This window comes from Bordetella genomosp. 11 (genome assembly GCF_002261215.1).
In the GTDB taxonomy this organism is placed as follows: domain Bacteria; phylum Pseudomonadota; class Gammaproteobacteria; order Burkholderiales; family Burkholderiaceae_B; genus Bordetella_C.
In genome coordinates this window covers 3367671-3829043 of the sequence record NZ_NEVS01000004.1, presented here as the reverse complement: position 1 = coordinate 3829043, position 461373 = coordinate 3367671, and the positions used below count along the sequence as shown (strand labels likewise).

399 protein-coding genes, 4 tRNA genes, 3 rRNA genes, 2 other RNA genes and 8 pseudogenes (1 of these 416 cut by a window edge) are annotated in these 461373 nt (G+C 65.3%); 200 read left to right on the top strand and 216 right to left on the bottom strand.

What is annotated here, in order from left to right; translation table 11 throughout:
• Both CAL28_RS24835 and CAL28_RS24830 read right to left on the bottom strand, forming a co-directional pair.
• On the bottom strand, positions 1 to 2158 hold the 5' portion of the coding sequence (locus tag CAL28_RS24835; protein ID WP_176464106.1) for an amino acid adenylation domain-containing protein. It extends 434 nt beyond the left edge of the window; the window shows 2158 of its 2592 coding nt (coding positions 1-2158); its start codon is at positions 2156 to 2158; its stop codon lies off the left edge, out of view.
• A 13-nt stretch (positions 2159 to 2171) separates the two neighbouring features.
• A complete protein-coding gene (locus CAL28_RS24830; protein WP_094843800.1) occupies positions 2172 to 3173 on the bottom strand; it encodes a hypothetical protein in 1002 nt (333 codons plus the stop codon).
• Positions 3174 to 3574: 401 nt separating this feature from the next.
• Here CAL28_RS24830 and CAL28_RS24825 point away from each other — a divergent pair, with 401 nt between their 5' ends.
• The gene (locus tag CAL28_RS24825; RefSeq protein WP_094844838.1) at positions 3575 to 5080 is read left to right on the top strand and encodes a tripartite tricarboxylate transporter permease; all 1506 of its coding nucleotides are present in this window, start codon (positions 3575 to 3577) and stop codon (positions 5078 to 5080) included.
• An 18-nt stretch (positions 5081 to 5098) separates the two neighbouring features.
• Here CAL28_RS24825 and CAL28_RS24820 read toward each other — a convergent pair whose 3' ends face one another.
• Positions 5099 to 7564 carry an ATP-binding protein gene (locus CAL28_RS24820; protein WP_094843799.1) on the bottom strand — a complete coding sequence of 822 codons (2466 nt, stop codon included), beginning with the start codon at positions 7562 to 7564 and terminating at the stop codon, positions 5099 to 5101.
• 287 nt (positions 7565 to 7851) lie between these two features.
• On the opposite strand from CAL28_RS24820, the gene CAL28_RS24815 reads away from it, so the two are divergent.
• Genes CAL28_RS24815 through CAL28_RS24805 form a run of 3 tightly spaced genes read left to right on the top strand, consistent with a single transcriptional unit; the run spans position 7852 to position 11770 of the window.
• Complete coding sequence (locus CAL28_RS24815) at positions 7852 to 8508, top strand: (2Fe-2S)-binding protein (RefSeq protein WP_176464105.1); 657 nt, start codon at positions 7852 to 7854, stop codon at positions 8506 to 8508.
• Positions 8509 to 8517: 9 nt separating this feature from the next.
• Positions 8518 to 9522: an FAD binding domain-containing protein gene (locus CAL28_RS24810; RefSeq protein WP_094843798.1), complete on the top strand. Its 1005-nt coding sequence runs from the start codon at positions 8518 to 8520 to the stop codon at positions 9520 to 9522.
• A 16-nt stretch (positions 9523 to 9538) separates the two neighbouring features.
• Entirely contained in the window at positions 9539 to 11770 is a 2232-nt protein-coding gene (locus CAL28_RS24805) for a xanthine dehydrogenase family protein molybdopterin-binding subunit (RefSeq protein WP_094843797.1), read from the top strand.
• A 49-nt stretch (positions 11771 to 11819) separates the two neighbouring features.
• On the opposite strand, the gene CAL28_RS24800 is transcribed toward CAL28_RS24805, so the two are convergent.
• From CAL28_RS24800 to CAL28_RS24750, 11 genes are all read right to left on the bottom strand, one after another.
• Positions 11820 to 13151 carry an amidase gene (locus tag CAL28_RS24800; protein ID WP_094843796.1) on the bottom strand — a complete coding sequence of 444 codons (1332 nt, stop codon included), beginning with the start codon at positions 13149 to 13151 and terminating at the stop codon, positions 11820 to 11822.
• Complete coding sequence (locus tag CAL28_RS24795; protein ID WP_094843795.1) at positions 13151 to 13366, bottom strand: hypothetical protein; 216 nt, start codon at positions 13364 to 13366, stop codon at positions 13151 to 13153. Before CAL28_RS24795 ends, CAL28_RS24800 begins: the two co-directional genes overlap by 1 nt.
• A 16-nt stretch (positions 13367 to 13382) precedes the next feature.
• Complete coding sequence (locus tag CAL28_RS24790) at positions 13383 to 14786, bottom strand: amidase (protein WP_094843794.1); 1404 nt, start codon at positions 14784 to 14786, stop codon at positions 13383 to 13385.
• Positions 14787 to 14836: 50 nt separating this feature from the next.
• Complete coding sequence (locus CAL28_RS24785) at positions 14837 to 16240, bottom strand: amidase (protein WP_176464104.1); 1404 nt, start codon at positions 16238 to 16240, stop codon at positions 14837 to 14839.
• Between the two features lie 87 nt (positions 16241 to 16327).
• Complete coding sequence (locus CAL28_RS24780; RefSeq protein ID WP_094843792.1) at positions 16328 to 17386, bottom strand: ABC transporter ATP-binding protein; 1059 nt, start codon at positions 17384 to 17386, stop codon at positions 16328 to 16330.
• A gap of 15 nt (positions 17387 to 17401) precedes the next feature.
• On the bottom strand, positions 17402 to 18460 hold the full coding sequence (locus CAL28_RS24775) for an ABC transporter ATP-binding protein (protein ID WP_254926329.1): 1059 nt from the start codon (positions 18458 to 18460) through the stop codon (positions 17402 to 17404).
• Between the two features lie 117 nt (positions 18461 to 18577).
• Positions 18578 to 19447, bottom strand: a complete 870-nt coding sequence (locus CAL28_RS24770; RefSeq protein WP_254926328.1) for an ABC transporter permease — start codon at positions 19445 to 19447, stop codon at positions 18578 to 18580.
• 52 nt (positions 19448 to 19499) lie between these two features.
• Entirely contained in the window at positions 19500 to 20423 is a 924-nt protein-coding gene (locus tag CAL28_RS24765) for an ABC transporter permease (protein WP_094843789.1), read from the bottom strand.
• 28 nt (positions 20424 to 20451) lie between these two features.
• Positions 20452 to 22056: an ABC transporter substrate-binding protein gene (locus CAL28_RS24760; RefSeq protein WP_254926221.1), complete on the bottom strand. Its 1605-nt coding sequence runs from the start codon at positions 22054 to 22056 to the stop codon at positions 20452 to 20454.
• An 82-nt stretch (positions 22057 to 22138) separates the two neighbouring features.
• Positions 22139 to 23602, bottom strand: coding sequence for an amidase (locus CAL28_RS24755; RefSeq protein WP_094843788.1), 1464 nt, complete (start codon positions 23600 to 23602; stop codon positions 22139 to 22141).
• Positions 23599 to 23832, bottom strand: a complete 234-nt coding sequence (locus CAL28_RS24750) for a hypothetical protein (protein WP_141218245.1) — start codon at positions 23830 to 23832, stop codon at positions 23599 to 23601. Before CAL28_RS24750 ends, CAL28_RS24755 begins: the two co-directional genes overlap by 4 nt.
• A gap of 11 nt (positions 23833 to 23843) precedes the next feature.
• Between CAL28_RS24750 and CAL28_RS29625 the strand changes: the two genes are divergently transcribed.
• Positions 23844 to 24128, top strand: a complete 285-nt coding sequence (locus tag CAL28_RS29625) for a hypothetical protein (protein WP_141218244.1) — start codon at positions 23844 to 23846, stop codon at positions 24126 to 24128.
• A gap of 15 nt (positions 24129 to 24143) precedes the next feature.
• Entirely contained in the window at positions 24144 to 24875 is a 732-nt protein-coding gene (locus CAL28_RS24745; protein ID WP_176464102.1) for a TetR/AcrR family transcriptional regulator, read from the top strand.
• A gap of 51 nt (positions 24876 to 24926) precedes the next feature.
• On the opposite strand, the gene CAL28_RS24740 is transcribed toward CAL28_RS24745, so the two are convergent.
• Positions 24927 to 25952, bottom strand: coding sequence for an aldo/keto reductase (locus CAL28_RS24740; protein ID WP_094843785.1), 1026 nt, complete (start codon positions 25950 to 25952; stop codon positions 24927 to 24929).
• 233 nt (positions 25953 to 26185) lie between these two features.
• Here CAL28_RS24740 and CAL28_RS24735 point away from each other — a divergent pair, with 233 nt between their 5' ends.
• The 3 genes from CAL28_RS24735 to CAL28_RS24725 all read left to right on the top strand — a co-directional run bounded on the left by CAL28_RS24735 (position 26186) and on the right by CAL28_RS24725 (position 29414).
• A complete protein-coding gene (locus tag CAL28_RS24735; protein ID WP_176464101.1) occupies positions 26186 to 27181 on the top strand; it encodes an NUDIX hydrolase in 996 nt (331 codons plus the stop codon).
• Between the two features lie 218 nt (positions 27182 to 27399).
• Positions 27400 to 28329 carry a carboxylating nicotinate-nucleotide diphosphorylase gene (gene nadC, locus CAL28_RS24730; RefSeq protein WP_094843784.1) on the top strand — a complete coding sequence of 310 codons (930 nt, stop codon included), beginning with the start codon at positions 27400 to 27402 and terminating at the stop codon, positions 28327 to 28329.
• A gap of 11 nt (positions 28330 to 28340) precedes the next feature.
• A complete protein-coding gene (locus CAL28_RS24725) occupies positions 28341 to 29414 on the top strand; it encodes a tripartite tricarboxylate transporter substrate binding protein (RefSeq protein WP_254926220.1) in 1074 nt (357 codons plus the stop codon).
• Positions 29415 to 29492: 78 nt separating this feature from the next.
• Here the strand turns inward: CAL28_RS24725 and fabI (CAL28_RS24720) are convergent, their stop codons facing one another.
• The 3 genes from fabI (CAL28_RS24720) to gloB all read right to left on the bottom strand — a co-directional run bounded on the left by fabI (CAL28_RS24720) (position 29493) and on the right by gloB (position 32789).
• Positions 29493 to 30275 carry an enoyl-ACP reductase FabI gene (gene fabI, locus CAL28_RS24720; protein ID WP_094843783.1) on the bottom strand — a complete coding sequence of 261 codons (783 nt, stop codon included), beginning with the start codon at positions 30273 to 30275 and terminating at the stop codon, positions 29493 to 29495.
• A gap of 248 nt (positions 30276 to 30523) precedes the next feature.
• Positions 30524 to 31945, bottom strand: coding sequence for a transglycosylase SLT domain-containing protein (locus CAL28_RS24715; protein WP_094843782.1), 1422 nt, complete (start codon positions 31943 to 31945; stop codon positions 30524 to 30526).
• A 7-nt stretch (positions 31946 to 31952) separates the two neighbouring features.
• The gene (gene gloB / locus CAL28_RS24710) at positions 31953 to 32789 is read right to left on the bottom strand and encodes a hydroxyacylglutathione hydrolase (RefSeq protein ID WP_094843781.1); all 837 of its coding nucleotides are present in this window, start codon (positions 32787 to 32789) and stop codon (positions 31953 to 31955) included.
• Between the two features lie 16 nt (positions 32790 to 32805).
• On the opposite strand from gloB, the gene CAL28_RS24705 reads away from it, so the two are divergent.
• From CAL28_RS24705 to CAL28_RS24690, 4 genes are all read left to right on the top strand, one after another.
• Positions 32806 to 33579: a class I SAM-dependent methyltransferase gene (locus CAL28_RS24705; protein ID WP_094843780.1), complete on the top strand. Its 774-nt coding sequence runs from the start codon at positions 32806 to 32808 to the stop codon at positions 33577 to 33579.
• A 144-nt stretch (positions 33580 to 33723) separates the two neighbouring features.
• Positions 33724 to 34194 (top strand): ribonuclease HI, encoded by a 471-nt coding sequence (rnhA, locus tag CAL28_RS24700; protein WP_094844833.1) that lies wholly within the window; start codon positions 33724 to 33726, stop codon positions 34192 to 34194.
• A gap of 166 nt (positions 34195 to 34360) precedes the next feature.
• Complete coding sequence (gene dnaQ, locus CAL28_RS24695) at positions 34361 to 35113, top strand: DNA polymerase III subunit epsilon (protein WP_094843779.1); 753 nt, start codon at positions 34361 to 34363, stop codon at positions 35111 to 35113.
• Between the two features lie 131 nt (positions 35114 to 35244).
• Positions 35245 to 35319, top strand: a tRNA-Val gene (locus CAL28_RS24690).
• 176 nt (positions 35320 to 35495) lie between these two features.
• Here CAL28_RS24690 and CAL28_RS29850 read toward each other — a convergent pair.
• The 3 genes from CAL28_RS29850 to CAL28_RS24680 form a co-directional block, all read right to left on the bottom strand.
• Positions 35496 to 35669, bottom strand: a complete 174-nt coding sequence (locus CAL28_RS29850) for a hypothetical protein (RefSeq protein WP_176464100.1) — start codon at positions 35667 to 35669, stop codon at positions 35496 to 35498.
• A 25-nt stretch (positions 35670 to 35694) separates the two neighbouring features.
• Positions 35695 to 36830 (bottom strand): IS3 family transposase gene (locus CAL28_RS24685; RefSeq protein ID WP_407922726.1). Its coding sequence is split into 2 segments (ribosomal slippage): positions 35695 to 36575 and positions 36575 to 36830, totalling 1137 coding nucleotides; the frame shifts between segments, so codons are not numbered across the junction.
• Positions 36831 to 36866: 36 nt separating this feature from the next.
• The gene (locus CAL28_RS24680; protein ID WP_094843778.1) at positions 36867 to 37709 is read right to left on the bottom strand and encodes an AEC family transporter; all 843 of its coding nucleotides are present in this window, start codon (positions 37707 to 37709) and stop codon (positions 36867 to 36869) included.
• A gap of 622 nt (positions 37710 to 38331) precedes the next feature.
• Between CAL28_RS24680 and CAL28_RS24675 the strand changes: the two genes are divergently transcribed.
• A complete protein-coding gene (locus tag CAL28_RS24675; RefSeq protein WP_094843777.1) occupies positions 38332 to 38778 on the top strand; it encodes an SRPBCC family protein in 447 nt (148 codons plus the stop codon).
• 12 nt (positions 38779 to 38790) lie between these two features.
• Here CAL28_RS24675 and CAL28_RS24670 read toward each other — a convergent pair whose 3' ends face one another.
• A complete protein-coding gene (locus tag CAL28_RS24670) occupies positions 38791 to 39726 on the bottom strand; it encodes a YihY/virulence factor BrkB family protein (protein WP_094844832.1) in 936 nt (311 codons plus the stop codon).
• A 164-nt stretch (positions 39727 to 39890) separates the two neighbouring features.
• Entirely contained in the window at positions 39891 to 40412 is a 522-nt protein-coding gene (locus CAL28_RS24665; protein WP_094843776.1) for a winged helix-turn-helix transcriptional regulator, read from the bottom strand.
• A 137-nt stretch (positions 40413 to 40549) separates the two neighbouring features.
• Between CAL28_RS24665 and CAL28_RS24660 the strand changes: the two genes are divergently transcribed.
• On the top strand, positions 40550 to 41731 hold the full coding sequence (locus CAL28_RS24660) for an MFS transporter (RefSeq protein WP_094843775.1): 1182 nt from the start codon (positions 40550 to 40552) through the stop codon (positions 41729 to 41731).
• Between the two features lie 60 nt (positions 41732 to 41791).
• Here CAL28_RS24660 and CAL28_RS24655 read toward each other — a convergent pair whose 3' ends face one another.
• Positions 41792 to 42526 (bottom strand): IclR family transcriptional regulator, encoded by a 735-nt coding sequence (locus CAL28_RS24655; RefSeq protein WP_094843774.1) that lies wholly within the window; start codon positions 42524 to 42526, stop codon positions 41792 to 41794.
• A gap of 119 nt (positions 42527 to 42645) precedes the next feature.
• Between CAL28_RS24655 and CAL28_RS24650 the strand changes: the two genes are divergently transcribed.
• The 7 genes from CAL28_RS24650 to CAL28_RS24620 all read left to right on the top strand — a co-directional run bounded on the left by CAL28_RS24650 (position 42646) and on the right by CAL28_RS24620 (position 50163).
• Positions 42646 to 43506, top strand: coding sequence for an enoyl-CoA hydratase/isomerase family protein (locus CAL28_RS24650; RefSeq protein WP_176464099.1), 861 nt, complete (start codon positions 42646 to 42648; stop codon positions 43504 to 43506).
• Between the two features lie 139 nt (positions 43507 to 43645).
• Positions 43646 to 44629 carry a Bug family tripartite tricarboxylate transporter substrate binding protein gene (locus CAL28_RS24645; protein ID WP_094843772.1) on the top strand — a complete coding sequence of 328 codons (984 nt, stop codon included), beginning with the start codon at positions 43646 to 43648 and terminating at the stop codon, positions 44627 to 44629.
• Between the two features lie 135 nt (positions 44630 to 44764).
• Positions 44765 to 45739 (top strand): Bug family tripartite tricarboxylate transporter substrate binding protein, encoded by a 975-nt coding sequence (locus CAL28_RS24640; protein ID WP_254926219.1) that lies wholly within the window; start codon positions 44765 to 44767, stop codon positions 45737 to 45739.
• Positions 45740 to 45813: 74 nt separating this feature from the next.
• Entirely contained in the window at positions 45814 to 47013 is a 1200-nt protein-coding gene (locus CAL28_RS24635; RefSeq protein ID WP_094843771.1) for a CaiB/BaiF CoA transferase family protein, read from the top strand.
• A 63-nt stretch (positions 47014 to 47076) separates the two neighbouring features.
• Positions 47077 to 47931: a citryl-CoA lyase gene (locus CAL28_RS24630; RefSeq protein WP_094843770.1), complete on the top strand. Its 855-nt coding sequence runs from the start codon at positions 47077 to 47079 to the stop codon at positions 47929 to 47931.
• Positions 47932 to 48069: 138 nt separating this feature from the next.
• A complete protein-coding gene (locus CAL28_RS24625) occupies positions 48070 to 49176 on the top strand; it encodes a mandelate racemase/muconate lactonizing enzyme family protein (protein WP_094843769.1) in 1107 nt (368 codons plus the stop codon).
• A 57-nt stretch (positions 49177 to 49233) separates the two neighbouring features.
• Positions 49234 to 50163 (top strand): SMP-30/gluconolactonase/LRE family protein, encoded by a 930-nt coding sequence (locus CAL28_RS24620; RefSeq protein ID WP_094843768.1) that lies wholly within the window; start codon positions 49234 to 49236, stop codon positions 50161 to 50163.
• A gap of 44 nt (positions 50164 to 50207) precedes the next feature.
• Here CAL28_RS24620 and CAL28_RS24615 read toward each other — a convergent pair whose 3' ends face one another.
• The 7 genes from CAL28_RS24615 to CAL28_RS24585 all read right to left on the bottom strand — a co-directional run bounded on the left by CAL28_RS24615 (position 50208) and on the right by CAL28_RS24585 (position 57012).
• Complete coding sequence (locus CAL28_RS24615) at positions 50208 to 50882, bottom strand: amino acid ABC transporter permease (RefSeq protein ID WP_094843767.1); 675 nt, start codon at positions 50880 to 50882, stop codon at positions 50208 to 50210.
• 78 nt (positions 50883 to 50960) lie between these two features.
• On the bottom strand, positions 50961 to 51638 hold the full coding sequence (locus tag CAL28_RS24610; protein ID WP_176464098.1) for an amino acid ABC transporter permease: 678 nt from the start codon (positions 51636 to 51638) through the stop codon (positions 50961 to 50963).
• 81 nt (positions 51639 to 51719) lie between these two features.
• Complete coding sequence (locus tag CAL28_RS24605; RefSeq protein ID WP_094843766.1) at positions 51720 to 52490, bottom strand: amino acid ABC transporter ATP-binding protein; 771 nt, start codon at positions 52488 to 52490, stop codon at positions 51720 to 51722.
• Between the two features lie 143 nt (positions 52491 to 52633).
• Positions 52634 to 53491, bottom strand: a complete 858-nt coding sequence (locus CAL28_RS24600) for a transporter substrate-binding domain-containing protein (RefSeq protein ID WP_094843765.1) — start codon at positions 53489 to 53491, stop codon at positions 52634 to 52636.
• A gap of 54 nt (positions 53492 to 53545) precedes the next feature.
• Entirely contained in the window at positions 53546 to 55021 is a 1476-nt protein-coding gene (gene hydA, locus CAL28_RS24595; RefSeq protein WP_094843764.1) for a dihydropyrimidinase, read from the bottom strand.
• Positions 55022 to 55053: 32 nt separating this feature from the next.
• Positions 55054 to 56019 (bottom strand): dihydrodipicolinate synthase family protein, encoded by a 966-nt coding sequence (locus tag CAL28_RS24590; protein WP_254926218.1) that lies wholly within the window; start codon positions 56017 to 56019, stop codon positions 55054 to 55056.
• 69 nt (positions 56020 to 56088) lie between these two features.
• Positions 56089 to 57012: a LysR substrate-binding domain-containing protein gene (locus CAL28_RS24585; protein WP_094843762.1), complete on the bottom strand. Its 924-nt coding sequence runs from the start codon at positions 57010 to 57012 to the stop codon at positions 56089 to 56091.
• A gap of 145 nt (positions 57013 to 57157) precedes the next feature.
• Between CAL28_RS24585 and CAL28_RS24580 the strand changes: the two genes are divergently transcribed.
• The gene (locus tag CAL28_RS24580; RefSeq protein ID WP_094843761.1) at positions 57158 to 57844 is read left to right on the top strand and encodes an aspartate/glutamate racemase family protein; all 687 of its coding nucleotides are present in this window, start codon (positions 57158 to 57160) and stop codon (positions 57842 to 57844) included.
• A gap of 9 nt (positions 57845 to 57853) precedes the next feature.
• Positions 57854 to 59260, top strand: a complete 1407-nt coding sequence (locus tag CAL28_RS24575) for an FAD-binding oxidoreductase (RefSeq protein WP_094843760.1) — start codon at positions 57854 to 57856, stop codon at positions 59258 to 59260.
• Positions 59261 to 59356: 96 nt separating this feature from the next.
• Here the strand turns inward: CAL28_RS24575 and CAL28_RS24570 are convergent, their stop codons facing one another.
• Positions 59357 to 60814 (bottom strand): N-acyl-D-amino-acid deacylase family protein, encoded by a 1458-nt coding sequence (locus tag CAL28_RS24570; RefSeq protein ID WP_094843759.1) that lies wholly within the window; start codon positions 60812 to 60814, stop codon positions 59357 to 59359.
• A 384-nt stretch (positions 60815 to 61198) separates the two neighbouring features.
• Here CAL28_RS24570 and CAL28_RS24565 point away from each other — a divergent pair, with 384 nt between their 5' ends.
• The 8 genes from CAL28_RS24565 to CAL28_RS24530 all read left to right on the top strand — a co-directional run bounded on the left by CAL28_RS24565 (position 61199) and on the right by CAL28_RS24530 (position 70141).
• Positions 61199 to 62638 carry a M81 family metallopeptidase gene (locus CAL28_RS24565; RefSeq protein WP_094843758.1) on the top strand — a complete coding sequence of 480 codons (1440 nt, stop codon included), beginning with the start codon at positions 61199 to 61201 and terminating at the stop codon, positions 62636 to 62638.
• A gap of 59 nt (positions 62639 to 62697) precedes the next feature.
• Positions 62698 to 64275 carry an ABC transporter substrate-binding protein gene (locus tag CAL28_RS24560; RefSeq protein ID WP_094843757.1) on the top strand — a complete coding sequence of 526 codons (1578 nt, stop codon included), beginning with the start codon at positions 62698 to 62700 and terminating at the stop codon, positions 64273 to 64275.
• 76 nt (positions 64276 to 64351) lie between these two features.
• Positions 64352 to 65287: an ABC transporter permease gene (locus CAL28_RS24555; protein WP_094843756.1), complete on the top strand. Its 936-nt coding sequence runs from the start codon at positions 64352 to 64354 to the stop codon at positions 65285 to 65287.
• 21 nt (positions 65288 to 65308) lie between these two features.
• The gene (locus tag CAL28_RS24550) at positions 65309 to 66211 is read left to right on the top strand and encodes an ABC transporter permease (RefSeq protein WP_176464097.1); all 903 of its coding nucleotides are present in this window, start codon (positions 65309 to 65311) and stop codon (positions 66209 to 66211) included.
• An 11-nt stretch (positions 66212 to 66222) separates the two neighbouring features.
• Entirely contained in the window at positions 66223 to 67242 is a 1020-nt protein-coding gene (locus CAL28_RS24545) for an ABC transporter ATP-binding protein (protein WP_094843754.1), read from the top strand.
• A gap of 5 nt (positions 67243 to 67247) precedes the next feature.
• Positions 67248 to 68282 carry an ABC transporter ATP-binding protein gene (locus tag CAL28_RS24540; protein ID WP_254926327.1) on the top strand — a complete coding sequence of 345 codons (1035 nt, stop codon included), beginning with the start codon at positions 67248 to 67250 and terminating at the stop codon, positions 68280 to 68282.
• A 62-nt stretch (positions 68283 to 68344) separates the two neighbouring features.
• Entirely contained in the window at positions 68345 to 69889 is a 1545-nt protein-coding gene (locus CAL28_RS24535; RefSeq protein WP_094844829.1) for an amidase, read from the top strand.
• A gap of 18 nt (positions 69890 to 69907) precedes the next feature.
• Positions 69908 to 70141: a DUF3820 family protein gene (locus CAL28_RS24530; RefSeq protein ID WP_094843753.1), complete on the top strand. Its 234-nt coding sequence runs from the start codon at positions 69908 to 69910 to the stop codon at positions 70139 to 70141.
• A gap of 14 nt (positions 70142 to 70155) precedes the next feature.
• Here CAL28_RS24530 and CAL28_RS24525 read toward each other — a convergent pair whose 3' ends face one another.
• From CAL28_RS24525 to CAL28_RS24505, 5 genes are read right to left on the bottom strand one after another with little or no spacing between them, the layout of a single operon-like run.
• Entirely contained in the window at positions 70156 to 70986 is an 831-nt protein-coding gene (locus tag CAL28_RS24525) for an amidohydrolase family protein (protein WP_094843752.1), read from the bottom strand.
• A 33-nt stretch (positions 70987 to 71019) separates the two neighbouring features.
• Positions 71020 to 72009 carry an NAD(P)-dependent oxidoreductase gene (locus tag CAL28_RS24520; protein ID WP_094843751.1) on the bottom strand — a complete coding sequence of 330 codons (990 nt, stop codon included), beginning with the start codon at positions 72007 to 72009 and terminating at the stop codon, positions 71020 to 71022.
• Positions 72006 to 73097: a LacI family DNA-binding transcriptional regulator gene (locus tag CAL28_RS24515; protein WP_094843750.1), complete on the bottom strand. Its 1092-nt coding sequence runs from the start codon at positions 73095 to 73097 to the stop codon at positions 72006 to 72008. Before CAL28_RS24515 ends, CAL28_RS24520 begins: the two co-directional genes overlap by 4 nt.
• 9 nt (positions 73098 to 73106) lie before the next feature.
• The gene (locus CAL28_RS24510; protein ID WP_094843749.1) at positions 73107 to 75008 is read right to left on the bottom strand and encodes a TRAP transporter large permease; all 1902 of its coding nucleotides are present in this window, start codon (positions 75006 to 75008) and stop codon (positions 73107 to 73109) included.
• 47 nt (positions 75009 to 75055) lie between these two features.
• Positions 75056 to 76105 (bottom strand): TRAP transporter substrate-binding protein, encoded by a 1050-nt coding sequence (locus CAL28_RS24505; protein WP_094843748.1) that lies wholly within the window; start codon positions 76103 to 76105, stop codon positions 75056 to 75058.
• A 271-nt stretch (positions 76106 to 76376) separates the two neighbouring features.
• On the opposite strand from CAL28_RS24505, the gene CAL28_RS24500 reads away from it, so the two are divergent.
• Both CAL28_RS24500 and CAL28_RS24495 read left to right on the top strand, forming a co-directional pair.
• Positions 76377 to 77405: a glycosyltransferase family 2 protein gene (locus tag CAL28_RS24500; protein ID WP_440588446.1), complete on the top strand. Its 1029-nt coding sequence runs from the start codon at positions 76377 to 76379 to the stop codon at positions 77403 to 77405.
• 12 nt (positions 77406 to 77417) lie between these two features.
• On the top strand, positions 77418 to 79013 hold the full coding sequence (locus CAL28_RS24495) for an ArnT family glycosyltransferase (RefSeq protein ID WP_094843746.1): 1596 nt from the start codon (positions 77418 to 77420) through the stop codon (positions 79011 to 79013).
• On the opposite strand, the gene CAL28_RS24490 is transcribed toward CAL28_RS24495, so the two are convergent.
• Positions 78973 to 79368 (bottom strand): GtrA family protein, encoded by a 396-nt coding sequence (locus tag CAL28_RS24490; RefSeq protein WP_094843745.1) that lies wholly within the window; start codon positions 79366 to 79368, stop codon positions 78973 to 78975. The genes CAL28_RS24495 and CAL28_RS24490 overlap by 41 nt on opposite strands.
• 18 nt (positions 79369 to 79386) lie before the next feature.
• Here CAL28_RS24490 and CAL28_RS24485 point away from each other — a divergent pair, with 18 nt between their 5' ends.
• The gene (locus CAL28_RS24485) at positions 79387 to 80226 is read left to right on the top strand and encodes a ChbG/HpnK family deacetylase (protein WP_369597687.1); all 840 of its coding nucleotides are present in this window, start codon (positions 79387 to 79389) and stop codon (positions 80224 to 80226) included.
• A 24-nt stretch (positions 80227 to 80250) separates the two neighbouring features.
• Here CAL28_RS24485 and CAL28_RS24480 read toward each other — a convergent pair whose 3' ends face one another.
• The 5 genes from CAL28_RS24480 to CAL28_RS24460 all read right to left on the bottom strand — a co-directional run bounded on the left by CAL28_RS24480 (position 80251) and on the right by CAL28_RS24460 (position 84616).
• On the bottom strand, positions 80251 to 80901 hold the full coding sequence (locus tag CAL28_RS24480) for a GntR family transcriptional regulator (protein ID WP_094843744.1): 651 nt from the start codon (positions 80899 to 80901) through the stop codon (positions 80251 to 80253).
• Between the two features lie 74 nt (positions 80902 to 80975).
• The gene (locus CAL28_RS24475) at positions 80976 to 81908 is read right to left on the bottom strand and encodes a dihydrodipicolinate synthase family protein (RefSeq protein ID WP_094843743.1); all 933 of its coding nucleotides are present in this window, start codon (positions 81906 to 81908) and stop codon (positions 80976 to 80978) included.
• Positions 81909 to 81977: 69 nt separating this feature from the next.
• Positions 81978 to 82940 (bottom strand): alpha/beta hydrolase, encoded by a 963-nt coding sequence (locus tag CAL28_RS24470; protein ID WP_094843742.1) that lies wholly within the window; start codon positions 82938 to 82940, stop codon positions 81978 to 81980.
• 76 nt (positions 82941 to 83016) lie between these two features.
• On the bottom strand, positions 83017 to 83652 hold the full coding sequence (locus CAL28_RS24465; protein WP_094843741.1) for a LysE family translocator: 636 nt from the start codon (positions 83650 to 83652) through the stop codon (positions 83017 to 83019).
• Between the two features lie 40 nt (positions 83653 to 83692).
• The gene (locus CAL28_RS24460; RefSeq protein ID WP_094843740.1) at positions 83693 to 84616 is read right to left on the bottom strand and encodes a DMT family transporter; all 924 of its coding nucleotides are present in this window, start codon (positions 84614 to 84616) and stop codon (positions 83693 to 83695) included.
• A gap of 150 nt (positions 84617 to 84766) precedes the next feature.
• On the opposite strand from CAL28_RS24460, the gene CAL28_RS24455 reads away from it, so the two are divergent.
• The 3 genes from CAL28_RS24455 to CAL28_RS24445 all read left to right on the top strand — a co-directional run bounded on the left by CAL28_RS24455 (position 84767) and on the right by CAL28_RS24445 (position 87153).
• Positions 84767 to 86170, top strand: coding sequence for an aminotransferase-like domain-containing protein (locus tag CAL28_RS24455; protein ID WP_176464166.1), 1404 nt, complete (start codon positions 84767 to 84769; stop codon positions 86168 to 86170).
• Between the two features lie 79 nt (positions 86171 to 86249).
• Positions 86250 to 86600: a TIGR01244 family sulfur transferase gene (locus CAL28_RS24450; RefSeq protein WP_094843738.1), complete on the top strand. Its 351-nt coding sequence runs from the start codon at positions 86250 to 86252 to the stop codon at positions 86598 to 86600.
• Positions 86601 to 86688: 88 nt separating this feature from the next.
• Positions 86689 to 87153 carry a universal stress protein gene (locus tag CAL28_RS24445; protein WP_094843737.1) on the top strand — a complete coding sequence of 155 codons (465 nt, stop codon included), beginning with the start codon at positions 86689 to 86691 and terminating at the stop codon, positions 87151 to 87153.
• A gap of 273 nt (positions 87154 to 87426) precedes the next feature.
• Here CAL28_RS24445 and CAL28_RS24440 read toward each other — a convergent pair whose 3' ends face one another.
• Positions 87427 to 87861 carry a GNAT family N-acetyltransferase gene (locus CAL28_RS24440; RefSeq protein WP_094843736.1) on the bottom strand — a complete coding sequence of 145 codons (435 nt, stop codon included), beginning with the start codon at positions 87859 to 87861 and terminating at the stop codon, positions 87427 to 87429.
• Positions 87862 to 88292: 431 nt separating this feature from the next.
• The gene (gene yfcF, locus CAL28_RS24435) at positions 88293 to 88928 is read right to left on the bottom strand and encodes a glutathione transferase (protein WP_094843735.1); all 636 of its coding nucleotides are present in this window, start codon (positions 88926 to 88928) and stop codon (positions 88293 to 88295) included.
• A gap of 104 nt (positions 88929 to 89032) precedes the next feature.
• Between yfcF and gcvA the strand changes: the two genes are divergently transcribed.
• Together gcvA and CAL28_RS30100 are read left to right on the top strand one after the other, a co-directional pair.
• Entirely contained in the window at positions 89033 to 89944 is a 912-nt protein-coding gene (gene gcvA / locus CAL28_RS24430; RefSeq protein ID WP_094843734.1) for a transcriptional regulator GcvA, read from the top strand.
• A gap of 182 nt (positions 89945 to 90126) precedes the next feature.
• Positions 90127 to 90291 (top strand): annotated as a pseudogene (locus tag CAL28_RS30100) (integrase); the annotation flags it as partial.
• Positions 90292 to 90342: 51 nt separating this feature from the next.
• Here the strand turns inward: CAL28_RS30100 and CAL28_RS24420 are convergent.
• From CAL28_RS24420 to CAL28_RS24390, 7 genes are all read right to left on the bottom strand, one after another.
• Positions 90343 to 90645, bottom strand: coding sequence for a putative quinol monooxygenase (locus tag CAL28_RS24420; protein ID WP_094843733.1), 303 nt, complete (start codon positions 90643 to 90645; stop codon positions 90343 to 90345).
• Positions 90646 to 91799: 1154 nt separating this feature from the next.
• Positions 91800 to 93467, bottom strand: coding sequence for an OFA family MFS transporter (locus CAL28_RS24415; protein ID WP_094843732.1), 1668 nt, complete (start codon positions 93465 to 93467; stop codon positions 91800 to 91802).
• Between the two features lie 97 nt (positions 93468 to 93564).
• Positions 93565 to 93822 carry a formate dehydrogenase subunit delta gene (locus CAL28_RS24410; RefSeq protein ID WP_094843731.1) on the bottom strand — a complete coding sequence of 86 codons (258 nt, stop codon included), beginning with the start codon at positions 93820 to 93822 and terminating at the stop codon, positions 93565 to 93567.
• 12 nt (positions 93823 to 93834) lie between these two features.
• Positions 93835 to 94650 carry a formate dehydrogenase accessory sulfurtransferase FdhD gene (fdhD, locus tag CAL28_RS24405; protein ID WP_094843730.1) on the bottom strand — a complete coding sequence of 272 codons (816 nt, stop codon included), beginning with the start codon at positions 94648 to 94650 and terminating at the stop codon, positions 93835 to 93837.
• A gap of 28 nt (positions 94651 to 94678) precedes the next feature.
• Entirely contained in the window at positions 94679 to 97543 is a 2865-nt protein-coding gene (gene fdhF, locus CAL28_RS24400) for a formate dehydrogenase subunit alpha (protein WP_094843729.1), read from the bottom strand.
• 50 nt (positions 97544 to 97593) lie between these two features.
• A complete protein-coding gene (locus CAL28_RS24395; protein ID WP_094843728.1) occupies positions 97594 to 99162 on the bottom strand; it encodes a formate dehydrogenase beta subunit in 1569 nt (522 codons plus the stop codon).
• Entirely contained in the window at positions 99159 to 99713 is a 555-nt protein-coding gene (locus CAL28_RS24390) for a formate dehydrogenase subunit gamma (RefSeq protein WP_094843727.1), read from the bottom strand. The genes CAL28_RS24395 and CAL28_RS24390 overlap by 4 nt, the downstream gene beginning before the upstream one ends.
• A 357-nt stretch (positions 99714 to 100070) precedes the next feature.
• Between CAL28_RS24390 and CAL28_RS24385 the strand changes: the two genes are divergently transcribed.
• The 3 genes from CAL28_RS24385 to mobA all read left to right on the top strand — a co-directional run bounded on the left by CAL28_RS24385 (position 100071) and on the right by mobA (position 103089).
• Complete coding sequence (locus tag CAL28_RS24385) at positions 100071 to 101171, top strand: substrate-binding domain-containing protein (protein ID WP_094844827.1); 1101 nt, start codon at positions 100071 to 100073, stop codon at positions 101169 to 101171.
• 89 nt (positions 101172 to 101260) lie between these two features.
• On the top strand, positions 101261 to 102382 hold the full coding sequence (gene moaA, locus CAL28_RS24380; RefSeq protein ID WP_094844826.1) for a GTP 3',8-cyclase MoaA: 1122 nt from the start codon (positions 101261 to 101263) through the stop codon (positions 102380 to 102382).
• A gap of 56 nt (positions 102383 to 102438) precedes the next feature.
• Entirely contained in the window at positions 102439 to 103089 is a 651-nt protein-coding gene (gene mobA / locus CAL28_RS24375) for a molybdenum cofactor guanylyltransferase MobA (protein WP_094843726.1), read from the top strand.
• Here the strand turns inward: mobA and CAL28_RS24370 are convergent.
• From CAL28_RS24370 to CAL28_RS24355, 4 genes are all read right to left on the bottom strand, one after another.
• Positions 103084 to 104289, bottom strand: coding sequence for a molybdopterin molybdotransferase MoeA (locus CAL28_RS24370; protein ID WP_094843725.1), 1206 nt, complete (start codon positions 104287 to 104289; stop codon positions 103084 to 103086). The genes mobA and CAL28_RS24370 overlap by 6 nt on opposite strands.
• Before the next feature lie 103 nt (positions 104290 to 104392).
• Positions 104393 to 104938, bottom strand: a complete 546-nt coding sequence (gene moaB / locus CAL28_RS24365) for a molybdenum cofactor biosynthesis protein B (protein WP_094843724.1) — start codon at positions 104936 to 104938, stop codon at positions 104393 to 104395.
• Positions 104935 to 105429, bottom strand: coding sequence for a molybdenum cofactor biosynthesis protein MoaE (locus CAL28_RS24360; RefSeq protein WP_094844825.1), 495 nt, complete (start codon positions 105427 to 105429; stop codon positions 104935 to 104937). Before CAL28_RS24360 ends, moaB begins: the two co-directional genes overlap by 4 nt.
• The gene (locus CAL28_RS24355) at positions 105426 to 105677 is read right to left on the bottom strand and encodes a MoaD/ThiS family protein (RefSeq protein ID WP_094843723.1); all 252 of its coding nucleotides are present in this window, start codon (positions 105675 to 105677) and stop codon (positions 105426 to 105428) included. The genes CAL28_RS24360 and CAL28_RS24355 overlap by 4 nt, the downstream gene beginning before the upstream one ends.
• A gap of 334 nt (positions 105678 to 106011) precedes the next feature.
• Between CAL28_RS24355 and CAL28_RS24350 the strand changes: the two genes are divergently transcribed.
• The gene (locus CAL28_RS24350) at positions 106012 to 107277 is read left to right on the top strand and encodes a membrane-targeted effector domain-containing toxin (RefSeq protein ID WP_176464095.1); all 1266 of its coding nucleotides are present in this window, start codon (positions 106012 to 106014) and stop codon (positions 107275 to 107277) included.
• Positions 107278 to 107466: 189 nt separating this feature from the next.
• On the opposite strand, the gene moaC is transcribed toward CAL28_RS24350, so the two are convergent.
• Complete coding sequence (moaC, locus tag CAL28_RS24345) at positions 107467 to 107979, bottom strand: cyclic pyranopterin monophosphate synthase MoaC (RefSeq protein WP_094843721.1); 513 nt, start codon at positions 107977 to 107979, stop codon at positions 107467 to 107469.
• A gap of 175 nt (positions 107980 to 108154) precedes the next feature.
• Between moaC and CAL28_RS24340 the strand changes: the two genes are divergently transcribed.
• The 5 genes from CAL28_RS24340 to CAL28_RS24320 all read left to right on the top strand — a co-directional run bounded on the left by CAL28_RS24340 (position 108155) and on the right by CAL28_RS24320 (position 115530).
• Positions 108155 to 111919, top strand: coding sequence for a DUF748 domain-containing protein (locus CAL28_RS24340; RefSeq protein WP_094843720.1), 3765 nt, complete (start codon positions 108155 to 108157; stop codon positions 111917 to 111919).
• Between the two features lie 53 nt (positions 111920 to 111972).
• Positions 111973 to 112866 (top strand): dienelactone hydrolase family protein, encoded by an 894-nt coding sequence (locus CAL28_RS24335; protein ID WP_094843719.1) that lies wholly within the window; start codon positions 111973 to 111975, stop codon positions 112864 to 112866.
• 109 nt (positions 112867 to 112975) lie between these two features.
• Positions 112976 to 113479 (top strand): peroxiredoxin, encoded by a 504-nt coding sequence (locus tag CAL28_RS24330; protein ID WP_094843718.1) that lies wholly within the window; start codon positions 112976 to 112978, stop codon positions 113477 to 113479.
• A gap of 71 nt (positions 113480 to 113550) precedes the next feature.
• On the top strand, positions 113551 to 114915 hold the full coding sequence (locus tag CAL28_RS24325) for an MFS transporter (protein WP_094843717.1): 1365 nt from the start codon (positions 113551 to 113553) through the stop codon (positions 114913 to 114915).
• Positions 114916 to 115197: 282 nt separating this feature from the next.
• Positions 115198 to 115530, top strand: a complete 333-nt coding sequence (locus CAL28_RS24320) for a DUF4148 domain-containing protein (protein ID WP_094843716.1) — start codon at positions 115198 to 115200, stop codon at positions 115528 to 115530.
• A gap of 186 nt (positions 115531 to 115716) precedes the next feature.
• On the opposite strand, the gene CAL28_RS24315 is transcribed toward CAL28_RS24320, so the two are convergent.
• From CAL28_RS24315 to tssA (CAL28_RS24225), 19 genes are all read right to left on the bottom strand, one after another.
• Entirely contained in the window at positions 115717 to 117678 is a 1962-nt protein-coding gene (locus tag CAL28_RS24315; protein ID WP_094843715.1) for a hypothetical protein, read from the bottom strand.
• 24 nt (positions 117679 to 117702) lie between these two features.
• On the bottom strand, positions 117703 to 118425 hold the full coding sequence (gene tagF / locus CAL28_RS24310) for a type VI secretion system-associated protein TagF (protein WP_094844824.1): 723 nt from the start codon (positions 118423 to 118425) through the stop codon (positions 117703 to 117705).
• Between the two features lie 67 nt (positions 118426 to 118492).
• Positions 118493 to 122107 carry a type VI secretion system membrane subunit TssM gene (gene tssM, locus CAL28_RS24305; RefSeq protein ID WP_094844823.1) on the bottom strand — a complete coding sequence of 1205 codons (3615 nt, stop codon included), beginning with the start codon at positions 122105 to 122107 and terminating at the stop codon, positions 118493 to 118495.
• An 8-nt stretch (positions 122108 to 122115) separates the two neighbouring features.
• On the bottom strand, positions 122116 to 123411 hold the full coding sequence (locus CAL28_RS24300; protein ID WP_094843714.1) for a DotU family type VI secretion system protein: 1296 nt from the start codon (positions 123409 to 123411) through the stop codon (positions 122116 to 122118).
• Positions 123412 to 123433: 22 nt separating this feature from the next.
• On the bottom strand, positions 123434 to 124768 hold the full coding sequence (gene tssK / locus CAL28_RS24295) for a type VI secretion system baseplate subunit TssK (protein ID WP_094843713.1): 1335 nt from the start codon (positions 124766 to 124768) through the stop codon (positions 123434 to 123436).
• A 23-nt stretch (positions 124769 to 124791) separates the two neighbouring features.
• On the bottom strand, positions 124792 to 125331 hold the full coding sequence (gene tssJ / locus CAL28_RS24290; protein ID WP_094843712.1) for a type VI secretion system lipoprotein TssJ: 540 nt from the start codon (positions 125329 to 125331) through the stop codon (positions 124792 to 124794).
• The gene (locus CAL28_RS24285; protein ID WP_094844822.1) at positions 125328 to 125708 is read right to left on the bottom strand and encodes a TssQ family T6SS-associated lipoprotein; all 381 of its coding nucleotides are present in this window, start codon (positions 125706 to 125708) and stop codon (positions 125328 to 125330) included. The genes tssJ (CAL28_RS24290) and CAL28_RS24285 overlap by 4 nt, the downstream gene beginning before the upstream one ends.
• On the bottom strand, positions 125708 to 128338 hold the full coding sequence (gene tssH / locus CAL28_RS24280) for a type VI secretion system ATPase TssH (protein ID WP_094843711.1): 2631 nt from the start codon (positions 128336 to 128338) through the stop codon (positions 125708 to 125710). The genes CAL28_RS24285 and tssH (CAL28_RS24280) overlap by 1 nt, the downstream gene beginning before the upstream one ends.
• Positions 128339 to 128454: 116 nt before the next feature.
• Positions 128455 to 128856 (bottom strand): DUF2195 family protein, encoded by a 402-nt coding sequence (locus CAL28_RS24275; RefSeq protein WP_254926217.1) that lies wholly within the window; start codon positions 128854 to 128856, stop codon positions 128455 to 128457.
• Positions 128843 to 129367, bottom strand: coding sequence for a tlde1 domain-containing protein (locus tag CAL28_RS24270; protein ID WP_094843710.1), 525 nt, complete (start codon positions 129365 to 129367; stop codon positions 128843 to 128845). The genes CAL28_RS24275 and CAL28_RS24270 overlap by 14 nt, the downstream gene beginning before the upstream one ends.
• Entirely contained in the window at positions 129364 to 130494 is a 1131-nt protein-coding gene (gene tssG / locus CAL28_RS24265) for a type VI secretion system baseplate subunit TssG (RefSeq protein WP_094843709.1), read from the bottom strand. Before tssG (CAL28_RS24265) ends, CAL28_RS24270 begins: the two co-directional genes overlap by 4 nt.
• The gene (locus tag CAL28_RS24260) at positions 130469 to 131128 is read right to left on the bottom strand and encodes a DUF3540 domain-containing protein (protein ID WP_094843708.1); all 660 of its coding nucleotides are present in this window, start codon (positions 131126 to 131128) and stop codon (positions 130469 to 130471) included. Before CAL28_RS24260 ends, tssG (CAL28_RS24265) begins: the two co-directional genes overlap by 26 nt.
• 32 nt (positions 131129 to 131160) lie before the next feature.
• Complete coding sequence (tssF, locus tag CAL28_RS24255; RefSeq protein WP_094843707.1) at positions 131161 to 133062, bottom strand: type VI secretion system baseplate subunit TssF; 1902 nt, start codon at positions 133060 to 133062, stop codon at positions 131161 to 131163.
• Positions 133062 to 133586 (bottom strand): type VI secretion system baseplate subunit TssE, encoded by a 525-nt coding sequence (gene tssE / locus CAL28_RS24250; protein ID WP_094843706.1) that lies wholly within the window; start codon positions 133584 to 133586, stop codon positions 133062 to 133064. The genes tssF (CAL28_RS24255) and tssE (CAL28_RS24250) overlap by 1 nt, the downstream gene beginning before the upstream one ends.
• A complete protein-coding gene (locus tag CAL28_RS24245; RefSeq protein ID WP_094843705.1) occupies positions 133576 to 134400 on the bottom strand; it encodes a type VI secretion system accessory protein TagJ in 825 nt (274 codons plus the stop codon). The genes tssE (CAL28_RS24250) and CAL28_RS24245 overlap by 11 nt, the downstream gene beginning before the upstream one ends.
• Positions 134401 to 134405: 5 nt before the next feature.
• Positions 134406 to 134894, bottom strand: a complete 489-nt coding sequence (locus CAL28_RS24240) for an Hcp family type VI secretion system effector (RefSeq protein WP_176464094.1) — start codon at positions 134892 to 134894, stop codon at positions 134406 to 134408.
• A gap of 235 nt (positions 134895 to 135129) precedes the next feature.
• The gene (tssC, locus tag CAL28_RS24235; protein ID WP_094844820.1) at positions 135130 to 136632 is read right to left on the bottom strand and encodes a type VI secretion system contractile sheath large subunit; all 1503 of its coding nucleotides are present in this window, start codon (positions 136630 to 136632) and stop codon (positions 135130 to 135132) included.
• A gap of 14 nt (positions 136633 to 136646) precedes the next feature.
• Entirely contained in the window at positions 136647 to 137219 is a 573-nt protein-coding gene (gene tssB / locus CAL28_RS24230) for a type VI secretion system contractile sheath small subunit (RefSeq protein WP_094843703.1), read from the bottom strand.
• A 32-nt stretch (positions 137220 to 137251) separates the two neighbouring features.
• Entirely contained in the window at positions 137252 to 138310 is a 1059-nt protein-coding gene (tssA, locus tag CAL28_RS24225; protein ID WP_094844819.1) for a type VI secretion system protein TssA, read from the bottom strand.
• Between the two features lie 520 nt (positions 138311 to 138830).
• On the opposite strand from tssA (CAL28_RS24225), the gene CAL28_RS24220 reads away from it, so the two are divergent.
• The 5 genes from CAL28_RS24220 to CAL28_RS24200 are packed head-to-tail and all read left to right on the top strand — an operon-like array spanning position 138831 to position 145718.
• Positions 138831 to 141218 (top strand): type VI secretion system Vgr family protein, encoded by a 2388-nt coding sequence (locus CAL28_RS24220; protein WP_094843702.1) that lies wholly within the window; start codon positions 138831 to 138833, stop codon positions 141216 to 141218.
• Complete coding sequence (locus CAL28_RS24215; protein ID WP_094843701.1) at positions 141218 to 141616, top strand: hypothetical protein; 399 nt, start codon at positions 141218 to 141220, stop codon at positions 141614 to 141616. Before CAL28_RS24220 ends, CAL28_RS24215 begins: the two co-directional genes overlap by 1 nt.
• Before the next feature lie 4 nt (positions 141617 to 141620).
• Positions 141621 to 144269, top strand: a complete 2649-nt coding sequence (locus CAL28_RS24210) for a DUF2169 domain-containing protein (protein WP_094843700.1) — start codon at positions 141621 to 141623, stop codon at positions 144267 to 144269.
• A complete protein-coding gene (locus CAL28_RS24205) occupies positions 144266 to 145318 on the top strand; it encodes a pentapeptide repeat-containing protein (protein WP_094843699.1) in 1053 nt (350 codons plus the stop codon). The genes CAL28_RS24210 and CAL28_RS24205 overlap by 4 nt, the downstream gene beginning before the upstream one ends.
• 16 nt (positions 145319 to 145334) lie before the next feature.
• Positions 145335 to 145718, top strand: a complete 384-nt coding sequence (locus tag CAL28_RS24200; protein ID WP_094843698.1) for a DUF4150 domain-containing protein — start codon at positions 145335 to 145337, stop codon at positions 145716 to 145718.
• A gap of 696 nt (positions 145719 to 146414) precedes the next feature.
• Here the strand turns inward: CAL28_RS24200 and CAL28_RS24195 are convergent.
• The 3 genes from CAL28_RS24195 to CAL28_RS24185 form a co-directional block, all read right to left on the bottom strand.
• Entirely contained in the window at positions 146415 to 147665 is a 1251-nt protein-coding gene (locus tag CAL28_RS24195; RefSeq protein WP_094843697.1) for an IS256 family transposase, read from the bottom strand.
• A 588-nt stretch (positions 147666 to 148253) separates the two neighbouring features.
• Complete coding sequence (locus CAL28_RS24190) at positions 148254 to 150104, bottom strand: ABC transporter ATP-binding protein (protein WP_094843696.1); 1851 nt, start codon at positions 150102 to 150104, stop codon at positions 148254 to 148256.
• 11 nt (positions 150105 to 150115) lie between these two features.
• Positions 150116 to 150994: a LysR family transcriptional regulator gene (locus CAL28_RS24185; RefSeq protein ID WP_094843695.1), complete on the bottom strand. Its 879-nt coding sequence runs from the start codon at positions 150992 to 150994 to the stop codon at positions 150116 to 150118.
• A 163-nt stretch (positions 150995 to 151157) separates the two neighbouring features.
• Here CAL28_RS24185 and CAL28_RS24180 point away from each other — a divergent pair, with 163 nt between their 5' ends.
• On the top strand, positions 151158 to 152096 hold the full coding sequence (locus tag CAL28_RS24180; protein ID WP_094843694.1) for an AEC family transporter: 939 nt from the start codon (positions 151158 to 151160) through the stop codon (positions 152094 to 152096).
• A 105-nt stretch (positions 152097 to 152201) separates the two neighbouring features.
• Here the strand turns inward: CAL28_RS24180 and CAL28_RS24175 are convergent, their stop codons facing one another.
• The gene (locus CAL28_RS24175; RefSeq protein WP_254926216.1) at positions 152202 to 152456 is read right to left on the bottom strand and encodes a DUF378 domain-containing protein; all 255 of its coding nucleotides are present in this window, start codon (positions 152454 to 152456) and stop codon (positions 152202 to 152204) included.
• A 236-nt stretch (positions 152457 to 152692) separates the two neighbouring features.
• Here CAL28_RS24175 and CAL28_RS24170 point away from each other — a divergent pair, with 236 nt between their 5' ends.
• Positions 152693 to 154096 carry an MFS transporter gene (locus CAL28_RS24170; RefSeq protein WP_094843693.1) on the top strand — a complete coding sequence of 468 codons (1404 nt, stop codon included), beginning with the start codon at positions 152693 to 152695 and terminating at the stop codon, positions 154094 to 154096.
• Positions 154097 to 154108: 12 nt separating this feature from the next.
• Here CAL28_RS24170 and CAL28_RS24165 read toward each other — a convergent pair whose 3' ends face one another.
• Both CAL28_RS24165 and CAL28_RS24160 read right to left on the bottom strand, forming a co-directional pair.
• Complete coding sequence (locus CAL28_RS24165; RefSeq protein WP_094843692.1) at positions 154109 to 155731, bottom strand: EAL domain-containing protein; 1623 nt, start codon at positions 155729 to 155731, stop codon at positions 154109 to 154111.
• A gap of 224 nt (positions 155732 to 155955) precedes the next feature.
• Complete coding sequence (locus CAL28_RS24160; protein WP_094843691.1) at positions 155956 to 156702, bottom strand: SDR family oxidoreductase; 747 nt, start codon at positions 156700 to 156702, stop codon at positions 155956 to 155958.
• Between the two features lie 278 nt (positions 156703 to 156980).
• On the opposite strand from CAL28_RS24160, the gene opgC reads away from it, so the two are divergent.
• Positions 156981 to 158207: an OpgC domain-containing protein gene (gene opgC / locus CAL28_RS24155; protein WP_094844817.1), complete on the top strand. Its 1227-nt coding sequence runs from the start codon at positions 156981 to 156983 to the stop codon at positions 158205 to 158207.
• On the opposite strand, the gene CAL28_RS24150 is transcribed toward opgC, so the two are convergent.
• The gene (locus tag CAL28_RS24150; protein ID WP_094843690.1) at positions 158188 to 158967 is read right to left on the bottom strand and encodes an SGNH/GDSL hydrolase family protein; all 780 of its coding nucleotides are present in this window, start codon (positions 158965 to 158967) and stop codon (positions 158188 to 158190) included. The genes opgC and CAL28_RS24150 overlap by 20 nt on opposite strands.
• A 318-nt stretch (positions 158968 to 159285) precedes the next feature.
• Here CAL28_RS24150 and CAL28_RS24145 point away from each other — a divergent pair, with 318 nt between their 5' ends.
• The 4 genes from CAL28_RS24145 to CAL28_RS24130 all read left to right on the top strand — a co-directional run bounded on the left by CAL28_RS24145 (position 159286) and on the right by CAL28_RS24130 (position 163376).
• A complete protein-coding gene (locus CAL28_RS24145; protein ID WP_094843689.1) occupies positions 159286 to 160089 on the top strand; it encodes an ABC transporter ATP-binding protein in 804 nt (267 codons plus the stop codon).
• A 2-nt stretch (positions 160090 to 160091) separates the two neighbouring features.
• Positions 160092 to 161000: an ABC transporter permease gene (locus CAL28_RS24140; protein ID WP_369597685.1), complete on the top strand. Its 909-nt coding sequence runs from the start codon at positions 160092 to 160094 to the stop codon at positions 160998 to 161000.
• 72 nt (positions 161001 to 161072) lie between these two features.
• Positions 161073 to 162050, top strand: coding sequence for an ABC transporter substrate-binding protein (locus tag CAL28_RS24135; protein WP_094843687.1), 978 nt, complete (start codon positions 161073 to 161075; stop codon positions 162048 to 162050).
• A 9-nt stretch (positions 162051 to 162059) separates the two neighbouring features.
• On the top strand, positions 162060 to 163376 hold the full coding sequence (locus CAL28_RS24130) for an amidase (RefSeq protein WP_217906598.1): 1317 nt from the start codon (positions 162060 to 162062) through the stop codon (positions 163374 to 163376).
• A gap of 13 nt (positions 163377 to 163389) precedes the next feature.
• Here the strand turns inward: CAL28_RS24130 and CAL28_RS24125 are convergent, their stop codons facing one another.
• From CAL28_RS24125 to CAL28_RS24115, 3 genes are all read right to left on the bottom strand, one after another.
• Complete coding sequence (locus CAL28_RS24125) at positions 163390 to 164352, bottom strand: N-carbamoyl-D-amino-acid hydrolase (RefSeq protein ID WP_094843686.1); 963 nt, start codon at positions 164350 to 164352, stop codon at positions 163390 to 163392.
• Between the two features lie 286 nt (positions 164353 to 164638).
• The gene (locus CAL28_RS24120) at positions 164639 to 165142 is read right to left on the bottom strand and encodes a hypothetical protein (RefSeq protein WP_094844815.1); all 504 of its coding nucleotides are present in this window, start codon (positions 165140 to 165142) and stop codon (positions 164639 to 164641) included.
• 139 nt (positions 165143 to 165281) lie between these two features.
• Positions 165282 to 166529: a DUF445 domain-containing protein gene (locus tag CAL28_RS24115; RefSeq protein ID WP_094844814.1), complete on the bottom strand. Its 1248-nt coding sequence runs from the start codon at positions 166527 to 166529 to the stop codon at positions 165282 to 165284.
• Between the two features lie 199 nt (positions 166530 to 166728).
• On the opposite strand from CAL28_RS24115, the gene CAL28_RS24110 reads away from it, so the two are divergent.
• Complete coding sequence (locus tag CAL28_RS24110) at positions 166729 to 167625, top strand: ketopantoate reductase family protein (RefSeq protein ID WP_094843685.1); 897 nt, start codon at positions 166729 to 166731, stop codon at positions 167623 to 167625.
• Positions 167626 to 167687: 62 nt separating this feature from the next.
• Here CAL28_RS24110 and wrbA read toward each other — a convergent pair whose 3' ends face one another.
• Positions 167688 to 168287, bottom strand: coding sequence for an NAD(P)H:quinone oxidoreductase (gene wrbA / locus CAL28_RS24105; RefSeq protein ID WP_094843684.1), 600 nt, complete (start codon positions 168285 to 168287; stop codon positions 167688 to 167690).
• Between the two features lie 224 nt (positions 168288 to 168511).
• The gene (locus CAL28_RS24100; RefSeq protein ID WP_094843683.1) at positions 168512 to 168955 is read right to left on the bottom strand and encodes a hypothetical protein; all 444 of its coding nucleotides are present in this window, start codon (positions 168953 to 168955) and stop codon (positions 168512 to 168514) included.
• A 160-nt stretch (positions 168956 to 169115) separates the two neighbouring features.
• Here CAL28_RS24100 and CAL28_RS24095 point away from each other — a divergent pair, with 160 nt between their 5' ends.
• From CAL28_RS24095 to CAL28_RS24085, 3 genes are all read left to right on the top strand, one after another.
• Positions 169116 to 170417 carry a methyl-accepting chemotaxis protein gene (locus CAL28_RS24095; RefSeq protein ID WP_094843682.1) on the top strand — a complete coding sequence of 434 codons (1302 nt, stop codon included), beginning with the start codon at positions 169116 to 169118 and terminating at the stop codon, positions 170415 to 170417.
• A gap of 79 nt (positions 170418 to 170496) precedes the next feature.
• A complete protein-coding gene (locus CAL28_RS24090) occupies positions 170497 to 170850 on the top strand; it encodes a YciI family protein (RefSeq protein WP_094843681.1) in 354 nt (117 codons plus the stop codon).
• 190 nt (positions 170851 to 171040) lie between these two features.
• The gene (locus tag CAL28_RS24085) at positions 171041 to 172318 is read left to right on the top strand and encodes an RNA polymerase sigma factor (protein WP_094843680.1); all 1278 of its coding nucleotides are present in this window, start codon (positions 171041 to 171043) and stop codon (positions 172316 to 172318) included.
• 90 nt (positions 172319 to 172408) lie between these two features.
• Here the strand turns inward: CAL28_RS24085 and CAL28_RS24080 are convergent, their stop codons facing one another.
• The 3 genes from CAL28_RS24080 to CAL28_RS24070 form a co-directional block, all read right to left on the bottom strand.
• Positions 172409 to 172972: a Dps family protein gene (locus tag CAL28_RS24080; protein ID WP_094844813.1), complete on the bottom strand. Its 564-nt coding sequence runs from the start codon at positions 172970 to 172972 to the stop codon at positions 172409 to 172411.
• A gap of 69 nt (positions 172973 to 173041) precedes the next feature.
• Positions 173042 to 174556 (bottom strand): NYN domain-containing protein, encoded by a 1515-nt coding sequence (locus tag CAL28_RS24075; RefSeq protein ID WP_094843679.1) that lies wholly within the window; start codon positions 174554 to 174556, stop codon positions 173042 to 173044.
• Between the two features lie 45 nt (positions 174557 to 174601).
• The gene (locus tag CAL28_RS24070; RefSeq protein ID WP_094843678.1) at positions 174602 to 175270 is read right to left on the bottom strand and encodes a DUF2239 family protein; all 669 of its coding nucleotides are present in this window, start codon (positions 175268 to 175270) and stop codon (positions 174602 to 174604) included.
• A gap of 266 nt (positions 175271 to 175536) precedes the next feature.
• Between CAL28_RS24070 and CAL28_RS24065 the strand changes: the two genes are divergently transcribed.
• Positions 175537 to 176085, top strand: coding sequence for a hypothetical protein (locus CAL28_RS24065; protein ID WP_094843677.1), 549 nt, complete (start codon positions 175537 to 175539; stop codon positions 176083 to 176085).
• A gap of 28 nt (positions 176086 to 176113) precedes the next feature.
• Here the strand turns inward: CAL28_RS24065 and CAL28_RS24060 are convergent, their stop codons facing one another.
• Positions 176114 to 177088, bottom strand: a complete 975-nt coding sequence (locus CAL28_RS24060) for a tripartite tricarboxylate transporter substrate binding protein (RefSeq protein WP_094843676.1) — start codon at positions 177086 to 177088, stop codon at positions 176114 to 176116.
• 266 nt (positions 177089 to 177354) lie between these two features.
• On the opposite strand from CAL28_RS24060, the gene CAL28_RS24055 reads away from it, so the two are divergent.
• Positions 177355 to 177582 (top strand): hypothetical protein, encoded by a 228-nt coding sequence (locus CAL28_RS24055; RefSeq protein WP_094843675.1) that lies wholly within the window; start codon positions 177355 to 177357, stop codon positions 177580 to 177582.
• Between the two features lie 42 nt (positions 177583 to 177624).
• On the opposite strand, the gene CAL28_RS24050 is transcribed toward CAL28_RS24055, so the two are convergent.
• Positions 177625 to 177969, bottom strand: coding sequence for a 2Fe-2S iron-sulfur cluster-binding protein (locus tag CAL28_RS24050; protein WP_094843674.1), 345 nt, complete (start codon positions 177967 to 177969; stop codon positions 177625 to 177627).
• Positions 177970 to 178056: 87 nt separating this feature from the next.
• Here CAL28_RS24050 and CAL28_RS24045 point away from each other — a divergent pair, with 87 nt between their 5' ends.
• From CAL28_RS24045 to CAL28_RS24035, 3 genes are all read left to right on the top strand, one after another.
• Complete coding sequence (locus CAL28_RS24045; protein WP_094843673.1) at positions 178057 to 178953, top strand: LysR family transcriptional regulator; 897 nt, start codon at positions 178057 to 178059, stop codon at positions 178951 to 178953.
• A gap of 58 nt (positions 178954 to 179011) precedes the next feature.
• Positions 179012 to 180739 carry a chloride channel protein gene (locus tag CAL28_RS24040; RefSeq protein WP_094843672.1) on the top strand — a complete coding sequence of 576 codons (1728 nt, stop codon included), beginning with the start codon at positions 179012 to 179014 and terminating at the stop codon, positions 180737 to 180739.
• A 130-nt stretch (positions 180740 to 180869) separates the two neighbouring features.
• The gene (locus CAL28_RS24035; RefSeq protein ID WP_176464093.1) at positions 180870 to 181511 is read left to right on the top strand and encodes a DUF4142 domain-containing protein; all 642 of its coding nucleotides are present in this window, start codon (positions 180870 to 180872) and stop codon (positions 181509 to 181511) included.
• Positions 181512 to 181626: 115 nt separating this feature from the next.
• Here the strand turns inward: CAL28_RS24035 and CAL28_RS24030 are convergent, their stop codons facing one another.
• The 14 genes from CAL28_RS24030 to CAL28_RS23965 form a co-directional block, all read right to left on the bottom strand.
• Positions 181627 to 181839 (bottom strand): hypothetical protein, encoded by a 213-nt coding sequence (locus CAL28_RS24030; RefSeq protein WP_094843670.1) that lies wholly within the window; start codon positions 181837 to 181839, stop codon positions 181627 to 181629.
• Positions 181840 to 181869: 30 nt separating this feature from the next.
• The gene (locus CAL28_RS24025; RefSeq protein WP_094843669.1) at positions 181870 to 182349 is read right to left on the bottom strand and encodes a hemerythrin domain-containing protein; all 480 of its coding nucleotides are present in this window, start codon (positions 182347 to 182349) and stop codon (positions 181870 to 181872) included.
• A 487-nt stretch (positions 182350 to 182836) separates the two neighbouring features.
• Positions 182837 to 183763 (bottom strand): glycosyltransferase family 2 protein, encoded by a 927-nt coding sequence (locus tag CAL28_RS29845; protein ID WP_176464092.1) that lies wholly within the window; start codon positions 183761 to 183763, stop codon positions 182837 to 182839.
• The gene (locus tag CAL28_RS24015) at positions 183760 to 184491 is read right to left on the bottom strand and encodes a PIG-L deacetylase family protein (RefSeq protein WP_176464091.1); all 732 of its coding nucleotides are present in this window, start codon (positions 184489 to 184491) and stop codon (positions 183760 to 183762) included. The genes CAL28_RS29845 and CAL28_RS24015 overlap by 4 nt, the downstream gene beginning before the upstream one ends.
• Before the next feature lie 57 nt (positions 184492 to 184548).
• Positions 184549 to 185547: a UDP-glucuronic acid decarboxylase family protein gene (locus tag CAL28_RS24010; RefSeq protein ID WP_094843667.1), complete on the bottom strand. Its 999-nt coding sequence runs from the start codon at positions 185545 to 185547 to the stop codon at positions 184549 to 184551.
• Positions 185544 to 186500 (bottom strand): glycosyltransferase family 4 protein, encoded by a 957-nt coding sequence (locus CAL28_RS24005; protein WP_176464164.1) that lies wholly within the window; start codon positions 186498 to 186500, stop codon positions 185544 to 185546. Before CAL28_RS24005 ends, CAL28_RS24010 begins: the two co-directional genes overlap by 4 nt.
• 4 nt (positions 186501 to 186504) lie before the next feature.
• Positions 186505 to 187635, bottom strand: coding sequence for a glycosyltransferase family 9 protein (locus CAL28_RS24000; protein ID WP_254926215.1), 1131 nt, complete (start codon positions 187633 to 187635; stop codon positions 186505 to 186507).
• Positions 187632 to 188615 (bottom strand): glycosyltransferase family 2 protein, encoded by a 984-nt coding sequence (locus tag CAL28_RS23995; protein ID WP_094843664.1) that lies wholly within the window; start codon positions 188613 to 188615, stop codon positions 187632 to 187634. The genes CAL28_RS24000 and CAL28_RS23995 overlap by 4 nt, the downstream gene beginning before the upstream one ends.
• A gap of 30 nt (positions 188616 to 188645) precedes the next feature.
• The gene (locus CAL28_RS23990; protein ID WP_094843663.1) at positions 188646 to 190385 is read right to left on the bottom strand and encodes a carbamoyltransferase family protein; all 1740 of its coding nucleotides are present in this window, start codon (positions 190383 to 190385) and stop codon (positions 188646 to 188648) included.
• A 91-nt stretch (positions 190386 to 190476) separates the two neighbouring features.
• Positions 190477 to 191658, bottom strand: coding sequence for a glycosyltransferase family 9 protein (locus tag CAL28_RS23985; RefSeq protein ID WP_094843662.1), 1182 nt, complete (start codon positions 191656 to 191658; stop codon positions 190477 to 190479).
• Complete coding sequence (locus CAL28_RS23980; protein ID WP_094843661.1) at positions 191655 to 192254, bottom strand: D-glycero-alpha-D-manno-heptose-1,7-bisphosphate 7-phosphatase; 600 nt, start codon at positions 192252 to 192254, stop codon at positions 191655 to 191657. The genes CAL28_RS23985 and CAL28_RS23980 overlap by 4 nt, the downstream gene beginning before the upstream one ends.
• A complete protein-coding gene (locus tag CAL28_RS23975; protein ID WP_094843660.1) occupies positions 192245 to 192973 on the bottom strand; it encodes an SDR family oxidoreductase in 729 nt (242 codons plus the stop codon). Before CAL28_RS23975 ends, CAL28_RS23980 begins: the two co-directional genes overlap by 10 nt.
• A 12-nt stretch (positions 192974 to 192985) precedes the next feature.
• A complete protein-coding gene (locus tag CAL28_RS23970; RefSeq protein WP_094843659.1) occupies positions 192986 to 194272 on the bottom strand; it encodes a glycosyltransferase in 1287 nt (428 codons plus the stop codon).
• A gap of 206 nt (positions 194273 to 194478) precedes the next feature.
• Positions 194479 to 197175 carry an ABC transporter transmembrane domain-containing protein gene (locus CAL28_RS23965; RefSeq protein ID WP_094843658.1) on the bottom strand — a complete coding sequence of 899 codons (2697 nt, stop codon included), beginning with the start codon at positions 197173 to 197175 and terminating at the stop codon, positions 194479 to 194481.
• 175 nt (positions 197176 to 197350) lie between these two features.
• Here CAL28_RS23965 and CAL28_RS23960 point away from each other — a divergent pair, with 175 nt between their 5' ends.
• The 7 genes from CAL28_RS23960 to CAL28_RS23930 all read left to right on the top strand — a co-directional run bounded on the left by CAL28_RS23960 (position 197351) and on the right by CAL28_RS23930 (position 205010).
• Complete coding sequence (locus CAL28_RS23960) at positions 197351 to 197794, top strand: Rrf2 family transcriptional regulator (protein ID WP_094843657.1); 444 nt, start codon at positions 197351 to 197353, stop codon at positions 197792 to 197794.
• Positions 197795 to 197796: 2 nt separating this feature from the next.
• Entirely contained in the window at positions 197797 to 198720 is a 924-nt protein-coding gene (locus CAL28_RS23955) for an NAD(P)/FAD-dependent oxidoreductase (RefSeq protein WP_094843656.1), read from the top strand.
• Between the two features lie 176 nt (positions 198721 to 198896).
• Positions 198897 to 200471: a DUF1800 domain-containing protein gene (locus tag CAL28_RS23950; protein ID WP_094843655.1), complete on the top strand. Its 1575-nt coding sequence runs from the start codon at positions 198897 to 198899 to the stop codon at positions 200469 to 200471.
• A 43-nt stretch (positions 200472 to 200514) separates the two neighbouring features.
• Complete coding sequence (locus CAL28_RS23945; protein WP_094843654.1) at positions 200515 to 201915, top strand: DUF1501 domain-containing protein; 1401 nt, start codon at positions 200515 to 200517, stop codon at positions 201913 to 201915.
• 251 nt (positions 201916 to 202166) lie between these two features.
• Positions 202167 to 202853: a lytic transglycosylase domain-containing protein gene (locus tag CAL28_RS23940; RefSeq protein ID WP_176464090.1), complete on the top strand. Its 687-nt coding sequence runs from the start codon at positions 202167 to 202169 to the stop codon at positions 202851 to 202853.
• Between the two features lie 42 nt (positions 202854 to 202895).
• Entirely contained in the window at positions 202896 to 203525 is a 630-nt protein-coding gene (locus CAL28_RS23935) for a phosphatase PAP2 family protein (protein WP_094843652.1), read from the top strand.
• 93 nt (positions 203526 to 203618) lie between these two features.
• Positions 203619 to 205010: an MFS transporter gene (locus tag CAL28_RS23930; protein WP_094843651.1), complete on the top strand. Its 1392-nt coding sequence runs from the start codon at positions 203619 to 203621 to the stop codon at positions 205008 to 205010.
• 116 nt (positions 205011 to 205126) lie between these two features.
• Here the strand turns inward: CAL28_RS23930 and CAL28_RS23925 are convergent, their stop codons facing one another.
• Positions 205127 to 205567, bottom strand: a complete 441-nt coding sequence (locus tag CAL28_RS23925) for a DUF2501 domain-containing protein (RefSeq protein ID WP_094843650.1) — start codon at positions 205565 to 205567, stop codon at positions 205127 to 205129.
• 218 nt (positions 205568 to 205785) lie between these two features.
• On the opposite strand from CAL28_RS23925, the gene CAL28_RS23920 reads away from it, so the two are divergent.
• Positions 205786 to 206757 carry a D-2-hydroxyacid dehydrogenase gene (locus CAL28_RS23920; protein WP_094843649.1) on the top strand — a complete coding sequence of 324 codons (972 nt, stop codon included), beginning with the start codon at positions 205786 to 205788 and terminating at the stop codon, positions 206755 to 206757.
• Between the two features lie 75 nt (positions 206758 to 206832).
• On the opposite strand, the gene CAL28_RS23915 is transcribed toward CAL28_RS23920, so the two are convergent.
• The 4 genes from CAL28_RS23915 to CAL28_RS23900 form a co-directional block, all read right to left on the bottom strand.
• Entirely contained in the window at positions 206833 to 207828 is a 996-nt protein-coding gene (locus tag CAL28_RS23915) for a tripartite tricarboxylate transporter substrate binding protein (protein ID WP_094843648.1), read from the bottom strand.
• A gap of 105 nt (positions 207829 to 207933) precedes the next feature.
• Positions 207934 to 209004, bottom strand: coding sequence for a lactonase family protein (locus CAL28_RS23910; protein WP_094843647.1), 1071 nt, complete (start codon positions 209002 to 209004; stop codon positions 207934 to 207936).
• Positions 209001 to 211649 carry an aconitate hydratase AcnA gene (gene acnA / locus CAL28_RS23905; RefSeq protein ID WP_094844811.1) on the bottom strand — a complete coding sequence of 883 codons (2649 nt, stop codon included), beginning with the start codon at positions 211647 to 211649 and terminating at the stop codon, positions 209001 to 209003. Before acnA ends, CAL28_RS23910 begins: the two co-directional genes overlap by 4 nt.
• 146 nt (positions 211650 to 211795) lie before the next feature.
• Complete coding sequence (locus tag CAL28_RS23900) at positions 211796 to 212677, bottom strand: LysR family transcriptional regulator (RefSeq protein WP_094843646.1); 882 nt, start codon at positions 212675 to 212677, stop codon at positions 211796 to 211798.
• A gap of 124 nt (positions 212678 to 212801) precedes the next feature.
• On the opposite strand from CAL28_RS23900, the gene CAL28_RS23895 reads away from it, so the two are divergent.
• Entirely contained in the window at positions 212802 to 213362 is a 561-nt protein-coding gene (locus CAL28_RS23895; protein ID WP_254926214.1) for a hypothetical protein, read from the top strand.
• On the opposite strand, the gene CAL28_RS23890 is transcribed toward CAL28_RS23895, so the two are convergent.
• Entirely contained in the window at positions 213274 to 214221 is a 948-nt protein-coding gene (locus CAL28_RS23890; RefSeq protein ID WP_094843645.1) for a LysR family transcriptional regulator, read from the bottom strand. The two genes, CAL28_RS23895 and CAL28_RS23890, sit on opposite strands and share 89 nt — an antisense overlap.
• 124 nt (positions 214222 to 214345) lie before the next feature.
• Between CAL28_RS23890 and CAL28_RS23885 the strand changes: the two genes are divergently transcribed.
• Entirely contained in the window at positions 214346 to 215512 is a 1167-nt protein-coding gene (locus tag CAL28_RS23885; protein ID WP_094843644.1) for a mandelate racemase/muconate lactonizing enzyme family protein, read from the top strand.
• Positions 215513 to 215559: 47 nt separating this feature from the next.
• Here the strand turns inward: CAL28_RS23885 and fabI (CAL28_RS23880) are convergent, their stop codons facing one another.
• The 4 genes from fabI (CAL28_RS23880) to CAL28_RS23865 are packed head-to-tail and all read right to left on the bottom strand — an operon-like array spanning position 215560 to position 220969.
• Complete coding sequence (gene fabI, locus CAL28_RS23880) at positions 215560 to 216342, bottom strand: enoyl-ACP reductase FabI (RefSeq protein WP_094843643.1); 783 nt, start codon at positions 216340 to 216342, stop codon at positions 215560 to 215562.
• Entirely contained in the window at positions 216339 to 217574 is a 1236-nt protein-coding gene (locus CAL28_RS23875) for an acetate/propionate family kinase (protein ID WP_094843642.1), read from the bottom strand. Before CAL28_RS23875 ends, fabI (CAL28_RS23880) begins: the two co-directional genes overlap by 4 nt.
• Before the next feature lie 3 nt (positions 217575 to 217577).
• A complete protein-coding gene (locus tag CAL28_RS23870; protein WP_094843641.1) occupies positions 217578 to 218516 on the bottom strand; it encodes a phosphate acetyltransferase in 939 nt (312 codons plus the stop codon).
• A gap of 26 nt (positions 218517 to 218542) precedes the next feature.
• On the bottom strand, positions 218543 to 220969 hold the full coding sequence (locus CAL28_RS23865) for a DUF3141 domain-containing protein (RefSeq protein ID WP_094843640.1): 2427 nt from the start codon (positions 220967 to 220969) through the stop codon (positions 218543 to 218545).
• A 290-nt stretch (positions 220970 to 221259) separates the two neighbouring features.
• Between CAL28_RS23865 and CAL28_RS23860 the strand changes: the two genes are divergently transcribed.
• On the top strand, positions 221260 to 221517 hold the full coding sequence (locus tag CAL28_RS23860; RefSeq protein WP_094843639.1) for an RNA recognition motif domain-containing protein: 258 nt from the start codon (positions 221260 to 221262) through the stop codon (positions 221515 to 221517).
• A 90-nt stretch (positions 221518 to 221607) separates the two neighbouring features.
• Here CAL28_RS23860 and pgl read toward each other — a convergent pair whose 3' ends face one another.
• The 10 genes from pgl to CAL28_RS23810 form a co-directional block, all read right to left on the bottom strand.
• Positions 221608 to 222330, bottom strand: coding sequence for a 6-phosphogluconolactonase (pgl, locus tag CAL28_RS23855; protein ID WP_094843638.1), 723 nt, complete (start codon positions 222328 to 222330; stop codon positions 221608 to 221610).
• Between the two features lie 48 nt (positions 222331 to 222378).
• Positions 222379 to 223218 (bottom strand): HAD family hydrolase, encoded by an 840-nt coding sequence (locus CAL28_RS23850; RefSeq protein ID WP_094843637.1) that lies wholly within the window; start codon positions 223216 to 223218, stop codon positions 222379 to 222381.
• Positions 223200 to 224735 carry a glucose-6-phosphate dehydrogenase gene (gene zwf, locus CAL28_RS23845; protein ID WP_094843636.1) on the bottom strand — a complete coding sequence of 512 codons (1536 nt, stop codon included), beginning with the start codon at positions 224733 to 224735 and terminating at the stop codon, positions 223200 to 223202. Before zwf ends, CAL28_RS23850 begins: the two co-directional genes overlap by 19 nt.
• On the bottom strand, positions 224735 to 225712 hold the full coding sequence (gene gnd / locus CAL28_RS23840; protein WP_094843635.1) for a phosphogluconate dehydrogenase (NAD(+)-dependent, decarboxylating): 978 nt from the start codon (positions 225710 to 225712) through the stop codon (positions 224735 to 224737). The genes zwf and gnd overlap by 1 nt, the downstream gene beginning before the upstream one ends.
• A 12-nt stretch (positions 225713 to 225724) precedes the next feature.
• Complete coding sequence (locus CAL28_RS23835; RefSeq protein ID WP_094843634.1) at positions 225725 to 228568, bottom strand: bifunctional transaldolase/phosoglucose isomerase; 2844 nt, start codon at positions 228566 to 228568, stop codon at positions 225725 to 225727.
• Positions 228565 to 230637 carry a transketolase gene (gene tkt / locus CAL28_RS23830; protein WP_217906630.1) on the bottom strand — a complete coding sequence of 691 codons (2073 nt, stop codon included), beginning with the start codon at positions 230635 to 230637 and terminating at the stop codon, positions 228565 to 228567. Before tkt ends, CAL28_RS23835 begins: the two co-directional genes overlap by 4 nt.
• Positions 230638 to 230803: 166 nt before the next feature.
• Positions 230804 to 231514 carry an ROK family protein gene (locus CAL28_RS23825; protein WP_094843632.1) on the bottom strand — a complete coding sequence of 237 codons (711 nt, stop codon included), beginning with the start codon at positions 231512 to 231514 and terminating at the stop codon, positions 230804 to 230806.
• A 117-nt stretch (positions 231515 to 231631) separates the two neighbouring features.
• Positions 231632 to 233728 carry an acetate--CoA ligase family protein gene (locus CAL28_RS23820; RefSeq protein ID WP_094843631.1) on the bottom strand — a complete coding sequence of 699 codons (2097 nt, stop codon included), beginning with the start codon at positions 233726 to 233728 and terminating at the stop codon, positions 231632 to 231634.
• Positions 233729 to 233731: 3 nt separating this feature from the next.
• Complete coding sequence (locus CAL28_RS23815) at positions 233732 to 234523, bottom strand: enoyl-CoA hydratase/isomerase family protein (protein WP_217906629.1); 792 nt, start codon at positions 234521 to 234523, stop codon at positions 233732 to 233734.
• 81 nt (positions 234524 to 234604) lie between these two features.
• Positions 234605 to 235597: a tripartite tricarboxylate transporter substrate binding protein gene (locus CAL28_RS23810; RefSeq protein WP_094843630.1), complete on the bottom strand. Its 993-nt coding sequence runs from the start codon at positions 235595 to 235597 to the stop codon at positions 234605 to 234607.
• A 159-nt stretch (positions 235598 to 235756) separates the two neighbouring features.
• Between CAL28_RS23810 and CAL28_RS23805 the strand changes: the two genes are divergently transcribed.
• Positions 235757 to 236572, top strand: coding sequence for an IclR family transcriptional regulator (locus CAL28_RS23805; protein ID WP_094843629.1), 816 nt, complete (start codon positions 235757 to 235759; stop codon positions 236570 to 236572).
• A gap of 3 nt (positions 236573 to 236575) precedes the next feature.
• On the opposite strand, the gene CAL28_RS23800 is transcribed toward CAL28_RS23805, so the two are convergent.
• Entirely contained in the window at positions 236576 to 237373 is a 798-nt protein-coding gene (locus tag CAL28_RS23800; RefSeq protein ID WP_094843628.1) for a fumarylacetoacetate hydrolase family protein, read from the bottom strand.
• Positions 237374 to 237629: 256 nt separating this feature from the next.
• On the opposite strand from CAL28_RS23800, the gene CAL28_RS23795 reads away from it, so the two are divergent.
• Entirely contained in the window at positions 237630 to 238304 is a 675-nt protein-coding gene (locus tag CAL28_RS23795) for a PepSY-associated TM helix domain-containing protein (RefSeq protein WP_094843627.1), read from the top strand.
• A 75-nt stretch (positions 238305 to 238379) separates the two neighbouring features.
• Here CAL28_RS23795 and CAL28_RS23790 read toward each other — a convergent pair whose 3' ends face one another.
• A complete protein-coding gene (locus tag CAL28_RS23790; protein ID WP_094844809.1) occupies positions 238380 to 239534 on the bottom strand; it encodes a methyltransferase in 1155 nt (384 codons plus the stop codon).
• Between the two features lie 128 nt (positions 239535 to 239662).
• Between CAL28_RS23790 and CAL28_RS23785 the strand changes: the two genes are divergently transcribed.
• From CAL28_RS23785 to CAL28_RS23775, 3 genes are read left to right on the top strand one after another with little or no spacing between them, the layout of a single operon-like run.
• Positions 239663 to 240685, top strand: coding sequence for a YVTN family beta-propeller repeat protein (locus CAL28_RS23785; RefSeq protein WP_369597684.1), 1023 nt, complete (start codon positions 239663 to 239665; stop codon positions 240683 to 240685).
• Positions 240669 to 241475: a polysaccharide deacetylase family protein gene (locus tag CAL28_RS23780; RefSeq protein WP_094843626.1), complete on the top strand. Its 807-nt coding sequence runs from the start codon at positions 240669 to 240671 to the stop codon at positions 241473 to 241475. The genes CAL28_RS23785 and CAL28_RS23780 overlap by 17 nt, the downstream gene beginning before the upstream one ends.
• A gap of 10 nt (positions 241476 to 241485) precedes the next feature.
• Positions 241486 to 242463 (top strand): sterol desaturase family protein, encoded by a 978-nt coding sequence (locus CAL28_RS23775; RefSeq protein WP_094843625.1) that lies wholly within the window; start codon positions 241486 to 241488, stop codon positions 242461 to 242463.
• Here CAL28_RS23775 and CAL28_RS23770 read toward each other — a convergent pair.
• Genes CAL28_RS23770 through CAL28_RS23755 form a run of 4 tightly spaced genes read right to left on the bottom strand, consistent with a single transcriptional unit; the run spans position 242429 to position 248157 of the window.
• Positions 242429 to 243538 carry a hybrid sensor histidine kinase/response regulator gene (locus CAL28_RS23770; protein ID WP_176463918.1) on the bottom strand — a complete coding sequence of 370 codons (1110 nt, stop codon included), beginning with the start codon at positions 243536 to 243538 and terminating at the stop codon, positions 242429 to 242431. The genes CAL28_RS23775 and CAL28_RS23770 overlap by 35 nt on opposite strands.
• On the bottom strand, positions 243531 to 244154 hold the full coding sequence (locus tag CAL28_RS23765; protein WP_094843624.1) for a chemotaxis protein CheB: 624 nt from the start codon (positions 244152 to 244154) through the stop codon (positions 243531 to 243533). Before CAL28_RS23765 ends, CAL28_RS23770 begins: the two co-directional genes overlap by 8 nt.
• Positions 244151 to 245005, bottom strand: a complete 855-nt coding sequence (locus CAL28_RS23760; RefSeq protein WP_254926212.1) for a CheR family methyltransferase — start codon at positions 245003 to 245005, stop codon at positions 244151 to 244153. The genes CAL28_RS23765 and CAL28_RS23760 overlap by 4 nt, the downstream gene beginning before the upstream one ends.
• Positions 244981 to 248157 (bottom strand): response regulator, encoded by a 3177-nt coding sequence (locus CAL28_RS23755; protein WP_254926211.1) that lies wholly within the window; start codon positions 248155 to 248157, stop codon positions 244981 to 244983. Before CAL28_RS23755 ends, CAL28_RS23760 begins: the two co-directional genes overlap by 25 nt.
• A 249-nt stretch (positions 248158 to 248406) precedes the next feature.
• Here CAL28_RS23755 and CAL28_RS23750 point away from each other — a divergent pair, with 249 nt between their 5' ends.
• The gene (locus CAL28_RS23750; protein ID WP_094843621.1) at positions 248407 to 249858 is read left to right on the top strand and encodes an aminotransferase-like domain-containing protein; all 1452 of its coding nucleotides are present in this window, start codon (positions 248407 to 248409) and stop codon (positions 249856 to 249858) included.
• A 7-nt stretch (positions 249859 to 249865) separates the two neighbouring features.
• On the opposite strand, the gene CAL28_RS23745 is transcribed toward CAL28_RS23750, so the two are convergent.
• Positions 249866 to 250357 (bottom strand): MgtC/SapB family protein, encoded by a 492-nt coding sequence (locus tag CAL28_RS23745; protein WP_094843620.1) that lies wholly within the window; start codon positions 250355 to 250357, stop codon positions 249866 to 249868.
• Positions 250358 to 250588: 231 nt separating this feature from the next.
• On the opposite strand from CAL28_RS23745, the gene CAL28_RS29615 reads away from it, so the two are divergent.
• Positions 250589 to 251281 carry a hypothetical protein gene (locus CAL28_RS29615; protein WP_141218241.1) on the top strand — a complete coding sequence of 231 codons (693 nt, stop codon included), beginning with the start codon at positions 250589 to 250591 and terminating at the stop codon, positions 251279 to 251281.
• On the opposite strand, the gene CAL28_RS23735 is transcribed toward CAL28_RS29615, so the two are convergent.
• Together CAL28_RS23735 and CAL28_RS29610 are read right to left on the bottom strand one after the other, a co-directional pair.
• Positions 251247 to 252056 carry an alpha/beta fold hydrolase gene (locus CAL28_RS23735; RefSeq protein ID WP_094843618.1) on the bottom strand — a complete coding sequence of 270 codons (810 nt, stop codon included), beginning with the start codon at positions 252054 to 252056 and terminating at the stop codon, positions 251247 to 251249. The genes CAL28_RS29615 and CAL28_RS23735 overlap by 35 nt on opposite strands.
• 78 nt (positions 252057 to 252134) lie before the next feature.
• Positions 252135 to 253658 carry a DUF3626 domain-containing protein gene (locus CAL28_RS29610; RefSeq protein WP_176464088.1) on the bottom strand — a complete coding sequence of 508 codons (1524 nt, stop codon included), beginning with the start codon at positions 253656 to 253658 and terminating at the stop codon, positions 252135 to 252137.
• Here CAL28_RS29610 and tssA (CAL28_RS29605) point away from each other — a divergent pair.
• The 15 genes from tssA (CAL28_RS29605) to tssM (CAL28_RS23665) all read left to right on the top strand — a co-directional run bounded on the left by tssA (CAL28_RS29605) (position 253617) and on the right by tssM (CAL28_RS23665) (position 273483).
• Complete coding sequence (gene tssA, locus CAL28_RS29605; protein ID WP_176464087.1) at positions 253617 to 254831, top strand: type VI secretion system protein TssA; 1215 nt, start codon at positions 253617 to 253619, stop codon at positions 254829 to 254831. The genes CAL28_RS29610 and tssA (CAL28_RS29605) overlap by 42 nt on opposite strands.
• A 14-nt stretch (positions 254832 to 254845) precedes the next feature.
• Positions 254846 to 255430: a type VI secretion system contractile sheath small subunit gene (tssB, locus tag CAL28_RS23725; RefSeq protein WP_094843616.1), complete on the top strand. Its 585-nt coding sequence runs from the start codon at positions 254846 to 254848 to the stop codon at positions 255428 to 255430.
• A 27-nt stretch (positions 255431 to 255457) separates the two neighbouring features.
• Positions 255458 to 256960 (top strand): type VI secretion system contractile sheath large subunit, encoded by a 1503-nt coding sequence (tssC, locus tag CAL28_RS23720; protein ID WP_094843615.1) that lies wholly within the window; start codon positions 255458 to 255460, stop codon positions 256958 to 256960.
• Between the two features lie 105 nt (positions 256961 to 257065).
• Complete coding sequence (locus CAL28_RS23715) at positions 257066 to 257560, top strand: type VI secretion system tube protein Hcp (RefSeq protein WP_094843614.1); 495 nt, start codon at positions 257066 to 257068, stop codon at positions 257558 to 257560.
• A gap of 110 nt (positions 257561 to 257670) precedes the next feature.
• Entirely contained in the window at positions 257671 to 258183 is a 513-nt protein-coding gene (tssE, locus tag CAL28_RS23710; protein WP_094843613.1) for a type VI secretion system baseplate subunit TssE, read from the top strand.
• Positions 258180 to 260060: a type VI secretion system baseplate subunit TssF gene (gene tssF, locus CAL28_RS23705; RefSeq protein ID WP_094843612.1), complete on the top strand. Its 1881-nt coding sequence runs from the start codon at positions 258180 to 258182 to the stop codon at positions 260058 to 260060. The genes tssE (CAL28_RS23710) and tssF (CAL28_RS23705) overlap by 4 nt, the downstream gene beginning before the upstream one ends.
• Entirely contained in the window at positions 260045 to 261091 is a 1047-nt protein-coding gene (tssG, locus tag CAL28_RS23700) for a type VI secretion system baseplate subunit TssG (RefSeq protein WP_094843611.1), read from the top strand. The genes tssF (CAL28_RS23705) and tssG (CAL28_RS23700) overlap by 16 nt, the downstream gene beginning before the upstream one ends.
• 13 nt (positions 261092 to 261104) lie before the next feature.
• On the top strand, positions 261105 to 263849 hold the full coding sequence (gene tssH / locus CAL28_RS23695; protein WP_094843610.1) for a type VI secretion system ATPase TssH: 2745 nt from the start codon (positions 261105 to 261107) through the stop codon (positions 263847 to 263849).
• Positions 263839 to 265869, top strand: coding sequence for a type VI secretion system Vgr family protein (locus tag CAL28_RS23690; protein WP_094843609.1), 2031 nt, complete (start codon positions 263839 to 263841; stop codon positions 265867 to 265869). Before tssH (CAL28_RS23695) ends, CAL28_RS23690 begins: the two co-directional genes overlap by 11 nt.
• A gap of 1 nt (position 265870) precedes the next feature.
• The gene (locus tag CAL28_RS23685) at positions 265871 to 266260 is read left to right on the top strand and encodes a DUF4280 domain-containing protein (protein WP_094843608.1); all 390 of its coding nucleotides are present in this window, start codon (positions 265871 to 265873) and stop codon (positions 266258 to 266260) included.
• Positions 266261 to 266312: 52 nt separating this feature from the next.
• Positions 266313 to 266768 carry a hypothetical protein gene (locus CAL28_RS29840; protein WP_176464086.1) on the top strand — a complete coding sequence of 152 codons (456 nt, stop codon included), beginning with the start codon at positions 266313 to 266315 and terminating at the stop codon, positions 266766 to 266768.
• Positions 266761 to 267300 carry a type VI secretion system lipoprotein TssJ gene (gene tssJ, locus CAL28_RS23680; RefSeq protein WP_176464085.1) on the top strand — a complete coding sequence of 180 codons (540 nt, stop codon included), beginning with the start codon at positions 266761 to 266763 and terminating at the stop codon, positions 267298 to 267300. The genes CAL28_RS29840 and tssJ (CAL28_RS23680) overlap by 8 nt, the downstream gene beginning before the upstream one ends.
• Entirely contained in the window at positions 267284 to 268615 is a 1332-nt protein-coding gene (gene tssK, locus CAL28_RS23675; protein WP_094843606.1) for a type VI secretion system baseplate subunit TssK, read from the top strand. The genes tssJ (CAL28_RS23680) and tssK (CAL28_RS23675) overlap by 17 nt, the downstream gene beginning before the upstream one ends.
• Positions 268612 to 269937: a type IVB secretion system protein IcmH/DotU gene (icmH, locus tag CAL28_RS23670; RefSeq protein ID WP_094843605.1), complete on the top strand. Its 1326-nt coding sequence runs from the start codon at positions 268612 to 268614 to the stop codon at positions 269935 to 269937. Before tssK (CAL28_RS23675) ends, icmH begins: the two co-directional genes overlap by 4 nt.
• A gap of 60 nt (positions 269938 to 269997) precedes the next feature.
• Complete coding sequence (gene tssM, locus CAL28_RS23665; protein ID WP_094843604.1) at positions 269998 to 273483, top strand: type VI secretion system membrane subunit TssM; 3486 nt, start codon at positions 269998 to 270000, stop codon at positions 273481 to 273483.
• On the opposite strand, the gene CAL28_RS23660 is transcribed toward tssM (CAL28_RS23665), so the two are convergent.
• The 10 genes from CAL28_RS23660 to CAL28_RS23615 all read right to left on the bottom strand — a co-directional run bounded on the left by CAL28_RS23660 (position 273480) and on the right by CAL28_RS23615 (position 282517).
• Positions 273480 to 274316, bottom strand: a complete 837-nt coding sequence (locus tag CAL28_RS23660) for an ABC transporter ATP-binding protein (protein ID WP_094843603.1) — start codon at positions 274314 to 274316, stop codon at positions 273480 to 273482. The genes tssM (CAL28_RS23665) and CAL28_RS23660 overlap by 4 nt on opposite strands.
• Positions 274313 to 275365 carry a FecCD family ABC transporter permease gene (locus CAL28_RS23655; protein ID WP_094843602.1) on the bottom strand — a complete coding sequence of 351 codons (1053 nt, stop codon included), beginning with the start codon at positions 275363 to 275365 and terminating at the stop codon, positions 274313 to 274315. Before CAL28_RS23655 ends, CAL28_RS23660 begins: the two co-directional genes overlap by 4 nt.
• Before the next feature lie 4 nt (positions 275366 to 275369).
• Entirely contained in the window at positions 275370 to 276056 is a 687-nt protein-coding gene (gene ybgF / locus CAL28_RS23650; RefSeq protein WP_094843601.1) for a tol-pal system protein YbgF, read from the bottom strand.
• Between the two features lie 101 nt (positions 276057 to 276157).
• Positions 276158 to 276655 (bottom strand): OmpA family protein, encoded by a 498-nt coding sequence (locus CAL28_RS23645; RefSeq protein WP_094843600.1) that lies wholly within the window; start codon positions 276653 to 276655, stop codon positions 276158 to 276160.
• A gap of 35 nt (positions 276656 to 276690) precedes the next feature.
• Complete coding sequence (gene tolB / locus CAL28_RS23640; protein WP_094843599.1) at positions 276691 to 278004, bottom strand: Tol-Pal system beta propeller repeat protein TolB; 1314 nt, start codon at positions 278002 to 278004, stop codon at positions 276691 to 276693.
• A gap of 16 nt (positions 278005 to 278020) precedes the next feature.
• The gene (gene tolA, locus CAL28_RS23635; protein WP_094843598.1) at positions 278021 to 279157 is read right to left on the bottom strand and encodes a cell envelope integrity protein TolA; all 1137 of its coding nucleotides are present in this window, start codon (positions 279155 to 279157) and stop codon (positions 278021 to 278023) included.
• Between the two features lie 24 nt (positions 279158 to 279181).
• A complete protein-coding gene (locus tag CAL28_RS23630; protein ID WP_094843597.1) occupies positions 279182 to 279673 on the bottom strand; it encodes an ExbD/TolR family protein in 492 nt (163 codons plus the stop codon).
• Positions 279673 to 280350, bottom strand: a complete 678-nt coding sequence (gene tolQ / locus CAL28_RS23625; protein ID WP_094843596.1) for a protein TolQ — start codon at positions 280348 to 280350, stop codon at positions 279673 to 279675. Before tolQ ends, CAL28_RS23630 begins: the two co-directional genes overlap by 1 nt.
• Before the next feature lie 2 nt (positions 280351 to 280352).
• Entirely contained in the window at positions 280353 to 280784 is a 432-nt protein-coding gene (gene ybgC, locus CAL28_RS23620; protein ID WP_254926326.1) for a tol-pal system-associated acyl-CoA thioesterase, read from the bottom strand.
• Positions 280784 to 282517, bottom strand: a complete 1734-nt coding sequence (locus tag CAL28_RS23615) for a proline--tRNA ligase (RefSeq protein WP_094843595.1) — start codon at positions 282515 to 282517, stop codon at positions 280784 to 280786. The genes ybgC and CAL28_RS23615 overlap by 1 nt, the downstream gene beginning before the upstream one ends.
• A 66-nt stretch (positions 282518 to 282583) precedes the next feature.
• On the opposite strand from CAL28_RS23615, the gene CAL28_RS23610 reads away from it, so the two are divergent.
• The 6 genes from CAL28_RS23610 to CAL28_RS23585 all read left to right on the top strand — a co-directional run bounded on the left by CAL28_RS23610 (position 282584) and on the right by CAL28_RS23585 (position 288651).
• Positions 282584 to 283156, top strand: coding sequence for an RNA pyrophosphohydrolase (locus tag CAL28_RS23610; protein ID WP_094843594.1), 573 nt, complete (start codon positions 282584 to 282586; stop codon positions 283154 to 283156).
• The gene (locus CAL28_RS23605) at positions 283137 to 283829 is read left to right on the top strand and encodes a response regulator (RefSeq protein ID WP_094843593.1); all 693 of its coding nucleotides are present in this window, start codon (positions 283137 to 283139) and stop codon (positions 283827 to 283829) included. The genes CAL28_RS23610 and CAL28_RS23605 overlap by 20 nt, the downstream gene beginning before the upstream one ends.
• 110 nt (positions 283830 to 283939) lie before the next feature.
• Positions 283940 to 285442, top strand: coding sequence for a sensor histidine kinase (locus tag CAL28_RS23600; protein WP_254926325.1), 1503 nt, complete (start codon positions 283940 to 283942; stop codon positions 285440 to 285442).
• Positions 285443 to 285603: 161 nt separating this feature from the next.
• A complete protein-coding gene (locus tag CAL28_RS23595) occupies positions 285604 to 286044 on the top strand; it encodes a tripartite tricarboxylate transporter TctB family protein (RefSeq protein ID WP_094844805.1) in 441 nt (146 codons plus the stop codon).
• Between the two features lie 6 nt (positions 286045 to 286050).
• Entirely contained in the window at positions 286051 to 287574 is a 1524-nt protein-coding gene (locus CAL28_RS23590; RefSeq protein ID WP_094843591.1) for a tripartite tricarboxylate transporter permease, read from the top strand.
• 150 nt (positions 287575 to 287724) lie between these two features.
• Positions 287725 to 288651: a 2-hydroxyacid dehydrogenase gene (locus CAL28_RS23585; RefSeq protein WP_094843590.1), complete on the top strand. Its 927-nt coding sequence runs from the start codon at positions 287725 to 287727 to the stop codon at positions 288649 to 288651.
• Positions 288652 to 288689: 38 nt separating this feature from the next.
• Here CAL28_RS23585 and CAL28_RS23580 read toward each other — a convergent pair whose 3' ends face one another.
• The 4 genes from CAL28_RS23580 to CAL28_RS23565 form a co-directional block, all read right to left on the bottom strand.
• The gene (locus CAL28_RS23580; protein ID WP_094843589.1) at positions 288690 to 289595 is read right to left on the bottom strand and encodes an NAD(P)-dependent oxidoreductase; all 906 of its coding nucleotides are present in this window, start codon (positions 289593 to 289595) and stop codon (positions 288690 to 288692) included.
• Positions 289596 to 289636: 41 nt separating this feature from the next.
• Complete coding sequence (locus tag CAL28_RS23575) at positions 289637 to 291241, bottom strand: gamma-glutamyltransferase family protein (protein WP_094843588.1); 1605 nt, start codon at positions 291239 to 291241, stop codon at positions 289637 to 289639.
• A gap of 331 nt (positions 291242 to 291572) precedes the next feature.
• Complete coding sequence (locus CAL28_RS23570; RefSeq protein WP_094843587.1) at positions 291573 to 293078, bottom strand: tripartite tricarboxylate transporter permease; 1506 nt, start codon at positions 293076 to 293078, stop codon at positions 291573 to 291575.
• 13 nt (positions 293079 to 293091) lie between these two features.
• Positions 293092 to 293556, bottom strand: coding sequence for a tripartite tricarboxylate transporter TctB family protein (locus CAL28_RS23565; RefSeq protein WP_094843586.1), 465 nt, complete (start codon positions 293554 to 293556; stop codon positions 293092 to 293094).
• Positions 293557 to 294322: 766 nt separating this feature from the next.
• Between CAL28_RS23565 and CAL28_RS23560 the strand changes: the two genes are divergently transcribed.
• The 4 genes from CAL28_RS23560 (at position 294323) to CAL28_RS23545 (ending at position 296410) form a co-directional block, all read left to right on the top strand.
• On the top strand, positions 294323 to 294769 hold the full coding sequence (locus CAL28_RS23560) for a hypothetical protein (RefSeq protein WP_094843585.1): 447 nt from the start codon (positions 294323 to 294325) through the stop codon (positions 294767 to 294769).
• Positions 294770 to 294771: 2 nt separating this feature from the next.
• Positions 294772 to 295083: a cell division protein ZapA gene (locus CAL28_RS23555; protein ID WP_094843584.1), complete on the top strand. Its 312-nt coding sequence runs from the start codon at positions 294772 to 294774 to the stop codon at positions 295081 to 295083.
• Positions 295084 to 295197: 114 nt separating this feature from the next.
• A non-coding RNA gene (gene ssrS, locus CAL28_RS23550) (6S RNA) lies at positions 295198 to 295385 on the top strand.
• Positions 295386 to 295633: 248 nt separating this feature from the next.
• On the top strand, positions 295634 to 296410 hold the full coding sequence (locus CAL28_RS23545; protein ID WP_254926210.1) for an SIMPL domain-containing protein: 777 nt from the start codon (positions 295634 to 295636) through the stop codon (positions 296408 to 296410).
• Here the strand turns inward: CAL28_RS23545 and lgt are convergent.
• Positions 296385 to 297176, bottom strand: a complete 792-nt coding sequence (gene lgt / locus CAL28_RS23540) for a prolipoprotein diacylglyceryl transferase (protein WP_094843582.1) — start codon at positions 297174 to 297176, stop codon at positions 296385 to 296387. The genes CAL28_RS23545 and lgt overlap by 26 nt on opposite strands.
• A gap of 88 nt (positions 297177 to 297264) precedes the next feature.
• Here lgt and ilvD point away from each other — a divergent pair, with 88 nt between their 5' ends.
• Together ilvD and CAL28_RS23530 are read left to right on the top strand one after the other, a co-directional pair.
• Positions 297265 to 298950: a dihydroxy-acid dehydratase gene (ilvD, locus tag CAL28_RS23535; protein ID WP_094843581.1), complete on the top strand. Its 1686-nt coding sequence runs from the start codon at positions 297265 to 297267 to the stop codon at positions 298948 to 298950.
• A complete protein-coding gene (locus tag CAL28_RS23530) occupies positions 298934 to 299287 on the top strand; it encodes a c-type cytochrome (RefSeq protein WP_094843580.1) in 354 nt (117 codons plus the stop codon). Before ilvD ends, CAL28_RS23530 begins: the two co-directional genes overlap by 17 nt.
• A 170-nt stretch (positions 299288 to 299457) precedes the next feature.
• Here CAL28_RS23530 and hppD read toward each other — a convergent pair whose 3' ends face one another.
• On the bottom strand, positions 299458 to 300585 hold the full coding sequence (hppD, locus tag CAL28_RS23525; RefSeq protein ID WP_094844804.1) for a 4-hydroxyphenylpyruvate dioxygenase: 1128 nt from the start codon (positions 300583 to 300585) through the stop codon (positions 299458 to 299460).
• 145 nt (positions 300586 to 300730) lie between these two features.
• On the opposite strand from hppD, the gene CAL28_RS23520 reads away from it, so the two are divergent.
• The 7 genes from CAL28_RS23520 (at position 300731) to CAL28_RS23490 (ending at position 308114) form a co-directional block, all read left to right on the top strand.
• Entirely contained in the window at positions 300731 to 301207 is a 477-nt protein-coding gene (locus CAL28_RS23520; protein ID WP_094843579.1) for an Lrp/AsnC family transcriptional regulator, read from the top strand.
• Between the two features lie 915 nt (positions 301208 to 302122).
• Positions 302123 to 303653 (top strand): 16S ribosomal RNA (locus tag CAL28_RS23515).
• 84 nt (positions 303654 to 303737) lie between these two features.
• Positions 303738 to 303814, top strand: a tRNA-Ile gene (locus tag CAL28_RS23510).
• A 10-nt stretch (positions 303815 to 303824) separates the two neighbouring features.
• Positions 303825 to 303900: transfer RNA gene (locus tag CAL28_RS23505), tRNA-Ala, on the top strand.
• Between the two features lie 370 nt (positions 303901 to 304270).
• A 23S ribosomal RNA gene (locus CAL28_RS23500) occupies positions 304271 to 307155 on the top strand.
• A 303-nt stretch (positions 307156 to 307458) separates the two neighbouring features.
• Positions 307459 to 307571, top strand: a 5S ribosomal RNA gene (gene rrf, locus CAL28_RS23495).
• The 16S, 23S and 5S rRNA genes sit together here with 2 tRNA genes alongside, the layout of an rRNA operon.
• A gap of 174 nt (positions 307572 to 307745) precedes the next feature.
• Positions 307746 to 308114 carry a DUF4870 family protein gene (locus CAL28_RS23490; protein ID WP_094843578.1) on the top strand — a complete coding sequence of 123 codons (369 nt, stop codon included), beginning with the start codon at positions 307746 to 307748 and terminating at the stop codon, positions 308112 to 308114.
• A gap of 262 nt (positions 308115 to 308376) precedes the next feature.
• Here CAL28_RS23490 and CAL28_RS23485 read toward each other — a convergent pair whose 3' ends face one another.
• Positions 308377 to 308655, bottom strand: a complete 279-nt coding sequence (locus tag CAL28_RS23485; RefSeq protein ID WP_066354569.1) for an SWIB/MDM2 domain-containing protein — start codon at positions 308653 to 308655, stop codon at positions 308377 to 308379.
• Between the two features lie 144 nt (positions 308656 to 308799).
• Between CAL28_RS23485 and CAL28_RS23480 the strand changes: the two genes are divergently transcribed.
• Together CAL28_RS23480 and pyrC are read left to right on the top strand one after the other, a co-directional pair.
• Complete coding sequence (locus tag CAL28_RS23480) at positions 308800 to 309993, top strand: M20 aminoacylase family protein (protein WP_094843577.1); 1194 nt, start codon at positions 308800 to 308802, stop codon at positions 309991 to 309993.
• A 68-nt stretch (positions 309994 to 310061) separates the two neighbouring features.
• Positions 310062 to 311126, top strand: coding sequence for a dihydroorotase (pyrC, locus tag CAL28_RS23475; RefSeq protein WP_094843576.1), 1065 nt, complete (start codon positions 310062 to 310064; stop codon positions 311124 to 311126).
• Positions 311127 to 311148: 22 nt separating this feature from the next.
• Here the strand turns inward: pyrC and CAL28_RS23470 are convergent, their stop codons facing one another.
• Both CAL28_RS23470 and CAL28_RS23465 read right to left on the bottom strand, forming a co-directional pair.
• A complete protein-coding gene (locus tag CAL28_RS23470; RefSeq protein ID WP_094843575.1) occupies positions 311149 to 312960 on the bottom strand; it encodes an ATP-binding cassette domain-containing protein in 1812 nt (603 codons plus the stop codon).
• 149 nt (positions 312961 to 313109) lie between these two features.
• A complete protein-coding gene (locus CAL28_RS23465) occupies positions 313110 to 314444 on the bottom strand; it encodes a cytochrome-c peroxidase (protein WP_094843574.1) in 1335 nt (444 codons plus the stop codon).
• Positions 314445 to 314647: 203 nt separating this feature from the next.
• On the opposite strand from CAL28_RS23465, the gene acpA reads away from it, so the two are divergent.
• The 17 genes from acpA (at position 314648) to lpxC (ending at position 335770) form a co-directional block, all read left to right on the top strand.
• Positions 314648 to 316354: an acid phosphatase gene (gene acpA / locus CAL28_RS23460; protein ID WP_254926209.1), complete on the top strand. Its 1707-nt coding sequence runs from the start codon at positions 314648 to 314650 to the stop codon at positions 316352 to 316354.
• A gap of 143 nt (positions 316355 to 316497) precedes the next feature.
• An RNA gene (rnpB, locus tag CAL28_RS23455) (RNase P RNA component class A) lies at positions 316498 to 316910 on the top strand.
• A 241-nt stretch (positions 316911 to 317151) separates the two neighbouring features.
• Positions 317152 to 317580: a division/cell wall cluster transcriptional repressor MraZ gene (gene mraZ, locus CAL28_RS23450; RefSeq protein WP_066639927.1), complete on the top strand. Its 429-nt coding sequence runs from the start codon at positions 317152 to 317154 to the stop codon at positions 317578 to 317580.
• 7 nt (positions 317581 to 317587) lie between these two features.
• Positions 317588 to 318667 carry a 16S rRNA (cytosine(1402)-N(4))-methyltransferase RsmH gene (gene rsmH, locus CAL28_RS23445; RefSeq protein WP_094843571.1) on the top strand — a complete coding sequence of 360 codons (1080 nt, stop codon included), beginning with the start codon at positions 317588 to 317590 and terminating at the stop codon, positions 318665 to 318667.
• Positions 318667 to 318951, top strand: coding sequence for a cell division protein FtsL (gene ftsL, locus CAL28_RS23440; protein ID WP_094843570.1), 285 nt, complete (start codon positions 318667 to 318669; stop codon positions 318949 to 318951). The genes rsmH and ftsL overlap by 1 nt, the downstream gene beginning before the upstream one ends.
• Complete coding sequence (locus CAL28_RS23435; protein ID WP_094843569.1) at positions 318948 to 320678, top strand: peptidoglycan D,D-transpeptidase FtsI family protein; 1731 nt, start codon at positions 318948 to 318950, stop codon at positions 320676 to 320678. Before ftsL ends, CAL28_RS23435 begins: the two co-directional genes overlap by 4 nt.
• Positions 320675 to 323524: a bifunctional UDP-N-acetylmuramoyl-L-alanyl-D-glutamate--2,6-diaminopimelate ligase MurE/UDP-N-acetylmuramoyl-tripeptide--D-alanyl-D-alanine ligase MurF gene (gene murF, locus CAL28_RS23430; RefSeq protein WP_094843568.1), complete on the top strand. Its 2850-nt coding sequence runs from the start codon at positions 320675 to 320677 to the stop codon at positions 323522 to 323524. The genes CAL28_RS23435 and murF overlap by 4 nt, the downstream gene beginning before the upstream one ends.
• Positions 323514 to 324683 (top strand): phospho-N-acetylmuramoyl-pentapeptide-transferase, encoded by a 1170-nt coding sequence (mraY, locus tag CAL28_RS23425; protein ID WP_094843567.1) that lies wholly within the window; start codon positions 323514 to 323516, stop codon positions 324681 to 324683. Before murF ends, mraY begins: the two co-directional genes overlap by 11 nt.
• Positions 324680 to 326224: a UDP-N-acetylmuramoyl-L-alanine--D-glutamate ligase gene (murD, locus tag CAL28_RS23420; protein ID WP_094843566.1), complete on the top strand. Its 1545-nt coding sequence runs from the start codon at positions 324680 to 324682 to the stop codon at positions 326222 to 326224. Before mraY ends, murD begins: the two co-directional genes overlap by 4 nt.
• A 76-nt stretch (positions 326225 to 326300) precedes the next feature.
• Entirely contained in the window at positions 326301 to 327494 is a 1194-nt protein-coding gene (gene ftsW, locus CAL28_RS23415) for a putative lipid II flippase FtsW (protein WP_094843565.1), read from the top strand.
• Positions 327491 to 328612 (top strand): undecaprenyldiphospho-muramoylpentapeptide beta-N-acetylglucosaminyltransferase, encoded by a 1122-nt coding sequence (murG, locus tag CAL28_RS23410; RefSeq protein ID WP_094843564.1) that lies wholly within the window; start codon positions 327491 to 327493, stop codon positions 328610 to 328612. The genes ftsW and murG overlap by 4 nt, the downstream gene beginning before the upstream one ends.
• Positions 328609 to 330144 (top strand): UDP-N-acetylmuramate--L-alanine ligase, encoded by a 1536-nt coding sequence (murC, locus tag CAL28_RS23405; protein ID WP_094843563.1) that lies wholly within the window; start codon positions 328609 to 328611, stop codon positions 330142 to 330144. The genes murG and murC overlap by 4 nt, the downstream gene beginning before the upstream one ends.
• Positions 330141 to 331169 carry a D-alanine--D-alanine ligase gene (locus CAL28_RS23400; RefSeq protein ID WP_254926208.1) on the top strand — a complete coding sequence of 343 codons (1029 nt, stop codon included), beginning with the start codon at positions 330141 to 330143 and terminating at the stop codon, positions 331167 to 331169. The genes murC and CAL28_RS23400 overlap by 4 nt, the downstream gene beginning before the upstream one ends.
• 11 nt (positions 331170 to 331180) lie before the next feature.
• Entirely contained in the window at positions 331181 to 332002 is an 822-nt protein-coding gene (locus CAL28_RS23395; protein ID WP_094843562.1) for a cell division protein FtsQ/DivIB, read from the top strand.
• A gap of 4 nt (positions 332003 to 332006) precedes the next feature.
• Complete coding sequence (ftsA, locus tag CAL28_RS23390) at positions 332007 to 333233, top strand: cell division protein FtsA (RefSeq protein ID WP_066654970.1); 1227 nt, start codon at positions 332007 to 332009, stop codon at positions 333231 to 333233.
• Between the two features lie 173 nt (positions 333234 to 333406).
• Positions 333407 to 334597 carry a cell division protein FtsZ gene (gene ftsZ / locus CAL28_RS23385; protein ID WP_094843561.1) on the top strand — a complete coding sequence of 397 codons (1191 nt, stop codon included), beginning with the start codon at positions 333407 to 333409 and terminating at the stop codon, positions 334595 to 334597.
• A 249-nt stretch (positions 334598 to 334846) separates the two neighbouring features.
• Positions 334847 to 335770, top strand: a complete 924-nt coding sequence (gene lpxC / locus CAL28_RS23380; protein WP_066639890.1) for a UDP-3-O-acyl-N-acetylglucosamine deacetylase — start codon at positions 334847 to 334849, stop codon at positions 335768 to 335770.
• Position 335771: 1 nt separating this feature from the next.
• Here the strand turns inward: lpxC and CAL28_RS23375 are convergent, their stop codons facing one another.
• Entirely contained in the window at positions 335772 to 336200 is a 429-nt protein-coding gene (locus CAL28_RS23375; protein WP_254926324.1) for a DciA family protein, read from the bottom strand.
• A 100-nt stretch (positions 336201 to 336300) separates the two neighbouring features.
• On the opposite strand from CAL28_RS23375, the gene CAL28_RS23370 reads away from it, so the two are divergent.
• The 6 genes from CAL28_RS23370 (at position 336301) to CAL28_RS23345 (ending at position 344645) form a co-directional block, all read left to right on the top strand.
• Positions 336301 to 337278 carry a M23 family metallopeptidase gene (locus CAL28_RS23370; RefSeq protein WP_094843560.1) on the top strand — a complete coding sequence of 326 codons (978 nt, stop codon included), beginning with the start codon at positions 336301 to 336303 and terminating at the stop codon, positions 337276 to 337278.
• Between the two features lie 170 nt (positions 337279 to 337448).
• Entirely contained in the window at positions 337449 to 340190 is a 2742-nt protein-coding gene (gene secA, locus CAL28_RS23365; protein ID WP_094843559.1) for a preprotein translocase subunit SecA, read from the top strand.
• A gap of 10 nt (positions 340191 to 340200) precedes the next feature.
• On the top strand, positions 340201 to 340923 hold the full coding sequence (locus CAL28_RS23360; protein ID WP_094843558.1) for a VOC family protein: 723 nt from the start codon (positions 340201 to 340203) through the stop codon (positions 340921 to 340923).
• Between the two features lie 283 nt (positions 340924 to 341206).
• Positions 341207 to 341911, top strand: coding sequence for a GntR family transcriptional regulator (locus CAL28_RS23355; RefSeq protein ID WP_094843557.1), 705 nt, complete (start codon positions 341207 to 341209; stop codon positions 341909 to 341911).
• Between the two features lie 18 nt (positions 341912 to 341929).
• On the top strand, positions 341930 to 342949 hold the full coding sequence (locus tag CAL28_RS23350; protein ID WP_094843556.1) for a tripartite tricarboxylate transporter substrate binding protein: 1020 nt from the start codon (positions 341930 to 341932) through the stop codon (positions 342947 to 342949).
• A 1-nt stretch (position 342950) separates the two neighbouring features.
• Positions 342951 to 344645 carry a thiamine pyrophosphate-binding protein gene (locus tag CAL28_RS23345; protein WP_094843555.1) on the top strand — a complete coding sequence of 565 codons (1695 nt, stop codon included), beginning with the start codon at positions 342951 to 342953 and terminating at the stop codon, positions 344643 to 344645.
• A 54-nt stretch (positions 344646 to 344699) separates the two neighbouring features.
• Here the strand turns inward: CAL28_RS23345 and CAL28_RS23340 are convergent, their stop codons facing one another.
• On the bottom strand, positions 344700 to 345257 hold the full coding sequence (locus CAL28_RS23340) for a cysteine dioxygenase family protein (protein WP_254926207.1): 558 nt from the start codon (positions 345255 to 345257) through the stop codon (positions 344700 to 344702).
• A gap of 121 nt (positions 345258 to 345378) precedes the next feature.
• The gene (locus tag CAL28_RS23335) at positions 345379 to 347685 is read right to left on the bottom strand and encodes a molybdopterin-dependent oxidoreductase (RefSeq protein WP_094843553.1); all 2307 of its coding nucleotides are present in this window, start codon (positions 347683 to 347685) and stop codon (positions 345379 to 345381) included.
• Between the two features lie 94 nt (positions 347686 to 347779).
• Here CAL28_RS23335 and CAL28_RS23330 point away from each other — a divergent pair, with 94 nt between their 5' ends.
• Together CAL28_RS23330 and CAL28_RS23325 are read left to right on the top strand one after the other, a co-directional pair.
• Positions 347780 to 348238, top strand: a complete 459-nt coding sequence (locus CAL28_RS23330) for an Lrp/AsnC family transcriptional regulator (protein ID WP_094843552.1) — start codon at positions 347780 to 347782, stop codon at positions 348236 to 348238.
• 157 nt (positions 348239 to 348395) lie between these two features.
• The gene (locus tag CAL28_RS23325; RefSeq protein WP_094843551.1) at positions 348396 to 349043 is read left to right on the top strand and encodes a gamma-glutamylcyclotransferase; all 648 of its coding nucleotides are present in this window, start codon (positions 348396 to 348398) and stop codon (positions 349041 to 349043) included.
• 12 nt (positions 349044 to 349055) lie between these two features.
• Here the strand turns inward: CAL28_RS23325 and pagP are convergent, their stop codons facing one another.
• From pagP to CAL28_RS23305, 4 genes are all read right to left on the bottom strand, one after another.
• Entirely contained in the window at positions 349056 to 349631 is a 576-nt protein-coding gene (gene pagP / locus CAL28_RS23320; RefSeq protein WP_094843550.1) for a lipid IV(A) palmitoyltransferase PagP, read from the bottom strand.
• 174 nt (positions 349632 to 349805) lie between these two features.
• Positions 349806 to 351278, bottom strand: coding sequence for a magnesium transporter (gene mgtE, locus CAL28_RS23315; protein WP_094843549.1), 1473 nt, complete (start codon positions 351276 to 351278; stop codon positions 349806 to 349808).
• Positions 351279 to 351292: 14 nt separating this feature from the next.
• Positions 351293 to 351703, bottom strand: coding sequence for an acyl-CoA thioesterase (locus tag CAL28_RS23310; RefSeq protein WP_094843548.1), 411 nt, complete (start codon positions 351701 to 351703; stop codon positions 351293 to 351295).
• A gap of 74 nt (positions 351704 to 351777) precedes the next feature.
• Entirely contained in the window at positions 351778 to 352830 is a 1053-nt protein-coding gene (locus tag CAL28_RS23305) for a YeiH family protein (RefSeq protein ID WP_094843547.1), read from the bottom strand.
• Between the two features lie 214 nt (positions 352831 to 353044).
• Here CAL28_RS23305 and CAL28_RS23300 point away from each other — a divergent pair, with 214 nt between their 5' ends.
• Entirely contained in the window at positions 353045 to 353917 is an 873-nt protein-coding gene (locus tag CAL28_RS23300; RefSeq protein ID WP_094843546.1) for a LysR family transcriptional regulator, read from the top strand.
• Here the strand turns inward: CAL28_RS23300 and CAL28_RS23295 are convergent.
• Positions 353914 to 355128 (bottom strand): M20 aminoacylase family protein, encoded by a 1215-nt coding sequence (locus tag CAL28_RS23295; protein WP_094843545.1) that lies wholly within the window; start codon positions 355126 to 355128, stop codon positions 353914 to 353916. The genes CAL28_RS23300 and CAL28_RS23295 overlap by 4 nt on opposite strands.
• A 153-nt stretch (positions 355129 to 355281) precedes the next feature.
• Here CAL28_RS23295 and CAL28_RS23290 point away from each other — a divergent pair, with 153 nt between their 5' ends.
• A complete protein-coding gene (locus CAL28_RS23290; protein WP_094843544.1) occupies positions 355282 to 357006 on the top strand; it encodes an AMP-binding protein in 1725 nt (574 codons plus the stop codon).
• A gap of 39 nt (positions 357007 to 357045) precedes the next feature.
• Here CAL28_RS23290 and CAL28_RS23285 read toward each other — a convergent pair whose 3' ends face one another.
• A complete protein-coding gene (locus CAL28_RS23285) occupies positions 357046 to 357927 on the bottom strand; it encodes an inositol monophosphatase family protein (protein ID WP_094844801.1) in 882 nt (293 codons plus the stop codon).
• A 116-nt stretch (positions 357928 to 358043) separates the two neighbouring features.
• Here CAL28_RS23285 and mnmD point away from each other — a divergent pair, with 116 nt between their 5' ends.
• The 6 genes from mnmD (at position 358044) to CAL28_RS23255 (ending at position 365197) form a co-directional block, all read left to right on the top strand.
• Positions 358044 to 359915 (top strand): tRNA (5-methylaminomethyl-2-thiouridine)(34)-methyltransferase MnmD, encoded by a 1872-nt coding sequence (mnmD, locus tag CAL28_RS23280; protein ID WP_094843543.1) that lies wholly within the window; start codon positions 358044 to 358046, stop codon positions 359913 to 359915.
• Positions 359916 to 360182: 267 nt separating this feature from the next.
• A complete protein-coding gene (locus CAL28_RS23275; RefSeq protein ID WP_094843542.1) occupies positions 360183 to 362405 on the top strand; it encodes a glycoside hydrolase family 31 protein in 2223 nt (740 codons plus the stop codon).
• 131 nt (positions 362406 to 362536) lie between these two features.
• A complete protein-coding gene (locus tag CAL28_RS23270; protein WP_094843541.1) occupies positions 362537 to 363628 on the top strand; it encodes a methionine ABC transporter ATP-binding protein in 1092 nt (363 codons plus the stop codon).
• A complete protein-coding gene (locus CAL28_RS23265; protein WP_094843540.1) occupies positions 363582 to 364238 on the top strand; it encodes a methionine ABC transporter permease in 657 nt (218 codons plus the stop codon). The genes CAL28_RS23270 and CAL28_RS23265 overlap by 47 nt, the downstream gene beginning before the upstream one ends.
• 26 nt (positions 364239 to 364264) lie before the next feature.
• The gene (locus tag CAL28_RS23260; RefSeq protein ID WP_094843539.1) at positions 364265 to 365065 is read left to right on the top strand and encodes a MetQ/NlpA family ABC transporter substrate-binding protein; all 801 of its coding nucleotides are present in this window, start codon (positions 364265 to 364267) and stop codon (positions 365063 to 365065) included.
• A 56-nt stretch (positions 365066 to 365121) separates the two neighbouring features.
• Positions 365122 to 365197, top strand: a tRNA-Lys gene (locus CAL28_RS23255).
• A gap of 23 nt (positions 365198 to 365220) precedes the next feature.
• Here CAL28_RS23255 and CAL28_RS23250 read toward each other — a convergent pair.
• From CAL28_RS23250 to CAL28_RS23240, 3 genes are all read right to left on the bottom strand, one after another.
• On the bottom strand, positions 365221 to 366294 hold the full coding sequence (locus CAL28_RS23250; protein WP_094843538.1) for a tyrosine-type recombinase/integrase: 1074 nt from the start codon (positions 366292 to 366294) through the stop codon (positions 365221 to 365223).
• A gap of 445 nt (positions 366295 to 366739) precedes the next feature.
• Positions 366740 to 368005, bottom strand: a complete 1266-nt coding sequence (locus CAL28_RS23245) for a DUF1173 family protein (protein ID WP_094843537.1) — start codon at positions 368003 to 368005, stop codon at positions 366740 to 366742.
• A gap of 1050 nt (positions 368006 to 369055) precedes the next feature.
• Positions 369056 to 369481 carry a helix-turn-helix domain-containing protein gene (locus CAL28_RS23240; protein WP_094843536.1) on the bottom strand — a complete coding sequence of 142 codons (426 nt, stop codon included), beginning with the start codon at positions 369479 to 369481 and terminating at the stop codon, positions 369056 to 369058.
• A gap of 434 nt (positions 369482 to 369915) precedes the next feature.
• On the opposite strand from CAL28_RS23240, the gene CAL28_RS23230 reads away from it, so the two are divergent.
• From CAL28_RS23230 to CAL28_RS23200, 6 genes are all read left to right on the top strand, one after another.
• Positions 369916 to 370665, top strand: coding sequence for a ParA family protein (locus CAL28_RS23230; protein ID WP_094843534.1), 750 nt, complete (start codon positions 369916 to 369918; stop codon positions 370663 to 370665).
• Positions 370662 to 371774, top strand: a complete 1113-nt coding sequence (locus CAL28_RS30245; protein ID WP_094843533.1) for a DUF7673 family protein — start codon at positions 370662 to 370664, stop codon at positions 371772 to 371774. The genes CAL28_RS23230 and CAL28_RS30245 overlap by 4 nt, the downstream gene beginning before the upstream one ends.
• Positions 371775 to 371834: 60 nt before the next feature.
• Positions 371835 to 372083, top strand: a complete 249-nt coding sequence (locus CAL28_RS23220; RefSeq protein WP_094843532.1) for a hypothetical protein — start codon at positions 371835 to 371837, stop codon at positions 372081 to 372083.
• A gap of 1652 nt (positions 372084 to 373735) precedes the next feature.
• Positions 373736 to 374191 carry a DUF2934 domain-containing protein gene (locus CAL28_RS23210; RefSeq protein WP_094843531.1) on the top strand — a complete coding sequence of 152 codons (456 nt, stop codon included), beginning with the start codon at positions 373736 to 373738 and terminating at the stop codon, positions 374189 to 374191.
• Positions 374192 to 374255: 64 nt separating this feature from the next.
• The gene (locus CAL28_RS23205) at positions 374256 to 374672 is read left to right on the top strand and encodes a PRC-barrel domain-containing protein (RefSeq protein ID WP_094843530.1); all 417 of its coding nucleotides are present in this window, start codon (positions 374256 to 374258) and stop codon (positions 374670 to 374672) included.
• Positions 374673 to 374895: 223 nt separating this feature from the next.
• Positions 374896 to 376176, top strand: coding sequence for a cation:proton antiporter (locus CAL28_RS23200; protein ID WP_094843529.1), 1281 nt, complete (start codon positions 374896 to 374898; stop codon positions 376174 to 376176).
• An 86-nt stretch (positions 376177 to 376262) separates the two neighbouring features.
• On the opposite strand, the pseudogene CAL28_RS23195 reads toward CAL28_RS23200, so the two are convergent.
• Positions 376263 to 376388, bottom strand: a pseudogene (locus tag CAL28_RS23195) (transposase domain-containing protein); the annotation flags it as partial.
• Here CAL28_RS23195 and CAL28_RS23190 point away from each other — a divergent pair.
• Together CAL28_RS23190 and CAL28_RS23185 are read left to right on the top strand one after the other, a co-directional pair.
• The gene (locus CAL28_RS23190; protein WP_141218238.1) at positions 376332 to 376694 is read left to right on the top strand and encodes a response regulator; all 363 of its coding nucleotides are present in this window, start codon (positions 376332 to 376334) and stop codon (positions 376692 to 376694) included. The pseudogene CAL28_RS23195 and the gene CAL28_RS23190 sit on opposite strands and share 57 nt — an antisense overlap.
• Before the next feature lie 185 nt (positions 376695 to 376879).
• Positions 376880 to 377083 carry a cold-shock protein gene (locus CAL28_RS23185; protein WP_094843527.1) on the top strand — a complete coding sequence of 68 codons (204 nt, stop codon included), beginning with the start codon at positions 376880 to 376882 and terminating at the stop codon, positions 377081 to 377083.
• 432 nt (positions 377084 to 377515) lie between these two features.
• Here CAL28_RS23185 and CAL28_RS23175 read toward each other — a convergent pair whose 3' ends face one another.
• Complete coding sequence (locus tag CAL28_RS23175) at positions 377516 to 377731, bottom strand: hypothetical protein (RefSeq protein ID WP_094843525.1); 216 nt, start codon at positions 377729 to 377731, stop codon at positions 377516 to 377518.
• A 34-nt stretch (positions 377732 to 377765) separates the two neighbouring features.
• The gene (locus CAL28_RS29600) at positions 377766 to 377945 is read right to left on the bottom strand and encodes a hypothetical protein (protein WP_141218237.1); all 180 of its coding nucleotides are present in this window, start codon (positions 377943 to 377945) and stop codon (positions 377766 to 377768) included.
• Positions 377946 to 378372: 427 nt separating this feature from the next.
• Here CAL28_RS29600 and CAL28_RS30240 point away from each other — a divergent pair.
• The 3 genes and pseudogenes from CAL28_RS30240 to CAL28_RS23165 form a co-directional block, all read left to right on the top strand.
• Positions 378373 to 378612: pseudogene (locus tag CAL28_RS30240) on the top strand (DUF2934 domain-containing protein); the annotation flags it as partial.
• Between the two features lie 46 nt (positions 378613 to 378658).
• Positions 378659 to 378742, top strand: a pseudogene (locus CAL28_RS30235) (DUF2934 domain-containing protein); the annotation flags it as partial.
• 64 nt (positions 378743 to 378806) lie between these two features.
• On the top strand, positions 378807 to 379208 hold the full coding sequence (locus CAL28_RS23165) for a PRC-barrel domain containing protein (protein ID WP_369597700.1): 402 nt from the start codon (positions 378807 to 378809) through the stop codon (positions 379206 to 379208).
• Between the two features lie 214 nt (positions 379209 to 379422).
• Here CAL28_RS23165 and CAL28_RS23160 read toward each other — a convergent pair whose 3' ends face one another.
• On the bottom strand, positions 379423 to 379737 hold the full coding sequence (locus tag CAL28_RS23160) for a hypothetical protein (RefSeq protein WP_094843523.1): 315 nt from the start codon (positions 379735 to 379737) through the stop codon (positions 379423 to 379425).
• A 668-nt stretch (positions 379738 to 380405) separates the two neighbouring features.
• Here CAL28_RS23160 and CAL28_RS23155 point away from each other — a divergent pair.
• Positions 380406 to 380655: pseudogene (locus CAL28_RS23155) on the top strand (IS66 family transposase); the annotation flags it as partial.
• Between the two features lie 15 nt (positions 380656 to 380670).
• On the opposite strand, the pseudogene CAL28_RS23150 reads toward CAL28_RS23155, so the two are convergent.
• A pseudogene (locus CAL28_RS23150) lies at positions 380671 to 381784 on the bottom strand (IS3 family transposase).
• Positions 381785 to 382383: 599 nt separating this feature from the next.
• Here CAL28_RS23150 and CAL28_RS23140 point away from each other — a divergent pair.
• The 11 genes and pseudogenes from CAL28_RS23140 (at position 382384) to CAL28_RS23095 (ending at position 390538) form a co-directional block, all read left to right on the top strand.
• Positions 382384 to 382800, top strand: a complete 417-nt coding sequence (locus tag CAL28_RS23140) for an antirestriction protein (protein ID WP_094843521.1) — start codon at positions 382384 to 382386, stop codon at positions 382798 to 382800.
• Positions 382801 to 383108: 308 nt separating this feature from the next.
• Positions 383109 to 383999 (top strand): N-6 DNA methylase, encoded by an 891-nt coding sequence (locus tag CAL28_RS23135; protein WP_094843520.1) that lies wholly within the window; start codon positions 383109 to 383111, stop codon positions 383997 to 383999.
• Between the two features lie 301 nt (positions 384000 to 384300).
• Positions 384301 to 384948: a DNA methyltransferase gene (locus tag CAL28_RS23130; RefSeq protein WP_094843519.1), complete on the top strand. Its 648-nt coding sequence runs from the start codon at positions 384301 to 384303 to the stop codon at positions 384946 to 384948.
• The gene (locus CAL28_RS23125) at positions 384945 to 385199 is read left to right on the top strand and encodes a hypothetical protein (protein ID WP_094843518.1); all 255 of its coding nucleotides are present in this window, start codon (positions 384945 to 384947) and stop codon (positions 385197 to 385199) included. Before CAL28_RS23130 ends, CAL28_RS23125 begins: the two co-directional genes overlap by 4 nt.
• Positions 385200 to 386102: 903 nt before the next feature.
• Positions 386103 to 386495: pseudogene (gene ssb, locus CAL28_RS23120) on the top strand (single-stranded DNA-binding protein); the annotation flags it as partial.
• Between the two features lie 41 nt (positions 386496 to 386536).
• Positions 386537 to 386953, top strand: coding sequence for a hypothetical protein (locus CAL28_RS23115; protein ID WP_094843516.1), 417 nt, complete (start codon positions 386537 to 386539; stop codon positions 386951 to 386953).
• 85 nt (positions 386954 to 387038) lie between these two features.
• Entirely contained in the window at positions 387039 to 387188 is a 150-nt protein-coding gene (locus CAL28_RS29835; RefSeq protein WP_176464084.1) for a hypothetical protein, read from the top strand.
• Between the two features lie 29 nt (positions 387189 to 387217).
• Positions 387218 to 389221: a ParB/RepB/Spo0J family partition protein gene (locus CAL28_RS23110; protein WP_094843515.1), complete on the top strand. Its 2004-nt coding sequence runs from the start codon at positions 387218 to 387220 to the stop codon at positions 389219 to 389221.
• A 53-nt stretch (positions 389222 to 389274) separates the two neighbouring features.
• Positions 389275 to 389502: a stable inheritance protein KleA gene (kleA, locus tag CAL28_RS29830; protein ID WP_094843514.1), complete on the top strand. Its 228-nt coding sequence runs from the start codon at positions 389275 to 389277 to the stop codon at positions 389500 to 389502.
• A 407-nt stretch (positions 389503 to 389909) separates the two neighbouring features.
• Positions 389910 to 390146, top strand: a complete 237-nt coding sequence (locus CAL28_RS23100) for a type II toxin-antitoxin system Phd/YefM family antitoxin (RefSeq protein ID WP_094844800.1) — start codon at positions 389910 to 389912, stop codon at positions 390144 to 390146.
• Positions 390143 to 390538, top strand: a complete 396-nt coding sequence (locus CAL28_RS23095; RefSeq protein ID WP_094843513.1) for a type II toxin-antitoxin system VapC family toxin — start codon at positions 390143 to 390145, stop codon at positions 390536 to 390538. Before CAL28_RS23100 ends, CAL28_RS23095 begins: the two co-directional genes overlap by 4 nt.
• Before the next feature lie 707 nt (positions 390539 to 391245).
• On the opposite strand, the gene CAL28_RS23090 is transcribed toward CAL28_RS23095, so the two are convergent.
• Entirely contained in the window at positions 391246 to 392244 is a 999-nt protein-coding gene (locus tag CAL28_RS23090; protein ID WP_094843512.1) for a hypothetical protein, read from the bottom strand.
• Positions 392245 to 392983: 739 nt separating this feature from the next.
• On the opposite strand from CAL28_RS23090, the gene CAL28_RS23080 reads away from it, so the two are divergent.
• The 4 genes from CAL28_RS23080 to CAL28_RS29595 all read left to right on the top strand — a co-directional run bounded on the left by CAL28_RS23080 (position 392984) and on the right by CAL28_RS29595 (position 398553).
• Entirely contained in the window at positions 392984 to 394348 is a 1365-nt protein-coding gene (locus CAL28_RS23080) for an ATP-binding protein (RefSeq protein WP_094843510.1), read from the top strand.
• 182 nt (positions 394349 to 394530) lie between these two features.
• Positions 394531 to 394947 carry a very short patch repair endonuclease gene (locus CAL28_RS23075; protein ID WP_094843509.1) on the top strand — a complete coding sequence of 139 codons (417 nt, stop codon included), beginning with the start codon at positions 394531 to 394533 and terminating at the stop codon, positions 394945 to 394947.
• Positions 394948 to 394954: 7 nt separating this feature from the next.
• Complete coding sequence (locus CAL28_RS23070) at positions 394955 to 397147, top strand: ATP-binding protein (protein ID WP_094843508.1); 2193 nt, start codon at positions 394955 to 394957, stop codon at positions 397145 to 397147.
• Entirely contained in the window at positions 397144 to 398553 is a 1410-nt protein-coding gene (locus CAL28_RS29595; protein WP_141218236.1) for a hypothetical protein, read from the top strand. The genes CAL28_RS23070 and CAL28_RS29595 overlap by 4 nt, the downstream gene beginning before the upstream one ends.
• Here CAL28_RS29595 and CAL28_RS23060 read toward each other — a convergent pair.
• The 14 genes from CAL28_RS23060 to CAL28_RS22995 all read right to left on the bottom strand — a co-directional run bounded on the left by CAL28_RS23060 (position 398465) and on the right by CAL28_RS22995 (position 413318).
• A complete protein-coding gene (locus CAL28_RS23060; RefSeq protein WP_094843506.1) occupies positions 398465 to 399514 on the bottom strand; it encodes a DNA cytosine methyltransferase in 1050 nt (349 codons plus the stop codon). The genes CAL28_RS29595 and CAL28_RS23060 overlap by 89 nt on opposite strands.
• A 439-nt stretch (positions 399515 to 399953) precedes the next feature.
• Positions 399954 to 402920 (bottom strand): MobF family relaxase, encoded by a 2967-nt coding sequence (gene mobF, locus CAL28_RS23055; RefSeq protein WP_094843505.1) that lies wholly within the window; start codon positions 402918 to 402920, stop codon positions 399954 to 399956.
• Positions 402921 to 402941: 21 nt separating this feature from the next.
• The gene (locus CAL28_RS23050) at positions 402942 to 404645 is read right to left on the bottom strand and encodes a type IV secretion system DNA-binding domain-containing protein (protein WP_176464083.1); all 1704 of its coding nucleotides are present in this window, start codon (positions 404643 to 404645) and stop codon (positions 402942 to 402944) included.
• A 395-nt stretch (positions 404646 to 405040) separates the two neighbouring features.
• Entirely contained in the window at positions 405041 to 405430 is a 390-nt protein-coding gene (locus CAL28_RS23045) for a hypothetical protein (protein ID WP_094843503.1), read from the bottom strand.
• 9 nt (positions 405431 to 405439) lie between these two features.
• Entirely contained in the window at positions 405440 to 406147 is a 708-nt protein-coding gene (gene stbB / locus CAL28_RS23040) for a StbB family protein (protein WP_094843502.1), read from the bottom strand.
• A 12-nt stretch (positions 406148 to 406159) separates the two neighbouring features.
• Positions 406160 to 406612 carry a hypothetical protein gene (locus CAL28_RS23035; RefSeq protein ID WP_094843501.1) on the bottom strand — a complete coding sequence of 151 codons (453 nt, stop codon included), beginning with the start codon at positions 406610 to 406612 and terminating at the stop codon, positions 406160 to 406162.
• Positions 406613 to 407126: 514 nt separating this feature from the next.
• Positions 407127 to 408173, bottom strand: a complete 1047-nt coding sequence (locus tag CAL28_RS23030) for a helix-turn-helix domain-containing protein (protein ID WP_094843500.1) — start codon at positions 408171 to 408173, stop codon at positions 407127 to 407129.
• A gap of 69 nt (positions 408174 to 408242) precedes the next feature.
• On the bottom strand, positions 408243 to 408515 hold the full coding sequence (locus CAL28_RS23025) for a hypothetical protein (protein WP_094843499.1): 273 nt from the start codon (positions 408513 to 408515) through the stop codon (positions 408243 to 408245).
• Between the two features lie 19 nt (positions 408516 to 408534).
• A complete protein-coding gene (gene virB11 / locus CAL28_RS23020; protein ID WP_094843498.1) occupies positions 408535 to 409563 on the bottom strand; it encodes a P-type DNA transfer ATPase VirB11 in 1029 nt (342 codons plus the stop codon).
• Positions 409564 to 409603: 40 nt separating this feature from the next.
• Positions 409604 to 409876, bottom strand: coding sequence for a hypothetical protein (locus CAL28_RS23015; RefSeq protein ID WP_094843497.1), 273 nt, complete (start codon positions 409874 to 409876; stop codon positions 409604 to 409606).
• A gap of 169 nt (positions 409877 to 410045) precedes the next feature.
• On the bottom strand, positions 410046 to 411197 hold the full coding sequence (gene virB10 / locus CAL28_RS23010) for a type IV secretion system protein VirB10 (protein WP_094843496.1): 1152 nt from the start codon (positions 411195 to 411197) through the stop codon (positions 410046 to 410048).
• The gene (locus CAL28_RS23005) at positions 411194 to 412060 is read right to left on the bottom strand and encodes a TrbG/VirB9 family P-type conjugative transfer protein (RefSeq protein ID WP_094843495.1); all 867 of its coding nucleotides are present in this window, start codon (positions 412058 to 412060) and stop codon (positions 411194 to 411196) included. The genes virB10 and CAL28_RS23005 overlap by 4 nt, the downstream gene beginning before the upstream one ends.
• Complete coding sequence (locus CAL28_RS23000) at positions 412057 to 412632, bottom strand: hypothetical protein (RefSeq protein WP_094843494.1); 576 nt, start codon at positions 412630 to 412632, stop codon at positions 412057 to 412059. Before CAL28_RS23000 ends, CAL28_RS23005 begins: the two co-directional genes overlap by 4 nt.
• A gap of 5 nt (positions 412633 to 412637) precedes the next feature.
• A complete protein-coding gene (locus CAL28_RS22995; protein ID WP_094843493.1) occupies positions 412638 to 413318 on the bottom strand; it encodes a virB8 family protein in 681 nt (226 codons plus the stop codon).
• Positions 413319 to 413871: 553 nt separating this feature from the next.
• Between CAL28_RS22995 and CAL28_RS29590 the strand changes: the two genes are divergently transcribed.
• Together CAL28_RS29590 and tnpC are read left to right on the top strand one after the other, a co-directional pair.
• On the top strand, positions 413872 to 414222 hold the full coding sequence (locus tag CAL28_RS29590) for a hypothetical protein (protein WP_141218235.1): 351 nt from the start codon (positions 413872 to 413874) through the stop codon (positions 414220 to 414222).
• Positions 414223 to 414475: 253 nt separating this feature from the next.
• Positions 414476 to 415338: pseudogene (tnpC, locus tag CAL28_RS22990) on the top strand (IS66 family transposase); the annotation flags it as partial.
• A 491-nt stretch (positions 415339 to 415829) separates the two neighbouring features.
• Here tnpC and CAL28_RS22985 read toward each other — a convergent pair.
• The 18 genes from CAL28_RS22985 to CAL28_RS22900 all read right to left on the bottom strand — a co-directional run bounded on the left by CAL28_RS22985 (position 415830) and on the right by CAL28_RS22900 (position 436578).
• On the bottom strand, positions 415830 to 418886 hold the full coding sequence (locus CAL28_RS22985; protein ID WP_094843492.1) for a RelA/SpoT domain-containing protein: 3057 nt from the start codon (positions 418884 to 418886) through the stop codon (positions 415830 to 415832).
• Between the two features lie 769 nt (positions 418887 to 419655).
• Positions 419656 to 420546: a type IV secretion system protein gene (locus CAL28_RS22980; RefSeq protein ID WP_094843491.1), complete on the bottom strand. Its 891-nt coding sequence runs from the start codon at positions 420544 to 420546 to the stop codon at positions 419656 to 419658.
• Entirely contained in the window at positions 420546 to 421295 is a 750-nt protein-coding gene (locus tag CAL28_RS22975; protein ID WP_094843490.1) for a type IV secretion system protein, read from the bottom strand. The genes CAL28_RS22980 and CAL28_RS22975 overlap by 1 nt, the downstream gene beginning before the upstream one ends.
• 1 nt (position 421296) lies before the next feature.
• Positions 421297 to 423711 carry a VirB4 family type IV secretion/conjugal transfer ATPase gene (locus CAL28_RS22970; RefSeq protein ID WP_094843489.1) on the bottom strand — a complete coding sequence of 805 codons (2415 nt, stop codon included), beginning with the start codon at positions 423709 to 423711 and terminating at the stop codon, positions 421297 to 421299.
• Positions 423712 to 423752: 41 nt separating this feature from the next.
• Positions 423753 to 424145, bottom strand: coding sequence for a type IV secretion system protein VirB3 (locus CAL28_RS22965; protein WP_094843488.1), 393 nt, complete (start codon positions 424143 to 424145; stop codon positions 423753 to 423755).
• Positions 424142 to 424435, bottom strand: a complete 294-nt coding sequence (locus CAL28_RS22960) for a TrbC/VirB2 family protein (RefSeq protein ID WP_094843487.1) — start codon at positions 424433 to 424435, stop codon at positions 424142 to 424144. Before CAL28_RS22960 ends, CAL28_RS22965 begins: the two co-directional genes overlap by 4 nt.
• Positions 424436 to 424553: 118 nt before the next feature.
• Complete coding sequence (locus CAL28_RS22955; RefSeq protein WP_094843486.1) at positions 424554 to 425252, bottom strand: lytic transglycosylase domain-containing protein; 699 nt, start codon at positions 425250 to 425252, stop codon at positions 424554 to 424556.
• Positions 425253 to 425256: 4 nt separating this feature from the next.
• A complete protein-coding gene (locus CAL28_RS22950) occupies positions 425257 to 425868 on the bottom strand; it encodes a TrbM/KikA/MpfK family conjugal transfer protein (protein WP_254926205.1) in 612 nt (203 codons plus the stop codon).
• A 15-nt stretch (positions 425869 to 425883) separates the two neighbouring features.
• The gene (locus CAL28_RS22945) at positions 425884 to 426720 is read right to left on the bottom strand and encodes a hypothetical protein (RefSeq protein ID WP_094843484.1); all 837 of its coding nucleotides are present in this window, start codon (positions 426718 to 426720) and stop codon (positions 425884 to 425886) included.
• Between the two features lie 67 nt (positions 426721 to 426787).
• Positions 426788 to 428005, bottom strand: coding sequence for a hypothetical protein (locus CAL28_RS22940; protein ID WP_094843483.1), 1218 nt, complete (start codon positions 428003 to 428005; stop codon positions 426788 to 426790).
• A gap of 139 nt (positions 428006 to 428144) precedes the next feature.
• On the bottom strand, positions 428145 to 428771 hold the full coding sequence (locus tag CAL28_RS22935; RefSeq protein WP_176464081.1) for a type 4 pilus major pilin: 627 nt from the start codon (positions 428769 to 428771) through the stop codon (positions 428145 to 428147).
• An 87-nt stretch (positions 428772 to 428858) separates the two neighbouring features.
• Positions 428859 to 429959 (bottom strand): hypothetical protein, encoded by a 1101-nt coding sequence (locus tag CAL28_RS22930; protein ID WP_094843481.1) that lies wholly within the window; start codon positions 429957 to 429959, stop codon positions 428859 to 428861.
• A complete protein-coding gene (locus CAL28_RS22925) occupies positions 429956 to 431749 on the bottom strand; it encodes an ATPase, T2SS/T4P/T4SS family (RefSeq protein WP_094843480.1) in 1794 nt (597 codons plus the stop codon). Before CAL28_RS22925 ends, CAL28_RS22930 begins: the two co-directional genes overlap by 4 nt.
• Complete coding sequence (locus CAL28_RS22920; RefSeq protein ID WP_094843479.1) at positions 431746 to 432285, bottom strand: hypothetical protein; 540 nt, start codon at positions 432283 to 432285, stop codon at positions 431746 to 431748. Before CAL28_RS22920 ends, CAL28_RS22925 begins: the two co-directional genes overlap by 4 nt.
• A complete protein-coding gene (locus CAL28_RS22915) occupies positions 432269 to 433618 on the bottom strand; it encodes a hypothetical protein (protein WP_094843478.1) in 1350 nt (449 codons plus the stop codon). The genes CAL28_RS22920 and CAL28_RS22915 overlap by 17 nt, the downstream gene beginning before the upstream one ends.
• Before the next feature lie 2 nt (positions 433619 to 433620).
• Complete coding sequence (locus CAL28_RS22910) at positions 433621 to 435336, bottom strand: type II secretion system protein GspD (RefSeq protein WP_094843477.1); 1716 nt, start codon at positions 435334 to 435336, stop codon at positions 433621 to 433623.
• Between the two features lie 24 nt (positions 435337 to 435360).
• Positions 435361 to 436281, bottom strand: a complete 921-nt coding sequence (locus CAL28_RS22905; protein ID WP_094843476.1) for a toxin co-regulated pilus biosynthesis Q family protein — start codon at positions 436279 to 436281, stop codon at positions 435361 to 435363.
• Between the two features lie 36 nt (positions 436282 to 436317).
• The gene (locus CAL28_RS22900) at positions 436318 to 436578 is read right to left on the bottom strand and encodes a hypothetical protein (protein ID WP_094843475.1); all 261 of its coding nucleotides are present in this window, start codon (positions 436576 to 436578) and stop codon (positions 436318 to 436320) included.
• A gap of 82 nt (positions 436579 to 436660) precedes the next feature.
• On the opposite strand from CAL28_RS22900, the gene CAL28_RS22895 reads away from it, so the two are divergent.
• Positions 436661 to 437014, top strand: coding sequence for a hypothetical protein (locus CAL28_RS22895; protein ID WP_094843474.1), 354 nt, complete (start codon positions 436661 to 436663; stop codon positions 437012 to 437014).
• 609 nt (positions 437015 to 437623) lie between these two features.
• Here CAL28_RS22895 and CAL28_RS22890 read toward each other — a convergent pair.
• On the bottom strand, positions 437624 to 439258 hold the full coding sequence (locus CAL28_RS22890) for a methyl-accepting chemotaxis protein (protein ID WP_094843473.1): 1635 nt from the start codon (positions 439256 to 439258) through the stop codon (positions 437624 to 437626).
• A 576-nt stretch (positions 439259 to 439834) separates the two neighbouring features.
• Complete coding sequence (locus tag CAL28_RS22885; RefSeq protein ID WP_176464080.1) at positions 439835 to 441541, bottom strand: MFS transporter; 1707 nt, start codon at positions 441539 to 441541, stop codon at positions 439835 to 439837.
• Between the two features lie 206 nt (positions 441542 to 441747).
• On the opposite strand from CAL28_RS22885, the gene CAL28_RS29585 reads away from it, so the two are divergent.
• Both CAL28_RS29585 and CAL28_RS22870 read left to right on the top strand, forming a co-directional pair.
• The gene (locus CAL28_RS29585; protein ID WP_176464079.1) at positions 441748 to 443946 is read left to right on the top strand and encodes an AAA family ATPase; all 2199 of its coding nucleotides are present in this window, start codon (positions 441748 to 441750) and stop codon (positions 443944 to 443946) included.
• A 106-nt stretch (positions 443947 to 444052) separates the two neighbouring features.
• Positions 444053 to 444520, top strand: a complete 468-nt coding sequence (locus CAL28_RS22870; RefSeq protein ID WP_094843470.1) for a type III secretion system chaperone — start codon at positions 444053 to 444055, stop codon at positions 444518 to 444520.
• 12 nt (positions 444521 to 444532) lie between these two features.
• Here CAL28_RS22870 and CAL28_RS22865 read toward each other — a convergent pair whose 3' ends face one another.
• From CAL28_RS22865 to CAL28_RS22825, 9 genes are all read right to left on the bottom strand, one after another.
• Positions 444533 to 445171 carry a response regulator transcription factor gene (locus tag CAL28_RS22865; RefSeq protein WP_094843469.1) on the bottom strand — a complete coding sequence of 213 codons (639 nt, stop codon included), beginning with the start codon at positions 445169 to 445171 and terminating at the stop codon, positions 444533 to 444535.
• A 253-nt stretch (positions 445172 to 445424) separates the two neighbouring features.
• Positions 445425 to 446360: a response regulator transcription factor gene (locus tag CAL28_RS22860; RefSeq protein WP_217906596.1), complete on the bottom strand. Its 936-nt coding sequence runs from the start codon at positions 446358 to 446360 to the stop codon at positions 445425 to 445427.
• Between the two features lie 117 nt (positions 446361 to 446477).
• Positions 446478 to 447371 carry a response regulator transcription factor gene (locus tag CAL28_RS22855; RefSeq protein WP_094843467.1) on the bottom strand — a complete coding sequence of 298 codons (894 nt, stop codon included), beginning with the start codon at positions 447369 to 447371 and terminating at the stop codon, positions 446478 to 446480.
• Positions 447372 to 447612: 241 nt separating this feature from the next.
• Entirely contained in the window at positions 447613 to 447846 is a 234-nt protein-coding gene (locus CAL28_RS22850) for a hypothetical protein (RefSeq protein ID WP_141218233.1), read from the bottom strand.
• A gap of 61 nt (positions 447847 to 447907) precedes the next feature.
• Positions 447908 to 448141, bottom strand: coding sequence for a hypothetical protein (locus CAL28_RS22845; protein ID WP_094843465.1), 234 nt, complete (start codon positions 448139 to 448141; stop codon positions 447908 to 447910).
• A 35-nt stretch (positions 448142 to 448176) separates the two neighbouring features.
• A complete protein-coding gene (sctD, locus tag CAL28_RS22840; protein WP_094843464.1) occupies positions 448177 to 449553 on the bottom strand; it encodes a type III secretion system inner membrane ring subunit SctD in 1377 nt (458 codons plus the stop codon).
• Between the two features lie 40 nt (positions 449554 to 449593).
• Complete coding sequence (gene sctV / locus CAL28_RS22835; RefSeq protein ID WP_094843463.1) at positions 449594 to 451687, bottom strand: type III secretion system export apparatus subunit SctV; 2094 nt, start codon at positions 451685 to 451687, stop codon at positions 449594 to 449596.
• A gap of 35 nt (positions 451688 to 451722) precedes the next feature.
• Positions 451723 to 452076, bottom strand: a complete 354-nt coding sequence (locus tag CAL28_RS22830; RefSeq protein ID WP_094843462.1) for a tetratricopeptide repeat protein — start codon at positions 452074 to 452076, stop codon at positions 451723 to 451725.
• The gene (locus CAL28_RS22825; protein WP_141218232.1) at positions 452073 to 452501 is read right to left on the bottom strand and encodes a hypothetical protein; all 429 of its coding nucleotides are present in this window, start codon (positions 452499 to 452501) and stop codon (positions 452073 to 452075) included. Before CAL28_RS22825 ends, CAL28_RS22830 begins: the two co-directional genes overlap by 4 nt.
• A 288-nt stretch (positions 452502 to 452789) precedes the next feature.
• Between CAL28_RS22825 and CAL28_RS22820 the strand changes: the two genes are divergently transcribed.
• From CAL28_RS22820 to sctO, 11 genes are all read left to right on the top strand, one after another.
• Positions 452790 to 453443: a hypothetical protein gene (locus tag CAL28_RS22820; protein WP_094843460.1), complete on the top strand. Its 654-nt coding sequence runs from the start codon at positions 452790 to 452792 to the stop codon at positions 453441 to 453443.
• A 50-nt stretch (positions 453444 to 453493) separates the two neighbouring features.
• On the top strand, positions 453494 to 453925 hold the full coding sequence (locus CAL28_RS22815) for a SycD/LcrH family type III secretion system chaperone (RefSeq protein ID WP_176464077.1): 432 nt from the start codon (positions 453494 to 453496) through the stop codon (positions 453923 to 453925).
• Between the two features lie 73 nt (positions 453926 to 453998).
• Complete coding sequence (locus CAL28_RS22810; RefSeq protein ID WP_094843458.1) at positions 453999 to 454691, top strand: hypothetical protein; 693 nt, start codon at positions 453999 to 454001, stop codon at positions 454689 to 454691.
• A 30-nt stretch (positions 454692 to 454721) separates the two neighbouring features.
• Positions 454722 to 456212: a type III secretion system translocon subunit SctE gene (gene sctE, locus CAL28_RS22805; protein ID WP_094843457.1), complete on the top strand. Its 1491-nt coding sequence runs from the start codon at positions 454722 to 454724 to the stop codon at positions 456210 to 456212.
• A 155-nt stretch (positions 456213 to 456367) separates the two neighbouring features.
• Complete coding sequence (locus CAL28_RS22800; RefSeq protein WP_176464076.1) at positions 456368 to 456730, top strand: tetratricopeptide repeat protein; 363 nt, start codon at positions 456368 to 456370, stop codon at positions 456728 to 456730.
• A gap of 107 nt (positions 456731 to 456837) precedes the next feature.
• Entirely contained in the window at positions 456838 to 457170 is a 333-nt protein-coding gene (locus CAL28_RS22795) for a hypothetical protein (RefSeq protein ID WP_094843455.1), read from the top strand.
• Positions 457171 to 457229: 59 nt separating this feature from the next.
• Positions 457230 to 458084 (top strand): type III secretion system inner membrane ring lipoprotein SctJ, encoded by an 855-nt coding sequence (gene sctJ, locus CAL28_RS22790; protein ID WP_094843454.1) that lies wholly within the window; start codon positions 457230 to 457232, stop codon positions 458082 to 458084.
• 3 nt (positions 458085 to 458087) lie between these two features.
• A complete protein-coding gene (locus CAL28_RS22785; protein WP_141218231.1) occupies positions 458088 to 458834 on the top strand; it encodes a SctK family type III secretion system sorting platform protein in 747 nt (248 codons plus the stop codon).
• The gene (locus CAL28_RS22780) at positions 458834 to 459514 is read left to right on the top strand and encodes an HrpE/YscL family type III secretion apparatus protein (protein WP_094843452.1); all 681 of its coding nucleotides are present in this window, start codon (positions 458834 to 458836) and stop codon (positions 459512 to 459514) included. The genes CAL28_RS22785 and CAL28_RS22780 overlap by 1 nt, the downstream gene beginning before the upstream one ends.
• The gene (gene sctN, locus CAL28_RS22775) at positions 459507 to 460826 is read left to right on the top strand and encodes a type III secretion system ATPase SctN (protein ID WP_094843451.1); all 1320 of its coding nucleotides are present in this window, start codon (positions 459507 to 459509) and stop codon (positions 460824 to 460826) included. Before CAL28_RS22780 ends, sctN begins: the two co-directional genes overlap by 8 nt.
• On the top strand, positions 460823 to 461317 hold the full coding sequence (gene sctO, locus CAL28_RS22770) for a type III secretion system stalk subunit SctO (RefSeq protein ID WP_094843450.1): 495 nt from the start codon (positions 460823 to 460825) through the stop codon (positions 461315 to 461317). Before sctN ends, sctO begins: the two co-directional genes overlap by 4 nt.
• Positions 461318 to 461373: the final 56 nt, after the last annotated feature.

The window sequence follows — 461373 nt, the reverse complement described above, 5'->3', positions numbered from 1 at the left end:
AGTCCAGCGTATCGGCGCCGGTGGGGCGGCTGATGTAGGTGTCCAGCAGGACCAGCAAGGCGGGCTCGATACCCAGCGACTGCAGGTGGACGGCCATTTCGTAGGCGACGTTGCCGCCGAAACTGTAGCCGCACAGAACGACGGGCCCATCCGGCTGCTGCGCCAGCACCTCTTGCGCATAGCGTCGGGCCATGCGCCGCATGTCCGTTTCATAGGCGCCGGCATCGTCCAGCGGTTCGCAGGCAATGCCGTAGGATTCCATCGCGTTGGCGGATTGCGCGATGTCCCGGTAGCACCAGATACCGCCGCCGGCCGGGTGTACGAACCATACCCGCTGCGCGCCGGCTGGCCCCCCGAGCCTGGCGACGCTGGCGGGCAAGGGGCGCGTGCCCGTATCCAGGACGGCGGCTTCGACCATCCTCGTCAAGGCCCCCAGCGTGGGTTGCGCGAACAGGGCGCCGGCGGAGAGTTTCAAATCGAAGTCGCGGTTCAGCGTGGCGATCAACTGCATCGCCAGCAACGAATGGCCACCGGCGCGGAAGAAATGACTGTCGTCGCCGCGGTCCAAAGGCAGCAGCCCGGCCCAGGCGGCCCGCACGCGCGCCGCCACGTCGTCCGGGACGGACGGGGACTGCGTGGCCTGCGCGCTACCGCCGGCGGCAGGTTCGAGCGAGGTCGCGGCGGGTACCGGCCGCATCGACCGCGAGGCGCTCAGCAGGCGCACGGCGGCGCGATCGCGTTTGCCGTTCGGAAGCGCGGGCAAGGAATCCAGCCGCGTATACAGGAGCGGCTGCATGAAAGCGGGCAGGGCCGCCGCCATGGCGGCGCGGGCGGCCGCCTCGTTCCAGTCCGCCGCCGGGATGTCCAGGAAGACCTCGATCTGCTGCGCGTCGTTGACGATGGCAACGGCCGCCCGCAGCGCCGGGATGGACCGCAGCAGCGCATGTTCGATTTCCTCCGGCTCCACGCGCAGCCCGCGCAGTTTTACCTGGTTGTCCGTGCGCCCGAGGAACACATAATCGCCGAGCGGATCGCGCATGACCCTATCACCCGATCGATACGTGCGCCCTCCGGTCGGCGAGATGCCGAAGCGGGCCGCCGTCAGTTCAGGCTGGCCGTGGTAGCCGCTGGCGACGCCGGGACCATCGATGATGAGTTCTCCCGATCCGTCCGCCGCGTCGGCGTCGATATGGAACGAGGTGCCCGGCAACGGTCGTCCCAGTGGGACCGGATCGCGCATATCGGTGTCGCCCGGCCTGCACGCATGGTAGGCGCATTGCACGGTGGCTTCCGTGGGCCCGTACAGGTTGACGACCGGGATGGGCAGGTGCGCCTGGATTCGCGTCACCAACTGGCGCGGCAAGGGCTCGCCGCCGCTGAAAAGCAGCCGCAGGCTGGCCAGGTCGCGCAGCGCCGCCGGCTCGGCCAGGACCTGCAGCATGGCCGGTACGGCCTGCAGCAACGTGGCGCCGTGGCGGCGTGCCGCCTGCGCGATGGCGTCGGGCGTGTTGTCGGCGATGACCATGGTGGCGCCGACCATCAACGGCGCAAGATATTCCCAGACCGAAGCGTCGAAAGCGGTGGGTGTCTTGTGCAGGAAAACGTCTTGCGCGCTGCACGCGAATTCGCGGATGAACCAGTTCATCTGGTAGGCGAGGGCATCGCGGGATACCACCACGCCCTTGGGCCGGCCGGTGGACCCGGAGGTATACAGCAGGTAGCCGGGGCATGCACCGTCGACCGGCTCGCCGGCGAGCCGCGCCGGCGCGGTGCCGGGTGCGGCCAGTTCGTCGATCGGGAGGGCGTTGCGCGGACTAAGGCGGCGGGTCGCGCCGTCGCAGATCACATGGTGCGCTCCGCTATCGGCGATGTACAGCGCAAGCCGTTCCTCGGGGTAGGCGGGATCCAGCGGCAGGTAGGCGGCGCCGCACTTCAGTATGCCCAGCATCGCGATGACCCATTCGATGGAGCGGTCCAGCGCGATGCCGACCGTGCTGCCCGGCCCGGCCCCGTGGGCGTGCAGGCGCGCGGCCACTCGTTCGGCGGCAAGCTGCAGTTCAGCGTACGAACATGTGCGATCGCGATGCAGGATGGCGGGGCGCGCCGCCATGGCGCGCGAGACGAGGTCGAAGTGATCGAGAGGAGTAGGCGTGCGCATGGCGGACTTCCTTTCAACCATTGACGATGCGGGGCCGGTCGTCGGCGAGATATTTCGCGTGCTGTGCGAGCGAACGCACATTGACTGTCTTCATCAGCCAGCGATTGCGCTGGGCTTCCGGGTCGCGCACGAGGCCGACGTCCTTGTTGTGCAGGCAATCGTTGTTGGCGGCGCCCACCAGATCGCCCGGCAGGATTTGCACGCGCTTCTTCAGCTTGTGCAAGGCCGCGATCAGCGCTTCGACGGCGCGGCTGGCACGCGGGGTCAGGCCGCGCGTGCGGTTCTCGAAGAAGCGGATATCCGTGGGAGTGGCGCCGCCCAGCACCGGATGGACGTCGGCTTCGCCCAGCCTGACCTTGCTGTTGTGCATCGTCAGGTCGTCATACGGCGTATGGAATTCCTCGCGCCGCAGATCGGCGCGGATCTCGTCGCCCACTTCGGCCAGCAGGTCCTTGTTGCGGACGTAGGACGTATAGATCTGGTTTTGCGGCGAAGCACGCAGGCCCAGGATGTTGACCCAGTCCGGACGCACGAAATGATTGGCCAGGTCCTTGTGGAAGTAGATCGGATTGATCGCCTTCTGGGACTGCGTCTGCGCCAGGCTTTTCTTGGGATGGATGTCCTGGAAGATGTCGCCATCGTTGACGTTGGCGTAGCCGATCGGCTCCTGGCCCATCAGCCGGGCATACAGCAGCAGGAAGGCTTCCGCGACGTAGGTTGTCTTGCGGGCGCGCTTGTCGCCCACAGGGTCGTCGAAGTCCAGGTAGGGGAGTTCGGGGTCTATCGGGCAATTTCGCAGCACGACGTAGGGATCTTCGTAGCTGTCGGCATCGCGCCGCCCGGCGCAGCAGTCCAGGAAAGCCGCCGGCACATGGCCGTCGCGGATCACGGCATCGACGTGCGCTTCAAAATCGCTGTAGCGCACGTAGGGATTGGCCTCGATCGCCATAAGCGCGCGTTGCAGGCGCGTGGAGTCCTCGGGGGTGAAGCAAAAATCGACGGTTAGTTCCATCATGGGCAGACCTCGTGCGGCGGGATGACCGGATGGGGCATCCGGTTTGGCCGCGGCAGAGTAGGAGAGGCTCCGCGCCCAGCCTGGCTAGACCGTGGAATATCGGACCTGCTTACCCAGGCCCTTCCAGATCCAGGACTAATCCCCGGTACATGGACATCGGTCCTATCAGAGGTATCCCTAGCTTTCCGCTGTGGCTACGCAGGGCTACGATTTCGTTCAGTTAAAAGTCAGTTAGTTGTTTGTTTTTTGAAAGGAAGTTACCGCCGGGGATGACGCGCCCCGCCCGCCCCTCGGCGGCGACGGCATGCAGCGAGACAGAAGATCCGCACAGCGTCCAGGGCGACCGCCCCCCGGCCCGGCCTGATCGCCGGTTGCGCATATCGATAATCAAGGGAGGCAGCGTGGATCTTCTGCAGAATCTCGCCCTGGGTTTTTCGGTCGCGGTATCGCCGGAGAACCTGCTCTATGCATTGCTCGGCTGCGTCCTCGGCACCCTGGTCGGCGTGCTGCCCGGCCTGGGGCCGGTTCCCACCATCGCGATGCTGCTGCCCATCACTTACGTGCTGCCGCCGATCGCCGGCCTGATCATGCTGGCGGGCATTTACTACGGCACGCAGTACGGGGGTTCCACGACGGCCATCCTGGTCAACCTGCCGGGCGAAACATCGGCGGTGGTGACCACGCTGGACGGGCATCAGATGGCGCGCAACGGGCGGGGCGGGGCCGCCCTGGCATTGGCGGCCATCGGGTCTTTCTTCGCCGGCACGGTCGCCACCACCATCATCGCCGCCTTCGCGCCACCGTTGGCGGAGGTGGCGTTCAAGTTCGGCCCGGCCGAATACTTCTCCTTGATGGCCCTGGGCCTGATCGGCGCCGTGGTGCTGGCGTCCGGTTCCATCCTCAAGGCCATCGCGATGATCATTCTCGGCCTGCTCCTGGGCATGGTGGGTACGGACGTCAATTCCGGTGTCGCGCGCTACGACTTCGGCATCGCGGAACTGCAGGACGGCATCGACTTCGCCATCGTGGCGATGGGCGTGTTCGGCTTCGCCGAGATCATGAGCAACCTGGAGTTGAAGGATAAGCGCGTCGAGGTCTCGGACAAGGTAGGGTCGCTCTATCCGAGCCGGCGTGAATTCCGCGAAGCGGCGCCCGCCATTCTGCGCGGCACGGCGCTGGGATCCTGCCTGGGTATTCTTCCCGGCGGCGGGGCGGTGCTGTCGGCATTCGCGTCCTACACGCTGGAAAAGAAGGTGTCGCGTGAACCGGAGCGTTTCGGCAAGGGGCACCCGGCCGGCCTGGCGGGACCGGAATCGGCCAACAACGCCGGCGCGCAGACCTCGTTCATTCCGCTGCTGACCTTGGGCATCCCTGGCAATGCGGTGATGGCGCTGATGGTGGGCGCGATGACGATCCATAACATCCAGCCCGGACCGCAGGTGATGTCCAGCCACCCCGACCTGTTCTGGGGCCTGATCGTGTCGATGTGGATCGGCAACATGATGCTGGTGATACTGAACCTGCCGCTGGTGGGGCTGTGGATCAAGCTGCTGAAGGTGCCGTATCGCGTCCTTTTCCCCGCCATCCTGGTGTTTTGCACCATCGGCGTCTATTCGCTGAACTACAACGTCTTCGATATCTTCGTCACGGCGGTGTTCGGTGCCATCGGCTATCTCTGGTCCAAGCTGAAGTGCGAGGGCGCGCCCTTGCTGCTGGGCCTGGTGCTCGGTCCGATGATGGAAGAAAATTTCCGCCGCGCGCTGCTGCTCTCGCGAGGCGATTTCCTGACCTTCGTGCAGCGCCCTCTTTCGGCGAGCCTGCTCGCCGCCGCGCTGGCGCTGGTGGTGATCGTCGCGCTGCCGTCGATACGCAAGAAGCGGGAACAAACCTTCGTCGAGGACAACTAGGCGCACGCCCCCTCCGCTTCATATCGTGCCCTGCAACGCCAGCCGTTGCAGGCATTCCATATCGAAGGTCTCCACGCATCGCACGACCTCGTCGTAGAAGCCGGTGTATCGCGGATATACCGCGCGCGTCTCGACAACCCAGTTTTCGATTTCGGACAGCTCGCCGTCGCGGGCGAGCCGCGACAGCACCAGGCGCACGGCCAGCGGCGGCGCTTCCAACTGCGGCGTGGCCGTGGCCTGCGCGGGTGCCCGGCCTATCTGGCGGGTAGGTACCACGGAGGGATCGGCCAGTGTGACGGGGATCGTCAACGAGAACCGGTTGCCGCTTTCCGGCGAGCTGTCCAGCTGCACGGTGCCGCCCATGCTCTGAACGATGCGTTCGACTATGAACAGGCCCAGGCCCGTGCCGGATTCGCGCCGATGAAGCTGCTTGAACGCGACGAAGATCCCGGCCTGGTCGCGCGCCGGGATGGGCGGCCCGTCATTGAAGACGCTTACATGCAGATCGGCCTGGCGGTCCGCGCGGCGGTGTACCTGCGCATCCAGCCGCACGATGCCTTCGGTGGTGAACTTGGAGGCATTGCTCAGTAGATTCAGCACAGCCTGCCGCAGCCGCTTGCCGTCCACCCATACCGCGGCCGGCAACGTGGGAGCGGGCAGGTATTCGAATGTGTTGCGCTGCTCCGTGCACAAAGCGATTCCGAAGTGTGCCAGTTCTTCCATCAGCCCGGGCAGGCGCGTTTCTTCCGGCCGCACGGCGAAGGGTTGCAGCTCGGACTTGCTGTAGGCGAGAACCTCTTCGATCAATCCGAATTGATGGCTGATACTGCGCTCGATGATGTCGAGATAGGCGTGCTGCGCCGGCGCGGCGGCTTGCCGCAGCAGGCGGATATAGCCGCTGATGATGGCGAGCGGCGCGCGCAGGTCATGCCCGACATAGCTGAGGATGGTCGCCTGGCGCTCGGCGTCCGTCGCGGCGGACGCGGACAGCGCTTCCCTGGCGGGCGATGGCGCAGTAACGGGCGGGGGCGCAGGGGTGGACGGTGACGCAGGGGCGGGCTGTGGAGTAGGGAAGCGCTGTGGGGTAGGGGCGGACTGTGGCGCGGGGGAGGGCGGCTGGGACCCCGCCGGGGAAACGCGGGGCGTGGAAACCGTTCCCGGATCCGGCGGCGCAGACACACGGTGCAAGGCGAGCATCCGGAACCGTTGCGATGGCCCTAGTTGACGCACGGCCCACAGCGCCAGGGCGGTAAGGGTGGCGGCCATGGCCAGCAGCGCGAGGCTGGGCGAGCCGGAACTCAGAATGAAGGAAATCGGGACCAGCGGCGTGTCCAGCAGCGGGCCGGTGGTCCTGATCATCGCATCGGCGACGATGAGCAGGGCGGAGGTGCATAGGAGGGCGGCAGTCGGAAACGCATGCCGCGCCAGTGCCGGGGAGGGCGACGTGCGAGCCCTGCGCACCAGCAGGACGGCAGAGGCCACCATGCATGCACCGAATGCGCCGGACAAGGCCTGGAACAACCCGACGGTGGCGGGTAGCGATAGCAGCGCGCCATGGGCGGGGAAGAACATGGAGAGCGGCAATCCCGCGCACAACGCCACCGTAACCCCGGTGTAGACGCCCGAGCCGGGCACCGGCACCAGTTCGCGCCGGCTCGCGCTGCGGACGAACAGCGCGCACAGCGCCAGGTAGGCGAAGTCCAGTGTCAGCTCCAGGCGATAGCCCCATGTGGCGTCCAGCGGCCACAACAGTTGCTGCAAATATTCGCGAGCCGCGGCTTCGCGCGTAAGACCCGCGGCGGTGATTCCCGCTATCCACAGGAACGGAGGGCGCCCGGCCATGACGCCGATGATCAGCATGCACCAGACGAGGGCGCCGGCCGCGCCGGCCAGGAGGCCGTCGGCGCCGCCTGTTATGGTTCCCGCCATGGAAAAAAGATGCGAGGTGTACAGGATCGGATATAGCCGGGAAGGGGTCTGGCTTTTGATTTTTATCCAAATGCGCACCGATTCGCCCGGCGCCATGTCGAGCAGAAGGGTAGGAAAGCGACCCAGGTCGTCCTGTTCCAGGATAGGGACAAGCGTACCCGCGCGCCCATGGTGGATCCGGTCGCGTTGCTCCAGGTAGAAATCGACGTTTTCCAGGTTGGGCGGTCCGGCCACCAGCACCAGGTGACGCGTCACATCGGACGCATTGGTTATCGCGGTCCGCAGCCACCATGCCGAATGTGGGTGCCGGTCGGTGCGGACATGGCTTTCCACTTTGTGGAAAACGTCGGGCTCGTCCATCGCGAGCCTTCGAACTCCGTCGAAATCGAGCCGCCCGGTACGGTCTTCGTAGGCCTCGACAGCGGGCCGCAGGGCAAGCGCGAACTCCGGTTCGCCGGGTAGCACCAGCGCCGCGGCGACGGGCGGCACCCATATGCCGAACCAGAACGCGAGCAGGAGAGCGCCATTGACAAAGCGTGTTTTGGGTGCCCGCATCTGGGGATGGCCTGTGCGTCGAAGTGACGCGGTACGCAATCACGTTGTGTCGGGTCCTTTATGGCGTATTCCAATGGACGTCACCATAAGGACAGGTATCGGGGAATACTGCAATAAATCGTCGCGATACGCCAGTTGTTCTTCCCACGGCGTGCCGGTAACGCGATGTGAGGGGTATAGAACTGCAATGAACCGCGATGCGCGGTGCACATTTTTGGCCTTGTACGACGGCGCAGGTATGCGACTTGCCGACATGGGCGGTTTTGTCTGCCTTCCTGGAGATCGACATGCCCTCAACTACGCCACACGCACCGTCCATCGGCGACGACGGCTTGAACCGGCCGGCGCGGCGCAACTTCCTGGCCGGCATCGGCGCGGCCGGATTGTCGGCCAGCGCGGCGGCGCATCTCGTCGCCGACGCCGCCCCGAGCCCGGCCGACGCATCCCTGAAAAATCCGCCCGCATCCGGCGTGCCGGAAGGAGCCATTCCCATGCGCTTGTCAGTGAACGGTCAAACTCATGACGTGAATCTCGATCCCCGCACGACGCTGCTGGACGCCCTGCGTGAACATCTGCAACTGACGGGCACGAAGAAGGGCTGCGACCACGGGCAATGCGGCGCGTGCACGGTGCACGTCAACGGACGGCGCGTGAATTCCTGTCTTAGTTTTGCCGCCGCGCATGAAGGCGACACCATCACCACCGTCGAGGGACTGGGCCAGCCCGGACACCTGCATCCCATGCAGGCGGCCTTCGTGCAGCACGATGGCTACCAGTGCGGCTATTGCACCTCCGGACAGATCATGTCGGCGGTCGCCATGATGCGCGAGCCCTGGGGGCCGGACGACGCCGCCGTGCGCGAAGCCATGAGCGGCAACATCTGCCGCTGCGGCGCTTATCCCAACATCGTCGCCGCCATCCAGGACGTGCGCCGCAAGGCCTAGGAGAATGCCATGGAAATGTTCCGATTGACACGGGCGGCCGATGTGCAGGACGCCGTGCGCGCCGGGGCCGCCGCGCGTACCGCGCAGCAGGGCGCCGATATCCGCTTTCTGGCGGGCGGCACCACCCTGGTCGACTTGATGAAACTGGACGTGGAGCGCCCGGGGCAGGTCATCGACATCAGCCGCCTGTCGCTGGACCGCATCGAGGCCGCGGACGACGGCGGCTTGCGTATCGGCGCCATGGTCCGCAATGCCGACCTGGCCAATGACGAAAGGGTCAAGCGCGATTACGCCGTGTTGTCCCAGGCGCTGCTTGCCGGCGCCTCGGCGCAGTTGCGCAATATGGCGACCACCGGCGGCAACCTGCTGCAGCGCACGCGCTGCGTGTACTTCCGCGATACGGCGGCGGCCTGCAATAAACGTGATCCCGGTTCGGGCTGTGCCGCCATCGGCGGATACAACCGCAATCTCGCCGTGCTGGGCACCAGCGATCACTGCATTGCCAGCAACCCTTCGGACATGAACGTCGCCATGGCCGCGCTGGAGGCCACCGTGCACATACAGGGTGTGCAGGGCACGCGGGCGGTGCCCATCGGCGACTTCCATACGCTGCCGGGCGATACGCCGGAGCGAGAGCATGTGCTGCTGCCGGGCGACCTGGTGACGCACGTAACGCTGCCCGCGCCGGTACCCGGCAGCCGTTCGGTCTATGTGAAGCTGCGCGACCGGGCCTCGTACGAATTCGCGCTGGCATCGGCTGCCGTCGTGTGCGTGGTCAGCCAGGGAACGATCTCGCACGCGCGCGTGGCCCTGGGCGGTGTCGGGACAAGACCGTGGCGCTCCCCCGAGGCCGAAGCCGTTCTGCTGGGCAAAGCGCCCGGCGAGCAAACCTTTCGCGCCGCCGCCGATGCCGCCTTGAAAGATGCGCGCCCGCAAAGCCAGAATGCGTTCAAGATCGAACTGGCGCGGCGTTGCCTGGTGCATACCCTGAAACAGGCCACGCAGGCCGCCTAAGACAGGAGTCCGAGTCATGAGCACAGTCGCAGAGGGCGCGCGCTCGCAGGCCGCGCAGATCATCGGCCGCGATACGCCGCGCGTGGATGGCCCGCTGAAGGTCAGCGGCAAGGCAATGTACACCTCCGATTTTCATTTTCCGGGCATGCTTTACGCCGTTCCGGTATGCAGCACGATCGCCAACGGGCGTATCGAGGCGCTGGACACGTCGGCGGCCCAGGCCATGCCCGGCGTCCGGTTGGTTCTTCACCAGGACAACATCGGCAAACTCTACCGCGTGCAGGGCGCCAAGGTGGACGAAGGACGTCCGCCCTTCCATGACGACGTCATACGCTACTACGGTCAATATGTCGCGGCGATCATCGCCGATACGTTCGAGCAGGCGACGGCGGCCGCCGCGGCGGTCAAGGTGCGATACAAGGAGGACACGCCTAACGTGGCCACGCGTTTGTCCGCGGACACGCCGCCCAAGGTGGGCAGCGAGCGCGGGCAGGCACAGTCCGCTTTCGATGCCGCCGAAGTCAAGGTGGACCATACCTATGTCACACCGGTGGAAACGCACAACCCCATCGAACTGCATGCCACGGTCGCCGTGTGGGACGGTTCAAGCTACACCCTCTACGAGACATCGCAGGCGGTGGACAACCACAAGGCGGTTATGACGCAGTCGCTGGGGACGACGCCGGACAAAGTACGCGTGATCACGCACTTCCTGGGATCGGGCTTCGGCGGAAAGCTGTGGCCCTGGCCGCACTGCATGGTGGCCGCGGTGGCGGCACGGCAGCTGGACCGTCCAGTCAAGCTGGTCGTGTCGCGGCAGATGATGTTCCAGAACGTCGGCCATCGGCCCATCACGCAGCAGCGTATACGCCTGGGCGCGACGGCACAGGGAAAGCTGGTGTCGCTGCAGCAGGACTATGTGAACCAGACATCGATCCTGGACGATTACGAAGAGGATTGCGCCGAGGCCACGCCGCATATGTACAGCACGCCGAATCTGCGCGTGACGGCGGCGCTGTGCCGGCGGCATATGGGCACGCCCACGGCGATGCGCGGTCCGGGCGCGGTGCCCGGCCTTTTCGCCCTGGAATCGGCGATGGACGAGCTGGCGGTGGCCCTGAACATGGATCCCGTCGAATTGCGCCTGAAGAACGAACCGGACCATGACGAGGGTAACGGCCTGCCGTTTTCGTCGCGGCATTTGACCGAATCCGTACGGCAGGGCGCGGAGAAATTCGGCTGGTCGCGGCGTACTCCCGGCATCGGTTCCATGCGGCGCGACGACAGGATCCTGGGATGGGGCATGGCGTGCTGCTCGTGGCTGGGCGCGCGCCAGCCCACGCATGCGCGGGTGGAGCTGCGCGCGGACGGTTCGGCGCATGTCGCCTGCGGGACGCAGGACATCGGCACGGGCACGTACACCATCATGGCGCAGCTGGTCAGCGCCGAAACCGGTATTCCCGTCGATCGCATCGATGTGGCGCTGGGCGATACGGCCTTGCCGCCGGGACCGGTCTCTGGCGGGTCAACGGTAACGTCATCGGTGATTCCGGCGGTGTTCAAGGCTACGCGGGCAGCGGTGAAGTCCATGCTGCGCACGGCCTGCACAGGCGACGGCGCGGCGTTTTTCGGTCACAAGCCGGACGAGCTCGCGTTTACGAACGGGCAGGTGCACTTGAAGACCCAGCCCGCCGACAGCGGCAAGCCGTTCGGGCAGATCGTGGCGGCGGCCGACCTGCGCGCCATTGCCGGCGAGGGCAGCGAAACCGAGGGCAACTTCGGCAACGATCCGCTGAAGCGGAAGTACTCCATCAATTCCTATGGCGCGCATTTCGCCGAGGTCGAATGGCAGCCGGAAATCGCCCGCCTGCGCGTCAGCCGGGTCGTGACGGTGATCGATGCGGGCCGCATCCTGAATCCGCCGGCAGCCCGCAACCAGATCGAAGGGGCCGTGGTGATGGGGGTGGGCATGGCGCTGTTCGAGCACACGATGTACGACGAGCGCACGGGCAAGCCGATCAACAGCAACCTGGCGGATTACATCGTGGCGTCGAATGCGGACACGCCGGATATCGATGTGACCTTCCTGGATTATCCCGACCCGGTGTTGAACGAGCTGGGCGCGCGCGGCGTCGGTGAAATCGGCCTGGCCGGTACGGCGGCCGCGATCGCCAACGCCATTTACCATGCCACGGGTGTCCGGGTGCGCGAGCTGCCCGCGACCATCGAGGACTTGATGCGGGCGTGACGGGTGCCTGGCGGGAATCGACGTGCCACCGGGGCGGTTCCCGCCGGTATCAGGCCGTCACGGCTTCGTCCGGTTGGATTTCCGTCAGCACGCCGTTTTGATGTATGGCGGGCGCGCAGGCGTGGGCGATGTCCAGCAGGCGCGAGTCGGCGAAGCGCGGCCCGACCAGCTGGATGCCCAGCGGCAGGTTGCGCGCGCTTTTCCCCACCGGGATGCCGACGCAGGGAACATGCAGCAGCGTCCACATGGCATTGAAGGCGGGATTGCCCGTGTCCTGCAGCCCTTCCGGCGCCTCGCCGGTAGACGCGGGCGTGAGCACCGCGTCCAGATCCGCGCCGAACAGGCCATCGAAAGCCCGCCGGCACGATGCCGCCAGGTCGTAGGCCTGTACCAGCTGCGCCGGCGTGATCGCCCGCGTGTTCTCGACCATCTCGCGGAAGTCCTCGTGCAGCAGATGATGGCTGCCAAGGTAAGCCGGCAGGAATGCCGCGCGGCCTTCTCCGCGCATGATCGTTTGCTGCGCGGCATCCATGCCGTCGAAGGCGGGGGGCAGGTCCAGTTCCCGGACGATGGCGCCCTCGGCCTCCAGCCTGCGCGCGGCTTCCATCAAGGCCGCGCGTCCATAGGCGTCGGCCGAGGACCAGACCGGTGTGCGGCACAGCCCTATTTTCAGCCCGCGGACGCCGGCCGGCGCGGGCCCATCGGACTCCACCACGCGGAAGGCCCGGGCGACCAGTTGCAGGTCCTCCACCGAGCGGCCGTACCAGCCTATCGTATCCAGCGTGTGCGAATACATCTTCGCGCCTTCGCGGCTGACGATGCCGTGCGTGGGCTTGATGCCGTAGATGCCGTTGAAGGCCGCCGGACGGATATGCGAGCCGCCCGTCTGCGTTCCGAAGGCCAACTGCACCTGCTTGTCCCCTACCGCCGCGCCGGAGCCGGAGGACGAACCGCCCGGCGTATGCGCGGGGTTGTGCGGATTGCGCGTGACGGCACGGCGTCCGCCGGATGCGAATTCCACCGTATCGGTCTTGCCGACGATCAGCGAACCGCTGTGCCTGACCACGGCCACGCAGGCCGCGTCCTGGCCGGGGCGATGGTCGACGTGGATGGGGGAGTTGTGCTGCGTCGGCATATCGACCGTGTCGATCACGTCTTTCACGCCGAAGGTCAGCCCGTGCAGCGGGCTGCGCGGCAGACGCTTGTCCAGTTCGCGCGCATTGCGCACGATCATGTCTTCGTCGAACCAGCTCCAGGCGCGAACGTCCGCGTCGCGCGCGCGGATGCGGTCCAATGTCGATCGAGCCAGTTCCTCGCAGGACAACTTGCGCGCGGCGATCAGGGCGGAGGCCTCGGTGGCGGTCAGTTCATACGGTTCCATTATGGTTCCTCGCGGTTGGGCGATGCGACAGGAAGGTCGAATACAAAAGCCGGTTCGTGTTCCTTGGACGGCATGCGCGGGATCGCCATGCCGGTCCGGGTTACGGCGGATGAAAGCTCATGCATGCGCCGCATCATGGGTTCTGACAGGCGCAGGCCGTAGCGATCGCAGTGTGCCTGGATGTCGGCGGCGTTCCATAGCGGAGGGGAAGTCATGGCGAGGCTCCTATGATCAAAGGGAGGGGCGGCGGTCGCGCCAGGGCGTGGCCCGTTCGTAGGCGCGCGCGACCTGGTACACGCGCGCTTCGTCGAACCAGCGGCCGACGATCTGCGCGTTGGTCGGCAGGCCTTCGGCGTCGTGGCCGGTGCACACCGTCATGGCAGGGTGGCCGGATGCATTGAATGGCGGGCAGGCGTTCTCGCGCGTGTATGCGCGCATTGCCGGTTCGTCGGAGAACGGCGGCGCGACGCGAAACGCACAGGGGGCGACAAGCGCATCGACGGACCGGACCAGCGCATCGGTAGCGTGAGCCAGTTCACGCCTTCGCCGCTGCGCCGCCACATAGTCCACCGCGCGGGTCATGGCGCCGGACATCAGTTTGTCGCGCAGCGCGTAGCCCATATCGCCGGCGCGCCGGAGGAAATCGCCTTCATGTATGGATAGGGATTCGGTCCAATTGATGACCGAGGTGACGCTGCGGTATTCCGCAATGGGTTCGGGTAGCGCGACGTCGATCATACGTGCCCCGGCGTCGCGCAGTACCGCGACCATGTCCGCGAATGCGGCGGTATTGGCCTCGTCCATGACGCCGGGGTCGGCGCCGAGGTCGCGGACCACGCCTATCGTCATTCCGGCGACGCCGGTGTCCAGGCTGCGCAGATAGTCCGGGACCGGGCGATCGGCGGTCGCGTGGTCGCGGGCGTCGCGGCCGGCGATCACGCCGAGCACGATCGCGCTGTCTTCCACAGTCCAGGTCAAGGGCCCGGGCGTGTCCATGGTGTAGCAGTTGGGCAGGATGCCGTGCCGGCTTACCCGGCCGTAGGTCGGCTTCATGCCTTGCAGGCCGCAGGCCGCGGCAGGCAGGCGTACCGATCCCGTGGTGTCCGAGCCCAACGCGATCATGGCGGTGCCGGCCGCCACCGCCGCGCCCGCGCCGGTGGACGAGCCGCCGGTGAACCGATCAAGATCCCACGGATTGCGCGCGGGCTCGAAGGGCAGGTCGAAGTAGACGCCTCCATTGCCGGTACCGTACTCCCAGGTATTGAGCTTGCCCAGCATGATCCCGCCGGCCTCGTCGAGCTTGCGGACGGCCGTGGCGTCGTGTCCGGGGACGAAATCCAGCATCAGGCGGGAGGCGGCGGTGGTGCGGATGCCGCGGGTGTAGTAGTTGTCCTTGACCGCGTAGGGTATGCCATGCAGCGGCCCCCGATAGCGGCCGGCAGCGATGTCGCGCTCGGCCTGCAGGGCCTGGGCCCGGGCGCGGTCCGCGGTCACCAGCAGGTAGCTATGGACCTTATCGTCCACTGCGGCGATGCGATCGAGAAAGGCATCCACCAATGCCACCGGCGACACTTCGCGGCGCTGGATCAGGCGCGATGCCTGGCCGACGGACAAATGGAACAGCGGGGTGTTCATGGGCGTTGGTCTCCGGAGTGCGGGGAAGCGCCGGGCGGGCCGGCGTCGATCTATAGCGCCGGACGGCGGTCGCGCCAGCGCGTGGCGCGCTCGTAGGCGCGGGCGACGCGGAAGACCGTGGCTTCGTCGAAGTAGCGGCCGGCGATCTGGGCGTTGGACGGCAGGCCCGTGCCATCGAAGCCGGTACACACCGCCATCGCGGGATGGCCCGACAGATTGAATGGCGGGCACGCGGTATCGGCCGTATACGCCTTGACGCGGTCGAAATCCTCGATGGGCGGCGCGGTGTGGAAAGCACACGGCAGGATCAGTGCATCGACGCCGCGTATCAGCGCGTCCGTCGCGGAGGCGAGTTCGCGGCGTCGGCGCTGGGCCGCCAGATAGTCGACGGCGCGCACCATGAATCCGTTCATCATCTTGTCGCGCAGTGCCTGGCCCATCTGGTCGGCGCGCGTCATGAAGTCGTCTTCGTGGATGGAAAGGGACTCGGTCCAGTTGATCACGCTACTCGCCTGGCGATAGTCCGAAACGGCGGCGGGCAGCATGACGTCCACAATGCGCGCGCCGCCGGCCTCCAGGACGCGAGCCATGTCCTCCATCCCGATGCGATTGGCCTCGTCGACCTGCTCGCCTTCGGGGCCCAGGTCGCGGACCATTCCTATCGTCATGCCGCTAACGCCCGTTTCCAGGCCCGCGACGTAGTCGGGCACCGGCTGGCGGGCGCTGGCCGGATCGCGCGGATCGTGGCCCGCCATGGCCCGCAGCATCAGCGCGCTGTCTTCGACCGTCCACGTGAGCGGCCCGGGTACATCCAGCGTATAGCAGTTCGGCAGGATGCCGTGCCGGCTGACCCGGCCATAGGTGGGTTTCATGCCCTGCAGTCCGCACGCTGCGGCCGGCAGGCGCACGGAGCCGCCGGTGTCCGATCCCAGGGCGGCCATGGCCGTGCCGGCAGCCACCGAGGCTCCGGCTCCCGTCGACGAGCCTCCGGTGAAGTGCGCCAGGTTCCAGGGATTGCGCGCCGGTTCGAAAGGCAGATCGAAATGCACCGCGCCGGTTCCGGTGCCGTACTCCCAGGTATTCAGCTTGCCCAGCAGGATCGCGCCGGCCGCGCGCAGGCGCGTTATCGCCGTGGCGTCATGGTCGGGGACATGGTCCAGCAACAGCCGCGATGCCGCGCAGGTTCGCACGCCGCGCGTGTAGTAGTTGTCCTTGACGGCATAGGGAATGCCATGCAGCGGTCCGCGCCAGCGCCCCGCCAGGATGTCCTGTTCGGCGGCTTTCGCCTGCGCGCGCGCGGCATCGGCCGTCACCAGCAGGTAACTGTGCAGCCGGTCGTCCAACGCCGCGATGCGCGCCAGGAAGGCGTCGACCAGCTCCACGGGTGAGACTTTGCGGGTTTGCAGCAGGCGCGACGCTTCGCCCACCGAGAGAAAACACAGTTCATCGCCCATGCCCTGGACTCCTTCGTGCGGACCGCTCGCCGGTCCTGGATACATCGATCGCGCCGCTCCATCCGCCCGGTATGGCCGGCGCCATGCTTATCGCCATGCCACGGCCTGCGCGCGCGGGGGCGCCGCCGCGCCCATGCGGATGCAGCGGGCCGCATGGCCGCCACCGTGCAGGGCGAGCAGGCCGCGGTCCGCCGCGCCCACCGGTTCGCGCAGGGCAGGTACGCCGGCATCGCACTCCGGCTGGCGCAGGGTGCAGCGCGGCGCGAAGCAGCAGCCCGGCGGAAGATCGGCCAGGTCGGGCGGCGCGCCCGGGATCGGCTCGAGATCGTTGCCGCGCAGTCCGCCGTGCACGGTCGACTTCAAAAGCCCGCGCGTGTAGGGGTGGGCGGGCCGTTCCATGACATCCTCGATCGTTCCGGTTTCGACGAAGCGGCCCGCATACATCACGGCGACTTTGTCGGCGACCTCGCAGGCCACGCCCAGGTCATGCGTGACGAACAGGGTGGCCATGCCCAATTCGCGCTGCAGTTCGCGCAAGAGCAGCAGCACCTGGATCTGCACGGTGGCGTCGAGCGCGGTGGTGGGTTCGTCGGCCAGCAGCAGCCGGGGCCGGCAGGACAGGGCCAGCGCGATCATGGCGCGTTGCCGCAATCCTCCCGACAGCTCGTGGGGATACGCGGCCAGCCGGCGCGCCGCGGACGGTATCTGCACCAATTCCAGCAGATCCAGCGCCCGCCGCATGGCCTCGCGGTGGGTGGCACCCTCGTGCTGGCGCACCGTTTCGGCGATCTGCTGGCCGATGGTATAGACCGGATCCAGCGCGGTCAGCGGTTCCTGGAAGATCATCGAAATCAGCGAACCCCGTATACCTGGCAGTCTGCTCCGGGGCAGCGCGAGGATGTCGTGGCCGCCCACGCAGACCTGTCCGCCCAGGCGGGCGTTGTCCGGCAGCAGACGCATGAGCGCGCGCATGGTGACACTCTTGCCCGATCCGGACTCTCCCAGCAGGCACAGGACCTCGCCTTCGCGCAGCGAGAAGGAAACGCCGTTGACCACCGGCACGTTCATGTCGCGGTTGACGAACCGCACGGTCAGGTCGCGCACCCGGACAAGGGAATCGTCGATGCCTTCGGAAATAGCGTTCATGGTCGAGGTCTCCCTTCAGGCGCGCAGCCGCGAGATTGCGTCCGCGGCGATCGCGCTCGCCGTGCCGTCGCCTTCGCGCGCGTCGGGCCGAAGGCGCATGGCCTGGCTACGGTCGAGCGGGTAATGACAGGCGCTTAGATGGCCAGACTCGTCGTCCGCGGGCGTCAGCATGGGCATCTCGGCCGCGCAGCGGTCCTGCGCCCGCGGGCACCGGGTACGGAAACGGCACCCCGACGGCGGATCGATCGGATTGGGTGGATCGCCCGATAAGGGCGGGCTGCTGACGCGGCGCCGGGGATCCATCGACGGGCGGGATGCCAGCAGCGCGGCGGTGTACGGATGGCGCGTTGCTTCGTAGATGCGCGCGACAGGGCCGGATTCCACGATCTGGCCCAGGTACATCACCAGCACGCGGTCGCTGATGTATTGCACGACATTCAGGTCGTGCGAGATAAAAAGATACGTCAGGCCCAGCTCGCGCTTGAGTTCGCGCAAGAGATTCAATACCTGCGCCTCGACCGATTTGTCCAGCGCGGACACCGATTCATCCAGGATCAGGACGCGGGGTCCCATCGCCAGGGCGCGCGCGATGTTGACGCGCTGCCGCTGGCCACCGGATAGTTCGTGCGGATAGCGGCGCGAGTGGGTGTCGGGATCCAGCCCGACCATGCGCAGCAGGCTCGCCGCGCGCGCGCGCGCCTGTGTGCCGGACATGCCGGCCACCGTGGGACCGAAGGCGATGCTGTCGGCGATGGTCAGGCGCGGGTTCAGCGAGGCATAGCTGTCCTGGAATACCATCTGCATTTGCGCGCGCAGGTCCCGCACGCTGATCCCGCGCACTTCCGATACTTCTTCGCCGTCGAAGATGACGCGTCCGGAATCCGGACGCAGCAGGTGCATCAGCAGGCGTCCGGTGGTCGATTTTCCGCAGCCCGACTCGCCGACGATGCCGACCGTTTCCCCCTTGGCCACCTGGAAGCCGATCCCGTCCACGGCGCGCACGACGGAGCGCTGGCCGCGCAGGCCGGTCCTTCCGAGGTCGAAATGCTTTTTCAGGTTCTCCACGATCAGCATGGGTTGCGCCGGGCCGCCGCGGTCGCGCGGGTCGGGATGCCTGTCGAGCAGGCGCAAGGCGTCGGACGGCGGTGTTTCGCCGCGGGTTCTGAAGCGTGCGAACATGGCGGACTCCTCTCAGGCCTTGACGTCCATGGCGCTGCGCAGGCCATCGCTCATCAGGTTGAAACACATGGAGGTGACGAAGATCATGATCCCGGGCAGGATGGCGTTCAGGGGCGTGACGTAGATCGCCTGGCGCAGCGTATTCAGCATCAGCCCCCATTCCGCGTTCGGCGGATTGACGCCCAGTCCCAGGAAGCTCAGTCCGGAAGCAATCACGATGCTTACGCTGATCAGGCTCGACGCGTAGACCAGGATGGGCCCGATCACGTTGGACAGCACGTGTCCCCGAACCACGCGCAGGGCCGACGCGCCGGTGGCGCGCGCCGCTTCGACGAAATCCTGCTCGCGCACCTGGGTCGTTATGCTTTCGGCGATGCGGGCGATGGGCGGGATGAACACCAGCGTGAGCGATACGAGGCTGTTGAGCAATCCGGCGCCCAGGGCGCCCGAGATCGCCACCGCCAACAGCACGGAAGGGAAGGCATAGAACACATCGATCAGTCTCATGATGACCATGTTCCAGCGGCCGCCGGCAAAGCCGGCGGCGATGCCCAGCGTCCCGCCGATCAGCGTCGCGAGAACGACGGGAGCGAAGCCCGTGAACAGCGAAAGCCTGCCGCCGTAGATCAGGCGCGACAGCATGTCGCGGCCCAGTTCGTCCGTGCCCAGCAGGTGGCCCTGGTAGCCCGGCGGCTTCAGGCGCCGGATCATGCTCATTTTGTAGGGATCGTCCAGCCCCAGCCATGGCGCGGCGATCGCCAGCGCAATAATGGCCAGCAGGATCACCGCGCATCCGATGGCCACGGGGTCGCGCGACAGCCGCCGCCCCACCGTATGCCAGTAGCCGCGGCTGGGCCGGCGAAAGCTTTCCTGCGAAACCATCGGACGGGCAATGCCGGATAGGGAAGCGGTGTTTTCGCTCATGGCGTTTCCTTCAAGCGCGCTTGACGCGGGGGTCCACCAGCATCTGCAGGATGTCCACGACCAGGTTGGTGAGGACGAACAGCATCGCCAGTACCAGGATCGTGCCCTGCAGGATGGGCAGGTCGCGCGTAAAGATCGCCGCATTCAGCAGGAAGCCCGTACCGGGCCACGCAAAGACGGTTTCCACCAGGATCGAGCCGCCCAGCATCTGCGCGAATTGCAGACCCATGACCGCCATCACGGCGGGCGCCACATTCTTCGCGACGTGCGCGAGCACGCGCCTGCCGCTCAGCCCCTTGGCATACAGCGTCTGCACGAACTCCTGCTTGCGGATTTCGCCGACCGCGGCGCGCACGGACCGGGCGACGATGCCCATGGGGATGACGGACAGCGTGACCGCCGGAAGAACAAGATGCGCGATGTCCGGCGGCCCCATGCCGGTGGCGGGCAGCCAGCGCAGCTGCACCGAAAACAGCACGATCAGAACCATGCCCAGCCAGTAGTGCGGCAGCGATACACCGGTAACCGCCAACGCCGTCACGGCGCGGTCCACGGTGGGCCGCCGGGTATAGCCGGCCAGCGCGCCAAGGGTGCAGCCTCCGACGAAGGCAAGCGCGATGGCCACGCTGGCGAGCAGCATCGAGTTGCGTATCGCGGGCGCGATTTCCCATAGCACCGGTCGTCCCGTCTTGATCGACGTGCCCAGATCGCCGGTGGCCACGCGCTCCAGCCAAATGAAATACTGGACAGGCAGCGGCTTGTCGAAGCCATACGCCGCGCGAATTTCCTGGATGACCGCGGGCGAGGCATTTTCGGGCAGGACGGCGCTGATCGGGTCGCCCGGCGCCAGGTGCACCAGCGCGAAGCAGACGAGCGAAACGCCGATGGCGATGGGCAGGGTGTACAACAGCCGGCGTAGCAGATAACGCAGCATGGCACGATCCTCCGTGTAGGCGGTGTGGTCACTTCTGCAGGTATACGGGCGTCAGGTCCTGGAACCAGCTCTGTGCCTGGACGAAACCCTTGACGTTCGGCGCGAGCGCGCGCGGATTCAGGTCGTGGACCACCCATATCCACATGGCCTGGTCGACGATGCGCGTGTGCAGCTGGGCCAGCAGGGCGTCCTGCTTCTTGGGATCGAACTCCACCTTCGCCTTGGCGGCGAGTTCGTCGGCTTCCTTGTCGCTGAAGCCGCCCCAGTTGTAGCCGGCAGGAGGACGCATCTTCGACCACGACGTACCGATCAACCCGATGTCGGGATCCCAGTAGCCGAAGCTGTTGTTGATGCCGTCGACGCCCTTGTTCTCCGGCGCGTCCGATCCCGCGCGGCGCCGCGCCCGCAGGGCCTCCCACTCCATCACTTCGAATTCGACGTCGAAGCCGACGGCTTTCAGGTTCTCCTGCACGAATTCATTCATGGGCAGCGGCTGCATCTGTCCCGACCCCGACGTGGAGATCGCGAATTTCACGTGCAGGGGGTGCTGCGGGCTGTAGCCGGCTTCCTTCATCAGGCGGCGCGCTTCGTCCGGGTCGTAGCGCAACTTGAAGTTCGGGTGGCCGAACCAGGGATGCTTGGGGTCTACCATGCCCTCCGACGCAATGGCGGTGCCGCCCAGGAAGTCCACCAGGCCCTGGCGGTCTATCGCCAGGTTGGCCGCCTTGCGGATGCGGATGTCGCGGAACGGCGAACCCTCGGAGTAGCTGAGCTGGTAGGGCCAGTTGTGCGGATAGATGTTCGTGACGATCTGCATCCCGGCTTCCTTCAGGCGCGGAATGGTGTCGGGCGGCGGTGCTTCCACCCAGTCGACCTGGCGGGAAAGCAGCGCGGCAACGCGCGTATTCGAATCGGGCATGGTCAGCAACACCATGCGGTCGGACTTCGGCACGCGCTGCGGGTCCCAGTAATTGGGGTTGCGAATCAGCTCGGCGCGTTCGCGCGGCACCAGCTTGTCCAGCATCCACGGCCCCGTGCCGGAGGGCTTCGACGCGACCTTGGTCCAGTCGCCGCCCAGCTCCTTGTAGCGGGCGGGGCTGGAAATCATCACGTCGGCGATCAGATACGGGAACACCGCGTCGGCGGACTTGGTCGTGATCTCCACCGTCATGGGGTCGACCACGCGGTACGAGGCAATGCCGGACACGTACTGGCTGGCCTGCGTGGCCTGCGCCTGGTCGAACTGCGGCGCGTCGCGCTTCAGGAGTTTGTCCAGATTCCACACCACCGCTTCGGCATCGAAGGTGGAGCCGTCATGGAACTTGACGTTGGGCCGTAGCTTGAATGTCCACTTCGTATGGGTGGCGTCGTCGACGGACCAACTGGTCGCCAGTCCAGGTACCAGCTTGGCGGGCTGGTCCGCCTTGGATAGATCCCAGCGGATCAGGGCGTCATAAAGCGTAAAGCCGATGAAGCGCATGCCTTCGCCACCCTGGCTGGGCTGGCCTGTGGTCAAGGGAATGTCCGACATGGTGGTCGCTACGCGCAGCACCATTTCGGCGCGCGCCGGCTGGGCCGTGAACAGGACGAGAGAGGCCGCCACAAGCGGGGCCGCGAGTTTCTTCAGTATCAAGGCGCATCTCCGGTGGATATTCGCCGTGGCGCATGGGCGCGCCGACGTATGGCGGATACAGCACGAAAAGTGGAAAGCCTGTCTATGCCGCGGAAAATTCGGCGGTCGTTCCGGTGCCGGCCGCGCGGCAAGCGGCGGCTTCGGTGGTCAGCGCCGCGATATCCGGGCGGCGCGCGCGCCAGGCGGTTGCCTTTTCATAGGCGTCGCCCACGCGCAGCACGGTGGCTTCGTCGAAGAGCCTGCCGGCGATCTGCAGCGAGAAAGGCATGCCGTCCGCGTCGAACCCGTTGCATACCGACAGGGCAGGGTTGCCCGACGTATTGAAGGGCGTCGTGTAGTTGGGGTGCGTGAACATCCAGTGAGGCGATGTCGGTTCCAGCTTGCCCGCCGGTTCCGCGCAATGCGTCACGATCACGTCGACGTCGTCAAAGGCCGCCTGTGTGGCCGCTGCGAGTTCGGCGCGCATGCGCATGGCCTGCACATAGTCCTCGGCGCGCAGGAGGGCGCCGCCGATGATGCGGTAGCGCAGGCTGGCTCCGAACAGGTCGGGCTGGGTGCGCAGTGTCTGCTGGTGGATGGAGAACAGCTCCGACATCGCGATCACGCGCTTGCAATCGTTGTAGGCCAGCAGGGACGGAAGCGCGATCGGCTGCACGGTGGCGCCGAGGCCGCGCAGGACCTCCAGCGCCGTGTCCAGCGCCTGGCGCGAGCCCGCCGAAATCGGTGCCTCCTGTTCCATCCAGGCCCAGGGCACGCCTATCTTCAATCCCTTTGCATGGCCGCACAGTGCGGCGCGGTAGTCGGGCACGGGCCGATCGGCGCTGCCGGGATCGAGCGGATCGTGGCCCGCGACCGCCGCCAGCAGGATCGCCAGGTCTTCGGAAGTCCAGGCCATCGGCCCGGTGTGGTCATGGCTGAACGAGTTCGGCAGCACGCCGCGGCGGCTGACCCGGCCATAGGTAGGCTTTATCCCCGCGATGCCGCAGGCGGCGGCGGGCATGCGAATGGAGCCTCCGGTGTCCGATCCCATGCTGGCCAGGCACAGTCCCGCCGCGATGGCGGCGCCGGATCCGGATGATGAGCCCGCGGGATGCCGGGCGGTATTCCAGGGATTGCGCGCGGGCGGCGCCACGACATCCCATGAGGGCCCGCCGTGCGCGAACTCCCACGTCGTGGTCTTGCCGAGTAGAACGCCGCCGGCGGCGTTCAGCGCCCGTTGCGCGGGGCAATCGTGGGCGGGCACATAGTCCGCCAACGAGCGGGATTGGCCCGTGGTGCGGATTCCCGCCGTTTCGTAGATGTCCTTCAGTGAATAGGGAATGCCGTGCAATGGCCCGCGCGGGCCGTCGCGCATGATCTGCGCTTCGGCGGCGCGGGCCTGCGTGCGCGCGAGTTCGGGCGTGGGGGTGATGTAGCTGCAGAGGACGGCATCCACGGCCTCCATGCGTTCCAGGCAGGCTTCGGCCAGCTCCACCGGGGACAGGGCCTTGTCGGCGATCAGGCGGCTGGCCTCCGCGATGGTCAGAAAGGCAGGGTCGCCGCTCATGTCGTCTCCTTGCCGGTCGCCTGGAAGACCGTCGGCACGAAGGTATGCGCCGGCTCATCCGAGAAGGGGCGCTCGCGCCGGATGCGGCCCAGCATGGGCGCGATATAGCGCCACGCGTCGGCCAGTTCGGCAAGGAGGGTCGGGGAAAGCGGCAGGCCGGCGTGGGCTGCCAGGATCTGCAAGTCTTCCGGGCGCGGTGGCACCTCGGATAACACCGATGTTTCTGACATGGAAAAGCCCCTTGAGTGCATGGATATGCCGCGTGGAAGGCGGCATTCCATTTGTTTTCAACACCTTAGCGCATGTCGTGCAGATAAAACAGTTGTTTGATTCTAGGAACGGTCCCCAGGGGCGTCAAGGCCAAAATCGCGCGGTAGTGGTAAATCCTAGTGCGCCGCAGCAAACTGGCGGTGCAGGGAAAAAGCGTGCGAGAATCCGGAATCTCGAAGAGATATCATGGACTTGCATGCTGGAATCGCTGTTCTCGCGCAAGCCCGCTTTGAAGCAAATTAAAACAATTGATTGATCGATGGAGGACGACATGACGGACGCCCACGCCGCGGGCCTATCGGAAGCCAGCGGAGAGATCCGCGGCGAAGATGCCATGGAGATCCCGGTCCCGGATCGCCTGTTGCGCGTCGCCAAGGAATTGATCGCCCGCACCGGGCCCTTCAACACGACCGTGCGCGACATCTGCGACGCGTCCGGTGTCAATGTGGCGTCCATTCATTACTACTACGGATCGAAGGACGCCCTGGTCAAATCCGTGCTGCTTTCGGTCATGGAACCGGTCAACATCGAGCGCCGCATCCGCCTGGAGCAAGCGCGGCTGCGCTTCGGCGAGGGGCCCTTGCCCATTCCGGTCATTCTGGAAAGCCTGTTGCGGCCGCTGATCGGTTGCGAGCGCGGCGAAGACGGCGGCCGGCTATTCGTGCGTATGGAGCACCATCTGCGCGCCGTCCCAGACAGCGATTACACGCTTTTCGTGGCGCGGCACCTGGACGGCTATGCGCAGATCTTCATCGATGCGCTGGCGCAGACCCTGCCGCGCTACAGCCGCGCGGAAATCATCTGGCGCTACGAGTTCGTGCGCGGCTCCGCCATGCACCTGCTTGCCAATTGCGACCCGCTATCGCGCAAGTTCCAGGTCCTGGCGGGCACGGGCGGCATGATAGACCTGAACGACGACGAGCTGATCTTGCGGGAATTGTTGGGGATCGCGGTGCTGGGCATCGGCGCCCCGGCGGTATGGACGGCCGGTTCGGGCGCCTAGCGGCGCGCGGCGCGCGGCGGCATGCCGCGTCTCGCCGCACGCGCGCGGCGCTCAGACCGGGAAGGGGTTGCGTTCCGCGAAGCCGGCCTGGTGCCAGTACGGATAGGCGCGGTTCACGGTGCTGGCTTCGTCCAGCCTGGCCACCTGTTCGGCCGTCAGGTTCCAGCCGACCGCGCCCAGGTTCTGTCGCAGCTGGGTCTCGTCCCGCGCGCCGATCAACACGGTGCTGACGGTGGGACGCTGCAGCAGCCAGTTCAGCGCGATCTGCGGGATGGTCTTGCCAGTCTCAGCGGCCACCTGGTCCAGCGCGTCCACCACGCGGTACAGATACTCGTCGGGTACCGGCGGGCCGTAGTCGGCGGTCTTGTGCAGGCGGCTGGTCGCGGGCAGCGGTTGGCCGCGGCGGATCTTGCCGGTCAGGCGGCCCCAACCCAGCGGGCTCCACACCACCGCGCCCACGCCCTGGTCCACGCCCAGCGGCATCAGCTCCCATTCGTAGTCGCGGCCGATCAGCGAGTAATACGTCTGGTTGGCCACATAGCGCGGGTAGCCGTAGCGGTCGGCCGCGGCCTGCGACTTCATCAGGTGCCAGCCGGAAAAATTCGACACCCCGGTGTAGCGGATCTTGCCCGCGCGTACCAGCGTATCGAGAGTCGACAGCACTTCCTCGACCGGCGTGCGGGCATCGAAGCCGTGCAGCTGGAACAGGTCGATATAGTCCGTGCCCAGGCGCTTGAGCGCGTCATCGACCGCGCGGATCAGGTGAAAGCGCGACGAACCGACATTGTTCGGTTCGTCATCGAAGCGGAAGGTTGCCTTGGTGGACAGGATGACCTTGTCGCGCCGGCCCTTGATGGCTTCGCCCAGGATGGATTCGGAGGCACCGCGCGAATAGATGTCGGCGGTGTCGAACATCGTGACGCCTTCGTCCAGGCAGATGTCGATCAACCGACGCGCCTCGGCCACGTCGGTCTTGCCCCAGGCCTCGAACAACTCGCCCTTGCCGCCGAACGTGCCGGTGCCGAAGCTCAATACGGGAACCTTGAATCCCGATGCACCCAGATGTCGATATTCCATGTATAGCCCCTACGGAAAAGTTCACGAAACGCGCGCCCGGCCGCCAGGCCGGCGCGTCGCAAACAGGCATTGTCGGGCAGGCGCGCCCGGGGAGTAACCCTGTCCGCCATGAAACACTTGTTCGCCGAGGTCAACAATCGCCGGCGCGGCGCTCGCCATGTTTTGCGCCATGACGGCCCCGTATAATGCCGTGGCCTGGAAAGCGCTCGCGCTGGCGGCCCCCGCCGGGAGCGATGCGTCCAGGGTTGTATCTCCATCGCGCCCCGCGCGCCCGACTGCCTTTCCCTGTCGACCCTTTGACCGAATCCATCGAAAGCCGTGTCTCCGCCGAACTGGTTGCCGTCCTGGTGGCGGTCACCGATGGCCAGCCGCGCGTGCTGACGACGGAAGATGCCCGCGCGCTGCCGGCCGGTCCGTTCCAGTCGGCCCATCGGTCCTTGCAGGCCGGCCTGCGCGCCTGGGTAGAGGCACGCACGCACCATCCCTTGGGCTATGTCGAACAGTTATATACCTTCGCGGATAGCGACCGCGCCGATCATGCCGATACGCGCATCATTTCGATCAGCTACCTGGGGCTGACGCGGGAGCAGGCCCATACCGGCGCGGACGGGGTGGGCTGGCAGAGCTGGTACCGCTATTTCCCATGGGAGGACCGGCGCGATGGCGCCGCGCCTTTCGTCGCGTCGGTGATCGAGCCCCGCCTGCGCGCCTGGGCTACCGGCGGACCGGCGGCCCAGCGTGGCCGCCGCTATGATCGCGCCGCCATTACCTTCGGGTTGGATGGGGCGGCCTGGAACGAGGACATGGTGCTGCAGCGCTACGAGCTGTTGTACGAGGCCGGGCTGGTGCCCGAGGCCGGACGGCGTCCGGTCCGCCCGGCATTGCCCGGCACGCCGATGATCCACGATCATCGGCGCATCCTGGCCACGGGCATCGCGCGGCTGCGGGCCAAGATCAAGTACCGGCCCGTGGTGTTCGAATTGATGCCCGAGGAATTCACCCTGCTGCAATTGCAGCAGACGGTCGAGGCGCTGGCCGGGCGGGGATTGCACAAGCAGAATTTCCGCCGCCTGATCGAGCAGCAGGAACTGGTCGAAGAGACCGGCGGCATGACCAGCGGCACCGCCGGGCGGCCCGCCAAACTGTTCCGTTTTCGCCGCGACGTGATGCTGGAGCGCGCGATTTCGGGCAGCAAGCTGCCCCTCGCGCGGGAACCGCATCTGGTGTGAGCGCGGCATCTTGCCGCGCGGCACAAACGAGCCGGCTATAGGAAAACGGGCGCGGAATGCGCCGCTTTTTGCCGCACTGCGATAGCGGGAAGGGCGCGCTCACGTCCTCGAGTACCGTGCGCGCCGGACGGGCGGCGCCGCAAAAAAAGCGTTGACAGTGCATTATGCTCAGAAATAGTATAAGTCCATCGCTTCCTTCCGCCGATTTAATACTCAAAATGAGCATAAGCATATTACCGCGAGGCGCTGCCTCGCCCGCCGAGGTTTCTTCGTCCATCGCGCAGCCGGGTATCGATGCATGGCGCCGGCCTTCTCCTTTGCCGGCCGTGATGCTGGAGCCGGTGGTGCGCGCCGCGCTGCTGGAGGACCTGGGCCGTGCCGGCGATATCACCACCGATGCGATCGTCGATCCGGACACGCGATCCCGTTTGCGCCTGGTGGCCCGCAAGGCCGGCGTGCTGGCGGGATTGGATCTGGCGCGCATGGCGTTCACGCTGACCGATCCCCGCATCGAAGTATTGCCGGGCATGCATGACGGCACGCGCCTGCAACCTGGCGACGAAATCGCCGTTGTGTCGGGCCCCGCGCGAGGCATCCTTACCGCGGAGCGCACGGCGCTGAATCTGTTGTGCCATCTGAGCGGCGTCGCATCCGCGACGGCGGCCATCGCGGATGCCATCCGGCCGTATGGAACGCGCGTCACGTGCACGCGCAAGACGCTGCCCGGCATGCGGGCGCTGCAGAAGTACGCCGTGCGGGTCGGCGGTGGCAGCAATCATCGCTTCGGGCTGGATGACGCGATGCTGATCAAGGACAACCATGTGGCCCTGGCCGGCGGGATCCGTCCGGCGGTGGAGCGCGCGCGTGCCGCCGCGGGCCACCTGGTCAAGATCGAGCTCGAAGTCGACACGCTGGCCCAGCTGGAAGAGGCATTGAGCCTGAACGTGGACGTCGTGCTGCTGGACAACATGGAGCTGGACCAGCTGCGGCAGGCGGTCGCCATGGCCAAGGGTCGCGCCGTCACCGAAGCCTCTGGCGGCGTCACGCCGTCTACGGCGCCCGCCATCGCGGCCACGGGCGTGGACCTGATCGCCATCGGCTGGATCACGCATAGCGTGCAGGTGCTGGACATCGGCCTGGACGCGTGACGGAGCCGATCATGGATACCTTGCAGCGGCGCGCGCAGCGCCGTACCGTCGCCCGGCGCGTGCGCGGCGCGATGCTGGCCGCGGCCGCCTTGCTGGCGGCCGCCGGATGGCTACGTGCCGCGGGAAGCCCGGCCGTCAAGCAGCAACCCGATAGCGTCGCCTCGATCGCGGCCGATGCCGCCGCGCGCGCTTATCCTTCCCATCCGATTACCATCATCGTCACCTTTCCGCCGGGTGGGGGCACCGACCTGCTGGCGCGCCGGCTGGGCGCGGTCTTGCAGCATGACCTGGGCCAGACCGTCATCGTGGAAAACCGGCCGGGCGCCAGCGGCAATATCGGCGCGCGCGAGGTGGCGCAAGCCGCGCCGGACGGCTATACGCTATTGATGGTCAACAGTTCGTACGCCATCAACCCCGGCGTGTACCGTGACCTGCCGTTTTCCCCCAAGCACGATCTGAAGGGCGTGATCAACGTGGCCTTCGTGCCTTCCGTGCTGGCGGTGCCCGCATCGTCGCCTTTCCATGACCTTGCGGATGCCATGGCGGCGGCGGGGAAGGGCGGCAAGGCACTGAACTACGCGTCGTGCGGCAACGGTACGCCGCAGCATCTGGCTGGCGAGATGCTGCGCATTGCCAGTGGCCGTTTGCTGCAGCACGTACCCTATAAGGGTTGCGGCCCGGCGTTGACGGACCTGCTGTCGGGCCAGGTCGGCATGGGGATCGTGACGGCCTCCAGCGCGGCGCCTTTCCTGGCATCGGGCAAGCTGCGCGCGCTGGCGGTGACCTCGCCCGAACGCACGGAGGTCCTGCCGACGGTGCCGACGGTCGCGGAACAGGGATATCCGGGATATTCGCTGGACCAGTGGCACGGGCTACTGGTTCCTTCGGCGACGCCGCCGGCGATCGTCGCGAAGCTGAACGCGGCGGTGGCCGCCATCATGAACCGCGCCGACATCCGCCAGGCCTTGCTGCAACTGGGCTACAGCCCGACGGCCAGCACGCCGGCGGAATTCCAGGCCCTGATCGATAACGACATCGATCGCTTCAGTAAGTTGACCGCGCGTATCGGCCTGCACGCCGACTGACGGGCGCCCGGCCCGCGAGCGCAGTGTGTGCGCCCGCGGGTCCAAGGCATTCGGGCCATGCGGGGATGGCCCGGCCCGTTACTCCATGCCGGCGACGACGGTGGAAAAGCCCGCGTCCACGTGCGTGATTTCGCCGGTCACGCCAGCCGCCAGATCCGACAGCATGAACGCGGCGACATTGCCGACATCGTCGATGGAGACATTGCGGCGCAAGGGCGCGTTGCTCTCGACGAATTTCAGGATGGACGAGAAGTCCTTGATGCCGCTGGCCGCCAGGGTCTTGATCGGCCCGGCCGAAATGCCATTGGCGCGGATACCCAGCGGACCCAGCGCCGTCGCCAGGTAGCGCACGCTGGCTTCCAGCGACGCCTTGGCCAGCCCCATGGTGTTGTAGTTCGGAACGACCCGTTCGGCGCCGAGGTAGGTCAGCGTCAGCACCGAACCGTTGCGGCCTTTCATGAGCGGCAGCGCCGCCTTGGCCATGGCCGGGAAGCTATAGGCCGATATGTCGTGGGCGATGCGGAAGCCTTCGCGGGACAGACCCTCCAGGAAGTCGCCCGCGATCGCCTCGCGCGGGGCGAAGCCGATGGAGTGCACCAGGCCGTCCAGGCCGTCCCAGCGCTCGCCCAGTTGCCCGAAGGCGGCGTCGATCTGCGCGTCGTCGCCGACGTCGCAAGCCAGCACGATATCGCTGCCGAATTCACCGGCGTATTCGGTGACCCGGTCCTTGAAGCGATCGCCGACGTAGGTAAAGGCCAGCTCCGCGCCCTCGCGGTGGCAGGCCCGGGCGATGCCGTAGGCGATGGAGCGGTTGGACAGCACACCCGTGACCAGTATGCGTTTGCCGGCAAGAAAGCCCATGTGTCGAATCCTCGAGACTGAAACCTGAAAGCGCTATTTTAGGTGAACGCCGCGGGAGGCGCCCCACGCCCATGCCGCGCGACCTCGCCGGCCCCGCCGTGGGGCATCCGGGCCGGTCCGGCCAGACCGGCGCGGCCTGCCCCGGCCAAGCCCTGCTGGCATGCCATCGTGCGGCGAAGGCCAACAAAAACGCCGGCGCGAAGGCCGGCGTCGGGTCTGGCGCGGCGGGGCCGCGCGGCACGGTTCGATCAACCGCGCACGTTGGTGCCGGGCACGCGCAGAATGCTGCCCACCTTCAAGGCACTGCCCTTCAGGTTGTTCAGCGCGCGCAAGGCGTCCACCGTGGTGCTGTACTGGCGCGCCAGGGAATAAAGGGTATCGCCGGCCCTGACCTTGTGCTGGCGCACATTGGGCCGCGGCGCGGCCATCTTGGCCGATGCCATCTGGGCGGTGGCCGACCGCACGGAGCCGCGCTGCGCCGGATTTTCGCCGGCCGGACCGATCGCCTCCAGCGAGGCGACCTGCACGCCGCCACGGGCCGGCACCAGCAGGTGCCGGGCCGCCGCGATGCGTTTCTCGCGCGCCGGGATGTCGTTCAGGCCCTTGAGCTTGGCTTCGGTGATCCCGAAGCGGCGCGCGATCGATGCATAGGTGTCGCCGCGCTGCGGCTGGTAGACCTTCCAGCTGGAGAGCTCGCCCTTGTAGTTCTCCATGTTGGCGTTGAAGATTTCCACCCGGTCTGCGGGCAGGATCATGGACTCCTGCTGGCCACGGATCACCGGCCGGTTGAACGAGGGATTCAACGCCTTGAATTCGTCCACGGGCATTTCGGCCAGGCGCGCGGCGACCTCGATATCGATATCGCGGTTCTTCTGCACCGTGGCGAAATAAGGGGTATTGCTTACCGGAGGCAGCACGACCGCGTATTTCGCCGGATTGGCGACGATGTTCTTGATCGCCTGCAGCTTGGGCACGTAGTTGCGGGTCTCGTCCGGCAACTGCAGCGACAGGTAGTCGGTGGGCAGGCCCGCCGCTTCGTTCTTGGCCATCGCGCGTTGCACGGCGCCTTCGCCCCAGTTATAGGAGGCCAGGGCCAGGTACCAGTCGCCCTGCATTTCGAACAGGTTTTCCAGGTAGTCCAGCGCGGCGTTGGTCGAAGCGATCGGATCGCGGCGCTCGTCGCGCCACCAGTCCTGCTTCAGGTTGTAGTGCTGGCCGGTGGCGGGCACGAACTGCCACAGGCCGGAGGCCTGGGCGCGCGACAGCGCCTTCGGGTTGTAGGCGCTTTCCACGAAAGGCAGCAAAGCCAGCTCGGTAGGCATGCCGCGCTGGTTGATTTCGTCGGTGATGAAGTAAAGGTACTTGCCAGCGCGTTCCGCCATGCGCTGCATCGCCTCCGGATGCGAGGCGTAGTAGTCGGTCCATTGATCGACCAGCGCGTTGTGCAGGTTGGGGATGGCGAAACCGCGGCGGATGCGGTCCCAGACGTCGCGCGGCGGGTGGGTCAGGTCGATGGTGCGTGACGTGACCGTGGCGACATAGCGGGTCGGATATCCGGGTTGCTGGGTGTCGAGATCGGCGGCTTGTAGCGGTGTCTGTTTGTGCGTCGTTCCCGCGCATCCGGCCAGTACGGCCAACACGACGGGAAAGATGAGCCGGAACAATTTCATCGATGGGTCACTTGAAGTTGTTTTTCCATTCGCGAAGTACGGCGAATACTTCGACAGGCGAGTTTAGCGAACGCCCGGCTTGTGCCGCGGCAGCTTGGGTAATTTCAACTTGCCGGGTGCGCAAGAATGGATTGGTGTCCCGCTCCAGCCCGATGGACGAGGGAAGCGTGGGACGGCCTTGCTCGCGCAGTTGCTGGGCCCGCTGGTACCACTGTTGCAGGGTGCGGTTGGCCGGATCGACGGCCTGTGCCCATCGCAAGTTGGCAAGAGTGTACTCGTGTGCACAGCAAACTTGTGTTTCAGCCGGTAATGTTACGAATTTCCCCAGGGAATCCGCCATTTGGGCCGGGGTGCCCTCGAAAAGCCGTCCGCATCCGCCGGCGAATAGGGTATCCCCGCAGAAAAGTACCGGTTCCACGCCCGCAACACGCCCGAAATAGGCAATATGGCCGGCCGTATGGCCCGGAACGTCCAGCACATCCATCGACAGGTCGAGCTCGGCGATCTCGACGCGGTCCCCTTCCTTCAGCGCGATATCGCAGCGCGGCAGGGCCTCGTTCGCCGGGCCGTATACGACGGCCCCCGTGGCGAGCGACAATTCCAGCACGCCCCCGACATGGTCCTGGTGGTGGTGCGTGAGTAGAATGGCGCGCAATTGCAAGCCTTGCTCGCGCAGGACGCGCAGCACGGGCTCGGCCTGGCCGGGGTCGACCACCGCGGCCAGCCCCTGCCGGCGCGCCATCCAGATGTAGTTGTCGGAGAACGCCGGCACCGGCAGCAGTGAAGAGAACGAGGAAGGTCCGGGCACATCGACGTCTGCGGGGGCGGAGGTGGCTTGCGTCATCAAAGGAACCCATAGCGTGGCAGAAGATAGTGCGCCGATTGTAGAACTGGCCGAGTGGTTTCAAACGCCGCCCGGCCAATATGTGCTGCGTTGGGAGCAAACCCAGTTCGATGCCGTGGTGGCCGATGTGTTCGGCTATAACGCCTTGCAAGTGGGTCTGGCGGAGCTCGACCTGCTGCGCAACAACCGCATGCCCTTCAAGGCCTACGTGGGCACGGTCATGCCGGAGCCCGATGTCGTGGCGCGGTGGCAGGCCTGCACGCTGGCGGATCCGCACGCGCTGCCCTTCGCGTCGCAGAGTATCGACCTGCTGGTGCTGCCGCATGCCTTCGAATGCACGGACGCCCCGCATGACGTGCTGCGCGAGGTGGAGCGGGTGTTGATGCCGGAAGGGCGCGTCGTGATTTCCGGTTTCAACCCCTGGAGCCTCTGGGGCGCGCGCAACCGCATGCCCGGCATGGAGCCGTGGCTGCCGCACGCCCCTTCGGCGCAGGTCTCGCTGGCCCGGGTCAAGGATTGGCTGAAACTGCTCTCCTTCGAGGTCGACCGGGGCCGTTTCGGCTGCTACGCCCCCGCGTGCCAGACCGATATCTGGCTGCAGCGCTGGCGTTTCATGGAAAAGGCCGGCGACCGCTGGTGGGCGGTATGTGGGGCGGTGTACATGGTGTCGGCCGTCAAGCGCGTGGCGGGCATGCGATTGATCGGCCCGGCGTGGAAACAAAAGCGCAAGCCCGCCGCGGCTGCGTCCGTGGTGGCGAATCACCGCTCCGGGCCGGTGGGGCCGGTCTGAGGGCGCCGCGGGCGATGGCTTCGGGATATCCTCCCGTCCCCCCGTGCGGATATGCATGGAATATTCTTATCGCCTCGCATCGGCGGCCCCGCGCGATGGCGGTAACAGGAACACTGGCAGGAACAGCAGATGAATGAAGGCGGTATGGCGGGCGCGGATGCCACGCAGGAAGTCGTGGAACTGTGGACGGACGGTGCATGCAAGGGCAATCCCGGGCCTGGCGGCTGGGGCGTCCTCATGCGCTCCGGCGCCCATGAGAAAACCTTGCACGGCGGCGAAATGGCGACCACCAATAACCGCATGGAGCTGATGGCGGTGATCCAGGGCCTGACCGCCCTGAAGCGGTCCTGCACCGTGACCATCCACACGGATTCGCAGTACGTCATGAAAGGCATGACCGAATGGCTGGCCAATTGGAAGCGGCGCGGCTGGGTCACGGCGGACAAGAAACCCGTGAAGAACGCGGAATTGTGGCGCGCGCTGGACGAGCAGGTCTCGCGCCACCGCGTGTCGTGGCGCTGGGTACGCGGCCACGCGGGCGATCCCGGCAACGAACGGGCGGACCAACTGGCCAACCTGGGCGTGGAAGAGGCACGGCGGGGCCGCGCGGCGTAGCGGGCACGGCGCCGGCCGGTACCGCCGCACCGGGCGCTGCCCGGACAGGTACACTAACGGCCATCCCGTTCGTGGCCGCGCGTGCGCGCGGTTCCGGACCGCCCACCGATTCCCGCCTTGGAGTCGGGCCGCATCTTCCGGACTATTTGCACTTCCCGCCTTACACATGCGCCAGATCATTCTCGATACCGAAACCACCGGCCTGGAACCATCCCAGGGCCATCGCATCGTCGAGATCGGCTGCCTGGAAATTGTCAATCGCATGGTCACGGGCAACACCATGCACGTGTACCTGAATCCGGACCGCGAAAGCGACCCGGAAGCCTTGGCGGTGCACGGCCTGACCACCGAATTCCTGGCCGACAAGCCCCGATTCGCGGATATCGCGGACGAGCTGACGCGCTTCCTGGATGGTGCGGAAATCATCATCCACAACGCCGCCTTCGATACCAAATTCCTGAACGCCGAGCTGGCGCGGATCGGCCGCTCGCCGATGCAAGAGATCTGCGCCACGATCACGGATTCGCTGATGCACGCCCGCGAACTGCATCCGGGCAAGCGCAATTCGCTGGATGCGCTGTGCGAGCGGTACGGTATTTCCAACGCGCACCGCACATTGCACGGTGCCTTGCTGGATGCGCGGCTGCTGGGCGAAGTCTGGCTGGCCATGACGCGCGGCCAGGACGCGCTGCTGATCGACGTTGACGAGTCCGAAGGCAAGAGCGGGGCGGATGGCCTGGTATTGGGCCGCTTCGATGCGTCCGGGCTGCCTGTTATCCGGGCCACGGCGGAGGAGCTGGCGGAACACGAGGCCTATCTGGGCGCGCTGGACAAGTCCGTCGGCGGTGCCTGCCTGTGGCGGCAATGGGATCCGGCGCCGGCGCCCGTCGCCGCCCCGGCGGAAAGCCAGGCGGCGTAACTCGCGCGAGGTCGGCTCGATTATCGGCCTTTGGCGGGGGATGCCGCTTCGTCGCATTCGCCGGCCATGGTCACGCAATGCCCCCGATTTGCGCCTTCGGAAAACCACATGCTAGAATCGCTGTCTCTCTTGGGCGGTTAGCTCAGTGGTAGAGCACTGCCTTCACACGGCAGGGGTCACTGGTTCGAACCCAGTACCGCCCACCAGGAATCCCGAGAGGAAAACCCAAGAGAAAAAATTGCCGGCAAATGCCGGCTTTTTTCGTTTCTGGCCTGAATAACTCCGATGGGCCAGGGCGCATTCATGAGCTGATGCATATGAGAAGCTTGCTGCCGGCGCTACTGCGGGCTTGCCTGTCAGCGTATTGGAGACACGGTATTTCTCAGGCGCACCAGACAAGCCCATTGACAACGACGCAAGAGAGCGTGGTGGTGCCAAGAAGGATGTAGTTGTACTTGGTGGCATCGAAGCCGTATGCCTTCGCAAGGATGAAGGTATTTTTGGGCGAGGGCATGGCCGCCACCAGTGACCTGCCCCCTTTTGCCGTGCCATTCATAACGAGGAAGTCCGGGGTTGCAAGATTAGTTGATCTCGATGGTGGTTGAGCTGGTTTGAGCTGCATCGCCAGCGCGCTGGCGATGCAGCTCGGCGAACTTGGCCGGTGGCATTCGCCCGCAGCTGCTATGCGGGCGGACCTCGTTGTAGTCCTGGCGCCAGAGCGTGATGGCCGACCGGGCCTGCTGCAGCGTCTCGAACCACTGCTCGTTCAGGCACTCGTCCCTGAACTTGCCGTTGAAGCTCTCGATGTAGCCGTTCTGCATGGGGCGTCCCGGCTCGATCAGGATGTGACGGATGCCGTGGGCCTGCGCCCAGCCCATGAAGGCCCGGCTGGTGAACTCCGGACCGTTGTCGGTGCGCACGGCCTGCGGGTAGCCCCTGAACACGGCCGCTTGATCCAGCAGTCGCGTAACGTATTGCCCCGAGATTCCCCAGTCCACCGAGATGCTCACGCACTCGTGGCTGAAGTCATCGGCCACGGTCAAGCACTTGATGCGCCGTCCCGTGCTCAGGCTGTCGCTGACGAAGTCCATGCTCCACACCTCATTGACCGTCGTGGCCAGTTGCAGCGGCACGCGTTCGTTGGCGGGGCGTTTGACCTTCTTGCGCTTGCGCACCGCCAAGTTGGCGGCGCTGTACAGGCGGTAGACGCGCTTGTGGTTCACAGCCGGGAAGTGCGGGCGCAGCATGTCGTGGATGCGCCGATAGCCGAAGCGCCGGCGTGCATGCGCGATCTCGACGATCTTGCTGCTGAGCTCTTGGGTCATGGCATCGGTCTCGGGTGGGTGGCGGTAGCTGTCGCGGGAGAGCCCCACAAGCCTGCAGGCGCGCCGCTCGCTCAGATCGCATTGCTCGATCATGGTGGCGATGGCCGCGCGCTTGGCCTGTGGGGCTAGCGCTTTACCCCGAAGGCCGTATTCAGCGCGTGGATGTCCAGATGGGCCTCTGCCAACAGCTTCTTGAGCTTGTTGTTCTCGGCCTCGAGTTCACGCAGCCGCCGGGCGTCGGGCACGTCCATCCCACCGTACTTGGCACGCCATTTGTAGAAGGTCGCGTCGCTGAAGCCGCCTTTGCGGCACAGATCCTTGATCGGCAAACCGGCCTCGGCCTGCTTGATGAAACCGATGATCTGCTCCTCGGTAAATCTGCTCTTTCTCATGTCCGTCATTCTCCAAGTTGACGGACTTCGCTGCCATTACGCTGGTACGGCTGGGAGGGGGCAGGTCACCAGAATCAACGCCAGCAGCGTTTCGCCACGCAGTCCAAGCAAGTAGCCGATCAGCAAGGCCACGGCGGGATGCAGGAGGGATTTGATGAATATGCCGGACACGACTTCCAAAGAGCGCGATATGCCCAGGGATGAGGCGGTCTCTTCATTGAAAGAGGCGCCCAGAGCAATCAGCGCGATCGGGGCGGCTGTTGCGGAAATCATGTGAAGCGCACTGCCGATAATCTCTTCCTGGGTGATCCTTACGCCGCACAGCGCGAGTCCGACGCCCAGGAACGAGGAGACTATCAAAGGATTTTTAAACGACGCCCAAAGGGGGCGGTAGAAATTTTCGAGTGTTGATCTTTTCCGCGCCCTTGATCCAAGTGCCTCCATCAGGTAAACGCAGATAGCGGTAAGAATGAGCGACTGAAACAGGATGATCGGAAGCAGCAGTCTGGGGGAACCGAACAACACGATAAATATCGGAAGCCCGAGAAATGCCGTATTCGTTTGGCCGATTGAAAGCAGCGCCATGCCTATCTCGTTCCGCGATTCGCGGAACTTCATGGTATACGCGCAAGCGATGGCTGCCCAGATAACCGCGATGCTCAGCGCATAAGCCAGCAGGAAAATCGAGCTTTCCGAGACGGAACCGATATCCGCGCCCGAAAGGGAAATGACGATCTCTGCTGGAAGCGCAAGAAAATACGCGTAGTCGCCAAGGGGTGAAGAGTAGCTTCTCTTGGTGATCCTGGAAATCGCGAAGCCGACTACGATGAGCGAGAAGATCGAGCACGTGATGACGAGAGAGTGCTGCGAGAAATTCATGTGGGCATTGTCTGGCGCGCCGCCAACGGTTTACCGATTCTCCCGCGCGAACGGAATCGAAACCCTTGAGTAGCAGGAAGAAAGTTGCCTATCTCGAAATGTTCGAACGGGTTTTTTTTCTAATTTTGCGGCATCGATCTGGGTGATAAGGCTGTCGTATTGCGTGCCTGCCATGGTGATCCGCGCAAGCGATTGAAGTCGAACGCAAGATCTTCTCACCGAGAAGTTTTACGACTCAAGGCAAGCGAGGTTTTCGGACAAAATCCGACCATCCGCGCAATTCCGAGAGAAAGTAATTGCCGGCAAATGTCCGGTTTTTCTTTGGATTTTTATTTCCGGCCTTTTTTATTCTGCCGGATTCTGGGTTTCCGCAAGATTGCCTTCCACGTTGCTTTATGGGCTGGGCAACGGCTCCGAAATCGTCTCTGGCGTTGCTTCGACGACGTGGGGGGAGCAATGGATGCGGCATCGGTCGGCATAAGCCGACCGCCTGGATGCGGATACGGCGCATCGGATAGGCGTCGTTAAGGGTTTTCACTGATCATGCCCCCTGTCGATTTCGGCGAGATTGAAGCGTCGTTCTGATGCAACCATCACCTACCGCTACGAAGAGGCAAACCATATGGCTACCGGAACCGTCAAACTCCATCGTGTCCTGCGTGCTCCCCCGGAGCGCGTCTACCGTGCTTTCCTGGAGCCGGACGCGATCGCGAAATGGATACCGCCTTACGGCTTCACATGCCAGGTCCACCACATGGATCCCAAGGTCGGCGGGACGTACAAGATGTCGTTCCGCAATTTCGGCACGGGCAATAGCCACTCTTTCGGGGGCGAGTATCTGGAGCTGGTGCCCAACGAAAAGATCCGCTATTCCGACCGGTTCGACGATCCGAATCTGCCTGGCACGATGCAGGCGACTATTTCGTTGCGCCAGGTGGCTTGCGGCACCGAGCTCAATATCCTGCAGGAAGGACTGCCGGAGGTCATTCCGGTGGAGATGTGCTACCTGGGGTGGCAGGAGTCGCTGGCGCAGTTGGCGAAGCTGGTCGAGCCGGACATTCCGGAATGATGGGAGACTCGTTCAGCGCTTATGGATGCCGCTGGCTCCCGCGGCGCGCGGCATCTGGCCAAAAGTATCCGGCGCGTTCGGGGGCGGCGCGTTTGCCAGGTCTCGGCGCGAGCCGTGTTCGTTCGCGTACACGCAGGTGAATTCGGCGCCCAGCAGGAAGACCTGCGCGGCGTAGTACACCCAGATAAGCACGACGATCAACGAGCCGGCGGCGGTGTACGAGGACGCGACGGAAGCCTTGCCCAGGTACAGGCCGATCAGGAACTTGCCGATTTCGAACAATACGGCCGTCACCACGGCGCCCGTCCATACGTCGTGCCACGCGACGGACGCGCGCGGCATGAAGCGGTAGATCAGCGCGAACAGCACGGTCATGATGGCCACGGCCACCGCGGTATTGATGACCTGCAGCAGGATTTCCCATCCCGGCATCAGGCCTGTGGCCCAGCCTCCCAAAGCGCTGAGCATCGCGCTGACGACCAGGGAGACCATTAGCAGGAAGGCCAGCGCCAGCACCAGGCCCAGCGACAAGAGGCGCGCGCGGATCATGTTCCAGATGCCGGATTGCTTTTTGTCCACGGGGACTTCCCAGATCCGGTCCAGGGCGCTTTGCAATTCCGAAAACACCGTGGTCGCGCCGACGACCAGGACCCCCACGCTGATGACGGTGGCGGCGATGCCCTGCTTGGGTTCCTGCGCGCCCTGGACCACGCTTTCGACGGCTTTCGCGCCGTCCGGGCCGACCAGGGCATTGATCTGCTCGAACAGTTGTCCCTGCACGGCGTCCCGGCCCCAGAAGAAGCCGGCCACGGCGATGACGATGATGATCAGCGGCGCCAGGGAGAAGACGGTATAGAAGGCGATGGCGGCGCCCATGCTGGGCGCATAGTGATCAAGCCATGCGTTGACCGCTTTTTTGGCCAGGCCGAAGAAGCGCTTGATATGCATGGCAGGCTCCGCGCGGTTGCTCCGGCGCGCATGGCGCAAGCCCTGTGCCGCGGGGCGCCGCGCCCGCGCCGAGTTCGCCAGTGCCGCCGTTCCCAGCACGGAGCGCCACAGCACTACCGCGGCGGCGCCTCGACGGACTGCCGGGCGATGTTGCGCCCGCGCTGCTACGCGTCTCTGTCCTTGTCCTGTCCCAATATCCGCTGGTTGCGGTTCTCGATCACGCGCGCGGTGGTCGACGTGGCCCCCGGGCCGGGCCGGAAACGTAAATCGCGGAAGGACAAGGGGGTGCCGTCCTTGCCATGCACGGAGATCCTTTCTATGGGGTCGCCGGTTTTCTCATCCACCAGCTCCAGCGGGGCTTTGCCGTCGGGCGCCAGCCAATCGTCGCCCCATTGCTTCAGGGCGATCAGTACCGGGTAGAGCTCTTCTCCCTTTTGGGTCAACCGGTAGCCGTCGGTATTGGCGCGGTCCTGTAGGGGGAAGCGTTCGATGATGCCTGCTTCGATCAGGCGCTCCAGGCGCGCGGCCAGGACGTTGCGGGCGATGCCCAGCTCGCGCTGGAACTCATCGAAGCGGGTCGTGCCTTGGGTGCACTCGCGAATGATGAGCAGGCTCCACCATTCGCCGACCTCGTCCAGGGCGCGGGCAATGGTGCAGTTCATGCCGGTGAAGCGTTTTCGGTACATGGCGTTTTTTTACCACTTAAAGTTTTGTGAAGCAACTTTGTTGGCCAGGATAGTTGTTTCACGAAACTTGGCGGTTTATAGTTCCGCCATATAGTTTCGTCACGAAACTAAATGACTCCCTTTCAGGAATTCGAGCCATGGATCGCCGCCTCCTTGTATTGGCCCTGGGCATGTTCGCGCTGGGAACCGACAGCTTTGTCGTCGCGGGCATCCTGCCCCAGCTTTCGCAGACCTTTGGCGTCGGCATCGGCGCCGCCGGGCAGATGACGACCGTTTATGCCATTACCTACGCGTTGCTGGCGCCGACCATCGCCGCGCTGGCGGCCGGGGTGGCGCGCAAGCGGCTGCTGTTATCGGGCCTGGGGCTATTCGTGGTCGCCAACCTTGCCACGGCGGTCGCGCCCAGCTTCGGGCTGGCCTTGCTGACGCGGATGCTGGCCGGCCTGGGCGCGGCGATGTTCTCGCCCACGGCAACCGGCGCGGGCTCCATGCTGGTGGTGCCCGAGCGGCGCGGCTATGCGCTGTCCATCATCGTCGCCGGCCTGACGGCGGCGACGGCGCTGGGCTCGCCCATCGGGGCGGTGATCGGCGGCGTGGGCGACTGGCGGTGGACCATGGTGTTCGTCTCCGCGCTGGGCGCGGGCTCGTTCCTTGGCGTATGGAGATTGCTGCCGGCGATGCCATTGCCGCCGGCAATCGGCCTGCGCAAGCGCCTGGCACCGCTGGCCGATAGGCGCGTCGGCCTGACGCTGGCGACTACGTTGCTGGCGATGAGCGGGCTGTTTACCGTCTACACCTACTTCGCGGTGGTGTTCGAACGCGCGGTAGGGGGGAGCGCGGCCGTGCTGGGCCTGCTTCTGGTGATCTGGGGCGCGGCCGGGACGCTGTCGAATCTGGTGGCGGGACGCCTGATCGACACGATAGGCTCGCGCAAGGTCCTGGTAACGATGTTGACGATCCTGGTGGCCGATATCGCGCTACTGCCTTGGACCGGCGCGAATGTATGGACGGCGGCGGTGGCGATCGCGGTGTGGGGCGGGTGTGGCTGGGGCCTGCTGGTGCCGCAGCAGCATCGCCTGGTGACCCTGGCGCCGTCTGTCGCGCCGGTGCTGCTGGGCTTGAATACGGCTGCCACTTACATCGGCGTCTCGGTAGCCGGATTGATAGGCGCGGGCACCATCCAGTTGCTGGGGGTCGGCGATGTCGGCTTCGTGGCCGCGACACTGCTGGCGGCCGCGCTGATCGTTTCCGAGCTGGCGACGCGGCATATCGCCCTGGGCGCGGCCAACCCCGCGCGCGCATCGGGCGCGCCGGCCTGAGCGCTGCCGACCCGAGCGCGGGCTCGCCGCGGTGGCGACTGCGCTGTGCGCCGCCGCGTCTTAATCGCCAGGCGGCGCGGGGTATTCGCCGCCCAGCATTTTCGTCAGCTTGCGCGCGGCCTGCTTGACGGGCTTGTCGTAGTCGGCACTGAAGCGGTCCGTGGGCATGGTCAATGTGATGGCGCCCAGCAGTTCGCCATCCGGATTGAAGACCGGTGCCGCGACGCCGGCGATTTCCGGGATGCGGTCGCCCACGAGGACCACGACCTGCTCACGGCGAATGCGGGCATACATGGCGCCCGGGGCGCCGGAATAGGCGGTGATGATGCGTCCGCCGGCGCCGCGATCCAGCGGCAGCAGGTCGCCGGGCCGGATGTGGTCGCGCACCGGGCGAGGGGAGTCGACACGATGCAGGCAGAGGCGGCGGTCTCCCTGCCGCACGTGGAAGGCCGCGCTTTCCTTGGTCTGCGCGACCAGTTCGCGCAGCGCCGGCATGATGACCGATTCCAGCGAGAAGGACGCAGCGTAGACCTGGTGCAGGCGCACGATGCCCGCCCCCAGCGCATAACGGCCATCGGGCTGGCGCCGCACCAGATGCGCGTGCTCCAGCGAGGCCAGCAACCGCAGCACGGTGCTTTTGTGCATCTCGGTCAGCGTGGCGATTTCCGCCAGGCCCAGCAGCGGGGTGCTGGCCGAAAACACCCCAAGGACGGACAGGGCGCGGTCCACGGCCGCGACGCCGCCTTCGGCGGCATTGCGGTCTGCAAGGGAGGGAACGGCGGATTTGCGCGGCATGGCCGGGAAGGGAGGGTGTAAAGGGGCGGGCGAGCGGGAAGGGCGAGCGGGGCCCCGGATTGACATCCGCTAACGGCGCGTTCATCATAGATAGAACGGCATTCTATCTAATGAAATCAATGGAGACAAGCCCGAATAAGCCATCGGCTGCCGCGTCCGCTGACGGTCAGCCGTCGCCCGCGGATGCCGGCGATGCCGCCGCTAGCGATGCCAGCGATTCCGTCGATACCGCAGGCGCCATCGCGAGCTCCGCCGCCTGCGCGAACGTGATCGTCGAGCGCAACGGCGACTGGGCCGTCATCCGCATCGCGCGCGAGGCCAAGCGCAATGCGCTGGATCGCCGCACGCGCATTGCCTTGCTGCGCGCCTTCGATTCTCTTCAGGGCCAGGCGCGCTGCATCGTACTGACGGGATCCGGCGCCAGCTTCTGCGCCGGGCTGGACCTGAAGGAGCGCGCCAACGAGCGCGCCGCCGGCTTGCGCGACACCTCGGGCGAGGAATGGATCGCCGTCAATATGGCGATACGCCGGCATCCGGCCGTATTCATCGCCGCCATCAATGGCATGGCGCTGGGCGGCGGCATGACGCTGGTGAACTCTTGCGACCTGGCCATCGCCGCGGACGATGCGTGGCTGGGGTGCCCGGAACTGGCGTCGTCGGCCTATGCCGGCGCCGCGGGGCCTACCGGCATGCTGTCGTGGCCGCGCAAGCGGGTCGCCTGGATGCTGTTGACCGCGGAACGTATCGATGCCCGTACGGCGGAACGCTGGGGAATGATCAACGAGGTCGTCCCGGCCGCCGCGCTGCAGGCCCGCGCCGCCGAACTTGCCGCGCGTATCGCGGGTTTCGATGTGGCCGCGCTCGAAGAGACCAAGAAATCGCTGGACCACGTGCCGTCCCGGGTGTCCGACTGGGAGGGCGCCATGCGCTACGGGCAGGCGGTGAACGCCGCCATTCGCGCGCGCCAGGGCCGGGAATGAAGCCCCGTATGCGACCTATCGCGCCTTTGCCGTGCATGGCCAGCTCGCGGGCCGAAGCCATTCTTCTGTGTTGAAGTCATCCCTCGGCCGTATTCCGGCCACTTGCATCGATAACCAGACCGTCCATCAAGGAGACACCATGAACCCACAACGCCGCACACTGCTTGCCGGCATGGCGGCAGCGCCACTGCTGTCCCTGCCCGGGATGGCGCGCGCGCAGTCCAAATACCCGTCCGGCCCGATCACGCTGATCGTGCCCTTTCCGCCGGGCGGCGGCACCGACGCGTCGTCGCGCACGATCGCGCAGGCCATGACGCAACTGACGGGCTGGAATATCGTGGTGGAAAACCGCCCCGGCGCCGGCGGCAATATTGGCCTGGGGCTGTTGTCGCATGCCAATCCGGACGGCATGACCATCGGCATGGGACAGACGTCCAACCTGGCCATCAATCCGTCGCTGTACAAGACCATGCCTTATGACGCGCGCAAGGACTTCGCGCCCATCGCCCTGGTGTCGGGCCAGCCGATGATCCTGGTGGTGCGCGAGGGCTCTCCGAACAGCACGCTGAAAAGCCTGGTCGAGGCGGCCAAGGCCAACCCCGGCAAACTGAATATGGCATCGGCGGGCATCGGTACGGTCGGCCATCTGGCGGGCGAGATGTTCGCCAAGCAGGCGGGAATCAAGATCTTCCATGTGCCTTATCCGGGCGCGGCGCGCGCGCTGGCGGACCTGGCGGGCGGGCAGGTGGATTTGTACTTCGGTACGCCGGCCAGCGTGTTGCCGCTGATGCAGTCGGGCAAGTTGCACGCGGTGGCCGTGACCTCGGGCAAGCGGCTGCCCGTGGCCAAGGATGTACCCACCATCGCCGAATCGGGCTACCCCGGTTTCGAGGCGGAAGACTGGAAAGCCCTCGTCGCCCCGCGCGGCACCCCGGCGGCGATCGTGGATAGCCTGAACCGCGCCGCCAACGACGCCCTGAAGCAGTCGCTGACGCAAACCCGCTTCGCCGCCGAAGGCAGCGTGACGTTGGGCGGCAGCGTCGCGGACGCCGCCAGGTTCATGGCGAGCGAGTACGAGCGCTGGGGCCGCGCGGTACACGATTCCGGCACGAAGATGGAATGAACGCGCGGGCCGCTCGCCGCTTCGATCGCCGCGCGGCAGCGCGCGAACCTGCAGCGGCGGCCCGGCCTGCGCGGAGTGCCCGATGTATCTGCTGGATGCCCGGATAACCGAGTTGTGAGTCAATAAGGAGACATCATGAAATACCCCTGGATCAGCCGCATGTTCGGCGCCATGCTGGCGATCTGCCTGGCGGGCGCCGCATCGGCGGCGGACGATTACCCCAGCCACCCCATCAACATCATCGTGCCCTTCAGCGTGGGCGGGTCCACCGATCTGGTGGCGCGGCTGGAAGCCAAGGCGCTGGGCCAGGAATTGAATACCTCCGTCGTGGTGGAGAACCGCACGGGTGGAGGCGGCGTCATCGGCTGGGGCGGTGCGGCGCGTTCGGCGCCGGATGGCTATACCCTGTTGACCCAGGAGATGTCGTACGCCATCGCGGCCAGCCTGATCCAGAAGCTGCCTTACGATCCGAAGACGGCCTTCACGAACATCACCACGCTGGTCCAGGTGCCGCACGTGCTGGTGGTGCATCCGTCGGTGCCCGCCAAGACGGTGCAGGAGTTCATTGCATTGGTGAAGGCGCATCCCGACAAGTACTTCTTCGGTTCGGGCGGCGTGGGCACCAATACCCATCTGGGTGGCGAACTCTTCAACAGCCTGGCCGGCGTGAAGATGTCGCACATTCCCTTCCGTGGCGCGGGCGCCGCCATGCAGGACCTGCTGGCCGGCCGCGTGCAGGCGATGATCACCTCCGTGCCGACCGCGCTGGCGCAGATCCGCGCCGGCAAGCTGCGCGCGTTGATGGTCGCCAGCGACCATCGTATCGATGCCTTGCCCGACGTGCCGGATGCCAAGGAGGTCGGGCTGCCCGGCATGAATATGCAGTTCTGGGTGGGCTTCGCCGCGCCGGCGGGAACGCCGCGGCCGGTCATCGACAAGTTGAACGCCGCGATGGTGAAGTCGCTGCAAAGCCCGGATATGCGCGCGCAATTGAAGGAGCTGGCGCTGGAGCCGGTCGGCAGTACGCCGGAGCAGGCAGCCAAGCTGGTCACCGACGAAATCGCCCGCTGGCATGCCGTGATGGAAAAGGCCGGGATCAAGCCGGAATAGTCGTGAAGGATGGCGCGGCCCCATGCACCCTGCATGGGGGCCGCGGCCATTGCATCGTATAGAGGAAACACCACATGTCCAAGCCCCTGGCAGGCATACGCGTACTGGATTTGACCAACGTGCTGGCCGGACCGTTCTGCTGTCATCAACTGGCGCACATGGGCGCCGACGTCATCAAGGTGGAAACGCCGGGCAGCGGCGATCTGGCGCGCCAGCTGGGCGCCGATCCGGAATTGAACAAGGCCCATATGGGGGTTTCCTTCCTGGCGCAGAACGCGGGCAAGCGGTCGATATCCGTGAACCTGAAGCACGCGGCCGGCAAGGAGGTCTTCCTGCGACTGGTGCGCGGCGCCGATGTGCTGGTAGAGAATTTTCGTCCGGGCGTGATGAAGCGGCTGGGCCTGGACTTCGAGGTCCTGCGCGAACACCGGCCCGACCTGGTGTACTGCGCGATTTCCGGCTTCGGCCAGGATGGCCCTTTGAAGGACTATCCGGCCTATGACCAGATCATCCAGGGCATGTCCGGCGTGATGAGCATCACGGGCGATCCCGAGACCGCGCCTTATCGCGTCGGCTATCCGATCGCCGATACCATAGGGGGCATGACCGCGGCGTTCGCGGTGGCCGCCGCGCTGGCGGAAAAGCCGCGTCCGCACGGCCGCTTTATCGACGTCTCCATGCTGGAGGCCACGATGGCGACGATGGGATGGGCGGTGTCGAACTACCTGGTGGCCGGACGCGCGCCGGGCCCCATGGGCAACGAGAACATCACGGCGAGTCCTTCGGGCACCTTCCGCACGGGCGAGGGGCTGCTGAACATCGCCGCCAACAAGCAGGAACAGTTCGAGGCGCTGTGCCGGGTGGTGGGGCGCGAGGATCTGGCCACGCATCCGGACTACGCCGAGCGCCATGCGCGCCTGCGCAACCGCTACGCGCTGAAGACGGAGCTCGAATCGGCGCTGGGGGCACGCGCGGCGCAGGATTGGTGGCCGCTGCTGACGCAGGCCGGCGTACCGTCGGGTCCCGTGTATACGGTGGAACAGGCACTGGCGCATCCGCAGGTTCGCGACCGCGGCATGGTCGCGACGTTTCCGGACGTTCCCGGCGTGGGGCGCGATGTGCGGGTGGTGCGCACCGGCTTCAAGCTGGACGGCGCGGCGCCGGCCGTTGACCATCCACCGCCCATGCTGGGCGAGCACAACGACGAACTCCTGGCGCATCTGGGGTATGGCCCCGACGAGATACGGCGGTTGAGGGAGCAGGGCGCGGTATGAGCTCCGCGCAGGGACGGCGCCGCGCGCGGCGGGCGCCGATGCAATGACTGGACAAGGTGCGATATGAGCGAAAGCGGAAAGGACGAAGGACTGGAAAGCCGCAAGTGGTGGCATACGGAAATCACCGACATGCGGCCGGGGGTGATCCGTTATCACGGCTACGCCATCGAGGATCTGATCGGCAATGTGGGCTTCGCGCAGATGGCGTGGCTGATGCTGCGCGGCGAGCTGCCGACGCCGGGCCAGGGCAGACTGCTGGACGCCGCCTTGATGGCCGGCGTGGATCACGGGCCGCAGGCACCCAGCATTGCCATCGCACGCATGGCGGCGACCTGCGGGGTGGGCTTGAACAATGCCATGGCGTCGGCGGTGAATGTGCTGGGCGACGTGCACGGCGGCGCGGGCGAGCAGGCGGTCGGGCTGTACGAGGACGCCGCCTCCCGCATGCGTGAGGGTGCGTCGCAAGAGGCCGCGGTGCAAGGGGCGCTCGACACCTACATCGAGAATCACGGGAAGTTCGTTTCCGGCTTCGGCCATCGCTTCCATCCCATCGATCCGCGCGCGCCGCGCCTGCTGGCGCTGGTGGACGAGGCTGCGCGGGCGGGCGAGGTGAGCGGCCAGTACGCGGCCATCGCGCGCGCCGTCGAGGCCGAGCTGGCGGCGCGCAAGGGTCGCACCATCCCGATGAATATCGATGGCGCCACCGCCGTGATCTATGCGGAGCTGGGTTTCCCGGCCCCGCTGGCGCGCGGCCTGTTCTGCCTGTCGCGGTCGGTGGGCATCCTGGCGCACGCCTGGGAGCAGACACGCCAGGGCGGCCGCAACAAGGGACCGATTCCACGGCAGTACATTCCCTTGTACGAGGGACACCCGCCGCGTCCGGTGCCGCCGCAGAACCGCGAGACGGGCCAGTCCTGATCCGGCGCGTGCCTTGCCTCGGCGGCAGCGCCATGGCGCGGGCCTCGCGGTTCCGCCGTCGCGGCGCGGGCCGCGCCGGGGCGTCCGGGCTGCCGCGATTGCCTCGCAACGGCATCTCCCTTGATTCCAGGAGCAGCAATGCGCATAGAACGTATCGAAGCCATACCCCTGCGGATGCCGCTGGCGCGTCCCTTGAAGGCGGCCACCGCCCTGATCACCCACCGCTGCACGGTGCTGACGCGCGTGTACACGGACCAGGGCGTGGTGGGCGAATGCTTCGGCAATAACGAGGATACCGGCCAGGCAGAGATCCTGCGCCTGATCCGCGACGAGCTGGCGCCGGTGCTGGCCGGCCGCGATGCATTCCTGGTGGAGTCCTGCTGGCAGGCCATGCAGCCCGCCACGCGCGACATCCTGCGCGATCGGCGCCTGGCGATCCGCGCCATCGCCTGCATCGACGCCGCGCTCTGGGATGCCGTCGGCAAGGCGCTGAACGTACCGCTGCACAAGCTGTGGGGCGGCTACAGCGACGACGTCGCGGCCTACGCGATGGGCGGCTATTACCGCGCCGAGGACGACCTGGGCGCCGTCGCGCGTGAAATGGCCGCCCTGCGCGACCAGGGATTCGCCGGCTGCAAGCTGAAGGTGGGTGCCTTGTCGCCGCAGGCCGACGCCGAACGCGTGCGGGCGGCGCGCGATGGCGCCGGGCCTGGTTTCAAGTTGATGCCGGATCCGAACCAGGGATGGAGCTACGAACAGGCCCTGGCCTTCGCGCGGCTGGTCGAGCCGCTGGATATCTTCTGGTTGGAAGAACCCTGCTACTGGTCCAACGACCGGCAGGACCTGGCGCGCCTGCGCCGCACGGTCCCCATCCCGATCTGCGCGGGACAAAGCGAGATCAGCGCGGCGGGCTGCCGCGAGCTGATGGCCGCCGGCGCGATCGATATCTGCAACTACGATCCTAGCTGGGGCGGCGGGCCGACCGCCTGGCGCAAGGTGGCGGCGGTGGCGCATACCTATGGCGTGGGGGTGCTGTCGCACCTGGAGCCGCAGGTCGGCGCGATGCTGGCCGCCTCGGTGCCCAATGGCGTGGGCGTGGAAGTGATGCAGCCGGATCGCGATCCGCTGTACCACGCGCTGGTCGCCAACCGGCTGGCGATCGCCAATGGTCGGTTGAAGCTGCCGGACGGGCCGGGATGGGGCCTGGAACTGGACCGCGCCGTGGAGAAGCGGCTGACTGCATGACGTCCGGCGCCCTCGCGAGGGCGTACGGTGCCTGAAATCCGATAGACGAGAACCGATATGTGGAACATGACCTTTACGCCCCCGGTAGTCATCGAGGCCCGTCCCTTGACGCGGCTGCCGGACCGCTTCCGGGACGCGCGCGATAACCCGTGGGCCGCGGCCAACAAGCCAGGCCATCTCGTCGACTGCTTCCTGGAAGGGCCGGCCTTCGATCGCGACGGCAATCTGTATGTCACGGATATTCCGTATGGACGGATTTTCCGCATCAGCCCGGCGCTGGACTGGACGCTGGTGGCCGAATACGACGGTTGGCCGAACGGCATCGCGATCCATGCGGATGGTTCGCTGTGGATCGCAGACTACCGGCGCGGCATCGTGCGGCTGGATCCGCGGACCGGCACGCTCGACACGCCGCTGGGACACCGGAATTCGGAAGGCTTCAAAGGGCCCAACGACCTGACCTTCGACGCAGCCGGCAATCTGTATTTCACGGACCAAGGGCAGACGGGGCTGCATGATCCCACCGGACGCGTCTATCGCCTGGCGCCATCAGGCAAGCTGGACCGGCTGCTGGATAACGTGCCCAGCCCGAACGGCATCGCCCTGGACCGCAACGAGGCCTTTCTCTACACGGCGGTAACGCGCGGCAATTCGGTATGGCGCGGCCCGCTGCTGGCGGACGGTTCGCTATCCAAGGTGGGGGCGTTCCGGACATTCTTCGGCACCAGCGGGCCGGACGGCTTGGCGGTGGATGCGGACGGCCGCCTGGTCGTGGCGCATGCCAGCCTGGGCGGCGCCTTCCTGGTCGAACCGAACGGCGACATCACGCATTTCATCCGCAGCCCCATGGGCGGCACCGTCACCAACATTGCCTACCGGCCCGGCACCGCGCGCCTGGTCATGACCGAATCGGCCAGCGGAACCGTGCTGGAGGCCGAGTTGCCCGCGGCGGGTGTGGGCCTGTTTTCGCACGCCGCCCCACGCTGAAGGACGACGGCCCGACCATCCGCGTCGGGCGCCGTCGCGGATATTCAGCGCGACGCGATATGCCGGTGCTCCAGGCGGCTGAGCAAGCGCACGACCGGCCATAGCAGCGCCAGGTAGAACAGCGCGGCCAATACGATGGGCGATGGGTTGTACACCAGGGACTGCGCATCGCGTGCGACGCGCAGCAGTTCCGGCAGCGCGACGGCGCTGGCCAGCGTGGTCAGCTTGACGACTTCCAGCGTATTGCTGATCAGGTCCGGCATGACGCTGCGCGCCGCCTGCGGGATTTGCACGTGCCAGAGCGTCTGCGCGGCGCTCAGGCCGGTCGATCGCGCGGCTTCGACCTGGCCGCGCGGCACGCTTTCCAGGCCGGCCCGGAACACTTCGCCGTAGTAGGACGAATTGTTCAACATGAAGCCGATGGCCACGGCCAGCAACTTGGGCAGATCCAGGCCCAGGAAGGGCGCGCCGAAGTAGATGAAGATCAGCAGGACCAGGGGCGGCAAGGCCCGGAAGAAGTCGATATAGGCGGCGAGCAGGAAGCGTGTCCAGCGCCGCTTCAGCGTGATGGATAGAACGCCTATCGCCAGGCCCGATGCCAGCCCGACCGGGATCACGATGGCGGAAAGCAGCAGCGTTTGGACCAGCCCCTGCAGCAGGTAGGGAGCGACGCTGCGGTAGATGTCCAGGTTGAAGAAGTTCTGCAGCAACTGGTCCATGGTTTATGACTTACCTGTGTGCGTATTCATGCGAGCCCCGTTCGACGTCCGGCTGGGCGGGGCCGCGGCCGGACAGCCCTATCGTTTCCAGCGAAAGCGCGTTTCCACCCATCGTCCCAACAGCACGACGGGAATGAAGATCGCCAGGCAGGCGATGGCGCCCAGCGTCAATGGCGTGGCGTTGCCGGCGTTGCTGCTGGCCGACTGCGCGTTGTTCAGGACTTCGCTCAATCCGACCACCGATCCCAGCGCCGTGCTTTTGGTGATGGCGATCACCCGGTTGGTCAGGGGCGCGACGGTCAGCCGCGCGGCCTGGGGCATGACGACGTGGATCATGGTCTGCAGCCATCCCAGGCCGGTGGCGCGCGCCGCTTCGGCCTGGCCGCGCGGCACGGACAGGATGCCGGCCCAGAAGATTTCCTCCGCGAAGGCGGCCAGCACCAGCGTCAGCGACAGCCAGGTGGCGGTGAAGGCCGACATCGACAGGTCGATATAGGGAAAGGCGAAGAACAGCACCATGATGACCACCAGCGGCGGCAGGGCGCGCAGGATATCGGCGAAGCAGATGATCGCGGCGTTCAGCGCGCGCAGGTGCAGCGCGCGCAGCATGGCCAGGACAAAACCCAGCGCGAGTCCGCTGATCGCCACGGCGACGCCGAGCTGCAGCGTGACCCACATGCCGGCCAGGATCTCGGGCAGGTATCGCCACGCGACGTCGGCATTGAAGAACGAGAAGGCGAGCGCTTTCAGATCCATGGCGGCGCCTCCATGGAAGGCGCCGGCATCGCGAGCGCTTGCGTGGGCGGTATTTTCATAAGCGGTGCGTGCGTCGGACCTTCAGGCAACCCGCGCTTCGGTGCCGTGGCCGCCGGGATCGGAGAGGTGCGACAGAAAGCTGCGCGTGCGGGGATGGGTGGGCGCCCCGAAAACCTGTTCGGGCGGGCCTTGCTCCACGATCACGCCGCCGTCCATGAAGATGACGCGGTCGGCGGCGGCGCGGGCAAAGGCCATTTCGTGGCTGACCACGACCATGGTCATGCCGTCGCGCTTGAGTTCGCGCATGACATTCAACACCTCGCCCACCAATTCGGGATCCAGGGCGCTGGTGGGCTCGTCGAACAGCACGATCCTGGGGCGCAGCGCCAGGGCGCGGGCGATGCCGACGCGCTGTTGCTGGCCGCCCGACAACTGGTCCGGATAGGCATCGCCACGCTCGGCCAGGCCTACCCGGCGCAGTGCCTCCAGGCCACGCCGGTTCGCTTCCGCGCGGTCCAGCTTCTGCACCTTGCGCAGGGCCAGGGTGACATTGCCCAGCACCGTCATGTGGCGGTACAGGTTGAATTGCTGGAACACCATGCCGATGTTCTGCCGGATGCGGTTCAGGTCGGCCCCATGGGCGGTGATTTCGTCCCCGTCCACCACGATCTGCCCGGCGCTGGCCGTTTCCAGCTGGTTGCAGCAGCGCAGCAGGCTGCTTTTGCCGGAACCCGACGGCCCGATCACGAAAACCAGTTCGCCGCGGCGCACCTCCAGGTCGATGCCTTTCAGGACGGCGTTCGCACCATAGGACTTGTGCAGGCCGACGATCCGCAGGATGGGACGTTCCATATCAGTAATCCATTGCGCGACACATCATGCGCGTCGCAAGAAACAGGTGCCGCCGGAGCGGGGCCGCGCATCCGGCGCCGCCGCGTCGCCAGCGCCGCCGCCCTTCGAGCGGGGCAGCGCGCGGCGATTCGGGAATGAACCCTTCATCCCTGGCATTGAAGCTTGACGGGCGTGGGGTCGTAGCCTTCCAGGCCCGGCACGCCCTGGCCGACGCCCACCGTGGCGGCGGCCGATCCGGGCGCCGGCGTGAAGCCGAACCACTTCTGCGCCAACTTCGACACCGTGCCGTTTTGCTTCAGGCATTTCAGGGCGGTGGAGATGCGGTCGCGGCCGGCCTTGTCGTCTTTGCGGAAGGCCAGGGCCCAGACCAGGCCGGTCTGGATGGTGTAGGTAGTCTTGACGGCGGGATTCTGCTTGGCCGCCCAGGCGCTGACGGTGTTGCCCGCCAGGTTGGCATCGGCGCGGCCCGACTGCACGGCCTGCACCGCATCGGCGTTGGTGGCGTATACGTCGTACTTGAAGCCGTATTTTTCCGCGTTGTCGTGCGCCCAGCTTTCATAGGCCGAGCCCTTGTTGACCGCCAGGGTCTTGCCCTTGAGGTCCTGCAGGCCGGTAATGTCCGGCTTGCCGCGGGCGACCAGGAAGGTGTAGTCCGTGTTCAGATAGCCTTCGGAAAACAGCAGCGATTTGGCGCGTTCCGGGGTGGCCGTGGTCGGGGCCAGCACGAAGTCGTACTTCTTCGCGTTCAGGCCGGGAATCAACGCGGAGTATTCCGTGCCTTCGATGCGCACGGTGGTCCCCAATTGCTTGGCCAGGGCTTCGCCCAGGTCGATGTTGAAGCCTTGCAGGCCGCCGCCCAGCTTGGGCATCGCGTGCGGCGCGAAGGTGGCGTCCACGCCCGTGACCAGGGGCTGGGCGCCCCAGGCCGTGGCCGCGCAGGCGGAGAGCAGTAAACCGCCCAGGCGGGCGGCAAGCGATAGGCGAAGTCGGGTGCGTGTCATGGAACAGGTCCTCGATGAGGGGGTATGGAGCTTGTGTATAGACCCCTGGCGCCGTTAATCGGCGCCCTGGGCGAAGACCTTGCGCATGATGCTGTTGGGATTGCCGTTCAGGCGCTGGCGCAGCACCGGTTCCGGCGTGCCGCGGCGCAGGAAGCGGCCGCTGCCGCGCGCGGCGTGCAGGGTGCCGTCGCGCACCACGATGCGGCCGCCGCTGGTCACGATTTCAGGCCAGCCGCGCAGCGTGCGTCCTTCATAGGGCGTGTAGCCGACCTGGTCGTGCAGCATGCCGGCGGTGACGTGCACTTCGCGGTCGGGATTCCAGACCGCGATATCGGCATCGGCGCCGACGGCGATCGTGCCCTTGCGCGGATACAGGCCATAGGTGCGGGCGTGATTGGCGGAGGTCACGGCGACGAAACGTTCTATGGTCATGCGTCCCGTCAGCACGCCTTCGGAAAACAGCAGCGGCATGCGCAGCTCCAGGCCCGGCACGCCATTGGCCATGTCCTTGAAGGTGGTTTGATCGCCCTTGGGCAGCTTGCCGCTGGCATCGAACCGGTAGGGGGCATGGTCGGACGAATACATTTGCAGGGTGCCGTCCAGCAGTCCGGCCCAGACCGCCTCCTGCGACGCCGCGTCGCGCGGCGGCGGGCTGCAGCAGTACTTGGCGCCTTCCAGTCCGTCGCGGTCGAGGTCCTCCTGCGTAAGGAACAGGTACTGGGGGCAGCTTTCCGCGAGGATGGGCAGGCCGAGGGCCTGCGAGGAATGCACCACGCGCACCGCTTCCAGGCCGGCGACGTGCACGATCAGCAGGGGCACGTCCATCAGGCGGGCCAGCGCGACGGCGCGATGGGTCGCTTCGCTTTCGGCGATGGGGTCGTGCGCGACGGCGTGATACTTGGGCGCGGTCATGCCGCGGTCCACCAGCCGGCGCGCGATCCAGCGGATCATGTCGTTGTTTTCGGCGTGGACCATGACCAGCGCGCCCTCGCGGTCCGCGACTTCCAGGACGTCCAGCAACTGGTAGTCGTCGATCTTCAGCCGTTCGTAGGTCATATAGACCTTGAACGAGGTGATGCCGTCGCGGATAAGCGCGGGCAGATCGTGCTGGAGCGCGTGTTCGGTGGGGTCCGACAGGATCAGGTGGAAGCCGTAGTCGATCACGGCTTTTTCGGCGGCGCGGCGGTGATAGTCGGCGACGACTTCCGGCAGGGCGTTGCCGCGATGCTGGGCGGCGAAGGGGATGATGGTGGTGGTGCCGCCGAAGGCCGCCGACACCGTGGCGCTGTAGAAGTCGTCGGCGCACATGACGCCCATGCCGGACAGCTGCTCGACGTGGCAGTGGCTGTCGATGCCGCCGGGCAGTACCCAGCGTCCGCCCGCGTCGATGTCCTCGCGCCCGGGCGGCAGGTCGCGCGCGACCGCCGCGATGATGCCGTCGCGCACGCCGATATCGGCATGAAAGGTGTCGGACGCGGTGCTGATGCGCCCGTTCCGTATGGTCAGGTCGAATTCGGCGGATGTGGCCATGGGTGTGATTCCTTCCTCGTGATCCGGACGGGTCAGGCGACGCGCTGCGCGCCCGGGATATCCAGCGACAGGCCGACGCGCCGTACCGTGGCTTCCAGTTCCGCCATGGTGACCTTGTCGATGCGCATGCCCGGCGACCGCAGCGCGTAGCTGCGGATGGCGCCGCGCCGCTGATAGATGTACTTGCGCAGGGCCAGGCCGATCTTGGGTTGGAATTCGTAGCGGATCAATGGGCAATAGCGGTCGAAGATCGCCGCCGCGCCCGCCGCGTCACCGGCTGCGTGGCGTTCGTGGATGGCGACCAGGATTTCCGGGAAGGCGAAGCCGGTCATCGTGCCGACGGCGCCGCGCTGCAATTCCTCCAGGAAGTACACGCCGCCCAGGCCGCCGAAGATCTTCATGGGGGCATCGCCGCACAGTTCGCGGATGCGGGTAATCTTCTGGCCCACGGGCGGCTCTTCCATTTTGACGGCATGCACGCCGCCCTCGCGCGCCAGCCGCGCCACCACCTCGGGCCGGATCTCCGTACCGAAGGAATCCGGAAAGTCGTGGATCACGACGGGGATGTCGACCGCTTCGGCCACCGCCTTGTAGTAGTCGAACAGCAGCGCGTCATTGGCATTGTCCAGGGGGGCCGCGAAGACGGCGGCGGCGCCGAGTTCCTGCGCTTCCTGCGCCTGTTCGATCGCGCCGGCGATGCCCAGCCCGCGCACGCCGACCCAGACCGGTACGCGGCCGGCCGCCTGTTCGACGAAGGTGCGCAGCACCAGGCGGCGCTCCGCCGCGGAAAGCTTGTGCAGTTCCCCCAGGAAACCGAGCACGGCCAGCCCTTTTATGCCGGTTTCCAGCAGGAAGTCCACCAGGCTGCGAATGCTATCGGTGTCGACCCGCAGGTCGTCGTCGAAAGGCGTCGGGCAGATGGTAAAAACGCCGTGGGCGTCGGGCGGGGCGGTCATCTCGTCTCCATCGTCGATCGCCCGGGCAACGGCGCCGGGCATGGATGACCATCCTAAAGGCGATCCCGCAGAACTCCACTTGCTTTTTTATTGGCGTCCTATAACACGCCGTTAATTTCGGGTTTGCCCGGATGCCAGCTCGAATCCCTGCTCGCGCATGGTCTGGCGCAGGGTGTCCACGAAGGCCTGCGCCAGCTGGGACAGCGGCTCGAAGCGCGATTGCAGCAGGCTGGCGGTCAACACCTTGGATTGGGCGATCGGCCGCACCACGAATTCGCCGGAGGTGCGGCTGCGCACGGAAAACTCGTCGACGATGGCGATGCCGGCGCCCGCCTGGACCAGCGAGCAGGCATTCTGGGGCGAGCTGACCTCCACCGCCACGCGGCGGGGTTCGCCGGCTTCCTGGTACATCTGTTCCACCAGCGCACCGAAGGGCGTATCGACGCTATAGGAAATCAGCGGGTATGGCATCAGCTCCTGGATCGACAGCATGGAGCGGTGCGCGAGGGGATGGTTGTAGGGGCAGATGCATACCAGCCGCGCTTCGCCGATCGGCTGGGCCGCCAGGTTGGGATGCTGCGCGGGCAGGATCACCACGCCGATCTCCGCCCGGTTGTCCAGCAGCATCTGCGTCAGGGGACGAAACGACAGGGCCTGGAAAGTCACCTTGACGTCCTCGTGCTGCGCGCGGAAGGCCGAGATCGCCAGCGGGATCAGCATGTGCCCGATACTGGGGCTGGACACCACGTGCAGGATGCCGGTGCGGCGCTCGGCGAGTTCGCCCGCCAGTTCGCCGACCCGGCGCACGCCGGCATAGACGGTTTCCACCTCGCGGAATAGCTGCCGCGCCTCGGGCGTGGGATAAAGCCGTCCCTTGATGCGCTCGAACAGGCTGAAGCCCAGGCGTTGTTCGGTGTGGGCCAGCAGGCGGCTGACGGCCGGCTGCGATACGAACAGCAGCTTGGCCGCGCCGCTGATGGACCCGGTGGTCATGACGGCGCGGAAGACTTCGATCTGCCTGAGATTGAGCAACATTGCGGTTTCGGTCGTGTGGAGGCCAGCGGTTGCGCCGCCTCGCCATAACAACATGTTAAGCGCGCACGACAAAATGACATTGCCGCTGGCGCAAGGGCCGCTGATAGACTCGCGCCAGCAGGGCCCCTTATCGCGAAGGAAAGCCATGGAACGAACGCTATACGTCATCAACCCGAATTCTACCCAGGCGGTGACCGACGCTTTCGACGCCGGCCTGGCGCCGCTGCGCGTGCCCGGCGGGCCGCGCATTGTCTGTCTTACCCTGCGTGAGGGCCCGCCGGGCATCCAGACGCAGATGGACGTGGAAAGCGTCACGCTGCCCCTGGTGCGGATGGTGCAGGGCCTGGACCGGGAACACGGCGACGCCGCCGCCGGCTACGTGATCGCCTGCTTCAGCGACCCGGGCTTGCACGCGGTGCGGGAAGCCACGTCCAAGCCGGTGCTGGGCATCAGCGAATGCGGCATCCTTACCGCCATGACCCTGGGCCAGCGTGTCGGCGTCATCGCCATCCTGCGGCAATCCCTGCCGCGCCACGGCCGCATGTTCGGCGCGATGGGCATAGGCGGCCGCATCGCGGCGGAACTGCCGCTGGGCCTGGGCGTGGTCGAACTGGCGGACGCCGCGCGCACGCGCGAACGGTTGGCCGGCGTGGGCCGGCAATTGCGCGACGCGCACCAGGCCGATGTCATTGTGCTGGGCTGCGCGGGCATGGCGGCGTATCGCGAATGGCTGCAGGCCGAAGTGGGCCTGCCCGTGGTCGAGCCGACGCAGGCCGCGACGGGCATGGCAATCGCCCGGGTGCTGCTGGACGCGCCGGCGCGCCGGCAATAACGGCCCGGCATGGAAACCGAACTGATCCGCCGCCTGGCCCATGTGGTGGGCGACGAGGGCCTGGTGCTGGACGAGGCCGCCCAGGCACCCTATGTCGAGGACTGGCTGGGCAAGTGGCGCGGCCGTACGCCGGTGGTCGTCAGGCCGCGCAATACCACCGAGGTCGCGGCCGTCATGCGCCTGTGCCGGCAGAGCGGCACGCCGGTCGTGCCGCAAGGCGGAAATACGGGCATGAGCGGGGGCGCCGCGCCGGACGACAGCGGCGCCCAGGTCATCCTTAGCCTGAATCGTATGACGCGCATCCGCGAAGTTGACCCCGTCAACAACACGATGACCGTCGATGCCGGCGTGCTCCTGGCCGACGTGCAGCGGGCGGCCCGCGATGCCGGCCGCTACTTTCCCTTGAGCCTGGGCGCGGAGGGCAGTTGCACCATCGGGGGCAATCTGGCGACCAATGCCGGCGGCACCGCGGTACTGCGCTATGGCAATACGCGCGACCTGGCGCTGGGATTGGAAGTCGTGTTGCCCGACGGCCGTGTATGGAGCGGCCTGCGCGGGCTGCGCAAGGACAATACCGGCTACGACCTGCGCGGGCTGTTCATCGGCTCCGAAGGCACGCTGGGCATCATCACCGGCGCGGTGTTGAAGCTTTATCCGGCGCCGCTGGGGCACGCCACCGCGTGGGTGGGCGCCGCTTCCCCGGCCTGCATCGTGTCGCTGCTGTCGCGCCTGCAGGCGCAATGCGGCGAGCGCCTGACCGCCTTCGAAATGATGTCCGCCCGCTGCGTGGACCTGGTGCGCGCGCACGTCAGCGGCGCCGTGTGTCCCCTGGAAGGCGACCATCCCTATCATGCCTTGGTGCAGTTGTCCGATGTCGCGCCGGAGGGACTGCCGGAGCTGCTCGAACGGTCGCTGGCGCATGTGCTGGAGGACGGCCTGATCGCGGACGCGGCCATTGCCGCCAGCGAAACCCAGGCGCGGTCCATGTGGCGCCTGCGCGAAGGCATCTCCCAGGCGCAGGTGCGCGCCGGCAAGGCGGTCAAGCACGACATCGCGCTGCCGATCTCGCGCCTGGCCGCGTTCATCGACGAAGCGGACGCCGCGCTTGCCGCGGAGTTCGAAGGATTGCCGATCGTCAACTTCGGCCACGTCGGCGATGGCAACCTGCACTACAACGTGCTGTTGCCGCCGGACGTATCCCAGGATGACTACGCCCGGCTGACCGCCGCCTTGAACCGGCGTGTCCACGACCTGGTGGCGCAGCGCGGCGGCAGCATCAGCGCCGAACACGGTGTCGGCCGGCTGCGCCGGGATGAGTTGCGCCGCTATAAATCCGCGGTCGAAATGGACCTGATGCTGATGATCAAGCGCGCGCTGGATCCCGATCAGCTGATGAATCCGGGCAAGCTGTTGTAGCGGGGTCGTGTTCCCGGCCCGGTTCGAAGCCCGCGCGCCTTTGCCGCCGGTATGTCCGCGGCTTTCCTGTGGAAAGCCGCGAGGCCGGCGGCCGCGTCAGCGCTTCGGCGGCTGCGGGCGGTCCGCGATGAAGCGGCCGGGCCGCGCGCCGGTGGCCGCGCCGTCCTGCCAGGTGGCGACGCCGTTCACGAATACATGCCGCATGCCGGTGCAGGTTTCCGTGGGCGCGTCGAAGGTGGCGTTGTCGATGATGGTGTCGGGATCGAATACGGCCAGGTCGGCATGGAATCCCTGGGCGATGCGGCCGCGCTCGCGCAGGCCCATGCGCATGGCGGTCAGGCCGGTCATGCGGTAGACGGCGTTTTCCAGCGGGAACAGGCCCAGCTTGCGCCCGTAATGGCCCAGCACGCGCGGAAAAGTGCCCCACAGGCGCGGATGCGGGCGGCCTTCGCTGGCCAGTCCGTCCGACCCTATCATCGTGTCCGGATACTGCAGGATGCGGCGCACGTCGCCGTCGTCCATGATGAAGTAGACGGCGCCCGCGGGCAGCAGGGCTTCCGCGGCTTCGCGGGGGCTGCATTGCCATTCCCGGGCCAGGTCTTCCAGGTAGCGGCCGGCGGCTTCGGGGTGCGGCTCGGACCACGTAATCATGGTGCGGTCGCAGATCGCGACGCGCTCGGGACGCAGTATGGTGGACGAGGCATCGTAGGGATAACAATCCATGCACACGGACTGCGCGCGCGCGGCCTCGCCGATGCGCGCCAGGGTCTGCGTGGAGCGCCCGTGATTCTGTTTGCCGACCAGCTTGTGATGCGAGATCACAATGGGCACGTTCAGGGCCGCGCCGATGCGCAGGCTTTCGTCGATGGCCTCCATGACGCGATCGCCTTCGTCGCGCATGTGGGTGGCGTAGATGCCGCCCAGGCGCGTCAGCGGTTCGCAGACCGCGATGATTTCCCCTTCGGGCGCGGCGGCGGCCGGGGGATAGAACGTCCCGGTTGAGACGCCGAGCGCGCCATCGTTAAGCGCCTGCTCGACATCGGCGCGCATGGCGGAGATCTCCGCCGTTGTGGCGGCTCGCGTGACGTCGCCCATGCGCATGACGCGCAAGGTGGAATGGCCGACCATCGCCGCCACATTCACGGCCGGCGGCGACGCATCGATGGCCCGCCGGTAGTGCGCGAAGCTGCCGTAGCTGTCGCCGCGGCCCAATAGATTGAGCGGCGGCACCAGCGCCTCGTCGCCGCGCAAGGGCGCCAGGCTGATGCCGCAATTGCCGTTGACCACCGTGGTGACGCCCTGCGATACCTTGGGCAGCATGTCCGGCATGTCCAGCACGGCCCGGTCGTCATGCGCGTGGCTGTCGATGAAGCCGGGCGCGACTACCAGCCCCGCGATGTCCAACATGCGCGCGGCCGGCGCACCGGCGAGATCGCCGATGGCGGCGATGCGGCCGTCGCGTATGCCGACGTCGGCCCTTAGGCGCGGCGCGCCGGTGCCATCGACGACGTCGCCTCCGTGCAGGATCAGGTCATAGGGCTGCTGCGTGTCCATGCTGGGAATCCTTCACTCTGGGTGGGTTTGCGGCGGCCTGGGGGCGGCGCCTGCGTGCGCCGTCCGGCCGGTTCGCCGGCCCGGATTGCCGTCGCCATCGCGCGTGGCCATCCTGCCGGGCGGTATCGCATTGTGCGCCGCCCGGGCGGCGCAAGCCAATGCCCATACCGCGACCTGACATAACCTTTTGGCATAAAATCGGCGCCTCCAGGCGGGTGGATTCGTGTTTTCATTGGGGGTTACCCTAATGAATCGCGTTTTGCATAGCCACGGGTTATGGCTTCTGGCGGAATTGCTATTTGTACGCCGGGCCGGGCAAACGGCATGATGCGCGCAAGATCACGGACAGACCGCCGTCCGATACCCGCTCCCCAGGACCACAGCATGCGTATTTTTTGCGCCGGCCTCGGCACCGAGACCAACACCTTCGCACCTTTGCCGACCAGCCTGGAATCTTTCCGCGGCCGGGAATACTTTCCGGCGGGCACGCATCCCGACACGCCCACGTCCCAGGGCGCGCCGCTGTGGGTGGCGCGGCGGCGCTGCGGCCCGCTGGGCTGGACGCTGAAAGAGGGCCTGGTGACATCGGCCCAGCCCGGCGGCATCACCACCCGCGCCGCCTATGAAACCCTGCGCGACGAGATCCTGGCCGACCTGCGCGCCGCCTTGCCGGTGGATATCGTGCTGCTGGGCCTGCACGGCGCCATGGTCGCCGACGGCTACGACGATTGCGAAGGGGACCTGCTGGCCCGGGCGCGCGCCATCGTCGGGCCCGGCGTCGTCATCGGCACCGAGCTGGACCCGCATGCGCACCTTAGCCCGCTGATCGTCGAAAGCGCGGACATTGTGGTGCTGTACAAGGAATATCCTCACACCGACATCGTGCATTGCGCCGAGCAGCTGTTCGATCTGTGCGCGGACAAGGCCCAGGGCAAGACGCGGCCGGTGGCCGCCCTGGTCGATTGCCATATGGTGGTGCCCATGCACACCTCGCGCGAGCCGGCCCTGGGTTTCGTCAACAAGCTGCGCGCGATGGAGGGCAAGGACGGCGTGCTGTCGCTATCGTTCTCCATGGGCTTCGCCACCGGCGACGTGCCGGAGATGGGCACCAAGGTGCTGGTGTACACGGACGGCGACCGGGCCCGGGCCGACAGCCTGGCGCGCCAGCTGGCCGACGAACTGATCGGGCAGCGCGAGGCCTTGATGCCGAAGTACCGCACGGTGGATGAAGCCATCGACGAAGCGCTCGCCGTCGACGGCGGCCCGGTGGTGCTCGCCGACCGCGCGGACAACCCCGGCAGCGGCGCGCCGGGCGATTCGACTTACGTGCTGCGCCGCCTGCTGGAGCGCGGCATTGCCGACGCCGCGCTGGGACCGCTGTGGGATCCGCTGGCGGTGCGCATCGCCTTCGACGCGGGCGAGGGGGCCACGCTGCCCATGCGCCTGGGTGGCAAGGTGGGCCCGTTGTCGGGCGATCCGGTCGACGCGGTCTGTACCGTGCGCGCCCTGCGGCGCGACATGAAAATGACCGGCCTGACCGGCAGCCCGACGTCCATGGGCGACTGCGCGCTGGTGCAGGCCGGCGGCGTGGAGATCGTGCTGGTCTCCAACCGCAACCAGGCGATGAACATCGACCTGTTCACGCAGCTGGGCTGCGATTTGACCGCGCGCAAGATCGTGGCGGTGAAATCGGCGCAGCATTTTTATGCCTCGTTCTCCAAGGTCGCCAGGCACATCGTTTACGTGGGCGCGCCCGGCGTGGCGACGCCGGACTGGAAGACGCTGACCTACAAGAAAATCCGCATGCCCAAATGGCCGTTGTAAGGCAGGCCGCAGTACGCTCGCCGCATTTTCCTCTTTTCGATTCCGCTTACGGAGCCTCCATGAAACGCCGCATTCGATCCGCTCTCGTCGCCTTGTCCATGGCCGCCGCATGCCTGGCCGGCGCCCCCGCCCAGGCCGAGGGCAAGACCCTGCGGCTGGTGCCCTACGCCGACCTCAAGGTGCTGGACCCCTTCTTCACTACCGCCTATATCACCCGCAACTTCGGCTTCATGGTGTACGACACGCTGTTCGCGCCGGATGCCAAGGGCAATCCGCAGCCGCAGATGGTGGCGAACTACACGACCTCGGCGGACGGCAAGTCCTGGTCCTTCACGCTGCGCGATGGCCTGAAGTTCAGCGACGGCAACCCGGTGCGATCGGCCGACGTGGTGGCCTCGCTGCAACGCTGGCAGAAGCGCGACAATATCGGCCGCGCGATGGTGGCGGCGGGCGGGAAGTGGGCCGCCGTCGACGACAAGACCTTCACGCTGACATTGGACCAGCCGTTCGGGCCGGTGCTGGACGGCCTGGCCAAGGTGGCCAGCTATCCCGCCTTCATCATCCCGGAACGCCTGGCCAAAATGCCCGACACCTCGCCCCTGAACGAAGTGGTGGGTTCCGGCCCCTATCTGTTCAAGCGCGACGAATGGGTGCCGGGCAGCAAGCTGGTGTTCGTGCGCAACCCGGCCTATGTGGGGCGCAGCGAAGCGCCGTCAGGCCTGGCCGGCAACAAGACCTCGCACGTCGATCGCGTGGAATGGGCCATCCTGCCGGATTCCAACAGCGCCATCGCCGCGCTGAAGAACAACGAAGTCGACATGATCGAGGAGCTGCCGCCCGACTATATCCAGGCACTGCGCGGCGACAGCGACGTCCATCTGGGCGTGACCGGCAAGTCGCAAGCCTACATCATCATGAACTTCCTGAACCCGCCGTTCGATAAGGTGCAGGCGCGCCAGGCGCTGCGCCACGCCATCGACCAGGAGAAGTTCGTGACCGCGATGGGCTACCCCGCCGACATGCGGATGGATTATTGCGCCACCTACTTCATTTGCGGCAGCCCCAACGACACCAGCGCCGGCGCGGCCCCGTACCGCAAGGTCGACATGACCCTGGCCAAGAAGCTGCTGGCGGAATCCGGCTACAAGGGCGAAAAGATCGCCGTGCTGCTGCCCACCGACGTCGCCTATCTGAATTCCGCCACGCTGGTGGCCATCCAGGCGATGCAGGACCTGGGCATGAACCTGGACATCCAGTCCATGGACTGGGCCACTGAAACGGCGCGCCGCGCCAGCAAGAATCCGGTGGACAAGGGCGGCTGGAGCATCTATCTGTCGGCGGCCGCCGACTACAACGTGAATTCGCCGATCAACAACACCTACCTGGGCGCCGCCTGCGGCAACAGCCTGCCCGGATGGCCCTGCGACAAGCAATTGGATGAACTGCGCACCCAATGGATCGCCGCCACCGATCCCGCCAAGCGCAAGGAGCTGCTGGATAAATTCCAGGAACGCGCCTACGAGGCCATTCCCTACATCGCCGTCGGCCAGTACAGCCGCGTGCACGCGGTACGCAAGGCGGTGAAGCACAGCGATCTGCTGTGGGGCCTGCCCAATGTCTGGGTGCTGGACAAATAAGGCATGGCCGCGGCCCGCGATCGGGGCCGCGCGCGATGCCATGGCGCCAACGTAGCGATAGACGCCAGGAGCTTTCATGGCTTATGTAATCCGGCGCATCCTCGCCACCCTGCCCGTCATGGCGGTGGTGGCGGTGATCGTCTTCCTGCTCATACATCTGTCGCCGGGCGACCCGGCGGCGCTGATCGCCGGCGACCTGGCCACGGCCGAGGACATCCAGCGCCTGCACGTGGCCCTGGGGCTGGACCAGCCGCTCTGGCAGCAGTTCTTTCTTTGGGCCGGCAAACTGTTGCGCGGCGACCTGGGCACCTCGCTGTTCACGCAGGTACCGGTTACCAGCCTGCTGGCGCAGCGGCTGGAGCCCACGCTGTCCATTGCCCTGCTGACCATGGGCCTGTCCATCGCGGTGGCCATTCCGCTGGGCGTGCTGGCGGCCTACAAGGCCGGCACATGGATCGACCGTGTGGTCATGGTGTTCGCGGTGCTGGCGTTTTCCGTGCCGGTTTTCCTGGTCGGCTATCTGCTGATCTACGGTTTCGCGGTGCAGCTGCACTGGTTGCCGGTGCAAGGCTACACGCGCTTGTCCAGCGGACTGTGGCCCTGGCTGCGCAGCCTGATCCTGCCCTGCGTGAACCTGGCGCTGGTGTATATCGCGCTGATCACCCGCATGACGCGCGCGACCGTGCTGGAAGTGCTGCACGAGGACTACATCCGCACCGCGCGCGCCAAGGGCCTGGGCGTGATGCCCGTGCTGGGCCACGCCCTGCGCAATGCCGCGATCCCCATCGCGACGACGGTAGGCGTGGGCATCGCGCTGCTGATCGGCGGCGTAGTGGTTACCGAAACCGTCTTCGCCATTCCCGGCATCGGCCGGCTGGTGATCGATTCGGTGCAGCACCACGATTATCCGGTCATCCAGAGCGTGCTGCTGCTGTCGGCCGGCGCCTATGTGCTGATCAACCTGCTGATCGACCTGAGCTACCGCCTGTTCGATCCTCGCATCCGCTATTGACGCGTCCCTGGGAATACCGAGATGTCCGACACTTCTTCCGCAATGCGCCCGGCGGCCGACCCGGCCCTCGCTGTCGCTGTCGACGCGCCGCCTTCGCTGCGGTGGCGCTGGCTGCGCAAGCATCCGACCCTGATCCTGGGCATCGTGCTGCTGCTGGCCATCGCGGCGCTGTCGCTGGCGGCGCCCTGGATCGCCACCCACAATCCCACCGCCATCAATCCGGTGCAGCGCCTGAAGCCGCCGTCGGCCGAGCATTGGTTCGGCACCGATGCGCTGGGGCGCGACGTGTTCAGCCGCGCGGTGTGGGGCGGCCGCGTTTCGCTGATCGTGGCGATCTCGGTGGCGGTGCTGGCCACCGTCCTTGGCGTGGCGCTCGGTTTGACGGCGGGTTTCGTGCGCTGGGCCGACGCCATCATCATGCGCGTCATGGACGGCATGATGGCCATCCCCGACATCCTGCTGGCCATCGCGCTGATGGCGGTGATCCGCGCCAGCCTGTCGACCGTCATCCTGGCCATCACCATCCCGCAGGTGCCGCGCGTGGTGCGGCTGGTTCGCTCGCTGGCGCTGACGCTGCGCGAACAGCTGTTCGTCGAGGCCGCGCACGCCATCGGCACGCGCCTGCCGGTGATCCTGGTGCGCCATGTCCTGCCCAATATCGTGACGCCGCTGATCGTGCAGGCCACCTTCATCGCCGCCACCGCCGTCCTGACGGAGGCCGTGCTGTCCTTTCTTGGGGTGGGGGTGCCGGCCCAGGTGCCCAGCTGGGGCAACATGATGGCCGAGGGCCGCAACTTCGTGGCGGTGGCCTTCACCATCATCCTGTATCCCGGCGTGCTGCTGGCCCTGACCGTGCTGTCCATCAACATGATGGGCGATGGCCTGCGCGATGCGCTGGATCCGCGCCTGGCCAACCAACTGTAAGAAGGTAGGACATGACCGAAGAGATATCGTCCGCGCCGGTCCTGCTGGACGTGGATAATCTATCGACCTGGTTCGATACCGTGGCTGGCACCGTCAAATCCGTCAACGGCGTGTCGTACCAGGTGCGCGCCGGCCAGACGCTGGGCGTGGTGGGCGAATCCGGTTGCGGCAAGAGCGTGACCGCGCTGTCCATCATGCGCCTGCTGTCCATGCCGCCGGCGCGTTTTGCCGGCGGCGAGGTGCGCTACCGCGGCACCAACCTGCTGGCGCTGAGCGAAAAGCAGATGCGTGCCATCCGCGGCAACCGCATCTCCATGATCTTCCAGGAGCCCATGACCTCGCTCAACCCCGTGCTGACCGTGGGGAGGCAGATCGCCGAGACCGTCATGCTGCACCAGAAGGTGGGTCGCCGCGAAGCCATGGCGCGCGCCACGGAGATGTTGCGCCTGGTGCAGATCGCCGAGCCGGAGCGGCGCGTCAACGAATATCCGCACCAGTTGTCCGGCGGCATGCGCCAGCGCGTGATGATCGCGCTGGCCTTGTCCTGCAATCCGGAAGTGCTGATCGCCGACGAGCCGACCACCGCCCTGGACGTCACCATCCAGGCGCAGATCCTGGAGCTGCTGCGGGACCTGCAGCGCAAGCTGGGCATGGGCATCGTCATGATCACCCACGACCTGGGCGTGGTGGCCGAGTGCTGCCAGCGCGTGGTGGTGATGTATGCGGGCCGCAAGGTGGAAGAGGCGTCGGTGATCGACCTGTTCGATCGGCCGCTGCATCCGTACACCCGGGCCTTGATGGCATCCATGCCGTCGATGAACACCGCCGAGCGGCTGACCGAAATCCCGGGCATGGTGCCGCCGCCGACGCAATTGGGGGTGGGTTGCAGCTTCGCGCCGCGCTGCGCCTACGCCACCGAGCGCTGCCGGCGCGAAACCCCGGCCTTGCGTGCACTGGGCGATGATCATGTGGTGGCCTGTTTCGAGGCCGAACGGGTGGCCGCCACGGCGGCGGAAGGAGCTGCGGTATGAACACCATGTCGATGCAGGCGGACGCACCGCCGGCGCGCGGCCCCGGCGCCACGCCGCTGCTGCAGGTGCGCGATCTGGTCAAGCATTATCCGGGCTCGGCGAACTGGCTGGGCCGCCGGCGCCCGACGGTGCAGGCCGTCGATGGGGTGTCCTTCGACGTGGCGCGGGGCGAAACGCTTTCGCTGGTGGGCGAGTCCGGCTGCGGCAAGACCACGACCGGCAAGTCCATCCTGCGCCTGATCGAGCCGACGTCGGGCTCGGTGCTGCTGGACGGCGAGGACATCGCGCGGCTGGACATGGCGCATATGCGAGAGCGCCGACGCGATATGCAGATCATTTTCCAGGACCCGTATGCGTCGCTGAACCCGCGCATGACGGCGGGCGCGATCGTGGCCGAGCCGATGCGCAACTTCGCTTCCGCGCAAGGCCATGGCGCCCGCGAGCGGGCGGAGCGGGTGGCGTGGCTCTTCTCCAAGGTGGGCCTGCGGCCCGAGGCCATGAAGAAGTTCCCGCACGAGTTTTCCGGCGGCCAGCGGCAGCGCCTGGGCATTGCGCGCGCGCTGGCCCTGCAGCCCAAGCTGATCGTCTGCGACGAGCCGGTGTCCGCGCTGGACGTGTCGGTGCAGGCCCAGGTCATCAATCTGCTGATGGACCTGCAAAAGGAATTCGGCATCGCGTACCTGTTCGTCGCGCATGACCTGGCGGTGGTCCGGCATATCAGCCATCGCGTGGCGGTGATGTATCTGGGGCAGCTGGTCGAACTGGCCGACCGCGACACGCTGTTCGCGCAGCCGCGCCATCCCTATACCGAGATACTGCTCTCCGCGGTGCCGGTGCCCAATCCCCATGTGCGCAGCCAGCGCATGCTGCTGCGCGGGGATCCCCCCAGTCCGGCCAATCCACCCAGCGGCTGCCGTTTCCATACGCGCTGTCCGCTGGCGCAGGATATCTGCAAGCGCGAGCGGCCGGCGCTGACGCCGCGGCCCGTGCAGGATGGCGCTCCCGGCGCGACGCAATGGGTGGCCTGCCATTTCCGTTAGCCTCCATCAGGCCCCGGCAGGCCGGCCACGCAAACCCGATGTACGAGCCGATGCGCGATCCGATGCATGACCCGATTGGCAAGACGCTGCACCTGTTGAGCGCCGCCCTGGATGGAGGGGCGACAAGTTCCGTGCGGCTGGTGGAAGCGTTTCTTGCGCGTATTGCGGCGCACGACAAGCAGGGCGCGGCCATCAACGCCATGATCGCGCTGGATCCGCGGGCTCATGCCCAGGCCGAACAGTCGGATCGCGAACGCGCGAGCGGCCTGGTGCGCGGCCCGCTGCATGGCATTCCCATCGTCGTCAAGGACAACATCGATATTGCCGGCCTGGCGACCACGGCGGGCTGCGCGGCCCTGCGCGATCAGCGGCCGGCGCGCGACGCCGAAGTGGTGCGCCGGCTGCGCGATGCCGGCGCCATCCTGCTGGGCAAAACCAATATGTCGGAGCTGGCCTGCTCCAATGGCCGCCACGGGTACAGCTCGATGGGCGGCCTGACCTTGAATCCCTACAACCGCGCGCGGAATGCCGCGGGATCGAGCAGCGGCAGCGCGGCGGCCGTCGCGGCCGGTTTCGCCCCGGCTGCCCTGGGCACCGACAGCTTCGGTTCCGTGCGCGCCCCGGCCTGCGTAACGGGTTTGGTGGGCTTGCGGCCCACGCATGGCCTGGTGCCCGTCGACGGCGTCCTGCCGCTGGCGCTGTCCTTCGATACCGTGGGGCCCATGGCCTTGTGCGTCAGCGACGTGGCTGTGCTGCTCCATGCCATGGCCGGCACGCGGGCGGACGCGGCGCGGGCAGGGTATTTGAATGACCTGCGCCAGGACGCGGTGCGCGGCGCGCGCATAGGCGTGGCGGTGGATTTCCCGGGCCAGGACGAAGAGGTGCGTGCCCTGATGCAGGAGGCCCACGCCCAGCTGCGCGACCTGGGCGCGACGCTGGTGCCCTGGCGGTCGCCCGCGCCGGCGGACCGGACGGCGAGCGGGGCCGATCGGCGGGGGGACGCCGCCGGCGCGTCTTTCGATATTGCGTACATGCAGACCCTGTATCCCAGCCTGTTGGCGCCGCTGGCCGAAGCCGAATGGCCTGCCCAACTCGATGCTTATCTGGCGGCCGGCCCCGGACCGCGCGACATGACGCGGCTGCTGCAAGCCGCGCAGGCCTGGGCGGCGGCGCATTCCGATCGCGAGGTCAATCCCCGCACCCTGTCGGGCCTGCGCCGTGCGCTGGAGCTGGCGCGCACGCAGACGGCCGCGCAGCGCGCCGAGGCCGAATCCGCCCTGGCCGCCTATCGCGCCGCCGTTGCGCAGTCCATGCGCGAAGAGGCCCTGTCCGCCGTGGTATTCCCGACGCTATCCTGCCCCGCGTCGCCGCGCTACGATCGCGAGGATGCAAGCTACGTTTCGTACCCCGGCAACCCCTACGCCGGCCTTTACATTGCCAGCGCCTGCGGCTTGCCGGAGATCAGCGTGCCGGCCGGCATGGCCCGCGCGGGCGTGCCCGTGGGCCTCTCGTTCATGGGCGCACCGTATGACGAGGCACGCCTGCTGGGCCTGGCCTTCGCCTTCGAGCAGGCGCGCGGCGGCTGCCCGGCCGCCACGCTGGACTGATGCAGCGCCCGGGATGCCATGAACCTCGAAGACCTCAAGCTCCTCGTTACCTGGGCCATGCCTTTCGGCAAATACAAGGGCCGCCTGCTGGCGGACCTGTCCGGCCATTACCTGACGTGGTTCGTCCGCGAGGGTTTGCCGCCGGGCCGTTTGGGCGAGCTGCTGGCACTGATGCACGAACTCGACCATAACGGTCTCAGGCCCCTGCTGGATCCCTTGCGCGATGGGGGGATGCCCAGGCGGCCGGCCTGAAAGCGTACAAGCGGTCAGAATCCATACAAGGCCGCCGGATTATCGACCAGGATTTTGCGGCGCACGGTTTCATCCGGGGCCCAGCGCGCGAGCATATCCAGCATGTCGGCGTTATCGGGCGCATCCTGCCGGCCGGGATGCGGGTAGTTGCTGGCCCACAGGCAGCGGTCCGGATTCGCCGTCGCCAGTGCGCGGGCCAGGACGCCGACGTCGTCGTAGCCGGGAGGGCCGGACTTCGATGTTTCGTAAGGCGCCGACAGTTTTACCCACACGTTGCCGGTATCCAGCAGGCCGAGCAGCGCCTTGAAGCCCGGGTGCGATACCGGCACCGGAGTCAGGAACTTGCCGTTATGGTCGATGCTGACGGGGCAGGGCAGCGCGCGCAATAGCGTCGCGTGGTCCGGCAGTTCGCGCCCATCCAGTTGCAGATTGATGACCCAGCCCAGCTCGGCGATACGCCGGGCCATCGGTTCCAGGTCTTCCCAGCGCATTACGCCGCCGCTGTTCGGGATCATCATGAAGCGCACGCCGCGCACGCCGGCCTCGTGCAGCTCGCGCAATTGCGCCATGGGCGTATCGACGGGCAGCGTGGCAATCATGCGCGCGGACCCTTGCGACAGCCGCAGCGCCTCCAGCGCGCAGCGATTATCGAAACCGTATCCCGTCGCCTGCACGATAACTGCGCGTGCCAGCCCCAGGGCCTGGCGTACCCGCAGGTAGTCCTCCCATGACGCCTGCGGCGGCCCGAAAGTCGCCGTTGCGGCCAACGGGTAGCGCTCCAGCTCGTAGATGTGGATATGGCAATCGCATGCGCCGTCAGGCGCTTTCAGGGTGGGTTTCTTCATCGGGCTTCTCCAGGGTGCCGGGCGCGACAACGCCTATCTGTGGGACCGCAGGCGGCTGGCGCTGGCCAGGTTCACGGCATGGGGCGGCGGCTCGCCATGCAGAATGGCGCGGACCTGGGCAACCGAATCCATGGCCTGGTGTTCGGCGGCTTGCGGCGTCAGGCCGCCGACGTGCGGGGTGGCGATGACGCGCGGGTGCGCCGCCAGCCAGGGCGAGGGCATCTGGTCCTGCGCGCGGCCCACGTCCAGCGCGCAGCCGGCGATGGTGCCGTTGTCCAGCGCATCGCGCAACGCTTCCTCATCCACCAGTTCGCCGCGCGATGCATTGATGAATATCGCATCGCGCTTCATGCGGGCATAGGCGTCGCGGCCCATCAGGTTGGCGGTCTCCGGCAAGGCCGGCGCCAGGCAGACCACATAGTCGGATTCGGCCAGCAGCGTATCCAGGTCCACTTGCCGCATGCCGTCGGCCAGGGTTTGCGGGCGTGGATCCTGGACCAGGACGCGCATGCCCAGGGCGTGGCAAATGCCCGCCAGATAGCTGCCGATATGGCCGTGCCCGATGATGCCCACAGTCGCGCCGCGCAGCTCCCGGCCCATGGCGACGGGAGCGGGCTGGCCGTTCCAATAGGCAGCCGCGGCGCGGCTGATGTGGCGGCTGGCGTCGATCATGGCGCCGACGATCCATTCGGACACCGAGGCATCGAAGCCCGGCGTGGCACGGGTCACCAGCACGCCATTGCGGCTGGCCGCCTCCACGTCGATATTGCGGATGTCGACGGCGACGCGGCAGAAAGCCACCAGATCCGGCAAGGCATCGAATACCGCGGCCGGCGCCGCCGCCAGGCGGCTGGATACGATGATCCGGCAGCCTTGCGCCAGGCGGATCAGCGCTTCGGGTGTCGTGGGATCGGCGCCGGGATTCAGCCGGACTTCGCCCAGTTCGCGCAAGGCCCGCAACGCGCGGTCGCCGTAGTAATTGGCCAGTGCCTGCGGGGAATGCGTCAACAGAATCGTGGTCATGCGGAGGTTTTCCTTGGGGGCCGCGCGCGTGGGCGCGGAGATGCGGAATCCGGAGGCGGGGCGGCCACGGACTGCCGTTCGACCAGCCGCGGCTGGAACAGCACTTCACGGGCCGGCAATTCGGGTTGAGCCAGACGTTCGACCACCATGGACACCATGGCGCGGGCCATTTCCGCGCTGGGCATTTCCACCGTGGTCAGCGGCGGGTTGGCATAAGCCGTCATGACCAGGTTGTCCATGCCGATCACCGACACGTCGCGCGGCACGGCCAGCCCCGCGCGATGCAACCCGGCCATCAGCCCCATCGCCATCATGTCATTGATGGCGATGATGCCGGTGGGGCGCGCTTGCATGGCCGCGATGCGCCCGGCCATGGCATAGCCTTCGTCGGCGAGGTTCGAATCGCCGTAGCCGGAGCCGGTCGTGCCTTCGAGCACTTGCGCGTGCCGGCCCACGCCGGCCTCTTGCGCCGCCTGAAGAAAGCCCTGCCGCTTGAGTTTGCGGCTGACCGTCTTGACGTCCGGCGTGGCCAGCGCCAGGCGCCGGTGGCCGTGCGCGACCAGATGGTCGACCGCCAGCCGGGATGCCAGCATGTTGTCGGGCGAAACGTGATCGATGTGCGAGCGCGCATCGCCGTCGCCGCCGCGGTCGTAGCTGACCACCGCCAGCCCGCGCGCGATGGCGGCCTCCAGGTGTCCTTCGTCGGTGCGCGACGATGCCAGGATGACGCCGCGCACCCCCAGCGCGATCAGGTCGTCGAAGATGCGCGATTCCTGTTCCCGGTCGCGGTGGGTGTTGCCCAGCAGCACGCGGAATCCCTGCGCGTCGCGCGCGGCGGTCTCGACGTGCACCGCCAGTTCGCCGAACATCGGGTTGGCGGTGGACGGTACCAATAAGCCGATCAGCGGCGCGTAGCCCGTCTTGAGCTGGCGCGCCACCAGGTTGGGGCGATAGTTCAGTTCCCGGATGGCGTCCTGCACCCGCTGGAAGGTCTCGCGGCCGAGACGGTCCGTGCGGCCGTTCAGCACATTGGAAACCGAGCTTACCGAAACGCCTGCCAGCGCGGCCACATCCTGGATCGTCGTCATCGTCTGTTCTCAAGCCATGTTCATCATGCGGGGCACCCACAAGCTGATCGCGGGCACGAAAATCAGCACTATAAGCATGATCACGAGCAGGACGAGGTATTTCACCATCGGCCGCGCCACCTGTTCGACCCGCGTGCCGGTCATCGCGCAGGTCGCGAACAGGCCCAGGCCGAAAGGCGGGCTGAACAAACCCAGGCCCATGGCGATCACCACGACGGTGCCGAAATGCAGCGGGTTGACGCCGACCTGTTGCGCGATGGGGGTAAGCAGCGGTCCGAAGATGATCAGCGCCGGGGCGCCTTCCAGGATGGCGCCGAAGATCACCATCAGCAGCGCCGATACCAGGATGAAGGCCGTGCTGCCGTAGTTGTGCGCCAGGTGCGTCATGGTGTCGGAAAGGAAGGCGGGCAGTTGCTGCACCGTCAGCGCGAACGCCACGCTGGACGCCGCGGCGATGATGAACAGGATGCCGCCGGCCATGGACGCCGCCCGCACGAACAGCGCGACGATGGCGCGCGGCGTCAGTTCGCGGAAGGCCAGCGCGCCGGCGGCCAGCGCATAGACCACCGCGAAGGCGGAAACTTCCGTCGACGTCGCCACGCCGGATGTCACTCCCTTGCCTATCATGCCCACCATCACCAGCGCGATGAAAGCGCCGCCCAGCAATTGCGGCCACGGCATGCGCACGGGAAAGGCCTGCATGGGGTCGACCTTTTTGCCGAACCAGATCGCCATGGCCGACAGGCCGGTGGCCAGGACGGCCGCCGGTACCAGCCCGGCGAGGAACAGCCCGCCGATCGAGATATTGGCGACGAAACCCATGATGATGAGGTTCACGCACGGCGGGATCGTCTCGGCCATGACGGCCGAGCATGCCAGCACCGCGGCGGTTTCGTTGACGTCCTGTTTGGTACGCCGCACGGCCGGCACCACGATGCCGCCCACGGCCGCGATATCGGCCAGCTTGGAGCCCGACACGCCGGAAAAGAACGCCGTGGCCAGGATGGAGATCAGGTTCATGGAGCCGCGTACCCGGCCGAACATCCGCACCAGCAGCTCGATAAGCCGGGTCGACATGCCGTTCGATTCCATGATCAGGCCGGCCAGCACGAAGAAGGGGATCGCCAGCAGGACGAAGTGGTCCATGCCGGCCATCACCTGCTGGGAATAGATGATCAGCGGAAGGGTGGGCTCGGCCAGGAAATACAGCAGCGAGGACAGCGCCAGCACGAAGGCGATGGGTACGCCGGCGATCAGGCTGCCGAAGAAGCCCGCCGTCAGCAGCAGCCACGGCCGGATGGCCCACGCTTCGGGCATCCACGCATTCCAGGCCCAGACCGCGGCGCACAGCGCGATGGCGCCGGCCAGCGTGCCATAGACCGCGCGCCGCGGGCCGCACAAGGCATTGGCGATACCCACCACCGTCATGACGAAGGCGCCCACGAATACCGGCAACACGGTCAACCATTGCGGCGCGCCGATGGGCGTGGTCACGTTCACCGAATCCAGCAGCAGCTCCCAGGACGAATAGCACAGCGCGGCCGAGGTGCCGGCCACCGCCCAGCCACCCAGCTGCACGGCGGGTTCGCGCCATGAGCGGGGCAACAGGCCGCGGAAGACTTCGATGCCGACGTGCTGGCGGCGCGCCAGCACCGTCGCGCCGCCGAGGAACACCAGCGTGACCATCAGTCCGCGCGCCGCTTCCTCGGCCCAGTCGACCGGGCTGTGCAGGAAGTAGCGCAGGATCACGGAGACGAAAACCACGCCGACGTCCACGGCCAGGACCAGGGCGCAGAAGTGTTCGATGACGGCGCAGATCCGTCCCAGCCAGCGCGAGCGCGCGGCCGCGCCGTCCGCGCCGGCATGGCCTTGCGCCGCGCCGGCGCTCCCTGTCAGTACATGTGCGTTCATGCTGTGCTCCCAGCCGCGAGGCGGCATCGTCGACGCTGTCGGCGCGCTCAGGCGCGCGATGTGTTGATGATGTCCAGCATCGGTTTGGTGACCGGGTACTGCGCGGTCACGCTGGGCCACAGCTTGTTTTCCATCTCCTGGCGCAGGCGCTGCCTTTCCGCGGGATCCATGGGATGGAACTTGATGCCCTGCTTTTCCAGATCGGCCAGCGCCTGTTTGCCCTTGCTGCCGGCGACTTCGCGCTGGTACAGGGATGCCTCCTGGGCCGCCTTCAGGAAGGCGGGCTGCAGGTCGGACGGGACTTTGCCCAGGCCACGCTTGCCGATGGCCGTAATGGACGGGCTGAACAAGTGGTTGGTCAGCCAGCAGTTGCTGACGACTTCATTGAACTTGCTCGACAGTACCGTCGCGGCGTCATGTTCGAAGCCGTCGACCACGCCGGTCTGCACGGCGGTGTAGAGCTCGTTGATCGGGATGGGCGTGGGAATCGCACCCATCAGCTTGAATGTCTCGACAAAAATCGGCGTCGGCAGCACGCGCAGCTTGACGTTCTTCAGGTCGCTGTCGTGCTCGACCACTTTCTTCGTGTATACGCTGCGGGCGTTGAAGTGATTGCCCCAGCCGATAAAGGTGCAGCCGGTGCGCGCTTGCAGCAGCTTGTTGAATTGCTCGCCGACGCCCGCGTCGACGGATTTGTTGACGTGGTCCCAGCTATCGAACACAAAGCCCATGTCCAGCAGGGCGAGTTCCGGCAGGGCGGTCGCCCAGATGGAACTGCCCGTGATCATCATGTCGATGGAGCCCAGGCGGACCTGCTGGACGACATCCGATTCCTTGCCCAGCTGGCCGTTCGGGAAGATATCGACGCGGATGCGGTCGCCGACGGATTGCTTCAGATCCGCGGCGAAGCGCTCGTACCAGATGTACTGGGCGGACTGCTGGTCGGCGGGTTGCGAAATCGAGCAGCGCAGCGAGACCGTGGCCGGGGCCGCCCACACCCGCGGGGCGGCGATCGCCGCGGCCGTGCCGGCGGCGGCTTGCAGGAAGCCACGCCGGGTAACAGGCGCGGGTTGGCGGAAAAAGCCTAGTGTTTTCATGCGTTTGTCTCCGTCTTATAGATGTAGGTCTTAGTATGTATAACGATTTAGTAAATCGTTATACCCATGCTATGAGTTTTGCCGTTTCTTTACAATAGGGGCCTGCCAGGGCTCCCTATGGAGCGAGCGGGATCCAAGCATGCCAAATGCCAGATTCACCCTGCAGCGTCACGAAACGGCTCCGACTGTTCCGCCATCGGGTGGTCGCCTATTTCATGAAAATTCGACGTCGACAGGGCGATACTGCGCCGCAGCAGTTTCCCTCCCTGCGATCGTCATGCATATCGAATCCCGCTCCGAAGCATTTGTGCCCCGCACGTTGCCCGCCGACAGCCCCGCCAGAGACGAGGAATCGCGGGATATCCGCATTTCGTGCGTGGTCCCTTGCCTGAACGAGTGCGACAACCTGCGCGTGCTGCTGCCGGCGCTGATGTCCATGCTTAGCAAGCTATGCACGGCATGGGAAGTCATCGTCACCGACGATGGCAGCACGGACGGCACGCCGGAGCTCATGCAGAAATGGGCCGCGCTCGATGGCTTTCGCTATGTGCAGCTGTCGCGCAATTTCGGCAAGGAAGCTGCCTTGAGCGCCGGGCTGGAGGCCTCCACCGGCGATGTGGTCATCTGCCTGGATGCGGACATGCAGCATCCGCCGGCGCTTATCCCTGAAATGGTCGCCCGCTGGCGCGCGGGGGCCGATATGGTCTACGCAGTGCGGGCGAACCGCGATAGCGAGTCCTGGTTCAAGCGTTTGGGCTCGCGCATGTTCTATCGCATGCTCAGCGATGGGCGCGGCGTGGAAGTGCCGCCGAACGCGGGCGATTTCCGCCTGATGGACCGCCGGGTCGTGCAGGCGCTGAACGCGCTGCCCGAACGCACGCGTTTCATGAAGGGGTTGTACGCATGGGTCGGCTTCCAGGCGGAGGCGCTGCCCTATACCCCGGATGCCCGCGCATATGGCAATACGAACTACAGCAAGCGCAAGCTATTCAAATTGGCGTTCGCCGGCCTGACTGCCTTCACCACCTGGCCGCTGCGCATGGTGAGCATGATCGGCCTGGCCTTCGCCCTGTTGTCCTTCGCCTACGGCTGTTATCTGGTGGTGGACTTCCTGATGTACGGCAACGCGGTGTCCGGTTGGACCACGATCGTTGCCGCGCTGATGTTCTTCGCGGGGATCAACCTGTTGTCCCTGGGAGTCGTCGGCGAATACGTCGGCCGCATATTCGACGAAGTAAAAGGCCGGCCCCTGTATGTCGTGCGCGAACAGCGCGGCAAAGTTTTCACCGAAAAGAAATAGTTCCCGATAAATATGTCGCGTGTGTTTGATGCATGGATGCGTCGCCTGGAGTCGCTATCCGCGGGCTGGCTTTTTGCCGTTACGGGCGTGTGGTTGCTATGGCTGTCCTGGCTGCGTCCGATGACGCTGCCCGACGAGGGCCGCTACGCCGGTGTCGCCTGGGAGATGCTGCGCGCCGGCGAGCATGTCGTGCCCTTGCTCAACGGCATGCCGTTCTTTCACAAGCCCCCGCTGTACTACTGGCTGGCGTCCACCGCCTTCGATGTTTTCGGTGTCCATCCCTGGGTCGCGCGGCTGCCGTCCTGGCTGGCCGCGTGGGCGGCGGCGATGGCCGTGTACGGCTTCATCCGGCATTACCGTGGCGTGCGGGCGGCGACGGTGTCGCTGCTGGTGCTGGCGACGCAGCCGTTTTTCTTCGGCGCCGCGCAGTTCGCCAACCTGGACATGCTGGTGGCCGGCATGATCACGCTGACCACGGTGGCCGGGGCCGCCACCGTGCTGAACGCCACGCGGGGCGCGCCGTGGCGCACGCTGGCCGTGGCGACGGCGGTGCTGGCCGCGCTGGGGGTTCTGTCCAAGGGACTGATCGGCGTGGTGCTGCCCGGCGGCATTCTACTGATATGGATCGCCATGCTGCGCCAGTGGCGCGGCCTGGCGGCGCTACTGTGGCCGCCCGCCATCGGGGCCTTCGTGGTGGTCTGCCTGCCGTGGTTCTGGGCCATGCAGAAGGAATTCCCCGGCTTCTTCAATTATTTCTTCATCTATCAGCAGTTCGATCGTTTCGCCGAAACCGGTTTCAACAACCGGCAGCCGGTGTGGTTCTACCTGCCTGTGCTGGCGGGTTTCATCCTGCCCTGGACCTTCTGGCTGGGTGCCGTGTTCCGCAAGGCGTTCTGGGCCGAGCGTGGCGGCGATGCCTATGCCGTACGACTCCTGATGGGCGTCTGGATCGTGGTGGTGCTGGCGTTCTTTTCCCTGCCGGCGTCCAAGCTGGTGGGCTATGTGTTGCCGACGCTCGCGCCGCTCGCTGTCCTGGTGGCCGAGGTCATCGTGACGGGCTTGTCCGGCGACAACGCGCAAAGCTCGCGCCGCCTCTATCGTGGCTGCCTGTCGACGGCGATCGTGCTGTGCGTACTGATGACGGCGTTCGTCGCCATTTATGCGCGGCCCAACTCCGCGCCTCTGGGCGCGCGCGCCCGGGCAGAGGTCAAGCCGGGGGACCAGATCGTCATGCTGCATGCGTACGGCTACGACCTGCCCATGGCCTTGCGGGATCCGCGTCCGGCGTGGGTGGTGGACGACTGGAACAACCCCGATATTCCCAAGCGGGACAACTGGCGCAAAGAGCTTTACGACGCCGGCCAGTTCCGTCCCGAGGCGATGAAGGATACGTTGATCTCCGTGCACGAACTGCAGGCACGCCTGTGCGCCGCGCCCGCGGGACAGACGTTCTGGTTCTGGGGCAACCCCGAGGACGACCAGGATGCCTATCCCGCCCTGCGCGGCAAGGCGCCTTTTGCCGTGAGCGGCAAGCGCGCCTTGTGGCGCGTCGTGCCGGATGCCGCGTTCAAGTCGCAGTATTGCGGCGGAACGCCCAAAACCGACTGAACAGGAAAGTCAGGACCGCGATGCCGACCAATATCAGCGCCAGCAGGACGTCATATCGCAGCGTCGTGCGGCTGAGCAGCCAGGCATACGCGGCTTCGTTCACCAGGAAACCGGCGGCCGACACGCAGAAGAACCGCCGCGCCGCCACATGCCACGCAGTGGCCTCGTGACGGAAAGTGAGTCGATAATGGCCACCGAACGAAACACAGAACGCAACCAGCCAGCCGACGACATTGGCCAGCAGCGGCGGCGTGTGCAGGACTTCCACGCAGGCGACGGCCGTGGCCCAATGGGTGGCGGCGGCCGCGCAGCCAACTGCGACGAACCAGCTCAATTGTCGGATCAGAACCCGCATTCCGGAACTTCCAAGGCGATGATGTCAGAGGGACCCGCGCATGCTTATGCGGATGTCAGACGCATTGTCGTATGCGCCGACGATTTTGGCATGAACGCGGCGATCAACGAGGGAGTGATCGGGCTGGCGCGCGCGGGGCGGATCAGCGCCGTGGGCTGCCTGTCGCAGGCGCCGGCGTTCCGCCTCGATGCCCCGCGCCTGCGCGAGCTGGACATCGACGTCGGCCTGCATCTGAATTTCACGGAAGCGCTGGGCGAATCGGGCCTCTACATGCCGTTGTCGCGCCTGATCCCTTTCGCGTACGCGCACATGCTGGACGGCGGACGCGTGATGCGCCAGATCGAACGCCAGCTGGATGCCTTCGAGGCGGCAATGGGCCGAGCGCCCGATTTCATCGATGGCCACCAGCACGTGCATCAATTGCCGCAGATCCGCCAGGCGCTGTTCGCCGTGCTGGCTCGCCGCTATCCTGGCCGCGGGCCCTGGCTGCGCTATACGGCGCCGGGCTGCCTGGATGGCGTGCCCCGGCCTCTGCGCCGCAAGGCGCGGATCATCGCGGCGCTGGGCGCGGCTGCGTTCGCCCGGGCGGCCGCGCAGGCGGGTCGGCGCACCAATCGTCGCTTCCTGGGCGTCTACGATTTCCAGGGCGGCGCGCAGGCCTACGACACGCTGCTTATGCTGTGGCTGCGCAATTCCTGTGACGGCGACCTGCTGATGTGCCATCCGGCCATGCCCGCAGGCGGCAGGCAGGGCATGGACGCGCAGCGCGGCGCGGAATACCAGGTCCTGTCCAAGCCCGGCCTGGGCGGCTGGATGTCCTCCATCGGGCTGCGCGTCGTCCGCTACGCCGACGACTGACGGCCGTCCCCCGCGCGCATGGCGCTATGCGTCGATGACCTTGCGCGCGAACGCTTCCAGGTAGTCCATCAGCGCGTCGGCGCCATGTGCCGCTGCGCGTTCGTCGCCGCTGGCGATGCCTTCGGCCATGGCCATGTGGTGGCGCGCGCCTTCCTTGATATCGCCTTCATGCTGGTAGGCATACCAGAAGCGGCGGCATTGGATCAACAGCGGCGTGACGGCCGTCACGGCCGATACGTTGCGGCAGGCGTCGTGGCAGGCGTGATCCAGCATCTGGTCCGCGCGCATATAGTCGTCCAGGTTGCCGCCCTCGGCCGCGCGCATCATGTTGGTGCCGCAGTCCAGGATGATGGCCCTTTGCGGCGGGGTGGCGCGCCGGGCCGCCGCCGTGGCGATCAGTTGTTCCAGCGCGCGCCGCGTCTGGATCAGGTCCAGGTGATCGGACAATTGCACATTGGACACGCGCAGGCCGCGCCGGGGCTCTTGCGTGATCAGGCCGGCGGTGACCATCCGCAGCAGTGCCTCGCGCAAGGGCGTGCGTCCCAGGCCGGTACGTTGTACGAGATCGGCTTCGACCACCGGGCTGCCGGGCTGCAGCTCCAAAGTGGCGATCATGCTCTCGACGGCGTCATAGGCGACGTCGGCGGCTCGGCGTTTGGGCAGGGCTGCGCTCATGGTCCAGGTCGTGTTGTCACTTCGTCATCGTCGGCGGCCGTATGGTAACGGAGCCTGGCCGCCGGCGGTGCGGCTCAAGCGCGTCGCGACGTTATCGGGTGCGACCGGAATTCCTCCGGCCGTTTTTCCAGCGCCGACCTGACGATGGCTTCCACGCGGGCTCGCTCGTCGCCGGCCAATGGCAGGCGGGGCCGGCGGACGTTTTCATTGCCGACGCCGGCCAGCGTTTCGGCCAGCTTGATGTTCTGCACCAGCTTGGTCGATACGTCCAGGTGCAGCAGCGGCGTGAACCACTGGTAAAGCTTGAGCGCCTGCGCCCATTCGCCCGCTTTCATCAGGTCGTAGAGGGCGACCGTTTCGCGGGGGAAGGCGGTGACCAGCCCGGCCAGCAAGCCGTCGGCGCCGAGCGCCAGCGCTTCGAACGACAGATCGTCGACACCGATGAAGAGCTGGTAGCGCGTGCCCAGCGCATTGCGCAGGTCGGTGATGCGGCGGATGTCGTCGGTACTTTCCTTGATGGCGGCCAGCCATTCGCAGTCGGCCAGTTGCGCCATGTGTTCCGGCTTCAGGTCCACGCGGTAGGCGACCGGATTGTTGTAGATCATGCAGGGCTTCCTGGCCGCCTCGGCGATGGCGCGCACGTTCTGCATCGCTTCGCGGGCATCGGCCACGTACAGGACGGACGGCATCACCATGAAGCCGTCTACACCCAGGTCGACCGCTGCCTTCACATAGCGCAGGGCGTCGCGGGTGCTGGTTTCCGAGACATTGGCCAGCACGGGGATGCGCCCGTCGCTGACTTCCACCGCAGTCCGGGCGACCGCCAGCTTTTCTTCCATCGACAGTGTGCTGGCTTCCCCCAGGGATCCGCAGGTCACCATCCCGTGGACGCCGTTATCGATCAGGAAGGCGAAGTGCCGCCGCATTTCCTCGTGGTCCAGCGACTCGTCTTCGCGGAATTTGGTCGTGACGGCGGGAAATACCCCCTGCCAGCGGCTACGGTTCAAGGTCGTTCTCCGGAAGGGAAAGGGCGCCCATGCGCGCCGACGGCCCAGTCTACCGGCTCGTTAATATATTTACAACGGAGGCGATTGCCCGGCCGCCGTGTCGCCGGTGCGCGCGTCCACGGGAGGGCGTTGCGGCATGGGCGCGCCGCGATATGCCCGGGTGGCATCGCGTACGAAGGATTCCACCGCCTCGTCGTAGACCGGTCCGCTGCGCACGGCGCCCGAATGCGATGCGCCGTCTATTTTCACCAGGCGTTTCAGGCTGGGCGCCACCCGCTGCGCGGCGGCGAACAATTGGTCGCTCATGGTATGCGGGACCACCCGGTCGCCGGTCCCGTGCAGGAAGAGCACCGGCGTGGTCAGGTCGGCCAGCTTGTCCAGGGAGTCGAACGGCTGCGTGACCAGCAGGCTGGCCCCTGGCACCCAGCCCCATTTAAGCGTCTGCACCATGGCGGCGATGCTGGTGAAGCTGGATTCGACGATCAGCCCGGCGAAGGCGGGCAGGTCCTTGCGCGAGGCCAAGTCGATGGCAATGGCGCCGCCCAGGCTGTGCCCATAGACGAAGCGCCTGGCCGGGTCGGGTTGTCGCCTGGCGAGTTCCCGCAGGGCCTCGGCGGCATCCTGGCCGGCGCTTTCCTCGGATGGCAGCATCCGGGTGGAATCGCCGAAACCGCGATAGTCGATGGCCAGTACGGAATAACCCAGACGTGTCCAGCTGGTCATGCGAAAGGCGCTGCCGTTCAGGTTCCAACGCGCGCCATGCAGGTACAGGACGGCCGGGGCGGCCGGATCCGGACTTTGCCAGTACCAGGCGCGCACGTGCTGTCCGGGCGCGACGGGAAGGTCGAAGACGCGCGTGCCCGCGGGCGGTTCGCTGAACCAGCGCTGGTCGCCCTGGGCCGGGGAAAAAATGGCTTCCCGCTGCCAGGCGTCCAGCTGCGTGCAGCCCACGACGGCGGTCGCGGCCAGCAGCGCGCAAGCCAGGGCGCGGCGCAGGCTGATACGGATGGGCAGGCGTGGCGGGCGAGGCATGGAAGATAGACCACCCTCTGGTGGCGGGGTTCCTCCCGGCGGGGACGCTTATCCGGGGTTCCCGTCCGCGGGGCGCTTATCCCAGGTGTTCCGCCAGGTCCAGCGCGATAGGGTACAGCGATACGACCAGCAGCGCGGCCATGGTGAGGTTGAAGGCGCGCACCACGCCGGGCCGGTGCAGCACGCGCCGCAAGGCCGTGCCGAAAGTGACCCACACGCCGATGCTGGGCAGATTGACGATGCCGCATACCAGGGTGGCCACCAGCAGGTTCATGAAGAAACCCGATTCGGGAATATAGGTGGCGGCCACGCCGACCACCATGACCCAGGCCTTGGGATTGATCCATTGGAAGGCCGCGGCCTGGAGGAAGGTGAACGGGCGGGCGCGGCGGCCCCCTTCGCGGATTTCGCCCGCGGTGGCGATCTTCCACGCCAGGTACAGCAGGTACGCCGCGCCGCCGTACTTCAGCAGCGTGTACAGCAGCGGCACACTATGGAAGACCGCGCCCAGGCCCGCGCCCACCAGCAGGATCATCAGCGAGAAGCCGATATTGACGCCGAGCATATGCGGTACGGTGCGCCGGAAGCCGAAGTTCAGCCCCGACGAAGCGAGCATGATGTTGTTGGGGCCCGGGGTGATCGAGCTGACCAGCGAAAACAGGGCCAGTGGTCCCAGCAGGCTGGCCGAAAGCAGGGGGATGGAATCGGTCATGTCTTACTGTCCATGCGGATTGTTCCTGGTCCGGCGCGGGCTACTTCCGGCCCGGCGCCGCCGCGGCCTTGCCGCCGGCGATGACCGCGATGACGGCCAGCGCGAAGGCCAGCGTGGCGGGGGTGACTTGCTCGCCGAATAGCACCGCCGCCGCCGCGACGGTAATAAAGGGCTGCAGCAGTTGTACTTGTCCGACGCGCGCGATGCCGCCGCGCGCCAGCCCGCGATACCAGGCGAAAAAGCCCAGGAACATGGAGCCGAAGGACAGGTAGGCCAGCGCCATCCAGGCGGCCGGCGACGGCGCCACCGGCGTATGCGCGGCCATCCACGCGACCGGCGCCGCGATGAAGGGCGCGCTGAATACCAGCGCCCAGCAGATCGTGCGCCACCCGCCCAGGGTGCGCGAAACCCGCGCGCCTTCCGCGTAGCCCATCCCGCCCAGCGCGACGGCCAGCAGCAGCCATAGATCGCCCACCTGCGGCGCGCCGCCGCCTTCGCGCAGGGCAAAGGCGGCGACCAGACCGGCGCCCGCCAGCGCCCACGCCCAGAATTGCCGTGACGGACGCTCGCCGCTGCCCAGGGCCGCGAAAGCCGCGGTCGATAGCGGCAGCAGGCCGTTGATCACCGCGCCGTGCGCGGCGGGCACCGATTGCATGGCCAGCGTCGACGCGATGGGCCAGCCCACCACGACGCCGAGCGCCGCCAGGACCACCCCGTATCTTTCCTCGCGTCGCGGCAGGCGGCTGCGCGTCAGCCATAGCAGCAGGGCGGCGGGCACCGCGGCGGCCAGCGCCCGGCCCAGGCCCACCAGCAGAGGATGCAGTTCCGCGACCGCGATGCGCGACATCGGCAGGGTCAGGCTGAAAATCAGGATGCCGAGCAGGGCCGCGCCGTAGCCCGTCCAGCCGTGCGGCGCGACGGGGGCGGATGACAGCGATGCAATAGTCGTGGACGGGCGCGTCATGGTGGAAACCAGGGTTGAGGCCGGAGCGGGAAAATGACACTCTACGCATGGGTTCCGGTACAGTACCGGTACACCTACCCAGTTCACTGCAATAACTGGCCTGGCGCCTTCACCATGACACTTTCTCCGCCTCCCCCCGCCTGGCGCCCCGTGCGCGGCAACGATGTCACCCTGGCCAGCCAGCTGGCGGACGACCTGACCCGCCGTATCCACGAGGGCCTGCGGCCGGGATCGCGCCTGCCCTCCATCCGCGCCATGGCGCAGCAAGCCGGTGTCAGCCGCTTTACCGTGGTAGAGGCCTACGATCGCCTGGCCGCGAGCGGGCTGGTCCAATCGCGGCGCGGCGCCGGGTTTTTCGTCGCGCCGCGCGATACCGCCCGCGCCGCCGCGGCGGTTCCGGCGCCGGAAGCCACGCTGGATACGCCGGCGCGTATCGATATTTCGTGGCTGCTGCGCAGCATGTTCCGCGAATCCGCCGCGCCGGGGATGCCGGGCGGCGCGGGTTTGCTGCCGGCGGACTGGCTGGATGCCGAGATGATTGCCGGCGCCGTGCGCGCCGTTGGCCGCACCGTGCGGGGTAATTTCCTTTCCTACGGGCATCCGCAGGGTTTCCCGGCGCTGCGCCAGCAAATCGCGGCGCAGTTGCAAGGCATCGGCGTGCCGGCGCATCCGGAGCACAATCTATTGACGACCAATGGCGTCACGCACGGCCTGGACCTGATCGCCCGTCTGCTGGTCGGTCCCGGCGATACTGTACTGGTCGAGGATCCGGCCTGGTTCGTGATATTCGGCCGCCTCGCGGCGATCGGCGCGCGCGTGATCGGCGTGCCGCGCACACCCGCCGGCCCGGACGTGGAGGTATTGGAAAAGCTCGCCGCCCAGCACCGTCCCAAGTTGTTCATCGTCAACAGCGTGGTGCACAACCCGACCGGGCATACCTTGTCGGCCGGCGCCGCCTACGATGTCCTGCGCATCGCCGAACGCTACGATTTCACGGTGATCGAGGACGATACCTATGCGGAGCTGCATCCGGGCAACGCCATGCGGCTGTCGGTGCTGGACCGGCTCAATCGCGTGATACTGGTGGGCGGTTTTTCCAAGATGCTGGCGCCCAGCCTGCGCGTGGGCTATGTCGCCGCCGCCCCGACCTTGCTGCAGAAGCTGGCGGACCTGAAAATGCTGGCCGGCCTGACCTCGCCCGAGCTGGGCGAGCGCGTGGTCCATCGTATCCTGGCCGACGGCCAGTTCCGTCGCCATGTGGAGCGGGTACGCGTCCGTGTCGACGAAGCGCGCGAGCGATGCGCCAGGCGCCTGCTGGATCTTGGCATGCGCATCCGCGATATGCCGCATGCCGGCATGTTCATCTGGGCCGATTGCGGCCGCGACGCCGAAGGGCTGGCGCGCGCCGCTGCCGCGCATAACATGCTGCTGGCGCCGGGCTCGCTGTTCTCGCCATCGCAGGCGCCGTCGACATACCTGCGGTTTTCCGCCAGCATGGTGGATAACGCGCCGGCCTGGCAGTTGCTGCGGCAGCTGGTGCGCGAGCCAGCCTAGGGGACATGAGCCGCGGCGTCCCGCATATACTCGCGTGATAGGGGCCGTCCCCGAAGCACTACGTCAAAGGAAGATCATCATGTCCGTTCCCATCAATCGCCTGACCGAATCGTTCGCCGTCGCGCCGCAGCTGTCACCCGACGATATGGCGGCCGTGGCCGCCGCCGGCTTCAAAAGCGTGATCATCAACCGGCCGGACTACGAGGGCGGGCCGGACCAGCCGACAGCGGCGGCGGTGTCCGAGGCCGCGCTGAACGCCGGCCTGAAGGTCGAATACCAGCCGGTCATCAGCGGCGGCATGACCGCCGACGACGTCAGCCGTTTCGGCAAGCTGCTGGAAACGCTGCCGCAGCCCATCCTGGCCTATTGCCGGACAGGGACCCGCTGCACCAATCTCTTCGTTGCGTCGCAGCAAGCGGGTGCGCGCTAAAGGGTTTCGGCCTGGGGACACTGCTCTGCCGCGTCCGGCGCTTTTCCGGTAGGATGGGGTACACATAACACCGTGTAAGGAGCTGGACATGTTCAAGAAAATCCTTATTCCCACCGACGGGTCTCCGCTGTCCGCCCAGGCGGCGAACGCTGGGGTTTGCTTTGCCCGCTCCGTCGGCGCGGAAATCGTTGCCCTGCACGTCACCCAGCCATTCGCCGCGACCATCGGCTTCGACGGCATGGCGGCCGCCTACGCGATCACGGACGAGGACTACGAGAAGGCTTCGGCCGAGCAGTCGAAGCGCTATCTGAAGCAGGTTCTGGACCGCGCGGAAACGGCCAACGTCAAAGGCACGTCGCGCGCCATCTCCAATTTCAACGTGGCCGACGGCATCGTCCAGGCCGCGCAGGAAAACGGCTGCGACCTGATCTTCATCGGCAGCCATGGACGCAGCGGCCTGTCGCGCCTGCTGCTGGGCAGCGTCACCGCCAAAGTTCTGTCGCTCGCCCACGTCGCGGTACTGGTCTATCGCGTCAAGGAAGAAAAATCCTGACCTGCTGCTCCGGAGCCGGGCAAATCTGGACGCATTGACGCCGATTGCATTGCCCGATCCGATAGGATGCATGTCCCTCGGTCATGAGGCCGAGGGCATGTTTGGTGCAGGTACACCGATCCTCGATTTATCGAGGGCGTTGCAGAGCCAAATAAACAATATCGCAGCGTGTCGGGAGACCGTGACAACGTCAACGACGTTGCTTCATGGTGGCGGTGTGTCGGATGGTAGGTTGCCGGCTGCTTACGCCCACTGGACGGAGTGAGAAGATATCTAACGATCTTCCGTTTTTGTATAGACGTCCGGGTCGTACCGCTCCATGAATATATGAGGGGAGCGTAGGGCTGTCCAACCCAACTTCTCGTACAGCCATGGCGCGGTAGAGCTGGTCAGAGTGAAACGCCGCAGGCCCTGGAGATCGGGGTGTGCCAATACATACTCCACCAGTCTGCGGCTCAATCCTTTCCCTCGTTCGCCGGGAACAATGAACACGTCAACCAAATGCGCAAAGGTTGCTTTGTCGGTGACTACTCGCGCGAATCCGATCTGCTTTCCGGCGTCATAAAGGCCGAAGCACAACGAGTTTTCAATCGATTTTTCCACCAGGCGTCGAGATATTCCGCGCGCCCACGTAGAGTCTTTGCTGAGGAAGCCGTGTATTAACGAAATGTCGAGGCGATCGATGTCCGTGGAGAACTCATATTCCATGTTGCTCTCGGTTGGCCGAGGCGAAACTGCCTCCGCTCGGCATTATCCCTACAGGGCCTGCACTTCATCAATGGCCATACGCTGCGCGTCCGCCGTCATACCTACAGATTCCCTCACGCGGCTCCAACGGGCTGGCCCCGACAGGCTCCACCCCAGACGGACCGCGGTTTGCCTTAATTACGGTCGCTGCGACGAGCTGGATTCTTGTGCTTCATGGATGGCCGATTCTGCCGTTCAGTGACTATAGTCCGTAGCCGCGCCCTCATGTCCGTACATGGCGGCGGGTGGATTGGACATGCGATGGCGCGCCCGTATCAGCGGCCGGGTCCGGGGCCTCTTACCCGTCCGTTTCACCTCGCACTGACCGTTGCGCCGCTCGCGCTGTCTGCGCCACAGGGCGCAGGCAGCAGGCGTTCAGGGCCGAACGGAAATCAAGCGCGCTGCTGTTGCACCCACTGCTGCACGCTGGGGCGCTGCCACTGCCGCGCGGCGTAGGCTTTGAGGCGTTCAGGGACGGCATCACCGTTCATGGTCAAGCGGTTGAGCATCAGCGCCAGATCGGTGTCGGCAATGCACCAGTTGCCAAAAAGGTTTCCGGCCTGCGCGGGCAGCAGTTGCTCGGCCACCCGGAACAGCTTGTCAGCGGCTTCCCGTGCGGCGGCGCTCAAGGGCGTTGCGGTGGGTTGGATGAACACCGTGTCCGTGCCGCGCTCGTTGCGAATGGGCAGGAGGTCGCTGCGCAGCCAGGCCTGGACTTGCCGGGCACGGGCGCGAAGTCGCGCGTCTTGCGGGTAGACCGCCGCATACGCGGGCGGCGCAAAGACGTCTTCTAGATACTCGCTAATGGCGCTGGACTCTGACAAGGTGAAACCCTCGTGCACCAGCGTGGGAACCCGGGCCGTCAGAGACTGCTGACAATACGCCGCTTGCTGGTGTTGCCGCGCAGCCAAGTCCAGGCGTTCGGTGGCGAACGCAATGCCTTTCTCAAGCAAGGTGACGTACACGGACAGCGCGTAGGGGCTGGTGAACTGGTGGTCAACAAAAAGGGTCGGCAGGTTCTGCGGCATGGGCGGGTTCCAAAAATAAAACGTAGGTGAAGTCTATGGGCGCAGTTGCCGCGCACAAAACGATTTATCTTTGACATCCTTGCTAAATTAATTCACATAGACTCATGACAGACTTACACCAGTTGCCCAATCTACTCGCCTTGCGCGCCTTTGAAGCCGCCGCCCGGCATCAGAACTTTTCCCGCGCCGCCGATGAAATCCATGTCACCCATGGTGCCGTCAGCCACCAGGTCAGGGCGTTGGAGCAAGACCTGCGTGTCGCCCTTTTTACCCGGCATGGCAAGCGTTTGACGATCACCCTACAGGGCGCGCAGTTCGCACATGCGGTGCGCAACGCATTGCAAGACATCGCGCAGGCTACCCACGCGTTACGCGATGAGACGCGGCAAACGCGACTCACAGTGTCGTCCATCCCTTCATTTGCCGCGCGCTGGTTGGCCCCGCGCCTTGGCAAATTCATTGAACAGAACCCGGGCACAGAGCTGGTTTTGCAGACCAGCGGACGGCTGCACGATCTGGTGCGCGATGGTATTGACGTGGGCATCCGTTTTGGCCAAGGCCAATACCCCGGCCTGGCGGTGGAGCGGCTAATGGGCGACTCGTACTACCCGGTCGCAAGCCCTGGCTACAACCAGGGGCGTCTGCCGACCACCCCGCGCCAGCTCAAAACGGCGCAACTATTGCGCTCGGCTGAACCCTGGCTGCCGTGGTTTCAGGCAGCGGATCTGACGCTTGCCGAGCCCACCGGGGGCGTTCGCTTTCAGGATTTGTCGATGCTGATCCGCTCGGCCGTGGCCGGGGACGGCATCGCACTGGTGCGGCATGTGGTGGCGATGCAGGAGATTGCGTCGGGGGAGTTGGTGCGGCTGTTTGACGTGGCGGTCAAAAGCCCCGGGGACTACTATCTTGCCTGTCCGCCGCAAGCACTGCACAAGCCCCAGGTCCAGGCGTTTCGTGAATGGCTGAAGGGGGAAATCTCGATCTTCAAGACGCAGACTGGGGAGGCGGTGGACTGAGCAGGATATCGATTTGAAGGCGAGAAACAAAAATCTGTCGTAAACGCTCCTTGCAGCCGCCTGATTTTGAAAGACTTCCAGGATTGGAAACTTCGGATCAAAGTCGGTCGCAATCCAATGGGTCGGATAGCGACGCTCCGTAGGAGCACACTGAATCTCCCTTTACTCGAAAGGAGATTGTCATGGAATCCGAGAATGTCGCCGTTGACCGTCGTGTGCCATGGAACAAGGGCAAACTCACCGGGCAGAAGCCGCCGCTGAAGCTTGGAGAGATTTGGGTAATCCGAACGAGACTTCAGGTGGCGTCGAATATCCGAGAACTCGCGATGTTCAATCTCGCAATCGAACGGGCAGGATCATGCGTGTGGCGGCAAGTCCCGCACCCGAATCCGGCGCGGCTACGATGGCAGCTTCGCCGCGAGTACATCAATGTTCATGATTTCCGGCGGTTTGGCGAAGAGGTCGGGCGCCTTCGCCATCAGCGCCTCGGCTACTTTGCCGGAGAGGTGCGCCTGGCGTCCGGCATCGTCGGGGAACGCATCGAAGATGCCGTACACCGACGGCGCGATTTTCAGCCCGAACCACGCAATCGTCGCGGGTTCCTGCTCGACGAGCGGCAGTCCGCTCATCAGGAAGTTTTCGACTTCCTGCTCCTTGCCCGGCTTCGCTTCGAGCCGGACGAACAACGCAGTCTTGACCATGCTTGCCTCTTTGTTGATGCCGATTGGGGGTATCGACCGAAACCCCAAATGATCTCTTCGTGCATGTATGGCGCGTGACTACCGTCGCCGATGGTGTATTGATCGGAAGCACCGTCGCACCAGCATATAGCAAAGAGTCTCCTGATACACGGTCTGATTTCGAACATCCTGGTGGGCTTCACCGTATTGATCAGCATTATCAAACCGCTCGTGGTCGCGGTCGTGTTTCTCGACCGAATGAAAGGACTAGCGGGCGACACGCTGTCTTTGCTGCAGTGGGTCGATAGCGGCCGTCGAACCATGTCTACGGTCGCCCGACGCCTACCGCCGTTCGCCGACCTCATCAGTAAATCTCTCTCGGCAGGCTATGGCGTTGCGCGAAAAGTCGGGGCACCGTCACTTCCAAGGTGAGTGACATTCGACACTCGAATTTCAAACTAGGTGACCGAAATGCCAAGCCAAGTGAACTTCGACACGTGGAATGCGACGTGCTTGGATGCCACGGACGCAAAATTTCTGACAGCCTCGCTCTAAGACCCTCCCGCAGGTCCCCGGATACCGCGGACACCCCCTCAATCCTGGCAGTCCCGTACGCGTTCGGGGCCAATGCCACGGCTCACTGACCATCGCGGCTCGTTCGCCATCTCGCCCAAGGTCACCTGCTGGCGTACGCATGCAACGGCATCCACTCCAGATGCCAGACCCTCGCACGAAAGCACCCGCGGCATGACGCCTTGTGTAGGCGATCGCTGGCCGCGCTGGGCGGCCAGCGATCGACGTGCGCCGCAAAATCTTCCTACGGCAGCATTCACCATCCACGAAGCGCAAGAACGCACCCCGTCGCGGCGACCGTAATTAAGGCAAACCGGAGTCCGTCGGGGGTGGTGCCTGTCGGGGCCAGCCCGTTGGAGCCGCGCGAGGGAATCCGAAGGAAGGACGGCCGGGCAAAAAAAACGCAAGAAAACCACCGCCACTTCGGCCGCCGTACGAGGATGACAACGCGGGAGTCCGGCGCGAAGGCGCCGGACCGGCTCCTCCGGGCTGGCCCCGACAGGCACCACCCCCGACGGACGGCATCAGAAAGACACGCCCCGACAGCAACCATCAACGCCCCCCTTGATGAGGGAAGCGCACAGCGCTTCGGAGAAACTACCCTACCGAAACAACACCACAGCCTGCTGCAGCGTCACCCAGATGCCCCAGGCCAGCGGGATGCACACGCAGGCCCAGCCGAAGGCGATGACCGAGCGGGGGGTCTTGAAGGTGGAGGTGGATTCCCCGTGAACGCTGGCCGCGCTGACACGTTCGTGCGCCAGTGCTTTTTCGCGGGCCAGTTCCTCGTCGTTCATGAAATGCTTGGGGTTGACCGGTCGTATCGCCAGGTTGCACAGCAGGCCGACGATCAGCAGGCCGGCCAGGATATACATGGTGATGTCGTACACCTGGGCACGCGGGACGCCGATCGACAGCTGGTACTCGCGCACATTGCTGATCAGCACCGGGCCGAAGATGCCGGCGGCCGACCAGGCGGTCAGCACGCGGCCATGGATGGCGCCTACCATTTGCGTGCCGAACAGATCGGCCAGATAAGCGGGAACGGTGGCGAAACCGCCGCCGTACATCGACAGGATGATGCAGAACGCCCCGACGAACAGCGCCAGGTGGCCGGCGTGCGCGGACCACGGCACGGATGCATACAGCACGAAGCCCAGCACGAAGAAGGTGCAATAGGTCATTTTGCGGCCTAGCTTGTCCGACAGGCTGGCCCACACGAAACGCCCGCCGATATTGAACAAGCTGAGCAGGCCGGTGAAGCCTGCCGCGATGGTGGCGATGGCGGCCAGCTGTTCCTTGTTCAATTGCGAGAAACTCAGCGCGTCCTGTCCGATCAGCCGGCCGGCGAACACTTCCTGCAGCAATGGCGAAGCCATGCCCAGGATGCCGATGCCGGCGGTCACGTTCAGGCACAGCGCCCACCACACCAGCCAGAACTGCGGCACGCCCCAGATCTTCTTCACGTGCACATGGCCGTGCGTGATCATGGCGTTGGCGGTCCGCGTCTGCGGCGGGGTCCAGCCTTCGGGCTTCCAGTTCGCCGCCGGCACGCGATAGGATAGCGCCCCGGCGATCATGAAGACCGCGTAGACCACGGCCAGTGTCAGGAAGGTTTCCCATACGCCCGGGGAATTCGCAGAGGCGTAGTGGCGCATCAGCAGATTGGCCAGCGGGGCGCCGACCATCGCACCGCCGCCGAAGCCCATGATGGCCATGCCGGTCGCCATGCCGCGGCGGTCGGGAAACCACTTGATCAGGGTGCTGACCGGCGAGATATAGCCCAGCCCCAGGCCCACGCCGCCGATTACGCCGGAGCCCAGCCACAGCAACCATAGCTGGTGCACATAGATGCCCACCGCGGAAATCACCAGGCCGCCGCACCAGCAGGCCGCCGAAACGATGCCGGCCTTGCGCGGACCGGCGCGCTCCAGCCAGCCGCCCCACACGGCGGCCGAGCAGCCCAGCAGGACGAAAAACAGGATGTAGGTCACCGTCATGCTGGAAATCCGCCAGTCGCAGCTCTTGGTGAAGAGCTCGGCGACCAGGCTCATGTCGGCGGGGCAGGCCAGCGGCGTGGCGCCGCCCAGCGACTTTGACAGCGGCAGCCAGAACACGGAAAACCCGTAGGCCATGCCGATGCAAAGGTGGATCGCGAGCGCGGCGGGCGGTACCAGCCAGCGGCTGAATCCGGGCCCCGCGATGGTTCTTTCCTTATCCAGAAAACCGGGCTTGCCGCCCGGCAGGTCCAGCGTGGTCGCTGAGCTCATGTTGTCTCCTAGTTATTGATTTAATCGGAATGCCGCGATGGGAACGCGCGATCGCGGCTTCCGGGTCTTCTGCCTGCGGTCCTGCCTGTTGCTTGTTTCAATGCGCCGCTGCCCTCGGCGTCAGGCGTTCGCGGTTTCCCTTGACGGCTTCCAGCACGATGGGACTGAGCCGGACATCGCCGTCGATGCCATCCGGGTGGCGTTCGACGAACGCCAGCAATTCCACGCGCATGCGCGGCTCCCAGAATTTCTGGATATGGTTGGCCACTCCTTCGATCGCCTCCGGGCGGTCGGGCATGGCGTCGAAAAAGTCGCCGATGCGGTTGGCCATGCGGATGAGATTGCCTATCTCCATTCTTGCTCCCTGTTATGCGGAGATGCGTTCGGCGTGCGAGTACAAGGTCGCGTCGTTGTCGCGCATGAATCCCAGTAGCGCGATGCCGAGCCGGTCGGCCAGCCGCTGCGCGAGCGCGGTGGGCGCCGAGACCGCGGCCAGGATGCCGACGCCGGCGGCCGCGGTTTTCTGCACCATTTCGAAACTGGCGCGGCTGGAGACGACGATCAGGCCGCTGCCCGCCGCGGGCGCGCCATCCTGCTGCCGGGCCAGCGCGCCGATCAATTTATCCAGCGCGTTGTGCCGACCCACATCCTCGCGTACCAGCGCGATCGTTCCGTCCGCGCCCGCCCAGCCGGCGGCGTGCGTGGCGCCGGTAAGCGTATGCAGCGATTGGCGTTCGCGCAGGGTTCGCATGGCATGCAGCACGGCGCCGATGCCCACGGGCGGCCCGGACGATACGGCCGCGACGTCGCGCAGCACTTCCGGCAGCGTCTCCACGCCGCACAGGCCGCAGCCGGTGCGGCCGGACAGGGCGCGGCGCCTTTCCTTGAGCCGGGCCCCGCACGCGCTGGATATCGTCAAGGCCAGCACGATGCCGTCGGCGCTGGTGCGCGTTTCGATGTCGCGCACGTCGCGCGCGCCGTCGATGATGCCCTCCGTCAGCGAGAAGCCGACGGCGAAGTCCTCCAGGTCGGCCGGCGTGGCCAGCATGGTGGCGTGGCTGATGCCGTTGTATTCCAGCGCGATGGGCGTTTCTTCCGCCAGGACGTCGTCATCCGGTTCGCGCGCCAGCACGCCGTTCCGGATGCGAAGGACCCGCGCGCGCGCCGATGTCTGGTTTTCCATATTGCTGCAATAGTCCCTTGCGTACGGGCTATTTCCCGGCGGGCACGGTCTCGCGCTCGGCCAGCAGCTTTTGCTGGATGTCGCTGAAGCGGCTCCATTGGCGTTGCCATTCGGAGGGCTGCGACACCCGCGTCAGCTGCACGGCGGTGACCTTGTACTCGGGGCAATTGGTGGCCCAGTCGGAGTTGTTCGTCGTCACCACGTTGGCGCCCGATTCCGGGAAGTGGAAGGTGGTATATACCACGCCGGGCTGCACGCGGTCGGTCAGGACGGCGCGCAGTACGGTCTCGCCCGAGCGGCTCTGCACGCCCACCCAATCGCCCTCGCCGATGCCGCGGTCTTCCGCGTCCTGCGGATGGACTTCGAGGACGTCCTCGCCATGCCATACGACGTTGGGGGTGCGGCGGGTCTGCGCGCCCACGTTGTACTGCGACAGGATGCGGCCGGTGGTAAGCAGCAGGGGATACTTGCGCGTGCTGCGTTCTTCCGTGGGCACGTATTGCGTGATGATGAACTTGCCCTTGCCGCGCACGAATTCGTCGATGTGCATGATCGGCGTGCCTTCGGGCGCCTCGTCATTGCAGGGCCATTGCACGCTGCCCAGCCGGTCCAGCTTTTCGTAGGTCACACCGGCGAAGGTGGGTGTCAGCCGCGCGATCTCTTCCATGATTTCGCTGGGATGGCGGTAGTGCATGGGGTAGCCCATGGCGTTGGACAGCGCCACCGTCACTTCCCAATCCGAGAGGCCGTTGCGCGGTTCCATGACCTTGCGCACGCGCGAGATGCGCCGTTCGGCATTGGTGAAGGTGCCGTCCTTTTCCAGGAAGGAAGAACCCGGCAGGAAGACGTGCGCGTACTTCGCGGTTTCGTTCAGGAACAGGTCCTGCACCACGATGCATTCCATCGCTGCCAGTGCCGCCGCCACATGCTGCGTGTTGGGATCGGACTGCACGATGTCCTCGCCCTGGCAGTACAGGCCCTTGAAGCTGCCGGACAGCGCGGCTTCGAACATATTGGGGATGCGCAGGCCCGGCTCGGGTTGCAGCGTGACGCCCCAGTCTCGTTCGAATTCGCCACGCACCGTGTCGTCGGAGATATGGCGATAGCCCGGCAGCTCGTGCGGGAAGGACCCCATGTCGCAGGAGCCCTGCACGTTGTTCTGCCCGCGCAGCGGGTTGACGCCGACCCCTTCGCGGCCGATGTTGCCGGTGGCCATGGCCAGGTTGGCGATGCCCATGACGGTGGTCGACCCCTGGCTGTGCTCGGTGACGCCCAGCCCGTAGTAGATTGCCGCATTGCCGCCGGTGGCATACAGGCGCGCCGCGCCGCGCACGGCGGCGGCCGGCACGCCGGTCACGGCTTCCATGGCTTCCGGCGAGTTCTCCGGGCGCGAAACGAATTCGCGCCACTGCTGGAAGGGCCGGCTCTCGCAGCGCTCGGCGACGAAGGCCTCGTTGATCAGGCCTTCGGTGGCGATCACGTGCGCCAGCGAGGAAAGCAGGGCGACGTTGGTGCCGGGCCGCACCTGCAGGTGGTAATCGGCCTTGATGTGCGGCGAGCTGACCAGTTCGATGCGGCGCGGATCGATGACGATCAGGCGCGCGCCTTCGCGCAGGCGGCGTTTCAGGCGAGAGGCGAACACCGGGTGTCCGCTGCTGGGATTGGCCCCCATGACCACGATCACGTCCGAGTGCATGACGGAATCGAAGGTCTGCGTGCCGGCGGATTCGCCCAGCGTCTGCTTCAGGCCGTAGCCCGTGGGCGAGTGGCACACGCGGGCGCAGGTATCGACGTTGTTGGTGCCGAAGCCGGCGCGTACCAGCTTCTGTACCAGCCAGGTTTCCTCGTTGGTGCAGCGCGACGATGTGATGCCGCCGATCGAGTCGCGGCCATACCGTTCCTGCAGGCGCTTGAATTCCGAGGCGGCATACGAGATGGCCTCGTCCCACGATACCTCGCGCCACGGGTCGGTGATGTGCTTGCGTATCATCGGCTTGGTGACGCGCTCTTTGTGCGTCGCGTAGCCCCAGGCGAAGCGGCCTTTTACGCAGGAGTGCCCGCGATTGGCCTGGCCGTCCTTCCACGGCACCATGCGCACGACTTCCTGGCCTTTCATTTCCGCCTTGAAGCCGCAGCCCACGCCGCAATAGGCGCAGGTGGTGACCACGGCGTGTTCGGCCTGGCCCATCATGATGACGGTCTTTTCCTGCAGCGTGGCGGTGGGGCAGGCCTGCACGCAGGCGCCGCACGAGACGCATTCGCTGTCCAGGAAAGGCTGGTCCTGGCCGGCCGATACGCGGGATTCGAAGCCCTTGCCGGAAATCGTCAGCGCGAAGGTGCCCTGCGTTTCCTCGCAGGCCCGCACGCAGCGGTTGCAGACGATGCACTTGGACGCGTCGTACGTGAAATAGGGATTCGATTCGTCCTTCGCGTCGTTCAGGTGGTTGGCGCCCTGGTACCCGTAGCGCACATTGCGCAGGCCGACGACGCCCGCCATGTCCTGGAGTTCGCAATCGCCATTGGCCGGACAGGTCAGGCAGTCCAGCGGATGATCCGAGATGTACAGCTCCATGACGCCGCGCCGCAGGTCGTGCAGCTTGGGCGTTTCCGTGCGCACGACCATGCCTTCCTCGACCGGCGTGGTGCAGGAAGCCGGATAGCCGCGCCGCCCGTCGATTTCCACCAGGCACAGCCGGCAGGAACCGAAGGCTTCCAGGCTATCGGTGGCGCACAGCTTGGGAATGTTGATGCCCGCCTCCGCCGCCGCCCGCATCACCGAGGTGCCCGCCGGTACGCGGATTTCCTGGCCGTCGATGGTCAGGCTGACCTGCTGTTCGGACACCCGCGCCGGGGTGCCGTAGTCCCGGTCTCGCTTGATGACGGTTTCCAACATAGTGGTGTCTCCAATCTGTCTTTGCCGGCCGAGGCCCGCGGTGGGCCTTGCTAGGCCGGTTGCGCCGCGGTCGCGGTCGATAGGCCGAAATCCTGGGGGAAATGGTTCAGGGCGGACAGCACCGGATACGGTGCCATGCCGCCCAGCGCGCAGAGCGAGCCGCCCAGCATGGTGTCGCACAGGTCGCGCAGCAGATGCACCTGCTGCGCGTGGTCCGGGCCACGCGCGGCGATGCGGTCTATGGTTTCCATGCCTCGTGTGGAGCCGATGCGGCAGGGCGTGCATTTGCCGCAGGATTCGATGGCGCAGAACTCCATGGCGTAGCGCGCCATCCACTGCATATCGACCGTGTCGTCGAAGGCCACCAGGCCGCCGTGGCCGATCATCGCCGAAATCCGGACGTAGGCCTCGTAGTCCAGCGGGACGTCCCACTGCGATTCGGGCAGGTAGGCGCCCAGGGGCCCGCCCACCTGCACCGCGCGCAGCGGCCGGCCGGAGGCGCTGCCGCCGCCGAAGTCGTAGAGCAGTTCGCGCAGTGTCAGGCCGAAGGCCTTTTCCACCAGGCCGCCGTGCTTCAGGTTGCCGGCCAGCTGGAAGGGCAGGGTGCCTTGCGAGCGGCCCACGCCGAAGTCTCGGTACCAGGCCGCTCCGCGCGCCATGATGATGGGCACCGAGGCCAGCGAGATTACGTTGTTGATGACGGTGGGCTTGCCGAACAGGCCCGCGATGGCCGGCAGCGGCGGCTTGGCGCGGACCACGCCGCGCTTGCCTTCCAGGCTTTCCAGCAGGGACGTTTCTTCGCCGCAGATATAGGCGCCGGCGCCCTTGCGCACTTCCAGGTCGAAGCGCCGGCCGCTGCCCAGGATATCGTCGCCCAGCCAGCCCGCCGCCCGAGCATGGCCGATGGCGGCCTGCAGCGCGGCGATGGCGTGCGGGTATTCCGAACGCACGTAGATATAGCCCTGCGTCGCGCCCACTGCGACCCCGGCGATGGCCATGCCTTCGATCAGCACATAGGGGTCGCCTTCCATCAGCATGCGGTCCGCGAAGGTGCCGGAATCGCCTTCATCCGCATTGCAGACGATGTACTTGCGGTCCGCCGGCGTGGTCAGCACGGTCTTCCACTTGATGCCGGTGGGGAAGGCGGCGCCGCCGCGGCCGCGCAGGCCCGAATCCTGGACTTCCTGGACCACCTGGGCCGGCGTCATGGCCAGCGCGCGCCGCAGGCCCTGCAGGCCGCCGTGCGCCTGGTAGTCGTCCAGGCTGAGCGGGTCGGTGATGCCGACCCGGGCGAAGGTCAGGCGTTCCTGGCGCTTCAGGTAGGGAATCTCTTCCGTCGGGCCGTGGCCCAGCGCATGCGCGCCGCCGCGCAGCCAATCGGCGTCGAACAGCGCGGCGACGTCCTCGGGCTGCACGGGACCGTACGCGACGCGGCCCGCGGGCGTGGCGATTTCGACCAGGGGTTCCAGCCACAGCAGCCCGCGCGACCCGTTGCGCACGATGCGTACCGTCTCGCCGCGCCGGGCGGCCTGGGCCTGGACGGCGCGGACGACGTCATCGGCGCCCACCGCCAAGGCGGCGGCGTCGCACGGCACGTACACGGTGATGGGTTCGCTCATGGCGCCTCCTTCACATAGCCGAGGATGGTGTCGAAGCGCTTGGTCGTCAGCCGCGCGTAGGGCACGCCGTCGATCAGCATGGCCGGCGATTGCGCGCACAGGCCCAGGCAGTACACCGGTTCCAGCGTGAAGGCGCCGTCAGGGCTGGTCGCATGGAAATCGCAACCCAGCTTCTTGCGCGCGTGGGCGGCGATCTGTTCGCCGCCCATCGCCTGACAGGATTCGGCGCGGCAGATCTCGACCATGTGGCGGCCGGCCGGGGCCTCGCGGAAATGCGGATAAAAGGTGATGACGCCATGCACTTCGGCCCGCGACAGGTTGAGGGCCTCGGCGATGGGTTGCACGGCTTCGGGCGGGATACAGCCCAGCTCGTGTTGAACCGCATGCAGAATGGGCATCAGGGCGCCCGGTACATCCTTGTGCGCCTCGATCGCCCGCGCGGCCGCCGCGATGGCGGGATGCCCGGATTGGGCGGCGGCCTGCTGGGCGAGTTCGCCGCCGCGCGCGCCTGCATTGGATGCCAGGTCTGCCCTGGCTTCACCTTCTCGCATGGGAATCACATTCCTCGTTATGGTTCTTGCCACCCCGGCGAGCCCTGGGGATGCTTTCATCCCCGGACGCCGCGCGTTCCCTCTTCCAAGGAAACACCGCCGGCGGGCCGACCAGGCCGGATCCCCCGCATGCGAGGTTCGGCGTTATCGGTTTCGCGTCGCGGTGGCGCAAATCGTAATGGGCCACTAATATGCAATATCAAACATAATTGTTGGCGCCGTTGTCCCTGGATCGGCACTTTATCCCTGTATGCGGTAGGGGTTCAATATGCACGTAATTGCCTATTTGTCGTCATGGATGGCTATCCCGCCACGGCCGGGACGGCGGTGCGCGCGGCGGCCCGTGGGGACGCGGCCATGAGCGACGGCGCGTTCCGTATCGCGCTGCGGCCGGGATGGTGGCTGACACAGGGCAGCGGTGACGACGGTGTGCCGCTGCAGGAGGTGTTGGCGCTGCTCTCGGCGATCGATGCGGTAGGCCACATCGCCGGCGCCTGCCGCGCCTGTGGCCTGTCTTATCGCCACGGCTGGGGAGTCCTGCGGCGTTTCGAGACGGTCTTCGGTACGCCGCTGCTGATTACGCGCCGGCGCCAGGGCACCGAGCTATCGCCCTTCGCGCAGCGCCTGCTGTGGGCCAACCGCCGCATCGAGGCCCGGCTGATGCCCATGCTGGACAGCCTGGCCTCGGAACTGCAGGAAGACCTGGAACGCCTGTTGCCCGAGACCGGTCCCCATCTACGCCTGCATGCCAGCCATGGTTTCGCCGTCGAGGCGCTGATGCAGCACATCAGCGCGCCGGCGCGACTCTCCGAAGGGGGCGCCGCGCTGGAATTGCGCTATCGCACGGCCGCGGAAGCGCTGGCTTCGCTGGACGGCGGCGAATGCGACCTGGCGGGCTTCCAGGTGCCGCAGGGCGACTTCGAGGCGGCCATGCTGCGGCATTACGCGCAATGGCTGCATCCTTCCGAGCATCTGCTGATCCATCTCGCCGTGCGCAACACGGGGCTTTTCGTGACGGCGGGCAATCCCAAGAACATCCACGGCATCGCGGACCTGGCGCGCCCGGACGTGCGCTTCGTCAACCGCCAGATCGGTTCCAGCACCCGGCACCTGATCGAATTGATGCTGCGCCGGCTGAAGATACCGGTGGCCCGCGTGCATGGCTACGAGAACAGCGAGTTCACCCACATGGCGGTTGCGGCCCATATCGCCAGCGGCATGGCCGATGCGGGAATCGGCGTGGAAACCGCCGCGCACCGTTTCGGGCTGGATTTCATTCCGCTGGCGCGGGAGCGGTATTTCTTCGCCATCCGCAAGTCGGCGCTGGAGCAGCCGGCCATGCAGGCGCTGCTGGCGATCATGAGGGGGACGGATTACAAGGGGTATGTGGGCCAGCTGACAGGCTACGATGCCAGCGAAACCGGGCGCATACAGACCTTGCAGGAGGCCTTCGGCTAGGCCGCCTGCCGCGGGCGTGCCCGACTGGCCGCTCGCGGTTCGCGCCGTGCGGGTGGCGCTTCGCGCCGTGGAAAACTATCATGACCGTCATGTCGAAAGTAATTTATCTGACCGAACACCGCGGCCCGGCCGGCAGCGGGGATGTCCAGTTTGCCGGCGCGGACGCCCTGCCGGCGCAGGGCCAGCCGGCACGCGACGCGCGCGCGCGTCCGCTGCGCGACCTGCGCATTTCGGTCACGGACCGCTGCAATTTCCGCTGCACGTACTGCATGCCGCGCGATGCGTTCGATAGCAACCATGTCTTCCTGCCGCATGCGCAGCTTCTCTCCTTCGAGGAAATGGCGCGCACCGCCGCCGTCTTCGTGCGCCTGGGCGTGCGCAAGATCCGGCTGACTGGCGGCGAGCCCCTGCTGCGCAAGAACATCGAGACACTGGTCGGCCTGCTGGCCGCCCTGCGCACGCCGGAAGGCGACCCGGTGGAGCTTACGCTGACCACCAACGGCAGCCTGCTGGCCCGCAAGGCCCGCGCGCTGAAAGAGGCCGGCCTGAGCCGGGTGACCGTCAGCATGGACGCGCTGGATCCGGCCTTGTTCGCCCGCATGAGCGATACCGACTTTCCCGTCGCCGATGTGCTGCGCGGTATCGACGCCGCGGCCGCAGCCGGGCTGGCGCCGGTCAAGGTGAACATGGTCGTGCGGCGCGGCGTCAACGATGGGCAGATACTGCCGATGGCGCGGCATTTCCGCGGTTCCGGCCACATCCTGCGCTTTATCGAATACATGGACGTGGGCAGCACCAACGGCTGGAACATGGCCGAAGTCCTGCCCAGTGCCGACGTCATCGCCCGCATCGCGGAACATTTCCCGCTAGCGCCCTTGCAGACCGATCCGATGGGCCGCGTGGCCGAACGCTGGACCTATGCCGATGGCGCCGGCGAGATCGGGGTGATATCCAGCGTCACGCAAGCCTTCTGCGAAGGCTGTACGCGCGCGCGGCTGTCGCCGGAAGGGCGGCTATTCCTGTGCCTGTTCGCCAGCCGCGGCCATGACTTGCGCGCCCTGATACGCGGCGGCGCGGATGACGATCAGCTGGCCGCTGCCGTGGCGGGCATCTGGGCAGCCCGGGACGACCACTATTCCGAGCGCCGCCTGGCGGATACGCCGGACGTACTGCGCGATCCGAAAGTCGAGATGAGCTACATCGGCGGCTAGGGCCCGGCCACGGGCAGTCGCGCCCGGGTCCGTCGCAGGGGTAAAAGGAGCCTCGCATGAACGCGCAAGCAAGTGGGCCGGTTGCCGCGCCGGCAGGGCAGGACGCTTTGGAAACCGCGCGCATCGCCGGACTGATCCTGGCCGGCGGCCGCGGCTCGCGCATGGGGGACATCGACAAGGGCTGCGCGCTGCTGCGTGGCCGGCCCATGGTCGAACATGTGGCGGCCCGCTTCGCGCCGCAGGTGGGCGCCTTGTTGATAAGCGCCAATCGCAATCTGGAGCGCTACGCCGAATACGGCAAGGTGGTGGCCGACGATCCCGCCCACGGCGAATGGCAGGGGCCCCTGGCCGGGGTCGCGGCCGGACTGGTGGCATCGCGCTGCCCATGGATTGCCACCACGCCGTGCGATGTGCCTTTTTTGCCGCTCGATATGGTCGCGCGCCTGGGCCAGGCCCTGCGGGCGCGGGGGCCGGCGGCGCGCCTGGCCGTGGCGTGCAGCGGCGGCAAGCGCCAGCCGGTATGCATGCTGGTGTCGCGCGAACTGCTGCCGGATCTGTTGCAGTACCTGGCCGAAGGCGGGCGCAAAGTCGATACGTGGCAATCGCGCGCGGGCTGCGTCGAAGTGCCCTTCGACGATCAGCCCGATGCCTTCGTCAACGTCAATACCGCCAGCGAACTGGCCGATGCCGACCGCGATGGCTCATGACAGCCAGTGCTTGAAGTCGTAGTAGGCGACCTTTTCACCGTCGTACACCGTCTGGCCGGCGGGAATGCGCGCCAGGCCCGTGGCCCAGGGCAGGGAGCTGAGCACGCCGGAGCTCTGCCGGTCGAACGCCTGTAGCTGCCCCACGCCGCCGTTGTCGACCTCGCGGCGCACCCGCAGGAATTCCTCGCGGCTGTCATGCCGCGGGGTGTCGGTGCGCAGCGTCAGCATGCTGACCTGCGGGAACAGATCGCGCCGTCCCTGCATGCGGCGCAGCAGCGGCGACACCAGCACCGTGAACACCGCGAACGCCGACACCGGATTGCCGGGCAGGCAGACGACCGGCTTGCCGTCCACGTGCGCCATGGCCACCGGCTTGCCGGGCTTCATGCGCACGCGCCAGAGGTCCAGCGTGGCGCCCAGGCTTTCCAGCACGGGCTTGACCAGGTCCTTGTCGCCCACCGACACGCCGCCGATGCTGAGGATCAGGTCGCAGTCGCGCGCCAGCGCCTGGAAGGCCGATTTCAGCGCGGCTTCGTTGTCCTGCGCGTGCAGGATCTGCGTGGCCTGCGCCGCCATGCCTTCCACCAGGGCCGCCATCATGGCGCCGTTGGAGTTGTAGATCTGGTGCGGGGCACGCGCCTCGCCCGGGGCGACGAGTTCGTCGCCGGTGGTCAGGATGCCCACCCGGACGGCAGGATGCACGGTCACGCGCGCGATGCCCTGCGATGCCAGCAGCGCGATCTGCGCCGGCCCGATGCGCGTCCCGGCGGCCAGCAGGGGGCTGCCGGCGGCAGTGTCTTCGCCGCGCCGGCGCACGTGCTGGCCCTGTCGCGGGGCGCGCGCGATTTCGAGCTTGCCGTCGGCTTCGCGCGTGTCTTCCTGCATGATCACGGTATCGGCCCCGGCAGGCATCAGGCTGCCCGTGAACAGGCGCGCGGCGTGGCCCGGCTGCAGCGGCTGGGGCGCATGGCCGGCGTACACGATCTGGTCTATCGGCAGGGCGACGCCCTCGCGGCAGTCCTCGTAGCGCAACGCGTAGCCATCCATGGCGCTGTTGTCGGCCGAGGGCAGGTCCAGCGTCGCGGTCAGGTCGCGCGCCAGTACCAGCCCGGCGGCGTCGCGCAGCGCGGTCTCCGTGGCGGCCTGCGGGCGCGGCGCGCCGTTGGCAAGGCGGGTCTGGGCGTCGTCGAATTCCAGCATATGTGTGCTCGCGAGGAAATGGCGATGGTGGCGGGCCGGCGGCCGGCGCTGCCGGCCCGCCACGGGAAGAAAAGGCCTTCTTGCGGAAGGACGGATGCGAGGGTCAGCGGGTGCGTTCCCTGGCTTCCAGTGCCTTCTTTTGCAGATGGCTGGCGAAGTTGCAGGGCTTGTGGCGGCTGTCCAGCTGTTCGCGCAGGATGTGGTTCCATGCGGTTTCGCACGCGCCGGTGGAGCCGGGCAGGCAGAACACCACCGTGTCGTTGGCGTAGCCGGCCAGGGCGCGCGACTGGATGGTGGAGCTGCCGATCTCCTGGTAGGACACGTGGCGGAACAACTCGCCGAAGCCCGTGATTTCCTTGTCGAGCAGGGGCGCTACCGCCTCGGGGGTGGAGTCGCGATGCGAAAAGCCGGTCCCGCCGGTGATCAGGATGACCTGGACTTCGGCGTCGGCGATCCATGCGCTGACGACGCGGCGGATCTGGTACACGTTGTCCTTCACCAGGTCGCGCCGAACGCAGTCGTGTCCGTCGCGCGCCAGGGTTTCGGCCAGCCAGTTCCCGGAGGTGTCGTTGCCCGCGGTGCGCGTATCGCTGACCGTCAGGACCGCGCATGCCAGGCACGCTTTCTTGTCGTCTTTTTGCTCGCTCATGTGCTTTCCTTCGATAAACCGCTGGCGCCGGCGTCCCATGAATGGGTCCGGTCGTGATCCGATTGGCGTTGTTCGACCCAGAAGCTGCGGCCGCCAGCCAGCGTTTCGCGCTTCCAGAAGGGCGCACGCGTTTTCAGCGCATCGATAATGTATTCGCAGGCGCGGAAAGCGTCGCCGCGGTGTGCGCTGGCGGCGCCCACGAATACGATCTGGGCGTTGCGCGACAGCGCGCCCACGCGATGCGCGATGACGAAATCGATGACGCGCCAGCGCTTCATGGCCTGGTCGCCGATGTCCTGCAGTTCGCGTTCGCACATTCCCGAATAGTGATCCAGGAACAGGGTTTCGGTGGCCTCGTCCGCGGAGAAGTCGCGGACGTAGCCGGTGAAGGTGACGATGGCGCCGGCGGCGGCGCCCGCGCGTTCGCGCAGCGCGGCCTGCAAAGCCGCCGCGTCGAAGTCGGCTTCCTGTACCACGACCATGGCGATCAGCCTCCGGTGACGGGCTCGAAAACGGCGACTTCGTCGCCGGCCTTTATCGTGACCGTGGCCTTGACGTGGGTCTGGTTGACCGCAAGCTTGAGCCGGGCGGCGGGCGCCAGCTGGGGGTAGCGCTGTTCCAGGCTTGCCAGCAGCGCAAGGCCGGTCACGCTGTCGTCCGGCAGCGGCCAGGCTTCCGCCCGGCGGCCGGTCATTTCGGCGACGCGCGCGAAATACAGGAGTTGGATGGCCGGATCCATGCCGGGATTCTGATTCGAGCCGCTCACCGCGCACCTCTGGGCCGTCGGCCCGAAATCGTCTGCATAGTTGTCCTGGCGTCGGCGCGCCGGCGAGAACGGACGCGGTGCCGGCCGGGGGCGCACGATTCCCAAGACTCCCGCATTCTACCGCGTCGACCGGACGATGGCATGGCCGGTCCGCGGGGGGAGGGATGACGCGGCTTGCCGCCGCGCGCCACGTCCAGCCGCGTCCGATATTCATCGCGTGAGGCTACGCGCAGGGCCGGGGACGGCATCATGCCGCGTTTTTCGTGGCCGGTTCCCTTGCATGACGGGTGGATGGTGCCACCGGAAGGTGGCTGCCCCGGCTGTAACAACCCGGTGTGCGAGCGCCCGGCCTATATTTTTTGGAGGCAGCATGCCGGAAGTAGTGTCGAATCAGTCGTTTATAGCGCCATATGTGGCCTTGGAACCGCTCGCGGGTGGAACCGATGCGACTACCGACATGGTCGAAAGTCCCGGTCTGGACAAGCCATCGGGCAAATATGAAATTCCGCTATGCGATCGCCCCACGCTGAATGTCCTGGTGGACCATTGGTTGATGGGGGACCGCCACGCCTTCGATCCGCATTTCGCCACGCGCGATCGCGTGATCAATTCTGTCTCGGCCAAGACATATGCCAGAAGACGCGCGCTCCAAAACGATGCCCAGCAGTTCTTCCTGGGCGTGGGCTCGGAATGCCTGGCGCAAAAACGCCGCTATGCGCGTGAAATGCGGAATGTGCCCAAAAGGGATCCCGGCGGGCAGTTGATGAGGTTGCTGGACGCTTGCCCCGGTGTGGTCCTGGGAGAAGTGCACAGCCATGTCGGAGCCAGGAAATTGCTCATCGAGAATATGCCGGCGCTCAAGGCACAAGGTGTGGAGCGCTTGTACATGGAGCATCTATTGACCGACGTGCATGGCGATGCGCTGGCTGAATTGAATGGGTCGCCGCACACCGAAATATCGGCGGGCGTGGCCCGTTACCTGCGGGCGCAGGACAACGGGTGGGCTCCGGTCAGCAAGCTCGACCGCGTATTCGCGGAAAAATACAGCTACGAGGCGGTCGTGGATGCCGCGCACCGGGCCGGCATAAGCGTGATCGCCATCGACTGCGCGGCGAGTTATTTCCTGAAGGGCGGCGAGAGCTATGCCGACGATAGCGACGTGTGGCGTATTCCCGTCATGAATTATTTTTCTTATCTCGTCATCAATGAAACCAGTCATGCCCGCGATCGTGTTCCCCGGGATGGCCAGGATGGCAAATGGATCGCCCTGGTGGGAAACACGCATATGAGCGTATTCGATGGCGTCCCAGGGCTGTCGGAGCTGATGGGTGTGCCGGGAGTGCGCTTCGAAGACGCGATGGAAAACCGCGTCGGTGCGGATACCGGCTTCGAAATCAAGCATCCGTCATGCTTTGTCGGAGACACGAAAAACATCCTGGTAAAGGGCGACTTCATATTCAGGATGGATGTGCGCGAGCCTGGGGCGGAACAGACAGCGACCCCGCATCGGCCGTCGTTCCTGCGCCGCGCAGTGGACTATTTGTCCTGCTATCCCGGGGCCCGGAGAGCTTGACCGGAAGCGGCTGCACGCTTGCCCGGTCAGTGTGGGCGTACCGCAGCAAACTACCGCGCCACAGCCGCCGTTCCCGATCCGCGTATTCGACCGGTTGCCGTTCCGTCACACGCGCCGGCAAACCTGATCCGAAGCAGTGGTTTGTAGCAGCGCCCAGGGCCTATTGCTTTCACCGTTTTTAACCGGGGCTTATTTTCCGGGCGAAGCGCTTTGGCCATCCGCCCGCCATTCGCCGCTTTTGCCGCCGGCCTTGTATTCCAGGCGGATCTGTTCGATGACGATGCCTTTGTCGGCCGCCTTGCACATGTCGTAGACCGTCAGGGCGGCCACGCTGCAGGCGGTCATGGCTTCCATTTCGACGCCGGTGCGGAAGTCCGTGCGGCAGGTGGCGCGGATATCGATGCTGTGTGTCGCGTCGTCCAAGGCGAAGTCAACGCCGACGAACGACAGCGGCAGGCTGTGGCACAAAGGGATCAGGTCGGCGCAGCGCTTGGCGGCCAGCATGCCGGCCACACGGGCGGTGTTCAGCACTTCGCCCTTGCCCTGGCCCGGCTGGGTAAGCAGGCCGTAGGCGGTGGCGTTCATGCGCACGCGGGCCGCCGCGATGGCGACGCGGGCAGTGACGGTTTTGCCGCCAACGTCGACCATGCGGACCTGGCCGGATTCATCGAGGTGGCTCAAGGCCGGGGTAGAGGTGGACATGCCGATGCGCCGCCTTGGGCGGTCCGTTCAAGATTTGAAACGAAATTACGCCAGCGACGTAATTGTTTGATGTTGCACCCAAACCCCCCTGAATCGAGGCGTTCGGGCTGCCTATGATAATGGACGCGTCCGGGCCACGGGGCCATAATCCCGCAACCCCTACAGGAGATGATGGATGCCCTCGTATTTGCCCCGAATTCGATTTACGCGGCGGTTTTTGCGGATCGCGGGGGCGGTTGTAGGGCTGATCCTGCTTCTGCTCGCGCTGGCCGCATGGCAGGTACCGGAACTCACGCGCCGCGCGCTGACCCGTGACGTCGCGGCCATGCTGGGACGCGAAGTCCAGGTCGGCAAGATCACCTTCAATCCGTTTTCGCTGACGCTGCGCGTGCACGATTTCGCGATCGCGCAGCCGGGCGGCGCCCAGCCCCTGCTGACGGTGGCCGAAGCCGATGCCAGCGCTTCGTGGAAATCGCTGTTCTGGTTCGCTCCGGTGGTGGACGCGATGGTGTTGCGCGAGCCGCGCGTGGCGCTGGTGCGCGACGCGCAGGCGCATTTCAACTTCTCGGATATCCAGCAGAAACTGCAGGAAATGAGCGCCGGCAAGCCGGAACCCGCGCCCGAGGAAAAAGACAAGCCCCTGCCGCGCTTTTCACTGAACAACATGCGCCTGGAGAACGGCTCGATCACCCTGGACGACAAGGTGACGGGCCGCCAGCAGGTTATCGACCAGATCGCCCTGGGCGTACCGTTCATTTCGAACTTCGGCTATGCCACCGATATCGATGTCGTGCCGAAATTCCATGCGCGGATCAACGGCAGTCCCTTCGACCTGAACGGGACGGCGCGGCCGTTCGACGCCACCCCCACGTCCACGCTGGATGTGGTCTTCAGCGGACTCGAACTGGAAAAATGGGCCGACGCGTGGGGCGTGCCGTTGCCGGTGAAGTTGAACCGCGCGCTGCTGGATTCCGATCTGCACATTTCCTTCGAGCAGCCCAAGGATGCCGCGCCCAAGCTGCGCATCACCGGCGGGCTGAGCCTGCGTGAGCTCGACCTGCGCGAGGCCTCGGATGAGCGCCTGGCGGCATGGAGCGCGTTGAACGTGCGTGGCGTGGACGCGCTGCCGCTGGAAAGGCGCCTGCAGGTCGGCGAAGTGGAGCTGGTGGATCCGAACATCCAGACGCGCCGCTACGCGGACCAGCGCGTCAATTGGCTGGACGTCATCGACAAATTGCAGCGCCTGGGCGCGGGCGCCAAAACAGAGGGGCCGGCCACGGTGTCCACCGTGAAGACCGCGTCCGTGCCGCCGGTAGCCGCGCCAGGGACCGCCGCGCCGCCAACGGCGGCGGCCAAGCCCGACTCCCAGGCTTCAGCCGCGACGGGATCGACGGCGCCGGACACCGCGACTGCCGCGCCCCGGGCGTCTGCCGGGGCCGCAGCCGCGCCGCCGGCGGCCGAGGCGAAGGGCGGCGCCGCACCGACGGACACCGCGCCCGCGACCGCCACCCCGCCGACGACGGCACAATCGACGACGGCACAATCGACGACAGCACAACCGACGACAGCACAACCGACGACAGCACAACCGACCGCAGCCTCGCCGACCGCAGCATCGCCGGCCGCAGCACCACCGACCGCGACGGCCGCCGCCGAGCCGGATCCCTGGCATATCAATGTGGACAAGGTGTCCATCGTCAATGGCCAGCTGCGCCTGCGCGATGCGCCCACCAAACTGGACTATGCGCTGGACAAGGTCTCGGTGTCCGTCACCCATGTCGCGCTGCCCCAGCCCAAGGACCAGCCCATCGCCATCGAGCTGGGCGCGGAGAACCCCGATGGCGCGACGCTGCATGCCACCGGCGGCGTGATCCTGCAGCCTTTGGCCCTGACCCTGGATGCGAAGGCCGACCGCCTGCCGCTGGCGCCGTTCGCCAGCGCGGTACGCAGCTTCGCGCCGGTCACTCTCCTGGCGGGCACCGTCGGCGCCGCCGCCAAGGTCGACGTCCGGGACAAGGCCGGCACTTATGCCATCCAGGCATCCGACATCAAGCTGGACCTCGCCGGCGTATCCGCACGCGATGAAACGCTGAATCCCCCGGTCACGGTGGGCGTGAAGCGCCTGGCGCTGGGGGTGGACAGGTTCGTGCTGGGCTCGGGATCGTCGAAGTTCGACCTGCGCGCTTCAGGCCTCCTGGGTGACGGCGACCTGGCATCCCAGGGCAGCCTGACGCTGAACCCGCTGGCGGTGAAGGCGCGTGTCGATCTGTCCAACCTGGACGTGGCGATGCTGGCGCCGTATGCCGCATCGCGCTTGAACGCGACGGTGAAATCGATCCGGCTGGGTGCCAAAGGCGATGTGGACTTCACCGGCGCGCGGGGCGCGGCGCCGATGAAAGTCATGTGGAAGGGCGGCGTGGACGTCAGCGACCTGAACCTGCAGGATCGTGTGAACCGTGCCGATTTCCTGGCCTGGAAGCTGCTCAGCCTGCGCAGCATGGCGATATCGCTGTCCGGCGGCAAGCCCACGATAGACCTGGGCGATGTGACGCTGGACAATTTCTACGGCAACGTGTTGCTGAATTCCCAGGGCCAGCTCAATGTGATGAGCCTTATCGCCGAGCCCGGCAAGGCGGGCGGCTCCATCACGCAGGACACGCAGGCGCGCGAGACACCATCGGCGCCGGCGCCCGAGCCGTCCCGGACGAAGGCGTCCAGCGGCCCGGCCGAATCCCACGCCCAGGGCGGCATGCCCGATATCGCCGTGCGCAGCGTCACGCTGAAGAATGGGCGGGCGACGTTCAACGACCGCTTCGTGCGGCCCAACTACACCGCCGAACTGTCCGCCATCGAGGGATCTGTGTCGGCGGTGTCGTCCACCGACCCCAAGCCCGCCAAGGTCAGCGTGACGGGACGTGTGTACCGTACCGCGCCGCTGTCGATCAGCGGCATCGTCCAGCCCTTCGCCAAATTCCTGACGCTGGACATCAAGGCGTCGGCGCGCGGCGTCGACCTGCCGCGCTTCACGACGTACTCGGCGAAGTACGTCGGCTATCCCATCGAGCGCGGCAAGCTGTCGATGGATGTCGAATACCGCCTGAAGGACCGGCAGCTGCAGGCCAGCAACCGTGTGCAGCTGGACCAGCTGACCTTCGGCGCGAAGACCAACAGCCCGCAGGCGACCACCTTGCCGGTGATGCTCGCCGTCGCATTGTTGAAAGATCGTTCCGGCAATATCGATATCAACCTGCCGATATCCGGGTCGCTCGACGATCCCAATTTTTCGGTGGGCGGCATCATTCTCCGCGTCATCGGCAACCTTATCGTCAAGGCCGTCACCTCGCCATTCAGCCTGCTGGCGTCGGCCTTCGGCGGTGGCGACGAGCTGTCCTATATCGCCTTCGAACCGGGCAGTTCGACGCTGAGCGACGACGACAAGGAAAAGCTGAAGAAGCTGGCGGCGGCGATGGCCGACCGGCCGTCGCTGAAGATGGACATCGCCGGACGCGCGGACCCGGTGTCCGACGAGGCCGGCCTGCGCCAGTCCTGGGTGGATATGCGTATCCGTGCCGCGCGCTCGCGCGCCACCGGCAAGAGCGGCCGGCTGGACGGCGATGCGCCGCTGTCCGAGGCCGAACGCGCGAAGTACCTGGAGGCCGCTTACGACAACACCAAGATCGACAACAAGCCGCGCAATTTCATCGGCATGGCGAAATCCGTGCCGCCGGCGCAGATGGAAGCCTTGCTGAAGCAGGCGGCGCCGGCCGGCGAGGACCAATTGCGCAAGCTGGCCGATGCGCGGGCCCAGGCGGCGTACGAACAGCTGCAGCAGCAGGGCGCGCCGATGGACCGGATATTCATGGTCGCACCGAACCTGTCGGCGGAAGGCGTGAAGGACAATGGTCCGCCGAGCCGGGTGGAATTTTCCTTGAGGCGTTGAGGCCGCCCGCCGGGGGCGTTCCCGGCATACGGTAACGAACGGAGTTCATCAGCATGGACGACAAACACCTGGATAGCCTTCTGCCGCCGCTGCGCCTGGATCGCCGCGGTTTCATCGCCACCGCCGCGGCATCGGGCTTTTGCCTGGCGGCGGGGCCCGTCATGGCGCAGACGGCGATCAAGACCGACGCCAAGGGATTGACCGCCGGCTGGGTGGAAGTGCCGGCCGCCGGCGGGAATATGCGCGCCTATCGCGCCCAGCCGCAGGGGGGTACCCGTCTGCCGACGGTGCTGGTGGTGCCGGAAATCTTCGGCTTGCATGAGTACATCCAGGACATCTGCCGGCGCCTCGCGCACCGCGGCTACCTGGCCATCGCGCCCGATCTCTTCGCGCGCCAGGGCGATCCCACGAAGTACACCGACATTGCCAAGCTGCAGGCGGACATCATCAGCAAAATTCCGGATGCGCAGGTGATCGGCGACCTGGACGCCACCGCCAAATGGGCGGCCGGGCATAACGGCGACGCCGGCAAGCTGGGCATTATCGGGTTCTGCTGGGGCGGCCGCTTCGTATGGCTGTACTCGGCCCACGATCCCAAGCTGAAGGCCGGTGCGGCGTTCTACGGCCCCTTGCGCGGCAAGCGCGACGAGACCCTGCGGCCGAAATTCCCCGTGGACATCGCCGGCGACATGCATGCGCCCGTGCGCGGCGCCTACGGCGCTGAAGACACCGGCATTACGCAGGACGACGTGGCCGCCATGCGGGAAGCGCTATCCAAGGGTTCCTCCGCCGCCAAGGCGTCCGTCATCGACGTCTACCAGGGCGCCGGGCATGCGTTTCATGCCGACTATCGGCCGAGTTACCGCAAGGCGCAGGCGGAACAGGCCTGGGAGCGCATGCTCGAATGGTTTTCGCAGCATAATCTGGCATCGTCGGCGCAGAGTTGACCTGCGCGCGTGTCCGGCCGCCGGCCAGGCACGGGCGTTGCGGCTCGTCGCGTCATCGGCGCGACGAGCGAATGGAAAGCGTTTTTCGTTGTTTCACTGGAGATAATCAATGACCATCAAAGTCGGCGACCGGGTCCCTGACGGCACCCTGACCGAGTTCATCGAAACCGAGACCGAGAGCTGCGCGCTCGGTCCGAACAATTTCCAGGTCGCGGACCTGGTGAAGGGCAAGAAGATCGTGGTGTTCGCCGTGCCGGGCGCTTTCACGCCGACCTGCTCGAACAAGCACCTGCCGGGCTTTATCCAGAATGCGGATGCGTTCAAGGCGAAGGGCGTGGACGAGATCTGGTGCGTGTCGGTCAATGACGCCTTCGTGATGGGCGCCTGGGGCCGCGACCAGAAGACGGGCGGCAAGGTCCGCATGCTGGCCGACGGTTCGGCCACCTGGACGAAGGCGCTGGGCCTGGAACTGGACCTGAACGCGCGCGGCATGGGGATGCGTTCGCAGCGCTATGCCATGGTGCTGGAGGATGGCGTGGTCAAGGCGCTGAATATCGAAGCACCCGGCAAGTTCGAGGTTAGCGACGCGGCATCGATGCTCGCCAAGTGCTGATACGGTCGCCCGCCTGCTGAGTACCGCCCATCCGAGAGCCGCCCAGCGCGGCTCTCGCCATTAAGCGCACTATGTTCGCCACGATTTCCTCTTTCTCTTCCCTGTATATGGCCGCGCTGCTGATGCTGTGCGGTACCGGCCTGTTCAATACCTTCATGGGGCTGCGCCTGACCGCGCAGTCCGTCAGTCCGTTCTGGGTGGGTACCCTGATCGCGGGCTATTACCTGGGGTTGGTCTGCGGCGCGCGGCTGGGACACCGGTTGCTTATCCGTGTGGGCCACATCCGCGCTTTCGTGGCGTGTGCGGCCATCGCCGCCGTCATGGTGCTGGCCCAGGCTTCGATCGAGATATTGTCCCTGTGGCTGGTATTCCGCCTGGTTGCCGGCATCGCCATGGTGACGCAGTTCATGGTGCTGGAAAGCTGGCTGAACGAGCAGACGGAAAACCGGCTGCGCGGGCGGGTTTTCTCCGTCTACATGCTGATGTCCGGCCTGGGCACCGTCCTGGGCCAGCTGTCGCTGACCTTGTTCGCCACGCTGGACCTGCGGCCCCTGACGCTGGTGGCGGTATTCCAGATTCTCTGCCTGGTGCCCATCGCGCTGACCGCGCGCTCGCATCCGGCCACGCCTGTCCCGGCACCGCTGGACCTGCGCTTCTTCGCGTCGCGCGTGCCGCTGTCGCTGACCGTGCTGTTCGTCGCGGGGCTGCTGTCCGGCGGTTTCTACGGCCTGGCCCCCGTGTACGCGGCGCGGCACGGCTTTTCCACCGCCCAGGTGGCGGTGTATGTCGCCGCCACCGTGACGGCCGGCTTGCTGTCGCAGTTTCCGATGGGGTGGGTGTCCGACCGGGTCAATCGCGCCGGATTGATCCGTTTCAACGCGGCCCTGCTGACGGTGTTGCCGGCCTTGATGTGGGGATGGCTGTCCATGCCGTTCCCGTTGCTGCTATTGCTGTCATGCGTGTTTGGCGTGCTGCAGTTCACGCTGTATCCGCTGGGCGCGGCCTTCGCCAACGACCATGTGGAGCCGGAACGCCGGGTCGGCCTGAGCGCGATCCTGCTGATGGCCTATGGCATCGGCGCTTGCGTCGGGCCATTGATCGCCGGCGGCCTGATGTCGCTGGCGGGCCCCAACATGTATTACGTGTTCATTTCCGCTTGCGCCCTGACGCTGGTGCTGACCGTGCGGCCCATCAAAGTGACGCACGAGCATCAGGTGGACGAGGCGCCCATGCACTTCCAGGCCATGCCGGACGCGCTGCAAAGCTCGCCCGCGGCCGCCGCCACCCTGGATCCGCGGGTGGACCCGGAGGTCGACCAGCAACTCGTCATGGTCGAGCCCCAGGCCGACGTGGTGGCGCCTCCCCGGGCCACGGCCGCGGAGGCCGAAGAGTCCCTGGCAAAAGAGACGCGGGCCGAAGACGAGACGCGCGTCTAGCGCCCGCGGGGGGCGGACATCCCCGGTGGTAGGGCGGTGCGCCGGGTTATGGCGCTTTGGCTTTGGCTTTGGCTTTGGCTATGGCTTCCATAGCCATGGCCTAATGCGAGCGGATTATTTGCGTTTATGGAAATATGATTTCCTCATCCTAGGGTTTATCCCTAAGTCCTGGCGGCGCAGAATGCGTTTCATCGGGAACAGCAACGGACATCGCGGAACCCCTCCCCTCCCTCTCCGCGATGTCCGTCCCGAGCCACTCAACCAGGACTAAGGAGTACTGCCATGAATGCCAAGACCATTGTTTCCGCCGTGATTCTTTCTTTCGCCGCCATCGGCGCGGCCCAGGCGGCCAACAGCGAGCCGGACAACGTTCCCTTCCAGGGCGTCTACGGCCAGGCTGCCAATACCGTAAGCCGCGCGCAAGTCGTCGCGGAACTGCAGCAAGCGCGCCTTGCCGGCCTGACGGGCAACAGCGAATCGAACAACGCCCCGTTCACCGCGCAAGCCGATAGCGGTGTGACGCGTGCCCAGATCACCGCCGATATCGACCGCGGCAACACGACGACCAGCATCGCCTTCGGCGACCTGGACAACCAGCCGTTCCAAGGTGCGTAAGCCCCGGCGGGATTCGACGTCCGCTCCGAAGATGCCGGCCCCGTGTCGTTGCCGCCATCATCGCAAGAACAATCGGCCCCGCTGATCGCGGGGCCGATTCATTTCCGCCGCCGCTCGCCGGGGCGTCGATGCGCGATGCAGGCTACCGGCCATCCCGGCCGGCGCGCCGGGGTCGTAGTGGCGCGGTTATTGGAACGTATGGGCGATCGTGGCGTTGCGGTCCGCCGTGACGTTCAGGGTCTGATGGTAGTCAGGGCTCGCATTATTGCGGACGGTGATGTCGTACCTGCCCGGTGCCAGTCTCAGGCTGTTCAAGGGTGGACTGACGCCGCGCGATTTACCGTTGACGAGCACCTCGCCCCAGGGTCGGATGGCGACCGACACCGCGACCGGCGCTTTGCTGGCGGCGGGAATAGGCGGTTTTGCCGCGGCGTTCGCGGTCGCGCCGGGTTTGGTTTCGGGTTTGGCGGCGTTCGCGACGGTGGCGGTCGCGCTGGCGTTTCCTGTGGCCGCGCCCGTGCTTGTGTCTGTGCCCGTGGCCATGGGGCCCGCGGCGCCCGATGGCACGGAAGTCGCCGATGCATCCGGTGCCGTCGACGCGACAGCGGTCGAGGCGCTATCGGCGCCGGATGGCGGCGCCGTTGACGTACCGGGGGTGAGGCCGGGGTTATCCCGCGCCGCCGCTGTCTCCGCGCCATTCGATGGCGACGCGCCTGAACTATTGGCGGTGGAAACCGGTGGGGTCCCTGACGGCACCGTACTGGCCAATGATGATGTGGGACTATTGCCGGGCGCTCCCTCGGCGCCGCCCCTGGTCGATCCCTGCGCCAGGGGTGTCGCCGCTTCCGGCGCTTTGCCCGGCACCGCATTCGGCGTCCCGCTGCTTGCGGCATCGGAAGCGCCGGCTTGCGTCGCTTTCGGTGCTTCTCCTTGTGCATTGCCCGGCGCGGTCGTCGATACGCGGGCCACGGATCTGATGCGCGGCGACGGCTGGGGCCGCAGCCATACGTAAAGCACGACCGCGATCAGCGCGGACACCGCCAGGACCAATAGCCGGGGCGCGCGTTGGCGTGGACGGTGCTTGCGCGAAGCGGACGCCCGCGGCCGCTCGCTTTTCGGATATCGACGTTCGGGCTCCTCGCGCGTGTGGATGGACGCAACGGCCTCCGCATATTGGGCGGCGGCGGGATCCTGCGCGGGCGTCCGCGCGGTGGCGGCCTGCGTATCGGCCAGCCGTCCTTCCCGATACACGGTGACGCCGCTCTCCCGGCCGCCGGGATCATGTCCGCCGGAAGCCGGCTCGAACCCGGCGTCGCCAGCCGGCGCGGCGGGTTCGGCATCGATAGCGGGGGGCAGCCCGTCCGGGTCCTCCAGCGCGCTCGGATGATGGCGGGGCACGGCTGCGGCGGCCGGCGGCGATCCCTCCATCGGCGCCGCGGCCATGCTGGCGCCTGGCCCGGCGGCCGGCGGCGATACCTCCATCGACGCGGCGGCCACGCTGGCGCCTGCCCCGACGTCCAAAATCGCCGCTCCGGTCTGCGTTGTCCCGGCCGGTGTCGCGTTGTCCAGCGGCGCCGCGGTCTCTTTCGCCGCGGCGGCGGTTGCCGCGGCGAACCCCAGCGCCCGCGCGAATTCATCGATGTCCCGTGGACGCGCTCGCGCGTCCATGGCCAGGCCGCGGTCCAGCACGGCGCAGAAAGCCTGTTCCTCGGGCCCGCGCCGTTGCGCCAGGGGCACATAATCGTCGTGCACGCAGCGGGCCAGCGCCGGCGGCGGGGCAAGGCCGGTCAGCAGCGCGCAGGCGGTGGCGGAAAGCGCGTAGATATCCGTCCATGGCCCGCAGGGGGTGTCCGGGTCGTCCGTGTATTGCTCGAAGGCGGCATAGCCCTCGCGGCGGGTCGCGTTCTCCGCATTGGCCGCTGGCGCCAGGGGGGGCGTCAGCAGGCTCGCGCGTCCGTACCCGTCCCACCCGATCGTCGACGGCGCGATATCTCCGTGCGCGCGTCCCGCCCGGTGCAGATCGCGCAGGGCAGGGGCAAGGTCGGCCAGGATGCGGCGGATGCGGTCCGTCGACATGCCGCCCGCGGCCGCGTAGCGATCCAGCGTTTCAACGTCACGCGCGGGCAAGGATGCGGAAACTGAGGGCATGGTCGGCTCCGGGAACTGGCGTCGTCATGGCCGCCACGCGGGCAGCGAGGAAAACAGCCGGGAAAACAATGTTGCGTTCAGGGCGCCGCCGTGTACATAGGTCTGAAGCGGGGCCCCGTCGGCCTGGTTGGTCCACCAATAGCTGGTATGAGAACTGGGGTTGAAGCAGAACGGCAGGTCGGGCCAGGCCGCCAGCGACCGCGTGGCAAGCGGGGTGGCGGCCCCGGTCGTGCCGGCGTTCAGGATATCCATGATGTCGCTGCCGCCCGGTGACGGCAGGTCCGGCGCGCCGCCGGGCAGGCTGACGTACAGCAGCGACCGGTCGAAGATTTCCGGTGTGCAGCCGTGCCTGACCGCCGCCAGCATGTTCATGCCGATCTGGCGGTAGTAGTCGGTCGCGCCGTCGAGCAGGCCGCTGCGGTACTCGTCGGCGCGCATCGGCAGGGCCACGCACAGCGGATAGCCGCGGCCCACGCGGTCGCGGCTGGGCGCGATGCAGCCCAGCTGGGCGACGCCCGCCCCCAGGCCGGCGGGAATGGCGAAGTTCCAGATGGGCGCGCCGGCGAAGCCGCGCGCCGTGTGCGGCTCCGCGGCCTGCTTCAGCCCGGCCACGCCGTGTTGCAGCCAGCGGTCCCACCATGCAATCAGTTCGCGGGAAAGCCGCCGGTGCACGAAATCGCCCGACGCGGGAATTTTTCCGTACCAGCCCAGGCGGCCATTCAGTTCGCCGCGGTTCGCGCCATCCATGTTTTCCGTCCATCCGCCGTCGGTTCTCTTGGCCATGCCCGTATCCGTTCGCGCCATCCCGGCCCGCTCAAGCCTTGCCCGGACAGCTGTAGCCCTGCATCTCGGCCAGGTGGAACGGGCTCTTGACGCTGCTGGCGGTGATTTCCAGCACCACCTTGCGGCCGTTGAAGTCGAAGGTCGCCACCGTGGTTTCCGGCGACTTGCCGCGCGTCAGCTGGGCCTTGTCCAGCATGCGGTTCAGCGCCCATGGGCCCGAGGTCGTCATGCCGGCGGTGCCGACCTGGGGCGTCAGTTCGATGCTGACCTGGTTGGACCCGCGCGGGCCCGGCCATTGCACCGTCGTCGCCACTTGCGGACCGTGTACGTAGCGGATGGTCTGGCCGTCGACGTCCATCAGGAATTGCGTAATGCCGGCGTCCATTTCCAGCGGCCGTATGGACACGCGGAACGAGGGCATGGGATTGCCGGCGGTGAAGTACACATCGCGGATAATGCCGGCCTTCTGGAATGCGTCCAGATAGCCGGCGGGCTCGCCGGGCTTGCCGTCGATGCCGGGCTTGAAGCGCCAGCGCGTGCCCGATACGTCTATCTGGTTGACCAGGTTCTTCTGGAAGAAATCGTCCATCATGCCGTTGGGCGCGAACAGCCGCGCCATGTCGTTGGGCGCGACGTCGCGGGTGGATTGCGGGGCGAAGGGATAGCGCCCGGCAATGGATTGCCGGCAGAACAGCCCGACAGTGGCCGACACGGTTTCGCCCATGCGTTCGCGGGCCACGCCGGAGACCTGGCCCGAGGCATTGACCGACAGCGTGGCCAGCAGGTCGCGCACGGGTTCCGGCATGCGGCCGGCTTCGGCCTGCAGCTTGGTGACGACGTCCGATCCCGGTGCCGGGCTGGCGCTGCGCAGGGCCGCGTCGGCGGCGGTCAGGTAGGTATACAGATCGTTGATCAGCCCGGTGGTGGCCGCGATGGGGGGCGGCCCGCCCGCGCTTTCGCTCTGCGTCAGCCGCCGATAGGGTTCGAAATGCCGGTCGACGATGAGCTCCAGCTTGTCGTCGCTGGCATCGGCGCGGGTCGCCGCGCCCGGGCCCGTGGGGCCGAACATCTGTTCCAGCGCGTCGCGCGTGCTGCTGACGCGATCGCGCGCCTGGTCCATCAGCGATCGCTGGTCCGCGTTGGCATCGCGCAGCAGCGTGGTTTCGCGGGCCACGCCGCGCACCAGTTGGGCCAGCGGGGAGTCGGGCGCGGATAGCGTTCGCGCCATCTGGATGTTCTGCAGCAACGACGTACTGGGCGCCAGTTGCAGGTCGTTCAGGTATCCATCCCAGCGCGCCACGTAGTCGTTCATGTACAGGCGCTTGATATCGACGATCAACTGCCGCCGCGAGGCATCGTCCAGCAGGCCCGGGGGCGGTATGTCCAGTACCCAGGCGTCGTCGCTGCGCAGCACCTCCGCCACGCGATCCACCCGTTTGTTGAAGACGTCCCAGTAGCCGCGGTAGCTGTACAGCGCGGGAATGCCGTCGGTCAGCGGCTTGCCGCTCTTGCGCACGAATACCGATGTCGCCGAAGGCCCGCCCAGTGTGACCGCGGTGTTGTCCGGCGCGTCATCGTCGTTGGCCAGCATGCGGCGCAGGCGGCTGTAGGCGCGCTGCGCCAGCGTGTAGCGCGCCAGCCGTTCGCGCGCGGCGCGTACCAGCGTGTCGTCGCGCGGGAAGGGCGAAGACAGCACCCTGTCGCGCACCAGGTTGCGCAGGTGCAGGGACAACTGGTCGTACTGGCGGCGCGTATAGCCTTCCGGCAGCGTTTTCTGCATATCCGACAGCAGCCAGGCATGCATGAAGTCCGCGTCGTAATGGTTGGCTTCGTAAAGCATCAGGTAGGCCCGCAGCGCCTCGTAGGAGAATTCCAGGTCGTTGGCGGGAGCGGTGCGCAGCGCGGTTTCCACGCGGCGCGCGACCTGCGGCAGCAGCGTCTGTTCCAGCGTGCCGCGATAGACCCCCAGCGCGGCCGATTCCATTTTGCGTCCCTGGTACAGGCCGAAGGTATGGTCCAGCGGCGGATCGCTCAATTCGAAACTGGCGTCGCGCGGCAGGTACCACAGGCTGTCCAGGTAGGGCATCAGGCCCAGCACGTCGCCCGCCTGCGTGATCTTCAGGTCCCGGCCCAGCTTGTCCACCGTGGGCACGCGGCGCGCCACTTCGTCCAGATAGGCGGCGTTGTTCTGGTAGCTGACGATCCACCCCGCCATCAGGGCCAGGAACAGCACGGTGATCGCCCCATAGCCGGCCCAGTGCAACTGGCGGTAGCGGCGCTCCCAGCGCAGATTGCGGCCGGCCAGGCCGGACTCGCGGAAGATCACGTCCCGCAGCAGGTTCTTCAGGAAGTAGCTGCGTCCTTCGCCGGGGGCGGGGGTTTCGGCCACCGCCGCGGCGCCCGTGTCGATGCGCAGATAGCGCTTCAGGTGGCCGGTGACCTGGTCGAAGGTTTCGCCGCCCTGCGTGCCGCTGGTGAAGTACACGCCGCGCGGCAGCAGCCGCGCTTCGTACTTGGAGGTGGCGAACACGTCGCTCAGGAAATGGCCCAGCACCGCCTGCAGGCCGGCGAACTGCTGCGGCAGCATGTATGCCAGCGCGCGCCGCGCCGGGTCGGTTTCGGCGGCCAGCACCTCGGGCAGCGCATCGTCCAGGCGCCGCTGCAAAAGGCGGTATTCGGCGTGGAAGGATTCGTACAGGTCGAAGTCGGCCTGCTGGGTGCGGGCATAGGGCAGGGTAAAGCCCCACACCTGCGCCAGATCGTCGCGGCTGAAGGACGCGAAGTACTCCTCGAAGCCCGACAGCAGATCCGTCTTGGTGACCAGCACATAGACGGGGAACTGGATGCCCAGCTGTTCGCGCAATTCCTGCAGCCGGCGCCGCAGCACGGCGGCGTGCTGCACGCGCTCGGAATCGGACGCGCGCAGCAGGTCTTCCACGCTGACGGTCAGCATGGCGCCGTTGATGGGCTGGCGTCCGCGGTATTTGGACAGCAGGCCCAGGAAGCCCTTCCATTCGTCCTCGTCGCCGGTGGGATCGCTTTCGTGGGTGGTATAGCGGCCGGCGGTATCCAGCAGTACCGCGTCGTCGGTGAACCACCAGTCGCAGTTGCGCGTGCCGCCCACGCCGCGCAGCGCGACCTTGCCGAAGCGGTCGGCCAGCGGGAAGTTCAGGCCGGAATTGACCAGCGCGGTGGTCTTGCCGGCACCCGGGGCACCGATGATGACGTACCACGGCAGCTGGTAAAGATACTGCTTGGAATAGCGGTGCAGGCCAAAGCGTCCCCCTTCCTGGAAGCGTGTCTTGCGCAGCAGGTCGACCGCTTCGTCGAAGCGATCCTCGAGCTGCCGCATCTGGTCGTTGTCGGCCGGCCTGGCCGCCGGCTTTTCGCGCGCGGGCCTGCGCAATTGGCCCAGCAGCTGGGCATTCAGGCGGCCTTCGCGCCACTTGCGCCACAGCAGCCGCAACAGCCAGATGCCGAACAGCGCGACGATCACGACGATGCGCACGGTCTCGCTTTCGAGCGGCCGCGTGGCGCCGATCGCCAGCAGCGGACCGACGATCCAGACCAGGATGGACAGGGCAACGACGCCCAGGAAATTCCACAGGCCGCGGCTGAACAGGAAGCCGAAGCAGCGATAGAACAACGTAGCGATCATGGTTGCGCACCCTCTAGGGTGGTTTCGCGCGGAACGGGCGGGATCATCAGGGTGATTTCGACGCGGCGGTTCAAGGCGCGGCCGGCGGGCGTGTCGTTGGGCGCCATGGGATCGGCGTCGCCGCGGCCTTCCGCGCGTACCCGGCCCGGCTGGCCCAGGCGCTGTTCCAGGATGGCCTTGACCGTATCGGCGCGCGCCTGCGACAGATGCCAGTTGGACGGGTAGCGCGCGCTGCGCATGGGCTGGTTGTCCGTGTAGCCGCGCACGAGAATGACGCCGTGCGTCTCGCGCAGCGCATCCGCCACGCGCGACAGCACCGTCATGTACGAGCCGCGCACTTCCGCCGCGCCCGATTCGAAGGCGCCATCGCCGCGCAGCACCACCACGCTGCGGTCGACCTGGTCCTGCACGGTGACCAGGCCGTCGCGGATTTCGGGCGCCAGGAAGACCGCCAGGCGGGGGGCGGGGGCGGGACGCGGCGCGGGCGGCGCGGCGATCTGCACGGTGGGCGCCTTCAGCGCGTTCACGGCGGCGAAAACCTGGTCGGACTGGCCGCCCAGGCGCCAGCTCAGCCCCAGATACAGCAGCAACGCCAGGACCGCCGCCAGCGCGCCATACGCCCATAGCGGGACGGGCAGGCGGCGCAGTTGCGCCTGGGCCGGGGCGTCGCGCCAGTGGGGCGAGAGCTCGCGCGGATACTCGCCGCGCGCCGAGCGCAGGATGCGCAGCAGGCGCTGGCGCAGGGTCTCCAGTTGCGAGCGGCCGTTGTCCACCACCCGGTAGCGGCCTTCGAAGCCCAGCAGCAGGCAGTAATAAAGCAGTTCCAGCAGGTCCAGGTGCTGGCTGGGATTCTGCGACAGCCGGCTCAGCAGCTGGAAGAATTTTTCGCCGCCCCAGGTCTCGTTGTGGAAGGTGACCAGCAGGCTGTGCGCCGACCACACCCCATTGCCGCCCCATGGCGTCAGCGCCGCGGCCTCGTCCAGCGCGGTGCACAGGCAGTAGCGCGCGCCCAGGATGGTTTCGTTGGGGATGCCGGCCTGCTGCGCCCGCAATTCGAACTGCCGTACCTCGTCGAGCAGGTGCTCGCGCAGCATGGCCGGCGACGGATGGCTGGCGGTGGCGCGGATCTGCGGGATCAGGTCCAGCAGGGGATTGGCGGCCGCCACCAGCGGATTGGAACCGCTGATCACGTATTCGTGCGGCCGCAGGCGGCTGGATGCCGCGGCGCCCATGTCGCCCATATCGCCGATACCGCCCGGCGGGCTGGGCAGGGCGCTGTCCGATGCATGCATTGCGTTCTCTCCAGGGGCCGGCTCAGTCGCGCAAGGCCCAGAATTCCATCGCCAGGCCGGGGAAGTCGCCGGCCAGGTGCAGCGCCAGCGCGCCGGTACGCTCCAGCTGTTTCCAGAAGTCGCCGCTCTTGTCGAGTTCGAAGTACACGTGGCCGGCGCTATACGGGATCTGCCGCGGCGCCACCGGCAGCGCGCGCACGGTCACGCCGGGCAGTTGCAGGTGGACGAGGTCGCGGATTTTTTCCACCGGGCCGATCTTGACCTGCGAGGGAAAGCGGGTGCGCACCGTATCCGCGGGCATGTCGGCGCGCACGGCCAGGACGAAGCCCGCGCTGCGCAGCAGGTTCAGGTCCGGGACCTGGGCCACGCTCACGCCCTGGCCGCGGTCGTGCAACGGGATGCGCAAGGCGCGTTGTTCCAGCACGGCCGACAGCGAGCGGCGCAGTTCTTCCATCAACGGCAGGAAGGTGGCTTGCAGATCGTCGTGCGCATAGTCGGGCAGGACTTCGGGCCGACGCGTGGGCGACGTATAGGTGGCCAGATCGCAGGCCAGCATCAGCCAGTCGTGGAACAGTCGCTCCGGATGCAGGCTTTCCACCTGGCGCGCGTGCCACAGCGCGCCCAGATAGCGGTTGACTGCTTCCAGCAGCATGAAATCCGAGACCTCCGCCACGCCGCCGCGTCCGGGTTCGGCCACGCGCCGGGCCAGCGCTTCGCTGCGGGCGTCCAGCAGTCCGTAGAGCTCCTGCACGTAGCCGCGCAGCGCCGCCTGCGTGCCGCAGGCCAGCCAGGGGGGGATATAGCGGTCGTCCAGCACCACGCGGTTGTCGGCCCGCCGTTCCAGCACGCGCGCCACGCCCAGGCCCAGCCATTCATCCGTCAGTTCGCTTTCCAGCATCAGCCGCAGGCGCAGCCTGCCGACCTGCACCAGGGCCGGCTCCAGGCCCAGGCTGCCGCTGTCCTCGACTTCGGTCTCTTCCACCAGGTAGCGGGCCAGCGTGGCCTGCGTATCCTCGTAGGCGATGTCGCCGGCGCCCGCGCGCCGGCGCGGCAGGGCCAGCATCACGCGCGTGTCGGCGGTGCCGGGCGGCACGTCCAGCGCGGGGGGCGCTTCGTCGGCCTGCCAGAACTCGAAGGGCGTGCCGTCCGGCAGCACGCCGCGCGCTTCGCTCAGCGCGATCTTGCCCAGCGCCAGCGCGTCGCGGTCCACGGCCAGATGGGAATAGCCCCAGAAGAAGGCCTGCCCCGCGGACGCGCGTTGCTGTATCGCATGCTCGAGATAGCGCTCGAACTGCTGGAAGTGCTGGGGACGCAGGAACATCCCCTCGGACCAGATGACTTTGTTCCGCTGTGCCATGACGTAGGATTCAGGGTTATCGCTCAGAAGGGCCACCAGGATCGGTCGCGCTCGGTCTCCGACAGGCCTTTGGTGCCCACGGCGATCTGGATCTTTTCTTCGTTGGGAGAGAACTGCCAGACCTTGTAGATATTGGTGTTCTGCGCCTCCGGCAGGGGGATCACCAGGCGCCACTGGCTGTGTTCCAGATCGCGGTAGCCGGCCACGATGCCCACCACGCGCGCGTCGGGGCTGCCAGGGCGCTCCAGCGTCTGCGTTTCGCCGGGCCTGACGATGACCTGGTCGGTATTCAGCAGGTCCTTGCCCAGCGCGGCCTGTGGATCGCCCTGCAGCGAGAAGTAATCGCGCGACTCGAACGTGCCGGGCGATTTCAATTCGTAGACGGTGACCTGTATGGGCGAGGGGCGCTGGTTCACATCGGGATTGACGCGCGGATCCGCCGTCAGGACGATGGCGTAAGGGATGGGGACCTGCCGCGCGGTCGACGAACACCCGGCCAGCGTCACCGTGCCGAGCAGGCCCGCGGCGGCCAGGACACGCAGGATCGATCCGGCCCGCTTCATGCCGCGCCCCCGCGTACGATTTCCTGCGCGTGCCGGAATACGGGACCCCACATCGGATGGCCCGCTTCCGTGGAGGGCAGCTGGAAAGCAGGCTCGATGCGCAGGATACGCACGAAGCCGTCCTGGCACAGCTGCGTGTATTGGGTCAGGCAATAGCTGTATGCCTGCAGCTTCAGCGCTTCCACGCGCGTGGCGTCCGGCGCCTCGGCCAGGGTTTCCGACGTCGCCACGGTGCGGATCACGCCGCCGTAGTCGCCGGCCAGGTATTGCTCGCGCACCTGGGCCAGGGCCTGCTGTTGGGCGGGGCTGGTCGTCGCGCAGCCCGCGATCGACGCGGACGCGGCCAGCAGGACGGATAGGAAGGAGGACTTCTTCATCATGCGTACTCGTAGGTGAATTCGCCATCGGCGGCATCCAGCGCGATGGCGCCGATGCCGCGCTCCTGCGTCGAGGCGGATAGCAGTGCGTGGCTGATGCGCGGCAGCACGCTGTTGGTCAGGATCGCGTCGACCATGCGTGCGCCGGATTCCACTTCGGTGCAGCGTTCGGCGACCAGGGCGGTGGCGCGCGGCGACACGGTCAGCGCGATGCCGTGGTTGTCCATCAGGCGCCGGCGGATGCGGTCGAACTGCAGGTCGACCACGCCCTTCAGCATGGCGTCGCTCAAGGGCAGATAGGGCACCACCGCCAGGCGTCCCAGCAGCGCGGCGGGAAATACGCGCAGCAGCGGTTCGCGCAGCGCGGATGCCAGGCCCTCGGCATCGGGGGCCAGCTGCGGATCCCGGCACAGCCGCGCGATCAGGTCGGCACCCACATTGGAGGTCAGCAGGATGATGGTGTTGCGGAAATCGATGTGGCGCCCTTCGCCGTCTTCCATCCAGCCCTTGTCGAACACCTGGAAGAAGATCTCGTGCACGTCCGCGTGGGCTTTCTCGATCTCGTCCAGCAGCACCACGCTGTACGGCCGCCGCCGCACCGCCTCGGTCAGCACGCCGCCCTCGCCATAGCCCACGTAGCCGGGCGGCGCGCCCTTCAGGGTGGAGACGGTGTGCGGTTCCTGGAACTCGCTCATGTTGATCGAGATCAGGTTCTGTTCTCCGCCGTATAGCGCCTCGGCCAGCGCCAGCGCGGTTTCCGTCTTGCCGACGCCGCTGGGCCCGCACAGCAGGAATACGCCCACCGGCTTGCCCGGATCGGTCAGGCGCGCGCGCGAGGTCTGCACACGGCGCGCCACCGTATCCAGCGCGTGGCGCTGGCCGATGACGCGGCGCTCCAGCGTGGCGGCCAGGTCCAGCACGGCGCGCGCTTCGTCCCGCACCATGCGGCCCACCGGGATGCCCGTCCAGTCCGCGACCACCGCGGCCACGGCGGCGGCGGTGACGGCCGGATGCACCATGGGGGCATCGCCCTGCACCTTGGCCAGCGCGTCCTGCGCGCGGGCCAGCTGCCCGCGCAGGTCCGCGCCGCGGTCCGCCGGCGTGGCGGCATCTTCCAGGCCGGCACGCAGGGCCAGCAGGCCGGCGCCCAGCGCGCGCTCTTCTTCCCAGCGCGACGCCAGGACGGCTTCGGCATCGCGTGCCTCGGCCAGCCGCGTGTCCAGGTCCAGGATGCGCGCCTCCGGGCCGATGCCCAGGCGGGCTTCGCGGTCGGCGATGTCCCGTTCGATCTCCAGGATCTGGATGCGGCGGCGCGCATCCTCCAGCGCGGGCGCCACGGCATGCTGGCTGACCGCGACGCGCGCGCAGGCGGTATCCAGCAGCGCCACGGCCTTGTCCGGCAACTGGCGCGCGGGGATGTAGCGATGCGAGAGCTTGACGGCGGCGTCGATGGCCTCGTCCAGCAACAGCACGTTGTGATGGCGCTGCAGCGTGCCGGCCAGGCCGCGCAGCATGTCCAGCGCGCGCGATTCGTCCGGCTCGTGCACCTGCACGACCTGGAAGCGGCGCGTCAGCGCGGGGTCTTTTTCGATGTACTTCTTGTACTCGGACCAGGTGGTGGCGCCGATGGTGCGCAGCTGGCCGCGCGCCAGAACGGGCTTGAGCAGGTTGGCCGCGTCTCCCGTACCGGCCGCGCCGCCGGCGCCGATCAAGGTATGGATTTCGTCGATGAACAGCACGATGGGTTTTTCGCTGGCCTGGACGTCATCGATGATGGCGCGCAGGCGCTGTTCGAATTCGCCCTTGACGCCGGCGCCCGCCTGCAACAGGCCCAGGTCCAGCAGGTACAGCGAGACGTGGCGCAGCGCGGGCGGCACGTCGCCCGCCGCCAGGCGCAGGGCCAGGCCTTCGACCACCGCCGTCTTGCCCACGCCGGCCTCGCCGGCCAGCAGCGGATTGTTCTGCCGACGCCGCATCAGGATATCGACGATCTGGCGGATTTCCTCGTCGCGGCCGGTCACCGGGTCGATCTCGCCGGCGGCCGCGCGCGCGGTCAGGTCGACGGCATAGCGCGCCAGGGCCTGCCCGCGGGTACCGGGCGCGGCCGCGCCGTCCGCCGCGCCGCCGGCGGCTTGCGCCGGCTCGGCCGCGTCCTCGGGCGAGCCCGCCACGATGGCATCGAGCTCGTCCAGCAGCACGTCCGGCACGATGCGCGCGAACTGCGGCGACATGCCCAGCAGCACGTTGCGCAGCGCGTAGGTCTTGACGAGCGCCAGCATCAGGTCGCCGCCGCGGATGCGGGCGCGGCCGTAGCGCAGCGATGCCAGTATCCACGAACGCTCGACGGCATGGTCGATATGTTCCGACAGGTCGGATACCGAGCCCGCGCCGCGCGGCAGTTGTTCCAGCGCACCCGTCAGATCCGCTTGCAGGCGGTCCGGATCCAGCTCGAAACGATGAGCGATGCGTTGCACGTCGCCGTCCTGGCGCTGCAGCAGCTGGTGCACCCAATGGACCAGTTCGACATAGGGGTTGCCGCGCAGCTTGCAGAACGCGGTCGCGCTTTCCAGGCCCTGGTAAAGCAGGGGATCGAGTTTGCCGAAGAGATCGATACGGCCTATGTCGGACATGGATGCCTTTGCGTCAGGATAGCGATTGCATGCGTGGTTTCAGCCCGTGCCATTCCAGGGTGGCGGCGCGTCGCGGGGCGTGACGGCACGCCGGGCGCCCGGTCGCGCGCGAGGACTCATTCCGGCGGCGCGCATTCGAAGGAGAGGGCGATCGGACGGTCGCCCGCCAGCGTCGCGTCGCTGGCCAGCGGCAGCGTGCGCTGGCCGGATTTGCCCGCGTTCAGGCGGCCCGCCAGCAGCAGCACGCGGCTATCGTTATCCAGGACGACCCGCGAGGTGTAGCTGGCGATGGCGGACTTGCAGCCGCATTCGCCGATCGGCTTGCGCACGTCCAGGGCGACGCCCTGCAGCAGCACGCCGTGTTCGACGGTGCGCGTGCCCGGCTGGATCGCGACGCAGGCACGCAGGCTGTTCTCCACGGTGACGGCACCCGCGGCCCGCGCGGGCGTGCCGCCGAAGGCCAGCATCGCGGCGCCGGCGGCCAGGGCAAGCAAAGTGTTGGCGCTATGGCTGGACACGCGTGCCTCCGTAGGTCGCCTGGCCCGGTACGTATTGCACCAGCAGGATCATGGCCTCGCGATGGCTGCTGCGCACGTAGGTACGCAGCAGGGGAAAGATGCGGCCTTCCACCTCGATGCAACCGTGGCTGTACCCCTTAATGGAATCGTGCAGGTAGAAGCCGCCGCGCGCGGGGGTGCAGCGCCGGCGCGTGGCTTCGTCGGCGGGCTCCATGCGGGCGCGGTTCCAGCCCCAGTTGGCCCAGTACGGTTCGCATGCGCCCGCCGCGGTTCCGCGCGGAATCGCCTGCATGCCCCAGGCGGGCTTGAGGGCGCAGGCATTGCGTCCGTCATCCTGCGCCGTGCCGCGGTCCGCCAGCATGAGCTTGTAGTAGCCGGGTGGAATCGGGCCGCTGTCGCCGGCGCAATATTCGTCCGGCAACTGATGTCCCGGCAGGCCGCTGCTGGCGCGGAATTTGCCGTGGCCCGGCCAGTCCAGGACCTGGCCGTCGTAGAACATATCGTGCCTCACTGCATGGTCTCCTCGGTTTCAGGATTGGGCGCCGCCGAGGCGGCGCGGGCGCGGCTGGCGCGAACGGCGTCCCGCGCGGCCCGCTCGCGGGCTTCGTAATCGATCAGCAGATCGCCGGCATCGCCCTGCGCGGGCCGGCGCTGCCCCAGCCACGCGGCCAGGCCCAGCGGCTGGGGCGACCCCAGGCGCACGCCGCGCACGTCGCTGGCACGCAGCACGGGCCGCGCATCCCAGGCGAATTCGACGCCGATGTAGTGGCGCACCCAGTGCATCAACTGGCGGCCGCGCGCGCCGCCCGGCAGGAACGCCTGGTAGCTGGCAAGATCCAGCGGACCGAGATCGATGCGGAATCGATGCTGCGCGTCGCGCACCGCCGCGCCCAGCACGGTGTCGCGTCCCAGTCCCATGCCGCTGCCCAGGGTCAGGCGCTGCGCCGGCTCCAGCCGTATCCATTGCGGCACGAATTCGCCGATGCGCACGGGGCACCGGAAGAACTCCCGCAGAATGTGCTTCAGGCCTTCCGGGTTGCGCGTCTGCCGCAGCAGGTGCCCCGCCATGTAGTACTTGGCGTGGTCGGTCACGGCGTCGCGGCGCCGCATGGAGGGCTGGCCCATGTGCAGCAGGCTGGCCACGTAGCGCGTAAAGCGTTCCTCTCCGCGATCCAGGCTGACCGTGCTCTGCGCATCCGCCCAGGCCCGGTAGAACAGCAGAATCAGCCGGTGATGGAAGATGTCGGCAAAGGCCGACAGCGTGCGGTCGCGGTGATGATGCAGGCGTTCGCGCGCATGCTCGGTCAGGTGCAGCGGCAGCGGGCCGTTGGGCCCGAACAGGCCGAAGCTATAGATGGACAGCTCCGGAAGCTGCCCGGTTTGCGCGGCCCGCGCGGCGGCCAGCGTCGACGGCGCGAACGCCAGGGAGGGTTCCTGGCGCAGGCGGACGGGCTCGTTGCGCGGCAGGCTGTCGCGCCCCAGGGGCGCGCGCGCGCCCGCCCGCGCGTCGATCCAGCGCAGGGTATTGAACAAATCGTGCGAGTAGGGCGAGTCCTCCAGGCGGCGCCAGAATCCGGCCGGCAACACGGCGGGCGCGGCGCGCAGGCCGGCGCTATCCCATGTGTATCTGCTTGGCATCGACCTTCACCAGCTCGCCGCCGGTGACCATGGTGTAGTTGGCGTGCACGCGCGCCGCCTGCTCGGCCTGGTAGTCCAGCGTGCCGGCGCGCACCTGTTCCACTTCCTCGGTGGTGCGAAAGCTCAGGCGGCTCATCAGCGTGATGCGGTCCATGACGGCCTCGTACGCCTTGCCGACCAGGCGGGTCGTGCCGACGGTGGCCTGCAGCTCCGTGGCGACGTAGCGCAGGCGGTCGGCCACGCAACGGACGTCGCGCGCGTGCAGGGCCAGTTCGTCCGTTTCGACCCGCACGGCGGCGCCGCCGCGCAGGCTGATGGTGCCGGCGCTGTCCAGCGACAGGTTGCCCTGCGCGGATTCCAGCGTCACATCGCCGGGCAGTTCCAGCCGCGAACGGCCGGCATCGGCCTGGGCGACGACCGCGATCAGGTAGACGCGCGTCGGGTCCGGCCCGCTGATCAGCACGTCGTCGCCGACGCCGGGCGCCAGCAGGCAACTGGCGGCGCGTTGCGCGCGCCAGGGACGGCCGTCGCAATCCACGCGATAGCGGCCGTCGTCTTCGCGCGCGACGACGCGGCCCAGCAGGTGGACGGGATCGTAGGCAGGATATCGGCGCGCGGCGGCTGCGGTTGTCATGATGGCTTTCCTCTCGTCTCTTCCAAAGTGCGCTATACCGCGGGGCGGGTCCCCATGCGCGGTTTCCACCGGGCGACTTCGCCGCGCTGCAGGGTCGACAGGACCAGCTCCGTCATCATGTTGATCGACACATGGCGGGCGAAGAACTTTTCCAGTACCGCGCCGAACAGGTAGGGGCTGATGCCCGAGAACGCCGCTTCGTCGACGTCCAGGCCGATGCGCACGCCGCGTCCGTAGACGATGGGCCCGAGCGCCGGCAGGCGATGGTGCATCGGGGTGACCCGCATATGGCGCACGCCGGCGATATGCTTGCGCACCACCGGGTCCGCCAGATTGCCGTATACCGTCAGCATCTCGCGCAGCGTCTGCGCGCCGGCTTCTTCGTCCAGATCCGTCAGGCTCAGGTAGTTCAGGCCCAGGTGGCTGATCAGGTGCCAGGTCGCGGCATCCTCGGCCAGCGCGGGTTGGGGCCGGGTCGGTCCGTGCAGCACCTTGATCGCGCCTACCGGCGCCGATATGCGCAGCGTCAGGTCGGTCTGCGTGCCCAGCGGCAGCAATACCGCCAGATCGCGGTTGGTGCACAGCGTGTCCAGGGTCAGGTGCCGCAATTGGCCGGAAAACGGCGCCTCGTGGCGATCCACCAGGGACAGGTATACCTCGCTGCCCGTGTAGCCGGTGCGCGTCCCGTTGCGCCGGGCCGCATCGGAAATCAGGCGCGGCTCGCGGCGCATCGAATAGTAGGCGCCGTAGTCGTCGGGATCGCTGAACACCGAGCCGTAGAACGGCCGGAATTCCTGTTCCGGGCGATCCGCCGATGCGTGGCCGGCGACCCGCGTCATGGCATAGATCTCGTAGTCCAGCGGCCGCGTGCGATCCACCACCACGTGGTATTCGGAGGTGCGCGCGGTGACGGCGACGCGGTCGGCCCGCTTGGGAAACAGGTTGATGACCGGGGCGCAGTGCAGTGCCAGGTTCCCGGCGACGATGGCGCCTTCCAGTTCCGGGGCCGCCGCGGAAAACAACAATGTCAGGTCGAAGGCCCGCGTCTCGCGCGCCGCGCCGCCGGGGACGGCAGCGCGCAGTCCCTGCTTCAGGCCATTCACGCTGAAGAACAGATAGCGGCGCGGGAAGGCGAAGTATTCCTGCAGCAGGCGATATCCCTGGAAAACGCGGGCATCCGCCGGCAGCAGCGCCTGGTCGTCGTCGAAGCCTTCGTGGCGTACCGCGCTGGCCGGCATACGGTTGATCCAGGCCACCGGCCGCGCGCTGTCGTGGCCCAGCACGGCGACCGTGCTGCCGACGACAAGCTCCAGCAGGCGCTGCATCTGCAGGTCCTGGCCGTTCAGATAGAACACCAGCTGGTCCAGGTCCAGGTCTTCCAGGCGCAGGCCGCCGCAGACTTCGATGCGGATGCGCAGCGCGCTCAGCACGCGCTGCCCGCGCCCGCCCAGGCCCAGCCGGGTCAAGGGCAGGTCGGGCGGCGGCGGGCCGAAGGACGCCTCCGCCACCCGCAGCGGCCACAGCTTCAGGTGGTGGCCGGTCATGAATTCCGCCGGCGTCTGCTCGCCGCGCGGGACCTTGCCGCGCAGCAGCGTGCCGCGCGGCAGGTCGAAGCCGCGTGCCAGCGTGCCTTCGTTCATGCTGGGTTCGAAGCGCACCACGGCCATGGCCGGCGTGGGGGCCAGATAGTTGGGGTAGACGACTTCCAGCAGGCGCTGCGAGAAGCGGGGGAACTCCGCATCCATCTTCATGTGGATACGCGCGGTCAGGAAGCTGAAGCCTTCCAGCAGGCGTTCCACGTAGGGATCGGCCACCTCGGTGGCGTTCATGCCCAGGCGGCCGGCGACCTTCGGGTACTGCCGCGCGAACTCCGCGCCCATCTCGCGCATGTAGACCAGTTCGCGGTTGTAGTAGTCCAGCAGCCGGCCGTCCATCAATAGCCTCCCAGGTCGCGCAGGTCCATGTGGCTGCTTTCCAGGTCGATATCGGTGCGGAACAGGAATTCCAGGGGATGGGGCACGCACCACAGCATGCCCTTGATTTCCAGGCTGAGCACGTTGTGGTGTTCCAGCGTGCCGGTGTCGGTCACGCAGCGTACTTCCACCGACGAATCCAGGATGCGCGGCTCGAAGGCGGCGATGGCGCGCCGGATGGAGTCCTCGACGTCGATCCAGTCGATGTCCGACATGCGCTTGCCGGCCAGCGCGCGCACGCCGTAGTTCACCACCGAGTCGGCGGCATGCCGGTGCGCGCCGAGGTCGTCGGTGGTCTCCAGGTTGACGGTATTCAACAGCCAGCGCAGGTCGCGCAGCACGACCTCCCGCAACTGCGCGTGCGTCAGCATCGAGGATTCGCGCGGCTCCTCGCGCTTGCCGGGTTCGTCGTCCAGCAGGCGATCGAGCAGCGAGGGTTGCAGGCGGTCGCGCGCGGCGAGCGCCTTGGCGTCGCTATGGCCCATCGGCATGCTCCACCGCGCGGATATCCAGCAGCGCGTACTCGCCCTGGTCCGTCAACCACATCTTCTGGCCGAGGCCGGTGTAGGTCTCGCCGTGCAGCGGCTCCCATTGCGTCAGCCGTCCCAGGCGCAGGCGCTCGTCCTGGTCCGCCATGCGGCGGCCCACGGGCGCCGGGTAGCGCGCCGGTACCAGCGCATGCAGCACGCGCGCGTCCGCCAGCGTAATCTCGGCACGCGCCCAGATCATGTCGCACAGCGTTTCCGGCGGCAGCAGCCGTATCCGGCGCAGATAGGAAAACGGCAGCCAGGCGTAATGTTCGCCCTGGATGAACTCGAAGACGGGCCCCAGGCGGCTGTCGCCGTCGCAGATCCAGGGAAATCTCAGCGGCCCGGTGTCGCCCGCCTGTTCCAGCGTGCCGGCCAGGGGCTCGGCTTCTTGCAGTGCCTGGCCGCGCAGCGCCGCGGCACGCACAACGTCCGTGGCGTCGTGTCGCAGGGCTTGCAGCAAACAGTCCAGCCAGGGCGGGCGGGGCCCCGGCACGGCCGGCTCCGCCTGCCCCGCCAGGACGGCTTCGCGCTGCCGCTCGGCCGCGATCGCGCGGTCGTACATCAAGGCCGTCGGGGCGGCCTGCGGATTCAGTTCGGCGCTCAGCTTGAGCTGTTCGACCGCGCGTTCCCATTCGCCCTGCACGGCCAGCAACTGGAACAGCCGGGCGCGCGCATCCGCATCGCCGGGTTGGCGGCGGATCCGCGCGACCGCCGTATCCATGTGCGTCGCAAGGCTGCCTGTGTGAAGGGAAACGGCGGTCTCGGTCATGGGTATCAGCCGACTTCCTTGTTCTGCTTGATATCCCAGGCGACCAGCGTTTCGGCGCCCTTGCCGCCCTGGTCCGTCTGCTCCCAGTACTGCTGCTTGACCTTGGCGGCCTGGAAAGCGAAGTTGGCGATCACGCCCGCGTCCGAGCCGCCATCGCCAGACAATTGCACGGAGGAGACCAGCACGTCTTCCAGGGTGATCTTGGAATACTCGATCTGGGTGCCGCCGGCCTTGCACATGGACAGCTGCACCATGTTCAGGTGCTTGCCGCTGGCGCAATGCTTCATCACCGCCGGGGCGGCCTTGTCGATGCGCGCCACCACGTGCAGGTCGTTGAAGCTTGCCTTGCCCGCGCCCAGGCCGCCGCCGCTCGACAGATTGCCGGGCTGGGTGGCACCCCAGGAAAACGACAGCACATCGGACCAATCCTTGTGATTGGCATCCTTCGATTCGCCATTGGCGCCATCGATCTTCATGAAAATATCAACAGCCACTTGCTTCTCCTGATTTGAGGTCCAGCCAGAGTCCTGCTTGGAAAAAGCCACGCCGCGGGCCTTCTGCACGAGAAAAACCCGGCGGAACCGGCGATGAAAAGCGCCTTCGGTCGGCACCCGGCCATGTCGGATGCGCGGCCCTGGGACGTAAGGCCATCCGTGCCGCACCGCTACCGCGGCGGGCCGTGCCCGAGGCTCGGCCGCCCCGGCGCGGCACGGTGGCGTAGCGGTCCAGTCAGCCCTCGTTCTGCTTGAGCGAGGGCAATTTGGACACGAGCCGCAGCGACACCGTCAACCCTTCGAGCTGATAGTGCGGCCGCAGGAAAAACTTGGCGGCGTAGTAGCCGGGGTTGTCCTCGACCTCCTGCACCTGGACTTCGGCGGCGGCCAGGGGCTTGCGCGCCTTGGTTTCCTGGGAGGAGTTGACGGGATCCCCATCGACGTAATTCATGATCCAGTCGTTCAGCCAGCGCTCCATGTCGTTGCGTTCGCGGAAGGAACCGATCTTGTCGCGCACGATGCACTTCAGGTAGTGGGCGAAGCGGCAGCAGGCGAACAGGTAGGGAAGCCGCGCGGACAGCTTGGCATTGGCGGCGGCGTCCGCGTCGTAGTAATCGTGCGGCTTTTGCAGCGACTGGGCGCCGATGAAGGCGGCGAAGTCGGTGTTCTTGCGGTGCACCAGCGGCATGAAGCCGTTCTTCGCCAGTTCGGCCTCGCGGCGGTCGCTGATGGCGATCTCCGTCGGGCACTTCATATCGACGCCGCCGTCATCGGTCGGGAAGGTATGGCAAGGCAGGTTTTCCACCGCGCCGCCCGACTCCACGCCGCGTATCGACGTGCACCAGCCGTACAGCTTGAAGGAGCGGTTGATATTGGCCGCCATGGCGTAGGCCGAGTTGGCCCAGGTATAGCGGTCGTGGTTGGAGCCGTCGGTGTCTTCCTCGAAATCGAAGTCGTCCACCGGATTGGTGCGCGCCCCGTAGGGCAGGCGGGCGAGGAAGCGCGGCATGGCCAGGCCGATGTAGCGCGAGTCCTCGGATTCGCGCAGGCTGCGCCAGGCGGCGTACTCGGTATTCGTGAAGATCTTGGTCAGGTCGCGCGGGTTGGCCAGTTCCTGCCAGGTATCCATCTGCATGACGTTCGGCGATGCGCCGGCGATGAACGGGCAGTGGGCCGCGGCGGCGATGCGCCCCATTTCGCCCAGCAGTTCGACGTCGGGCGGGCTGTGGTCGAAGTAGTAATCGCCCACCAGGCAGCCGATGGGCTCGCCGCCGAACTGGCCGTACTCTTCCTCGTACACGCGCTTGAAGATGGGGCTTTGATCCCAGCCCACGCCCTTGTGGCGCTTGAGCGTCCGGCCCAGCTCCTGCTTGGAGATGCACATCACGCTGATCTTCAGCAGCTCGTCCGTCTCGGTGTTGGACACCAGGTAGTGCAGGCCGCGCCACGCGCCTTCCAACTGCTGGAAGTCGGCGTGATGCATGACCAGATTGATCTGCTCGGACATCTTGCGGTCGATCTCGGCGATGATCGCCTGGATCGTGCGGTAGGCATCCGAGGACAGGCCGACGCCGCTGTTCTGCAGCGCCTGGTGCGCCAGGGTGCGCACGGCATGCTCGACCGCCTCGCGGGCCTGTTCGGTCTTGGGCTTGAACTCCTTTTTCAGCAGGACGGACAGGTCGTCCGCCTCCAGCGCTTCATCGGCGCGTTGCGCCGCGCGTTGTGCCGTTGCGGTCATGGCGTTCTCCATCGTCATTGGTTCGCGTCGCCGTCGGCGCGGGTCTGGTCGTTGCCCTTGGCGGCGGAATCGTCCGCCGGGTCCGCCGGCTTGGGCGCGGCGGCCAGGGCATTCAGCAGCGCCGGGTCCTCCAGCACCTTGCCGATCAGCTCTTCCGCGCCGGTCTTGCCGTCCATATAGGTCAGCAGGTTGGCCAGCTGGGTGCGGGCATTGAGCAGTTCGTTCAGCGCCCCCACCTTGCGGGCCACCGTGGCGGGCGAAAAATCGTCGATGCTCTCGAAGGTGATATCCACGTTCAGATTGCCATCGCCGGTCAGCGTGTTGGGCACCTGGAACGCCGCGCGCGGCCGGATGGACTTCATCCGCTCGTCGAAGTTATCGATGTCTATGCTCAGGAACTTGCGTTCGGCGATATCCGGCTGCGGCGTATCGGATCGCCCGGCCAGGTCGGCCAGCACGCCCATCACGAAAGGCAACTGCACCTTGCGTTCGGCGCCGTAGATCTCGACGTCGTATTCGATCTGCACGCGGGGCGCGCGGTTGCGCGCGATGAATTTCTGGCCGCTGCCTTTCAGAGTGGTTGCCATGCGATTCTCCTGGTAGAGCTGGATTCGGTGGGTCAGGGCGCGGGTCTGCCATCGGCATCCCGGGGCAGCAGCAGTTCGAACTGCTCCAGGCCCTGGGGCGCCAGGTTGCGCATGATGTCGTGGAAGCTCAGCGGTATCAGCTGTTGCGCCCGTCGGATGACATAGGGCGCCGGATGCCCGGGCTCGTGGATTTCAAAATAGGCGCAGACCTTGGTCAGCATGGCCATCGCTTCGTCGCGCGTATGGATCTGGGCGTCCTGCCAGCGCACGGTGGCTTCGGCGGTGCCGCCGGCCGCGCGTGGCTGCGACCCCGCATCCGCATCGGCGGCGGTTTCTTCGTTATCGGCCTCGGCGCGCGCTCCGGCATGCGGGGCGCCATCGTCCAGCTCCTGCGCGACGATATCCATGCCGCGCAGGATGGCCGCGTAGTCCGGCATCCATTCGCCGCCCAATCTTGCGGCCACCAGATCCTGTATGCGGCGCAGCGCGCGCCGGGCCGCCACCAGGCCGGCCAGGTGCGGATCGCCGGCCAGCCAGGCCTGGCGCAACTGTTCCACCAGCCGGGAGCGGCCGCCGGGATAGGCGTCGCTCTGCGCGCGGCTGCCGTCCAGGATGGACTCCGCGTCGCGCAGGCTCAGCTTGCCGTGCACGCCATCGAGCAGGGCGGCGGAACGCGCGCTGCGTCCGCATCCCTGCACGTCTCCCAGCGACGCCAGCGCATTCACGCGAGGCAGCGGGTCGTTCTCGCCCACGCTGTCCAGGCGCGGATGCACCGCGTCCCAATAGCGTTCGAGCGCGTCGGCGCACAGGGTCAGGCCGTCGGCATAGCCGGGCAGCCCGCGCGTCTCGGTCCAGGCCCGCGAGAGATGGCTGACGACGCGGATATCCCGCGTGCGCTCGAGCAAGCCCAGCGCCTGCTTTTCGACTTCCCTCCAATCGGGCGCCTGCGCCGGGATGATGGTGGTCCCGAACTGTTGTTCGCTGCGCTCCGCGGCCGACTGCTGCAGCCGCAGGAAGTCCGCGTCGTACTCCAGATCCTCCCCGCACGGTAGCCGAGGATCGAGCGTGCTCAGTATTTCGGCGAATTCCATGGTCATAGTTATAGGGCGTTGCCCTCGTTAGGGGCGTTGCCGGCACACGCGACCCGTTGTCCATTCCGGATCTTTTCGGCCCGTGTTGCTCGTCACGGAATGCGCATTCTATGCAGTCGGATTGGTCTGTCTATTGCAACTCACAGACACTGTTTTTTCTTACGAATGCTTAACACCCAAGAAAAGTTTCGAACATTTTCGCCGCTCGAAAATTGACGTCCTGTAATGAAACTTACGTAGATAGCGGGCTAGTCCCTACGTGAATACAAACGCGTGCAACAACTTGGAATTTTGAATTCGCACAGTCGCTAACATGTAAAGGTGTCTATGTATTTCGAATTAGTAAAAAGGACAAAGGCTTGTGAGCCGACTTCTACTGTTCTTTCAAGCTGTTTAGAATCGCCCGTCTCGCGCATCGGCAGCGATGGTGCGGCGATTCACAGGCACATACTGCGTTCGCGCGGGCGTCCAGAGCAACGACACAAGGACGGCCGCGCACGCCGTCTCTCGAGGAGAAGCGATGGACCGCATGGTGGATGGCGATCGGATCATCAAGGCGCATACGCCGCTGCCGGCCGATCAGTTGCGTTTCCGCGCCATGCATGGCGCGGAAACGATGTCGCAGTTGTTCGAGTTCGACGTCGACCTGGTGGCGGAGTCCTACACCCTGGACATGAAGGCACTGCTGGGCAAGCCCATGTCGCTGGAGATCGAAACGCCCGGCGGCACGCCGCGCTTCCTGAGCGGCGAGATCACGCGCTGCGTGCTGGTCGGGCGCGATACCGACGGCGGCGGCTATTACCTGTATCGCGCGACGTTGCGGCCATGGCTGTGGTACCTGACGCAGACCTCGGATAGCAAGATCTTCCAGAATAAAAGCGTGCCCGATGTGATACGCGAGGTGCTCAAGGACTACAAGTACCCGGTCGAATTCAAGCTGGTCGACAGCTATCGCACCTGGGAGTATTGCGTGCAGTACCAGGAGACCGATTTCGCTTTCGTCAGCCGGCTCATGGAGCACGAAGGCATCTATTACTGGTTCCGCCACGAAGAGGGCAAGCACACGCTGGTGCTGGCCGACGACGTGACGCAGCACGAGCCGGTGCCGGGCTACGAGGCCATTCCCTACTACGGGCCCGACCGCAACGCCGTGCCGCGCGAGGACTACATCTACGAATGGGAGCTGGTCGAACAGATCACGCCCGGCGCCTTCGCCACCACCGACTACCATCCCCTGACACCCGCCGCCAGCCTCGAAGCCAAGCGCAACAATCCCGGCGCCCATGACAACGGCGACCTGGAGATGTACGAGTGGCAGGGGGGCTATACCAACCCGGAAGACGCGGAGCACTACACCCGCGTGCGCCTGGAGTCGTTGCAGTGCCAGCGCGAGGAAAGCCGCGGCTCATGCAATGCCCGCGGGGTGTCGCCCGGCCACCTGTTCACGCTGCGCAATCATCCGCGCCAGGCCGAGAACCGCGAGTATCTGGTGGTCGGCGCCTACTACCGCATGCGCGAAGCTTCCTACACCACCGGCACGGGCGATCCCGCCACCCTGGATATCGACTTCGTCGTGCTGCCGTCCTCTGTCCAGTTCCGCGCGCCGCGCGTGACGCCGATCCCGCGCACGCACGGTCCGCAGACGGCAACCGTGGTCGGCAAGCAGGGAGAGGAAATCTGGACGGATAACCTCGGCCGCGTCAAAGTGCAGTTCCATTGGGATCGCTACGGGAAGAAAGACGAGAACAGCTCGTGCTGGGTGCGCGTTTCCAGTCCGTGGGCGGGCGGCGGGTTCGGCGGCATCCAGCTGCCGCGCGTCAACGACGAAGTCGTGGTGGACTTCATCGGCGGCCAGCCGGACCGGCCGATCGTTATCGGCCGCGTCTACAACGCCAACAACATGCCGCCCTGGAATCTGCCCGACAACGCCACCCAGAGCGGCTTCCTGAGCCGATCCAAGAACGGCACGCCCGCCACCGCCAACGCCTTCATGTTCGAGGACCGCGCCGGCGCGGAGCGCATCTGGCTGCATGCGGAGCGCAACCTGCATACCGAGGTCGAATGCGACGAATTGCACCACACCGACGGCCACCGCAACACGGTCATCGGCGGCAATGACGTCAAGCGTGTCCTGTGCAACCGCGATATCGACGTGACCGGTACGGACAAGCTGACGGTCGGCCAGTCCCGTACGGTGGAAGTGACCGGCCACGAGGACTATACCGTCAAGGCGTCGCGCACCGTGCACGTGAAGAGCGGGTTGATGGAAGAGAAGTTCGACAACGGCTTGAAGACCACGGTCGCCGCCAGCGGCGAAACGCGGGAAATCACCGGTCCGTTCGCCGAGACATTGAAAACCGGAGAAACGATCACCGTAACGGCCGGCAATGCCATGCACGACGTGCAGGCCGGCACGCTGACCGCGCAGGCCAAAGGCCAGGTCGTGCTTACGTCCACCAGCGCGGGCCTGGAGGCCACCGCGCCGCAGAAGATCCGCGTCGAGTCCACCGGCGGCACCATGGATGTCAAATCCCAGGGCGCCATGCTGGTGCAATCCACGAGCTCTACCGTGGACGTGCACGGCAATGCCGATGTCACGCTCAAGACGCCGACCGCCATTGTCCTGGACGCGCCCAAGGTCAAGAACATGGCGCATGGGCAATGGCTCAGCACCACCCCCTATGGCCTCTCGCTGGCCGGCTTCAAGGCCGAGATCGGCGTCAGCCGCATCGCGCTGTACAGGACGACCGTCATGTTGAATTTGTCCTTCACCAATTACTCCGCCATCAGCAATATCGGCGCCCTGGCGTCATACCGCACGTCCGGTTCCAGTTATGCCTTCGACGCCGTGAAAGCGCAGCAGGTCGGACTGAAGCAGTCCATGGTCGGCTTGTGGAGCATCCTGTGATGGCGACGTGGGGCCTGCCCGGATGGGCCTGGGTGGTCATCCTGGTGCTGCTGTTGTCGGTCGTGCAGGTCGGATTCATGCTGCGCGGCGAACTGCGCCGCCGTTCGCAGGACGCGGCCGTGGTCGCGCGCCAGGACGAGGTGCGCGACCGCGGCCGCGCCGGCACGGCGGTGGTCATACGCACCGTCGATACGGGTACCCGCCTGGGCGCGGTCAAGTTTTTCGTTATCGATATCACGATGCACGTGGAAGCCCAGGACGGCATACCGCCCTTCGATACGACGCTGCGCGTGCCGGTTTCCCCGGTGCGCCTGAGCGACTTCGCCGAAGGCCGCCTCGTGCGGGTGCGGGTGGATCCGGCCACCCGCGAGGTCGCGATCGACCAGCGCACGGAGTAGCGCCGTGAAGACCGTCAAGCCATTCCGCCTGAGTGTGCTTACGCGGCCCTATCGCTGGCAGCGCCGCGATACGCTGGGCATCGCCGTGCTGGCTCTCGCCGAACTCGGCGATACGCCGCGCCTGCTGCCCGAGCAGGAACTGTGGACCCTGGCCGGCGAGGAGGCGGGCGGCGTGCTGGATACCGGCATGCCCAAGCCGGTGCCGGAGGTCCTTGCCAGCGGCTACGCCTACACGCGCCATCAGCAGGATCCATCCGCCTGCGCGGTGCGTCTGAAGGTCGAGGGCATCGTCGATAAGCCGCTGCTGGTTTTCGGCGACCGCTATTGGGTGGATGGCCGGCCGGACGCGGCGCGGCCCTTCGATGCGATGCGCCTGGACTGGACCCGTGCCTACGGCGGCCCCGGCGTCGCCGGCAATCCGCTGGGTCGCGGCGCGGTGGACGAGACCGTCAACGGCGTGCGGGTGCGACCGCTGCCCAACATCGAATCGCCGCGCGAGCGCATGTCGAGTCCGTCGCAGCGCCCGGAGCCCGCCGGCTATGGCGCGCTGGGCATGGACTGGCCGCAGCGCGCGCGCCATATGGGCAGCCGCTACGACCAGAACTGGCTGGAGAACGATTACCCTGGCTTCGCGCCCGACATGGATATGCGGTTTTTCCAGTCCGCGCCGGTGGACCAATGGGCCGCCAACCCCGGTGCGGCCCTGGCCGGCGCGGCCTACGAGATCTGGAATATGCACCCGGACCGCCAGGTCGTGCGCGGCCGCCTGCCCGATTGGCGCGCGCGCTGCTTCGCCAGCCTGCAAGCCGACGGCACGCAGTTGCAGGAAGTGCCGCTGGCCTTGTCGACGGCGTGGTTCTTCCCGCACCGCGACCGGGTTGTCCTTATATGGCATGGCTGCATGCCCGTGCGCGAGGACGACGCCGCCGACGTCCGTTTCATCCTGCCGGCGCTGGAGGCAGCCGCCGCGCCGCGCGAGCTCGCGCACTACGAGTCGGTCATGGCGCGCCGCCTGGATCCCCGGCGCGGCGCCTTGTATGCATTGCTGGACGAGGACCTGGTGCCGCGCGATCTATGCGCGCCCTGGCTGGACAGCGGCGGTGGCGAAGCGCCCCGGCGGCCCTCGCGCCGCAACCTGCGGGCCGGCGCCGAGCGCCGCCATGCCGGTGCGCGGGCGGAGCTGCTGGCGCAAGGCCTGGACCCCGAACGCTATCTGCCGCCGCTGGAGGCGGAGGAGAGCGCTCCCGCGCTGTCCGACCTGCCCGAGCGCATCCTGCGCATGGAACGCGAGCTGGAAGCTTCGCGGCGCGGCGAAGGCGCCCTGGCCCAAGTGCGCGCCGATGGCGAACTGGACGGGCTCGCGGCCGTCGCGGGTGTCGACATGGCCGGCCTGAGCAGCCTGGATCCCGATACCCCGGCGCCGGCCTTCGACCCGGCAGCCCTGCGGCGGCATTTGCGCGCGGCGCGCGCGCAGCCCTGGATGCGCGGCCCGGGCGGCGGAAGTGCACCGGACGCCGGCGGGCAGGGAAGGGACGGCGATGCCGCGCGTGCAGACGGTGCCGGCCTCGATGCGATGGCGCGCAGCGGCTATCTGAATGCCGCCCAGCATTTCGCCGCACCGCCCCCCATGCCGCCGCATCGCGCCCGCCGTACCCGCAGCCGCCTGCAGGAACGGGCGGCGGCCGGCCGGGACGCGCGCGGCTGGCCGCTGGCCGGGGCGGACCTCTCCGGCATGGACTTGAGCGGAATGGACTTCCGTGGCGCGGACCTGGCGGGTGCCGACCTGACGGACGCACGCCTGGATGGCTGCGATTTCACCGGCGCGGTGCTGGTGTCGGCGCGATTTATCCGCACCTCCGCCCGGCAGGCCTGTTTCGATCGCGCGAACCTGGGCAAAGTGCACGGCCAGGACGCCGATTTCCAGGGCGCGCGCCTGGGCGATACCCGGCTGGACGAAGCCGTGCTGGAGGCATGCGCGCTGCGCGAGGCGCGCATCGACGGCGGACGCTGGTTCAAGGCGCTGCTGCGCGCCTGCGACTTCACCGATACGCGATGGTCCCAGTGGACCGGTATGAACCTTATCCTCGAACAGTGCGCGTTCGTGGGCGCGACGTTCGGGTTGTGTGCCTACATGGAGAGTGCCTTGCAGGACTGCGATTTCAGCTCGGCCCGCCTGACACGGGTAGGCTATACGAAGTGTCAGTTTTCCGGCCTGACGACATTCGCGCGTGCCGACGTGCAGGCCAGTGCCTTCGCCGGCGGCGCGGACTTGCGGTCCGCCCGCTTCGCGGGCGCCACGCTGCGCAACAGCAGCCTGCGCGGAGCGTCCCTGGATGGCGCGAGCTTCGCCGGCGCGACGCTGGAAGCATGCGATCTGTCGGAGTGCGGATTGCGCAACGCGGACCTGTCGGGCATCCGCGCGCCGCGCAGCCTGTTCGTGCGCGCGGATTTCGATGCCGCGTCGCTGCGCGGGGCGAACCTGATCGAAGCCAGCCTGTCGAAGGCGACGCTGCGCGATGCCGACCTGGAGCAGGCCAATCTGTTCCGCGCCGATGTGTCACAGGCGCTGATGGATGCTTCCACCCGCACGCAGGGGGCCTATACGGCGGGCGTCAAGCGCTTTCCGTTGCGCGTGGCGGAGCGCGCGGCATGAATACCGAGACCTTGCTGGACAAGGTGCGCCATGGCGAAGTGGTAGAAAATACGGACCTGCGCGGCGCGGACCTTCGCGGCCTGGATTTGGCCGGCGGCTTTTTCGACGAGGTAAATTTCAGCGGCGCGCGGATGGCCGGTTGCCGGCTGGACGATAGCCAGTTCACGCATTGCCGGTTCGACGGCACCGATCTGTCGGATGCACGGCTGGAAGAGGCGCGCATCGTGCTGAGTTCGATGCGCGAGGCCGACCTGAGCCGGGCAATGGCGCGGCAGTCGATGATCAGCGAGTCCGATCTGACGGGTGCGCGGTTTGCCGGGGCGATGCTGGACCGTTCGAGTTTCCACGCGGTGCGCCTGTGCGACGCGGACCTGCGCATTCCCCGGCTGGATCGGGCGATGTTCGCGAAGACGGAGCTGGAAGGCGCGGATTTGACGGGGGCGGTGCTGTCGTTTGTGACGTTCTATCAGTTGGATCTGCGCCGCACGATACTGGCCGGGACGAGCGGCGAGAGCGCGATGTTCGTCGAATGCGACCTGAGCGGACATCGCTTCGTCGATCAGCATTTCACGCTGTGCCAGTTCACCGATAGCAAGCTGGACGGGGCTGACTTCAGCGGTGCCCAGCTGCGGCAGTCGAATTTCAAGGGGACGTCGCTGCGCGAGGCGCGCTTCGTCGGCGCGGTGGGGCCACAATGCCTGTTCCCCCAGGCGGAGTTGACGCGCGCAGTGTTGCGCGGCGCGCATTTCGACGGCGCGATCTGGGCAGACGCGAATCTGGACGATGCGGATCTGCAAGGCGCCAGCCTGAATCTGTGCGTGTTCCACCGGGCCCGTTGCGCGCGCGCGGATTTGCGGCATGCAAGCCTGGTGGACGCCGATTTTTCGACCGCGGACCTGACGGATGCGGATCTGCGCGAGGCGCGCTTTCTGCGGACGCGGTTTCATCGCGCGATCCAGGACGGTACGCGAGTGTCGCAACGCACGGGCATCATCGAGAACGATCCCGCTTTGCTGGAAGCCGAGCTGTGGTCGGCGGGCAAGGCTTGAACCGAGGAGGGCGAACATGCTGGCCGTATGCCAATTGCCGGGGGTGGCGCTGGGGTTTCCCGATGTGTGCAAGACGCCTATTCCGCCGATTCCTCATGTGGATGTGGCAACCTCCAGCATGGGGGTGCCGATTGCCTGGAATGTGCTGCTGTTGGCGGCACCGGTACATAACATGGCGACACCGGTGCCGATCACCTTGGGGGATACGGCGGGAGTGGGCGGCGGGCTGATATCGCAGACTTTCATGGGTAGTTCGCGATATATGACGGGGGCGTTCACCGTTCTGGTGATGGGTACGCCGATTGTGAGGATGACGAGCCTGACGGTGCAGAACACCATCAATACCGTGGGGATGCAGGTGTTTTCGCCGCAGCCCAAGGTGGTTGTTTTGGCGCCTTGACGTTGGGTTGGCTGAATCGCATCCGTCGATAGCGGTGTTGGGTGGCGTTTTTCTTGGCGTGCGTTGTTCTTTTGCTGTCCGCGGGTGTGTTGCTGATCTCGGTTCTTTGATCGTTACTGTTGGCGGGTGTCTTGCTGATGCCGTCCGTCGGGGGTGGTGCCTGTCGGGGCCAGCCCGAAGGGGCCGGTCCGGCGCCTTCGCGCCGGACTCCCGCGTTGTCATCCTCGTACGGCGGCCGAAGTGGCGTTGGGGTTCTTGCGGGTTTTTTGCCCGGCCGTCCTCCCTTCGGATTCCCTCGCGCGGCTCCAACGGGCTGGCCCCGACAGGCACCACCCCCGCCGGACTCCGATGTGCTTTATTCACTGTCCGCTGGGGCGAGTTGGGTTCTTGGGCTTCGTGGGCGGCCGATTCCGCCGTTGGAAAATTTTGCGTTGCACGTCGCATCGAGGCCGCCCAGCGCGGCCCCGATGCGCCTACGCGGTGGTTGAATGCGACGGGCGGCATGCAGATGGCGGTGAGGATGGCGACGCGTTCACCATGCCACGTATCGTTGACCCTCTCGGCTCGTACGCCAGCTTTGCCGAAAGCACATGCGGATGCGCGCATGCAACGGCATCCACTCCGGGCCTGTCAGAATTTTTGTGTTTAAAGCATTGGGATGCCGTACCACTTTTGATCTGCAGAGTTCATGCTACCTCAGTGATATGGGTCGGTGAAGCGTTCTGCATAGATGATGGCGAACTGGTTCATGGCTACCCTCCAGTCGTGCGTGGCGCAGCCCCACGTTCCGGTGATATTGCGTAGGACCAGCCACAATAGCTTGGTGGCGGCGTCATCACTGGGGAAGTGCTCACGGGTCTTTATCGATCGGCGCAACTGCGCATTTAAGCTCTCAATGGCATTGGTGGTGTAGATAATCTTTCGGATCGCCGGGGGAAACGTAAAAAACGGGATCACGCGATCCCAGGCGCGACGCCAGGTCTGGGCGATGGTCGGATATCTCTGGCCCCAGTGGCCTTGCTCAAACACGGCCAGCGCGGCTTCAGCAGCCTCCACAGTGGGCGCGGTGTAGATCGGCCTCAAGGCTGCCGCCACGGTACGACGCTCTTTCCAGCTTGCATAATCCACGCTGCTGCGCATCAGATGAACGATGCAGGTTTGCAGTGTCGTGCTGGGGAAGACCGCGTTCAGCGCCTGCTCCATCCCCTTTAAGCCATCGGTGACGGCGATCAAGATATCCAATGTGCCCCGGGTCTTGAGTTCGTTGAACACCTTCATCCAGAACTTCGAGCCCTCGGTCTGCTCAATCCACAGGCCCAGAATGTCGCGGGTGCCGTCCGATAAGATCCCCAGCGCCAGGTACACCGCCTTGTTGCGGACCACGCCATCCTCGCGGATCTTCACCCGTAACGCGTCGAAGAACACCACCGGATACATGGTCTCCAAAGGCCGGTTCTGCCAAGCGACCACCTCTTCCATAACCGCGTCAGTCACCGAGCTGATGAACTCCAGTGAGACTTCCGTGCCGTACTGCTCAACCAGAAATCCCTGGATCTCGCGCACCGTCATCCCGCGGGCATACATGGCGATGATCTTGTCATCGAATCCCGTAAAGCGCCGCTTATGCTTGGAAATCAGGATCGGCGCAAAACTGCCTTCCCGATCTCGCGGAATATCGACCCGCAGCGGCCCATCATCGGTTATCACCGTCTTGCCACTCGTGCCGTTGCGATGGTTCGTGGTGCCTGCCGGCGGGTCCGTGCCCGCGGCATAGCCCAAGTGCTGACCCATTTCTGCGCCAAGCGCCCGCTCGACCAGGGCTTTCTTGAACGCCATCGATAGATCCTGTACCGCCTCAGGCGTCATCGGACCTTTGACAAACTCATCCATCAAATTCGCTGGAATCGATGGCAGTTCCCTGGGAGGTGCCTTCTGCTTGGTAGCCATGATGTGCTCCTCTGGAGCAACTATGTTAGGCCTCAAACACAAAATTTATGACACTCCCTCATATCGCGTATGGTTGACCATCGCAGCTCGTAGGCCATCTCGCCCAAGGCACATGCGGATGCGCGCATGCAACGGCATCCACTCCAGATGCAAGGCCGTCGCACGAAAGCATCCGCGGCATGACGCACCGTGTAGGCGATCGCTGGCCGCGCTGGGCGGCCGGCGATCGACGTGCGCCGCAAAATCTTCCACCGGCAGCAATGGCCACCGACGAAGCGCAAGAACCGAGATCGTCGCAGCGACCGTAACTAAGGCAAACCGGAGTCCGTCGGGGGTGGTGCCTGTCGGGGCCAGCCCGTTGGAGCCGCGCGAGGGAATCCGTAGGGAGGACGGCCGGGCAAAAAAAGCACAAGAACCCCACCGCCACTTCGGCCGCCGTACGAGGATGACAACGCGGGAGTCCGGCGCGAAGGCGCCGGACCGGCTCCTCCGGGCTGGCCCCGACAGGCACCACCCCCGACGGACGGGATCAGCAAAACACCCGCCGACAGCAACCGTCAACGCACCAGCAAACGCTACCCCGCCGGATCACTCCAATCCCACGAACCCCCCGGTCTGCCGACGCCACAACCTCGCATACACCCCGTCGTGCGCCAGCAATGCCGCATGGGTGCCCATCTCCACGATGTTCCCATGTTCCATCACCACCAGCCGATCCATCCTGGCAATCGTCGACAGCCGATGCGCGATCGCGATCACGGTCTTTCCGTGCATCAGCGTCTCCAGGTTCTCCTGGATCGCCGCCTCCACATCGGAATCCAGCGCCGACGTCGCTTCGTCCAGCACCAGAATCGGCGCGTCCTTCAACAGCACCCGCGCGATCGCGATACGTTGCCGCTGTCCGCCCGACAGCTTGACACCCCGTTCTCCCACATTCGCGTCCAGTCCGCGATGGCCTTCCCCGTCCGTCAGGTCGAAAATGAACTCATCGGCGCGTGCCTGCCGGATCGCATGCATCAGCGCTTCCTCGCTCGCATCCGGCCGGCCGTACAGCAGGTTCTCGCGTAGCGAACGATGCAGCAGCGACGTATCCTGCGTCACCACCCCGATCTGCGCGCGCAGCGATTCCTGCGTCACCTTGGTGATATCCTGCCCGTCGATCAGAATGCGCCCCGCCTCCACGTCGTACAGCCGCAGCAGAATGCTCACCAGCGACGACTTGCCCGCCCCCGACGGCCCGATCAGCCCGATTTTTTCTCCCGGCGCCACATCCAGGTTCAGCCTCGTAAACACCAGGCCACCCTTGCCGTACCCGAACCCCACGTTTTCGAAGCAAATCCGTCCATGGGTGACGTGCAAGGGCTTCGCGTCCACATCGTCCGCCACCACCCGCGGCCGCGCGATCGTCCGGATGCCATCTTGCACCGTCCCCACGTTCTCGAAAATCCCGTTCACCACCCACATGATCCACCCGGACATATCGGCGATCCGCATCGCCAGGCCGGTTGCCAGTGCGATATCGCCCACGGACATGCGGCCCTCGCTCCATAGCCACAGCGCCAGCCCCGGCGTGCCGGCGATCAGGATGCCGTTCAGGATCGCGATGGTGAACCCCATTCCCGTGACCAGGCGCGCCGCCATCTGCGCCTTGCCCGTCTGTTCCGCCATCGCTTCGCGCGCGTAGAGTTCCTCGCGCTGGCTGTGCGCGAAAAGCTTGAGCGTACCGATGTTGGTATAGCCGTCCACGATGCGGCCCATCAGTTTCGAGCTGGCCTCGGACGCCGTCGCCGAGCGCGATTTGACGCGCGGGACGAAGCGGATCAGCGTCAGGATGTAGCCCACGATCCAGATGATCAGCGGAATGGTCAGCCGCCAGTCCGCATCGAAGAACAGGATCAGCGCGCTGCCCGAATAGATCAGTACATGCCACACCGCGTCCACGGCCTGCAGCGTCGATTCGCGCAGCGCCACGCCCGTCTGCAGGATGCGGTTGGCGATGCGGCCGGCGAAATCGCTGTGGAAGAATCCCAGGCCCTGCTTCACCACGTAGCGGTGGTTCTGCCAGCGAACCAGCGTGGTCAGCCCGGGCGACAGTGTCTGGTGCACCAGCATATCGTGCAGGCCCGTGACGATGGGGCGCAGGACCAGGACCACCAGTGCCATGCCGATCAGCGTCTTGCCATGTTCGGCGAAAAACGCGGCCACGGGCTGGCCCCGGACCAGGTCGACGATGCGGCCCAGGAAGCGAAACAGCGTGACGTCGATCAGCGCGCCGGCCAGCCCCACGAGCAGCAGGAAAAGCAGCGCGGTGCGCACCTGGCGCAGGTAGTGCCGGTAGAAGCGCAGCACGTCGTCGGGCGGCGGTTCGTCCTGCGCCGGACGGAAAGGATCGATCAGCGTTTCGAAGCGGCGGTAGATCGGATTCGGGAAGCGGGGCATCTCGGAACTCTCTAGGCCGGCGTCGCCAGCGCCAGGAAATTGGATAGGCAGGGATTGCGGTTGCGGGGCGACCACAGCAGGACCAGCTCGGAGTGCGGCGCATTGGCCAGCGGCCGGAACGCCACGCCCGGCAGGCGCGACTTGCGCATGGAAGAGGGTACCAGGGCGACGCCCACGCCTTCGTCCACCATATTCAGCACGGTTTGCTGCAACTGTACTTCCAACCGCACGATGGGTTCGAAACCCGCCTGGCGGCAATGCTCGACGATGTTCGCGCGCAGTGCCGGGCCGACCTCGCTGGACGTCATGATGAACGGCTCGCCGGCCAACTGGCCGATGCGCATCGGGCGGCGGCTGCGCGCGCGTGGATGGCCGCGCGATAGCGCCACGCACAGCGGTTCGCGTACCACGACGCGGTTGGACAGTTCGCCGAAATGGCCGCCGGCCATCACCACCGCGGCGTCGATGCGGCCGTCCAGTACCTGGGCGGCAAGGTCCTGCGATACGACCTCCCGGAGTTTCAGCGCCACCTCCGGGTATGCGCTGCCATAGGCCTTGGCGTAGGTGGGGATGACGCTATAGGCGGCGTACATGGTGAAGCCGATGGATAGGGCGCCGGCGTCGCCGCGCGCGGCGGCCTGCGCATTGCGGCCGGCCTGTTCCACGGCCGCCAGGATGGCCTTGGCGTCGACGAGAAAGCGTTCGCCCGCCGGTGTCAGTGCCACCATGCGGGGGTTGCGCTCCAGCAGTTTGACGCCTAGCGCCGCTTCCAGGCTGGCCAGTTGGCGGCTTAGCGGAGGCTGCGACAGATGCAGGCGCGCCGCGGCGCGGCCGAAATGGCGCGTCTCCGCCAGGGTGACGAAGTAACGCAGGGGTTTGATGTCCAGCACGATGCAGAAAAGGTATTGTTGAAGGCCGAATAAAGAATTGGATTGTATTGCGGTGGGGAACTACGCTGCGCGAACCGTCGTGACCGCGGCCGTGCCCGCGGGCCCTCTGCACGGCGGCCGCGTAGCACCCGGCACGCGATATCGCCGGTGAAGGTTTCCCGCCATGTTCTCCACCCTGCAAATCCTTGCTCCCATCTTCGCTCTGATCCTGGCCGGCTTCGTCCTGCGCCGGCGCGGCATCGTAGGGCCCGCCGCTTGTGTGGAGCTGAATCGTTTCGTCGTCTGGCTGGCGCTGCCCGCGCTGCTGTTCAAGCTGATGGCGCACGCCACCTGGAGCCAGCTGTACCAGCCTGCCTTCGTGGCCGCCTTCGGTCTGGGCAGCGCGGCTGTTTTCATCGTGACTTTGGTATGGCGTCTGCGGCTGGGACGTCATCTGGTCGATGCCAGCGTCGACGCCATCGCCGCCTCGTATGCCAACACGGCCTATATCGGCTTTCCGCTCATTCTCGCGCTGTTCGGCAACGCGGGGATGGCGCCTGCCACCATCGCGACGCTGCTGGTGGTGTCGGTGTTGTTCGCCATTACGGTGGCGCTGATCGAGGTGGGGCTGCAGACCGAGCGCGCGCCGCACAAGGCGGGCTTGAAAGTGCTGCGAGGCATGACCCGCAATCCGCTGATCGTGGCGCCGGCGGCCGGCGCCCTGGTGGCCGTGGCGGGCCTGCCGGTGCCGGCGGCGGCCGATCGTTTCCTGGATTTGCTGGGGGCCGCCGCCACGCCGTGCGCGCTGGTGTGCCTGGGATTGTTCCTGGCCGAGAAGCGGGCGGCGGCGCAATCGCGGCGTGTCTCGCTGGCGCTGACGGCCGGCAAGCTTGTGCTGCAGCCGGCGCTGACATGGTGGCTGGCGGCCCGCGTTTTCGCGATGCCGGTACCGCTGGCGCAGATGGCGGTGCTGCTGGCGGCCCTGCCCACGGGCACGGGCCCTTTCATGCTGGCGGAGTTCTATCGGCGCGAGGCCGTCATCACGGCGCGCACCATTCTGCTGTCGACGGTCGGTTCGCTGGTGTCGCTGACGGTTCTGTTGCACTGGATGCTGCTGGGGTAATCGTCGTTCGCGCCACGCGCTGGCCTCGCGGTGCCGTGCTCGCGGGCCGGATCTCGCGGGCGGACAAGCCGCGCCCCGCCCGCCGCGGGCGGGGCGCTCGCAAGGTCAAGCCTTGACGGATCCGGCCCGGATCGCGAAGTAGATCAGATACAGGGCGGCCAGGCCCACCAGGATGTAGACGAGGCGGGCGATGGTGGATCCCGCGCCGAAAATGGCCGCGACGAGGTCGAAGCTGAATGCACCGACCAGTCCCCAGTTGAGCCCGCCGATGATGGCGAGGACCAGGGCGATCCAATCCAGGGGCGTCAGGATACTGATGCCCGTGCTGCCGGAGGGGGTATGGGTCATGTTCAGGGCCATGGCGGCCTCCTTGACGATGGCGCGGCCGTCAGCCGCATCGCCCGGAAGGGGCGGGCCGGACCGCTGGGGTTATTCTGCAAAATTCATGCCCAAGTGCCCCGCGGTTTGACAGCGCCACCTTCCAGGCAGTACACCGTTACCCGTTTTTGCCTGGCTGACCCCCGGCCTGGCGAGGCGGGGCTGCCCGCGCCGCCCGCTGTATTGCCGGGCGCATTCCAACTGCCTTCTGGTGCCGGATGTTCCTCTCCTTCGCGGTTAAAAAAGCCTATCCCTTCGGCGCGGGCATGCCCGCCAACCAGCGCTGGGCGGCCACCCTCGGCCTGCTGCTGGGCGTGTGCATGGCCAGCCTGGATACGGCCATCGCGAATACGGCGTTGCCCGCCATCGCGCGCGACCTGCAGACTACGGAAGCCCGCTCGATCTGGGTGATCAGCTCCTACCAGCTATCCATGGTCGCGGCCCTGCTGCCGGCCGCCACGCTGGGCGAGATCGTCGGTCACCGGCGCATCATGGTGTTCGGCCTGGTGCTGTTCACGCTGGCCTCGCTGGCGTGCGGCATGGCGCCCGATCTGGAATGGCTGGTCGCCGGCCGTGTGGTGCAAGGCTTGGGAGCGGCAGCCACCATGGCGGTAAACGGCGCGATGCTGCGCTTCATCTACCCGGAAAAGCTGCTGGGGCGCGGTGTGGGGCTGAACTCGGTGATGGTCGCGCTGGCCTTCGCCGCCGGCCCGACGGCAGCATCGCTGGTGCTGACGGTGGCCACCTGGCATTGGCTGTTCCTGATCAACGTGCCGGTGGGCATGATCGCCATCTATTTCAGCCTGCGCGCGCTGCCCGTCACGACGCGCACGCGGCGTCCGTTCGACACGCTGGGCGCGGTATTGTGCGCCGGGTTCCTCGCGCTGCTGGTGTTCAGCCTGAACGAGGGCGCCCAGCTGGCCGCCGCGCGAACCATCGTGATCACCTCGGTGCTGTGCGTCGTGTGCCTGCTTCTGCTGCTTAAGCGCCAGGCAGGCCACCCGGCGCCTTTTCTCGCGGTGGATCTGCTGCGCCGGCCGGTGTTCGCGCTGTCGGCGGCCACGGGGGTGTGCTCATTCGCGACCCAGTCGCTGGCCTTCGTGTCGCTGCCCTTCATGCTGCAGAACGTGCTGGGCTATACACAGGTGGAGACCGGCTTCCTGATCACGCCGTGGCCGGTGCTGGTGGCCGTGATGGCGCCCATCGCGGGCCGCCTGTCCGATCGCATGCACGTCGGCATCCTGGCCGGCATCGGAATGGCCATGCTGGCCGTGGGCATGGTGCTGCTGGCCACCATGCCGGCCGAGCCGTCGGTCTTCGCCCTGTGCTGGCGCCTGGCGGTGTGCGGCGCGGGCTTCGGCTTCTTCCAGTCGCCCAATGTGCGGGCCCTGATCACCGCCGCGCCGCCGGAGCGCGCGGGCGGGGCCAGCGGCATGGTCGGGACGGTGCGCCTGCTGGGCCAATCCAGCGGCGCGGCCCTGGTGGCCGCCTGCTTTCACGTGTCGACCGAGCGCGGCGCGATCCTGGCCTTGTGGCTGGGCGCCGTGTTCGCCGCCGCGGCGGCCGTCGCCAGTGTGATGCGCCTGAAATATCGCCAGCGCCCGGCGGCGGCCAAGGGCTGACCGGCGCGCGGTTCAGGCGCCGGCCGGCGTGGGCATGTCGAGCGGCGCGTGGGGCGGCGCCGGGCGCGCCGCGGCGCGCTCGCGGGCCAGGCGCCATGCAGCCAGGTCGCGCGGCGGCATCGGCCGCGCGAAAAGGTAGCCCTGGGCGAATTGCACGCCCTTGTCGCGCAGATAGGCTTCCTGGGCCTCGGTTTCGACGCCTTCGGCGATCATCGCCAGGCCCAGTTGCTGGGCCAGCCCGATGATGGTGTCCAGCACCACGTTGCCCACCGCCTCGGTGTCGGCGGTGCTGACGAAGGCGCGGTCGATTTTCAAGAAATTCGCGTGCAGCTTTTGCAGGTAGGACAGCGAGCTGTGGCCGGTGCCGAAGTCGTCCAGCGCCCATTGCACGCCGTGTTCGCGCAGCTCGGCCATGTGGGCGCGCAGCGCGGGCGTGTCGGGCAAGGGATGGCGTTCGGTCACCTCCAGGACCAGGGTGACGCCCGCGTGCGCGCGCACCCGCGACAACAGGGCGTCGACGTCGGCGACGAAGCGGTCCGCGACCATGTGCGCGCCGCAGACGTTCACGCCCAGATGGCTGCCCGGCGGCAGGTCCAGCAGTGCCAGATCGTTGGCCGCCAGCTGGAACATATGACGGGTCAGGTCGTCGATGATGTGGTATTCCTCGGCGGCGGCGATGAACAGGTCCGGCCGCACATTGCCCAGTCGCGGATGGCGCCAGCGCAGCAGCGCCTCCACGCCGGACATACGGCCGGTCGCCATGTCGATGACCGGCTGGTAGACCAGGTGGAACTGGCGCAGGCGGATGCCTTTGCGGATTTCGCCCGGGATCGATACGCGCCAGCCGTAGAACCGGTAGGCGAAATAACCGCATAGCACGCTGGCCAGCAGCAGGAAGGCGGCGTAGCCCCGCCATACATGGGCCCGCACGGTAGCGCGCTGGATCGCCAGCGGCGTTACGCGGACCTGCACCGGGAACATCGCCGACACCGATTGCTGCGTATCGGGGCCGGGCGTGCGCGCGCTGCGCTGGCGTTCGCCGGCATCCAGCAGCGGTACGTCGCGCTGCCCCAGCAGGATGTCGACATCGTAGGCGCCATCCCGCGCGGCGGCCAGTTTCAGGTCGTACAGGTACTGGGCATCGAGGAAGGCCACTACGCCGAGGCCCTCCCGCACTCCCTGGGACACCATCACGGCGGGCCGGTCCGGCAGCAGCAGGGTGCCCGACACGGGCGTCACGTACATCCCTTGCGGTACGTGTTCCTGCGGCGAGAGCGCAATCAGCGGCGCGTTGGGCATGCCGTAGATGGACGAGCAGTAGACGATATCGTCGCGGACCAGCAGCAGCGAACGGAAGTAGGGCTGCAGCGCTCCCGTCTGGTGCAGCCGGGTCAGCACTTCGCCGCAGGGGCGATCCAGGGTAGGGATCAGCCTTTGCGTGACGTCCTGCGCCCGCAGCAGGATGTTTTCCAGCTGCCGGCGCAGGACGCCGGCCGTGACGCTGGCTTCGCCGGCCAGTTGGCGTTGCGCTTCGTGCAGGACGATGGGGAGAACCAGCAGAAAAGGCAGAGCCGCGGCGAACAGCGTGACCAGGATGGCGGCGATCCTGCGCCGAATCGATAGGCTGGTAGGCACGCGGGGGCTTCCTCGACCATACCGACGGCCCGAATGGCAGCCGGTGCCGCGCTATGTCATCAGAATCCCGACTAAATGTAAATAACTGATAGATCTATCAACTGTGGGAATTTTCGCCATGCACGCCGCGCCCGGCCTGGCGGCAGGATCCGATGCCGCCCGGGGGCGCGGCCGCATCGTTGTCGGGTCGCGGCCAAGCGCGTCGCGCGCGCAGGGAGCGCCGCTCAGCGTCCGCCGGAGACATCCAAAAATGCCCCGGTCGAATAGGCGGCCTCCGACGTGAAGAACCACAGGATGGCGCCGGCGACTTCTCCGGCCGTGCCGCCGCGACGCAGCGGCACGCTGTTCTTGACGCGTTCGACACGCCCCGGCTCGCCGCCGCTGGCGTGGATTTCGGTATCGATGACACCGGGCCGGACCGCGTTGACGCGTATGCCTTCGTCGGCGACTTCGCGCGCCAGACCGATGGTCAGCGTATCGACCGCGCCCTTGGATGCGGCGTAGTCCACGTATTCGCCGGGCGAGCCCAGGCGGGCCGCCATGGACGATACGTTGACGATGACGCCGCCCTGGCCGCCTTCCCGCGTGGACATGCGGCCGACCGCTTCGCGGCAGCAGGTGAAGACGGCCACCACATTCACTTCCAGGATGCGGCGCAGGCGCGCCGAGTCCATGTCGCGCACGCGCATTTGCCGTTCCAGGATGCCGGCGTTGTTGACCAGGCCATCCAGGCGGCCGAAGTGCTCGTCGATCGTCGAGAACAGCGACAGGATCTGCGACTCGTCGGCCATGTCCGCCCGCACGGCAATGGCGCGGCCGCCCGCGGCCTCGATGCGGCCGACGACCTCGCCGGCGGCGGAGGCGTTTTCCTTGTAGTTCACGCAGACGGCGTAGCCGCGCTGCGCCGCCAGTATTGCCGTTGCGGCGCCGATGCCGCGGCTGGCGCCGGTGACCAGCATGACTTTTTGCATGGGGTTGTCTCCCTGGTAGCGAGGTAGCGACATCCTCGCCCAGCCGGCCCCGAAGGGCAATGCGCGCCAGGGCGAGGGCGCAGGCGGATTGTGCACGAATCGCCCATGCTTGTTCCGGGATGCAACCCCGGCGCGAAGCCTGCGCCGGCGTCGAAACAGAACGCTACAACCATGGCGTGCGCGCGGCCCACAAGAGTGTCAGGCTTCAGGCTTACGGGTTTTCCCCAGCGTGATGTACCCTTACGGGTTTTCCCGAATCTCATGGATGCAGCATGGCCATGTCTTCCTCCTCCTGCCTGTCGCGTGTTCCCAGTGCCGCCACCTCGCCAGGCGTCGCGGCCGGGCGTTCGCGTTTGTGGGAGCTGGATGCGCTGCGCGGCCTGATGCTGGTGCTGATGCTGTCCACGCATCTGCCCACCAACTTCGGCATCCCGAGCAGCCAGCCGCTGGGCTTCGTGTCGGCCGCCGAGGGCTTCGTCATGCTGTCCGCGTATATGGCCGGGCTGGTCTATACGCAGCGCTATCTGCGCCACGGTATCCAGTCCATGCAGCGTGCCTTCCTGAAGCGCGCGCTGGTGGTGTACGGTTGCCAGGCCGCGTCCCTGCTGTTCCTGTTCACCGTGATCGCCGGGCTGGGCATATCCTTGTCGCAGCCGGCGGTGCAGAACCTGATCTGGTTCTATCTGCAGCAGCCCCTCACGGCCCTGCTGTCCAGCCTGGCCCTGATCTACAACCCGCCCTTGCTGGACATCCTGCCGGTCTACGTGCTGTTCATGCTGGCCAGTCCTTTCGTGCTGACCTACGGCCTGCGCCACGGCTGGCGCGCGATACTGATCCTGAGCGGCGTGCTGTGGTTCGCGACGCAGTTCGAACTGTCGCGCTTCCTGTACGGCGGGGTCGTGGCGATGACCGGCCTGCCGGTGCCATTCCGCGAAACCGGCGCGTTCGAAACCTTCGGCTGGCAGCTGCTGTGGGTATTCGGCCTGTGGCTGGGTTCGACGCACGCCCGCATACCGCCGGAAGAACGGCGGCCGATCCCGTCGCCCGTGGTGTTCGGCGCGGCGGTGATCGCCGGCACCTTCTTTATCTGGCGGCATATTGCCGGCCTGGGCGCCTTCCCCGACGGCAATCCCTTCAATTTCCTGTTCGACAAGTGGCACCTGGGCATCCTGCGCCTGTTGAACTTCATGTCGCTGGTGGTGCTGGCGATGCATTTCAGCGGCTGGCTGAAGGCGCGGCTGCCGCGCATAGGCTTGCTGGAAACCCTGGGCCGGGCATCGCTCTCGGTGTTCTGCGCCCACCTGGTCATCGTCCTGATGGTGCTGACCATCATCGGCGAGCCCTCCCCGGACCGCCCGCTCTGGCGGGACTTGCTGCTGTATTGCGGCAGCGTGCTGGCGCTTTACGTGGTGGCGCGCCTGGTCGGGGACAACAAAACGCGGCGGGCCGCCCCGGCCCCGTCCGCGTCGCCGCGTCCGGCCCGGCTTAATTCAGATGGGCCGTAATGATCCGCTTCCATAGCGCGTAGCCCTGCGTGTTCAGGTGCAACTGGTCGTCGCGGAAGAGTTCCGCGCGCGGCTGGCCGGCGGCATTCAGCATCGGCGTATAGATATCGATGAAGTCCGTGTTGCGGGTCTTCAGGGTGTAGTCGCGGATCAGTGCGTTGGCCTGCCGGATCTCCGGCATCAGCGCGGCGCGCGAGGGACTGGGCTTGATGGAAATGTAGGCGATGCGGGTGGCCGGCATGGTTTCGCGCACGCCGTCGACGAACGCCGTGAACGCCTGCAGTACCTGTTCCGGCGTGCGGCCCTCTGCCAGATCGTTGTCGCCGGCATAGACCAGGACCAGGCGAGGCTTGTAGGGCTGCACCAACTGGTGCAGATGACGCGCGCAATCCAGCATCCGCGATCCGCCGAACCCGCGCTTGACCACCACGGGCAGGGACTGGAATTCCGTTTCCAGGCCGTTCCACAGGCGGATCGACGAACTGCCGACAAAAAGCACTCCGCCCGGTGTCGGCGGATGCGCCTGATCAGCGGCGGCGAACGCCGCCAGGCTTTCGGCCCAGCGGTCGTTCGCCGGGCTGACGGCGACGGCTGACCCGGTCACGGGCGCCGCATTCCCCTTGGGTGCCGCAGTGATTGCGGGGCCGGTACCCGGCTGCGCGGCCTGCGCGCGCGCCGCGGACGGCACGCTGCCGCCAGCCAGCGCGACAGCGGCCGTCAGGGCCGCCGCCAGCAACGCGCAGGTACGTCGAGAAGCCATCCGGATACGTATTGTCTGTAGTCGGGAACAATTCAGCGCAATCATGCGGCCTTTCTCGGCCGGGATGTATTAGCGCTTCCCCGAACCGCCCCGCGGAAGGGGATTTTGTGGCGCCGGCGCGACGGCTGCGCCAGGGTGGTGCCGCCCCCGCCGGCCGAGGCACCAGCGTCGGGCGCGCCCGGCGCACGATGTCGGCGCACGTTGCGCGCCGCGAGAGCTCCCCAAAACGCCGGTCGCGCCGGGAAAGCGGTCCACTGTTCTGCCTATCGGAATTGGCATGGGTTTTGCATTCTCTCTGTGGCAAGGAGAGTGCATCCAATGTCCCTGATTCCGCCTTCGGCCTCCACGCCGGTCCAATTGAGCATACGCGAGGTTCGCAAGTCCTTTCCCGGCAAGGGGGGCGCCGTGCAGGTGCTGGACGGCCTTAGCTTCGATATCTACGAGAAAGACTTCGTCAGCATCATCGGCCCCAGCGGCTGCGGAAAATCGACCATCTTCAACATCATCGCCGGCCTGCTGCAGGCCGACAGCGGCCAGTTGATCTATCGCGGCGAAGCCGTCTCCAGCATGCGCGGGCGGGTCGGCTACATGATGCAGAAGGACCTGCTGTTCCCGTGGCGTACCGTGCTGGAGAACGTGCTGCTGGGGTTGAAGATCCGCGGGGTGGCCGAACGGGAAGCCGTGGATACGGCGCGCGAATACCTGTCCACCTTCGGCTTGTCCGGTTTCGAAAAAGCCTATCCGCAAACGCTGTCCGGCGGTATGCGCCAGCGGGTGGCGCTGATGCGCACGCTGATCATGGATCCCGACATCCTGCTGCTGGACGAACCGTTTTCCGCGCTGGACTACCAGACGCGGCTGTATCTCGAAAGCGTCCTGCTGGAAGCCGTGGAGACTTTCCACAAAACCGTCATCCTGGTGACCCATGACGTGGACGAGGCGGTCGCGCTGTCGCGCCGCGTGGTCGCCCTCAGCGGCAGGCCGACGCGGGTAAAGAACGTGCACCACATCGATATCGAGCGCGGCAGTCCCGTCGAGGCGCGGGCCGACCGCCGCTTCTCGGAATACTTCCATACCCTGTGCGGCGAGCTGGATATCCAGACCCGGAAGAAGGCGGCCTGATCATGTCATCGATACCTCAACGTACCGGCGTGCCAGCGCCCCAGGGCGGGGCCGCGGCTTCCACGGCGACGCCACGCAACACGATGGCCGGCGCGGCCGATGCATCGGCCAAGCCGCGCCGCCGCATATTCGATACGGCGGCGGGGCGCGGCCTGCTGCAATTGCTGGCCGTGCTGGTTTTCTTCCTGGTATGGGAGGCCGGCGTCCGGCTGGGCTGGATATCCGAGTTCCTGATCGGCAAGCCCAGCGGCATCTGGGCGATTTTCATCAAGAGCATGATGGACGGTTCGCTGTTGTGGGATACCGGCTATACGCTGTTCGAGGCGCTGCTGGGCTTTGTCGCCGGCACGGCGATCGGCTCGGTCCTGGGGCTGGCCATGTGGTATTCGGTGTTCGTCGCGCGGCTGGTGGAGCCGTTCATCGTGGCGATCAATAGCGTGCCGAAGATCGCGCTCGCGCCGATCGTGCTGCTGTGGTTCGGCACGGGCCTGGTTTCCAAGGTGGCGCTGGTCATATCGATGACGGCGGTGGTGGCGCTGATCGCGGCCTACCAGGCGGCGAAGGACGCCGACAAGGATCTGCAGGCGCTGCTGTATTCGATGGGCGGCAGCAAGCACCAGATCTTCTACGGCGTTATCGTGCCTTCCGCGCTGCCGGCCATCATCGCGAATTTCCGCATCAATATCGGCCTGGGCCTGGTGGGCGCGGTCGTCGGCGAATTCATTTCATCCAAGTATGGCCTCGGCCATCTCATTTACACCGCATCCAGCCTGTACGACCTGAACTCGGTGTGGGTCGGCCTGTTCGTGCTGATGCTGGTGGGCTTCCTGCTGTATCACGCGATCGATGCGCTGGAACGCAACCTCCTGCCGTGGAAGTCCGACGACGGCCGGCCGCATATCCAGGTGTAAAGCGATTCCCCCCCGCGCGCCGCCAGGGGCTGCGCGCGTTCTTCACATTGCCCCCTTCGGAGGTTGCAAGTCATGCGTTTTTCCAAGAGTCGCCTGGCCGGGCTGCTGGTCGCCGCGTCGCTGGCCATCGTGGCCGCTCCGGCATCGGCCCAGGTCAAGAAGGTTACCGTTTCGCAGGCGTTCCAGTCGATGCTGTACCTGCCTTTGTACGTCGCGATGGACCAGGGCTTTTTCAAGCAGCAGGGTCTGGAGGTAAACAAGGAGAGCGCCGGCTCGCCGACGGCCGCGCTATCCGCGGTGCTGTCGGGCAGCGCGCAGTTTTCCGTGCACGGCCCCGAGTGGACCGCCATTGCCGCGTCCAAGGGCGCGAAGGTGGGCATTATCAGCAACGTGGTCAACGGCGCGGCCGTCTACATCGCCACTACGCCGGACTTCCACTTCGATGGCGTGAAAAGCCTGAAAGGCCAGAAGGTGGTGACCGGCCTGATGCCGACCACCAGCACGTCGCTGTTCATCAAGCTGTTGAAGGAAAACGGCATGAACGCGGACAAGGACGTCGACATGATCCAGGTGCAGACGGGCTCGGAAGCAGGCCCCTTCCTGGGCGGGCAGGCGAAGGTCGCGGTGCTCTATGAGCCGGGGCTGGACCAGGTCGCCGCGCAGGGAATGAAGGTGGTGCTCGGCTTTCCCAAGCAGTACGGCCCCTATGCGTTCTCGTCGGTGACCGCGCGTTCCGATGTGGACCCGGATGCCGCGCAGCGCCTGGTCAATGGCATGGAGCTGGCCCTGCGCTTCATGCAGACCAACCATGACCAGACGATCAAGATCGCCTTGAAAGAGTTCCCCACGCTGGACCCCAAGGTGGTGACCAACGCCGTGAACCGCATGCTGGCGGACAACGTCTATCCCAAGAGTGTCGAAACGACGGCGGAGGCATTCAAGACGGGCATGGATACGCAGATCGCCCTGGGCAACCTGAAGGCGCAGCCCGACTACGCGACCTTTGTCGTACCGACGTATGTGAAGAAAGCCCTCGCGCTGCCCCGATAGGCCGATGCCATGACGATGACCGCTCCCGCATTACCCGGCCTGCTTGAAGCCCTGCGCGGCTTCGAGGCCGGCACCCTGAGCCGCGATGCCTACCTGCAGGCCTGCGCGGCGCGCGCCGACGAGTGCGAGCCCTGGCTCAAGGCCTTCGTCACGCGCGTACCCACGGCCCAGTTGACGGCCGCCGCGGACGGCCCCCTGGCCGGTATTCCCGTCGGCGTGAAAGACATCATCGCCACGGCAGGGCTGCGTACCACCAACGGGTCGGCGATTTTCGCGGACCACGTGCCGGTGGAGGACGCGGCCATCGTCACCGCCATCAAGCGCCTGGGCGGCACGGTGTTCGGCAAAACCGTCACGACGGAGTTCGCGTTCCGCCATCCGGGACCGACGGTCAACCCCTGGAACGCCGCGCATACGCCGGGCGGGTCGTCCAGCGGCTCCGCCGCCGCGGTGGCCGCCGGCATCGTTCCCCTGGCGCTGGGCACCCAAACCATGGGGTCCATCGTGAGGCCGGCGGCCTATTGCGGCGTCGTCGGCTTCAAGGCCAGTTTCGGCGCCGTCCCGCGCGAGGGTGTGCATCCGCTATCGGGTTCCCTCGATCATGTCGGTTTCATGGCGCGCAGCGTCGACGATGTGGCGTATGCCCTGGCGCTGCTGGGGGATCCCGGTTATGCGCTGGCTGACGGCGCGGACCTGGCCGCGCTGCGCATCGATCCCCAGCGCGGGCTTGCGCCCTTGCCCTCGCCGTCGCTCGCGCTGGTATGCGCGCCGGACTGGCACAAGGTCGGCGCCGAGCAGAAGGCCGTGCTTGAACAGGTGATCGCCAAACTGCGGCGCTCCGGCGCCTCGGTCGAGGAGGTGATCGTGCCCGAGATCGGTGCCCCCACGCTGGAGTCGCTGCGGCACATCCTGGGACGCGAGGCGCTGGATATCTATGGCGATCTCGTCGCGCGCTATCCCGAGCGCGCCAGCGCGCCGCTCAAGGGCCTGGTCGAGGAGTCCCGCGCGGTGACGCAGGCCGCCTACGTGACCGCGCGGCGCACGCAGCGTGAACTGCGCGCCGCCTTGTCCACGCGCCTGTCGGGCTACGACGCCGTCCTGACGGTTCCCGCCAGCGGGGAGGCGCCCCAAGGCCTGCACGACACCGGCGATGCATCCTGGTGCGCGCCCTGGACCTTCCTGGGGTTTCCCGCGCTGACGGTGCCGGCGGGACGATCCGCGCGCGGCTTGCCGCTCGGCGTGCAGGTGGTGGGCACATACGGGCGCGATGTGCCGGCCCTGCGCGTGGCCCGATGGATCGAGCTGGTGCTGGCTGGCCAGGCTTGATCCGCCCGCCCGGTCAGCGCGCTTCCGGCGGCAGCGGCAGCGGGTCGCCGGCGCCGGTGCGCTCCACGATAAGCCGGTAGTGCTGTGGGCTGCGGTGCTTGGCGAAATTGAAGACGTGCTGGCGGAAGGTCGCGCCCAGGTCCAGGTCGATCTGCGCCGTGATGACCTCGTCTTCCTCGCCGCTGGCGCGCGCCACGATTTCGCCGGACGGGGCCACGATCATGGAGCTGCCGATCATGTGGAACCCGTCTTCCGAGCCGCACTTGGCGGCCGCGCCGATCCACACCGCGTTCTGGTAGGCGCTGGCCTGCAGCACGATTTCATGGTGGAAGGTGCGCAGGTGCACAGGCTCGGTCCAGTGGATATTCCAGGACGGCGTGTTGTAGCCCAGCACGATCAGCTCGGCGCTTTGCAGCGACATCGCGCGCCAGGTCTCGGGCCAGCGGCGGTCGTTGCAGATGCACATGCCGACATTGACGTCCTGCGTATTCCAGACGGGAAAGCCCAGATCGCCGACCTCGAAGAATTTCTTTTCCAGGTGCTGGAAGGGCGCGTCCGGCTTGTGGTCGTCATGGCCGGGCAGGTGTACCTTGCGGTACTTGCCGACGACCTTGGCTGCGCGGTCCACCAGGACCGCCGTATTGAAGCGGCGTCCGTCCGGCGTCAGCTCGGCATAGCCCAGGTAAAAGCCCACGCCCAGCTCGCGCGCGGCGTCGAACAGCGGCTGCACGTCGGCATTGGGCATGGCGCGTTCGAAATAGCGTTCCACCGCCTCTTCTTCCGTCATCCAATAGCGGGGGAAGAAGGTGGTCAGGGCCAGTTCGGGAAAGACCACGAAAGTCGCCTGGCGCGCTGCGGCCTCGCGCAGCATGTCGACCAGCCGCTTGACGACGGCCTGGCGCGAGTCGGCCAGGTGGACCGGCCCCATTTGGGCGACGGCCAATCCGAACTTGCGGGCGCGGGATGTCTGGGACATGGGGAAGGGCTCCGGAAAAGAGGGGGGTGGACGCGAAGTCCGGCGGCCGGCCCCCGCGCATGATCCTGCTGCGATTCAGACGCAATGCGCGCATGATGCGCGAAGGCGCCCGCCGACGGAACCCGGGCGATTGCGCGCCCGTTTGCGGCGCAGCATTGGCGCCGTCCTTGCAAGTCGCTGATATGCAAGGCTTTTGTCCGGCCGGCGCGGTGCCTTGCCGGGCCCGGACATAACGTGGCCTTATAGGCGCCGCACAAATCTCGATGGCATCGCGGCGACGCGCGGTCTATTCGCTGCGCTGGTAGCGCGGGTCCGGGCCGGAGTGATAGTGCGTGACGCGGTCGCCGCGCGGGCCGAAGTAGACGTACATGACGGAATGCCAGCGTCCGTCCAGGACGTAGTAGTACGACCAGACCACCTCATGCTTCTCGCCCAGGCCGACCGCGCCGACCCTGGCGGGCGGACCGAATTCGCAGCGCACCTCGGCGGGCGTCCAATCGCCCTGGCGCAGCCGCTCGAAGTGTTCGGGCGACATCAGGTCTTGCATGCGCACCGCGCGTCCCTGTGCGTCCAGGTCGGTGCCCCAGGCGTCGCTGCCGGACGGCAATTGCGACCAGACCACCCGCCGGGTGCCGTCGGGCCGGGTGCAGGTATAGGTGGGGGCGCCATAGCGGGATTGCATATCGGCCAGCGGCATGCCGGGCGGCGTATTGGCGATATTGGCGCAGCCGGTCAGCAGACCGGCGATAAACAGAGCGGCGGCGCGGGTGAGCCGGTAGGGGCGGATCATGGCGGTTTCCTGCGGATAGCCCAAGGGGCGTTAGCCAGCTCGGCGCGGGCCGGGCCTGTATGGCAACGGCGGGCCGCGCGGGGGGCTGGCGGCTCGAGCTTAACGCCGGGACGCCTCGTTTTTCCATCCGTTTTTCGCTTCATCGGGATTGCGCCAGCCAGACGCAGGCATGCAGGGCCAGCCCGATCAAACCGCCCACCACCATGCCATTGAAGCGGATGTACTGCAGGTCGCGGCCTATGCTGAGCTCCAGTTCGTCGACGAACTGGCGTTCGTCCCAGTTGCGCACGGTCTGCGAGATGTGGTCCGTGATGCCCTGGCGCAACCCGGCCGCCAGGCGTTCCGCGCCGGCCAGCACGTGCTGGTTGATCGCATCGCGCAGCGCCGGGTCCGAGCCCAGGTTGCGGCCCAGGGCCGTGAGGGTGCCCGTCAGGTGCCGGCCCAGGGCCGAATCGCTGCTGGCCAGATCGCGCCGCAGGGCGTCGCGCACCTCGTCCCAGATGCCCTGTACGTATTCGCGCACCTGCTCGTGCGCGATGACGTTTTCCTTGATCTGCGCCACCTGGCGTTGCAGGTCCGGGTCGTCGCGCAACCGCGCCATATAGCCGCCCAGCCAAATCTCGTAGTCGCGCCGCAGCGGGTGATCGGGCTGCGCCAGTACATCGTGCAGCTCGTCCAGCAGCGCCCGCGCCAGGCGGTCGGCCAACGTATCGGCGATGTCGTCCACCGGCTTGACCAGGTTCAATGCCTTGGCCATGCGTGGCCATTCCTTGCGCGCGTATTTCACCATCAGGGCCGACGCGCGGTCCTTCATCTGTTCGCCCTGCAGGTAGGCGGCCAGGCGCTTCAGCGCTTCATCCAGCAAGGCATGATGGCGTCCGTCGCGCGCCAGCAGGTCGAAGAGCTCGCCCGCGGTCTGCGCCGCATTCCATTCGCGCAGCCGCCGCACGACGAAGCCGTGTATGCCTTCGCGCACCGCCTGTTCGTCCATCAGGTCCATCGCGCGCAGCGCCCACGCGCGGGCCGTGCCCGCCACCACCTGGGCCTGGCGGGGATCGCTCAGCCACTGGCCCAGGCGCGCGGCCGGGTCGAACACGCGCAGGCGTTCCAGCAGCGAAACCGGGTCCAGGAAGTGATCGCGCACGAATACCGCCAGGTTGTCCGCGATGCGGGCCTTGTTGGAAGGAATGATGGCCGTGTGCGGAATCGGCAGGCCCAGCGGCCGGCGAAACAGCGCCACCACCGCGAACCAGTCCGCCAGCGCGCCTATCGTCGCCGCTTCGCAGAAGGCGCGCACCCATGCCCACGTGCCTTGGGCCCCCATCGCGTAGCTGACGGCCACGCCGGCCAGTGTCGCGGCCAGCGACGCGAGGGCCAGGGTTTTCATGCGGCGCAGGGATGTCCGGCGGGAATCGGCAGGCAACGACGGGTCTCCGGGGGCAGGGCGGGTGGGGGTGTTTGGGTCGGGCGGCAATGCGGTTAGTATCTCTCAGGATGGGCAATGTCCCATCGCCATGGGCAAGCGCCGGTCCCGCGCCGCTTCAGGCAGTACGCCACCGGCGCGGCGGATTCAAAGGAGATAACGCATGAAAGTCGCGGTCATGGGCGCCGGCGCTGTCGGTTGCTACTTCGGGGCCATGCTGGCCCGCGCCGGCCACGAGGTGACACTGATCGGCCGTCCTGTCCATGTAGAGGCCGTCCGTGCCAAGGGCCTGTTCCTGGATACCCGGGCCTTCCAGGCCCATGTGCCCATGAAGGCCGATACCGCGCCCGAGGCGGCTGGCGGCGCCGACGTGGTCCTTTTCTGCGTCAAGTCCGCCGACACCGAAACCGCCGGGCGGGCGCTGGCGCCTTATCTCGGGCGCGACACGCTGGTGCTCAGTCTGCAGAACGGGGTGGACAACGCGCAGCGTCTGCAGGCCATCCTGCCGCAGACGGTGGTCCCCGCCGTCGTCTACGTCGCCACCGAGATGGCCGGCCCCGGGCACGTCAGGCACCACGGACGCGGCGAGCTGGTCATCGGCAACTCCGGCGCCAGCCAGCGCTTCGCCGACGAATGCGCGGCCGCCGGTGTGCCGGTCGATATCTCGGATAACGTCATCGGCGCGCTGTGGGCCAAGCTGATCGTCAACTGCGCCTACAACGCCCTGTCGGCCATTGCCCGCATGCCCTACGGGGACCTGTACCAGGGCGAGGGCGTGCAGCAAGTCATGCGCGATGTCGTGCACGAATGCCTGGCCGTGGCCCAGGCCGAAGGTGTCGACGTCCCGGGCGACAGCTGGGCCGCCGTGTTGAAGATCGTCGAAACCATGCCGACCCAGTTCTCGTCGACCGCGCAGGACATGGCGCGCGGCAAGCCGACGGAAATCGACTATCTGAACGGCTACATCGAACGCAAAGGGCGCGAGCGGGCGATCGCCACACCGGTCAACCGCACGCTGCATGCCCTGGTCAAGCTGCTGGAACGCCGGGCGGCATCCTAGCGCTATCGGCGCGCAAACCGGCCTCGGCGAGGCCCGGTTTTTCGCGCACGCGTTCCTGTGTATCAGGCAAACAACCGGGCGGCGGTGCGCGCCACCAGGGCGCCCTGGTGGCGGGCGCCGTCCAGGTCGATGGGGCCCGGCTGGCGGGAACCGTCGCCGCCGGCGATCGTCGTCGCCCCGTACGGAGCGCCGCCGACGATCTGCGCGACATTCATCTGGCCCTGGTGGCTATAGGGCAGGCCCACGATGACCATGCCGAAGTGCAGCAGGTTGGTGATGATGGAGAACAACGTCGTTTCCTGGCCGCCGTGCTGCGTCGCGGTCGAGGCGAAGGCGGCGCCCACCTTTCCGTTCAGCGCGCCACGCGCCCACAGGCCGCCAGTCTGGTCCAGGAAGGCCGCCATCTGCGACGACATCCGGCCGTAGCGCGTACCCGTGCCGATCACGATCGCGTCGTAGCCTTCCAGTTCCTCTACGGTGGCCACGGGGGCTTGCTGGTCCAGCTTGAAATGCGCCGCCTTGGCGATGCTTTCCGGCACCGTTTCGGGCACGCGCTTGACGTCGACCTGGGCGCCTTCGCCGCGCGCGCCTTCCGCAATGGCATACGCCATCTGCTCGGTATGTCCGTAAGAGGAATAGTAGAGAACGAGAACCTTGGCCATTGCTTATCCTTGCCGTTGATCGATGATGCGGCGGCCGGGAAGGTCCACCGTTGCGGCAAGGTTAAAAGGCTCAGTCTCTATAGAGAAGCCTATATGTTTCGATGGAATCCATCTGTCTGGGCGATGGGTGTGGCGCGGGGGGCTTGCCCACGGCGGCGGAGTGCGTCCTGTCGCAGTCCCGCACGGCGGGGCCGGGTATCCGCAATGACGAAAGCTGTCCCGCGCTACCGCGCGCCCGCGCAACGCGCCCGCGCGGCGTCCAGGCTGACGGCGGCGGCCCGCAGCCGCGCCGCCTGCTGGTCGCTGGCCTGCGGCAGGGTGCCGGAAGCGAAGGCCAGCACCACGTTGTCCGGCATGGTGGCCGCATAGGTCTGGCCGACGCAGGAACAATAGCTTTCCCAGTTGCCCGGCGACCGGGGCGCATAAGGATCCAGCTGGGGTTTGCGCTGCAGCAGCGAGCGGCATTGCTGCACATTGGCCGGCACCAGCTTCTGCCGCATGGCGGCCAGGCCGGCCGGTGCCGGCGTATCGGCGCGGGAATCGCCCGGCCAGCCCAGCACCGCGCCGGCCAGCACGCAGCCGCCCAGGCCGGCAAGCAGGCGGAGAAAGCCCTTGGAGATCCGGCGGAAGGGATCGCCGGCGGGGATATGGCTGGGCATCGTGGTCATGACTCACCGTGCGAAAACGCCCGCGGGGATGGCGGGTATCGCTATTGTGGAGAGCCCGGACCGCGCAACAAACCGCAAACAAGCCGGCATATGGGCCGCTGATCGGCCTTAAGCGGCGCGGTCGTCGCGCTGTAATAAAGACAAGGGCAAGGAGACAAGAATGTTCGGTTTCATCACGGGCGCGCTGCCCGGTACGAGGCGGCATGGCGTCGTCGACGCTGGAGAACTCTCGGCGCTGCACCGCTCGCACGCCGTGATCGAGTTCGATCTGGAAGGCAATATCCTGCGCGCGAACGACAACTTCCTGTTGCTGTTCGGTTATGAAGCCGAAGAGGTGCTGGGCCGCCATCACAGCATGTTCGTCGATCCCGCCGAACGCGGCGCGCCCGCCTATGCGGCGTTCTGGCAGCGGCTCGCCGACGGGGCATTCCAAAGCGGCCGCTATCGGCGCTACGCGCGCGACGGCCGCGCGCTCTGGCTGCAGGCCAGCTACACGCCGGTCCTCGATCGCCATGGCCGTCCCGTCAAGGTGGTGAAGATCGCCACGGACGTCAGCGCCGAACAGCGCCGCGCCGACGACGCGGCGGGGCAACTGGCCGCGATTTCGAAGGTGCAGGCCATCATCGAGTTCGAACTGGACGGCACCATCATCCGCGCCAACCGCCTGTTCCTGGACGCGCTGGGCTACGACGAGGACGAAGTGGTGGGCCGCCATCACAGCATGTTCGTCATGCCCGAGGAAAGGCAGTCTCCGGCCTACCGGGAGTTCTGGCGCCGCCTGGGTGCCGGGATGAACGACACCGGCCGCTATCTGCGCGTCGGCAAGGGCGGTCGCGAGGTGTGGATCGAGGCCAGCTACAACCCTATCCTGGACGCCGCGGGCCAGCCCTTCAAGGTGGTCAAGTTCGCCACCGACACCACCCGCCGCTTCCTTGCCGCCCGGCAGTTGGGCAAAGCGGTGGAGGGTCTGACCGAAAACGCCGGGCGTGCCTCCCAGGCCAATACGCTGGCGGTGGAGGCCGTCGGCATTGCGGAGGCCGGCGGCCGCACGGTAAGCGACGTGGTGCGGACCATGGGCGCCATCACCGATAGTTCGCGCCGCATCGCCGACATCATCGGCGTGATGGATGGCGTGGCGTTCCAGACCAACATCCTGGCCCTGAACGCCGCGGTGGAAGCCGCCCGCGCGGGCAACCATGGCAAGGGCTTCGCCGTCGTGGCGGCGGAAGTCCGCAATCTCGCGCAGAACAGCGCCTCCGCCGCCAAGGAAATCAAAGCGCTGATCCAGACGTCGGTCCAGCAGATCGAACAGGGCGCGGCGCTGGTACAGGCTGCGGGCGGCACGATGGAGGACATCGTCGCCTCGTCGCGGCGCGTCACCGGCATCATGGCCGAGGTCGTGGATGCATCCCTGGCGCAGTCGCGCACCCTGGGCGCGGTGACGGATACCCTGACCGAGTAATCGCGTCGGGCATGCACTCCCGTCGGGGGGCGGCGGATACAATGCCCACACGCCACCGCACCGGGCCAGGGAGACTGCCATGTCGTACATGTTGCTTATCGTCGAACCGCGCGGCCAGCGCGCGCAGCGTACCGAGGCCGAAGGCCGCCAGGTCTACGACCAGATGCGCCGCTTCGCCGAAGACCTGCAATCGCGCGGCAAGCTGCTCGCCTGCGATTCGCTCGCCGGCGACGACGAAGGCACGCGGGTCCAGGTGCGCGAAGGACGCGCGCGCCTGACCGACGGCCCCTTCGCCGAGGCCAAGGAAATGGTCGGCGGGTTTTTCCTGCTGGATTGCCAGACCCGCGAGGAAGCGCTGGCCATCGCCGCCGAATGCCCCGCCGCCGCCTGGAGTACCGTCGAAGTCCGCCGCGTCGCGCCCTGCTACGAATAACAGGCCCCGCCGTGCCGGACATCGCCCCCGTGCTGGGGTTTTCCCGCAAGCTTCCCCATCCCTGTCGAAAGCGCGCCGCGTCGCCCGTCGTACAGGCGTGGACCGGCACGCGGCCGAGCCGCGCGGCGATGGGAGGCATTCATGCGATTTCAGGCCATGCAACGCTGCCCGACGGCGGCACGGGGATGCGATGAGCCCGCTATCCACGCATGCCGCCATCGATGCGGTGTGGCGCGCGGAAGCCGCGAAGGTCATCGCCGGTGTCGCCCGGCTGGTGCGGGATGTGGGCCTGGCCGAAGACTTCGCCCAGGATGCGCTGGTCGCGGCGCTCGAGCATTGGCCGCGTACCGGTGTGCCGGATAATCCGGGGGCGTGGCTGATGACGACGGCGAAGCATCGCGCATTGGACCGCCTGCGACAGGATGCTCTGCACGCGCGCAAGCAGGACCAGTTGGCGCAGGATATGGATGCCCTGGAAACCAGCGTGGAGCCCGACTTCGTCGACGCGCTGGACGCGGCGCGCCAGGACGATATCGGCGACGACCTGCTGCGCCTGATCTTTACCGCCTGCCATCCGGTGCTTTCCATGGACGCCCGCGTGGCCCTGACCTTGCGCCTGCTGTGCGGCTTGACCACCGATGAAATCGCGCGTGCCTTCCTGGTGGGCGAACCCACCATCGCGCAGCGCATCGTGCGCGCCAAGCGCACCTTGTCCAAGGCGGCGGTTCCCTTCGAAGTGCCGCCGCCGCATCTGCGCGCGCAACGGCTGGCCTCGGTGCTGGAAGTGATCTACCTGGTCTTCAACGAAGGCTATGCCGCGACCGCGGGCGACGACTGGATGCGGCCGGCCTTGTGCCGCGAGGCCATCCGGCTGGGCGGCGTGCTGGCCGGGCTTGCGCCGGACGAGAGCGAAGTGCATGGCCTGGTGGCCTTGATGGAGTTGCAGGCATCGCGCCTGCCCGCGCGGGTGGATGCGCACGGCGCGCCCGTATTGCTGGCGGACCAGGATCGTGGACGCTGGGACCATGGGCAGATCCGCCGGGGGCTGGATGCGCTGGCGCGTGCCGAAGCGCTGGGCGGGCAGGGGCCCTATGCGTTGCAGGCGGCCCTGGCGGCCTGCCATGCGCGCGCGTCGACGGCCGCGCAGACCGATTGGGCGCGCATCGTGGCCTTGTACGACGTGCTGATGCGGGTCGCGCCATCGCCGGTGGTCGCCTTGAATCGCGCCGTTGCGGTGGGCATGGCGCAAGGGCCGGCCGCCGCCCTGCCACTGGTGGAAGCGCTGGGCGAGGAGCCCGCGCTGCGCCAGTATCCCTGGCTGCCCAGCGTGCGCGGCGACCTGTTGGCGCGTCTGGGGGACAGGACACGGGCGCGCGCGGCTTTCGAAGAGGCCGCCGCCATGACGCGCAATACGCGCGATCGCGACATGCTGCTGGCGCGGGCGCGCGCGCTCGATGAGGGCGGCTAGGCGTCGACGATACCCCGGAAAAACGACGGCCGCGCTAGGCGGCCGTGCGGGGGCGCGTCCAGCCGGCAGGCCGGCTGGCGTGGCGGTGGCTCAGTGGCCGGTGGAGTCGCCGCGGCGGCTGGTCTCGAACAGGAACCAGGTGCGCTGCTCCGTCTCGTCGATCCAGTTTTCGATCAGGCTGGCGGTGGCGATGTCGCGGTGCTCGTCGCACAGATCGTGCACTTCGCGCATGAACGCCGTCAGGCTCTTGTTATCGTCCTGCAGCTCGGCCAGCATGTCCAGGGGCTGTACGTAGTCCGCATCGTTGTCCAGCAGGCGCTGCGTGCGCGCGATGTGGCCGATCGACTTCAGCGTCGGGCCGCCCAGCTTGCGGATACGTTCGGCGATCATGTCCGTCATCGCGAAGATTTCCGTCGCCTGGTCGTCCAGCAGCAGATGGTAATCGCGGAAGTGCGGGCCGCTGACATGCCAATGGAAATTCTTGGTTTTCAGGTAGAGCGCGAAGACGTCCGCCAGTAGGCGATTCAGCGCGCCGCCGATATCGCGCGTCCCTTCGGAGGAGAGGTCCGACGGGGTCGCCAAAGGCGCCATGCGACGCTTTTCGAGACTGCTTTTCTTGGCGGAGTTCTTGGGAGTGCTTGCGGGTTTCTTCATGGATATCACCTGGGAGAAGCCGTCTTGGGAAGGCCCCATCCGGTTGGATGGGTCAAGCGGCAGTCTAGCTCAGGTTTCGCTACCGGAGGGCGCCGCCTTGCGTGCACGCCTCGGACGCGCGGCCGTCTTGCGCGCGGTTCGCGGCTTGGACGCCTTGGCATCGGCGGGCGCTTCATCGTGGATCGCCACGGCCGGCGCCGCTTGCGGCGTATCGGGTGCGAAGGCGGGTAAGGGAGCGTCCATGGCCGAGGCGGGAGGCGGGGTATCCGTGGTCCGCGCGCGCGAGCGTCTGGATGCGGTCGATGTCCTGCCGCCCCTGCCTGCCTTCGCGGCGGGTGCCTCGGCGGCGAAGGGCGATTCCGGCGACGCTTGCGCGTCGCGCGAGGCATCGCGCGACGGCTCGAAGGGAATTTCGAAGGGCATTTCCTGCGGTGCTTCATACGATGCTTCGTGCGGTGCCTGGCGGGTCGCTTCCCGCGTCGTGCCGTGCATCGTTTCGTATGGCGCTTCGTATCCGGATGGGTTGGGCGTGGCGGCTTGCGCGCCTTCCTGCGGCGTGGCAGCAGCCGTCGTCGCGCCGGAGCGGGAGCGGCGGCGGCCGCCCCGCTTGGGCTTGTCCTGCGGTCCTTGCGCGCCAGTCTCCCCAGGCGCTGGCGCGGACGACGCGCCGCCGGTGTCCTGGGCAGCCTGCGGCTGCTGCGACCGGGTATCGCGCGTCCCCGCCTGGACCGGGTATGGCGCCGAGGATGCCTGTTCCCCCGCAACCCCGGTCGACCGGTAGACGTAGGTGCCGGACTTCTCATCGCGGCCCACTTCCAGCAGGCCGCGCGCCTGGGCTTCTTCCAGCAGGTTGCCGAACGCGCGGAAGCCGTAGTACGACTCGTTGAAGTCCGGCTTGCGGCGCTTGATGGCATCCTTCAGCGCCGAGGCCCATATCTTGCCGCTGTCGCCGCGCTCGGCCACCAGGGCGTCGAAGGTCTCGACCGCGATATCGATGGCCTGGCTCTTGCGGGTGTCGGTGTCTTCCTTGCGCTTGCGGTCATCGCCGCCGCGCCGTCCGCCCGCACCGCTGTCCCGGCCGGCGGCGCGCGCCGACGAACGCGCGTTTTCGCGCACCAGATCGTCGTAGAAGATGAACTCGTCGCAGTTGGCGATCAGCAGATCGGAAGTGGAATGCTTCACGCCGACCCCGATGACATGCTTGGCGTTTTCGCGCAGCTTCGAGACCAGCGGCGAGAAATCCGAATCGCCGCTGATGATCACGAAGGTATTGACGTGCGATTTGGTATAGCAAAGGTCCAGGGCGTCGACCACGAGGCGGATGTCGGCGGAATTCTTGCCCGACTGGCGCACGTGCGGGATTTCGATGAGTTCGAAATTCGCTTCGTGCATCGGCGCCTTGAAGGCCTTGTAGCGATCCCAGTCGCAATAGGCCTTCTTGATAACGATGCTGCCTTTCAGCAGCAGCCGTTCCAGCACGAGGCGGATGTCGAACTTTTCGTAGTTGGCGTCGCGCACGCCCAGCGCGACGTTTTCGAAGTCGCAGAACAGCGCCATGCTGACGTTGTCGTGGGAAGAAATCATCAATACTCCATTGAATTCGTAAAGGTCATCCCCCTTGGGGCCGGCCTATTGGCCGAATGCCAGACGCAGCGCGTGCTCGCGGATGTCGGCCGGCCAGGATGCCATCTGCCGCGACATGGCACGGGCATCGTCGGCGAACAGCGCGCGCGCCGCTTCCTCGAAGCCTTCCATATCGCCGGCCATGGCGGACATGAACCGGTACGCCGCTTCCCGCATGGTGCGTTCCCGCGCGCGGCGGTCGCGCATGCCGGCTTCCACCAGCTTGCGCAAGGCCACCGAAGCGCCGCCGGGTTGCGTATTCAGCCATTCCCAGTGGCGCGGCAGCAGCGTGACCTCGCGCGCGATCACGCCCAGGCGCGGCCTGCCGCGGCCGCGCGGGGTGCGCGATGCCGTGGCGTGGGGGGCGGAAAGGGGGCCGGTGGCAGGCTCCTGCGCCGGCGCGTCCGCCATCGGCTCCGCCGTCGCGGCTTCGCTGGGCGCCTGCGCGCGCGCGGGCCGCGGCAGCCGGGCCAGCACATCGTCGCGGCTGCCGCGCGTATCGATATCCACCACGTGGCCCGTGGTGTCGTCGAAGGTCAGGACGTTGCCGGGCAGGCCGGACGGCGCGTCTTCCAGCGCCGCCTTCACGGCCAGCGCGACATCGGCAAGGGAACCGGCCGCGAGGCGCCGGTGGCCGGCGAAGGCGGTGCAGGGAGTCTGTACGTTCAGTGTCATGGTGGGGCGGACGGGCCGGCCAGTGCAGGCAGGCGCGCGGCGGTGGAGGGCTAAGGTTGGTGAATATTACCCGGATTAAATTTATACGTCCACGACATTCGCATGCCTGGGAATCGCGCGAGACCCTGGCGGCGGGGCGCACATGGAAACGGGCTGAAACGAAGCGGAGAGGTTGGGCATGGAATTCGCTCGCCAGAAGTCCATCTAAATGGTTAGATTGGATTACTACTCCCGGCGGTGAACCGGCGGGAGGCCTGGAGCAGCAAATGAAAAGCTTGACCTTACGAACCGCGGTCGCGGCCCTGGCACTGGCCACCGCGGCGGGCGTCGCGTCGCCGGCCATGGCCCATGGTTATTACCGTGGCGGAGGCTGGCATGGCGGCGGGTGGCATGGCTCATCCGCCGGCTGGTGGGTTGGCGGGGCGCTGGCGCTGGGCGCCGCGGGCGCCATCATCGCCGCGAATTCTGCCCCCGCCGTGGTCTACACCGCCCCGGTGTATGCCGCGCCGCCGGTGGTGTATGGCGCGCCGGTGTACCCGGCACCGGTCTACGCGCCTCCGCCGGTAGCCTATGCCGCGCCTCCCGTGTACGCGCCGCCGCCGCCCGCGCCGTCCGGGAATCTGATCGCCTATCCCGCGCGCGGCCAGAACCAGGCCCAGCAAACCCGCGACCGTAGCGAATGCCAGGGCTGGGCGATGAACCAGAGCGGCTACGACCCGGCGCATCCCAACCAATGGACCACCGGCGTGATGGTGGACTCCTATAACCGCGCCATGTCCGCCTGCATGACGGGACGGGGCTACTCCGTCAGTTGACGCGGCGCGCGCACGCGGCCGTGCGCCGTCATTCCACCTTGCCGATCTTGCGCACGGCGTCGGTCATCTTCGCGGCATCCGCGTCCCAGTATTCCTGGAATTGCGGCGCGTCCAGGTAAAGCACCGGGCTGCCCGCCTGTTGGATGGTGTCTCGCACTTTCGGATCGCGCGCGGCGGCTTCGGCCGCCGCGCGCAGCTTGCGCACGATCGGCTCGGGCGTGGCGGCCGGCACGAAGAGCCCGGACCATTGCGCGAACGTGACGTCATAGCCCAACTCCTTCAAGGTGGGCACGTCGGGCAGGGCAGCCAGCCGGCTGTCTCCCCAGGTGGCCAGCGCCCTTACCTTGCCTGCCTGGATGTATTGCAGCACCGATGCGGGGCCGGTCGATAACGCCTGCACCTGTCCGCCCAGCAGCGCTACGATGGCCGGCCCGGCGCCCCCATAGGGCACGTGCAGCACCTTGATTCCCGCGGCGCTGCGCAGCATCTCCATGGGGACGTGCATGGTGCCGTAGTTGCCTGACGATCCATAGGACAACGGCGTGGCGTCGGGCCGGCGCAGATCGTCGATGAATTCCCGGGCGGTTTTCCACGGGCTATCGGCCTTGACGACCAGGACGGTAGGGTCGGCGGTAAACCGCGCGATGGGCTTGAACTGCTTCAGCTGGTACATGGGCGCACGGCCCAGGATGCGGTCAGCTTCGGGAATGATGGAAATCGACGACAGCGCCATCAGCACGGTATAGCCGTCGGGCTCGGCCCGCGCCACCACACCCATGCCAAGTCCGCCACCCGCGCCCGCGCGGTTTTCCACCACGACCGATTGCTTCAGGGTGCGGCTCATGGCGTCCGCGACCGGGCGCGCGACGGTATCGGCGACACCGCCGGGTGGAAACGGCACGATCATGGTGATGGGTTTGGTGGGCCAGTTGTCCTGCGCGTGGCAAACCGTGGCGGCGCACAGCGCCAATGCGGCGACGGCCGCCTTGAACGTCGATCCCATTTGTCTTCTCCGATGTGTTGTTGTGTTTCTGCCGCCAAGTCTATCGCTTGCCGGGGCATTAAGGAACGCGGCAAAGCCCTTAAGGCAGCCGTCAGCGAACTCGCGCGCCGCCTGCCCGCGCCCCCTGGCGCGGTGCAATCCATAGCGCGATTGCATCGATGCCATAGCGCTAATTGTCTTTCGTGGGAACCATGCATCCCCTATCCTGTCCATCAATCAATGCCGGACAACGATGTGCCGGTACGAATGGATTCAGGAGTAGCGATATGAACGAGCTTTTCAAAGGGCTGATCGGAGCCGAACTGACCTTGCTGGGCGTGTCCAACCAGGCCCTGCCGCAAAGCGTCGCGTCCGAACCGAAGCGGGTTCTGCCGCGGATCGATGCGCGCGGCGCGACCGCGTCGCAGAGCGTCATTCAGGAAAACGACAGGCCTGCCGGCGACAAGCCCGAAGTGGAATTCCACGAAAACCACTATCGCATCGCCGCGGGTTGAGCGGCTTGCGAGCCCGTGCGCGCCGGTTTGCGCGGCGCGGGCTCAGCGCCGCGGTCCCGTCATGATGGGGCGCGCCGGCGGCTTTTCCAGGACAGTGGCATCGGGCACTTCGATACGCAGATCGGTGCGTGCCCGCCCCACGCAGGGCAGGATCCAGCCCTCTTCCATTTCTTCCGCCGTCAGGCCCGGCCTACCGCCGGGATAGGCGACTTCCCCCTCGATCAGAAAACACATGCAAGTCCGGCAGGTGCCGTTGCGGCATGAGGCCGGCAGGCGGATATCCGCGCGCGCGGCAGCCGCCACCAGGCCCTCGTCCGCGCCGGCGCCGAAGCGCCAGTCCGCCGGGACCAGCGTCACGATATAGGAAGGGCCGGGCTCGTTCGTCATGAGCCGATTCTAGGGTAAATGGACCCGGGCCCGCGCTCGCGCTACACTTTGGATTCCTGTTGGTTATGAATTGCATAACTGGAATTCATGGATTTCTCGCTCCGCGATCTCTCGTACTTCCTGGCCGTCGTTGCGCACGGGCACCTGGGACGCGCGGCATCGGCCTGCGCGGTCACGCAGCCCGCCCTGTCCAAATCGCTCCGGCGCCTGGAAGACGAAACCGGCCTGGCCCTGTTCGACAGGGGCGCGCGTGCCATACGTCCCACCTCGGCCGGCCTGGCCTTCGCGGAACACGCGCGCAAGCTCGTCAACCAGTACGAGGACGCGGTCCGCCATGCCGAAGACTTGCGTGCCGGCGACAGCGGCCTGTTGCGCCTGGGCGCGACGGCCGCGACCATGGACACCGTGGTCATGCCGGCGCTCCAGGTCTTGCTGCCCGAGCGGCCCGGCCTGCGGGTGACCCTGACCCTGGGCCTGTCCGACGAGCTGCCGGACCTGGTCGAGCGCGGCGATCTGGACCTGGCCGTCGCGCCATCGGACGGGACGCGCGGCGGTGTGCTGCGCCAGGACGCGATGGGCCACGACGTGTTGCGACTGGTCGCCGGCCGCCGCAATCCCTTGTTCCGGCGAGGCGCCATTGCGCTGGCGGATCTCGCGGACCAGCGCTGGATACTTCCCAAGCGGACGTCGGTGGCGCGCCAGCGCCTGGACGCGTCGTTCGCACGCGCCGAGCAGCCGCTGCCGCGCACCGTGCTGGAGGTCGATTTCATTTCGGCCGGCGTGTTGAAGCTGGTGGCCGGGACCGACCTGCTGACCGTCGCGCCGGCGTCATTGCTGGAAGACACCGCCGAGACCGGCGTGGCGGCGTTGCCCGTCGACGCCGCGCTGCCGCTGAAGCGCGATATCTCGCTGCTTAGCCGAAGACAGGCGGTATGGTCGCCGATGATGAAGGCGTTTCGGGCGGTGCTGAGGAACAGGTCGTGAATCGAATACGGCGCGGGGCGACGCCGCGGGGTGGACACATGAGAAAAGGGAAAGAGACATGGCGACGCACTTCCTCGACAAGGTAGACAGGGAAGGGCGCAGCGTCGCCGACTATCTGCGCGGCATCGCCCTGGCGATCGCCATGGGCATACTCGGGGCGCTGGGCGCGCACGTATTCCGCTGGTGCCTGGAACACGCATCGGCGCGCCTGTTCGGCACGGATGCGGATATCACCGAAATCTTCGGCGGCCTGCCCTGGTACGCGCGCATCGCCATTCCCACGATCGGCGGCGCCATCGCGGCGCTGTTCCTGGCGCAGGCGCAGCGCCGCGAGAAGCGCGCGGGCGTGGTCTCCGAATACCTGGAGACCATAGACGGCAAGATGGGGCATATTCCCGTGCTGCCGTCCGTGCTGCGCTGCGTATCCTCGTTCTTTTCCATTGTCTCCGGCGGCTCCATCGGCAAGGAAGGCGCCATGGTGCAACTGTCGGCGACCGCCGGCTCCGCCTTCTGCATGCGGCTGCTGCCCGGCGTGCGCGGCGCGGATTTCCGCCTTGCCGTGGCGATGGCCGCCACCGGGGGCCTGACCGCGGTGTATCACACGCCGCTTGCCGCGGCCATCTTCGTCGCGGAGATCGCCTTCGGCTCGCTCGAGCTGCGGCGCATCGGCTATCTGTTCACCGCGGCGGTCGCGTCGACGTGGATGACCAGCGTCATGGGGCAGTTCAATCCCTTGTATGACCTGCCGTCCTATCGCTTCGACGTGACCGGAAGCGCCGTGCTGGCCGTCGTCGCGCTGGGGCTGTCCGCCGGCGCGGTGGGATCGGCATTCCTGTGGATCACGCGCCTGGCGCGCAAAGTCTCCGCGCAGGCGATGCCTTCCGTGGTCGTGCGCATGAGCGTGGGCGGACTGATCGTCGGCGTGATCACGCTGGCGGCGCCGGACGTCACGGGCAACGGTTTCGCGCCGATCGCGCGCATGCTGGAAGGCCAGGCGCTGGCCACGTCGCTATTGCTGCTGCTGGCGTTGAAGATCCTGGCGACCGCGGCAACGGTGGGCTCCGGCGCCATCGGCGGCCTGTTCACGCCTTCGCTGCTGATCGGGGCGCTGGCCGGCGCCGCCTGCGCACCGGTGGCTGCCCAGGTCTTCGGCATGCAGGACAGCGTGGTGCTGCTGGGCGTGCTGGGCATGGCGGCATCGCTGGCGGCCACCACGCAGGCGCCGCTGATGTCCACGTTGATGGTCTTCGAAATGACGCGCGAACCGTCTTTCGTATTTCCGCTGATGATTGCCACCGTCGCGGCCTATGCCGTGTCCATGCTGTTCCGGCTGACCGGCACCTACGAGGTCATCGCCCGCCACCGCGCGCGCGACGAGCGCCGCAGCCGGCTGGCCGATGCGACCGCCGGCGCCATGATGCGGCCGCCCGGCCTGTTGGCGCCGGTCTCGGCCACGCTGGAGGAAGCGCTGCAGATCGGCCTGAAGCAGCGCAACCGGTTCGTGTTCCTGGTGGACGACGCGCAGCGTTTCGCCGGCGCCGTATGGGTGAACGACCTGATGGCGCGCGTGAATGCGGGCGAGGGCGGGGAGACGACCCTGGTGCGCATGGCCACGCCGGATTTCCCCGTGGTGTATGCCGGCCAGCGTCTGCTGGACGTGTGGCAGACGGTGGTGGAGTCGCCCGCCGAGCGCACGCCGGTGCTGAGCGATCGGGATGGCCGCCGGATCGTCGGCGTGCTGCAGAAAAGCGAACTGCTGAAGCAGGCGCGCAATCTGTTCGTATGATCCCCGGGCCCCGCATCGGGCCGAAGGGTTCCGCGCGTGCCGGGGACGCTTCGACGGTCTGGGCGCCATCGCCTGGATGGGCACAGCGGTTGCGCCGCCGAAGCCATATTTCGCGTCCAAGGAGACGGCAATGAAATATTGGATCCGTATAGGGGCGTCCATGCTCCTTGTGGCGGGTATGGCGGGTATGGCGGGCGCGCGCGCGGCGGAACTGGATCGCGGCGATGCGGCTTTCCTGGCGCAGGCCGCCCAGGCGGGCGCTTTCGAAATCGAGGCCAGCCAATGGGCGGTGCGGAACGGCGAGCACGACGAAGTCAAGCGGTACGCGGCCAGGATGATCGCCGACCACACGCACATGGCCAGCGAACTGAAGACGCTCGCGGACGCCAAGGGTGTCAGCCTGCCGTCCGCCTTGTCCGATAGCCAGGCGCGTACGCTCAAGGCCCTGCAGGGCGACAGTGGCGCGCGCTTCGACATGCAATACGCCGACGAGGTCGCGATCGTCGCGCACAATGAGGCGGTCAAGCTTTTCGTGGAGGCGGGAGAGCAGGCCAAGGATCCGGAGGTGAAAGCGTTCGCGCAGCAGGCCCTGCCCGGCCTGAAAGCCCACCTGGATGCCGGCATCGCGCTGCGCAAGACGCTGGCGGCCAGCGGCAAGGCCAGTCCGGAAGAAAGCCCGCCGGCGGGCGCCGCGCCCGGCACGGTATCGCCAGCGTCGCGCCATGCACCGCCCAGCCTGCTTCCCGGGGACAAGGGGGCGCCCAAGCCCTAGCGCCCCGCCGGGCCGCGGCGTTCGAAAGCATAAAAAAACGCGCCGCATAAGCGGCGCGTTTCCTTCATTCCTGTTGGCTTCGGCATCCTGTGCGGGTGCTGCCGCATCGTCCCCGTCATGGCGGTACGGCCAATTCTTCCAGCGCGCGGATTCCGTCCAGCGCAGCATCGGTAGGCGTGCGAAACACGAACTGGGATTGGATCACCTGGGGTACCGTCGTCTTACCCGTGTCGACGACTTCCACTTCCCAGCGGAAACCCCCTTGCATCGTGGGCGCCAGCCAGAGCGTCGCCCGGGAGCTGGGGGTTTCCTTCGTCAGGATCTTCATCGCATTCCAATCCCCGCCGGTATACCGGTGTCAAGCCAGGTGCGCCACGGTGGCGATCTCTTCCTTGCGCTGCTGCATCTTGCGGGCGATGTCGCGCAGGTCGACATTCAGCACCACCAGTTTGGGGAAGAGCTCGCCTTCTTCTTCTTCGATATGGTGGGCGATATATTCGCCGAGCACCGTTACGCGGGCATGGAAGAGCGGATCGTCGCCGGTCATGCCCTGGATCTGTGCAACCAGGTTGCGGGCGACACCATGCTCGACGACGGCCTTGTCCAGCAGGCGGCCGAAGGCGGCGGGGTTCTGCGCGCGCAGGAAGGGGTAAAACAGTTCTTCTTCGATCTGGGCCAGCACCGTCAGCGTCATGCAGGCCTCATGCGCGATCGCCTCGCGGATTTCCGGATCAGCGGCCTTCCCGAAATCCTTGAAGAGTTTTTTGACCGTGCGATGGTCGTCCAGCATCAGGGTCAGGGCGTCGCGCTGCGCGAGGGGGATTTCCGCCTTATTCATACCGATTCTCCTTGTACACGGGATACCGCAACGACGCGGCTGGGCACCTCACGCAAGCAGCGTGCCCGGGTTCAGCGTTTTTGGCCGGAACGGTTGTCCACGGGCGGCGCCCCCGGGGTCTGGCGGCCGGGGTCGGCCACGTCCCTGGCGTCCACGCCGGGTGGAAAAGTCTTTTCCGTCGAGGAGTTGGGATCGATAGGGCGGTTTTGCAGGGAGCGCGCGGGGGCGTCCTGGTGCGGTCCTGTGTCGGGTCGTAAAACTGCGTGATCTTGTGCATCGCCGCTGTGGTCCGTGCCCGCGCGTTCGCCCGGGCGTCTCTCTTGCTGGCGGGATGTATTCATAGGAGCCTCCTGTGACAGCTTCGGTTACGGACCCGAGTCGCAGGCGGCATGCCCGGGATGCAATGGCGCGTCGTTTTGGAAAAAATTGCCTTCCAAGATGAGTACGGTCTCCCCACTATGGGGCGGCATTGCTTCGAGGCGGCTCGTCAGCGCGGCGCGGCATCCGCGGCGGCATTGGAGGCAGGGTGCCGCGCAGCGGCCATGGCGTCGCCGGCTACCAGGCGCCGCCGCCGTTCCACCTCCGGCGGGATGCATGCGCGGTGGCGCAGCACCCAGGCCGATCCGGCCAGCGCCGCCAGGACGAGCCGGGCGGCCTCGCCGGGCCGCGCGCAGGCGCGCAATACGGTGCGGGTTTCCTGCCAGGCGCTGCGCAAGGGCAGGCGCAGCCAGGCGGTCCAGATGGCATTGCGGCTGAGCAAATGCAGCCGCCGCGGGCGATCGCGCCGGGGCGAGGGATAGTGCCAGGTGCGGATATGCGCGGCGTACAGCATGTCCCATCCCAGGGTGGCCAGGTCCAGGGTCATCAGGGACTCTTCGCCGCCGATGAAAAAACGCGGCTCGTAGCCGCCGGCCTGCAGGTAGGCTACGCGCCGTACGATACAGGCGCCCGCCATGAACCCCATCAGCCGCATGGTGCCGCCCGGCCCGGGCCCGAGGGGGCTGCGCGACATCGTCTCGCAGGTCGGGTCGATGGCGCCCGCGGGGCCGACCAGCACGCAGGCGCTGATGACGCCGGCCCGCGGCGCGGCATCCAGCAGGCGCCGCGCTTCGTCCAGCGCGCCGCTTTCCCAGCAGGTATCGTCATCGCAGAACGCGACATAGGGCGTGGCGGCCGCCGAAACGCCCAGGTTGCGTCCCGCCGCGCCGAGATTGCCGGACGCGCGTACCAACGTGATATCGGGAAACGCCGCGGCGACCGCTTGCGCCGTGCCGTCGTGCGACCCGTTGTCCACCACGATCAGCGGAACATCCGGATGGCGCCGGCGCAGCCGGGCCAGGTTGTCCAGCAGTTCGTCGCGGCGCTCGTGGGTCAGCACGACCACCGACACCGCGGGCGATCCGGCGGCGGTCACGATGGCGAGACCCCCGATTCGGGCGCCTGCTTGACGGACTCGCTCAATAGCCAATAGCGCTCCGGCGCGGTCGTATCGCCTTCGTTCCTGGTAATGCCCAGTTCGGCCATCTGGCTGGCGTAGGCCGCCATCGCGGTGGCCTTGCGATGCGTGTTCGTATTGCGGAAAGCGACCGGCGTGAGACAGACGCCGCGTGTGTAGAACTGCACCAGCCGCCCCTGCAACAGCCCCGGCTTGTTGCGATAAAGGGCGTCCTCGTAGGCCACCCAGCGCCGGTCCTGCCTGCCGGCGAACAAGGCCAGGGCAGCGTCCGAGGCCAGGATGTGGTCGCGGTGGAAAAGTCCCAGCGGAAACAGCACGGTGCGGGCGCCGGCTTTCTCGAGTATTCCCTGCACCGCGTGCGCGATCTTGTCCACCTTGGGCGGGGTGCGGCCCATGGCGCGGACATACTGGTCGTCCAGGAAGGGCAGCCTTGCCGGCTGCGCTTTCAGCAGGTGCAGCGCCTTGTCGTCCTCTCCCAGGCGCCACGTCATGGCAGCCTGGCCGTCGCCGAACCCGCAACGCCGGTCCCATTCCGTCACGGGTACCGCGGCCTCGGGCACGCCGGCGAACACGGTGATTACCGTGCTGCCCGGCGCGCCGGCCAGCAGGGCGCCGCAGCCGGCCACGGCGTCGTCCAGATGCGGCGATATCGCCACGATCGTTCCCGGTTCATCGATGGATTGCACTTCTGTCTCCTCGCGGGCACGCGCGGGCAGCGCGCCCTTTCCATGTTGCGGCGGCGCCTACATGGATACATCCGCGCGCGCCGGCGCCCGCACGATATCGGCATTCACGAACTGGCTGAAGTAGCGGATAGTGTGTCGCAGCCCCTCGTCCACCCCTACGCGCGGCGCCCAGCCCAGCTCGCGCGCGGCCAGGCCGATGTCCGGGCAGCGCTGTGTCGGGTCGTCGGGCGGCAGCGGATGGAAAACCAGCGGGACATCGGTACCGGCCAGGCGCTGGATGCGGTGGGCGATGTCCAGTACGGTCAGTTCCTGCGGGTTGCCCAGGTTGATGGGGCCGGTCACATCCTCCGGGCTTTCCATCAGGCGTTCCAGGGCATCCACCATATCGTCCACGTAGCAGAAGGCGCGGGTCTGGCTGCCATCGCCGTAGATGGTGATGGCCTCGCCCTGCAGGGCCTGCAGGATGAAGTTGGAGACGATACGGCCGTCGTTCGGTGCCATGCTGGGTCCGTAGGTGTTGAAAATACGCGCGATCTTTATCTTCACGCCATACACGCGCGCGTAGTCATGGAACAGCGTTTCGGCGCAGCGCTTGCCTTCGTCATAGCAGGAGCGCACCCCGATGGGATTGACGTGGCCCCAATAGTTTTCGCGCTGCGGATGGACCTGCGGGTCTCCATAGACCTCGCTGGTGGATGCCTGCAGGATACGCGCACCGGTCCTGCGCGCCAACTCCAGCATATTCATCGCGCCCAGGAAACAGGTGCGCAGCGTGTGCACGGGTTGGGTCTGGTAATGAATGGGCGATGCGGGGCAGGCCAGGTTGTAGATGCGATCGACCTGTGCCTCGAAAGGCTCGACCACGTCGTGCGTGACCAGGGTGAAGCGCGGATTGTTCTTCAGGGGCTCGACGTGTTGCACCTGGCCGGTATGGAAATTGTCCAGGCAAAGCACGGTGTGGCCTTTGTCGAGCAGCCGCGCGCACAGATGAGAGCCGATGAAACCGGCGCCGCCCGAAACGAGCACGCGCAAGGGACGAGGAAAAGCCTGGATCATTGCATATCTCCCATAAGCCTCTGGAACAGGGCAGTCCAATCCCCCACGAAGCGGTCCATGCCGTAGCGCGCGAGCGCCGTCTTCCTTGCCTCGGCCCCCCAGGTGGCCGCCAGGCGCGGGTCGTCTATCAGCGCTTTCATCGCGTCGACGAGGCGGTCCGGATCCGTATCGATATAGCCGTTGCGTCCATTGACGATGACGCGGGCGAGTTCGGTTGCGGCGAAGCCGACCACGGGCAGGCCCGCCATCATGGCTTCTATCAATGCGAGCCCCAGGCTGGTATAGCGGATGGGGCTGTAGAAAAAGCGGTAGCGCGAGACGAATGGGCCGACTTCCATGTTGGGTATCTCGCCCAGGCCGCCCATGGATTCCGAATCCATTCCGATCAGGTCCAGCGGCACCCGCTCGCGGGCCTGCTCGAACAGGTCGGCGCCCATGCGCCGGCCGCGCCGGCGCAGATGATTGATCACGGCGATACCGCGCGCCACGCGCGCCTGTTCCGACGCCGGCCGCGGCATGGGGACGCCGTGCTCGATAACGGCGGTACGCATGCGGCCGTTGTTCCAGGCAGCGCGGTTGTAGTGCGTGACGTGGACCAGGATGCCGCGCTCGTGCTCGAACCCGTGCGCGGTATCGGTGGGATGCGGAAGCGGCGGGTCATGTTCGATATAGGCACAGGGAAGCGCGAGTTGCCTGGGTGACAGGAGCCGTTCGCGTTCCTCGTAAGTGGCGCGCGACTGGTAGACGACACAATCGAAATCGAGCTCGCGCAGCGCGTCGGCCGCCACTTCGCGTACATGGGGACCCCAGGGAATCCGATTGCCCAGCGCGCCGTAGCCCGGCGGGTTTCCCTCGCGTACCGGAATCAGGAATTCGTGCGGGACGCGGGTCAGCGAATACAGGTAGTTGCCGTGCACGTGCCAGGTCAGAACGCGCAGCGGACGCGATGCGATTGCGCTAGGCGGCATGTCTGTTCCCTTCTTCCGTGGCATGCGCGGGCCCGCCGGCGGCCGCCCGCGCGGCGCAGGCTGCGCGACGGCCATCCTCCAGCTTCGCGGCGATGGCGCGCAGCACGGTGTCGACCGACACGTTGGACGCGCAGACATGGCCGATCGGACATTCGTCATAGGCGCAGGGGCGGCAGGGTGGATAGTCCGCGATGACGACATGGCGGGCGCGATCCAGCGGCGCCCAGCGGCGGGTATCGCTGCCGCAGGCCACCACGACGCTGGGCGTGCCCGTCGCGGCGGCGATATGGGATACGCCGGTGTCGTTGCATACCAGCATGGGCGCGCGCGCGAGCAAGGCCGCCAGTCCGCCCAGCGACGTGCGGCCGGTCAAGTCGATGGCGGCCGGACCGGCCGCATCGACCACCGGCGCCGTCAGGGCGGCTTCGCTGTCGCTGCCCGTGACGGCGATCCGCCATCCCTGGCCCGACAAGGCCGCCGCGATGCGCGCATACCGTTCGGCCGGCCAGCGGCGCGAACGCAGGCGCGCGCCGGGATGGATGAAGAGGGTGCGCTCCGGCTCGAATCCGTATCGCGCCGCCAGCTGGCAGGCTTCGTCGCGGTCTTCCGGCGACAGCGGCAGCTCCAGCGCGTCGCTGTCCACCGGCACGCCCAGGAAACGCATCAGGGCCGTGTAGCGCCGAGGCTCGGGAAGATCGTCGGGCCAAGGCATCAGGCGGCCTGGGTGCGCCATGGGCGGGTGCGGCACGAAGCCGGCGTGGGCTTCGGCGCCCAGCGCGCGCACGATGGGCAGGGACAAGGTCCCGCTGCCGTGCATTTGCAGCGCCAGGTCGAAGCGCCGCGCGCGGGCCTCGCGATAGAAAGCCGGCAGGGCGTCGGGACGCGCGGTTTGCTCCGGAAATTCCGGAATGCCGGGAAAGGGCAGCAGCTCGTCGATATAGCGATGGAAGCGGCGCGCGAAGGGGCCGGCGTTGTCCAGCCCGATCAGGGTGATGTGCGCCTGCGGGCAATGCCGCCGCAGGGCGCGCAGGGCCGGGATCGCGCACAGCATGTCGCCCAGTTGCAGGGCACGGAATATCGCGATGCGGCGCGGCCGCGGATGCCACAGCGCGTCCATCATGGGAACCCCGCCCGGTAGCGCAGGGATCCGACAATGCGCCAGAAAATCGACAGCGGCGGGATCGCGGCGGAGGTCATGACGACCTCGGCGATGTGGTCGGGCGTGCGCCGCGTCCCGCGCAGCCTGCGCAGGCTGAACCAGCCGGTCAGCGCCGCCCAGGCGGCCAGCGCGGCGACCGCCGCGGTCGTCAGGCCGGCCGCCAGGGTGGCCAGCGCCAGCAGCAGCAGGGCGGTGACGGACAGGTAGAACCACGGCGGGTGCGGGCGGATGCGTTCGCGGTACAGGCGCGGGTGTTTCTTGTAAAGCAGCGTGTCGAACACGATCTTGCGTTGCATGCCGATGCCGGCGCCGAAGCTGCCGGGGCGGATCGGATGCACGACGATGGCCTGGGGTGCCCGCTCGATGCGCAGCCCCTGTTCCATCAGCGAGAAGTGCAGATCGGAATCCTCGCGCCAGGCCAGCCGGAAGCGCGGGTCGAAGCCGCCGACTTTTTCCAGCGCTTCGCGGCGCAGGAACACGTTGGCGGTGGCGAACTCGGCGTCCTGCAGCCGGGCGGCGTCCATTTCGTAGTCGGTGGGATGGGGCGGCAGCGGCATGACGATACGGCCCGATAGCGCGTCCACGTCAGGCGTGAGGGCGGCCAGGCCGGCGGCCAGCCAGGTGGGATCGGGCACTGTATCGTCGTCGGTGAACGCGATGACGTCGGCCCGCGCCTGTTGCCATCCGGCGTTGCGCGCGCCCGCCGGTCCTTGCGTGGCGGTTACCGGGATGTAGCGTAGGGCCGGTCCGCCGGCCACGGGCGTCAGCCGGCTTACCGTCCGGCGCGCCGCCTCGCTGGGGCCGTCGTCGCAAACAATGATCTCGTAGTCGTTCGCCGGCAAGGTCTGGCGCAGCAGCGCGCCCAGGCAGCGCTGCAACAGGTCGGGCCGGCGGTAGGTGGGAACCACCACGGAAATCCGGGGGCGGGACTCGGCTCTCATCGATTCATCCTGTTCCGTGATCCAAGTGCTTCAAACCGGTTTCTCGACGACATAGCTGCCGATCACCAGCGCATCCAGCGGCGAAGTCCAGAACGATTCCAGTGCATCGCGCGGCGTGCATACCACGGGCAGGCCCCGTGTATTGAAAGAGGTATTCACCAGCACCGGCACGCCGGTGCGCCGCTCGAAGGCGGCCAGCAGGTCGTAGTACAGGGCATGCTGGTCGCGGCGCACCGTCTGTACGCGGGCGGTGCCGTCGATATGGCGGACCGCCGGGATCTGTCGTTCGCGGTGCGCCAGCACGTCGTAGACGAACAGCATGAACGGCGCGCAAATGCCGGCGTCGCCGCGCGCGTCGAACCACTCGTGCGCGCGCTCCTCCATCACGACGGGGGCGACCGGGCGAAAATCCTCGCGGTCCTTCAGCCCGTTCAGCCTGGCCTGCATGGCGGTGTCCAGTGGCGATGCCAATATGGAACGCGCGCCCAGCGCGCGCGGGCCGAATTCCATGCGCCCCTGGAACCAGCCCAGGATCTTCTCCTGCGCCAGCAGTTCGGCCGCTTCTTCCGCCACATTGTCCAGGCGCCGGTAGGCGAGGCGCGAGCGGTCAAGCAGGCGTTCGATCTCGTCGTCGGCGTACTCGGGGCCCAGGTAGGCGTGCTGCATGGTCCAGTGGCGCGGCGGCGACTCGCGCCGTTCATAGTCCACCCACAAGGCCGCGCCCAGCGATGTGCCGGCATCGCCGGCCGCGGGCTGGACCCATACCGTTTCGAAAGGGCTTTCCGCGGCGATGCGCGCATTCATGACGCAATTCAGCGCGACGCCGCCGGCCATGCTCAGATGCCGGGCGCCCGTCTGTTCGTGCAGCCAGCGGGCCATGTGCAGGGCGGTTTCCTCCAGCACTTTCTGCAGCGAATGCGCGATGTCCATATGCCGCTCCTCGAAGGGCGCGCCGTACTTGCGCGCCGGCCCGAAGCGCGCGACCAGATTCACCGGTTCGATGACGTAACCGCCTTCCTTGTCCAGGCGCACGATGTCACGGAACACGTCCACGTGCCCGGGCTTGCCGTAGGAGGCCAGCGCCATGACCTTGTACTCGTCGGACGAGCGCAGGAAGCCCAGGTACTCCGTGACGTCCTCGTACAACAGGCCCAGCGAATTCGGCAGATCGATCTGCCGCAGGCGGCGGTAGCGTCCGTTCGTGAAATGGCCGTAGCTGGTGGTCGCGCGCTCGCCGCGGCCATCCATGGTCAGCACGGCGCACTCCTCGCAGGGCGCCGCCAGGAAGGCGCTGGCCTCGTGGGAAAGGTGATGCTCGATGAATTGCCAGCGGCTTTGCAACTGCTCCAGCGTCAGGCCCTCGAAGCGCTTGCGCAGATAGTGCGGCGCGCCGCCGATCAGCTGGCGCGGCGCATTGACGATATACGACAGGAACAGCGGGTCCCAGGGCGATTGTCCGTCCGGGCCGCGCGGCTGGCGGGACGGCTCCAGCGGGAGGGAAATGGTTTCGGGCAGGCTGCGCAATCCGACCAGCAACGTGGGGTCGAAGGAATAGGCCACATGGTCCACATCGGCCAGGGAGATCCCGGCATGGCCCAGGCAATAGTCGATGGCGTGATACGGCAGTTGCCAGGCCGTGAACGGCACCGGCCGCTTGCCGTGCTTGACGCGGGTGAAGCGTTCCTCTTCCGCCGCCGCCAGCACTTCGCCATCGCGGACCAGCGTGGCGGAGCAATCGTGAAACGCGGCGTTGATGCCCAGTGTGTACATGACGTTGTCCTTTTCGACGCTTGTTTTCCTTGCGGATGCATGCGGACGCTGCCGCGGGGTGCCTGCGCGCTGGCGCGCGGCCCGCCCGCGTCTACGCCGCCTCGATCATGATCGGCTGCCGTGCCGGCGCCTGGCTCTCCAGCAATTCGAAGGCGGCCTGGGCTACCTGCGCCGGGTCGACCGCGCTCAGGCAGGCGTGGTGACCCAGCGGGCAGACACTGCGATAGCAGTATTTGCACGGCACGTCCCGGTACAGCAGCCGGTGCGGTACCTGCCATGGCGTGTGCTGAGGGTTGGTCAATGCATACAGGTCCACCACGGGCGTACCCAGGGCCGCGGCGATATGGACGGGCCCGCTGTTGTTCGATACCAGCAGGCCGGCGCGCGCCACCAGGGCGCCGAACTGCCCCAGCGTGAGCGCCCCCGCCAGGTTCACCAGCCTGTCCGGGTCGCAGCTGCGCGCCACGACTTCATCCACCAGTGCCCGTTCGTCCGGCGAGCCGGTCAGCATCACGCATACGCCCGCGCCAGCCAGCATGTCGATCGCCTGCGCGAACAGTGTCGCTGGATAACGGCGCGACTCGGCGGTCGCGCCGCAATGCGCCAGCACCCAGCCCTGGGGCAGGGCAATGCCGCGCGCGCGCAGTATCGCGTCCAGCGCGTGCCCGTCGGCGTCGGCGACGCGGAAGGAAAGGCGCGTGTCCGGGGTGCTCGCGCCTACCGTCGCCACCAGGTCGAGCTGCCGCTGTACCTCGTGGCGCGGCTCCGGCAAGGGTTCGACTTCGCGCACCCAATCGCTGACCAGGTGATAGGGGTTCTCGCGGCTATAGGCGAGCACCCGCGGTATGCCGGCCGCGTGGCACATCAGGGCCGCGGGCAGCGCGCTCTGGCTGTAGACGGTAAATATCACGGCCGCGTCGAAACCGCCGCCGCGCAGCCGCTCGACGGTCGCGCGGTAGGTGTCCGGCGGACTCGCGGCGTTCTTGACCCATGCGGCCTCGTACACGATCGTTTCGTCGACCTCCGGCACGTGCGCCGCGATGGCGGCCCCGGCGCGCGAGGCCAGCAGCGTAAGGCGGCGGTCGGGCCGGGCATCCTTCAGGGCGCGCAGCGCGGGTGTCGTCATCAGCACGTCGCCCATGTTGTCCAGGCGGACGCAGAGTATGTTGCGCGCCTCGTCCCAGGCCGCGGACGCCGTCGCGGCGGACCGCGCGTTATCCGGGGCGCTGGGAGCGGGCAGGGTCGCTACCGTGGAAGAGAGGCGATCGGTCATGCGGATTCCTTGCCCAGCATGGGGATGCGACGCAGTTTCCGCGCGATCAGGCGCGCGGCCATGAACAGATCCGGCACGACCTCGTCGGGCGTGCGCCATCGTCCCGGTTGCCATTCGGTCTCGTGCCCGTTGTCCAGCAGCACGGTGTGGCAGCCGGCGCGCGTGCCGGCCTCGACGTCATTCAGGATGTCGCCCACGAACCAGGACGCGCGCAGGTCTACGCCGTGATCGGCCGCTGCCCGCCGCAGCAGGCCCGGCATGGGCTTGCGGCACACGCAGGACACGGAATAGGCCGGGCGCGTGCCCTGGGGATGGTGCGGGCAGTAGTAGAAGCCCGCGAGCTGCGCGCCCTGGCTGCGGAACATGACGCTCAGGCGCCGCCGCACCGCGGTCAGCGCCGCTTCGTCGAAGCGGCCGAGCGCGACACCGGGCTGGTTGCTGATGACGATCAGCGGATGGCCCAGCTGCCCCATCATCGCGATGCCTTCGCGCGCGCCCGGGGCCCAGGCCATCCGGGCGGGATCCACGTTGTAAGGGACATCGTCCAGCAGGGTGCCGTCCTTGTCGAGAAAGATCGCGGGCTTCATCATGGCCATGAGGTCTCGCGCATGGGTAGCACCATGACCTCCGGGATGACGGTTTCCGCGGGCTGGGTAAGCAGGAAGCGGACGGTGCGTGCCACATTGGCGGGATCCTGCAGCGTGTCCGTATCGATATCGGGGAAGCGGTCCAGCAGGAACGGCGTGCGCATGCCGCCCGCGATGACGGCCGATACCTTGATCCCCTTGGGACGAAGTTCCGCGTGCAGGGCATGCGACAGGCCCAGCAAGCCCCACTTGGTCGCGTGGTAGACGGATGCGTTGGGCCAGGCGCGGCGCGCCGCGGTGGATGCGATGTTGACGATGTGGCCGCCCTTGTTCAGGTGGGCCAGGCCATACTTGCAGATCAGGAAGGGGCCGGTCAGGTTGGTGCGCACCACGCGCTCCCAATCGGCGACCCGCAGTTCTTCCAGCGGCGCGGTGACGTCCACGCCGGCGTTGTTGATCAGGATGTCCAATCGGCCATGCCTTTCCGCGGTCTGGCGCAGCGCATCGCGCACCTGTTCCTCGTTGCCCACATCCAGGTGCAAGGCGTCGCCGCGCTTTTCGGGTAGCGCTTGCGCCACGCCTTGCGCGGCGCGCTCGTCGTAGTCCGCGACCACCACGCGCACGCCGTCCTCCGCCAAGGCCTGGCAGATGGCCTTGCCCAGGCCGCTGCCGCCGCCGGTAACGATGGCCACGCGGCCGGACAGTGACAATGAATCGGTTTCACGCATTCAGGCTGCTCCTCAGGCAATGGCGCGCGCGGTGTCCACGGGCGCGGGAACGGCATCCGGCAGGGTCGCCGGGGCCATGATTTCTTCGAAGATATCCAGCAGCTGGCGGCTGACGCGGTCCCAGGTAAAGTGGCGGCGCGCGCGTTGCAGCCCCGCTTCGCCCATGCGATGGCGCAGCAGGCTGTTGTTTGCCAGCAGCGCCAGGCGATCGGCCAGGGCATCCGGGTCCTTGGGGGGTACCAGCCAGCCCGTTTCGCCGTCGCGCACCGAATACCGGATGCCGCCGGTATCGGCGCCGACCACCGGCCGGGCACATGCCATGGCTTCCAGCGGCGTGATGCCGAAGGGCTCGTACCACGGTGTGGTCACGAAGACATCGCTGGCGCAGTAGTACGCGCGCAGTTGCAGGCGATCGCGCCGGCCGGTGAACTCGACATGCGGCAGCACGCCTTCTTCGCGCGCGACCGCGCGCAGCCTGGCCAGTTCGGGCGTCGCGGATTCCGACGGCGTCGCGCTATTGCCGCCGACCACGCATAATCGCGCATCCACGCCGTACCGGTGGCGCAGCCTGCCCAGGGCGCGTATGACGTTGTCCACGCCCTTGCGCGGCACCATGCGGCCCAGTTGCAATAGCGTGAATCGGTTGTCGTTCCACCCCAGCTCGGCCCGCGCGCGCGCCCGGTCCATCGGCAGCATCTCGACGGGATCGTAGCCGCACGGGACGATCGATATGCGACCGGGGTCGGCGCCATACAGCTCCATCATGTCCTGCTTGTCCTGCGGGCATTCCGCGATGACGCGATCGGCGCGGGCGATGATGTCGTCCTCGATATCGAAGCGGCTCTCGGGGAACAGATCGGCTTCTTTCTGGAACTTGCGGCGGACGCGTCCAAGCGCATGGAAAGTCACCGCGAGCGGAATGCCGCAGGCGCGCGCGGCCGGCATCGCGGCCAGCGCCGACATGAAGAAGTTGGCATGCACGATGTCGTAGCGCGGCGGCTGGCCGGAGAAATAGCGCAGCAGGAAATCGCCGAAGGCGGCCATGTGGGGCAGCAGCTGTTCCTTGGGGATATGCCGCGCCGGGCCCGCGGGAACGTGGATCACCCGCACCCCGTCTTCCCATGCGACCTCGGCGGGCAGGTGCCTGCTATCCGCGCGCGTGAAGACATCGACGAGATGGCCCTGGCGGGCGAAGTGCCGCGCGATCTGCGCGACATAGATGTTCTGTCCTCCGCTGTCGACGCTGCCGGCCAGCGCCAACGGCGATGCGTGTTCACTGACGATGGCGATTCGTCGCATAGTTCTCTCCATACCGGTCGATGTGTCAGGCCGCTGAATCGAGAACCTAGCCACTTGCCGCGCGTGTCGCGGGTGTGTTGACTCATCCTCTGCTCGGGCAGCCTTGAACTGCAAGCACCGTGCCGATATATCGCATCGCGTGTAACGGTTCTCGTGTAACGGCTCTCGGATGAGAAGGCTGCTCTTCGCTGTCTTCCCGGTACGCTTTACAAGCGATGGAACTTCTCACTCATGAGCTTTGCCGTGGTGCGAATCACCGATTGCGGATCGGCGGGGCGGGCGCAGTGCACCTGATAACCGGCCATCAGCGCGCGCAATCTGCCCTCGGATGCGGAGTGTCCGGAGATCGCGATGGCCGGCAGGCGCTGCGCGAGTCCGATGCCGCGTTGGGCTTCGAGTTGCCGCACCGCGCCCACCATGGCATAGCCGTCCATGTCGTCGAGCGTGACGTCGCATATCAGGGCATCGGGCCATGCATCGGTCGGCGTATCGCGCAAGGCGTCGAGCACGGCCGTGCCGCTCTTGAAATGGCGTACCGTCGCGCCGGCGTCCTGCAGCGCGCCGCCGACGCGCGCGCGTTCCTCATCGCTATCGTCCACCAGGAATATGCGCGCACCGTGCAGCGATACGGGCGGGACCGGTCCCACCAGCGGCAACGCGGGCGTCGCGGCCGCGCGCATGGGCATCTCCAGCCAGTAGGTACGGCCTGGTCCTGAAGAGGAAAGGTCGGTGCCGAAACGGCCGCCGAATTTCTCGATATCGGTGCGCGCGTGCATGACGTCCAGCGGCGGCCGGTCCGCCAGTACGGCGTTCATCTGTTCGCCCATCGCCAATGCCGCGGCATCCGCGGGCGGCAGGCGGCCGTCGGTGACGGCCAGCCGCGCGGCATCATGCGAGCGTCGCAGGCTCAGCTCGATGCGGCCACCCGTGGGCGTGGCGGCGATCGCGTTCAGGCACATATCCCATATCGTCTGCTGCAGCACGCCCGGGTCGCCGGTCACGCGGGCGTTCTCCATGCTCAGCTCCGTATAGAGCGTGATGCCCTTCTCATCGATGACCTGGCGTATTGCGTCCAGCACGCCGGCAACCAGCGCCGCCAGATTGACGGGCTGCGCGGACCGCTGCGTGCCCGCCCGTTCCAGTTCGCTTTGCTGCCGCTGCAGGGACCACATCTGGGCGTAGATGCCCTGGCTGTCCAGCAGCTCCTGGTGCTTGCCGCGTTCGACGATACGTCCGTGCTCGAGCACGACGATCTCGTCGGCGTTGACCACCGTTGACAGCCGATGCGCGATGATCAGTGTGGTGCGCCCCTGCGCGATGCGGTCCAGTTCGGCCTGGATCGCCCGTTCGGTCCGCGTATCCAGCGCCGATGTGGCTTCGTCGAACAGCAGAATGGGCGGATTCTTCAGGATGGCGCGCGCGATCGCGATGCGCTGGCGTTCGCCGCCGGACAGCTTGACGCCCCGTTCGCCGACGATCGTGTCGTACTGCGCCGGCAGGCTCTGCACGAAGTCATGCAGGCGAGCGCCCTTGGCCGCCTCGATGATGTCCGCCATCGACGCCCCCTGCCTGCCGTATCCGATGTTGTAGGCGATGGTGTCGTTGAATAGCATGGTGTCCTGGGGCACGATGCCCAGATAGCGGCGCAGGGTCGTGGGGTCGACCGACCGCACGTCCGTGCCGTCCACGGTCACGCGCCCGGAGTCCGCTTCGTAGAAGCGAAACAGCAGGCGCCCCAGCGTGGATTTGCCCGAGCCGCTGCCGCCGACGACGGCCAGCGTGCCGCCCGGCGCCACATGCAGGTTGATATCCCACAATATCTGCCTGCCCGGTTCGTACGAGAAGTTGACGTTCTCGAAGCGCAGCTCCGCCCGTGTCGGCTCGAAAGGCAGCAGCGGCACGCCGGGATCGGATTCGGGCGGCAGCCGCAGAAGCGCGCAGACCTGTTCGGCATTGATCATCGCTTCTTTCGTCTGGCGGAACACCAGGCCCAGCGTATTCAGGGGCAGGCATATCTGGATGATGTACGCATTGACCAGGACCAGATCCCCGACCGTCATCGCATGGCTGGTTACCTGGGTTCCGGCCAGCAGCATGACGGCGCCCACGCCCAGCGCGATGACGGCGCTCTGCGAGATGTGCAGGGTCGACAGGGCGCGCTGGTTATCGATGCCCACGGCGCGCCAGCGGTCCAGCAGTTCGCGCAGGCGGCGCGCTTCGACGGCCTCGCTGGTGTACACCTTGACCGATTCGTAGTTGAGCAGGCTGTCGACCATGCGTCCGCCGGCGGCCGAATCCAGCTCGTTGATCATGCGCTGGTAGAAGATCCTGCGCTTGGTCAGCACATAGGTAACGGTGGCATAGATGACGAACGTGGCGCCGACGATGGCGGCGAACCAGAGGTTGTAGGCGCTGACCAGGATCGCCACTACCGACCCGATCTCCACCAGCGTGGGCAGCAGCGTGAACAGGGCGGTGCCCATCAGGAAACCGATGCCGTTGGTGCCGCGTTCGACGTCGCGCGCCAGGGTGCCGGTTTGCCGGTTGGCATGGAAGCGGGCGCCCAGCCGGTGCAGGTGCTGGAAGATCCGCATATTGAAGTCGGCCACCGTGGCCTGCGCGACCGGGGAGAACACGATATCGCGCAGTTCCGTGAACAGGCCACCCGCGAAGCGCAGCAGCGTGTAGCCAATGAGCAGGAAGACCGGCAGGATCAGCGCCGGCCCGGGTTTGCTCAGCTGTTCGACGATCATCTTCAGGGCCACCGGTACGGCGACGGCGAAGGCCTTGGCCACGACCAGCAGCACCAGCGCGGCTCCGGCGCGGCGGCGGTAGGTCCATAGCGACTGCCCCAATATGCGCAGGACCTCCGCGCGCGCGTAACGGCTTGCTTCGTTCGCCATGCCTGCTCCCTAAGGATGAGTCCGATGGGCGGCGTGGCGGCAAGGTTTGTGCCTCGCCCCGTTCGCCCGCGTCGTCGTCAGCAACTTCTTGAATGTCAGGCCTGCAGCTCGATAGGCGCTCTTCCGAGGCCGCCATGCCTTGACAGGCAACCTAATATGAAACATCATTAGTTACATGAAACGCGACAGCCGCCTATCTTCCGTCCTGCATGCGCTGCTCCACATGGCCGAGCAGGAGGGCCCCGTCACTTCGGAAACCCTGGCGCAATGCCTGGGTACCAACCCAGTCGTCGTCCGGCGCACCATGGGTTATCTGCGAGAAGCGGGCATCGTGACTTCGGATCGAGGCCACGCGGGTGGGTGGCGCATCCATGCCGACCTGGGCTGCGTCACCCTGCGCCAGTTGCACGAAGCGCTGGGCGAGCCGGCCATATTTGCCATCGGCAACCGCAACGAAACCCCGGAGTGCCTGGTCGAGCAGGCGGTCAATGCCGCGCTCGAAGGCACGTTTGCCGAAGCCGAGGCGCTGCTGCTGACGCGGTTCTCGGAAATCACCCTTGCCGATCTGGCTGGCGACTTCGCGCGCCGACATGCCGCCGCACGACACAAGAGGAGTTGACCATGCGCTACGACGTTATCGTCATCGGCGGGAGCTATGCGGGGATGGCAGCGGCCCTGCAACTGGTGCGGGCGCGCCGGGCCGTGCTGGTGATCGATGCAGGCGAGCGGCGCAACCGTTTCACCAGCCATTCGCATGGTTTTCTCGGCCAGGATGGCGTACCCCCCGGCGAGATCGCGGCGAACGCGCGCCGCCAACTCGAAGCCTACTCAACGCTGACCTGGCTCGAAGGGCGGGTCGAAGGCGTCACAGGGCAGGCGGATGGATTCACGGTCACGACATCCGGCAGCGGATCGCACCGAGGCCGCCGCATCCTGTTGGCTACTGGCGTCGCCGACCAGCTTCCTGCTGTCGACGGACTCGCCGAGCGGTGGGGAAAGTCGGTCTTCCACTGCCCGTACTGCCATGGCTACGAACTCGGCCAGGGCGGCATCGGCATCGTCGGCGCCAGCCCGATGTCCATCCACCAGGCCGAACTGCTGACCGATTGGGGCAGTGTGACCTTGCTCGCCAACCGCGCCGTGGATCTGAGCCAAGAGGCCAGGTCCGCGTTGGAGCGCCGGGGCGTGACGATCGAGGAGGTGCCCATCGACAGAATCGAGGAGCATGCCGACGTAGTCATGGCCGACGGGCGTCTACTTCGATTTGCTGGCCTGTTCACAGCGACGCGCACCACTCCTTCCAGTTCCCTGGCCGAAGCGATGGGCTGCGCGCTGGAAGAGACGCCCATGGGCAGCCAGGTTCGCACCGATGCCGAGAGCAAGACCTCGGTGACTGGCGTATTTGCCTGCGGCGACGTCGCGCGGGCACCCCATTCGGTCTCGTTGGCCGTGGGCAATGGCGCCATGGCAGGCGCGCAGATTCACCGCTCGCTGCTTTGGCCCGAGACCATCGCCCCGGTGCAAGCGGAGGGCCGAGCTCGATGACTCCGTTTTCCGACCCGACTGCTGTCCGGGCGTAAACGACAGTCGTCTACGCCAATGGAAGGCACAAGGGATTAATGCCTATGTCCTAGAACGAGGCGCGCGCCTACGCCAAGCGCGCGAATTGAAGGCATGCTGCGATGCGTCTAAGGTAGGCGGGTCGCAGTCTTCATGCCGCCATGTCCGTGACGACCTCCCGTCCGCCGCGCGCGGATCCCGCCACCCTGGGCGATGACTATCCCCGTCCCACGCCCGGCCAGGCATCCAGGTTCCTGGCCCAGGCCACGTTCGGCCCCACCCCGGCCGAGATCGACCGCGTGGTGCGCATGGGGTATGGCGCCTGGCTGGACGAGCAGCTGGACATGCCGCCGTCGCAGGCCCATTTCGATTGGCTGTTGTCCATCCGCGCGGACAACGCCGAGAACAAGGGCAATGGCCTGAATGCCCCGCTGGAATCGACCCTGTGGCGCAAATTCATTTCCGCGCCGGATCAGGTCCGCACCCGCACCGCGTTCGCGCTGTCGGAAATCTTCGTGGTGGGGGTATCGGCCATCACCGCCAATTGGCCGCTGTTCGGCGCGGCGTCGTTCATGGACATCCTGGCCGGGCACGGCCTGGGCGATTTCCGCGGGCTGCTGGGCGCCGTCACGCTGAACCTGTCGATGGGCTGCATGCTGACCTATCGCGGCAACCGAAAGGAAGACCTGCGCACCGGACGGGAACCGGACGAGAACTACGCACGCGAAGTCATGCAGCTGTTCACCATCGGCCTGTATGAACTGAACCCCGACGGCACCTTGAAGCTGTCCAACGGCAAACCTGTCGAAACCTATACCAACGACGACGTGCGGGGTCTGGCCAAGGTATTCACCGGCTGGGACCTGAACGGCAGCGAGGAGCACGTCGCCTTTCATCGGCGCCCCATGGCCCTGAATCCCACCCTGCACTCCATGTCGGAAAAGCGTTTCCTGGGTGCCGTGATTCCCGCCGGAACGGGTGGCGTGGCATCGATGAACAAGGCCCTGGACGTCCTGTGCGCCCATCCCAACGTGGGCCCCTTCGTCGGCACGCAGTTGATCCAGCGCCTGGTGACCAGCAATCCCAGTCCCGCCTATGTGGGCCGTGTCGCGGCGGTATTCGACGACGACGGCCGCGGGCGGCGCGGCAATCTGCGCGCGGTTGTCCGGGCGATCCTGCTGGATCCGGAGGCGCGTTTCCCCGACCTGGGCTCGCCCACCTGGGGCAAGGTGCGCGAGCCCATCGTCCGCTTCGCCGCCTGGGCGCGGGCCTTCGGCGCGACGTCGGTCAACGGCAAGTGGGCCATGCCCGATACCACCGACAACACGATACGGCTGGCGCAAAGCCCGATGCGGTCGGCCTCGGTGTTCAATTTCTTCCGGCCGCGCTATACGCCGCCCGGCAGCGCCGTCGCGCAACGCGGCATGGTGGCCCCCGAGCTGCAGATCACCGACGAGACCAGCGTGGCCGGCTATCTGAATTTCGTGGCGGTTTATGTCGATCGCGGCTGGGAAGACCTGCAGACTTCCTACGCCGCCGAAATCGCGGTGGCCGGCGATACGCAAGCGCTGGTCGACCGTATCGTGCTGCTGCTGGCCGGCGATGTCTTCGATCGGGAGACCGCGAAGGCAATCGCGCGCGCCGTCGCCACCATCCCCGCCGAACGGCCGCGCGACCGCGTGCGCGCCGCGATCACGCTGGTGGTCGCGACACCCGACTACCTGGTGCAGCGATGATTTCCTTGCCGCGCGATGTGCCTATTTTCCCCGCGGAGCAGCCATGAAGGAATCCCCCTCCCGACGCGAGTTCGTGCGGCGCGTCTCGGCCATCGGCGCGGTCGGCGTGGCGGGCGCCGCGATGCCGCTGGCACTGAAACTGGCGGCGGCGGGCGAAGCGGCGGCGCAGGCCGCCGCGCCCGTGGCGCAGGGGGCCGAGGACTACAAGGCCCTGGTATGCGTGTTCCTGTATGGCGGCAACGATCCCTATAACACCGTGGTGCCTTACGATGCGGAAAGCCATGCGCGCTACTTCCGCATCCGTGCCGACATCGCGCTGGCGCGCGACAAGCTGGACGGCACGGTGCTGCGCCCCCGCGAGGCCGGTGCGGGCGGGCGCGTCTATGCGCTGGCGCCGACGCTTGCGCCCCTGAAGCCCTGGTTCGAGCGCGAGGCGCTGGCGGTACAGCTGAATGTGGGGCCGATGGTGGTGCCGACGACCAAGGCCGAGTACATCGGCGGCAAGGTGCCCATGCCGCCCAAGCTGTTCTCGCACAACGATCAGCAGTCGTACTGGCAGGGCCTGGCGCCGGAGGGCGCGGCGTCGGGCTGGGGAGGGCGCCTGGCCGACCTGTTCGCCGCGGGCAACGGCAACAGCACGTTCGCGAACGTGACCGCGGGCGGCACCGCGCTGTTGCTGTCCGGCAGCCATGTGTCCGCGTATCGCGTCAGCCCGGCCGGATCGACACCCATCGAGCTGCTGCGGCGGGACACCTATGGATCGACCGCCTGCACGGATCTGTTGCGCTCGCTGCTGACCCAGCCGGGACCGCATCTTTTCCAGCAGCAGATCGCCGCCACCCTGGCGCGTTCGATCCGCGCCGATGCGCAGCTGGGAGCGGCGCTGGAGGGTGTGGATGTGCGCGGCGACTTCGGCACGCCGCTGGGCGCGCAGCTGAAGATCGTCGCGCGCATGATCGCGGCGCGGCGCGAGCTGGGCGTGAAGCGGCAGGTGTTTTTCGTCTCGCAGAACGGCTACGACAACCACGACGGGCTGAACGGCACGCATCCCGGCCTGCTGGCGGAGCTGGGCGGCGCGCTGGCGCAGTTCCAGCAAGCCATGGACGGCCTGGGCCTGGGCGACCGCGTGACGACGTTCACCGCGTCGGAATTCGGCCGCACGCTGGTATCGAACGGCGATGGGTCCGATCACGGCTGGGGCGGACATCATTTCGTGCTGGGCGGCGCCGTGCGCGGCGGCCGCTTCTACGGCACGCAGCCCGACTGGGATATCCAGGGGCCGGGATATGTGGATCATGGGCGGCTGCTGCCGCGCACCTCGGTGGAAGAGTTCGGCGCCACCCTGGGCGCATGGTTCGGCGCCGATGCCGGCGCCCTGGACGACGTGTTCCCGCATCTGCGGAATTTCGGTACGCGCGACGTAGGCTTTATGCGCCGGGCGTGATGCCGTGGCAGGGGTCGCATCGGACGGCGGGGCCGTCCATGCGCATGAGGCCTACGCCCGATGCGGTAATGCGTCGAGGCGGGAGACAGGGCGCCGGCCCTTGCCCCAATATCGAGGGCCGGGGCAGAGACGTGGCGGCGCGACAGCGCCGCAGGGGCCGTGGCTGCGCGGCGTGCCGCCGCACAAGCACAACGACCATGAGGACACAATGGCGAACCACCGAGGGAAACGATGGGCGACGATGGCTTTTCATGGCCGCTTTGGCCGCTTGCCTGGCGCTGCTGGCCGGCGGCGGGCAGGCCCGGGCGGGTGAGACCTACCGCTACAAGGATCCGTTTGGCGTCTGGCGCAACATGACGGTCGACAAGGGCATGGGCAAGTACTACAAGCGGGCGCAGGCGCGCGCCGCGGTCCGCTGTCCGGGTTGTGCGCGACGGGTGCTGGTGGGCGGGTCCGCCGGCGCGCCGGCCGCGGCCGCCGTGGCGCGCGCCGATGACGCGCGGGTGGTGGCGCTGAGCACGCATCGCGGGCTGGAGGACTATCGCGGCGTGATCGCCAAGGCGGCGGCCGACTACGGACTGGACAGCGCGCTGCTGGGCGCGGTGATCGCCGTGGAATCGGGGTTCCGCAAGGACGCCAGGTCGCCGAAAGGCGCGCTGGGATTGATGCAGCTGATGCCCGATACCGCGGCGGCGCTGCTGAGCGATCCGGACGTCGAACGCGCCCTGGTGGATCCCGCCACCAATGTGCGCGCGGGTTCGCGGCATCTGCGCAGCCTGATCGACCAGTATCCGGGCCGCCTGGACCTGGCGCTGGCCGCCTACAATGCGGGCCAGGGCGCGGTGCAGAAGTACGACGGCATTCCGCCCTATGCGGAAACCCAGCAGTACGTGCGCGACGTGATCGCGCTGTATGCGCGCTACAAGGCCGGATGGTAGGCGCGGGGCGCTGGCCGACGAGAGTTGAACCGAAGGTGATGCATGCATGGTTTCTGGATGGCGGTGTCCGCCATGGGCGAGTCCCGCCTGGTCTTGCCGGCCGCGCTGGTCGCGATGGCGTTCGTCGCGATGTCCGAACGTCCGCCGGTGTTCCATTGGCTGTGGGCGCTGGCGATCGCCGGCACCGTGGTGCTGGTGTCCAAGCTGGCCTTCCTGGGGTGGGGCATAGGCTGGGCCGCCATCGACTTCACCGGGTTCAGCGGCCATTCCATGGTGTCGGCGGCGGTGTATCCGGTGCTGGGCTATGCGATCGGCAACCGCCACTCGCGCCGCGTGGCCATGCTGCTGACCTGCGCGGGCGCGCTGTTCGCGCTCCTGATCGGGGTCTCGCGCCTGGTGCTGGGCGCGCATTCCGTTTCCGAAGTGATATCGGGCCTGGCGGTGGGCGCGGCGGTGTCGGGGGTGGTGCTGGCGCGCTGGCCCGTGGGACGGCTGGGCCTGCGCCTGGGCGCCGTCGCGCTGGCCTTCCTGCTGTCGACGATGGCCAGCTATTCCGTCGCGCCCAAGGTGCGCACGCACGATGTCGTGATTGCACTGGCGCTGGCCCTGTCGGGGCAGAACACGCCCTACACGCGCGACCATTTGCACCGCGCCGCGCACACCGGCGCGTGAGGCCGGCGCCATGCTGACCGTATCCTGAACGAAAGGCGCGAGCGGGGATGTCATAATCTCGCCCCATCGCAGACTCGCCAGCGTTCTTCCGCCATGCCGCTCGCCCTCGGTGCATTCATTGTCCCGCTTATCGTGGCTTGCGCGTTGTTCATGGAGAACGTCGACGCGACCGTACTGGTGACCGCGCTCCCGTCGCTGGCGCGTGACCTGGGCCAGGATCCCATTACCTTGAAGCTGGCCGTGACCAGCTATGTCGTCGGCCTCGGTGTCTTTATCCCGATCTGCGGGTGGGTCGCGGACCGCTTCGGCCCACGCACCGTGTTCCGCGCCGCCATCGGCGTGTTCGTCGTCGGTTCGCTGCTGTGCGCGGCCTCCAACTCTTTGTTCACCTTCGTGCTGGCGCGCTTCGTGCAGGGCGTGGGCGGCGCCATGATGGTGCCGGTCGGGCGCATCATCATCTTTCGTTCGGTGGCCCGCGCCGACTTCGTGCGCGCCGTCAATTACCTGACGGTACCGGCCCTGCTGGGGCCCGTCGTCGGGCCTTTGCTGGGCGGCTTCATCACGACGTATCTGCATTGGCGCCTGATGTTCTTCATCAACGTGCCCATCGGCCTGCTGGGCATCTACCTGACGAACCGGCACATCGACGATGTGCGCGATACCGAGCCCGGCCACCTGGATTGGCCGGGGTTCGTGCTGTCCGCGGGTGGCGCCTCGCTGTTCATGCTGGGGATGTCCCTGGTCGGCAGCGATGTGGTCAGCGATCGCGCGACGGCGGCGATGTGCGTGCTGGGGCTGCTGTTCTCCGGGCTGTACGTGCTGTATGCGCGCAAGGTACGCAACCCCTTGCTGGATCTGCGCTTCCTGCGCATTCCCACCTTCCACACGAGCGTGCTGGGCGGCTCGCTGTTTCGCATCGGCCTGGGCGCCGTGCCTTTCCTGCTGCCGCTGGCCCTGCAGGAAGGGCTGGGCATGACGCCGTTCGAGGCGGGCATGATTACCTGCGCCTCGGCATTCGGCGCGCTGTTCATGAAGACGATGGCGCAGCCGCTGCTGCGGCGCTTCGGTTTCCGGCCCGTGCTGATGGTCAACGCCGCCTTATCGGGCGTGGCGCTTGCCAGCTATGGCATTTTTCATCCGGAGATGTCGCGCGTGACGATCTGGGTGATCGTCCTGTTCGGCGGGATTTTCCCGTCCCTGCAATTCACGGCGCTGAATGCGCTGGCCTATGCGGAGATCGATAGCGCCGACGTCGGCCGCGCGACCAGCGTGGCCAGCGTGATCCAGCAGATGTCGCTGGGGCTGGGCGTGACGGTGGCGGGCATCGTGTTGCAACTTTCCCATTATGCGCAAGGCCATGCGCAAATCGTCTGGACGGACTTCTGGCCCGCATTCCTGGTACTGGGATTGTTTTCCGCCGCTTCCATCCCGGTTACCGCGCGCATGCCGCGCGGCGCGGGCAAGGAACTGACTCACGGGCGTTGACGGCGGCGCTGGGGCGCGGCGTCGTTGCCGGCGTGGATGGCGCGGTGAGCGCCGATGCTGGCGGATGGCATGGCATCACGCCGTCGCCTTCCCCGAGGGCAAGGCAGCCGCGCTTGCTACAGGAAGGATTTGGCCTGCTGCATGACCGCGTCGCAGGCCTGTTCGGCCATGGCGGCTTTCAGGCCGCTGCCACCCAGGTCGACGCTATTGCCCGTACCGGTTTGCAGGATGCCCTTCGCGCCGGACAGATAACCGCTGTCTTTCTGCGGGGCCTGGCCGGTGCTGCCGCCCAGCTTGCTCATCAACTGGTCCTTCAGCGACGAGGCGCTGCCATCGGGCAAATACTTGTTCTTGATGCAGTATTCCAGGATGCCGGCGGCGTTGCCCAGGCTGCCGGCACTCAGCGCGCTGGCGTCCGCGCCCGATCCCCCGCCCAATCCACCCAGGCCGCCCAGCGCGCCCTTGAGGTCCAGCCCCTGGGCCAGCGCGGGCGCGCCGAACCCCGTCATCAGCATGCCCGCGAGCACCGCCGCGCCAGCATGGTTGCGTATCTTCATCGCTATTACTCCTGTCTGTATGGCCTTGCACCGTCCGGCGCTCCGGCGTCCCGCCGGGTTCGCGCGATAATGACGGCGCCCGTAGCCGCGGCGCAGCCTGTTGCCGACAGCCGCGCGCGCGGCTCGGCGTGATCGACGCGGTCGCTCCGCAGCCGGCGTAAGGATAGGCGGATGGGGAGCCCTTCCAGGTAACGATAGGTGCCATAACACTAGTCATCATGACGATACGTATCTTGCTTTCCCGCAATACCGCCGACCGCCTGCGCGAGCCCATCGCGCGGGTCATGAATGGCCGCCCATACGAGTTGCGCCTTGCCGAGCCCACGCTCGGTCACGCGCATGCCGACATCGATGTCGCGTTCATCTCGCGCGACGTCACGGGCGCTTCCACCAAGCACCAGGTGACGGAGTCCCTGGAGGCCTTCTACGAGTCGCTGCGGGCATCGCCGGGCCTGCGCTGGGTGCACGTGCATTCCGCGGGTTTGGACAGGCCGATATTTCCCGAGCTGAAGGCGCGCGGCGTCACGGTCAGCGCGTCGGCCGGCGCCAATTCCGAGCCCGTCATGCAAACCGCGCTGGCCGGCCTGCTGGCCCTGAACCGCCGCATGCACGTCCTGATGGATGCGCAGCGCCAGGGCCGCTGGCTGAAGGCGACGGAACTGACCGTGCCGCGCGACCTGGCCGGCCAGGTCGCGGTGATCGTCGGCTGGGGAAGCATCGGGCAGCGCCTGGGCGCCGTGCTGCGCCTGCTGGGATTGCGGATCGCGGTGGTACGCAGCAGCGCGGAACCGGTCGACGCCGACACGCAGACCGTGGCCTTCGAGGATATCGGCACGCTGTTGCCGCGCGCGGACTGGCTGATCCTGGCCTGCCCGCTCAGCGATCGCACGCGCGGGCTGATCGATGCGCGCGCGCTCGCCGCCCTGCCCAAGGGCGCGCATCTGGTCAATGTGGCGCGCGGCGAAGTCGTCGTGGAAGCGGACCTGATCGCCGCCTTGCGGTCAGGGCATCTGGGCGGCGCCTATCTGGATGTCTACGAGCACGAACCGCTGGATGCGGCCTCGCCGCTCTGGCACATGCCCAACGTCATCGCCACGCCGCACGCCGCCGGCCATTCCGACGGCAACGCCAGGCGGGTGGACGCGATCTGGCTGGAAAAGCTGGAACAGTGGCTGGCCGAAAACACGTAGGGCTGCCGGGCGGCGTACCCCTGCCGCGTCCACCGGGAAAGTCCTTCGGCGCACGCATGCAAGCCGGCGCCGGCGCTATTCCTGCAGCGTGATGTGGGTTTGCTCGATCACCTTGGCGAACTTCGCCGTTTCCGCGCGGCGGAAGGCGTCGAAATCCTGTCGCGACGAGGGGGCGGGCTCCGCGCCCTGGTCCTTCAGGGCCTGCAACAAGCGCGGGTCGCGCATCGCCGCGAGCGCGGCCTGGTTCAGCTTGTCCAGGATGGGCGCGGGTGTGGCACCGGGGGCGAACAGGCCGAACCAGTTCACGACTTCGTAGCCGGCCAGTTGCGGCGTTTCCGTCAGCGCCGGCACATCCGGCAGCGCTTCGACGCGATGGGCGGAAGTCACGGCGATGGGGCGGACCTGCCCGCTCTTGATGAATGGCATGGCGGCGGCCACGCTGGTGAAGGTCATGGTGACGTGCCGGGCAACGACGTCGGCGATTTGCTGCGCCGCGCCTTTGTACGGGATGTGGCGGATATCGACACCCGCCATGCGATCCAGCAGTTCGCCGCACACGTGCTGGAGGTTGCCGATGCCGCTGGACGAAAACGTCAGCTTGCCCGGCTGCGACTTCGCATACGCCAGCAATTCAGCGGTGTTCTTCGCCGGCACCGACGGATTCACCACCAGTACATTGGGAATGCGCGCGACCAGCGTCACCGAGGCCAGCTCGCGCGCGGGGTCGAACATCATTTTTTCCTTGTACAGGGAAGGGTTCACCACGATCTCGCCGGCTGCCGACAAGAGGATGGTGTAGCCGTCGGGCTTGGCCTTGGCCACGTAGTTGGCGCCGATCATGCCGCTGGCGCCGGGCTTGTTCTCCACGATGATGGATTGGCCCAGCGTATCGTGCAGGCGTTCGGCCATCAGGCGCGCGATCAGGTCCACGCCGCCGCCGGCGGTGTAGGGCACGATCAGGCGCACGGGCATGGACGGATAGCTATCGGCGGCATGGCCGCTGAACGGAGCCAGCGCGAGCGCGGCGGCGATGCCCAGCGCGGCGCGCAGGCGTAGGGTCGGGGATGTCATCGTGGTCTCCTCACGGTTGGTGTTCACATCGGGCGCTCGTCGTGTCTTGCATCGAGGCCGTGGCAGGCGGCGCGCTCTCGGGCGCGTTCAAGGCGTAATCAATAGTCAGGGCGCGATCGGGGCGCGAAATACCATGCATACCGGACTGCCGGTTTCGGCGGCCGTGCAGGCCCGTGCCAGTTCGCCGCTGCCCGCATCGACGTGGAAGGCGACGATGGTGTCGCTGTCTTCGTTGGCGGCATACAGAAAGCGCCCGGTGGGATCCAGGGTGAAAAAGCGCGGGGTGCGTCCGCCGCTGGCATACGCGCGCACGAAGCGCAGGCGGCCGCTGGCGCCGTCGACGGCGAACAAGGCGATGCTGTCGTCCCCCCGGTTGGAGGCGTATACGAAGCGGCCGCCCGCATCGACCACGATCGCCGCGGCGCGGCTGTTGCCGGTGCAACTGTCAGGCAAGGAGGGCAATACCTGGAAGGGTGCCAGCGCGCCGGTGGCGGCGTCATGGCGATAGGCGGTGACCGTGCTGTCCAGTTCGTTGACCGCATAGGCGTAAGGCGCGCGCGGGTGGAAGGCGATATGTCGCGGTCCGGCGCCTTCACGCGCCGCCACGACGGCGCGGGGTTCCGGCGTGAGGCGGCCGTCGCGAAAGACGAAGCTGAAAATCCGGTCCAGGCCTTTGTCCGGCACGATGACGTGGCGTCCGGCCGGATCGAAGGGATTGAAGTGCGGCTTGGCGTGCTGCTGTTCGACGCGGTGCGGTCCGCGCTCGCCCGGCAGCGGTACTTGCTGGCTGACGGGCAGCAGCGCGCCGTCCTCCGCCAGCGGCAGTACGGCCAGGGTGCCGCTCAGGTGATTCGATACGATGATGTGGCGGCCGTCGGGCGCCAGCGCCAGATGCACCGGATTGCGGCCTTCCGTGCCGCGCCGGTTCAGCGGGCTCAGGCGGCCGCTGTCCGGATCGATGCGGAAGGCGCTGATGTCGCTGGTGTCCCCATGCACGGCATAGAGCACCCGCCCGCCGGGACCGAGTGCCAGGTAGGAAGGATTCACCAGGCCGTCGACTTCCTGCACCAGGCTCAGAGCCCCCGTCGATGCGTCGCGATGCCAGGCCGTGATGCCGCGGCCGCGCGCGTTGCGTTCGCGGGAGGTACGGCAGCCCACGTAGACATCGGCCTTCATGCGCGCGCCTCGCCGGGGAAGGCCATCTTGCGCACCACGTAAGGCAGCACGCCACCGTGCGCGAGGTAGCGAACTTCCTGTTCCGCATCCAGGCGCAGGGACACATGCAATTCACGGCGCGTCCCGTCGGCGCGGTGCATGCGCAGCGCCAGTGTGTTGTCGCCCACCGTCAGGCCGTCCAGCCCCAGCAGGTCGAAGGTTTCGCTGCCGTCCAGCTCCAGCGATTCCGCGTGGTCCGCGCCGATGAAGACCAGCGGTAGCACGCCCATGCCGATCAGGTTGCTGCGGTGGATGCGCTCAAAACTGCGCGCCACGACCGCGCGCACGCCCAGCAGTGCCTGCGCCTTGGCCGCCCAATCGCGGCTGGATCCGGCGCCGTAGTTCCAGCCGGCGAAGACCAGCAGCGGAATCCCGCGTGCGGCATAGCTGGCGGCCGCGTCGTAGACCGGCAGTACCTCGCGCCGGTCGGCATCCCAGGCCCAGGCGCCCGCGCCGCCTTCGGTGCCGACCAGCCGGTTGCGGACGGCCTTGTTGGTGTACGCGCCGCGCAGCATGACTTCGTGATTGCTGCGGCGGGTGGAATATTGGTTCAGGTCTTCCGGCGCCTCGCCGCGCGCCAGCAGCCATTGGCCGGCGGCGCTGGCGGCCGGTATGGTGCCGGCCGGCGAAATATGATCGGTCGTCACGTTGTCGCCGAACACCATCAGCGCGCGCGCGTCCCGCAGCGCGGCCAGCGGCGGCGCCGTGGGCGCGACCGATTCCAGGTAGCGCGGCCGGCGCAGATAGGTGGAATCCGGCTCCCAGCCGTAGCGCACGCTGGACGGCGCGGACAGCGCCCGCCATTGCGGCGTCCCGGCCCATAGGGTGGCGGCGCGTTCCTGGAACAGCCGGGGCCGCAGCACCTGCGCGGCGAGCGCGGCGACCTCTTCGTCGCCGGGCAGCAGGTCGCGCAGCCAGACCGCCCGGCCCGAGGCATCCACGCCCAGCGGCTCGTGTTCCAGGTCGACGCGGATATTGCCGGCGATGGCATAGGCGATCACCAGCGCCGGCGAGGCAAGATAGCCCGCCGGCAGCCGCGGATTGACGCGGCCTTCGAAATTCCGGTTGCCCGATAGCACGGCGACGCCGCGCAGGCCCTGGTCCACCGCGGCCTCGGCGGCGGCCGCCAGGCTGCCGGAGTTGCCGATACAGGTCATGCAGCCGAAGCCGACCAGGCCGAAACCCAGTCCTTCCAGGTCCCGCAGCAATCCGGCTTCGGCCAGGTAATCGCCCACGGTGCGCGAGCCGGGCGACAGCGAGGTCTTGACCCAGGGCTTGCGCCGCAGGCCCCGTTCGCGCGCGCGGCGGGCCAGCAGGCCGGCCTGGAGCATCAGCAGCGGATTGGCGGTGTTGGTGCAACTGGTGATCGCCGCCACCAGCACGGCGCCGTCCACCGGACGGTCCGCCGGCACCGGGCCCTCCGCGTCCAGCCCCAGGCGTTCGGTGAAGGACGCGCCGGCGCGGGCCAGCGGCTGGCGTTCATGCGGCTGATGCGGTCCGGCGACGCTGCGCCGCACCGCCGCCAGGTCGAGCGGGATGACGGTGTCGAAGCGCGGTTCGGGCATATCGTCGCGCCGCCACAAGCCCTGGGCCTGCAGGCAGGCCCGTACGCGATCGCGCTGCGCCCGGTCGCGCCCGGACAGTTCCAGAAAGCGCATGGCTTCGTCGTCGAAAGGAAAGAACATCACCGTGGCGCCGTACTCGGGAGCCATATTGGCGACGGTGGCGCGGGCTGCCCAGCCCAATGTCGACAATCCTGGGCCGCAGAATTCGACGAATTTGCCGACCACCCCATGGGCACGCAGGATTTCGGCCAGGGTAAGCGCCAGGTCGGTGGCGGTGACGCCGGCCGGCAAACGGTTGCTCAGCCGCACGCCGACGACTTCCGGGTAGGCAATGGGCACCGGCTCGCCCAGCAGGGCGGCCTGGCTTTCCAGGCCGCCTATGCCCCAGGCCAGCACGCCGATACCGTTGATCATCGGCGTGTGGCTGTCGGTGGCCACCATATCGTCCGGATGCAGCAGGGCCTGTCCGTCGGCGGTGCGCGCCGCGCATACGACTTCGGCCACCGCTTCCATGTTCATCTGGTGGATGATGCCGGTGCCGGGCGGGATCACCTTGAAATTCGCCAGGCTCTGCTCGGCCCAGCGGATGAAGCGGTAGCGTTCGCCATTGCGGCGGAAGTCGATGTCCAGGTTGGCCTGCACCGCGTCCGGCTCATCATAGTGCTCCACGATGACCGAGTGGTCGATCGTCAGCACCGCCGGAATCAGGGGATTGACGCGGGCCGGATCGCCGCCGAGTTCCGCCACGGCGTCGCGCATGCCGGCAAAGTCCGCCAGCGCCGGCAGGCAGGTGGTGTCGTGGAACATCAGCCGGTTGGGATGGAAAGGCACTTCGCAGGCCGGGCCGCGGCCGCTGGCGCGGGCCAGGACCGGGGGCAGCGCATCGGGCTGGCAGCGCGCGACGTTTTCGATCAGCAGGCGGATGGAATAGGGCAGGACGGCCAGGTCCGCGGCGGGCAGGATGCGGCGCAGCGCGACGTAGGCATAGTCCTGCCCATTCACGGCAAGATGGTCGAGCAGGGCGGGATCGGGCTGGTTCATGGCGGGCGGTGCGGCAGGCGGGGCGCGCGGATGCGGGATGGCAGCGCGGCATGCAGGCATCGTAAGCGCCCGGCGCGGCAATGAAAATTTCCGCTTTGCCAAGCGAGCGTTTCCATTAAGAGAACGCGTGCCTGTATTGTCGGATTTCAGCCGCGAAGATAGCCCACCAGGGACCGTGCGGTGGGAGGAAGCGTTTCCATATTGCGCACGCCGATCAGCAGGTTGCGCGTGGCCCAGGGTTCGGCCAGCGTCAGCGCGCGCAGCTTGCCGCCGCGCAGGTAGGGCACGGCCACGGCGCGCGGCAGGATCGCGATACCCAATTGCGCCGCCACCAGTTTGCACATGCAATCGAAGCCGCTGATCCGGATGCGCGGGCGCAGCGGCTTGCCGCGCTTCTTGGCCTCCGCCGTCAACAGCGCGTGCACCGAGCTGTCCAGGTGCGGACCGACGAATTCATGGTCCAGCAGCGTGTCGAAGCGCACCTTCTGCCGCTGCGCCAGCACATGACTGGCGGGCACCACCGCCACCAGTTCGTCCTGCCGGTAGGGAAACAGCTGCAAGCCCTGCGCCGGCGTCTGTTCCGCGAAAATGCCCAGGTCGGCATGGCCTTCGGCCACGGCGCGCACCACCGCCGTGCCCACGCCTTCCTCGATATCGAATTTGATTTGCGGGTAGTCGTTGGCGTAGCGCTCGATATCCCCGGGCAGGAACTGCGCCAGGGCCGACGTAATGGCGTGGATGCGCACATGGCCCTTGACGCCGGCGGCGTATCCGGACAGTTCTTCATCCATCAGCGACAGGGTGTGCTGCAGCTGCCGGGCATAATGCAGCAGGGACTGTCCCGCCGGAGTCAGGTCCACGCCGCGCGCGTAGCGCACGAGCAGGGGCGATCCGGCCTGCGCTTCCAGCTCGGCGATGCGTTTGCTGATGGCCGATACCGCCAGGTGCTTGCGCCGGGCGGCCCGGGTCAGGTTCTTTTCTTCCGCGACGGCGGTGAACAAATCCAGGCTGGTAAGGTCGTAGCGCATGGTCGGGAGGTATCCGCGGGGTATCCAGGTGGGTGGCGGCGAGCCGGGTTGCGCGCGCGCGGCCTTCCGGGCGCATAATTACGCGACTTTGTCATAACCCAGGTGGGATTTCACGACCCCAGCGATGAAAGCGCAACCGCTAAGATTCGACCGTACCGTGATCGACGATGTGCTGGCAGGCCGGAAGGTCCAGACGCGCCGGATCCTGAAACCGCAACCGCCTGACAATACCGTCGGCTGGCTGCGGGAAATCGGGCCCGCCGGCAAATGGATCGCGGTGGAAGAGCCGCCGCCCCCGCCTTCGCGCCGGCGCGTGCGGCGCATGGTCTGCCCCTACGGCGAGCCTGGCCACGCCATCCGCGTGTATGACGACGGCGGGGTGGCGTTCGCGCAGGTCACGCTGGTCGGCGTGCGCATCCAGCGCCTGCAGGACATCAGCGAAGCCGACATCGTCGCCGAAGGTTGCGCCGAAGGGCAGAGCGGTCGTGGCGGCTTTTTGCCCGGCATGCCCTTGAAATCCGTCTTCGCGCTGGCCTGGTGCGAACTGCACGGCGCGCGCGCCTGGGCGGTCAATCCCTGGGTGTGGGCGCTGGAGTTCAGGCTCGCGCAGGCTTTGCCGTATTCGCGCCAGGCGCCGGCGCAGGACGCGCCGGCGTCTCGAAGCGGGCTGCCAGAAAGTCCATGAAGGTGCGTACCCGCGCCGACAGGTGGCGGCGGCTGGGGTAGTACGCGAAAAGGTCCGCCGGCGGCAGCGTGTAGGCGGGCAGCAGGCGGCGCAGCCGCCCTGTTTCCAGGTATTTGGCCAGGTCCCATTCCGAGCGGACCAGGATGCCGTGCCCGTCCAGGGCCCACCCCAGCACGATATCGCCATCGTTGCTGGCCAGCGCGCCGCTGACTTTCACCGCCTGGGTTTCGCGGTTGCGGGTAAAGCGCCAGACGCCATAGGCCTCGTCGTTCTGCCGGTGGATGATGCAACGGTGGGCGGCGAGATCGGCGGGGCGCTGCGGCGCGCCATGGCGCGCCAGGTAGGCGGGAGACGCGCACAGGAACCGCCGGTTGCTTTGCAGGCGGCGCGCGCTGAGCCGGCTGTCCGGCAGGGTGCCGAAACGCACCGCCAGGTCCAGGCCGTGCTCCACCAGGTCCACGGGGCGGTCGGTGACCTCCAGGCGCACTTCGACGTCCGGGTGCAGCCTGGCATAGTCCGAAACCAGCGGGGCGATCACGGTACGGCCGAAGCCCAGCGTCGCGTTGACCCGCAGCAGGCCGCGCGGTTCGGCGCGGGTGCTGGTGACCTGGTCTTCCATTTCGCGGATATCGGCCAGGATGCGGCTGGCGTGGCGCAGATAGGTCTCGCCTTCGCTGGTCAGGCCGACGCGCCGGGTCGTCCGGTTGACCAGCCGCACCCCCAGGCGCTGTTCCAGCTGCGCCAGCCGCTTGGTGGCGGCCGGCGGAGTGATGTCCAGTTCCCGCGCCGCCGCCGACAGGTTGCCGTGCTTGGCCAGCAGGACGAAAAACATCAGTTCGGAAGCGGTGTCGGTCTTCATGGTTTTATTCACTTTAGATGAATAATAAATTTTCTTCAGGTGAATGGAAAGGCGGCGCGGTTTCGTTAACCTGTGGGCCATGCCTTTACCCGCCCCGCCAGGGCGACCGCGCCAGGAGACTGCCTTGAGAATCGTCGAAATCCGCGAGCAGACCAAGCCCATCAGCTCGCCCATCCGCAATGCCTATATCGACTTCAGCAAAATGACGCTGAGCCTGGTCGCCGTTGTCACGGACGTGATACGCGACGGCAAGCCGGTGGTGGGTTACGGCTTCAACTCCAACGGCCGCTATGGCCAGGGGATGCTGATGCGCGAGCGCTTCATCCCGCGCGTGCTGTCCGCCGAGCCGGACACGCTGCTGGACGCCACCGGGCAGAACCTGGATCCGCACAAGATCTGGGACCGTATGTTCATCAACGAGAAGCCCGGCGGGCATGGCGAGCGTTCGGTCGCCATGGGCACGCTGGACATGGCGGTGTGGGATGCCGTCGCCAAGATCGCCGGCAAGCCCTTGTTCCAGCTGCTGGCCGAGCGCTACGGCACGGGGCAGCCCGACCGCAAGGTGTTCGTGTACGCGGCCGGCGGCTATTACTACCCGGGACAGGACCTGGAAAAGCTCAAGGACGAGATGCGCGGCTACCTGGACCGCGGCTATACCGTCGTCAAGAAAAAGATCGGTGGCGCGTCGCTGGACGAGGACCTGCGCCGCATCGATGCGGTATTGAGCGTGCTGCAGGACGGCCAGCGGCTATGCGTGGACGCCAATGGCCGCTTCGACCTGAAGACCGCCGTCGCCTATGCGAAGGCCCTGTCGCAATACGATCTGTTCTGGTACGAGGAAGCCGGCGATCCCCTGGACTACGCCTTGCAGGCGGAGCTGGCGCAGCACTACGAGAAACCCATGGCGACGGGCGAGAACCTGTTTTCCATGCAGGACGCGCGCAACCTGATCCGCTACGGCGGCATGCGGCCGGACCGCGACTGGCTGCAGTTCGACTGCGCCTTGAGCTATGGCCTGGTGGAATATCTGCGCACGCTGGAGATGCTGAAGGAAAACGGCTGGTCGCCCAGCCGCTGCATTCCCCACGGCGGGCACCAGATGTCGCTGAACATCGCGGCCGGATTGGGACTGGGCGGGAACGAGTCGTACCCGGATCTGTTCCAGCCCTATGGCGGGTTTCCGGACGGCGTGCGGGTGGAGAACAGCCATATCACCATGCCGGACCTGCCGGGTATTGGCTTCGAGGGCAAGGCCGACCTGTACGCGGAAATGCGGGCCTTGTCGGCCTAGTGTCGACAGGCCCTGGCCGCTGGATCGCGCGCCGATACCGCGCCTTCCTAGGCCATGATGTGCACGCCGCCGTCGATATACACGGTTTCGCCGGTAAGCAGCCTTGCATAGGGAGAGGCCAGGAAGGCGCAGGTCATGCCGACGTCCATGATGTCGACCAGTTCGCCCAGGGGCGCGCGGCGCTCGGCCTCCGTCAGCATGACGTCGAAGTTCTTCAGGCCGGAGGCCGCGCGGGTTTTCAACGGGCCGGGCGAGACCGGATGCACCCGGATGCCCTTGGGGCCGAGTTCGTACGCCAGATAGCGGGCGCAGGCCTCCAGGGCGGCCTTGACCGGGCCCATGACGTTGTAATTGGGCACGACGCGGTTGGCGCCGTAGTAGCTCATGGTGAACATGGCGCCGCCGTCCTTCATCAAGGGCGCGGCCCGTCGCGCCATCCGGACGAAGGAATGGCACGAGATATCCATCGCCTGCGCGAAGCCCTCGGCCGAACAGTCCAGCAGGCCCCCCTGCAGGTCGGCCTTCGGCGCCCAGGCCACGGAGTGGACCAGGACGTCCAGGCGGCCCCACTCTTTTTCGATGCGGGCGAATACGGCCTCGAGGTCGCCGGGGCGCGTGAAGTCCAGGGGCATGAAGATCGGCGCCTGCAGATCGCGCGCGATCGGCTCCACATACGATTTGGTCTTCTCCCCGGCGTAGGTGATGGCCAGTTCGGCACCGACCTCGCGAAAAGCCTTGGCGCAGCCGTAGGCGATCGAATGCTCGTTGGCGATGCCGCATACCAGGGCCTTGGCGTCCTTCAGGATGCGGCGGGGATGGTCTTCGGTCATGATGGCGTCCTCGCGGTGTCCGGGCCGGCAACCGGCTCTGCCGCGCGCCCGCCGCGCGCCACCCGGATGGTATGGCGCGCGATCATCAGTTCTTCGTTGGTGGGAATCACCCATACCGACACCCGGCTGGACGGCGCGCTGATGCGCGGACCATGCGCGGCATTGCCCGCTTCGTCCAGCCGCACGCCCAGCCACGCGGCGTCGCGGCAGACGCGGTCGCGGATGGCCGGCGCGTTTTCGCCGATGCCGGCCGTGAAGACCAGGGTGTCGATGCCGCCGGCCGCGGCGGCCAGCGAGCCGAGCTCGCGTCCGATGCGGTAGACATACAGCGCGATCGCGAAGCGCGCGCGTTCGTCCTCGCTGGCGAGCAGCGCGCGCATGTCGCTCGATATGCCCGACACGCCCAGCAAACCGGACTGCTTGTAGATCAGTGTTTCGATGGCGCGGGCATCCATGCCCAGCTCGTCCATCAGGTAAAGGATGACGCCCGGGTCCAGCGTGCCGCTGCGCGTGCCCATGGGCAGGCCGTCCACGGCGGTGAACCCCATGGTGCTGGCCACGCTGCGGCCATTCACCAGCGCGCACATGCTGGCGCCGTTGCCCAGGTGCGCGACGATGGCGCGGCCGCGTGCGCCTTGCGCATCGAAGCGGGGCAGCGCGCCGGCGATGTACTCGTAGGACAGGCCATGAAAGCCATAGCGCCGCACGCCGCGTTGCGTGATCGATGGCGGCAGGGCGAAGGCCTGCGCCACCTCGGGCTGCGCACGATGAAACGCCGTATCGAAGCAGGCGACCTGGGGCAGGTCCGGGCGCACCCGCGCCACCGCCTCGATGGGCTTGAGGTTGTGCGGCTGGTGCAGGGGCGCCAGCGGGGCCAGCCGGCCCAGCACGGCGATCACCTCGGGTGTCACCCGCACGGCCTCCGCGTATCGCTCGCCGCCGTGGACGACACGATGGCCCACCGCCGCGAGCTGGTGATCGCCTTTATGGGCGCGCAGGAAATCGACCAGCCAGGCCACGGCGCCATCGTGATCCAGGGCCGGCGTGCCGGCCCAGTCGCGCGACTCGATTTCCTTGCCGTCGGCATCCAGCACCGTCAGCCGCGCGTTCTCCACATAAAGGCCGGCGACCTGCCCGCGCAGCAACAGCGGCAGCGCCCTGTCGGCGGCATCGAATACGCTGAACTTGATGCTGGACGAACCGGCATTCAGAACAAGTATGACGTCGGCCATGGCTTACCCCAGGACCTTGGCGCCTTCGCGGCGGGCCTGCGCGACCAGCACCGCGACGGCGCAGGATGCCAGCCGCGTCATGACGGAATCCGCCCGGCTGGTCAGGATGATGGGCACGCGCGCGCCCAGCACGATGCCGGCGGCATCGGCCCCCGCCAGGAAAGAAAGGCTCTTGGCCAGCATGTTGCCCGCTTCCAGGTCGGGCGCCATCAGGACATTGGCGCGTCCCGCCACCGGCGACGCGATTTGCTTGATGCGCGCGGCTTCCATGTCGATGGCATTGTCCAGCGCGAGCGGCCCGTCGACCAGCGCGCCCTTGATCTGGCCGCGATCGACCATCTTGCACAAGGCCGCCGCCTCGACCGTGGAAGGTACTTTGGCGCTGACGGTTTCCATGGCGGAAAGAATGGCCACGCGGACTTCCGGCAACCGCAGGATATGCGCGAAGTCGATCGCGTTCTGCAGGATGTCGGCTTTCTCGTCCAGGGTCGGCGCGATATTCACGGCGGCATCGGTGACGATCAGCGGCTCTTCGCGGCCGGGCACGTCCATGACGAAACAATGGCTGATGCGGCGCGCGGTACGCAGGCCGGCGTCGCGGCCCACCACGGCGGCCATCAGCTCATCCGTATGCAGGCTGCCCTTCATTAACGCTTCGGCCTTGCCTTCCCTGACCAGGGCCACCGCCGCCGCGGCGGCGGCGCCGCTGTGGGGGGCATCGACGATTTCGATTCCGGCGATATCGATCCCGGCGTTCGCGGCGACCTCCCGTATGCGTTCGCGCGGACCGACCAGGATCGGAACGATCAAATCCATCCTGGCCGCCTGTACCGCGCCTTCCAGCGACGATGTGTCGCAGGGATGGACGACCGCGGCGGGCGTCGGCGGGATGGTCTTGCAGTAGTCGATCAGGCGCTGGTACTTGAGGTGTTTGGATTCCATATCGCCTCCGCCGCGTGGGCTGGGGATCAGGCACGCTTGAGCGCGGCCTGACGGCGCCGTGGTCCGGCCCCCCGAGTATTGGCCGGGCCGCGGCCGGCTTCCTTGACCTTCGTCAGTTTTTCCGACGCCAGCACGTGCCGGATCCGGCCCAGCATCTCGACCTGGGCATCGCTGGTGGCCAGGCCGCGCACCCGTTCGTCGGCCATGAGCTTCGCCACCAGGTCCAGGAAACGCTTGCGGTCGGCGGGATCGCGCAGCAATTGCGGCAGTGTCTCGATCGCCCGTTCCGTCTCGTATTGCGCGACGATCTCCTGCTGGCCGCGGATGCTGCGCCATTCGTGCAGCGAGATGCGAGGCAGGTATTCGGCATACTCGGTCGCCAGCTCGTGGCGCAGCTCCAGGCGGGACAAAGGCATGGGCTGGTCCTGCCGCCGCAACAGGGCCGCCACCCGCGCGAGCGCCTCCACGTAGCCGCCCTCCGCGATGGCGTTCAAGGCATCGCGGACGAAGGGCAGGGTGCGCGCGTCCTGGGGGACTTCCCCATGGAGGGCGGCGCCATTCCTGCCGTCCGCAAGGTAGCGCGAATAGACACTGCCATACGTCGTGAAGAACGCGGCCTCGGTAAGGGCACCGCGCGTATCCCGGTAGTAGTCCAGCGCCGCGCCGACCATGCCGGCGGCGTTGCGCTCGGCGCGGCGCAGGACATCGTCGTCGGGCAGGGCCTGGCGGTTCTGCTTGACCGCCTGCGCCGCGGGCGCCAGCCACCACAGCCAGGGATTCAGGTCCGAGATGGCCCAATTGCGTACCCGCAAGGGGTGCAGTTCCCGCATGCGCCGGGCTGTATAGTCGTTGGCCATGGCCTGCACCCATGGCTGGGCGAACAGGTTATAGCCTTCCTGCAGGAAGTCCGACACCATGGCCACGGCCTCGAACGGCTTTTCGTCGACACGCTGGAAGCGGTTGAGACGGGCCGCGATATCTTCCAGGCGATGTTCCTGGAATTCGACTTCGTACGTGACCTTGCCGTCCTTGTCGCGGCGATCGGCGATCGTCATGCCGTACAGGCCAGGCGGCAGCGACTCGATGGTTTTCAGCACCGAGACGATCTGCGCATGTTCCTTCTTCGCCACCTTGCCGGAGACGAAGATGCCCAGGTGCCCGACGCTTTCGTGAAGCAGCCCGACGATGACCTGCCCGCGGCTTTTGATCTCTTCCGTGCTGCCATACACGTCGACGACCCAGTTGAAGGCCTGTTGCGGCGGCGTGATGTTGTCTCCCAGCGAGGCGAACAGGATAATGGGCGTCTTGATCGAGCGCAGGTCCAGGCGCTGGCCATCCTGCTTGATGTCGCCGCTCCAGAGCTTGTTGCCGACGAAAAGGTTGCGCGTGATCCATTCGATCTCTTCGCGGTTCATCAGGTAGAAGCCGCCCCACCAGCGCTCGAATTCCAGGAATCGCGGGGGCTCGGTGTCCACCTTGTCGTAGACGGTGTAATACTTTTCCCACAGGCTGTTGGCGGGATTCAGTTCTTCGAAGTTCTGCACCAGCCAGGCGCCGTCGAACTTGCCGTTGCCCAGGTCGGCCAGCAGGGACGCCGTCCAGGTCCCGCCCAGCATGCCCCCCGCATAGCGCATCGGGTTGTCGCCTTCGCCCTGGCGCCACGCGCCGCCCCAATAGGACATCGGCGCGCCGTTGATGACGATGGGGCCCGTGTCGTCGGGCCCCGAGGCCGCCAGCATCATGGCCGCCCAGCCGCCCTGGCAGTTGCCGACCAGGGCCGGCTTCGGCGAGTCCGGATGCAGCGCGCGCACCTTCTGCACGAACAGGCGTTCGGCGTGGCAAACGTCCTGCAGGGTCTGGCCCGGTTCCGGGTCGCGGAAGAACACGACGAAGTACACGGGGTGGCCGGCGCGCAGCGCGACGCCGACCTGCGAGTCGTCCTTGAAACCGCCGATGCCCGGGCCGTGGCCGGCGCGCGGATCGATGATGATGTACGGGCGCTGCCGGTCGTCGACGACGACGCCCTCCGGCGGCTTGATGCGCAGCAAGGCATAGTTGACCGGGCGGTCGAAGGCGCGCCCGTCGGCGACGATCTCGTAGTCGAAATGCAGGACGGGTTTCAGCCCCTGGGCGGCGTTGGCGATGAAGTTGTTGCCTCGCTGCCGCAAGGTATCCCAGAACAGGATGGAGCGCTGCATCGCGTCGACCGCATAGCCGTACCAGCCCAGGGCGCCCATCGCGGCGGCCATGCCGTTGGCGGCTTGCCCCACGCCCATTCCGCCGGCCTGCGGGGTCCCGCCGGGCGCCGCCGCCTGGCCATCGCCGGAGATCCCGGCAGCCTGGCGCGCCCGTGTGGCATAGCGTTCGTTGGCGGTCTCCAGGCGCTTGAGCAAAAGCAGCGCGGCCTTGGTGCAGATGTCGTGACTGCGCGCGAGTTGGGTTCCTGCGTCCATGGCGAGAACCTCCTGGGTTCGTTGCCCCTGCGACGGCGGCGATCCCGGGGATGATTGCCTCGCGGATCGGGACGAGTGCATCGGGTATATGAGGAGGATGGTAGAGAGGCGTATGGCGCGGCGCAAGATCGCGGCGGGTATTAGATAACTATGAGGTAGTGCTAAGGATGAGGCGTCGCGGGCGGCCGTGCGCTTTTGGCGTGCCGCCTTTTCAAATGGAAGCGCGCCGCGAAAAATAGCGGGATGGGTACAGCGTGGCGATACGTCGGCGATCGCCGGGAGGAACCGACATGGCAGAGCTGTTGATCAACCACGTGCAGGACAGCACCTCCGACGAGGACGTCCGCGGGTTCCTGATGAAGTACGGTTTCCCGTCCTACGACCGTATCCAGCGCATCCCGGGAGACGGGTCGCGTCCCGCCGTGCTGCTGACGTTCGACGACCTCAGCGTGGCCGCGCTGCGCAAGCTGGTGCCCCGCATACACGAGATGTACTGGAATAACCACACCATTACCGCGCTGGCGCTGAACGAACCGCCGCGGGTATAGCGGCCTGGCGGACCTGTCCACCGCCCGCCGCGAGGGGCCATCGTCCCGCTTGCGGGAAGCGTGCGGGCGGGCCGTGCCGGCCCGCAGCGTTCAGGCATCGCCGCCCGCGGCGTCCCTGTCCAGGTACCACAGCAGTTCCCCTTGGGGCCGGACGCGGCCGGAGGGGACGTCGGGATCGTGCGCGCGGGCCCGGCTGACCGCGGACCTTTTCTTGTCGCCCGCGGCCAGGAAGACGACCGCGGCGGCGCTGTCCAGCGCCGGGAAGGTCAGCGATATGCGCGGCTCGTCCTTGACGCCCACCACCGCCACCGTCCAGTCCCGGGTTTCGTCGACCTGCGGCGCGCCGGGGAATAAGGATGCCGTGTGGCCGTCATCGCCTATGCCGAGCAGATTGACGTCGAAGAGGGGGCGGCCGGGCTCCAGCCGCGCGGACCCATAGTATTCGCGCAACAGGTCCGCATAGCGCTTGGCCGCCGATTCCGGCGTGCCGTCCGTGGGCACCGGATGCACGTTTTCCGCGGGAATCGGGATGCTGTCGATCATTGCCTGCCGCGTCATGCCGTAGTTGCTGCGCGGATCGTCATAAGGCACGAAGCGCTCGTCGCCCCAGAACAGATGCACGCGCGACCAGTCGATGCGTCGCGCGCGTTCCGGTTCGGCCAACAGGGCATAAAGCGGGCGGGGCGTGCTGCCGCCGGACAGCGCCAGGGCGAAACGCCCCTCGCAGGCGGCGATGCGCGCCGTCAGCCAGTCGGCCAGATGCTCGACCAGGCTGTTCGCGTTCTCGAAAATGCAGGCTTGTTCCTTGTTCATCGATACCTCCTTGGCGCCGCGCGCCTGCCCCGCGCGGGGCGTACCGGGCTAAATGCCCGGCAGAATGAAGCGCTGCACGGCGGCGGCCAGGCCGTCGTCCGCGTTGCTGGCGGTGGTCACCGTCGCCTGTGCCCGCACCTGTGCCGAGGCCTGCCCCATGGCGATGGAAAAACCGGCCCGCTCGAACATCGGCACGTCGTTATCGCCGTCGCCGATCACGGCCGTAGCGGTCAGCGGGATCCCCAGGTGGCGCGCCAGGGCTTCCACGGCATCGCCCTTGTTGGCGCGCGCGTGGTTGACGTCCAGGTAGTAGACCTGCGACCGCGATGCGCGCGCATCGGGCGCGATGCGCGGATTGAGCGTTTCCTCCAGGCGGACCAGGCCGGCGGCGTCCGCGCTGGCCGCGACGATCTTGCCGATGCGGTCGAGGTAGGGTTCGAAGCTGTCCACCTGCGTGCCGTCGAAGCCCAGCGTATGCCGCTCCAGCGGCACATACGGGCCGTGCGGATCGCGCAGCAGCCATTGGTCGTCGGCGAATACCCAGGTTTCCACCGGCGCGCCGCTGAAAAGATCCAGGGCGACGCGCGCGTTGGAGGCGGTCAGGGGATGCGATTCGATCACCCGTCCGGAGGGATCGACGATGGCGCCGCCGTTGAAGGCCGCGGTCGGGGTGGTCAGCCCGAGCATGCGGACCAGCGTCTGCATGCCTCGCGGCGGCCGGCTGCTGACCAGCGTGAATGCCACGCCCGCGTCGCGCAGGCCCTGGATGGCGGCCAGGGTGGCCGCGCTGATCTGCTTGTCCGGGCGCACCAGCGTGCCGTCGACGTCCGACACCAGCAGGCGGATGGGGGCCGCCGGCGCGGCGCCGCCTATTTCAGGCCGTGCCATGCGCGTCCGTCCCGCCGCAGCAGTTCGTCCGCGGCTTCGGGACCGTCCGAGCCGGCCGCGTACAGGTGCACGTCCGTGCAGCCCTGCCATGCGTCCAGGAAAGGCTGCACCGCGCGCCAGCCGTTCTCGATATTGTCCGCCCGCTGGAACAGCGTCTGGTCGCCGATCATGCAGTCGTAGAGCAGGGTTTCGTAGCCGGTGGACGGCTGCATCTTGAAGAAATCGGAGTACGCGAAGCCCATCTGGATGTTGTCGATTTCCAGCGTGGTGCCCGGCTTCTTGGCCTGGAAATCGAACCACATGCCTTCGTCGGGCTGGATCTGGATGATCAGGTAATTGGGCCGCATGCGATGCACGTGCGTATCGCGGAAGGGGGACATCGGCGCGGGCTTGAAGCAGATGGCGATCTGCGTATTGCGCACGCCCAGGCGCTTGCCGGTACGCAGGTAGAAGGGCACGCCGGCCCAGCGCCAGTTGTCCACCCACAGCTTGAGCGCGGCGTAGGTCTCCGTGCAGCTGTCCGGCGCCACGCGGTTTTCCTCGCGGTAGCCCGGCACCCGCACGCCATTGATCTCGCCGGTGGCATACTGGCCGCGCACCGAATTGCGGCGCGCCTCGTCGGCGGTCTGCGGGCGGATCGCCGCGACTACCTTCGCCTTTTCGCTGCGCACCTCATCGGCACCGAAGGTGGTCGGCGGCTCCATGGCCACCATGGCCAGCAACTGGAACAGGTGGTTGGGCACCATGTCGCGCAGTGCCCCGGTGTGTTCGTAGAAATTGCCGCGTTGCTCGACGCCGACGGTTTCGGCGGCGGTGATCTGCACGTGGTCGACGTAGTGGTTGTTCCAGAACGATTCGAACAGCCCGTTGGAGAAGCGGCTGACCAGGATGTTCTGCACCGTCTCCTTGCCCAGGTAATGGTCGATGCGATAGACCTGGCGCTCGTTCATCACCGCCAGGATGCCGGCGTTCAGGTCCTGCGCGGTTTTCAGGTCCGAGCCAAAAGGCTTTTCCACAACGACGCGGCGGAACTGGTCGTCGCCTTCGCGCAGCAGGCCGGCATGCGCCAGGCGGGTGATCACCTCGCAGAAGAAGCGCGGCGCCGTGGCCAGGTAGAACACGGCATTGCGCGTGCCGGAAGCCTCGATGCGCTGGGCGATAGCCTGGTAGGTGGCGTCGTCCAGGAAGTCGCCTTCCAGGTAGCTGATGCGCTGGGCCAGGCGGTCCCACAGGTTCTGGTCCAGCGCGGGCTCGCTGCCTTCGGCGCTGCCCCGCTTGGCGGACATTTCCTGCATGAAGTCGGCAAGCTTGCCGCGGTATTCGTCGTCGCTGACCTTGTTGTGGTCCACGCCGATGATGCGCAAGGCGTCGCCGACGAGTCCGTCGCGCGTCAGGTTGTAGAGGGAAGGCACCAGCAGGCGCTTGACCAGGTCGCCATGCGCGCCGAACAGGAAGAGGTTGGCCGGCGGCGCCACCTGCGAGCGCGAGGCGCGGCTGGTCGATTGCGCGGCGGCCATCACTTTTTCTCCTCGACGTGCCCGCCGAAACCGAAGCGCATCGCCGACAGCATCTTGTCGCCGAAGGTGGCGTCCTGGCGCGAGCGGAAGCGGGCGAACAGGGCGCTGGCCAGCACGGGCGCAGGCACCGCCTGTTCCACCGCCGCGTCTATGGTCCAGCGCCCTTCGCCGCTGTCGGCGACGTCGCCGGAGAAGCCGGCCAGCTTGGGATCCTTGGCCAGCGCGATGGCGGTCAGGTCCAGCAGCCAGGAGGACACCACGCTGCCGCGGCGCCAGACTTCGGCGACGTCGGCGACCTCGATGTTCAGCCGCTGGTCCTCCGGCAATTGTTCCGAACCCTTGGTTTTCAGGATGTCGAAGCCCTCGGCATAGGCCTGCATGATGCCGTACTCGATGCCGTTATGGACCATCTTCACGAAATGGCCGGAGCCCGCGGGACCGGCGTGGATGTAGCCCTGTTCGGCGCGCGGGTCGCGGCCTTCGCGGCCGGGCGTGCGCGGGATGTCGCCCAGCCCCGGGGCCAGGCAGGAGAAGATGGGGTCCAGGTGCTTCACGACCCCGTCTTCGCCGCCGATCATCATGCAGTAGCCACGTTCCAGGCCCCAGATGCCGCCGGACGTGCCCACGTCCACGTATTCGATCTTGCGGGCGGCCAGCGCCTTGGCACGGCGGATGTCGTCCTTGTACATGGTGTTGCCGCCGTCGATGATGATGTCGCCCGGCTCCATCAGCCCGGCCAGCGTATCGATCATGTGTTCGGTGACCGCGCCCGCCGGCAGCATGACCCAGACGGCGCGCGGCTTGGCCAGCTTGGCGATCAGGGCCTCGACGTTGTCCACGCCGGTCGCGCCTTCCGACTGCAGCTCCTTCACCTTGTCCAGGCTGCGGTTGTACACGATGACTTCGTGCTTGTTGCGCATCAGGCGGCGCGCGATGTTGGCGCCCATGCGCCCAAGTCCAATCAATCCGAGTTGCATAGGGTTCTCCGATTAGTTCGTCACTTGCTTGACGGCTTTGACCAGGCGCGCAAGGCCGCTTTCGACATCGCCGCCGCGGATGTGCACGCGCAGGTAGCGGCGGCCGCGTTCGGCCAGTACCTGCAGGTCGCCCAGCGCCTGGGCGGCCTGCACGGTGCCGAAGCTGATCTTGCGCCCCGGCACGGACAAGTCGCGCGCCGGGTCGGCGGTGATCTGCAGGAATACCCCGCTGTTCGGGCCGCCCTTGTAGGCTTGTCCCGTGGAATGCAGGAAGCGCGGCCCGAAGCCGCCCACGGTGGCGACCTTGTAGCGGTCGCGCATCGCCACGCGCAGGCTGGCGATCTGCCGTTCGTGCGCGGCGTTGCGGGCGACATAGGCCAGCACGGCGGCGTAGTCGCCCTTGCCCAGCCGCGCCAGATGCGCGCGCAGCACGCTCTCCGCCGAGCCATCGGTGGCCAGCGAGGCATCGCCGTAGAAGGCCAGTTCGCCATCCTCGGCGATCGGCGTTTCGGGCGGCAGCTTGCCGGTTTTCTCGTAGGCGTCCGTCAGGGCGCGCGTCTTGATCTTGCTGGCTTCAACGTCGGGCTGGTCGAAGGGGTCGATGCCGATCACCGCGCCCGCCACGGCGGTGGCGATCTCCCAGCGGAAGAACTCCTGGCCGATGGCGGCGCGGCGCGGCAGCGTGATGCGGATCACCGGGTGGCCGGCGGCCGCCAGGGCCTGCACCTTGGCATCGAGGTGCGCGGTGTCGTCCTCGGCGCAGCGCAGGTAGGCGAACACGCGGTCCTGCCCGTAGACGTCCGGCGTGGCGATGGGTTCGAGATCCACCGGGACGATGCCCTTGCCATGCTTGCCGGTGGATTCGGCCAGCAGCTGTTCCAGCCAGGAGCCGATGCTGGCCACGGCGGGGGAGGCAAAGACGGTCAGCTTATCGCGGCCCGCCCGCGCGGCTTCGCCCAGGATGGCGCCCAGGCGCACGCCGGGATTGACCGACGGCGGCGACGACGGCCCGCAGGCGCGCACCATGGGCTGGGTGATGTCGAAGAAGTGCGCGACGTTGTGGCCCATGACGCCCAAGGGCACCATGCCGAATACCGATAGCACCGAGTAGCGGCCGCCGATGGTCGGATCGCCATGGAAGATCGCGCGATAGCCGGCCTGCTTCGCGGCGGCTTCCAGCTTGGATCCCGGGTCGGTGATCGCGATGAAATGCTTGCCGGCGTTTTCCTGGCCCACCGCCGCCACGGTGGCGGCATGGAAGTGCGCGTTCAGGATCTCGGGCTCCAGCGTCGAGCCGGATTTGCTGGAGACGATGAAAAGGGTGCGGGCGATATCGATGCCGCGTTCCACGGCGCCGATTTCTTCCGGGTTGGTGGAATCCAGCGCATGCAGCGCCAGGCCCTGGCCCGATTCGCCCAGGGTGTGCGCCAGCACTTCGGGACCCAGGCTGGAACCGCCCATGCCCAGGAGCACGGCGTGGGTATAGCGTTCCTCTTGCACGTCGCGCGCCAGCGCGGCGATGGCGCCGGCATCGGCTTGCTTGCCCTGGCCGGCGGCCAGCCAGCCAAGCCAGCGGTCTTCCTGCTGCCCGGTCCACATGGAGGCGTCGTGCTGCCACAGGCGGCGCGCCCAGCCGTCCACACGCGCCCGGTCCAGGCATTTGTCCACGGCGTCGGCCAGCGCCTTGGGCAGTTCATACGCGACGCCGTTGATCTGCTCGCCCAGGTAGGTCAGGCGTTTGGCGGCCACCGCGCCCAGCAGCGCATCGAATGCGTCGGAGAACTGGCGCGTGCCGTCTTCCACGAGTTCGCGGGTCACCCCGTCCAGGTCCAGTCCCAGCGCCTTCGCTTCGTCCAGCTGGCGGCGCGCGGTGTCGACGTCGCGGGTCAGCGCCTGTTCCACGGTGCCGCTCTGGCGGAACGCGTCCATGGTGCCGGTGGGCATGGTGTTGACGGTGTCCGGTCCGATCAGTTCGTCGACATACAGCGTGGCGGGGTAGTCGGGGTTCTTGGTGCCGGTGGACGCCCACAGCAGGCGCTGCGGATGGGCGCCTTTCTGCGCCAGGGCCTTCCAGCGGTCCTGGCCGATCAGTTCCAGATAGTCCTGGTAGGCCAGTTTGGCGTTGGCGATGGCGATCCTGCCCTTGAGCGCCTTCAGCCGCGCGCTGTCGGCGCCGGGTTGTTTCAACGCGTCGTCGATTTTCTTGTCGATGCGGCTATCGATGCGGCTGACGAAAAAGCTGGCCACGCTGGCCAGCCTGTCCACCGGTTTGCCGGCCTTGGCGCGCGCCTCCAGGCCTTCGATATAGGCCTGCGCGACCGCGCGGTAGGCGTCACGGGAGAACAATAGCGTGACGTTGACGTTGATGCCTTCTTCGATCAATTGGCGGATCGCCGGCACGCCGGGCGGCGTGCCCGGCACTTTGATCATCAGGTTGGGCCGGTCCACCGCGCGCCACAGGCGACGCGCTTCGGCCAGCGTGCCTTCGGTATCGTAGGCCAGGTAGGGGGACACCTCCAGGCTGACATAGCCATCCTTGCCGTGGAGCCGGTCGTAGACCGGACGCAGCGCGTCGGCGGCGGTCTGGATGTCGCGCACCGCCAGTTGCTCGTAGACATCGCCCGGCTCGGCATCGCTCTGGTACAGGATGGCATGGAGTTGTTCGTCGTAGGCCTCGCCATGCCCCATCGCCTTTTCGAATATGGAGGGGTTCGACGTCACGCCTGTCAGGCTGTCCTCGCGCACCAGCTTGTCCAGGCCGCCCTGCGCCAGGAAATCGCGGCTCAGGAAATCCAGCCAGATGGCCTGTCCGGCCTGCGCCAGCCGGACCAGCGGGTTGTTCGTCGGTTGGTTCATTGCGTACTCCTTTTGTCTAGCGCCTGTTCGCGCGCGGCGAGAACCACATTGTCCACCGTGAAGCCGAATTTCGCTTGCAGCCTGGCGATGGGGGCGGAAGCGCCGAAGGTGCGCATGACGATGGTCGCGCCCGTGGTTCCGACATAGCGGTCCCAGCCCATGTAGCCGGCCTGCTCGACCGCCACCCGCCCGGTCACGTCGGGCGGCAGCACGCTGTCGCGATAGGCCTGGTCCTGTTCCTCGAAGAGATCCCAGCTGGGCATGGAAACGACGCGCGCCGCGATCCCGTCGGCCCGCAGGCGATCGTATGCCTGCAGGCACAGCGAGACTTCGCTGCCGGTCGCCATCAGGATCACTTGCGGCCGTTCCGGCGCGCAGTCCGCCAGCACGTAGGCGCCGCGCGCGAGGTTCGAGGCCGGCGCGTACCTGGTGCGGTCCAGCGTCGGCAGCGGCTGGCGCGACAGCACGAGGGCGCTGGGGCGGTTCGTCTGCGTCAACGCCACTTTCCATGCTTCGACGGTTTCGTTGGCGTCGCATGGACGCAGCACGCGCATGCCCGGGATGCCGCGCAGCTGCGCCAGCTGTTCCACAGGCTGGTGCGTCGGTCCGTCCTCGCCCAGCCCGATGGAATCGTGGGTAAAGACGAATATCACCGGCAATTCCATCAGCGCGGCCAGCCGGATCGGCGGCTTCATGTAATCGCTGAAGATCAGGAAGGTGGCGGTATACGGGCGCACGTGCGAGAGCGCCATGCCGTTGGCGATGGCGCCCATCGCGTGCTCGCGCACGCCGAAATGCATATTGCGGCCGCCATAGCTGCCTTGCTGGAAGCTGCCCGCGCCTTCGAATGTCAGGTTGGTCTTGGTGGAGGGCGCCAGATCGGCGGCGCCGCCCATCAGCAGGGGGATGTGCCTGGCGAAGGCGTTCAGGGCCTTGCCGCCGGATTCTCGCGTGGCCATGCCCTTGGCATCCGGCGGGAAAACCGGGGCCTCGCTGTCCCAGCCGTCCGGCAGCTGGCCCTGCCGCATGCGTTGCAGTTCCTCATGCAGCGCCGGCGCTTTCGTCTGCAGCGTTTGCATTGCCGCGCACCATTGCGTGTAGGCGGGGGCGGCGCGGGCGGCCAGGGCGTCGCGCAGGCGGTCGCGCACTTCGTCCGGGACCAGGAAATGCGCGTCTTCCGGCCAGCCGTATGCCTTCTTGGTCAGACGGACTTCCTCTTCGCCCAAGGCTTCGCCGTGGGCCGCCGCGGTGTTGTGCTTGTTCGGCGAACCGAAACCGATCACGCTATCGACCACGATCAGCGTGGGGCGGTCGGTGGTGGCCTGGAACTGGCGCAGCGCCGCCGCCAGCGCCATGCGGTCGTTGGCGTCGGTGACGTGCAAGGTGTTCCAGCCATAGGCGGCGAAGCGCGCCGCGACGTTTTCCGTGAAGGCCAGTTCGGTATGGCCCTCGATGCTGATGGTGTTGTTGTCGTAGATCCAGCACAGATTGGACAAGCCCAGGTGGCCCGCCAGCGAGGCGGCTTCGCCAGAGACCCCTTCCATCATGTCGCCGTCGCCGCAGATGACGTAGACGTTGTAGTCGAATACATCCGCGCCATGGCCGTTGAAGCGCTCGGCCAGGTGGCGCTGGGCGATGGCCATGCCGACGCTATTGGCGCAGCCCTGGCCCAGCGGGCCGGTGGTGGTCTCGACCCCGGTGGTCAGGCGGTATTCCGGGTGGCCGGGCGTCTTGGAATCGAGCTGGCGGAACTGCTTGATATCTTCCAGGCTGACGGCCGGCTTGCCGCTGGGCTTGCCGTCGGCATCGATTTCGACGACGCCGGACAGGTGCAGCAGCCCGTACAGCAGCATGGATGCATGTCCGGCCGACAGCACGAAGCGGTCGCGGTTGGGCCAATCGGGATGCGCGGGGTCGTAGCGCAGGAAATCGTGCCAGAGGGTATAGGCCACCGGCGCCAGCGCCATGGGCGTACCGGGGTGGCCGGAGTTGGCTTTCTGTACGGCGTCCATGGCCAGCGTGCGCAGCGTGTCGATGCACAGCAGGTCCAGTCGTTCGTCGTTGCGCACGGGATCGGGGGACGGTGGGGTATTCATGTGGCCTCTCTTGCGGGAAACGCGGACAAACCGGCTTCGGAAGCAATCGTCATGCCCATATGGCCGCCGGGGGGCCATGGGGCGTCGTGAGGGCGGCGGTCCGGCGCGCGGGCTGCCGCGCCGGCCGTTCAGGGGCCGTTCATGATGGGCGCGCCTTGCGCCACAGCGCGGCGCCGCCTTCCAGGCCGGCGTCGTTGGATCCGATCTTGATATGGCGATCGGCGGTCAGGTCCAGGCGCGCGGAATTGCCGCCGCCGATATAGATGCGGTCCGGCATGAACAGCGTATCGATCAATTCGAGTGCCCGATGCACGCGCCGGTTCCATCTCTTTTTGCCGATGGTTTTACGCTCGGCTTCGCCCAGATATTCATCGTAGGTCTTGTCCTTGCGGATCGGGTGGTGGGCCAGCTCCATGTGCGGCATGAGCTCGCCGTCGCGGAACAGCGCGGTTCCCACGCCCGTCCCGAGGGTGATGACGAATTCCAGTCCGCGTCCGCTGACCAGGCCCAGGCCCTGCATGTCGGCGTCGTTCAACAGATGGGCCGGCTTGTTGCCGAAGGCGCGCGAGATCGCCTGGCGCAGCGGGAAGCCGGCCCACAGGCTGGTATCCAGGTTGGGTGCCGTCAGAACCTTGCCTTCGCGCACGACGCCCGGAAACCCGATAGAGATGCGATCGAAGTCGGGCAGCCCGGCCACCATGTGCTTGAGGTTTTCCAGCAGCACCTTGGGCGGGCAGGGGTGGGGAGTGGGAACCCGCACGCGGTCGGCCAGCATCTGGCCTTTTTCGTTGATGACGGCGGCCTTCAGGCCGGTGCCGCCGATGTCGATGGCCAGTATGCCGGGCTTCATGCGTCAGGGGCTCCTTGGGCGATGACGCCGCGCGGCAAATCCGCGCGGCGTCGCTCTACGGTACACCAAGAGTTTGACGGATGGTATCGGCCGCGGGGGGCCGCCCGGTGTCAAGGGTTATTTCAAGATGGCGACGCCGTCGGCCGCGCGTACGCCGCGGCCTTCCTCCTGGACGAAGAGCGGGTTGATTTCCGCTTCCACCAGGCGTTCGCCCAACTGCACCGCCATCGACGCGAAGTTCAATACCGCGTCCTCCAGCGCCTTGACGTCGGCCTTGGGGCGGCCGCGATAGCCGTCCAGCAGGGGCCAGGCCTTCAGGGACCGCAGCATGTCGCGCACGGTGGCCCGATCCACGGGTAGCAGGCGCAGCGCCGTGTCCTGGAACAATTCGGCGGTGACCCCGCCCAATCCCACCAGCAGGGTCGGGCCGAGTTGCGGGTCGCGATGCACCCCGACGATCATCTCCACGCCCGAGGCCATTTCCTGCAGCAGATAGCCTTCGGGCTCGATACCGGTCCGTTCGCGCACGCGCGCCGCCATGGCCTCGATCGCCTCGCCGATCGCCGCGGGCGCCACACCCACGGCGACGCCGCCCGCCTCGGTCTTGTGGGTAATGCGGCTGGACAGCACCTTGAGCACCACGGGACGGTCGAATGTCGTGGCCTCGCGCCGCCCCTGCGCGGCGTCGCTCACCGTCCGTTCGCCGACCGACGGGATGCCGTAGCGCGCGAACAAGGCGCGCGCCTGGGCTTCGTTCAGCGAACCCGCGGGCAGGTCGGCCGGGGCCGCGGCGGGCTGCGCGCCGCCCGCCGCGGCGTCCGTGCCGGCATCGTCCGCGGTCGCGGTTTCGCGCGCCGTGCGGGCCAGCATGGCGGACAGCACCGCGGCGAAGCTTTCGGGCGCCGTGAACGCGGGCGCGCCGGCCCGGTTGACGTTGGCGAGCACCGTCGGGGCGTGGGGGCTGACGTAGGCCAGCACCGGCTTGTCGCTCTGGCCCAGCGAGGCGGCAATGGCACCGGCCGCCAGCGTGGGTTGCGCCAGCGCGGACGAACCGACCACGGTAATGACCGCGTCGTAGTCGGTGCTGTCCAGCAGCGTGGCGATGGTGTTGCGCAGCAGTTCCGGTTGCAGGCCGGCCAGGGTGACGTCGATGGGATTGCGGTCCAGCACGATCTGGTCGTTCTTCTGCAGATCGCGCAGCCGGGCGGCCGTTTCCGGCCCCGGCGGCGGCGTGTCGAACCCGGCCACGCCCAGGCTGTCGGCGACCAGCGTGCCGGCGCCGCCGGTCGACGTCAGGATGGCGATGCGCTTGCCGCGCAGGCGGCGGCGCGTGGCCAGCGCGGCGGGAATATCCAGCAGATCGGCGAAGGTCTGCGCGCGGATGGCCCCCACCTGGTTGAACAGGGCGTCGTAGACGCGGTCTTCGCCGGCCAGCGCGCCGGTGTGCGATGCCGCCGACCGCGCGCCGGATTCGGAACGGCCGACCTTGTAGACCACCACGGGCTTGCCCGCGCGCGCGGCCTTGAGCGCGGCGCGGCGGAATTTTTCCGGGTTGCGCAGGCCTTCCATGTACAACGCGATGACCTGGGTGGCGGCATCGTCGGCCAGGTGGTCGACGAAGTCGGCGGCTTCCAGGTCCACTTCGTTGCCGGTGGATACGAGTTTGGAGAAACCGAGGCCTGCCGCGGCGGCGCGCGACAGCAGCGAGCCCAGGATTCCGCCGCTCTGCGATACCACGGCGATGCCGCCGCCCTGCAGCGATTCCATCTCCAGGGCGCCGCTGGCGCACAGCATGATGCGGTCGGTCAGGTTGACCAGGCCAATGGTATTGGGGCCGAGCAGCCGCATGCCGCCGGCGGCTTCCTTCAGCGCCTGCTGGCGCCGCGCGCCGCTTTCGCCGGTTTCGCCGAAGCCGCTGGCCAGCACGATGGCGGCCGGCGTGCCGCGGCGGGACAGCGCGGCCACGGCATCGATGGCGCGGTCGGGGGCGACCAGCACCAGGCCGACATCGGGCACGCCCGGCAGGCTGTCGATGTCCGGATAGCAGGTCAGGCCGCCGACCTGGTCGGCGCGCGGGTTGACGGGGTAGATGGTGCCGGCGTAGCCGTGCTTTTGCAGATAGGCCACGGGCCGGCCGGCGGTCTTGCTGGCGTCCGCCGAGGCGCCGATCACGGCGATGCTGCGGGGATGAAGCAGGGTATCGATCGCGCGCATGGCTCAGCCCTTCTTTGCCGATTTGTCCAGGAAGGCCTGGACCGAGGCCTGGTGTTGTTCCGTGGTGTAGCAGATGGCCTGCGCCTGGCTGCCCATCTGGAATACCTGTTCCGCTGTCAGCTCGAAGGTCTGGTTCAGGATGGTTTTGCTCAAGGCCAGCGCCGCGCCGGACCCCACGCCCAGCGCGCGGGCCCAGTCGCAGGCCTGGCGCAGCAGCTCGCCGGCGGGCGCCACGCGATCGGCCATGCCGAGCGTGTGCGCTTCTTCCGCCGATACGGTGCGCCCGGTGTAGATCAATTCCTTGGCGCGCTGCAGGCCGACGCGACGCGGCAGGAAGTACATGCCGCCGCCGTCCGGAATCAGGCCGCGCAGGATGTAGGTCATGGCAAAGGTCGCCGTGTCGGCGGCCATCACGAAATCGCAGCACAGGGCCAGGTCGCAGCCCAGCCCGGTCGCGGGGCCGTTGACCGCCGCGATGGTGGGCTTGGTCAGGTTATGCAGGGCCGCCACGGCATGGTGGGTGCGCTGCTGGCGGCTCCAGCCGTTGAACGCCACCTGCCCGGCGGGGGCCGCCATGCGTTCGCGCATGCCGCGGATATCGCCGCCGGCGCAGAACGCCTTGCCGGCGCCCGTCAGCACCAGGGCACGGATGGCGCTGTCGCGGGTGACCTGGTCCAGCATGGCGATGAAGTCCTGGCGCATTTCATCGTCGATCGCATTGCGGACTTCGGGGCGGTTCAGCGTGATGACGGCCACGCCGTCGTCGATCTGCATCTGTAGGGTGGGATTCTGCATCATGTCTCTGGTGGCGGGCCTGGGCCCGCGTTGGGTTGGGTTGCGGCGGCCGGCCGCTGGGAATGTCCGCGGCCAGTCCGTCTACTGCTCGGCGATGCCGGCGTCCTTGATGATCTTGTCCCAGCGTTGGGCTTCGCCACGCACGAAGGTATCCAGCTGCTTCGGGTCGCCGACGTCGATCGCCAGGCCTTCCTCTTCCACGTTGCGGCGGAAGCCCGGGGCCTGCACGGCCACCTTCAGCGCGGCGTTCAGGCGCGCGATGACATCGGGCGGCGTGCCGGCGGGCGCGTACACGCCGTACCAGCTCTCCACCACATAGCCCGGCACGCCGGATTCGGCCACCGTCGGCCAGTCCGGGTGCGATGGCGAACGCTGGGCCGAGGTCACGGCCAGCGCGCGCAACTGGCCGGTCTTCACCAGCTGGGCGACGCTGGACACCGTCGAGAACATCGTATCGATCTGGCCGCCCATCAGATCGGTCAGCGCGGGGCCGGAGCCGCGATAGGGCACGTGCACCATGTTGACGTGCGCCAGGCTCTTGAACATCTCGCCGGCCAGATGGGCCGATGTGCCGTTGCCATAGGAGCCGAAGGTCAGCTTGCCGGGATGCGAGCGGGCGTACGCCAGCAATTCCTGGACGGTCTTGAAGGGGGCTTTCGGCGATACCACCAGTACGTTCGGCGACCGGCCGATCAGCGCCACGGGCGCGAAGGCATCGAACGTGGAGTAGGGCAGCTTTTTGTGCAGGGCCGGATTGACCGCGTGGGCGAAGGTCGCCAGCAGGATCGTATAGCCGTCGGGCTGCGCCTTGGCGACGGCCTCCGTGCCGATGATGGTGCTGCCGCCGCCGCGGTTTTCCACCACCACGGTCTGGCCCAGGTTCTGCGTCATCCCCTCGGCCAGCTGGCGGGCGACCAGGTCGGTGCCGCCGCCCGGCGGGAAGGGCACGATCAGGCGGATGGGTCGTTCGGGAAAGGCCGCGCGGGCGGCGGGCGATGCCAGTCCGCAAAGCGCCAGGCAGCAGGCGGCCAGCGCGGCAACGCGGCGCCGCGAAAAGGGCAGGGAAAAAATCATCGGTGTCTCCAGGAACGCGCCCGCGCGAATGGGTAAAGCAGCTCGGGGAAATGCGGCTGCGAGGCCGGGCACGATCGTCTTTGCGATGCGGCCAGTTTAGGTGACAATGTCGCGCCCGGTTTGCATTCATTTCCACCTGATGGAAATGCCGGAGGTTCCATGCCACCGTCCCGCCGTCCCTCTGCCGATCCCTCCGATCCCGTCAAACCCGTCGTCCGCCGCACGCCTGACGCCGCGCCGGCCAACCGCTCGCTGGAGCGCGGCATCGCCTTGCTGCGCGCGTTCCGGCCCGGCCTGGAGGTTCTCGGCAACGGCGAGCTGGCCGAGCGCACCGGCCTGTCGCGCGCCACCGTCAGCCGATTGACCCAGACGCTGGTACGCACCGGCTTCCTGCAGCACGAGCCGGCCCTGCGCGCCTATCGCCTGGGCGCGCCGGTGCTCAGTCTGGCGCACGCCATGCGCAGCGGGTCGCCGGTGTTGAAGGTCGCCGCGCCCTGGATGCGCGAACTCGCCCAGGCGCGCCGCATCAATGTCGGCATCGCGGTGGCCGATGGCGATGACATGGTCTACCTGGAATCGGTGCGCTACAGCCGGAAGGTGTCGTTGCGCAGTGTCGTGGCCGGCCAGCGCGTGCCCATCGAACTGACCTCGCTGGGCCGGGCCTACCTGGCGGCGCTGCCCGATGCGCGGCGCGAAGCCTGGATCGCCGCCATGAAACGCCGCCGCCCGGGGCAGGGCCGGGCGCTGGCCGAAGAAATCGATGCCGCGCGGGCCAGCGTGCGCGCGGCCGGCTACTGCGTCGCCGCCTGGCAACCGGCGGTGGTGGCGCTGTCGACGCCGCTGGTCCTGGCCAACGGCGCCATCTACGCCCTGAACGTCAGCGTGGCTACGGCCGAAACGCCGGAAACCGTGGCGGGTTCGCTCGCCGCGGACCTGCTTGACCTGAAGCGGCGCATCCTGGCCGCGCTGGGCTGAGGCTCAATCCCGCGCCGGGACGACGCGCGCCGACAGGGTGCGGCCCAGGAACTGCGCGCTCAGGTCCGTTTCCCCCGGCGCGATGTCGAAGGGCTTGGCCACGGCGCCGGTCGTCACGACATCGCCCGCGCGCAGCGTCAGGCCGTGGTAACAGGCGTGATCGAACAAGTGGCGCAGCATCTGTACCGGGTCGATCGCGTCGTCCCCGCTCAGCCCGCCGCCCATCGCCTGGCCGTTCGCCTGCACCGATACCGACGCGATGCCGCGGTGGATGGCGGCAGCGTCGATCTGCGGGCCCAGGATAGAGGCTTCGAAACCCACGCTGTCGCCCACGAAGCTGGGCCAGCCCACCGCCCGGCGATTGATGAAGCGCGACAGGACCAGTTCGAAGGCAATGTGTGTCGACGCTACCGCCTGCATGGGATCGGCCGGCGCCGCGCCGGGCGCGATATCGCGGCCCAGCACGAAGGCCACTTCGAATTCCACGGTGATCGGCGCCTGGCACAGCACCTTGACCGTCGCACCGTTGTCATAGCGGTGTCCCGACAGGACCCGCCCGACCAGGGGGCGTTCCGTGCCGGCCGCCTGCATCGCGGCGGCGCTGCCCACGCCCAGCTTCCATCCCGCCTCGCGGTCGCCCGTCTCGGCGGCATAGGCCTTGATGAACGCCTCCTGCAGGGCATAGCCCTCCAGCAGATTGCGGGGCCGGATATCGGCGGGGATCTCGCTCAGCTGGCGTCCCTCGCGCCAGGCCTGGGCCAACAAAGCGGCCGCGGGGGCCGGATCGAAAACGTCGGTCACGATGTGCTCCTCTCACTGTGATGGCATGCCGTCATGCATCCATATCGGCTGACGATCGGCTTCCATCTTAATCCTGTCCCGATATTCGATCCTGCTCGAAGTATTCCGTTGCGGGACCGCGGCGGCGATGGCCGGCGGCCTTATGCCGCCAGGCTGAGAAAGTAAACAAAGGTGAGATGCAATATCATTAGCGTTTTTCGATCCCTGACCGTCGCGCTGCGCCTGCAAGCCATCGCGGCAAACCGACCGACGAACCATGAGCCACATCCTCACTCCCGCGCCGCGCCGCGCCGATCCCGCGCACGCCGCGGCCCATCGCCGGGGCCTATTCCTGAAATGGTTGCGCAAAACGCACAGTTGGATCGGCTTGTGGGGCGCGCTGCTGGGCCTGCTCTTCGGGCTGACGGGATTCTTCCAGAACCACCGCGCGGTCATGAGGATCGATACCGGCGCCGCGCAGGTATCCGATATCCGCCTGGAACTGCCCGTGCCCCCGCCCGCCACGCCGCAGGCGATGGCCGCCTGGCTGCAGCAGGAACTGAAGTTGCCCAAGCCGCCGGAGCGCATCCAGCGCGACCCGGCCAAGCCCGTGGCCTGGGGCGACAGGACCGTCACCCAGCCGGAACATTGGCAGTTGCGTTTCCGTTCCCCGACGGCGACGGTGCAGGCCGAATACTGGGCCGGCGCGGGGCAGGTCAATGTCCGCCGGGTCGAACCGGGCCTGCTCGCCGTCCTGGAGAACCTGCACAAATCCAACGGGGTCACGGCCGCCTGGGTACTGATCGCCGACACCATCGCTGGGGGCATGGTCCTGCTGTCCATTACCGGTGTCCTGCTATGGACCGGCCTGAACCGCCGTCGCACGGTCGGCGCCGCCATCCTGGGCGTCTCGCTGCTCGTCACCCTCGCATTGGCGGCGCAAACCTTGTAGCGCGTCCGCATCCGGATGGCGCCGGATGCCAGCGGATCCGTGGCGTTCGCGCGAAAACGGCGGAAACCGGCGAAGTCAGGCCGGCGGTGGGCCGCGCCGCAAGCGCCACAGCGAGGTGATTTCCCGCGAGCGCGCGGCGTGCAGGGGGTCGCCAGGGTCTTCCGCCTTGCCATGCCGCGGGCGGATATCCATTCTGTCCACGACGTCCAGCCCCGCGGCGGCAATCCATTCGAGCAGGGCGTCGCGGCTGCGCAGCCGCAGGTGTTCCGCCAGGTCCGACAGTATCAGCCAGCCTTCTCCTTCGGGGGCCAGATGCGGCGCCAGCCCATCGAGGAATGCCCGCAGCATCCTGGAGTCCGGGTCGTACACCGCATGCTCGACCGGCGCCGTCGCGCGGGCAGGGACCCACGGGGGATTGCAGACCACCAGTTGCGCCTGGCCCGGTGGGAAAAGATCCGCCTGCCGCAGGCGGACGCGTTCCGCCAGGCCCAGCCGGTCCAGATTGTCCCGCGCGCAGGCCAGCGCGCGCGGGTCCTGATCCGTCGCCACTATCGTTCGCACGCCGCGCCGTGCCAGCAAGGCCGCGATCACGCCCGTTCCCGTGCCGATGTCGAAAGCCAGGTCCGTTCCGGGCAGGGGCGCGCGCGCCACCAGGTCGAGGTATTCCCCGCGCACCGGCGAGTAGACGCCGTAGTGCGGAAATATGCGTTCGCCGAGCGCGGCAATCTCCACGCCTTTTTCACGCCATTGCCGCGCGCCGACCAGGCCTAGCAGTTCGCGCAGCGACGCCACATAAGGCCGGTCCGCGGCTCCGTAGACGTCCTGGCAGGCGCGCGCCACATCGGGCGCGCGCCGCAGCGGCACGATGTGACCCGGCTCGAAAGGGATCAGCAGCATCCCCAGCGTGCGGGCGCGCTGGGCGCGCGCCTGGCGATGCATATGGAAAGCTTCCGGGAAGGGCAGGGGCGCCTTGCGGCCGGCCGGCCGCCTGTCGATGCGCCGGGCCAGGGCCTGGAGCAACTGGCGGGCATTCTGGAAATCGCCGCGCCACAGCAGCGCCGTTCCTTCGCAGGCCAGCCGGTACGCCGTGTCCGCGCTCATGGCGTCGTCGGCGCGCACGACCCGCCGGGGAACCGGTGCGCCGCTTTCGGACCGCCAGTCCGCATGATGTTCGACGCCGTCCTCGATCCAGGACAGCTGAGCAGGCGCAAGCGGTTCGGGCAGGGGCATGTTGTCGGGTTTGGAAGAATCGGACATTTTACGCACCCGTGCGAACTTTTCCCCGGCGGCCCACTCCAACGGCCGGCTGCTGTATGTCAAAATTCAGGGCGCTTTCACCTGATACTGCGAGATCCCTTTTGAACCGTCTGTCGTTTGCCTGTGGCGCGCTCTTCGCCGCCTGTCTCGCGTTCATCGCGCCCGTCCAGGCCCAAGGCCAGGCTTCCCGGTCCGGTCATGACGACCCGATCTTCGTTCTCAATTCGCTGGACGCCAACGTCAGCGTCATCGACCCGGTCACGTACAAGGAGCTGCGCCGCATCCCCACCGGCAAGGAACCGCATCACCTGTACTTCTCGCCCGACCAGAAATCCCTGATCGTCGCCAACTCCGTCGGCGACTCCCTGACGCTGCTGGATCCGCGCACGGCCGAGGTGCAGCGCACGCTCACCGGCATCGTGGATCCCTATCAGCTGCGGTTCTCGCCCGACATGAAATGGTTCGTTACCGCGGCCAACCGCCTGAACCATATCGATATCTACCAGTACATTCCCAGCGCCAAGGGCTTCGATCTCAAACTGATGAAGCGGGTGCCCGCCGGCAAGACGCCCAGCCATATCGGCATCGACAGCAAGAGCACCACCGCCTATGTCTCCCTGCAGGACAGCGACGAGGTCATCGCCATCGACCTGGCCACGCAGCAGGTGCGCTGGACGCTGCCCGTGGGCAAGACACCGGCCGATGTGTATATCGTCCCGGGCGACAAGGTCATGCTGGTGGCCCTTACCGGCGACAGCTACGTCGAGGCCTACGACCTGACCAGTCCGGGCAAGCCCAGGCTGATCACGCGCATCAAGACCAACGAGGGCGCCCATGCCTTCCGCGTGCAGGGCGACGGCAGGCATATCTTCGTCAGCAACCGCGCCGCCAATACCATCAGCCGCATCGATTTCACCACCTTGAAGGTCGTGGCCGAATATCCCGCCCCCGGCGGTCCGGATTGCATGGACCTGATGGCGGACGGCAAGACGCTGCTGGTCACCTCGCGCTGGGCGCGCAAGCTGACGTTCATCGATATCGACAAGAAACAGGTCGTGCGGCAGGTCAACGTGGGCCGCTCGCCGCACGGCGTTTGGACGCTCGACCATGTCGCGATGCACTAAAACCGCTTCCGCCGCCTTGTGCGGCCTGCTGGCCGCGGCCCTGGCGTCCGGCGCCGCAGCCGCGCCGGCACCGATTTGCGCCAAACCGGTCTACCTGACGTTCGATACCGGGCATATGGGCGTGGCACCGCTGGTCGCGGACGTGCTCAAGCGCCACGGCGTCAAGGTCACCTTCTTCCTGGCCAACGAGCGCACGCAGACCAACGGCACCTCGCTGGACGATCAATGGGCGCCGTGGTGGCGTGCCCGCGTCGCCGACGGCGACGTCTTCGGCAGCCATACCTACGATCACGTTCATTGGTTGAAGGACCTGCCGGGCGATAAATTCGAGATGCGGCCCGACTTCGGCCCGCAGGCCGGCAAGCGTGAAGTCCTGACCGCGCAACAGTACTGCGACGAACTGCAGCGTTCCGCGGCGCGCTTCCGGCAGATGACGGGCCATGCCATGCTGCCCCTGTTCCGCGCGCCGGGGGGCCGCACTTCCGCGGCGCTGCTGAAAGCCGCGCAAACCTGCGGCTATCGCCACGTGGGGTGGACGTCGGCCGGTTTCCTGGGCGACGAACTGCCCAGCGATAAATATCCCAACAAACAATTGCTGTCGCGGGCGCTGGCCAACATCAAGCCGGGCGACATCCTCCTGGCGCACCTGGGCATCTGGTCGCGCCAGGATCCCTGGGCGCCCGCCGTGCTCGAGCCCCTGATCACCGGACTGCAGGCCAAGGGCTATTGCTTCGCCACGATGGACCAGCATCCGGCCTATCGCGCCTGGATCGCGGCGCACCGTCAATAAGTTTCAAGCGATGGATACGTTCAATCATCTGATCGGCATGGCCCAGGAAGGGCTGTTCGAATCTGTCATCCAGCCCGTGCTGTACAAGCTGGGCCTGTCCGGTGTCATCGAGGACGCCTACGACGCCACGCTGTGGCTGATCGCCGGCCTGCTGCAGCTTGCCGTGCTGATCTGCGTGATCGGGCCGCTGCAGCGCTGGCGCCCGGTCGAACCCATCACGGATCGCCGCGCCGTGCGCCTGGATGTCCTCTACACGATCATCCACCGCCTCGGTATCTTCCGTGTGGCGCTGTTCTTCGCCATCGATCCGTTCTGGGACACCATTTTCGGCAGCCTGCATGTATGGGGCCTGCCCACCCTGCAACTGGACTACCTCTGGCCCGGCGTGACCGACAATGCGCTGGTAAGCCTGGCCATCTATCTGGTCGTCTTCGACCTGGTCGAATACCTGTATCACCGCGCCCAGCACAACGTCGAATGGATGTGGACCTTGCACGCGGTGCACCACAGCCAGCGCCAGATGACCATGTGGAGCGACAACCGCAATCATCTGCTGGACGACCTGCTGCACGATGTCGTCATCGTCGTCGTGTCGCAGCTGATCGGCGTGGCGCCGGCGCAGTTCGTCGCCATCGTGGCCATCCTGCAATTGGTCGAAAGCTTTTCGCACGCCAATCTGCGGCTGCATTTCGGCAGGCTGGGCGAGCGCCTGCTCGTCAGTCCGCGCTTTCACCGCGAGCATCACGGCATTGCCTACGAAACGACGCCCACCGGCAAGGTCGTGGGCAGCAATTACGCCGTCATCTTCCCGATCTGGGACATCCTGTTCCGCACCGCCCGCTTCGACGGCAACTACGGCCCCACCGGCATCGCGGACCAACTGCCCGATGCCGGCGGCCACGATTACGGCGAGACTTTCCTGTCCCAGCAGTGGCTGGGGTTCAAGCGGCTGTTCACGTCGCGCCGGCGGCGCGCTCGCGCGGCATGACGATGTCGAACGCCGTGCCCTCGCTGGCCGTGGAGCGCACGGCTACCGTGCCGCCATGCGCGTCGATGAACTTCTTCACGATATAAAGCCCCAGGCCCAGCCCGTTTTTCGATAACCGGCTTTCCATGCTTGCCTGGAATGGGTTGAACAGGTCGGGTAGCAGCGCGGCCGGGATCACGCCCTGGTTGGCCACCTGCACCACGATGCGCGCGGGCGCCTGGCCATCGATCCGCATGACCACGGGGTGTGCCGGATCGCCGTGCTGCAGCGCGTTGCCCAGCAGGTTGGACACCACCTGCGAGAACCGATCGACATCGATGTCGCCGTGCGTGTCGCCCTCGATGCGCAACTGCACGCGTTCGCGCTGCGCCGGGTCGGCGATCTCGTCCACGATGGCGCGGCAGACGCTCGCGTAGTCCGCGCGTACCCATTGCAGGGCCAGGCCGTTGGAGCGGATCCGCGCCACATCCAGCAGTTGTTCCACCATGCGCGCCATGCGTCCGGCGCTGAAACGGATCCGTTGCGCGTTGGTCCGGACCTTGGGGTCGTCGGAACCGCGCAGCAGCAGTTCGGATCCGTGCAGCACCGCGGACAAGGGATTGCGCAGGTCGTGCCCGAGCACGGCGGTGAACATTTCGTTCAGCGTGAGGGCCTGGCGCAATTCTTCCAACTGGCGCGCCATCACTTTCTTCTGGTTGTGCATTTCGACGAAGACGTTGACCTTGCTGATCAGGACGTCCGCATCCAGCGGCTTGTACAGGAAATCGACGGCGCCGGCCTCGTAGCCGCGGAAATGCGCCTCGCGCTCTTTCGTCCCGGCCGTCAGGAAGATCAGGGGCACGCTGCGCGTGCGCTCGCTGCCCCGGATCAGTTCGGCCAGTTCGAAGCCGTTCATCTCCGGCATCTGCACATCGATCAGGGCCAGCGCCACTTCGTTGACCAGCAGCAGTTCCAGCGCCTGCACGCCGGAGCGCGCCTGCAGCACCTGAATGCCGGGTCTGGCCAGCAGGGCTTCGACCGCGACCAGATTCTGCTCGATGTCGTCGACGACCAGGATGTTGACGTTCTCAGTCACGGTCCTTGTTCCCGTTTTTCCCAGGGGCTTTGCCCATATCGGCCAGCGCGCGCGCCAGCGTGAATTTGTCCATGATGCGGTCGGCCCCGGCCAGCGCAATGGCGCTGGCCGGCATGGCCGGCACATCGGCGTTGTCCGGATCCTGGACCCATGCCTGTCCGCCCAGGGCGCGCACGCGCCGCAGGCCGGCCGCGCCATCCTGGCTGGCACCGGTCAGCACGATGCCCAGCAGCCGCTCCCGATAGGCGATCGCCGCCGATTCCAGCAGCAGATCGATGGAGGGACGCGAAAAGTTCACCGCCTCATCGTGCGACAGCGCGAACGAGCGGTCCGGCTCCACCAGCATGTGGTAGTCGGGCGCCGCGATGTAGACGACCCCGGGCACGATGAACTCCTTGTCCTCCACTTCCTTGACGGGCAGGGCGCAGCGCGCCCCGAACAATTCCGGCAGCAGGCTGTCCCGGTCCGGAGGCAGGTGCAGCACGATGGCCACCGCCGCGGGAAAGCGGGCGGGCAGGGCTTGCAGCACCGTGCCGATGGCGTCCACGCCGCCGGCGGATGCGCCGATGGCCACGAGTTCTACCGGCGAAGGGGGGAGGCGGGCAGGGGCGTTCATAGGCGCTGGTATATGCGCTGGCGCGGCGCCACTTCGGCGAATCGCCCGGACTGCGACGAAAAGCGCAGGCTTTCGCGCGTGCCCAGGCCCAGGAACCCGCGCCTTATCAGGGCCTCGTGGAACAGCTGGGCGGCGCGGTCCTGCAGCTCGCGGTTGAAGTAGATCAGCACATTGCGGCAGGAAATGAAGTGCACTTCCGAAAATACGCTATCGGTCGCCAGGCTGTGGTCGGCAAACACGATATGTTCGCGCAGACGCCGGTCCAGCCGCGCATCGTGCAGGTTCGCCGTGTAGTAGTCCGACAGCGACCGCGTACCGCCGCTTTCCCGATAGTTGCGGCTGAATTGCGCGAAGCGGTCCACCGGATAGATGCCGCTTTCGGCCACGCGCAGGGCCTCGCTATTGATGTCCGTCGCGTAGATCAGCGTGCGCGACAGCAGGTCCTCTTCGTCCAGCAGGATGGCCAGGGACCAGACTTCCTCGCCGCTGCTGCAGCCGGCCACCCAGAGCTTCACCGACGGGTACGTCCGCAGCACCGGAACCACATGCTCGCGTACCGCGCGGAAGTAGTCCGGGTCGCGGAACATGTCGCTGACCTGTACCGTGAAGTACTGCAGCATCTGCGCGAATATCGGCGGCTGGTGCAGCACCCTGTCCTGCAACTGGCTGACGGTGGCGCAGCCGAAATGCACCATGGCCTGCCGGACGCGGCGGCGCATCGACGCGACAGCATAGCCGCGGAAGTCGTGCTGATAGCGAAGATAGACCGCCTCGAGCAGAAGCTTGAGCTCCAGGTCGAACAGCGCATCCATCGCGGCCGGGCCGCTTACTTGGGCATCCAGACTCGGCATAGTGAAACCAGCTTGTCCACGTCGATCGGCTTGGCGATATAGTCGTTGGCTCCCGCCTCCAGGCAGTTGCGGCGGTCGTCCGTCATCGCCTTCGCGGTCAGCGCGATGATGGGCAGATCGCGCAGTTCCGGACGCTTGCGGATCTCGCGGGTGGCGGTCAGGCCGTCCATTTCGGGCATCATCAAGTCCATCAGGACGATATCGACGTGCGCGTCGGCGGCCAGCGCATCCAGGGCTTCGCGGCCGTTGCGCGCCACCAGAAGCCGTGCGCCCAGGGGCTCCAGCACGCTGGACAAGGCAAAAATATTGCGCACGTCGTCTTCCACCAGCAGGATGCGGCGGCCTTCGAACACCATATCGCGTTGCCGGGCCTGCATCAAAAGCTTCTGCTGGTCCGGCGGCAGCGTCGCCTCCACACGGTGCAGGAATAGCGTGACCTCGTCGACCAGCCGCTCCGGCGATTTCGCCCCCTTGATGATGATGGAGCGCGAGTAGCGGCGCAAACGCTGCTCTTCGTCGCGCGTCAGGGCACGTCCCGTATAGACGATGACGGGCGGGAAGGCGTACTTGCGGCCGGTGCCCATTTGCTCCAGCAGGTCGTAGCCGGAGGCGTCCGGCAGCATCAGGTCCATGACCATGCAGTCGAAGGTGCGCGCGGACAGATGCTCCAGGGCCTCGGCGACGGTGCCTGCGGTCGTGATCTCGATGTCGTCGGCCTTCAGCAGCAGCGATATGCTGGCGCGCAGGTCCGGGTCGTCCTCCACCACCAGCACGCGGCTCGCGCGTCTTTGCAGTTTTTCTTCCACGCGCTGGAAGGCCTCTACCAGTTCCTCGCGGGCGACCGGCTTCAGCGCGTATCCCACCGCGCCGAGCTCCAGCGCGGTTTGTATGTGGTCGGCCACCGAAATGACGTGGATGGGAATGTGCCGCGTGGCCGGGTCGTGCTTGAGCTGGTCCAGCACGCTCAGCCCCGATTGGTCCGGCAGGCCGACGTCCAGCAGGATGCCGCTGGGGCGCAGTTCGCGCGCCAGCCGCATGGCTTCGGCGCCGTGCGAGACCAGGACGCAATCGAAGTCCAGTTCATGCGCCAGTTCGTACAGAATGTCGGCGAATCGCTCGTCGTCTTCGATGACCATGACCAGCCGTTCGCGGCGCCGTTCGTCGATGTCGCCGCGCGCCGGCTTGAACACGCCGATGTGCGCCGGCATCGCCGCCCGCGCGGCATCCGCCTCGGCCTGGCGCTCGTTCCTGGGCGCGACATTGCCGGGATGGGCGGACCGGGTCCGCGCGCTGGCGATCGCCGCCGCGTCGCGGCCGGTGGCCTCGGTGGGGGCTGTCGCGCCCCCGCCGGCCGCGCGCGTCGCGGCGTCCTCCGTATCGTCGGCCGGCAGGTGCTTGCTCAGGTCCGCGGCGATCTCGGCGGTGAAAGTGCTGCCCTGGCCTTCCGCGCTGGCCACGCGCAGTTCGCCGCCCAGCAGGCGCGTCAGTTCGCGCGAGATCGACAGCCCCAGACCGGTGCCGCCGTACTTGCGGCTGGTCGTGCCGTCGGCCTGGCGGAACGCCTCGAAGATAACCTCTTGCTGCTGTGGCGGGATGCCGATACCCGTGTCGCGCACGGCAAAGGCCACGCGGCCTTCGGCCCCGCCTTGCACCGACAGCACTACCTCTCCCCGGTCGGTGAACTTGAATGCGTTGGCCAGCAGGTTCTTCAGTACCTGTTGGAGCTTCGCCGCGTCGGTGACGTAGGTGGTGGGCGCGCTGTCGTGGATGTCGATGCGGAAGTCCAGCTGCTTGCCGGCCGCGATGGGCTCGAACATCTGGCGGATGGGCTCCAGTATGCCGGCGGCCGACACGGTTTCCGGCGCCAGGTCGACATGGCCCGCCTCGATCTTGGACAGGTCCAGGATGTCGTTGATAAGGGTCAGCAGGTCCGCGTTGGAGGCGTGGATGGTGCGCGCGTAGCGCTGGATTTCCCCTGGCGGCAAAGCGGCCGACTTGGGGTCGGCCAGCATCTGCGACAGGATCAGCGAGCTGTTCAGCGGCGTGCGCAGCTCGTGCGACATATTGGCCAGGAACTCCGACTTATAGCGGCTGGCGCGGGACAATTCGCGCGCATTGGTTTCCAGCGTCTCGCGCGCGCGCTGCAGCTCGCGCTTCTGCCGCTCCAGCGTCTGGGTATGTTCTTCCAGACGGGCGTTGCTTTGCATCAGGTCGGTCTGCTGCTGCTCCAGGCGGCTTTGCGATTCCCGCAAGGCGCGGCCCTGTTCTTCCAGTTCCTCATTGGAGACGCGCAGCTCTTCCTGCTGTGCCTGCAGTTCCTCGCTCTGGCGCTGCGTCTCTTCCAGCAATTCCTTCAGGTGTTCGCGATACAGGGCCGAGCGCAAAGCCATGCCGATAACCTCGCCCGCCGCCCGCAGCAATTCCAGCTCGCGTTCGAAGTCGCCGCTATCGCTCAGGAAGCCCAGCTCCACGACGCCCTGCACCCGGCCGTCGGCCGTAACGGGCGCGATGAGCAGCGCGCGAGGCGGGGCGTCCCCCACCCCCGAATTGACGCGAATGTAATCGGCCGGCAGGTCGCGCACCACCAGGGGGGTCCCCTGCGCCGCGACCTCCAGCGCCATGCCACGCCCGGGCGTCGCGGATTCGCCGTCCGGGTTTCGGTCATCCCCATAGCCGCCCACGCGGGACAAGGCGCCCCGCTGCAGCCGGTACAAGGCGCCGACCTGCGCGTTCATCACCCGGGCCAGCGCGCGCATCGCGTTGCGCCCGATATCCTGCACGCTCTGTTCGCCCAGCAGGTCCTGCGCCAGCGCGCTTTCGCCCTGCTGCAACCACATCAGGCGCTGGGCGTTCAGGCGCGCCCCGATGACCTGCACGACCAGCCCCGCCGTGGCAAACAGCGTCACGACACCGAATCCGCGGTTCATCATGTTCTGCAGGGGGATTCCATAACCCAGGGGCAGGAACGTCCCCGCGACGATAAACACCAGCTCCAGCATGGCGATCATCAGCGGCAGGTATTTATGTCGCTGGAATACGCAAAGCACCACGGGCAGCATGTAGAAGACCCACACGGCGATACCGATCGGCAGCACGATGTCGATGGCAAAGATCAGCACGCTGAGAACCGCGATGCCGAGGTGAATCGGCATTTCGTCTTTAACTGTGGGTGGCATGATGACGAATGAAAGGGATTCGCTATTCGGTGGGCGGCAGAAATAGTACCGCAGGTTACTTCCTGTATCGTAGCGGGCGGCGCATCAGCAACTAGCGTGCCTGCCCGGGAAACCCGGCTTTCCACCCCCCGGACGGCCGCCTAAACTGATATGGTCCGGGTTGCGCGGAAGTGGAACTGATGCGGTCCGCCGCGGCGCGATTCCCCCAGCACACCCCGTTCACCCATGGCAGATTCCTCCAGCGAACCGGCGCCGCTCAAACGCTATGAAGCCGTGGCCGGCGACATCGCCCGGTCCATCGAAGCCGGCACCCTGCGCGCCGGCGACCGGCTGCCCTCCGTGCGGCAGGCCAGCACGGCGCGGCGCGTCAGCGTCTCCACCATCTTCCAGGCGTATTACCTGCTGGAAGCGCGCGGCTACATCCAGGCGCGCGATCGCTCCGGCTACTACGTCAACCCGCGCCGCCGCGCGCCGCCCGAACCCGAAGTCTCCCGGCCGGATGGCAATCCGGCCCAGGTGGACGTCGCGGCACTGGCGTTCGAAGTGCTGGGCTCGGTGCGGGATCCCGATACGGTTCCGTTCGGCTCCGCCTTCCCGTCGCCGAGCCTGTTTCCCCTGGTGCGCCTGGCCTCCGCCTTGAAGGCCGGACTGCGGCGCATGGACGCCCGCAGCACGATCGGCGATATGTTCACCGGCAACGCCGCGCTGCGCCGCCAGATCGCCGTGCGGTATTTGATCGACGGCATGGACGTGCACGGCGACGACCTGGTGATCACCAACGGGGCAATGGAGGCCCTGCAACTGGCCTTGATGTCGGTGACGCGGCCAGGGGACACGGTATTGATCGAATCGCCGGCGTTCTACGCGACCCTGCAGGCGCTGGAGCGCATGAAACTGCACGCGGTCGAGGTACCGACCAGCCCGCGCACCGGCATCCAGCTGGACGCGCTGGCGCAGGCGATACGCCGGCATCGGCCGCAGGCCTGCTGGATCATGTCGAATTTCCAGAACCCCACCGGCAGCCTCATGCCGGAATCCGGCAAGCAGGCGCTGGTCGCGCTGCTGGCCCGGCATGGCATTCCCTTGATCGAGGACGACGTCTACGGCGAGCTCTACTTCAGCCGCGCGCGTCCGCTGCCCGCCAAGGCCTACGACCGCGAGGGCCTGGTACTGCATTGCGCGTCGTTCTCCAAATGCCTGGCGCCGGGCTATCGGGTGGGATGGGTGGCCGCCGGGCGCTACGCCCGGGATGTCGAGCGCCAGAAGCTGATGACCACCCTGGCGTCGCCCAGCCCCAACCAGCTTGCGCTGGCCGAATACCTGGATCACGGCGGCTACGATCGCCATCTGCGCCAGCTGCGCGCCACGCTGGGGCGGCAGCAGCAGATGATGATGGCCGCGCTGGCACGCTACTTTCCCGAGGGGACGCGAGCCTCGCGTCCCCAGGGCGGCTATTTCCTGTGGGTGCAATTGCCGCCGGGCGCCGACGCGCTGGCGGTATACAGAGAGGCGCTGGCGCGGCGCATCAGCGTGGCGCCAGGACCGATTTTTTCGCCGCGCGGGGAATTTCGCGATTGCCTGCGGCTGAACTACGGCCACCCGTGGGACGACACCCTCGAGGACGCGATGCGCGTACTGGGCGAGATCGTCGCGGGGGAGGCCTCCCGGCAGCGCTGACGGGCGCTCAGGGCGTACCGTTGCCGATGCGCCGCTCCAGCCGGTGCAGCAGATCCAGGATCGCCAGCGCCAGCAGGGCGCTTACGATGGCCAGGACTTCCTTGCCCATGCCGGCCGCGATGCCGATGGCGGCGGTCAGCCAGATGCTGGCGGCCGTCGTCAGCCCCTTGATCTCGCCTTGCGCGCTGGACTTGATGATGGCGCCGGCGCCCAGGAAGCCAATACCCGAAATAATGCCTTGCAGGACGCGCCCCACGTCGTCCACCGCCATGCCGGCCTGCAGCGGCGCCAGCACGAACAGCGCCGCGCCCAGCGCGACCAGCATATGCGTTCTCAGGCCGGCCGCCTTGCCGCTGCGTTCGCGTTCGTAGCCGATCATGCCGCCCAGCAGCACGGCGAGGACTAGGCGGATGACGATGCGCGTATAGGCTGCCGCATCGCCGATATCGGAAAATTCTTCCTGCAGCGTCTGCCAAATGGTGCCGGTAAGGGTGTCCATGCCGTCCTCGGGATCGGATCCTTCTGGTTATTGTCGCCGTGTTGTAGCACGAGCGCCGTTAATCGGTCCTACATGCGGTCATTTCGTCCTACAGCGCAAGGCGATTGCAGGAAGCTTGCGCCGGCGCGCTTCCGGTGCGAAAGACGCGCCGGGCACTTCCTGACGCGTTCCCGGCTGACAGACCGGGGCGCACCGCGCCGCTACAGTGGCCGCGTCCTGGAGATTCATCAGATGGCTATACACAACAACACCATATCGCTGTCCGTGCCTGGCGCGGCTGGCATGGGGGGCGTCGAGCCGCCGCGAGGCAGGCTGAGTGAACGCTTGTTCAGGGCATGCAAGGGACGCGCGACGCGCGCCGCGCGGTCCGTCAGCCGCATGGTCGGCCGCATCATCCGTACGCGGTCGTCGAGTCCGCCGCCCATGCGCAGCGCCACGCCAGGCGCGCCGCGTGCCAGCCTGCGCAAGCTGGACTTCGCCGCCGTCGATTCGAGCCGGTGCCGCGGCCTGCAGATTTCCCCGGGGTCGCTCTCCAGCAAGTCCATGCCGGATTTCGCCTTGCGCGGCTCGTCCGCCACGCCGTCGCCGTCCGGATCGCTGCCGCCCATCGAGGGGGTGCGCCTGAAACCGGGCCGTTCCGCCGGCAGTCTGCCCACCCGCAAGCCTTCATTCGGCGGCCCGCCGGCATTGCCGCCGCGTCCGCCGGGCCTGGGCGACCCCTTCCATGGCAGTCACGGCGGGAGTCAACCATCGAGTCCGCCCGCCAGTCCCGCGCCGGCATCCATTGAAAGCGGCGGCGCGGCCTCGACGGCGCCCACCCTGGTCTTCCATCGCCGGGATCCTGCCGGGTCGCCCATCACCGCGCGCGTGGCTCCGGACGAGCCCCCGCCTACGCCGCCAGGAAGCGGCGGACCGCTTCGTTGAACGCGCGCGGGTTCCCCAGGTTCATGCCATGGGATGAACCCGCGATGCGCAAGGACTGCGCGTGCGGCAGCCAGTTCTGCAAGGCATCCAGGATGGCGGGGTAGGGATGCGGACTGAGGGCGCCGCCGATCAGCAGCGTCGGATGCGTGACGGCGCGCGCGTCCTTTTCGGTCAGCACGTAGGGGGCTTCCTGCGCCTGCGCCGCCAGGGTGTGGGCATTGGCGATCGCCATTTCCTTGAACCAGGGCACCATGCGGCGCCAGGTATCCGCGCCGCTGACCGTGTCGATGAACAGGGCCAACCCCTGTTCGACATTGCCGGCCTGGATGCAGTCCAGCGCGCGACGGCGAAAGTCGTCGCGGCTGTCGTCGCGTTCGTCCAGCATCAGGCCGGGGTCGGCCAGTACCAGTCCCCGCACCTTGCCGGGATGGCGGCGCGCCAGTTCGAATGCAATGCGCCCGCCGCGCGAATGTCCCACGACGTGCGCGCTGCCGCCGCAATGCCGGTCGATGAACGCAGCAAGGGCAGTGGCGTGGTTTTCCACCGAAAACGCCGCCAGGTCGGCATCCGGGCCGGCGGGCCAGTACCCCGGCAGGCTGACCGCATAAACCCGGAAGTCGCGCGACAGCGCCGGCGCCTGTGCCTTCCAGTAGCGCAAATCGCACAACGATCCGTGGACCAGCAGGAGCGGGGGGGCATTGCCCGAGACGGCATGGGCCAACCCGGCTTCGGCGGGGTCGGGGGAATGAATTGGAAACGGATAATCGGCGGACATGGCGTGAAGGGACGGCCTGGACATCGGCTGGCGCCCCGATTCTAGCCCGGCCCGGCGGCGGCCGCGCTTCGGTGGCCGCTACTGGTAGCGCAGCGTCAGGCCATGCCTGCGTGCGAACATCTCCGCGTGCTTGTGGACCTCGTGATGGTTGTACGACGGGCCGCGGGCCACATTGATCTCCGACGCGCACAGGAACATATACTCCACGTCCCGTTCGAAGCTCAGGTCCGCATGCAGCTGGGCTTCGATGTAGTTGAGCGTCAGGTGTCCGGGCAAGTGCCAGTTAATGGCCGCTTCGGAGCCACGCTGTTTCAGTCGCATGCCGTACGCGTAGATCTGCCGCACCATGCCGGGATGCGCGTAGTAGATGATTTTCTCCATTTCATGCAATCGCGCCGCCACCTGGTGCGTGGTGGGCGCGATGCCGCCATATTGGGCCCGTCGGCGCTTCAGGTCCTCCGCCACGGAAAACGTATCGGTGGCGGTGTAGGTAGCCGCCGTCTTCATGTGGCCGCGAAGCACGAAAAAACTCTTCCCGTAATCGCCCAGGCTGGCTCCGCCATGAATGCAGTGGCCGAAGTCCAACGCCCCGTAACGCGGACGCATCATGGCCCAGTTCGGCGATCGCGTTGCGTGATAGGCAATCTCCTCTCTTGCGGACCGGGGGTTCGCATAGCGTCGATGCGCACTGCTCATGCCGCTACCGCGCACATACCTGGCCGAGTCGCCCGGGTAATCGAACAGTTTCTTCTCTATGTTGTTCCGCTTCTCCAGGTAAGACTCCTTATCCCGGTTCGCGACGGACCGTTCGAAGCAATTGCCGTAGGTGTCGCTGCGGTTTACCTCCAGGAAGAAGTTGGCCGCGCAGAAGTTGATCGTCAGCCTCCCGTGCGTGAGCACCGAAATCATGGCATCAAGTACACGGGGCGCCTGGCTGGCAGGGACGTTGCAAATCTCCTGGATTCGTTCGGCCGCGGCATGCCGGTAGTTCGTTCTGTCATCCACATAGTCGCGCATCCCCAGTACCTGGTTGCGCGCCAGGCGCATGTGGGCTAGTTTGGCTTTGTCCTGGGCGGCTTGTATCGCTGTTTCCGTCATCTTTGTTAGACCTGTCCTGTCGGGCGCCAGGTTGGCGGTCCCGACCCAGGCATAAACATAGCGTCGCGGGCATGGGTGGCGCGCCGAGAAACCGGGCGTGATCCAGTAGGAACTTGCCGTGCCATCCATAGGAAGATGGCGCTCGAACATGGCGGATCCATCCGATGCCAAAAGCGGATTCGTCGCGGTTCGCGCATCGGTCATGGCGTACAGGATGCCGCGCCTAAATAGAAAACAAACGCCTGCAAAAGCAGACCGCGAAATCGGCGATGGCAACTCTTTTGCGCGCCTCAGATTTCTCCGATTCTTGATCCGCGGCACCGCCCTTAAAGTCTCGTCTGTCGGCGTGCATCCCACCGGATGTGCTTCCCGCAGCCCGCATCGCTGGATCGAGGCAAACCGCTTCGCATTGATGCAGCCCCAGTCAAAAGCCCACCAGCTGCAGTCAAGAGAGACATTATCGTGTCGGATATCGATGTTCTTCCCGCTGAGGGCGCCGTCCATGACGGCGCCTTGCAGTCCGAGGCCGCCGTGTCCCCTGGCGCACATCGAACTCTTGCGGGCGATGCGGGGCACGCCCGACCATGGCTGGCGACCATAGAGCTGTCCAAGTATCTGCAGGACATATCCGCCGAGCAGCCATGCGGTCCGGATCTGCAATACGACGCTGACTATATCGAGCTGGCGCGGCTCATGCAGGGCACGGCGGCCGTCGAGTACGGCAGCATGCGCATCGAGGCAGCCGGTCCCGATTGGAAGCTGGTCAAGCCGCTCGTGCTGAAACTGCTTGCGCGTACCCGCGATCTGCGCCTGGCCGTGTGGCTGGTGCGCGTGCTGGTAGGCCAGCATGGCTTTCCCGGCCTGGCCGACGGGCTCTCTTTCATCGAAACCTGCATCGAGCGTTATTGGGATCATGTGCATCCCATGCTCGACGAGGACAACGATCCCGTGGAGCGGCTCAACATTCTGGTTGCGCTGGATGACATGGATGGCGTCCTGGGCCAGGTCCGGCTTGCGCCATTGGTCCGCTCTTCGATGTTCGGACCCGTATGTCTGCGCGATATCGAGATCGCGGCGGGAGAGATAGCGCCTCGCCCGGATGAACAAGCGCCCGAGCCTGGCCTGATCGAAGCCGCTGTTCACGCTGTTGGCTATGCGGATGTCGAAGCCTGCCTGGCTCTGCTGGAATACGTATGCGGATGTCTCGAGCGCATCGAGGCGCTGCTGGCCCAACATACGCAGCCGGGGGGCGCGTTGGCGGTGGAGAAGCTGCCCGCGGCCCTGCGTCACGCCGCCAGGGCGGTGCAGGGCTATCTCTCGCACCATCCCGGCAAGGCCGTGGAGGCTGTCGAGCCGGAGTGCGTTCCCTCGGTCGAGTACGCCGAGGTCGACGATGCGGCCGCGATGCCGAGCGCCGGCGCGGATGGCGATATCCGCAGCCGCGACGATGTCGCCCGGCAATTGGACCGCATTTGCGAGTACTACGCGCACCAGGAGCCGGGCAGTCCGGTGCCCGTGCTGCTCCAGCGCGCCAAGCGTCTCATCAATATGAACTTCATCGAGCTCATGTCTGAGCTGGCTCCGCAGGGATCTGCGGAAATCGGCTTTCTTCTTGGTATTCGTCCCGAGATGCCTCATCCCGGTATCGATCCGTCGGAAGCTTATTCAACCCACTAACGGAGATATTCCGGATGGCAAAGGAAAGTAGTCAAAAGTCGATCGGGCGCATGCGTCCGCCCCGCGTCCAGATCGAGTATGACGTCGAGGTAAACGGATCGGAAAAGAAGGTGAACCTGCCGTTCGTCGTGGGGGTCATGTCCGATTTGTCCGGCCAGTCGCTCGAAGAGCTGCCGCCGGTCGCCGGGCGCAAGTTCCTCGAGTTCGATAGCGAGAACTTCGACGCCCGCATGGCCGCGATCAAACCGCGCGTGGCGACCTCCGTGCCCAATGCCTTGACTGGCGAAGGGAATCTGGGCGTGGACATCACGTTCGAATCCATGGACGACTTCTCGCCCGCGGCCATTGCCCGCAAGGTCGAGCCCTTGCGCCGTCTGCTGGAAGCGCGCAGCCATTTGTCCAACCTGATGACCTATATGGATGGAAAGGTGTCGGCCGAGGACATGGTGTCCCAGCTGTTGGCCGATCCCGCGTTGATGCAGACCCTGGCCGAAACGGCCAAGCCGGCCGGCAACCAGGAAGGCGCGGACGCCGGAGCCGGCGCGCAGGACGCCCCTGCGGCGGACCAGCCGGGGAACGACGAGGCGCCGCAGTCGTAAATCTCCCGAAGTTAACGAGGATAGAGCATGAGTGAAACAGTGTCAGTGGCTGAGCTGGCCAACGGGCAAGCGGCAGTCGAGGATGTCGGTGGCGACTTCTCCAGCCTGTTGCTGAAGGAATTCAGACCCAAGAATGACGAGGCGCGGCGCGCGGTCGAGCAGTCCATCACGACCCTGGCCGAGTATGCGCTGAAAGACGCCAAGCTGATCTCCGGCGATGTCATGGAGACGGTACAGTCCATGGTCGCAGAGATAGACCGCAAGCTAACGTTGCAGATCAACGCCATCTTGAACTGCGAAGAGTTCCGGACGGTGGAAGGCGCGTGGCGCGGACTGGACTACCTGGTAAGCAATACCGAGACCAGCGAGCAGATGAAGATCCGCGTCATGAACGTCTCCAAGACGGACCTGTACAAGACGCTGAAGAAGTACAAAGGTTCGGCGTGGGACCAAAGCCCTCTCTTCAAGAAGATCTACGAGGAAGAGTTCGGCCAGTTCGGCGGCCAGCCGTACGGCACCCTCGTGGGCGACTACTACTTCGACAATAGCGCCCGTGACGTCGATCTATTGACCCAGATCGCGAAGATCTGCGCGGCTTCCCACACGCCCTTCCTGGCTGGCGCATCGCCCGCGGTGATGCTGCTGGAATCTTGGCGTGACCTCGCCAATCCGCGCGATATCAACAAGCTGTTCCAGACGCCCGAGCATGCCGCCTGGCGCGCGCTGCGCGAATCCGAGGATTCGCGTTATATCGGCCTGGCGCTGCCGCGCTTCCTTGCTCGTGCACCCTATGGCGCGCGGTCGAACCCGGTGGACGAGTTCGCGTTCGAGGAGGACACGGGTTCCGGCAATTCCGACCGCTTCACCTGGGCCAATGCCGCCTATGCCATGGCGGTGAACATCAATCGATCGTTCGTCGAATACGGCTGGTGCTCGCGCATCCGGGGTGTCGAATCCGGCGGCGCGGTCGACGGCCTGCCGGTGCACCTGTTCCCGACGGACGATGGCGGCGTCGACGTTGTCTGCCCGACCGAAGTCGCGATCAGCGATCGCCGCGAAGCGGAGCTGTCCAAGGCGGGATTCCTGCCGCTGGTGCATATGAAGAATAGCGGAACCGCGGCCTTCATCGGCGCGCAATCGCTGCAGCTTCCCACCGAGTACGACGATGCGGAAGCCACAGCCAATGCCAACCTGTCGGCGCGCCTGCCCTATCTGTTTGCCTGCTGCCGCTTCGCGCATTACCTGAAGTGCATCGCCCGCGACAAGATCGGTTCCTTCAAGACGAAGGAAGAGATGCAACGATGGCTATACCGTTGGATCCTGAAGTACATGGATGGGATGCCGACGCAATCGTCGGAGATCGTCAAGGCCATGAAGCCCTTGAGCGATGCCGCCGTCACGGTCGAAGAGGTCGAGGGCAACCCCGGTTTCTATACGTCGAAGATTTATCTGAAACCGCATTACCAGCTTGAAGGGCTCACCGTTTCATTGCGGTTGGTCAGCAAGCTTCCCGCCGTCGAAGGGAAGTAAATACGACGGACGCGTCATTGCGCCGCCGTTGCATAGCCGACGGAAACTTCCCGTCTGGCTTGATATTCGGCTTTTTTTTGCGTAACACGAATCAGGAGAAACACAATGGATTTGAGCCAAGAGCCGCTGCGCTGGACGGGTGACTTCGGCAAGGACATTCCCGGCATGTCCGAGTTGGCTGGCGCCGAAGGGCAGGTGGACTTGCTTAATGCCAGCTATACGGCCGGCAATTCGGGTCGGATCGTAATGGGTGGCCAGATGCGCCCGGGTACCGTCAATTACACCGATATCGTGGTGGCCAAGCCCAATTGCGGCGCCAGTCCCAAACTGGCATCGGCTTTCGACAAGCATCTCGCGATCCCCGAAATCACGATCTATCAGTACACCCGCGACGGCCAGAACACGCTGACGATCGCGGAAAGCTGGAAGCTCGAGAACTGCAGCATTCTGGATTTCAATTCGGGCAACGTAGGTGGCATCGATAACTTCTTCATTTATTACAAGCGAATCACCATCAATACGTTCCAGATGACCAACGACGGCACGATCAAGCCCACCGGCACCCGCGGCTTCGATCGCGTGGCGAACCAGGCATTCTGATCTGCGCATAGCCTTTGGCTGAGCGACCTTAAGGCTGCGGCCTGTAGCGGCCGGGCAACCACACAGGCAGCCCGGCCGCTACCCCACCCGCTTGATTCTCCAATAGCAGCATGGCCGAACTCGTCAGCAGGAACCGGCTTCAGCCGGCGCTTCTCGATAGGCTGACCGATTTACAACCCGATACTGCGCTCGAATCCCGGGAGCGCAGGGTGATTTCCCTGCGGCAGCTTCGCGATGGGGTATTGCGGGATATCGGCCATCTTTTGAATGCGCGGAGCTTGTACGCGGTCGACCTGGAAGCGTATCCCGCCATCGCCGATTCCGTCCTGAATGCGGGCCTGCCCGACTACGCCGGCAAGGTCGCATCGAACGTCGATAAGCTCGGCTTGGCCCGGGATATCGCCGAGACGCTGCGGCGATTCGAACCCAGGATCCTTGCCGATACCCTGAAGGTGTCGCCTGTCGCGCCCGAACGGGATGCCGGCAGGAACACCATGGCCTTCCTCGTCGAGGGCGATCTGTGGGCGCAGCCCTATCCGGAGCGCTTGTATCTGATGACAGAGCTGGATCTGGAGACCGGCCGGATGCGGGTCGGCACGAGTTCGTCGCAAGGACGCCAATGAACCCGGAATTCTTGCGCTATTACAACGAGGAGCTGCGGTATCTCCGCGAAATGGGCAGCGAGTTCGCCGCGGCCTACCCCAAAATTGCCGGGCGGCTGGGACTGGAGGGGTTCGAATGCGCGGATCCCTATGTCGAGCGGTTGCTGGAGGGCTTCAGCTTCCTGGCGGCACGGACCCGGATGAAGTTGGAAGCGGAGTTCCCGCGCTTCACCCGGCACCTGGCGGAGATGATCTACCCGCAGTATCTCGCGCCTACGCCGTCGATGGCCGTTGTTCAGTTCCAGCCGGACTTGGGGCATCCCGGCCTGGCCGGAGGGCATCGGATCCCCCGCGCCAGCATCCTGAAAAGCAATCTGGACAAGCACGGGACGACGCGCTGCCAGTATCGCACCGCGCATGATACGACGCTCTGGCCCCTGCGGTTGCGAGAGGCCGAGTACACACCCTATATGGGCAGTGTCGGTAGCGTGCCGCCCGACACGCGCCGCCATACGGAAGCCGTTCTGCGCCTGCGCTTCGAGCTGCACGGCAAGGTGCCGCCGGCGTCGCTGAGCCTGGACCGTCTGCCGCTGTTCCTGCGCGGCGCGGATGCGCTGCCGGCAAAGCTCTACGAGATCCTCGTGGGACATGTCCTGCAGGGGTGGGCGTCGGCGCCTTCGCATACCGCGGGATGGCAGCTCCCCCTGGGACCGGCCTGCGTCGCGCCGCTGGGCTTTTCGGATGACGAGGCGCTGCTGCCGCCGTCGCGTCAAGCGTTTCGCGGCTATCGGCTGATACAGGAATATTTCGCTTTCCCCGAACGTTATCTGTTCGTGGAGCTGCGCGGACTCCAGGCGCCGCTGCGCCGTTGCGACGGTGCCGTGTTCGATGTGGTCCTGCTGCTGGACACCTATGATGCCAAGCTCGGAAAAATCGTCGACGCTTCCAACTTCTGCCTGCATTGCACCCCGGCCATCAATCTGTTTCCGCACCGTGCGGACCGGGTGGCCCTGGAGCCGGGCAAGTTCGAGTTCCATGTGGTGCCCGATCGCAGCCGGCCCATCGATTTCGAGATCTATAGCATCGACGCCGCGCGCGGCTACGGCGCGTTCGACGAAGCGCCGCGGATATTCGAACCGTTCTTCCGCGCGCGCGACCCGCAAGCGCAGCGCCTGACCGGCGGCGCGTTTTTCCAGTTGCGACGCGAGCCGCGGCGACCGACGGAGCGGGAGCTGCGCGACGGCGCGCGTTCGCGCTACATGGGCAGCGACGTCCATATCGCCCTGGTCGACATGCATGACGCACCCATCGGTGGCCATCTCCAGCAGCTGGGCGTCGACGCGCTTTGCACCAATCGCGATCTTCCCTTGTCCATGCCAGTAGGCGTGGGCGCCACGGACTTCCTCTTCGACGACGAACTGCCGGTGCGGAGCGTCCGTTGCGTCGCCGGGCCCAGCGAACCGCGGCCCGGAATGGGGGACGGCGCCGCGGCATGGCGGCTGTTGAACCATCTGTCGCTGAACTACCGATCGCTGCTGGACGACGGCGCCGACACGGCGGCTCGCACACTGCGTGAACTGCTGGACCTTTATTGCCATGAGACCGATGCCGTGGGCAAACGTCAAATCACGGGCCTCGTCGGCGTCGCATCGCGGGGCGTGACACGGCGGCTGCCGCTGCCCGGTCCCGCCTGCTTCGGCCGGGGGCTGGAGGTCACGCTCACCCTGGATGACGGCGCTTTCCAGGGCGGCAGCGCTTTCCTGTTTTCCGCCGTGCTGCAGGCGTTCTTTTCGGGCTACGTATCGATCAATCACTTCACCGAGACGGTTGCGCGCACGCCGACCCGCGGTGAGATCATGCGCTGGCGGGGCAGGGAAGGCTTGTGCCACACGCTTTGAACGCCGACGGCGCGCTGGCCCGCGATACTCCGGGCTTTGGCCTGTTCCAGGCGCTGCGCCTGATCGACTCCGCCCATCCGGATCGGCCTGGGCTAGGCCGGTCCCTGCGTCCGGGCGACGATGCCGTCAGGCTGGGGCAAAGGCCGCGATTGGACTTTACGTCGGCCGAGCTGGCCGAATACCGGCCGGCCAGCGATGGACGGCCTGCCCGGCTGGTCGTCAACGTGCCGGGGCTATTGGGCCCCAATGGCCCGATGCCGCTGTACTTTCTGGAATATACGCACAACCGCCTGGTGCATGCCGGCGACCCGACGCTCGTTGGTTTCCTGGACATCTTCCAGCACCGCCAGCTGTCCCTGTTCTATCGCGCCTGGGCGGCGGCGCAGCCGGTGGTGGGCCTGGATCGGGGGCCGGCGCGGGCCGAAGGCTATGCCCATTATGTCGCCAGCCTGTCCGGCCTGTCCCCGCCCACGTCCATGCCCGTCGCCACGCCCACCCCGACGCCGCGGGCCTGCGTCGACGAATTGGACAAATTGCAGTTCTGCGCCCTGCTCGCCACGCGAACCCGGCACGCCAGCGGCCTGGGTCTGTTGCTGTCGCGGTATCTCTGCGTGCCGGTGGCGATACGGCAGTTCGTGGGACTGTGGCTTCGACTGTCGAGGCGGGACCGGACAGCGCTGCGAGGCCATGCCGGAAGCACGCTCGGCAAGGGCCTGGTGGTCGGAAAACGCGTGTGGGACCGGCAGAGCAAGTTCCGCATTGTCATCGGCCCGGTGGGGAAAAGCGAGATGCACCGCCTGCTGCCCGGCGCGGCAAGCCACCGGCGGCTGGTCGAATGGGTCGATCTATACACCGGGGGCCTGCTGCTGTGGGATATCGAGCTGCGGCTAAAGCCCGAAGCCGCCATCGGCATGCGGTTCGATGGCCGCGCGCGCTTGGCATACACCAGCTGGCTGGGGTGGAAGAAAAACGCCGGTAAGCCGGCGATGTTGCACATTCAACCGCACAGAAACATTCACGATACGCGCTAGAGGATAAAGAAATATGGCGGAAATCAGCCGCGTCGCATTATTCAGCAAGCTTTCCGCGCTCGGGTACCGGACCATCGACAGCGCGACGACATTCTGCAAGCTGCGCGGGCACGCGCATGTCGAACTGGAACATTGGGTGCACCAGATCCTGCAAATGCAGGATTCGGACCTGCATCGCATCCTGCGCCATTTCCGTATCGAGCATGCCGCGCTGGCCCGCGACCTGGTCGAGGCGCTGGACCGGTTGCCGCCCGGTGCCGGGAAGATGCTGGATCTTTCCAGCCAGGTCGATGAGGCGGTCGAGCGCGGGTGGATGTACGCCTCGCTGCAATATGGTGAAAGCCAGGTCCGTACCGGCCATCTGGTGCTCGGCATGCTGCGCACGCCTTCCTTGCGCCGGGCACTCATCGGCATATCGCGCCAATTCGCCGGGATCGATCCCGGCGTGCTGGGCGATGCTTTCGGGACCTGGCTGCGCGACTCGCCGGAGCAGGCCTCGGCACCGGGTCTTGCCCCCGCGGCCGCGCCCGATGCGGCCGGGGTGCCGGGACGCGACGACCAGCAGGCCCTGAACCGGTATACGGTCGATCTGACGGCACTGGCCCGCTCGGGCAAGCTCGACCCTATCGTCGGCCGCGACGACGAAATCCGCCAGGTCATCGATATCCTGCTGCGGCGGCGGCAGAACAATCCCATCCTGACCGGCGAGGCCGGCGTCGGCAAGACGGCGGTCGTGGAAGGCCTGGCGCAACGCATCGTGGATGGCAATGTGCCGCCCGCGTTGCGCGAGGTCTCGTTGCGCACCCTGGACGTCGGGCTGCTGCAGGCAGGGGCCAGCATGAAAGGCGAGTTCGAACAGCGCCTGCGCCAGGTGATCGATCAGGTACAGGCTTCGGACAAGCCCATTATCCTGTTCGTCGATGAGGCGCATACGCTGGTGGGCGCCGGGGGCGCCGCGGGCACCGGCGATGCGGCCAATCTGTTGAAGCCCGCGCTGGCGCGGGGCACGCTGCGCACCATCGCGGCGACGACGTGGGCGGAATACAAGCGGCACATCGAAAAGGATCCGGCCTTGACCCGCCGCTTCCAGCCGATTCCCGTGGCCGAGCCCGACGAGGCGAAGGCCCTGTGCATGCTGCGCAGCCTGGTGGGAGCCATGGAATCGCATCACGGCGTGCAGGTGCTGGACGATGCCTTGCGCGCGGCCGTCCGGCTCAGCCATCGCTATATCCCGGACCGCCAGTTGCCCGACAAGGCGGTCAGCCTGCTCGATACGGTGTGCGCGCGGGTCGCCGTCAGCCGGCATGCCACGCCGGCGGCGCTGGACCGCTGCCGCGCCGGCATCGAAGCGCTGCGCGCGGAACTTGCCTTGCTGGAGCGGGAAACCGCGATCGGATTGGGGGATGGCGCCCGCGCGGCGCGGATCGCGGCGGACCTGGCGGTGGAGGAGCAGACGCGCGCGGCCCTCGAGGCCCGCTGGGAGAAGGAAAGAGAACTGGTGGCGGCGATCGCGAGCCACCGGTCCGCGCTCTGCGGGGGCAATAACGATGGCGTCGCGGCCGGGACCGCGGACGGAGAGGGCGCCGCGCGGGAAGACCATGCGCCGCCGGGCGCGAGCGCGGCGCCTGCCGCGGCGCCGCGGCCGGACCGCTTGGCCGAATTGGCGCGGCTGGAAGCGGAACTGTCCGCGTGCCAGGGAGAACAGCCCCTGGCAGTGGCCTGCGTGGACAGGCAATCGATCGCCGCCGTCGTCCAGGATTGGACCGGCATTCCCGTCGGCCGTATGTTGAACGATGAAATCGACAGCCTGCTTGAACTCGACAAGGCGTTGGACCGCCGCATCATCGGCCAGGCACAGGCGACTACGTGTATCGCGCGGCGCATCCAGACCGCCCGCGCGGGTCTGGACCGTCCCGGCCGTCCTGTCGGTGTCTTCCTGCTGGCCGGCCCTTCGGGCGTGGGCAAGACCGAGACCGCGCTTGCCCTGGCCGACGTCCTGTATGGCGGCGAGCACAATGTCATTACCTTGAACATGAGCGAGTACCAGGAAGCGCATACCGTATCGACGCTGAAGGGCGCGCCGCCCGGCTATGTCGGCTACGGCGAAGGCGGCGTGCTGACGGAAGCGGTACGCCGCCGTCCGTACAGCGTGGTGCTGCTGGACGAGGTTGAGAAGGCGCATCCGGACGTGCACGAGGTGTTCTATCAGGTGTTCGACAAGGGCTGGATGGAAGATGGGGAAGGGCGCGTTATCGATTTCCGCAATTGCCTGATCCTGTTGACCACGAATGCCGGTTCGGATGCCATCGAGCAACTGTGTCCGGATGACGCGGACCGTCCCTCGCCCGATGACATCTGCCAGGCGCTGCGCCAGCCGCTCGTGACCGTTTTCCCGCCCGCTTTGCTGGGAAGAATGACGACGATTCCCTACTACCCGCTGGCGTTGGAAAGCATCAAAAGGATTGTTCGCCTGCAGCTGGATCGCCTGGGCACCCGCCTGCATGCGGACGATGGGGTCGAATTCGCTTATTCCGACAGCGTGGTGGACGAGATCGCCTCCCGTTGCAATGAACGGCAGAGCGGCGCGCGCCTGGTCGATTCGGTCCTGATGCAGTCGGTGTTGCCCGGGATCGGCAAGACCATGCTGGAATGGCGCCGGGAAGGACGTACGGTCGCGTCCATCCACGTCGAGGCGGCCGCCGGCGCGTTTCGTTATGAACTCGCCGAAATGTCCCCGGAGTCGACGGATGGCTGCTGATTCGCAGGGCGAGCGCCGGCTGCGGATCAGCGGCGCGGCCTTGCCGGACGATACCTTGCTGCATACGGTCCGTGGCCGCGAACGCCTGGGCAGGCCCTTCAAGTTCAATATCCTGTTTTCGTGCGGCAGCGACGTGCCGTCCGCGGACACGCTGCTGGGCAGCGCAATCACTTTGACGCTCGCCGGCCCGCATGGCGACCGTCCGTTCCACGGTATCGTGGCCCAGTTCAGCCTGGTGGAACTGGGCGGCCTGACGGAGGGCACTTCCCTGGGCCGGACCAAATACCGGGCCATCGTACGCCCCCATCTTTGGCGCCTGACACGGTCTTCGCATTGCCGGTTCTTCTACGACAAAACCGTCCTCGATATCGCCAAGCATCTGCTGGACGAACAGAATGTCGCGTACCGCGATGCCTGTGTCGGCGCCTATCCCAAGCTGGACAACTGCACGCAGTACCGGGAAACCGATTTCAACTTCCTGCACCGCCTGCTGCAGCGGGAGGGAATCTATTATTACTTCGAGCACAAGGATGGCACGGACACGCTGGTCTTCGTCGACGACCCGCAGCAGCACGGCGCTATCCCGCATTACGAGACCATTCCCTTCAACGCCGTGCGCCAGGGCGACGGCAGCGACCCTGCCGGGGAATCCATATACGGCTGGAAAAACCCTCGTCGCGTCGTGCCGGGGCGCAGCCAGACGAACGCGTTCGACTTCCTGAACGTCGCCCGCAGCACAAGCCAGGGCCTGACGGGGAATGCCACCAGTGAAAAGGGCGGAAACAAGGCCTATGTGATCCAGGAGCCTGCGCTCTGGTATGACGATGACAGCGACGCCGTACGCTATGCGTGGGCCCGGCTGGACGCGCATCTGCCCCGGGCGTCGCGGGTAATGGGCCGCGCCACCGCAATGGGCATGTGCCCGGGCGCCTGGTTCACGTTGACGGGGCACGGCTGCGCGGAGCAGAACGGCAAGTATCTCGTTACGGATGTGCGGTACCGCATGAGCGACGGCTATCACCCGATGCGTCCGCTGGGCGGTGATGGTTCCTCGCCGCACGACGATACGGCGCGGGGACGCCGCCGCCGCAGGCTATTCGATTGCCGGTTTCGCGCCATCCCGCGCGATAGCCGCTATCGCGGCCGTTGCTGGGCTGCCGTGCCGGTCGTCGGCCCGCAGACCGCCATCGTCATCGCGCCCGACGGCGACGATTTCGCCACCGACACGCACGGCCGGATCAAGGTGCAATTCCACTGGGAACAATTCAACCCGCCCAGCACCAGCCAGGCGATGCAACGCTGCTGGGTGCGGGTGGCGCAGCCCTGGGCCGGTGACCGCTGGGGCGCCATGTTCCTGCCGCGCAAGGGCCAGGAGGTGCTGGTGGATTTTCTGAACGGAGACCCCGACAAGCCTATCGTGGTGGGCGGACTCTATAACGGCAAGAGCAAGCCGCCTTATGTCCTGCCCGATGCGGCGGCAGTATCCACGATACTCACGCAAGGGACGGGAGCGGGGAACGCCGGCAAGCGCAACGAACTGCGGTTCAACGATGAAAAGCTGCAGATCCTGCTTTACACCGACGGCAACCAGGACAACTACACCGAGCACGACAGCCTGACGTATGTCGGCCATGATTCGCATACCTTCGTGGAAGGCCACCAGCTGATCGAGGCCCAATACCAGGACGTGACGGTAGGCGCCAGCCAGCTGACGCGCGCGCGCGACGTATCGCTGAACGCCAGCCTGAGCGTGGTGCACGAAGCAGGGGAAAAATACGTCATCAAGAGCGAGATGGTGCACATCAAGGCGGACGCGACCATGGTGCTGGAAGCATCCGCCATGCTGTCGCTCAAGGTGGGGGGAAGCTTCGTGTCGATCGGTCCCGATGGCGTGCATATCTCGGGGCCGATGGTGTACCTGAACTCGGGCGGGGCCGCGGGAAGCGGCCCGGGCGGCTCGACGAAGATGCCCGACCATCCCAAGAAGGCCGATGACGGCAAATCGGTGAAGCGGAACTGACATGGCGCTGCCCGTCGTACTCGGTGCGGAATTGATGTGCACCTTTGGCACCGCTCCGTCCACGCTCATTGTGGCGCCCGAATCCCGCGTGCTCGTGGAAGGCCGCCCCGCGGCCAACATCGAGGACAACAAGCCCATCGTGAACATTGTGCCGTTCACCCTGTGCACCTCGGTGGCCAACCCGGCGGTGGAGTCGGCGACGGCGGCGGCCATGGGCGTTCTGACGCCCATGCCTTGCATCCCTATCGTTGAAGCGCCCTGGATGCCCGGCGCGCCAACCGTGCTGGTAGGCGGACTTCCAGCGCTGGACAACAACTCGCGCTGCATGTGCCAGTGGGCCGGCGTGATCTCCATCGTCTTGCCGGGTCCCGTGCGCACACTGGTGCCTTGAGAAGGATTCCGCCCGGCCTCGGCCGCGCTTGCGCCGCCTACGATTTTTCCCAATGTCCGCACGCCTGGATAGTGCGATCCTTTCGAAAGGCATCGGATTCCTTATGGGTAGCGATCGTACCGGCCTCGCGCGGCGTACATGCCACGTCCTTGACCAAAGGGCATTGGATGACGCAGCGCGGAGTCAAACCAGCGCCGCCGCGCACCATCGCGTCGGCCGCTTCGAGGATGAGCGGATGAACGACAACTTCTGGAACACCTTCAATATCCGGGCGGGCGCTCTCGATGCGCTGGCCCGCGTCGATCTGTTGGCAGGCGACCCCACGTTGGATCGTCGCCTCGCGGTGCTGGCGGACGCCGATCCGCTGGGCTTGCGCATCGCGCGCCGCGGGCCGGCCGGGCATTGCCCGGGGAGCGCGCGCGACTGCGTCTCACCGGAGCATTACGCCTATCGATTACCCACGCAGGCAAGCGCGGTGCCGGCATGGCGTTTGGATCTCGATGTGTGATCGTCGCCGGCTTGCTGTCCGCCTGCTGATCGCGGGCTGCCTGCTTGCCTGCCTGGCCGCGTGCGCCTCGGCGCCCGCGGAGCAGCGGCGCGTTTGTCTGCGCCTGGTGGCGTCCCCGACGCTCAATCCGGACCGCGATGGGCGCGCGTCGCCCGTGGTCGTCCGGATTTATGAGCTCACCCAGGCTGACGATTTTCTCCAGGCGGGATTCTTCGATCTGTACGGCAACGACAAGCAGCTGCTGGGCGATGCCATGCTTTCCCGTTCGGTCGTCTCGGTGCGGCCCGGTCAGCAGCTCGACATCAGCCATGCATTCGTGCCGGGCACGCGGTATATCGCGGTGCTCGTTGCCTATCGCGACATCTATCGTTCCCGCTGGCGCTCCGTCGTCAGGCTGCCGCAAGCCGATGACGACGAGGCCGATAGCGATTGGATGCTGAAGCTTAATGCGGACAGGTTCACGGTGACGCCGCTCGATGGCAAGAACGATAAGGGTTCCTGGAAAGAGGGGAGTCATGTACTGGAACAGTAAGATCATCTGGTCCGAAGGCATGCTGCTGCAGCAGCAGCATCTACAGCAGCATGACCGCTACTGGCGCAATTACATCGAAGGACGCTTCGGGCGCGGACCGCGAGGCTGGGGTCTTTCGAGATTGGAGGTGGACGAGCACCAGCTTGCCCTGGGCAAGCTGGCATTGCTGGCCTGCGAAGGCATCATGCCGGACGGCACACCGTTCAGCTTGCCGCTGGACGACGACCTGCCCCCGGCCCTCGAGGTCCCGGACGATGCGCGCGATGTCCTGGTAGTGCTGGCCTTGCCGCTGGCGCGGCCAGGCGCGCCCGAGGCCGCGGGCGACGCGCCCGAGGCCACTCATGCGCGCTTCCGTATCGCCGAATGCGAAGTGCGCGACGCCAATGCTGGCGCGGACCAGGACGCGCTGCTGCAGGTCGGGCGCCTGCGGCTGCGCATGGCGTTCCACCATGAGGCCGCCGAAGGCCATACCGTCCTGGGTATCGCCCGGGTCGTCGAGCGCCGGTCCGATGGCACGGTGGTCCTGGATCGGGCGTACTGTCCGCCCGTCATCGATTGCCGCGCGGCGCCTCGCCTGACGCGCCTCGTGGACGAACTGGTGGGCCTGCTCGGCCAGCGCGGGGCCGCGCTGGCGAATCGCCTGGTTCAACCGAACACCCATGGCGCGGCGGAGATCGCCGAGTTCCTGCTGCTGCAACTGGTCAATCGCGCCGAACCGCTGTTCGCGCATCTTTCGTCGGCCGGCGGACTGCATCCGGAGCATCTTTACCGGGAAATGCTGCGGCTGGCCGGCGAACTGGCCTGCTTCAGCCAGGGCGACCGCCGGCCTCCCAAGTTGCCCCCGTATCGGCATGACGACCTGGACGGGTGCTTCCGGCCGCTCATGGAGTACCTGCGGCGTGCGCTGTCGGCGGTCATCGAGCCGCAGGCCATCGCCATTCCGCTGGAGGAGGGGCAGTTCGGGATGCGCGTGGGACGTATTCCCGACATAGGCCTGCTGCGCTCCGCCAGCTTCGTGCTGGCCGCGGGGGCCGATCTGCCTGCCGATGCGCTGTGGTCCAGCCTGCCCGCCAAACTGAAGGTGGGACCGGTCGAGAAAATCCATGATCTGGTTACCCTGCAGTTGCCAGGCATCGCGTTGCGCACGTTGCCGGTCGCACCGCGCCAATTGCCCTTTCATGCCAACAATTGCTATTTCGCGCTGGATGCCGCCGATGAACTGTGGGCAGAGCTGTCCATGTCGGCGGGTATCGCGCTGCACGTGGCGGGTGATTTCCCTGGCTTGCACCTGGAGCTCTGGGCCATACGCCAATGAAGATAGTCGACTACTCGCCGAGTCCGGACGGCGGGCCGCCGGGCGCCACGGCGCCTTTGGCCATCATCGGTGAGGGCCCGCCGTCCACGCCGGCGTTCGCCCCATGCGGCGTACCGGTGTTCCTGCCGCGCCATGCCCTCAATCCGCTGGTCGGGGCGGCGCATCCCTTGCTGGAAATCGGCATGCTGCTGCGCCAGGGCCGGCACCCGCCACCCTTGGCGCTGGAGGAATTGCGGACCCGGCTGGTCGCCATGGTGCGCGCGTTCGTGGACGCCTGCGCGCACTTTCCCACGGATGTCGTCGCGGCCGCCCGTTATTGCCTCTGCACCTATGTGGACGAGGCCATCGCCGCCACCCCATGGGGAGGCGAGGCATGGTCGGCGCGCAGCCTCCTTGTCATCTTCCATGGCGAATCGTCCGGCGGCGAACGTTTCTTTACCATCCTGCACGAGCTGTCGCGCGATCCGGCGGCCAACATCGATGCGCTGGAATTGCTGTCGGTGATATTGGCGCTCGGCATGCAGGGCCGCTATCGGCTGTCGCCGCAGGGTATCGCCTCGCTCGGACAGGTGCGACACAAATTGCGGGGCCTGATCCGCCAGGTGCGCGGCGCCCCGGAGGCCGCCCTGTCGCCGCGCTGGCGGGGCGAACGGGTGCCGCCGCGCGGCCCGTTCATATTGCGGCCGCTGGGGTGGGTGGTGGCGGGGGTGATCCTTGCGCTGGTCTCGCTGCACGGATGGCTGAATCTGCGCCTGCGGCAACACGCGGATGCGGTCGCATTGGCGCGCGAGGCCGTGCGGGTCACCGCACCCATTCGTGCTCCGGCACCGCCGCCCGCCGTTGCGCCGCCGCGCCCGCAGCCGGCCGCCGCGCCCATGCCTTTCGCTCCCCAGCTCGATCAGGTCCTGGCCGCCGACATCGCGGCACAACGGGTACGTATCGATCGCCGTTCCGACCGCGTCGTTCTCACCCTGAATACCGACGGGCTGTTCGCTTCCGGCAGCGCGCGGGTAGCTCCCGCCGATCTTCCCCTGATACGCCGGATCGGTGACGCGCTGCGCGGCGTTCCCGGGCAGGTCGTCGTGGTGGGACACACGGATGACCAGCGGCCCGCGCCCGGGGCCCCTTCGAACTGGGCGCTGTCGCTGGCGCGCGCCACGCAGGTCGTCGAACTCCTGCGCCAGGAGACGGACACGCCCGCGCGGTTCCTGGCGCAGGGAAGCGGCAGCAGCCAGCCCGTCGCTTCCAACGACACGCCCGCGGGACAGGCCCGCAACCGGCGCGTGGTGATCACCGTACTGGCGCCCGGCGCCACCCCGTAGCGCCGCGTCCGTCGCCATCGTGGCCCCAGGGCCCGGATCCTCATTTCGAGAACGCGCTTTATGCTCAAAAGAATCTTCGGCGGGTTGACATTCCGCCGCTTCCTGATGGCCTTGGTGGTGCTACTGGGCATCGGGTTCATCGTGCACCAATCGCCGCGCTTTTCCTATGCGGGGCATGCGCCTTTCGCGACGCCGGCGGCGCGTGCCTGGCTGACACTGGCCTTGTGCCTGCTGTGGGTTTTCGCGCATGGCCTGATGGTTTTGGTGCGCCGCCTGGACCGCGTGCGCATCAGCTGGGAGCCCGCGCCGCCCGAGCCCGCCGCCCCCCAGTACGACGACGGTCCCCTGGTGGCCGCGCGGGACAGGCTCGACATGCTTTTCAGGGCGGTGCGACGCGTGCTGCGCAAGGATGGCCCGGCATGGCGGCTGGGCCGGCACAGCCTTTACCGCCTGCCGTGGTATGTCGCCCTGGGCGATGCGGGCAGCGGCAAGAGCCTGCTGCTGGCATCCTCGCGCCTGGGAATGTCGGAGCCCGGCGACGATTCCCAGTGGCAGGCGGGCGATCCTTGCCGGTTCTGGCTGGGTAACCACGCCCTGCTGATAGAGACGGGCGGTGCTTTGGTAGCCGCCGAAGGCGGCGTCGGTTTCGCACACGCCGTCTGGCAGCGCCTGCTCAAACGGACGTGGCAGGCGCGCCGGTTTTGTCCCGTCAACGGTGTCATCGTCGTTCTCAACGTACAGGATCTGCTGGGTGGCGAGCAGTTGGCGTTGGCGCGCGCGCAGGATGCCCGCGCCCGCCTGCGCGATATGCAGCGGCGCTTCAGGGCGCCGTATCCCGTGTATGTCGTCGTCGCGCAATGCGATCGCCTGGCCGGCTTCGAAGCGTTTTTCGCCCACCTGGACCGTGCCGCGGCGGAACAGGTGTGGGGGGTGACGTTCGCCGATTCGACCGGTCAAGGCAACGGGGCGGCACTGGCCGCATTCGAGAACGAATTCGCGACGCTGGTGCGCCGTCTGCAGGATCGCGTCGTGTATCTGACGGCGACCGCCGGCGACGACGTGCAGGCGGGCGCGATCTATGGGTTTCCCACTCAGTTCGAAGCCATGGGCGAACCCCTGGGGGCATGGCTGGGACATGTGTTCGCGCGTTCGTTCCACGCGGAGGCGTCCTGGCTGCGCGGGGTGTATTTCACCAGCGCCGCGCAGGATGGCGATGTCCGGGCCGTTTCCTCGAGTGCCGTCGCCGCGTTCGTCCGCGATGCCGCGCCGTCGCGGCAACGGGGTACCGCCCATGCCCACGGTTACTTCATCACTGGCCTGCTGCGCGATGTGGTGTTCCAGGAGCGCGGACTTGCCGACCGGGCCGCGGCGGATATGCGGCGGCGCGCCTCGCGCTATCTGTGGCCGGCCGCCCTGGTTCTCGCGGTGGTCATTGCCGGCGCGATGCTGGCGGCCGGATATCAGCGTAACCGCGCCTTGATCCAGAAGGTGCACGGCGACACGACCAAGCTTGCCGCGCTCGCGGCCGGCGTGACCGCTCACGGGCGCGGCGCCGAACTGCCCCGGATGCTGGCCCTGCTGGATGCCGCCAGCCGGCCGGTGCTTCCGCCGGAGTCTTCCATCGTCGATGCCATCGTGCTGCACGGCGCCGGCCTGTACCAGGGCGATACGCTGGCCGACACGGCGCATGCCGAATATCACGCGCTGCTGCGGCAGACCCTGCTGCGTTTCGTCCAGGCCCGCGCACGCCAGGCGATGACCAATACCGCGCGCGGCGACATGCCGCGGTTTCGCGCCCTGCGGACCTACCTGATGTTGAGCGATCCGGAGCACTACGATGCCGGCGCCGTCATGGCATGGACGATGCGCGATATCGAGCTCCTGCCGCTGACGGATGCGCGGCGCGCCGATATGCTGGCCTATGTAAAGGATTTGTTCGAGGCCCCCGATTTCGATGCCGCCTTGCCGATGGACGCCGCCGTGGTGGCGCGCATGCGCGCCGAACTGACCGCGCGGCCGCTGGCGGACCGCGTATACGACATGCTGGAGTCCGATCTGTCCGAAGCGGTGCCGCAAGCCCTGTCGGTGGCGCTCCTGGAAGGAATGAACACGCCCCTGGTGTTGCGCCGTCCGAGCGGACAGCCATTGTCGGAGGGGGTGCCCGGCGCGTACACCCTCGCGGGCTACCGCCTTTACGAGGCCATGCGCGACCAGCTGATCGCCGATACCGAAAGAGACGGCTGGGTGCTGGGGCAGGCGAGCTCCCCAGCGGACGCCGTCCGTCTGCGCGATACGCTCGACAGGGACTATTTCTCGCATTACATCTGGGCATGGGATGCGTTGCTGAGCGACACGCGCGTGGGTCCCTTGCCAGCCGACGCCCGCGACGGCGCCGCCGAGATGCACGTACTCGCGGGCGCGGATTCCCCCTTGAGGCGTTTCCTCCAGGGCGTGGTCGCGCAGACCACGCTGGCCGCCAAGGGCGACCCGGACACGCCCGTGGACCGCCATTTCGACCCGCTGCACCAGTTGTTCCTCGCGCAGGATGGCGGCGTTCCGCCCATCGTCAGGATCCAGGGCGCCATCGAAAGCGCCGCGCAGTTCCTGGACGCGGTGGATGCCGCCCGCCAGCATGGGCTGGCGCCGCCGCCCGCGGAGGCGCTCGCATCCCTGCAGGATGCCGCCGAGGGCCAGCCGGCGCCGGTGCGGGACATGTTGCAGCAGCTGGCCAACGATGGAAAGGCGGTGGCGCTGGATGACGTGCGCCGCCGCATCGACGAACTGTGGCGCGCCGACGTCGCGCCGTTCTGCCATGCCGCGGTCGATAACCGTTATCCGGTCAATCCGCAGTCCGGCCAGGATATGACGCAGGACGATTTCAATCGCCTGTTCGCGCCCGGAGGCCTGCTGGACGCCTTCTTCCACGCCAATCTGTTGAACTACGTCGACATGAGCGCCAACCCGTGGCGCTGGCGGCCGAATGCCGCGCGGCTGGGTTTCTCGCGCACCGCGCTGCAGGTCTTCCAGGACGCGGCGACGATACGCCAGGCGTTTTTTCCCGACGGCGGCAAGACGATGTTGATCCATTTCCAGCTGTCGCCGATATTCCTGGATCCGTATTTCACGCAATTCAATCTGACCCTGGGGGCCCAGACGCTAAGGTATTCGCACGGTCCGGCCATTCCGACCGGGTTCGCATGGCCGGGCGGCGGCGCGCAGTCCGGGCGCATCGACTACGAGCCCGCGGATCCCGAGGGCCGCAACGGACATAGCGTAAGCGGCCCATGGGCGCTGTTCCGCCTGCTGGACATGGGAACCTTGCAGGCGGTCCGAAGCGATCGCTTCAAACTCGATTTCGATCTGTCGGGCAAACGCGCGTCGCTGCAGCTGGACGCGGGCAGCGTCATCAATCCCTTCGCCTTGACGGCGTTGCATCGCTTCCGCTGCCTGGATCGGCTGCTGACCGTCGGTCCCGCGGCGAAGCCGCCGCCGCCCCCGCGCCAACTGCCGGCGGACCCGGCAAGCGGCGTCGGCGCGGGACGCTAGGGCTGCCGTACGGTCTGGTCCAGCACGCCATCGATCATTACGTAAGGCCAGCCCTCGTCGCACCGCGCCACCCGGCCTCGCACGCCGTACACCGCGGCCAACGTATCGGGCCTGATCACCTCCGCCGGCGGACCTTCGGCGGCCAGCGCGCCGGCACGCAGCAGCACGGCCCGATCGGTGTGCCGCAGGGCGATGTTCAGATCGTGTACCGCCATCAGCGTGATCAGCGACCGCGCCCGGGTTTCGCGCGTCAGCAGCGCCATGACCTCGAACTGGTGGCGCAGGTCGAGGGCGGACAAGGGTTCGTCCAGCAGCAGGACGCGCGGTTTGCGTACCAGCGCCAGCGCCAGGCCGGCCAATTGTCGCTGTCCGCCGGACAGCTCGTCCAGGTAGCACAGGGCCAGGTGCGCGATGCCAAGCCGCTCCAATAGCGCATGCGCGCGGCCGGCATGGTCGCCGCCGTTGCTTCGTGCGGCGTGTGCGCGGTCGGCGGCCACGACCGCTTCCAGTACGCGCAGGTGCACGGCCGCGGGCAGGTCCTGGGGCATGTAGGCCACCAGCGTCGATCGTTCCGCCGGCGGCAGCGTCGCCAGGTCTTGCCCCGCCAATGCGATCGTGCCGCCGCGCAGGGGCATCAGCCCCGCCACGGTTTTCAGCAGAGTGGATTTGCCGCAGCCATTGGGACCCAAGACCGCGGCGACTTCGCCGGCCCGCAGCCCTTGCAGCGACAGGGCCGCGAAGACGTCTCGCCCGCCATACCCGGCGCGCATCGCCGAGACCGCCAGTCCGGCATCCGGTGTGGGGGGTACAGTGCCGGACGGTTCGCGGGTCATGGCAGCTGCCGCCGCAGCACGACGGCCAGGAAGACCGGCAGCCCGGCCAGGGCAGTGACGATGCCGATCGGCAGTACCAGCCCGGGTACGAGGGATTTCGAGAGGATGGACGCCAAGGACAGGACGATCGCCCCGACCAGCGCGCTGCCGGCGAGATAGAAGCGGTGATCCTCGCCGAACAGGCGGCGGGCGATGTGGGGCGCGACCAACCCGATGAAACCGATGACCCCCGCCAGCGAGACGGCCACCGCGGAGAGCAGGCTGACGCGCGCCAGCGCGCCCAGGCGCAGGCGCCGCACGTCCACGCCGAAGCTGGCGGCCCGCTCCGCGCCCAGGCGCAGCGCCGTCAAGCGCCACGCGGCGCGCAGCGAAAAAGGCATCGCGACGGCCAGTGCCAGCGCCAGCGCGCCCACTTGCGGCCAGCCTATCCGGCCCAGGCTTCCCATCGTCCAGAAGACCAGGTTCTGCAAGGCCTGCGCGCTGGCCACGAACTGGATGGCCGAAACCAATGCGTTGCACAGGAAAACCAGGGCAATGCCGAACAGCACCACGCCGCTGGCGCGCATCCCGCTCCAGCGCGCCATGGCATCCAGCAGCAAGGCCGCGGCGGCGGCGAACGCGAAAGCGAACGCCGCAATCGACCAGTCCGGCGCTATCCCCGGCGCAAGCCAGGCGCCGAACACAATGGCCACGGACGCCCCCAACGCGGCGGCGGACGACACGCCCAGGGTATCCGGGCTGGCCAGCGGATTGTTCAGGACAGTTTGCATCTCGGCGCCAGCCAGGCCCAGCGCCATGCCGACCAGGGCCGCGGCCAGCGCGTAGGGCAGGCGTATCGACCAGACGATGACGCGTTCGACCGGTGCCGCTTCGCCCGGATGCAGCAGGGCATCGAGCAAGGCGGGAATCGGAAGGGGGCTGCTGCCCGTGAGGAAGTCCGCCAGCATGGCCGAGCCGATCAGCGCGGCCAGGACGAAAAGCAAAAGCTGGCGCCGTCGCAGGATGCCCCGGTACCGCCGGACCGGATCGGGCGCCGCCACGCCGGCCATCGCGCTATTGCAGCAGTTGCAGGCGGTTCTTGGCGGTGTCCGCGGCGGGCGTGCCGGGATAGTCCTTGACGATCCGCTGCAGGGTCGCCTTGGCGCCCGCGCGGTTGTTCATTTCGATCTGGCTGCCGGCGATGACCAGCAGCGCATCGGGCGCGCGCGGATTGTCCGGCGCGCTCTTGACCATGTTCTGCAGCTGGTCGATGGCGCCCTTGTAATCCTTGGTCGCGTACTTGCTGCTGCCCAGGTAGAACTGCGCCGTGGGCGACAGCTGGCTGTTGGGGTACAGGGCGAGGAAGGCGGTCAGCCCATCGGCGGCTTCCTTGTACTGCCCTTTGCGGAAAAGGTCGATGGCACCGTCGTAGGTGGACTGTTCCTGGGGATCGCCCGCGGTCGCGCCGCCCGTATCGGACTGGGTGCCATTGGCCGGCGCGCGCGGCACCGACTGATGCATGGCTTGTTCGATCTGGTTGCGCAGTTCGGTCACCTGCTGCTGCAGCGACTGGATCTGGTCCGCCAGCTGCATGCGGGAGTTCTCACCGATCTGCCGCATCTGCTGGATTTGCTGGCGCAGCTCCAGGATCGCCTTGCGGGCGTCGTCGTCCGCGAAGGCATGGGCGGGTGAGGAGAGGGCGGCGAAGGCGATGCCGGCGGCAGCCACCAGGAGACGCAAAGACGGGGCTCGATCGTTCATGAGAATTCCTGGGTCGAGATAAAAACATGCGCCGGGCGGCCCTTCGACCGTCCCGACGCATGTTGCAAGGCAAAGAGATCAGCTGTTGTCAGCCGTTCGGATTAACGCTGGTAGACGATATCCGCGCGGCGGTCCTGCGCCCAGCTGGATTCGTCCGTACCGGTGGCGTGTTCCTTGCCGAAGCTCGTGACTTCGATTTGCGAGGCATTGACGCCATTCAGCTTCATCAGGTCAGCGACGGCGTTGCCGCGACGCGTACCCAGGGCCAGGTTGTACTCGGAGCTACCGCGCGGGTCGGTGTTGCCCTGGATCTGGACCTTCTGCGTACCGTGGCTGGTCAGGTAGCCCGAGTGCATCTGCACCAGGGACTTGTACTGATCGCTGACGGTGTAGCTGTCGAAATCGAAGAAGACGCTCTTCTGTTGAGCAAGGGGGCTGCTCGGGTTGAACGGGTCCATGACCGGACCCGCGCCGCCGCCGGCGGTGCCCGCCGTGCCAGATCCCTGTCCTGCCTTGTCATCGAGCGGGACGGAGCTGCAAGCGGCTAGAGTTGCGACGAGCGCTGCAACGGTTAGGCTTTTGGCAATGCGCGACTTCATGATGGTTCCTTTGTTTGGTAAGTGAGTCACACGTGTTAGCGGGTAAATGGGCCCCAAGTCGGTTCGTTGATCTGTCCGTTCAGTACCGATAGCGTTTGGCGCACACGGCCATCGCTCGATACCACTGCGAGAACATTACGTCCGCCCTGGATAGCCGCGTATAGTACTTGCATTCCATTCGGTGCAAAACTGGGAGATTGGTCATCGTTGCCATTAGTCAGCAAAGTTTCGTTCCCGCTGGACAGATTTAGCGAAGCGATGCGAAATGCGCCGTCGCGTCTTGCAACGTACACGAGGGTCGAACCATCGGGCGAAATACGGGGTGAGACGTTGTAACCACCGTTAAACGTCAGCCGGCGGGGCTCCCCGCCTCCCAATCCCACCTGGTAAATCTGCGGGCCGCCGCTGCGGTCGCTGGTGAAAATGATGGACCGGCCGTCCGGCGTAAAGGTCGGTTCGGTGTCGATGCCGGGCGAACGGGTAACCCGGCGCAGGTTGGAACCATCCGCGCTGATGGTGTAAATCTGCGACAACCCGTCGCGGGTCAGCACGATCGCCAGCATGCTGCCGTCCGGAGACCACGCGGGCGCACTGTTGTTGCCTTTGTAGTTGGCCACGGGCACCCGGGCGCTGGTGGCCAGGGTATGGACATACACCACCGGCTTGCCGGATTCGAAGCTCACATAGGCCAGGCGCGAGCCGTCCGGAGACCAGCGCGGCGAAATGATCGGCTCGCGCGACCGCAGGGCGACCTGCGGATTCTGTCCGTCCGCGTCCGCGACCTGAAGCTCATAGGTATTGCCCTGCTTCAGGACATAGGCGATACGGGTCGAAAACACGCCGCGCACTCCCGTAATTTTCTCGTAGATGCGGTCGGCGATCTGGTGGGCGATCCGGCGCAATTCCTGTTCGGAGCCTGAAAACGCGACGCCGTCCAGCTGGCCCCGCTTGACCGTGTCGGCCAGGCGGTAGCGGATGTCGTAGCGGCCGTCGGGGGTTTGGCTGATGCTGCCATAGGCCAGGAAATCCGCGCCCCTGCCGCGCCAGTCGTCATAGTTGACGCTGCTGTCCACCGTCAGGCCGGCGTTGGAGCCGTCGATCAGGCGGAATTGGCCGGTGCGGTTCAGGTCGGCGCGGATGACCTCCGCCAGGGCGTGTCCGCGCGTGCTATCGCCAGCGAAATCGGCGATGGCCACGGGGTACTGCGTGGCGCCCGTGCCGGAAATGTCCACGCGCAGCTGGGCGTGGGCAGGCCGTGCGGCCAGCAGGATTGCCAGCAACACCAACAGGCCGAAACCGTAGGTCCTCAGCGCAGCCCGGATCGGGGATCGGCGATAAGCTGGAGTCATGGTAAGCAATCTCCTGTCAGTCATACATGCGGTAAATAACGTCGATCAACGGCTCGTACCGCCCGGTCGAAGGTTTCGGGAAGGGGTTGCAGCGCCGGATGCCGGTTTCCACGGCGCGGTCGAAACCGGAGTTGCCCGACGACGAAGTCAGGGTTACCGCGGACACGCTGCCGTCCGAACGTAACTGTACCCGGTATTGCACCGTCGGGTTGGCGGAGCCGGCGCGCGGAGGTGTCGGGTAGGACACGCCCGGCTGGATGCACGCGCGGACCTTGGCGCCGTAACCATCGTCGCGTCCGCCGCCAGCCTGGTTGCGGTCCGCCGTGCCGCCGGGAATCCCGGCCGCGCCCAGCGCGTCGTTGCGGAAGGCCTCTTTCAAGGCACGATCGGCGGCGGCCTTCTTGGCCGCGGCGGCTTTTTCGGCGGCGGCTTTTTCCGCGGCGGCCTTGTCGGCCGCGGCTTTCTCGGCAGCGGCCTTGTCAGCGGCGGCTTTCTCCGCCGCTGCCTTCTTGGCCGCGTCTTCCTTGGCCTTCTTGTCGGCCGCCGCCTTTTCCGCGGCGGCCTTGTCCGCGGCGGCTTTCTCGGCTGCCGCCTTGTCCGCCGCCGCTTTTTCGGCTGCGGCCTTGTCGGCCGCCGCCTTCGCTGCCGCCGCTTTTTCGGCGTCCTGACGCTGTTTTTCCAGGCGTTGCTTTTCTTCCAGCGCGGCCTGCTGGCGTTCCTTCTCCAGGCGTGCCTGTTCGGCCGCTGCTGCCTGGCGGTCCTTTTCTTCCTGTTCCTTCTTCTTGCGCGCCGCTTCCAGGGCGATTTCCGGATCCGGCGTGTCCTGCGGCTGGACCTGCGGCTGCGGCGGTGGCGGCGGGGGCGCGGGCTGCGGCGGGGGCGGCGCCGGCGGCGGTTCGGGTGTGGGCTGCGGTTGCGGTTGCGGCGTGGGTTCAGGCTGTGGCGTCGGCGGCGGCGATACCGGGGAGTCGCCGTTGGCCCACAGCTGTACCTGTACCGGGCCCGGGTTTTCCGTGCGCCAGTTCACGCCCAGCACCAGGACCAGCACCAGGATCAGGTGGACGGCCACGGCAAAGCCGAATGCTTTCCGATTGTCCTGCGGGGGCGGGGCTTCCGGCGCGCGGCCGGAGTGCTTGATGAGAGGTGGCGTCATTGAGTCGAATGGATAGGGCGCGGATCAGCGTTTGGGCGTCGCCGGCGCGGGACGCTGCGGCTGGCCGGCGGCCGCGGCGGCGGCCCCGGTGGAGGATTGCTGGTCGACCAGCAGCCCCAGGCGCGTTACGCCATTCGTGCGCAATTCGTCCATGACCTTCACGACCGATTCGTAGGGCACCTTGCCGTCGGCGGCGATGACGACCGGCGTATCCGCGGTGATGCGCGAACGCACCTGGCTGACCAATTCCGAACGGCCGATGTTTTCCGGGGTTGCGCCCGGTTCGCGCATGCGCAGCGCGATATCTCCGTTCTGCGAGATCTGCACTTCCAGGGGCTTGACCGGCACGTCGGACGCCTGGCCGACCGAGGGCAGGTTGATCAGTCCGGGCGTGATCAGCGGCGCGGTCACCATGAAAATCACCAGCAGCACCAGCATCACGTCGATGTACGGCACGACGTTGATGTCGGCCTTCATGCGGCGGCCGGTACGGCCGTTCGAGCGTACCGAGGGCATCAGCGCACCTGTCGTTGCAGGATGTTCAGGAATTCATCGACGAAGCTGTCGAACCGGATGGACAGGCGGTCGATGTCGTTGGTGAAACGGTTGTAGGCCACGACCGCCGGGATTGCCGCGAACAGGCCGATGGCGGTGGCGATCAGGGCTTCGGCGATACCCGGCGCCACGGAGGCCAGCGTGGCCTGCTGCATGTTCGACAGCCCGATGAAGGCGTGCATGATCCCCCATACGGTTCCGAGCAGGCCGATGTACGGGCTGACGGAGCCGGCCGAGGCCAGGAAGTTCAGGTGCGATTCCAGCGCGTCCATCTCGCGCTGGTAGGCCGCCCGCATGGCGCGCCGTGCGCCGTCCAGGACGGCGTTGGCATCGTTGGCCGCGGCCCGGCGGGCTTTCAGGAATTCGGTCATGCCGGCATCGAAGATGCGGGCCAGCGCGCCTTGTTCGGCGCGGCGGTTGGCCACCGCCTGCTGCAGCATGGACAGGTCCCCGCCCGACCAGAAGTCGTCTTCGAAGCGGCGCGTCTGCTGATGCGCGCGCTTGATGGCGTAGCGTTTCGCGAAGATATAGGTCCAGGACATGATCGAAATGCCCAGGAGCAAAAGCATGATCAGTTGGACCGGCACGCTCGCATGCGCGATCAGTGCGAACAACGACAGGTCGTTGGAGACTTGCATTTTTATCCCTGAATAGATTCGAGTAGTGCGCGCAATTCCGGAGGCAGCTCCGCCGGCCTCAGGCTGATCGCATCCACACAGCACACTTGGATGTTGCCCTCGGCCAGCAGTTCCCCGCTGCGTTCCGCCCGCTGCGCGAAGTGTATCGAAGCCCGGCGTACTCGTGTTACACGCGAGCGTATGGTAAGCACGTCGTCCAGACGGGCGGGTTTCCGGTAGGACATGTCCAAACCGGCGACCACGAAGAGATGGCCGGATTCGCGAGTCAGCCTGGATTGGTCGAAACCCAGCGCGCGCAGCCATTCCGTCCGGCCGCGTTCCATGAATTTCAGATAGTTGGCGTAGAAAACGATCCCGCCGGCGTCCGTGTCTTCGTAATAGACACGGACGTCCAGCGTCGATTCCGACAAAAGGTACGGCGACAACGGGGTGATCAAAGGGTTTCCAGCTTGGCCAGCACTTGCTCCAGCGCCTGGTCGACCGGCACCGTACTGGCGCTGGCTTCACGGCGGGCCTGCAATTCGATCACACCGTCCTTCAGTCCGCGCTCTCCAACTGTTACGCGCAAGGGGGCGCCTATCAGCTCCCATTCAGCGAACATCACACCCGGGCGTGCATCGCGGTCGTCCAGGATTACGTCGATGCCACGCTCGCGCAGCGCCGTATAGAGCGTTTCAGCCGTGTTACGAACAGTTTCACTTTTTGCCCATCCGACGGGGCAGATCACGACCTCGAAGGGCGCCAGCGCGCGCGGCCAGACGATGCCGCGGGCGTCGTGGTTCTGTTCGATGGCGGCCGCGGCGATGCGGGTGATGCCGATGCCGTAGCAACCCATTTCCAGGGTGGCGGGCTTGCCCGTTTCGTCCAGGTAGGTGGCCTTCAGCGCCGACGAATACTTGGTGCCCAGGTAGAACACGTGGCCGACTTCGATGCCGCGCTGGATGACCAGGGTGCCCTTGCCGTCCGGCGCCGGATCGCCCGCCACCACATCGCGCAGATCGGCGACCTGGGCCGGTTCCGGCAGGTCGCGGACCCAATTGGCGCCCACGTAATGGTAGCCCTCGCGGTTGGCGCCGCAGACGAAATCGCCCATGTTGGCGACGGTCCGGTCGGCAATCACGGTTACGGGAAGTTGCGTGCCGATGGGGCCGAGATAGCCGGGCTTGCAGCCAAAATGCGCGACGATTTCCTCTTCCGTGGCAAAGCGGTAGCCTTGGTCCAGACCCGGGACCTTGGCCGTCTTGATCTCGTTCAGGACATGATCGCCGCGCAGCAGCAGTAGCCAGAGGCGAATCTGGCCCGGTTCAGGCTCCGTGGCCAGGACGATGGATTTGACGGTGGCTTCCAGCGGGATGCCCAGCTGGGCCGCCACGTCTTCGCACTTGGCCGCGCCGGGCGTCGGCACGGCTTCCAGGGCGCGCGCCGGCGGCTGCCGTTCGGCGATCAGCGCGGCGGCCTCCGCCAATTCGATATTCGCCGCGTATTGCGTTTCGGGGTTGTAGACGATCAGGTCTTCCCCGGTGTCCGCGATCACCTGGAATTCATGGCTGCGCGTGCCGCCGATCGAGCCGGTATCGGCCGCGACCGCGCGGAATTCCAGCCCCAGCCGGCGGAAAATCCGCATATAGGCGTCGTACATTGCGTCATAGCTGCGCAGGGCGCCGGCTTCGTCGCGGTCGAAGGAATACGCATCCTTCATCGTGAACTCGCGCCCGCGCATCAGGCCGAATCGGGGACGCCGTTCATCCCGGAACTTGGTCTGTATGTGATAGAAGTTCAGCGGCAACTGGCGCCAGCTATGGATTTCGTTGCGGGCGATGTCGGTGATCACCTCCTCCGAGGTGGGCTGCAGCACGAAGTCCCGGTCATGGCGGTCCTTGAAGCGCAGGAGCTCCTGTCCGTACTGGACCCACCGTCCCGATTCCTGCCAGAGTTCCGCAGGCTGCACGACCGGCATCAGCAGTTCGATGGCGCCGGCCGCGTTCATTTCTTCCCGGACGATCTTCTCGATTTTGCGGATGACCCGCAGGCCCAGGGGCATGTACGTATAGATTCCCCCGGCAAGCTTGCGGATCATGCCGGCACGGGTCATCAGCTGGTGGCTGACGATTTCGGCCTCGGCGGGCGCTTCTTTGAGTGTATTGATGTGATAGTTGGAGGCGCGCATGGTTTCCAGGAGGCAGCAGGTACGTATAATCAGACGTAATTGTATTGAATTTGGTGGGGGTGGCCCATGCTGGACCGCGAAGGCTACCGTCCCAATGTCGGCATCATTCTCGTCAACACGAAAAACGAGGTCTTTTGGGGCAAGCGAATCCGGGAGCACGCCTGGCAGTTTCCACAGGGCGGAATCAAGTACGGCGAAAGCCCGGTGCAGGCGATGTATCGCGAACTCCATGAAGAAGTGGGCTTGAAGCCCGAGCATGTCCGCATTTTGGGGCGCACACGCGATTGGCTGCGCTACAACGTCCCGGACCATTTCGTCCGGAGGGAATGGCGTGGTCATTACAAGGGCCAGAAGCAGATCTGGTTCCTGCTCAGGCTGGTCGGGCGTGACAGCGACGTCTGCCTGCGCGCCACGCAGCACCCGGAGTTCGACGCCTGGCGCTGGAGCCAATACTGGGTCCCGCTCGATGCCGTCATCGAATTCAAGCGGGACGTCTACACGCAGGCCTTGAACGAGCTCTCGGCTATCCTGTTCAGGCGGCACCACGAAACACGCTACCTGCGCCAACGGGTGCACGGGCAGCGCGCTGCCGAGAATCTGGCTGGAGGGCCCGAGGGCCATGCGCATATTGCTGGTTGAAGACGAAAGAGACATGGCGTCCTGGCTGGTGCGTGCACTGGCCCAAAGCGGTTTCGTGCCAGACCATGCGCCGGACGCGCGCACGGCCGAAGCCTTCATGGCGGGAACGGAATACGACGCCATCGTGATGGACCTGCGCCTGCCGGACAAGCACGGCCTGGTCGTGCTGCGCGAGATGCGCAACCGCGACGATCGTACGCCGGTATTGGTGCTGACGGCGCAGGGGGCCTTGCAGGACCGGGTGCGGGGGCTGAACCTGGGCGCCGACGACTTCCTGACCAAGCCCTTCGCGCTCGAAGAGCTCGAAGCGCGACTCACAGCGCTGGTGCGTCGCAGCCGGGGCCGGCAGCATCCGCGGCTGCAATGCGGCTCGCTGTCCTACGACAGCGAAAGCCGGGCCTTCACGCTGGACGGCTCGCTGCTGTTCCTGACGCCGCGCGAACATGCCGCGCTGGCGGCGCTCCTGACCCGTAGCGGCTATCCCGTGGACAAATCGCAGCTGTTCGGCAAAGTGTTCAATCACGACAGCGAAGCGAATCCGGACGCCATCGAGGTCGTGCTGCATCGCCTGCGCAAGAAACTTGCGGGCAGCGATATCCGCATCGTTACCGTGCGCGGGCTGGGCTATATGCTCGAAAGCGTGGCCAGCGAATCCCAATCGGCGGATGCCTAGGGCTTGGCGGTCCTTCCCGAAACCGCGCACTGACCGTGGCCGCACACTCCACGCCGCGACAGGCGCCGACGCAGCGGGTTTCCGGACGCCCTTGGTATGCGCGGGTCGGCATACGCGCGCTGCTCATTACGCTCCTTCTGCCGGGCGTGATCGCGCTGCTGGTCATCGACAGCTATAACGACTACCAGACGCTGGCGGACATCACCAACGATGCCTACGATAGCGCTCTGCTGGAGCCGGCACGGGTACTGGAAAGCAGTATCGAGTTCACCCCGGACGGCACCCTGCAGGTCGTGACCCCGCTGTATGCGCAGGTCATGCTGGAATCGCGCGCCGGCCTGCGCAAATACTTCCGCATCGAGGAAATCGATCCGCCCTTGCCCTCCGGACAGGCGCCCGGCTCGCCTGGCGTGGCGCTGCTGGGTATGCCGGATATCCCGCGTCCGCCCGTCTGGCCTCGCAGCGACGGGCAGCCGGTGTTCTATGACGGCGCCTACCGCAACGATCCGGTCCGGATGGTGGCGCTGGTGCGCGATCTCTACTACCACGGCACGCACCGGCAGGTGCTTATCCTGGTGGGCGAAAGCACCGGCAAGCGCATCGAGGCCGAAGACGCCGCCCGGCGCAAAGAGCTGCTGCGCGACGGCCGCATGCTCGCCCTGGTGGTCCTGATGGTCTGGTGGGGCGTGGCCTGGGCATTGCGCCCCCTGGCCAGGCTGCGCAACGACATCCGCGCGCGTTCGGCCGATGACCTGACGCCGCTGGACGCCTGGCGGGTGCCTTCCGAAGTCGCCCCCCTGGTCGAGGCGGTCAATCATCACATCGCGCGGCACCGGCACATGCTGGACGAACAGTCGCGGTTTCTCGACGATGCCTCGCACCAGTTGCGCACGCCGCTGGCCATCATGTCCACCCAGGCGCAATACGCCTTGCGCGAACGGGACCCCGCCTTGATGCGCGACGGCCTGCGCGCCATCGTCGCGCAGCTGGGGCGCACCCGCCGCCTGACCGAACAGCTGCTGCAACTCGCGCATGCAAGCCAGGGCGGGGAAGCGCCGCATCGCGTACTGGACCTGAACGATGTGGCACGCGAGGTCGTACTGCAATATTTGCCGCTCGCACACGAAAAGCAGCAGGACCTGGGCTGGAGCGATGCGCGCGGCGACGCCGATGAAAGCGGCCTGACAGGCCCGGCGGCTCCCGTGGCCGGTTCCGAGGTGGAACTGCATGAGGCCATCGCCAACCTGGTCCACAATGCGGTGAACTACGCGCCCCGTGGGGCACGCATCACCGTATCGGTCGTGCGGGGCGATACCCGTGTCGAAGTACGGGTGTCCGATAACGGGCCGGGACTCAACCCGGCCCTGCGCGCGCGGGCCTTCGCGCGCTTCGATCGCGCCGGTGTAGAGGCGGGCGGCGCGCCCACTTCCGGGTCCGGGCTGGGGCTGGCCATCGCGCAGGCCTATGCCCGTCGCAATGGCGGCGATATCGTCCTGGCCGATGGCGAAACCAACTCCCATGGCGGAGTGGGGCTATGCGCCATCCTATGGATACCCCTGTTAGGGGATAACCCTGGGATTCAGGAACAAGACAGTCTAAAGAAAGCGGATTAGCAGCTTTCGTCCTTATTCTGCCCTCCAGGCTCACGGTGCTTTGTGAGAGGGACGTGCTCACCCTGAGTACTTCCTATAAAGGCTGGTGTAAGCCTAGTACACGGAGGAATGCAGTGGAAACACTGAAAAAATACAACAAGGACTACTACGGCGGAGCGCTGATGGTCCTGATCGGCCTGGGGTCGATATACGGCGGTCTGAATTACCAGATCGGTTCGCTTAGCCATATGGGGCCCGGGTTCTTCCCGGCAGCGGTGGGGGGATTGCTGGCTTTCACGGGGATCTTGATCGCCATCGGCGCAAAGACCGGAGCAAAAGACAAGGAAGAAGACGGCACGCACGTGCCTTCGTCGCATCCGACGGGCATGCCCGACATGCGCGGTGCGATCTGCATCATCGTCGGTATCCTGGCCTTCATCGGCCTGGGCCAGTATGGCGGCTTGTTGCCGGCCACGTTCGCCATCACGTTCATCTCGGCGCTGGGCGATCGCAAGAACACGGTGAAGCAAGCTTTCATCCTGTCGGCGGGCATGGTGGTTATCGCCGTGGTCGTGTTCTGGTGGGCGCTGCAATTGCAGTTGCCGCTGTTCCAGTGGGGTTGATACGCCATGCATCAAGCACTCGTTGATCTTTGGTTCGGTTTTGGCGTCGCGTTCGAACCCCATAACCTGATGTGGTCGTTCTTTGGCGTGCTGGTGGGTAACCTCATCGGCGTGCTGCCCGGCATGGGCGCGCTGTCGGCCATCTCCATTCTGCTGCCGCTGACCTACGTCATGCATCCGGTCCCCGCGATCATGATGCTGGCCGGTATCTTCTACGGCTCGCAGTACGGCGGTGCCATCGGCGCCATCCTGCTCAATCTGCCTTCGCACCCGCCGCATGCGGTGACCTGCCTGGACGGCTATCCGCTGACCAAACAGGGCAAGGGCGGCACGGCGCTGGGCATCACCATGATCGCGTCGTTCTTCGCGGCGTCGGTCGGCATCCTGGTGATGATCTTCTTCTCGCCGCTGCTGGTGGAAGTCGCGTTCAAGTTCGGGCCGACGGAAATCTTCTCCATCATGCTGCTGGGCCTGATCGCCGGTTCGACGATGTCGCGCGGGTCGCCGCTGAAAGGCATCTGCATGACGCTGTTCGGCCTGCTGTGCGGCGTGGTCGGTACTGACGTGAACACCGGCACCATCCGCCTGTCGTTCGGCATCCTGGACTTGTCCGATGGCCTGGAGCTGGTTGCCATCGCCATGGGCCTGTTCGGCGTCGCCGACTTCCTGATGAGCGTGAACCGCATGACGATCATCGGCACGGGCGCCAAGCTGCGCCTGCGCGATATGCGTCCGTCGGCCAAGGAGCTCAAGCAGTCCTTCCTGCCCCTGGTGCGCGGTACGCTGGTGGGCACGGTGTTCGGCGCCATGCCGGGCACGGGGCCGACCATCACGACCTTCATCGCCTACGCACTGGAGCGCAAGATCTCCAAGACGCCGGAACGCTTCGGTACCGGCATGTTGGCCGGCGTGGCATCGCCGGAAGCCGCATCGCACTCCAAGACCCAGGTGGACTTCATTCCCACCATGAGCCTCGGCATCCCGGGCGACGCGGTGATGGCGCTGATCCTGGGCGGCCTGCTGATCCAGGGTATTCAGCCGGGTCCGCAGCTGATCACGGAGCATCCGGACATCTTCTGGGGCCTGATCGCCAGCTTCTGGGTCGGCAACGTGCTGCTGGTCATCTTGAACGTGCCGCTCATCGGCATCTGGGTCAAGCTGCTGCAAGTGCCTTACCGCTATCTGTTCCCGTCCGCGCTGTTCTTCATCGCAGTGGGGGTATTCAGCACCCAGAACAGCCTGTTCCAGATCTGGGAAGCGCTGGCCTTCGGCGTCATTGGCGCGGTGTTCATGCTGCTCGATTTTTCGGTCGCTCCCATCCTGCTGGGCTTCGTGCTGGGGCCCATGGTGGAAGAGAACTTCCGGCGCGCGCTGCTGCTGTCTCGCGGCGACATGATGGTGTTCGTGCAACGGCCCATCAGCGCGTGGTTCGTCGGCATCTCCACGCTCTTGATCGTGGTGCAAATCATTGCCCATGCGCGCAAGAAGCTGAAGAAGCGCGGCAAGCCGATGCTGCCCAAGACCGCCTGATCCCGTTCCGGCGAGTCGTCGAAACCGCCGCGTCCCGCAAGGGCGCGGCGGTTTTTCCTTTCCGCGCCGATGATTCCCGCAAGTGGCCCATCGCCCCCCGGCGGCGCTGCATGCTAAGGTTTCAACCTTCACCAACCCTTATCGCTCGCCATGCACGTTCTCTTCGCCTGTCCTCACAACAACCCCGCGGATTGGCTGCCGGGCCTGACGGCCGAATTGCCGGATTGCAAGATTTCGGTGTGGGATCCCGCCGGACCGCCTTCGGGGGCCGATGTCGCCCTGGTGTGGAAGCCGCCGGCGGCGCTGATCGAACATGAAACCCGCCTGAAGGCCCTGTTCAACCTGGGGGCCGGCGTGGATGCATTGCTGCAGATGAACCTGCCCGCGCATATCCAGATCGTCCGCCTGGAGGACGCGGGCATGGCGGTTCAGATGGCGGAATACGCGCTATATGCGTTGCTGCGCGCCGCGCGCGGCTTCGGGCGATACGAAGACGATCAGGCTGCGTCGCGCTGGGCGCCCCAGCCCGGGCTGCGCCGCGAGCAGTGGCCCGTGGGCGTGCTTGGCCTGGGCGAAATGGGCGGCCGTGTCGCGCAAGCGATCGCCGCGTTCGATTATCCGGTGCTGGGCTGGTCGCGGTCGCCGCGCACGGTCGAAGGCATCCAGACCTATGCCGGCGCGGAACAGTTGCCGGAATTCCTGCGCCGTACCCGCGTGCTGGTCAACGTCCTGCCGCTGACGCCGGAGACCACCGGCCTCCTGGACCGTGAATTCTTGTCGCAGCTGCTGCCTGGCGGGCATCTGATCAATGTCGGCCGTGGCGGCCACCTCAACGAGCCGGATCTGCTTGCCTTGCTGGACGAGGGCAAGATCGACGGCGCGACCCTGGACGTGTTCGACGTGGAGCCGCTCCCCGCCGGGCATCCGTTCTGGACGCATCCCCGCGTGCATGTCACCCCGCACATCGCCGCCAGCACGCTGCGCTCGGAAGCCATCAGCCAGATCGCCGCCAAAATACGTCGGCTCGCGCGTGGCGAGCCGATATCGGGTGTCGTGGCCCCACAGCGCGGCTATTAAGGCACGGGCGGGGCCGCGGGCGATCGAGCCCGCCTGGGCTAGTCGCGCAAGCGCTTGACCAGGCTGGACGTGTCCCAGCGCCCGCCACCCATCTTCTGGACGTCGGCGTAGAACTGATCGACCAGCGCCGTAACCGGCACGCGGGCGCCGTTGGCGCGGGCTTCCTCCAGCACCAGGCTCAGGTCCTTGCGCATCCAATTCACGGCGAAGCCGAAATCGAACTTGTCGTCGACCATGGTCGAACCGCGGTTCTCCATCTGCCAGCTTTGTGCCGCGCCTTTGCTGATGACGTCCAGCACCAGTTTCATGTCCAGGCCGGCCGCCTGCCCGAACGCGATACCCTCGGACAGGCCCTGCACCAGTCCGGCGATACAGATCTGGTTGACCATCTTTGCCAATTGGCCGGCACCCGGGGTGCCCACCAGCGTCACGGCACGGCCGAATACCTGCGCCACCGGCTTGATGCGGTCGAAGACCTCCGGCTCGCCGCCGCACATCACGGTGAGCACACCGTTGACGGCCCCAGCCTGCCCGCCGGATACGGGCGCGTCGATGAAGTGCAGGCCCAGCCCGCGGGCTTCGCCATGGAGTTCGCGCGCCACCCGTGCCGAAGCGGTGGTGTGATCGACGAACACGGCGTTCTTGTCCATGCCGGCAAAGGCGCCGTCATCGCCCAATACGACGCTGCGCAGGTCGTCATCGTTGCCGACGCAGCAAAACACGATCTCGGCGCCGGCCGCCGCTTCGCGCGGCGTTGCGGCGGTCTTGCCGCCGAATTCGCCTGCCCATTCGCGCGCCTTGGCTTCGGTGCGGTTATAGACCGTCACCTGATGCCCGGCGCGTGCCAGGTGTCCCGCCATGGGAAATCCCATGACGCCCAGGCCAAGGAAAGCCACTTTTTTCGGTGATGTCGCGTCGTAGGTCTTACTGCCGATGGAAGCCATGCAGATCTCCGGTTGCAGAGGGGTTATCGAACGAATGCTGTTTAGAATCCCGCCGCCAGGCCGTCGCGGCGGCTATCGCTCGCGGCGACGTAGCCGTCCACGGCGGGATCGCCCAGGCGCCAGATGAATTGCCCGGAGCCGAAGTCCATATAGGGATCCTCCAGGCCTTCCAGCAGGTGCCCGCGCGCGCGTAGCGCGTCCAGGACCTGCTGGGGCATTTCCGATTCGACATCGATCGAGATGCCGTGATTCCATTTCCAGCGCGGCGCGTCACAGGCCGCCTGCGGCTGCTGGCCGAAATCCAGCATGCGCACCAGCGTCTGCAGATGCCCCTGTGGCTGCATATTGCCTCCCATCACGCCGAAGCTCATGACCGGTGCGCCTTCCTTCATCAGGAACCCGGGAATGATCGTATGGAAGGGACGCTTGCCGCCGCCCACCAGGTTGGGATGGCCGGGCTCCAGCGTGAAGCCGTGGCCGCGGTTCTGCAGGCTGACGCCCGTGCCGGGAACGACCACGCCCGAACCGAAGCCCATGTAGTTGGACTGGATGAAGCTGACCATCATGCCATTGCGGTCGGCCGTCGTCAGGTAGATTGTGCCGCCCGTGGGCGCATGTCCCGTCGTGAACAGCTTCGCGCGCCGCATATCGATCAGCCGGGCACGCGCCGCCAGGTAGTCCGGGGCCAGCATCTGTTCCGGCGATACGTACATATGCCGCGCGTCGCCCACATGCGCGTAGACATCGGCGAAGGCCAGTTTCATGGCCTCGATCAGCAAATGCTGCGTATCCGGATGGTCCACGGGCCGCGCGGCGACGTCGAAATTTTCCAGGATCCCCAAGGCGATCAGGGCGGCGATACCCTGGCCGTTGGGCGGAATCTGGTGCAAGGTATAACCGCGATAGTTCTGTCCCAGCGGGGTTACCCACTCCGGCCGGTGGTCGCGCAGGTCGGCCAGGGTCATGCCGGCATCGTGCGCCTGCGCATGCGCCACCAGCTTGTGCGCCGTTTCCCCTTCATAGAAATCGCGTCCACCCGTAGCCGCGATGCGTCGCAGCGTGCTGGCGGCGCCCTTCAGCACGAAGTGCTCGCCGACCGACGGCGCGCGCCCGCGCGGCAGGAAGTGTTCGGCGAAGCCGGGCTGCGATTGCAGCACATCCGCCTGCGCGGCCCACTTCTGCTGCACGATGGGCGAGATGGCAAAGCCGCGTTCCGCATAGTCGATCGCCGGCGCGAGGATGTCCTCGAAGGACATCGAACCGAGCTTCTCGTGCAGCGCGCCCCAGCCCGCGACGCACCCGGGCACCGTCACGCTGTCCCAGCCGCGCATGGGAATGGTCCCGTTGTGCTTGCGCTTGAAATAATCGGGATTCCACGCCGCGGGTGCCGGGCCGGACGCATTCAGGCCATGCAGGCGCGAACCATCCCAAACGATCGCGAAGCAGTCGGACCCCAAGCCATTGCTGACGGGCTCGGTCAAGGTAAGCGTGGCCGCGGCCGCGATGGCGGCATCCACTGCGTTGCCGCCGGCGGCAAGGACACGCAGCCCTGCCTGCGCGGCCAGCGGCTGCGAGGTCGCGACGACATTACGGGCGAACACGGGCGCGCGCGCAGTCCTGTAGGGATTCTGCCAATCAAAAGTCATAGGGAGCGGGAGCGACATTCAGGACGGGGTAAACCCCTACTTTAACGTAAGAGATTGTGTGCACTGCACCATGCCGTCCGGGCGTCCTGCCGACCCGTCGCGCGCGTGCGCGCGCGAGGGCCGGAATCGATGGAGAAACCGCGGTCGCCAAAGGGCAATCTCGTCCTCGCTGAAGCGTTGCCCGCGGGCGCCGGCAAGCTTCCAGGCGATGGGGAAGCGGCTATTTTCCGGCGAACGTCGACGGTGCCAGAATAATCGGACGCAAAAAAAAGCGCCCGCGAGGGGCGCTTTGCATGCCAGGACGCCCCGCGGGGGGGCGTCGAGGCGGTCATCAGCCTTCTTCGACGAAGGTTTCCTCGCGCTTCTTGCGGATGGAGGGCAGGGCCACGATGATCACCAGGGCGATCGCCGCGGCGAGCAGGCTGGCCGACAAGGGACGCGTGACGAAGGTCCCGAAGTCGCCACGCGAAAGCAGCAGCGCCCGGCGGAAGTTTTCTTCCATCATGGGTCCCAGCACCAGGCCCAGCAGCAGCGGCGCGCCTTCGCACTTGAGCTTGGACCAGACATATCCGATCAGCCCGAAGCATGCCGTCGTGAAGATGTCGAAGGTGTTGTAGTTCAAGGAATACACGCCGATCGTGCAGAACACCAGGATGGCGGGGAACAGCACGCGGTAGGGCACCTTCAGCAGCTTGACCCACAGGCCGATCAGCGGAAGGTTCAACACCACCAGCATCAGGTTGCCGATCCACATCGAGGCGATCAGGCCCCAGAACAGCTCGGGGTGGCTGCTCATGACCTGCGGGCCGGGCTGGATGTTGTGGATGGTCATCGCACCGACCATCAGCGCCATCACCGCGTTGCCGGGAATGCCCAGCGTCAGCAGGGGGATGAAGGACGTCTGCGCGGCGGCGTTGTTGGCCGATTCCGGGCCGGCCAGGCCAGCCGGATGTCCCTTGCCGAAACGCTTCGGTTGGCGCGAGATCTTCTTTTCCAGCGTGTAGGACGCGAACGAGGACAGCACCGCGCCGCCGCCGGGAAGGATGCCCAGCGCCGAACCCAGCGCCGTGCCACGCAGGACCGCGGGATAGGCTTCCTTGAACTCGGTCTTGTTCGGGTACAGGCTGCCGATCTTGTCGGTGATGTCGACGCGGTTTTCCTTCTGCTCCAGGTTGGTCATGATCTCGGCGAAGCCGAACACGCCCATGGCGACGATGGCGAAGTCGATGCCGTCCTGCAGCTCCGGGATCCCGAAGTCATAGCGCGCCACGCCGGAGTTCACGTCGGTGCCGACCATGCCAAGCAGCAAGCCCAGCAGGATCATCGCGATGGCCTTGGGCAGCGAACCGGAAGCCAGCACGACCGCGCCGACCAGGCCGAGCACCATCAGCGAGAAGTACTCCGCCGGACCGAACTTGAAGGCGACTTCGGCCAGCGGGGGCGCGAAGGCGGCCAGCAGCATGGTTGCCACGCAGCCCGCGAAAAAGGATCCGAGCGCGGCAATCGCCAGGGCGGCGCCGGCGCGTCCGTTGCGTGCCATCTGGTGCCCGTCCAGCACGGTGACCACTGCCGAGGTTTCTCCCGGCAACGCCACCAGGATGGCCGTCGTCGAGCCGCCATACTGCGCGCCGTAGTAGATACCGGCCAGCATGATCAGGCCCGCCACCGGCGGCAGGACGTAGGTGATGGGCAGCAGCATGGCGATGGTCGGCACGGGGCCGATCCCAGGCAGCACGCCGATCAGGGTGCCCAGCAGGCAGCCGAGCAGGGCATAAGCGAGGTTTTCCGGCGAAATCGCAACGGAAAAGCCCAGCATCAGGTGTTCAAACAATTCCATGGCCGTTTACTCCTTAGTTCGCGCCAATGAAGGACGGCCAAAGCGGGAAGATCAGACCCAGGCCCTTGATGAAGGCCAGGTAGACGAATACCACCAGGAAGATACCGTTGGCCGCGGCCACTTTCCAATTGAACTCGTGGCTGGCCAGGCTGCTGATGACCACCAGCAGGAACACAGAGATATAGACGCCCAGGAACTTCAATATGACGCCGTAAAGCACCACCGATCCGAGCACCAGCAATGCGATGCGCCAGTCGAAGCGGTCTATGTGGGTCTCGGTGGCCTTGGCCGACAGCGAGCCGATCAGGACGATCGCGCCCAACAGCGCCAGCACCATTCCAAGCCAGAAGGGAAAGTATCCCGGGCCCATGCGCGCAGCGGTACCCATCTGGTAGCTGGTCGCCTGCCAGGCGAATCCCAGCCCAAGGGCGATGAACATCACCCCGGACCAGAAGTCCTGTTTGTTGCGTAGCTGCATGATTGTCTGCTCCTAATACAGCATGTGATAAAAAACGTTCAGGTAGCCGTTTGCTTCGCTTCAGGTTTGAGTTTGCTCGGTGAAAGTAAACTCACAGGTCTGCGAATGGCTGCATGGTAATGGAGCCCATGGAGGGATGAAACCCTGTAATTTGGCTGAATGCCTATGGTTTTCCCTAGAAATGAAGCTGTCAGGTACCTGAGTCGTAACAAAGTCGCCCTGGCGGCAGGCGAATGAAAGCTTTTTGAAAGTTATTAGAAAGAGAAGGGAAAGCCCCGCATCCGGGCCGTGGCGCGGCAACGACACGTCGGTCGCCGCGGAAACGTGGCGGCTTGGGGCTGGAAGGGTGTCCCCGGGACGAGGCGGGAGTGGCGACCATCGGGGCGGCGGTCCAAGCGGGCCGGTGATCCAAATGCGCCGGCGATCCAAATGGGCCGGCGATCGCCACGATTGCCGTGACACCCAGGCGTCGGGATCGAGCTCCAGCGGCAGGAAGCCGCAAAGGTCGTCCAACGCGAAACCCGCGCGACGCGGGCGTGGGCTGAGGGCGGTTGCCGTGGGCGGGCCGTGAACTGCGCGCGACGGCGGCGCTTTTCGGTCCGCGGTCCCGGCGTCGATGTCGATGCGGACGTGTCCGCGCGGCTGCTCCGTTCCATCGTGGACGAAGCCCCCCGCCGACAGCCGGCACTTCTACCGAAATATTGCCAGGTATCACATGGTGCATATGACCATGTAGGCGCGCTGCGAATGGTTTACGATAGCGCCCATGTTGCAAGACCTCGACCAACTCGCTGCCCGTATAGGGCAACTGGTGCAACGCACCCGTCAGCTTCATAGCGAACGGGATGCCTTGCGATCCCGCCTGGCCCAGGCTGACCAGGAATCCCGCAAACTTCGCGAACGCTGCGACGAAGCGGACGCGCGCCTGCAGGCTTTGCAGGAGCGCCTGCAGACGCACGACAGCGAACTCGCCTCGAAACTGGCACAGTCCGAAGAGGCCGAAGCCAGGCTGCGTGCGGAACTCGAAAAGCATGTGGAACAGCGCCAGGCACTGGAAAACCAGCTCGCCGCGCAGGAAACCGCATGGCAGACGCGAATGAACGCGCGCGAAACCGATCTGCAGCGCTTGCGTGTAGCCGCCGTGGCCGCGCGTGAACGCATCGATGCCGTTCTGGCGCGCCTGCCGGGTGCGCCGGTCGAGGAGCACCAGTAAGCATGGAACGCCTAGACGTCAATATCCTTGGGCGTGAGTATTCGCTCGCGTGTTCCGCGGACGAAAAGCCCACCCTGATGGCCGCCGTGCGCCATGTCGATCAGCTCATGCAGCGCATACAGGGCACGGGCAAGGTCTCCAGCAACGAACGCATCGCCGTCATGGCCGCATTGCAGATCGCAGGCGAGCTGCTATCGATGAAAGCCCCCGACGGCCCGCTTGGCGGGTTGGCGGTTGGCGACTTCAAGCGTAGAATTGAGGACATGAATTCGATGCTGGACGACGCCCTCTCGGGGCAGGAAAAATTGCTGTAGTCGTGCGTCCTCTGGGATTTCCCCACAGGATTCCGCGGGGCCTCCCGCAATCGCCCGCTACACCCTGTTCGCATCGCTGATTCATCGACGTTATTTCGTCGACGGTTTTTCGGTTTGTCCCTGCCGTGTTCGAGACTGGACCATACATTCTCTGAACCTATGCTTTATGGCATACAGGTTGCGTGAATGTGGGGGCTGGTGTGATCGTCTCTCTGTTAGACGAACCCGACGCCCCTCCGATCGCGACCACCTTGAACCTCAGGGTTCGAGATGCCGGTCCTGACGGCACAGGCGGGGCATTTACATCGCGGGCCTGCTTTTGCAGGCCCGCGGCACATCGGCAAAACCTTCCTTCATCGCCGCACGCAAGCGACCTAAAGCGGGGTCGCCGTTACCCGCCGTGCCGTGATCGTTTCCATGTTTTTCATTCCCTTCTCCGGGCCAGGCACATGGCCTACACTCTGGCGATCTCGCCGGTGCTCAGGCATGCCTGCGGCTGTCATTCGCCCGGTGTGCCGTCCACCCCATTCCTCTTCTCAGGTTCCCATACATGTCCGTTCGCGTACCGTCCAGTTCCCTTGCTCATTTCATGGCGCGCGGCGCCATGGCGCTAGCTGCCGTGTGCGTCGCGCCGGCCGTCCTCGCGCAGCCCGCGGGCACGGAGCCGAACGCCGGCGCGCCGACGCATGAGGGCGCGGACAAAGCCGAGGCCGGTCCTCTGCTGACGTTGCAGGCGGCCGCAACGGAAGAGGTCCGGCAGGACACCGTGCAGATCACCGTCAGCGCCCAGGCAGAGGCGGCCGACCAGGCATCTGCCGGAAAGAAATTGAACGCATTGCTCGACGAGTTGATGAAGATCGCCAAGGGCAATCCCGATGTCAGCGCCCACACCGGCAATTATCGTGTGTGGCCCAACATGAACAACAAAGGCAAGCTGGTCGGCTGGCAGGGCGAGGGCTCCATCATTCTGGAGTCCACCAACTTCGATGCGGCATCCGCGCTGGCGACCAAAATGGGCGACAAGAGCGCCATATCGAACATCAACTTCACTTTGTCGCGCAAGGCGCGCGAAGCCGTCGAACGCAAATTGCTGAACCAGGCGGCCCAGGCCTTCCGCGATCGCGCCCTGGCCGCGGCATCCGCGTTCGGTTTCAGCGGCTATCGTCTTCAGAAGATACAGCTCGGCGGCATGGGCGCCGTTGCGCCGCGTGCCTATATGGCCATGGCCAAGGGCGCGTCTGCTCCCGCACCCGCGGCCGATGTTCCGCTGCAAGCCGACATGGTCACCGTCAGCGTCGATATCAACGGGACGATCGTCTTGCAGTAAAGACGAACATCAGGATACCCACGACCACCATGGGAATCGACAGCCATTGGCCCATGCTGAGCCCACCGGCAAGCAGGCCCAGGAAGTTGTCGGGTTCCCGGGTGAATTCGACCAGGAAACGGAAGGTTCCGTAGCCGATCAGGAAAAGGGCGCTGACCTGTCCCGTGGGCCTCGGCTTGCGGGCGAACCACCACATCAGGATGAACAGGGTGATGCCTTCCAGGCCCAGCTCATAGAGCTGCGAGGGATGGCGCGGAATGCCGTCGCCGCTCTGCGGAAAGACCATGGCCCACGGTACGTCGGTTGGCCGGCCCCACAGTTCGCCGTTGATGAAGTTGCCCAGGCGGCCCATCGCCAGCGCCAGCGGTATCAGCGGGGCGATGAAATCGCTGACGGTAAGGAAAGACACGCCGCGCTTGCGCGCGAAATACAGCATGACCAGGATGACGCCCAGAAGGCCGCCATGGAACGACATCCCGCCTTCCCAGAGGTAAAAGATCTCCAGGGGGTGGGCGAAGTAATAGCCCGGTTTGTAGAACAGCACATAACCCAGCCGCCCGCCCGCGACGACGCCGATCACGCTGTAGAAGATCAGATCCTCCAGGTCCCGCGCGGAGAATCCTCCCGCCACCTTGCCATGGGCGATGCGCCAACGGCCCAGCAGGTAGACCAACCCGAAGCCCAGCAGGTACATGAGTCCATACCAGTGGACGGCCAGCGGCCCGATACGGATGGCGATAGGGTCGAATTGCGGATAGCGCAGCATGGCTTGGATGTATAAAACAGGGTGTCCGATCATAACCGGCCCGGAGCGGGTCGCAGTGCCGGCGCGCGCGCGGGCAAGGAGTCAGATCATGGCAGCGAATGAACGTTCCCGGCATATTACGCAAGGTGTCGCCCGCGCGCCGAATCGCGCCATGTACTACGCGATGGGCTATCGCGAGAGCGACTTCGACAATCCGATGATCGGCGTGGCGAACGGCCATTCCACGATCACGCCCTGTAATAGCGGGCTGCAGGGCCTGGCCGATGCCGCCGTGCGGGCCATCCGGGATGCCGGCGCGAACCCGCAAACCTTCGGCACGCCGACGATCTCGGACGGCATGTCCATGGGCACCGAGGGAATGAAATACTCGCTTGTGTCGCGCGAAGTCATCGCCGACTGCATCGAGACGGCCGTCCAAGGGCAATGGATGGACGGCGTCGTCGTTATCGGCGGCTGCGACAAGAACATGCCCGGTGGCATGATTGCCATGGCGCGCATGAACGTGCCTGCCATCTACGTCTACGGCGGTACCATCAAGCCGGGCCATTACCAGGGCCGGGATCTGACCATCGTGTCGGTGTTCGAGGCCGTGGGCGAATACACCATGGGCCGCATGGACGAAACCGACTTCAAGCAGATCGAGCGTTGCGCGGTCCCGGGTTCGGGCTCGTGCGGCGGCATGTATACGGCCAATACGATGAGTTCGTCGTTCGAGGCGATGGGCCTGAGCCTGCCGTACTCCAGCACGATGTCCAACGTGGATGCCGAAAAGACCGAATCCGCCGCGGAATCGGCCCGCATGCTGGTGCAAGCGGTACGCCTGGGGATCCGCCCCAGGGATCTGATCACCCGACGCTCCATCGAGAACGCCGTCTCCGTGATCATGGCTACCGGCGGCTCCACCAACGCGGTACTGCATTTTCTCGCCATCGCGCATGCCGCCGAAGTGGAGTGGTCCATCGACGACTTCGAGCGCATACGGCGGCGCGTGCCGGTCATCTGCGACCTGAAGCCCTCCGGCCGCTATGTCGCCACGGACCTGCACCGTGCCGGCGGCATTCCTCAAGTCATGAAATTGCTATTGAACGCGGGCCTGTTGCATGGGGACTGCCCCACCATCACGGGGAAAACCATCGCCGAAACATTGCGCGATGTGCCGGACACGCCGCCCGCGGGGCAGGACGTGATCCGCGCCGTCGACCGCGCCCTCTACCCGCAGGGGCATCTGGCCATCCTGAAGGGCAACCTGTCTCCGGAGGGATGTGTGGCGAAGATCACGGGACTGAAAAACCCGGTGATGACCGGTCCCGCCCGGGTCTTCGATTCCGAGGACGACGCCATGGCGGCCATCATGGCGCGCTCGATCGTCGCCGGCGATGTCGTGGTCATCCGCTACGAAGGGCCGAAGGGCGGTCCGGGCATGCGCGAAATGCTGGCGCCCACGGCGGCGCTGGTCGGCCAGGGCTTGGGCGAAACCGTGGGCTTGATTACCGACGGGCGATTTTCCGGCGGTACGTGGGGCATGGTGGTCGGCCATGTTGCGCCGGAAGCATACGTGGGCGGTCCCATCGCGCTGATCCGCGAAGGCGATTCGGTTACCATCGATGCCCACCGACTATTGCTGCAACTGAACATCAGCGACGACGAAATGGCCGAACGCCGCAACGCCTGGACACCGCCACGGCCCCGCTATACGCGTGGGGTGCTGGCAAAGTTCGGCAAGCTCGCCGGCACCGCCAGTCGCGGAGCCGTGACCGATGCATTTGAAGATTGACTCGATATGGACTTGCGTGGCCGCCGCCGCGTTGGGGCTGCTGGCGGTCCAGGGCGCCAATGCGCAAACCGTGGGGGAGTCGCTCGTAAAGAGCAAGGTGTGCCTGGGGTGCCATCAGGTCGATAGCCCGCGTGTCGGGCCGCCGTTCACCGCCATCGCGCAACGTTACGCCGGGCAGCCAGACGCCGAAGGCTATCTGGCCGATTCCATCCGCAACGGCGGCCGCTACCGCTGGGGCAAGCTTTCGATGGCGGCACAACCCCAGGTCAGTCCGTCAGAGGCGCGAGAGATCGCCAACTGGATTTTGTCGCTGGCGCCGCCGCGGAAAACTCCCTGATCAGTGCGCGCGATGCGCGCCATTGCGCGATGGGGCGTCTTCACACCTTGCTCCCGCGCATCCGCGCATGCCGTTTTGCCGATATTCGGCGGACCGTCGCGGCCGCCCGTTCGAGACGGATGGCCGCGCATGCCGCCCTACCGTAGCGGGGCGGTATGCGTGGCCGTTTGTCAGCCCTTGCTGGCGGCGTCGGCGGGTTTCAATACCCCGCGGCGCATCTGGTCCAGCTCGATCGATTCGAACAATGCCTTGAAGTTGCCTTCACCGAAGCCTTCGTTGCCTTTGCGTTGAATGATCTCGAAGAATATCGGGCCGATCTGGTTCTCCGTGAAAATCTGCAGCAACAGGCCGCCGCCCGGTGCGCCGTCCAGCAGGATCCGGTTCTTCGCCAGACGCTCGGTCTGTTCGCCGTGGTCCGGAAGCCGCCGATCGAGCAGTTCGTAATAGGTGTTTGGCGTATCCAGAAAGGAGACGCCGCGCGCCCGCAGTGCCTCCACCGTCGCGTAGATATCGTCCGTGCTCATGGCGATGTGCTGGATGCCTTCGCCGTGATACAGGTCCAGGTATTCCTGGATCTGTCCTTTCTGTTCCGTGCCTTCCTCATTGATCGGGATGCGGATATTGCCGCAGGGCGAGGTCATGGCCTTGGACTTGACGCCCGTGATCTGGCCTTCGATGTCGAAGTAGCGCACCTCGCGGAAATTGAACAGGCGTTCGTAGAATTCAGCCCATTCCGCCATACGGCCCTTGTGCACGTTATGGGTAAGGTGGTCCACCATCGTCAGTCCCGCGCCGGCATGGTTCATGTCGCTTTCCGCGGTGCGGGCGTCGATCGGTTCGAAATCGACGTCATAGATGCTGATATCCCCGATGCCGCCGTGGCCTTCCTTGCCGCGCCAGCGATCCACCAGATAGATCAGGGAGTCGCCTATGCCTTTGATCGCCGGAATGTTCAATTCCATCGGCCCGCTGTGCGAATCGAAGCCCCAGGCGCCCAGTTCCAGGGCTCGGCGATAGGCCGCGGCGGCATCCTGCACGCGAAACGCGATGGCGCAGATCGATGGGCCGTGCAGTCGCGCGAAGCGCTGGGCGAATGAGTCCGGCTCGGCATTGACCAGGAAATTGACGCCGCCCTGGCGATACAGGATCACATCCTTGTGGCGATGTCGCGCGATGGCCTTGAATCCTAGCTGCTCGAACACCCGGCGCAATGCGGCGGGGTCGGGTGCGGCGTACTCAACGAATTCAAAACCGGCGGTTCCCATGGGGTTGTCCCATGGCCGGAAGGCTTCTGTCATGACGTGCATCCCTGGTTATCTGTTCTGGGTTGGAGAAGGTCGGGAAATTGTAGAAAACATAGTCCGGCATTCGATTGCGAAAATGGCGGTAACCTGGGGATTTGAAGCAATAAAATGCTTCTTCTATGAAGACTTGGGGTAAATAATGCCAAGAGACGACCTGGATAGGACCGATCGCAAAATTTTGGTGGAGTTGCAGCGGGACGGCAAGCTGACGAACCAGGAGCTGGCGGACCGGGTCTCGCTATCGCCCAGCCCGTGCCTGCGCCGCGTGCGGCGCCTGGAAGAAGAGGGCTACATCCGGCGCTACGTCGCGGTGGTCGACGCGGAAAAAGTCGGCTTCGGCCTGGTTGCCTATGTCACGATCCGGTTGAACAAGCACAGCGGCTCCAGCCACGCTCCCATGGCGGACTTTGCCCGCGATGTGCAGGCATGGCCGGAAGTGGTTGCCTGCTATGCCATGACCGGTGATATGGACTATCTGTTGCGCATCCAGGTACAGGATCTTGCCCACTTCTCCCGCTTTGCGATGGATATCCTGATGCAGCATCCGGCGGTAATCGATATGCGTTCCAGCTTCGCGCTCCAGAAAATCAAGGAGATCACGGAGCTGGCGCTGTAATACGTAGCTGGTGTTCATAGGGTCAAGAGATGCGCGATGAAGGGCGGTCGATAAAAGGCGACCCCGGAACCGGGGGCGGCTTCGTCGCGCAAGACGAACTGGGGTGGGGCGGCGGGCCTGGATAGCGCAGGGCAAACGTTGGTAGCGAAGGGCGAAGCCGGACCGCGGAGGGAAGGCGCCTGGCAGGGGCGCGAATGCATGCGGGCAGCCGTTGCGACGCGGCGCGGGTCATGCTGGCCACAGGCCAGGGAACGCCTGGATTCAACGAAAAACGGGAGGCGCACGAGGGCGGAAAGTGCCTCGTCCATGCTATGATGCAAGGCTCCGGTTGCGTTATTGGACTGGCGGGAGTTCCCGTGACGAGATGGGTGCTCCTTGGGGTTTGTAGAGGTGTTTGCTGTACGCGTGTGGCCTTGTTGCCCAAGTCGGGTGGCCAAGGCAGTGCGATCAGGGTTCTTCCTTCTGTTTTGATGGGTGAATCCTGGCTATCACGGGCAGTTCGGATCTTTCCAAATCAAGTCGGCGATGCTGATTTGACAGCCCAAAAAAATGTCTTCATAATCTCGTTTCTCTGCTGCTGACACAGCAAACGACGCGAAGCAAGACGGTGGAAACACCAGCGACGCGGCAGGCGAAGTCAGCGGGGGTTGCAAGGCCTCCCGGGTAGCGAGCCCACCTGTTCTTTAAAAACTAAACAACCGATAAGTGTGGGCGCTTGATGGATGGCGGCGCACTCGTCCGGGATCGGCACGCAAGTGCAGGGTTCTGGATGGGGCCGAAGAAATCAAGTGCTCATATAAGTAAGTGTCAGGAATCAGGCGAAGTCAAATTCGTCTGGGTCCTCACTTCCTTTGAGAGCGCTAGCGAAAGACAGTCCCGTGTCGGAAGACGCGTGGGCTGTACGAAACAGAGATTGAACTGAAGAGTTTGATCCTGGCTCAGATTGAACGCTGGCGGGATGCCTTACACATGCAAGTCGAACGGCAGCGCGGACTTCGGTCTGGCGGCGAGTGGCGAACGGGTGAGTAATGTATCGGAACGTGCCCAGTAGCGGGGGATAACTACGCGAAAGCGTAGCTAATACCGCATACGCCCTAAGGGGGAAAGCGGGGGATCTTCGGACCTCGCACTATTGGAGCGGCCGATATCGGATTAGCTAGTTGGTGGGGTAACGGCTCACCAAGGCGACGATCCGTAGCTGGTTTGAGAGGACGACCAGCCACACTGGGACTGAGACACGGCCCAGACTCCTACGGGAGGCAGCAGTGGGGAATTTTGGACAATGGGGGCAACCCTGATCCAGCCATCCCGCGTGTGCGATGAAGGCCTTCGGGTTGTAAAGCACTTTTGGCAGGAAAGAAACGGCGCCGGCTAATACCTGGCGTAACTGACGGTACCTGCAGAATAAGCACCGGCTAACTACGTGCCAGCAGCCGCGGTAATACGTAGGGTGCAAGCGTTAATCGGAATTACTGGGCGTAAAGCGTGCGCAGGCGGTTCGGAAAGAAAGATGTGAAATCCCAGGGCTTAACCTTGGAACTGCATTTTTAACTACCGGGCTAGAGTGTGTCAGAGGGGGGTGGAATTCCACGTGTAGCAGTGAAATGCGTAGATATGTGGAGGAACACCGATGGCGAAGGCAGCCCCCTGGGATAACACTGACGCTCATGCACGAAAGCGTGGGGAGCAAACAGGATTAGATACCCTGGTAGTCCACGCCCTAAACGATGTCAACTAGCTGTTGGGGCCTTCGGGCCTTGGTAGCGCAGCTAACGCGTGAAGTTGACCGCCTGGGGAGTACGGTCGCAAGATTAAAACTCAAAGGAATTGACGGGGACCCGCACAAGCGGTGGATGATGTGGATTAATTCGATGCAACGCGAAAAACCTTACCTACCCTTGACATGTCTGGAATCCCGAAGAGATTTGGGAGTGCTCGCAAGAGAACCGGAACACAGGTGCTGCATGGCTGTCGTCAGCTCGTGTCGTGAGATGTTGGGTTAAGTCCCGCAACGAGCGCAACCCTTGTCATTAGTTGCTACGAAAGGGCACTCTAATGAGACTGCCGGTGACAAACCGGAGGAAGGTGGGGATGACGTCAAGTCCTCATGGCCCTTATGGGTAGGGCTTCACACGTCATACAATGGTCGGGACAGAGGGTCGCCAACCCGCGAGGGGGAGCCAATCCCAGAAACCCGATCGTAGTCCGGATCGCAGTCTGCAACTCGACTGCGTGAAGTCGGAATCGCTAGTAATCGCGGATCAGCATGTCGCGGTGAATACGTTCCCGGGTCTTGTACACACCGCCCGTCACACCATGGGAGTGGGTTTTACCAGAAGTAGTTAGCCTAACCGCAAGGAGGGCGATTACCACGGTAGGATTCATGACTGGGGTGAAGTCGTAACAAGGTAGCCGTATCGGAAGGTGCGGCTGGATCACCTCCTTTCAGAGCAAGTGCTGTTGTCTGTTAAGCGGCCACACTTATCGGTTGTTGAAAAAGACTGGATCGATAGCGGATCCGATGCGAATTGGGTCTGTAGCTCAGTCGGTTAGAGCACCGTCTTGATAAGGCGGGGGTCGTTGGTTCGAATCCAACCAGACCCACCACAGTTTATCTGGGGGTGTAGCTCAGCTGGGAGAGCGCCTGCTTTGCAAGCAGGATGTCATCGGTTCGATCCCGTTCACCTCCACCAGTTTCGTTTGGTGGTGCTGTGCTTGGCGCCCGACTCGGGGGCTGGGGCGGCGTGAGGCCGGGTCCGCGAGAAAAGAGAGTTCAACGGTCAGTGTCTGCCGGTGTTTGTTCCGTGAAGCGGGGCGAGCGGCCGGGGTATTGAGCGTTGAGTTTTTGGCTCGACAGTTTTATTCGTTCTTTAACAATCTGGAAGAAGCACAACGAGAAGTATTGGCGGTGCATTGATATTTGATGCGCCGTTGGATACGGGTTGTGATTGCATGATAGTTCAAACTCAAGTGTATTGAGGATTTGAACGGCACAAACGCGAAGTAATCATGTCAGAAGCAAGACGGTTGCTTGAAGAGGTTTTATAGCCATTAGCGTTATAGGATCAAGCGACTAAGTGCATATGGTGGATGCCTTGGCGATCACAGGCGATGAAGGACGTTGTAGCCTGCGAAAAGCTGCGGGGAGCTGGCAAACAAGCATTGATCCGCAGATATCCGAATGGGGAAACCCACCGCCGCAAGGCGGTATCCTGGGCTGAATACATAGGTTCCAGGAAGCGAACCGGGTGAACTGAAACATCTCAGTAACTCGAGGAACAGAAATCAACCGAGATTCCGAAAGTAGTGGCGAGCGAAATCGGAAGAGCCTTTACGATTTAGCGCGTTGTATAGTCGAACGGGATGGAAAGCCCGGCCGTAGCAGGTGATAGCCCTGTAGGCGAAATGCAATGCGTGGAACTAGGCGTAAGAGAAGTAGGGCGGGACACGTGAAATCCTGTTTGAAGATGGGGGGACCATCCTCCAAGGCTAAATACTCGTGATCGACCGATAGTGAACCAGTACCGTGAGGGAAAGGCGAAAAGAACCCCGGAAGGGGAGTGAAATAGATCCTGAAACCGTATGCATACAAACAGTCGGAGCCTCCTTGTGGGGTGACGGCGTACCTTTTGTATAATGGGTCAGCGACTTACATTCAGTGGCAAGCTTAACCGGATAGGGAAGGCGTAGCGAAAGCGAGTCCGAATAGGGCGTTCAGTCGCTGGGTGTAGACCCGAAACCAGATGATCTATCCATGGCCAGGTTGAAGGCACGGTAACACGTGCTGGAGGACCGAACCCACTAGTGTTGAAAAACTAGGGGATGAGCTGTGGATAGGGGTGAAAGGCTAAACAAATCTGGAAATAGCTGGTTCTCTCCGAAAACTATTTAGGTAGTGCCTCAAGTATGACTGCGGGGGGTAGAGCACTGTTATGGCTAGGGGGTCATGGCGACTTACCAAACCATGGCAAACTCCGAATACCCGCAAGTCCAGCTTGGGAGACAGAGCACCGGGTGCTAACGTCCGGACTCAAGAGGGAAACAACCCAGACCGCCAGCTAAGGTCCCCAATTATCGCTAAGTGGGAAACGAAGTGGGAAGGCTTAGACAGTCAGGAGGTTGGCTTAGAAGCAGCCATCCTTTAAAGAAAGCGTAATAGCTCACTGATCGAGTCGTCCTGCGCGGAAGATGTAACGGGGCTAAGCGATAAACCGAAGCTGCGGGTGTGCAGGTCAAACTGCACGCGGTAGGAGAGCGTTCTGTAAGCCTGTGAAGGTGACTCGTAAGGGTTGCTGGAGGTATCAGAAGTGCGAATGCTGACATGAGTAGCGATAAAGGGGGTGAAAAGCCCCCTCGCCGTAAGTCCAAGGTTTCCTGCGCAACGTTCATCGGCGCAGGGTGAGTCGGCCCCTAAGGCGAGGCAGAGATGCGTAGCTGATGGGAAGCTGGTTAATATTCCAGCACCGTCGTACAGTGCGATGGGGGGACGGATCGCGGAAGATCATCAGGGTGTTGGAAGTCCCTGTTGCTGCATTAGAGAGGGCGCTTAGGCAAATCCGGGCGCGTGACTCAAGGGTGTGGCACGAGCGAGCATGTCTCGCGAAGTGATTGGAAGTGGTTCCAAGAAAAGCCTCTAAGCTTCAGCTGTACGAGACCGTACCGCAAACCGACACAGGTGGACGGGATGAATATTCCAAGGCGCTTGAGAGAACTCGGGAGAAGGAACTCGGCAAATTGATACCGTAACTTCGGGAGAAGGTATGCCCCGGTAGTGTGAGGCGCCTGCGCGCTGAGCATGATGGGGTCGCAGAGAATCGGTGGCTGCGACTGTTTATTAAAAACACAGCACTCTGCAAAGACGAAAGTCGACGTATAGGGTGTGACGCCTGCCCGGTGCCGGAAGGTTAAGTGATGGGGTGCAAGCTCTTGATCGAAGCCCCGGTAAACGGCGGCCGTAACTATAACGGTCCTAAGGTAGCGAAATTCCTTGTCGGGTAAGTTCCGACCTGCACGAATGGCGTAACGATGGCCACACTGTCTCCTCCCGAGACTCAGCGAAGTTGAAGTGTTTGTGATGATGCAATCTACCCGCGGCTAGACGGAAAGACCCCATGAACCTTTACTGTAGCTTTGCATTGGACTGTGAACCGGCCTGTGTAGGATAGGTGGGAGGCGCGGAAACCGAGTCGCCAGATTCGGTGGAGCCAACCTTGAAATACCACCCTGGTCTGTTTGCGGTTCTAACCTTGGCCCGTTATCCGGGTTGGGGACAGTGCATGGTGGGCAGTTTGACTGGGGCGGTCTCCTCCCAAAGCGTAACGGAGGAGTTCGAAGGTACGCTAGGTACGGTCGGAAATCGTGCTGATAGTGCAATGGCATAAGCGTGCTTGACTGTGAGACTGACAAGTCGAACAGGTGCGAAAGCAGGACATAGTGATCCGGTGGTTCTGAATGGAAGGGCCATCGCTCAACGGATAAAAGGTACTCTGGGGATAACAGGCTGATACCGCCCAAGAGTTCATATCGACGGCGGTGTTTGGCACCTCGATGTCGGCTCATCTCATCCTGGGGCTGTAGCCGGTCCCAAGGGTATGGCTGTTCGCCATTTAAAGAGGTACGTGAGCTGGGTTTAAAACGTCGTGAGACAGTTTGGTCCCTATCTGCCGTGGGCGTTGGATACTTGACGGAGCCTGCTCCTAGTACGAGAGGACCGGAGTGGACGTACCTCTGGTGTACCGGTTGTCATGCCAATGGCATTGCCGGGTAGCTATGTACGGAAGAGATAACCGCTGAAGGCATCTAAGCGGGAAACTCGTCTGAAGATTAGGTATCCCGGGGCCTCGAGCCCCCTGAAGGGTCGTTCAAGACCAGGACGTTGATAGGTCGGGTGTGGAAGCGCAGTAATGCGTTAAGCTAACCGATACTAATTGCCCGTGCGGCTTGATCCTATAACCCTGATGGTTAGACCCCCATCGAACAACCCTTGCAGCTGACCGCAAGCCGGCGCCTGTTGCCTCGCGCAACCTGCCCCGTGACTTGCCCTGATTGCTTGGCGTAGACGTGCCAATGCGGATCGCTTGCGATCCGCCACGCAGTCCCAACCCGAATCCTGTGCCCAGCCCCCCGCGCGAAAGCGCCAGGCTGGCCACCCCAATACCCTCGCCCGGACCTCACCGCCCGGCGTGCTTCATCCAGATTGGCGTGACGCGCAGCGTCCTTACCGGACCGCGCGCGGCGCGCAACCCTTTACGCCTGACGACCATAGCAAGGTGGTACCACTCCTTCCCATCCCGAACAGGACAGTGAAACGCCTTCGCGCCGATGATAGTGGACGGACGTCTGTGAAAGTAGGTCATCGTCAGGCTCTTATCCCCAAAACCCCGCTGGGCTCCCCAGCGGGGTTTTGCTTTTGCGGCCAGCTTCGCTTCTTCCAATACGTCCGCAAATAACAACGTTCAACGGCAGGGGTTTCCCGTTTGGCCGAAGCGATGGATGTTGTGCGGTAACATGTTCGAGTCAACCAGAAGGAGCGGTTATCGTGAGTGAGCCCCAGATCCCTATTAGCGGCAGTAGTCCAGACCTGCGCACCATTACGCATGTCGCGTATGGCCTGTTCGCCCTGGGTTTCGTGACTGGCGGCTTCCTTCCCTTCGGGACACTCGCGGCCGTCGTACTGATATACGTCAAGCGGGCGGATGCGGCCGGCACTTACTACGCATCGCATTTCGACTGGCTGTTGCGCACGTTCTGGTGGTCCCTGCTGTGGCTTGCCATCAGCGCCATTGCGACGTTGATTTTTATCGGCTGGCTGGGTGTCGCGGCCACGGTAGTGTGGGTGCTCTATCGTCTAATCAAAGGCTGGCTCGCCTTGATGGAAGGGCGTGCGCCTACGCCGACGTATGCGTGACGCAATGCCTGGGCTGGGTTGAAAACCGCGGCGCGCCATACTGATGGAAGCCAAAAGAAACGGCTGGCAAAAATGCCAGCCGTTTCTTTTATCCGGTCCCGAGCGGTTATCAATACCGCTTTGGAAGGTCGGTTGCGCGCGCTCCCTGGCACGGCGCCTGCTGATACGAAACGCGTCGCGGCGCTATCGTTTGCCGGGGTTCGCTAGATGGAACCCGCTGACGCAGCAGCCCGGTTTGAGTGGGCTTGCGTGATAGAGAGCTTTACTTGAGGTGCGCGTTGACCAGTTTGGTCAACTCGAACATCGAAACCTGGTCCTTGCCAAACAGCGGACGCAGTTTGTCATCTGCGTTGATATTGCGCTTATTGTTGGCATCTTGCAGGTTGTGCTTCTTGATGTATTCCCAGATCTTTTTCGTGACCTCGGTGCGGGGCACCGCCTCGGGACCGATGACCGCAGCCAGATCCGCGCTCGGGGTGAGCGGCTTCATGAAAGCAGCATTCGGCTTGCGGGCGGACGCGGTTTTGGAGGGTGTGGCCATAATGCGGCTCTCCTTCTCAGTGTTGGAAAATTGATCCTGCGGCCGGAGCATAACGTGTCTGCGCCCTAAAGACAAAGGCATTTATCGTCTGTAGCAACTAAAATTACCCACTGATCTCAGCAACTTTGTAATCCGTGACGGACTATGTATCCGCGTTCAGCGCTCGAATCGATTCGCTTATTCCATGATGAACTAACGGCATTGCGGCGCGACTTGCACGCACATCCCGAACTTGGTTTCGAGGAAGTCCGCACGTCGGGCATCGTGGCCGGCTCGCTGGAAGCCCTGGGCATCGAAGTGCACCGCGGCATTGGCAAGACCGGCGTGGTCGGCGTGATCCGCGGTCGTGGCACCGATAGCGGCCGCATGATCGGCCTGCGGGCCGATATGGATGCGTTGCCGATGACGGAAGATAATTCCTTCGGCCACAAGTCCACCAAGCCCGGCCTGATGCACGGCTGCGGGCACGACGGCCACACGGCCGTATTGCTGGGCGCGGCCCGCTATCTGGTCCAGACACGCAATTTCGATGGCACCGCGGTCCTGATCTTCCAGCCCGCGGAAGAAGGCCGCGGCGGTGCCAAGGCAATGATGGAAGATGGCTTGTTCGACACCTTCCCTTGCGATGCCATCTATGCGCTGCACAACTGGCCCGGCCTGCCTCCGGGGACGATAGGCATCAATCCAGGTCCCATGATGGCGGCGGCCGACCGCTTCGAGATCGTCATTAACGGGCGTGGCGGCCATGGCGCCCATCCGTACCAGACCATCGATCCCGTGGTGGTGGCGGGCCACTTGATTACGGCGTTGCAGAGTATCGTCGCGCGGAATATCAACCCGCTCGATTCCGCTGTGGTCTCCGTGGGGTCGCTGCAGGCCGGGCACCCCGGCGCCATGAGCGTGATTCCACGCGAGGCCCGGATGGTGGGCACGGTGCGGACCTTTCGCAAGACCGTCCAGGAATTGGTCGAACGGCGCATGAGCGAGTTGGCCATGTCCATCGCGGGCGCATTCGGCGCGACGGCGGAGGTCAAGTACGAGCGTATCTATCCGGCCACGCTCAATACGCCGCAGCACGCCAACCTGGTGGCGGACATCGCGACCGAGATGGTAGGCAAGGAGAATGTCGTCCGCGACCTCGTGCCATCGATGGGCTCGGAGGACTTCTCTTTCATGCTGCAATCGAGACCGGGCGCATACTTCCGCCTGGGCCAGGGCGGCGCGGAATCGGGCTGCACGCTGCACAATAGTCACTTCGATTTCAACGATGCGGTGATTCCGCTTGGCGCGGCGATGTTCTGCGCCCTGGCCGAGCGGGGCATGCCCCTGTCGGAATAGCGCCGGCCACGATTTTCCGGCGCCCCCGCCGCGATCGCGTGACGCGCGTCATCTATATTGGAAATTCCATGTCTACACAGTCTTTCGATACCATGGTCATCACGCGCCCGGATGATTGGCATCTGCATCTGCGCGACGGCGATGCGCTGGCCGCGGTGGTCGCCGATACCGCGCGGCAGTTCGCACGCGCCATCATCATGCCCAACCTGAAGCCGCCCGTGACGACCACGGAGCAGGCTCTGGCCTATCGCGAGCGCATCGAAGCCGCGCTGGGCCGCGCCGGTGTGACGCCCGGTTCCTTCACGCCGCTGATGACGCTGTACCTGACCGACAATACCTCCGCCGAGGAAATCCGCCGCGCGAGCGAATCGGGCATGGTCCATGCCGTCAAGCTTTATCCGGCCGGTGCGACGACGAACTCGGACGCCGGCGTGACCGACCTCCTGGGCAAGTGCCGGCCAGCGCTCGATGCGCTCGAAAAGTGCGGAATGCCCTTGTTGGTCCATGGTGAGGTGACCGACCCCGCGGTCGATGTATTCGATCGCGAAGCCCTGTTCATCGAGCGCGTCATGCGGCCCTTGCGGCAGGCGTATCCCGCGTTGAAGGTCGTGTTCGAGCACATCACGACCAAGGACGGCGCGGAATACGTGCGTGACGCGGAAGGCCCGGTGGCGGCAACCATTACGCCGCAGCATCTGCTGTACAACCGCAATTCCTTGTTCCAGGGCGGCATGCGTCCGCATATGTATTGCCTGCCTATCCTCAAGCGCGAGGTGCATCGGCAGGCGCTGGTCGCCGCCGCCACCAGCGGCAGCAAGCGCTTCTTCCTGGGTACGGATAGCGCGCCGCATGCGCGCGGTCTGAAGGAGCATGCCTGCGGCTGCGCGGGCTGCTACACCGCGCTGCATGCCATGGCGCTATATGCCAAGGCCTTCGAGCTGGCCGGCGCGCTGGACAAGCTGGAGGGCTTCGCCAGCCACTACGGCCCGGACTTCTACGGCTTGCCGCGCAATAGCGGGACCTTGACCCTCAAGCGCCAGGAATACCTCATTCCCGAGGAAGTCCCGTATGGTGCGACGACGCTGGTGCCGCTGGCTGCCGGCGAGTCTCTGGCATGGCGAGTGCAGAGCTAGGAGGCAGCGACGCGCCTTCGATTCAGGATGCGGCGGCGCGGCGTGCTTCCAGTTGTTCCCAACGCGCGAATTTCTCTTCCAGCGCGCGTTCCAGCTCCGCCAGTTTTTCGTTGATGTGGCCGACTTCGTCCGCCGCATCGCGGTAGAGCGAACCGTCGGCCAGCCGGGCCGACAAGGCTGCCTGTTCGGCCTCGATCGCTGCGATGGCATCCGGCAGCCCTTCCAATTCCTTGGTTTCCCACGCGCTCAGGCGGCTGGCCTTGGCGTTTCTTGGCTTGGCCGGGGACGCGGCCTTGTCCGCCGGCGCGGTACGCGCGGATGCTTCCGGCGCCGCGGGGGCGGGGCGCTGGGCAAGCCAGTCGTCATAGCCGCCGACATAGTCGTGCCAGATGCCGGGAGCGTCGTTGGCAATGACCTGGGTGACGACGTTATTGAGGAATTCGCGATCGTGGCTTACCAGCAGCACCGTACCCGTGTATTCCTGCAACAGCGATTCGAGCAGTTCCAGGGTCTCGATGTCCAGGTCGTTGGTTGGCTCGTCCAGCACCAATACGTTGGCGGGCCGCGCGAACAGGCGTGCAAGCAGCAGGCGCGCGCGTTCCCCGCCGGACAGGCTGCTGACCGGCGAACCGGCGCGCGCGGGCGAAAACAGGAAATCGCCGAGATAGCTCATGACGTGCTTGCGGGTGCCGCCGATCTCTACCCATTCGCTGCCGGGGCTGATGACATCGGCCAGGGTATCCGTCTCGTTCAGCTGCGCGCGCATCTGGTCGAAGTAAGCGACCGACACGTTCGTTCCCATGCGGACGGTGCCGGCGTCCGGCTCCAGCACCCCCAGCATGATGCGCAGCAGCGTGGTCTTGCCCGCGCCGTTGGCGCCGATGATACCGATGCGATCGCCGCGCAGAAGCGTGGTGGAGTAGTCGTCCACGACGACACGGTCGCCGAACGCTTTGCGTACGTGCTGCAATTCCGCGACCAGCTTGCCCGAGCGCTGGCCCTCCGCGATGGCCAGGCTGACGTTTCCCTGCCGTTCCCGCCGGGCGGCGCGTTCGACGCGTAGCTGTTCCAGCCGCCGCACGCGGCCTTCGTTGCGGGTGCGGCGTGCTTCCACACCCTTGCGGATCCAGACTTCCTCCTGGGCCAACAGCTTATCGAAGCGGGCCTGTTCCAGGCGTTCGGATTCCAGCCACTGCGCCTTGCGTTCCTGCCATTGCGAGAAATTGCCCGGGAAACTGAGCAGGCGGCCACGATCCAGTTCGACGATGCGCGTGGCGATGTTGTCCAGGAAGCGGCGGTCGTGGGTAATGATGACCGCGCTGCCTTTCCATTCGCCCAGCATCTGTTCCAGCCATGCGATGCCGTCGAAGTCCAGATGATTGGTCGGCTCGTCCAGCAGAAGCAGATCCGGCTCGCCCGCCAGCGCGCGTGCCAGCGCGACACGCTTGCGCGTCCCGCCGGACAGGCCCGCGACAAGCGCATCCGCCGGCAGGTTCAGGCGTTCCAGCAGGGAGCGCACGCGTGACGGACGTTGCCAGTCTTCGGTATCGTCCGTAGGGCCGCAAACCGTATCGAACACGGTCGCGGCCTCGTCCAGGACGGGCTCTTGCTCTACCGTGGCGACCTTCAAGCCCGCCGCGCGCGAGATATCGCCGTCGTCAGGGTCGGTGCGGCCATCCAGCAGCCGCAGCATGGAGGACTTGCCGGCGCCATTGCGTCCGATCAGGCCGATGCGTTCCCCGGCCTGGATGGAGAAATCGGCGCTGTCCAGCAGCGGATGGTGTCCATAGGCAAGGTGGACGCCGGTGAAAGTGATCAGGGTGGCAGGGGCCATGTGGCGACAGCGATTCGGGTAAAGACCGATATTGTCGCAGGAAGGCGGCCGCGCCGCCCCGGGATCTCTACGGCGCTCTCCGGCTTGAGGAAGCGTTGCGGCCGCCACCGTCCGGATATGCCGGGGATTGTTTCGCGGCGGCCGCCGGATCAATGGCGATCCGCTGGCCGGGCCGCGGGGTCGAAGTAGCCATCCGTCAACGTACCCAGGAAAGCCACCACATCGTCGATCTCCCGTGGCGTCAGCGCCGGCTTGCCCCCGGGCTTGCCGCCGAAAGGCGGATCCATATTGACATTGTCGCGGTAGGCGGCCGGCAGGTCGTCGAATTTGTCCACCGTGCCGTCGGCACGGCGCGGATACCAGCGTTCGGGCTGTACGTCTCGCGTCGCATAGAACTCCACGACCTCGCGCAGGGTGTGGAACACGCCATTATGGAAGAACGCCTTGCGAGTCGCGACATTGCGCAGCGTGGGCGAGCGGAACAGGCCGCAGTACTCGGGATGGTCGCTCAGGTCCTTGCGGTACGGTCCGCACAAGCCCAGGTCGAAATAGGCGGGATCGGCGTTGGCCGCAATGGCGGGATTGCGTGGAACGCCCAGCGCGATGTGGCCGTAGTCATTGAAGATGGGTAATGTGCCGGGGACGCTGAAACGATGGCAACTGGCGCAGTTGCCCTTGTCTTCGGCCGCGAAAAGACGCAGGCCGTTCGCTTCCTGTTCGGTGAATGCGGCGCGTCCCATCGCCACCGCGTCGTACTTGCTGCTGTAAGGGAAGAACAGCGCCGGCGTGTCCTGGTAATACGCCAGCGCCTGGGAAATGGCCGCGAAGGCCTTATCCGTATCGTCGAAAACCTGGCTGCCGTACAGGCGCCGCAAGGTGTCCGCGTAGGGCGCTGCCCGTACGCGGGCGACGACGGCGGCCGGATCCCTGTTGCCCATCTCGCGCGGATCGAGCAGCGGGATGCGGGCTTGGGCGTCCGCGCGGTTCACGCGCCCATCCCAGGTCAAGCCGCCGGTGGGGCCCGCATCGGTGCTGTTGTCGCCTTCTTCCTCGCTATCGACGAAGTGCTCGTTGAAGGGCGGCACCTGCTGCAAATACATCAGCGATGGTGCCGCACGCACGCCGGTCCTGGTCATCTCGGCGCCGCCGGGCTGCACCGACAGATCGTTCGGCGGCCCGAAGTGGTTTTGCGGGCTGTGGCAACTGGCGCAGGATTGCCGTCCCGATGCGGACAGGCGCGGATCCAAGAACATGACCTGCCCCAGTGACGCCAGATCGGCGGCCCGTTGACGCGCGTAGGCGCGGTCGTAGGTGACGGGGGGCGGCGGATAGTAAGTGCTGTCGGACGTCGCGCCATTGGCGGGCGCGGGGCCGCCCGCATCCGCGGTCGCCGCGTGGATACCGATGGCGCCTATTGCCAGCAGCAGCGTCACCAGCGCGGCGAAAACACGTGTGGACGTAAGGGTAGGGCGGACACGGGACATAAGGGCTCGGGACGCAGGACGGACAAACTGCGGCGAGCCTAGCAGCGCAATATTTCAGCGGCGGGAATCCGGCCTGAACGGCCACTGAATCGGTATCGCGGCGATTCAGTTCCAGGTCAGCGAATCTTCATGAGTTTCACATGCTGGTGACCGACTATGGCGGCACTTTCCTCACGCCATTACTCAAAAGGAATCTGCCGGGTATGAAGCCGACTCTTCGCACGATGTGCGTTTCATCGATGCGGCCGCTCGCCGCGATCGCGGTCCTTGGGTCGTTGGCCGCCTGTGGCGGCGACGGGACCACCACGCCATCGGATATCAGGGCACGCGCCGAAGACCGCGCCGTGGACAACATTCAGAACGTCGTGGTCATCTACGCTGAGAACCGCAGCTTCGATAACCTGTATAGCGACTTTCCCGGCGTGGACAGCCCGCTGGCGACGGCGACATACGCGCCGCAGCTGGATCGCGACGGCAAGACCGTGTTGCCTGCGTTGCCGCCGGTCTGGGCCGGCCTGACGAACGCGAAGGCGCAGTTCGACGCCACGGTGCCCGTGGTCACCACATCGCAGACCCAGGGCATGGCCAACAAGCCGTTCTCGATCAACGACACCTACCCGGGCGTGGACCTGAAAGCCGTCAACGCCGACCTGTGGCACAACTTCTATCAGAACCAGATGCAGATCGACGGCGGCAAGAACGACCAGTTCGTCGCCTGGGCCGATAGCGCTGGGGGCCTCGTCATGGGGCACTTCACGGGCAATTCCGGCACGCTGCCGTTGTGGAAGGTCGCGCAGAAGTACACCATGGCGGATCATTTCTTCATGGGTGCCTTCGGCGGCTCGTTCCTGAACCATCAATACCTGATCGCCGCCGCGCCGCCGGTCGTGCCCATCACCGACACCAACAAGAGCAAGGTGGCCGCGCTTTCCGACGGCCCGCAAGGTTCGCACCTGGCGGTGAACCCCGCCGCGCCTGGCGCGGATTCCGCGTTGAGCGGCCCGGCCACGTCGATTTTCGTCACCAGCAGCGCCACGCTCACGCCGGACGCTTACGCCATCAATACGATGCAGCCGCCGTACCAACCCAGCGGCAATAAGCCGGCGCCGAACGCGCAGGGCGTCACGGCCGGCCTGCTGGCGGACCCGGCGAACGCCACGACGGTGCCGCCCCAAACCCAGGCCAACATCGGCGACTATCTGAGCCAGAAAGGTGTCGAATGGGCGTGGTATAGCGGGGGCTGGGGCTTCCAGGTCGCGCGTTCGACGAACCCCTCCGGCTGGGCCGGTTCCGATTACACGGGTACTGCGCTGCAAGGCGATGGCCAGCCTTTCGTCAACTTCCAGTTCCATCACCAGCCCTTCAATTACTTCAAGCGCTTCGATCCCACCACGCCGGATGGCGTGGCCCAGCGCAACGAACATCTGAAGGATGCCGGCGTCAATGGCGAGAACTTCATCGCCGATATCCGCGCCGGCAAGCTGCCGCCCGTCTCGTTCTACAAACCCGTCGGTAACCTGAACGAGCACAACGGCTACGCCGATGTGCTGCGCGGCGACCAGGCCATCGCCGACATCGTTGCCGAACTGGAAAAGAGCCCGCAGTGGGGCCATATGCTGGTCGTCATCACCTACGACGAGAACGGCGGCTTGTGGGACCATATCGCGCCCCCCAAGGGCGACCGCTTCGGGCCGGGATCGCGCGTTCCCACCATCGTCGTGGGCCCGACCGTGCGCAAGGGCTATGTCGACCACACGATGCTCGATACGACGTCCATTCTCCGCTTCATCACGCGGCGCTGGTCCTTGCCGGAGCTGCCGGGCATCACCACGCGTCGCAATGCGTTGAAGCAGAACACGGGTGTGGATCAGGGCGACCTGAGCGAAGCGCTGGACGCCTCGCTGACCTGAGCCGGCCCTGGTCCGCGGCGCCCCGCCATTGCCGTTTTCCGTGGCGGCCCTGCCGGGCGCGGGACCGCGTCGGCGGGGGTGGCGTGGGCCTGTTCCGGCCCCGTCCCGGGCCTTGCCGCGCCAGTAGTCTAAAATGTACGGGCAAGACGGGTCGGGCAATCGCGGTGCGCATGCATCGAGGAAGGTCCGGACTCCACAGGGCGCGGTAGCGGCTAACGGCCGTCCGGGCGCGCGGCGGGCAACCGCCACGTGCTCGAGGAATAGGGCCACAGAGACGAGTCTGCGAAGCGGGCGCGGTTTTCAACCGCGCACAGGCACGGCGACTTCCGTGTCGCGCGCTCCGGCAACGGGGCGCGGCGTCGCAGGGTGAAACGCGGCAACCTCTACCGGGAGCAACATCAAATAGGCATGCGTCTCGGTCTTCGGACCGGAAAGGGCGGCTCGTCCGAGCATGCGGGTAGATGGCTAGACCCGGCCAGTAATGGTCGGGCCAGATGAATGATTGCCCGCCGGGATCCCCGGCGTACAGAATCCGGCCTACAGATCCGTCTTGCTTCCCCCCGCAGGGGCTGGATGCGTCACGCCCGGAACCCTCCCTCCTCGCCAGGCTCAGGTAGGACTTTTAGATCGTTTTGCAACCCCCTGATTTATCAGGGGGTTTTTATTTTGTGTTTTCAACGGTGATGTCTAAGTCCTTGTTGTGATTGAAAAAATTGTGTCCGGTTGCTTGACCGCGGGTTGCCCTTCCCGTAGAGTGGGAAAAAGTAGGTTTTTGTGCAATTAAGTGGGAGGAATGGGTGTTCCAGGGAAGCAGCGCGCTCACGCTGGATGCAAAGGGTCGGATCTCTATTCCGACCCGGCATCGTGACGCCCTGGTCGCTCAGGCGGAGGGCCGGCTGACGCTGACCCGCCATCCGGACGGTTGCCTGCTGCTCTACCCGCGCCAGGAGTGGGAAAAGAAGCGCGAAGTCATTGCCGCGCTCCCCATGTCCGCCCGGGCCTTGCAGCGGCTGCTGCTGGGTAACGCCCAGGATGTCGAGCTGGACGGGTCCGGCCGCATCCTGATCGCCCCTGAACTACGCAATGCCGCAGGAATGACGCGCGAAGTGATGTTGCTCGGCATGGGTGCGCACTTCGAGCTGTGGGATGCCGCTTCCCTGGCCCGCCGCGAGGCGGAGGATCTGGCTCAGGGAATGCCGGAAGTGCTGAATCAGTTTTCGTTCTGAAACCGACATGAAACTCGAACATCGGCCCGTGCTGTTGGTGCCGACGGTGGATGCCTTGTTGTTGCCGAATTTCGGCAGCCGCAAAGCCGCCGGCCGCAGCGGGGACGATGAAGCCGACGCGAGGCATCGGCTCGATGGCGTCTACGTCGACGGGACATTCGGCCGTGGGGGGCACTCCCGCGCGCTGCTGTCGCGGTTGTCGCCCAAGGCGCGGCTGGTGGTGTTCGACAAGGATCCGAGCGCCATCGAGGTGGCGCGGCAAGTGGCCGACGCCGATCCCCGTGTATCGGTGGTGCACGGCGGTTTTGCCACCATGCGCGAGGCGTTGCGGGATCTGGGTGTGGATAAGGTGGACGGCGTCATGCTGGACCTGGGGGTGTCATCGCCCCAGATCGACGACGCCGGGCGGGGGTTTTCTTTCATGCGCGAAGGCCCGCTGGATATGCGCATGGATACGACGCGCGGCCCGACGGCCGCGGAATGGCTGGCCGACGCCAGCGTGGACGAGATGCGGGAGGTCATAGCGGAATATGGCGAAGAACGGTTTGCTTTTCAGATTGCAAAAACGATTGCAGCTCGCCGCGCAACAAGGCCGCTGCACACCACGCTCGAGCTTGCCGAGCTCGTCGCAAGCGCCGTCCGCACGCGCGAAAAGGGGCAGCATCCGGCCACGCGCACCTTTCAAGCTTTACGGATTTACCTCAATCGGGAGCTCGAAGAACTCGCACGCGCCCTCGCGTCAGCTCTAGATCTGCTCGCGCCGAAGGGGAGGTTGGCGGTGATCAGTTTCCATTCGCTCGAAGACCGCATGGTGAAGCAATTCATCGCCGCGGCCGCCAGGCCTGCGGCCGCGCATTCCCGCATGCCATTGCGCGAGAGCGAAATGCCGCAGCCGTTGTTGCGTTCCCTGGGCCGTGTGCTGGCCGAACCCGACGAGGTCGCGGCCAATGCGCGTTCGCGGTCGGCCATCCTGCGCGTCGCCGAGCGGACCGATGTGCCGCTGCCCGCGGCCGGCGCCGCGGCTTTTGTCGGCGCCGACCCGCTGTCCGCCGCGCGCGCCCGTCGCGCAGGCAAGGGGAAGCGCTGATGGGGCGTCTCAGCCTGCTCCTGGCCGCGGTGCTGATGTCCTGCGCCATTTCTCTGGTGACCAGCCGCTATCAGGCGCGCCAGTTGTTCGTCGACCTGGACCGCTCGCAGGCGCAGGCGCGCGACCTGGACAATGACTGGCGGCGCCTGCAGCTGGACCGCGCGGAACTGGCGCGCAACGCACGCGTCGATCGTGCCGCGCGGGAAGACCTGAAGATGATACCCATCGTGCCCGATCGCACGATCTATCTGAACCAGGCCCCGGTGGCGGGGGGCGCGCAATGAAGCGGCTGCCCTTCTTCAATAGTCCTGTCCTGCGCGGCCAGTTGCCCGCGTGGCGTTCGCGCCTGGTATTGATCCTTCTTTTCGTGGGTTTCGGCACTTTGGCCGCGCGCGCGCTTTTCCTGCAGGGCATTACCACCGATTTCCTGCAGCAGCAGGGGGAGCGGCGCTACGAGCGCACGCTGACGCTTGCCGCCACGCGCGGAAAAATCCTGGACCGAAATAATGTCGTATTGGCCTCCAGCGTCCCGGCGCGGGCCATCTGGGCGATCCCGGACGACGCGCGGGGCGCGCCCCCGCAACAACTGGCGGCATTGGGCAAGCTGCTGGACATGCCGGTGGCGGACCTGAACAAGCGCCTGGCCGACGAGGACAAGAACTTCGTTTACCTGAAGCGCCAGGTACCGATGGAGATCGCCGACAAGATCAAGCAACTGGCGGTTCCGGGCATCCACCAGCAACCGGAGACGCGGCGGTATTACCCCGAAGGCGAGGTGATGGCGCATGTGGTCGGCTTCACCAACATCGAGGACCAGGGGCAGGAAGGCGTCGAGTTGGCGTTCAACAAGCAATTGTCCGGCCGTCCCGGCACCCGCCGCGTGATCAAGGATCGCCTCGGCCGTGTCATCGAAGACGTGCAGGCCGTTACCGAGCCGGTCAACGGCAAGGACCTGCGCCTGTCCATCGACACGCGGGTGCAGTACGTGGTGTTCAAGGCGCTTAGCGATGCGATCGCGCTGCACCACGCGCGGGGCGCGGCGGCCGTGGTGCTGGATGCACGCACGGGCGAGGTCCTCAGCATGGCCAGCCTGCCTACCTACAATCCGGCCGACCGCAGTTCGCTCGATACGGACGCGCTGCGCAACCAGGCCATCACCGATACCTTCGAGCCCGGTTCGATCATGAAGCCGTTCACGGCCGCGCTGGCGCTGGACCTCGGCCGTATCACCACCTCGACCATGTTCGACACGGGCAACGGGCATTTCCGTTATCAGGGCTCGACGATCAGCGACGTCAGCCGCAATGGCACCATCAACGTCGCGGACGTGCTGCGCCGTTCCAGCAATATCGGCATGACCCTGATATCGGAAAGGCTGGAGCCCCGCGAAATGTGGGACCGCTTCACCGAACTGGGATTCGGCCAGGCGCCGCAGCTGGGCTTCCCGGGCGCCGCGCCGGGACGCCTGCGGCCGTGGGAACGGTGGCGCCTGATCGAAAAGGCCACCATGGCCTATGGCTATGGCCTGTCCGTGTCGTTGTTGCAGATGGCGCGTGCCTATACGGTATTCGCCCGCGACGGCGATATGGTGTCGCTGACGCTGGTCAAGCGCGATAGCGAGCCCACCAGCGTCAAGATCTATCCGCCGAAGATTGCGGCGTTGATCCGCAGCTTCCTGGAGGCCGCCGCCGGGCCGGACGGGGCCAAGCTGGCCCAGGTGCAGGGTTACCGCGTGGCCGGCAAGAGCGGCACGGCGCGCAAGATCGTCGACGGCAAGTACAGCACCAGCCGATACCGGAGTTCCTTCGTGGGGTTCGCGCCGGTATCCAATCCGCGCATCGTCGTGGCGGTCACCATCGACGAGCCGCAGACCGGCGGCTACTATGGCGGCGCGGTGGCCGCGCCGGTGTTCTCCACTATTGTCGGTGGCAGCCTGCGGCTCATGAACGTCCAGCCGGATGCTCCATTCGAGTCCACCGTGGTGGCAGGCTTGCAGGAGCCGAGGAGATGAACGCCACGAGCCTGGATTTCCCCGTCACGACGCCGTCCGATGCGGACGGCGTCGTAGCATGGTTGCGTGCGCACGCGGCGGCCGGAGCCGATTTGCGCCTGGACTCGCGCGAAGTCGCCGCGGGCGACGTCTTTGTCGCCTGCCGGGGGCGCGCCAGCGACGGCAGCCTATATATACAGCAGGCGGTGGCGCGCGGCGCGTCGGCCATCCTCGTCGAAGGGCCGCGGGCCCCGCTGTCCGAGGCGCTCGCCTCGAATGTCCCGCTGCGGGTGGTCGACGGACTTCGCGGCATGCTGGGTGCGCTGGCCGATAGCTGGTACGACCGGCCTTCCGCGGCCCTGGCCGTGATTGCCATCACCGGTACCAATGGCAAGACCTCATCCGTGCAGTGGCTGGCGCGCGCGCTGACGCACGCGGGCAAGCCCTGCGGTGCCATCGGCACGCTGGGCGCGACCCTGCCTGACGGGCAGGCCGTTCCAGGCAGCCTGACCACCCCTGACGTACTTGCCGTGCATCGCCTGATGGCGCAGATGCGGCGGGCCGGAGCCCAGGTGGTCGCGATGGAGGCGTCATCCATCGGCATCGAGCAGGGCCGCATGGATGGGCTGCGCATCGACATCGCCGCCTTCACCAACCTGAGCCGGGACCACCTGGATTACCACGGCTCCATGGCTTCGTACGAAGCCGCGAAAGCGCGTTTGTTTGCCTGGCCGGGGCTGAGCAAGGCCGTCATCAATGCCGACGACGAAGCCGGCCGGCGCCTGATTGCGTCGTTGCCGGCCGAGCGGGTCACCACCTATGGCATCCATACCGCCGCCGACGTGTGCGCGCGTGACCTGGGCGTGACCGGCCAGGGCCAGATTTTCACGCTGTCCACCTCGCAGGGCGAAGCCCAGATCATGACCCCGCTGCTGGGGCAGCACAACGTCGCGAACCTGCTGCTGGTCGCCGGTGTGCTGCACGCGCTGGGCTGGCCGTTGTCCGATATCGCCCGCGAACTGGCTGCCGCCACGCCGGTCGCTGGGCGGATGGAAGTCGTCACGCCGGTGAACGTGCCGCAGGCCGCGGGCATGCCGGCGGGCCCCATGGTCGTGGTCGACTATTCGCACACGCCGGACGCATTGGAACGCGCCCTGGCGGCGTTGCGCCCGGTGGCGCAGGCGCGCGGCGGCAGGCTGCTGTGCCTGTTCGGCTGCGGCGGCGATCGCGATGCCGGCAAGCGTCCGGTCATGGGTGCTATCGCCGCGCAGGGCGCGGACCATGTCGTGCTCAGCAGTGACAATCCGCGCAGCGAGGATCCCGCCGCGATCCTGGCGCAGATTCGCGCGGGGATAGGCGACGGCGCGTCGCTGACGATAGAGCCCGACCGCGCCCGCGCCATCATGGGGACGATCTGGGCCGCTCGCCTGGAGGACGTCGTGCTCCTGGCCGGAAAGGGGCACGAGACCTATCAGGAGATCGCCGGCGTCAAGCTCCCTTTCGACGATCGGGAATGGGCGCGGCTGGCGCTATTGCTGCCTGCCGTGTCGGCCGTTTCATCCGACACGCGCACGATAGGCGCGGGGCAGCTCTTCCTTGCGCTGGCGGGCGAGCGCTTCGACGGACACGATTACCTGGCGCAGGCACAGGCGCAGGGGGCGGTGGCGGCGATCGTCGCGCACCGCGTGGAAGGCGCGCGGATCCCCCAACTGGTGCTGGGCGATACGCGGGAGGCGCTCGGACGCATCGGCGCCGCCTGGCGCGCGCGGTTCGCGATCCCGGTCATCGCGGTGGCCGGCAGCAACGGCAAGACCACCACGAAGGAAATGATCTCCGCCATCCTCGCGGATTGGCTCGGCGCCGAGCAACGCCTGGCCAGCGCGGGCAACTTCAATAACGAAATCGGCCTGCCCCTGATGCTGCTGCGCCTGCGCGCGCATCATCAGGCAGCGGTCTTCGAATTGGGTATGAATCATCCCGGGGAGATCGCCCGGTTGGCCGCCATGGCGGCGCCCACGATCGCCCTGGTCAACAATGCGCAGCGGGAGCATCAGGAATTCATGCATTCCGTGCAGGCGGTAGCCGAAGAAAACGGTGCCGTTCTGGCCGCGCTGCCGCAGGACGGCTATGCGGTCTATCCCGGCGACGAGCCCTATACGGCGACCTGGGACGCCATGAGCGCGACGCCGCGCGTGCTGCGTTTCGGCCTGCAGGCCGGACTGGATGTGTACGCGGAGCAGCTCCAGGCCGATGCGCTCGGCAGCCGGTGCCAATTGGTCACACCTGCTGGCACAGCGATGCTGGAGCTGCCGGTCCCGGGCATGCACAATCTGCGCAACGCGTTGGCGGCCACCGCATGCGCGCTGGCCGCGGGTGCGCCGCTGGCCTCCGCCTGCAGGGCGCTGGCCGCCTTCAGCCCGGTGTCGGGCCGGATGCAGCGGCACCGATTGAGTGACGGAACATTGCTGGTCGATGACACCTACAATGCCAATCCGGACTCTGTCAGGGCGGCCATCGATGTGCTCTCGCAACTGCCCGCGCCACGTGCGCTGGTATTGGGGGACATGGGCGAAGTGGGCGCCAACGGCCCGGCGATGCATCGCGAAGTCGGCGAATACGCGCGAGAGCGCGGCATCGATCTCTTCCTTAGCCTGGGAAAAGCCGCCGCCGATGCCGCCGCGGCCTTCGGACCCGGCGCAAGGGCTTGCGAGAGTGTGGAAGAAATTGTGACGGCGCTGCGCGGCCAACGCGCACGCGCCGTATTGGTGAAGGGTTCGCGCTTTATGCGCATGGAGCGGGTAGTGAAGGTGCTGGTGAGTAACGATGGACATGCGCCCCTGGGGCAGGGAGAACAGCATGCTGCTTGAGATCGCCCGCTGGCTTTCCGACGACATCCGCACCTTCGGCGTTTTCGAGTACATCACCTTGCGCGCCGTCTTCGCCTGCGCCACGGCGCTGCTGATCGGCCTGTTCTTCGGTCCCCGCGTCATTCGCAAGTTGACCGAACTGAAGATCGGCCAGGCCGTGCGCGCTTATGGCCCGCAGACGCATCTGGTGAAGACCGGCACGCCGACCATGGGCGGCGCCCTGATCCTGATCGCCATCGGAATCAGCACGCTGCTATGGGCGGACTGGAGCAACCGTTTCGTCTGGGTCGTATTGCTGGTGACCTTCGGCTTCGGCCTGATCGGGTGGATCGACGACTACCGCAAGGTGGTGCACCGCGACCCGGAAGGCATGCCGGCGCGGCAGAAGTTTTTCTGGCAGGCACTGATCGGACTGGTGGCGGCGATCTACCTGGCGTTCGCGGTTTCCGCGCCGGCCAATACCGAGCTCTGGCCCCTGTTCCGCAACTGGGTGGCCAGTGGCTTCACGATGCCGTTGCCGACGCGCGCCGACCTGATCGTGCCCTTCTTCAAGACCGTCAGCTATCCCTTGGGCGTACTCGGCTTCGTCGCGTTGACGTGGTTCGTGATCGTGGGTACCAGCAATGCGGTCAACCTGACCGATGGCCTCGATGGCCTGGCCATCATGCCGACGGTCATGGTGGGTGGGGCGCTGGGCATCTTCGCCTACGTGATCGGCCGCGCGGATTATTCCAAGTACCTGCTGTTTCCGTATGTGCCCGGGGCGGCGGAATTATTGGTGCTGTGCGCGGCGCTGGCCGGGGCAGGACTGGCTTTCCTATGGTTCAACGCCTATCCGGCGCAAGTCTTCATGGGCGACGTGGGCGCGCTGGCGCTGGGCGGCGCACTGGGCACCGTGGCGGTCATCGCGCGGCAGGAGATCGTGCTGTTCATCATGGGTGGCGTGTTCGTCGTCGAGACCCTGTCGGTCATGGTGCAGGTCAGCTGGTTCAAGTACACGAAGCGCAGGTATGGCGAAGGACGGCGGATATTCCGCATGGCGCCGCTGCACCATCACTTCGAAGTCAGCGGCTGGAAAGAAACGCAGGTGGTCGTGCGGTTCTGGATCATCAGCATGATGCTGGTTTTGATTGGCCTTTCAACGTTGAAATTGCGATGAGCGCAACGGAATCTTCCGTCTCGGATACCCCTCGCGTCCTGATTCTGGGACTGGGCGAGACCGGTATCGCCGCCGCGCGCTGGTGCGCGCGCAGCGGCGCTCGCCTGCGCATCGCCGATACCCGCGAAGCGCCCGGTGGCTTGGCGCAGTTGCGCGCCGTGTTCGACGGGATGCCCGCGCAGGAACAGCCGGACTATCGGCTGGGCTGCGACAGCTTCGACGCGGCGCTGCTGGACGGTGTTTCGCAGGTCGTTATCAGCCCGGGCCTGGCGCCGGGCCAGCCGCCCGCGCAAGCCTTGCTGGCCGAGGCTGAAAAGCAGGGCGTGGAGGTTGTCGGCGAAATCGAGCTGTTCGCCCGCGCGCTGGCCATGCTGGCGGAAAGCCGCGACTACCGGCCCCGCCTTGTCGCCGTGACCGGAACCAACGGCAAGACGACGGTGACGGCGTTGACCCGCAGCATGATCGAAGCCTCCGGCATGACCGTGCGCGCGGCGGGCAACATAGGCCCGGCCGCGCTGACCGCCTTGATGGACGCGCTGGACAACAATGCGCTGCCGCAAGCCTGGGTGCTGGAGCTGTCCAGCTTTCAATTGCATGCGACACACAGTCTGACGGCCGACGCGGCCGTCGTATTGAATGTCACGCAGGATCACCTGGACTGGCATGGCGATATGCAGGCTTATGCGCAGGCCAAGGGACGCCTGTTGACGATGGCGCGTATCGCCGTGGTCAATCGCGACGACCCGTTCACGGTCGGCATGGTGGAGTCCCTGGATCACCAGCGTGTGCGCAGCTTCGGTCGCGACCAGCCGGTGCTGGTCGGCGACCTGGGGTTGGAGCAGGGCCCGGGCGTGGCCTGGCTGACCGCCTGCGAAGCCAGCGATTTCGATATCCCCATGGCTACGCCGGCGCGGCGCAAGAAAGATGCTCCGCCGCCTCCGCGGCCGGCCGGCCGCGTGTCCCGACTGATGCCCGTGGACGCGCTTCACATCCGAGGGATACACAACGCGACCAACACGCTCGCGGCCCTGGCCCTGGGCCGTGCGCTGGAGATCGGCTGGGGCCCCATGCTGCGCGCGGCGCGGGAATATGCCGGGGAACCTAACCGCGTGGAGTTCGTTCGCCGTATCGCCGATGTCGATTTCATCAACGACAGCAAAGGTACCAATGTCGGAGCGACGGTTGCCGCGCTGGAAGGGCTGGGACAGCCCGTGGTCCTGATCGCTGGCGGCCTGGGCAAGGGACAGGATTTTTCGCCTTTGGTGGCCCCCGTTGCGCGGCATGCGCGCGCGCTGGTCCTGATCGGCCAGGACGGCCCGGAGATCGGCAAGGCATTGGCGACGGCCGGTGTCGCCTGCGTGCAGGCGTCCGACATGCGCGACGCCGTGCGCCAGGCCATGACGCTGGCAAAGCCCGGCGATGCCGTCCTGCTGTCGCCGGCGTGCGCCAGCATGGACATGTTCCGCAACTATGTGCATCGCGGCCAGGTTTTCGCGCAGGAAGCGCAGGACCTCGCCCTGGATCGGGGGGAAGTGGCATGAGCGTTTACGCACTTCCGGCCGCATGGCGCATGGCTTCCCCGGCGGACCGGGCGGGCAATGACGGGAGGACGCGTCCATGAGCCTGTTCGCCGACCTGACGGGTAGCGTCAATGCCGTGCGTCCCGGCCGCACGCGCATGCGTAGTTTCGACATGCCCCTGGTGATCGCCGCCGGCACCCTGTTGTCGCTGGGCCTGCTGATGGTGTATTCGGCATCCATCGCGCTGGCCGACGGGCCGCGCTACGCCGCCTACGGGCAATACTATTTCGTCTTGAGGCACGCGGCGTTCGTCACGGTGGGCCTGGTGGCGGCGGCATGCGCCATCACCGTGCCGATCCGCGTCTGGCAGCGGCTGGCCGTGCCCGTGTTCGTGCTCGCGCTGTTCCTGCTGGTCATCGTCCTGGTGCCCGGTATCGGCCGGGAGGTCAACGGATCGCACCGCTGGATCCCGCTGGGCCCGATCAACTTCCAGCCTTCCGAACTGATGAAGGTCGCCGCGCTGCTGTATGCGGCGGACTATACGGTGCGCAAGCAGGAACACATGCAGAACTTCGCGCGCGGCTTCCTGCCCATGGCTTTCGCGCTGGGCGGCGTCGGCATGTTCCTGTTGCTGGAGCCCGACCTCGGCGCCTTCATGGTGATCGTGGCGATCGCCATCGGCATCCTTTTCCTGGGCGGCATCAACGGCAAGTACTTCAGCAGCCTGCTGGGCGTACTGCTGGGGACTTTCCTGCTGCTGATCTGGGCATCGCCGTGGCGGCGTGCCCGGCTGTTCGCTTATCTGGATCCCTGGAACCAGGACAACGCCTACGGCAGCGCCTACCAACTGTCGCATTCCCTGATCGCGCTGGGCCGGGGGGAATGGTTTGGCGTCGGCCTGGGGGCCAGCATCGAAAAGCTGCATTACCTGCCGGAAGCACACACCGACTTCCTGATGGCGGTGGTCGGCGAGGAGCTCGGTTTCGCCGGCGTGATGCTGGTGATTTCGCTGTTCGCCATCATCGTGCTGCGCGGCTTCGAGATCGGCCGCCAGGCCATCGCCATGGAGCGCACGTTCGCCGGCATGCTGGCGCAGGGCGTGGCGATCTGGTTCGGTGTCCAGGCTTTCATCAATATGGGCGTATGCCTGGGCCTGCTGCCGACCAAGGGCCTGACCCTGCCGCTGATGAGCTACGGCGGTTCGGGCGTCGTCATGAATCTGGTCGCCCTGGCCATGCTGATACGCGTCGATCTCGAAAACCGGACGATGATGCGCGGGGGGCGGGTATGAGCACCCAGCGGCAGACGGGCTATCCATCCAGGACCGCGCTGATCATGGCGGGCGGCACGGGCGGGCACATCATGCCCGGCCTGGCGGTGGCGGCCGTGCTGCGCGAACGCGGCTGGCGCATCCTATGGCTGGGCAATCCGGACAAGATGGAAGGCCGACTCGTGCCGGCGCAGGGTATCGAAATGGCCGAACTGCGCTTCCAGGGCTTGCGCGGACGTGGCATCCCGGCGTTGCTGCAATTGCCTTTCCGCCTGTTCGCGGCCACGCGCCAGGCGTGGCGGCATATGTCCGGCGCGCATCCCGACGTGGTGTTGGGCATGGGCGGCTACGTGGCCTTTCCGGGCGGCCTGGCGGCGGCGCTGCGGCGTGTGCCTCTGGTCGTGCACGAGCAGAATGCCGTGGCGGGAACCGCCAATCGCACCCTGGCGCGCCTGGCGCGCCGGGTTTTGACCGGTTTTCCGGGCGCGCTGCCGCGCGGCGAAATGGTGGGCAACCCCGTGCGCCGCGAGGTGTGCGCGCTGCCCGCGCCCGAACAGCGTTACGCCGGCCGCTCCGGCGCCCTGAATGTACTCGTCGTGGGCGGCAGCCTGGGCGCGCAGGCCCTGAATACCGTCGTGCCTCAGGCGCTGGCGCTGCTGCCGGAAAACGCCCGCCCGCGCGTCACGCACCAGGCCGGGGAACAGCATATCGATGCCCTGCGCGCCGGCTACGCGGCCGCCGGAGTGCGCGCGGATTGCCGGGCCTTCATCGACGACATGGCTGGCGCGCTGGCGGCGGCCGACGTGGTTATCTGCCGCGCTGGCGCGATGACGGTCGCGGAAATCGCCGCGGCGGGCGTGGCGGCGCTGTTCGTGCCTTTCCCGCATGCCATCGACGATCACCAGACCGCGAACGCGCGGTACCTGAGCGAGGCCGGCGCCGCCTGGCTGCGCCAGCAAACCGAATTGAAACCGCAATGGCTGGCGGACTGGTTGACGCAGCGCAGCCGCGACGAGCTCCAGGCCGTCGCCGCCCGCGCGCGCACCCGCGCCATGCCGGATGCGGCCCGCCACATCGCCGATGCCTGCGAAGCCGTCGCAGTCCGTCGTGTGGGCGGCGAAATGAAGCAAGCATCATGAAACATCGCATCCAACATATCCATTTCGTCGGGATCGGCGGATCCGGGATGAGCGGCATCGCCGAGGTGCTGCTGAACCTGGGCTATCGCGTCAGCGGCTCCGACCTGCACGATTCCGCGGTCACCCGGCGACTGTCCGGCCTGGGCATGTCCATCGTCGTCGGCCATACGGCCGCGAATATCGCCGGCGCCGACGCGATCGTGACGTCGACCGCGGTGGCGGGGGACAATCCCGAAGTCATCGCCGCGCGCGCCGCCCGCATACCCGTCGTGCCGCGCGCCATCATGCTGGCCGAGCTCATGCGCTTGAAGCGCGGCATCGCGATCGCCGGCACACACGGAAAGACCACCACCACCAGCCTGGTGGCCAGCGTCCTGGCGGCTGGCGGGCTCGATCCCACTTTCGTGATCGGCGGCCGGCTGAATTCGGCCGGCGCGAACGCGCGGCTGGGCCAGGGCGAGTACATCGTGGTCGAGGCCGACGAATCCGACGCTTCGTTCCTGAACCTGCTGCCGGTCATGGCCATCGTGACCAATATCGACGCCGACCATATGGATACCTATGGCCATGACGTCGCCCGGCTCAAGAGCGCTTTCATCGAGTTCACGCAAAAGTTGCCTTTCTACGGCAGCGCGGTGCTGTGCAGCGACGATGCCAATGTGCGCGAGATCATGCCTTTCGTCTCGCGTCCCGTGACGACGTACGGACTGAACGGCGATGCCCAGGTGGCGGGCCGCAATGTGCGCGCCGAGGGCACGCGCATGTGCTTCGATGTGGTGCGGCGCGACCGCGATATCGAGTTGCCGCCGTTATCCGTGTGCCTGAACCTGCCGGGTTTGCACAACGTGCGCAACGCCCTGGCTGCCATTGCCGTGGCTTCCGAGCTGGGCGTGCCCGACGAGGCCATCTGCAATGCGCTGGAATCGTTCCATGGCGTGAACCGGCGCTTTACGCATATCGGCGATTTCGCCGTGCCGGCGCAACACGGCGGCGGCCGGTTCACCGTCATCGACGATTATGGCCACCACCCCGTCGAAATGGCGGCGACGCTGGCCGCGGCCCGTGGCGCGTGGCCCGATCGCCGTATCGTCCTGGCATTCCAGCCGCACCGCTATACGCGTACGCGCGACTGTTTCGAAGACTTCGTGCGCGTGCTGGGCACGGCCGACGCCGTGCTGCTGACCGAAGTCTATGCGGCCGGCGAGGCCCCGCTGGTGGCTGCCGACGGCCGTGCCTTGGCCCGGGCGCTGCGCGTGGCCGGCAAGATCGAACCGGTCTTCGTCGAAGATGTCGCGGAGCTTCCCCAGGCGGCGCTGGACTTCGTGCGCAACGGCGATGTGGTGATCGTCATGGGTGCCGGCTCCATCAGCAAAGTACCCGCGCAGATCGGCGAAATCGCCGGCGGGGAGGCGCCCTCGGCCCAGGCCCGCGGCGCCCGCCCCGGCGCGACGGCCGCGCAGCGGCCCGAAGGCGGGCCGTCCGCCTCTTTCGTGGACCACGAGTCGCACGGCGACCGGAGGGTAGTGCAATGAGCCCATCCCATTTCGACGAAGCCATGCGCGCGGAAAGCCTGCGCCGCGCGCGCGCGGCCGCGCAGTCGGGCCCGGACGGCCGTGGACTGGGCCGGGTGGGCGTGCTGTATGGCGGCCGCTCCGCGGAACGCGAGGTATCGCTGATGTCCGGCGCGGGCGTGCATGAAGCGCTGTGCAGCGTGGGCGTGGACGCGCACCTTTTCGACACGGGCACGCGCAGCTTCGCCGAGCTGGAAGCGGCGCGCTTCGATCGTGTGTTCATTGCGCTGCACGGCCGCTACGGCGAGGACGGCACCATCCAGGGCGCCCTGGAGCTTCTCGGCATTCCCTATACGGGAAGCGGTCCGGCGGCCTCGGCCATCGCCATGGACAAGATCATGACCAAGCGCATCTGGCTGCAGCACGGCTTGCCGACCCCGGATTTCGCGATCCTGGACGAGCACACCGAGCTGCGCCGCGTGCCGGACACCCTGGGGCTGCCGCTGATCATCAAGCCGCCGCACGAAGGTTCGACCGTGGGCATCACCAAGGTGCGCGGCTATTCCGATATGAAGGAAGCCTACGCCGAGGCGGCCCGCTTCGACAGCGAAGTGCTGGCCGAGCAGTTCATCGCCGGTCGCGAGCTGACGGTCGCCCTGCTGGGCGCGGGCCCGACCGCGCGCGCCCTGCCGGTCATCGAAATCGCGGCGCCCGAAGGCAACTACGACTACGAGCACAAGTATTTCTCCGACGACACGCAGTACTTCTGCCCGGCGGACTTGCCGGATGCGCTGGCGCGCGAAGTCCAGCGGGTCTGCGTCGATGCCTACCGGGCGCTGGGATGCGAGGGCTGGGGACGCGCCGACCTGATCCTCGACGGAGAAGGGCGCATCTGGTTGCTGGAAATGAATACCTCGCCAGGCATGACAAGCCATTCGCTGGTGCCGAAGGCGGCGCAGGCGGTGGGCATGTCCTACCCTGAACTCTGTGTGGCCATCCTGTCCGAGGCAGCGTGCAAAGTGCGCAGCCCGGCTCGCAATACCTGACTGGACTATCCGTGTGGAACGACGCTCGCACCACCAACCTGATCGCCAACACGCTGGCCGTGCTGGCGGTGCTTGCCATGCTGGCAGCGGGGGTGGTGTGGCTGGCCAAGCGGCCGTATTTCGACCTGACCGCCATCGAGCTGGAAGCGGCACCGGGATCGCAGCTGCATTACGTCTCGCCCGTCAGCATGCGGACTGCCATTGCGGGTGGATTGAAAGGCAATTTCTTCACCATGAACCTGGATCAGGCGCGCGAGCTGTTCGAGTCCGCGCCCTGGGTACGCCATGCCGCGATACGGCGCATCTGGCCCAATGTCCTGCGCGTACGGATCGAAGAGCAGCAACCGCTGGCGCTCTGGAACGAGAACCAGATGATCAACACATGGGGGGAATCGTTCACCGCCAACACGGGCGAGCTGGACGACGAATCCGCGTTGCCGCACTTCTATGGTCCGGAAGGCAGCGAAAGCCTGGTGGTGCAGCGCTATGCCGAGCTGGCGCGATGGTTCGCGCCGCTGGACATGCGCGTCCAGGACCTGGAGCTGAGTCCGCGCTATGCGTGGCGCGTGACGCTGTCCACCGGCCTGAAGCTCGACCTGGGGCGCGATCCAGGCGCCGACGCGCCGGATCCCAATGGGCCACCCGGGGCGCTGCCGTTCGCCGCGCGCATCCAGCGCTTCGTGCAGGCGTGGCCCGCCCTGACGCAGAAACTGGAGGGCCGCCCCATATTGCAGGCCGATTTGCGCTACCCCAACGGGTTTGCCCTGGCCCTGGCCCCGTTGCCGGAAGCCGAATCGAAAACCAAACCGAAATCCAATCTAAAAAAGCGCTAACGCCATGACCCGTGACATCAAGGACTTAATCGTCGCCCTCGATATCGGAACCAGCAAGGTGGTGGCGGTCGTCGCCGAAATCCTGCCCGAAGGCCGGTTCGAGGTGCTGGGCCTGGGCCAGCATGAATCGCGCGGCATGCGCAAGGGCGTGGTCGTCAATATCGAAACCACGGTCAATTCCATCCAGCGCGCGCTCGAGGAAGCCGAGCTGATGGCCGATTGCAAGATCCGCGACGTGTATACGGGCATCGCCGGCAGCCATATCCGCAGCTTCAATTCGAGCGGCATGGTGGCGGTGAAAGACAAGGAAGTGACGGCCACTGACGTCGCGCGCGTCATCGAAACCGCCAAGGCGGTGAACATTCCGACCGACCAGCAGGTACTGCACGTGCTGACGCAGGAATTCATCGTCGATGGACAGGAAGATATCCGCGAACCCATCGGCATGAGCGGCTTGCGGCTGGAAGTGCGCGTGCATATCGTTACGGGGGCGGTGAGCGCCGCCCAGAATATCGTCAAGTGCGTGCGCCGCTGCGGGCTCGAAGTCCAGGACCTGATCCTGCAGCCGCTGGCCTCCAGCCTGGCCTGCCTGACGACGGACGAAAAGGAACTGGGCGTGGTGCTCGTCGACATCGGCGGCGGCACGACGGACGTGGCGATCTTCACCGGCGGGGCGATCCGGCACACGGCCGTGATTCCGATCGCTGGCGACCAGATCACCAACGATATCGCGGCCATGCTGCGCACGCCGACCCCGGATGCCGAGGAAATCAAGTTGCGCTACGGCGTGGCCAAGCAGGTGCTGGCCAGTCCTGACGAAACCGTCGAGGTGCCGGGACTGGGCGATCGTGGCCCGCGGCTGGTTAAGCGGCAGGCCCTGGGCGCCGTTATCGAACCGCGTATCGAAGAACTTTTCACGCTGGTGCAGCAGGTTGTGCGGGATTCCGGGTACGAGGACTTGCTGGCTTCCGGCGTCGTCCTGACCGGGGGCTCGGCCCAATTGCCGGGAATGGTGGAACTTGCGGAGGATGTGTTCCTCAAACCCGTGCGAGTCGCGGTACCGGAGTACGAAGGCAGCCTCGCCGATGTGATGCGCAATCCGCGTTTCGCAACGGTCATGGGGCTGTTGCAGGAAGCGCGCATGCAGCGCATGCGCGGCCGCAAGGTCGCCGCGCAGACAGGCAACTTCAAGAGCCTGTTGGCGCGGATGAAGGAGTGGTTCATGAATTAAGCAGGAATCGCGCTGCCGGCGATTCCGGGGCGTGCCGAGCAAGCAGGCGGCGCGCTGGCGGAGACGCTTCAAACCCGTGGCGGACCAATGTGTCGGCGTCGGCTTTGAGGCGATTCACAAAGAAGGTAGTTGGGGAATTTCTTGTGATTTGCAATCAGACTTGAGGGAGTCGCATCATGAACTTTGAAATGCTCGAGAACAGCACCAAAGGGACCGTGATCAAGGTCGTTGGTGTCGGTGGCGCTGGTGGTAATGCCGTCGCTCACATGATCCGGAACGGCGTAAGCGGAGTCGATTTCATCTGCGCCAATACCGACGCGCAGGCTTTGGCCGCCACGAACGCGCCGGTGCAGATTCGCCTTGGCCGTACCGGCCTGGGCGCCGGCGCCAAGCCGGAGCAGGGACGCGCGTCGGCTGAAACCGCGCGCGAGGAAATCCGTGCCGCCCTGAACGGCGCGCACATGGTGTTCATCACCGCCGGCATGGGCGGCGGTACGGGTACCGGCGCCGGCCCCGTGGTGGCCGAAGTCGCCAAGGAGCTGGGCATCCTCACCGTCGGCGTGGTGACCAAGCCCTTCTCCTTCGAAGGCAACAAGCGCCTGAAGATGGCCGAAGAGGGCATCAACGAGCTCGCCAAGCACGTGCATTCGCTGATCGTCGTGCTCAACGAGAACCTGTACGAGCTGATGGACGAGGACGCGACGCAGGAAGACTGCTTCAAGTCCGCCGACGACATCCTGCACAACGCCTGCGCGGGTATCGCGGAAATCATCAACGTGGAAGGTAACGTCAACGTCGACTTCGAGGACGTCAAGACCATCATGGGCGAGCAGGGCCAGGCCATGATGGGAACGGCCACCGCGTCGGGCGCCGACCGTGCGCGCGTTGCCGCCGAGCACGCCATTGCTTGCCCGCTGCTGGAAGGCATCGACCTGCACGGCGCCCGCGGCGTGCTGGTGAACATCACCGCCGCCCGCTCGCTGAAGATGCGCGAAACGCGCGAAATCATGGAAACCATCCGCGGCTACGCGTCCGAGGATGCCACCGTGATCTTCGGTACGGCGTACGACGAGTCGATGGGCGACAACCTGCGTGTCACGGTCGTCGCCACGGGCCTGGGCCGCACGTCCAGCCGTCCGCAACTGGTGCAGAGCCGCACGGAAGCGCTGCGCACGGGCACGGATGACTTTCCCATGGGCGGCATGGCGCCCAACGGCTCGGGCCAGGGCGATTACCGCAATCTGGACATGCCGTCGGTGATGCGCAATCCGCGCACGCAGGCGTCGGCCCAGGTGCGGGCGCTGGAAAGCTCCGGAATGGATCACTTCGACATTCCGGCATTCCTGCGCAAGCAGGCGGACTGACAGGTATTTTCCGGTGCCGGTCCGCGGGGGTGAAGGCTTACCGCGGTCCGCGCCGGGATGCACCCTCCCTCGAACCCGGCCCGCTTCCCCAGGCGGGCCGGGAAGGGTTATAGCCGTTTCAGTTAGTTTCAGTCTATCGAAGCCGTAGGATCGTTTGCCTTGGATGTGTATGAACCCGGGGTTACAATGCTTCTCTTACAACGGCATGGCGGGACTCGTTTCCGCTAACCAAGAATCCAAAAAAGCCTCATGTTCCGTCAACGCAGCATACAGAATCTGGTCAAGACTACTGGCGTCGGTGTGCATTCCGGCCGCCGGGTCGAGCTTACCCTTCGCCCCGCTGCGCCGAACACTGGCATTGTTTTCCATCGCATCGACCTGCCAGAGGTCGTCGACCTGCCGGCGCAGGCTACGGGGGTCGGCGACACCCGTATGGCTTCCGTGCTGCAGCAGGGCGATGTGCGCGTCTCCACGGTGGAGCACCTGATGTCCGCCCTGGCCGGCCTGGGCATCGACAATCTCCATGTCGACCTGACCGGGGAGGAAGTCCCCATCATGGACGGCAGCGCGGCGACGTTCGTTTATCTGCTGCGATCGGCCGGCATCGTCGAACAAAACGCGCCGAAGCGTTTCATTCGCGTGCTCAAGCCTATCGAGGTCCGCGAGGGTGAAGGCCGTAACGAAAAATGGGCGCGGCTGGAGCCGCACGACGGCTTCGCGCTGGCGTTTTCCATCGATTTCCGTCATCCGGCCATCGATTCCACGGCGAACTTCGCCGAAGTCGATTTCGCCACCCATTCCTATACGCGTGAAATCGCGCGCGCGCGCACCTTCGGCTTCGTCAACGAAGTCGAGGCCCTGCGGTCGATGGGGCTGGCGCGCGGCGGCAGCCTGGACAACGCGATCGTCATGGACGAATACCGGGTCCTGAACAGCGACGGGCTTCGGTATGACGACGAATTCGTCAAGCATAAGATCCTGGACGCCATCGGCGATCTGTACCTGCTCGGCAAACCCCTGGTCGCGCGCTATGTGGCGTGCAAATCCGGTCATGCCCTGAACAACCAGCTGGCGCGCGCATTGCTTGCCCAGCAGGAATCCTGGGAACTGGTTTCCTATCAATCGCAGGCCGAGGCGCCGCAGGCTTTCCGGTACGAATGGAAGCTGGCCTGATCTAGTCTTGCCGATGGCGGCGCACCAGGCGCTCGATCGCATCGGCTAGCGGGCCCGGATTCAACGTTTCCCGCAACGTCTCGAAGGCCCCCAGCGCCGTTTCTCCCAGGGGAATGACCTCTCTGGGCGGGGGTGGCGGTTTCATCCCGGCCCCTGGCAGCCCGGCTTGAACCTTGACCGCGATTTCGTTAAGGTTCCACCCTGCCGCCTGCAATGCCTGAGCGATGCGCGGCGCCATCTGGCGCAGCTTCGCCGCGTGGGCGGCACTGGGGACGGCCAATTGCAGCCGGTCGGTTTCCAGGCGCGCCACCCGGCACACGGCTCCCAGGACAGGCGGTACGGCCGCCGCCACGGTACGCTGGATCTGAAGATGCAGGCGCGCCGTGGCCAGCACGCCGGCGCCCCGGGTGTCGTGGCCCAACCAGCCCATGGCGGTGTTTTCGCCGCGGGCCGGCTTCGGATGAGGACGGTATGGCGTGCGCTTGTTCATGCCGGTCCCGAATAGGATTGCTCGATTGAAGTTTGTCATTATGCATTCCCGGCGTGGTTCGGCGGGACATTTCACCATCGACGGCGGTTGGCTCGCGGTGCTGATGAGCAGCGCCCTGCTGCTTGCGGCACTGGGCGGCGCGCTGCTGCATCGCGGCCTGGCGCCTGGCGGCGTATTGCCCGCGGCCCAGGCCGGCCCGACGCCGCCGACGGCCTATTCCGACGACAGCCTGCATCGCGCGCTCGCGCTGCTGGCCGACAAGGTCGGCACATTGCAGGGACGGCTGGCCGGCGTGGATGCGCTTAGCCGCCGGCTGGCTATTGCCGCCGGCGTCCCTTTACCGCAGGCCTTCGCCGGTACCGCCACCGATGCCCAAGCGCTGGCACAACCCATGGCCGCCACGGCGCCCATGGACGGCGGGACGGAGAGCGCAGCCGCCGACGTGGATCCGGCCGGGCCCGCGCAGTCGCTCGGCCGCGACATCGATATGCTGTCCGAGGAACTGGCCGCGCGGATGGCGGCCTTGCAGGTCTTCGATATGGCGCTGACCCGGCGCCGCGCGGACCTGGCGCGCCTGCCGTCCTCCATGCCGGTGACCGACTACCCCTATTTGAGCTCCTCCTACGGTTGGCGCCGCCATCCCGTAAGCGGGCGCTACCTGCGGCACGAGGGCCTGGATTTCGCCGCTCCGCGCGGGACGCCCATCCTGGCGGCAGCCGGCGGGGTGGTGCAGGCCGCCGGTCCGGATGCCGGCTACGGACAGCGCGTGGACATCGACCACGGCGACGGCATGGTATCCCGTTACGCGCATGCGTCGGAGGTCCTGGTCAAGGCCGGCGACCTGGTCGAGCGGGGCCAGCTCATTGCCCGCGTGGGCTCTTCCGGCGTCTCCACCGGACCGCATCTGCACTTCGAAATCCGCCTGGCCGGTACGGCCATGGACCCGCGTCTCTTCCTGGGGCGCCTGCCCACCGCGCCGCCCGCGCTGGCCTCGGCGACCACGCCCGTCGTCCGCTGACGCGCACGGCCGGCGCGGCAATACATGCCGGTTTCACAGCTCGAAACGTTACCCTCGCGGTGCGTTACACTCGATCGTTTCCCGGCGGACTCCTCCGCTTCACTGACAACAATACTTGACGCGTGCCGACGGTCCGTAACCAAGGCCAGCGGGCACGCGCGGACATACGCATGGTTTCTCTGCTAAAAAAACTCATAGGCAGCCGTAATGACCGGCTGCTTAAGCAGTACCGCAAGGTGGTGAGCCAGATCAACGGCCTCGAATCCACCATTGCCGCGCTTTCCGACGAGCAATTGACCGCCAAGACGCAGGAGTTCCGCACCCGCTTCCAGCAAGGCGTGTCGCTGGACGAACTGCTGCCGGAGGCGTTCGCGGTCGTCCGCGAGGCGGGCAAGCGTGTGTTCGGTATGCGCCATTTCGACGTGCAAATGCTGGGCGGCATCGCCCTGCACAACGGCAAGATCGCCGAAATGCGCACGGGCGAAGGCAAGACGCTCATGGCGACGCTGCCTGTCTACCTGAATGCATTGTCGGGCAAGGGCGTGCACGTGGTGACGGTCAACGATTACCTGGCCCGGCGCGATGCCGAATGGATGGGCCGCCTGTACCGTTTCCTGGGCATGACCGTTGGCGTAGTCGTGCCCCAGCAGCCCAACGAAGAGAAAAAAGCCGCCTATGCGGCTGACATCACCTACGGGACGAACAACGAGTTCGGTTTCGACTACCTGCGCGACAACATGGAGTATCGCGTCGAGGATCGCCGCCAGCGCGCGCTCTCGTACGCGATCGTCGACGAAGTAGACTCGATCCTGATCGACGAAGCGCGCACGCCGCTGATCATCTCCGGGCAGGCCGAAGACCATACCGAGCTCTATATCCGCATGAACGCGGTGCCGCCCCTGCTCAAGCGCATGGAGTCGGAACCCAAGCCGCAGGAGCCCGAACCCGAAGGCGATTACTGGGTCGACGAGAAAAGCCAGCAGGTCCATTTGTCCGAGGCCGGACACGAGCACGGCGAGGCCATCCTCAGCCGCCTGGGTATCCTGCCGGAGGGCGAGTCGCTGTACGACCCGCGTCACATCGCGCTGATGCACCACCTGATGGTGGCGCTGCGCGCCCATACCCTGTTCTTCCGCGATCAGCAGTACGTGGTGCAGGATGGCGAAGTGGTCATCGTCGACGAATTCACCGGCCGCCTGATGGTGGGCCGGCGCTGGTCCGACGGCCTGCACCAGGCGGTCGAGGCGAAGGAAGGAGTCAAGATCCAGCACGAGAACCAGACGCTGGCGTCCATCACTTTCCAGAACTACTTCCGCATGTACGACAAGCTGTCGGGCATGACGGGCACCGCCGATACCGAAGCCTACGAATTCCAGGAAATCTACGGGCTGGAAACGGTCATCATCCCGACCAACAAGCCCATGGTCCGCAAGGACCAGAACGACCAGGTCTTCAAGACCGCGCGCGAAAAATACGATGCGATCCTGGCCGATATCCGCGACTGCCATGAGCGCGGCCAACCGGTACTGGTGGGCACCACCAGCATCGAAAACTCCGAACTGCTGTCGGGCCTGCTGCTGAAGGCGAAACTGCCTCACGAGGTGCTCAATGCCAAGCAGCACGCGCGCGAGGCGGAAATCGTCGCCGAGGCCGGCAAGCCGGGGCATATCACGATCGCCACCAACATGGCCGGCCGCGGCACCGACATCGTACTGGGCGGCAGCGTCGACAAGCAGATCGACCTGATCCGTGCCGATGAATCGCTGCCCGAGTCCGACAAGGACGCGCGCATCGAAAAGATCCGCACCGAGTGGAAGCCCGCCAACGAGAAGGTCAAGCAGGCCGGCGGCCTGCGGATCATCGGCACCGAGCGGCACGAATCGCGCCGTATCGACAACCAGCTGCGCGGGCGCGCCGGCCGCCAGGGCGATCCCGGCTCTTCGCGTTTCTATCTGTCGCTGGAAGATCCGCTGATGCGTATCTTCGCCGGCGATCGGGTCCGCGCGATCATGGAAAGGCTGAAGCTGCCGGAAGGCGAGCCCATCGAGGCCGGCATGGTGTCGCGTTCGATCGAGACGGCGCAGCGCAAGGTGGAAGGGCGCAACTTCGACATCCGCAAGCAGCTGCTGGAATACGACGACGTCGCCAACGACCAGCGCAAGGTGCTGTACGCGCAGCGCAACGAAGTCCTGGAGGCGCCCACCGTCACTCCCACGGTCGAGGGCCTGCGCGACGGCGCGATCACAGAGCTGTTCCGCGCCCATGTTCCCGAGGAATCGGTTGAAGAGCAGTGGGATATCCCCGCGCTGCAGCGCGCGCTGGAAGCCGATTACCAGGTGTCCCTGCCCCTGACGGAAATGCTGGAAAAGGAAACCAGCCTGACCGAGGAAGACCTGCTGGAGCGCGTAAAGGAAGCCGCCGCGGCATCCTACCGCGCCAAGATGGAGCAGGTGGGCGCCGAGTCCTGGGGCCAGTTCGAACGTTCGATCATGCTGCAGGCGATCGATCAGCACTGGCGCGAGCACCTGTCTTCGCTGGATTACCTGCGCCAGGGGATACATTTGCGCGGCTACGCGCAGAAGAACCCGAAGCAGGAATACAAGCGCGAAGCCTTCGAGCTGTTCTCCGGCATGCTGGACCGGATCCGCGACGATGTCGTCAAGGTGTTGATGACCGTGCGTATCCAGTCGCAGGAGCAGGTGGCTGCCGCGGAAGCGGAAGCCGCGCAGCCCCATGTCCAGAACGTGCAGTATCAGCATGCGGACTACGACGAAGCCCTGGCCGCGGGCCAGGACGAACGTCCGCAAGGCCCGCAGCCGGTACGCAATGCCATGCCCAAGGTGGGACGCAACGATCCCTGCCCCTGCGGCAGCGGCAAGAAGTACAAGCAGTGCCACGGCAAGCTGGCATAGGGAGCAAGAGATGACGGTACCGGCCGGGACGACGGAGCTGGATCACGCCGTGATCATGGTGCGGGACCGTCTGGAACAGACGGCACCGCATTTCGAGCGCCAGGGCTATACCCTGAGCGAGACGGAAGTCCACAACCTCGGCTCCTGGAACCGCCTGATTGTCCTGGAGCATTCCTATGTCGAGCTGCTGGGATGGCCACCGGGCAAGCCGCCAGCCCGCAAGGAAATCGCCGATTCCCCGCTGGGCCTGGAGGCGCTGGTCCTGCGAACGGAAGACGCCGACGCAACCTACGAAAGGTTGCGGGCCGCGGGCTATGCGGTGAACCCCGTCCAGGTGCTGACCCGTCCCGCGCGGGTGGATGGGCAGGTCATGGAAGCACGCTTCCATACCGTCCGTTTTGCGGAACAGCCTATCCCCGGCATCCGGCTGTACTTTTGCCGGCACCTGACGCCGCAATGCGTCTGGCAACCCGCGTTGATGAAGCACGCCAACGGCGCCCGCGCCGTTGTGGAAGTGTCGGCCCGCGCGCAAGATCCTCGCGGGCTGGCCACGCGCTTCGCCGAGCTGGCCGATATGGCGGCGCAGGCATCGGATAACGGCGAATGGATCGTACCCCTGGGCCACGCACGCCTGCGCATCGTCCCGGCCGCACCCGGGCAGGGCAATGCCCTGGAGGCGCTGACGCTGGTGGACCGGGAAGGGCGCCGCAGCGTCCTCGACACCGGTTTGTGATCGCCGCCCGGCGGCAGGCCGCCGGAATCCCGGCCGGCGATCGGTCGACCTCTTCGTCCTGATCGCTGGGCCCGGTCCGGGATGCCGCGCCGCGGCCGGAATGGCCCATTCGTCCCGTCGCCATCGCGATTCCGCCCCACGTGCGTCCCGGCACGATGCCCGGGCGCGCGCATCCGTTTCCCCTCATCCCACATCGACCGCTTCGATTGAGCGCGTTGCGGGTTAATACCATGGCGTGCGAAGTGTATACACTTTAGTATGCACTTTCGTTTCGGGAGGAAACATGGGATTGCCTCGCTACGCCCCACGTACTTCCGCCGGGTTGGCCGAGCTGTACGACACCCTCAAGGCCATGGCGGTGCAGTTCGAGTTCAAGCCCGGCCAGCGCATCAATGAAGTCGAGCTGGCGCGCTCGCTCAACGTGAGCCGCACACCGCTGCGCGAGGTGTTGAACCAGCTGATGGTCGAAGGCTTTGTCACCCGCGCGGTCAATCGCGGGTTCATCGGCCGCCCGCTCGACGCCAAGCAGATATACAGCCTTTACGAATACCGCTCGGTGCTCGAATGCGGGATCGTGCGCGCCGCCTGCGAGCGCGCCACGGACGCCCAGCTGGATGCGCTGCAAGCGCAGGTGGAAGCATCGCGGGATGTGCCGGAGGACACCGATGCCGTGCGCCTGCTGGCCCTGGACGAGCAATTCCATGTCGCGCTGGCTGGGCTGACGGGCAACGAGGAATTCGTGCGCAGCCTGGAAAGCGTCAACGCGCGCATCCATTTCGTACGCTGGATCGATATGCGACAGGGCCGCCGCGCGCACACCCAGTCCGAGCACCTGCGCATCGTCCAGGCACTGCGCGCGCGGGACGATGCGCTGCTCCAGGAACTCGTGTCGCGCCACATCGGCCGCCGCCTGGACCAGATCACCGATGTTATCCGAACGGGCTTTTCGACGATCTATATGCGGGACCAGCTCGAAGACAAAGCCTGACAACCACAAGGGGAAATCATGTCCGCAACCAAGAATCCTTCCATTCCGGGGCACGCCCGCAGGCGCCGCGTCATCGCGGCGGCGCTCTGCGTGGCCGTGGCCGGCGCAGTCGCCGCCGCGCCCGCCGCCCGCGCCGCCGACGATAAACCGCTGATCCTGGTCGTGCCGTATCCGCCCGGCGGCAGCACGGACATCCTGGCGCGCATCATGCAGCCCAAATTGTCCGAACGCATGCACGGGCGCACGGTGATCGTGGAAAACCGCGCGGGCGCGGCCAGCCAGATCGCAACCGCGTTCGTGGCGCGGGCCGCGCCGGATGGCAATACGCTGCTCGTCAGCTTCGACAATCACGCGATCAATCCGGCCGCCAAGCCGAATCTGCCCTACGACACGTTCAAGGATTTCGTCGGCATCAGCCTGACCGTGCGCTTTCCGCTCGTCATCGGCGCCAATCCCCACGTGCCGGGGGACACCCTGAGCGCATTCTTCGACGCGGCGCGCAAGAATCCTCGCAAGCAGTTCAACTTCGCGTCCACCGGCGTCGGCTCGCTGAATCATCTCGCGCCCGAACAGCTCAAACGCCTATCTGGCGTCGATCTGCTGCACGTGCCCTATGGCGGCGGCGGACCGGCGGTGCAGGCGGTGGTCGGCGGCCAGGCCGATATGACGTGGCTGAGCTATGCCGCGCTGCGCGGACAAATCCAGGCCGGAAAGATCAAGCCCCTGGCTGTGGCGGGCGACAAGCGGCTGCCGGACCTGCCCAATGTGCCTACCGTTGCCGAGTCCGGTTTCCCTGGCTTCGAGGCCTACTCCTGGAGCGGCATGTTCGCGCCCGCGAAGACGCCGCCGGCAACGGTGCAAGCCCTGACGGCCGATTTCCAGGCCGTGCTCGCCGATCCGGAAGTGCGCCGCAAGCTGACCGAGGCGGGATTCGAAGTCATCGGTTCGGACGGCCCCGCCCTCGATGCCTACGTCAAGCGCGAATACCAGCGCTGGGACGAGTTCATCAAGACCAATCACATCAACCTGGAGAACTGAGATGGATCAATTGAATGGCGCCGAAGCCATGGTGCGCATGCTCCAGGCCTACGACGTAAAGCATATTTTCGGCCTGTGCGGCGACACCAGCCTGCCTTTTTATGACGCCTTGTACCGCCTGGACCATGGCATCCGGCATGTGTTGACACGGGACGAACGCAGCGCGGGCTACATGGCCGATGCGTATGCGCGCGTCACCGGCAAGGTGGGGGTATGCGAAGGGCCCAGCGGCGGGGGCGCGACCTATCTGTTGCCGGGCCTGGTGGAAGCCAACGAATCGTCGATACCGGTGCTGGGAATTACGTCTGACGTGGCGGTCGGTTCGCGTGGGCGCTACCCCTTGACGGAATTGGACCAGGAAGCGCTCTATCGGCCCTTGACCAAATGGAATCGCACCATAGACCGCGCCGACCAGATTCCCGGTATGGTTCGCGCGGCGTTCCGCGCCATGACCGGCGGCAAGGCCGGTTCGGCGCACCTCTGCTTTCCCTACGATGTGATGAAGCAGAAGCTCGATGCGACGGACATTTGGGCTCAGCCCGAGCACAGCCGTTTTCCCGCCATGCGCTACGCCCCGGATCCCGCCGACATCGCGCGGGCGGCCGCCATCCTGGCGGAGTCGCGCGCGCCGGTCTTCATCTGCGGCGGCGGCGTCGTCATCGCGGGGGCGTGCGAAGACCTGAAGACGCTGGCGGAATCCCTCAAGGCCGCGGTCTGCGTGACGGTCAGCGGCCAGGGCAGCCTGGCGGACACGCACCCGCTGAATGCCGGCGTGGTCGGATCGAACGGCGGCATCATGGCCACCCGCGACGTGGTCGCGGCGGCCGACGTGGTGCTATTCATCGGCTGCCGGGCGGGTTCGACGTCCACCGAGCACTGGCGTTTTCCCGGCCGCGACACGACCATCCTGCACATCGATGTCGACCCCATGGTCATCGGCACGAACTATCGCACGGAGGTCGGCATGGTCGGCGATGCCCGGCTGGCGCTGCAAGCCCTGATCGCGGAGGTGACTCCGCGCCTGGGCCGGCGCCGCGCCGACGCCGTCGATGGCGCGGTGTTGGCAGGCAAGGCCCAGGCGGCCCGCGCCGCCCAGCTCGATGGGCTGGCGTCTTCCTCCGATCGCCCCATCCGCCCCGAGCGCGTGGTCAAGACACTGAATCGACTGTTGCCCGATGACGCGGTCGTGTGCGCCGATCCGGGCACGCCATGCCCATACTTTTCGGCGTATTACGACGCGGCGCGGCCGGGGAGGCATTTCATCACCAACCGCGCCCACGGCGCACTGGGCTATTCCCTGTCGGCCGCGTTTGGCGCGTGGTTCGGCCGTCCGCAGTCCAAATGCGTGTCCGTGATGGGGGATGGCAGTTTCGGTTTCACGGTGGGCGAACTGGAAACCGTGGTGCGCCACAAGGCGCCGCTGCTGATGATCGTGTTTTCCAATTCGGTATACGGATGGATCAAGGCCAGCCAGAAGGCCGGCTATGACCAGCGCTACTACAGCGTGGATTTCGAGCGTACCGACCATGCGCGCATCGCCGAGGCCTATGAGGTCAAGTCCTGGCGCGTGGAAGACCCGGCGCAACTGGAGTCGGCCTTGCGCGCGGCCATGGAGCACGATGGTCCGGCGCTGGTCGATGTGCTGGCCCAGCCATTGCAGGATACCGCCGCGCCGGTCAGCCAGTGGATGGGCTAGGGCCGCCTGGGGCCGGCGGCGGCCCCGCTTCGGCGAGCCCGGGCAGGCGGACGGTCAGGCGGCCGCCATGGTCGCCGCCAACGGCATGCTCGCCACGACGTGGTTTACCCCTGTGGTGAGCGCCGCTTCGTCGATCCCGTAGACGTGCAGCGATATCGCTACGGTATCGCCGGCGTTGCCCAGGCGGTGTATCTGGCCCAGGCCGGGGGCCGCCGTGACGATATCTTCCGGCAGCCGGCGCACTTCGCATTGGGCGCGCGCGCATTGGGCGTCGTCGTCCCAGGTATAGAGGGTTTCGCGCAATTCGCCTCTGACGATCCGATAGGCGCACCAGGTGTGATGTCCGTGCACGGGGCTGAATTGCCCCGGCGGCCACACCAGGTAGACGACGGTGAAGCGCCCGTGCGGGTCGGCATACGCGACATGGCGGGAATAAGCGCCGCGCGGTGCCGCCAGGGCATCCGGGCAGACCGCGTCCAGCGCGCCGTGGGGGTCCGAGTCGGCCACGCCCTTGGCCAGCGCGCCCAGCAGGCCCTCGCTAGGCAGATGGCCGGCGGCAAGAATGGAGTCGCAGAGCGGCGCAAGCGCCGCGGGCGGAGAAAGATGTTGCATGGTTTTTTTCCGCATGACGGTTCGATTCCATGCTACCGGGAGGGGAGAGCAAAAAAATTGCTGATTTGGCCCTCCGATCGCGCGATATTGGAATGCTCTTGCGCGATCGCGTCGATTGCCCCTATTCGCCGCCGATGACCGGTACTTCGTAGGCCCGCACCGGCGGCGCGGCGCCGTGCCACGGTTCGATGTCGACCAGGGCCGACAAGGCGCTGCTGCCCTGGGCCAGTTGCGAGGTACCGATATCCGGCGTCAGTACATTCGGGTTGCCATGCCGCTCCAGCGTCGCGTCGTCGGCGTCGAACCAGGCTCCCGTCGACATGACGAGCACCCCTTGCATGACGCCGTCATCGACGATGGCGCCCGCCAGGCAGGCGCCGCGCCCGTTGTGGATCCGCACCAGCGCGCCGTCGTCGATGCCGCGTGCGGCGGCATCGGCGGGATGGATGCGCACGGGCTCCCGGCCATGGATCTTGCTGGCATGGGACAGGGCGGCGGGGTCCAGTTGCGAATGCAGCCGATGCGCCGGCTGGCTGCTGACCAAATGCAGCGGGGTATGCCGTGCGGCGTCCGCGCCCAGCCACTCGGACGGCGCGAGCCAGGCCGGATGGCCGGGGCAATCGTCGTAGCCGAAACCGGCAATGCGCTCGGAATACAGCTCGATGCGGCCCGACGGCGTTTCCAGCCGGTGCGCGCCTGGATCGCGGCGGAAATCCTCGAACAGCACGAAGTCGCGGCGCGGCGGTGGCAAGGCCACATAACCTTGTCGCCAGAAGTCCTCGAACGGTGGCGCGCCGGGCAGGTCGGCCGCCCGCGCCCAGCGGGCCCGCATGCCTTCGTACATGTGCGCGAGCCAGTGCCAGGCGTCGCGGCTTTCGGTATAGGCGGCCTCGTAGCCGCCCATCGCCGCCAGTTCCCGATAGATGTCGAAGTCGTCCCGGCTTTGCCCCTGCGGCGGCAGGGCGCGGTGCATCGCGAAGATATAGCCGTCACGCGAGGATGCGCCGATATCGTTGCGTTCCAGCGTGGTGGTGGTGGGCAGCACGATATCCGCCCGTCGCGCGGTGGGTGTCCACCAGGTTTCGTGGACGACGATGGTTTCCGGCTGCTGCCATGCGGTCTGCAGGCGGTTCAGGTCCTGGTGGTGGTGGAAAGGGTTGCCGCCCGCCCAGTAAACCAGACGCACGTCCGGATAGCGGTATTCCTCGCCGTTGAACCGGTACGGCGCGCCCGGGTGCAGCAGCATGTCGGCGACGCGGGCCACGGGTATGGATCGCGCGGCGGGGTTGCGGCCTTCCGGCAGCTCGGGCACCGCGGCATCGACGCGCGGGTTGCCCGCGCTATTGATCGAGCCGAGGCCGAAACTGAATCCACCGCCCGGCAGGCCGATCTGCCCGAGCATGGCGGCCAGGGCGATGCACGCCCAATAGGGTTGCTCGCCGTGGTGCGCGCGCTGCAGCGACCAGGTGCAATTCACCAGCGCGCGGCATCCCGCCGCGTCCAGCGCCAGCCCCCGGATCCGTTCCGCCGGTACGCCGCAGATTGCCGAGGCCCATTGCGCATTTTTTGCCTGTCCGTCGGTATCGCCGCGCAGATAGGCGGCATAGCGCTCGAAGCCCTCGCAATAGCGGGCCAGGAAGGCGGTGTCGTGCCGGCCGGACTCCAGCAGGACACAGGCCATGCCTATCATGAGCGCCGCGTCGGTATTGGGCCGTATGGGTATCCATTCGGCGGGGATATCCGCCGGCATGTCGCCGCGCGTCGGAGAAATAACCGCGATGCGCGCACCGCGCGCGGCCGTGCGCCGCAGCCAGTGGGCGGTAGTATGCTCGCCCGCGCCACCCGCGATGACCTGCGCGTTGCGCAGCGGCATGCCGCCGAAAGCCAGCACCAGATCGGTGTGCCCGGCCACGCTGTTCCAATCCGTGACCTTGCCGGTAAGCGGCTGCCAGGTGCCGATCACGTGCGGCAGCAGGAATTGAGCCGCGCCCCAGCTGTAATTGCCGACCTGGTCGGTGCACCCGCCGCCGGCATACAGGAAGCGGCGGGTCTGGCTCATGGCGTTATGGAAGCGGCCGGCGGAGGCCCAGCCGTAGGAGCCGCCGAAAATCGCCTCGTCACCGTGTGCGGCGCGTACCCGTGCCAGTTCTTCATGGACCAGCTTCAGCGCAGTATCCCAGCCGACCTCCACATAGCGGTCGGTGCCGCGGCCTTCCCCCATGCCGCGCCGGCGCAGCCACCCTTCGCGCACGGCGGGCCGGGCGACGCGCAGGGGCGAGTGCACCATGTCCGGCATGGCGTGGATCATGGGGGAGGGGGCCCGGTCGCGGTGGAAAGGCTCGCAGGCGAGCAGCCGGCCGTCGCTGACCACGGCGGTGTAGGCGCCCCAGTGCGACAGCGAGGGATAGCGTTGGACGTCGGCAGGCATGATCCCGGTGGTTTAACACAAACCCCGGCGGAGGCCGCCGATGGACGCGGCTCCCCGGAAAGGGCAAGATGGCGCCCGACGCGGAGGAAATTCCATGGATCAGACCGATATCAAGATCCTGAGCCTGTTGCAGAAAGACGCCGGTTGCTCGGTCGCGGAAATCGCCGAACAGGTCAATCTGTCGGTGACGCCCTGCTGGCGCCGCATCCAGAAACTGAGGGAAGACGGCGTCATCGCCCGCAATGCCGTGCTGCTGGATCCCAACGCCCTGGGCTTGAAACTGACCGTGTTCGTGACCATCAAGACCAGCCAGCACAGCGTCAAATGGACGCGCCGCCTGATCGACGCCGTTCAGGCCTTGCCCAATGTGGTCGAATTCCACCGCATGGCGGGCGATATCGATTACCTGCTGAAGGTCATGGTGGAAGACATGGCGGCCTATGACCGCTTCTACCGCCGGTTGATCGAAGCGGTGGACCTGCTGGACGTCAGTGCCAGCTTTTCCATGGAAGTGATCAAAAGCACCACGGAACTGCCCCTGGACGGCCTGTAGTGGATGCGTGGAGAAAAGCTTTTCGTTGTGGCTTCACAACGGGAATGCAATTTTCCTTTCAGTTGATTCCAGTACAGTCAACTTGCAAGTTTTTTTCTCCGGCGTGGGCGTACGATCTTCATCGTTCAACCTCGCACGCCGATAGAGATAGACCAGCATGTCCGCGGTTCCTTCCGACGATCCCGCCGCACCGTTTCCCGCCGTCATTCCTGTCGCCGGAGCCGGGCGTGGGGCTGCCGGGCAGTCCGCGCTACCGTCTGGTTTTCCCGGATGCTGGAACGGCACCGACGATCTCTGGGTGTTTGCCTACGGCTCCCTGATCTGGCGGCCCGGCTTTGCCTGGCAGGAGCGGCGGCTGGCCAGCATCCACGGGTACCACCGGTCGCTTTGCCTTTGGTCGCGTCATCACCGCGGTTCGGACCTGGCGCCCGGACTGGTCTTCGGGCTGGACCGGGGCGGTTGTTGCCGGGGCGTCGTCTTTCGCATCGGCGCCGCCGACGTGCCGGCCGCTTTCTCGGCGCTATGGGAGCGCGAGATGATAGGCCAGGCCTACACGCCCCGCTGGTTGACCTGCCATAGCGAGCAAGGGCCGGTGACGGGCCTGGCTTTCCTTTTGAACCGGGCCTGCGCGGATTACGCCGGCGATGTCGCCGAGGAGCGGCGGCTGGACATCATCCGTACCGCGGTCGGCCGTTCCGGCGCCTGCCTGGAATACGTGCTCGAAACGGAACGCGCTTTGCGCGACCACGGCATCAGCGATTGCCGCCTGGGCGAGCTGGTGCGGCGGCTTACGCTGGCATTTTGAGCCGTCCGGGCTTCAGAAGGTCCACTTCCCGAACATGAACAGCACGTTGCCATTACCTTTTCCGCCGGGGATGTAGGTGGCGTAGAAGGTGGCCTTGTCATAGCCCACCGAGGCCAGCGGCAGTATTCCCGGAAAGGGGATGTAGTGGAAGATGTCCTGGCGCGCCGTCAGGAACGCGGTGTAGCCGATGCCGAAGCGCCAGTTCTGGCCGACGCGGCCTATCTTCTGGTAGCCGTAGCCCGCGATGGGTTCGACGTGGCCGTGCGAGTCCAGGAAGGCCATGCCGTACAGCCCCTGCCAGTCGCCATCTTCGTCATAAATACCTTTGCCCCAGCCGCCGCCCCAGCTTTCCTCGCGGAAAGACTTGATCTTGTCGGCGGAATACGCCGCGCGGTTATGCCAGGCGTACCCGCTTAAATAAAGCTCGTCGCTGCCCTGGTTCCATATCTGGTCCAGGCGGGCGCAGGCGCTTTGCGCCCAGTCGGGCACGTTATCGCAGGCGTGTGCCGTGAAGGGCAAGGCGGCCGAGGCTGTCAGTAACGCGGTGGCGCTGGCACGCCGGGCGGCGCGGACGAAGGAACGTTTCATTGCGGAACATGGTGGTTGGTGAACGCCATGTGACACCGCGGCGGCGTGGAAGTGCCTGCACAAACTGGCGTGTCCGCAAGCGAATGCAACGGCTCGCGGTTCCATGCCCGGCATGCCGTGGATGAATCGTGGAAGCCGCGCGCGGGTGGCGGGCGGAGGACCGCCCTGGCGTTTCTAGAGCAGGAACACCGTTGCCAATCCCAGGAAGATGAAGAAACCCAGCGAGTCGGTGGCGAAGGTCAGCAATACCGAAGACCCGATCGCGGGATCCTTGCCGAATCGATCGCGCAGCATCGGCACCAGCACGCCGACCGATGCGCCGACCAGCATGTTGCAGATCATGGCTGCCATCATGACCAAAGCGATGGATACGGAACCGGAGATCGTCCACGCGAACAGCGCGGCCACCAGGCTGCCGCACAAGCCCACCAGCAGCGTCACCAGCAGTTCGCGCTTGACCAGCTGCCACAGGTTGCGGCCGGTGATGCGGCCAACCGCCAGGGCCCGGATGATCATGGTCATCGTCTGGTTGCCAGAATTGCCGCCGATGCCGGCGACGATGGACATCAGGAAGGCCAGGATGACGATATGGCTGACCGTGCTTTCGAAGCGGGAGGCGACGAACGACGCCGTGGCCGCCGTGCACAGGTTGAACAGCAGCCAGGGCGCCCGATTGCGCAAGGCCATCGCGACGGGAGCGAAGATATCCTCTTCCTGCAGGCCGGCGCGCGACAGGGCCTGTTCCTGCGAGTCCTCGCGCATGACATCCACGACGTCGGCGATGGTTACCCGCCCGATCAGGCGGCCCTGGTCGTCCACCACGGGGGCCGAAACCAGGTCGTATCTTTCGAAGGCCCCCGCGGCGTCGGCGTCCGAGTCCAGGGCTGCCAGCGTCAGGTAGTCCGTGGTCATCACATCGCGCACGGCGGTTTCGGGCTCGCTCACAAGCAAGGTCGACAAGGGCAGGGTGCCTTGCAGCTTGTCCTGGCGGTCGACCACGAAAATCTGGTCGGTGTGATTGGGCAGTTCATGCAGGCGCCTGAGGTAGCGCAACACGACTTCCAGCGTCACGTCCTCGCGGACGCGCACCATCTCGAAATCCATGATGGCCCCGACGCTGTCTTCGGGGTACCCCATGGCCTCGAGCAATTGCGCGCGCTCTTCGTCGGTCAGGCCTTTCTGCACTTCGGCCACGACGTCGGCCGGCAGATCGGGCGCCAGGTCCGCCAGTTCGTCGGCGTCCAGGTTCTCTGTCGCCGCGACCAGGTCCTGCCGGTTCATCGTTTCGATCAGCGACTCGCGGACCCAATCCTCGACTTCCAGCAGGACGTCGGCATCGTGTTCCGAGCTGACCAGTTTCCAGACGGCCTGCCGTTCGTCCTTGGGCAGCGATTCCAGGATGAAGGCGATGTCCGACGGATGCAGGCCGTCGACGAGTGCCTTCAGCTCGGCTTCATGCTGTCGCTGTACCAGTTGTTCGACCAGGTCCTGGCGCGTGTCGCCCTCTTCCTGCCGGTGCACCAGGCTGGCGACCAGCTCCTGCCGGCGCAGCAATTCCTGCACTTCGGCGAGCGCGTGCTGGGCGTCTTCGGGATCCAGGCGGCGCGGCGCGGCGGCCGGTTTGTGTGGAAGATCGACTTCGGTCATGCGCGCGGCGTCCGTTATAGCGCGGGTAGCGGGCGGCTGCGGCGGGCATCGTCCGTCGCGACATAGACCAGGGTGGCTTCCGTGACCTTCACGACTTCCGCGTCCAGGCGCTGGCGCTGCGCGTAGACCTCGACGTCTACAGTGATGGAGGTCGTGCCCGTCTTCACGATATCGACGTAAAAGCTCAACAGATCGCCGACGAATACGGGCTCTTTGAAGATGAAGCTGTTGACCGCGATGGTGGCGACACGGCCGGCCGCGCGCCGCGCCGCCGGGATCGAGCCCGCGATATCGACCTGGGCCATGATCCAGCCGCCGAACACATCGCCATGCACGTTCGCATCGGCGGGCATGGGCATGACGCGCAGGACGGCCTCGCGATGCGCGGGCAGGGCAACGAAGGGCGAGGTTTTACTGGCGGACATGAACCGGCTCCTGACGGACAACCGGCCGATTATGACGGAAATTCGTCCCCGTCGCGTGACAACCGCCCGATCGTTCAGCCGACCAGCCGCACCAGGCCGTAACCGCCGAAAATCAGCCACAGGTACAGAATGAATCCCAGGGCCATCACGCGCGGTCCCGCCTTGCGGATCTGGCTAAAGCGCGTTTCTATTCCCAGCGCGGTCATCGCCATGGTCAGCGCGAAGACATCGAGCCTGCGCAGTTGCGCCAGCGCGTCGGCGGGCAGCATATGCAGGGAATTGACAACGGCCAGGGCCAGGAAACCGATGGCGAACCACGGGATGGGCAGGCGCGTCGCGCCGGCGTGGGTCGCGTCGGACCTGGCGCCGGCGGCCCGGCGCAGCCACAAGCCCAATACCAGCAGCACTGGCACCAGCAGGGCCACGCGCGTCATCTTGACGATGGTCGCGACCTCCGTGGTTGCCGGATCCACATTGCTGGCGGCGCCGACGACCTGGGCGACTTCATGGATGGTTCCGCCGATATAAATACCCAGATCCTGCGTATCCAGGTGCAGCCAGCCGGCGTGGTAGAAGACCGGATACAGAAACATCGACAGGGTACCGAACAGCACGACGGTGGCGACCGCCACCGCGCTTTTGTGCGGCTGGGCGCGCAGCGTGGGTTCGAAGGCCAGCACGGCCGCTGCGCCGCAGATGGCGCTGCCGGCCGAGGTAAGCATGGCGGTATCGCGGTCCAGTCCCAGCAGGCGCTGGCCCACGACGGTGCCGATCGCCAGCGTACTGACCACGATCCCCACTGAAACCGCCAGGCCGGGCAGGCCCACGGCGGCGATTTCCTGGATACTGATATTCAAGCCGTAGAATGCCACCGCGATGCGCAGCAGCCGGCGCGCGGCGAAATTGACGCCGGCCCCCCATTCGTGCGGCATGGTGCCCCGCAGAAGGTTGCCATACGCCATGCCGCAGACGATGCCCACGACCAGCGGAGAAAAACCCAGGTTGTGCAGAAAGGGCAGGTCGGCCAGCTGGACGACCGCGACGGATAACAGGGCGACAAAGAAAACGCCATTCAGCTTGTCGCGCCAGAGCGTGGCTACAGGCAGGCCCGCGATGGTGGTGTTCATGATGGGATTCCTCGGCCGGAGGCGACGGGGACGCCCGTCCCTGTCATGACTGCGCCGCCAACCTAAATTACAGGTAGTAATGTAGGCGCCGGGAGATCATTTGAAAAATTATTAGTTCGGATGTTAAATATCCGAAATTCCGATATCGGGCCGTCCACCCGTGGGCGCCTCGTCCCGGCCAGCCTCGCTGTCCTCGCCTTGCCGTGTACCCGCCATGACTCCTGAACAACTGCTGACCTTCGCCTATGTCGCCGAGACGGGCAATATCAGCCGCGCGGCCGAACTGTTGCATTTATCGCAACCGGCGGTCTCCGGCCAGCTGCGCGCCCTGCAGGAGTGGTTCGGCGAACCCCTGTACCGGCGCAGCGGCCACGGTATCGCCCTGACCTCGGCGGGCGATAAGCTGGTCGAGCATGCGCGCCAGGTGCGCCAGGCCTATGCGCTGGCGCGGGGCGTGCGCGACGCCTGGCGGGGCATCGCGTCCGGCTCGTTGCGGCTGGGCGCGAGTACGACGCCCGCCAGCTATGTATTGCCCGGCCTGGTCGCCACATTCCGCGCCCGCTACCCGGCGGTGGCGTTGCAGCTGTCGGACGGCAACACGCGTGAAATCGTCCAGCGCCTGGCGCAGTTGGACATGGCTTTCATCGAGGGCGATGTCCCGACGGGGCTGCCTGCCGACACCGCCGTCTATGAATGGCGCGCCGATGAGGTGGTGGCCGTGGTGCCGGCCGACCATGATCTGGCCCGGCGCGGCCAGGTTCGACTCGCGGACCTGGCCAAGTATTCGCTGGTGATGCGGGAGCAGGGGTCGGGCGTCAGGGGACTGGTCGAACGCGCCTTCCATGCCGAAGGCCTGGTTCCCGACGTAGCGCTGGAACTGGCCGGCGTCGAAGGCGTCAAGCAGGCCGTACGCGCCGGGCTGGGTATCGGCTTCGTGTCGGTCATGTCGATGCGCCACGAGGATGGCGCGCTGGTCGCGTTGCGGATCGGCGGCGGGGGCTTGACCCGCATGCTCAGTATCCTGTTGCCGCACGCCTCCGCGCCGGCCCGCGCGGCCTCGCTATTCCTGGAAATGTGCCGTGCCTAGCGCGCTCCCGCCTCGGCTGGCCGGCTCAAGCGGGCCAGGGCCAGCCGAACCCAGTACGTGGCGCCCAGTCCCAGCAGGTCATCATTGAAATCGTAGCTGCCGTTATGCAGCATGCAGGGGCCCAATCCATGGCCCGCCGTGCGGTGTTCGCCCCAGCCATTGCCGATCCAGACATAGCAGCCGGGAATTTCCTGCAGCATGAAGGCGAAATCCTCGGCGCCCATCGAGGGCTGCACATGGTCATCGACGTTGCTGGTTCCGACCAGCTCGCGCAGCACGTCGGCGCATACGGCCGCCTCGGCGGGATGGTTGATCGTCGGCGGATAGTGCCGCTGGAAATCGAAATCCACGTCGCAGCCCAGCGCGGCGCAAGTATGCACGGAGATATCGCGCATGCGCTGTTCGATCAGATCGAGCGATTCCATCGTGAACGTGCGCGCCGTGCCCCGCATGACGGCCTCGGTGGGCACCACGTTGTCCGCGCTGCCGGCGTGGATTTGCGTGATGCTCAGGACGGCGGCATCGAGCGGATTGCGGTTGCGCGTGATGATCGTCTGCAGCGATTGCGCCAGTTGCACAGCGGCCATGACCGGATCGACGCCCAGGTGCGGCATTCCAGCGTGCGAACCCTTGCCCGAAATCGTGATCCGGAAATCGTTGCTGGATGCCATGATGGGCCCCGGCGTCAAGCCGAACGAGCCTTGCGCCATGCCGGGCCAGTTATGCATGCCGAACACCGCTTCCATGGGGAATTCGCGGAACAGGCCGTCGTCGATCATGCGTTTGGCGCCGCCGCCGTGTTCTTCGGCGGGCTGGAAAATGACGTGGACGATGCCTTCGAAATCCCGGTGTGCCGCAAGATAGCGGGCGGCGCCCAGCAGCATGGCCGTGTGCCCGTCGTGCCCGCACGCATGCATTTTGCCGGGATGCCGGCTGGCATGCTCGAACGTGTTGATTTCTTGCATCGGCAGGGCGTCCATGTCGGCGCGCAAGCCGATCGCGCGTGTGCCGCCGGCATTGCCGCGTATGGTGCCGACCACGCCGGTGCCGCCCAGGCCACGGTGTACTTCGATACCCCATTCCTGGAGTTTGGCAGCCACTACGTCGGAGGTCCGGAATTCCTCGAAGCACAGTTCCGGATGGGCATGCAGGTCACGGCGTATGGCGGCGAGGTCCGCCTGCCAGGCGACGATGGGTTCTAGCAGTTTCATGGAGCACCGTTGGGTTGCACGCCCGGGCGGGCGCGGCAAAAATAGACCAGGCCATCAGGCCGGAGACGCCCGGCACGCCGCAACGGACGGCGGGGCGGCTGGACGATCGAGCGTATCATCAAACCCGGCCTTATTAAATTGGAGACATCTACCATGCAGCGTCCATGGCTGGCCGAATATCCCGCGGGTGTTCCCGCCGAGGTTTCCGCCGACGGCTACGTGTCTCTGGTGGATTTGCTGGACCGGGCATGCGAGCGTTACGCCAGCCGGGTCGCCTGTACGGCGATGGGGACGGATATTCTCTACGAGGCGCTGGACCGCCATGCGGAGTGCTTCGCCGGATGGCTGCAGTCGCTGGACCTGGAACGCGGCAGCCGGGTTGCCCTGATGCTGCCCAACGTTCCCGCTTATCTGGCCTGCATGCTGGGAACATTGCGCGCTGGCCATGTATTGGTCAACGTCAACCCCTTGTACAAACCGGTGGAGCTGCAGCGGCAGCTTTTGGACAGCGGCGCCCAGGTCATCGTCGTCCTGGAGAACTTCGCGCACACCCTGCAGGACGTGCAGGACCGGGGAGACCTGCGCCACGTCGTCGTCACGGCGGTGGGCGACCTGCTGGGCGGGGTCAAGGAAACCGTCGTGAACCTGGTGGCCAGGCACGTAAAAAAGGCCGTGCCGGCATGGCGCATCGACGGCGCGCTGCCCTTGACGCGGGTCCTGTCCATCGGCCGCCGGCATGGATTCGAGGCGCCGGTCCTGTCGATGGACGACCTGGCCGTGCTGCAGTACACGGGCGGTACGACCGGTACGCCCAAGGGCGCGATGCTGACTCATCGCAACCTGGCGATCAACGTTTTGCAGACCGAAGCGGTCGCCTGGCCGGCATTGCACGACGTGGCCGGCCAACTGACGATCATCAGCGCCTTGCCGCTCTATCACGTCTTCGCGATGACTGTCTGCGGCCTGTACGGTATGCACGCCGGCATGCGCAACCTGCTTATCCTGAATCCGCGCGACCAGCCTGCCCTGATAAAGGCATGGCGCGATGTGCCGGTGAATATCTTCCCGGGCGTCAATACGCTGTTCAACGCCCTGGCCAACAATCCTGACTTCGCGGCGCTGGATTTTTCCGCCTTGCGCCTGACATTCGGCGGCGGCATGGCGGTGCAGAGTACCGTGGCCGAGCGCTGGCGCGTCATGACGGGCCGGCCCATCATCGAGGGCTACGGCCTGTCGGAAACAGCACCGGTGGCAGCCGTCAATCCCACCGATACGCTGGACTTTTCCGGCTCCATCGGCCTGCCCGTGCCTTCCACGGATGTGGCGATCCTGGACGATGAAGGCCGGCCGGTGCCCGAGGGCGAACGCGGGGAAGTCTGCATCAAGGGGCCGCAGGTCATGCGCGGGTATTGGCAACGGCCGGAGGAAACCCGCGAGGTCATGACCGCGGATGGCTATTTCCGAAGCGGCGATATAGGCACCATCGACGCACGCGGGTACATCCGCATCGTCGACCGCAAGAAAGACATGATCACCGTGTCGGGCTTCAAGGTGTACCCCAACGAGGTCGAAGACGTCGTTGTCGCCCATCCCGATGTCCTGGAGGTTGCCGCCATCGGCGTGGAGGACGAGCGCTCCGGCGAAGTGGTCAAGGTCTTCATCGTGCCGCGCAGCGCTGCCCTCTCGCAGGCGGAGATCAACGCATGGTGCCGGGAAAGGCTGACGGGGTACAAATGCCCGCGTGAAGTGGAGTTCCGGGCCGAGCTGCCCAAGAGCAACGTCGGCAAGATCCTGCGGCGCGAGCTGCGCGGCGATGCCGGGCGGCCTGCCGCCGCGCCTGCCCAGTCGTCGGCCGTGCGTCCGACCGTCGCGCCCTAGCGGATTCCTATTGCGAGCGGTAGCGGTCGCCGGTTTGTTTCAGGCCGCCGGTTTCTTGGTCAAGTGCGGCGCGATCATGGCCTTCAGCGCCGCGGCAACCGAGGGGTTTCCGGACACCACATAGCCGCCGATGGGCCAGCTGTCCACGCCGTACATGTCTTCCGCCACGCCGCCGGCCTCGCGCACGATCAGTGTTCCCGCCGCGACATCCCAGGGCGCCAGCCCCATTTCCCAATAGCCGTCGTAGCGGCCCGCCGCGGTCCAGGCCAGGTCCAGCGCTGCGGCGCCCAGCCGGCGCACGCCGCGCGTCGTGTTGATGGCATCGTGCAGCGTGGGCATGTATTGCTGCGCGAACGAAAAGTCCCGGAAAGGGAAGCCGGTGGCGAGTACCGCGTCGTCCAGCGTCTGCGTGCGCGAGCAGGCGATCCGATGGCCGTTCAGCCATGCGCCCACGCCGTAAATGGCGTTGAACAGTTCTTCCCGGCAAGGATCGTAGACCACCCCCACGACCGGCGTATCGACCGACAGCGGCGCGCCCGCGTCCACGCGGGTTCCCGCGTGCGCGATCAGCGCGATCGAGACCGCATAGTGCGGGATGCCATGCAGGAAATTCGTGGTGCCATCCAGCGGATCGATGTACCAGGTCGCCACGCCATCCACCTTGCCGCCGGTTTCCTCCGCGACGATGCCGTATTTCGGTGTGCGCTCGCGCAATTCCTGGATGACGGCGGCTTCCGCTTCGCGGTCGGCCTGGGACACCAGGTCGTTGCGAGCCTTGCGGTCGATCACCAGATCGGCGCGGTGATGCGCGTACGATTGCAAAATGGCGGCGCCGGCGTGCGCGGCTTTCACCGCGGCGTCCAGGGCCGCGCACAGGTCCAGCTGCGCGGTGGGAGAGTGGGCTTGCGCGGAGGGTTGCATGCTTGTCTGGCGATAGATAATCAGGGTTTGGCCGCGGCGCGTTGCGGCGGGCAGCGGGATCGTTGCCCCATAGCCCGATTCTACGCCGCGCATTGAATCTTCACGATGCATAGTCCATGTTCGAGCCTTCTACTGTTGCTTATCAGCCGTTGAATCCGGCCGAACCCTTCCTCGATGCGAACGGAGTCCCCCGTAGCCGCGAGTTCGGCGACGTTTATCACGCGGCCGACGGCGGGTGGGCGCAGGCGCGCCATGTATTCCTTCAAGGCAATGCTCTGCCGCAGCGCTGGCAGGGGCGCGCCGGGTTCACCGTCTGCGAGACCGGATTCGGCCTGGGTTTGAATTTTCTCTCGCTGTGGCGTGCCTGGCGGGACGATCCCCGTCGCCCGGCCCGTCTGCACATGGTGTCCTTCGAGGCGCATCCCTTGCGCGCCGACGATCTGGCGGCCCTGTTGCGTCGATATGCCGTGGACGGAGCCGTGCCGGACCTGGCGGAGGAACTTATCGCGCAATGGCCGCCCCTGTTGCCGGGCGTCCACCGGCTTGAATTCGAAAACGGCGCGGTGACGCTGACATTGGGATTTGGCGATGCGGGCATCATGGCCGCGGCGCTCGAGTTCGCCGCCGACGCATTTTTCTTGGATGGCTTCGCGCCCGCCCGAAACCCGCGGATGTGGACACCGGAATTGATGCGCGCGCTTGCCGCCCACGCCGCGCCGGGCGCCACGGCGGCGACCTGGTGCAGCGCGGGTGCAGTCCGGCGGGCGCTGCAGGACGCCGGCTTTGCCGTGAAAAAACGTCCGGGCTTCGCGGGTAAGACACATATGACGGTGGCTACCCATGCGGGTGTCCGGCCGGCCGCCGATGCGACGCCGGCCGGCGTCGCCGTGGTCGGTGGCGGCCTCGCGGGGGCCGCGATCGCCCAGGCGCTTCATCTGCGTGGTGTTGACGTGACCGTATTCGATGCGCAGGGCACGGCATCGTCGCATCGCGGTCATGTCGCCGCCGCGCTGACCCCGCTGGTCGCGCGCGACGACAACGCGCGGGCTCGCCTCTCACGGGCCGGCAGCCTGCGCGCTTTGGCCCGTTGGCGCATCTTGCCGGAGGATGCCCGGCCATGGCAGTGCGGCACGCTGCAGCTATCGCGCGATGCCGGACGCGCCGCGGATGCCGCGTCCGTGCTGCAGGCGCTGGGCTTTCCGGAAACCTGGGTACGCCGCGTCGATGCGGCCGAGGCCGCCGAGCTGGCCGGGCTGCCCCTATCGCGCGGCGGGCTTCACTTCGCGGCGGGCATGCTCGTGCGGCCGCATCCATTGATCCAGGCGCTGGCGGCGGCACCTGGCATCCGGCACGTGCGCGCGAACATCCGGCGCCTCGATCATCGATCCGGCACATGGCGTCTGTATGCGGACTCCGACGCCGAAGCCGGCCAGGCGCCGGTCGTCGTACTGGCCAACGCGCTGGACGCGCGCAATGTCCTGCACGCCAGCGGCCTGCTCGCCCCGTTGCCGCGCGTCGCCCAGATGCATGCCCTGGCGGGCGAAGTCACCATGCTGCCGGACCATGGCCTTGGCGGCGGCCCGCGCTGCATCGTCGGCGGAGAGGGCTATCTGCTGCCTGCCGTGCAGGGATGGTGCGTAGCCGGTAGCACCTATGCCCATGGCGCCACGGAAAGCCGCGTCACGGCGGCGGGTCAGGCCGTCAATATCGGCAAGGCCGCCGGGCTGCTGGCGGAGGCGGGCGTACTGGCGCCTTATGCCGCCGCGGCCGGCTCCCTGCCGGGCTGGGCAGGATGGCGCGCCGTCCTGCCGGGCCGGCTGCCGGCGATCGGGCCGGTCTCCCATGCCGATGGACTTTATCTCGCCACGGGGTATGCCTCGCGCGGTTTGAGCTGGGCCGCGTTGGCGGGCGACATCATCGCGGGGCGATTGTGCGCCGAGCCCGCCGTACTGGAATCCGAACTTCTGGCCGCCATCGCGCCGCGCTGAGCGCTAGCCGCGGAAAATGCTGGCGGGTGCCGAAGCCGGGAATTACCGAGAATTGACGGTTTTTGGGGGGCTGATGACGCGCGGCGGGCCTGGCGCGCGGGGGTGGCGACCGGTCAGGTGAGCGGCCGCTTCGGCGCCAGCCATTGTCTGGCCGGGCTGTCAAGCTGCGGCACCGCATGACGCAATTCCAATGCCGAGTTTATTTCAGGCGCCAAATCCGTCAAAATAGCGCCTTTTGGTGCTTTTTGGCTAAGCGGGGGATGCTCGGTGCCGCCCAACTTCGATTTTGCGCATACAAATCAACTCGAAAGCATCGAGTTGTTAACTGCCCGCCCTAGCCGAATCGACTTCGATACGGGCGACGGTTTGCGTTTTGTGGTCGAAGCCCACGCACCGGGGGTGTTCCGGGTCCGCTGTGGTCATCCTCATGCGCTGGGCGACGAAAAACCCAGCACGCGGGAAAAGGCGATCGCGGAAATGCTGCTGGCCCGCCAGGAGGCCGTCGGCGAAGCCACCGTCGTGCCTCGCGATGGCGGAGGCTGGCGCATCGTCCAGGGCGAAACCGCGCTGGAGGTCTTGACCGATCCGGTGCGTATCGCCCTGTTCAAGGGCGACAACCAGGTTTTCATCTCGGACGACTCCGAGCAGGCGCCCGGTTTTGGCCACAACGCGCTGGACGAGCCCGGTGAAGCCGTCTGGACAGTCAGCTTCGCGCTGGACGCCGCGGATCGGATTTACGGCCTGGGCGAAACCCCGGGGGACCTGAATCGCCGGGACGAAAACGTCGTTTCCGACGATCCCGAACATCGCGCGCTGCCGCTGGCGTGGAGTCCCACCGGCTGGGGCGTCTACGTCAATACCGTGCGGCGCGTGCAGCATGCGCTGGGCGCGGCACCGGCCGACAACGCCTACGTTGTCACGGTGGACGACGCCGTGCTGGACGTGTTCCTCTTCGTCGGCGAGCCCGCCGAAATCCTGAACCAGTACACCGCCCTGACGGGCCGGGCCGGCCAGCCCGTCCTGTGGGCCATGGGCGTCTGGCTGCGCCAGGCCGAAGGCGAAATGGCGACGCAGACCACCTCGCTGGTCGAGCGCCTGCGCGCCCATGAACTGCCGCTGGATGCCGTGCAGCTTGCGCCACCGGCCGCCTGGACATTCCAGGCCGACAAGGCCCAGGTGGAATGGGACGCCACCCGTTTTCCGGATGCGCGCCAGTTGTTCGCCTTGTTCCACAAGCACCACGTGCATGTATGCGCGCCCGGTTTCCCGGGCGTCCTGCGCCATACCCCCTTGTTCGAGGAACTGGAAGACCGCGGCTGGCTGCTTGCGCGCGACGACGGCAATGCCCAGGTCTTCGATGGCAATAGCGTGTCCGGCGGGCAGCCGTTCGGGCTGCTGGACCTGACCAACCGCGACGTCTATGCGTTTTGGGCCGAACGCCAGCGCCAGTTGATCGAAGACGGGCTGGATGCGCCCGCCTGCGATATCCAGCTGGCCATCCCGGACGGTATCACCGCCCGCGGCGGCGAATCGGGTCCCGCCCTGCGTACGATCTATCCCTTGCTGGCGCGGCGCGCGTTGTTCGACGCCGTGGCGGGCCACAAGGTGCCGCCGGAAGGGGTGGTGCCCAGCACCGATCTCTTCCCGGCCGCCCAGCGTTTGCCGTGGCAGAACGGTCCGCGCGTCAGCAACGACTGGGATGGCCTGGAACACACGCTGCGTACGGCCCTGTCCATCGGCGCCAGCGGCCTGCCCGTGCAGGTCCATTCCATCGGCAATGCCGCGGCGCCCGCGGACGCGATGACGCCGGAGCTATACCTGCGCTGGCTGACCTTCGGCGTGTTCTCGTCCAACTTCTTCTTCGAAGGGGTGGAAAAGCTCATGCCGTGGGCCTTCGGCGAGGAAACGCTGGCCCATGCCAGGACCTGGCTGCAGTGGCGCTATCGCCTGATTCCCTACGTGCTGGGTGCCGTGGAAGACGCGGTGCGCACCGGCCTGCCGGTGCAGCGTTCGATGGCCATGGCTTTTCCCAATGACGCGGAAGCCCATGCCTGGGACCTCCAGTATCTGCTGGGGCCGGCCTTGCTCGTTGCCCCCATCGTCAAGCCGGGCAACGAGGTGCGCGTTTACCTGCCCAAGGGCGAAGCGTGGTGGGACCTGAACACCGGCCATCGTTACGAAGGCGGTTCGGTCTGGACCGTCAACTGCGACATGGGCCAGTATCCCGTCTTCGGCCGCGAAGGCCACATGCTGTGCCTGGGGCCGGCGGCGCATCACACGGGCGAATTCAATTCCGCCCGCATCCTCGATGAAGTCTGGATGTTCGGCATGCCGATGCACAATCCTGTCGTCATGCGCAACAAGATCCGCGTCATGCAAATGCAGGGGTCCAGCTACATCAAGGGTCTGGAAGGCCTGCGCATCCTTCCGTCCGAAGGGTTGGAGGTCAAGCGCCGCGGCGCCGAAGTCCGTATCTCACGCGCCCGTTGATCCGATCCGGCGGTCCGCCCTGCCACACCCGGCGGGGCGGGCCTGCGCGCGATTTATAATCAAAAGTTATAAAGCCGGCACGAAACAGTCGTTCTGCTTCGTAACGCGCTCGTTCACAATGTCGTCGCGCCATGATTCACATCAAGAACCTCCACAAGACCTATGCGACACCGCATGGTCGCTTCGAAGCCCTGCGCGACATCACCCTGCATATCGCGCAAGGTGAAGTGTTCGGCATCATCGGGCCCAGCGGGGCCGGGAAAAGCACGCTCGTCCAGTGCATCAACCTGCTGGAGCGGCCCGACGCGGGCACCATCGCCATCGGCGACCAGTGCCTGACCGGACTGCCGGAAGAACAGCTGAGGCAGCAGCGGCGGCGCATCGGCATGGTCTTCCAGGGCTTCAACCTGCTGTCGCGTCGCACGGTGTACGGCAATGTCGCGCTGCCGCTGGAAATCGCCGGCGTGCCGCGCGACGATATCCCTGCCCGCGTCGAGCGCCTGTTGAAGCTGGTCGGGCTGGAGCACCTGCGCAACCGCTATCCGGCGCAAATCAGCGGCGGCCAGAAACAGCGCGTGGGTATCGCGCGCGCCCTGGCGAATGAACCGGATGTGCTTCTCAGCGATGAGGCTACCTCCGCGCTCGACCCCGAGACGACTCACAATATCCTGGCACTGCTGCGCGATATCAACCGGCAGACCGGCATCACGGTGGTGATGATCACCCACCAGATGGAAGTGGTGCGCGAGGTCTGCGACCGCGTTGCCGTGCTGTCGGAAGGCCAGGTCGTCGAAATGGGCAGCGCGGCGGAAATCTTCGCCACGCCGCGCCATGAGGTCACCCGGTCCATGGTGTCCGCGGCGACCTCCAGCGACCTGACCGACGCCACGCTGAAGGCCCTGCAGGCGCGCATGCGCGACGCGGTCGCGGCGCGGCCCGATACCGCCGTGCGCCTATTGCGCCTGTCCCTGGGCGGGAGCCAGGGTACGGGCGATCTCATCTCCCATCTATCCCGTCATTTTTCATTGGATGTCAGCCTGATCCAGGCGCGCATCGAGGACGTGCAGGGTGTCGCCGTGGGTACGGCGTTTGTCCTGGTCCAAGGCGCGCCGCAATCCCTGGAGCAGGCTTCATCCGACCTGGCGACGCGTGCCGTCGCCGTGCAAGAGCTAGCCCATGAGCCCGCAACAACTGATCGACGCTCTCACCACTTCGCTGCTTGAAACGCTTTTGATGGTCGGCGTGTCCGGCTTCATCGCGGTGCTGGTGGGCATACCGATAGGCGTGGTGCTTGTCGTGACCAGCCGCGGCGGGATGCTGCAGCGCCCGGGTGTGAACCGCGTGCTCGCGGCTATCGTCAATGCCACGCGGTCGCTGCCCTTCATCATTCTGATGGTTTACATCATCCCATTCACGCGCCTGGTGGCGCAGACTTCCATAGGCACCACGGCGGCTATCGTTCCCCTATCCGTCGCCGCCATCCCGTTCATGGCGCGTATCGCCGAAAACGCCTTGCGCGAAGTCGATCCCGGCCTCATCACCGCGGCGCGCGCGATGGGCGCATCCCCCGCGCAGATCATCGCCAAGGTGCTGCTGCCGGAGGCGCTGCCGGGCCTGGTTGCGGGCGTCATGGTCACCATCGTCAGCCTGATCGGCTATTCGGCGATGGCCGGTGTCATCGGCGGGGGTGGACTGGGTGACCTCGCCATCCGCTACGGCTACCAGCGCTTCCAGTCCGATGTCATGACGGCGGTGGTCGTCGTCCTGATCGTGCTGGTGCAAGTCATGCAAAGCCTTGGCGACTGGGCCGTTCGGCGCATGTCGCATCGTTAACTCGCAGCTAAGGACGCTACGCAATCATGAAGTTCAACGCTATCAAAGTATTCGCCGTGCTGGCCCTCGGGGTTGGCCTGGCCGCCACATCGGCCGCGTTCGCGCAGGGCAAGCCGCTGAAGGTCGGGGTGACAGGCGGCCCACACGCCGAGATCATGGAAGTCGTAAAAGCGCAGGCCGCCAAAGAAGGCCTGCAAATCAACATCGTCGAGTTCGCCGATTACGTAACGCCCAACGTGGCGCTTGCGGCCGGCGATCTGGACGCCAACAGCTACCAGCACCAGCCTTACCTGGACAACGCCAATGCGGATCGCGGCTACAAGCTCGTCAGCATTGCCAAGACCGTGATCTTCCCGATCGGCATCTACAGCAAGAAGGTAAAAAGCCTGGACGGGTTGAAAGAGGGCGCCCGTATCGGTATTCCCAACGATCCGACCAACGGCGGCCGTGCCTTGCTCCTGCTGCAGGGCCAGGGCCTGATCAAGTTGAAGGCCGGCGTGGGACTGAAAGCGACGCCCCTGGATATCGCGGAAAATCCCCGCAAGCTGCGGTTTATCGAGCTGGACGCGGCGCAATTGCCGCGCTCCCTGGACGATACCGACGCCTCGGCGATCAACACCAACTTCGCCATGCAGGCGGGCCTGGACCCGAAGCGCGACGCCATCGCGCAGGAATCCCCGAACTCGCCCTACGCCAACGTGATCGCCGTACGCGAGAAGGACAAGGACCGTCCCGAATTCGCCAAACTGGTGGCCGCGTATCATTCGCAGGCGGTCAAGGACTTTATTCAAACCAAGTACCATGGCGCCGTGGTCGCGGCCTGGTAAGCCCCCCTTCGCTTTGACAAGCCTGGGGGCATAGGTCATAATCGCGGGCTTCGGTTGGGTCGTTAGCTCAGTCGGTAGAGCAGCGGACTTTTAATCCGTTGGTCGCGCGTTCGAGTCGCGCACGACCCACCAAATTGCCTTATGGAATCAAGAATTTACGCAGCCCTGGCCGGCTGCGTTTTTTCTTCCTCGGTCGAGATTGACCAAAAGTTGACCGCCTGGGCATGGTGGGCCAAATGCGACGGCGCGAGGTGGGCATACTTCTGCACCATCTCCAACGTCTCCCAGCCACCCAGCTCCTTGAGCGCGAGCAACGGGGTGCCATGCTGGACGTGCCAGGAGGCCCAGGTGTGGCGCAGGTCGTGAAAGTGGAAGTCCTCTATTCCGACCACCTTGCAGGCTCGCTTCAGGACGCGCGCATCGGTCTGGCTAATCTTGCGGATCTCACCGTCGCGTGACGGCCGTTCGAAAACGTACTTCTTTGCCTTGGAGATGCGTCGCTCCAGCACACTCAGTGCGTCGCCGTTCAGCGGCACCGAGCGGGCGTAGCCGGACTTGGCCTGTTCGGCGACCACCCAGGCATTTGCCTGCGGCAAATCGACGTGCCGCGGCTGCAACGACAAAAGCTCGTCCTCCCGCATGCCAGTGGCTACCGCCACCAGACTGACGTCTCGCATCCATTCCAGAGTCATCGCGCCGATCAGGCGTGCGATCACCGCCGGTGGCTCCCAGCGTACGCGCTTGTCCGGTTCCTCGAACTTGCTCAACTTCGGCGCCTTGGTCAACCATCCCCATTCGGCGGCCAAGTGCAGGGTGCGCTGGATCGTCGAAAGGTAGCGGTTCTTGGTCGCCGCTTTGACGGGCGTGGGTTTGCGGTGCTTGTGCGTGGTATGCGTCGGCAACTTCTGCATGATGTCGCCAGCGGTTAAAGAGCGAAGCGGCGTAGACCCGCCCAGGGCCTCACGCCAGTACGTGATGTGTCTGACCTTGGCGTCATAGTCGCTTTGACCTTCCGACAGCTTCAGCATGCCCAGGGCTGCCTCATCCAGGGTGTGGTCGGGCTCTTCGCCCAACTTCTCCTGGCGCCATAGTTCGGCCTTCAGTCGGTCGTGGTATTCCTGCGCAGCTTTCTTGTCGGTCGTGCCAGTAGAGCGTCTAACTCTTTGGCCGCCTGGCGTGCGGAGGTCAAGCTGGTAGACGCCGGAATCGGGGTCTTTGCGGATTGGCATTCCGTATCTCCACCGACCCGCAGGTTTAACCGGGTCAGATTGGAACGTTTTTCGGTCAAGGTGGCAAGTCGGGATGGCCACACCCGCCAGACGCGGGAGCCCGGCAGGCGGAAGGCGATCTCTCGCCGGCGGGCAAAGACGGTGCTGTACGACAGGTGCAGCCGTTCGGCCGCCTCCTGGAGGGTGAGGGCGATTTCAGCTTCCATCATGCCTTCCCTCGGGAACCGCCGAATCATTCCCTGCCACAAATTCTCCGTGGACCAGCCGATCCTGGCCGGAGACTGACGTAGCCTTTCCCTCGGTCTTGGTAGGTCCACTATTCGTCTTCATTTCGTACGCTCCATAAAATTAATTGCACTTATGCGTTCTGGGTACGTGTCGGAAGTGCGCACGAATGGGCGTGCTGAAATACGTCTCCGACGCCAAACGCGGACATCCGAAGTTTCTACGGGAATGGCGGTATCGGCCCGCCCGACGCGGCGTCCCACTGCCACCAGTTTCCGGCGCCATATGTCTCGTCGTAGTACGAGGTCTTCTTTTCCTTGCGGGCCAGATATTCCGGGTCTGTCAGGCCCCATACCTCCATCGGCAATGCGCGCCCGCGGTCCTTGAGCCAGAAGTCGGGGAAGACCTGGTCCTCGCCAGCATCGAATCGCAGAGGTTTTTCGAAACGACGTTGGGCGGCGACTAATGCGCTGGCGACTGCCGCCTCGTATCCCGAGTCGATGGGAATCCATTGCTGTGTCACGCGCATGAGGCCTGCGTCCACCACCTGGGCTCGCATGACACCTGCTGCTGGCCGCGGCGCATCGGTCTGTGCAATTGCCACGACCTGGTCGCCCGACATCCACCCGTTAAGTTCTCCCTCGAAGCGGCGCTTCAGCACATTCCAGCTGTCATCGGAAAGCGAAAGATGGGGAATGCCATGAAAGCCCGCGATCGGTAGTCGGGCTGTGCTCTCCATGCCTGTCTGGTACTGGGCCAGCGGTGCAATTGCGACAAGGCGACGGCGTTGGTTCATCGCCTCGATCGCCTTGGCCTTGTTCAAATCTGCCTGCGTTCCAGCAGGCGCGGATGTGGCGATGACGAGATTACTGGACAACCGCACCCGACCTGCATACGTAGTGCTCGCAACGCGCAGCAGGTGGTAGTGCAGCACGCCGAGGTTTCGCTTGTCTTGCATCGAGGGCGCCCACACATTGAGCCCAGCTGCCGTCCACAAGTAGTGCAGCAGTCCCAGCAACGTCATGCTCGCTTGCCCGGATCGTGTCCGGCTAGACGGTGCGCGCTTGTTGTCCTCCAGTGGAGAATCAGCCTCTTCCGGTGCCGATGATGCCCTCTGTTGGAGACCAACCTTGAGCTTGATCTTCGTATTGCCGTCGTCAAGTTCCTGAACGACACCGCGGCGATATGATCCGAGCCCCGACATTCCTGGATCCACGCCGTAATAGACGCAATCCTCATTGTGTTCAGGGCCTGTTTCAGGGAATCGGGCCAAGTGGAACCGATCGGAATTCGAACGACTGTGTATGGAGAGGCGCTTGTCGCCGGAACCGGGGCATAGGCAGCGTACCTCGGCCTTTCCGTGGGAAAGTAGGAGCACGCGCTTCCACGCTTCCGCGTACCGCGGATCCATCTGAAACTCGGTAGTGTATGTACGTGTTTGTCCGGCGAGGCACACCTCGACCGGGTACACGGTGGGTTTTTCCATATGGGTGTTCCCGCGTAGATGAGCGGCACGAGCTTGATGATGTGCCACGGGCGCGCCAATTTGCAGGTCGGTTTAGCGGCTAAACTGCGTCTACTCGGTTTCGAGAAGTCTCGATACGTGCGGCCGGTTACGTCTCCGGCGTCGGGAAGCACCCGACCGTGATCTGGCCTTGCCCGCAGCTTGCCAAGCCGTGTTTCTAGGCGCGGAGGCAACGTCTTTATCTCTCGTCTACCAACGAGTCGCGGGAACCAAAGGCTTGTTGCCTTGGCGGGATCCGCAATTGGGGATGATTAGGACACCTACCATCCGAATCGGAGCGCTCGGCGTGTGTTTAGCAGCTAAACACGAGCCTTGGTTGTGAACGCCGATTCGGATGCCGCCTGCGAGATACCACGACGCGGGCGGCGTCTTGCCGACTTGCACGGCGCGAGCCAGTTGGCCCAACTCGGTGTTCGCCGACATTACTCGCCATGTCAGCTGTGTCAGGGGCGTGTGCATGACGCATCAGAGGTCGGATACCCGGCAATAGTCCTCTTCTCCGTCATCAAGAGAGCTCAGGCAGCGGGCCCGCGCAATGCGCAAGCCGGCTGCTAGCCCTCACACAAGTCGTTCGCCCCGTCAGCCACATGAGTTGGGCTCCCGCCTCTTCTCATGCCTGACCGTCTGGCGCCATCTAAGGCGCTCGGCTTCACAGGCCATCAACATTTGGACGAACGATTCTTGCCGCTTCTTTTTCATCCAGGGGCATGCGGCTATCTCCCAATCGCGGCGCTTCGCAGCGGACGCGGGACGTGTTGTGTTTCGTCGTGTTAAAGAGCCAACCCAAATTTGGGTGTTAAAGAAGATAATAACCCGTAAATAAACATTGTCAACCCAAATATAGGTTGTTACGGGCGTGGCTTATGACCGGGTCGCGTAGGGAACGGAACAACATTATTGGTATTTTTTGAAATATTCGGTCTTAAATTTCGACTGCGCGTGCCGTTCTTGTTTATGTCTAGGCAGTAGACCTTCGCTTTCCCCGCAGCTTTACACACCTGTGGCGCACTCCTATGCGTGGCGCTTGGTGTGCTCCCCCTTTTTCTCTTCGGTCTGCAGTTCCGCCTGAAGGTATCGCTCGAGGTCATTGAGCACCAGGCGCTGGAATGGGGGGCTCAAAGATCGAAATTTGACGAGGAGTTCTCGCTCCGCTGTGGAGAGCCCAGTTGCATCGCCTGTTGCCTGCTCCAGGAGTGACGGCGGGCGTTCGGGGACCAGGTCGCGCACGCACACCTGCCACAGATCAAAACCGAGGGCTCGCGCGATTTCGGCGATGCTGTCGACACCAGCGCTTCCCTGCGCACGGCGCACGCGGTCTACGGTGGACCTCTTCAGTCGGCCACCACTTTTCTTTTCCAGGGCGGCATTCGAGAGCCCGGCTTTTCGCATAAGCCGGTCCACGTTAGCCGCGACAAGTTCACTAGCCTTTTTTGCCATACCGCACTATGCCGCGCGCTGTTGGATAAATGTGGGTTGCTATAACCCAAATATGGGTTAGAATCTTTGCATGAGCGAACTTTCATTCTTTGACTGCGTGCTCGCACGGCTTCGTGCGGTGCCCTACACAGAGCTCCAATCGGTCGCGGATGCCACCCGGGTATCTATCAGCCACCTGCGCAAGATCAGGTACGGCGAGGTACGGAACCCCGGCGTACAGACGGTCCAGGCCCTCCACGAATACTTCGAATCCGTAGACGCACCCCGTGCGAATGAAGTCGGCGACAAAACGTCTTTTCGCTGACTCATTGGCGCGTCCATTTCACATGCCGAAGCTGCAATGTCTTTCAGGAAGCTTGGCATGTGTTTAGCCGCTAAACCGATACAACCAGGTCCAGGCGGCGAGGAAGTTCCGACCTCCAGAGGATCATCCAATGAAAACCGTTGTCGTTGCACAGAACAAAGGCGGAGTGGGGAAGACCGCTACCGCTGCTCATATCGCCTTTCACGCCGCAGATGCGGGCCTGCGTGTCCTGGTCGTCGATCTCGATACTGGCAACTTGTCGAAGACGCTCACTAGGTACCGGCTGACCATTCCTGCCAGTTCGCTGTTCCTCGATACGCTGCCGCGGGCAGCAGCGTCTGATGGTCCAATCGGATTGATCGCGGCCGATCACTTGCTTGCCAACGTCATCTATCTGCCGCTGGACCAGGCACTCATGAATTACCCGGTAAATCTCCGGGCCTTCGAAGCGCAGGGCTATGATCTCTGCGTGATCGACACGCCCGCGAGCATCGGGATCGCGACGATCACGGCTCTCCGCAATGCCGATGCGGTCATCAGCCCGGTGGAGATGGAGGACTACAGCATCGAAGGCATCAAGGGGATGATGCGCGTCATTCTCAATGCGCGGCAGTACAACCCGAGGCTTTCCTTCCTTGGGATCGTGCCGAGCCGGGTAGATAGCCGCAATCCGAGGCAGGTGCGCCATCTTGCTGCGATTCGAAATGCCAACGAAAAACTGCTCGCTCCGGTAGTCATCGGCCTGCGCACGAGCGTCGCAGAGGCGTTGGCCAAGGGCGAGGCAGTCTGGAAGAGCCGAAAAACCTCAGCGCGCGCGGCCGGTGCCGAAATGCGCGCTCTCGGCGTGCATGTCCTCGACAAGATGGGGGTAGCGAAATGAGTTTAGCCGCTAAACCCGAAGGTGCCGCTGGCATTGATTTGGCAGGCCTTGGCGATCTGGCATCCATGTTGGATGCTCCGATGCACACCGCCGGCGAACCGACTTATTTCGACCTAGCTGTGATCCACGAGGATGAAGAGAACTCCCGTACGGCCGACAATCCCGGATTTAGCGCCGAGAGCATTCACGAATTGGCCACGTCGATCAAGAAGAAGGGGATCAAGTCGCCGATTTCGCTGCGTCCGCATCCCACCATGCCAGGTCATTTTGTTATCAACCATGGGCATCGCCGTTTCCGCGCCGCCGAGGTCGCAGGACTGATGCAGGTCCCGGCATTTGTAGACCCGGACTTTGACGACATCGACCAGGTCATCGAAAACGTACAGCGCGAGAATCTAACTGCGCGCGAGATCGCAGACTTCATCGGGCGCAAGCTCTCCGAAGGTATGACGCAGGCGGATGTCGCCGGAATGCTCGGAAAATCCAAGGCCTGGGTGAGTCAACACGTTCGCATGCTCTCACTGCCCGACCCGGTCGCCCAAGCCGTGGTGACTGGTAAGGTCCAGGATGTCACATTGGCCTACGAACTCGCCAGCGCCCACCGCGACGCACCTGCAGCGGTGGAAGCGTTGTTGACCAACATTGATGCGAAGCCCACGCGCACTGCGGTTAAGAATATCCGGAGAGAGGCGAAAGAGGCGAAGCCAGCGCCTTTGCGCAAACCAGATCCGGAGGTGATGGCTTCCGCGAAAGCGGAGCTGCAACGCAGGCGCGACAGGGATGCACAGGTCCGTCTTGAGCAAGCGGACCCAACGCTGCGCCAGGAGGGCGTCGATGCACTCTGGCGGCTAATCAAGATTGCGGAGCAATACACGGGGCAAAGCAAACGCGTCGCGGATTTTCTTCTCGCGTGGTGGAACGCGACCAGTTGCGGTGGCTTTGATCTCACGGACCTGTGGGGCGTGGACCACGAAATCGCGGACGACATGATGCGCGTGCTGTTTCTCATCCGTCAGACGAGAGCGTATCCAGACGCGCTATCCCCCACGGTACATGCCGCATTCAAGTCGCTTGTGACCAGCAGGCGGCCGAACCTCGTCGATAACTAGGTGCGGCGGGCAGGAATTTAACGGCTAAACGTCGACTCGATCCTTTTCGCAGGCGATCCCATGTTTGCAAATCTACTCTTTCGCATCCTCGTTCGCTTCGCCGTTGCACTCGGGTTGGCGGCAACGTGCATGATTGCCGTGTCGTACCTGTTCGGCATCGGTGTCGCGCTCAAAGCAGCAATAGTGATTCTCACAGGGGTTGCAGTGGCAGCATACTGGCGCAGCCATTTTCTGCATCGGGGCACCACGCTGATGCGTCTGAACGCTTGTCTGCGGATCCCGCGTCGGCACGATCGCTGGGATCAATGAAGGGGAGCAACCCGAGGTCCTATGGATATGTGGACGATAGGCTTCGGCGACCACCCGGCTCGCGCTGCTCGGCCCGTGGACAACCCTGGTGGTCAATCACGTGGACAGGCGATACCTGACCACGTGATTGACCACAGGATATGCCACCGGCTCAACGGGTTTCTTCCACATGCCCACAGGTCCATGCCATTCCCACGCGTACATAGCACCTGGAAAACAGAGCCGGCAAACGATGACGTCGATATTAGTAGAAGTGCCTTTGAGCGCCATTGCGATGGCCATGGGGTTGGGAGGACTCGTTGGTGTCGTAGCGAACCGCACAGCGACGCGGTGGTATCTGGTGCTTATGAGCCACGACGCGGACGAAGGAACGGGCGGGGCTCCGCAGCCCGCCGGTGACCTGCGGTTCTTGTTGGAGGGGGTGGTCCTTGGAACGTCGGTAACGGTGCCAGCTATATCTCTCATCGTTTTTGGCGTTGGCCTTTCTTTCGCTGCGGTGACGCTTTTCTGTGTTGCTGTCACGCTGCTTGCGATAGCGGGCGGTAGCGCTACCGGCTGCGGTCGTGCACGTCCACCATGCCGCCCAGCGTATCGTTCGTTACGATGGCGAAGCCGTGCGCTTGGTCCGGGCGCCATGCGGACAGCGCGAGAAGGTGAAGTGGACCTCCATGTATATGTAGTAAGGCTGTCGGGCGGGCTTTGCCTAAGCGGTAGTGGTTTCCATTCATCCCAGCCGTCAGCGGGAACAAGAATGCGGCCGCTGATTAGAACAAGTTTCCATGGCCAACCATTGCGTCGGATCGTTTCGAGCTTTGCGTTCACCATGAAGGATTCAGACGCGACGGGATTGTATCCCCAGGGCAGGCGTGTCAGTTCTTCACGCCCCTCGATGGCCGATGTAGTGTGATGGGGCGCGTTCCTGGAGCAACGTTGTATCGCGGGCCCCCTGGGTCGTCGAAGATTCGACCTTGATTCGTGAAGATTCGCTCTACATAATCCGATGTGCCGACTTCTGGGCGATTCGATGTAAGCGCGGATTCGTCGACGCACTGTCGTCGACGGTTTGCGCCGAAAAGAGCCCTCATCAGAGGGCTTTTGTCTTTTTGTGCTCGACACGATAGGCGGAATCTATCCCTGTTACGTCTCATGCGTGCGACGTAACCGTACGACCGCTGAGAACCCTTCTTGCACCAGGGAGCAAGTGTGAATCTGGCTAAAGAAGAGCGCCAGGGGACGACATTCCCACTGATAATGAATTTCACACCGCTCAGCGCGAGCTTTTTGTGGCAGGTCACCAGCGAACATGTTGGTAGACCCGATGTGGCCATTGCGTCAGCTAATACGGCGTACGCATCTCCCGCGTACTGTGCTTCAGACGGTTTGGAGGCATTCAGACGAGCGGCTGCGGACGACGACGCCTGGTCACGCTAACTGTCGATTTCCCATGGAGTCAAACGCATCGATGGCCGTGTGTTTCCAGGTAGCGAGTCGTTGGCAAGCCGCTGGTGAGCGAAGCGGGCATACGGATTGCTTGGTATAGGTAGGTGCGGACATAGTCTGCAGGCGATCATTCAAAGTCGAAAGCGCCTTGTAGTTCGTGGGCCGTCATCACCCCCCGGCGCGGAGGGGAGTGAACGAGAGGTACACCGATCATGCCAGAACAGCTCGTGGACGTCCTAAATGGGGCGGGTAGAGTGTTACACACGTACCGCATCACCCTCGCGACTCAAGGTGAGGCGGGCGACGATGCGGCTTACGTGGCGAAAGCGTTGGAGGCCGCCGCCAATGGCCGCTTGGTTCCGGACGCCGAATTGGTCGGCCTTAGCGCCCGGATACATGTCAGCCGCGGCGGCCAGTTGGCACCCGTGGGCGATGAGACCGCGCCCGATTCAGAAACGAAGCAAGGCTTGGAGCAGTCTGTTCGGGACAGAGCCTATTTTCTCTGGGAACGGGCTGGGCGGCCCGAAGGCCGCGCAGACGAGTTCTGGCATCGAGCCCTTGATGAGCATTTGCAGGAGCGGGCGTACACGCTGTGGGTTCAAGCGGGACGTCTCGAAGGAGGGGCCGACCAATATTGGCAGCAGATCACCAACTTCCAATCGCAATGAACCGTGAGGCGCCGGCTTCCGCCCTGTCAATCGGCCGCGTTTGCCAGTCCTGGAGAGAATCATCATGCAACGAACCGACATTTCGTCGATATTTGCCGCGTGGGGACATGCCCTCGCGATCGGGTTGGCTGTCGCAGTGCCTACCAGCACGATTATGGCGCAAGGCGCACCGCAATCCATTACGGAAAAGCGCGTGGACGTAGTGCAGCTTGCGACAGGCTATCGCGCGTCTAAGCTCATCGGATCCGATGTCCAGAACAGCGATAAGGACAAGATCGGTACCGTCGACGACATCATCGTCAGCCCGGCCGACCAGGAACCGTACGCCATACTGTCCGTGGGCGGCTTGCTTGGCATGGGAAACCGGCTGGTCGCGGTGCCCTTCAAAGAGCTGCATGTGACGGACAAGCGGTTGCGCATGGAAGGCGCGAGTAAGGATAGCCTGCGCGCGCTGCCCGAATTCCGCTACGCCAAGGATTGACGATAGGCGCAGGTGCCGCGCGAAGATAATAAAGAAAGGGTCGACGTGCCAGCGGCCCAAAGTGGAGTTGGCTAAGCGAAACCGCTGGAGAGTGCGGGGGCGCCAGGCAGCTTGGCTGGATGAGCGTAAGCTAGCGTACGCATTCAAACCACGTCCGGAACACTGCGCGGGAACGCGACCCATATGCGTAGTGGACCGACCAACGCTCCGCTAGTTCACGCACATGTCAGACCCCTACTGGTTCCTTTTGCTGGGCGCATTACTAGTCACCATGGTTTTGGTGGGTACGCTACTCGCGCGCCTTTTGTTGAGCAGCGCGATGATCTACCTCTGCCTTGGTTATGCGATCGGCCCGGGCTGGTTTGGGTTGATAACGCCCGACCTGTTTCGGCATGCCGATATCCTGGAGCGGGTGGCCGAAGCAGCCCTTCTCATCTCGTTGTTCACGGTGGGCTTGCGGATGGGTGTCCCAATCCTTGATAGGCGCTGGATACTTCCGCTCCGTCTCGCGTTTGTTTCCATGGCATTCACTGTGGGACTGATTGCCTTGGTTGGGGTATGGGGCCTCGGTATGTCGATAGGCGAAGCCGTACTTCTTGGCGGCATTTTGGCGCCTACTGATCCAGTGCTTGCATCGGGCGTAAAGACCGATCGAGGCCCGGACCCGGATCACTTGCGCTTTAGCCTTGCCGGCGAAGGCGGTTTGAACGATGGCACGGCATTTCCGTTCGTTATGCTTGGGTTGGGGCTATTGGGGAAGCACGAACTGGGTAGCGGTGCGTGGCGTTGGACATTGATTGACCTGCTATGGGGTACCGTAGGAGGCTTGAGCATAGGAGCTGTGCTGGGTGCCATGATAGGCCGCCTGGTCGTCTACTTGCGCACGCGGCACCGCCAAGCCGTCGGGCTGGATGAATTCCTTTCACTTGGTCTGGTGGCCCTGGCGTATGGTGCCGCGCAAATCTGCGTTGCATCGGGTTTTTTGGCTGTGTTCGCCGCGGGACTGGCTCTGCAGCGAGTGGAGGAGCGGCCTAGTGCTGGAAGCGTTCCGCTCGGGATATCGAGGAGTACGGGCGGACACGCCGATAAGGTATTGGCGGCCCATTCGCACTACGCCAGTGCCGCCATGACGCGCGCGGTACATGCCTTCAACGCACAACTGGAAAGACTTGCCGAGCTAACCCTAGTACTTCTGGCTGGTGCTATGCTGGCCTATGTAAGTCCAGGGACCCTGCAATGGTGGTTCATCCCGCTCTTCTTTGTAATCCTTAGGCCGGTCGCTGTCATTGCCGGCACCGCAGGCAGTTCGCAAGATGGCTATCAGCGCGCAATGCTGTCGTGGTTCGGCATACGGGGCATCGGCTCGATCTTCTATCTGCTTTTTGCAATTCGCCATGGCATCAGCACTGCGTTGGCACACCAGTTGGCGACCATTACGCTTGTAACCGTCGCCGCGTCCATCATGCTCCATGGAGCGTCAGTGAGGCCACTGATGAGGCGCTAACTTGCCAACATTCAGTCGCTCTGCTGCCAGGCGGTGCATCGTAAGCGGTCATTCAACGGCATCTTGCAATCCGACGACGTCATATATTAATCGGCTGCCGGGGCCAGCGTAATGTTCCAGGACAGCAGGGTCTCGTAATCATCCGCTGTGCGCGCGTGCGGCAGCGCCTTGAACAAGGCGACGAGATACCGGTACGGATCGATGCCGTTGGCCGCGTTACTGCTGAGATGTTAGGCATGCTTGGACATACGGTCCTGAGTGCCGCGACGTCAGATGAAGCGCTGTCCTTGTTGCGCGCGAATGAACCGGATGTGGTGCTGGTAGACATTGGCCTCGAAGGTGAGTCGGGGGTCGACCTAGCCGGGGCGGTTCGACGTGAGAGACCCGAGATCCGGCTTGTCTATGCGACAGGCCAGGATGCGCCCGCTGATGCGCCCGCTGATGCGCCGGCTGGTGCAATGCTGCGCAAGCCCTATGGTTCCATGGACATCACGGAGGTTCTTAAGCCCTTTTTATAGAATCTCAGCGACACATCCGAAATAACCCTTGACTCGACCCCATAGCGGTCTCATAGTGTTCCTAGATTTTCAAGCGTTGCGATCGTTCGGTTGTGTCGAGTTAAGCATTTCGCCATCATTGTCCATGTCCCTCCTTGATCGTCTCTACCTCGGACGCGAGTCCGTATCTCATCAAGGATCTCTATATGGAAACCGGTATCGTCAAGTGGTTCAACGCTGAGAAGGGCTTTGGCTTCATCATGCCCGAGGGCGGTGGTAAGGACTTGTTCGCTCATTTCTCCGAAATTCAAGGAGGTGGCTACAAATCCCTCGAAGAAAACCAGCGTGTTAGCTATATCGCTGGTCAGGGCGCCAAAGGCCCGCAGGCGACGAAGATAACGCCGCTGTGAACGCCGCCGCCGACGCACTGTCGTCGGCGGTTCGCGCCAAAAAAGCCCTCTCAAGAGGGCTTTTTCAATGGAGCATGTCATTGAAGTGCCGCAGGCTGAATAAGAGCAAACGGCATGCGGCTTGCACTGAAATGCCACCTTGGAACGGGGGTGGGGACGGACCTAATTGCAGAGCTAGTGCCAGGCGCGAGGATCGCCCTGTGCGCGGAACGCGCGCCTGACAGCGCCACTTACGCCTGGCGCATCGAGACGCGATTCGGCGATGGGAACGCGGCTTTTGGAAAGCATTCAGCGGGCCGGTACAGTTCGATTCGCCTCGCGGCGCGCGAAGGGTTGCCTGCGCTTCAGGAGACTGTTCGAGACTACCTCGCCAACGTTGCTTGGATGAAAGGGTAATGCCCAATCAACCCGCCGATCCCGTGGCTTGGGCTTTCATCCCAGTCCAAACGCCGCCCGGATGGCGTCACCGGCCGATCGGTCCCCGCGCATGGAGCCGTCACCGATGGACGCGCAGTGGCCGACGATAGTCCGGGTGTACTCCAGCAGTTCGGACGTCATCTTGCCGTCCCGGGGTAGCGCGCCTGTCGCTTGGGCGATGACCTCCAGGTCGTCGGCGCTAAGGGCGCTGGGTTGGTCGTGGTGCTCCATGGCTATCCCTCGGGATCGGCGCCGGCGGTTTTAATCACCTGCTCGGCAACCAGCTGGTTGCGGGGTAATGATTCAAAAAAACACATTTCCGCTGCGCCTGCAATAAGCAAATCCCCGTATGAGCTTCCGGTAGGATGACAACTATGCGCTTTTCGTCATCGGGCCGGTGATAGTCCTTAAAGAACGGACGTTGATCGGCGTTGATGGTCAGCATCGTATAGCTCTCGATGCGCCTGCCTGCCAGCGCCAGTCATCCCACAGGCAGCGATACGCAGCGGTACTACGTCGGCGCGCTGTGTTTTAGACGGATCAGAGGCATTCTGACGACCAGTTGCGGACTACGACGCCCGGTCACTCTGGTTGTCCCTGTCCGATCGTCAAACGTATCGATGACCCGGGGCGTCCAGGCAGTGAGCCGCTGACAAAGTCGCTTGGGGTAATGGGCAGGTGCGGGCATGCGTCTACAAGCGAGCGTTCAAAGCACAAAACGCTTGGCAGTTCGTGGGTCGTCACCACCCCGCCGGCGCGGAGGGGGCGAACGAGATGTACACCGATCATGCCAGAACAGCTCGTGGATGTCCTGAACGGGGCGGGTAGAGTGTTACACACCTATCGGATCACCCTCGCGACCAAAAGGGGAGATGACCGACGATGCGGCTTACGTCGCGAAAGCGCCGGAGGCCGCCGCAAACGGCCACTTAGTTTCGACCCCTGAATTGGTCAACCTTAGCGCCCGTATACATGTCAGCCGCAGCGGTCAATTGGCGCCCGAAGGCGACGAGACCGCGCCCGATTCAGAGAGGAAGCAAGGGCTGGAGCAGTCTGTTCGGGACAGAGCCTATCTTCTCTGGGAACAGGCTGGACGGCCCGAAGGTCGTGCAGACGAGTTTGGTATTGGGCTCTTGATGAGCACTTGCAGGAGCGGCTTACACGCTGTGGGTTCAAGCGGGACGCCCCGAAGGCGGGGCCGACCAGTATTGGCACCAAATCGCCAACTTCCAATCGCAATGAACTGTGGGGCGCCAGCGTCCGCCCGGTTGCCGGGCTGCGTTTGCCAGTCCTGGAGAGAATCGTCATGCAACGAACCGCCATTTCATCGATATTCGCCACGTCGGGATGTGCCCTCGCCATCGGGCTGGTTGCCGCCGTGCCCGCCGGCATGATTATGGCGCAAGGCGCACCGCAATCCATTACGGAAAAGTGCGTCGACGTAGTGCAGCTGTTGACCGGCTATCGCGCGTCTCAGCTCATCGGGTCCGACGTTCTGAGCGGTGAAAGGACAGATTGGCACTGTCAACGATATCATCGTCAGCCCGGCTGTGCCATGCTGTCCGTGGGCGGCTTCCTTGGTATGGGAAACCGGCTGGTCGCGGCGCCCTTCAAAGAGCTGCATGTGACCGACAAGCGGTTGAGCATGGAGGGCGCGAGTAAGGATAGCCTGCGCGCCTTGCCCGAATTCCGCTACGCCAAGGAGTGACGATGCCTCCATCGGGCGAGCCGACGATAAAAAGGAAGACGCTAGCGGGCGGCCAATATTTCGCTGGACAGCTCCCGGGTACGCTCATCGCCCCTGAGCCATGAGCAGCGCGGGGATGCACCTGCGCGCAAATTATGCGCGCGGTTCTGTTCAATCTCAATTGATCTATTCCCGCCGATTTTGCATGCCGATCCGCAGTATGGGGTATTGATAATTATCGTGGGCCGGTTACCCCGTCGTCGGGAACGTTCTGTGTGCCGCTTCGCCCTCGCAGGAACCGTGCGGTTCTCTGCTTCAATAGCGCCACATCGTAATTCGAGGATGTCATCGCCATCTGTAGCGCAAGCTTCCTGATATGTGATGGTATTTCGTCCCAGGCACTTAGCAGCCCGACTCCTAGACATACGATAACGCGCCCCTCGCTATTGTGAAGTAGTGCGGGGTCAAAAACGGCACTGGCTGCGGATAGTTGCATCCCACCTTCGTTTAGCCAGCGTTCGATATCCGGATCATCATCATTTTCTTTCATGGTGTATCTCCAAAGTGAGGGCGCCTCAGGCGCCAGCGCGGGAGACACACATCGTCCACTGTGATGCCGTCTCGTCAACGATGCGTCGAAGCCTCGTTCATGGTGGGATGAGGGCACGTGACCCATGCCACTGTCCAGTTCAGTGTATATCCGACCGGCGAAGAATATCTGTTTCAGTTGATTCTTAGGTCTTCACGGCAAGCCAGCGTACCGTGAGTAGTGGCATACCGCCGAACTGATCTAAGAGGTATACATCATGGTTTTTCCGACACGCTTTCCCCCACCGTCAATTCCCCGAGCTCCCCCAGGCCAACAACAGCCTCCTGTCAAGCAGAAAGGGTTGCAGGACATCGAGACGCGAGAAGAATATGAGGCCGATGCCATCGAGCGACTAGAAGAGCGGTTGTCGAAAATGCGCGGGAAAAGTGTTCGTTGGTCCACCCTCCGTCGCGTACGAGTTCGGACTGATATGGAGCAAGAAATGGTCCGACCTGGCTCCTCTCGCCGTGTGAGGGTGCACCGGGATCCGGTGCCCGGGCAGGAACCTCTGCCGCCGAATCCCGACAATAGTAGACCGCACGCCTCGCTGGACTCGTTTTTCGATGAGCGCTCCAACGCTCACTACGCCGGGTAAAGTTCGGGTGTGAGTTGCTCCGCCGCGCCCTCAGTCAACCATCGCGAAAGCCTTGGATTACAGGCGAAGCGCTGGCTCACACTTACGCGCTATCTGGATGATGGCCGCGCGCCGACCGACAATAACTGGGTCGAGAACCAGATCCACCCCTGGGCAGTCGGCCGCGTCAACTGGCTGTTCGCCGGATCGCTACGCGGCGGCCAGCGCGCCGCCGCATCATGAGCCTGATCCAATCGGCGCGCTTGAACGGGCATGATCCGTATGCCTATTTGAAGGACATGCTCACGTAGCCACCCCTGTCAAGTAGACAACGGCCGATAGAGATTCGGGGCATGGGTTAGCCGGGGCATATACGGCACCGGCGGGACGCCACTCAGCGCTTCATGGGGGCGGTAGTCGTTGTAATCGACCAGCCATTCGTCGGTGATGGCCTGGACCTGCCCCAGGTTGGCGAACAGGTGTGCATCGAGCACTCCGTGTGATACGTCTGGTTGAAACGCTCGATAAAGGCGTTTTGATTGGGCTTGCCCGGCTGGATGTATCGAACCGCTATGCCTTTGGCGGCGGTCCATTCGGTGAATGCTTTAGAGACTAGCTCCGGCCCGTTGTCCAGCCGTATGGCACCCGGCACGCCGTAGCAGTCGACCAAGCGACTCAAGGCGCGGATCAGCCTGGCAGATGGGATCGACGTGCCAACCTCGATGGCCAAGCATTCCCGATTGGCCTCGTCGATCACGTTCAACGTTCCGAACCGCCGGCCGCAATACAGGGCGTCGTGAATGAACTCCAATGCCCAGCAGCGGTTTGGCTCGCTTGCCAAGTCCAGCGGCTGGCGCGGGCCGTCTGGGCAACCGCTTCTGCAACGCCGAGGCAGATTCAAACCCATATCGCAGTACACCCGATGCACACGCTTTTTGTTCCAGCGGCGGCCATCGAGCCGCAACCGGGTGAAGCACTTCCAAAATCCGCAGTGCCTATGCCGGCTGACGATGGCATTGAGCGCTTCGATCACATCGGCATCTCCCTCGATGCCGAGGCTGGCCGCTTGTAGTACGCCGCCCGCGACAGGCCTGCAATGCCACAGGCGCGCGTGATCGACAGGCGGGCTTGCACTAGCACCTCGACCTCCTCGCGCCTGGCCGACGGCGTCAGGATCTTCGGTTCAGAACATCCTTGATCGCCGAATTCTCCAGGGCAAGATCAGCGTACATGCGCTTGAGCTGGCGTTCTCGGCTTCCAGCTCGCGCAGCCGTTGCAGCTCGGACACCTGCACGCCCGTGTAGTTGCTCTTCGACTGGTAATACGTGGCGTTGCTGATTCCGTGCTTGCGGCACAGCTCGGCGACCGGAACTCCGGCCTCGCCTTCCTTCAACACCGAAACGATCTGGCTTCTGTAAACCTGCTCTTCTTCAAGGGAGTCCCCGGCTCTTGGAGGCTCCGAAATTCTACTGGCTGATGTCTACGCAGTGGGGGAGCTTACGCCACCTTTTTTTGTGGGCACCATGGCGAAGACAGAATTGGCACCGCTGCGGAAGCGCCGGTCTTATCCGAAGGGGTTGACGGCGCAGATCGTGGATGAGTGCGATCGGCCTCCGGGCTGCAGCACGCAGTCGTGGGCGTCCTGTATCTCATCTCTGCAAACGAACTAATTGCGTACGATGAGCGCTTTCGCGGCACACTTGGCCAGGCGCCGCTCTATCCGCGCGAAAGCGTTAAGGCGGTACAGCAGCTGATGGGCGGAACGCTCCTGGATAACCTGATCGTCGCAGGCAACGCAATCACGTCGCTGGTTGAGCGGCAGCTCACGTCCTGCTCGACCCGACGTCCCCCGCCTGGCGACAGGTCGGGTGCATCCTCGCCCTGCGCGCTCCAGGCGCAAGGGGCTTTCGCGGCATAAACCGCTCGCGTCGCTCGCTTTTTATTCCACGTCCCCTTGCGCCCACCGCTTGTTTTACAGGGCGCCAGTGCTCCCGTCCCGCCAGCCGGCCGGGATGACTCTCAAGGAGCGCGACATGACGCAATCTCATGCTATCTCCACCACTGCTCGCCTCGTTCTGGACAGCGAACGCCTGAACTTCCTGCCCAAGCACTTCGGCCAGCGTTTGATGCTGACCGGCGAGCTCGCCGTCTACGGATGGCTCCGTCGTTTGTCTGAGGACTATCGCGGCGGCTATTGGCAATACTACGAGGTCCCCGGCGGCTTTTATATGGCGCCGACCGGCCATGACGCGCTGCGCATCGTGTGGCCGATGAACTGGTGCGATCTCACGATGCCGCCCGACGCTGCGGGGATCGTGGCCAGCCTCTACGCCCTGAGCGAACTTTGCCAGTGTCCGCAGGGCGCCGACCTGGTCGACAAGTACCACGCCTTGCGCGAATTCGCCAGCGTTCACGCCGAGGCCTCGGCGATCCTGGCCGCCATCGACTGACGGCCGAGGGCCCGCTTGGGCGGGCCATTGTTTTCCGTGGTTGCCTCGGCGGCCGTCGCGGCGATGCTCCTGCTAAGCGGCGCTGCAGGGCCAGGGCCCGCGTGCGAATGCCACCTTGCCAAGCCAGCCGGTGGGGGCGGTCTGCATTCCCGGTCAGTTTGCCACGTCGTTCTCGCGTTCAAGTGCGGCGCCGCGCAGGCGCCACCCGCGCGGCTTGCGGCCCTGGGGCCGTCTCCGACACTTGAGCGCTGCGCTGCGCCGTGTCCTTCAGTTCCGGGCATTCCCGCCCAGGCAACCGGAGCACATACATGGCCAAGACCAGCAAGGCACAACAGCGCAGATCCTTCAATTCCGCCGATGAGCATCAGAAAGCAATCGTCCAGATTCTGCGGGACCTTTCCCGAGCCCATGGGCTGGACCGGACCTGGTCAGACTGGACCGAGATGAGTGCCTTGGCGCTGGCCAACGCGGTCGATCGTGCGCAGTTCGAGAGGCGCGAAAAGCGTTACCTGGAAATCGTAGGTCATTACGGCAAGGAAGACCTGCAGCAACTGGTCGAGGCCTTCACGCACCTGGTGCAGTGCTGGGAGCAACGGGTCGCTGCGGGCGAATTTGGCGACGTGCTTGGAAGCACCTTCATGATGCTCGATATGGGTAACGGCGGTACCGGCCAGTTTTTCACGCCCTACGAGGTATCGCGCCTCATGGGCGCGATCATCATGGGTGACGAGCAGGACCTGGCCAGCGAAGTTGGCCGGCGCGGATTCTTGCGACTTATGGAGCCGGCCTGCGGCGCCGGCGGCATGATTATCTCCGCCGCGCACGCCCTTCACGATGCGAAGATCAACTACCAGCGAGCCATGCACGTAGTCGCGATCGACATCGATCGCCGCTGCGTGCACATGACATATCTGCAGCTCGCACTGCTGCACATCCCAGCGATCGTCGTTCATGGCAATGCGCTCACTGTCGAGGAATGGGAGCACTGGTACACGCCAGCGCATGTCCTGGGCGAGTGGAGTGGGCGCCTGCGTCGGCGTGAAGCCGAGGAGGCGGCGCATGCGTTGCTTCGCGCCCCAGCCGGGGAGGTGGCGTCGGCGCCGGCGTTGCCAAGCGGCCATGGCGATGTGGTCGCATGGCCCGCGGCCTCGCGAGCGGCTGGACGGGCGGCGGCGGCTGGCCAGATGACGCTTTTCTAGCGCTCCTTCGGTCCCGACGGGGACCGTGCGCGGCCTGGCCGCGCAGGATCTTTCTACTGTGCTGGCCGTCAAGCACTGCACGGCGCACACCGTCGCAGGCCCTGCGGTCCCGGACACGCCTTCCGCGGCGCGCGGCCTTTTAGCCGCGTCAGGCGTTTCAAGGGCTTTCGCGGCATATCCTCGCCCGCTTCGCGCACTGCGGTATTCCACGTCCCTTGACCGGCACCTCCTGGCCTGCGCCCGCATGCCCCGTGCAGTGCAATGCAGATCGGCTGCCATTGCTGCACGCAAGGAGCCACCTATGAGCCGTGTCGTCCTGGGCGATTGCTTATCCGTTCTTCCCACACTGCCTGACCGCTGTGTCGACTTGGTACTTACCGATCCACCGTATCTCGTCAACTACGTGGACCGCGCTGGCCGCAGTATTGCCAACGACCGCACCGATCAGTGGCTTGCGCCGGCGTTCGCCCAGATGTATCGCGTTCTGCGTCAGGACGCGTTCTGCATCTCGTTCTATGGCTGGAATCGCGTGGACCGATTCTTTGCCGCTTGGCGCGCCGCCGGCTTTCGCGTGGTCGGCCACATCGTCTTCGCGAAGCAGTACCAGTCCAAGGCGCGATTCCTCGCATACCGGCACGAATCCGCTTATCTACTGGCCAAAGGCCAACCCGTCGCGCCGGCCGCACCGTTGCCCGACGTCATGCCCTGGAACTACACCGGGAACCGTCACCATCCCACGCAAAAGCCGGTGGAATGCCTGGCGCCGCTCATTGAGGCGTTTAGCCAGCCACGGGACATTGTGTTGGATCCATTCGCCGGCTCAGGTTCGACCTGCGTGGCAGCGCGCCAGACGGGCCGGCGCTTCTATGGAATCGAAATGGATCCTAAATACCACACCGCTGCCGTTCGGAGGCTTCAACTAGCCGATCAAGAAAGGATCGCAGCATGAGTGCAGACGCCAACGCATTGCGAGACGGTATGCGCAGCTATCTCATGGGCTACAGCCGAAACCACGCAGCTCGATTGACAGCAATCGCCGCCTATGAAGCCTGGCCGTTGCTGGCCATGCGCGAGATCGAGCGAAGGATGGTTCGGCTTCTTGAAGCCTTGCCCATCGAGGAAGTCATGGCCGTCGCCAGGCTCGAGATTGATCTGAACGAGTTGGCCCGCCAGGCGCTGGCCGGCCTGGGTGAGGGGTAAGGCCGCGGCAATGCGGAAACTGTCCGGAGGCGGCGCAGGCCGCCATCCATGATTGAGGCGTCGAAAGGAGGCGGGCGTGCCCCGCCGACCGCGCCGGCGGGACCGGGCTGTCGCGCTGCGCGTTGAGCCAGGCTGAGCCTGTCTCACCCCTTCGGGCTTCCATCCCATCACGCCTTCGCGCCTGCCGGCGCTGCGCACGCCGCCAAGCGGCGTTTGCGGAGGGCCTTCGGCCCATGTAGACCCGCGCCCTGGCGCGGGTGGGGCGCTCGCCGCGCGGCACGGCTGCGCCTCTCTGACTCGTTCTCGCATGCCTAGCCTGTGAGTCGCAGAGCCCTGAAACCGCCGACTGTATCACTGCGTTCCTCTCTGCAAGGGGTGCGCTGCGCCAGGTGCTCACCCGTTCGGTGCTCGGCCTGCGGCCTGCGCTCCGCGTGCGGCTTGCGCTCCTGCCCCTTTCCGTTCGTCTCTCCGTGACCCAGATCGGCACGGGCTCAGCGACTCACAGGACTGGCGGCAACAACCGCGAAGACGAAGTCCAGCGATTCCAGCCGTTCACGATCGGGTCTAGACGATCTACAGGCCCGGTCAGCACAACACACCAACTTCTCGGGAGATTTCGACGTGAATGCCGCAGATCAAGCCAAGCAGCCGGCTCTCGTGAGGGACTTCCAGGAGGGTCAGCGGGTGACGTGGTGCATGCAAACGCGTGGCGATACACCCGCAGCGTCTGCGAACGCAGTCGTACGCAAGCTTGGCGACGCGCGCGTGCAAATCGAAGTCGCTGAGAGCGTGCGTGGCGAATTGATTCGTTCCATTTTGTGGGTGCCTCCCCACACGCTTTGCCCGCGCGAGCGGGCCAACGCCCAACCTGGGTCTATCTCAACTTCTGCAAGGAGAACTGTCATGGCATCGGTCAACAAGGTCATTCTTATCGGCAACCTGGGCCGGGATTCCGAGGTCCGGTACGGAAGCGACGGCGGCGCGTTCTGCAAGATTTCGGTCGCCACCACTAGCCAGTGGACGGACAAAGAAACCGGCGAAGTCCGCGAAGAAACCGAGTGGCATCGCGTGGTCCTCTTTAACCGGCTGGCCGAGATTGCCGGGCAGTACTTGAAAAAAGGTCAGTCCGTCTACATCGAGGGACGCCTGAAAACGAGCAAGTGGCAGGACAAGGATACCGGGCAGGACCGCTACGCGACCGAAGTTGTGGCCGATCAAATGCAGATGCTCGGCGGCGCTCGCCAGGGCAGGGCCGGGGCGGGCACCGATTCGCACAGCGACACTTCGCCCGTCCAGGACGACGACCTGCCCTTTTGACCTGACCTGGAGACAGAACCATGCATATCGCTGTCTACACCACCGCCGCTTGCGATGAGTGCGACAAGACCAAGGGCGCGCTTGTCGCCCGAGGCATCCGCTTCACCGAGCGATGCGCCACCGAACATCAGCGGGCACTTGTCGCCAACGGCTTCGCCAGCCCACCCGTCATTGCCTTTTCCGTGGAGTCCGAACTGGTCGCATGGCAGGGATACCGCCAGGACATGATCGACCTGCTGGCCGACCTCATCGAGTACGGCCCGCTTCCACGGCACGGGTTCAGGGACCTTTGTGACGCCCGTGACGCAGTGCTGACCCGCTTTCAGGCTATGCAGCACATTCGCGGCCATCAGCTCGACGCCGAGGAGTTCTTTACCGACCACGGCAAGCATCCGCTGTATCGCGGAGCGGTCCTGCTGGACTGGCTGGGCTACTAACTCGGCCATCAACGAAATCGCCCCTGATCGGCGGCAACCGACAGGGGCGCACATCCCAACCCACCCTGTTGCAAGGAGAACTGTGATGAATCACGACTTTATCAGATTGGCCAACGACGTGCGCCGCGCGCACGCGCTCGGCATTGCCATCCGGCTTCCCGCTATGACGATGCGCGAGCTCTCGACGCTTATCGCACTGCTGGACGACGCGCCCGCTTCCACCCTGCTGCACTGACCCGATAACCCGATCCAGGAGAACATGCTATGAAACTCGATTCCAAGGAACTCGCCGCCGTACACGCCGCTGGTGTCCGCACCGACATTCCCTATTCGCAACTCCGGCTGAGCGCGCAATATCAGGCCCGGCGACATATTGAAGGGGCGCACGATCCCGAACTGCTGGAATTGAAAGCGCAGATCGCGGCTATCGGCGGGCTGCTGCACAACCTGGTCGTCGTTGCCACGGAGGACGGCTTCTACGAGGTGTGCGCGGGGGGGCGTCGCTTTGCCGCCGTCGGCCTGTTGATCGAGGAAGGCGCTTTCCCGGAAGGCTACGGGGTGCCCTGCCTCGTCATCCCGGCTGAACATGCCCACCATGCCAGCCTCATCGAGAACGTTGCGCGGAAGGCCATGCACCCGGCCGATGTGTACGAAGCCTATGCCCGGCTACGTGCCGAAGCGTGGACGGTGGAGGCGATTGCCGCCGCGCACGGCGCGAGCGAGAAGGCCGTGAAGAAGCTGCTCGCCCTGGGCGGTGTATCGCCCGCGCTTATGGACCTTTTTCGCCAGGGCAAGATCGACCTGGACGAAATGCAGGCGCTGGCATCGGTTTCCGATCACGCCCGCCAGGAAGCCGCCTGGAAAGCGGCCAAGCAAGGTTACTGCCATCGTCCGAGTCGCATCCGGGAATTGCTGGCTGAGACGGAAATGCGGGGCGACAGCGCGGCCGCCCGGTATGTCACCGTCGCGGCCTACGAGAAAGCGGGTGGTGCCGTGCGCCGCGACCTGTTCCGCGACGATGCTTACCTTGATGATCCCGAGAAGGTGCGTGACATGGCGCTGGCGAAGATGCAGCGCTCCAAACTTGCCAAGATGGTCGCGGGAGAGGGATGGGGTTGGATCGACTACCAGCTTTCGTTCGACTACGACGAGCGCAAGCGCTTTGGGGAAATTCAGCGCGTTTATTTGGCGCCGGACAAGCCCCACGCCAAGCAACTGTCGTCGCTCACCGACAAACGCGACGAAGCCCAGGTCAAGGTCCGCGAGATCATGCAGGGGGATGACCAGGATGAGGCACAACTGGCAAAGCTCCGCGCCAACATCGAGAGCTGGCAAGACAAGATCGTGGAGATTCGCGGCACGCTGTACGACTATCCAGACAACCTCAAGCCGTTAGCCGGTGTCATCCTGCACCTGGATCATCACGGCGACCTGACGGCCTCTAGGGGCTTGATTCGCCAGGAAGATCGTGAGGCGATTGCCGCCCTGCTTCGCAGCAATACCCAAGACGAAGGTGCTGACCCCGCCGCCGTGGACCTACCTCCCGTCAAGACGCGACCGGTGCATTCCGAGGCGCTGACGAACCGGCTGCAGGCACAGCGCGTCATTGCCCTGCAGGCGGAAATCATCCAGCGGCCGAACCTTGCGTTGTGCCTGCTCATCGAACAGTTGCTGGCAGAGGTAGGCGATTCAGTTGGCCGTGCCTATTCGGTGCGCAGTTTCGACATATCTGCTTCCAGCGCGCATCACGACCTGGAGCGCTCCGATGCCGCCATGGAAAGCGCACCGGCCTGGGAGGCGGTCCAAAAGGAAATGGAGCTGCACACGCGGGACGTTCCCGGCGACCGGGACGCGGTGTTGCCCTGGCTGCTGGAACGTGCGCAGGCGGACAACCTCGGTCTGTTGGCCGCACTCCTCGCTGCGACCGTCTACCGGGTTCGGGGCTACAACCAATCTCCCGATACCCGCCACCTGGACCGGCTCGCCGGCGTGGTCGGCCTGGACATGACGAAGTGGTGGTCGCCCACGGCACAGACGTATTTGAGCCATGTGTCCAAGGACCGCATCGCCGCCGTAGTGGCCGAGGCGGTGGGCGAGGGTGAAGCCAAGCCGCTGTTGGCGATGAAGAAGGGCGAGGCCGCTGCCGCCGCCGAACGGCTGCTCGATGGCAAGCGATGGGTGCCTGAGTTGATGCGTGCCCAAGCTCTCCAGGTCGCCGACCCAGGCGACAGCGATTACGACCAGGACGCTGACGACGCCGCCGAGTAACCACCGTTCCGGCCGGACGCAATGCGCTCGGCCGGAACCAGCGGGAGACAATCATGGTAGATGACAAATTCCTAGCCGCTGTCGGACGCTTGCCGGAGGTCGGCACGCCCATCCGGCGCGATTGCGAGGAGATCCGCCGGGCATTGCAGACCGCCGACGAATTGGAGGAGTTCGCCCGAGCAGCGCGGACCCGAGCGGAACACTTGGCGGGCGCGCTGCGCGCCAAATTGGCGAGAAACTGGTGTACGGCCGAATCGCGCGCGGCCGATGTGGAGGGCTGAACATGGCCTTCCATCGATGGGTGACTTCGCGCAAGGTGTGGCGTGCCCAGCGAAATAAGCCGCTGGTGCTCGCCGGCATGGCCGCCTGGGACGGTGCTATGCGGCGCGTTCGGACCGTGGAACGGCGGGAGCGGTGGCAGGGTACCCAGGCGTCGTATCGTGCCATTGCGGTGCGATGGCGCCGGGCTGAACGTGTTTTGAGTCGTTACGACGCCTCCGTGAGAGGTGCATTGGTGCAAGCATGGGCCGATAGTCATGGGGCGCGAACACCTAATCGACTGCTGGCCCTCGTGCATGCCTACGACAATGGGCGTCTTTGCCTGCCACCAGGGGAAGTCAGGAAAAAAATGACCTGATAATATAGTCATTATGTTAAAATGACTATGCGTAGTGACTGGGAGGATGCCATGCAGGGGCACCATGTATCGAAAACGGAGTTCAAGGCGCGGGCGCTGGAGTTCTTCCGGCAGGTGGAGGCGACTGGCGAGCCGCTGATCGTCACCGATCACGGCAAGCCTGCGCTGGAAATTCGCCCCTACCGGGCACTCGAACGCGACCCGGCCGAGATCTTGCGGGGTTCCGTCGTCAAGTTCGAGAACCCCACCGAGCCTGTCGGAGCGGACGACTGGGAGGTTGCGCAGTGATCGTCCTGGATACCCATGCGCTGGTATGGTGGGTGAGCGACGATCCCCAGTTGAGCGCCAAGGCCCGAGACGCAATCGTCGCCAAGCGCGGCAAAGGGGAAGTTCTGCTGTCGGCGATCACCGCCTGGGAAATTGCCATGCTCGTGCGCGCGGGGCGGTTGGAACTGACTCAGGACGCGACGACCTGGATCGACACGGTTGCCGAGTTGCCATCCGTCCGGTTCGTGCCCGTTGATACTCGGATCTCCATTCAGTCGGTGGAGTTGCCGGGAGACTTTCATAAAGATCCGGCTGATCGGATTATCGTAGCCACGGCCCGCCACCTCGGTGTGCCGCTGGTGACGGCCGATCTGAAGATCCGCGATTATCCGCATGTGCAGACAATCTGGTGACATTGGACCATCCGTGTCCAAAGCAAAGGCCGCCTTTTGGGCGGCCTTTGCTTTGGGATGAAAGGGCAGTGTGAGATGTGGCGGCCATCCCCACCGGCTGCGCCGGCGGGGCCGTCCTGATGACGTTGTGAACGTCCCCCGGACGTTCACAAGGCCCTTAAGGCCGTCGCCGACAACCCCGTCGTCGCCCCCCTTAAGGGCCTCACACATGACGCACCCTTGCGGATGCCATATGTTCCTGATCCTCTTGATCTTTTTCCATGGATCAAAGATTTCTTTTGTATGACAATGAAGTGTTCCTTGCTGCGTTAGCCGCGCCGTTGCTGGCTTTTGGAGCGGAAGAACCGTATACACGGATCGATTTCTGAGCTCTTTCTCGCTGGGCGATTAAATGAAAGGCCAACCCAGGACGAATATGGGACAAGCCTGGGACGGCGCCGAGTCTCTCTCGGATCGAAATGGTACCTCTCTAGAGCACATATGGCCCTATATGGGACATGTCGAAGTTCATTAATGCTGGACACGGATGTACAGGTCGAACAGCAACACCTCTAGGATGACAACCCAATGCAGGCAGGCGCAACGCTTGCTGTTCTGGCCATCCATTGCAGCAATTTCGGGTTCAACACCAACATACTGGGGGATATGGTCATCTAGCAGGCGCGCACGCCGAAAAGGGCATGCGGGTGCCTATAGGTCATTGATGGCTAGCCTGGAAAGCCCGCACGCTGCAGCGTAGCGTTCACGCTGGCCAACAACGCTGCCCGGACCTGCGAAATCGGAGTCGGATTGCCATCTTCCGGGATGCCGTTGGAGTAAATGTCGAGGCTCCAGACACCATCCACGAACTGGCCGAGATCGGTATCGGGCATGTATTGCACGTCTGGTTTCTCTGCGTGGAAACGCCGATGTGGCAGCGAGGGCAAGTCGAATCGCAGCGGAGAGTACTCCCAGTACGCCTGAATAGCCGGACCAACCGTCATCTCGACCCGCCAAGCTCCGTAGTCGTAGCTGTCGGGGCGGAAGATACGGCAGCGTACACGAGGAGTCACAGCAGGAAGAATGTGGCGGGCCAAGCTGGCTTTCACAGAGCGCACGCATCGCGCGTCGTCCTGCTGGTGATCCGTTGCGTACACATAGAGGCCACCTTCCCAGCGACCATCGATTAGTTTGGCCGTCATTAATTCCCGGCCGTTGCGTTGACGAGTCACCGGAAACCGCTCATCGGCCCGGAATGCTGCTGCGGAATCTATGCGATACCGCTCAGTACCATCGGCGGCCCTAAACTCTGGTAAGAAAAACTGCGGCTGCCGATACAGGATCGCGCCGTCAGCCCCCTGCACCTCGGCGGTGACGTCATAAGCTATATCGGTGAAATTCACAGCACGTTGACGCGCTGTCGAGCGCTTCGTGACGGTGACGACGATCCGTATCCCATCCAGTAGCGCGCCGACGGCCTCCGCCGTGCGGGCGTCCTTGAGTTCGGTTAATCGGGCGACGAACTCCGCATGATTGAAACACACCGGCTCCGATGGTTGCATAGCGGATTGGGCCAGAAGGGATGCGTGGGTTCGCCCGCCAAGGCCGCGAGAGAGCGCTTCGATCAGACTCGACTCCCGCACCTGGAAATGCCGGGCGGCGGCCGTCTTCAAGCGTCGGGCGAATACATTTAAATTGGCGCGCGTTGGCGCCGGTGACTGCAACATGGTGCGTCTCCAAAGGGGTAGTTCCGGCCCGCCAGTTACACACGGAACCCAGGAGGGCACACGTTGAAAGAAAGACGCAACATGACAGTTGCGCTCAAGAGTTGGCGGTGACTCAGGCCGAGGGGCCCAGGCGAATAGCCTGCGGTGATTTTACTGCGCGGATTTAATCCCAGCAAGGTGAGTCCCCCGGTCGTTCTTGAGGAAAAACGGCAGAATATGCGGCCGCACCGACCTGTCCGCCATTGGCTTCGCCGTGCATGGCCGTATACCGCTCCAAGCCCGCCCTCAACGCCGCGGGCAGGCTGACCGTCATCAGCTCCGTCAACATCGATTCACCCATTGATGAAGAACGGTCGGTACGGCTCCAATGTTGGGTCTCGGTTCACGATCACCCGCTCGGGCATGCCCTGACCGATGGTCAGAGTCGGCGGGATTTGCAATTTGTTCCGTGCGTTTTTTGGATCACTTGGTTGAGCCTGTTCTGCTTGCTGTCGCCCGATGCGAAGACAGTATTGTTGGTGACATTGCACAAGTTGGAGACGCTTAGCTTGGTACCTGTCAGTGATGACTGAAAGCGCGTGAAGGCTGCCACCCGATAAGTAGGCAACGGACTTGAAAATCGTGCGCTTGTCTGGTGGGTTGACGCCCATGATTTTCCACAGGATGGGAACAGGCTTTGTAGATGCCAGTAAAATCGCGATGTTCTCTGCCGCAGGGGTAAAGTTTGACCATAGAGTCCATGCACAACGAAGGGGCTTTCGTTGACAAGCTTAATGAAACACTGAGCCCCACGTTTCCGGTCCGCAGCATTGAACTGTTGAGAGGCCGGGAGAAGGAATTGGAAATTATCCGCCGCGCCCTGGTGATGCCAGGCCGCCATATCTTCATTTTTGGCGATAGAGGGGTTGGAAAAAGCTCCCTGGCTCACACCGCCGCGAACTTGTACCAATCGTCCGATGGCGCACCCATCACCGTGTCGGGCTCATCTGACGCCACCTTTACTTCCATCATTGCCAATATCGCGTACCAGGCGTTGAATCGGTCGAGAGTTCAGAGGATCGAAACGACCCGGACATGTACGTTTTCTTGGCGCGGCTTGTCCTTGGGCGAGAATCGCGAAATTTCTCCGATAGACATCAGTGCACAGCTTCTAACGATAGGCGATGCGATCGGCCTTCTTTCAGAAGTAGGAACCCTTCATTCTCGTGCACCGGTAATCGTTCTTGACGAGTTCGACACTATTTCCGATGTCGATGAGCGCAACAAGTTTGCTTCACTGCTGAAGATGATCGGGGACCAGGAGGTGCCGATCAAGTTCGTGTTCACGGGCGTGGGATCCTCACTAGATGAGTTGCTTGGCGCCCACCAGTCAGCCTATAGGCAGCTCGCCACTATCGAACTGGATCGCCTCGGCTGGGAAGGCCGGCGGGAAATTGCCATGCAAGCTGCCCATGCCTTCGAGCTGGATCTCGATGACAACATCGCTTGGAGGATCGCGATCGTCAGCGACGGATTTCCCTACTTCGTTCATCTGATCATGGAGAAGATGCTGTGGGAGGCATTCACGGCAGAAGAACCGGTCGAGACGCTTGGGCAGGTGCAGTATCTAGCTGGCCTCAACGCGGCTATTGGCGAAATCACTGCTGAACTGCGCCGACCCTATGAAAAAGCGGTACTCCATCGAGATGCTGAATATGAGACGGTCGTGTGGGCGACAGCGGATGGTGAAGACCTTTTCCGCGATATCGGCCGGATGCACGAATCGTACGAGATCGTATGCCGAAAGCGGCAGGAAACCGCCGTCCTGAACCGGCAAAAATTCGGGGAGAAGTTGCGGCAACTGAAGTCAGTCGCCTATGGCAACATTCTTCAGAGTGTGGACAAGCGGCCGGGCTGGTATACCTACAATGAAAAGATGCTGCGCGGCTATGTGCGCATGCAGGCGGAGGCCGGAGGTGTTGAGCTTTCCGGAGAGCGAGCGTCGCCGCGGCAGCATATTCACGTTCCGACCAATGCTCGGAGCGGATACCGTGGTCCGTCCGTACCGCGAGGCGTGACTCTGAGGGGGGAGGGGAAGGCCGGCAATGCGGATGACAGCGAATAATTCATGTTGTTGACATGGATTGGGCTGCTTTTCATCAATCGACGCTGCAGAATCAACTACAACATACCCGAGCATTTCCCCTGTCCGGCAGATACAATATGTTCCAAATCGGGAATAGGCAAACCGCGAGTCGTAGGATAACCACCCTCTGGTGAGGCAAGGAAGACATTAGGTGTCATGTCATGGATACGCTGACGGCTGAACATCGATCCAGGGTAATGTCCCGGATAAGGGGGAAGGATACGCAGCCGGAAATGGCCGTGCGAAGAACTATTCATGCGCTCGGCTACCGTTTCCGCCTCCATCGACGTGATTTGCCGGGTTCGCCAGACATCGTGCTTCCGAAGCTGAAAAAAGCAATTTTCGTGCATGGGTGCTTCTGGCATCGCCACGCTCGATGCAAATATGCATATGTTCCAAAGTCCAATGTCGATTTTTGGAGCAAGAAATTCGATGCGAACGTTCGCAGGGACCAAGCATCTGCAGAGGCTCTGAAGGCCCTGCAATGGAATGTCCTGACAGTATGGGAATGCGAGACGAAGGATATTGGGAAGCTTTTCGACGTACTAAAGCGCTTTCTTTCAGACGCCACGCGATGATACTCACTTGCCCGATACCGTCCCACTTCAGGAGCGGAAATTGATAAAAAGCGTCCCGTTTCGAGTTCAATCCCATGTGCTGAAGCTGCTGGGTGACGAACTAATCGGTCATGACAGGCTAGCGGTATTCGAGCTGGTCAAGAACGCCTATGATGCGGACGCGACGCTGGTAGACGTGACGCTCCATCTGGATGCTACGCCGCCAAAGATCGTGGTGATGGACGATGGTTTTGGTATGTCCGATGCCACGATAGAGGCGGCATGGCTCGTCGTTGGTGCGGATTCAAAGCGCGGTGCAGCGCGCCGAGGGCGTACACCCAAGGGACGCCTGCCCCTGGGCGAGAAGGGAGTGGGCAGACTTGCGGTGCAGAAGCTGGGGAATCAGCTTACGCTGACTACGCGCGAACCAGGTAAGAGCGAGTTCGATGTTTCGATAGACTGGAGCAAGCTCATCGACAGTGCCAGATTTCTGGGCGATGGTCTGCAGGTACAGATCGAACAGAGCGATCCCCCTTCAGTGTTCACGGGACCAGCCCACGGTACACGGATCGAGATTGCAGATCTGCACCGGGAAGATTGGACCCGCAGGGAGATCCGTGATCTCTACCGTCTTGTCACTTCGCTGAGCAACCCGTTCGACGAGGCAGGCTCCTTCAAGGTCGAACTGCATCTGCCAGGTAGAGAGGAAGAAATCAAGGATCTGCCCTCCCTTGAACAGATGTTGGATTCGGCGGTCTGGCATTTCGATTTTAAGCTCACCCAGGATGGAATTCTGGAATGGGAGTATCGGTTCACGCCACCCAGGTTCAAAGGGCTGACGGGACGTACTGCCGGCGGGACCGAGAAGTTGGTGCTGCTCGAACCGGATGAGGATGATCGACCGTCAGGAAAAGGAGTGGGAGGCGGAAAGGCGAACGGACATGAGGACCACATCTTTCTGTCCAAGAAGGATTTGGACGGCATAGGCCCTATCAAGGGACAGTTTCACGCGTTCCATCGGCGTGACGAGATACTGAAGGCTTCAGGAGCCCCACAGCAGATCAAGAAATGGCTGGAGAATCAAACGGGGGTCCGCGTCTACCGAGACAACATCCGCGTCTTCAATTATGGCGAACCGGGAGAGGACTGGCTCGGACTTGATGCGCGAAGGATAAATAGGCCCGCCGGAAAGTTGGGAACGCAGAGTGTCATCGCTCAAGTGTCACTGGAACTGGCAGCTAGTTCCGGGCTTAAGGAAAAGACCAATCGTGAAGGTTTTGACGATAACCAGACTTTCCGAAAACTTCACAGAACAGTACTGAGTATCTTCGATCGCTTTCATCGAGAACACGCGACGGACAGAGAGGCCATTGATCGGGCCATCAGGGGCGACGAGGCCGCTACTCCGCCGATTCAGGAGGCTATGCAGCAGCTGGTCCAATTGGGAAAGCAGCACGGCATACAAAAAGAAATCAAACCGATCCTCGAATCGATTCAGCATGAGCTGAAGACACTTCAGGACGTCATGGTTTCTTCCGGCATGGCCGGCATCAACTTGGCTCTCATCTTCCACGAGATCGTCCATAGCATTGACCGCATTCAGCGGAAGCTGCAGGGCAATCCGAATCCAGATGACATACGCCAAGAGGTCTCGCATCTCAGAAAGCTACTCGATACGTTCAAGCCCCTGCTGCAACGTGATCCGCCCCGCAAAGTTTCCGCGGAGGAGCTTGTTGGCCGTGCCGCAGGGATGCACGAGGACCGCTTCGCTCGTCACGGCATTGTGTTCTCGAACTGGGCTGCTGACCCTGAGAAAAAGCACGTGTTCACGCAAGTGCTTCCACGCGGGCTGATGGTCGCTGCGGTGAGCAATGTGATCGACAACGCTATCTACTGGACGAGATTCCGTCGTGAAAGAGATGAGACGACGAATCCGGGCGCCATACTGGTTCTGTCCCACTGGGACGAGGAAAGCGGCGGGGTCATCGCCATCGTCGATAACGGTCCCGGCTTTCAGCTTCCTCCAGAGCAGATTGGCAGGCCATTCATGTCGACGCGTGCCGGCGGCATGGGGCTCGGCCTGTTCTACTGCAAGACGGTGATGGACTCGTTAGGCGGCAAGATCGAGGTGACAACGGCCGAGGAGTTAAGGGATGTCATTGACATCCCGAAAGTCTTCGATGGCACCGCAGTGGTGTTCTCTTTCAAGAAAGAAAAATGATCCCGTTTTATTCGCGTGTGGTGGCCATTGACGATAACGAAGATCATCTGAAGAAGATCGTGTGGGGGCTCGGTAAGGCCGGATTCTGTCCCATACCTTTTCTATTTCAAGATGGAGAACTCGAAAACGCGCCCTCTAGTCCGATTGAGGGGATTAGGGTGGTCTTCACCGACATACACATGGTCGGTGGAGGACCACAGAATGAGAGGCTACATGCATCCAACATCATCAGAAGCCTTCGGAAAATTGTCGCGTTGGGGCCATATGTGTTGATATTTTGGTCGCAGTATCCTGAGGACCATGAGCTGATCTTACGACTCATTGACGAGCGGGCGGCCGCCTCGGGAGTTTTCCCGCCGGTAGGGTATGGCGTCGTCGATAAGAATGATGTTTTTAGCGTTGATGCGGCGGAGGGCGGCGACCAATTTAATCCGGAGCAACTGCGCGAACTCATACTGCAGCAGTTGCAGGGGCATTCAACGATGGCCATCGCTGCATCGTGGGAGGATCGGGTTGGTCGCGCCGCTGCGCGCACAACCGACCGATTGTTTGATTTGGTGAAGTCGGCGGACCGCCCGGTGGACGGTTGGACGCAGTTGCTGGCGCACTTGGCAAGTGAAGCCACGGGAATGCGCGTTGCGCGGGCAGAACCCTCTCGTGCTCTCGATTCCGCCTTGCTGCCACTGCTGGAGGATCGACTGTGCCAATTTGATGCCAGCCTTCCCGCCGTGGCAGAAGACTTTCAACCGCTCCTGGAACGCATTCCCGATCAAGGCAAGGTGGAACGCCCAGCCGTCGTGTCAGCGGCGCACCTTAATACAAGCTATCTGCTCGAAGAGCTGCGCGCTGATCCTGTTCATCTCCCGAGTGGGCGCGGGGTGGTTACGGTGCTCAGCACAAGGTTCGTCAACTCGGGGCCCTTTATCGAAGCATTCGGCTATGAGAAGCACGATCTGATCCGACGTGAATTCGCCACAAAAACAACGATTAGTGACGAGGATGCGGGTAGAACAAAATTGCTTGTTGTTGAGCTGGGGCCTGAGTGTGATCACGTTCAGGGAAAACTGAGTACTCAACGATATTTGCTCTCCCTCCTTGTCCCGGTCGAGCTCATTGATCCCTTTACTGGTCAGCAGAATAAAGAAACGGGAGGCAAGATCAAACGGCGCCTGAACAACATCAGCGTATTGGATTTGGGGAGATTTGTGCTGCGTGAACAGACTCCTGACATTGCAGCGGGAGATTGGCACCTGCTGGTGTCCTGCCGTTGCTTTATGGCGATGTCTTCAACGCATCACGTAGATGGCGTCCCCCGCTTCAGGCTGCGGCGAACCCAGATGGATGAGATCGTGCATCACTACACCACACACGCTCGGCGACCTGGGGTAATGCGGTTTGCTGACTAACCGTGTCATATTCGGCGCACAGTGACGTAACGATTGCCTGCATCACCCTGGAGCACACCGCGTTTCCCAAAAGTTTTATCTTTTCTCGGCGGCTGACATCGGGGAATCTGTAATGCTCAGGAAAGCTCATGGCCCTCCTGATTTCGGAAGGTTGAAGCATCCTCATCATCGGACCATCCGGTCCTGGTCGAACCAGTGCGAATCGGTCCACAGTCGTGACCGTCCTCAATGGTACATCTAACGGCTGCCAACCTCCGGCCCCATCGCTTCCGTAATATACGATTAGGAACGACGCTTCGTGCCCCAGCTTGGCTGCGGCACGCTCTGCGCGCTCCAGCGTCCCAGCAGCACGCTTTTCCGTCTTGAGGCGGGTCATCGGCCATGTGCCTTCCGGGTCGAGGATCGATTCGACGGTCATAGGCGATACGTCCGGGATGATGACCGGCTGTGGTTCCTGCTCCAGATCAGCAAGCAAGAATAGTCGCTTTCGTCGCTGGGGTACTCCGAAGCTCGATGCGTCGAGCACTTGCTCCCGAAGATGATAGCCAAGTCTGGACAGCTTTTTCTTTAGCTCCGGGTAGCGTGCCCAGGGAAGCATGTGGGTGACGTTTTCCAGGACGATCCAACGGGGCTGCAGGGCCTTTGCATATCGGACAATCTGGAGCGCCGTTTCTTTGCTCTCTTCCGATTGAGGTCTGTTGCCTCGTGCGCAGGTGTGATGTGTACATTCGGGAGACGACAGCAGCAGATCAATTTTTCCCGTCTTCGCAGCTACTTTGGCAGGTCGTAGCTTTCTCAAATCCCTGTTAAAGATCACGGCTTCGGGAAAGTTGAGTTTGAATGCGTCCGTTGCGGTTTGCCACAGATCCACCCCCCCCGCGATTTCCGCGCCGGCAGCCTGGGCCCCCAGACTACTGCCCCCCCCACCGCAGAACATGTCAAAGGCCCGGATGTTGGTCATTATTTTCTCAATGATTGGACTAGAAGTTAGACTGCGCCTACGCGGAAATAGGCAAGCGTGAGAGTATATTGCACTGTCCCATTTTCTCGAACTCTCCGGGCACCTTGCCTACGGGAAACAGCGTTGGCCAAGCTGCCGCACCTAGTCTGGACAGGGAAGGAATAGACGCTCTGACCTTCCCCCGGAAGGCGCTGGCTGGCGTCAATGCCAGCCGCGCCTTCGGTCGCTGAGCATTTGCAGGCTTGGGCAGAACGCCTCCGCATCAGCCATCCGTCGTCGGTCTCTTCCTGAGGGGAAGTCCGAGCGAACCCGCAATGGTTCCAGGGTTCGGTGAATAAGCTAGGCTATGCGCGAGCGATTGATGCTATGACTCAGGGGCCGCTATGCTGTTGACGCACCCGCGCATGGTCCTCCCTACGACTGTCTTTTCTAAAGTCGCCTACCGCTCGTGAACAGGCTCGGTTACCCGTCGACCCTCGTCGCTGTATGCCAAGCCAATGTCGAGCGCAGCGGACTTGCCCTCGTGCCGCGCGACAGCCGCAGGCAGTTTCGTGCGGTCGTCCGTATAAACGTCGGTTTGGTAGCGCGCGCGTGACACGGCCACGTAATACACGTCCTGCTTCGTAGTTCGGCTGAAACTTTCCGCATTGATCAGGACGCGGTCTGCAGTCAGGCCCTGCGCGCTGTGGCTGGTCGTCGCGTACGCGCGATCGAGATGCAAGGGAAGGGTGCGGGCATCCAGCAGCACTGTTCGGTTTTCGCTTCCTAAGGTCACCGACGTGGGCGTCACTGCCAGGACCTCGAATCGCGCCCCGTTGACCAAGTCCCTGGCAGCGTCGTTGCGAGTCACGCGCACCCAGTCGCCGGCCGATAGCTCGGCCTGGACCGGCTGATATACAGACAGCTTGGCCGCACGCGAAGGATTGAAGGTTGTTCGCGCGCCGGTCTCGACAAGTTCCACCGTCAGGCGGTTTCGCTTCATGTCTTGGTCGACGATGCGGTACATCTTGCCCTGTACCAAGACGCCATTCACATAGTTCCGCTCGGGTTGGATGACATCACCAATCTGGTAATACTTGGCCTGTCGTCGCTCGGCCTGGGTGGTGTCGCGACGCGTGAGCATCTCAAAAACGAAGCCACATCCGGCGAGACCGAGCGCGTCGTGTGTGGCGTCGTTCAAGGCGTTGCGCGAGTCGTTCGTACCCGTGACGATGAGAGTTTCCCGACGATCATCCGGCGCCAATGTGGCGTACCGCTGCGCGATCTTTTCATACCGCGCTGCATTGTCCGAGACCTGGTGCACGGACTGGAGTTTGGTGTCCAGGACGTCGAGCGATGCGGGCGCCCGGCCGGCGGCCGCCAGTTCGACAGCTTCTTTCAGGTGAGGATCCTTTTGCCGGATGATGTCGCCCATCAGGGCGGTGGGCATGCCTGCGTCCTGCAATTGATGAAAAGGCCTGCCAGCCTCGATCGCCTTGGTCTGGCCGGTGTCGCCCAGTAACACGACCCGGGCGCCGGCGGCTTCGGCACGCTGCAGGAGGCGCTCCATGAGGCGGGTCGGGACAACGCCGGCTTCGTCGACCACGAGCACGGTTTTGTCATCGATCTTGAATCGATCCTGGTTTCGAGCCTCCAGCACCGACGCAATCGTGTTGGCTTCCACGCCCAGCTCGCGTAGGGCGCGGATCTGCATCCCGTACGAGGCGACCGCGCGGACCGTGTGGCCTGATTCCTCGGCGATGTTCTTGACCTGGTCGAGCATGTGCGATTTGCCCGTGCCGGCCAAACCCTGGACGCCGACCACACGATTGGACGTACTAAGGATCAGTTCACCGGCCGCAACTTGACCTGGCTTCAGAGAGCGCCCGGCAAGCGATGCCTGCGCAGCTTCTGTGGAAAGTATAGGCACCACCTTTCCCCGCCCCTCGCGTTCGATCTGCAGAATGCGCTTTTCGCGCTCGCGTGCAGCTTGAGTGGTGTAGTGCGGGTCTGCCGGCACTAACTCCCGGCGGGCGATTGCGCGCCGTATCGCGCTGACCGCCTCCTTGTGGCTTTTACCCGAGGCCATCAGCGAGTGGATCCAGGCATTTCGGCTCAGGGCCTGGCCATCCTGTTGTGCCGAAGGCCGATAGAGCTGGGTGCCGAGGATAATCTGACCTTTCTTTACGAAGGAACGGATCGCCCGCTGGACATCGCTGACGGTCACACCGGTACCACGGGAATGGTTCAGGGTGGTCTCCAGGAGATTCTTCTCCCGCATGACGGATTCCCGCTCTGTCAGGTGCTTGATCGCCCAGCGCAGCGCTTCAGAAGCGACACGCTCTCGCGCCTGGTCGGCGGGCGATATGTGATCGGACGCCGCGCCGGCGAGGCGTTGCTTTGGACCACGACCCGAGACACTGGCTTCGCCCCCCGCCGTATCTTGCGTGTTTTCATGCTGTGACGGTTCCCCATGGCCGTGTTCGCCGCCGAATTCCCGCTCCACAAGTTGCTCGCGTTCTTTCTTCTCCGGGGCCAGATCCAGATGCAATTCCTTGGCCTGGCGTTCCCAGTCAGCCTGTAGCGTCTCACGAGACACCTCTGGCGTCTTGGCCTGACGGGTTCGCAGCGTCACCGTCTGCTTTACGCCATGGCTGGCACTGCGTCGCGTTTCACCGATTTGGGCCAGTTCGGCTTCGATTGTCATTGACCGTTTGGAGAACGCCTCTATCTGTTGGCGAGAGATGTGAGCCAGTTCGAAATGCCCGCCCTCGTGGCGCAAGGCGTACCCGGCCTTCTCCAGTTGCGTTGCCAGCTCAGCTTGATACACGGCATCGAGGAGTTTCAGCGACCGGAATATCTCCTCGTTGCCCATGGCCGTCCAGCTTCTATCGGCGCGTTGGGTGATGTTCAAGATCAGGGCGTGGGTATGCAACTGCGGATCGGCCAGCGCGTCGCGAGATGGCCGCGAGGTCTCATGCCGCCATTTGGCGATCGCGGCGTTGCCCGTGTGTTCGACCGACGTGCTGCCGTTTTCCTTGCGCCGGGCAAGGATCATTTCGGCTTCCAGAAATTCCAGCGCCCGCGTCACTGCCTGATCGTGTGCGGCCAGGACCACGGCATCCTTGCCGACGAGTGCCTGGATGCTGACGCTCTTCGGCGCTGAGAACGTCAGATCCAGCGCTGCGCGCGCATTCGAATCCAGGCGTACCGAATAGGGGAGTTGGATGCCGGGCCCGAAATCGCCGCGCATGGCGTCGGCGAACTGTGCCGGGTCGATCTCGCCCGTGAGGCCGAGTGCGGCGGCTGCCTTGCCCTGCCATTGCGCCGCACCGCCTTCCCGGCTGAAATAGTCATCCTTCTGCTCGGAGTAGTAGTGCATGGCCTTGCCTGCACTGTGCCTGTGTAGGATTTTTCGGGAAATCATGCGTGCCTCAGGTGGTGAACGTTACAGGTGGCCTGCTTGGGCGAGGGTGGAGGCCTGTCCAGCAGGGCCCGGAGCCCCGGACCGGGTGCCATCAGGCCCGGCCGATTGGGTCGGATCCTCGGGGAAGTCTTCGATACTCCAGGCGCGAGGACCTTCGCCCGGCGTGTTGGCCATGCGATGGGCGCCGGCGCGCCTGGCTTCGACAAAGGCGGGAAGGCGGTTGACGAAGTTCTGCGGGGTGAGCAGGAATTTCGAGATGGGGCGATCGCCGGCGAAGGCGACGTAGCCCGTCAGGTCAGGCAGCGCCTGAATCTGAGCCGCAGTGACGACCCGTTCGGTCGAGCGTACGAGGCGTTCGGACGTGCTGCGCGAGCTTCCAGGATTTCGGCTATCGGTGTATTCAGGGCGCGCGACTTCATGCTCGCCGAGCGCCTTGGACATTTCTTCTGCCGTCTCCGGATCGGTCTTGGACCCGCCCAGGACGACCAGCGACCGGAAACTCGCGCGCAGCGTCTGCGACATCTGCTTGCCATAGATGTCGTCGAGCTGGGAGACCGATTGCAAGCCCGCCAGTGCGCGGCCGCCGTTCTTTCGCCCTTTGGTCAGGAAGTCTTCCAGGGAGGCGAGCTTTTCCAACGACGCAAGTTCGTCGATGGTGAGCCACCAGCGCCGGGCCTGGTCCTCGGGCATCGACAGCAGGTGGGAGCAGAACACGTCGACCCAGGCGGAAAGCAGGGGTTTCATGGCGTGCTTCATGTCCTCGCGCCAGGTGATGAAGAGGCTGCCGGTGCCCGAATCCATCCAGTCGCGCACGCTGAACTTGCCGGGAGGCATACTCATGTGTTCGGACAGCTTGTTGGAGAGAACGAATCGCGCGCTGGTGAGCGCCTTGCTGGCCTCCGACGATCCCGCGAAGAGAGATTCGGCAAGCGTCCCGCTCAGGAAGGTGCGCAGGTCCTTGTCGGAGGCGATGGTGCACCAACGAAAGAGCTCCTGGATATCGGGCGTGCCCAGCTCGTACAGCTTACGTGCTGCCTCTCTCAGGAGCAGGCGGCCAAAACTGTTCCATTCCTCGGCGTTGGCGTCGCCGCCCAAGGGCACGACGGAGAGCGCGAGGCGTTTCCAGTCGTAGTCCGCCCGGACCTCGTTGAAGAAGGACCAGCCCTCGGTGCGGGCGTCGTAGGGATTCAGGATCACATCGTCGGGGCGGCCGAACTTGCTGTAGAGGTCGCCATTGGGGTCGACGATGATCATCCGGTCGCCGCGCTTGAGCGCGGAGAAGACGAGCGCGCGCAGCAGCACCGACTTGCCGCTGCCCGTCGCGCCGTTCAAAAGCAAGTGCAGGTTTTCGACGCTTGTGGGCATCGGTACGCCTGCGATATCGACCTGCTGCTTGCGCGGCTCGGTGCAGAGCTTACGCAGCTTCTTTAGCGGCACGACCTCGGTGCCGCGGATGTGCTTTTTGTATCCCGCGCCGTCGTAGCCGTCGCTTTTGGCGTATCGACGCAATGAGAAAGCCAGGGCGATGGCCAGGAGCAGCCCCATGATCGGCGCGGCGATGAGGCCGGAATGGTGGGGCGTGGCAAGGAGCCAGGCGGATACGACGCGCCAATCGATCTGGTTGAAGGTCAGCCCAGAGAGAAAGCGCGCGGTACCGAACCAGGCCACGAGAGGGAAAAAGATCAGGGCGAACTTGATGATTCGCCTGCGTATGTCTGGTGCCATGCCTATCCTTGAAGAGATCTTGAGTACGGCGGATACAGGGACGCTGTTTTGATCGCTGTGCTGTGGTTAAGCCAGCGAGACCCGGCAACTTAGGGGGCGGACCACCCACGGAAAGAGAAATGTTGAGGGTGGCTCTCACGCAGGATCTGAAGTTCGGTACCACTGCCGAAGCTTGATCCATGCCGGTCGGCGTCACGAGGGGACGATGTGGCGCAGAGGTGTTATGGCGGGTAAGTCGTCGATCAGCAACTGCCGGGTAAGGCCGTCCTGGATTCTTAACTCGCTAAAAGGCGTTCTTCTCGGCGAGTGTTGCCGGATCGGGAGGTGCATGATCACGATTTGCGGCTGTGGTGTTATGCGCTTTTTCATCTGGGGACCTGTTTCGCGGGAGGGGATTACCTGATAACAAAAACCAGAAGGATGCTTACGGCCGCCCCAAGGAAGGCGCTGGCAGCACACAAGCCTGCCGTGAACCACGCATTGCGCGAAGAGCCGTCCGAGATCGCATGGGCGGTCTTGCGCAGCTCACGATCAGCGGCGGCGATGGTGCGCGCGGAGTCCAGCAAGGCGCGACTTGCCTGCTCGGAGACCTGGAGGCTTGCTGTCGAAGCCGCCTGGCGAAGCGCGCTCGGCAGGCTCTGGCACGCTTGCGCAACCTGTTCCAGGCGCGCCGTGAGCGCTTCGCTGCGTTCGGTGGCCTGCGCGCAGCTTTCCAGCATTTCCCGGTACAGCAACTCCAGCTTGCTGCGGGGCGGCGGGAGTTCGGGTTTCAACTCGGGCGGCATGGACGGTCCCTACACGAAGAGGGCGTCGAAGGCACGGTCCAACTGCCGGTCCACCGGCCGTGCCAGCGACTGGAGCGCATGCAGGTCACTGAGGCGGGAGATGAGCGCGGTGTCGCTTCGGTCGGCCTCGCGCAACTGCTGCCGATAGTCGTTCCCGTCAGCCAAGACTTCCTTGATGGTCGTGCGCCGGTTGGCCAGCAGGTCGAACACTTCGTTCTCGAACACGGCGATTTCCGGGTTGGCCATGAACCCGCCGGCCTGCCGGGCGTAGCCGAACATTGCGGCGAACTCGTCGATCACGTCGGCATCGACCCGGTTGAAGACCAGACGCACCCGGTCCGCCGGCACGCCGATGGCGGCCAGCGCCTGGATGGTCTTGATTGTTTCCCGCTGCGCCTTGCCGGTGGACACCACGGGCAGGACGTAATGATCGATCTCCTGATGCGCCTGGTCGTACTTCACCAGCTCGGCCAGGAAGTCCTCGATGTTGGAGGCGCCCACGTCGACGATGGCGGCGCTGGTCATGAGGAGTTTACGGAACAGGCGGCCGAATTGTTCGCCGCGCAGCTGCTCCACGGTCAGGCCCAGATCGGCCGCGCTCTCGTTCGTCGATTCAACCGCGATGATCTGCGCGTCGGCAATCCTGGGCGCGAGAAGATGGCTGGCGATGACGGTCTTTCCGACCGAGCCGGAGTAGTTCAGGACTGCGACTTTCATGAGGGAATGCTCCTATTTCCGCCGGCCGAGTTCGGCCAGCGCGTTCAGATCAGGGATGGTGTCCGCATCGCGCAGCCTGGCCAGGTCGGCTTTGCTGGAGATGTGGGGCGCGGTTTGCGAATGGGACCTAGGCGGTGTCGGGCTATGCGGCTGGATGGGCGGGACAGGCGACGCTGCGCGAGCCAAAGCCGCCGCCTGCGCGGTGGATCCAGGAATGGAGGCCGCGGCGGCGTTGCGACGGCGCCACCGGTACAGCGCTTTACGCAGGGATTCCGGCGCCAAGGCAAGGCCAGCGTCTGTCAGTTGGCGAGCCATTGCAGCGTAGGAGACGCCTTGGGTGGACAAGGTGTCGATGGCAGGCATCAGGGCGCGCAGCTGGGCGCGCCGCTGCGTTTTGCCGAGGTCGCGGAGGCGCTGCTCGATGTCGCCGAGCGAGGGGATTGGGGGATCAGGCGTCGTGTTCATTGGTTTCGCATGACGAAATGCCCAGGCTTGCCGGGCTGCTGACGGGGTTGACGGGAGGGGGAGCCGCGCCCGCTTGCGGGCGTGGGGGAACCCTTGCGGTTCCCCAGGGGGGTCGGAAGCGAGGCCGCCGCAGGGCGGCCGGCCAGGGGGGCAGCATGCCCCCGCGCTTGGGGGGCTACTTCTCCACCGCCCGACGGCGCACCGCGCCGGTGGGAAGGGGGACTTCAGCTATGGTTTCCAGGCCGGCGCCGCAGGCGGCGGGGCGAAGGGAGCGCAGCGACCGGAGGGTAGGCGGATCGGCCTTCGGTTTTCGGCCGGCGCCTCGCGCGCGACCCTCTCTCAAACCCTTTAACCTATAAAAACCTATAGGGTCCCGTTTTCGGGCCAGGCGGCGAGCCGTTTTCGGGCCAGGCGATTGGAAAAAACGGGCTGGGCGCAGAGGAAAACCGGGCCAGGCCCGATTTCGGTACAGGCCCATAATCGGGCCAAGCGTCGGAGTAGGTGTGGATAACCCTCAGCTCGGTGGCAACTCCGCCGCGCGAAGTACGCGCGCCCGGAAATTCGGGGCGGGCTCATCAGGCTCCTGGTGCAGTCCCAGCGAACGCCCCTTGGCCACGATCCCGCTCCAACTGCCGTGCCAGGGTGTGCAGCCTTGCCTGGCCTCGCCCCGTTCCCGGAAGACCCACAGCCGCCAGGACTCGAACCAGTTCGCCGAGAAACCGTCCTGGCCAGCCTTGGTGCGCCAATACGCGCTGAACGTCGCGGCAATGGCGTCGATCTTCTCGTCGCTCCAATGCGGCCGTTCGCGGCACGTCCAGGCGCGCCATCGGTCGGGAAGCGTCCAGCCCTGCGGCAGTCGTGTGGCGCCAGCGCCGGCGGGCTCGTCCGGCGACGCCCGTGGAGGGTGCCGGGCCTGACGTCTGGGGTGGGCCTGCGCTGTTGCCCGGAAAGCGTTAGTGTCGCTCGTCGTGCCCGTGGTGATATTGGACGATGTGACGTGACTGGCGCCGACGAACTCGTCGACTGCGGTGAGAGGCACATGCCCTGTGGCCGAATACGCCGGCGTATCGCAGATCTCGGCGGATTCTTCGCCGTAAGCCACGAGGTCGGCCAGAGGCGCCGGCTGTGACGGCAGCGTACCTTCCGCCGCGTCGGCGGCCTGGCCACCTTCTCCAACGTCGCCGCAATCGTCGTCCCCGGCCAGGTCGAGACCGCCCTGGTTCGCATGGCCCTGCAGGTGGCCTCCAGCATAGCTGGGCGCTGCCCCGAAATCGATGGTGGGCACGGCATTCGGGCATAGCCGGTAGACGACGCAGCTTCGGTTGCTGCCGGCACGCAGGCCGGTATCCACGATCGCGCCCAACTCGCGCAGTCGCCCGAGTGCCTCAATGACCGTTTTGCGGTTCAGGTGAGTAACCTTGGCCAGGTACTCGATCGACGCGAAGGCCGTCCAGTCGGAGGCGTCATAGCGCACCAGGTGCGCCAGGCTCATCAGGACGGTCTTGGACGATGACTTCTGGACGTCTGCCCGTGTGGCCCATTTGGAAGCGTCAACGCTCATAGCGTCCCTCGTGTGGAATTCTTTTACCGGGTAAACGGTGTTGCCGAACGGCCCGGCAGGGCCGGCCGGTCACGAAGCAATCTCCTCGATGACCTCGGCGATGGGGCGACGCTCCCGCAGCGGCAGGCCATGCGCCTCGTAGAACTCGCGGCGTGCGATGAGCCACGCCTTGTAAGGCCAGCGGCGCCGCTCGCCCCAGGGGTATGCCGCCTGGATGGCCAGGTGCGTCGTCTGCGGGGACTCGCCCGCGGCCTGGCAGCGTTCGTAGACTTGCTGCATGATCTTGTAAGCGTCGCTCACGCGCGTATTGCGCGACCGGTAGCGTCGTGCGCCAGAGCTCATGGGGGGCTCCACATCGATGTCAGGCGAGCAGTGCTCGTCCAGGGTTGAAATAGACCTCGACCAGCTTGTAGTGGGCGAAGTAGAGCGAGATGTCCAGCGTCTTGTAGAGAAATCGACGGATCGTATCGATGTCGATCTGATTGCCCGCGGTGGACTGCTTGACCAGCAGCGCGACCCGATCGAAGTTGTCGCGCGCGCTATTGGCATGCGTGGTGGTCACGGAGCCAGGGTGTCCGGTATTGAGTGCCGTGAGGTATTCCCAGGCCTCCGAGCCGCGCAGTTCGGAAAGGAAAATCCGATCAGGCGAGCTGCGCATGCAGGCAGCGATGCAATCGGTCGCCGAGATCTGTCCTTCGTCGGCGCCGTAGAGCATGTGCACGCGGTTCGGATGACGCGGCAGGAAGAGCTCGTGCACGTCCTCGATGGTGATGATCCGCTCGTGCGTGGGCACGCATTCGATCAGGCTGCGGGCGAACGTCGTCTTGCCCGATCCGGTCTTGCCGCCGATGATCATGTTGCGGCAATAAAGAACCGCCTTTTCCAGGAAGGCGCGCGTGTCGCGGCTGTTTTTCAGGTCCAGCAGCTCCCTGTCCTGATCGCTCAACGCCGCGGCGTTCTCCAGCGGGCCGCTCACGTCCTTCCAGTCCAGGAGCGCCCCCTCTGCCTCGAGCTCGTCCAACGTCTTGACGACCGAACTGTGCTTGCGGATGTTCAGCGACAAGCTGCCGTCCAGAACGGCTGGCTGTTGGGCCACCTGGGCGCGCTCGCCGTCGGGAAGCTTCAACGACATGATGGGCGTGAAGTTCTTCTGATTGAAGCTCGCCATCGCATCGGTAAGCGCCTTCAGATAGTCGAGCGTCAGTTCCGGCGCGTCATGCTGATGCCAGGCTCCCTTGCGCCTGGTGAAGAGCACGCCGGGACGCGGGACCGTGATCTCGCGGATCTCGTCATCTTCCATATAGGCGGCGATCGGTCGCATCATCTGGCGTACGACCAGGGCGCGACTGGACTCTCGCGCCTCCTCTGGCGTCATGGGGGTATCGTTCATGGAATCTATGAAAAAGAAAACGGACCATGCGGTCCGTTCGTTATGCTGAGAAAAAGCGGTCAATTACCGCGCAACGGCGAAAGCCCGGACTGAGGGCCACGGTGTACAAGAGATTCCTGGGGAAACGTTGCAGCAGCTTCCGGGCGGATTCCAGGGACGGCGAGGAAAAAGACCTCGACAAAGTCTGAAATTCTTGCGCGGTTAAAAGCTTTTTCTCGAACTTCGATTCGATTGAGTTCCATATCAAGTAGGCGCTCTTTTTCTTCTCGTATTCATCTTTGAAGCGCTCAACAAAGTCTCTGTTCAATTCCATGAAAGCTCCAGATATGAAACTGCATAAGGCTTATGGCGCGATCGCGTGGCCAATAAAGCTGACGCACAGGATGCGAATGACGACTTCCTCATCGTGTGGGTAGCCGCCCGCTCGCAGCCGAGCGGGCGGCGGTGGGCTGGGGTAGGGGGCGGGTATGAGTGAGGCGACTTCAGCGCGGCGTCGGCCGCAAGGTGTATACAGAGCTGAAATCCAGGTCGCGCGCGACAAAGATCCCGACGCGGCCACCCTGGTTGCTATAGAGGGTGGGCGGGATGTTGATCGAGTTATCCAGCACGGTCGTCACGGCGTTCTTGGCGGCGTCGTCCGTGCTGTCGAAGCGGATCGAGCCGCTGTCGTTGTTGCCGCGCGAACTGGCCCAGGTGCCGAAGTCGCTGATGAGACTGACCATGATTGCAGCGCCGAACCGCTCGGCGAAGTGCGTGTCGATATACCCGTCCAGACCAGCCTCGCCCAAAGGACCCGTGCCGGGAGAGTCCAGGTTGACGACTACGCCCTCAGGCGTCTCCAGACGGGACCATACGACGCCGATACGGGGCTGCCCATGCGCAAGCACGCTCTGCTGGTACCCAACAAAGAGCGTTCCCGGGTCGATGAGCACAACCCGGCCATTGGTCGAGCGTACTTCCCGTGTGGCGTAGCAAGTGATCATCCCCGCTTGGGCACTCACGAGTTTCGTCTCTTTGGCGCAGTCGATCATGGTGCCCTGGGTAAGCAAGAAGTCCCGGTTCCCTAGGAGCGACGCCTTGGCCGCGGTGAGCTTGAGCGGTCGGAGTTTATCGGCCATCGGTCCGCTGTCGGCCTGCTGTGGCCGAGCAGCCGACGGTGGGCTGGCCGAGTCGCTCTTTTCCACCTTTGGACCTTGGAGGCCACTCGTGAGACGTCGTTTCGTGACGTCGTCGATCCTGGGCTCGGTGACTGCCGCGAGCGACATGCTACCTTTTGGATTCGGCGTGGCCGCAACCGTGGCAGGCACCGATTCGGCGGGCTTGTCTTCCGGTGGCGGCTTGGGCAGCGACAGTTTCAGGCCAGGCAGCAGGTTCTCGATCCTTCCCTTTGGGGCGGCATCGGGTGCGGAAGTATCCTCTGTGCCGCGTGTGGCCATGGCGCGCCAGGTGACGATACCCAGCAACATGGTGGCGGCGACGAAAAGAAGCAGCATGAACGCCTTGGCGCCCGGTGCTATTGGTCGCGCCGACCCTTCCAGGTCCGGACGGCCGCGGCCCTCGACCTGCTCGGCCTCGATGGCGGCGACCGCGTCGATGGGTTTGCCCCTGGATTTGCTTCGCTTGAACCATTTCATTGGCCAGGCTCCTCACGGATAACGCGCTCCACCGCGGGAGAGATCGTGCGCGTGGGCAGGCTGCGGGCTGGTATGGGCGAATCGTTGTGAATCGCCAGGACCTGGTTGCCCAGGCGAAGGTGCCATGACGCCGCGGTCCGGTGGAGAACGATGGTGTGTTCGTCGGCCATGTGCCGGTTCGGGATGACTTCCTGGCCATCGGCGTCGACGAAGTACACCGCCGGCAGATCCTGGCCGGGCGCGAAGCGCAGCCACGTCTGCGCACCATCGTCCCAGGCGTTGACCGGGGCGATCGACGTGTCGCCATTCATCGTGTAGGTCTTCCAGTTGATCGCGCCTTCGGTCTTGGCCAGCGCCCGCGCGATGAACGTCTTGTCGTCGTGCGCCTTTTCCCTGGCCTGCTCGTCGTCCGGATAGCGCAGCACCAGGCGGAAGAAGCCCTGGGAACTGGGCTTCCTTGCAGCCTTGGCGTCGGCGGACTTCTCCGCTTTTTCGCCTGATGGCGTCACGTACCGCAAGGAAAACGAATAGCTGCGCTTGTCCGTGATGTAGAGCAGATTCGTGTCCGCCTGCTCCACGATTGGCTTGAGCAGCAAGTGGTTGCCGATCTGCTGGAACGCATAGGCCGCCCCGTCGCCGAAGGCATGGGTGACGTAATGTTCGTCACGGGCCAGCTCAATCTGCGTCGCCACGCCCAGCGCCGTGTCTACTTCGATGACGTTGTCGGGGTCGTAATTGGCCCATCGGATACGCGAATCCTTGGGCGAGGCGTGGGGATGATCCAGCGCCAGGGCAGGTTCCCACGCCGAACCCAGCGCCACGGCGAATATCGCCCCGACGATAAGCTTGACTGCGCGATTCATCGGTTGTGTTCCATGGCGTGTTCGGCAGCGTGGTGGTGGCCGCGCGCCAGTTGGTGTTCGTGTGCCTTTTCATGGCCGTGGCCGGTTTCGGTGACCAGGCCCACGCCGCCGACCGCCTTGAAGGGATAGTTGATCGTCAGCGGCCTGTCGATTTCGGTCGACTCGAAGGCGCGGACCAGCGAGGCACGGTTGTGCACGATGAGGTCGCCCGTGTCGCGGTCGAGCTGGATGACGCAATTGGGCGTGGTGCCTACGATCGGCCCCTCGTAATGGCGGCCATCGTCGGGTTGCCGGATCTGCTTGTCCTGCTCGCCGTAGAGTTCGACGGGTCGGCGCGCTTCGTTCGTGCGCATCTCGAAATGGCGTCCGATACGTTCCGCGGCCATGACGGCGGTGGGCAGCCGCAAGTCGGCGCGTTCATTTAGGTGATCCTTGCAGAGCTTGGCCGCGCCGTAGAGGTCATGCCGGGCATACCGTTCGATGTCGCGCAGGATCGCAACGCGCTCCGCATTGGTCAGCCGATCGGCGGTTTCCAGGCGACGGGCGAGGGCATTGACTTCGTTCTTGTCCATGGTGGTTACCTCACGGTTTCGATGTCGGTCGTGTAGCTGACGACCTGAAAGCCAAGCGGGTTATCGCGCCCGACGCTTTCGGAGATGGGCGTGTTGACGTAGTGGTAAGCCAGCGTGGCGATGAACTGCTTCGATTTGGCCGGTGCGTTGTCGCCCTCGGTGATCTGCGTGAAGCGCACCGTAGCGCTCTGCTTCGGGCCGAGGGTGATTGAGCGAACGTGTATGACGACGCGGGTGTGGTTGCCGTAGACCTTGTCCAGGCTGTCGTCACCCTGGAATTTCTTGTAGTAGGCTTTCTGCACGCTCGGCGCGCTGAAGAGCCCGCAGCGGTCGTAGGTGTTCTGGATCGTGTACCAGTCGTAGCTTTCGCAGGCGAGTACGTACTGGTGGAGAAAATACCGATCCATGCGATCGCCGTAGTCCTCCTTGGCGTCTCCCAGGCGGGTGATGTGGTCGATTTGCCCTTTGGCGTTGTCGACACGCACCGCGTACAGGATCGGGGGCGTTTTGAGGGGGAAGATGGTGAGAAGCGCGCCGGCGGCAAGCGCGGCAATGATGAGGCCAGCGGTGGCGACGCGCCAGGCTGTGCGCCGGGACGAGAGCAGTTCGGTGAGCAGATCTCTTTCTGCGCCCCTGGAACGTTCCAGCTGGGCGTCGAGAGATAGGTTGGGATCGACTTCAGACATTCATGCCTCCACCAATCGCGAAGGGCGAAATGCCGAAACGTACGGACGACAAAAGGCGAGCCGCGACGAGCGCAGCCAGGATGGCGGCCTTCATGAGTTCTCCTGGAAAGACAGACAGCGCCGGCTGAATGGGCGCTATGGACGAAGGAGGGGAAACGCGGCGGGTGCCGTGCTAGGAGGGAGGGGAAACGAAACTCGTCGTGCCAGGGCGGCGAGTCATTCAGTGCTGCGGTGGACGATCCATGGGCGAGATCATCTATCGATGGTCAGCACGGCTAAAGCGAGGGCTTTCTATAAATCAAGAGCGTGGAGGAAATGCCTTCAATTTGGATAGCATTGCACCTTTGAATTTTGGATATCGCGATGCCAGCTAGAAAAAGGGTGATTTTCACAAATGGCGGCCATTGCATCCCATCGAGTGATCACTATTCAGTTCGCCGGACAAGATAGCGGGCACTGCTGCGAGCTAATATTTAGCGCCAGACAAGGCGTCGTCTGTCGCGCCCGACTGTTAAGCTCAACAACCCAAGGTGCCAGTTGTAGAGGAATTCATATGTATTCGTTAGATGATCTTGCTGCCGCCAAAGCGGAGCTCAAACGATGGGACGACGCGTATGCCAACGACAGCAGCAACAATCCCGACAAGTACGAGGCGCAGAGACGTGACGCGAGACGTGCAGTAAGGGAAATCAGCGCGCAACTGAAAAGCCTTGGTCTGATCGACATGAGTGATGCGGAGAAACTCACTAGCGAGTTAGACCGGCTTTATCCTAATGCGAAGTCAAAAACAAATGTTGTGCACAACGGTGTTAAATATCAGATTCGTTATTTTCCGGTTGAGAAAAGTCGCTCCGGGAAAACCGTAAAGGAGTGGGCACATGAATGGGTAGAGATATGTACATAGAACGCGGAATCGTGTGTCCGCGGAGCCTGCGACGCCAGCCCCATGAGGCAAAAGTTTTTTCCTAGAATTTATTGCTGCCGCGGGCGCTACCATGACTGTTCTGGTGGTCAAGATGCATTTGGGTTCGAGAGCGGTACGCCAAGCAAGCGATGCCTGTCAAAGGCTTACGATAGGCCAGAAATCCGCGTAGGGGCTTCAACTCAGCACGGACTGGGAGGTATGCGCAACTGATGTTCGGAGATCGCGATGGCCGTTAAACCTGCTACGAGACCATCTGCTGGACGCCGACGTTCTCTACGGCGATGAAACGACCGTGCAGGTGCTCAAGGAACCGGGGCGAGCGGCGCAGAGCAAAAGCTTCCTGTGGGCGCAGATGAACGGCGTCGGCCACCCATACGCCTGTTCACTTACAGCCCGACGCGCAACACCGCACAGGCTGCGACGCTGTACGCGGGCAGCCGACGCGATGCGGCCCTGATGACCGACGGCTATGCGCCGTATGACGCCGTTGCCGAGCGTTATGGCCTTGTGCATCTCGGCTGCTGGGCACACGCACGACGATACCTTATCGAGGCTCAGGAGGCATTGCCCAAGGCGCAGCGCCAGGACCATCCCGCGGCCGCGTGCATCGACAGGATCGGCAAGCTGTTTGCCGTCGAGCAACAGGCCAAGGACATGACGTCCGAGCAGCGCCAGCGGCTGCGCGCCGCGCAAAGTCGGCCAGTCCTGGCCGAGATCGAGTCGCTGCTGACGCAGCACCTGCACAGCGTGTTGCCGCAGAGCCTGTTCGGCAAGGCCTTGCACTACCTGCACGGGCAGTGGCCAAAGCTCATCCGCTACGTTGATAACGGCTCCTGGCCGATCTCGAACAATCCTTGCGAAAACGCGATCCGCCCGTTCGTTGTTGGCCGACGCGGCTGGCTGTTCTGCGACACCGTGGCCGGCGCCCACGCCTCGGCTAACCTGTACTCGCTCGTGGAAACCACAAAGGCCAACGGCATCGATCCTTACCAGTATCTCCGCGCCATGCTCAAAGCGCTGCCGTACGCGCACACCGCCAACGACTACGAGAAGCTGTTGCCCTGGAACTTGCCCGCCGCGGAAACGCCTGCCTAACACCGGCAGGCCATGCACGCCAGGACGTTGTTCACTGAGCGCTTATTGTTCGTCGTTAGAATTGGACAATGCGGCGGTAATCTAACGAAGATAGACGACTGACATGACCACCCAAGCCTTTGCGCGAGTCGCGCAAAGGCCAATTCGCGTAGGCCGTACTCACGCCCACGGACTTTCGTCAGCCAGCGCTGATCGTGCTTGTCGTGCCCAACCAGAATCCGTGCTGTCGCACTTCCCTGACAGCCAGCTGGCTGCCAGAACCAGTCATCCGTAGATACGAGGCTCGGGAGGTCACAAATGAGCGGAGGAGATGACCTTGAATTCACCGTACATTCTGATCTATTGGGTTTTTCATTCTGATTGGCGTCCTGCCAATCTTCGTTAGACGTCCAATGCAGCTCGGCTTCGGCATGTCGAAGAAAGGGGGTATTGATCCGGATGCTGCAGTCGTCAATAACATTCAAACAACGCCGGAGCGCGCTTGGCATCGGTCAATGCTCGACATCTCTCCCAGGGGGTGGTTTACCCTCATCTTCATCATCAGTGTTTTCGTAGTCCATTTTCCGCATTCTGGCTACCTCTTCCGCACGACGTTCTTCTGCGGCGATCATCAAATCGAGATTGGTCATTTCACGCTTAGCGAACGCACTGACTTCCTGTCGCGGATCTTCCAGCCATTTCGAAAGGGATTCTTTCCTAGCCCGCCAGGCATTTGCGATCCCTAGTTCCCCGTGGATGACCCCCGTGCTTTCAATGCAGGATCGGATACCATCCCGTCTTCTGTCGTCCTCGGAGAAACGGGAAACGATCTCCGTCAAGACCACATGGGTGAACGCCTCACCATGGTAGTTTCTGAGAATAGCGAGTGCAAAATCGGCCTCGGTTTCTCCGCCCTCCTTTACCAATTCGGCGAGTACGGCCATGAACGCATCTGTGTCACGCGGGAAGACCGCGCCTAACAGGCGCCCGCCCCGGTACTGGAACAACGTGGCATCGCGCGTAAACCATGCCATTCCTTTGGCCACGGCAAGCTTCGCGTCCTTGGACAATGCCTTCTGCAGGTCGTGCAGCCGGTATGGCACCGCTTCGAATTTGTCTTCATTTTCATCGGCCACCAGTTCTGCACGCGCGAGCCGATCGCCGAAATAGTCCCACATGGCCTCTGGATACCGCTCAGCCAAAGGACGCAGGATACGTTCCACGCGACGATCCACCTTGGGAAGGTACGCCAAGTTCTTCAATATCTGTCCGAGCCGCTCCGGTGACGCCTTCTGATAGAACGTTGCATCGAGCCCGGCCGCGAACCAAACGTCCGACACCCAGCTTACATCCTTACGTTCGGTCAGATACACCAATGCATCGTGAGTGACAGCGTCTGCATCGTCCAGCTTCTCGGTTCCATACGCTTCCATCGCGAACGACAGAAGTTTCGCAACGGCTACCGCATTATCGGTTTGCATCGCGCGATCCAATAGTCGTCGCGCGACAAGTGGCAGTCTGGCCTCGGAGTAGCGCAAGTGATGAACGACAGCCGCCAGGTTCCTCGCCGAATCAAGTTCGTCGGAAAGCACCCGCTCATAGATGTCCTGCCGACTGCTTGCCGCCAATCCGATCAGGAACGCGGCTAGGAACCCATGTAGATCGTCGCACGCCTTGGCAAGGAACCTCTCGGCAACCTCCGGCTTGCGCTTGGATAGCAAAACAATGAAATCTCCGAAAACTGCAAACATGGCGAGATCGCTCGACCTTGCCTGTGCGCAGCGCGTCGCCAACTCGAACCAATCTTTCTCGCTCTCCGTATCGATTGCGCTGACGTAACGATCCACCTCTTGCCGTCGATATGCGTCCGATTCCTTGTAGTCGAGGTTTCGGTCGGTCCAGTGGGCCGACAAGACGGATTCGTGCCCAACCAATACCTTGTATCGGACGAACAACTTGTCCGCATTGACCGCGTCGCGGAACCGGAAAACTACCCTGACGAGCGCCGCTGCTTCTGCCTGATGCACGGCCTTGCCGCGTTCGCTGTCGGCGAGACCACTGACCCGGTAGTAGTCATAGAGGTATTGATGTTCTAGATGCCGCAGCAGCTCGTAGCTGGTCTGCGGCGCCCGCTCGGTCATGAATTCGATGATGCGAGTGGCGTCCCTGAGTGTCGCCGTCAGAAGTTCGTCCGGGCTCGCGACCTGGCTTGGGACGCGGGTGGCATTATCGAGCGCAGACAGTACCCTGAGCCGCTGTGAGTCATCGGTCGACCGATCGTACGCGGCGAACAGCGCTACGATCGCCTTGTCCCGCACTTCCATCAGCTGATCTGACGCTGGTACAGCTCCAGAACGAAAGATCACGGAATCGCCTTTCCACGTATGTCCATTGATTGTCAGTTGCAGAGCCTCTGACCAGACTGCGAGTGCGATGGGGCGAATGCGGTCCACCTCCGCAGCATCCATGCCGTTCAAGCGATCCACCAGCGCCATCTGCAGCACTAGACCGACCTGCTGGTAGACGTCGATGTTATACCCCGCCAGGTGCTTGGAGACGTTCACGATCCGCTCTCTGACCCGTTCGTTTGGCTCGTCGCGATAGATATCAATCAGTAATTGCAGCGTGGTGACCGCATCTGCGTAGCGTAACTCCTCAATGATCTCCACCACCAGCTTCGTTATCGCTTCGGTATTAAATCCCTCCATGCTACCGAACGCCGTTTCGACCTGCACTTGTTCGGTCTCCCGCGAGGTCAGAACCGCCCTCAGCAAAGGCGCTTTGAGCCGGTCGTATGCGGCGGGAAGATCGTCGTAGTAAGGGATCGCATGATTCTGCAGGCTGGACAGGACTTCGTAGCGCTGGTTGTTGTTCTGCGCATTGTCCAGCAGGGTCACTACGTCATTGTCGAACAACTGCTTTCCGCGCAGAAGGCGTTCGTACTCCTGTTGCGCCTTCTGGATCTCGTATCCTGCCGGGATCAGATACTCGTCCATGATCCGTTCGAAACGGCGCGTGATGCCCTCCATAGCCCGTTTGCCATAGCCGTCGCTCAACTTGTTCTTGTAGACGATGTCATGCGAGGTTTCCGACCAAGCGTGATTTAGGATCGTCTGCACTTGTACTTCGCAACGTAGCCCGGAGAACCGGGCATATTCGGGTAAGCAAATTCGGTCTTCGCGTAGGCGCACGGTGTAGTGGATACCCCGATAGCGCGCATTCTCGTTTTCTGGGACTGGGTGATGAATCTTCGTCGCGCCTTCATCGATTTCGAAGTTCTCGGGGATCAGCCTCGAGTTCAGGAAGTTTTCAACATCATTATTGGTGTACAAAATAATGCGCACACCCGCTAGGTCCCGTCGGTCCTGCTCAAGCGTTTGCGACTCTAGCTTCCCGTCATCAGCCAACCGGTTACGTAGGCTTTCGATCGACTTGGCGCGATACTGTATCGACTGAGGATGTGGGACAGTTTCAGCGACGAGCAGGGCCTTCTTCACTATAAATTGCACCGTCTCGGCGAAAGATTCATAGAGGGCGAAATACTTGCCTGCGTATTCGTCGATGTTCATATGATTTCGATTCAAGCATCTATGTCGTCACGCGCCCGGGCAGCGCCCTGTCCAAGGGTACCGCCACACATGGATAGATCGGCTTATGGTCGAAAGCAGCTGCCTCTCAGGCTCGTCTTTTACGGGCGCGCCGACTAACGGGTAAGGTCAATTCTGGCGGCGCATGCTGAAATTCCTTCTTGGGAAGACCAGCTCGGCAACAAGCCCGTCCGGGCATCTCGCTATACGCCTCGCCCCAGGCGGGGCCGAAAAAGGACGATCGGCACATGATATTTATCCCGGGGCGGAAGCTAAATGAAACTTGGCGACTTAGGCCGCCGACAATTTATCGCAACAGAAACCATCGGGGGGCAATCTGCTTTGCACTGAAAGGCAGCTATGCGGATGGAACGAACCGCGCTGATGGAATCAAGCGAGGTCTGTTCTCATCGCTGTTTGCGGAAATGTTCGTCCAATAGTCCACGTTCTTCCGTTTCGGACCGCGCACCCATCTTCAATCCGAAGCCCAAGAGCTTCGAAGGGAAGACAACACATAGATACCACAGCGGACGCAACACCCACATCCAGGTTGCCCGCGCGAGACTCAACCATTGGAACGTGGATATGGGCGTTCGCGGACTCGTGGAGGAAAACGCTGTAGAAGATAAATAGTGCTCAACGGACTGATTCTGCGATCCGGATTTATTCGGCGTGGGGAAGGAAGCCATGAGAGTTCTACCTGAAGTCCGATGCCTGTATCGATGGTTCGCGCACTGCTAGCCTGGGTATGTTATCCGATTCGTCCAACAAAAGGTATAGGTACTCCCGTACCGGCGCCTCCCGTGAGTTGCCGAGTGATGACGGACACCTGGGAAAGCATGAATGCTGCGCCAGCGATGAATATTGTTATCGCAGTGAGCATGGAGAATATGTTTATCTCCGCTGTGTCAGTCGTTGCCAGGAGACCTTGTTGCAGCATCGCGAACATGCTCATGATGAGGCTAAATATCACCATGAATAGGGCTGAATAGAGCGCGAAGTAAAGCGCTTGGCTCAGCCATTTTTTGAAGAACTCTTTCGTGAAGTCGAAGAGCAGCGCCAGAATGCAGAGAGGGCCAACCACTACGAGTAGACCCATCCCGGCCTTGACTGAGACCAGCACGATTATCCCGACGGCGCTTAGGAGTGCCGAAATTACGGTAATGACGACCGAAACAAGAACGAAAGCAAAGGCTTTTGCCGCATCGCTAAAGAATGAAGGAGCACGATCATTTATCTTTGTGCTGATTTCAGCGCCGTTGTTCGCCGCGTCGTCCAGTAATTGCGATGGCGTAGACGGTTCGCTGGTGAAAACACTGGTCATCGCCGAGGGCAGGTCCAGCATGGTGCTGACGATCCGCGTCTGATACAGCCCACCCGCTCCGGCAATCGACACGATGACCGCAATTTCGACGACTTTCCGAAGCGCCGTCATCGCAGGGATGGGAATGGCCCCGGTTGCGATCAACCATCCATACCAGACTAAGCTGATAGATAAGCAGACCGTTACGAAGGGCAATAGCGCGGCCGTTACGGAGCTGACCATGGGGGTGACCACCTGTTCCAGCATGGACGTCACCGAAGCATCCATCCAGCGCGCGATACTGCCCAGGCTTGTGAGTTGAACCGCGCCGATTGCCATTACTGCGCTCCAGGCAGCGGCGCACGGATCGCGTCGATACTGAAGGACTGCGCGGCGAGTTTCTGCTCCTGCTGCTCCATCAGTGCTTTCTCCGCCTGCAGCTGTCGGTTCAACTGGTCCGCGCGCATCTGGTCGGCCTGGATGTTGGCCTGGGCCACAAGCAGCCGAGCCTGCAGATCCGAGATCGCCTTCGGATCGGTGGCCAGGTTGATCTGCCCCTGCAGGTCATCGAGTTGCTGCAGGCGAGCAGTCGTGCCGGATTGTGCCGATTCCAGCAGCGCCTTGGTACGCACCGCCAGATTCTCGGCGCGCTGCGCGATCGCCTTGCTGTCGACGGTATAGTTTCCGGTGAGTTGCTCCTCGCTCGTGATGCGCTTGGTCGAGTATTCCAGGGACCCGAGACTGCTGTCACCGCTGCGGAGGATAGACTGAACGTCGCTGGGAAGCGCATTGCGGATGGACGGGTCGTTTAGGATCTCTCCGAGATTACGGGTGCCGGTGATCGCAGCAAAGCGCTTCTGGGCGTTTTCGAGTTGGTCCTTGAGGACCGCGATCTGCTCGGTGTACTTCGCGATGTCCTCCAGGTGATTCACCATGTTCTGGGCAAGGTTGGCGGCGTCGACCGTCGGAATCCCGGTGGCATGGACGGGCAAGGCGGCATTGGCCAGGAAAATCACCATCATGGCTTGGGCGCAGCGCGCGCGCCAGGCCGTGAGGCGCTTGCGTTGGTAGATCAGGGTGGCTTGCATTTCACGTTCTCCCCGCCTCTTTGGCGCGTTGAAGATATAGGGGTAGCCATTGGCCTGGGTCGGAACCACGCTCGGCCACAGCGGCTTCGGCCAGGGCCGCCATGTCGGTCGATCCGGAGAAGACCAGCAGCGCCTCCGGGCAGAGGCTCAGATCCAGTTCCGCGGTGACGGTCGATTCGCCTTGCTTGACGACGAATTGCCGCGAGAACTCGCCCAGTTCGCACACCATCTTGAATTCGGCCGTGGTGAGCTTGAACCCGTCGATGTATTCCTCGGCCGTACCCTTTGGGTTGGCCAGGTACAGCGCGGTCGCCGATTGCTGGATGAGCGACCGTCCCACCGGATTGGCGAGGATCGCGTCGGGCTCCTGCGTGGCGAAGATGAATACGCCGTTGTCCTTGCGAATCGTGCGGCTCTCGTTCTGCATCATTTCCTGGAAGAACGGCACTTTCAGCGGATGCTGGACCTCGTCGAAGCAATAGACGAAGCGCCGGCCGTCAATCATCTGCCGAGTCCGGTACAGCAGGTACGTGAGCGCGGCATCCCGAATCGCGCCTTGCTCCAGGAACTCCGTCAGGTCAAAGCCGAACAGGTCTGCATCGGACAGGTCCAGCTCGTCGCGCGCGTTATCGAAGACCCAGCCGTTCTCATGTCCCTGGCACCATCGTTCCAGCTTGTCCCGCAGACTGAGCTTGCCGTCACTGCTGGGCGCGGCGGGCAGGAACTGCAACAGCGTGGTCAGACGCCGATCCTTGAGGTCAATGAAGTCCACAAGCTTTTGCACGGCGCCGGCGATTTCCCGTTGCTCGGTGAGGGTCGCGGCCTGTTCCCCCTCGGCTGCGAGCTGCACGGTGAGCTTGCGCATGAAGGCGACGTTCCTGGGCGTGGGCGTCAACTGCAGGTAGTTCCAGCCGGTCGGCTGCCCCAGCTGCAGCGGAAAGTACTTGCCCCCCATCGCCATGATGGCGACCTGCAGCCCGCGATCCTTGTCGAACACGGCGCCCGTGTAGCCGAACTTGCGTGCCTGGGTGAGCAGATGACCCAGGAGGACCGTCTTACCCGTGCCCGATTGTCCGATGACGGACGTATTGCCCAGGCGCCGTTTACCCGTTTCATCCGCGTCGGCGAGCGATGCGTGGAAGTTCAGGTAATAGGGCGTGCCGCCGGCGGTCTTGAGCATTGTGACAGCAGGCCCCCAGGGGTTGCCGCTGGGCTTACCGAACAAATAATTGTGCAGCGATGAGAACGACAGGAAGTTCTGCGAGGTGATCGTGGCCGGCCTGGGGCGCCACCGCCAATTCGCGGGCAACTGCGCGTAGAACGCCGCGATGAGCGCCCGATCCACCAGGCGCCCGATGATTTCGCGGTCGGCGAGCGTGCTGATTACGTCGGCGGCGTTGCGCAGTGTCTCTTCACCGTCCTCTCCATATACGGCCAGCGTGGCGTGATGATCTCCCATTACGAAGGCGCCTGCGCGCAGTTGATCGCGCGCCTTCTTCAGATCCGCGATTTGGGATTCAGAATAATCCTTGGAATCCTCCAACCATTTGATCTGCCGGGTCAAGGCGGCCAGGCCGTCGGAAAGTGACAAGGTCCCGAAGGACTGGGTGAGCACGAACTCGAAGGGCAGCTTCATCAGCCGGTTCAGATGCCCCGGCTTCGTGGCGTTGCAGTACTCGCGGATCTCGACCATGCAGAAGCGCCGTGACCAGTTCGTACCCCGTACTTCCGCCTGGTCGCCCGGGGAGGCGAAGAACGGACGTGCGGCCGGCAGATAGCGGGATAGCTTTGCCTCTAGGGCGGGGACCGGCTCGGTCTTGCCGTTGAGGAGAAAGCCAAAGAATTCCGCTGGCTCGGAGAAGCGGCCCGTGTAGCGTGTGGCGTCTGTCGGCTGGTCTGGGTCCGTCGTGTCACGCTCGACAATGGAAAGCAAATCGGGACCGTAGCGACGCAGAGCGCTTGCGAGTTTCCGATTGACGTCGTCCAACTGTTCGATGGCCTGCGACTGCCAGGCGTGTACGTCCCTGGCCGTGCGTTTCTCAAAACGCGAGAGCATACGCAGCGCAGGGTCGACGTTCGCGCGAACGATCACCGTCAGGTACAGATCGTTGACCATTGGCGGCTTGCCGACGAAGGTGCGCCGATATGCGGCATCGTGCGATTCGGAGAACGCGTCGGGATAGGCGCTTTCCGGGTACTCCTGCACGCGCCGGCGTACCAGATGCGTCCACATGCCGAATCCGGCCGGAAAGCCTTTGATGATGTTGTTCAGTTCATCGAGCCAGGTACACAGCTCGTCGTCCGGGTAGCCTTCGAAGGTCCGTCCGCCAATTCGCCATACGGACAGGTACTCCCAATTCGCAGTAACGATGATCGTCGGCGTGACATGGCGCGAATACGGTACGAGCTTACCCATGTCGCGTTCATGCCTGGGTGGCGGGGGGGAGGTAGTTGGCTTCATCGGTACCTTTGGGACGCCCACCGCGCCCAGGGGCGTCGCGGGCTATAGGCAAGAGGTGAGTAGGAAACCGCGCCCCAATACCGCCTGTTCGGTGCCAGGGCCTTGGTCTTGAGCCACAGTTCCCAGGTCCAGAAGGCGCGATCGTCCTGCCGGCTGATGACCGCCATGACGGGGTAGAGGATGGGGAACAGCAGCCAGCCGTAGAGGGTGAACATGGCCACGATGACGACCAGCATGACCAGGCCGACGAAGGCGCGTGTCGGCACCCCGCCCTTGATGGTGGCGACCCGGGTCGCACCCTTGAAAAGCGGGTAATGGTTGGCCGGGACAGAGGACGCGGCGACGAGCGGCTGCGGCTCCTGGCGATTCTGGCTTGCCGGACGTTTCATCCGAACACCACCTTGATGATGCCGCCGGCGACGGCGCCCGCGAAGATCACGCCGCCCACCCACTGGTACATGGTGTCTTTGCGGATGATGTCCATCGAATAGAGCAGGCCGACGATTCCGCCGGCGGACAGGCAGATGACGGGGATGATGATCCAGAGCCAGTCGTTGATGTTCTGCGCGTCGCTGGTCGCTTTCTCCAGGCCCTGGGCCATTGCAGGAGAGGGGGCGCCGAGTAGCGCCGCGACGGCGAGGGCGGCGGTCAGAACAAGCAGGAGGGTGGAGGAACGCATGAGAAAGGACTCCATGACGGAAAGCCGCCTGATGGTGGATCGGCGGCGGGATGAGAGGAACGTGGTGCGGAGCCGGCTATCGCCGGCGGGTGTGCAGAAGCGGATCCGCGTGTGGTGTTTAGCGGCTAAACACTTGCCCGGCAGAATCTGGGGCCTGCGACCGCCCCGCGGGGACAGGCCTGCCAAAAACGCGCGACGCAGGTTTCCCGAAAGCATCCTGCCGAGGCGCTTCGAAGGCGTCGGCGCGCGGCGAGGCGAATGCCCCGGGCTGCGCGGCCGGCGCCGTCTCGTCGTCTTTGGCGTCGGTCTCGGCGGCGGGAGCAGGAACTGGCATAGGGACGGGCACCCTGGCGATGGGCGGCACGGGGAGTCCCGCGCCGGCAATAACCTGGCTGACATAACCGTTGGAGAACCCATCGGTCAGGTTGCCCGTGTTGTAGCAGCTGAAAGCCGCGTACAGCGCCCGCTGGCCAGGGCCGTACTGTTTGGCGGCGCGCTGGTAGCAATCGACGAGAACCCGCTGAGCAGCGGCCAGATTCGTGCACGGGTCGAAGATGGATTCGGGGGTGACGCCCAGCCACTTCCAGTTGCGCACGTTGATCTGTCCGTAACCGACGTCGAAGTTGACGCCCTGGCGCATCAGGTCCCGGACCATGTTGACCGCTTCCTGACGGGATTTCGGTCGGATGCTCCGATGCGGCGAGGCGTTCACGCCGATCACCAGCGGATCGAACCCGGATTCGTGCCGGACCACGGCGCTCAACGTCGAGATGTGGACGGCCGGCGCGCAGGCGCGGGCGAGCGTGGGGAAGTCCATCACGTCAATTCCCGCCGGACGAGCTTTCTTGCTGCGCTTGTCGGTCGGCCAGCGCCTGCTCGTACTTGGCAAGTTCGCTGTCGTAGTCCTTGGCTTCTACCCAGTAGCCGCCGTCCTCGGGCGTGCCGACGTAGCGCGGCAGCGTATCGCCGAGATCGGTGTAGGCGTTGCCGACATAAAGCCGGCAGTAGCTCGGCATTTGATCAGAAATGTACGTCGGCCCGGACCCATAGTCGCCGCCGTGACCGGTACTGACAGCGAGAGTGGAGTTCAGGTACTTGGCATCACAGCGGCCCGCGCCGTTCGAGATTGCCTGGACCAGGTCGCTCATTTCCTTCGAGTCGTTCGATGCCGGACATTGCTTCAGAAAATCCCGGCGCGCGTCCAAAGTGTCGGAAAGCTTCTTCTTGTTGATTCCGAAGTAGCGGGACAGCGCTGGATCACACTCGTCGGGCCGTTTGCCGCTGGAAAGGCAGAGCAGCGCCTCGCAAGCCAGACGGGTATCGCCGGTCAGGAGATCGACGTCCATGTTGGGCGTCTGCGCCAGAGCGGGATATAGACCCGGCACGACGGTGAGAATGAAGAATGCCATAAGGTGTTGCAGAAAGGCTCGCATGGCCGGATTCCTGGTTTACTGGCAGATGTCATAGCTGTTGGCACGACCGTCCGTTTCCGCGACGACCGTGCAGTCGGTCACGGAGGTAATGCGAACGACGTGGGTGCCTGGCACGCAGAAGTCGTTATCGCCCCCCGTGGAGCTGTCGCAGTTGCCGGAGATTTCGGCCGTCTGGCCGTTGTTGCCGAGCAGGCAATGGCCCGGCGTTCCTTTGTCGATCGAGGCGCCGGGCGACAGAAGCTGTCCCATCCAGATCTGGTTGCCGCCGCCGTCCCCGCCACCTTCCGTGGTGCCGGACGCATAGACGCAGTTCAGGGTGGCAGTCGGGCGATATAGCGTCACGCCAAACAGGGTCCCCTGTGTTACCTGCATCTGTTGGAGGATATTGCCCGTGAGATTGGAGGCGGTGCCCCGGTCGCCATTCTCTCTGCCGCGCACGCTGGCGATGACCGTGTCCACGACGCCGGCGGCACGCGGCCGGGAGCAACTGCTTTGCCAGGCGCCCCAGGCGTCGTACGCCACGTCATTGGCGTTGGCCTGCAGGACGTAGGCTGTGCGGTATCGCGTGGTGCTGCCGATGTAGCCCGCGGGGCAGGATCCGGCCTCCGACTGGACGACGGCGCGCCGACATCCGCCGTAGACGGTGTGCCAGGAATAGCCGGAAACGCAGCCCCCGGGGGGAAGCGGGGCGCCCTGGTTGACCTGGATCGCCATGTGCGTGAGGTCGGTCTTCAGTTGCACGTCGGCCTGGTTGCCCGTGGGTGCATCGGCCGCATACGTTGGGATTGATGTAAGGAGCATGGCCAAGGCGAGCAGCAGCGTGCCGCAGCGCCGCAAGGCGTTGAGCTTCATGATGGTTCTCCAAACGGGGAGGTGTGCGCCGGGAGGCAGCACGCAGGGGAGGGGGGGATTGCGACCGCTAGCTCTTGCAGCCCTGGATGACGGCGGCGCGGGCGTTCAGGTCACCGGGCGTGATGACCACGCGGTCGGCCGTCACGGCGACACTTTGGGCGACGTGCACGAAGCTGGAGCCGGCATTCTGGAAGCTGCCCGCGAATGATCCGCTGACCGACACGGAACCCGCGGCATTGACGAAGCCGGAGCCCTGGATGGTGCCGCCGACCGTGCCGGCGACATTCACGTCGGCGCCCGTAACCTTCACGTCCGCGGCCTGCAGCGAGACGTAGCGCCAGGCTGTCAGTCCTGGCGGACAGACGAGCGGCGTGACCGCGGCATTGTTCGGCAGGTTCGCAAAGACTCCTGTGACGGTGTGGTCCGTGGCCGAGAACCAGGTCTTGTTCACGCAGACCGCGAGCAGCTTGTCGGCCGTCGATGCATACAGGCCTTCGGGTTCGCATGCCGCGCCAGGCACCACGGCGGTGTTCAGCAGCAGCCCCTGGTTGCTCTGGATCGTCCCGTCCACGGTCAGGGTGTTGTGCAGCGCCACCGGCCGCGTGTCTCCGTGACGCACGAACTGGTTAAAAGGCGTGGCGTCCAGGCCTGCGGCAAGCACCGCGTGGCCGGGCTCGGTGCCGAAGTCGAACCAGGTCTTCGGTACGTTCAAGAGCGGCCCCTTGACGCTGGTGCCGCCCGGCACGTCGTAGCCGCCGTATCCTGCCGAGGCGAGCAGCACCTGGCCGAGCAGACTCGGCGAGAATTTGCTTCGCCTGCCGGCCGGCGCCGTGCAGGTTTCATTCTGGCGCAGGCTGCGCTGGTCACTGACTGGCTGGCAGGTATAGACGTAGGCGCTCGTCTCGCACGTGTCGCCCGGGCAAGTCCCCTGACGTACCAGGACAAACCGCACCAGGTCGCCCAGCACGGGGTAGCGCTGGACGCTGTCGGGCAGCAGATCCAGCTTCACGAGATCCGCCACGCCGCCACGCGCGACCTGCGCGCCGGCCACGCCCACCCAGCCGAGGTCGGGCGGCGTGGGATAGGTTCCGGCCGGCGCACCGCTCGTGTCGACATTGTTCAGCCACGCCTCGTACTTGACTTGCAGGTCCACGACGGCGCCCCGGATCTGCATAAGGTAGCGGCCGGTGTTATCGGCCGCGGCATCATCCAGGCGTCGCTTGATCTGACCCGCGGCAATGATAGACGCCAGCGTGGTCAGCAGGATGGCGATGACGACGGTCATGAGCGCGAACCCGCGCTGGCCTGCAGGTCTGCGCCCACGCGGAGGAGGATAAGGGGACGGCATATAAGGGGAGGGCATGAGTGCCGGCATTCCTTTGGCTCCCCGGCAGGCGGGGACCTTGATGGGCAAGACGCCCGGCTTACCGCGTGGCGAAGACGAAGGTATTGGAATCCCCGTTGGTGCAGAGATTCTGCGCGGTGACCGGGTTGTAGGTGCCGGACGCGTTGTTGTCCCCGAGTTCTTTCACGGTGGTGCCGTTCACGCTCATTGTTTCCGATACGGCGTTCAGCGTGGAGGCCAGGACGGGGCAGGCCTTGATGTTCACGTTGGTGAGCGTGAGCGAAAAGGCGCTGCCCATCGCGCCGCCGCCCAGGGCCGCCGGCGCCAGGGTGATCGTCCCGTCGGTGCCCACGCCGCTGCCGCCCAGGCGGTGGGCGACCGTGGTGTCGGTAACCTTGAAGACCGACGAATCCCGAAGCGCGGGAACCAGGTTCTGCTCGTTGCTGACGGCGGCGTAGGGCGTGACGGAATCGCCTTCGCCGAGCACCCGGGTGCGGGACATGAAGCGCTGCAGCTCGTCGGCCACGGCCGGCACGCGCATTTCGATCAGCATGCCTTTGATGGCTGGAAGGCCGATGACAGCCGCGATGATGATGATGACCAGGACGAGCGCGACTTCGCCCAGGGACAGAAAGCCGAGTTGATGGTACTTCGAGGGGCGGGCGAGGGTTCGCCCGTGGAGATTCTTGGACTGCGTGGGCCTCATGTAAGGGCTCCCATCCTGTGAATGCATGTCGATGAAAAGACCCCGCCGCAGCGGGGTCCGAGGGAAGGCAGCAACCCGGGCTCGCGCCTAGAAGGCGCTGAGCATGGTGGCGTTGCGCAGGTCGAAGATCACGGCGTAGTGCAGGGCCATGATGCCGAAGAGGGCGAAGACCGAGCCGAGCAGCAGGATCCAGCGCAGGGCGACGGCCCGCGATTCGACTCGCTTGAGCATGGTGGTTTCCAACCGAGCTCGCGTCTTCTGCAGGGCCGCGTCCAGGCCAATGGCGCGCGTGAGATCTTCCAGGTACCAGTAGATTTCCTGGTCGATCAGGCCGACATCGAAAACCGTGGCGCCGGAACGTGAATCCTCCAGCCGCAGCAGCATGTCCTGCAGGCGATGGCCGAGCCAGCGTGTCGCGCCGGCGCGTTGGGACTGCAGCGCATCCCGAAGGGGTACGGCCACGCCGGATCTGCGCTTGACTGCCGTGGCGGCGGTGCTGACGACCGCGATCGCCTGGATGTCCCGGTAGAGCCGGTATGGCCCCCAGCGGTCGAGCCAGCGGCGCACCCGGCCGTCGAAGTGCGGAAAGGACAGGGCGAAGAGGACGGTCATGGCAATCGTCGTGAACCAGACCGTGACCGAGTTGGCCGCGATCCAGGCCGCGCAGCCGAAGAAGAGCCGGCTGAACGGACCGTAGAGACTGGTCGGGATCGCCGGAAAAGCCGCGAGCAGTTCCGGTGCGGTGTAGTACGGAACCACCACCATGACCACAAGCCAGAGAAGCACGGTGGCGAGCAGGGCGACAAGCAGGGTCGATTTCAGGATCGAGCGCAGTTTTTCGGTGAGCAGGACCAGCTTGGCCAGGTCGCGCAGGCCTTCGGCGAATATTGCATGACCTTTTTCCTGCATGCCCGCGATCTCATTGACCTCGCGGCGCGGGAGCGTGCCGGCGAAGGTCAGGCCAAGATTGCCGCTTTCGTCGATCCGGTGCGCCCAGTACGCCGACAGGATGCCCCGGGCCGTCCGTACACCATAGCGTGCCGCATCGGCCGCGAAGATGTCCTTCACTGTGCGCTTTCCCTCACTGTCCTCGATCATGTCGGCGAGGTACTCGTACCAGTCGGCGCGCCGCGCGGCGAAGCGCCGGGCCGCGATGCCTTCCTTGGTGAGTGGGAAGGGGATTTTCATTCGCTGCGGTCCTTGCCGTCCAGGGACGAGAACGTCACGAAATGCGGCTCGATGTCCCGGGGATCGATCATGCCCAGGCTCATCTTGTAGACCGCGCATTCCATGGCGTTCTTGCCGGTCATGTCCGGATCGTCGAAGGGCGTCGTGCGGGCCGCCCGGTAGATCTCGTGCAGTCTCAGTTCATTGCCCGCCTTGATGGCCAGGAGCGCTTCCATGTCCATGCCGGGCTCGAAGATCTCGGCCGCCACGGTTCGGCCGGCGTAGCCGAAGAGTTCTGGCAACCCCTTGCGCCGGCAATGTTCGCAGCCCTGCGGGTTGCGGATCCGGATCCGGTCCTGGCCGATGCCGTACAACCGCTCGATGCGATCCAGATAGGCCTTCCACCATTCGCCGCTGCGCGGGATACCGATGCTGTCGGGCGCACCCTCCAGGAGCGCGGCCGACGGCAGCGCGCACGTGCACAGGACGGGGATCAGGGTCTGATAGCACAGGAGCTTCAGCATCCCGGGCGAGCCCAGCACATCCCAGGGGATGCCGATCTGTACCGAAGCGAGACGGTGCGGAATCGACATGACACTGCCCACGTGTACGGTGGTGTAGCCGTTGCTGCCCGACTGGATGATGTCCTGGAACGCCAGGCCGCTCAGCTTGTCGCGGATTTCCCCCAGGAGCACGTCGCTTGCCGAGGATCGTTTCAGCGCCATGAGCTTGGCCTGGAACGCGGCGTTGTCCGATCCGTCCAGGCTCCGGGAGATACTCGCCTGCAGCGCGTTGGGGATCCGGAGTTCAACGGGATCCTCAATGGACATGATCTTGCGGGTCTCGGGTAGCCCGCAAATGAGTTGCCCGAGCGTGGTGGTCTTGCCCGAGCCGGGCACGCCGCCCATGACGACGCCACCTCCCTTGCTCTGCATGGCGCGCTCGAGCTGCTCGATGTGGCTCGGCAGATAACCCAGGCGCCGCAGGTCGACGGACTCGACCTTCGCCGACAGGTCCAGGATGCGCAGCGTGATCGAGGGCCCCGTGTCGGCTACGAACGAGCCCCACCGGAGCATGTAGCTATGGTCGTCCACGACCTCGTAGAGCCTGCCTTGCTGCTCCTGCGCAACATCGAATACCACGCCATTGCCGCCATGCACGTCCTGCCAGGCGACGCTCACCATCTCGATCATGCGCTTGGTCGGCATGGACAGGTTCGGCGGCGTCACATACTGGCCGTCGATGGTGGCGCTCACCTTGGAAATCGCGCTGTTGCTGTCGATGTGCAGGTGTAGGTCGCCCGCCTGGTGGCGTACCGCCCAGGCGACCAGGTCGTGAAAGCCCGTGCGCACCGCCGAGCGGCCGCCGGATGTGCTGTTGTACGCAACCAGATCCTTGCCGTCCATGCGCTCGCGCACCAGGGTAAGCAGCACGACCGGGTCGACGGTGTAAACGGCAATGGGATGGCCCGCCTTGTTTGCCTGCTGAGCGCGGGCCAGGACGGCGCGGAAGATGTCGGTGTCCAGGTGACCGCGTTTGGCGAGAACGGCATAGTGCTGTTCCTCGAGCTCGGCGACGCAGGCGGTGACTGCCGCATCGGGGCCGGACCAGTCCACCTTCAGGGTGCGAAACCGAGGGGTGATGCCCGCGATGTCGGCCATGGAGCCCAGATCGCCGGCCGGCTCGTCCACGGGTCGCTCCTCGTCCTGGTCGGCGGTGCGGGCAGCGCTCTCGGCCAGGAACGTGCTGGTGTGATCGCCCTGGCCCCGATCGAAGACGGTCGGGAAGTATTTTCGTAGGAAGGATTTCACTTGTTCACTCCATTCACGCAGATCGCCAGGGAGCGGTCATGCGCGTCCAGGAAATAGGCACACGGCGAGGCGATGCGCAACAGCCGCAGTCCGGGATCACGGCCAGCGACCGGCGCCGCGGTCCCGCTGCGGTAGATCACCTCACGGCCGTTGCTTTCCACGATGGCCGAGAGATGGGCGCCCACGCCGGCGATGCCCATCAAACGAGGGATCGGCGCCTCCTTGGGCGCGGGCGGGGATGCCTTCTTGACCGGCGTCGTGGATGGCGGCGCTCCATGCGCGGGGATATTGGCTGTCCGGAGGGCGTCCTGGCGTATTCGCCGCTCGGCATCCAGTGCACGCTGTGCGTCGACCTCCAGCAACTCTCGGACGAGGCGGCTTTCGGGCGCGGCCGGCGGCGCCGGCGGCACGTCCAGATTCGACGCATGCGCGTAGCCGGCGCACAGGAGCGGCAGAACGAGGAGCGGCAGAACGAGCGCGGCGGGGCGCAGCAATGCACTGCGACCCGCACCCCGCAGCCTATCGGGCTTGGACATAGAGGGTTCCTTTCAGGGTGACCGCGAGCTCGCTGGTGGTGAGCCGCGGCTGTGCATCGGGCTGGTGCCGGACCTGCACCTGGACCAGGGCCGTGGTGGGCGGCAAGGCCAGGCCGTACAGGGACCGCAGCGGCGCATTGATGACCAGGCTGCGCATCGCGGGAAGCGCGATCGAGGCCGGCCGCTCGACGGGTTGCTCCAGGCCGTTGGGCAGTTTGATGTTCGGGGGGCGCACGCCGACGACCGTTGGGGCCGTCAGCGAGAAGTCCTGCAGGGCCGGGCGCAGGGCCTGCCAACTCGGTACCCAGGTCTTTTCCAGATCGCGTTCGCTCGGAAGCGCACCTAGGTCCAGGGTCGTCGGCTGTTTTTCCGGGCTCGCCGGGAGCTTCCACTGGACGATCGCCGTATCGAGGTCGTGCAGGGTGAACTTCCAGTCTATCGGCAGCGCTGCCTTCAGGGTGTTGCTGTCCGCGAGCCGCGTTCGCCGGTAGACGGTCGAGCAGGCGCCTGCATCGGGACGGCAGTCCACTTCGACCAGCATCCAGCGGCCAGGGTTGAGCGGGACCTGCGCGATGCGTTGCAGGATCTGGTCCAATCCGGGTTCGCCATCGATACGCACGGTGTGCGACCAGTTGGCGAGCGCCTGATGCCAAACCGCCTTGGCATCCACCGCGTTCTGCAGGGCCTGCAGCCTGTCCCGCGCGCGCGCCTGGCGCGCTTGCCACCACGACGATCCCGCGTCCCACGCGAGATACGTCAGGAGCAAGCCGAGCACCGCCCACCAGAGTGGGGGCACCATCGAAAGCCGAAAAGCGGCACGGCGCAATGATGACTGCTGATTGGTTTGCGTCGACAGTTGGCTCAGCGAAAACGACTGCGTCCCGTCGGTGTCCGTGCCGTGCACGACCACGTCGCCATACCGCTCGATCAGGCTGTCGAGCTTCTCACGGGCCGACTGCGCATCGTCGAGCAGCATGTCGCCGCCCGCCTGGACCACGCCGTCGACGACAACCGCGATCCAGACTTCGCCCGAGGCCAGGGGCGCATAGGCGATCTGCGTGCCGTGCCGCTGGAGCTGCGCGAAGGCGGCCGCCGCCGAATACAGCCGGGACCGCGCCTTGGCGCGGCGCTCGCGGCCGCTGGCTACCAGCAGGCCGACCGCGGGGCTGCGAGGACCGCTCTGGGTGAAATGCGTGGCCCTGGCCTGTCGTGCTGCGCGCATCGCGGCAACCGTCAGATCCTGGCCCAGGACCGTCTGCCAGGTCATGCCGAGTACGAGCGCATTCGGGGTGCCAGGTATCGGGACGATCCGGTAGTTCTGTCGCTGCGCCACGGTCAGAATCCTTCTTCCGGTATGGCACTGACGGCCAGCACCGTGAGCAGATCCTTCTTCTCGATCGAGTCCGAGCCACCCAGGGCGATGGGCGCCCGGTCATCCAGGCGCCGCCGGGTCGAATTGCCGGCCGACTGCGCGTACCCGCCGATCACCACCGGTTGCCCGGGCTGAAGTTCGACTTCCTGGACCACGCCCTGGCCGCCGATATCGGTCTGCTGGATGAACGAGGGGTTATCGGGCGACCCGAATTCCTGCTTCTGCAGGCCGCCGATCAAGCGCGTGTCGTTATAGGAAATCGTCAGCAACACCCGCCCGTCGTCCTGCGCATCGGGGACAACGGTGAGGAACGTGCCGACCGTCTTCTCGTCCTGCGTCACGGTGACGGTCGGCGCCGAGGTGTCCGACGTGCTTTGCGTCTGCTGCAGGTCCTTGACGTAAGAGAACGTCTCGCTGGTCGCGTACGTGGCAGGCCGGCGATTGCGCGCCAGGATCGGGATGGTCGTGTGCCGCACGACCGTGCCGATCTGCGAGAGCGCGCTCATCAGCAGGCCAGTGCCGGCAAAGGGGCCGCTGCCCACCGTGGCGCCGACACTGCCCGCAGCCTTGGAGCTGTCCAACTGGGTGGCGACGCCGGTCGCGGTTGCCGCATTGGCGCGGCCCAGGCTGTTGTAGATCAGGTGCCAGTCGATGCCGGCCTGGGAGACGTGGTCGCGCTGTACTGTGATTTCCTCGAAAACAAGCCGCACGCGTCGCGACATGATGCGGTTTTCCTGGTCGAGGAAGGCGGCGACGTGGTCCAGCGCATCCTTGGTGTCGGTGACGACGATGCTGCTGGCCGCGCCATCGCCGGCCTTGACGACGCCGGAACGGGTCAGGAACTGGCTGATCTTGGCCAGGACGCCATCGATTGGCTTTTCCTTGCCGTCGGCGGAGAACTTGGAACGGCTTTGGGTCGCGAACTGGCCGCTCGAGCTATTGGACGACCCCGAGCCCGTGAGTCCGAGTTCCAGGCTGGACTCAGAGGTCAGCCCCAGGGCGCGAACGTAGAACGTGCGGGTCTGGGTCCGGTAGAAGCGGATCGCGCCGACCTTGTCGTCGTAACGCCAGTAGATGCCCAGCCGCAAGGCGATCGCGTCCAGGATCGAGGCGAGCGGGGCCTGGCCGGGCGGCAGCGGTTCCATCTTGACCCGCGCGGCGCCGGCCGGCAGCGTCGGCCCGGAAACGCGGCTGCTTGCGGGCGTTGGCACGAGAGCGGGCACCAGCACGTCGGCCGACGTGGGCTCGGCCGAGACGGTGGAACTCAGCGGCTGCTGACCGCCCAGGCGCGGCAGGAAGTCGTCACGCGGCAGCAGTGCGTCCGGCGCGACCTGGGTGAGAATGCCGGTCGCGGCCTGGATCCGTTCGGCCAGCGTGGTGAGACCGACCGCGCCGCCCTCGAAAAGGAGCGTGGTATTGACGTGCGCGCGTAGCGCGGGCGGCAGCGTGACGTCACGCGCCAGGGGTTGTGGACGCCCCGCGATCCAGGGCAGGCCAACCACCTGACCCTTGGCCCGGTCCGTGTCCTGCGCCTGATCCTTGAAATCCTCGACGGAGTGGCGACCCTCGCCGCCTTGGGTGTCGGCGAAGTGGGTAATGTCCTCGGTGGAGCGGAGCGCCGAACATCCTGCCAGCGCGGTGAGCGCGAGGATGCCGGCGACAAGTCGTAGGGCTGTCATGAAGTGTCCTATGTGGGCCGCGCCCTATGGGCGGGCCCTCGGCGCCGTGGTGCGGTCGCAGGTTTGGTTAAACGGGATGATCCGAAGCACCTTGTTGGCGTAGAAGCACGGCCGCACAGGGGAATCCGTAAGCGCGATGGAGTTGGTCAGCGCCTGGGTGGCCTCCTCGAAGGAGGCGGCAGGGAAATCCGCCGACGCCTCGATCGGCAGGTCGAAAGCCACTTCCCACTGGTCGGGGCCGAAGGTCCAGTTGGCGTCCTTCGCCCATCGACCCAGGGCCTGCCTGACGGTTTTGTCCTGGGGGCCGAGGTGCCAGATCCGTTTGACGACAATCGGAGCGGCCGTGATCTTGATGGGCTCTGCCGCGACGATGTCGGCACCTGTTTTGGGTGTCGGTGCGGCTGCCACTGGCACGGCAGCGGCCGGGGCCTCGGGTTTTTGCTTCCCGGTTTTACCGGTAGGCGTGGTTGCGATCACGGCCGGTTTGGCGGACGTGGCCGCAGCCAACGGTGGTGTCGCGCTGTGGACGGCTGCAGGCGGGCTTGCATCGGCGGTCTTCACCTCCTGTTGCGGCTTCGACGCAGGCGCCGCCTCTGTCTTTGTCGGCGCGATGGGGATCGGGATGGCCAGAGGATTTGCCGACTGGGCAGGTTGCCCTTTGGCCCCAGGCTCGTCCGGCTTGTTCACCGGTGCTGAGGCGGGAATCGCTGATTTCGGCGCGGGCGGTTGAGGCTCCGATGGTGACTCGCCGTTTGCGATGGCAACGTGCTGCGGGGGAGTCGGCGCCGGCGGCGTTGCTTCGTTGCGATCGTACTGGCGTGGATCCCCATGATTGACCGCGACGCGCGGAGTGTCGGCGGGCATGGGGGGCTTGGGCGGTACAAATCCGCAGGCCGAAAGCAGGCAGGCCGCCGACAGGCCGGCAGCCAGGGAAAGGACTTTCATGAAATCTCCGGGTAAATGCGGACGGCCTGTGGCCGGTCAATCCGTGGCGGGAGGGGGCCGTTCAGGCGTCCAGGGCGCGTGGCCGAGGCGATCAAGTTCCTGATGGACGGCGCGCAGTTCGGCCGGGGCGGCTTGCTTGCGGGCAAGCAGCAGGAGTTCCAGCAGCAGCGGTGTCGGTGCTGCGCCTCCTGATTCAGATTCGTCTCGATCCAAAAGCGCCAAGCGCAGTTGCGAGACGTGATCTTCGACCTGGTCGTCGATTTCCAGGCGGGCGCGAAGGTAACCGGACAGTGTCATGCCACGTTCTGCAGCTGCGGCCTCGTAGCGCTTCCTTGCGGCGTCTGACAGCCGAAAGCTAATGGGCCGCTCAAGGAGCCGCATGAAGCCTGCCCTCTTCGACGAGGATCTCTCCCAAGGCTTCCGCGAAGGCTCGCCGGAATGTCTGCAACCGGGCGTGTCGTTCGACACCGCTGTCATTTGCCTTTTCTTGGCAGTGTTCACGGAACTTGAGGTCTCGGAATTCCATCGCACTGAGATCCGTGTCGGCCTGGAACCAGCCTCGAGCGGCTTGGCGAGCGGCTCGGGCTGTGGAGGGGAATACGAGAGGCGCGCTGGTGCAGCGCACCGCCGAATTCGGGGCTTTGCGCATATGCATAGATTCTCGGCTTGGATGGGCAACGGCTCGCAGCGAAGTTCGTCCTCGGCCCATTTAATGGCGCGAAGTGCAGGCTGATGCCACTTCTACAGCGTCGTGAGAGTCGGCGTTGCGCGAGGCGTTACGGTGATGTGGGTGGGGGAGTGACGCGTCTGGCTGTTTTACGCTGGGGGCATGCTATTTGGCTGGTCGCGTTGGAAACAGTGTAAGTACCAGCGCGCGGCTACCATCATGCATGACATGCGGATAGCCGGACCAGGTAGACCAAATCTTGACCAAAGACGATGAAACGAGGTGAAAAATGAGCAAAATCGCCGCAGGTTTGGAATGTGGTTAAACCTGCAAGTCGCTGATATTGCGGCGATTTCGCTTTCACATATTTGTAGATGTCGTGACTTTTAATCCGTTGGTCGCGCGTTCGAGTCGCGCACGACCCACCAAAGAATCACTGTGGTATCAAGCAAAAAACGCAGCCCTGGCCGGCTGCGTTTTTTCTTTCTTCATCAGTCGAGTTTGACCCAAAGTTGACCGCCTGGGTATGGTGCGCCAAATGCGACGGCGCGAGGAAGGGCGCCAACCGATCCGCAAGCCGAGCGGGACTTCAGGGATGCTTTGCGAAGAAATCCTGAAGTCCCGACGAGCGGTTCCAGCTCGGTCGCCGGTTCAGCGGTTCCGCCAGCGGGGCGCTCAGGCAACGGCTATGTAGGCATCACCCGATCGGGGGGCCGCGCCGGACGTTCCCAAGGCCGGAACGGCGGCGTCGAACGCATCTCGTGCATCGATCCTGAATACGCTTACCACGCGTTCCAGCGTATCGGCCTGGTCGCGCATGGATTGCGAGGCTGCCGCAGCCTGTTCGACCAAGGCGGCATTCTGCTGCGTGGCCTGGTCCATCTGGCTGATCGCGATGTTGACCTGTTCAATGCCCGAACTCTGCTCTTGGCTGGCCGCCACGATCTCGTTCATCATTTCGGCTAAGTGCCGGATGTTGGCGACGACTTCATCCATTGTGCCGCCGGTTTCAGCGACCAGTTTGTTGCCTGCGACCACATTGCTGACAGAGTCGTCGATCAGGGACTTGATCTCCTTCGCGGCCGCTGCCGAACGCTGTGCCAGATTGCGCACCTCGCTGGCGACGACAGCGAAGCCGCGTCCCTGTTCGCCCGCGCGTGCCGCTTCGACCGCCGCATTCAGCGCCAGAATATTTGTTTGAAACGCAATGCCGTCAATGACGCCGATGATGTCGACGATCTTGCGCGACGAACCGTCGATCGCACCCATGGTCGAAATCATGTCCTTGACGACCGTACCGCCGCGGACGGCCACTTGGGAAGCCGAGACCGCCAGCTGGTTGGCCTGGCGCGCGTTCTCGGCGTTCTGCTTGACGGTCGCGGTCAGCTGTTCCATCGAGGCGGCCGTTTCCTCCAGCGACGCGGCTTGTTGCTCGGTGCGGGAGGACAAATCGAGATTGCCGCTGGCGATCTCGGCCGAGGCGTTATTGATAAGTTCGGTGCCCGACTTGACGTCGCGGACGATCGCCTTCAAGCCACGATTCATCGTTTCCAGCGCGCGCATCAGGTCACCGATCTCGTCTGTCGACGCCGGGGCGATCTGTGCGGTCAGGTCCCCTTTGGCAGCTCGGTTCGCCACGGCGATCGCCGATCGCAACGGCCGCGTAATGCTGCGCGTGATGATGATGGCGCAGGCCGCGCCTAGCATGACCAGCAGGACGCTGAACAGCATCAATAAGTCGATGCTGCGTGCGTTCGCGGCGGCGATGCTGGCTGAGATCGCATTGATCTGCGTGCGCTGATAGGCAAGGAAAGCTTGCACGCTTTCCTGATAGGCCTTGGCAGTGGGCAGGAACGACTGGGTGTACACGCGGTCCGCTTCCGCTGCGTCGCCTTTCATCTTGGCGGCCATCACCTCGTTCTTGGCTTTCTGGTAGGCGTTGCGGCCGTTCACCGACGTTTGGTAGAGCTTCCGCTCCTCGTCGGTGGAGATCAGATCTTCCAGGCTCTTCAGCAAGGCGCCGCCCTGCTTGACGCTGTCCGCGATGACGTCGGCGAAGACATCGGACAACGTTGTGTCGGTGCTTTTCGCGATCAGCGCGGTGCGCGCGATGGCCGAATAAATGAAAACGTACCAGTCGGCCGTAATACGTTCTTTCGTCAATGGCTTTTCCATCATTAGCCGTGTTTCTGTTGCGTTATCGCGCGCCTGGATTAAAGCGAAGCCAGTCGAGCCGATGGAAAGCACGAGTACCAGCACGAAGCCAATGGCGAGGCGGGTACCGATTCTGATATTCGATAGGAAGCGCATGGTCGGCCTCTCCAAGCCTGGATATAATATTTCGAATAATTACAATTGTGTCGCTCCCGGTACGGGAATATTACAAATATTAATGCGACCTTGTATTTTTGATTCTACGTTAACTACTTGATAGAGGAGGAATTTATATGCTCCAACACGCGTGTGGAGGGGCGCGGCGGTGCAACTTGCCGTGTTTTGACAACAAACAGTCAATGTTACAAATTGAGCGTAAGGCGGCAGACCGGCGGTGCGGCCACGAGGCGCGTGGTCAGGCGACCGCCGGCATCTGACCGCAGTGTCTTTAATCGAGGGGAGCATTGATCCCTCGAAGCGCCGATCAAGCCTGCGGACTTCCGAATTGTCGAGCCGAAAGCGCAGATGAGCGTCCCATCGGTGCAGTACATGCCCCGGATAATGCATGCCCCGAACTTCTTTCGGCCGCTGTCTCCTTGACAGGGGTCGCTACGGAGTCGTCGTCCGGCGAAAGCGGTCATCACCGACCCGGCTTCGTGAGGGACGGCAGTTGCCGCGTATGCGCATTGATGGAAACCCCTAAGGTATTACGGCGTATCGCTTCCCGGGCAGTTATAGCTTGAACACCTTCACCGCGTTGGCGCCACGCATCGCGTCGCATTGCGCCTGCGGCAGCGTCGCCGTGTTGATGAACGCGCCTTTCGTATCGTGTACGTGGCGCGGTCGATCGGTGCCGAACACGACCTGATCCGCGCCGACGACCGAGGCCAGGAGTTTTGCCTCCTGATAAGCGATGCTGCGAGGACTCTCTTCGCGGATCATGATCGCGCCCAACAAGCCCAGGGCGAAAAAAACCGCGCAATAGTGGGCTGGCATAAGCGGGTTGCCTGTCGCGTGCAGCAGCCAGGTGAGCACCATGGGAGAGAATCCGCCGAAAACCGACGCCGCGATGTTGTACGAAATCGCCAGCCCGGTCGAACGTATCTCGGTTGGAAACAGAATGGCGCTCATGGTTGGCATGGGGCTGGTCGAGGCGCCGATCAGCAGGGCGAAAACCAATTCCACCGTCATGATGGAGCCCATCGACGGTGACTGGATGATCCAGTGATACGCCGGGTACAGCACGATCAGGAACAGGCCGAGCGCGCCGATAATCATCCGGCGCCCGCCGATGCGGTCGGCCATCAGGCCAAACAGCGGAATGGTCAGCACGCGCAGCAGGATGCTCGCGAGCAGGACGTTGAACGGCAAAGCCACGGGCATATGCAGGTTCTGCACCGCATAGATGGGCAGGTAGATGATGATCACATAGCCCATGACATTCAGCGCCGCGCTCAGCCCCGTCGCGATGAACAAGGCTCTGGGATACTGCGAAAACACCGCGCCCAAGGGCACCTTGACGCGTTTGTCCAGCGTCCGGAATGCTTCGGTCTCCGGTATATTGCGGCGGATATAGAAGCCTACCGGCCCGATCAGCAGGCCGAACAGGAAGGGTATGCGCCAAGCCCAATCGTTCAGGGCCTCCGGCGTAAAGATATGCGTTAGCGCGCTGCCCATGGCGACGGCCAGCAAGGCGCCCAACGCTTGCGCGAACATCTGCCAGCTGCCGTAGAAGTTCTCTCTTCCCCGGGGTGCATATTCGATCAGCATCGCCGTGGCGGTGCCGAATTCCCCGCCCGCCGATATGCCCTGCAGCAGACGCGCGCACAGCACGATGGCCGGGGCGATCACGCCGATCCTCTGAAAGCCCGGCGTGAAGGCGATCATCGCGGCGGCCATCGTCATCAAAGCGATGACCACGGTAAGCCCGGCCTTGCGTCCCTTGCGGTCGGCATACCAGCCCAGCACGACCCCGCCCAGCGGGCGTACGATAAAACCCGCGCCGAAGGTGGCGGTGGTGAGCATCAGCGCGGCGTATGCGCTGTCGCTCGGGAAGAACTGCTTCGCGATGATGATCGACAGAAAGCCGAATACCACGAAGTCATACCACTCCAGAACATTGCCCAGCGTGGACGCGACCGCGCCCCGCCAATTGCCGCCCGTATTGCTTTTGCGCATTGCTCTCTCTTGGTTCCCGTTCCTTGTCTGCCCGGTTTGCATGGCGCAATCGGTAGCGGCCTCACCGCGCGCCGCCGGCGGGCATGCTACGACACGGCAGCGGTCCCGGCGCTGGGCATTTGTAGAACGGTAACTTTCCCTAAATGCCCGGCTCAGAAATTTCCTATTTTTCCCGCATAGCATGTTGCCTAGACTTCGGCACATTAAGGTGTCGGGGCGACTGACAGGCAATCCACGCTGATTCCATGCGTGGGGTGCCACGATCCAGGTCTCCGCAAGGCGACCGCCGTTACCTCGGTGACCACGTTGGCCGGTTTGTCGCATGCCAACGATCACGATTCCGCGTGTCCACAACGCCCGGACGTTACCGTGGGTATCACCCTGACCCCTCTGCCCTCGGCGCCCGGATGGCGCCGCCAACCTTACGCGTATGGTCGATCGACGCTTTCGGCCGACCCTGGACACCTATGTCTCAAATTCTGAATCGGCCCGTTCGAATCTGCCTGCTCGGTGAGTTCCAGCTGATCGTCGATGGCGTGGATAAAACGCCGTTGATCGCCTATGGCAAACCCAAACTGCTGCTGGCAATGCTGGCGCTTTCCTTGGACAAGAAGCAATCCAGGGCGGCACTGGCGGAGCTCCTGTGGCCGAACTGCGCGTCCGGCGCCCGCGCCAATCTGCGCCATGCGCTGTGCGTGCTCCGGCACGTGCTGGGTCCCATGGAAAAAGCGATCATCTCGACATCGAGCATGCTGTCGATAGACCAAAATCTCGTGACCGTCGATGTTCTGGCGCTCTGCGGCATCGGGCCCTACGCGAGGCTTACGCTGGAAGAGCGTCTTGTCCACGATAGGGGCGATCTGCTCGAACACATGGTGACGCCGGTCAACGCGGCGCTGTCCGCCTGGCGCATGAGCTGGCAGTCGCGACTGTCGCAAGAGGTCTCGCAATGCCGGCAGGCGTACATCGCGCAATTGTGCGCGGCCGAAAAAATACAGGATGCCCTGGCCAGTGCGCGCCAGTGGGTGCAGGTCCATCCGGGGGACGAGCATGCGCATCGCGACCTGATCCGGATGCTGCGGGATACCGGTCGCCGCGAGTCCGCGATGAAGGCTTACGAACATTGCGTCGCGGTCATGGGCGAATACTATGGCACGACGCCTTCACTGGAAACGCGCTCGCTGCTCGATGTCTCCGCGTCGAACGAGCGGGCGGTACCGGCGACGTCATCCGCCAACGACGATGCACGCCCGCTTGCCGTGCTGGCGGTGGCGATCGGGCACGATGGCGACGGCATGCCCGGCGAGGAAACCATCGACCGCGTGCAGGCGGCCCGCCAACGGCTGGTTCGTCTGGCCCAGGCGGCGGGCCGGCGCGTTTGCCTTGGGGCCGACGGCAATCTGGCGATCCTCTTCGGGTATCCCACATTGAACGAACGCCCCACCGAGTCCGCAGCCCGCCTGGCATGCTACATCCGTAAATGCGCGATCTCGCCGCACGTGTCGCTGGGCATGGGCATCCATGCCGAATTGGCGCGCGTCCCCGCGGACAACGGGACGCTGCCCATGATGCTGGTGGGACAAAGAGCATTGCGCCTGGCCTACTTGGCCGAATCGGGCGAGACGCTGCTGACCGATTCCGCTCAGTCGCGTCTCAGCGATCGTTTCGTGGTGCGCCCGGACGAACGCTACGGTCTGCGGGTCGGTGTGCTGGAGGGGCAGTCGCAGGCCATCACCGTACACCGCATGTTCGGCAGGACAACCGAATTCGATATCCTGGTCCGCCGCTGGAACAGTCTGCGCAAAGGCGAGCGGCCGCATCTGATGTACCTGCGCGGCGAACAGGGCATCGGGAAATCCCTGCTTGCCCAGGTATTCGCCGAGTACGTGCGGCGTGGCGGCGGGGCGGTCACTTTCCTGCGCTGCGACCAGGAGAACAGGCAGATCGCGCTGCATCCATTCCACGAGTATTTCCTCTCCCGCCTTGCAGTCCAGGACGGCCCGGGTCCGCGTACTGGCGATGAGGCGGAACTGGGCTATGCGCGCGCCATAGAGTCCCTGGGCTATCGCATCGGCCTGGACAAGGCCACGAGCGGTATGCTTGTGAACTATTTCATCGGGCAGCGCGGCGCCTCGAACGGCGCGGCTTCCGGCGAGCCGGATCCCGAGGCGCTTATCTTGCCGCTTACGAATCTGCTGCTTGACGGCGATGCTCCCAGCCAGCCCTTGCTTATCCTTGTCGACGATACCCAATGGGCGGATGCGACGACGCGGACCCTTCTGTCCGCGCTGTTGCAGCAGCGCAGGCGCGATCCGGTCATGATTGTCCTGTGTGGCCGCGGCATGAATCTCAGCGTGCCTATCGACGAGACCATCACCATGCCGCCGCTGCGCCGCGATGCCATGGTGCAGTTGGTCACCTTCCGAGGCAAGGACAAGCGTCTTTCCAGCAAGGTGCGTCGCCGCATCGTTGAGAAGGCCCGGGGTATTCCGCTTTACGCGGAGCAGATGGTCCGCCAGTGTCCCGCGGATATCGAAGAGGAACCGCCTTTGTTGATTCGCGATCTGCTCGCCGCGCGCGCGGTCTACGAACGCGAAGATACGACCGATGTGGCGATGCCGCGGCTGCCCGCGGAATACACCGTGCCTTTTCTCGAAGCCGATTGATCTCCCGTCGGGGCGTTCCGGAACCATACCTCGGGCATTGACACTGACCGGTCCCATGATATGCCGAGGTTTTTCATGAATATGGTATCGCCCGACGGAGACTCACATGGACGCGCATAAGCTGATCGCGCTGTTCGGGGAGGAAAGCGGCGTCCCGCTCACTTTGGGTGAATCCGGAACCATCGATCTGATATTCGACAATGACGTTACCGTCACGCTCGAACACGATGATCCCCAGGACATGCTGCACGTCTACACGGTTCTGGGCCAGGAGCCCGCGGAAACTGAACAACAGTTGGCCCTGTACCGCGATATGCTCTCCGCCAATGCCTTCGGCCACGAAACGGAAGGCGCTGCCTTGTCGCTGGACGATCGCACCGGCGAAATTCTGCTAACCCGCCGGCTGGAACTGGCCGATTCCACAGTCACGCAACTGCGCCGCATCGTGGAAAGCATGGTGGACGTATCGATGAGCTGGCGTGAAAAGCTTTCCACGCTATGTCATACCCTGCCGGCGCCACCCGCCGGCATGAATGCCAGGGCGGCGCCCCCAGGAAGCGGGCTGCGCGCGTGATATCCCCCGGGGCTATACCAGCCCCATATCGCGCGCATGGGCGTACAGTTCCGCGTCGTTGCGTGCTGCAAGCTTGCGCATGGCGTCCATTTTCTGCCGACTCGTGGTCTTCGCGCTGACACCCAGGATTTCCGCAATCTGGTTGTTGCTATATCCCTGCGCGAACAACCGAACGACTTCCATCTCTCGCGGGGATAGCTGCGCGGGCTCCGCGACTTGAGTCCGCGGTACGCCCAAGGCCGCGAACTCGCGTTGCACATTCTCCGTCACATAGGTGCGTCTGCTCGCCGCACGTTGCACCGCCGTTGCGATTTCACGCACGGCGGCGCTTTTCTCCACCAGCGCCAATGCGCCGGCTTGCAGGATAGGCGACGTCAATGCCGGCGACGCCATCTTGGTCAGGACTACGATTCGTACCTCGGGGAACTTCGCCTTGAGTTGAAGCAGCATTGCCAACCCATCGGGTTGCTGCGAGCCGGGCATCGAAAAATCAGTCACCAATACATCGCAGGGATGTTTGGACAGGCAGGAAAACAGGCTGTCTGGAGAATCCGCCGTTGCGACGACGTGTATGTCGCTTGATGCTTCCAGGGCATTCTTCATGCCGAGCAGTACTACGGGGTGATCATCGGCAAGTATGACTCGAATCATTGACGGTAAGCGCTTTGGTAAAGCTCGGCCCCTGTCGGTGCGACACGGAATAGCGGATATGGGACACACCTTTGCGGCGCGCGCGTTCGACTACGGATAGCGGGTAGCTCCCGTGTGGTATCCATAAGTTTCGCTCCTGACCGGTGGAAGCTTCGTTAAAAAGATTCTTGTCTCTACGGTCAGCCAGGCGCGGCGCGCCGCGATGTTCCCCGGCGCGCCGGCCCAGGTCCACCGCACGTCTTCGGCAGCGGCATCAAGCGTCCGTCTGGTCCTCCTGCTCGAAGTCGTCGTCATCCTGCATGCCTGCAAGATCCTTGTCGGCGGTCGCCCCGATATTGCCCGCCGCGCGTGCCTGGCGGCGGTATCCCGAAGGCGTGATGCCCTGGTCCCGGTGAAACGCCACCGAAAAATTGCATACGCTTCGAAAGCCCACATGATTTGCGACTTCACGAACAGGCATGCCTGTCTGGGAAAGCAGGCGGCGCGCTGTTTCCATCTTCTGGCCGAAGATCACCTTGTGCGCAGATTTCCCCATCCTGGATTTGAACAGCGCCGACAGCTTGCGTTCGTTGGTGCCGACTTGACGGGCGAGTTGGCGTACCGTGTGAATGCTTCCGACGTCGGCGGCGATTGCATTCAGGGCATTGCGCAACAGCAGTTCCTCCGCCGCCGGTGTATGCGACCGCTGTGTCGACGTCGTGTCGCGGCTCGGCGTCCTGCGCAGGTGCACCGATATGCGGGCGAGGAGTTCTTCCGGATATACCGGCTTGGTGAGACAGTCGATCGCGCCCAGCGAAAAAGCCTCGCGGCTGGCTGTCTGGCGTTCCTGGTCGAGCAGGAAGATAAGAGGGATGGACTGCGTATCCGGCGTCTGCATCAACAATCGGCCCATCATGAAAGGGTCCATGTCGTGCATGGCCCCATCCACCAGGATGATGTCGGGCCGCCACGCCTGGGCGTGATAATAGCCCTGCCATCCGGACGCAAGCGTTACGCGAAACAGCTGGTTCCGGAGGAAGTCCGTAGTGGCACGCAGATTGATCGCGTCATCCGACACAATCAATATATGGCACGGTCGGCGGTGGGTAGCGGGAAGGGCGCTGCTCTGAATGGCGCCCGAAGAACCAGCCAGGGAAGCGGAATCCAGGCCAGGCGCGATGCGGGGCTCGGATATGGTGGGATACCTCACGTCCTCTCCTTGTATGTCGATACGGCTTCGCATATTTCCCGCTTCGTCAGCGGCTGCGGTAGGAAGCGCAATCTCCATCCTAGGGAAAGCTTGCGGGACGTGCCTTTAAAATCACGCTCATATTTTTTGAAAAATACCGTTCGTCGCTTTTGGCATTTCATTGCCGCGTGTTATCAGTGTGGCGGGACCCGACAGGTGTCGGCGGAATGCAACCGGACTGCAGCCCAATTGGCGTCGAAACGCCGATGCGAAATTGGCAGGGCTTGAAAAGCCGAGCTGGTCGGCGATCTCCGCAACGGTCAAGGAGCCGTCCTGCAACAGGGCCCGAGCTTTTTCCATGCGTTGGTCGCGCAGATAGTCGTGGATCGTCTTGCCCAGCAGACTGCGGAACGCATGCGTCAACCTCTTTTCGTTCACGCCGATCAGGCGTGCCAGGTCCTTCTGCGAGGGCGCATCCGAAAGGTGGTCCACCAGATACTGTGTAGTGGTGTTGACGATGGCCTGCTCGTTGGATATGGCCGCGAATCGCGGCTGAGCGACACCGGCTCCGTAGATGGGTTGTGTCGACAGATCGCGCGCCGCGGCTACCTCGGCATGGGGTGTCGCGGCACGTTGAGCGATCTGCAATTGCACACGCACCCGCGCCAGCACTTCTTCCGGGTTGTATGGCTTGAGCACATAGTCCGCCGCACCGGCGTCGAAACCTTTGAGTCTCTCGTCCAATCCCGAGGATGCGGTGACGAAAATCACCGGGATATGCGCGGTGCGCGGATCTCCTTTCAGGAGCCGGCAGGTGGCGTATCCATCCACTCGCGGCATGGACACGTCCATCAGGATTACGTCCGGGGCAGGCTGTGTCGTGGCTCGCTCGTATGCCTGTCGCCCGTCTAGCGCGACCAGAAGCTTGAAGTTCTCATGGTTCAGAAGCTGCACCAGCAGCCTGAGATCCGCGGGGCTATCGTCGACAAGTAGTAGACGAGCGCCTTGTTTGAATGCATGAGAGCTGGTCATGACGCGGTTCCCTCCGGACGCCCTCCGCGTAATCGCTAGACCTTGCTACGTTGAGCTGCGGGGGTATAGCAATTATTAACATACGGGAACGATCATTTCCACCTTTTGTTGCAAGGCTTCTCATCATTTCGAACGAAATGCGTTGCATCGTGATCATGCATATGGAGTTTGTATTTCGGTCGATGCAAATCACGAGCGCTTTATCGTGACGCCATGAAGGCGCCACGCCATATGACTCGCTTCAAGTGCCCACGATGCGGATGATGTCCTTGCAGCAGCTGACAGTGAGCTTGATCATCCCGGCCACGCAGGCTGCCTTGTAGCTTACGTTGCTGCTTAGCATCGCGAATTCTTGCGCCATCGCGATGTCCAGCGCCGGTGAGTTCATGTTGTCGCGAAACGAGGCATCCAGGTTGCTGGTTTCCCGATCCATCGGGTTGGCGCTGGTCGCGGTAGAGGTATTACTGATCATCATGGAGCTCCGTGTGGGAAGTTGGATCGAACGTGCCTGGCCAAAATGCCGGGCATCGCGGTGCTTACCGATGCTGCGACAGTGCTGCCAGTACGGCCTGCGCGGCATTCGATGCCTCCGCCAGTGCGGCGGCGCGCGCGTGCTCCTGTGGGCGTAGCGGCGTACGCATGAGGCGCCGCGCCGCGCTTTCGATGTCGCGCATTTCGCACAGCATGGATTCGCGTGCATCGTCACCCATGGGATAGCCGAACATTTCGAGGACTTCGGCGACGTCCGCCTGGCTGGGTGCTTGGACCATGGTGTTTTCTCGTGCGTGGGGCATGGGCCCCGTTGTTATCTGCGGATGACCGTGGTGGTGGGGCCGTCGAATACCACGCTGCCGTCCTCGACGGAGGTCAGCCGGTAAGCGCCGTGCGTTCCGCCGACCGCGATGCGGGTTCCGTCATCGAGGACCACCCAGGGCTGCTGTCCACCGACTACCGTCTGCACGCGGAACGGTATGGATTCCACCAGGGTGGTATCGTCGCCGTCGATCCGCAATGCGTTGGCATAGCGGTGATTCAGCGTATCGACGATGTCCTTCAGTTTCTCGCGCTGTGATGGGACCAATCCTCGTGGGTCTACCCGTATGGTTTTGTCCTTCCAGACGGAAGGGGGCGGTGGCAGGCCGGCTGCCGCGGCGGCTAGATTCAGGGCGTCCGCGACTTCGGTAGCGAGAGTCAGCTTCATCGGTGGCCACGGGGCTGTTGCGGTGTTTTCGTGCCATCGCTGGTATGCCTGCTGCCGGGCGGCGTCGGATCCGGCAGTGCCGTGTATCGCCAGTCCGTCCGGGTCGGTACGGACGAGCGCGACCAGGACATCCAGGTCGCGCATCCGGTCGCCCATGCTGGTCTCGACCTCAGTCTCTTTGCCTACCCGCATGGCGGGAAGCGGCCATATGGTGCTTAGCGCGGTCGCCAGACGGTCGTGTTCCAGCTCGTCGCGCACCCATCCCGTCACGACGATCTCTTGATCTTCGCCCGCTATGGCGCGGACGCGGGGCGCGTATCCGCGTTCCGCCAGCAGGCCCTGCGCCCGCAACAGCATGTCCGGATCGCGGGTCTGCCCGGATCGTATGTTCAGCGTCGACGGCGTCTTGGCCGGGGGGAAGGAGGCCACGCTGCCGAAAACCAGTACGATCAGCAGCCCGCCAACCGCCCAGCGCAATCCCAGTCCCTTGCGTCGTCGCGACGTTCGCGCGCGCGCGGCATGTTGGCCGGATATCGCGTGCCGGCCGGCAACGTCCTGATCATCCGCAAGCCATCCATCCGACGCCGTTGCGGCGGTCGCGGGCACCGCAACGGCTACGTCCTGGGCCGTGGCGGTGCCCGCGTGTTCGTCCGGCGAGTCGCTTGCGGCCGCGCGCGCCGCGGCGACCTGGCCGGCGTCAGGCCATGGATCAGCCGCCAGCGCGACCGTCAATAGCACCGGTCCGAGCGAGAGCGGCGTGCCGAACCGGACTTCCCGTGTATTGCCGGCCGGACCGTCGTGTCCGTGTATGCTCCAGCTCGCCAGGCCGATGCGCAGACGCCCAGCCTCCGCGGCGATTCCCTCGTCGCATAGCACCACATGGCAATCACCCTGCGAACCGATCAGGGCGCCATCCTGCACCGCGCACCGCGCACCGTCGTGGATGCCGGACAAAACCCGAAGTTCCAGGCCTTGCGTCATGACTGTGCTCCGCTGTCAAAGAGCCGGTATGCATCATGACTCATAGGTCCACCCGGGCGAGCGGCTGTACATTGATTTCCGGGACCAGCTCCTGGTAGGACAGCACCGGGAGTTGGTACAGATCCTGTTCGATGAGCTTGCGGACGTAGCGACGAATGTCCATCGAGGTCAGGATCACCGGCCTCGCTACCGTCGTCTCCAGGGTTCCGACAGTGCGTCGGATGCTTTCCAACAATGCCTGGGATTTTTCGGGATCCATGGCGAGATAGCTGCCCCCGGCGGTCTGCCGGATCGCGTCGCGTACCACGTCCTCTACATCCGGCGCCAGCAGATACGATGGCAGGAAGCTTTGGCCGTTCGAGTATTTGTGGCTGATGTATCGCTTCAATGCCATTCTGACGTATTCGGTCAGCAGGACAATATCTTTCTCTTTCTGCGCCCATTCGACCAGCGCTTCCAGGACAGCGCGCATATCCCGTATGGAGATCTCCTCGGACACCAGGCGTTGAAGGATTTCGGCGATCTTCTGTATCGGCATGACGCGGTGCGCTTCTTTCACCAGTTCGCCGAAGTTTTCTTCCATGGCGGTCAGTAGTTGACGCGTTTCCTGGATGCCGATGAACTGCGATGCCTGCTTGCGCAGCACGATGGACAGATGCCAGTTCGGCACCTGGTGCGGCAACAGATAAGGCACGCCGGCGCCTTCGAGCGCGGGTACGTGGTCGCGGGATACCCAGAAGGCGGATTCATTGGCCAGTCCGCCCGTATCGCGCTCGTAGGGGATACCCATCGCGTCCAGGTTGCGGGAGCCTTCGCGCACGAGGACCGTTCCGCTCTTCAACGTCCCGCGCACAAACGGAACTTCGAACAGCAGCACCTGGTACGAGCGATCACCAAGCTGTTTTCCCCGGCGCAGGCGGATCTCCGGTAGCGGTACGCCCAGTTCCTGGTAAACGGCGTAGCGGACCGCTGGGAATTCGGCGGTCAGAGCGGTCTCGTCCAGCTCGGACGCCAATGTGTCGGAAATTTCCAGCGTCACGGGTTCGGCTGGCGCGAACTTGGTCGCCTGGGCTGTCTCTGTCGGCTCATCGCCCTGGGCGCCGAAAGCGCCGTCGGTGGTCTTGCCGCCAGAACCGGCCGCCGCGCCGCCGCGTGCCGAGCGGGGCGCATTCAGCAGGACATAGCCCGTCAGCCCGATGACCGACGCCAGTACCAGGAAGACCACGATAGGCATGCCGGGGATGAGGCCGATGCCCAACGCGATCACGGCGGCGACGATCAGCGCCCGGGGGTGCGCCATGACCTGGGCGCCAATGTCGGCGCCCACGTTCGACGGTTTGTCGCCGGTCGGCACACGGGTAACGATGATGCCCGCGCAGATTGCGGTCAACAGGGCCGGGATCTGCGAGATGAGCCCGTCGCCGACACTAAGGATCGAGTAGGTAAGCGCGGCGTCGGCGGCGCTCATGCCTCGTTGGACGGACCCGATGAGCAGCCCCCCAAGCAGGTTGACGGCGACGATGATCAGACCGGCGATGGCGTCTCCCTTGACGAACTTCATCGCTCCATCCATCGCGCCATACAGCTGGCTCTCTTTTTCGACCACGCTGCGGCGACGGCGCGCCTCGTCCATCTGGATCGCGCCCGCGCGCAGGTCGGCGTCGATCGACATTTGCTTGCCAGGCATGCCGTCCAGCGAAAAGCGTGCGGCGACCTCCGCCACGCGTTCGGAACCCTTCGTGATCACGATGAACTGGACGATGGTGAGAATCAGGAACACGACCAGGCCGACAACCAGATTCCCGCCCACCACGAAGTTTCCGAAGGTGTCGATGATGTGGCCGGCATCACCGTCCAGCAGGATCAGCCGCGTCGTAGAGATGGATATGCCCAGGCGGAACAGCGTCGAGACCAGCAGGACGGCGGGAAACGACGAGAACGCCAGCGCCGAGGGCAGATAGATCGCCACCATCAGCAGCACGCAGGACAGCGTGATGTTGGCGGCGATCAGGGCATCCATGACCGCCGTCGGCATGGGCAGGATCATCATGAACACGATGGCCATGACAGTGGCCGCCAGCAGGATGTCGTTGCGGCTGGTCGCTATGGCAATGATGCGTCGGATTGCGTGCATGAGGAAGACTGGTTGGTGCTGGCAAGCACCGCGGGTTACGAGGCAGTGCGGGATCGGTTGGCGGCGTAGGCCTTCATGGCCTGCCGCGCTTCATCGCGGCGCCCGATGGCCGCGAGCGCTTGCGCGCGCACGACGCGGCAAGAAGGATGGGCGAGCGCGCCCGGGCCCGCCTGGTCCAATGTGGCGAGGGCCATGGCGGGCTGGTCCGCGCGCAACTGCGCGAGGGCCAGCAGGACAAGTGTCTGTCCTTGGCAGCCGCCTGAGTGATGGCAGGCTTGCAGCAGTGCCATGGCATCGCGCGGGTTGCCGTTCTGTAGTTGAAGAAATCCCAGCACCTGCAACAGCTCGACGGACTCCGCTGGCAGCGCGCCCGAGGTGATCCGGCTCATCCCTGGTACAGCGCGTTGCGGATAACGCGCGATTGGGTGCGCAGGACCACGTTGCGGTCCAGTACCTGCAGCGCGGCTTGCAGGATGGCCGACGATTCCCCTCCCTGGGCGGCGGTTTCCCGCAGGACGCGGCGCGTCCTCTGCAGTGCCAGGTCGAACGTCAGCGGATCCTGAAGATTGGAGACTGCGATCGGCGGCTGCAAGGCATAGAGCATCGCCACTTCCACGCTGGACTGGCCCAGGAATTTGGCCAGCGCGGATTCCGCCGACGCAGGCGGCGGCGCGATGGTGGGCCGCGTGGACGTGGCGACCCAGCCCTTGAGGTGGTCCAGGCCATGGCGGCGCGCGGGTACATCGGTGTCCCTCGCTGGATGCGCGCCATCCACCATAGAGGGAGCGGAGAGCAGGGAGGTGGACGAGATCATTCTGGGTACATCCTGGATTCGGGCCGGCGGCGGTAACACTGCTTGACGCGCGCATCCGCAATGGGACTCGCGCAACCGGCGGGCATGACACTGCCAGTTCTCGGCATAAATTGACTGTGTGTAAGGTCACGGTAGTAACGACCGGGTGGAATTCCGTTCCGGCGTCACCGAAATATCGGATGAAGTGTTGAATGCGCGACGCCGCTGGGCGGAACCGGACCTTGGCGGGGAGGCACCTACGCCGCGAGTCCGTCTTGCGGGCTCTTTGCGGCAAACAAGGAGTTCAGAATGTACATATCAATCGGCGCGCCCAGGCATGGCGCTTACGGTGGCTATGGCGATACCGGAGGTAGCCAAGCCTTGAGAAACGCTTATGCCGACGTGCCCATCCACACCTGGCAGCAGGCCATACGCCACGCTATCGCGACAGGCAATGAAGTCTCGCAGTCGCATGGAGACACGCTGGTTCAGAACAACAGGGAGTCGGCGCGGCTTATCAGGAAAACTCGCCAGAACAACGAGGTGCGGGCCGCCGTGGGCGACTTCCTCGAGCTCTTCCCGATTCCCAGCGGCAAGGAGAACAACAACCCTTCGCTCAAGCAGCTGGAAGACATTCTCGCCAAGCGAGCGGAGGATCGCGAAGATACGAGCTATAAAAAAGGACCGGCCTATGACCAGCAAAAACTGACGGAAATGAATCGTATGTTGCAGGAAATGGGCATGGTTCCCAGGTCGGAAAATTCCACCAAGGGCGACCTGGAAACCCTTAGGACCAGACTGGACGGACTTCGTGATGAAATCTCCGGATTCCAGACCATGGCGAACTCGCAGCAGGGCATGCTGGTCGGCAACATCAGCCAGCACCAGACCAGTGTCCAGGGCTTGATCAAGGCCAATCAATCGATCGGCATGGGCTACGCGCGGATTCCGGGTTCTGTCTGATGGCGGCGGCTTATCGTGGCCGGGCCCAGGGGGCCGATATCCTGGCCCAGGTGCGCAAGATCCTCAAGGACGGCCGCCCCCTGGGTGATTCCGTCGGGATTCCGGCGGAGGATAGGCAAACCTTGTACGCCGTGGCTTATAAGGTGTATGCGGAAGGCCGATACGACGTGGCGCAGCATCTCTTCGCGCAACTGGTTACGTACGACCATCACGAGCCCCGGTATATGAAGGGGTTGGCGGCCGCCACCCAGATGCTCGGGGACCATGAACAGGCCATGCGAATGTATTCCGTGGCGGCACTCATGGATGCGAGCGATCCCGCCGTAGTCATGCATGCGGGTGATTGTTTCCGCGCGATGGGCAAGCATGCCCGCGCGCTGGAGTCATTCGACCTCGCAAGCGCGATGTGCAGCAAGGCCGAGCATGAACCGGTGAGGCGGCGCTGCAATCAACTCCTGGCTCGGCTGAGACCTGCCGCCTGATTCACCGATTTCGTATTTTTTCGCGCACTTCCGCGCTTCCATTCGAAATTTCCAATATTAAGGAGTGTTCATCATGCCCAATATATCCGCATCGACGATGTCCGGTATGGCAATGCAAAGCTCGTATCAGGGCGGCACCGATCTGCCTTCGCCCGTCACGTCGGCAGCCGCCGTGTTGCGCGCGATGGCCGAGGCTGAACAGCTCTTGGGAGAGGCGGCCCTGAAGGAAAACGCTCGCGATATGAAAGAGTCCATGATGCGGCGCGGCGCGGACCTGCAAAAGAGGCAGGCTTCGGTATATGAAAGCTGCGAAAAGGAAATGGACGGGGCCTGGTGGCGCTGCGCCGGCAGGACGGCATCCAGTGTGCTGTCCATGTTGGCCGGGGGCATCACGCTCGGCAGCGTCGCGGGTAGCGCAAACCAAATGAGCAAGGCCAGCGCTGATGGCAGCATAACCAATATGTCGGCGTACACACCCCGCGGCCAGAAGCTGGATTCGTGGAACAGGGTAGGACAGTCCGGCCAATACGTGCAGCAGGGGCTGGGTGGCCTCTCGTCGGCGATCGGCGATAAGAATGGCACGGAGTACGACGTCCAGAAGAAGTACCAGGATCTCGAAGGGCAATTGCGGGATAGCGATGCCCAGCTTTCCATGGACATCCTGCGCCGGCGCAACGGCGATGTATCGGATGCGGCCAAGCGCGTGGAAAAAGTGAACGATATGCGCCTGGAGTACCTGCGCGCAGCTGTCCGCACATTGGCGTAAAGAAGTTATTGGTTTTATTCGAGGGTTGCTATGGATACAAGTTTTCAGAACGCCGCCGGGCTCTTCTGGCCCACCGGCACACCGGCGGAGGCAGGCCGCGATTCAAGCGCCCTGCAGCCCCGCACCGCGGTCGATCTGTTCGTGGACGCACTGAGCCAGATTGTCGCGAAACCCTCTGGTATGGAAAGCAAGTCTTCCGACGAAAAGCCGGCGGGCACGCTGTTCGATGCGAACGGTGCGCCGCAGCTGGCGTCGCCGGACGAACCGTCGACGCCTCCGTTGGTCGCTCCGTCGCCCCTGAACCTGGGGTATTTGGTTGGCGAGGCGCAGAAATTGAGCAAAGAGGCCAACGCCGCTCAAGTCAACGGCGAATCGAATCGCATCAATGAACAGATGCAGGCTCACGTCGACAAAATCATGGATGCGAAGATGAACAGCATCCAGGAATTCGAAAAGAAGTCGAGTGAACTCGCCGAGAAAGCAGGGACCTGGTACAACCAGTTGGTCGGCTGGGTGTCGGAGAACCTCGGTCCTTACATGCCCTACATCGGGGTCGCGGTCGCCACGGTGGCGACGATTGCCACCGGCGGAGCCGCATGGCCCATGCTGGCAATGGCCGGGCTGGGCCTCGCTAACCATGTGCTGCAAAAGTGCGATGTCCACGTCATCGAATCCGTGTCCAAAGCCATCAAGGCCGTGGGATCGGTCGTCTCTGAAAAGGGCGCCGATGGCTTGGCCAATATGGTGGGTTCCATCCTGGGTGTGATCCTTTCGGATCCCACGCCCATCTCCAAGCTTTTTGGCACCATCGCGAAGGCCGTCGGCGCAAGCAAGGCGACGATCGAAAAAGCCGAGCAATGGGGGCAGATCTTCGGCATGATCGTGATCGTGGGCGCCAATATCGCCATGACATGGGGTGGCGGGGCGGCAAACGCGGTGACCAAGGCCGCATCGAGTGCCGGCAACGCGGCGGGATCCGCCGCGTCGAACGTCACCAAGTTCGTTTCCGATACCTTGAAGAGCTTCCTGCATGCCATCGAGCCCTATGTATCGAAGCTGCTCCAGATTCTGCGTGATTCATCGGGACGATTCACCGAGTTGTCGGCCTTGTTCAAGGACGTTATGCAAGCTGCCAAAACCACGACTGTCGGGTCATTGAGGGGCGCAGCGACGACCCTCAAGGATACGGCCGTAGCCTGGCAGCCCAGGCTGGATGTCGGCGCGAAGGTCGGACAGTCGGCGCTGAACGCAACGAATGGGCTGATGGGCGTGGGCAACGGCTGGCAGGAGTTCGAACTTTCCAAAGCGCAGTACGCGGTCGACATAACGGGGGCCGACCGGCGCAAGCTGGAGCAGCTCCTGGCGATAAGCCGCGACAATGTGCAGGACGCGGACGAGGGCACGAGGCGCGCCATGGACCGCGTCGGACAGAACCTGAAATCGGACGCGGACATGATAAAGAACTACACACACGATCTCGTCGACAGGGCGGCCATCCAGAGCGAGCAAATGACAGCCTAGCTTCGGCTTAGCCCGCTTTCGACTTCCCCTTCCACGCAGCAGGCAGGTAGATGGTATTGCACATTGTTCGACGCGATTCCGGTGGCGCGTCGTCTCCGTCCCACTCCCGATCTTCGGTGACGCAGACGGCCGTCGGCGCGCCGCGAAACATGCTCGTGGACGGGAAAATCGCCCAGAAACTCGCCGAAATCGCTTTTATCGGTGCGTTCCTGGGGCAGACGCAGGCCGCGGAGACCATCTTCCGCAGCCTGCGTATTTTGCGCCCGGACAACCCCACCGTCGGATTGGGGTTGGCCATGGTGCACATGCTCGCCGGCCGTCCCGAGGCGGGCCTTGCCGTGGTGGATCGGACGCCGGGCCTGGATCCGGAGCACGGGCTGGCCGCGATTTGCACAAGCTTGATGCTGCGCGATGCCGGGCATCGGACAGCCGCGGAGAAAAAGCTCTCGCGCGCCATCGCGCGGGGCGACGTCGCACCGGACCTCGTGCCCACCTTATCCAGCGCGATGCGCGAATAAGCGCGGGCCGGATATTTTCCACACAGGAGTTCAAATTGAAAGTCGCATCATGGGACCAGGTTACGGACCCACTAGCCAGTGGACAACCGTCCGTCCCGGCCAACCCTATGCAAGTCGACTTGTTCCTGGCGGCGCTGAACGCGCCGTCGTCCGAAGACGGCGATACGGCGTCGGGTGATACGTCCGAAGCGGGTGGGGATTCCCCCTTGACGCGTATCGTCCAGGGTATGCGAGGCGGCCTGGCGGGTATATCGAACGATTGGGAGCAGGCTCGGTCAATGGCGTCGGACCTGGAACAACGCCCCGTCCTGGACGGCAGCGTCATACGGGATGCCTTGAAGCTGGTGCGGACGACGAGCAGGGTGTCCGTCGCGATCGACGTCGTCAGCAAGGCTTTGGGAAAAGTGTCCCATACGGCCGATGTCATGTCGCGGGGCTGAGTTTGCAATTCTTGTCGCAATTGTTTTGCCAGGGGTGGGCGGCCGGGTCCCGCGTCTGGATGGTATTGGCTCAAGGACTGTGCGGGATATCGCCGCGTGGGGGCCGCTGCCCAGGGCGTCTGGCGCGATGGATCATCCTGGCCGGGATGGTGATGCTCGCGGGATGCTCCAATCGGGTCGAACTGTTCTCGTCGAGCACGGATAGCGAGGCCAACGAGATTCTTGGCACGCTGCTGCAGGCCGCGATTCCGGCGGAAAAACAAATCAGAAAGAGCGGCGTCACGATATCGGTGGCGGAATCCGACGTCGCCCGGGCGTTGAACGTGTTGCGCCAGCAGGGCTTGCCGCGCGCGCGGTTCGAAGGCATGGGAAAGGTCTTTCACAAGGAAGGCATGATCTCGTCGCCATTGGAAGAACGGGCGCGCTATATCTATGCCTTGTCCCAGGAACTGGAAAGTACGTTGTCGAAGATGGATGGCGTGCTGGTTGCCAGGGTCCACGTGGTACTACCCGACCAGGATGCGGCCCGGATCGCCAAGACACCCGCGAGCGCCGCTATATTCATCAAGCACCAGGCCGGTTTCAACCTCGATGTGTTGAAACCCCAGATTAGGACTTTGGTCTCGCATGCTATTCCGGAGCTCGGCGAAGACCGGGTCTCGGTCGTTCTGGTGGTGGCCCAGCGGCCAGCCGGTGCGGGTGCGGCGGCGACAGGCCTGCCGGCTGCGGGCACGATGCGCGATGGCACAGGAGCTGCCTCTACCCCCTTGAACTGGTGGATATTGGGCGGCGCCGTGCTGGCCTGCGCGTTTATCGCGATCGGCATCTGGGCGTGGCGCAGCCGGCGGGTTGGCGCGGCGCTTGGCGATATGCCGGCCAGGGTCCCGAATCTGGACAGCTTGGAACAGGGCTGATCCATGTCTGATTTGTCGTTGTGCGAACGGGCGATGGTGATCTTCAACTTTCTGCCCAGCAGGACGCTGCATCCGTCGCGGGCCGGGGATGCGGAGTTCTCGGCCTATGTTGCCGCGCTCGCTGCCCGGCCGGCGTCCGCGCCGGTATGGCACCGTTATTGGTCCCGGCGGATACTTGAACGGGAAGCCTTGCTGGACAGCCCCATTACGGATCTGACGGCCGTCGGGTTGGCGGTCGCGGTGCTGGGAACCGATGCCTTGGCCGCATTGGCGCGGCAGATAGGCGTGGTGCTCTGCACTCCCCGCCTGCGCTACGCCATCTCGGGCGAAGCGGTGCGTGCTTTGCGCGCACGCCTGGGTGACGATGCGCTACGCTGGATCAGGGATGGACGGGCGCTGCATCCCGGTTTGCCGGGCGAAATGTTCCGCGATGCGGATCAAGCCCTGCGTCATGTGATGCGTGCCGGCTATGCCGCGATCCATGCCGCCTTCCTGCCCGCGCCTCCAGAGATCGGGCGCCGCCTGTTCCTGAAGCTTCCGCTTGCCCCGGAAGACGTGTTTGCCACGGACGAACCGGATTTCGGCGAGTCGGACCCGGGTGATGCAAAGTGCGGTAATCCGCACCGCGGCGATGCTTCAGACGCGGCGGTTGCCACGATGGATCCCGCCGTAGCCGCGGCGGTCGATAGCGATGCGGCGATGGCCCTGGTGACTGCCGTGCATGCGGGCTCGGCGCTCGGGGGGCGGTGATGACGTTTCTTCTGGATGCACGCCCGGATGGCGGCGACCTCAGTCGGGATGCCCGCGTTGCACCGGTCGGCAAGGTCGTAAGGCGTGCGGAACACCTGGCTTTCGTGGATGCGAGGCAACTGCTGGCCCAGGCCCGCGCGGATGCCGAGCGTATCGTGGAACAGGCGCGTGATGTCTACCGTGCCGAGCGGGAACGCGGTTATGCCGATGGCCAGCAGGCCGCGCAGCTTGAGCAGGCAGCCGCAATGTTGCGTATCCGCGAACAGACATCGGTTTACCTGAAACGGGTCGAAGCCGATATCGTCGGCGTGGTGGTCGCATCGATGCGCAGGATCGTGGCCGATTTCGACGATACCGAACGTGTGCTTGCCGTCGTCCGCGGTGGGTTGGCATTGCTGCGCCAGCAGAAGCAGATACTGTTGCGTGTCCATACGGACGACGCCGTGCTGGTGCGCCAGAACCTGGAATCGCTGCTGTCGCGGTTTCCCAGCGTGGACTACGTGGATGTGGTGGCGGACGACCGATACGAGCGTGGGGCTTGTCGCATCGAAACGCCGGTGGGCACGATCGAAACCAGCCTGGGGCGGCAGCTCGATGTCCTGCAGCATGCGCTCGAACAGATGGCCCCGTCGACCGACGGGGAAGACCGCGATCGCCCACGAGAAGCCGACAATGTTTGATCACATCGTGGCGGGAATGCGTGCGCGGGTGGCCGATGCCCGTGTGCTGGAGGTGGTCGGCCGGGTCACGCAGGTAACCGGCACGATCATCCGGGCGGCGGTGACGGGTGCGCGCGTCGGCCAGCTTTGCATCCTGCGGGATCCGGACGGCGGCGAGGCTATCAAGGCGGAAGTCATCGGCTTTGCCGACAACGCGGTTCTCTTGACACCGATCGGCGATACACGCGGCATCTCGCCTCGCACGGAAGTCGTCCCCACGGACAGCGCATTGACCGTTCCGGTGGGGATGGAGTTGCTCGGGCGCGTGCTGGACGGCCTGGGCCGGCCCATGGACGAAGCCTCGCGCGGGCCGCTGAACACCACGCAGACCTACCCGGTCTTGGGGGCGGCGCCGCACCCGCTGACACGGCGGCCGATACAACGCCCGCTTCAACTTGGCATCCGGGTCATCGATGGCCTGCTGACCTGCGGGGAAGGGCAGCGCATGGGTATATTTGCCGCCGCTGGCGGTGGCAAATCGACCCTGATGGGAATGCTGGCGAACGGCGCGGACGTCGACGTGCGCGTGGTGGCCTTGATCGGCGAGCGCGGCCGGGAAGTGGGTGAGTTCCTGCAGCGGGAGTTGGGTGACAACTTGCGCAATAGCGTCGTCGTGTGCGCCACCAGCGACCGGTCGGCGATGGAACGCGTCAAGGCGGCTTTCGTTGCCACCGCCATCGCGGAGTACTTCCGCGACCAGGGCATGCGTGTGTTGTTCCTGATGGATTCGGTCACCCGCTTCGCCCGCGCCCAGCGTGAAATCGGCCTGGCCGCAGGAGAACCGCCGACACGGCGTGGTTTTCCGCCGTCCGTTTTCGCCGTTCTGCCCAGGTTGCTGGAACGCGCCGGCATGAGCGAGCATGGGTCGATGACCGCTTTCTATACCGTCCTGGTGGAAGGCGACGACATGACAGAGCCAGTCGCCGACGAAGTCCGGTCCATCCTGGACGGGCATATCGTCCTCTCCCGCAAGCTCGGCGCGGAGAACCACTTTCCCGCCGTCGATGTGCTGGCGTCGGCCAGCCGCGTCATGGGCCAGGTCGTCCAGCGCGAACATGCGGCCGCGGCCGGCCGCCTTCGCGAGCTGATGGCCAGGCACGCCGAGATCGAACTGCTTCTTAATATAGGCGAATACCAGCCGGGCAACGACCCGGTGGCCGACGAGGCCGTCCGCAAGATCGGCGATATACGCCGGTTCCTGAAACAGCACGCCGACGAGAAAGATAGTTTCGATGGTGCCGTGGGACGCATGATGGACCTGGTGCACGGATGACGGGTGTGGGCGGCGGGCTGCGGCGGAATCTTGTCGCGTTGAGGAACCTGCGCGAGGACCGCGCCGTGCGCGCCCTTGGGCGCCTGCAACGCGACTGCGCGGAGGCCAATGTCCACCTGCAGCGCGAGCAGCGGCAGCTGGCTTCCTGGCGCTGCCAGGCCGGCGACGAGGAAGCTGCCCTGTATGCGGAGCTGATGGCGGCGCCGGTCAACCGGCAGGCGCTGGAACGGGCCTTTCGCAAGATAGACGCGCTGCGTCAGCGGACGCGCGCGCTGGAACGCGCAGCGGACACGGCGGCGGAAAAACGGGATCAGGCCCAGGCGGCCTTGGATCAGGGGCGTTCCGCGCGGGCCGCCGCTGCCAGGGCGACGAGAAAGTCCGTGGAGGTCCTGGAGATATACCGCCGTCAATGCGCCGCCGCGGAAGAGAAAACCCTGGAGGACGCTTTGGACGAGACCGCAGTGATGCTGCATGGCAGAAGCGTCATATGAAGGAAAGCCCGCGGCAAAGGCGTGTCCGCGATCGCAGCAAGCATGGCGGCGGGCGT

Coding starts and splice junctions, on each gene's coding strand:
- CAL28_RS24000 (WP_254926215.1), bottom strand. CDS start 187,635: ATGATGGACGCGCTGTGGCATCCGCGGCCGCGCCGCATCGCGATATTC.
- fabI (WP_094843783.1), bottom strand. CDS start 30,275: ATGGGCTTTCTTGCCGGCAAACGCATACTGGTCACGGGTGTGCTGTCC.
- CAL28_RS23130 (WP_094843519.1), top strand. CDS start 384,301: ATGAGCCGTGTCGTCCTGGGCGATTGCTTATCCGTTCTTCCCACACTG.
- moaC (WP_094843721.1), bottom strand. CDS start 107,979: ATGTCCACCTCTACCCCGGCCTTGAGCCACCTCGATGAATCCGGCCAG.
- CAL28_RS24370 (WP_094843725.1), bottom strand. CDS start 104,289: ATGCTGGAATTCGACGACGCCCAGACCCGCCTTGCCAACGGCGCGCCG.
- CAL28_RS22825 (WP_141218232.1), bottom strand. CDS start 452,501: ATGATCTCGTCCACCTCCCTGCTCTCCGCTCCCTCTATGGTGGATGGC.
- CAL28_RS23995 (WP_094843664.1), bottom strand. CDS start 188,615: ATGAGAGCCGAGTCCCGCCCCCGGATTTCCGTGGTGGTTCCCACCTAC.
- CAL28_RS24180 (WP_094843694.1), top strand. CDS start 151,158: ATGTTCTCCACCCTGCAAATCCTTGCTCCCATCTTCGCTCTGATCCTG.
- CAL28_RS22960 (WP_094843487.1), bottom strand. CDS start 424,435: ATGCGTTCCTCCACCCTCCTGCTTGTTCTGACCGCCGCCCTCGCCGTC.
- CAL28_RS22995 (WP_094843493.1), bottom strand. CDS start 413,318: ATGTCTGAAGTCGATCCCAACCTATCTCTCGACGCCCAGCTGGAACGT.
- CAL28_RS24175 (WP_254926216.1), bottom strand. CDS start 152,456: ATGGCCCTGAACATGACCCATACCCCCTCCGGCAGCACGGGCATCAGT.
- rnhA (WP_094844833.1), top strand. CDS start 33,724: ATGGCGGGCGCGGATGCCACGCAGGAAGTCGTGGAACTGTGGACGGAC.
- ftsL (WP_094843570.1), top strand. CDS start 318,667: ATGGGGCGTCTCAGCCTGCTCCTGGCCGCGGTGCTGATGTCCTGCGCC.
- murD (WP_094843566.1), top strand. CDS start 324,680: ATGAGCGCAACGGAATCTTCCGTCTCGGATACCCCTCGCGTCCTGATT.
- CAL28_RS23955 (WP_094843656.1), top strand. CDS start 197,797: ATGCGCTACGACGTTATCGTCATCGGCGGGAGCTATGCGGGGATGGCA.
- CAL28_RS23980 (WP_094843661.1), bottom strand. CDS start 192,254: ATGGCCATGATGAAGCCCGCGATCTTTCTCGACAAGGACGGCACCCTG.
- CAL28_RS24505 (WP_094843748.1), bottom strand. CDS start 76,105: ATGAAAACACTAGGCTTTTTCCGCCAACCCGCGCCTGTTACCCGGCGT.
- CAL28_RS23125 (WP_094843518.1), top strand. CDS start 384,945: ATGAGTGCAGACGCCAACGCATTGCGAGACGGTATGCGCAGCTATCTC.
- CAL28_RS22955 (WP_094843486.1), bottom strand. CDS start 425,252: ATGGACTTCCCCACGCTCGCCCGCGCCTGCGCGCCGGCCGTCCACATC.
- tssC (WP_094844820.1), bottom strand. CDS start 136,632: ATGACCGCAACGGCACAACGCGCGGCGCAACGCGCCGATGAAGCGCTG.
- tssJ (WP_176464085.1), top strand. CDS start 266,761: ATGTGTGATCGTCGCCGGCTTGCTGTCCGCCTGCTGATCGCGGGCTGC.
- hydA (WP_094843764.1), bottom strand. CDS start 55,021: ATGGCCACATCCGCCGAATTCGACCTGACCATACGGAACGGGCGCATC.
- CAL28_RS23605 (WP_094843593.1), top strand. CDS start 283,137: ATGCGCATATTGCTGGTTGAAGACGAAAGAGACATGGCGTCCTGGCTG.
- CAL28_RS23765 (WP_094843624.1), bottom strand. CDS start 244,154: ATGAACGCCCCTGCCCGCCTCCCCCCTTCGCCGGTAGAACTCGTGGCC.
- tssM (WP_094843604.1), top strand. CDS start 269,998: ATGCTCAAAAGAATCTTCGGCGGGTTGACATTCCGCCGCTTCCTGATG.
- CAL28_RS23530 (WP_094843580.1), top strand. CDS start 298,934: ATGCATTTGAAGATTGACTCGATATGGACTTGCGTGGCCGCCGCCGCG.
- murC (WP_094843563.1), top strand. CDS start 328,609: ATGAAACATCGCATCCAACATATCCATTTCGTCGGGATCGGCGGATCC.
- CAL28_RS23875 (WP_094843642.1), bottom strand. CDS start 217,574: ATGGCCGACGTCATACTTGTTCTGAATGCCGGTTCGTCCAGCATCAAG.
- CAL28_RS23965 (WP_094843658.1), bottom strand. CDS start 197,175: ATGGCGAACGAAGCAAGCCGTTACGCGCGCGCGGAGGTCCTGCGCATA.
- rsmH (WP_094843571.1), top strand. CDS start 317,588: ATGAAACTCGAACATCGGCCCGTGCTGTTGGTGCCGACGGTGGATGCC.
- CAL28_RS23400 (WP_254926208.1), top strand. CDS start 330,141: ATGAGCCCATCCCATTTCGACGAAGCCATGCGCGCGGAAAGCCTGCGC.
- CAL28_RS22965 (WP_094843488.1), bottom strand. CDS start 424,145: ATGAAACGTCCGGCAAGCCAGAATCGCCAGGAGCCGCAGCCGCTCGTC.
- tagF (WP_094844824.1), bottom strand. CDS start 118,425: ATGGATGGCGCGAACCGCGGCGAACTGAATGGCCGCCTGGGCTGGTAC.
- stbB (WP_094843502.1), bottom strand. CDS start 406,147: ATGAAAGTCGCAGTCCTGAACTACTCCGGCTCGGTCGGAAAGACCGTC.
- CAL28_RS29615 (WP_141218241.1), top strand. CDS start 250,589: ATGGCTATACACAACAACACCATATCGCTGTCCGTGCCTGGCGCGGCT.
- CAL28_RS23205 (WP_094843530.1), top strand. CDS start 374,256: ATGCAACGAACCGACATTTCGTCGATATTTGCCGCGTGGGGACATGCC.
- CAL28_RS24715 (WP_094843782.1), bottom strand. CDS start 31,945: ATGAAATTGTTCCGGCTCATCTTTCCCGTCGTGTTGGCCGTACTGGCC.
- CAL28_RS22940 (WP_094843483.1), bottom strand. CDS start 428,005: ATGACCGTCGTCATCGCCATCCTGCTGACCACGCTGGCGTCTATCATT.
- CAL28_RS22900 (WP_094843475.1), bottom strand. CDS start 436,578: ATGACACTGTCCGGTTACCTTCGCGCCCGCCTGGAAATCGACGACCAG.
- CAL28_RS24060 (WP_094843676.1), bottom strand. CDS start 177,088: ATGGGATCGACGTTCAAGGCGGCCGTCGCCGCATTGGCGCTGTGCGCC.
- ftsW (WP_094843565.1), top strand. CDS start 326,301: ATGAGCCTGTTCGCCGACCTGACGGGTAGCGTCAATGCCGTGCGTCCC.
- CAL28_RS23545 (WP_254926210.1), top strand. CDS start 295,634: ATGTCCGTTCGCGTACCGTCCAGTTCCCTTGCTCATTTCATGGCGCGC.
- CAL28_RS23795 (WP_094843627.1), top strand. CDS start 237,630: ATGAGCCACATCCTCACTCCCGCGCCGCGCCGCGCCGATCCCGCGCAC.
- gnd (WP_094843635.1), bottom strand. CDS start 225,712: ATGCAACTCGGATTGATTGGACTTGGGCGCATGGGCGCCAACATCGCG.
- CAL28_RS29610 (WP_176464088.1), bottom strand. CDS start 253,658: ATGGACGGCGCCCTCAGCGGGAAGAACATCGATATCCGACACGATAAT.
- virB10 (WP_094843496.1), bottom strand. CDS start 411,197: ATGAAATGGTTCAAGCGAAGCAAATCCAGGGGCAAACCCATCGACGCG.
- mobA (WP_094843726.1), top strand. CDS start 102,439: ATGAACGCGCAAGCAAGTGGGCCGGTTGCCGCGCCGGCAGGGCAGGAC.
- CAL28_RS24745 (WP_176464102.1), top strand. CDS start 24,144: ATGACGGACGCCCACGCCGCGGGCCTATCGGAAGCCAGCGGAGAGATC.
- CAL28_RS23360 (WP_094843558.1), top strand. CDS start 340,201: ATGACGGTACCGGCCGGGACGACGGAGCTGGATCACGCCGTGATCATG.
- CAL28_RS24080 (WP_094844813.1), bottom strand. CDS start 172,972: ATGAAGAAACCCGCAAGCACTCCCAAGAACTCCGCCAAGAAAAGCAGT.
- CAL28_RS24055 (WP_094843675.1), top strand. CDS start 177,355: ATGAACGAGCTTTTCAAAGGGCTGATCGGAGCCGAACTGACCTTGCTG.
- CAL28_RS24140 (WP_369597685.1), top strand. CDS start 160,092: ATGTCATCGATACCTCAACGTACCGGCGTGCCAGCGCCCCAGGGCGGG.
- CAL28_RS24355 (WP_094843723.1), bottom strand. CDS start 105,677: ATGGATCCGGCCATCCAACTCCTGTATTTCGCGCGCGTCGCCGAAATG.
- nadC (WP_094843784.1), top strand. CDS start 27,400: ATGAGCATAAGCATATTACCGCGAGGCGCTGCCTCGCCCGCCGAGGTT.
- fdhF (WP_094843729.1), bottom strand. CDS start 97,543: ATGTTGGAAACCGTCATCAAGCGAGACCGGGACTACGGCACCCCGGCG.
- CAL28_RS23110 (WP_094843515.1), top strand. CDS start 387,218: ATGAAACTCGATTCCAAGGAACTCGCCGCCGTACACGCCGCTGGTGTC.
- CAL28_RS24130 (WP_217906598.1), top strand. CDS start 162,060: ATGACGATGACCGCTCCCGCATTACCCGGCCTGCTTGAAGCCCTGCGC.
- fdhD (WP_094843730.1), bottom strand. CDS start 94,650: ATGGAAAACCAGACATCGGCGCGCGCGCGGGTCCTTCGCATCCGGAAC.
- icmH (WP_094843605.1), top strand. CDS start 268,612: ATGAAGATAGTCGACTACTCGCCGAGTCCGGACGGCGGGCCGCCGGGC.
- CAL28_RS23465 (WP_094843574.1), bottom strand. CDS start 314,444: ATGTCCCGTGTCCGCCCTACCCTTACGTCCACACGTGTTTTCGCCGCG.
- wrbA (WP_094843684.1), bottom strand. CDS start 168,287: ATGGCCAAGGTTCTCGTTCTCTACTATTCCTCTTACGGACATACCGAG.
- CAL28_RS24820 (WP_094843799.1), bottom strand. CDS start 7,564: ATGCGGGCACCCAAAACACGCTTTGTCAATGGCGCTCTCCTGCTCGCG.
- sctN (WP_094843451.1), top strand. CDS start 459,507: ATGTTTGATCACATCGTGGCGGGAATGCGTGCGCGGGTGGCCGATGCC.
- CAL28_RS24565 (WP_094843758.1), top strand. CDS start 61,199: ATGCGTATTTTTTGCGCCGGCCTCGGCACCGAGACCAACACCTTCGCA.
- CAL28_RS23060 (WP_094843506.1), bottom strand. CDS start 399,514: ATGACCAACATCCGGGCCTTTGACATGTTCTGCGGTGGGGGGGGCAGT.
- CAL28_RS23115 (WP_094843516.1), top strand. CDS start 386,537: ATGCATATCGCTGTCTACACCACCGCCGCTTGCGATGAGTGCGACAAG.
- CAL28_RS29840 (WP_176464086.1), top strand. CDS start 266,313: ATGTCCGCACGCCTGGATAGTGCGATCCTTTCGAAAGGCATCGGATTC.
- CAL28_RS29595 (WP_141218236.1), top strand. CDS start 397,144: ATGATCCCGTTTTATTCGCGTGTGGTGGCCATTGACGATAACGAAGAT.
- CAL28_RS24045 (WP_094843673.1), top strand. CDS start 178,057: ATGGATTTCTCGCTCCGCGATCTCTCGTACTTCCTGGCCGTCGTTGCG.
- CAL28_RS24415 (WP_094843732.1), bottom strand. CDS start 93,467: ATGAGCTCAGCGACCACGCTGGACCTGCCGGGCGGCAAGCCCGGTTTT.
- CAL28_RS29600 (WP_141218237.1), bottom strand. CDS start 377,945: ATGCTGACCATCAACGCCGATCAACGTCCGTTCTTTAAGGACTATCAC.
- CAL28_RS24160 (WP_094843691.1), bottom strand. CDS start 156,702: ATGCAAAAAGTCATGCTGGTCACCGGCGCCAGCCGCGGCATCGGCGCC.
- CAL28_RS23890 (WP_094843645.1), bottom strand. CDS start 214,221: ATGAAGACCGACACCGCTTCCGAACTGATGTTTTTCGTCCTGCTGGCC.
- CAL28_RS23825 (WP_094843632.1), bottom strand. CDS start 231,514: ATGAAGCCCGGCATACTGGCCATCGACATCGGCGGCACCGGCCTGAAG.
- CAL28_RS24025 (WP_094843669.1), bottom strand. CDS start 182,349: ATGAATAAGGCGGAAATCCCCCTCGCGCAGCGCGACGCCCTGACCCTG.
- CAL28_RS24630 (WP_094843770.1), top strand. CDS start 47,077: ATGAGCGAAAGCGGAAAGGACGAAGGACTGGAAAGCCGCAAGTGGTGG.
- CAL28_RS24110 (WP_094843685.1), top strand. CDS start 166,729: ATGAAAGTCGCGGTCATGGGCGCCGGCGCTGTCGGTTGCTACTTCGGG.
- virB11 (WP_094843498.1), bottom strand. CDS start 409,563: ATGAACGATACCCCCATGACGCCAGAGGAGGCGCGAGAGTCCAGTCGC.
- CAL28_RS23050 (WP_176464083.1), bottom strand. CDS start 404,645: ATGGCACCAGACATACGCAGGCGAATCATCAAGTTCGCCCTGATCTTT.
- yfcF (WP_094843735.1), bottom strand. CDS start 88,928: ATGCCGCAGAACCTGCCGACCCTTTTTGTTGACCACCAGTTCACCAGC.
- CAL28_RS24775 (WP_254926329.1), bottom strand. CDS start 18,460: ATGCTGATCGTGGAGAACCTGAAAAAGCATTTCGACCTCGGAAGGACC.
- CAL28_RS22975 (WP_094843490.1), bottom strand. CDS start 421,295: ATGCAAGCCACCCTGATCTACCAACGCAAGCGCCTCACGGCCTGGCGC.
- CAL28_RS24050 (WP_094843674.1), bottom strand. CDS start 177,969: ATGACGAACGAGCCCGGCCCTTCCTATATCGTGACGCTGGTCCCGGCG.
- CAL28_RS24615 (WP_094843767.1), bottom strand. CDS start 50,882: ATGGACCAGTTGCTGCAGAACTTCTTCAACCTGGACATCTACCGCAGC.
- CAL28_RS23185 (WP_094843527.1), top strand. CDS start 376,880: ATGGAAACCGGTATCGTCAAGTGGTTCAACGCTGAGAAGGGCTTTGGC.
- CAL28_RS24740 (WP_094843785.1), bottom strand. CDS start 25,952: ATGGAATATCGACATCTGGGTGCATCGGGATTCAAGGTTCCCGTATTG.
- CAL28_RS24600 (WP_094843765.1), bottom strand. CDS start 53,491: ATGACACGCACCCGACTTCGCCTATCGCTTGCCGCCCGCCTGGGCGGT.
- CAL28_RS22820 (WP_094843460.1), top strand. CDS start 452,790: ATGTACATATCAATCGGCGCGCCCAGGCATGGCGCTTACGGTGGCTAT.
- CAL28_RS23585 (WP_094843590.1), top strand. CDS start 287,725: ATGCACGTTCTCTTCGCCTGTCCTCACAACAACCCCGCGGATTGGCTG.
- CAL28_RS29835 (WP_176464084.1), top strand. CDS start 387,039: ATGAATCACGACTTTATCAGATTGGCCAACGACGTGCGCCGCGCGCAC.
- CAL28_RS24785 (WP_176464104.1), bottom strand. CDS start 16,240: ATGGGCGATGAACTGTGTTTTCTCTCGGTGGGCGAAGCGTCGCGCCTG.
- hppD (WP_094844804.1), bottom strand. CDS start 300,585: ATGACAGAAGCCTTCCGGCCATGGGACAACCCCATGGGAACCGCCGGT.
- CAL28_RS24570 (WP_094843759.1), bottom strand. CDS start 60,814: ATGGACACGCAGCAGCCCTATGACCTGATCCTGCACGGAGGCGACGTC.
- CAL28_RS24420 (WP_094843733.1), bottom strand. CDS start 90,645: ATGGTCAAGACTGCGTTGTTCGTCCGGCTCGAAGCGAAGCCGGGCAAG.
- CAL28_RS23265 (WP_094843540.1), top strand. CDS start 363,582: ATGAGCCCGCAACAACTGATCGACGCTCTCACCACTTCGCTGCTTGAA.
- CAL28_RS23610 (WP_094843594.1), top strand. CDS start 282,584: ATGCTGGACCGCGAAGGCTACCGTCCCAATGTCGGCATCATTCTCGTC.
- CAL28_RS23480 (WP_094843577.1), top strand. CDS start 308,800: ATGTATCCGCGTTCAGCGCTCGAATCGATTCGCTTATTCCATGATGAA.
- CAL28_RS23300 (WP_094843546.1), top strand. CDS start 353,045: ATGACTCCTGAACAACTGCTGACCTTCGCCTATGTCGCCGAGACGGGC.
- CAL28_RS23305 (WP_094843547.1), bottom strand. CDS start 352,830: ATGAACACCACCATCGCGGGCCTGCCTGTAGCCACGCTCTGGCGCGAC.
- CAL28_RS24675 (WP_094843777.1), top strand. CDS start 38,332: ATGGCTACCGGAACCGTCAAACTCCATCGTGTCCTGCGTGCTCCCCCG.
- CAL28_RS24070 (WP_094843678.1), bottom strand. CDS start 175,270: ATGACACTGAACGTACAGACTCCCTGCACCGCCTTCGCCGGCCACCGG.
- CAL28_RS23870 (WP_094843641.1), bottom strand. CDS start 218,516: ATGGAATCCAAACACCTCAAGTACCAGCGCCTGATCGACTACTGCAAG.
- lpxC (WP_066639890.1), top strand. CDS start 334,847: ATGTTCCGTCAACGCAGCATACAGAATCTGGTCAAGACTACTGGCGTC.
- CAL28_RS23005 (WP_094843495.1), bottom strand. CDS start 412,060: ATGAATCGCGCAGTCAAGCTTATCGTCGGGGCGATATTCGCCGTGGCG.
- CAL28_RS23655 (WP_094843602.1), bottom strand. CDS start 275,365: ATGGCCGGCGTGGCGGCGCCCGATCCGGTCCGGCGGTACCGGGGCATC.
- tssC (WP_094843615.1), top strand. CDS start 255,458: ATGAGTGAAACAGTGTCAGTGGCTGAGCTGGCCAACGGGCAAGCGGCA.
- CAL28_RS23175 (WP_094843525.1), bottom strand. CDS start 377,731: ATGGAGCACCACGACCAACCCAGCGCCCTTAGCGCCGACGACCTGGAG.
- CAL28_RS24770 (WP_254926328.1), bottom strand. CDS start 19,447: ATGGTTTCGCAGGAAAGCTTTCGCCGGCCCAGCCGCGGCTACTGGCAT.
- CAL28_RS24340 (WP_094843720.1), top strand. CDS start 108,155: ATGCCCTCGTATTTGCCCCGAATTCGATTTACGCGGCGGTTTTTGCGG.
- CAL28_RS23375 (WP_254926324.1), bottom strand. CDS start 336,200: ATGGGCTGGTTGGGCCACGACACCCGGGGCGCCGGCGTGCTGGCCACG.
- CAL28_RS23080 (WP_094843510.1), top strand. CDS start 392,984: ATGCACAACGAAGGGGCTTTCGTTGACAAGCTTAATGAAACACTGAGC.
- CAL28_RS24765 (WP_094843789.1), bottom strand. CDS start 20,423: ATGCTGCGTTATCTGCTACGCCGGCTGTTGTACACCCTGCCCATCGCC.
- ilvD (WP_094843581.1), top strand. CDS start 297,265: ATGGCAGCGAATGAACGTTCCCGGCATATTACGCAAGGTGTCGCCCGC.
- CAL28_RS24735 (WP_176464101.1), top strand. CDS start 26,186: ATGCGTCCAGGGTTGTATCTCCATCGCGCCCCGCGCGCCCGACTGCCT.
- mraY (WP_094843567.1), top strand. CDS start 323,514: ATGCTGCTTGAGATCGCCCGCTGGCTTTCCGACGACATCCGCACCTTC.
- CAL28_RS22870 (WP_094843470.1), top strand. CDS start 444,053: ATGGACGCGCATAAGCTGATCGCGCTGTTCGGGGAGGAAAGCGGCGTC.
- CAL28_RS23570 (WP_094843587.1), bottom strand. CDS start 293,078: ATGGAATTGTTTGAACACCTGATGCTGGGCTTTTCCGTTGCGATTTCG.
- CAL28_RS24480 (WP_094843744.1), bottom strand. CDS start 80,901: ATGAGCGCAGCCCTGCCCAAACGCCGAGCCGCCGACGTCGCCTATGAC.
- CAL28_RS23790 (WP_094844809.1), bottom strand. CDS start 239,534: ATGCCCCTGCCCGAACCGCTTGCGCCTGCTCAGCTGTCCTGGATCGAG.
- CAL28_RS23595 (WP_094844805.1), top strand. CDS start 285,604: ATGGTCCTGATCGGCCTGGGGTCGATATACGGCGGTCTGAATTACCAG.
- CAL28_RS23565 (WP_094843586.1), bottom strand. CDS start 293,556: ATGCAGCTACGCAACAAACAGGACTTCTGGTCCGGGGTGATGTTCATC.
- gcvA (WP_094843734.1), top strand. CDS start 89,033: ATGACAGACTTACACCAGTTGCCCAATCTACTCGCCTTGCGCGCCTTT.
- CAL28_RS24465 (WP_094843741.1), bottom strand. CDS start 83,652: ATGACCGATTCCATCCCCCTGCTTTCGGCCAGCCTGCTGGGACCACTG.
- CAL28_RS24470 (WP_094843742.1), bottom strand. CDS start 82,940: ATGCCTCGCCCGCCACGCCTGCCCATCCGTATCAGCCTGCGCCGCGCC.
- CAL28_RS24285 (WP_094844822.1), bottom strand. CDS start 125,708: ATGAAGAAGTCCTCCTTCCTATCCGTCCTGCTGGCCGCGTCCGCGTCG.
- CAL28_RS22890 (WP_094843473.1), bottom strand. CDS start 439,258: ATGCGCTTCCTATCGAATATCAGAATCGGTACCCGCCTCGCCATTGGC.
- CAL28_RS22780 (WP_094843452.1), top strand. CDS start 458,834: ATGACGTTTCTTCTGGATGCACGCCCGGATGGCGGCGACCTCAGTCGG.
- tssH (WP_094843711.1), bottom strand. CDS start 128,338: ATGTCCGACATAGGCCGTATCGATCTCTTCGGCAAACTCGATCCCCTG.
- CAL28_RS24510 (WP_094843749.1), bottom strand. CDS start 75,008: ATGAACGCACATGTACTGACAGGGAGCGCCGGCGCGGCGCAAGGCCAT.
- CAL28_RS22970 (WP_094843489.1), bottom strand. CDS start 423,711: ATGGGTAAGCTCGTACCGTATTCGCGCCATGTCACGCCGACGATCATC.
- CAL28_RS24325 (WP_094843717.1), top strand. CDS start 113,551: ATGTTCGCCACGATTTCCTCTTTCTCTTCCCTGTATATGGCCGCGCTG.
- CAL28_RS23850 (WP_094843637.1), bottom strand. CDS start 223,218: ATGGCACGGCCTGAAATAGGCGGCGCCGCGCCGGCGGCCCCCATCCGC.
- sctV (WP_094843463.1), bottom strand. CDS start 451,687: ATGCACGCAATCCGACGCATCATTGCCATAGCGACCAGCCGCAACGAC.
- CAL28_RS23970 (WP_094843659.1), bottom strand. CDS start 194,272: ATGCGACGAATCGCCATCGTCAGTGAACACGCATCGCCGTTGGCGCTG.
- CAL28_RS23135 (WP_094843520.1), top strand. CDS start 383,109: ATGGCCAAGACCAGCAAGGCACAACAGCGCAGATCCTTCAATTCCGCC.
- moaA (WP_094844826.1), top strand. CDS start 101,261: ATGTCGAAAGTAATTTATCTGACCGAACACCGCGGCCCGGCCGGCAGC.
- CAL28_RS24525 (WP_094843752.1), bottom strand. CDS start 70,986: ATGAAGAAACCCACCCTGAAAGCGCCTGACGGCGCATGCGATTGCCAT.
- CAL28_RS23285 (WP_094844801.1), bottom strand. CDS start 357,927: ATGCAACCCTCCGCGCAAGCCCACTCTCCCACCGCGCAGCTGGACCTG.
- CAL28_RS23690 (WP_094843609.1), top strand. CDS start 263,839: ATGGCTGCTGATTCGCAGGGCGAGCGCCGGCTGCGGATCAGCGGCGCG.
- CAL28_RS24585 (WP_094843762.1), bottom strand. CDS start 57,012: ATGTTGCTCAATCTCAGGCAGATCGAAGTCTTCCGCGCCGTCATGACC.
- CAL28_RS23930 (WP_094843651.1), top strand. CDS start 203,619: ATGCCGCTCGCCCTCGGTGCATTCATTGTCCCGCTTATCGTGGCTTGC.
- CAL28_RS23025 (WP_094843499.1), bottom strand. CDS start 408,515: ATGAGCTCTGGCGCACGACGCTACCGGTCGCGCAATACGCGCGTGAGC.
- CAL28_RS23715 (WP_094843614.1), top strand. CDS start 257,066: ATGGATTTGAGCCAAGAGCCGCTGCGCTGGACGGGTGACTTCGGCAAG.
- CAL28_RS23555 (WP_094843584.1), top strand. CDS start 294,772: ATGGAACGCCTAGACGTCAATATCCTTGGGCGTGAGTATTCGCTCGCG.
- CAL28_RS23925 (WP_094843650.1), bottom strand. CDS start 205,567: ATGAAGATACGCAACCATGCTGGCGCGGCGGTGCTCGCGGGCATGCTG.
- moaB (WP_094843724.1), bottom strand. CDS start 104,938: ATGAGCGAGCAAAAAGACGACAAGAAAGCGTGCCTGGCATGCGCGGTC.
- CAL28_RS24030 (WP_094843670.1), bottom strand. CDS start 181,839: ATGAAGATCCTGACGAAGGAAACCCCCAGCTCCCGGGCGACGCTCTGG.
- sctO (WP_094843450.1), top strand. CDS start 460,823: ATGACGGGTGTGGGCGGCGGGCTGCGGCGGAATCTTGTCGCGTTGAGG.
- CAL28_RS23200 (WP_094843529.1), top strand. CDS start 374,896: ATGTCAGACCCCTACTGGTTCCTTTTGCTGGGCGCATTACTAGTCACC.
- CAL28_RS23920 (WP_094843649.1), top strand. CDS start 205,786: ATGACGATACGTATCTTGCTTTCCCGCAATACCGCCGACCGCCTGCGC.
- CAL28_RS23560 (WP_094843585.1), top strand. CDS start 294,323: ATGTTGCAAGACCTCGACCAACTCGCTGCCCGTATAGGGCAACTGGTG.
- CAL28_RS24245 (WP_094843705.1), bottom strand. CDS start 134,400: ATGACCGAGACCGCCGTTTCCCTTCACACAGGCAGCCTTGCGACGCAC.
- CAL28_RS23340 (WP_254926207.1), bottom strand. CDS start 345,257: ATGCAACATCTTTCTCCGCCCGCGGCGCTTGCGCCGCTCTGCGACTCC.
- CAL28_RS24540 (WP_254926327.1), top strand. CDS start 67,248: ATGTCGATGCAGGCGGACGCACCGCCGGCGCGCGGCCCCGGCGCCACG.
- CAL28_RS24535 (WP_094844829.1), top strand. CDS start 68,345: ATGCATGACCCGATTGGCAAGACGCTGCACCTGTTGAGCGCCGCCCTG.
- CAL28_RS23470 (WP_094843575.1), bottom strand. CDS start 312,960: ATGGCCCCTGCCACCCTGATCACTTTCACCGGCGTCCACCTTGCCTAT.
- CAL28_RS24580 (WP_094843761.1), top strand. CDS start 57,158: ATGGAACGAACGCTATACGTCATCAACCCGAATTCTACCCAGGCGGTG.
- CAL28_RS24390 (WP_094843727.1), bottom strand. CDS start 99,713: ATGCGAGAAGGTGAAGCCAGGGCAGACCTGGCATCCAATGCAGGCGCG.
- CAL28_RS24810 (WP_094843798.1), top strand. CDS start 8,518: ATGGAAATGTTCCGATTGACACGGGCGGCCGATGTGCAGGACGCCGTG.
- CAL28_RS23310 (WP_094843548.1), bottom strand. CDS start 351,703: ATGTCCGCCAGTAAAACCTCGCCCTTCGTTGCCCTGCCCGCGCATCGC.
- CAL28_RS23895 (WP_254926214.1), top strand. CDS start 212,802: ATGAAAGCGCAACCGCTAAGATTCGACCGTACCGTGATCGACGATGTG.
- tssJ (WP_094843712.1), bottom strand. CDS start 125,331: ATGAAGCGGGCCGGATCGATCCTGCGTGTCCTGGCCGCCGCGGGCCTG.
- CAL28_RS23960 (WP_094843657.1), top strand. CDS start 197,351: ATGAAACGCGACAGCCGCCTATCTTCCGTCCTGCATGCGCTGCTCCAC.
- CAL28_RS23295 (WP_094843545.1), bottom strand. CDS start 355,128: ATGAAACTGCTAGAACCCATCGTCGCCTGGCAGGCGGACCTCGCCGCC.
- tssE (WP_094843613.1), top strand. CDS start 257,671: ATGGCCGAACTCGTCAGCAGGAACCGGCTTCAGCCGGCGCTTCTCGAT.
- CAL28_RS24620 (WP_094843768.1), top strand. CDS start 49,234: ATGTGGAACATGACCTTTACGCCCCCGGTAGTCATCGAGGCCCGTCCC.
- CAL28_RS23685 (WP_094843608.1), top strand. CDS start 265,871: ATGGCGCTGCCCGTCGTACTCGGTGCGGAATTGATGTGCACCTTTGGC.
- CAL28_RS24385 (WP_094844827.1), top strand. CDS start 100,071: ATGAGCGACGGCGCGTTCCGTATCGCGCTGCGGCCGGGATGGTGGCTG.
- CAL28_RS24125 (WP_094843686.1), bottom strand. CDS start 164,352: ATGTCCCAGACATCCCGCGCCCGCAAGTTCGGATTGGCCGTCGCCCAA.
- CAL28_RS23910 (WP_094843647.1), bottom strand. CDS start 209,004: ATGAAGGCCGATGTCTACGTGGGCTGCCGTACCTCCCGCGAACGCAAC.
- CAL28_RS24545 (WP_094843754.1), top strand. CDS start 66,223: ATGACCGAAGAGATATCGTCCGCGCCGGTCCTGCTGGACGTGGATAAT.
- CAL28_RS23945 (WP_094843654.1), top strand. CDS start 200,515: ATGAAGGAATCCCCCTCCCGACGCGAGTTCGTGCGGCGCGTCTCGGCC.
- CAL28_RS23815 (WP_217906629.1), bottom strand. CDS start 234,523: ATGCAGAATCCCACCCTACAGATGCAGATCGACGACGGCGTGGCCGTC.
- CAL28_RS24645 (WP_094843772.1), top strand. CDS start 43,646: ATGAACCCACAACGCCGCACACTGCTTGCCGGCATGGCGGCAGCGCCA.
- CAL28_RS22845 (WP_094843465.1), bottom strand. CDS start 448,141: ATGGTCCAAGCACCCAGCCAGGCGGACGTCGCCGAAGTCCTCGAAATG.
- CAL28_RS22935 (WP_176464081.1), bottom strand. CDS start 428,771: ATGAGGCCCACGCAGTCCAAGAATCTCCACGGGCGAACCCTCGCCCGC.
- CAL28_RS22905 (WP_094843476.1), bottom strand. CDS start 436,281: ATGAAAGTCCTTTCCCTGGCTGCCGGCCTGTCGGCGGCCTGCCTGCTT.
- tssK (WP_094843713.1), bottom strand. CDS start 124,768: ATGGCACAGCGGAACAAAGTCATCTGGTCCGAGGGGATGTTCCTGCGT.
- CAL28_RS23805 (WP_094843629.1), top strand. CDS start 235,757: ATGCCACCGTCCCGCCGTCCCTCTGCCGATCCCTCCGATCCCGTCAAA.
- CAL28_RS24795 (WP_094843795.1), bottom strand. CDS start 13,366: ATGACTTCCCCTCCGCTATGGAACGCCGCCGACATCCAGGCACACTGC.
- CAL28_RS24815 (WP_176464105.1), top strand. CDS start 7,852: ATGCCCTCAACTACGCCACACGCACCGTCCATCGGCGACGACGGCTTG.
- ftsA (WP_066654970.1), top strand. CDS start 332,007: ATGACCCGTGACATCAAGGACTTAATCGTCGCCCTCGATATCGGAACC.
- sctE (WP_094843457.1), top strand. CDS start 454,722: ATGGATACAAGTTTTCAGAACGCCGCCGGGCTCTTCTGGCCCACCGGC.
- CAL28_RS23270 (WP_094843541.1), top strand. CDS start 362,537: ATGATTCACATCAAGAACCTCCACAAGACCTATGCGACACCGCATGGT.
- CAL28_RS23485 (WP_066354569.1), bottom strand. CDS start 308,655: ATGGCCACACCCTCCAAAACCGCGTCCGCCCGCAAGCCGAATGCTGCT.
- CAL28_RS23975 (WP_094843660.1), bottom strand. CDS start 192,973: ATGCGTGAAACCGATTCATTGTCACTGTCCGGCCGCGTGGCCATCGTT.
- CAL28_RS24655 (WP_094843774.1), bottom strand. CDS start 42,526: ATGCCGCGCAAATCCGCCGTTCCCTCCCTTGCAGACCGCAATGCCGCC.
- CAL28_RS23660 (WP_094843603.1), bottom strand. CDS start 274,316: ATGACCCGCGAACCGTCCGGCACTGTACCCCCCACACCGGATGCCGGA.
- CAL28_RS24550 (WP_176464097.1), top strand. CDS start 65,309: ATGTCCGACACTTCTTCCGCAATGCGCCCGGCGGCCGACCCGGCCCTC.
- opgC (WP_094844817.1), top strand. CDS start 156,981: ATGTCTTCCTCCTCCTGCCTGTCGCGTGTTCCCAGTGCCGCCACCTCG.
- CAL28_RS23345 (WP_094843555.1), top strand. CDS start 342,951: ATGGATCAATTGAATGGCGCCGAAGCCATGGTGCGCATGCTCCAGGCC.
- CAL28_RS24205 (WP_094843699.1), top strand. CDS start 144,266: ATGAATACCGAGACCTTGCTGGACAAGGTGCGCCATGGCGAAGTGGTA.
- CAL28_RS24780 (WP_094843792.1), bottom strand. CDS start 17,386: ATGAACGCTATTTCCGAAGGCATCGACGATTCCCTTGTCCGGGTGCGC.
- CAL28_RS23900 (WP_094843646.1), bottom strand. CDS start 212,677: ATGCGCTACGACCTTACCAGCCTGGATTTGTTCACCGCCGTCGCGGAA.
- CAL28_RS23210 (WP_094843531.1), top strand. CDS start 373,736: ATGCCAGAACAGCTCGTGGACGTCCTAAATGGGGCGGGTAGAGTGTTA.
- CAL28_RS24530 (WP_094843753.1), top strand. CDS start 69,908: ATGAACCTCGAAGACCTCAAGCTCCTCGTTACCTGGGCCATGCCTTTC.
- CAL28_RS23865 (WP_094843640.1), bottom strand. CDS start 220,969: ATGGACGCAGGAACCCAACTCGCGCGCAGTCACGACATCTGCACCAAG.
- CAL28_RS24830 (WP_094843800.1), bottom strand. CDS start 3,173: ATGATGGAACTAACCGTCGATTTTTGCTTCACCCCCGAGGACTCCACG.
- mobF (WP_094843505.1), bottom strand. CDS start 402,920: ATGATTTCCCGAAAAATCCTACACAGGCACAGTGCAGGCAAGGCCATG.
- CAL28_RS24665 (WP_094843776.1), bottom strand. CDS start 40,412: ATGTACCGAAAACGCTTCACCGGCATGAACTGCACCATTGCCCGCGCC.
- CAL28_RS23030 (WP_094843500.1), bottom strand. CDS start 408,173: ATGAGCGTTGACGCTTCCAAATGGGCCACACGGGCAGACGTCCAGAAG.
- tssF (WP_094843707.1), bottom strand. CDS start 133,062: ATGGACGGCCGGCTGCTGGACTACTACAACCGCGAACTGGTCTACATG.
- CAL28_RS23990 (WP_094843663.1), bottom strand. CDS start 190,385: ATGTACACACTGGGCATCAACGCCGCGTTTCACGATTGCTCCGCCACG.
- CAL28_RS23035 (WP_094843501.1), bottom strand. CDS start 406,612: ATGAACACGACGCCTGATCCCCCAATCCCCTCGCTCGGCGACATCGAG.
- CAL28_RS22980 (WP_094843491.1), bottom strand. CDS start 420,546: ATGGCAATCGGCGCGGTTCAACTCACAAGCCTGGGCAGTATCGCGCGC.
- CAL28_RS24725 (WP_254926220.1), top strand. CDS start 28,341: ATGGATACCTTGCAGCGGCGCGCGCAGCGCCGTACCGTCGCCCGGCGC.
- CAL28_RS23250 (WP_094843538.1), bottom strand. CDS start 366,294: ATGCCAATCCGCAAAGACCCCGATTCCGGCGTCTACCAGCTTGACCTC.
- CAL28_RS24315 (WP_094843715.1), bottom strand. CDS start 117,678: ATGCCCTCAGTTTCCGCATCCTTGCCCGCGCGTGACGTTGAAACGCTG.
- CAL28_RS24150 (WP_094843690.1), bottom strand. CDS start 158,967: ATGGCTTCTCGACGTACCTGCGCGTTGCTGGCGGCGGCCCTGACGGCC.
- CAL28_RS22785 (WP_141218231.1), top strand. CDS start 458,088: ATGTCTGATTTGTCGTTGTGCGAACGGGCGATGGTGATCTTCAACTTT.
- CAL28_RS23745 (WP_094843620.1), bottom strand. CDS start 250,357: ATGGACACCCTTACCGGCACCATTTGGCAGACGCTGCAGGAAGAATTT.
- CAL28_RS23835 (WP_094843634.1), bottom strand. CDS start 228,568: ATGAACCAACCGACGAACAACCCGCTGGTCCGGCTGGCGCAGGCCGGA.
- CAL28_RS24010 (WP_094843667.1), bottom strand. CDS start 185,547: ATGATCCAGGCTTTTCCTCGTCCCTTGCGCGTGCTCGTTTCGGGCGGC.
- CAL28_RS23435 (WP_094843569.1), top strand. CDS start 318,948: ATGAAGCGGCTGCCCTTCTTCAATAGTCCTGTCCTGCGCGGCCAGTTG.
- CAL28_RS22810 (WP_094843458.1), top strand. CDS start 453,999: ATGCCCAATATATCCGCATCGACGATGTCCGGTATGGCAATGCAAAGC.
- CAL28_RS23775 (WP_094843625.1), top strand. CDS start 241,486: ATGGATACGTTCAATCATCTGATCGGCATGGCCCAGGAAGGGCTGTTC.
- CAL28_RS22895 (WP_094843474.1), top strand. CDS start 436,661: ATGAAGCCTGCCCTCTTCGACGAGGATCTCTCCCAAGGCTTCCGCGAA.
- CAL28_RS23260 (WP_094843539.1), top strand. CDS start 364,265: ATGAAGTTCAACGCTATCAAAGTATTCGCCGTGCTGGCCCTCGGGGTT.
- CAL28_RS24190 (WP_094843696.1), bottom strand. CDS start 150,104: ATGCCCCGCTTCCCGAATCCGATCTACCGCCGCTTCGAAACGCTGATC.
- gloB (WP_094843781.1), bottom strand. CDS start 32,789: ATGACGCAAGCCACCTCCGCCCCCGCAGACGTCGATGTGCCCGGACCT.
- CAL28_RS24115 (WP_094844814.1), bottom strand. CDS start 166,529: ATGAAAACCCTGGCCCTCGCGTCGCTGGCCGCGACACTGGCCGGCGTG.
- secA (WP_094843559.1), top strand. CDS start 337,449: ATGGTTTCTCTGCTAAAAAAACTCATAGGCAGCCGTAATGACCGGCTG.
- tssB (WP_094843616.1), top strand. CDS start 254,846: ATGGCAAAGGAAAGTAGTCAAAAGTCGATCGGGCGCATGCGTCCGCCC.
- tssB (WP_094843703.1), bottom strand. CDS start 137,219: ATGGCAACCACTCTGAAAGGCAGCGGCCAGAAATTCATCGCGCGCAAC.
- CAL28_RS24170 (WP_094843693.1), top strand. CDS start 152,693: ATGTTCCTCTCCTTCGCGGTTAAAAAAGCCTATCCCTTCGGCGCGGGC.
- mnmD (WP_094843543.1), top strand. CDS start 358,044: ATGTTCGAGCCTTCTACTGTTGCTTATCAGCCGTTGAATCCGGCCGAA.
- CAL28_RS24605 (WP_094843766.1), bottom strand. CDS start 52,490: ATGGAACGTCCCATCCTGCGGATCGTCGGCCTGCACAAGTCCTATGGT.
- CAL28_RS22795 (WP_094843455.1), top strand. CDS start 456,838: ATGCAAGTCGACTTGTTCCTGGCGGCGCTGAACGCGCCGTCGTCCGAA.
- CAL28_RS23160 (WP_094843523.1), bottom strand. CDS start 379,737: ATGAAAGAAAATGATGATGATCCGGATATCGAACGCTGGCTAAACGAA.
- CAL28_RS23575 (WP_094843588.1), bottom strand. CDS start 291,241: ATGACTTTTGATTGGCAGAATCCCTACAGGACTGCGCGCGCGCCCGTG.
- CAL28_RS29585 (WP_176464079.1), top strand. CDS start 441,748: ATGTCTCAAATTCTGAATCGGCCCGTTCGAATCTGCCTGCTCGGTGAG.
- fabI (WP_094843643.1), bottom strand. CDS start 216,342: ATGACCGAAGACCATCCCCGCCGCATCCTGAAGGACGCCAAGGCCCTG.
- CAL28_RS23075 (WP_094843509.1), top strand. CDS start 394,531: ATGGATACGCTGACGGCTGAACATCGATCCAGGGTAATGTCCCGGATA.
- CAL28_RS24555 (WP_094843756.1), top strand. CDS start 64,352: ATGGCTTATGTAATCCGGCGCATCCTCGCCACCCTGCCCGTCATGGCG.
- CAL28_RS22855 (WP_094843467.1), bottom strand. CDS start 447,371: ATGACCAGCTCTCATGCATTCAAACAAGGCGCTCGTCTACTACTTGTC.
- CAL28_RS24220 (WP_094843702.1), top strand. CDS start 138,831: ATGGACCGCATGGTGGATGGCGATCGGATCATCAAGGCGCATACGCCG.
- CAL28_RS24635 (WP_094843771.1), top strand. CDS start 45,814: ATGTCCAAGCCCCTGGCAGGCATACGCGTACTGGATTTGACCAACGTG.
- CAL28_RS23915 (WP_094843648.1), bottom strand. CDS start 207,828: ATGACATCCCCGACCCTACGCCTGCGCGCCGCGCTGGGCATCGCCGCC.
- murG (WP_094843564.1), top strand. CDS start 327,491: ATGAGCACCCAGCGGCAGACGGGCTATCCATCCAGGACCGCGCTGATC.
- CAL28_RS24490 (WP_094843745.1), bottom strand. CDS start 79,368: ATGCGGGTTCTGATCCGACAATTGAGCTGGTTCGTCGCAGTTGGCTGC.
- CAL28_RS24065 (WP_094843677.1), top strand. CDS start 175,537: ATGAAAAGCTTGACCTTACGAACCGCGGTCGCGGCCCTGGCACTGGCC.
- CAL28_RS24410 (WP_094843731.1), bottom strand. CDS start 93,822: ATGGAGATAGGCAATCTCATCCGCATGGCCAACCGCATCGGCGACTTT.
- CAL28_RS24320 (WP_094843716.1), top strand. CDS start 115,198: ATGAATGCCAAGACCATTGTTTCCGCCGTGATTCTTTCTTTCGCCGCC.
- CAL28_RS24095 (WP_094843682.1), top strand. CDS start 169,116: ATGTTCGGTTTCATCACGGGCGCGCTGCCCGGTACGAGGCGGCATGGC.
- CAL28_RS23165 (WP_369597700.1), top strand. CDS start 378,807: ATGCAACGAACCGCCATTTCATCGATATTCGCCACGTCGGGATGTGCC.
- kleA (WP_094843514.1), top strand. CDS start 389,275: ATGGTAGATGACAAATTCCTAGCCGCTGTCGGACGCTTGCCGGAGGTC.
- CAL28_RS24260 (WP_094843708.1), bottom strand. CDS start 131,128: ATGACAACCGCAGCCGCCGCGCGCCGATATCCTGCCTACGATCCCGTC.
- CAL28_RS22945 (WP_094843484.1), bottom strand. CDS start 426,720: ATGAAGCTCAACGCCTTGCGGCGCTGCGGCACGCTGCTGCTCGCCTTG.
- CAL28_RS23615 (WP_094843595.1), bottom strand. CDS start 282,517: ATGCGCGCCTCCAACTATCACATCAATACACTCAAAGAAGCGCCCGCC.
- CAL28_RS23290 (WP_094843544.1), top strand. CDS start 355,282: ATGCAGCGTCCATGGCTGGCCGAATATCCCGCGGGTGTTCCCGCCGAG.
- CAL28_RS24670 (WP_094844832.1), bottom strand. CDS start 39,726: ATGCATATCAAGCGCTTCTTCGGCCTGGCCAAAAAAGCGGTCAACGCA.
- CAL28_RS24495 (WP_094843746.1), top strand. CDS start 77,418: ATGTCGCGTGTGTTTGATGCATGGATGCGTCGCCTGGAGTCGCTATCC.
- CAL28_RS24215 (WP_094843701.1), top strand. CDS start 141,218: ATGGCGACGTGGGGCCTGCCCGGATGGGCCTGGGTGGTCATCCTGGTG.
- CAL28_RS29850 (WP_176464100.1), bottom strand. CDS start 35,669: ATGAATGGCACGGCAAAAGGGGGCAGGTCACTGGTGGCGGCCATGCCC.
- CAL28_RS24200 (WP_094843698.1), top strand. CDS start 145,335: ATGCTGGCCGTATGCCAATTGCCGGGGGTGGCGCTGGGGTTTCCCGAT.
- sctD (WP_094843464.1), bottom strand. CDS start 449,553: ATGACGCAAGGCCTGGAACTTCGGGTTTTGTCCGGCATCCACGACGGT.
- tssA (WP_094844819.1), bottom strand. CDS start 138,310: ATGGAATTCGCCGAAATACTGAGCACGCTCGATCCTCGGCTACCGTGC.
- dnaQ (WP_094843779.1), top strand. CDS start 34,361: ATGCGCCAGATCATTCTCGATACCGAAACCACCGGCCTGGAACCATCC.
- CAL28_RS23230 (WP_094843534.1), top strand. CDS start 369,916: ATGAAAACCGTTGTCGTTGCACAGAACAAAGGCGGAGTGGGGAAGACC.
- CAL28_RS23520 (WP_094843579.1), top strand. CDS start 300,731: ATGCCAAGAGACGACCTGGATAGGACCGATCGCAAAATTTTGGTGGAG.
- CAL28_RS23935 (WP_094843652.1), top strand. CDS start 202,896: ATGCATGGTTTCTGGATGGCGGTGTCCGCCATGGGCGAGTCCCGCCTG.
- CAL28_RS23100 (WP_094844800.1), top strand. CDS start 389,910: ATGCAGGGGCACCATGTATCGAAAACGGAGTTCAAGGCGCGGGCGCTG.
- acpA (WP_254926209.1), top strand. CDS start 314,648: ATGAAGCCGACTCTTCGCACGATGTGCGTTTCATCGATGCGGCCGCTC.
- CAL28_RS24075 (WP_094843679.1), bottom strand. CDS start 174,556: ATGATTTCTTCCCACGACAACGTCAGCATGGCGCTGTTCTGCGACTTC.
- CAL28_RS23590 (WP_094843591.1), top strand. CDS start 286,051: ATGCATCAAGCACTCGTTGATCTTTGGTTCGGTTTTGGCGTCGCGTTC.
- CAL28_RS24450 (WP_094843738.1), top strand. CDS start 86,250: ATGTCCGTTCCCATCAATCGCCTGACCGAATCGTTCGCCGTCGCGCCG.
- CAL28_RS24610 (WP_176464098.1), bottom strand. CDS start 51,638: ATGGATCTGAAAGCGCTCGCCTTCTCGTTCTTCAATGCCGACGTCGCG.
- ybgF (WP_094843601.1), bottom strand. CDS start 276,056: ATGAACGATCGAGCCCCGTCTTTGCGTCTCCTGGTGGCTGCCGCCGGC.
- CAL28_RS23140 (WP_094843521.1), top strand. CDS start 382,384: ATGACGCAATCTCATGCTATCTCCACCACTGCTCGCCTCGTTCTGGAC.
- CAL28_RS23045 (WP_094843503.1), bottom strand. CDS start 405,430: ATGCCGCCCGAGTTGAAACCCGAACTCCCGCCGCCCCGCAGCAAGCTG.
- tssE (WP_094843706.1), bottom strand. CDS start 133,586: ATGGGCCATAGCGACGCCAAGGCGCTCGCCGCGCGCGACCGCCTGCAA.
- CAL28_RS22950 (WP_254926205.1), bottom strand. CDS start 425,868: ATGCGAGCCTTTCTGCAACACCTTATGGCATTCTTCATTCTCACCGTC.
- CAL28_RS22985 (WP_094843492.1), bottom strand. CDS start 418,886: ATGAACATCGACGAATACGCAGGCAAGTATTTCGCCCTCTATGAATCT.
- CAL28_RS23760 (WP_254926212.1), bottom strand. CDS start 245,005: ATGCCGAGTCTGGATGCCCAAGTAAGCGGCCCGGCCGCGATGGATGCG.
- CAL28_RS23330 (WP_094843552.1), top strand. CDS start 347,780: ATGGATCAGACCGATATCAAGATCCTGAGCCTGTTGCAGAAAGACGCC.
- CAL28_RS23735 (WP_094843618.1), bottom strand. CDS start 252,056: ATGTCCGCCGATTATCCGTTTCCAATTCATTCCCCCGACCCCGCCGAA.
- lgt (WP_094843582.1), bottom strand. CDS start 297,176: ATGCTGCGCTATCCGCAATTCGACCCTATCGCCATCCGTATCGGGCCG.
- mgtE (WP_094843549.1), bottom strand. CDS start 351,278: ATGACCGAAGTCGATCTTCCACACAAACCGGCCGCCGCGCCGCGCCGC.
- sctJ (WP_094843454.1), top strand. CDS start 457,230: ATGGTATTGGCTCAAGGACTGTGCGGGATATCGCCGCGTGGGGGCCGC.
- CAL28_RS24650 (WP_176464099.1), top strand. CDS start 42,646: ATGGAGACAAGCCCGAATAAGCCATCGGCTGCCGCGTCCGCTGACGGT.
- CAL28_RS23000 (WP_094843494.1), bottom strand. CDS start 412,632: ATGGACAAGAACGAAGTCAATGCCCTCGCCCGTCGCCTGGAAACCGCC.
- CAL28_RS24085 (WP_094843680.1), top strand. CDS start 171,041: ATGAGCCCGCTATCCACGCATGCCGCCATCGATGCGGTGTGGCGCGCG.
- CAL28_RS24330 (WP_094843718.1), top strand. CDS start 112,976: ATGACCATCAAAGTCGGCGACCGGGTCCCTGACGGCACCCTGACCGAG.
- CAL28_RS24590 (WP_254926218.1), bottom strand. CDS start 56,019: ATGCCCGGCGCCGTTGCCCGGGCGATCGACGATGGAGACGAGATGACC.
- CAL28_RS24520 (WP_094843751.1), bottom strand. CDS start 72,009: ATGACCACGATTCTGTTGACGCATTCCCCGCAGGCACTGGCCAATTAC.
- CAL28_RS24035 (WP_176464093.1), top strand. CDS start 180,870: ATGAAATATTGGATCCGTATAGGGGCGTCCATGCTCCTTGTGGCGGGT.
- CAL28_RS23860 (WP_094843639.1), top strand. CDS start 221,260: ATGGCAGAGCTGTTGATCAACCACGTGCAGGACAGCACCTCCGACGAG.
- CAL28_RS23940 (WP_176464090.1), top strand. CDS start 202,167: ATGGCCGCTTTGGCCGCTTGCCTGGCGCTGCTGGCCGGCGGCGGGCAG.
- CAL28_RS23630 (WP_094843597.1), bottom strand. CDS start 279,673: ATGCCCTCGGTACGCTCGAACGGCCGTACCGGCCGCCGCATGAAGGCC.
- CAL28_RS23245 (WP_094843537.1), bottom strand. CDS start 368,005: ATGGAAAAACCCACCGTGTACCCGGTCGAGGTGTGCCTCGCCGGACAA.
- CAL28_RS22850 (WP_141218233.1), bottom strand. CDS start 447,846: ATGATGATCAGTAATACCTCTACCGCGACCAGCGCCAACCCGATGGAT.
- CAL28_RS24755 (WP_094843788.1), bottom strand. CDS start 23,602: ATGAGCGGCGACCCTGCCTTTCTGACCATCGCGGAGGCCAGCCGCCTG.
- CAL28_RS24625 (WP_094843769.1), top strand. CDS start 48,070: ATGCGCATAGAACGTATCGAAGCCATACCCCTGCGGATGCCGCTGGCG.
- CAL28_RS22830 (WP_094843462.1), bottom strand. CDS start 452,076: ATGAGCCGGATCACCTCGGGCGCGCTGCCAGCGGAGTCCGTCGAGCTG.
- CAL28_RS22910 (WP_094843477.1), bottom strand. CDS start 435,336: ATGACAGCCCTACGACTTGTCGCCGGCATCCTCGCGCTCACCGCGCTG.
- CAL28_RS24575 (WP_094843760.1), top strand. CDS start 57,854: ATGGAAACCGAACTGATCCGCCGCCTGGCCCATGTGGTGGGCGACGAG.
- CAL28_RS23985 (WP_094843662.1), bottom strand. CDS start 191,658: ATGACCGATCGCCTCTCTTCCACGGTAGCGACCCTGCCCGCTCCCAGC.
- CAL28_RS24120 (WP_094844815.1), bottom strand. CDS start 165,142: ATGATCCGCCCCTACCGGCTCACCCGCGCCGCCGCTCTGTTTATCGCC.
- CAL28_RS24515 (WP_094843750.1), bottom strand. CDS start 73,097: ATGACGACGATCCAGGATGTGGCCGCGCTGGCAGGCGTTTCGGTAAGC.
- CAL28_RS23950 (WP_094843655.1), top strand. CDS start 198,897: ATGTCCGTGACGACCTCCCGTCCGCCGCGCGCGGATCCCGCCACCCTG.
- CAL28_RS24800 (WP_094843796.1), bottom strand. CDS start 13,151: ATGGAACCGTATGAACTGACCGCCACCGAGGCCTCCGCCCTGATCGCC.
- CAL28_RS23820 (WP_094843631.1), bottom strand. CDS start 233,728: ATGCGCGCGATCGATACCCTGCTTCATCCCCGCAGCATCGCCGTGATC.
- tssG (WP_094843709.1), bottom strand. CDS start 130,494: ATGCCAAGCAGATACACATGGGATAGCGCCGGCCTGCGCGCCGCGCCC.
- acnA (WP_094844811.1), bottom strand. CDS start 211,649: ATGAACCAGCCCGATCCCGCCCTGCTCGACCATCTTGCCGTGAATGGG.
- CAL28_RS23755 (WP_254926211.1), bottom strand. CDS start 248,157: ATGCCGATTCACCTCGGCATCGCGGTTCTCAGCGTGCTGATCTTTGCC.
- CAL28_RS24750 (WP_141218245.1), bottom strand. CDS start 23,832: ATGTCAGAAACATCGGTGTTATCCGAGGTGCCACCGCGCCCGGAAGAC.
- CAL28_RS24335 (WP_094843719.1), top strand. CDS start 111,973: ATGGACGACAAACACCTGGATAGCCTTCTGCCGCCGCTGCGCCTGGAT.
- CAL28_RS22930 (WP_094843481.1), bottom strand. CDS start 429,959: ATGAAAATCCCCTTCCCACTCACCAAGGAAGGCATCGCGGCCCGGCGC.
- CAL28_RS23325 (WP_094843551.1), top strand. CDS start 348,396: ATGTCCGCGGTTCCTTCCGACGATCCCGCCGCACCGTTTCCCGCCGTC.
- CAL28_RS23355 (WP_094843557.1), top strand. CDS start 341,207: ATGGGATTGCCTCGCTACGCCCCACGTACTTCCGCCGGGTTGGCCGAG.
- CAL28_RS23750 (WP_094843621.1), top strand. CDS start 248,407: ATGGCAGATTCCTCCAGCGAACCGGCGCCGCTCAAACGCTATGAAGCC.
- CAL28_RS24090 (WP_094843681.1), top strand. CDS start 170,497: ATGTCGTACATGTTGCTTATCGTCGAACCGCGCGGCCAGCGCGCGCAG.
- CAL28_RS24135 (WP_094843687.1), top strand. CDS start 161,073: ATGCGTTTTTCCAAGAGTCGCCTGGCCGGGCTGCTGGTCGCCGCGTCG.
- pyrC (WP_094843576.1), top strand. CDS start 310,062: ATGTCTACACAGTCTTTCGATACCATGGTCATCACGCGCCCGGATGAT.
- CAL28_RS23350 (WP_094843556.1), top strand. CDS start 341,930: ATGTCCGCAACCAAGAATCCTTCCATTCCGGGGCACGCCCGCAGGCGC.
- CAL28_RS23220 (WP_094843532.1), top strand. CDS start 371,835: ATGTTTGCAAATCTACTCTTTCGCATCCTCGTTCGCTTCGCCGTTGCA.
- CAL28_RS24680 (WP_094843778.1), bottom strand. CDS start 37,709: ATGAATTTCTCGCAGCACTCTCTCGTCATCACGTGCTCGATCTTCTCG.
- CAL28_RS22920 (WP_094843479.1), bottom strand. CDS start 432,285: ATGTCCAAGCCCGATAGGCTGCGGGGTGCGGGTCGCAGTGCATTGCTG.
- CAL28_RS24040 (WP_094843672.1), top strand. CDS start 179,012: ATGGCGACGCACTTCCTCGACAAGGTAGACAGGGAAGGGCGCAGCGTC.
- tolQ (WP_094843596.1), bottom strand. CDS start 280,350: ATGCAAGTCTCCAACGACCTGTCGTTGTTCGCACTGATCGCGCATGCG.
- CAL28_RS30245 (WP_094843533.1), top strand. CDS start 370,662: ATGAGTTTAGCCGCTAAACCCGAAGGTGCCGCTGGCATTGATTTGGCA.
- CAL28_RS23780 (WP_094843626.1), top strand. CDS start 240,669: ATGTCGCGATGCACTAAAACCGCTTCCGCCGCCTTGTGCGGCCTGCTG.
- CAL28_RS24790 (WP_094843794.1), bottom strand. CDS start 14,786: ATGAACACCCCGCTGTTCCATTTGTCCGTCGGCCAGGCATCGCGCCTG.
- tssF (WP_094843612.1), top strand. CDS start 258,180: ATGAACCCGGAATTCTTGCGCTATTACAACGAGGAGCTGCGGTATCTC.
- CAL28_RS24640 (WP_254926219.1), top strand. CDS start 44,765: ATGAAATACCCCTGGATCAGCCGCATGTTCGGCGCCATGCTGGCGATC.
- CAL28_RS24805 (WP_094843797.1), top strand. CDS start 9,539: ATGAGCACAGTCGCAGAGGGCGCGCGCTCGCAGGCCGCGCAGATCATC.
- CAL28_RS23580 (WP_094843589.1), bottom strand. CDS start 289,595: ATGGCTTCCATCGGCAGTAAGACCTACGACGCGACATCACCGAAAAAA.
- CAL28_RS22865 (WP_094843469.1), bottom strand. CDS start 445,171: ATGATTCGAGTCATACTTGCCGATGATCACCCCGTAGTACTGCTCGGC.
- CAL28_RS24440 (WP_094843736.1), bottom strand. CDS start 87,861: ATGGAATATGAGTTCTCCACGGACATCGATCGCCTCGACATTTCGTTA.
- pgl (WP_094843638.1), bottom strand. CDS start 222,330: ATGAACAAGGAACAAGCCTGCATTTTCGAGAACGCGAACAGCCTGGTC.
- CAL28_RS24145 (WP_094843689.1), top strand. CDS start 159,286: ATGTCCCTGATTCCGCCTTCGGCCTCCACGCCGGTCCAATTGAGCATA.
- CAL28_RS23090 (WP_094843512.1), bottom strand. CDS start 392,244: ATGTTGCAGTCACCGGCGCCAACGCGCGCCAATTTAAATGTATTCGCC.
- CAL28_RS23335 (WP_094843553.1), bottom strand. CDS start 347,685: ATGCCTGCCGACGTCCAACGCTATCCCTCGCTGTCGCACTGGGGCGCC.
- CAL28_RS23240 (WP_094843536.1), bottom strand. CDS start 369,481: ATGGCAAAAAAGGCTAGTGAACTTGTCGCGGCTAACGTGGACCGGCTT.
- CAL28_RS24195 (WP_094843697.1), bottom strand. CDS start 147,665: ATGGCTACCAAGCAGAAGGCACCTCCCAGGGAACTGCCATCGATTCCA.
- CAL28_RS23810 (WP_094843630.1), bottom strand. CDS start 235,597: ATGATTTTTTCCCTGCCCTTTTCGCGGCGCCGCGTTGCCGCGCTGGCC.
- murF (WP_094843568.1), top strand. CDS start 320,675: ATGAACGCCACGAGCCTGGATTTCCCCGTCACGACGCCGTCCGATGCG.
- CAL28_RS24100 (WP_094843683.1), bottom strand. CDS start 168,955: ATGACCACGATGCCCAGCCATATCCCCGCCGGCGATCCCTTCCGCCGG.
- CAL28_RS24560 (WP_094843757.1), top strand. CDS start 62,698: ATGAAACGCCGCATTCGATCCGCTCTCGTCGCCTTGTCCATGGCCGCC.
- CAL28_RS24660 (WP_094843775.1), top strand. CDS start 40,550: ATGGATCGCCGCCTCCTTGTATTGGCCCTGGGCATGTTCGCGCTGGGA.
- zwf (WP_094843636.1), bottom strand. CDS start 224,735: ATGGCCGCCGCGCAATCGACCAGCCGCGCCTCGCGCTCGCAGGTGGCG.
- CAL28_RS23645 (WP_094843600.1), bottom strand. CDS start 276,655: ATGAAGTCGCGCATTGCCAAAAGCCTAACCGTTGCAGCGCTCGTCGCA.
- pagP (WP_094843550.1), bottom strand. CDS start 349,631: ATGAAACGTTCCTTCGTCCGCGCCGCCCGGCGTGCCAGCGCCACCGCG.
- tolA (WP_094843598.1), bottom strand. CDS start 279,157: ATGACGCCACCTCTCATCAAGCACTCCGGCCGCGCGCCGGAAGCCCCG.
- CAL28_RS24445 (WP_094843737.1), top strand. CDS start 86,689: ATGTTCAAGAAAATCCTTATTCCCACCGACGGGTCTCCGCTGTCCGCC.
- CAL28_RS23015 (WP_094843497.1), bottom strand. CDS start 409,876: ATGGAATTGAACAGAGACTTTGTTGAGCGCTTCAAAGATGAATACGAG.
- CAL28_RS24300 (WP_094843714.1), bottom strand. CDS start 123,411: ATGCATGCATCGGACAGCGCCCTGCCCAGCCCGCCGGGCGGTATCGGC.
- CAL28_RS24485 (WP_369597687.1), top strand. CDS start 79,387: ATGATGTCAGAGGGACCCGCGCATGCTTATGCGGATGTCAGACGCATT.
- tssH (WP_094843610.1), top strand. CDS start 261,105: ATGGCGGAAATCAGCCGCGTCGCATTATTCAGCAAGCTTTCCGCGCTC.
- tssK (WP_094843606.1), top strand. CDS start 267,284: ATGTACTGGAACAGTAAGATCATCTGGTCCGAAGGCATGCTGCTGCAG.
- CAL28_RS23370 (WP_094843560.1), top strand. CDS start 336,301: ATGCATTCCCGGCGTGGTTCGGCGGGACATTTCACCATCGACGGCGGT.
- CAL28_RS24460 (WP_094843740.1), bottom strand. CDS start 84,616: ATGACGCGCCCGTCCACGACTATTGCATCGCTGTCATCCGCCCCCGTC.
- CAL28_RS29590 (WP_141218235.1), top strand. CDS start 413,872: ATGTATTCGTTAGATGATCTTGCTGCCGCCAAAGCGGAGCTCAAACGA.
- tolB (WP_094843599.1), bottom strand. CDS start 278,004: ATGACTCCAGCTTATCGCCGATCCCCGATCCGGGCTGCGCTGAGGACC.
- CAL28_RS24395 (WP_094843728.1), bottom strand. CDS start 99,162: ATGAGCGAACCCATCACCGTGTACGTGCCGTGCGACGCCGCCGCCTTG.